The organism is Dietzia psychralcaliphila (assembly GCF_003096095.1).
GTDB lineage: Bacteria > Actinomycetota > Actinomycetes > Mycobacteriales > Mycobacteriaceae > Dietzia > Dietzia psychralcaliphila.
Window position 1 is genome coordinate 2,641,633 of the sequence record NZ_CP015453.1, and the last position, 454,128, is coordinate 3,095,760.

At 69.9% G+C, this 454,128-nt stretch carries 439 protein-coding genes, 4 tRNA genes, 1 pseudogene and 1 riboswitch (2 of these 445 cut by a window edge); of the genes and pseudogenes, 149 read left to right on the forward strand and 295 right to left on the reverse strand.

What is annotated here, in order from left to right:
- Window positions 1-2,962 carry the 3' portion of an indolepyruvate ferredoxin oxidoreductase family protein gene (locus tag A6048_RS12125; RefSeq protein WP_107746420.1) on the forward strand. It extends 662 nt beyond the left edge of the window, so 2,962 of the gene's 3,624 nt are visible here — the last part of the coding sequence; its start codon lies off the left edge, out of view; it ends in the stop codon at window positions 2,960-2,962.
- Here the strand turns inward: A6048_RS12125 and A6048_RS12130 are convergent.
- The 7 genes from A6048_RS12130 to sucC all read right to left on the reverse strand — a co-directional run bounded on the left by A6048_RS12130 (window position 2,914) and on the right by sucC (window position 11,261).
- Window positions 2,914-4,503: a serine hydrolase domain-containing protein gene (locus tag A6048_RS12130; RefSeq protein ID WP_146166331.1), complete on the reverse strand. Its 1,590-nt coding sequence runs from the start codon at window positions 4,501-4,503 to the stop codon at window positions 2,914-2,916. The genes A6048_RS12125 and A6048_RS12130 overlap by 49 nt on opposite strands.
- A gap of 70 nt (window positions 4,504-4,573) precedes the next feature.
- A complete protein-coding gene (locus A6048_RS12135; RefSeq protein WP_107746416.1) occupies window positions 4,574-5,167 on the reverse strand; it encodes a TetR/AcrR family transcriptional regulator in 594 nt (197 codons plus the stop codon).
- A 38-nt stretch (window positions 5,168-5,205) separates the two neighbouring features.
- Window positions 5,206-6,822, reverse strand: a complete 1,617-nt coding sequence (gene purH, locus A6048_RS12140; RefSeq protein WP_107746414.1) for a bifunctional phosphoribosylaminoimidazolecarboxamide formyltransferase/IMP cyclohydrolase — start codon at window positions 6,820-6,822, stop codon at window positions 5,206-5,208.
- Window positions 6,819-7,442, reverse strand: coding sequence for a phosphoribosylglycinamide formyltransferase (purN, locus tag A6048_RS12145; RefSeq protein ID WP_107746412.1), 624 nt, complete (start codon window positions 7,440-7,442; stop codon window positions 6,819-6,821). Before purN ends, purH begins: the two co-directional genes overlap by 4 nt.
- 59 nt (window positions 7,443-7,501) lie before the next feature.
- Window positions 7,502-9,064 carry a cell division protein PerM gene (locus A6048_RS12150; RefSeq protein WP_235027288.1) on the reverse strand — a complete coding sequence of 521 codons (1,563 nt, stop codon included), beginning with the start codon at window positions 9,062-9,064 and terminating at the stop codon, window positions 7,502-7,504.
- A gap of 106 nt (window positions 9,065-9,170) precedes the next feature.
- Entirely contained in the window at window positions 9,171-10,073 is a 903-nt protein-coding gene (gene sucD, locus A6048_RS12155) for a succinate--CoA ligase subunit alpha (protein ID WP_107746408.1), read from the reverse strand.
- A 21-nt stretch (window positions 10,074-10,094) separates the two neighbouring features.
- Complete coding sequence (sucC, locus tag A6048_RS12160; protein WP_107746406.1) at window positions 10,095-11,261, reverse strand: ADP-forming succinate--CoA ligase subunit beta; 1,167 nt, start codon at window positions 11,259-11,261, stop codon at window positions 10,095-10,097.
- A 332-nt stretch (window positions 11,262-11,593) separates the two neighbouring features.
- Here sucC and A6048_RS12165 point away from each other — a divergent pair, with 332 nt between their 5' ends.
- Window positions 11,594-12,454: a M23 family metallopeptidase gene (locus A6048_RS12165; RefSeq protein WP_235027289.1), complete on the forward strand. Its 861-nt coding sequence runs from the start codon at window positions 11,594-11,596 to the stop codon at window positions 12,452-12,454.
- Between the two features lie 38 nt (window positions 12,455-12,492).
- On the opposite strand, the gene A6048_RS12170 is transcribed toward A6048_RS12165, so the two are convergent.
- Genes A6048_RS12170 through A6048_RS12180 form a run of 3 tightly spaced genes read right to left on the reverse strand, consistent with a single transcriptional unit; the run spans window position 12,493 to window position 17,112 of the window.
- On the reverse strand, window positions 12,493-13,107 hold the full coding sequence (locus A6048_RS12170) for a GNAT family N-acetyltransferase (protein ID WP_107746404.1): 615 nt from the start codon (window positions 13,105-13,107) through the stop codon (window positions 12,493-12,495).
- An 8-nt stretch (window positions 13,108-13,115) separates the two neighbouring features.
- On the reverse strand, window positions 13,116-15,647 hold the full coding sequence (locus A6048_RS12175; RefSeq protein ID WP_107746663.1) for a UvrD-helicase domain-containing protein: 2,532 nt from the start codon (window positions 15,645-15,647) through the stop codon (window positions 13,116-13,118).
- A 40-nt stretch (window positions 15,648-15,687) separates the two neighbouring features.
- Complete coding sequence (locus tag A6048_RS12180; RefSeq protein ID WP_162845656.1) at window positions 15,688-17,112, reverse strand: alanine/glycine:cation symporter family protein; 1,425 nt, start codon at window positions 17,110-17,112, stop codon at window positions 15,688-15,690.
- 58 nt (window positions 17,113-17,170) lie between these two features.
- On the opposite strand from A6048_RS12180, the gene A6048_RS12185 reads away from it, so the two are divergent.
- Entirely contained in the window at window positions 17,171-17,449 is a 279-nt protein-coding gene (locus A6048_RS12185) for a chorismate mutase (RefSeq protein WP_107746400.1), read from the forward strand.
- Here the strand turns inward: A6048_RS12185 and A6048_RS12190 are convergent.
- Entirely contained in the window at window positions 17,420-18,088 is a 669-nt protein-coding gene (locus tag A6048_RS12190; RefSeq protein WP_327494064.1) for a DUF5701 family protein, read from the reverse strand. The genes A6048_RS12185 and A6048_RS12190 overlap by 30 nt on opposite strands.
- A 126-nt stretch (window positions 18,089-18,214) precedes the next feature.
- Here A6048_RS12190 and pgi point away from each other — a divergent pair, with 126 nt between their 5' ends.
- The 3 genes from pgi (at window position 18,215) to A6048_RS12205 (ending at window position 22,451) form a co-directional block, all read left to right on the forward strand.
- A complete protein-coding gene (gene pgi / locus A6048_RS12195) occupies window positions 18,215-19,861 on the forward strand; it encodes a glucose-6-phosphate isomerase (protein WP_107746395.1) in 1,647 nt (548 codons plus the stop codon).
- A gap of 55 nt (window positions 19,862-19,916) precedes the next feature.
- Window positions 19,917-20,525 (forward strand): dihydrofolate reductase family protein, encoded by a 609-nt coding sequence (locus A6048_RS12200; RefSeq protein ID WP_235027290.1) that lies wholly within the window; start codon window positions 19,917-19,919, stop codon window positions 20,523-20,525.
- 234 nt (window positions 20,526-20,759) lie between these two features.
- Window positions 20,760-22,451 carry an HNH endonuclease signature motif containing protein gene (locus A6048_RS12205; RefSeq protein WP_107746391.1) on the forward strand — a complete coding sequence of 564 codons (1,692 nt, stop codon included), beginning with the start codon at window positions 20,760-20,762 and terminating at the stop codon, window positions 22,449-22,451.
- Window positions 22,452-22,500: 49 nt separating this feature from the next.
- Here the strand turns inward: A6048_RS12205 and A6048_RS12210 are convergent, their stop codons facing one another.
- The 4 genes from A6048_RS12210 to A6048_RS12225 all read right to left on the reverse strand — a co-directional run bounded on the left by A6048_RS12210 (window position 22,501) and on the right by A6048_RS12225 (window position 29,965).
- Window positions 22,501-23,256, reverse strand: a complete 756-nt coding sequence (locus A6048_RS12210) for an SDR family oxidoreductase (protein WP_107746389.1) — start codon at window positions 23,254-23,256, stop codon at window positions 22,501-22,503.
- On the reverse strand, window positions 23,253-24,128 hold the full coding sequence (locus A6048_RS12215; protein ID WP_107746387.1) for a DNA-formamidopyrimidine glycosylase family protein: 876 nt from the start codon (window positions 24,126-24,128) through the stop codon (window positions 23,253-23,255). The genes A6048_RS12210 and A6048_RS12215 overlap by 4 nt, the downstream gene beginning before the upstream one ends.
- Before the next feature lie 151 nt (window positions 24,129-24,279).
- Window positions 24,280-25,251, reverse strand: a complete 972-nt coding sequence (locus tag A6048_RS12220; RefSeq protein ID WP_327494072.1) for a cation diffusion facilitator family transporter — start codon at window positions 25,249-25,251, stop codon at window positions 24,280-24,282.
- A gap of 25 nt (window positions 25,252-25,276) precedes the next feature.
- Window positions 25,277-29,965 carry an ATP-dependent helicase gene (locus A6048_RS12225; protein WP_107746382.1) on the reverse strand — a complete coding sequence of 1,563 codons (4,689 nt, stop codon included), beginning with the start codon at window positions 29,963-29,965 and terminating at the stop codon, window positions 25,277-25,279.
- A 66-nt stretch (window positions 29,966-30,031) separates the two neighbouring features.
- On the opposite strand from A6048_RS12225, the gene A6048_RS12230 reads away from it, so the two are divergent.
- From A6048_RS12230 to A6048_RS12240, 3 genes are read left to right on the forward strand one after another with little or no spacing between them, the layout of a single operon-like run.
- Window positions 30,032-30,811, forward strand: coding sequence for an inositol monophosphatase family protein (locus A6048_RS12230; RefSeq protein ID WP_372450572.1), 780 nt, complete (start codon window positions 30,032-30,034; stop codon window positions 30,809-30,811).
- 10 nt (window positions 30,812-30,821) lie between these two features.
- On the forward strand, window positions 30,822-31,622 hold the full coding sequence (locus A6048_RS12235; RefSeq protein WP_107746380.1) for a thymidylate synthase: 801 nt from the start codon (window positions 30,822-30,824) through the stop codon (window positions 31,620-31,622).
- A gap of 17 nt (window positions 31,623-31,639) precedes the next feature.
- Window positions 31,640-32,155: a dihydrofolate reductase gene (locus A6048_RS12240; RefSeq protein WP_280523810.1), complete on the forward strand. Its 516-nt coding sequence runs from the start codon at window positions 31,640-31,642 to the stop codon at window positions 32,153-32,155.
- Here the strand turns inward: A6048_RS12240 and A6048_RS12245 are convergent.
- From A6048_RS12245 to mftA, 14 genes are all read right to left on the reverse strand, one after another.
- Window positions 32,152-32,766 (reverse strand): DUF1707 SHOCT-like domain-containing protein, encoded by a 615-nt coding sequence (locus tag A6048_RS12245; protein WP_107746378.1) that lies wholly within the window; start codon window positions 32,764-32,766, stop codon window positions 32,152-32,154. The genes A6048_RS12240 and A6048_RS12245 overlap by 4 nt on opposite strands.
- Window positions 32,767-32,779: 13 nt before the next feature.
- Entirely contained in the window at window positions 32,780-33,166 is a 387-nt protein-coding gene (locus tag A6048_RS12250; protein ID WP_107746376.1) for a DUF302 domain-containing protein, read from the reverse strand.
- A gap of 65 nt (window positions 33,167-33,231) precedes the next feature.
- On the reverse strand, window positions 33,232-33,498 hold the full coding sequence (locus tag A6048_RS12255; protein ID WP_107746374.1) for a metal-sensitive transcriptional regulator: 267 nt from the start codon (window positions 33,496-33,498) through the stop codon (window positions 33,232-33,234).
- Window positions 33,499-33,678: 180 nt separating this feature from the next.
- Window positions 33,679-34,800 (reverse strand): NDMA-dependent alcohol dehydrogenase, encoded by a 1,122-nt coding sequence (locus A6048_RS12260; protein ID WP_107746371.1) that lies wholly within the window; start codon window positions 34,798-34,800, stop codon window positions 33,679-33,681.
- Window positions 34,801-34,939: 139 nt separating this feature from the next.
- Window positions 34,940-35,323 (reverse strand): thioredoxin, encoded by a 384-nt coding sequence (gene trxA, locus A6048_RS12265; RefSeq protein WP_107746369.1) that lies wholly within the window; start codon window positions 35,321-35,323, stop codon window positions 34,940-34,942.
- Window positions 35,324-35,479: 156 nt separating this feature from the next.
- Complete coding sequence (locus tag A6048_RS12270) at window positions 35,480-36,445, reverse strand: alpha/beta fold hydrolase (protein WP_107746660.1); 966 nt, start codon at window positions 36,443-36,445, stop codon at window positions 35,480-35,482.
- A gap of 56 nt (window positions 36,446-36,501) precedes the next feature.
- On the reverse strand, window positions 36,502-37,839 hold the full coding sequence (gene mftG, locus A6048_RS12275) for a mycofactocin system GMC family oxidoreductase MftG (protein WP_244911006.1): 1,338 nt from the start codon (window positions 37,837-37,839) through the stop codon (window positions 36,502-36,504).
- Window positions 37,840-37,850: 11 nt separating this feature from the next.
- A complete protein-coding gene (mftF, locus tag A6048_RS12280; RefSeq protein ID WP_107746367.1) occupies window positions 37,851-39,356 on the reverse strand; it encodes a mycofactocin biosynthesis glycosyltransferase MftF in 1,506 nt (501 codons plus the stop codon).
- Window positions 39,353-40,018 carry a mycofactocin biosynthesis peptidyl-dipeptidase MftE gene (gene mftE, locus A6048_RS12285; protein WP_327496237.1) on the reverse strand — a complete coding sequence of 222 codons (666 nt, stop codon included), beginning with the start codon at window positions 40,016-40,018 and terminating at the stop codon, window positions 39,353-39,355. The genes mftF and mftE overlap by 4 nt, the downstream gene beginning before the upstream one ends.
- Window positions 40,015-40,830, reverse strand: coding sequence for a mycofactocin-coupled SDR family oxidoreductase (locus tag A6048_RS12290; protein WP_107746363.1), 816 nt, complete (start codon window positions 40,828-40,830; stop codon window positions 40,015-40,017). Before A6048_RS12290 ends, mftE begins: the two co-directional genes overlap by 4 nt.
- A gap of 64 nt (window positions 40,831-40,894) precedes the next feature.
- Window positions 40,895-42,118: a pre-mycofactocin synthase MftD gene (gene mftD, locus A6048_RS12295; protein ID WP_107746360.1), complete on the reverse strand. Its 1,224-nt coding sequence runs from the start codon at window positions 42,116-42,118 to the stop codon at window positions 40,895-40,897.
- Between the two features lie 69 nt (window positions 42,119-42,187).
- A complete protein-coding gene (gene mftC / locus A6048_RS12300; protein WP_107746358.1) occupies window positions 42,188-43,453 on the reverse strand; it encodes a mycofactocin radical SAM maturase in 1,266 nt (421 codons plus the stop codon).
- Window positions 43,450-43,776: a mycofactocin biosynthesis chaperone MftB gene (mftB, locus tag A6048_RS12305; protein WP_107746356.1), complete on the reverse strand. Its 327-nt coding sequence runs from the start codon at window positions 43,774-43,776 to the stop codon at window positions 43,450-43,452. Before mftB ends, mftC begins: the two co-directional genes overlap by 4 nt.
- Before the next feature lies 1 nt (window position 43,777).
- Window positions 43,778-43,864 carry a mycofactocin precursor MftA gene (gene mftA, locus A6048_RS18690; protein ID WP_235027612.1) on the reverse strand — a complete coding sequence of 29 codons (87 nt, stop codon included), beginning with the start codon at window positions 43,862-43,864 and terminating at the stop codon, window positions 43,778-43,780.
- Between the two features lie 137 nt (window positions 43,865-44,001).
- Between mftA and mftR the strand changes: the two genes are divergently transcribed.
- Window positions 44,002-44,592, forward strand: coding sequence for a mycofactocin system transcriptional regulator (mftR, locus tag A6048_RS12315; RefSeq protein ID WP_107746354.1), 591 nt, complete (start codon window positions 44,002-44,004; stop codon window positions 44,590-44,592).
- 94 nt (window positions 44,593-44,686) lie between these two features.
- Window positions 44,687-45,193, forward strand: coding sequence for a hotdog fold domain-containing protein (locus A6048_RS12320; protein ID WP_107746352.1), 507 nt, complete (start codon window positions 44,687-44,689; stop codon window positions 45,191-45,193).
- A gap of 14 nt (window positions 45,194-45,207) precedes the next feature.
- Here A6048_RS12320 and A6048_RS12325 read toward each other — a convergent pair whose 3' ends face one another.
- A complete protein-coding gene (locus tag A6048_RS12325) occupies window positions 45,208-46,074 on the reverse strand; it encodes an ABC transporter permease (protein ID WP_107746350.1) in 867 nt (288 codons plus the stop codon).
- The gene (locus A6048_RS12330; protein ID WP_107746348.1) at window positions 46,071-47,078 is read right to left on the reverse strand and encodes an ATP-binding cassette domain-containing protein; all 1,008 of its coding nucleotides are present in this window, start codon (window positions 47,076-47,078) and stop codon (window positions 46,071-46,073) included. Before A6048_RS12330 ends, A6048_RS12325 begins: the two co-directional genes overlap by 4 nt.
- A gap of 199 nt (window positions 47,079-47,277) precedes the next feature.
- On the opposite strand from A6048_RS12330, the gene A6048_RS12335 reads away from it, so the two are divergent.
- A complete protein-coding gene (locus tag A6048_RS12335; protein WP_107746657.1) occupies window positions 47,278-48,099 on the forward strand; it encodes an HpcH/HpaI aldolase/citrate lyase family protein in 822 nt (273 codons plus the stop codon).
- Window positions 48,100-48,184: 85 nt separating this feature from the next.
- On the opposite strand, the gene A6048_RS12340 is transcribed toward A6048_RS12335, so the two are convergent.
- The 6 genes from A6048_RS12340 to eccCa form a co-directional block, all read right to left on the reverse strand.
- Window positions 48,185-49,063, reverse strand: coding sequence for a sulfurtransferase (locus A6048_RS12340; protein ID WP_107746346.1), 879 nt, complete (start codon window positions 49,061-49,063; stop codon window positions 48,185-48,187).
- A 141-nt stretch (window positions 49,064-49,204) separates the two neighbouring features.
- Window positions 49,205-50,563, reverse strand: coding sequence for an NAD-dependent succinate-semialdehyde dehydrogenase (locus A6048_RS12345; protein ID WP_107746344.1), 1,359 nt, complete (start codon window positions 50,561-50,563; stop codon window positions 49,205-49,207).
- 197 nt (window positions 50,564-50,760) lie between these two features.
- On the reverse strand, window positions 50,761-51,054 hold the full coding sequence (locus A6048_RS12350) for a WXG100 family type VII secretion target (RefSeq protein ID WP_107746342.1): 294 nt from the start codon (window positions 51,052-51,054) through the stop codon (window positions 50,761-50,763).
- A 28-nt stretch (window positions 51,055-51,082) separates the two neighbouring features.
- Complete coding sequence (locus tag A6048_RS12355; protein ID WP_107746340.1) at window positions 51,083-51,403, reverse strand: WXG100 family type VII secretion target; 321 nt, start codon at window positions 51,401-51,403, stop codon at window positions 51,083-51,085.
- An 85-nt stretch (window positions 51,404-51,488) separates the two neighbouring features.
- Entirely contained in the window at window positions 51,489-52,331 is an 843-nt protein-coding gene (locus A6048_RS12360) for a hypothetical protein (protein ID WP_107746338.1), read from the reverse strand.
- Entirely contained in the window at window positions 52,328-56,344 is a 4,017-nt protein-coding gene (gene eccCa / locus A6048_RS12365) for a type VII secretion protein EccCa (protein ID WP_107746336.1), read from the reverse strand. The genes A6048_RS12360 and eccCa overlap by 4 nt, the downstream gene beginning before the upstream one ends.
- A gap of 224 nt (window positions 56,345-56,568) precedes the next feature.
- Here eccCa and eccD point away from each other — a divergent pair, with 224 nt between their 5' ends.
- Window positions 56,569-58,107: a type VII secretion integral membrane protein EccD gene (eccD, locus tag A6048_RS12370; RefSeq protein ID WP_107746334.1), complete on the forward strand. Its 1,539-nt coding sequence runs from the start codon at window positions 56,569-56,571 to the stop codon at window positions 58,105-58,107.
- A gap of 10 nt (window positions 58,108-58,117) precedes the next feature.
- Window positions 58,118-59,485, forward strand: coding sequence for a type VII secretion-associated serine protease mycosin (gene mycP, locus A6048_RS12375; RefSeq protein ID WP_107746331.1), 1,368 nt, complete (start codon window positions 58,118-58,120; stop codon window positions 59,483-59,485).
- 61 nt (window positions 59,486-59,546) lie between these two features.
- Here the strand turns inward: mycP and eccB are convergent, their stop codons facing one another.
- Window positions 59,547-60,998, reverse strand: a complete 1,452-nt coding sequence (eccB, locus tag A6048_RS12380; RefSeq protein ID WP_107746329.1) for a type VII secretion protein EccB — start codon at window positions 60,996-60,998, stop codon at window positions 59,547-59,549.
- A gap of 135 nt (window positions 60,999-61,133) precedes the next feature.
- Here eccB and A6048_RS12385 point away from each other — a divergent pair, with 135 nt between their 5' ends.
- Window positions 61,134-62,798, forward strand: a complete 1,665-nt coding sequence (locus A6048_RS12385) for a hypothetical protein (RefSeq protein WP_107746327.1) — start codon at window positions 61,134-61,136, stop codon at window positions 62,796-62,798.
- Here the strand turns inward: A6048_RS12385 and A6048_RS12390 are convergent.
- Window positions 62,752-63,837 carry a DUF695 domain-containing protein gene (locus A6048_RS12390; RefSeq protein ID WP_107746325.1) on the reverse strand — a complete coding sequence of 362 codons (1,086 nt, stop codon included), beginning with the start codon at window positions 63,835-63,837 and terminating at the stop codon, window positions 62,752-62,754. The two genes, A6048_RS12385 and A6048_RS12390, sit on opposite strands and share 47 nt — an antisense overlap.
- A gap of 164 nt (window positions 63,838-64,001) precedes the next feature.
- Here A6048_RS12390 and A6048_RS12395 point away from each other — a divergent pair, with 164 nt between their 5' ends.
- Together A6048_RS12395 and A6048_RS12400 are read left to right on the forward strand one after the other, a co-directional pair.
- The gene (locus tag A6048_RS12395) at window positions 64,002-65,087 is read left to right on the forward strand and encodes an NAD(P)H-binding protein (RefSeq protein WP_107746323.1); all 1,086 of its coding nucleotides are present in this window, start codon (window positions 64,002-64,004) and stop codon (window positions 65,085-65,087) included.
- Between the two features lie 39 nt (window positions 65,088-65,126).
- A complete protein-coding gene (locus A6048_RS12400) occupies window positions 65,127-65,840 on the forward strand; it encodes a CPBP family glutamic-type intramembrane protease (RefSeq protein ID WP_244911007.1) in 714 nt (237 codons plus the stop codon).
- On the opposite strand, the gene truA is transcribed toward A6048_RS12400, so the two are convergent.
- Complete coding sequence (gene truA / locus A6048_RS12405; RefSeq protein WP_107746319.1) at window positions 65,837-66,769, reverse strand: tRNA pseudouridine(38-40) synthase TruA; 933 nt, start codon at window positions 66,767-66,769, stop codon at window positions 65,837-65,839. The two genes, A6048_RS12400 and truA, sit on opposite strands and share 4 nt — an antisense overlap.
- Window positions 66,770-66,816: 47 nt before the next feature.
- On the opposite strand from truA, the gene A6048_RS12410 reads away from it, so the two are divergent.
- Genes A6048_RS12410 through A6048_RS12420 form a run of 3 tightly spaced genes read left to right on the forward strand, consistent with a single transcriptional unit; the run spans window position 66,817 to window position 69,207 of the window.
- Window positions 66,817-67,338 carry a ClbS/DfsB family four-helix bundle protein gene (locus A6048_RS12410; protein WP_107746317.1) on the forward strand — a complete coding sequence of 174 codons (522 nt, stop codon included), beginning with the start codon at window positions 66,817-66,819 and terminating at the stop codon, window positions 67,336-67,338.
- Window positions 67,335-68,264 (forward strand): hypothetical protein, encoded by a 930-nt coding sequence (locus tag A6048_RS12415; protein ID WP_107746315.1) that lies wholly within the window; start codon window positions 67,335-67,337, stop codon window positions 68,262-68,264. The genes A6048_RS12410 and A6048_RS12415 overlap by 4 nt, the downstream gene beginning before the upstream one ends.
- A 34-nt stretch (window positions 68,265-68,298) precedes the next feature.
- Window positions 68,299-69,207 carry an SGNH/GDSL hydrolase family protein gene (locus A6048_RS12420; protein ID WP_107746314.1) on the forward strand — a complete coding sequence of 303 codons (909 nt, stop codon included), beginning with the start codon at window positions 68,299-68,301 and terminating at the stop codon, window positions 69,205-69,207.
- Between the two features lie 150 nt (window positions 69,208-69,357).
- Here the strand turns inward: A6048_RS12420 and rplQ are convergent, their stop codons facing one another.
- The 31 genes from rplQ to rpsJ all read right to left on the reverse strand — a co-directional run bounded on the left by rplQ (window position 69,358) and on the right by rpsJ (window position 88,733).
- The gene (gene rplQ, locus A6048_RS12425; RefSeq protein WP_107746312.1) at window positions 69,358-69,963 is read right to left on the reverse strand and encodes a 50S ribosomal protein L17; all 606 of its coding nucleotides are present in this window, start codon (window positions 69,961-69,963) and stop codon (window positions 69,358-69,360) included.
- A gap of 34 nt (window positions 69,964-69,997) precedes the next feature.
- Window positions 69,998-71,032, reverse strand: a complete 1,035-nt coding sequence (locus A6048_RS12430) for a DNA-directed RNA polymerase subunit alpha (RefSeq protein WP_067716627.1) — start codon at window positions 71,030-71,032, stop codon at window positions 69,998-70,000.
- A 106-nt stretch (window positions 71,033-71,138) separates the two neighbouring features.
- Window positions 71,139-71,744, reverse strand: coding sequence for a 30S ribosomal protein S4 (gene rpsD, locus A6048_RS12435; RefSeq protein WP_107746310.1), 606 nt, complete (start codon window positions 71,742-71,744; stop codon window positions 71,139-71,141).
- A gap of 22 nt (window positions 71,745-71,766) precedes the next feature.
- Window positions 71,767-72,174 (reverse strand): 30S ribosomal protein S11, encoded by a 408-nt coding sequence (gene rpsK / locus A6048_RS12440; protein WP_107746308.1) that lies wholly within the window; start codon window positions 72,172-72,174, stop codon window positions 71,767-71,769.
- Complete coding sequence (rpsM, locus tag A6048_RS12445; protein WP_107746306.1) at window positions 72,174-72,542, reverse strand: 30S ribosomal protein S13; 369 nt, start codon at window positions 72,540-72,542, stop codon at window positions 72,174-72,176. Before rpsM ends, rpsK begins: the two co-directional genes overlap by 1 nt.
- A gap of 168 nt (window positions 72,543-72,710) precedes the next feature.
- Window positions 72,711-72,932 carry a translation initiation factor IF-1 gene (gene infA, locus A6048_RS12450; protein WP_010541191.1) on the reverse strand — a complete coding sequence of 74 codons (222 nt, stop codon included), beginning with the start codon at window positions 72,930-72,932 and terminating at the stop codon, window positions 72,711-72,713.
- 114 nt (window positions 72,933-73,046) lie between these two features.
- Window positions 73,047-74,327 (reverse strand): lipase family protein, encoded by a 1,281-nt coding sequence (locus A6048_RS12455; RefSeq protein WP_235027280.1) that lies wholly within the window; start codon window positions 74,325-74,327, stop codon window positions 73,047-73,049.
- Between the two features lie 87 nt (window positions 74,328-74,414).
- Window positions 74,415-75,218: a type I methionyl aminopeptidase gene (gene map, locus A6048_RS12460; protein WP_107746304.1), complete on the reverse strand. Its 804-nt coding sequence runs from the start codon at window positions 75,216-75,218 to the stop codon at window positions 74,415-74,417.
- A 6-nt stretch (window positions 75,219-75,224) separates the two neighbouring features.
- Window positions 75,225-75,770, reverse strand: coding sequence for an adenylate kinase (locus A6048_RS12465; RefSeq protein ID WP_107746302.1), 546 nt, complete (start codon window positions 75,768-75,770; stop codon window positions 75,225-75,227).
- A 48-nt stretch (window positions 75,771-75,818) separates the two neighbouring features.
- On the reverse strand, window positions 75,819-77,141 hold the full coding sequence (secY, locus tag A6048_RS12470; protein WP_107746300.1) for a preprotein translocase subunit SecY: 1,323 nt from the start codon (window positions 77,139-77,141) through the stop codon (window positions 75,819-75,821).
- A gap of 205 nt (window positions 77,142-77,346) precedes the next feature.
- On the reverse strand, window positions 77,347-77,796 hold the full coding sequence (gene rplO, locus A6048_RS12475) for a 50S ribosomal protein L15 (RefSeq protein WP_107746298.1): 450 nt from the start codon (window positions 77,794-77,796) through the stop codon (window positions 77,347-77,349).
- Window positions 77,797-77,798: 2 nt separating this feature from the next.
- On the reverse strand, window positions 77,799-77,981 hold the full coding sequence (rpmD, locus tag A6048_RS12480; protein ID WP_107746296.1) for a 50S ribosomal protein L30: 183 nt from the start codon (window positions 77,979-77,981) through the stop codon (window positions 77,799-77,801).
- 3 nt (window positions 77,982-77,984) lie between these two features.
- On the reverse strand, window positions 77,985-78,656 hold the full coding sequence (rpsE, locus tag A6048_RS12485; RefSeq protein WP_107746294.1) for a 30S ribosomal protein S5: 672 nt from the start codon (window positions 78,654-78,656) through the stop codon (window positions 77,985-77,987).
- A 43-nt stretch (window positions 78,657-78,699) separates the two neighbouring features.
- Window positions 78,700-79,095: a 50S ribosomal protein L18 gene (rplR, locus tag A6048_RS12490; RefSeq protein ID WP_107746292.1), complete on the reverse strand. Its 396-nt coding sequence runs from the start codon at window positions 79,093-79,095 to the stop codon at window positions 78,700-78,702.
- Window positions 79,096-79,097: 2 nt separating this feature from the next.
- Entirely contained in the window at window positions 79,098-79,634 is a 537-nt protein-coding gene (gene rplF, locus A6048_RS12495; RefSeq protein ID WP_107746290.1) for a 50S ribosomal protein L6, read from the reverse strand.
- An 11-nt stretch (window positions 79,635-79,645) separates the two neighbouring features.
- On the reverse strand, window positions 79,646-80,044 hold the full coding sequence (gene rpsH / locus A6048_RS12500) for a 30S ribosomal protein S8 (protein ID WP_107746288.1): 399 nt from the start codon (window positions 80,042-80,044) through the stop codon (window positions 79,646-79,648).
- A 269-nt stretch (window positions 80,045-80,313) separates the two neighbouring features.
- On the reverse strand, window positions 80,314-80,886 hold the full coding sequence (gene rplE / locus A6048_RS12505; protein WP_107746286.1) for a 50S ribosomal protein L5: 573 nt from the start codon (window positions 80,884-80,886) through the stop codon (window positions 80,314-80,316).
- A 2-nt stretch (window positions 80,887-80,888) separates the two neighbouring features.
- Window positions 80,889-81,203: a 50S ribosomal protein L24 gene (gene rplX, locus A6048_RS12510; RefSeq protein ID WP_107746284.1), complete on the reverse strand. Its 315-nt coding sequence runs from the start codon at window positions 81,201-81,203 to the stop codon at window positions 80,889-80,891.
- Window position 81,204: 1 nt separating this feature from the next.
- On the reverse strand, window positions 81,205-81,573 hold the full coding sequence (gene rplN / locus A6048_RS12515) for a 50S ribosomal protein L14 (RefSeq protein WP_095717592.1): 369 nt from the start codon (window positions 81,571-81,573) through the stop codon (window positions 81,205-81,207).
- 146 nt (window positions 81,574-81,719) lie between these two features.
- Window positions 81,720-83,141 (reverse strand): alpha/beta hydrolase, encoded by a 1,422-nt coding sequence (locus A6048_RS12520; RefSeq protein ID WP_107746282.1) that lies wholly within the window; start codon window positions 83,139-83,141, stop codon window positions 81,720-81,722.
- A 197-nt stretch (window positions 83,142-83,338) separates the two neighbouring features.
- Complete coding sequence (rpsQ, locus tag A6048_RS12525; protein ID WP_107746280.1) at window positions 83,339-83,614, reverse strand: 30S ribosomal protein S17; 276 nt, start codon at window positions 83,612-83,614, stop codon at window positions 83,339-83,341.
- A gap of 17 nt (window positions 83,615-83,631) precedes the next feature.
- Window positions 83,632-83,862, reverse strand: coding sequence for a 50S ribosomal protein L29 (rpmC, locus tag A6048_RS12530; RefSeq protein ID WP_017838199.1), 231 nt, complete (start codon window positions 83,860-83,862; stop codon window positions 83,632-83,634).
- Window positions 83,862-84,278, reverse strand: a complete 417-nt coding sequence (gene rplP / locus A6048_RS12535) for a 50S ribosomal protein L16 (protein WP_017838198.1) — start codon at window positions 84,276-84,278, stop codon at window positions 83,862-83,864. Before rplP ends, rpmC begins: the two co-directional genes overlap by 1 nt.
- A gap of 2 nt (window positions 84,279-84,280) precedes the next feature.
- The gene (gene rpsC / locus A6048_RS12540) at window positions 84,281-85,114 is read right to left on the reverse strand and encodes a 30S ribosomal protein S3 (RefSeq protein WP_017838197.1); all 834 of its coding nucleotides are present in this window, start codon (window positions 85,112-85,114) and stop codon (window positions 84,281-84,283) included.
- On the reverse strand, window positions 85,115-85,555 hold the full coding sequence (rplV, locus tag A6048_RS12545; protein ID WP_107746278.1) for a 50S ribosomal protein L22: 441 nt from the start codon (window positions 85,553-85,555) through the stop codon (window positions 85,115-85,117).
- Window positions 85,552-85,833 (reverse strand): 30S ribosomal protein S19, encoded by a 282-nt coding sequence (gene rpsS, locus A6048_RS12550; protein WP_017838195.1) that lies wholly within the window; start codon window positions 85,831-85,833, stop codon window positions 85,552-85,554. The genes rplV and rpsS overlap by 4 nt, the downstream gene beginning before the upstream one ends.
- Before the next feature lie 14 nt (window positions 85,834-85,847).
- Window positions 85,848-86,684 carry a 50S ribosomal protein L2 gene (gene rplB / locus A6048_RS12555; RefSeq protein WP_107746276.1) on the reverse strand — a complete coding sequence of 279 codons (837 nt, stop codon included), beginning with the start codon at window positions 86,682-86,684 and terminating at the stop codon, window positions 85,848-85,850.
- A gap of 31 nt (window positions 86,685-86,715) precedes the next feature.
- Window positions 86,716-87,018 (reverse strand): 50S ribosomal protein L23, encoded by a 303-nt coding sequence (rplW, locus tag A6048_RS12560; RefSeq protein ID WP_107746274.1) that lies wholly within the window; start codon window positions 87,016-87,018, stop codon window positions 86,716-86,718.
- Window positions 87,015-87,713: a 50S ribosomal protein L4 gene (rplD, locus tag A6048_RS12565; RefSeq protein ID WP_107746272.1), complete on the reverse strand. Its 699-nt coding sequence runs from the start codon at window positions 87,711-87,713 to the stop codon at window positions 87,015-87,017. The genes rplW and rplD overlap by 4 nt, the downstream gene beginning before the upstream one ends.
- Window positions 87,710-88,375 (reverse strand): 50S ribosomal protein L3, encoded by a 666-nt coding sequence (rplC, locus tag A6048_RS12570; protein WP_107746270.1) that lies wholly within the window; start codon window positions 88,373-88,375, stop codon window positions 87,710-87,712. Before rplC ends, rplD begins: the two co-directional genes overlap by 4 nt.
- 52 nt (window positions 88,376-88,427) lie before the next feature.
- Complete coding sequence (gene rpsJ / locus A6048_RS12575) at window positions 88,428-88,733, reverse strand: 30S ribosomal protein S10 (protein WP_003938093.1); 306 nt, start codon at window positions 88,731-88,733, stop codon at window positions 88,428-88,430.
- 545 nt (window positions 88,734-89,278) lie between these two features.
- Here rpsJ and A6048_RS12580 point away from each other — a divergent pair.
- Complete coding sequence (locus A6048_RS12580) at window positions 89,279-89,551, forward strand: hypothetical protein (protein ID WP_107746268.1); 273 nt, start codon at window positions 89,279-89,281, stop codon at window positions 89,549-89,551.
- 158 nt (window positions 89,552-89,709) lie between these two features.
- Here the strand turns inward: A6048_RS12580 and tuf are convergent, their stop codons facing one another.
- The 15 genes from tuf to A6048_RS12660 form a co-directional block, all read right to left on the reverse strand.
- Window positions 89,710-90,900, reverse strand: a complete 1,191-nt coding sequence (gene tuf, locus A6048_RS12585; protein ID WP_107746266.1) for an elongation factor Tu — start codon at window positions 90,898-90,900, stop codon at window positions 89,710-89,712.
- A gap of 173 nt (window positions 90,901-91,073) precedes the next feature.
- A complete protein-coding gene (fusA, locus tag A6048_RS12590; RefSeq protein ID WP_107746264.1) occupies window positions 91,074-93,185 on the reverse strand; it encodes an elongation factor G in 2,112 nt (703 codons plus the stop codon).
- 199 nt (window positions 93,186-93,384) lie between these two features.
- On the reverse strand, window positions 93,385-93,855 hold the full coding sequence (gene rpsG / locus A6048_RS12595; RefSeq protein WP_107746262.1) for a 30S ribosomal protein S7: 471 nt from the start codon (window positions 93,853-93,855) through the stop codon (window positions 93,385-93,387).
- Window positions 93,855-94,226: a 30S ribosomal protein S12 gene (rpsL, locus tag A6048_RS12600; protein ID WP_107746260.1), complete on the reverse strand. Its 372-nt coding sequence runs from the start codon at window positions 94,224-94,226 to the stop codon at window positions 93,855-93,857. The genes rpsG and rpsL overlap by 1 nt, the downstream gene beginning before the upstream one ends.
- 199 nt (window positions 94,227-94,425) lie before the next feature.
- Window positions 94,426-95,076, reverse strand: coding sequence for a TetR family transcriptional regulator (locus A6048_RS12605; RefSeq protein ID WP_107746258.1), 651 nt, complete (start codon window positions 95,074-95,076; stop codon window positions 94,426-94,428).
- Between the two features lie 11 nt (window positions 95,077-95,087).
- Window positions 95,088-96,221, reverse strand: coding sequence for an NDMA-dependent alcohol dehydrogenase (locus A6048_RS12610; protein ID WP_107746256.1), 1,134 nt, complete (start codon window positions 96,219-96,221; stop codon window positions 95,088-95,090).
- Between the two features lie 66 nt (window positions 96,222-96,287).
- On the reverse strand, window positions 96,288-97,085 hold the full coding sequence (locus A6048_RS12615) for an enoyl-CoA hydratase family protein (protein ID WP_235027487.1): 798 nt from the start codon (window positions 97,083-97,085) through the stop codon (window positions 96,288-96,290).
- Window positions 97,086-97,110: 25 nt separating this feature from the next.
- On the reverse strand, window positions 97,111-98,292 hold the full coding sequence (locus tag A6048_RS12620) for an acyl-CoA dehydrogenase family protein (RefSeq protein ID WP_107746254.1): 1,182 nt from the start codon (window positions 98,290-98,292) through the stop codon (window positions 97,111-97,113).
- Between the two features lie 5 nt (window positions 98,293-98,297).
- A complete protein-coding gene (locus A6048_RS12625) occupies window positions 98,298-100,373 on the reverse strand; it encodes an ATP-binding protein (protein WP_107746252.1) in 2,076 nt (691 codons plus the stop codon).
- An 11-nt stretch (window positions 100,374-100,384) separates the two neighbouring features.
- The gene (locus A6048_RS12630) at window positions 100,385-101,983 is read right to left on the reverse strand and encodes an acyl-CoA carboxylase subunit beta (protein ID WP_107746250.1); all 1,599 of its coding nucleotides are present in this window, start codon (window positions 101,981-101,983) and stop codon (window positions 100,385-100,387) included.
- Complete coding sequence (locus A6048_RS12635) at window positions 101,980-103,101, reverse strand: acyl-CoA dehydrogenase family protein (protein ID WP_235027488.1); 1,122 nt, start codon at window positions 103,099-103,101, stop codon at window positions 101,980-101,982. Before A6048_RS12635 ends, A6048_RS12630 begins: the two co-directional genes overlap by 4 nt.
- A gap of 101 nt (window positions 103,102-103,202) precedes the next feature.
- Window positions 103,203-105,047, reverse strand: coding sequence for an acyclic terpene utilization AtuA family protein (locus A6048_RS12640; RefSeq protein WP_107746248.1), 1,845 nt, complete (start codon window positions 105,045-105,047; stop codon window positions 103,203-103,205).
- Complete coding sequence (locus tag A6048_RS12645; protein ID WP_107746246.1) at window positions 105,044-105,865, reverse strand: TIGR03084 family metal-binding protein; 822 nt, start codon at window positions 105,863-105,865, stop codon at window positions 105,044-105,046. The genes A6048_RS12640 and A6048_RS12645 overlap by 4 nt, the downstream gene beginning before the upstream one ends.
- A 376-nt stretch (window positions 105,866-106,241) precedes the next feature.
- Window positions 106,242-106,943 carry a hypothetical protein gene (locus A6048_RS12655; RefSeq protein WP_107746244.1) on the reverse strand — a complete coding sequence of 234 codons (702 nt, stop codon included), beginning with the start codon at window positions 106,941-106,943 and terminating at the stop codon, window positions 106,242-106,244.
- A 131-nt stretch (window positions 106,944-107,074) separates the two neighbouring features.
- Window positions 107,075-108,475 carry an acyclic terpene utilization AtuA family protein gene (locus A6048_RS12660; RefSeq protein WP_107746242.1) on the reverse strand — a complete coding sequence of 467 codons (1,401 nt, stop codon included), beginning with the start codon at window positions 108,473-108,475 and terminating at the stop codon, window positions 107,075-107,077.
- A 262-nt stretch (window positions 108,476-108,737) separates the two neighbouring features.
- On the opposite strand from A6048_RS12660, the gene A6048_RS12665 reads away from it, so the two are divergent.
- Complete coding sequence (locus A6048_RS12665; RefSeq protein ID WP_107746240.1) at window positions 108,738-109,244, forward strand: MarR family winged helix-turn-helix transcriptional regulator; 507 nt, start codon at window positions 108,738-108,740, stop codon at window positions 109,242-109,244.
- 233 nt (window positions 109,245-109,477) lie between these two features.
- On the opposite strand, the gene A6048_RS12670 is transcribed toward A6048_RS12665, so the two are convergent.
- The 5 genes from A6048_RS12670 to A6048_RS12690 all read right to left on the reverse strand — a co-directional run bounded on the left by A6048_RS12670 (window position 109,478) and on the right by A6048_RS12690 (window position 115,801).
- A complete protein-coding gene (locus A6048_RS12670) occupies window positions 109,478-110,956 on the reverse strand; it encodes an MFS transporter (protein WP_107746238.1) in 1,479 nt (492 codons plus the stop codon).
- A 239-nt stretch (window positions 110,957-111,195) separates the two neighbouring features.
- Window positions 111,196-112,056 (reverse strand): LuxR C-terminal-related transcriptional regulator, encoded by an 861-nt coding sequence (locus A6048_RS12675; RefSeq protein ID WP_107746236.1) that lies wholly within the window; start codon window positions 112,054-112,056, stop codon window positions 111,196-111,198.
- A gap of 25 nt (window positions 112,057-112,081) precedes the next feature.
- Window positions 112,082-112,978 (reverse strand): 3-hydroxyisobutyrate dehydrogenase, encoded by an 897-nt coding sequence (gene mmsB / locus A6048_RS12680; protein WP_107746234.1) that lies wholly within the window; start codon window positions 112,976-112,978, stop codon window positions 112,082-112,084.
- A 3-nt stretch (window positions 112,979-112,981) separates the two neighbouring features.
- Window positions 112,982-114,157, reverse strand: a complete 1,176-nt coding sequence (locus A6048_RS12685; protein WP_107746232.1) for an acyl-CoA dehydrogenase family protein — start codon at window positions 114,155-114,157, stop codon at window positions 112,982-112,984.
- 117 nt (window positions 114,158-114,274) lie between these two features.
- On the reverse strand, window positions 114,275-115,801 hold the full coding sequence (locus A6048_RS12690; RefSeq protein ID WP_107746653.1) for a CoA-acylating methylmalonate-semialdehyde dehydrogenase: 1,527 nt from the start codon (window positions 115,799-115,801) through the stop codon (window positions 114,275-114,277).
- A gap of 224 nt (window positions 115,802-116,025) precedes the next feature.
- Here A6048_RS12690 and A6048_RS12695 point away from each other — a divergent pair, with 224 nt between their 5' ends.
- On the forward strand, window positions 116,026-117,774 hold the full coding sequence (locus A6048_RS12695) for an AMP-binding protein (RefSeq protein WP_107746229.1): 1,749 nt from the start codon (window positions 116,026-116,028) through the stop codon (window positions 117,772-117,774).
- A 177-nt stretch (window positions 117,775-117,951) separates the two neighbouring features.
- On the opposite strand, the gene A6048_RS12700 is transcribed toward A6048_RS12695, so the two are convergent.
- From A6048_RS12700 to A6048_RS12740, 9 genes are all read right to left on the reverse strand, one after another.
- Window positions 117,952-118,827, reverse strand: a complete 876-nt coding sequence (locus tag A6048_RS12700) for an SDR family NAD(P)-dependent oxidoreductase (RefSeq protein ID WP_107746652.1) — start codon at window positions 118,825-118,827, stop codon at window positions 117,952-117,954.
- A gap of 44 nt (window positions 118,828-118,871) precedes the next feature.
- Complete coding sequence (locus tag A6048_RS12705) at window positions 118,872-120,581, reverse strand: AMP-binding protein (RefSeq protein ID WP_107746227.1); 1,710 nt, start codon at window positions 120,579-120,581, stop codon at window positions 118,872-118,874.
- Window positions 120,582-120,634: 53 nt separating this feature from the next.
- On the reverse strand, window positions 120,635-121,918 hold the full coding sequence (locus tag A6048_RS12710; RefSeq protein ID WP_107746651.1) for a hypothetical protein: 1,284 nt from the start codon (window positions 121,916-121,918) through the stop codon (window positions 120,635-120,637).
- A 5-nt stretch (window positions 121,919-121,923) separates the two neighbouring features.
- Window positions 121,924-122,499 carry a nuclear transport factor 2 family protein gene (locus tag A6048_RS12715; RefSeq protein WP_107746225.1) on the reverse strand — a complete coding sequence of 192 codons (576 nt, stop codon included), beginning with the start codon at window positions 122,497-122,499 and terminating at the stop codon, window positions 121,924-121,926.
- 5 nt (window positions 122,500-122,504) lie between these two features.
- Window positions 122,505-122,720, reverse strand: a complete 216-nt coding sequence (locus A6048_RS12720; RefSeq protein ID WP_107746650.1) for a ferredoxin — start codon at window positions 122,718-122,720, stop codon at window positions 122,505-122,507.
- 17 nt (window positions 122,721-122,737) lie between these two features.
- Window positions 122,738-124,036 (reverse strand): cytochrome P450, encoded by a 1,299-nt coding sequence (locus A6048_RS12725; protein WP_107746649.1) that lies wholly within the window; start codon window positions 124,034-124,036, stop codon window positions 122,738-122,740.
- A 92-nt stretch (window positions 124,037-124,128) separates the two neighbouring features.
- Window positions 124,129-124,923, reverse strand: coding sequence for an SDR family oxidoreductase (locus A6048_RS12730; RefSeq protein WP_107746223.1), 795 nt, complete (start codon window positions 124,921-124,923; stop codon window positions 124,129-124,131).
- The gene (locus A6048_RS12735; RefSeq protein ID WP_107746221.1) at window positions 124,920-126,137 is read right to left on the reverse strand and encodes a cytochrome P450; all 1,218 of its coding nucleotides are present in this window, start codon (window positions 126,135-126,137) and stop codon (window positions 124,920-124,922) included. Before A6048_RS12735 ends, A6048_RS12730 begins: the two co-directional genes overlap by 4 nt.
- A gap of 8 nt (window positions 126,138-126,145) precedes the next feature.
- Window positions 126,146-126,718 carry a TetR/AcrR family transcriptional regulator gene (locus tag A6048_RS12740; protein WP_107746219.1) on the reverse strand — a complete coding sequence of 191 codons (573 nt, stop codon included), beginning with the start codon at window positions 126,716-126,718 and terminating at the stop codon, window positions 126,146-126,148.
- A gap of 113 nt (window positions 126,719-126,831) precedes the next feature.
- Here A6048_RS12740 and A6048_RS12745 point away from each other — a divergent pair, with 113 nt between their 5' ends.
- The 5 genes from A6048_RS12745 (at window position 126,832) to A6048_RS12765 (ending at window position 131,294) form a co-directional block, all read left to right on the forward strand.
- Window positions 126,832-128,331 carry an aldehyde dehydrogenase gene (locus A6048_RS12745; protein WP_107746217.1) on the forward strand — a complete coding sequence of 500 codons (1,500 nt, stop codon included), beginning with the start codon at window positions 126,832-126,834 and terminating at the stop codon, window positions 128,329-128,331.
- 51 nt (window positions 128,332-128,382) lie between these two features.
- On the forward strand, window positions 128,383-129,135 hold the full coding sequence (locus A6048_RS12750) for an SDR family oxidoreductase (protein ID WP_107746215.1): 753 nt from the start codon (window positions 128,383-128,385) through the stop codon (window positions 129,133-129,135).
- A 98-nt stretch (window positions 129,136-129,233) separates the two neighbouring features.
- The gene (locus A6048_RS12755; RefSeq protein WP_235027434.1) at window positions 129,234-130,142 is read left to right on the forward strand and encodes an NAD(P)-dependent oxidoreductase; all 909 of its coding nucleotides are present in this window, start codon (window positions 129,234-129,236) and stop codon (window positions 130,140-130,142) included.
- Window positions 130,139-130,591 carry a carboxymuconolactone decarboxylase family protein gene (locus tag A6048_RS12760; protein ID WP_107746213.1) on the forward strand — a complete coding sequence of 151 codons (453 nt, stop codon included), beginning with the start codon at window positions 130,139-130,141 and terminating at the stop codon, window positions 130,589-130,591. The genes A6048_RS12755 and A6048_RS12760 overlap by 4 nt, the downstream gene beginning before the upstream one ends.
- Before the next feature lie 43 nt (window positions 130,592-130,634).
- Entirely contained in the window at window positions 130,635-131,294 is a 660-nt protein-coding gene (locus A6048_RS12765) for a class I SAM-dependent methyltransferase (protein ID WP_107746211.1), read from the forward strand.
- A gap of 13 nt (window positions 131,295-131,307) precedes the next feature.
- Here A6048_RS12765 and A6048_RS12770 read toward each other — a convergent pair whose 3' ends face one another.
- From A6048_RS12770 to rplJ, 25 genes are all read right to left on the reverse strand, one after another.
- Window positions 131,308-133,329 (reverse strand): vWA domain-containing protein, encoded by a 2,022-nt coding sequence (locus A6048_RS12770; RefSeq protein WP_107746209.1) that lies wholly within the window; start codon window positions 133,327-133,329, stop codon window positions 131,308-131,310.
- A 41-nt stretch (window positions 133,330-133,370) separates the two neighbouring features.
- Window positions 133,371-134,768, reverse strand: a complete 1,398-nt coding sequence (locus A6048_RS12775) for a sigma 54-interacting transcriptional regulator (protein WP_235027430.1) — start codon at window positions 134,766-134,768, stop codon at window positions 133,371-133,373.
- 73 nt (window positions 134,769-134,841) lie between these two features.
- A complete protein-coding gene (locus A6048_RS12780; protein WP_107746205.1) occupies window positions 134,842-135,297 on the reverse strand; it encodes a carboxymuconolactone decarboxylase family protein in 456 nt (151 codons plus the stop codon).
- Window position 135,298: 1 nt separating this feature from the next.
- Window positions 135,299-135,655: a GNAT family N-acetyltransferase gene (locus A6048_RS12785; protein WP_107746203.1), complete on the reverse strand. Its 357-nt coding sequence runs from the start codon at window positions 135,653-135,655 to the stop codon at window positions 135,299-135,301.
- A gap of 70 nt (window positions 135,656-135,725) precedes the next feature.
- Window positions 135,726-136,751, reverse strand: a complete 1,026-nt coding sequence (locus tag A6048_RS12790) for a pirin family protein (protein ID WP_107746201.1) — start codon at window positions 136,749-136,751, stop codon at window positions 135,726-135,728.
- Window positions 136,748-137,647 carry an SDR family NAD(P)-dependent oxidoreductase gene (locus tag A6048_RS12795; protein ID WP_107746199.1) on the reverse strand — a complete coding sequence of 300 codons (900 nt, stop codon included), beginning with the start codon at window positions 137,645-137,647 and terminating at the stop codon, window positions 136,748-136,750. Before A6048_RS12795 ends, A6048_RS12790 begins: the two co-directional genes overlap by 4 nt.
- A gap of 77 nt (window positions 137,648-137,724) precedes the next feature.
- The gene (locus A6048_RS12800; RefSeq protein WP_107746197.1) at window positions 137,725-138,582 is read right to left on the reverse strand and encodes an LLM class F420-dependent oxidoreductase; all 858 of its coding nucleotides are present in this window, start codon (window positions 138,580-138,582) and stop codon (window positions 137,725-137,727) included.
- 74 nt (window positions 138,583-138,656) lie between these two features.
- Window positions 138,657-139,790, reverse strand: a complete 1,134-nt coding sequence (locus A6048_RS12805; RefSeq protein ID WP_107746195.1) for a prenyltransferase — start codon at window positions 139,788-139,790, stop codon at window positions 138,657-138,659.
- A 6-nt stretch (window positions 139,791-139,796) separates the two neighbouring features.
- Window positions 139,797-140,516 carry a class I SAM-dependent methyltransferase gene (locus A6048_RS12810; RefSeq protein WP_107746193.1) on the reverse strand — a complete coding sequence of 240 codons (720 nt, stop codon included), beginning with the start codon at window positions 140,514-140,516 and terminating at the stop codon, window positions 139,797-139,799.
- Window positions 140,510-141,883, reverse strand: a complete 1,374-nt coding sequence (locus tag A6048_RS12815) for a glycosyltransferase family 4 protein (protein ID WP_107746191.1) — start codon at window positions 141,881-141,883, stop codon at window positions 140,510-140,512. Before A6048_RS12815 ends, A6048_RS12810 begins: the two co-directional genes overlap by 7 nt.
- A gap of 200 nt (window positions 141,884-142,083) precedes the next feature.
- Window positions 142,084-146,043, reverse strand: coding sequence for a DNA-directed RNA polymerase subunit beta' (locus tag A6048_RS12820; protein ID WP_107746189.1), 3,960 nt, complete (start codon window positions 146,041-146,043; stop codon window positions 142,084-142,086).
- A gap of 123 nt (window positions 146,044-146,166) precedes the next feature.
- Window positions 146,167-149,676: a DNA-directed RNA polymerase subunit beta gene (gene rpoB, locus A6048_RS12825; protein WP_107746187.1), complete on the reverse strand. Its 3,510-nt coding sequence runs from the start codon at window positions 149,674-149,676 to the stop codon at window positions 146,167-146,169.
- A 413-nt stretch (window positions 149,677-150,089) separates the two neighbouring features.
- Window positions 150,090-150,962, reverse strand: coding sequence for a hypothetical protein (locus A6048_RS18695; RefSeq protein ID WP_244911008.1), 873 nt, complete (start codon window positions 150,960-150,962; stop codon window positions 150,090-150,092).
- Between the two features lie 20 nt (window positions 150,963-150,982).
- Window positions 150,983-151,732 carry a hypothetical protein gene (locus A6048_RS12835; RefSeq protein WP_235027428.1) on the reverse strand — a complete coding sequence of 250 codons (750 nt, stop codon included), beginning with the start codon at window positions 151,730-151,732 and terminating at the stop codon, window positions 150,983-150,985.
- Between the two features lie 53 nt (window positions 151,733-151,785).
- Window positions 151,786-153,030, reverse strand: coding sequence for an MCE family protein (locus tag A6048_RS12840; protein ID WP_107746183.1), 1,245 nt, complete (start codon window positions 153,028-153,030; stop codon window positions 151,786-151,788).
- Window positions 153,027-154,283, reverse strand: coding sequence for an MCE family protein (locus tag A6048_RS12845; RefSeq protein ID WP_107746181.1), 1,257 nt, complete (start codon window positions 154,281-154,283; stop codon window positions 153,027-153,029). The genes A6048_RS12840 and A6048_RS12845 overlap by 4 nt, the downstream gene beginning before the upstream one ends.
- The gene (locus A6048_RS12850) at window positions 154,280-155,509 is read right to left on the reverse strand and encodes an MCE family protein (protein WP_107746179.1); all 1,230 of its coding nucleotides are present in this window, start codon (window positions 155,507-155,509) and stop codon (window positions 154,280-154,282) included. The genes A6048_RS12845 and A6048_RS12850 overlap by 4 nt, the downstream gene beginning before the upstream one ends.
- Complete coding sequence (locus tag A6048_RS12855; RefSeq protein ID WP_107746177.1) at window positions 155,509-156,531, reverse strand: MCE family protein; 1,023 nt, start codon at window positions 156,529-156,531, stop codon at window positions 155,509-155,511. The genes A6048_RS12850 and A6048_RS12855 overlap by 1 nt, the downstream gene beginning before the upstream one ends.
- Complete coding sequence (locus tag A6048_RS12860; protein WP_107746175.1) at window positions 156,528-157,616, reverse strand: MCE family protein; 1,089 nt, start codon at window positions 157,614-157,616, stop codon at window positions 156,528-156,530. Before A6048_RS12860 ends, A6048_RS12855 begins: the two co-directional genes overlap by 4 nt.
- The gene (locus A6048_RS12865; protein ID WP_107746173.1) at window positions 157,613-159,049 is read right to left on the reverse strand and encodes an MCE family protein; all 1,437 of its coding nucleotides are present in this window, start codon (window positions 159,047-159,049) and stop codon (window positions 157,613-157,615) included. The genes A6048_RS12860 and A6048_RS12865 overlap by 4 nt, the downstream gene beginning before the upstream one ends.
- Complete coding sequence (locus A6048_RS12870; protein WP_107746647.1) at window positions 159,046-159,903, reverse strand: MlaE family ABC transporter permease; 858 nt, start codon at window positions 159,901-159,903, stop codon at window positions 159,046-159,048. Before A6048_RS12870 ends, A6048_RS12865 begins: the two co-directional genes overlap by 4 nt.
- Window positions 159,903-160,733 carry an MlaE family ABC transporter permease gene (locus A6048_RS12875; RefSeq protein WP_107746171.1) on the reverse strand — a complete coding sequence of 277 codons (831 nt, stop codon included), beginning with the start codon at window positions 160,731-160,733 and terminating at the stop codon, window positions 159,903-159,905. Before A6048_RS12875 ends, A6048_RS12870 begins: the two co-directional genes overlap by 1 nt.
- A gap of 27 nt (window positions 160,734-160,760) precedes the next feature.
- On the reverse strand, window positions 160,761-161,864 hold the full coding sequence (locus A6048_RS12880) for an ABC transporter ATP-binding protein (protein ID WP_107746169.1): 1,104 nt from the start codon (window positions 161,862-161,864) through the stop codon (window positions 160,761-160,763).
- A 190-nt stretch (window positions 161,865-162,054) separates the two neighbouring features.
- The gene (gene rplL / locus A6048_RS12885) at window positions 162,055-162,435 is read right to left on the reverse strand and encodes a 50S ribosomal protein L7/L12 (protein WP_107746167.1); all 381 of its coding nucleotides are present in this window, start codon (window positions 162,433-162,435) and stop codon (window positions 162,055-162,057) included.
- Between the two features lie 61 nt (window positions 162,436-162,496).
- Window positions 162,497-163,009 carry a 50S ribosomal protein L10 gene (gene rplJ / locus A6048_RS12890; protein ID WP_107746165.1) on the reverse strand — a complete coding sequence of 171 codons (513 nt, stop codon included), beginning with the start codon at window positions 163,007-163,009 and terminating at the stop codon, window positions 162,497-162,499.
- A gap of 336 nt (window positions 163,010-163,345) precedes the next feature.
- On the opposite strand from rplJ, the gene A6048_RS12895 reads away from it, so the two are divergent.
- Window positions 163,346-164,332 carry a diacylglycerol/lipid kinase family protein gene (locus A6048_RS12895; protein ID WP_107746163.1) on the forward strand — a complete coding sequence of 329 codons (987 nt, stop codon included), beginning with the start codon at window positions 163,346-163,348 and terminating at the stop codon, window positions 164,330-164,332.
- Window positions 164,333-164,349: 17 nt separating this feature from the next.
- On the opposite strand, the gene A6048_RS12900 is transcribed toward A6048_RS12895, so the two are convergent.
- Window positions 164,350-164,958 carry a TetR/AcrR family transcriptional regulator gene (locus A6048_RS12900; RefSeq protein ID WP_327495053.1) on the reverse strand — a complete coding sequence of 203 codons (609 nt, stop codon included), beginning with the start codon at window positions 164,956-164,958 and terminating at the stop codon, window positions 164,350-164,352.
- Between the two features lie 262 nt (window positions 164,959-165,220).
- On the opposite strand from A6048_RS12900, the gene A6048_RS12905 reads away from it, so the two are divergent.
- Entirely contained in the window at window positions 165,221-166,399 is a 1,179-nt protein-coding gene (locus A6048_RS12905; RefSeq protein WP_107746646.1) for a CaiB/BaiF CoA transferase family protein, read from the forward strand.
- Window positions 166,400-166,565: 166 nt separating this feature from the next.
- On the opposite strand, the gene A6048_RS12910 is transcribed toward A6048_RS12905, so the two are convergent.
- The 8 genes from A6048_RS12910 to hadA all read right to left on the reverse strand — a co-directional run bounded on the left by A6048_RS12910 (window position 166,566) and on the right by hadA (window position 171,758).
- A complete protein-coding gene (locus A6048_RS12910) occupies window positions 166,566-167,501 on the reverse strand; it encodes a beta/alpha barrel domain-containing protein (protein WP_107746159.1) in 936 nt (311 codons plus the stop codon).
- Window positions 167,502-167,675: 174 nt separating this feature from the next.
- Complete coding sequence (gene rplA, locus A6048_RS12915; protein ID WP_107746157.1) at window positions 167,676-168,398, reverse strand: 50S ribosomal protein L1; 723 nt, start codon at window positions 168,396-168,398, stop codon at window positions 167,676-167,678.
- Window positions 168,399-168,488: 90 nt separating this feature from the next.
- Window positions 168,489-168,926 carry a 50S ribosomal protein L11 gene (gene rplK, locus A6048_RS12920; protein ID WP_107746155.1) on the reverse strand — a complete coding sequence of 146 codons (438 nt, stop codon included), beginning with the start codon at window positions 168,924-168,926 and terminating at the stop codon, window positions 168,489-168,491.
- 244 nt (window positions 168,927-169,170) lie between these two features.
- Entirely contained in the window at window positions 169,171-170,070 is a 900-nt protein-coding gene (gene nusG / locus A6048_RS12925; RefSeq protein ID WP_107746153.1) for a transcription termination/antitermination protein NusG, read from the reverse strand.
- A 63-nt stretch (window positions 170,071-170,133) separates the two neighbouring features.
- On the reverse strand, window positions 170,134-170,508 hold the full coding sequence (gene secE / locus A6048_RS12930) for a preprotein translocase subunit SecE (protein ID WP_107746151.1): 375 nt from the start codon (window positions 170,506-170,508) through the stop codon (window positions 170,134-170,136).
- Between the two features lie 37 nt (window positions 170,509-170,545).
- Window positions 170,546-170,618, reverse strand: a tRNA-Trp gene (locus tag A6048_RS12935).
- A 247-nt stretch (window positions 170,619-170,865) separates the two neighbouring features.
- The gene (locus tag A6048_RS12940) at window positions 170,866-171,360 is read right to left on the reverse strand and encodes a MaoC/PaaZ C-terminal domain-containing protein (protein WP_107746149.1); all 495 of its coding nucleotides are present in this window, start codon (window positions 171,358-171,360) and stop codon (window positions 170,866-170,868) included.
- On the reverse strand, window positions 171,357-171,758 hold the full coding sequence (gene hadA / locus A6048_RS12945) for a (3R)-hydroxyacyl-ACP dehydratase subunit HadA (RefSeq protein WP_107746147.1): 402 nt from the start codon (window positions 171,756-171,758) through the stop codon (window positions 171,357-171,359). The genes A6048_RS12940 and hadA overlap by 4 nt, the downstream gene beginning before the upstream one ends.
- A gap of 222 nt (window positions 171,759-171,980) precedes the next feature.
- Here hadA and A6048_RS12950 point away from each other — a divergent pair, with 222 nt between their 5' ends.
- On the forward strand, window positions 171,981-173,642 hold the full coding sequence (locus tag A6048_RS12950) for an acetolactate synthase (RefSeq protein WP_107746145.1): 1,662 nt from the start codon (window positions 171,981-171,983) through the stop codon (window positions 173,640-173,642).
- Window positions 173,643-173,713: 71 nt separating this feature from the next.
- Here the strand turns inward: A6048_RS12950 and A6048_RS12955 are convergent, their stop codons facing one another.
- On the reverse strand, window positions 173,714-174,451 hold the full coding sequence (locus A6048_RS12955; RefSeq protein ID WP_107746143.1) for a response regulator: 738 nt from the start codon (window positions 174,449-174,451) through the stop codon (window positions 173,714-173,716).
- On the reverse strand, window positions 174,448-175,770 hold the full coding sequence (locus A6048_RS12960; protein WP_159110247.1) for a sensor histidine kinase: 1,323 nt from the start codon (window positions 175,768-175,770) through the stop codon (window positions 174,448-174,450). Before A6048_RS12960 ends, A6048_RS12955 begins: the two co-directional genes overlap by 4 nt.
- A 181-nt stretch (window positions 175,771-175,951) precedes the next feature.
- Between A6048_RS12960 and A6048_RS12965 the strand changes: the two genes are divergently transcribed.
- Genes A6048_RS12965 through A6048_RS12975 form a run of 3 tightly spaced genes read left to right on the forward strand, consistent with a single transcriptional unit; the run spans window position 175,952 to window position 179,150 of the window.
- Window positions 175,952-176,929, forward strand: coding sequence for a Bug family tripartite tricarboxylate transporter substrate binding protein (locus A6048_RS12965; RefSeq protein WP_107746139.1), 978 nt, complete (start codon window positions 175,952-175,954; stop codon window positions 176,927-176,929).
- Window positions 176,926-177,639, forward strand: a complete 714-nt coding sequence (locus A6048_RS12970) for a tripartite tricarboxylate transporter TctB family protein (RefSeq protein WP_200837330.1) — start codon at window positions 176,926-176,928, stop codon at window positions 177,637-177,639. Before A6048_RS12965 ends, A6048_RS12970 begins: the two co-directional genes overlap by 4 nt.
- Window positions 177,627-179,150 (forward strand): tripartite tricarboxylate transporter permease, encoded by a 1,524-nt coding sequence (locus A6048_RS12975; RefSeq protein ID WP_107746137.1) that lies wholly within the window; start codon window positions 177,627-177,629, stop codon window positions 179,148-179,150. The genes A6048_RS12970 and A6048_RS12975 overlap by 13 nt, the downstream gene beginning before the upstream one ends.
- A gap of 60 nt (window positions 179,151-179,210) precedes the next feature.
- Here A6048_RS12975 and A6048_RS12980 read toward each other — a convergent pair.
- Together A6048_RS12980 and A6048_RS12985 are read right to left on the reverse strand one after the other, a co-directional pair.
- A tRNA-Met gene (locus A6048_RS12980) sits at window positions 179,211-179,284 on the reverse strand.
- Between the two features lie 42 nt (window positions 179,285-179,326).
- Window positions 179,327-179,399 (reverse strand) — tRNA-Thr (locus tag A6048_RS12985).
- Between the two features lie 130 nt (window positions 179,400-179,529).
- Between A6048_RS12985 and A6048_RS12990 the strand changes: the two genes are divergently transcribed.
- Complete coding sequence (locus A6048_RS12990; protein WP_107746135.1) at window positions 179,530-180,252, forward strand: glycosyltransferase family 2 protein; 723 nt, start codon at window positions 179,530-179,532, stop codon at window positions 180,250-180,252.
- 25 nt (window positions 180,253-180,277) lie between these two features.
- Here the strand turns inward: A6048_RS12990 and A6048_RS12995 are convergent, their stop codons facing one another.
- The 6 genes from A6048_RS12995 to A6048_RS13020 form a co-directional block, all read right to left on the reverse strand.
- Window positions 180,278-181,576 carry a prenyltransferase gene (locus A6048_RS12995; protein ID WP_107746133.1) on the reverse strand — a complete coding sequence of 433 codons (1,299 nt, stop codon included), beginning with the start codon at window positions 181,574-181,576 and terminating at the stop codon, window positions 180,278-180,280.
- Window positions 181,573-181,950 carry a lycopene cyclase domain-containing protein gene (locus tag A6048_RS13000; RefSeq protein ID WP_107746131.1) on the reverse strand — a complete coding sequence of 126 codons (378 nt, stop codon included), beginning with the start codon at window positions 181,948-181,950 and terminating at the stop codon, window positions 181,573-181,575. The genes A6048_RS12995 and A6048_RS13000 overlap by 4 nt, the downstream gene beginning before the upstream one ends.
- Window positions 181,947-183,701: a phytoene desaturase family protein gene (gene crtI, locus A6048_RS13005; protein WP_244911009.1), complete on the reverse strand. Its 1,755-nt coding sequence runs from the start codon at window positions 183,699-183,701 to the stop codon at window positions 181,947-181,949. Before crtI ends, A6048_RS13000 begins: the two co-directional genes overlap by 4 nt.
- Window positions 183,698-184,579, reverse strand: a complete 882-nt coding sequence (locus tag A6048_RS13010) for a phytoene/squalene synthase family protein (protein ID WP_107746128.1) — start codon at window positions 184,577-184,579, stop codon at window positions 183,698-183,700. The genes crtI and A6048_RS13010 overlap by 4 nt, the downstream gene beginning before the upstream one ends.
- The gene (locus A6048_RS13015; protein WP_107746126.1) at window positions 184,576-185,670 is read right to left on the reverse strand and encodes a polyprenyl synthetase family protein; all 1,095 of its coding nucleotides are present in this window, start codon (window positions 185,668-185,670) and stop codon (window positions 184,576-184,578) included. The genes A6048_RS13010 and A6048_RS13015 overlap by 4 nt, the downstream gene beginning before the upstream one ends.
- A gap of 175 nt (window positions 185,671-185,845) precedes the next feature.
- Window positions 185,846-185,928: transfer RNA gene (locus tag A6048_RS13020), tRNA-Tyr, on the reverse strand.
- Window positions 185,929-186,073: 145 nt separating this feature from the next.
- Between A6048_RS13020 and A6048_RS13025 the strand changes: the two genes are divergently transcribed.
- The 4 genes from A6048_RS13025 to A6048_RS13040 all read left to right on the forward strand — a co-directional run bounded on the left by A6048_RS13025 (window position 186,074) and on the right by A6048_RS13040 (window position 189,509).
- Window positions 186,074-186,568: a YajQ family cyclic di-GMP-binding protein gene (locus A6048_RS13025; protein WP_107746124.1), complete on the forward strand. Its 495-nt coding sequence runs from the start codon at window positions 186,074-186,076 to the stop codon at window positions 186,566-186,568.
- A gap of 10 nt (window positions 186,569-186,578) precedes the next feature.
- Window positions 186,579-187,439, forward strand: a complete 861-nt coding sequence (modA, locus tag A6048_RS13030; protein ID WP_308161273.1) for a molybdate ABC transporter substrate-binding protein — start codon at window positions 186,579-186,581, stop codon at window positions 187,437-187,439.
- On the forward strand, window positions 187,436-188,230 hold the full coding sequence (locus A6048_RS13035; protein WP_107746120.1) for an ABC transporter permease: 795 nt from the start codon (window positions 187,436-187,438) through the stop codon (window positions 188,228-188,230). Before modA ends, A6048_RS13035 begins: the two co-directional genes overlap by 4 nt.
- 106 nt (window positions 188,231-188,336) lie before the next feature.
- Window positions 188,337-189,509: an ABC transporter ATP-binding protein gene (locus A6048_RS13040; RefSeq protein WP_425320810.1), complete on the forward strand. Its 1,173-nt coding sequence runs from the start codon at window positions 188,337-188,339 to the stop codon at window positions 189,507-189,509.
- A 151-nt stretch (window positions 189,510-189,660) separates the two neighbouring features.
- On the opposite strand, the gene A6048_RS13045 is transcribed toward A6048_RS13040, so the two are convergent.
- Window positions 189,661-190,716, reverse strand: a complete 1,056-nt coding sequence (locus tag A6048_RS13045) for a polyprenyl synthetase family protein (RefSeq protein ID WP_372450575.1) — start codon at window positions 190,714-190,716, stop codon at window positions 189,661-189,663.
- A gap of 137 nt (window positions 190,717-190,853) precedes the next feature.
- Between A6048_RS13045 and A6048_RS13050 the strand changes: the two genes are divergently transcribed.
- The gene (locus tag A6048_RS13050) at window positions 190,854-192,104 is read left to right on the forward strand and encodes a geranylgeranyl reductase family protein (protein WP_216694071.1); all 1,251 of its coding nucleotides are present in this window, start codon (window positions 190,854-190,856) and stop codon (window positions 192,102-192,104) included.
- A 130-nt stretch (window positions 192,105-192,234) separates the two neighbouring features.
- On the opposite strand, the gene A6048_RS13055 is transcribed toward A6048_RS13050, so the two are convergent.
- The 5 genes from A6048_RS13055 to A6048_RS13075 form a co-directional block, all read right to left on the reverse strand.
- Window positions 192,235-192,942: a demethylmenaquinone methyltransferase gene (locus tag A6048_RS13055; protein WP_107746114.1), complete on the reverse strand. Its 708-nt coding sequence runs from the start codon at window positions 192,940-192,942 to the stop codon at window positions 192,235-192,237.
- 73 nt (window positions 192,943-193,015) lie between these two features.
- On the reverse strand, window positions 193,016-194,266 hold the full coding sequence (locus tag A6048_RS13060) for a glycosyltransferase family 4 protein (protein ID WP_107746643.1): 1,251 nt from the start codon (window positions 194,264-194,266) through the stop codon (window positions 193,016-193,018).
- Between the two features lie 37 nt (window positions 194,267-194,303).
- On the reverse strand, window positions 194,304-194,783 hold the full coding sequence (locus tag A6048_RS13065) for a DUF3592 domain-containing protein (RefSeq protein WP_107746112.1): 480 nt from the start codon (window positions 194,781-194,783) through the stop codon (window positions 194,304-194,306).
- Window positions 194,780-196,651 (reverse strand): 2-succinyl-5-enolpyruvyl-6-hydroxy-3-cyclohexene-1-carboxylic-acid synthase, encoded by a 1,872-nt coding sequence (gene menD, locus A6048_RS13070; RefSeq protein WP_107746110.1) that lies wholly within the window; start codon window positions 196,649-196,651, stop codon window positions 194,780-194,782. The genes A6048_RS13065 and menD overlap by 4 nt, the downstream gene beginning before the upstream one ends.
- Window positions 196,652-196,661: 10 nt before the next feature.
- Window positions 196,662-197,675 carry a helix-turn-helix transcriptional regulator gene (locus tag A6048_RS13075; protein ID WP_107746642.1) on the reverse strand — a complete coding sequence of 338 codons (1,014 nt, stop codon included), beginning with the start codon at window positions 197,673-197,675 and terminating at the stop codon, window positions 196,662-196,664.
- A 152-nt stretch (window positions 197,676-197,827) separates the two neighbouring features.
- Between A6048_RS13075 and A6048_RS13080 the strand changes: the two genes are divergently transcribed.
- Both A6048_RS13080 and A6048_RS13085 read left to right on the forward strand, forming a co-directional pair.
- The gene (locus A6048_RS13080) at window positions 197,828-198,385 is read left to right on the forward strand and encodes a DinB family protein (RefSeq protein WP_107746641.1); all 558 of its coding nucleotides are present in this window, start codon (window positions 197,828-197,830) and stop codon (window positions 198,383-198,385) included.
- A 107-nt stretch (window positions 198,386-198,492) separates the two neighbouring features.
- Window positions 198,493-199,110 (forward strand): mycothiol transferase, encoded by a 618-nt coding sequence (locus A6048_RS13085; RefSeq protein ID WP_107746108.1) that lies wholly within the window; start codon window positions 198,493-198,495, stop codon window positions 199,108-199,110.
- A gap of 61 nt (window positions 199,111-199,171) precedes the next feature.
- Here A6048_RS13085 and A6048_RS13090 read toward each other — a convergent pair whose 3' ends face one another.
- Window positions 199,172-200,644: a WS/DGAT domain-containing protein gene (locus A6048_RS13090; RefSeq protein ID WP_235027402.1), complete on the reverse strand. Its 1,473-nt coding sequence runs from the start codon at window positions 200,642-200,644 to the stop codon at window positions 199,172-199,174.
- Window positions 200,645-200,773: 129 nt separating this feature from the next.
- On the opposite strand from A6048_RS13090, the gene A6048_RS13095 reads away from it, so the two are divergent.
- Complete coding sequence (locus A6048_RS13095) at window positions 200,774-201,364, forward strand: flavin reductase family protein (RefSeq protein ID WP_107746106.1); 591 nt, start codon at window positions 200,774-200,776, stop codon at window positions 201,362-201,364.
- Window positions 201,365-201,442: 78 nt separating this feature from the next.
- On the opposite strand, the gene A6048_RS13100 is transcribed toward A6048_RS13095, so the two are convergent.
- Window positions 201,443-202,594 carry an o-succinylbenzoate synthase gene (locus tag A6048_RS13100; protein WP_107746104.1) on the reverse strand — a complete coding sequence of 384 codons (1,152 nt, stop codon included), beginning with the start codon at window positions 202,592-202,594 and terminating at the stop codon, window positions 201,443-201,445.
- Window positions 202,595-202,617: 23 nt separating this feature from the next.
- Here A6048_RS13100 and A6048_RS13105 point away from each other — a divergent pair, with 23 nt between their 5' ends.
- The 6 genes from A6048_RS13105 to A6048_RS13130 all read left to right on the forward strand — a co-directional run bounded on the left by A6048_RS13105 (window position 202,618) and on the right by A6048_RS13130 (window position 210,219).
- On the forward strand, window positions 202,618-203,601 hold the full coding sequence (locus A6048_RS13105) for a 1,4-dihydroxy-2-naphthoyl-CoA synthase (RefSeq protein ID WP_107746102.1): 984 nt from the start codon (window positions 202,618-202,620) through the stop codon (window positions 203,599-203,601).
- A 36-nt stretch (window positions 203,602-203,637) separates the two neighbouring features.
- Complete coding sequence (gene hsdR, locus A6048_RS13110; protein WP_107746100.1) at window positions 203,638-206,064, forward strand: EcoAI/FtnUII family type I restriction enzme subunit R; 2,427 nt, start codon at window positions 203,638-203,640, stop codon at window positions 206,062-206,064.
- Window positions 206,065-206,148: 84 nt separating this feature from the next.
- Window positions 206,149-206,745 (forward strand): type IV toxin-antitoxin system AbiEi family antitoxin domain-containing protein, encoded by a 597-nt coding sequence (locus A6048_RS13115; RefSeq protein WP_107746098.1) that lies wholly within the window; start codon window positions 206,149-206,151, stop codon window positions 206,743-206,745.
- Window positions 206,742-207,602, forward strand: coding sequence for a nucleotidyl transferase AbiEii/AbiGii toxin family protein (locus A6048_RS13120; protein ID WP_107746096.1), 861 nt, complete (start codon window positions 206,742-206,744; stop codon window positions 207,600-207,602). The genes A6048_RS13115 and A6048_RS13120 overlap by 4 nt, the downstream gene beginning before the upstream one ends.
- A complete protein-coding gene (locus tag A6048_RS13125) occupies window positions 207,599-209,089 on the forward strand; it encodes a class I SAM-dependent DNA methyltransferase (RefSeq protein ID WP_107746094.1) in 1,491 nt (496 codons plus the stop codon). The genes A6048_RS13120 and A6048_RS13125 overlap by 4 nt, the downstream gene beginning before the upstream one ends.
- On the forward strand, window positions 209,086-210,219 hold the full coding sequence (locus A6048_RS13130) for a restriction endonuclease subunit S (RefSeq protein WP_107746092.1): 1,134 nt from the start codon (window positions 209,086-209,088) through the stop codon (window positions 210,217-210,219). Before A6048_RS13125 ends, A6048_RS13130 begins: the two co-directional genes overlap by 4 nt.
- Here the strand turns inward: A6048_RS13130 and A6048_RS13135 are convergent.
- The gene (locus A6048_RS13135) at window positions 210,203-210,871 is read right to left on the reverse strand and encodes a JAB domain-containing protein (RefSeq protein ID WP_107746090.1); all 669 of its coding nucleotides are present in this window, start codon (window positions 210,869-210,871) and stop codon (window positions 210,203-210,205) included. The genes A6048_RS13130 and A6048_RS13135 overlap by 17 nt on opposite strands.
- A gap of 464 nt (window positions 210,872-211,335) precedes the next feature.
- Here A6048_RS13135 and menE point away from each other — a divergent pair, with 464 nt between their 5' ends.
- Together menE and A6048_RS13145 are read left to right on the forward strand one after the other, a co-directional pair.
- Window positions 211,336-212,538, forward strand: coding sequence for an o-succinylbenzoate--CoA ligase (gene menE / locus A6048_RS13140; protein ID WP_107746639.1), 1,203 nt, complete (start codon window positions 211,336-211,338; stop codon window positions 212,536-212,538).
- The gene (locus A6048_RS13145) at window positions 212,535-213,476 is read left to right on the forward strand and encodes a 1,4-dihydroxy-2-naphthoate polyprenyltransferase (RefSeq protein ID WP_200837291.1); all 942 of its coding nucleotides are present in this window, start codon (window positions 212,535-212,537) and stop codon (window positions 213,474-213,476) included. Before menE ends, A6048_RS13145 begins: the two co-directional genes overlap by 4 nt.
- A gap of 124 nt (window positions 213,477-213,600) precedes the next feature.
- Here the strand turns inward: A6048_RS13145 and A6048_RS18515 are convergent, their stop codons facing one another.
- The 4 genes from A6048_RS18515 to A6048_RS13165 form a co-directional block, all read right to left on the reverse strand.
- A complete protein-coding gene (locus A6048_RS18515) occupies window positions 213,601-214,212 on the reverse strand; it encodes a hypothetical protein (protein ID WP_200837290.1) in 612 nt (203 codons plus the stop codon).
- 155 nt (window positions 214,213-214,367) lie between these two features.
- Window positions 214,368-215,600 carry a hypothetical protein gene (locus A6048_RS13155; protein ID WP_107746088.1) on the reverse strand — a complete coding sequence of 411 codons (1,233 nt, stop codon included), beginning with the start codon at window positions 215,598-215,600 and terminating at the stop codon, window positions 214,368-214,370.
- Window positions 215,601-215,976: 376 nt separating this feature from the next.
- Window positions 215,977-216,744: a hypothetical protein gene (locus A6048_RS13160; protein ID WP_107746086.1), complete on the reverse strand. Its 768-nt coding sequence runs from the start codon at window positions 216,742-216,744 to the stop codon at window positions 215,977-215,979.
- Window positions 216,745-216,891: 147 nt separating this feature from the next.
- Window positions 216,892-217,956 (reverse strand): hypothetical protein, encoded by a 1,065-nt coding sequence (locus A6048_RS13165; protein WP_107746084.1) that lies wholly within the window; start codon window positions 217,954-217,956, stop codon window positions 216,892-216,894.
- Between the two features lie 157 nt (window positions 217,957-218,113).
- Here A6048_RS13165 and A6048_RS13170 point away from each other — a divergent pair, with 157 nt between their 5' ends.
- The 3 genes from A6048_RS13170 (at window position 218,114) to A6048_RS13180 (ending at window position 222,363) form a co-directional block, all read left to right on the forward strand.
- Window positions 218,114-218,869 carry an ABC transporter ATP-binding protein gene (locus A6048_RS13170; protein ID WP_107746082.1) on the forward strand — a complete coding sequence of 252 codons (756 nt, stop codon included), beginning with the start codon at window positions 218,114-218,116 and terminating at the stop codon, window positions 218,867-218,869.
- On the forward strand, window positions 218,866-221,430 hold the full coding sequence (locus A6048_RS13175; RefSeq protein ID WP_107746080.1) for an ABC transporter permease: 2,565 nt from the start codon (window positions 218,866-218,868) through the stop codon (window positions 221,428-221,430). Before A6048_RS13170 ends, A6048_RS13175 begins: the two co-directional genes overlap by 4 nt.
- A gap of 69 nt (window positions 221,431-221,499) precedes the next feature.
- Window positions 221,500-222,363: a hypothetical protein gene (locus A6048_RS13180; protein WP_107746078.1), complete on the forward strand. Its 864-nt coding sequence runs from the start codon at window positions 221,500-221,502 to the stop codon at window positions 222,361-222,363.
- 84 nt (window positions 222,364-222,447) lie between these two features.
- On the opposite strand, the gene A6048_RS13185 is transcribed toward A6048_RS13180, so the two are convergent.
- The gene (locus A6048_RS13185) at window positions 222,448-222,777 is read right to left on the reverse strand and encodes a DUF4229 domain-containing protein (RefSeq protein ID WP_107746637.1); all 330 of its coding nucleotides are present in this window, start codon (window positions 222,775-222,777) and stop codon (window positions 222,448-222,450) included.
- A gap of 39 nt (window positions 222,778-222,816) precedes the next feature.
- On the opposite strand from A6048_RS13185, the gene A6048_RS18420 reads away from it, so the two are divergent.
- Window positions 222,817-222,978, forward strand: a complete 162-nt coding sequence (locus A6048_RS18420) for a hypothetical protein (RefSeq protein WP_017837921.1) — start codon at window positions 222,817-222,819, stop codon at window positions 222,976-222,978.
- Here the strand turns inward: A6048_RS18420 and A6048_RS13190 are convergent.
- The 6 genes from A6048_RS13190 to A6048_RS13210 all read right to left on the reverse strand — a co-directional run bounded on the left by A6048_RS13190 (window position 222,975) and on the right by A6048_RS13210 (window position 226,839).
- Window positions 222,975-223,496 (reverse strand): arsenate reductase/protein-tyrosine-phosphatase family protein, encoded by a 522-nt coding sequence (locus A6048_RS13190; protein ID WP_107746076.1) that lies wholly within the window; start codon window positions 223,494-223,496, stop codon window positions 222,975-222,977. The two genes, A6048_RS18420 and A6048_RS13190, sit on opposite strands and share 4 nt — an antisense overlap.
- Window positions 223,497-223,568: 72 nt before the next feature.
- On the reverse strand, window positions 223,569-224,345 hold the full coding sequence (locus A6048_RS13195) for an enoyl-CoA hydratase (RefSeq protein ID WP_107746074.1): 777 nt from the start codon (window positions 224,343-224,345) through the stop codon (window positions 223,569-223,571).
- Window positions 224,346-224,543: 198 nt separating this feature from the next.
- The gene (locus A6048_RS18820; RefSeq protein ID WP_268817309.1) at window positions 224,544-224,678 is read right to left on the reverse strand and encodes a hypothetical protein; all 135 of its coding nucleotides are present in this window, start codon (window positions 224,676-224,678) and stop codon (window positions 224,544-224,546) included.
- Between the two features lie 63 nt (window positions 224,679-224,741).
- On the reverse strand, window positions 224,742-225,401 hold the full coding sequence (rfbC, locus tag A6048_RS13200; RefSeq protein WP_107746072.1) for a dTDP-4-dehydrorhamnose 3,5-epimerase: 660 nt from the start codon (window positions 225,399-225,401) through the stop codon (window positions 224,742-224,744).
- Window positions 225,402-225,479: 78 nt separating this feature from the next.
- Entirely contained in the window at window positions 225,480-226,031 is a 552-nt protein-coding gene (locus A6048_RS13205) for an LpqN/LpqT family lipoprotein (RefSeq protein WP_107746070.1), read from the reverse strand.
- 1 nt (window position 226,032) lies between these two features.
- Window positions 226,033-226,839 (reverse strand): SDR family oxidoreductase, encoded by an 807-nt coding sequence (locus A6048_RS13210; RefSeq protein ID WP_107746068.1) that lies wholly within the window; start codon window positions 226,837-226,839, stop codon window positions 226,033-226,035.
- Window positions 226,840-227,034: 195 nt separating this feature from the next.
- On the opposite strand from A6048_RS13210, the gene A6048_RS13215 reads away from it, so the two are divergent.
- Window positions 227,035-227,901, forward strand: a complete 867-nt coding sequence (locus A6048_RS13215) for an oxygenase MpaB family protein (RefSeq protein ID WP_235027252.1) — start codon at window positions 227,035-227,037, stop codon at window positions 227,899-227,901.
- Between the two features lie 52 nt (window positions 227,902-227,953).
- Here A6048_RS13215 and A6048_RS13220 read toward each other — a convergent pair whose 3' ends face one another.
- The 5 genes from A6048_RS13220 to A6048_RS13240 form a co-directional block, all read right to left on the reverse strand.
- Entirely contained in the window at window positions 227,954-228,523 is a 570-nt protein-coding gene (locus A6048_RS13220; protein WP_107746636.1) for a YdcF family protein, read from the reverse strand.
- A 22-nt stretch (window positions 228,524-228,545) separates the two neighbouring features.
- Window positions 228,546-229,469: a dTDP-4-dehydrorhamnose reductase gene (gene rfbD / locus A6048_RS13225; protein ID WP_107746635.1), complete on the reverse strand. Its 924-nt coding sequence runs from the start codon at window positions 229,467-229,469 to the stop codon at window positions 228,546-228,548.
- A gap of 134 nt (window positions 229,470-229,603) precedes the next feature.
- Window positions 229,604-230,485: a glucose-1-phosphate thymidylyltransferase RfbA gene (rfbA, locus tag A6048_RS13230; RefSeq protein WP_107746064.1), complete on the reverse strand. Its 882-nt coding sequence runs from the start codon at window positions 230,483-230,485 to the stop codon at window positions 229,604-229,606.
- Window positions 230,482-231,510, reverse strand: coding sequence for a dTDP-glucose 4,6-dehydratase (gene rfbB / locus A6048_RS13235; protein WP_107746062.1), 1,029 nt, complete (start codon window positions 231,508-231,510; stop codon window positions 230,482-230,484). The genes rfbA and rfbB overlap by 4 nt, the downstream gene beginning before the upstream one ends.
- Window positions 231,511-231,520: 10 nt before the next feature.
- On the reverse strand, window positions 231,521-232,645 hold the full coding sequence (locus A6048_RS13240) for a YihY/virulence factor BrkB family protein (protein WP_107746059.1): 1,125 nt from the start codon (window positions 232,643-232,645) through the stop codon (window positions 231,521-231,523).
- Window positions 232,646-232,917: 272 nt separating this feature from the next.
- On the opposite strand from A6048_RS13240, the gene A6048_RS13245 reads away from it, so the two are divergent.
- From A6048_RS13245 to A6048_RS13285, 9 genes are all read left to right on the forward strand, one after another.
- A complete protein-coding gene (locus A6048_RS13245) occupies window positions 232,918-234,138 on the forward strand; it encodes a C4-dicarboxylate TRAP transporter substrate-binding protein (RefSeq protein ID WP_107746057.1) in 1,221 nt (406 codons plus the stop codon).
- Between the two features lie 25 nt (window positions 234,139-234,163).
- Complete coding sequence (locus A6048_RS13250) at window positions 234,164-234,700, forward strand: TRAP transporter small permease subunit (RefSeq protein ID WP_107746055.1); 537 nt, start codon at window positions 234,164-234,166, stop codon at window positions 234,698-234,700.
- On the forward strand, window positions 234,693-236,195 hold the full coding sequence (locus A6048_RS13255; protein WP_107746053.1) for a TRAP transporter large permease: 1,503 nt from the start codon (window positions 234,693-234,695) through the stop codon (window positions 236,193-236,195). The genes A6048_RS13250 and A6048_RS13255 overlap by 8 nt, the downstream gene beginning before the upstream one ends.
- 101 nt (window positions 236,196-236,296) lie before the next feature.
- Window positions 236,297-237,460, forward strand: a complete 1,164-nt coding sequence (locus tag A6048_RS13260; RefSeq protein ID WP_107746051.1) for an acyl-CoA dehydrogenase family protein — start codon at window positions 236,297-236,299, stop codon at window positions 237,458-237,460.
- 31 nt (window positions 237,461-237,491) lie between these two features.
- Window positions 237,492-239,030: an acyl-CoA synthetase gene (locus A6048_RS13265; RefSeq protein ID WP_107746049.1), complete on the forward strand. Its 1,539-nt coding sequence runs from the start codon at window positions 237,492-237,494 to the stop codon at window positions 239,028-239,030.
- 72 nt (window positions 239,031-239,102) lie between these two features.
- Window positions 239,103-240,278: a thiolase family protein gene (locus tag A6048_RS13270; protein WP_107746047.1), complete on the forward strand. Its 1,176-nt coding sequence runs from the start codon at window positions 239,103-239,105 to the stop codon at window positions 240,276-240,278.
- A gap of 49 nt (window positions 240,279-240,327) precedes the next feature.
- Complete coding sequence (locus tag A6048_RS13275; protein WP_107746045.1) at window positions 240,328-241,092, forward strand: SDR family NAD(P)-dependent oxidoreductase; 765 nt, start codon at window positions 240,328-240,330, stop codon at window positions 241,090-241,092.
- A complete protein-coding gene (locus A6048_RS13280) occupies window positions 241,089-241,310 on the forward strand; it encodes a Clp protease/crotonase-like domain-containing protein (RefSeq protein ID WP_107746043.1) in 222 nt (73 codons plus the stop codon). The genes A6048_RS13275 and A6048_RS13280 overlap by 4 nt, the downstream gene beginning before the upstream one ends.
- 10 nt (window positions 241,311-241,320) lie before the next feature.
- Window positions 241,321-241,932: a TetR/AcrR family transcriptional regulator gene (locus A6048_RS13285; protein WP_107746041.1), complete on the forward strand. Its 612-nt coding sequence runs from the start codon at window positions 241,321-241,323 to the stop codon at window positions 241,930-241,932.
- 76 nt (window positions 241,933-242,008) lie between these two features.
- Here A6048_RS13285 and A6048_RS13290 read toward each other — a convergent pair whose 3' ends face one another.
- Window positions 242,009-243,085: a YihY/virulence factor BrkB family protein gene (locus A6048_RS13290; protein ID WP_107746039.1), complete on the reverse strand. Its 1,077-nt coding sequence runs from the start codon at window positions 243,083-243,085 to the stop codon at window positions 242,009-242,011.
- A gap of 167 nt (window positions 243,086-243,252) precedes the next feature.
- Between A6048_RS13290 and A6048_RS13295 the strand changes: the two genes are divergently transcribed.
- On the forward strand, window positions 243,253-243,648 hold the full coding sequence (locus A6048_RS13295) for a hypothetical protein (RefSeq protein WP_107746037.1): 396 nt from the start codon (window positions 243,253-243,255) through the stop codon (window positions 243,646-243,648).
- A gap of 48 nt (window positions 243,649-243,696) precedes the next feature.
- Here A6048_RS13295 and A6048_RS13300 read toward each other — a convergent pair whose 3' ends face one another.
- The gene (locus A6048_RS13300; protein WP_146166330.1) at window positions 243,697-244,590 is read right to left on the reverse strand and encodes a hypothetical protein; all 894 of its coding nucleotides are present in this window, start codon (window positions 244,588-244,590) and stop codon (window positions 243,697-243,699) included.
- Entirely contained in the window at window positions 244,587-245,402 is an 816-nt protein-coding gene (locus A6048_RS13305; protein ID WP_107746033.1) for a 3'(2'),5'-bisphosphate nucleotidase CysQ, read from the reverse strand. The genes A6048_RS13300 and A6048_RS13305 overlap by 4 nt, the downstream gene beginning before the upstream one ends.
- Before the next feature lie 458 nt (window positions 245,403-245,860).
- Here A6048_RS13305 and A6048_RS13310 point away from each other — a divergent pair, with 458 nt between their 5' ends.
- Together A6048_RS13310 and A6048_RS13315 are read left to right on the forward strand one after the other, a co-directional pair.
- On the forward strand, window positions 245,861-246,343 hold the full coding sequence (locus A6048_RS13310) for an RrF2 family transcriptional regulator (RefSeq protein WP_107746031.1): 483 nt from the start codon (window positions 245,861-245,863) through the stop codon (window positions 246,341-246,343).
- A 325-nt stretch (window positions 246,344-246,668) separates the two neighbouring features.
- Entirely contained in the window at window positions 246,669-247,559 is an 891-nt protein-coding gene (locus tag A6048_RS13315; protein WP_107746029.1) for a sulfite exporter TauE/SafE family protein, read from the forward strand.
- Between the two features lie 122 nt (window positions 247,560-247,681).
- Here the strand turns inward: A6048_RS13315 and A6048_RS13320 are convergent, their stop codons facing one another.
- The 3 genes from A6048_RS13320 to cysD all read right to left on the reverse strand — a co-directional run bounded on the left by A6048_RS13320 (window position 247,682) and on the right by cysD (window position 251,452).
- Window positions 247,682-248,599, reverse strand: a complete 918-nt coding sequence (locus A6048_RS13320) for a sulfite exporter TauE/SafE family protein (RefSeq protein ID WP_107746027.1) — start codon at window positions 248,597-248,599, stop codon at window positions 247,682-247,684.
- Window positions 248,600-248,603: 4 nt separating this feature from the next.
- Complete coding sequence (gene cysC / locus A6048_RS13325; protein ID WP_107746634.1) at window positions 248,604-250,448, reverse strand: adenylyl-sulfate kinase; 1,845 nt, start codon at window positions 250,446-250,448, stop codon at window positions 248,604-248,606.
- An 86-nt stretch (window positions 250,449-250,534) separates the two neighbouring features.
- Window positions 250,535-251,452, reverse strand: coding sequence for a sulfate adenylyltransferase subunit CysD (cysD, locus tag A6048_RS13330; protein WP_107746025.1), 918 nt, complete (start codon window positions 251,450-251,452; stop codon window positions 250,535-250,537).
- Between the two features lie 191 nt (window positions 251,453-251,643).
- Here cysD and A6048_RS13335 point away from each other — a divergent pair, with 191 nt between their 5' ends.
- From A6048_RS13335 to A6048_RS13350, 4 genes are all read left to right on the forward strand, one after another.
- Window positions 251,644-252,558: a helix-turn-helix domain-containing protein gene (locus A6048_RS13335; RefSeq protein ID WP_244911010.1), complete on the forward strand. Its 915-nt coding sequence runs from the start codon at window positions 251,644-251,646 to the stop codon at window positions 252,556-252,558.
- 80 nt (window positions 252,559-252,638) lie between these two features.
- The gene (locus tag A6048_RS13340; protein WP_107746023.1) at window positions 252,639-254,399 is read left to right on the forward strand and encodes a helix-turn-helix domain-containing protein; all 1,761 of its coding nucleotides are present in this window, start codon (window positions 252,639-252,641) and stop codon (window positions 254,397-254,399) included.
- A 114-nt stretch (window positions 254,400-254,513) separates the two neighbouring features.
- Window positions 254,514-256,043, forward strand: a complete 1,530-nt coding sequence (locus tag A6048_RS13345) for an aldehyde dehydrogenase family protein (protein WP_107746021.1) — start codon at window positions 254,514-254,516, stop codon at window positions 256,041-256,043.
- A gap of 196 nt (window positions 256,044-256,239) precedes the next feature.
- Window positions 256,240-257,352, forward strand: coding sequence for an NDMA-dependent alcohol dehydrogenase (locus A6048_RS13350; RefSeq protein ID WP_107746019.1), 1,113 nt, complete (start codon window positions 256,240-256,242; stop codon window positions 257,350-257,352).
- A gap of 153 nt (window positions 257,353-257,505) precedes the next feature.
- On the opposite strand, the gene A6048_RS13355 is transcribed toward A6048_RS13350, so the two are convergent.
- Window positions 257,506-258,429, reverse strand: coding sequence for an SDR family oxidoreductase (locus tag A6048_RS13355; RefSeq protein WP_107746017.1), 924 nt, complete (start codon window positions 258,427-258,429; stop codon window positions 257,506-257,508).
- A 119-nt stretch (window positions 258,430-258,548) separates the two neighbouring features.
- Here A6048_RS13355 and A6048_RS13360 point away from each other — a divergent pair, with 119 nt between their 5' ends.
- Complete coding sequence (locus tag A6048_RS13360) at window positions 258,549-258,773, forward strand: hypothetical protein (protein WP_107746015.1); 225 nt, start codon at window positions 258,549-258,551, stop codon at window positions 258,771-258,773.
- Between the two features lie 189 nt (window positions 258,774-258,962).
- On the opposite strand, the gene A6048_RS13365 is transcribed toward A6048_RS13360, so the two are convergent.
- The 5 genes from A6048_RS13365 to A6048_RS13385 are packed head-to-tail and all read right to left on the reverse strand — an operon-like array spanning window position 258,963 to window position 263,563.
- Window positions 258,963-259,907 carry a carbohydrate kinase family protein gene (locus A6048_RS13365; RefSeq protein WP_107746013.1) on the reverse strand — a complete coding sequence of 315 codons (945 nt, stop codon included), beginning with the start codon at window positions 259,905-259,907 and terminating at the stop codon, window positions 258,963-258,965.
- The gene (locus A6048_RS13370; RefSeq protein ID WP_107746011.1) at window positions 259,904-260,596 is read right to left on the reverse strand and encodes a class II aldolase/adducin family protein; all 693 of its coding nucleotides are present in this window, start codon (window positions 260,594-260,596) and stop codon (window positions 259,904-259,906) included. The genes A6048_RS13365 and A6048_RS13370 overlap by 4 nt, the downstream gene beginning before the upstream one ends.
- Window positions 260,593-261,075 (reverse strand): SRPBCC family protein, encoded by a 483-nt coding sequence (locus tag A6048_RS13375; RefSeq protein ID WP_107746009.1) that lies wholly within the window; start codon window positions 261,073-261,075, stop codon window positions 260,593-260,595. The genes A6048_RS13370 and A6048_RS13375 overlap by 4 nt, the downstream gene beginning before the upstream one ends.
- Window positions 261,072-262,454, reverse strand: a complete 1,383-nt coding sequence (locus tag A6048_RS13380) for a flavin monoamine oxidase family protein (RefSeq protein WP_107746007.1) — start codon at window positions 262,452-262,454, stop codon at window positions 261,072-261,074. Before A6048_RS13380 ends, A6048_RS13375 begins: the two co-directional genes overlap by 4 nt.
- The gene (locus tag A6048_RS13385) at window positions 262,451-263,563 is read right to left on the reverse strand and encodes an alpha/beta hydrolase (RefSeq protein WP_107746005.1); all 1,113 of its coding nucleotides are present in this window, start codon (window positions 263,561-263,563) and stop codon (window positions 262,451-262,453) included. Before A6048_RS13385 ends, A6048_RS13380 begins: the two co-directional genes overlap by 4 nt.
- 217 nt (window positions 263,564-263,780) lie before the next feature.
- Here A6048_RS13385 and A6048_RS13390 point away from each other — a divergent pair, with 217 nt between their 5' ends.
- Together A6048_RS13390 and A6048_RS13395 are read left to right on the forward strand one after the other, a co-directional pair.
- Complete coding sequence (locus tag A6048_RS13390; RefSeq protein WP_107746002.1) at window positions 263,781-265,415, forward strand: GMC oxidoreductase; 1,635 nt, start codon at window positions 263,781-263,783, stop codon at window positions 265,413-265,415.
- Window positions 265,412-265,894: a hypothetical protein gene (locus A6048_RS13395; protein WP_107746000.1), complete on the forward strand. Its 483-nt coding sequence runs from the start codon at window positions 265,412-265,414 to the stop codon at window positions 265,892-265,894. Before A6048_RS13390 ends, A6048_RS13395 begins: the two co-directional genes overlap by 4 nt.
- An 87-nt stretch (window positions 265,895-265,981) precedes the next feature.
- On the opposite strand, the gene A6048_RS13400 is transcribed toward A6048_RS13395, so the two are convergent.
- From A6048_RS13400 to A6048_RS13410, 3 genes are all read right to left on the reverse strand, one after another.
- On the reverse strand, window positions 265,982-266,458 hold the full coding sequence (locus A6048_RS13400) for an SRPBCC family protein (protein WP_107745998.1): 477 nt from the start codon (window positions 266,456-266,458) through the stop codon (window positions 265,982-265,984).
- Window positions 266,459-266,526: 68 nt separating this feature from the next.
- Window positions 266,527-266,721 (reverse strand): hypothetical protein, encoded by a 195-nt coding sequence (locus tag A6048_RS13405; RefSeq protein WP_107745996.1) that lies wholly within the window; start codon window positions 266,719-266,721, stop codon window positions 266,527-266,529.
- Between the two features lie 49 nt (window positions 266,722-266,770).
- Entirely contained in the window at window positions 266,771-267,085 is a 315-nt protein-coding gene (locus tag A6048_RS13410; protein WP_107745994.1) for a DMT family transporter, read from the reverse strand.
- 11 nt (window positions 267,086-267,096) lie between these two features.
- Window positions 267,097-267,164: riboswitch (guanidine-III (ykkC-III) riboswitch) on the reverse strand.
- Between the two features lie 179 nt (window positions 267,165-267,343).
- Between A6048_RS13410 and A6048_RS13415 the strand changes: the two genes are divergently transcribed.
- Window positions 267,344-267,643, forward strand: coding sequence for an EthD family reductase (locus A6048_RS13415; RefSeq protein WP_107745992.1), 300 nt, complete (start codon window positions 267,344-267,346; stop codon window positions 267,641-267,643).
- 26 nt (window positions 267,644-267,669) lie between these two features.
- Here the strand turns inward: A6048_RS13415 and A6048_RS13420 are convergent, their stop codons facing one another.
- Complete coding sequence (locus A6048_RS13420; RefSeq protein ID WP_107745990.1) at window positions 267,670-268,284, reverse strand: dihydrofolate reductase family protein; 615 nt, start codon at window positions 268,282-268,284, stop codon at window positions 267,670-267,672.
- 105 nt (window positions 268,285-268,389) lie between these two features.
- Between A6048_RS13420 and A6048_RS13425 the strand changes: the two genes are divergently transcribed.
- Window positions 268,390-269,019, forward strand: coding sequence for a TetR/AcrR family transcriptional regulator (locus tag A6048_RS13425; RefSeq protein ID WP_107745988.1), 630 nt, complete (start codon window positions 268,390-268,392; stop codon window positions 269,017-269,019).
- 9 nt (window positions 269,020-269,028) lie between these two features.
- On the opposite strand, the gene A6048_RS13430 is transcribed toward A6048_RS13425, so the two are convergent.
- Window positions 269,029-269,763 (reverse strand): TetR/AcrR family transcriptional regulator, encoded by a 735-nt coding sequence (locus A6048_RS13430; RefSeq protein WP_107745986.1) that lies wholly within the window; start codon window positions 269,761-269,763, stop codon window positions 269,029-269,031.
- 50 nt (window positions 269,764-269,813) lie between these two features.
- Entirely contained in the window at window positions 269,814-271,652 is a 1,839-nt protein-coding gene (locus A6048_RS13435) for a flavin-containing monooxygenase (protein ID WP_107745984.1), read from the reverse strand.
- Window positions 271,653-271,866: 214 nt separating this feature from the next.
- On the opposite strand from A6048_RS13435, the gene A6048_RS13440 reads away from it, so the two are divergent.
- The 3 genes from A6048_RS13440 to A6048_RS13450 are packed head-to-tail and all read left to right on the forward strand — an operon-like array spanning window position 271,867 to window position 274,191.
- Window positions 271,867-272,700 carry an aspartate dehydrogenase domain-containing protein gene (locus tag A6048_RS13440; protein ID WP_107745982.1) on the forward strand — a complete coding sequence of 278 codons (834 nt, stop codon included), beginning with the start codon at window positions 271,867-271,869 and terminating at the stop codon, window positions 272,698-272,700.
- Window positions 272,701-272,745: 45 nt separating this feature from the next.
- Window positions 272,746-272,994 (forward strand): DUF6480 family protein, encoded by a 249-nt coding sequence (locus A6048_RS13445; RefSeq protein WP_107745980.1) that lies wholly within the window; start codon window positions 272,746-272,748, stop codon window positions 272,992-272,994.
- Between the two features lie 3 nt (window positions 272,995-272,997).
- Complete coding sequence (locus tag A6048_RS13450) at window positions 272,998-274,191, forward strand: FAD-dependent oxidoreductase (protein ID WP_107745978.1); 1,194 nt, start codon at window positions 272,998-273,000, stop codon at window positions 274,189-274,191.
- Between the two features lie 39 nt (window positions 274,192-274,230).
- Here A6048_RS13450 and A6048_RS13455 read toward each other — a convergent pair whose 3' ends face one another.
- Window positions 274,231-276,516 carry an arylsulfatase gene (locus A6048_RS13455; RefSeq protein ID WP_107746632.1) on the reverse strand — a complete coding sequence of 762 codons (2,286 nt, stop codon included), beginning with the start codon at window positions 276,514-276,516 and terminating at the stop codon, window positions 274,231-274,233.
- A 92-nt stretch (window positions 276,517-276,608) separates the two neighbouring features.
- Window positions 276,609-277,508, reverse strand: coding sequence for a TauD/TfdA dioxygenase family protein (locus tag A6048_RS13460; RefSeq protein ID WP_107745976.1), 900 nt, complete (start codon window positions 277,506-277,508; stop codon window positions 276,609-276,611).
- A gap of 118 nt (window positions 277,509-277,626) precedes the next feature.
- On the opposite strand from A6048_RS13460, the gene A6048_RS13465 reads away from it, so the two are divergent.
- Both A6048_RS13465 and A6048_RS13470 read left to right on the forward strand, forming a co-directional pair.
- Window positions 277,627-278,247 carry a TetR/AcrR family transcriptional regulator gene (locus tag A6048_RS13465; RefSeq protein WP_107746631.1) on the forward strand — a complete coding sequence of 207 codons (621 nt, stop codon included), beginning with the start codon at window positions 277,627-277,629 and terminating at the stop codon, window positions 278,245-278,247.
- Window positions 278,244-279,227, forward strand: a complete 984-nt coding sequence (locus tag A6048_RS13470; protein WP_107745974.1) for a formylglycine-generating enzyme family protein — start codon at window positions 278,244-278,246, stop codon at window positions 279,225-279,227. The genes A6048_RS13465 and A6048_RS13470 overlap by 4 nt, the downstream gene beginning before the upstream one ends.
- Here A6048_RS13470 and A6048_RS13475 read toward each other — a convergent pair.
- The 3 genes from A6048_RS13475 to A6048_RS13485 are packed head-to-tail and all read right to left on the reverse strand — an operon-like array spanning window position 279,183 to window position 282,040.
- Window positions 279,183-279,935 carry a TetR/AcrR family transcriptional regulator gene (locus A6048_RS13475; protein ID WP_235027258.1) on the reverse strand — a complete coding sequence of 251 codons (753 nt, stop codon included), beginning with the start codon at window positions 279,933-279,935 and terminating at the stop codon, window positions 279,183-279,185. The two genes, A6048_RS13470 and A6048_RS13475, sit on opposite strands and share 45 nt — an antisense overlap.
- The gene (locus A6048_RS13480) at window positions 279,919-280,929 is read right to left on the reverse strand and encodes an ABC transporter permease (protein ID WP_235027257.1); all 1,011 of its coding nucleotides are present in this window, start codon (window positions 280,927-280,929) and stop codon (window positions 279,919-279,921) included. The genes A6048_RS13475 and A6048_RS13480 overlap by 17 nt, the downstream gene beginning before the upstream one ends.
- The gene (locus tag A6048_RS13485) at window positions 280,922-282,040 is read right to left on the reverse strand and encodes an ABC transporter permease (protein WP_107746628.1); all 1,119 of its coding nucleotides are present in this window, start codon (window positions 282,038-282,040) and stop codon (window positions 280,922-280,924) included. The genes A6048_RS13480 and A6048_RS13485 overlap by 8 nt, the downstream gene beginning before the upstream one ends.
- 167 nt (window positions 282,041-282,207) lie before the next feature.
- Here A6048_RS13485 and A6048_RS13490 point away from each other — a divergent pair, with 167 nt between their 5' ends.
- The 4 genes from A6048_RS13490 to A6048_RS13505 all read left to right on the forward strand — a co-directional run bounded on the left by A6048_RS13490 (window position 282,208) and on the right by A6048_RS13505 (window position 287,744).
- Entirely contained in the window at window positions 282,208-283,260 is a 1,053-nt protein-coding gene (locus A6048_RS13490; protein ID WP_235027255.1) for an ABC transporter ATP-binding protein, read from the forward strand.
- Window positions 283,257-284,294 carry an ABC transporter ATP-binding protein gene (locus A6048_RS13495; RefSeq protein WP_107745972.1) on the forward strand — a complete coding sequence of 346 codons (1,038 nt, stop codon included), beginning with the start codon at window positions 283,257-283,259 and terminating at the stop codon, window positions 284,292-284,294. Before A6048_RS13490 ends, A6048_RS13495 begins: the two co-directional genes overlap by 4 nt.
- Window positions 284,291-285,895: an ABC transporter substrate-binding protein gene (locus A6048_RS13500; RefSeq protein ID WP_107745970.1), complete on the forward strand. Its 1,605-nt coding sequence runs from the start codon at window positions 284,291-284,293 to the stop codon at window positions 285,893-285,895. Before A6048_RS13495 ends, A6048_RS13500 begins: the two co-directional genes overlap by 4 nt.
- A gap of 247 nt (window positions 285,896-286,142) precedes the next feature.
- Window positions 286,143-287,744 (forward strand): ABC transporter substrate-binding protein, encoded by a 1,602-nt coding sequence (locus A6048_RS13505; RefSeq protein ID WP_107745968.1) that lies wholly within the window; start codon window positions 286,143-286,145, stop codon window positions 287,742-287,744.
- 107 nt (window positions 287,745-287,851) lie between these two features.
- On the opposite strand, the gene A6048_RS13510 is transcribed toward A6048_RS13505, so the two are convergent.
- From A6048_RS13510 to A6048_RS13525, 4 genes are all read right to left on the reverse strand, one after another.
- Window positions 287,852-289,288, reverse strand: coding sequence for an amidase (locus tag A6048_RS13510; protein ID WP_107745966.1), 1,437 nt, complete (start codon window positions 289,286-289,288; stop codon window positions 287,852-287,854).
- 58 nt (window positions 289,289-289,346) lie between these two features.
- Complete coding sequence (locus tag A6048_RS13515) at window positions 289,347-290,240, reverse strand: SDR family NAD(P)-dependent oxidoreductase (protein ID WP_107745964.1); 894 nt, start codon at window positions 290,238-290,240, stop codon at window positions 289,347-289,349.
- A 58-nt stretch (window positions 290,241-290,298) separates the two neighbouring features.
- Window positions 290,299-291,027, reverse strand: coding sequence for a sulfite exporter TauE/SafE family protein (locus A6048_RS13520; protein WP_107745962.1), 729 nt, complete (start codon window positions 291,025-291,027; stop codon window positions 290,299-290,301).
- Between the two features lie 94 nt (window positions 291,028-291,121).
- Complete coding sequence (locus A6048_RS13525) at window positions 291,122-291,598, reverse strand: nuclear transport factor 2 family protein (RefSeq protein ID WP_107746626.1); 477 nt, start codon at window positions 291,596-291,598, stop codon at window positions 291,122-291,124.
- 81 nt (window positions 291,599-291,679) lie between these two features.
- Between A6048_RS13525 and A6048_RS13530 the strand changes: the two genes are divergently transcribed.
- Window positions 291,680-292,351 carry a TetR/AcrR family transcriptional regulator gene (locus tag A6048_RS13530; protein WP_107745960.1) on the forward strand — a complete coding sequence of 224 codons (672 nt, stop codon included), beginning with the start codon at window positions 291,680-291,682 and terminating at the stop codon, window positions 292,349-292,351.
- Window positions 292,352-292,409: 58 nt separating this feature from the next.
- Here the strand turns inward: A6048_RS13530 and A6048_RS13535 are convergent, their stop codons facing one another.
- Both A6048_RS13535 and A6048_RS13540 read right to left on the reverse strand, forming a co-directional pair.
- Window positions 292,410-293,552 carry a DUF6544 family protein gene (locus A6048_RS13535; RefSeq protein ID WP_107745958.1) on the reverse strand — a complete coding sequence of 381 codons (1,143 nt, stop codon included), beginning with the start codon at window positions 293,550-293,552 and terminating at the stop codon, window positions 292,410-292,412.
- 18 nt (window positions 293,553-293,570) lie between these two features.
- Window positions 293,571-295,067, reverse strand: coding sequence for a DUF4389 domain-containing protein (locus tag A6048_RS13540; RefSeq protein ID WP_107745956.1), 1,497 nt, complete (start codon window positions 295,065-295,067; stop codon window positions 293,571-293,573).
- Between the two features lie 324 nt (window positions 295,068-295,391).
- Between A6048_RS13540 and A6048_RS13545 the strand changes: the two genes are divergently transcribed.
- Window positions 295,392-296,231: a hypothetical protein gene (locus A6048_RS13545; RefSeq protein ID WP_107745954.1), complete on the forward strand. Its 840-nt coding sequence runs from the start codon at window positions 295,392-295,394 to the stop codon at window positions 296,229-296,231.
- 64 nt (window positions 296,232-296,295) lie between these two features.
- Here the strand turns inward: A6048_RS13545 and A6048_RS13550 are convergent, their stop codons facing one another.
- Window positions 296,296-297,537: a cytochrome P450 gene (locus A6048_RS13550; RefSeq protein WP_107745952.1), complete on the reverse strand. Its 1,242-nt coding sequence runs from the start codon at window positions 297,535-297,537 to the stop codon at window positions 296,296-296,298.
- A gap of 57 nt (window positions 297,538-297,594) precedes the next feature.
- On the opposite strand from A6048_RS13550, the gene A6048_RS13555 reads away from it, so the two are divergent.
- Entirely contained in the window at window positions 297,595-298,236 is a 642-nt protein-coding gene (locus A6048_RS13555; RefSeq protein ID WP_107745950.1) for a TetR/AcrR family transcriptional regulator, read from the forward strand.
- Window positions 298,237-298,287: 51 nt separating this feature from the next.
- Here the strand turns inward: A6048_RS13555 and urtE are convergent, their stop codons facing one another.
- From urtE to A6048_RS13610, 11 genes are all read right to left on the reverse strand, one after another.
- Window positions 298,288-298,989 carry an urea ABC transporter ATP-binding subunit UrtE gene (gene urtE, locus A6048_RS13560; protein WP_107745948.1) on the reverse strand — a complete coding sequence of 234 codons (702 nt, stop codon included), beginning with the start codon at window positions 298,987-298,989 and terminating at the stop codon, window positions 298,288-298,290.
- Window positions 298,986-299,819, reverse strand: coding sequence for an urea ABC transporter ATP-binding protein UrtD (gene urtD / locus A6048_RS13565; RefSeq protein WP_107745946.1), 834 nt, complete (start codon window positions 299,817-299,819; stop codon window positions 298,986-298,988). The genes urtE and urtD overlap by 4 nt, the downstream gene beginning before the upstream one ends.
- A complete protein-coding gene (urtC, locus tag A6048_RS13570; protein ID WP_235027628.1) occupies window positions 299,816-301,030 on the reverse strand; it encodes an urea ABC transporter permease subunit UrtC in 1,215 nt (404 codons plus the stop codon). Before urtC ends, urtD begins: the two co-directional genes overlap by 4 nt.
- Window positions 301,027-301,911, reverse strand: coding sequence for an urea ABC transporter permease subunit UrtB (urtB, locus tag A6048_RS13575; RefSeq protein ID WP_107745944.1), 885 nt, complete (start codon window positions 301,909-301,911; stop codon window positions 301,027-301,029). Before urtB ends, urtC begins: the two co-directional genes overlap by 4 nt.
- 84 nt (window positions 301,912-301,995) lie before the next feature.
- The gene (urtA, locus tag A6048_RS13580) at window positions 301,996-303,249 is read right to left on the reverse strand and encodes an urea ABC transporter substrate-binding protein (protein ID WP_107745942.1); all 1,254 of its coding nucleotides are present in this window, start codon (window positions 303,247-303,249) and stop codon (window positions 301,996-301,998) included.
- Between the two features lie 209 nt (window positions 303,250-303,458).
- Complete coding sequence (locus A6048_RS13585) at window positions 303,459-304,526, reverse strand: urease accessory protein UreD (RefSeq protein WP_244911011.1); 1,068 nt, start codon at window positions 304,524-304,526, stop codon at window positions 303,459-303,461.
- Window positions 304,523-305,158 (reverse strand): urease accessory protein UreG, encoded by a 636-nt coding sequence (gene ureG, locus A6048_RS13590; RefSeq protein WP_107745940.1) that lies wholly within the window; start codon window positions 305,156-305,158, stop codon window positions 304,523-304,525. Before ureG ends, A6048_RS13585 begins: the two co-directional genes overlap by 4 nt.
- Before the next feature lie 71 nt (window positions 305,159-305,229).
- A complete protein-coding gene (locus A6048_RS13595; protein WP_107745938.1) occupies window positions 305,230-305,952 on the reverse strand; it encodes an urease accessory protein UreF in 723 nt (240 codons plus the stop codon).
- A complete protein-coding gene (gene ureC / locus A6048_RS13600) occupies window positions 305,949-308,213 on the reverse strand; it encodes an urease subunit alpha (protein ID WP_107745936.1) in 2,265 nt (754 codons plus the stop codon). Before ureC ends, A6048_RS13595 begins: the two co-directional genes overlap by 4 nt.
- Before the next feature lie 31 nt (window positions 308,214-308,244).
- Complete coding sequence (locus tag A6048_RS13605; protein ID WP_107745934.1) at window positions 308,245-309,120, reverse strand: sirohydrochlorin chelatase; 876 nt, start codon at window positions 309,118-309,120, stop codon at window positions 308,245-308,247.
- Window positions 309,117-309,437 carry an urease subunit gamma gene (locus A6048_RS13610; RefSeq protein WP_107745932.1) on the reverse strand — a complete coding sequence of 107 codons (321 nt, stop codon included), beginning with the start codon at window positions 309,435-309,437 and terminating at the stop codon, window positions 309,117-309,119. Before A6048_RS13610 ends, A6048_RS13605 begins: the two co-directional genes overlap by 4 nt.
- 301 nt (window positions 309,438-309,738) lie before the next feature.
- On the opposite strand from A6048_RS13610, the gene A6048_RS13615 reads away from it, so the two are divergent.
- Window positions 309,739-310,287 (forward strand): 2-oxo-4-hydroxy-4-carboxy-5-ureidoimidazoline decarboxylase, encoded by a 549-nt coding sequence (locus A6048_RS13615; RefSeq protein ID WP_107745930.1) that lies wholly within the window; start codon window positions 309,739-309,741, stop codon window positions 310,285-310,287.
- On the forward strand, window positions 310,287-310,610 hold the full coding sequence (gene uraH / locus A6048_RS13620; RefSeq protein ID WP_107745928.1) for a hydroxyisourate hydrolase: 324 nt from the start codon (window positions 310,287-310,289) through the stop codon (window positions 310,608-310,610). Before A6048_RS13615 ends, uraH begins: the two co-directional genes overlap by 1 nt.
- A gap of 64 nt (window positions 310,611-310,674) precedes the next feature.
- On the opposite strand, the gene A6048_RS13625 is transcribed toward uraH, so the two are convergent.
- The 12 genes from A6048_RS13625 to A6048_RS13680 all read right to left on the reverse strand — a co-directional run bounded on the left by A6048_RS13625 (window position 310,675) and on the right by A6048_RS13680 (window position 325,849).
- Window positions 310,675-312,072, reverse strand: a complete 1,398-nt coding sequence (locus A6048_RS13625) for an amidohydrolase family protein (RefSeq protein WP_235027565.1) — start codon at window positions 312,070-312,072, stop codon at window positions 310,675-310,677.
- Complete coding sequence (locus A6048_RS13630) at window positions 312,069-314,735, reverse strand: molybdopterin-dependent oxidoreductase (protein ID WP_107745926.1); 2,667 nt, start codon at window positions 314,733-314,735, stop codon at window positions 312,069-312,071. Before A6048_RS13630 ends, A6048_RS13625 begins: the two co-directional genes overlap by 4 nt.
- Window positions 314,732-315,646: an FAD binding domain-containing protein gene (locus A6048_RS13635; protein WP_107745924.1), complete on the reverse strand. Its 915-nt coding sequence runs from the start codon at window positions 315,644-315,646 to the stop codon at window positions 314,732-314,734. The genes A6048_RS13630 and A6048_RS13635 overlap by 4 nt, the downstream gene beginning before the upstream one ends.
- A gap of 6 nt (window positions 315,647-315,652) precedes the next feature.
- Window positions 315,653-317,044, reverse strand: a complete 1,392-nt coding sequence (locus A6048_RS13640; RefSeq protein WP_107746622.1) for an 8-oxoguanine deaminase — start codon at window positions 317,042-317,044, stop codon at window positions 315,653-315,655.
- Window positions 317,041-318,444 (reverse strand): amidohydrolase family protein, encoded by a 1,404-nt coding sequence (locus A6048_RS13645; protein WP_107745922.1) that lies wholly within the window; start codon window positions 318,442-318,444, stop codon window positions 317,041-317,043. The genes A6048_RS13640 and A6048_RS13645 overlap by 4 nt, the downstream gene beginning before the upstream one ends.
- 120 nt (window positions 318,445-318,564) lie before the next feature.
- Complete coding sequence (locus A6048_RS13650) at window positions 318,565-319,215, reverse strand: pyridoxamine 5'-phosphate oxidase family protein (protein ID WP_107745920.1); 651 nt, start codon at window positions 319,213-319,215, stop codon at window positions 318,565-318,567.
- Entirely contained in the window at window positions 319,212-320,030 is an 819-nt protein-coding gene (locus A6048_RS13655) for a creatininase family protein (RefSeq protein WP_107745918.1), read from the reverse strand. Before A6048_RS13655 ends, A6048_RS13650 begins: the two co-directional genes overlap by 4 nt.
- Complete coding sequence (locus A6048_RS13660; protein WP_107745916.1) at window positions 320,027-321,355, reverse strand: FAD-binding oxidoreductase; 1,329 nt, start codon at window positions 321,353-321,355, stop codon at window positions 320,027-320,029. Before A6048_RS13660 ends, A6048_RS13655 begins: the two co-directional genes overlap by 4 nt.
- A 60-nt stretch (window positions 321,356-321,415) precedes the next feature.
- Window positions 321,416-322,597 carry a substrate-binding domain-containing protein gene (locus tag A6048_RS13665; protein ID WP_107745914.1) on the reverse strand — a complete coding sequence of 394 codons (1,182 nt, stop codon included), beginning with the start codon at window positions 322,595-322,597 and terminating at the stop codon, window positions 321,416-321,418.
- A gap of 149 nt (window positions 322,598-322,746) precedes the next feature.
- Window positions 322,747-323,697, reverse strand: coding sequence for an ABC transporter permease (locus A6048_RS13670; RefSeq protein WP_235027480.1), 951 nt, complete (start codon window positions 323,695-323,697; stop codon window positions 322,747-322,749).
- Window positions 323,697-324,461, reverse strand: a complete 765-nt coding sequence (locus tag A6048_RS13675) for an ABC transporter ATP-binding protein (protein ID WP_107745912.1) — start codon at window positions 324,459-324,461, stop codon at window positions 323,697-323,699. Before A6048_RS13675 ends, A6048_RS13670 begins: the two co-directional genes overlap by 1 nt.
- The gene (locus tag A6048_RS13680; RefSeq protein WP_107745910.1) at window positions 324,458-325,849 is read right to left on the reverse strand and encodes an amidohydrolase family protein; all 1,392 of its coding nucleotides are present in this window, start codon (window positions 325,847-325,849) and stop codon (window positions 324,458-324,460) included. Before A6048_RS13680 ends, A6048_RS13675 begins: the two co-directional genes overlap by 4 nt.
- Before the next feature lie 182 nt (window positions 325,850-326,031).
- Here A6048_RS13680 and A6048_RS18300 point away from each other — a divergent pair, with 182 nt between their 5' ends.
- Together A6048_RS18300 and A6048_RS13690 are read left to right on the forward strand one after the other, a co-directional pair.
- Complete coding sequence (locus A6048_RS18300) at window positions 326,032-326,649, forward strand: helix-turn-helix domain-containing protein (protein WP_107745908.1); 618 nt, start codon at window positions 326,032-326,034, stop codon at window positions 326,647-326,649.
- Window positions 326,650-327,097: 448 nt separating this feature from the next.
- Window positions 327,098-328,735, forward strand: coding sequence for an HNH endonuclease signature motif containing protein (locus A6048_RS13690; protein WP_107745906.1), 1,638 nt, complete (start codon window positions 327,098-327,100; stop codon window positions 328,733-328,735).
- 23 nt (window positions 328,736-328,758) lie between these two features.
- Here A6048_RS13690 and A6048_RS13695 read toward each other — a convergent pair whose 3' ends face one another.
- The 8 genes from A6048_RS13695 to A6048_RS13730 all read right to left on the reverse strand — a co-directional run bounded on the left by A6048_RS13695 (window position 328,759) and on the right by A6048_RS13730 (window position 337,919).
- Complete coding sequence (locus A6048_RS13695; RefSeq protein WP_107745904.1) at window positions 328,759-330,309, reverse strand: NAD(P)-binding domain-containing protein; 1,551 nt, start codon at window positions 330,307-330,309, stop codon at window positions 328,759-328,761.
- A 198-nt stretch (window positions 330,310-330,507) separates the two neighbouring features.
- On the reverse strand, window positions 330,508-331,602 hold the full coding sequence (gene alc, locus A6048_RS13700; protein ID WP_107745902.1) for an allantoicase: 1,095 nt from the start codon (window positions 331,600-331,602) through the stop codon (window positions 330,508-330,510).
- Complete coding sequence (gene allB / locus A6048_RS13705; protein WP_235027507.1) at window positions 331,599-333,044, reverse strand: allantoinase AllB; 1,446 nt, start codon at window positions 333,042-333,044, stop codon at window positions 331,599-331,601. The genes alc and allB overlap by 4 nt, the downstream gene beginning before the upstream one ends.
- A complete protein-coding gene (locus tag A6048_RS13710) occupies window positions 333,041-334,570 on the reverse strand; it encodes a DUF6986 family protein (RefSeq protein ID WP_235027506.1) in 1,530 nt (509 codons plus the stop codon). The genes allB and A6048_RS13710 overlap by 4 nt, the downstream gene beginning before the upstream one ends.
- Entirely contained in the window at window positions 334,567-335,655 is a 1,089-nt protein-coding gene (locus A6048_RS13715; RefSeq protein WP_107745900.1) for an isopenicillin N synthase family dioxygenase, read from the reverse strand. The genes A6048_RS13710 and A6048_RS13715 overlap by 4 nt, the downstream gene beginning before the upstream one ends.
- Window positions 335,656-335,752: 97 nt before the next feature.
- Window positions 335,753-336,427, reverse strand: a complete 675-nt coding sequence (locus A6048_RS13720) for a nucleotidyltransferase family protein (protein WP_244911012.1) — start codon at window positions 336,425-336,427, stop codon at window positions 335,753-335,755.
- A complete protein-coding gene (locus A6048_RS13725) occupies window positions 336,424-337,530 on the reverse strand; it encodes an XdhC family protein (protein WP_107745898.1) in 1,107 nt (368 codons plus the stop codon). Before A6048_RS13725 ends, A6048_RS13720 begins: the two co-directional genes overlap by 4 nt.
- Before the next feature lie 101 nt (window positions 337,531-337,631).
- Entirely contained in the window at window positions 337,632-337,919 is a 288-nt protein-coding gene (locus tag A6048_RS13730) for an ArsR/SmtB family transcription factor (RefSeq protein WP_107745896.1), read from the reverse strand.
- Between the two features lie 155 nt (window positions 337,920-338,074).
- Here A6048_RS13730 and A6048_RS13735 point away from each other — a divergent pair, with 155 nt between their 5' ends.
- The 8 genes from A6048_RS13735 (at window position 338,075) to A6048_RS13770 (ending at window position 346,403) form a co-directional block, all read left to right on the forward strand.
- Window positions 338,075-339,685: an ABC transporter substrate-binding protein gene (locus A6048_RS13735; RefSeq protein ID WP_244911013.1), complete on the forward strand. Its 1,611-nt coding sequence runs from the start codon at window positions 338,075-338,077 to the stop codon at window positions 339,683-339,685.
- Window positions 339,682-340,677 (forward strand): ABC transporter permease, encoded by a 996-nt coding sequence (locus A6048_RS13740; protein WP_244911014.1) that lies wholly within the window; start codon window positions 339,682-339,684, stop codon window positions 340,675-340,677. The genes A6048_RS13735 and A6048_RS13740 overlap by 4 nt, the downstream gene beginning before the upstream one ends.
- Window positions 340,670-342,451, forward strand: coding sequence for an ATP-binding cassette domain-containing protein (locus tag A6048_RS13745; RefSeq protein WP_107745890.1), 1,782 nt, complete (start codon window positions 340,670-340,672; stop codon window positions 342,449-342,451). Before A6048_RS13740 ends, A6048_RS13745 begins: the two co-directional genes overlap by 8 nt.
- On the forward strand, window positions 342,448-343,080 hold the full coding sequence (locus A6048_RS13750) for an ABC transporter ATP-binding protein (protein ID WP_107745888.1): 633 nt from the start codon (window positions 342,448-342,450) through the stop codon (window positions 343,078-343,080). The genes A6048_RS13745 and A6048_RS13750 overlap by 4 nt, the downstream gene beginning before the upstream one ends.
- A 70-nt stretch (window positions 343,081-343,150) precedes the next feature.
- Window positions 343,151-343,786, forward strand: a complete 636-nt coding sequence (locus tag A6048_RS13755; RefSeq protein WP_159110372.1) for a TetR/AcrR family transcriptional regulator — start codon at window positions 343,151-343,153, stop codon at window positions 343,784-343,786.
- Complete coding sequence (locus A6048_RS13760) at window positions 343,783-344,556, forward strand: maleylpyruvate isomerase family mycothiol-dependent enzyme (RefSeq protein ID WP_107745884.1); 774 nt, start codon at window positions 343,783-343,785, stop codon at window positions 344,554-344,556. Before A6048_RS13755 ends, A6048_RS13760 begins: the two co-directional genes overlap by 4 nt.
- A 162-nt stretch (window positions 344,557-344,718) precedes the next feature.
- Window positions 344,719-345,939, forward strand: a complete 1,221-nt coding sequence (locus A6048_RS13765) for an MBL fold metallo-hydrolase (protein WP_107745882.1) — start codon at window positions 344,719-344,721, stop codon at window positions 345,937-345,939.
- A 59-nt stretch (window positions 345,940-345,998) separates the two neighbouring features.
- Entirely contained in the window at window positions 345,999-346,403 is a 405-nt protein-coding gene (locus tag A6048_RS13770) for a four-helix bundle copper-binding protein (RefSeq protein WP_107745880.1), read from the forward strand.
- Between the two features lie 94 nt (window positions 346,404-346,497).
- On the opposite strand, the gene A6048_RS13775 is transcribed toward A6048_RS13770, so the two are convergent.
- The 10 genes from A6048_RS13775 to A6048_RS13820 form a co-directional block, all read right to left on the reverse strand.
- Window positions 346,498-346,773 (reverse strand): hypothetical protein, encoded by a 276-nt coding sequence (locus A6048_RS13775; protein WP_107745878.1) that lies wholly within the window; start codon window positions 346,771-346,773, stop codon window positions 346,498-346,500.
- Window positions 346,773-347,033, reverse strand: coding sequence for a hypothetical protein (locus A6048_RS13780; RefSeq protein ID WP_107745876.1), 261 nt, complete (start codon window positions 347,031-347,033; stop codon window positions 346,773-346,775). The genes A6048_RS13775 and A6048_RS13780 overlap by 1 nt, the downstream gene beginning before the upstream one ends.
- 59 nt (window positions 347,034-347,092) lie before the next feature.
- Window positions 347,093-347,662, reverse strand: coding sequence for a hypothetical protein (locus A6048_RS13785; RefSeq protein ID WP_159110167.1), 570 nt, complete (start codon window positions 347,660-347,662; stop codon window positions 347,093-347,095).
- A gap of 89 nt (window positions 347,663-347,751) precedes the next feature.
- Window positions 347,752-350,472: an FtsK/SpoIIIE domain-containing protein gene (locus tag A6048_RS13790; RefSeq protein ID WP_107745872.1), complete on the reverse strand. Its 2,721-nt coding sequence runs from the start codon at window positions 350,470-350,472 to the stop codon at window positions 347,752-347,754.
- On the reverse strand, window positions 350,469-350,978 hold the full coding sequence (gene grpE, locus A6048_RS13795; protein ID WP_107745870.1) for a nucleotide exchange factor GrpE: 510 nt from the start codon (window positions 350,976-350,978) through the stop codon (window positions 350,469-350,471). Before grpE ends, A6048_RS13790 begins: the two co-directional genes overlap by 4 nt.
- Window positions 350,979-350,989: 11 nt before the next feature.
- Window positions 350,990-352,516, reverse strand: coding sequence for an Hsp70 family protein (locus A6048_RS13800; RefSeq protein WP_107745868.1), 1,527 nt, complete (start codon window positions 352,514-352,516; stop codon window positions 350,990-350,992).
- A 29-nt stretch (window positions 352,517-352,545) separates the two neighbouring features.
- A complete protein-coding gene (locus tag A6048_RS13805) occupies window positions 352,546-353,652 on the reverse strand; it encodes a DnaJ domain-containing protein (protein WP_107745866.1) in 1,107 nt (368 codons plus the stop codon).
- A gap of 223 nt (window positions 353,653-353,875) precedes the next feature.
- Window positions 353,876-355,930, reverse strand: coding sequence for a heavy metal translocating P-type ATPase (locus A6048_RS13810; RefSeq protein ID WP_107745864.1), 2,055 nt, complete (start codon window positions 355,928-355,930; stop codon window positions 353,876-353,878).
- Between the two features lie 4 nt (window positions 355,931-355,934).
- A complete protein-coding gene (locus A6048_RS13815) occupies window positions 355,935-357,038 on the reverse strand; it encodes a sensor histidine kinase (RefSeq protein ID WP_107746618.1) in 1,104 nt (367 codons plus the stop codon).
- A gap of 74 nt (window positions 357,039-357,112) precedes the next feature.
- Window positions 357,113-357,835: a response regulator transcription factor gene (locus A6048_RS13820; RefSeq protein WP_107746617.1), complete on the reverse strand. Its 723-nt coding sequence runs from the start codon at window positions 357,833-357,835 to the stop codon at window positions 357,113-357,115.
- Window positions 357,836-358,069: 234 nt separating this feature from the next.
- On the opposite strand from A6048_RS13820, the gene A6048_RS13825 reads away from it, so the two are divergent.
- The 5 genes from A6048_RS13825 (at window position 358,070) to A6048_RS13845 (ending at window position 362,691) form a co-directional block, all read left to right on the forward strand.
- Complete coding sequence (locus A6048_RS13825) at window positions 358,070-358,735, forward strand: DUF305 domain-containing protein (RefSeq protein ID WP_107745862.1); 666 nt, start codon at window positions 358,070-358,072, stop codon at window positions 358,733-358,735.
- Between the two features lie 2 nt (window positions 358,736-358,737).
- Window positions 358,738-359,400 (forward strand): CueP family metal-binding protein, encoded by a 663-nt coding sequence (locus A6048_RS13830; protein WP_327495571.1) that lies wholly within the window; start codon window positions 358,738-358,740, stop codon window positions 359,398-359,400.
- A gap of 233 nt (window positions 359,401-359,633) precedes the next feature.
- Window positions 359,634-360,221 carry a hypothetical protein gene (locus tag A6048_RS13835; RefSeq protein ID WP_107745860.1) on the forward strand — a complete coding sequence of 196 codons (588 nt, stop codon included), beginning with the start codon at window positions 359,634-359,636 and terminating at the stop codon, window positions 360,219-360,221.
- Between the two features lie 62 nt (window positions 360,222-360,283).
- Entirely contained in the window at window positions 360,284-360,679 is a 396-nt protein-coding gene (locus A6048_RS13840) for an ArsR/SmtB family transcription factor (protein ID WP_107745858.1), read from the forward strand.
- Complete coding sequence (locus A6048_RS13845; protein ID WP_107745856.1) at window positions 360,676-362,691, forward strand: heavy metal translocating P-type ATPase; 2,016 nt, start codon at window positions 360,676-360,678, stop codon at window positions 362,689-362,691. Before A6048_RS13840 ends, A6048_RS13845 begins: the two co-directional genes overlap by 4 nt.
- Here the strand turns inward: A6048_RS13845 and A6048_RS18305 are convergent.
- From A6048_RS18305 to A6048_RS13880, 9 genes are all read right to left on the reverse strand, one after another.
- Window positions 362,582-362,902 (reverse strand): hypothetical protein, encoded by a 321-nt coding sequence (locus A6048_RS18305; protein ID WP_146166327.1) that lies wholly within the window; start codon window positions 362,900-362,902, stop codon window positions 362,582-362,584. The genes A6048_RS13845 and A6048_RS18305 overlap by 110 nt on opposite strands.
- Window positions 362,892-363,416, reverse strand: coding sequence for a hypothetical protein (locus A6048_RS13850; RefSeq protein WP_017838014.1), 525 nt, complete (start codon window positions 363,414-363,416; stop codon window positions 362,892-362,894). The genes A6048_RS18305 and A6048_RS13850 overlap by 11 nt, the downstream gene beginning before the upstream one ends.
- The gene (locus A6048_RS13855; RefSeq protein ID WP_107745852.1) at window positions 363,407-363,985 is read right to left on the reverse strand and encodes an RNA polymerase sigma factor; all 579 of its coding nucleotides are present in this window, start codon (window positions 363,983-363,985) and stop codon (window positions 363,407-363,409) included. Before A6048_RS13855 ends, A6048_RS13850 begins: the two co-directional genes overlap by 10 nt.
- Window positions 363,982-364,626 carry a hypothetical protein gene (locus A6048_RS13860; protein ID WP_017838016.1) on the reverse strand — a complete coding sequence of 215 codons (645 nt, stop codon included), beginning with the start codon at window positions 364,624-364,626 and terminating at the stop codon, window positions 363,982-363,984. The genes A6048_RS13855 and A6048_RS13860 overlap by 4 nt, the downstream gene beginning before the upstream one ends.
- Before the next feature lie 14 nt (window positions 364,627-364,640).
- Window positions 364,641-365,195, reverse strand: coding sequence for a DUF6286 domain-containing protein (locus tag A6048_RS13865; RefSeq protein WP_107745850.1), 555 nt, complete (start codon window positions 365,193-365,195; stop codon window positions 364,641-364,643).
- Window positions 365,192-365,641, reverse strand: coding sequence for an Asp23/Gls24 family envelope stress response protein (locus A6048_RS13870; protein WP_017838018.1), 450 nt, complete (start codon window positions 365,639-365,641; stop codon window positions 365,192-365,194). The genes A6048_RS13865 and A6048_RS13870 overlap by 4 nt, the downstream gene beginning before the upstream one ends.
- Window positions 365,642-365,644: 3 nt before the next feature.
- Entirely contained in the window at window positions 365,645-365,821 is a 177-nt protein-coding gene (locus A6048_RS18425) for a hypothetical protein (RefSeq protein ID WP_162845654.1), read from the reverse strand.
- Between the two features lie 84 nt (window positions 365,822-365,905).
- Complete coding sequence (locus tag A6048_RS13875; protein ID WP_176475066.1) at window positions 365,906-366,436, reverse strand: Asp23/Gls24 family envelope stress response protein; 531 nt, start codon at window positions 366,434-366,436, stop codon at window positions 365,906-365,908.
- Between the two features lie 203 nt (window positions 366,437-366,639).
- The gene (locus tag A6048_RS13880; RefSeq protein WP_107745848.1) at window positions 366,640-367,089 is read right to left on the reverse strand and encodes a hypothetical protein; all 450 of its coding nucleotides are present in this window, start codon (window positions 367,087-367,089) and stop codon (window positions 366,640-366,642) included.
- A 271-nt stretch (window positions 367,090-367,360) separates the two neighbouring features.
- On the opposite strand from A6048_RS13880, the gene A6048_RS13885 reads away from it, so the two are divergent.
- Window positions 367,361-367,558: a hypothetical protein gene (locus tag A6048_RS13885; protein ID WP_107745846.1), complete on the forward strand. Its 198-nt coding sequence runs from the start codon at window positions 367,361-367,363 to the stop codon at window positions 367,556-367,558.
- Here the strand turns inward: A6048_RS13885 and A6048_RS13890 are convergent.
- The 3 genes from A6048_RS13890 to A6048_RS13900 all read right to left on the reverse strand — a co-directional run bounded on the left by A6048_RS13890 (window position 367,542) and on the right by A6048_RS13900 (window position 371,257).
- Window positions 367,542-368,768 carry an RNA polymerase sigma factor gene (locus A6048_RS13890; RefSeq protein WP_107745844.1) on the reverse strand — a complete coding sequence of 409 codons (1,227 nt, stop codon included), beginning with the start codon at window positions 368,766-368,768 and terminating at the stop codon, window positions 367,542-367,544. The genes A6048_RS13885 and A6048_RS13890 overlap by 17 nt on opposite strands.
- Window positions 368,769-368,775: 7 nt before the next feature.
- Entirely contained in the window at window positions 368,776-369,183 is a 408-nt protein-coding gene (locus A6048_RS13895; RefSeq protein ID WP_095718236.1) for a YciI family protein, read from the reverse strand.
- A gap of 103 nt (window positions 369,184-369,286) precedes the next feature.
- Window positions 369,287-371,257: a copper-translocating P-type ATPase gene (locus A6048_RS13900; RefSeq protein ID WP_235027528.1), complete on the reverse strand. Its 1,971-nt coding sequence runs from the start codon at window positions 371,255-371,257 to the stop codon at window positions 369,287-369,289.
- A gap of 6 nt (window positions 371,258-371,263) precedes the next feature.
- Between A6048_RS13900 and A6048_RS18710 the strand changes: the two genes are divergently transcribed.
- Window positions 371,264-371,446, forward strand: a complete 183-nt coding sequence (locus A6048_RS18710; protein ID WP_244911015.1) for a hypothetical protein — start codon at window positions 371,264-371,266, stop codon at window positions 371,444-371,446.
- A gap of 58 nt (window positions 371,447-371,504) precedes the next feature.
- Here A6048_RS18710 and A6048_RS13905 read toward each other — a convergent pair whose 3' ends face one another.
- Both A6048_RS13905 and A6048_RS13910 read right to left on the reverse strand, forming a co-directional pair.
- A complete protein-coding gene (locus A6048_RS13905; protein ID WP_095718238.1) occupies window positions 371,505-373,034 on the reverse strand; it encodes a multicopper oxidase family protein in 1,530 nt (509 codons plus the stop codon).
- Window positions 373,027-373,314, reverse strand: coding sequence for an SHOCT domain-containing protein (locus A6048_RS13910; protein WP_107745840.1), 288 nt, complete (start codon window positions 373,312-373,314; stop codon window positions 373,027-373,029). Before A6048_RS13910 ends, A6048_RS13905 begins: the two co-directional genes overlap by 8 nt.
- 115 nt (window positions 373,315-373,429) lie before the next feature.
- Between A6048_RS13910 and A6048_RS13915 the strand changes: the two genes are divergently transcribed.
- From A6048_RS13915 to A6048_RS13935, 5 genes are all read left to right on the forward strand, one after another.
- On the forward strand, window positions 373,430-374,500 hold the full coding sequence (locus A6048_RS13915) for an RNA polymerase subunit sigma-70 (protein WP_107745838.1): 1,071 nt from the start codon (window positions 373,430-373,432) through the stop codon (window positions 374,498-374,500).
- A gap of 123 nt (window positions 374,501-374,623) precedes the next feature.
- Window positions 374,624-375,181 (forward strand): dihydrofolate reductase family protein, encoded by a 558-nt coding sequence (locus tag A6048_RS13920; protein WP_107745836.1) that lies wholly within the window; start codon window positions 374,624-374,626, stop codon window positions 375,179-375,181.
- Window positions 375,182-375,246: 65 nt separating this feature from the next.
- Window positions 375,247-375,537: a DUF4287 domain-containing protein gene (locus A6048_RS13925; protein ID WP_095718242.1), complete on the forward strand. Its 291-nt coding sequence runs from the start codon at window positions 375,247-375,249 to the stop codon at window positions 375,535-375,537.
- Window positions 375,538-375,636: 99 nt separating this feature from the next.
- A complete protein-coding gene (locus tag A6048_RS13930; protein ID WP_107745834.1) occupies window positions 375,637-376,503 on the forward strand; it encodes an enoyl-CoA hydratase-related protein in 867 nt (288 codons plus the stop codon).
- A gap of 74 nt (window positions 376,504-376,577) precedes the next feature.
- A complete protein-coding gene (locus tag A6048_RS13935) occupies window positions 376,578-377,333 on the forward strand; it encodes an SDR family NAD(P)-dependent oxidoreductase (protein WP_107745832.1) in 756 nt (251 codons plus the stop codon).
- Window positions 377,334-377,352: 19 nt separating this feature from the next.
- Here the strand turns inward: A6048_RS13935 and A6048_RS18310 are convergent, their stop codons facing one another.
- The 4 genes from A6048_RS18310 to A6048_RS13955 form a co-directional block, all read right to left on the reverse strand.
- On the reverse strand, window positions 377,353-377,667 hold the full coding sequence (locus A6048_RS18310) for a hypothetical protein (RefSeq protein ID WP_146166326.1): 315 nt from the start codon (window positions 377,665-377,667) through the stop codon (window positions 377,353-377,355).
- A gap of 458 nt (window positions 377,668-378,125) precedes the next feature.
- A complete protein-coding gene (locus tag A6048_RS13945; RefSeq protein WP_107745828.1) occupies window positions 378,126-378,869 on the reverse strand; it encodes an alpha/beta fold hydrolase in 744 nt (247 codons plus the stop codon).
- A 64-nt stretch (window positions 378,870-378,933) separates the two neighbouring features.
- Window positions 378,934-379,545 carry a hypothetical protein gene (locus tag A6048_RS13950; RefSeq protein ID WP_095718247.1) on the reverse strand — a complete coding sequence of 204 codons (612 nt, stop codon included), beginning with the start codon at window positions 379,543-379,545 and terminating at the stop codon, window positions 378,934-378,936.
- Window positions 379,546-379,703: 158 nt separating this feature from the next.
- Window positions 379,704-382,256 (reverse strand): helix-turn-helix transcriptional regulator, encoded by a 2,553-nt coding sequence (locus A6048_RS13955; protein WP_146166325.1) that lies wholly within the window; start codon window positions 382,254-382,256, stop codon window positions 379,704-379,706.
- A gap of 232 nt (window positions 382,257-382,488) precedes the next feature.
- Between A6048_RS13955 and A6048_RS13960 the strand changes: the two genes are divergently transcribed.
- The 6 genes from A6048_RS13960 to A6048_RS13985 all read left to right on the forward strand — a co-directional run bounded on the left by A6048_RS13960 (window position 382,489) and on the right by A6048_RS13985 (window position 388,303).
- Complete coding sequence (locus tag A6048_RS13960; RefSeq protein ID WP_141244241.1) at window positions 382,489-382,959, forward strand: hypothetical protein; 471 nt, start codon at window positions 382,489-382,491, stop codon at window positions 382,957-382,959.
- A 520-nt stretch (window positions 382,960-383,479) separates the two neighbouring features.
- A complete protein-coding gene (locus A6048_RS13965; RefSeq protein ID WP_095718250.1) occupies window positions 383,480-383,728 on the forward strand; it encodes a DUF6480 family protein in 249 nt (82 codons plus the stop codon).
- A 296-nt stretch (window positions 383,729-384,024) separates the two neighbouring features.
- The gene (locus tag A6048_RS13970) at window positions 384,025-384,945 is read left to right on the forward strand and encodes a DUF1295 domain-containing protein (protein ID WP_107745822.1); all 921 of its coding nucleotides are present in this window, start codon (window positions 384,025-384,027) and stop codon (window positions 384,943-384,945) included.
- Window positions 384,942-386,114, forward strand: a complete 1,173-nt coding sequence (locus A6048_RS13975; RefSeq protein WP_107745820.1) for an FAD-dependent oxidoreductase — start codon at window positions 384,942-384,944, stop codon at window positions 386,112-386,114. Before A6048_RS13970 ends, A6048_RS13975 begins: the two co-directional genes overlap by 4 nt.
- 173 nt (window positions 386,115-386,287) lie before the next feature.
- Window positions 386,288-386,830, forward strand: a complete 543-nt coding sequence (locus tag A6048_RS13980) for a Dps family protein (protein WP_107745818.1) — start codon at window positions 386,288-386,290, stop codon at window positions 386,828-386,830.
- A 216-nt stretch (window positions 386,831-387,046) separates the two neighbouring features.
- Window positions 387,047-388,303, forward strand: a complete 1,257-nt coding sequence (locus A6048_RS13985; RefSeq protein ID WP_107745816.1) for a cation:proton antiporter — start codon at window positions 387,047-387,049, stop codon at window positions 388,301-388,303.
- Here the strand turns inward: A6048_RS13985 and A6048_RS13990 are convergent.
- The 3 genes from A6048_RS13990 to A6048_RS14000 form a co-directional block, all read right to left on the reverse strand.
- Window positions 388,260-388,859 carry a rhomboid family intramembrane serine protease gene (locus tag A6048_RS13990; protein WP_107745814.1) on the reverse strand — a complete coding sequence of 200 codons (600 nt, stop codon included), beginning with the start codon at window positions 388,857-388,859 and terminating at the stop codon, window positions 388,260-388,262. The two genes, A6048_RS13985 and A6048_RS13990, sit on opposite strands and share 44 nt — an antisense overlap.
- 166 nt (window positions 388,860-389,025) lie before the next feature.
- Window positions 389,026-390,033: an LLM class F420-dependent oxidoreductase gene (locus A6048_RS13995; protein WP_235027636.1), complete on the reverse strand. Its 1,008-nt coding sequence runs from the start codon at window positions 390,031-390,033 to the stop codon at window positions 389,026-389,028.
- 68 nt (window positions 390,034-390,101) lie between these two features.
- Window positions 390,102-390,779, reverse strand: a complete 678-nt coding sequence (locus A6048_RS14000; RefSeq protein WP_107745813.1) for a DedA family protein — start codon at window positions 390,777-390,779, stop codon at window positions 390,102-390,104.
- Between the two features lie 229 nt (window positions 390,780-391,008).
- Between A6048_RS14000 and A6048_RS14005 the strand changes: the two genes are divergently transcribed.
- The 3 genes from A6048_RS14005 to A6048_RS14015 all read left to right on the forward strand — a co-directional run bounded on the left by A6048_RS14005 (window position 391,009) and on the right by A6048_RS14015 (window position 393,601).
- The gene (locus A6048_RS14005; RefSeq protein ID WP_107745811.1) at window positions 391,009-391,464 is read left to right on the forward strand and encodes a siderophore-interacting protein; all 456 of its coding nucleotides are present in this window, start codon (window positions 391,009-391,011) and stop codon (window positions 391,462-391,464) included.
- A 444-nt stretch (window positions 391,465-391,908) separates the two neighbouring features.
- Window positions 391,909-392,355, forward strand: coding sequence for a helix-turn-helix transcriptional regulator (locus tag A6048_RS14010; protein WP_159110396.1), 447 nt, complete (start codon window positions 391,909-391,911; stop codon window positions 392,353-392,355).
- Window positions 392,348-393,601, forward strand: a complete 1,254-nt coding sequence (locus tag A6048_RS14015) for a type II toxin-antitoxin system HipA family toxin (RefSeq protein ID WP_107745807.1) — start codon at window positions 392,348-392,350, stop codon at window positions 393,599-393,601. The genes A6048_RS14010 and A6048_RS14015 overlap by 8 nt, the downstream gene beginning before the upstream one ends.
- Before the next feature lie 82 nt (window positions 393,602-393,683).
- Here A6048_RS14015 and A6048_RS14020 read toward each other — a convergent pair whose 3' ends face one another.
- Window positions 393,684-394,826 carry a plasmid pRiA4b ORF-3 family protein gene (locus A6048_RS14020; RefSeq protein WP_107745804.1) on the reverse strand — a complete coding sequence of 381 codons (1,143 nt, stop codon included), beginning with the start codon at window positions 394,824-394,826 and terminating at the stop codon, window positions 393,684-393,686.
- A gap of 69 nt (window positions 394,827-394,895) precedes the next feature.
- On the opposite strand from A6048_RS14020, the gene A6048_RS14025 reads away from it, so the two are divergent.
- A complete protein-coding gene (locus A6048_RS14025; protein ID WP_107745802.1) occupies window positions 394,896-395,504 on the forward strand; it encodes a hypothetical protein in 609 nt (202 codons plus the stop codon).
- 810 nt (window positions 395,505-396,314) lie between these two features.
- Window positions 396,315-396,983, forward strand: a complete 669-nt coding sequence (locus A6048_RS14035) for a DUF3800 domain-containing protein (protein WP_107745800.1) — start codon at window positions 396,315-396,317, stop codon at window positions 396,981-396,983.
- A gap of 239 nt (window positions 396,984-397,222) precedes the next feature.
- Here the strand turns inward: A6048_RS14035 and A6048_RS18715 are convergent, their stop codons facing one another.
- The 5 genes and pseudogenes from A6048_RS18715 to A6048_RS14065 form a co-directional block, all read right to left on the reverse strand.
- Window positions 397,223-398,323, reverse strand: a complete 1,101-nt coding sequence (locus tag A6048_RS18715; protein ID WP_235027634.1) for a type IV toxin-antitoxin system AbiEi family antitoxin — start codon at window positions 398,321-398,323, stop codon at window positions 397,223-397,225.
- Between the two features lie 72 nt (window positions 398,324-398,395).
- Complete coding sequence (locus A6048_RS18520) at window positions 398,396-398,692, reverse strand: SOUL family heme-binding protein (protein ID WP_200837432.1); 297 nt, start codon at window positions 398,690-398,692, stop codon at window positions 398,396-398,398.
- A gap of 128 nt (window positions 398,693-398,820) precedes the next feature.
- Window positions 398,821-398,967: pseudogene (locus tag A6048_RS18880) on the reverse strand (SOUL family heme-binding protein); the annotation flags it as partial.
- A 629-nt stretch (window positions 398,968-399,596) separates the two neighbouring features.
- Window positions 399,597-400,352 carry an alpha/beta fold hydrolase gene (locus tag A6048_RS14055; RefSeq protein ID WP_107745796.1) on the reverse strand — a complete coding sequence of 252 codons (756 nt, stop codon included), beginning with the start codon at window positions 400,350-400,352 and terminating at the stop codon, window positions 399,597-399,599.
- Window positions 400,353-401,443: 1,091 nt separating this feature from the next.
- On the reverse strand, window positions 401,444-401,635 hold the full coding sequence (locus tag A6048_RS14065; protein WP_107745792.1) for a hypothetical protein: 192 nt from the start codon (window positions 401,633-401,635) through the stop codon (window positions 401,444-401,446).
- Window positions 401,636-402,090: 455 nt separating this feature from the next.
- Between A6048_RS14065 and A6048_RS14070 the strand changes: the two genes are divergently transcribed.
- On the forward strand, window positions 402,091-403,491 hold the full coding sequence (locus tag A6048_RS14070; protein ID WP_107745790.1) for an IS1380 family transposase: 1,401 nt from the start codon (window positions 402,091-402,093) through the stop codon (window positions 403,489-403,491).
- A gap of 395 nt (window positions 403,492-403,886) precedes the next feature.
- On the opposite strand, the gene A6048_RS14075 is transcribed toward A6048_RS14070, so the two are convergent.
- A complete protein-coding gene (locus A6048_RS14075; protein WP_200837396.1) occupies window positions 403,887-405,221 on the reverse strand; it encodes a hypothetical protein in 1,335 nt (444 codons plus the stop codon).
- Between the two features lie 255 nt (window positions 405,222-405,476).
- Window positions 405,477-405,866: an excalibur calcium-binding domain-containing protein gene (locus tag A6048_RS14080; protein ID WP_107745788.1), complete on the reverse strand. Its 390-nt coding sequence runs from the start codon at window positions 405,864-405,866 to the stop codon at window positions 405,477-405,479.
- 107 nt (window positions 405,867-405,973) lie between these two features.
- Between A6048_RS14080 and A6048_RS14085 the strand changes: the two genes are divergently transcribed.
- Window positions 405,974-406,462, forward strand: a complete 489-nt coding sequence (locus tag A6048_RS14085) for a hypothetical protein (protein WP_107745786.1) — start codon at window positions 405,974-405,976, stop codon at window positions 406,460-406,462.
- Window positions 406,463-406,675: 213 nt separating this feature from the next.
- On the opposite strand, the gene A6048_RS14090 is transcribed toward A6048_RS14085, so the two are convergent.
- Window positions 406,676-407,107: a hypothetical protein gene (locus A6048_RS14090; protein ID WP_107745784.1), complete on the reverse strand. Its 432-nt coding sequence runs from the start codon at window positions 407,105-407,107 to the stop codon at window positions 406,676-406,678.
- A gap of 308 nt (window positions 407,108-407,415) precedes the next feature.
- Here A6048_RS14090 and A6048_RS14095 point away from each other — a divergent pair, with 308 nt between their 5' ends.
- Window positions 407,416-408,465 carry an NAD(P)-dependent alcohol dehydrogenase gene (locus A6048_RS14095; RefSeq protein ID WP_107745782.1) on the forward strand — a complete coding sequence of 350 codons (1,050 nt, stop codon included), beginning with the start codon at window positions 407,416-407,418 and terminating at the stop codon, window positions 408,463-408,465.
- 12 nt (window positions 408,466-408,477) lie between these two features.
- On the opposite strand, the gene A6048_RS14100 is transcribed toward A6048_RS14095, so the two are convergent.
- Entirely contained in the window at window positions 408,478-408,903 is a 426-nt protein-coding gene (locus A6048_RS14100; RefSeq protein WP_107745780.1) for an organic hydroperoxide resistance protein, read from the reverse strand.
- A 158-nt stretch (window positions 408,904-409,061) separates the two neighbouring features.
- Between A6048_RS14100 and A6048_RS14105 the strand changes: the two genes are divergently transcribed.
- The gene (locus tag A6048_RS14105) at window positions 409,062-409,256 is read left to right on the forward strand and encodes a hypothetical protein (RefSeq protein ID WP_107745778.1); all 195 of its coding nucleotides are present in this window, start codon (window positions 409,062-409,064) and stop codon (window positions 409,254-409,256) included.
- 9 nt (window positions 409,257-409,265) lie between these two features.
- Here A6048_RS14105 and A6048_RS14110 read toward each other — a convergent pair whose 3' ends face one another.
- Together A6048_RS14110 and ku are read right to left on the reverse strand one after the other, a co-directional pair.
- Window positions 409,266-409,691 carry a cupin domain-containing protein gene (locus tag A6048_RS14110; protein ID WP_107745776.1) on the reverse strand — a complete coding sequence of 142 codons (426 nt, stop codon included), beginning with the start codon at window positions 409,689-409,691 and terminating at the stop codon, window positions 409,266-409,268.
- A gap of 404 nt (window positions 409,692-410,095) precedes the next feature.
- On the reverse strand, window positions 410,096-411,076 hold the full coding sequence (ku, locus tag A6048_RS14115) for a non-homologous end joining protein Ku (RefSeq protein WP_107745774.1): 981 nt from the start codon (window positions 411,074-411,076) through the stop codon (window positions 410,096-410,098).
- 72 nt (window positions 411,077-411,148) lie between these two features.
- Between ku and A6048_RS14120 the strand changes: the two genes are divergently transcribed.
- Window positions 411,149-411,916 (forward strand): sulfite exporter TauE/SafE family protein, encoded by a 768-nt coding sequence (locus A6048_RS14120; RefSeq protein ID WP_235027575.1) that lies wholly within the window; start codon window positions 411,149-411,151, stop codon window positions 411,914-411,916.
- A 115-nt stretch (window positions 411,917-412,031) separates the two neighbouring features.
- On the opposite strand, the gene A6048_RS18430 is transcribed toward A6048_RS14120, so the two are convergent.
- Window positions 412,032-412,208 (reverse strand): hypothetical protein, encoded by a 177-nt coding sequence (locus A6048_RS18430; RefSeq protein WP_162845652.1) that lies wholly within the window; start codon window positions 412,206-412,208, stop codon window positions 412,032-412,034.
- A gap of 429 nt (window positions 412,209-412,637) precedes the next feature.
- Here A6048_RS18430 and A6048_RS18315 point away from each other — a divergent pair, with 429 nt between their 5' ends.
- The 3 genes from A6048_RS18315 to A6048_RS14135 all read left to right on the forward strand — a co-directional run bounded on the left by A6048_RS18315 (window position 412,638) and on the right by A6048_RS14135 (window position 414,757).
- Window positions 412,638-412,808, forward strand: coding sequence for a hypothetical protein (locus tag A6048_RS18315; RefSeq protein WP_159110364.1), 171 nt, complete (start codon window positions 412,638-412,640; stop codon window positions 412,806-412,808).
- 132 nt (window positions 412,809-412,940) lie between these two features.
- On the forward strand, window positions 412,941-413,906 hold the full coding sequence (locus tag A6048_RS14130; protein ID WP_107745767.1) for an NADP-dependent oxidoreductase: 966 nt from the start codon (window positions 412,941-412,943) through the stop codon (window positions 413,904-413,906).
- A 263-nt stretch (window positions 413,907-414,169) separates the two neighbouring features.
- Window positions 414,170-414,757 (forward strand): hypothetical protein, encoded by a 588-nt coding sequence (locus A6048_RS14135; RefSeq protein ID WP_107745765.1) that lies wholly within the window; start codon window positions 414,170-414,172, stop codon window positions 414,755-414,757.
- 302 nt (window positions 414,758-415,059) lie between these two features.
- Here A6048_RS14135 and A6048_RS18320 read toward each other — a convergent pair whose 3' ends face one another.
- A complete protein-coding gene (locus tag A6048_RS18320) occupies window positions 415,060-415,497 on the reverse strand; it encodes a hypothetical protein (protein WP_146166324.1) in 438 nt (145 codons plus the stop codon).
- Between the two features lie 142 nt (window positions 415,498-415,639).
- Here A6048_RS18320 and A6048_RS18325 point away from each other — a divergent pair, with 142 nt between their 5' ends.
- Together A6048_RS18325 and A6048_RS14145 are read left to right on the forward strand one after the other, a co-directional pair.
- Window positions 415,640-416,200, forward strand: coding sequence for a hypothetical protein (locus tag A6048_RS18325; protein ID WP_146166323.1), 561 nt, complete (start codon window positions 415,640-415,642; stop codon window positions 416,198-416,200).
- A gap of 80 nt (window positions 416,201-416,280) precedes the next feature.
- Complete coding sequence (locus A6048_RS14145) at window positions 416,281-418,956, forward strand: ATP-dependent DNA ligase (protein ID WP_107745761.1); 2,676 nt, start codon at window positions 416,281-416,283, stop codon at window positions 418,954-418,956.
- A 240-nt stretch (window positions 418,957-419,196) separates the two neighbouring features.
- Here A6048_RS14145 and A6048_RS14150 read toward each other — a convergent pair whose 3' ends face one another.
- From A6048_RS14150 to A6048_RS14180, 7 genes are all read right to left on the reverse strand, one after another.
- Window positions 419,197-419,706, reverse strand: a complete 510-nt coding sequence (locus A6048_RS14150) for a hypothetical protein (RefSeq protein ID WP_235027576.1) — start codon at window positions 419,704-419,706, stop codon at window positions 419,197-419,199.
- Between the two features lie 28 nt (window positions 419,707-419,734).
- Complete coding sequence (locus A6048_RS14155; protein ID WP_107746613.1) at window positions 419,735-420,085, reverse strand: hypothetical protein; 351 nt, start codon at window positions 420,083-420,085, stop codon at window positions 419,735-419,737.
- Between the two features lie 161 nt (window positions 420,086-420,246).
- A complete protein-coding gene (locus A6048_RS14160; protein ID WP_107745759.1) occupies window positions 420,247-420,744 on the reverse strand; it encodes a DUF6328 family protein in 498 nt (165 codons plus the stop codon).
- A 157-nt stretch (window positions 420,745-420,901) separates the two neighbouring features.
- Entirely contained in the window at window positions 420,902-421,279 is a 378-nt protein-coding gene (locus tag A6048_RS14165; RefSeq protein ID WP_107745757.1) for a YtxH domain-containing protein, read from the reverse strand.
- Between the two features lie 482 nt (window positions 421,280-421,761).
- Window positions 421,762-422,244: a hypothetical protein gene (locus A6048_RS14170; RefSeq protein WP_235027577.1), complete on the reverse strand. Its 483-nt coding sequence runs from the start codon at window positions 422,242-422,244 to the stop codon at window positions 421,762-421,764.
- Window positions 422,237-423,823, reverse strand: coding sequence for a sodium:solute symporter family transporter (locus tag A6048_RS14175; protein ID WP_107745755.1), 1,587 nt, complete (start codon window positions 423,821-423,823; stop codon window positions 422,237-422,239). The genes A6048_RS14170 and A6048_RS14175 overlap by 8 nt, the downstream gene beginning before the upstream one ends.
- Window positions 423,820-425,661, reverse strand: coding sequence for an AMP-binding protein (locus A6048_RS14180; RefSeq protein ID WP_107745753.1), 1,842 nt, complete (start codon window positions 425,659-425,661; stop codon window positions 423,820-423,822). The genes A6048_RS14175 and A6048_RS14180 overlap by 4 nt, the downstream gene beginning before the upstream one ends.
- A gap of 115 nt (window positions 425,662-425,776) precedes the next feature.
- Here A6048_RS14180 and A6048_RS14185 point away from each other — a divergent pair, with 115 nt between their 5' ends.
- The 5 genes from A6048_RS14185 to A6048_RS14205 all read left to right on the forward strand — a co-directional run bounded on the left by A6048_RS14185 (window position 425,777) and on the right by A6048_RS14205 (window position 431,692).
- A complete protein-coding gene (locus A6048_RS14185) occupies window positions 425,777-426,556 on the forward strand; it encodes an enoyl-CoA hydratase/isomerase family protein (protein WP_107745751.1) in 780 nt (259 codons plus the stop codon).
- A gap of 2 nt (window positions 426,557-426,558) precedes the next feature.
- Complete coding sequence (locus A6048_RS14190; RefSeq protein WP_159110365.1) at window positions 426,559-428,274, forward strand: helix-turn-helix domain-containing protein; 1,716 nt, start codon at window positions 426,559-426,561, stop codon at window positions 428,272-428,274.
- A 440-nt stretch (window positions 428,275-428,714) separates the two neighbouring features.
- Window positions 428,715-429,353, forward strand: coding sequence for a SipW-dependent-type signal peptide-containing protein (locus tag A6048_RS14195; RefSeq protein ID WP_200837397.1), 639 nt, complete (start codon window positions 428,715-428,717; stop codon window positions 429,351-429,353).
- Window positions 429,354-429,407: 54 nt separating this feature from the next.
- A complete protein-coding gene (locus A6048_RS14200) occupies window positions 429,408-429,974 on the forward strand; it encodes a signal peptidase I (RefSeq protein ID WP_200837398.1) in 567 nt (188 codons plus the stop codon).
- 2 nt (window positions 429,975-429,976) lie between these two features.
- The gene (locus tag A6048_RS14205) at window positions 429,977-431,692 is read left to right on the forward strand and encodes a prolipoprotein diacylglyceryl transferase (protein WP_107745745.1); all 1,716 of its coding nucleotides are present in this window, start codon (window positions 429,977-429,979) and stop codon (window positions 431,690-431,692) included.
- Between the two features lie 91 nt (window positions 431,693-431,783).
- On the opposite strand, the gene A6048_RS14210 is transcribed toward A6048_RS14205, so the two are convergent.
- Complete coding sequence (locus A6048_RS14210; protein WP_107745743.1) at window positions 431,784-432,335, reverse strand: helix-turn-helix domain-containing protein; 552 nt, start codon at window positions 432,333-432,335, stop codon at window positions 431,784-431,786.
- 206 nt (window positions 432,336-432,541) lie between these two features.
- Here A6048_RS14210 and A6048_RS14215 point away from each other — a divergent pair, with 206 nt between their 5' ends.
- From A6048_RS14215 to A6048_RS14225, 3 genes are all read left to right on the forward strand, one after another.
- Window positions 432,542-433,189, forward strand: a complete 648-nt coding sequence (locus A6048_RS14215; protein WP_107745741.1) for an AzlC family ABC transporter permease — start codon at window positions 432,542-432,544, stop codon at window positions 433,187-433,189.
- Window positions 433,182-433,499, forward strand: coding sequence for an AzlD domain-containing protein (locus A6048_RS14220; RefSeq protein WP_107745739.1), 318 nt, complete (start codon window positions 433,182-433,184; stop codon window positions 433,497-433,499). The genes A6048_RS14215 and A6048_RS14220 overlap by 8 nt, the downstream gene beginning before the upstream one ends.
- Window positions 433,500-433,603: 104 nt before the next feature.
- Complete coding sequence (locus tag A6048_RS14225) at window positions 433,604-434,488, forward strand: alpha/beta fold hydrolase (protein WP_107745737.1); 885 nt, start codon at window positions 433,604-433,606, stop codon at window positions 434,486-434,488.
- 232 nt (window positions 434,489-434,720) lie between these two features.
- Here the strand turns inward: A6048_RS14225 and A6048_RS14230 are convergent, their stop codons facing one another.
- The 5 genes from A6048_RS14230 to A6048_RS14250 all read right to left on the reverse strand — a co-directional run bounded on the left by A6048_RS14230 (window position 434,721) and on the right by A6048_RS14250 (window position 440,647).
- The gene (locus A6048_RS14230; RefSeq protein ID WP_107745735.1) at window positions 434,721-436,571 is read right to left on the reverse strand and encodes a CotH kinase family protein; all 1,851 of its coding nucleotides are present in this window, start codon (window positions 436,569-436,571) and stop codon (window positions 434,721-434,723) included.
- Window positions 436,571-437,248, reverse strand: a complete 678-nt coding sequence (locus tag A6048_RS14235) for a DUF4956 domain-containing protein (protein ID WP_107745733.1) — start codon at window positions 437,246-437,248, stop codon at window positions 436,571-436,573. Before A6048_RS14235 ends, A6048_RS14230 begins: the two co-directional genes overlap by 1 nt.
- 79 nt (window positions 437,249-437,327) lie before the next feature.
- Complete coding sequence (locus A6048_RS14240; protein ID WP_107745731.1) at window positions 437,328-438,107, reverse strand: polyphosphate polymerase domain-containing protein; 780 nt, start codon at window positions 438,105-438,107, stop codon at window positions 437,328-437,330.
- Between the two features lie 288 nt (window positions 438,108-438,395).
- Window positions 438,396-439,916: a sensor histidine kinase gene (locus A6048_RS14245; RefSeq protein WP_211310050.1), complete on the reverse strand. Its 1,521-nt coding sequence runs from the start codon at window positions 439,914-439,916 to the stop codon at window positions 438,396-438,398.
- Window positions 439,916-440,647 (reverse strand): response regulator transcription factor, encoded by a 732-nt coding sequence (locus A6048_RS14250; RefSeq protein ID WP_200837399.1) that lies wholly within the window; start codon window positions 440,645-440,647, stop codon window positions 439,916-439,918. Before A6048_RS14250 ends, A6048_RS14245 begins: the two co-directional genes overlap by 1 nt.
- Before the next feature lie 368 nt (window positions 440,648-441,015).
- Here A6048_RS14250 and A6048_RS14255 point away from each other — a divergent pair, with 368 nt between their 5' ends.
- On the forward strand, window positions 441,016-441,561 hold the full coding sequence (locus A6048_RS14255; RefSeq protein WP_107745729.1) for a hypothetical protein: 546 nt from the start codon (window positions 441,016-441,018) through the stop codon (window positions 441,559-441,561).
- A gap of 176 nt (window positions 441,562-441,737) precedes the next feature.
- Here A6048_RS14255 and ccsB read toward each other — a convergent pair whose 3' ends face one another.
- Complete coding sequence (gene ccsB, locus A6048_RS14260; RefSeq protein ID WP_107745727.1) at window positions 441,738-442,751, reverse strand: c-type cytochrome biogenesis protein CcsB; 1,014 nt, start codon at window positions 442,749-442,751, stop codon at window positions 441,738-441,740.
- Window positions 442,748-444,439 (reverse strand): cytochrome c biogenesis protein ResB, encoded by a 1,692-nt coding sequence (resB, locus tag A6048_RS14265; RefSeq protein ID WP_107746609.1) that lies wholly within the window; start codon window positions 444,437-444,439, stop codon window positions 442,748-442,750. The genes ccsB and resB overlap by 4 nt, the downstream gene beginning before the upstream one ends.
- A gap of 145 nt (window positions 444,440-444,584) precedes the next feature.
- Here resB and A6048_RS14270 point away from each other — a divergent pair, with 145 nt between their 5' ends.
- Window positions 444,585-445,421: an SDR family oxidoreductase gene (locus A6048_RS14270; protein ID WP_107745725.1), complete on the forward strand. Its 837-nt coding sequence runs from the start codon at window positions 444,585-444,587 to the stop codon at window positions 445,419-445,421.
- Window positions 445,422-445,478: 57 nt separating this feature from the next.
- A complete protein-coding gene (locus A6048_RS14275) occupies window positions 445,479-445,988 on the forward strand; it encodes an SRPBCC family protein (RefSeq protein ID WP_107745723.1) in 510 nt (169 codons plus the stop codon).
- A gap of 15 nt (window positions 445,989-446,003) precedes the next feature.
- On the opposite strand, the gene A6048_RS14280 is transcribed toward A6048_RS14275, so the two are convergent.
- Window positions 446,004-446,774, reverse strand: coding sequence for a TetR/AcrR family transcriptional regulator (locus A6048_RS14280; RefSeq protein ID WP_107745721.1), 771 nt, complete (start codon window positions 446,772-446,774; stop codon window positions 446,004-446,006).
- A gap of 92 nt (window positions 446,775-446,866) precedes the next feature.
- Here A6048_RS14280 and A6048_RS14285 point away from each other — a divergent pair, with 92 nt between their 5' ends.
- Window positions 446,867-447,868, forward strand: coding sequence for a Rieske 2Fe-2S domain-containing protein (locus A6048_RS14285; RefSeq protein WP_107745719.1), 1,002 nt, complete (start codon window positions 446,867-446,869; stop codon window positions 447,866-447,868).
- Between the two features lie 8 nt (window positions 447,869-447,876).
- Entirely contained in the window at window positions 447,877-448,968 is a 1,092-nt protein-coding gene (locus tag A6048_RS14290) for an NAD(P)H-dependent amine dehydrogenase family protein (protein WP_107745717.1), read from the forward strand.
- Window positions 448,969-449,110: 142 nt separating this feature from the next.
- Here the strand turns inward: A6048_RS14290 and cynS are convergent, their stop codons facing one another.
- Window positions 449,111-449,560: a cyanase gene (cynS, locus tag A6048_RS14295; RefSeq protein ID WP_107745715.1), complete on the reverse strand. Its 450-nt coding sequence runs from the start codon at window positions 449,558-449,560 to the stop codon at window positions 449,111-449,113.
- 60 nt (window positions 449,561-449,620) lie between these two features.
- Complete coding sequence (locus A6048_RS14300; RefSeq protein ID WP_107745712.1) at window positions 449,621-450,478, reverse strand: formate/nitrite transporter family protein; 858 nt, start codon at window positions 450,476-450,478, stop codon at window positions 449,621-449,623.
- Window positions 450,479-450,690: 212 nt separating this feature from the next.
- Here A6048_RS14300 and A6048_RS14305 point away from each other — a divergent pair, with 212 nt between their 5' ends.
- Together A6048_RS14305 and A6048_RS14310 are read left to right on the forward strand one after the other, a co-directional pair.
- Entirely contained in the window at window positions 450,691-451,716 is a 1,026-nt protein-coding gene (locus A6048_RS14305; protein WP_107745710.1) for a WXG100 family type VII secretion target, read from the forward strand.
- Window positions 451,706-451,885: a hypothetical protein gene (locus A6048_RS14310; protein ID WP_107745708.1), complete on the forward strand. Its 180-nt coding sequence runs from the start codon at window positions 451,706-451,708 to the stop codon at window positions 451,883-451,885. Before A6048_RS14305 ends, A6048_RS14310 begins: the two co-directional genes overlap by 11 nt.
- Before the next feature lie 75 nt (window positions 451,886-451,960).
- Here the strand turns inward: A6048_RS14310 and A6048_RS14315 are convergent, their stop codons facing one another.
- Together A6048_RS14315 and A6048_RS14320 are read right to left on the reverse strand one after the other, a co-directional pair.
- Entirely contained in the window at window positions 451,961-453,793 is a 1,833-nt protein-coding gene (locus tag A6048_RS14315) for a WXG100 family type VII secretion target (RefSeq protein WP_146166322.1), read from the reverse strand.
- Window positions 453,794-453,867: 74 nt separating this feature from the next.
- Window positions 453,868-454,128: the 3' portion of a DUF3558 family protein gene (locus A6048_RS14320; RefSeq protein ID WP_159110334.1), read on the reverse strand. The gene runs 336 nt beyond the window's last position; 261 of the gene's 597 nt are visible here — the last part of the coding sequence; its start codon lies beyond the right edge, outside the window — the gene reads right to left on this strand; the stop codon is at window positions 453,868-453,870.

The following is a 454,128-nucleotide window of genomic DNA, read 5'->3' on the forward strand; positions in this document are numbered from 1 at the left end:
CTCGGGCCTGTGGTCGGCCATGAAGATCTCCTCGCACGTCGCGGACGCCTCGTCGACCGCGCTGGTGGACCCGGACCGGATCCTGCCCGTCTACGGCGATCTGGGCACGAGCCCGCATGTGCCCTCGGGCCAGCTGCTCGGGTCCAGCCTGATGGAACTGGAACAGAACCAGCTCACCATCCGGATACCGCGCGCGCTGGAGTACGCCCGGCTCAACAAGCTCAACCGGATCGTGCAGTCGACTGCCGACGACCGAATCGGGATCGTCGCCGCCGGCAAGAGCTACCTCGACGTCCGCGAATCGCTGCGGAGGTTGGGCCTGGACGACGCCGAGCTCTCCCGACGCGGCATCCGGATCCTCAAGCTCGGCATGGTGTACCCCATCGAGCGCACTGTCCTGGACGAGTTCATGACCGGACTCGACGAGGTGATCGTGGTGGAGGAGAAGCGCGACTTCATCGAGACGATGATCCGCGAGATCCACTTCCGTCGCCCGGACGTCGCGAATGTCGTGGGCAAGACCCACGAGGACGGCTCCACCCTGTTCAGCCGTTTCGGTGAACTCGACGTCGACGCCGTGACCCGCGGCCTGGCGCAGCGGCTCGGCCGCGTCCACGGCATCGAGTCGGCCCTGGCCTGGATCGACGGACCGGGCCGCGGCCGCTCGCGCATCTCCCTGCCACTGGCCACCACCCGGACGCCGTACTTCTGCTCGGGCTGCCCGCACAACAGCTCCACCAAGGTGGCCGACGGGACGCTCGTGGGCGGCGGCATCGGATGCCACGCGATGGTCCTGCTCATGGACGCCGAGCAGGTCGGCACCGTCACGGGCGTCACCCAGATGGGCGGCGAGGGCCTGCAGTGGACCGGTATGGCGCCGTTCCTGACCGAGCGCCACATGGTGCAGAACATCGGCGACGGCACGTTCATGCACTCCGGTTCGCTCGCGCTCCGCGCCGCCGTCGCCTCGGGCGACAACATCACCTACAAGCTGCTCTACAACGGCACCGTCGCCATGACGGGCGGCCAGGACCCGGTCGGCGAGATGTCACTGCCGGAGATCCTGCGACTGTTGCGCGCGGAGAGGGTGGCCAAGATCGTCGTCACCACGGACGACGTCAAGGCCACGAGGTCCCAGGGCCTGCCCCGCGGCATCGAGGTCCGGGACCGCCGGGACACGCTCGAGGTCCAGAAGGAGCTCGCCGCGACCCCCGGGGTGACTGTGTTGGTCCACGACCAGTTCTGCGCGGCCGAGAAGCGCCGCCACCGCAAGCGCGGCACCTACCCCACCCCGACCGAGCGGGTGGTGATCAACGAGCGGATCTGTGAGGGTTGCGGCGACTGCGGCAGGAAGTCCAACTGCCTGTCCGTCCATCCGGTGCAGACCGAGTTCGGACGCAAGACGCAGATCGACCAGTCGACCTGCAATTTCGACTTCTCGTGCCTGGAGGGCGACTGCCCTGCCTTCGTCAGCGTCGTGCCGGGTACCAGGACAGAACGGGTGGCCACGGCGCCGGAGCTCGACGCGGCGGCCCTCCCGGAGCCGACCCGGGCCGGGGTCGACGCCGACCGCGGCTTCTCGCTGCGACTGACCGGTATCGGCGGGACGGGGATCGTCACCGTGTCGGCTGTGCTGGCCACCGCCGCGGTGCTCGACGGCAACTCCGCGCGCACCCTCGACATGACGGGTCTGGCGCAGAAGGGCGGTGCGGTGGTCTCCGACGTCCGGGTGGCCCGGACACCGCTCGAGCAGCCCCCGAAGATCGGCGGCGGAGACTGCGATCTTTACCTGTGTTGTGACGGCCTCGTGGGTGCGGACGACGCCAACCTCAAGGTGGCCCACCCGGACCGCACCACCGCGGTCGTCTCCACCACCCAGATCCCCACGGGCACGATGGTCATCGACACCGCCGTGGACTATCCGTCCACCTCGGACATCCAGGCGGTCATCGATCGCGCGTCGAGGCGAGGGGTCTACCTGAACCCCGGTGAGATCACGGAGAACCTCTTCGGCTCCACGCAGTCCTCCAACATGCTCATGGTGGGCGCGGCCTACCAGAGCGGCGCCCTGCCGATCTCCGCCGAGGCCATCGAGCAGGCGATCGAGCTCAACGGTGTGGCGGTCACGGCGAATCTTCAGGCGTTCCGCAGGGGCCGCCAGGCCGTCGCCGATCCGGAGACGCTGGCCGCGCTGGTCGCCGACCTACACAAGCCGGTGTCCACGGCGACGTCGGCCCTTCACGTGCCGACCCCCGCCGCGCAGCGCCTGCTCGCCGGTCTGGGCGCGGACGCCTCCGATGAACTCCGTGCCGTGGTCGCGCTGCGCGTCGACGAGTTGATCGACTTCCAGAATGCGGCCTACGCGGCCGACTACCTGTGCAGCGTCGAGGATCTGCGCGCCGCCGAGGCCCTCCGGGAGCCCGCCGAGGGCGGAGCCGATCCCGAACAGCTCACGCTGGCCGTGGCCACGAACCTGTACAAGCTCATGGCATACAAGGACGAGTACGAGGTCGCCCGCCTGGCCGTCGATCCGGCGTTCGCCGCGCAGCTCACCGAGGAGTGGGGCGAGGGGGCAGTGCCCAACCTCAGGCTTCATCCGCCGGCGCTGCGCGCGCTGGGGATGAAGAGGAAGATCTCGATCGGGCCCAGGGCCATGCCTGCGATGAGGGCACTGGCGAGGATGAAGCGGCTACGCGGTACCCCGCTCGACGTGTTCGGATACGCCCACGTCCGCAGGGTGGAACGCGAGCTGTTGGCCGGGTACCGGGATCTGGTCCACCGGCTCACCGTCGAGCTGCGGCGCTCGGGCCCGGTCGGGCGGAGCGCCGAGTGGTACGACGCCGCGATCGCTCTGGCCGAGTTGCCCGACATGGTGCGCGGGTACGAGTACGTCAAGCTGGAGAGCGCGGCCCGCTACCGGGAAGAGCTGGCCCGCCTGCGTGGCGAGCTGGGCTGGCGCTGACCCCCGACGGCGCCCCGGTGGTTCCAGGCGATCTCGCGCGCGATCGTCACGGCCGTCACGAGGAACACCAGGCCCATCGTCAGCCAGAAGAGCAGGGCGACGTCGGGCGCCCACAGCGCAGCGACCCCGAACGGCACCCCGACCACCGCGGGGACGCCGAGCAACCCGCCCGCCAGAAGGGCGGCGCCGACGAGTGTCACCAGCAGGACGCGCGTGAGGGTCCCCCGTGTGGTCCTGCGGGGCGGGGACCGCCGTACCAGTCCGATCACCACCCATCCGAGCAGGGCGACGAGCAGCAGCACCAGCACGATCCCGCCGACGATCACCCCGGTGTAGAACCCGGAGCCGGGATGCGCGCCGGGAGGCAACCCCATGATCCGGTCGGCGAACGCCTCGGCCGCGCCAGCCGACTCCCCCGATCGGAGCTCGCCATAGGAGTTGGCCACCAGCACCACGCCCACATCCCGCTCCGGGGACAGGGCGAGATAGGTGAAGTACCCGGGGACCGCCCCGGAGTGCCGGACGACGGTCACCTCGTCGTCGCCGTCCGTCCTGCCCTCGATGATCAATCCACCGCCGTACCGGGCACCGGTCCCCGTCTCCACCGCTCCCTCCCGCCGCTCGACCGATTCCGGTGATGTGGACCGGAGGTCGCCGAGCTGCCACGCCGCGTACCGCGCGAGGGAGTCCGTCGGGCCGGACAGGTAACCATAGGCGAGTCCCGCGGGGTCGAACCCCACGTCCACGGGCCTCTCGCCGAAGAAGTAGGGCGCGTGGCCCGGAGGGACGTCCTCGGCGAACCGGCCGGGGTCGGTGACGACGTCGGTCACCCCGGAGGTCGACGCGAGGACCTCGTGGAGGACGTCGCCGTAGGGCCGCTGCGTCGCGGTCTCGACGACAGCCTGGAGCAGGAGGTAGTTCAGGCTCGAGTATCGGTAGGTGCCCCGCGGTCCGACGCCCGCCACGTCCGCGATCTCGGGAACGACCTCCGAGGCAGGGCCGGTGCGCCCCCACACGTCGGTGAGTTCCACCTGGTGCGGCAGACCGGAGACGTGGTGGACGAGGTCGGCGATGGTGACGCCCGTGGTGTCGAGCTCGCCGCCGCGCAGGGCCGGCAGGACCGAGGCCACCGCGTCCGAGGCGGACAGCGTCCCCGACGCGTCGAGGACGGACACGACGAGGGCTGCAAAGGACTTGGACACCGAACCCCACACGAACGCGGTCCCCTCGCCGACCGGAGCACCGTCGCCGTCGACACCGTGGTGGGCGCGACCCACGACGCCCGTGGAGTCGACCACCGCCACCGATATACCCGGGGCCCCGAGTTCGTCGGCGAGGCGGGTGGCCTCCGCGTCGAGGCTCAGCCCGTCTACGACCGACCCCTCACCGACCGACCGGGCGGTGGCCGGGGCCACGGTCGCCGGAACCACTAACGCCGCGAGTAGCGCGAGGACGACCGCCATCGCGACGCCGACGCCGCGCGGGCTCCGCGGTATCGCCGCGGTGCAGGCCGGGCTGGGGTCACTTCCGGTGCGGATCACGTCCGGGAGTGTATGCACGAGAACCGGTGCCTGAGGACCTCTCCCCGTTCCACCGACGTGGGACCCCGGGTCAGGACCGCAGGGCCGCCGACGCCATCGCGGTGAGCACCCGCCGCAGTTCGGCCTCGGCCATCGACGGCAGCCGCGGACTGGAGTTGAGCAGGCCGAACACCGCGTGGATGTGGGCGCGCGCATCGACGGCGGCCAGTTCCGGCCGCAGCCGCACCAGGGCGTCGACCCACATCTCGGCGTACTCGCGCTGCAGACTGCGCACCTCGTGCCGCGGACCGGCCGGCAGGGCGCCCAGGTCACGGAACTGCACGCTGATCAGGTCCGGTTCGGTCGCCACGAAGTCGACGTGGACCCCCAGCAGCGAGTCCAGGACCTCGGCGGGTTCCCCGCCCCGCTCCACCGCCTCACGTCCGCCGTCTCGGAGTCGGCGGGAGATGTCGAGCAGCATCTCGGCGAGCACGTCCTCCTTCGACGAGAAGTACCGGTACATGCCCGGGCCCGAGATGCCCACCTCGGCGCCGATGTCGTCCAGGCGCACCGCGTGGAAGCCCCGCCGTGCCATCAGCCGGGCCGCCGCCACCAGGATCTCGTCCCGGCGCCGAGCCTTGGCCTGGGCACGCGGGGTCAGCGCCACCGCGTCCTGCTGGTCCATCTACGCCCTCTGAATCTACGAACTCTGAATCTACGAACTCAGTGAAAGAAGTGTCGGGCGCCGGTGAAGTACATGGTGATCCCGGCCTTCTCGGCGGCCTCGATCACCTCTGCGTCGCGAACGGACCCCCCGGGCTGGACCACGGCGCGCACGCCGGCCTCGGCGAGCACCTCGAGTCCGTCGGCGAACGGGAAGAACGCGTCCGACGCCGCCACGGCCCCGGCCACCCGCTCCCCCGCGCGCTGCACCGCGAGGCGGGCCGAGTCGACACGGTTGACCTGACCCATTCCCACGCCGACCGTGGCGCCGGACTGGACCAGCAGGATGGCGTTGGACTTGACCGCCCGGCAAGCGCGCCAGGCGAAGAGCAGGTCGCGCAGGGTCTGCTCGTCGGCGTCGTCGCCGCAGGCCTTGGTCCAGCCCCCGGTCACGTCGCCGTGGGCGTCCAGGGAGTCGCGCTGCTGGACGAGCACGCCGCCGGAGATCTGCTTGCGCTCGAGTTCCGACTGCGCGGGCGCATCCGCCACGAGGATCCGGATGTTCTTCTTCCGCTGCAGGATCTCCACGGCTCCGTCCGCGTAGGAGGGCGCGATGATCACCTCGGTGAAGATCTCGGCCACCTGCTCGGCCATCTCCAGGCTGACCTGGCGGTTGGCGGCGATCACTCCACCGAACGCGCTGACGGGGTCGCACTCGTGGGCGGCGCGGTGGGCGACGGCGATGTCCGCGTCGATCGCGATGCCGCACGGGTTGGCGTGCTTGATGATCGCCACGCACGGCTCGGCGTGGTCGAACGCGGACCGCCAGGCGGCGTCACCGTCGACGTAGTTGTTGTAGCTCATCTCCTTGCCGTGCAGCTGCTGCGCCTGCGCGAGGCCGGGCGCGGCGGCGGAGTCCGTGTAGAGGGCGGCGCCCTGGTGCGGGTTCTCGCCGTAGCGCAGGGTGGCGGCCAGGTCGAGGCTCTGCCCCTGCCACACCGGGAAGACCTGGTCCCCGTCCTGGGCGGGGGTCGCGGTCTGCTCGGTCATCCAGGTGGCCACCGCGACGTCGTAGGCGCCGGTGTGGCGGAAAGCCGCGGCAGCGAGCCGGCGGCGCTGCTCGAGTGGGAACCCACCGGCGGCCACCGCGTCCAGCGCATCGCCGTATCCGGCCGGGTCGACCAGGACTGCGACAGACGGGTGGTTCTTGGCGGCGGCGCGGACCATCGACGGACCACCGATGTCGATCTGCTCCACGCACGCGTCGTAGTCCGCGCCGGAGACGACGGTGTCGGTGAAGGGATAGAGATTGACGACGACGAGCTCGAACGGCTGCACACCGAGTTCCGCGACCTGCTCGAGGTGCTCGGGCTTGCGCGTGTCGGCCAGGATGCCCGCGTGGACCCGCGGGTGCAGGGTCTTGACCCGGCCCTCGAGGCATTCCGGAAACCCGGTCAGCTCCTCGACGGGTGTCACCGGCACCCCCGCGTCCGCGATGCGCTGAGCGGTGGAGCCGGTCGACACGATCTCGACACCGGCGCCCGCCAGACCCCGCGCCAGGTCCTCCAGTCCGGTCTTGTCGTAGACGCTGATGAGCGCTCGGCGGACCGGCCGACGGGAGTCGGGGTTGTCCGACTGGCGTTCGTCCGGCTGGGGACTGTCCGACTGGGAGGTCACGATCGGTGCACCTTTCGACCTTCGATGTGGAGGCGGCCACGGGCGGCCGCCGCGAGGACGTCGACGAGCATCTCGCGCTCGACGACCTTGATTCGTTCGTGGAGGGAGGCCTCGGTGTCCTCGGGGAGGACGTCGACGGCACACTGGGAGATCACCGGGCCCGTGTCCACCCCGGCGTCGACCAGGTGCACGGTGCATCCCGTGACGGTCACGCCGTAGGCGAGCGCGTCCCGCACCCCATGGGCGCCGGCGAAGGACGGCAGCAGCGCCGGGTGGGTGTTGATCACGCGCCCGGCGTACTCACCGAGGAACGCCTCACCGAGGATGCGCATGAAGCCGGCGGAGACGACCCAGACCGGACCGAACGCACGCACCGCGTCGGTCAGCGCACGGTCCCAGGACGGGCGGTCGGGGTGATCGGCGGGCCGTACCACCGCGGTGCGCAGGCCGGCACGCTCGGCGCGGGCCACAGCCTCGCAGTCGCGATCGGAGACAAGACCGACGATGTCGTACGGGCAGTCCGGTCCACCGGCCGAGTCCACCACGCTCTGCGCGAGGGTGCCGGCACCCGAGGCCAGGAGCACGACCGGACAGGGAGCTCCGGACTCGGCACTGACCACGTCCCCGCTCCTGACCGTCGATCCACCTGCCCGCCTGATACCCGGGCTCGGGTGGCAGTCTAGTCGGAGGCCTTCGGGCCCTCGTCAGGGCCTTCTTGCTGTCCCTGCCCTTCGGCAGCAGCGGAACCCTCGACATCATCTGTCGCTGCGTCTGTCGCTGTCTCTGTCGCTGCGTCTGTCGCTGTCTCTGTTGCTGCGTCCTCGCTCTCGGAGTCAGGGGAATCGGGGAGAGTCGCGGGGAGCTCGTCGTCGTCGACCTCGTCACTCTCGGGCACCTCACCCTCAGGCACCTCACCCTCGGGCACGACGGCAGGTCCCACCGGCGCCGACTCGGGCTCGGGCTCGGGCTCGGGCTCGGGCTCGGGCGCAGGCTCAGCCCCCGTCTCCGCCTCCATCTCCTCCTCTCCGGGCACGGTCCCCGCACGACGGCGTCGTCGCTCGAGTTCGCTCTCCGCGCGCTCGCGGCGCCTGGTGAGGCCCGCGAGGGACAGGGCGATGGTGGCCGAGCCGATCACGCCGAAGAGCGCCAGTGCGGTCCCCGCGGCGATCATCGATCCCGTTCCCACGGTCCCGAGCACGCCGAGTTCGCCGCCCGCCACGACCGGGCTGACAGCCACGACGAGTGCGACGATCGCGGCGGCGAGCCACGCGGCCTTGACCGCATCGGCGGTGGTGCGGAACCAGTGCGCGACCGCGCGGGCGAGCCCGGCGGCGACGAGGACCGTGACCAGGAGCAGCGCCTGCATCACCCAGTGGGGATCCGTGGTGGGGAGCGCCGCCGCGAGCGGGACCTCGGGCATCGGGCCCCGGGACACGGCGAACACACTGTACGAGGCCTCACCGAGGTGAGCTTCCCCACCGACAGCGAGAGTCGCGGCGGCCATCACGACGTTGGGCAGGTAGGCGATGGAGATCGCCGTGAGCGCCGCGGTCCCCGTGAAGCCCTTGCCGATCTCCAGGACCGAGCCGACGGGCCCCCACGCCACCAGCAGACCGATCATCAGGAGGATCGCGCCCATGGCCCAGAGGGCCGCCACGAACGCCGACCCGAGGTGGATCCCCCCGCGCACCCACAGCGGCAGGACCTCACGGAGATCACGTCGGAAGTACAGCCACACCCCAAGCCCGGAACCGAACAGCGCCACGGCGACCGACCACAGCAACGCCGTCGGCAGGGAGACCTCTCGCACCGCGAAGTCCGAGGCCGCAGACCCGACGAGCAGGGACGCCAAGACGGTCAGCAGCATCCCGGCCAGCGTCACGCCCGCCACGGCGGCGCCGGCCTCGCGCGGTCCGGGTTGTTCGACATCGGCCAGGACCGCGCGGGTCTGTCGGGCCAGCACCGCCACGTAGATCAGGGGCGGCAGCAGCGGGAGGAAGCCCAGGGATACCGCGTCCACGGTGAGAGGCACCCTGTTGACCACCATCCACTCCACGGCGACCACCGCGAAGAGCGAGTCGAATCCGCGGGCGGAGAACACCAGGAACGCGAGCGTGACCGCGACCAGAACCAGAACGGTGACGATGACGGGGAGTGCAGCGGCCGCCGCAGTCCACAACAACGACCCCGCGCCCGCGGGCGTCCGTCTCGCGGCGGGTCGGATCACACGGGGAGGGCTCACCCTGCCACCGTAGATACCCGTCCGCGCCGGGCACCCCCGGCACGCCGCGACCCCCGCCATCCGAGGATGACGGGGGTCGGGCGACACGCACTCGTGACCGGGTGGATCACATGGCGTCGAGGATCTCCTTGGCGAGGGCCGCGGTCGCGGACGGCGTCTTGCCGACCTTGACGCCGGCGGCCTCGAGGGCATCCTGCTTGGCCTGCGCGGTGCCCGCGGAGCCCGACACGATGGCGCCGGCGTGGCCCATGGTCTTGCCCTCGGGAGCCGTGAAGCCGGCCACGTAGCCGACGACCGGCTTGGTGACGTGGGCCTTGATGTAGTCGGCCGCGCGCTCCTCGGCGTCGCCGCCGATCTCGCCGATCATCACGATGACCTTGGTCTCCGGGTCGTTCTCGAAGGCCTCGATGCAGTCGATGTGCGTGGTGCCGATGATCGGGTCGCCGCCGATGCCGATGGCGGTCGAGAAACCGTAGTCGGCGAGCTCGTACATCATCTGGTAGGTCAGGGTGCCGGACTTGGACACGAGTCCGATCGGGCCCTTCCCGGCGATGTTTGCCGGGGTGATGCCGACGAGCGACTCGCCCGGCGTGATGATGCCCGGGCAGTTGGGGCCGATGATGCGGGTCTTGTTGCCCTTGGACACGTTGTAGTTCCACGCGTCGGCGGTGTCCAGGACCGGGGCACCCTCGGTGATGACCACGGCGAGCGGGATCTCCGCGTCCACGGCCTCGACGATGGCGTCCTTGGTGAACGGCGGCGGGACGAAGAGGATCGTCACGTCGGCTCCGGTGGCCTCCATGGCCTCCTTCACCGAACCGAACACGGGGAGCTCGACGTCGTTGCCGTCGGCGTCCTTGTGGGCCACGGTGGTGCCGGCCTTACGGGCGTTGACGCCACCGACGACCTGGGTACCGGCCGCGAGCATGCGGGCGGTGTGCTTGGTGCCCTCGCCGCCGGTGATGCCCTGGACGATGACCTTGCTGTCCTTGTTGAGGAAGATCGACATATCTGGTTGTTCCTACTCTTCCTACTTGGAGGCCAGCTCGGCGGCCTTGTCGGCGCCGGAGTCCATGTTGTCGGCCAGGGTCACGAGCGGGTGGTTGGCGTCGGCGAGGATGCGACGACCCTCCTCGACGTTGTTGCCGTCGAGACGGACCACGAGCGGCTTGTTGGCCTCGTCGCCCAGCATCTCCAGGGCCTTGACGATGCCGTTGGCCACCGCGTCACATGCGGTGATGCCGCCGAACACGTTGACGAAGACGCTCTTGACCTGCTCGTCACCAAGGATGACGTCCAGGCCTGCGGCCATGACCTCGGCCGAGGCGCCGCCGCCGATGTCGAGGAAGTTGGCGGGCTTGACGCCGCCGTGGTTCTCGCCGGCGTAGGCGACGACGTCGAGGGTCGACATGACCAGTCCGGCGCCGTTGCCGATGATTCCGACCTGACCGTCGAGCTTGACGTAGTTGAGGTCGTTCTCCGCGGCCTTCTGCTCGAGGGGATCAGTGGTGCCGGCGTCGGAGAAGTCCGCGAACATCTCCTTGTGACGGAACTCGGCGTTCTCGTCCAGGGTGACCTTGCCGTCCAGCGCGAGGATCTCGTCGTTCGGGGTACGAACGAGCGGGTTCACCTCGACGAGGGTGGCGTCCTCGTTGATGAACACCTCGTACAGCTTGGCGATGGTCACGGCGGCCGCGTCCAGCACCTCCTCGGGGAGGTGGCCGGCGGCCGCGATCTCGCGCGCCTTGGCCACGTCGACACCGACGGTGGGGTCGATGTTGATGCGTGCGAGGCGATCCGGGGACTCCTCGGCGACCTGCTCGATCTCCACGCCGCCCTCTACCGAGCACATGGCCAGGTAGTTGCGGTTGGAGCGATCGAGGACGAAGGAGATGTAGTACTCCTCCGCGATGTCGCTGGCCTCGGCCACGAGGAGCTTCTTGACGATGTGGCCCTTGATGTCCAGGCCAAGGATGTCCTCGGCCCGCGCACGCGCTTCGGTGGCGTCCTCCGCCAGCTTCACGCCGCCGGCCTTGCCGCGGCCTCCGACCTTGACCTGCGCCTTGACGACGACAGGCTTGCCGATCTCGGCCGCAACCTTCTCGGCTTCTTCCGCAGTATCCGCGACGCGCCCCGGGGTGGTGGGGACGTCATGCTTCGCGAAAAGAGCCTTTGCCTGGTATTCAAAGAGATCCATCAGCTCACCATCTTGACGTGGGTAGATTCGCCCGGCCCTGTTGAAAGCCGAGTCAACCCTCATCCTAAGCGCGCAGTGTGTCGCCCGTCGCACCCTGGGGGTAGACGTGTGTGTCGGGTCACAGATAGGCAGAGGTGCGCAGCCCCATTGGCCGCCACTAGAGGCCCGGGAATTAACTTCAAGCGCGTCGGCCACTGGAGTCACACCAGTGTGATCCACCCCTCCCTCCCCGATGGCCCGTTACCTTGCGGCACCGTTGCCGATCCGTTACCTTGGGGGACGTCTTGGTCACGGAAAGATCACAGCACGACCTCAGAGGGGAAACGCCACCGGTGAAGAACGAGTCGCAGCACGTACCACCAGCGACTCCTGTCGTCGTACCCGCCTCCGGAGCACACGGCGGAGGACGTCACCGTATCCCCGCTCCCCCGCACGCTCTGCGCGGTCGCGCGGCCGTCCTGGCCGTCGCCGCCGGCGCCGCGGTCTCGGCCGCCTCCGCGAGTTCCGTGATGGACTTCGCGGGCACCCACTCAGCCGAGGCCGGCGACATCGCGCTCCTCGCCAACGGTGAGGCGGCACCGGCGACCGGTGCGCCCGACGCGCCCTCGACCTCCACCCCCGCCACTCCCTCGATGCCCGAGCCCGTGATCGTGTCGGTCGTCGACGCGGAGTCGGAGAACGCACAGTCGGCCATGCTCTACGCCGGCACCGAGATCAACACCCAGCGGGAGATCGCCGAGGAGCAGGCCCGGCGCCCGAAGGTCTCCCTCCCCGCCGTGGGCACCTTCACCTCGGGTTTCGGGATGCGCTGGGGCGCGATGCACGCCGGTATCGACATCGCCAACGCCAACGGCACCCCGATCCTCGCGGCCACCGACGGCGTCGTGATCGACTCGGGCCCCGCCCAGGGCTACGGGAACTGGATCCGGATCATGTCCGACGACGGCACCATGACCGTCTACGGCCACATGGAGACGCTCGACGTCCGCGAAGGCGAGCGCGTCTACGCGGGCCAGAAGATCGCCGGCATGGGCAACATGGGCTTCTCGACGGGATCCCACCTGCACTTCGAGGTCCTGCTCAACGGCGGCACGCAGCACATCGACCCGGTGATCTGGTTGGCCCAGCAGGGCATCCACCTCGCGGGCGCCGGAAGCAGCGAGAGCTCGGGCTTCAACCCCTTCGGCAGCTGACCTCGACCCGGGCGGTCAGCCCCGGCCGAGTCGATCGTTCAGCGGAGCACGGCACGTAGCCGCTCCTCGAGGGCGACCCTGCACGTCTGCCACTCGTCCACCGTGATCGAGTAGACGGCGGTATCCCGCCAGGTGCCGTCCTCCCTGAGCACATCCCGTCTGGTCACGCCCTCGAAGCGAGCACCGAGTCGGGTGATCGCGGCGCGTGAACGCTCGTTCCTGACGTCGGCCTGGAGCTTCACACGACCGAACCCCAGGTCCTCGAATGCGTGCGACAGCAGCAGCAACTTGGTCTCCACGTTGACCCCACTCGCCCAGTAGCGACGTCCATAGAACGTCCACCCCAGTTGCAGCTTCTCGTTCCGGGTGTCGATCTCGGTGAACGAGCTGGTCCCGGCAACCGTCGCGACCTCGTCCCGGCCCGGAGAGTCCACGCGCACCGTGTAGGGCCACGCCCCGGGCGCCATCCGGTCTCCGACGAACTCCCGGGTCCGCGCCAGATCCGCGTGCGCGGTCTCGAACGGGTACCCCGAGCCGAACGCCGCCGGATCCGACATGATCGGGAACAGACCTTCCGCGTCTCCGGGGACCATGGGATCCAGCCGTACCAACCGCCCGACCAGTGGGGTGCCGACCGGCACTCGTGCGGGCATCCGCGCCCCTAGAGCTTCTGCATCGGGACGCCCCCGATGAGCATCAGACGCACCTTGCCCGACGCGCCGAAGTCGATCGTCGCGGTGGCCCGCGGCCCGCTTCCGTCGCAGGTCAACACCTTCCCGAGTCCGTACTTGTCGTGGGTGACCCGGTCACCGGGCACCAACTCGAGGGCGGGTGCGGAGGACCGCGCCCGGGGGATTCCGGACGATCTGCCGCCTCCGGAGCCGAACCCGCCTCCGGAGCCGAACCCGCCGGCGCTCCCGCCAGTGCCACCGCCACCGCCGAAGCGACGCCGCGGAGCGTACGAGTCGTCGTCACCGAACCCGCCACCGCCGGCCGGTTCCTCGCGCTGCCATTCGATCGCCTCCGAGGGGATCTCCTCGAGGAATCGGGACCCGGGGTTGGTCATGGGTTGGCCCCACGACGAGCGCATCATGGCGCGGGTCAGGTAGAGCCGCTTGCGCGCACGGGTGATGCCGACGTAGGCCAACCGCCGCTCCTCGGACAGCTCTGCCGGGTCCCCCAGCGCGCGCATGTGCGGGAACAGACCGTCCTCCATGCCGATGAGGAACACCACCGGGAACTCGAGTCCCTTGGCGGTGTGGAGGGTCATGAGGGTGACCTGACCCTGGTCCTCGGCGGGGATCTGGTCGGCGTCGGCCACCAGGGACACCCGCTCCAGGAAGGCCGCCAGAGAACCGGGCTCGGCGATGCCCTCGTCGAGCTCGGCGTCCGCCTGGTCGGCGACCGCACCCGCGGCATCACCCGCGGCATCACCCGCGGCGTTACCCGCGGCCTCATCCCCGAAGCCCTGTTCGCGCGCCGAACGCTGCAATGCGGCCTCGGAGGAGAACTCCCGTCCCACGCCCACCAGCTCGTTGAGGTTGTCCAGGCGCGCCGCGTCCTGCGGGTCGTTGGAGGCCTCCAACTCGGCCCGGTATCCGGTCCGGTCGAGCACGGCCTCCACCAGGGCACCGACGTCGGGGGCCGAGTCCTCACCGCCGGCGTGGTCGGAACCGTTCAACCGCCCCCGGAGCTCGTCGAGCAGCGAGACGAAACCGGAGATCGCCTTGACCGAGCGGGTGGGCAGCAGCGAGACCTTCCCCTCGGCCGCGTCCCGCAGGGCCTCACCGAAGCCGATGGCCCGTTGCTCGGCGTGGACCACCACGCACGCTTCCGCGCGGTCTCCGATACCCCGACGCGGGGTGTTGAGGATGCGGCGCAGCGCCACCGTGTCGTCCGGGTTGGAGAGCACCTTGAGGTAGGCGACGACGTCGCGCACCTCCTTGCGCTCGTAGAACCGGGTCCCGCCGACGACCTTGTAGGGCAGGCCCAGGCGGACGAACACGTCCTCGATCACGCGGGAGGAGTTGTTGGTCCGGTAGAACACGGCCACATCGGAGTACCCGGCGTCTCCGGAGTCCACCAGGCGGTCGATCTCGCCGGCGATGAACCGCGCCTCGTCGTGCTCGTTGTCCGCCACGTACCCCACGAGCAGCTCGCCGGTTCCCTCATCGGTCCAGAGGTTTTTCTCGCGACGGCCCGGGTTCCGGGAGATCACCGCGTTGGCGGCGGAGAGGATCGTCTGCGTGGAGCGGTAGTTCTGCTCGAGCAGGATCGACCGGGCATCCGGGTAGTCGTGCTCGAAGTCCTCGATGTTGCGGATCGTGGCGCCCCGGAACGCATAGATGGACTGGTCGGCGTCGCCCACCACACAGAGCTCCGCCGGGGCCACCCCGGCCGCGGCGTCGTCCCCGGGCCCGGTCGCCCCGCCGACGAGGGTCCGGACCAGTATGTACTGGGCATGGTTGGTGTCCTGGTACTCGTCCACCATGACGTGCCGGAACCGGCGCCGGTAGTACGCCGCCACCTCCGGGTGCGACCGCAGCAACCCCACGGTCTCCCCGATCAGGTCGTCGAAATCGAAGGCGTTGGCCGCCTGCAGCCGCGCCTGGTACTCGGTGAACACCGCCGCCACCGTCTGCCCGGTACGGTCCGAGTCCTCCAGCGCACGGTCCATGGCCTCGGACGGCTCGCGGAGCTCGTTCTTGTGGTTCGAGATCGCCGACGCCAACATCCGCGGCGTGAACTTCTTGACCTCCAGGTGCTGCTCCTTGGCGATCATGCCGAGCAGCCGACGGGAGTCGTCCGAGTCGTAGATCGTGAAGTTGGAGTTGCGGGTGCCCAGCAGGGCGGACTGGGCACGCAGGATCCGCACACAGATCGAGTGGAACGTGGCCACCCACATCCGCTCGGCGTGTGGCCCGACCAGGGTCGACACCCGTTCCCGCATCTCGGCCGCGGCCTTGTTGGTGAACGTGATGGCGAGGATCTGCCCGGGGTGTGCGCCACCCTCGGCCAGCAGATACGCGATCCGCCTGGTCAGCACACTGGTCTTTCCCGAACCCGCGCCGGCCACGATCAACAGCGGACCGCCGCGGTGCGTGACCGCGGCGGCCTGCTGTGGGTTGAGCCCGTCGAGCAGAGGCGAGGGGGGCGAGGTGCGGCTGACTGGGGCGGCGGCGGAGTGGGTCATCGTGGTGTCCAATCTACCCACCCGGTCCGACACCCCGGCTTCAGCGTTGGCGGTCCCCCATGAACTCCTCGACCTGCGCCGCCGTCGCCGTCAGAGTCGGATCGTTGTCCAGGTAGTACCGCGTCTCGCGGACGATGAGGCCGGAGAGGACCAGGAGGCCGATGAGGTTGGGGATGGCCATCAGACCGTTCATCACGTCCGCGAAGTTCCACACCACCTCGAGCTCGGTGACCGCACCCACGAACACCACGCACGTGAAGATCATCCGGTAGGGGATGACGCCTCCGGCACCCACGAGTCGCTCGACACAACGCTCGCCGTAGTACGACCAGCCGAGGATCGTCGAGAAGGCGAAGAACGCGATCGCCACCGCCACCAGCTTGTCGCCGTACGGCATCGCCTCGGCGAACGCATCGGCGGTCATGGTCCCCGCCGAGTCACTGCCCCGCTGCCACACGCCGGAGGTCACGATCACCAGTCCGGTGAAGGTGACGACGATGATGGTGTCGATGAACGTCTGGGTCATGGACACCAGGCCCTGACGGGTCGGGTGGGTGGTCTTGGCCGCTGCGGCCGCGATGGCCGCCGAGCCCATACCGGACTCGTTGGAGAAGATGCCCCGCGCGACACCCATCTGGATGGCGTACAGGATCGCGGCGCCGGCGAAGCCGCCGACCGCGGATGTCCCGGTGAAGGCCTCGGAGAAGATCTGGCCGAAGGCACTGGGGATCGCGTCGGCGTTGAGCACCAGGACGACCATTCCGCCGAGCAGGTACAGCACGATCATCAGCGGCACGAACCCCGCCGTGACCCGGCCGATCGCCTTGATTCCACCGAGCAGGACCGCGCCGGTCAGGACGAACATCAGGATGCCGGTGACCACGTGCGGGACCCCGAACGAGTTGTCCAGCTGTGCCGCCACCGCGTTGCCCTGCGTCATGTTGCCGATGCCGAAGCTCGCCAGGACGGCGAACACCGCAAAGACGAGCGACAGGACCAGTCCCACCCGACCGCCGGTCTTCCCGAACAGCTCGGCGAACCCCCGGTGGAGGTAGTACTGCGGACCACCGGACTGCTCGCCACGCGCGTCGGTGACGCGGTAGCGCACACCCAGGAAGGCCTCCGAGTACTTGGAGGCCATCCCCACGAGCGCGGTGACCCACATCCAGAAGAGCGCGCCCGGACCGCCCAGCGAGATCGCCGTCGCCACACCGACGATGTTGCCCACGCCGACCGTCGCGGCGAGCGCGGTGGTCAGCGCCTGGTACTGGGTGATGTCACCCGTCCCGCCGTCGTCCTTCCGCCGCACCAGCCCGAGGTTGAGCGCGGGGCCCAGCTTGCGGAACTGCAGCGCGCGCAGCCGGATGGTGAGGAATAGGCCGGTGCCGAGGAGCAGCGGGATGAGGACGAACGGTCCCCAGATCACGGATCCGATGTCCGCGAGAAGCGTGTTCAAGTTCTCCACGGGCGGAAACACTAGACGGTACTGCGGCCTCCGTGGAAGGGAGTGGGATAATCCCGGTATGAACACCGACCCCGCCGGCACAGACGATCCGCTGTCCGAGGCCCAGATCCAGGAACTGCGTCTGGAGATCGACCGGTTGGACGCCGAGATCCTGGACGCGATCGTCCGCCGCAGCGAGATCTCGAAGCGCATCGGACGCACGCGCATGCAGTCCGGCGGCACCAAGCTCGTCCACACCCGCGAGCTCAAGGTCTACGAGCGCTTCTCCTCACTCGGCCAGGAGGGACAGACCCTCGCGGGCATGCTCCTACGCCTCGGCCGTGGCCGCCTGGGCTGAGTCCCGACAGACGCGGCCGGCCGCGGAGGCGAACCCGAGCCACGTGTGGTGGTTGTTCGCCCAGCACCAACCCAGCTTCGGTGCGCCCCTGTTCTCCCGGCCGTCGCGGCCCGTCCCGCCACTGATCCACAGCGCGGGAGTCCGGGAATCCAGCCCACCGTCGGTCTTCCGCTTGCGCGAACCGATGCACATGAAGCACTTCCCGGGCTCAAGCATCTCGGGCTCCTGGAGTAACCAGCTCACCCCCTCGGAGATCGTGAGGGGGGTCCGGCCCCGTCGGGCGAGCTCGGCGTGGGCGTCGGTCGGCGTCCAGCCCAGCATGTCGTCGTCGCGTGTCACGTCCCCCACCAGATAGAGCGGGGCGTCCGGCAGGCGGACGTCGTCGGTGGGTGTGAACTCGTCCAGGTCGGACATGTCGACGACGACGAAGCCGGCTCTCCCCCCGCGGCTCAGCAGGGGCGTGAGTCGGGCGGTGGACACAAAAGACGGATGGACGGCGAGCACCGGCCGGCCCGCGCCCGGATCAGCCGGGAGCGCAGCTCCTCGGAGTGCGGCCGCGTGCTCTCGGAGTTGCCCGGCGGTGATCCCGCCGAGCTCCGGCACTCCCAGCTCGACCAGCCGTTCGGCCTGGGCTGACACGGACGGTTCCGGATGAATCATGGGGGTCACGTGTCTGAAACGGGCGGCGGGGCCCCCGTATTCCCGACTAACCTCGCAGACAGACGGCGGGCGATCCCCGGGCGGCAACTCTGGGCAGGAGCAGTGATGACGGACATCAGCACCACACGGCAGTGGACGGCGATCGAGAACCTCGTACCGGCGATCGGTGAGGTGACCCTCCGCGAACTGTTCGCCGCCGACCCGGAGCGGGGTCGGCGGATGTCCGTCACCGCAGGCGATCTGCACGTCGATCTGTCCAAGCACCTGGTCACCGATGACGTCATGACCGCCCTGACCGACCTGGCCCACGCCGCGAAGTTGCCGGCGCAGCGGGCCGCGATGTTCCGGGGCGACCGCATCAACACCACCGAGGACCGATCCGTCCTCCACACCGCGCTCCGTCTCCCGGCGGAGGCCGAGCTCGTCGTCGACGGGCGCGACGTGGTGGCCGACGTCCACGCGGTACTCACCCGCATGGCCGACTTCGCCGACTGCGTCCGTTCCGGTGAGTGGACGGGGCACACGGGGGCGCGGATCGACACGGTGGTCAACATCGGCATCGGTGGCTCCGACCTGGGGCCCGTGATGGTCGACAGGGCACTGCACCATCTGCAGACCGCCGGTATCACCGCGCGCTACGTCTCCAACGTGGACCCCGCAGACCTCTCGACCGTGCTCGCGGAGATCGACCCCGCGACCACCCTGGTGGTCGTCGCCTCCAAGACCTTCACCACGCAGGAGACCATGGCCAACGCCCACGCGGCGCGGCGGCACTTCGTCGAGACCCTGGGGTCGGAGGAGGCGATCGCCTCCCACTTCGTGGCGGTGTCCACCGCCACCGAGAAGGTGGCCGACTTCGGGATCGCGGCGGACAACATGTTCGAGTTCTGGGACTGGGTCGGGGGCCGGTACTCGGTGTCGTCGGCGATCGGCCTGTCGGTGATGATCACGGTGGGCCCGCCGGCGTTCGTGGAGCTGCTCGAGGGTTTCCACACCATGGACCTGCACTTCGCCACCGAGGCCCCCGAGCACAACGCGCCGGTTCTCATGGCCCTGCTCGGCATCTGGTACACCTGCTTCCTCGGGGCTCAGTCCAAGGCCGTGATCCCGTACGCCCAGGGCCTCCTACGATTCCCCGCCTACCTGCAGCAACTCACCATGGAGTCCCTCGGCAAGTCGGTGCGACTCGACGGCTCCGACGTCTCCTACCCCACCGGCGAGGTCTACTGGGGCGAACCCGGCACCAACGGCCAGCACGCCTTCTTCCAGCTCCTGCACCAGGGCACCCAGCTCGTCCCGGTGGACTTCATCGGCGTCGCCCGTCCGGTCGCGGATCTGCCCACTGCCGACGGCGGCGGATCGATGCACGACATGCTCGTGGCCAACCTGTTCGCGCAGTCCCGTGTGCTGGCGTTCGGCAAGACGGAGGACGAGGTGCTCGCGGAGGGCGTCGACCCCGCGATCGCGCCGCACAAGGTGATGCCCGGGAACCGGCCGTCCACCACGATCCTCGCGCCGTCGCTCTCGCCCGGAGTGCTCGGGCAGCTCATCGCGCTCTACGAGCACGTGGTGTTCGTCCAGGCCGCCGTGCTGGGCATCAACGCTTTCGACCAGTGGGGGGTCGAGCTGGGCAAGGCGCAGGCCGGTGAGCTACTGAGGGCCCTGACCGCGGAGAAGCACCCCGGGGACGGCTTCGATTCCTCGACGGATTCACTCGTCGAGATCTACCGCGAGGCACGCGGCCGCCGCTGACCCGCTCCCCCTTCTCGCACCAGGCCCGTCACCCCTCGCGCGGGGTCACGGTGTCGTGCGATTCTTGACCATGGCCACGATCTTCTGCACCGCCACCAGCCTGGACGGGTACATCGCCGACGACGAGGAGAGCCTCTCCTGGCTGTTCGCGACCTCCGGTGACGCCGATCCCGCGGGCTACACGCCGACCGAGCCGGATCCCTCCCTACCCGATCTCCATTTCGACCGCTTCTACGCCGGCGTCGGATCGATCGTCTGCGGCATCAACACCTTCGAATGGGTCCGCCGCGACCTGACCAAGGACGGCACACCGTTCGTCTGGCCGTACACGGAGCCGAGCTGGATCGTCACCCACCGCGATCCCGCCCCTGTCGAGGGCGTCGAGTTCTTCTCCGGTGACGTGACCGACCTGCACCCACTCCTCGTAGACGCCGCCGACGGCAAGGACGTCTGGATAGTCGGGGGCGGTGACCTCGCCGGCCAGTTCGCCGACCACGGCCTACTGGACCAGGTGTGGGTCCACCAGTGCCCGGTCGTCCTCGGTTCCGGGCGCCCCCTGCTGCCCCGCCGACTCCGTCTCCACCGTCAGAAGATCGAGACCCACGGCCAGTTCACGGCGATGCTCTTCGACGTGGTGGGCCCCGAACCCCGCGTCTCGACCTAGCCGGGCATCACACGGGCCGCTCCTGGCGTCACACCTGGCCGCTCCCGGCGTCACACCTGGCCGCTCGTCCGCCGGCAGTGGCGGACACGCGGTCACGCGGTCACGCGGCTGCGCGGCTGCGCGGTCACGCGGCTGCGCGGTCACCAACTAGCTATTGCGTGTTCGAATGTGTGTGCGTATCATAGAACACAAGTTCGACTTGTTGTCAGTGGTACCAGCGCGCGGAGGTGGGGCATGAACGAGAGCGGCGGTGACTCTGTTGACGGCACCTCTGCTGACGGCACCTCTGCAGTCGATCCGTTGACCGGCCTGACCGCAGCGGCTCGTGCCGGATGGGCGGCGGAGAATCGTGCCTCCGCTCAACGACTGTCGGCCTGCTACGAACTACTGCGAGAGTGCGTGCGCCGCGACGAAGCCGGCGCCGGCCATGAATCGCGGCCCGGCCATTCGGTGGTCGACCCGTTCGACGTGGCCACCGGGTATGTGGTGGCGGCGATGGCCGTCTCCACGCTGCGCGCAGAATCCATGGTCTCCTTCGCCGCAGACCTGCACCAGCGCTACCCCGCGATCCTCGCAGCCCTGGCCGCGGGGCGGATGGACCAGCGGGCCGCGGAACTGCTGGCCCGCCAGATGGCCACCGTCGACCCCGAAGTCCTTCCGCTGGTGCAACAGGGAGTGGTCGACGACTACCTGGCCGCGTCGGAAGCCGGCGAACGCCTCGGAGCACAGGCGATACGCGATGCGGTGGACTCGATCATCGCTCGCTACGACGCCGACGGCATCCGCCGCCGCAAAGAGGACGCCAGTCGCGCTCGCGGCGTGCGCATCAACAAGGGTGCCGACGGCATGTCAACGCTGTCGGCCACCCTGGCCACCGAAGAAGCCGCCGTCCTGGCCGAAGCGATCGACCAACGCGCTGCCGAACACGCCGCCGCCGACGCCGACGCGGCCGCCGCACACGCCGCCGCAGCTGAGGCCGCCGGCGAGACGCCCCCGGACCTGGGCTGCCACTACTCCAAGGCCGAACGCCGCGCCGATGCCCTGTTGTCCCTGGTGTGCGGCGACAGCCTCCACCCCGGAAGCCCGGGCCAGCCGCCGGCGCCACTGCGGCCCAAGGTCACCGTCATCGCACCCGGCAACAGCGGTGACGGCGCCGGCGACGGCACCGGTGATGACTGTGGGGCGCAGGTGGAGTTCACCCGTACCGGCCAGGCCGCGCTGCAGGCACTGCTGGACATGCTGGTCACCAGCGACGGGGCCAGCTTCGAGAAGGTCGACCCCCGTGTCGGCGCGGCCGACGACGCCCGCCGCGCCCTGAAGTACCGGCCGAGCGCCGAGTTGGCCCGCCGCATCAGGCTGCGCGACGGCACCTGTCGCCATCCCGGCTGCGCCGTACCGGCCGATGACTGCGACATCGATCACGTCCGGCCCTTCGACCACGCCGACCCCGCACGGGGCGGGCCCACCGAAGAGTGCAACCTGATGTGTCTGTGTCGACGACATCACCGGTTCAAGACGTTCTCCGACTGGATCTACGACCTGCAACCCGATGGCAGCCTCACCGTCATCACGCCTGACGGGGCCACCATGATGACCCGACCATCCGGGCCGCTCGGGGCCTACCGCCGCGAACACGCCCGCAACGAATCCCGCGCCTGGGACAGACAACAACAGCGCAACCCGGACCCGACCACCACGAGCGGTGACACCCGCTCGGAGCCCACCTACTGGACCCGCCGTGCCAGCCGCCTGAACACCGAACGCGCCCGCACCACCGGCACCGCCACAGGCCCGGCCACCGGACCGGACGACACCCGACCCGCCGCTCACAGCCGCTGGTGGCAGCGCAACGCACCCGTCACCAGCAAAGTGGAGCTGGACGTCCGGGCCCTGCTCGACGACATCCTCGATCCGCCGCCCTTCTGACCCACTCTCCCGATCCACCCTCCCGTCCAGGGCGGGCCGGGAGCCCCGGTCAGACGAACCTGCGGCTGACCTTCTCTGGCAGCAGCGTCAGCAACGGGCCGATCGCCTTCCAGGGCTTGGCCGGGACGAGCGCACGGGTGGGCTCGGCGTCGATCGTCTTGACCAGGGCGTCGACCCCCTCGTCGAACTCGGTCATCAGCGACGTCTTGACCGACCGGTTGATGTCGGTGCGGATGTACCCGGGAAGGATGTCGGTGACCTTGATGCGGCTGCCGGAGCTGTCGAGCTCGGCGTGCAGACCCTGCGCCAGCGAGGAGACGAACGCCTTGGTGGCGCCGTAGGTGTTCTGGGCCTTGGGCATGCCACGCAGCGAGCTCACCGACGAGATGAATACCAGGTGTCCCTCACCCCGGGAGTGCATCAGCTCCATCGCGGCCTCGGCCTGGTTCAGCGTGCCCACCACGTTGACCATCGCGGTCTCCCGGTTGGCGTGCGCCTTGCCCGTACCGATGGACGCCCCCTTGCCCAGGCCGGCGTTGAGGACAAAGCGGTCGATCCCGCCGAGTTCCGCGTCGAGCTCACCGAAGACCCGCTCCACCGCGTCGCCGTCGGCCACGTCGAGCTCGCGGACCGCCACCGTGATCGACGGGTTGGCCGCCAGGAGCTCGGCGCGGAGTTCCTGGAGTCGCTCCAGACGACGGGCGCAGAGCGCCAGATCCTTGCCCTGCGCAGCCCAGCGACGGGCCATACCCTCGCCGAGACCCGCGCTGGCGCCGGTGATCAGGATCGTGTTGCGGTCGGTCACAGGTTCTCCTCCGTTGGCGATGGCCCCAGTGTGGCACGCGCCGGCTGGCACGACGGGCAGCGGTAGGCGATGCGATCGAGCGAATCGCTCGGCTCGTCCGGGTCGGCGAGACCACCCAGCCGGAACGTCTCCACCTCGGTCCCGCACCTGCGGCACGGCTTGCCGTCCCTCCCGTAGACCCACAACTCTCGCCCCCGTCGGGTATCACCGGTGGTCACGCGGACCGTGCGTTCGGCGTTGGCGACCAGCAGCCGACGGGCCAGCACGACCACGGCGCGCAGATCCGGCACCGCCCCGACCGGCTCGCGCGGGTCGAGGCCCCGCAGAAAGCACAGTTCGGCGCGGTACACGGTGCCGATGCCCGCGAGATTGCGTTGGTCCAACAAGGCCTCCCCGATCGTCCGGGACGGCCGCTCCCCGATCCGCCGCACCACCTCCGCGACGCTGGCGTCCGCGTCCCAGTCCTGACCCAACAGGTCGGGACCGAGGTGGTCGACCGCCCGGTCGGCCTCGGTCGGCCCCAGCGCGCGCAGCAGCCCCAGCTCGGTGCCCACCACCTCCACGTCGCCGGCGCGCAGGACCATCCGGACGGTGTGCGCGGGGAACCGCCACCGCTCCCCCGCGCGGTGGACGTGGATGCGGCCCTCCATCTTCAGGTGGATGTGCAGGGTGACGGGGTCTCGCCCCTCCGCGTCAGGGCCGACTACGACGAAGAGGTGCTTTCCCCGAGACCGGGCAGCCACCACTGTCCTGCCGCGCAGATCGACGGCCGCGAACCTGGGGACCCGGAGTTCGGTCCTGTCCAGGGTCCGCCCGCCCAGCGCCTGGTGGACCCGTGCGGCCGCCCTGTGGACGGAATCGCCTTCCGGCACCGTTGACTCCTCTGCGCTGACTATTCTGTCTGTGCTGACTACTCCGTCTGTGCTGACTACTCCGTCCGCCAGCCGAGTATGGGCACCATGGTGCCCTGAGTCGAACAGGGCTGTCGGGTCCACCCGGCAATCCAGTCCCACCCGGCCAACCTCACCAACCGAGTTCGTGGCAACCCGCGTGGTCGGCGGTCTCGATCTGCACGGTCGCGTGCTCGATGCCGTGGCCCTCGCGCAGGACACGTCGGGCCTCGTCGAGGATGTCGGAATGGGTCGCCCCGGGGCCGACCACGAGGTGGACGGTGCCCACGTCCATCCCTGAGGTCAGGGTCCACAGGTGCAGGTCGTGCACCTCCTCGACGCCGGTCAACGATGCGAGTTTGGACTCCACCTCTGCGGGGTCGACCCCGGCGGGCGCGTGCTGGGCGAGCACCGTGACGACCTGCCTGCCGAGCATCACCGCGCGGACGACGATGAACACGGCGATCGCCACTGCCACCACGAGGTCCCACACAGTCGAGTCAGTGGCCCGGATGAGCAGCGCGGCCGCGATCACCCCGACCGAACCGGCCGCGTCGGCGACGACCTCGAGGTACGCCCCCCGGACTGCGAGACTCTCAGAGGACCCGCTGCGCAGCAGGAGCAGTGAGATGACGTTGACGACCAGACCGAGCGCGCCGACGAGCAGCATGGTGCCGGTGGCGACGGGGGCATCTGACCCGAACCGGCTGATCGCCTCGACCAGGACGTACACGCCCATGCCGAGCATGATGAGCACCGCCAGGCCGGAGGCGAAGATCTCGACGCGGTAGTGGCCGAACGTGCGTCGGCCGGAGTGGTCCGGTCGCGACGCGACCATCGTCGCCAGCAGCGCCGCACCCAGCGCCACCACGTCGGCCGCCATGTGGCCCGCGTCGGAGAGCAGTGCGAGTGAACCGGAGATGAGGCCCGCGATCAGCTCGACCACGAAGAACATCGCGGTCAGGACAAACGCGCACGCCAGCCTGACCCGGTAACGCGCTCCGGCGTGACCGGCCGGTCGGGCGTGGGCGGGGCCGTGCGTGTGACCCCCGTGAGCGTGTCCTGCACCCATTCCAACCCCCCTTATATATGCATTGATGCGCATACTTTAACTCATGGGGAGGCGTGCCTCAACGCCGGATGCGCAACCCCTTGGGAGTGGCCCCGAATCCGGCGGTCTCGAAGGCAGCGGCGACGGGCGAGGTGTGGACGGGTTCGCCGGCAATGGTGGTGACGGTGAGCGGGCCGACGCCCCCGGATCGCACGACCGCGGCCAGCGCGGACGCCGCGAGCGGCACGGCCTCCGGGCGGTCGTCGAGCACGAGGACGGTCCGACCACCGCGTTCGACGAACAGAACGCACAACCCGTCGACGAGCACCACGAGCGCACCGGCCTTCCTGCCCGGACGGTGCCCGGTTCCGGCCTCTGCGGCTGGTGGCCAGGGCAGCGCTGCGCCGTACGGATTGGCCGGGTCGGTGGCGGCGAGGACCCGGACGACGGGCTCGTCGGTGCCGGAGGGCCAGTGGGCGTCGTCAGCGGTGTCGTCGTAGGCGCGGAGCCGGTCGATGGTGTTGCCGGCGGCGAACTGGGCGGCGCCGAGACCGTCGACGAAGTAGCCGCGGCGGCAACGCCCGGAGTCCTCCATCTGCGCCAGGACCTTGTAGACGGCGGCGAACCCGCCCGGGATCTCCTCCGACTCGACCGCGCCCCGGGTCACCACGCCGTGCCGCAGCAGCAGTGTCTCGGCCCAGGCGTGGGCCCGCAGGGTCGCGTCGGTGACCGGTTCCGGCACCAGCGACCAGCGCCCGGCCAGCACGGGCGGCGTCCGCGTGCCGGCGGCCATCGCCCCGTTCAACTGGGCCATGGAGGACCGGCCGAGGCGGGCCCGACGCGGGCGGGCCGACGATCGCGGTGAGCGGTGGGCGGTGCCCGAGCCCGATGATCCGCCGCCGGCCAGGACCGCGCGCAACGGGGCGAGCGTGTCGTTGGTGACCACGCCGTCCCACACCAGGTCCCAGAGGGCGTCGCGGACGGCGGCCTCGGTGACTACTACCTCAGCGACCACCGCCTCGGTGCCGGCGGGGGTCTCGCCTCCGGCCGCCTCCTTCACCCGCGCGACCACGTCGCGGAAGAACAGCGCCCCGCCGCGCAGCGAGTCGACCACGGCGAGGTGGACAGGCCCCTCCGGTTGCGGGCGATCGAGCGGGAGGGTCGCGCCGGCGGTCTCGGCCGGGTGCAGCGAGATCCAGCCGTCGCGGGACCCCGCCCGGCCGCGCCCGCTCCAGATCACCTCTCCCCCGGCGAGCAACTCGTCGAGCATCGCCGGGGAGTAGTCACGCACTCGGGGTGCCAGGACGAGTGGTTCGAGTGCGGAGGCCGGCAACGCCAGGCCGTCGAGCTGTTCGATCACGGCGAGGACGCCGTCCACTCCCGACTCGGCGCCGGATCCGGAGCCGGAGCCCAGGTTCTGCCAGGCGGGCAGGAACCGGGCCAGGGCGGTGTGCGAGACCGGTTCGATCTGGCTGCGCAGCGCCGCGAGGGAACGCCGGCGGATGTGGCGCAACACCTCGGCATCGCACCACTCGGGGCCCGAGGCGCCCGGGCGGAACTCGCCGGCCAGCAGCGTCCCGGCCGAGGTCAGACGAGCGAGCACCCCCCGGGCCACGGCCACGCCCAGACCGAAGCGTCCCGCGAGGGCATCCACTGTGAACGGCCCGTGGGTGCGGGCGTAGCGCCGGATCAGCTCGCCGAGTGGGTCGTCGACGTCGCCGAGGAAGGCCGAGGAGACTCCGGGCGGCGGCGGCACCCCCAGCCCGTCCCGGAGCCTGGGCACGTCCTCGACCCCGGCCCACCAGGTCCGGCCGGCGTGCTCGACGGTGACCACCCGGAACGACTGCGCCAGTGTCGCCAACCAGTCCGGTACTGCCTCCGGCTCCGTCGAGCGCTCGGCGACCTCCTCGACCGTCAGCGGGCCGAGCAGGCGCAGCAGGTCGGCCACGGCCTCGGCGTCACGGGCCGCGCGCTCGGGTTCGAGGTGCTGGAGCCGACGTTCGATCGAGTCCAACACCTCGACGTCGAGGAGTTCTCGCAGCTCCACGCGACCCAGGAGTTGACCGAGCAGGGAGGGGTCGATCGCCAGCGCGGCGGCGCGCTTCTCGGCAAGCGGCGAGTCGCCCTCGTAGAGGAAGGCACCGACGTAGTCGAAGAGCAGGGACTGGGCGAACGGCGACGCACGCGGTGTGTCCACTTCCACGATCCGGACCGTCCGCGACTCGATCTCGCCCAGCAGCCGTTCGAGCGCCGGGACGTCGTACACGTCCTGCAGGCACTCCCGCACCGCCTCGAGGATCATGGGGAAATCCGGGTAGCGGCGAGCCACGTCGAGCAACTGCGCCGACTTCTGCCGCTGCTGCCACAGTGGGGCCCGCCGTCCCGGGTCCAGCCGTGGGAAGAGCAGAGCCCGCGCCGAGCACTCCCGGAATCTGGAGGCGAACAGCGCGGATCCGCCCACGTGTGTGGTGACCAGGTCCACGGCCTCCTCGGCGCTGAGGGCGAACGTCTCGGCTCCCGGGCGGGCGCCCACCTCGCCGTCGTCGATCGTGTCCGGGACCCGCAGGATGATGCCGTCGTCGGACACCACCGGGACCGCGTCGAACCCGTGCGCGGCGGCGAGCCGCGCGCGGACCGCCTCCGCCCACGGCCAGTGCACGCGGGCGCCGAACGGCGAGTGGAGGACGACGCGCCAGTCCCCCACCTCGTCGCGGAACCGCTCCACCACCAGGGTCGTGTCGCTGGGGAGGTGCCCCGTGGCCTCCCGCTGCTCGGCCAGGTAGCGACGCAGGTTGACCACCGCGTTGACGTCGAGTCCGGCGGCGGCGAGGCGGGGGCCCACCTCGTCGTCGGACCCGTGTCCCACCTCGCGCAGGAACCCGCCCAGGGCGCGACCCAGTTCGGCGGGTCGTCCCTGGTCGTCACCGAGCCAGAACGGTAGCCGTCCCGTCCCGCCGGGCGCGGGCGTGACCAGCACCCGGTCGTGGGTGATCTCCTCGACCCGCCAACTCGACGCACCGAGGGCGAACACGTCGCCGACCCTGGACTCGTAGACCATCTCCTCGTCGAGCTCGCCCACCCGGGTCGCCTTCTCCCCCACCATGAACACGCCGAACAGGCCGCGGTCGGGGATGGTGCCGCCCGAGGTGACGGCGAGGCGTTGCGCGCCCGGGCGGCCCGTCAGGGTCCCGGCGTCGCGGTCCCACACGAGCCGCGGCCTGAGTTCGGCGAAGTCCGCCGACGGGTACTTGCCCGCCAACATGTCGAGCGTCGCCTCGAACGCCGACCGCGGCAGACCGACGAACGGGGCGGTCCGGCGTACGGCGGCGAACCAGTCCTCCACGTCGATCGGCTCGAGGGCGCACGCGGCCACCGTCTGCTGCGCGAGGACGTCCAACGGGTTGGTGATGACCGCCATCGACTCGATCGCGCCGTCGATCATCCGCTCCACGGTCACCGCGCTGTGGAGGAGGTCGGCGCGGTGCTTGGGGAACACCGCCGCGCGGGAGACCTCGCCGACCTGGTGTCCGGCACGGCCGACACGCTGGAGCCCCGAGGCCACCGACGGGGGCGACTCGACCTGCACCACCAGGTCCACCGCGCCCATGTCGATCCCCAGTTCGAGCGACGAGGTGGCCACCACCGCGCGCAGGCGTCCCGACTTGAGGGCGTCCTCGATGAGCGCCCGTCGCTCCTTGGACACAGACCCGTGGTGGGCCATCGCCAGCTCCGCCGGGGCGCCGCGCGAGACCTCGGACGGCACCATGATCTGCGCGGGTGGGCGGGCCGGCGCGGGAGGCAGAGACCCCGGATCGGTGTCCTCCGCGTAGATCTCGTTGAGCCGCGCGGTCAGCCGCTCGGCCAGGCGCCGGGAGTTGACGAAGACGATCGTGGAGCGGTGCGCCGTGATCAGGTCCACCACCTGCCGCTCGACGTGCGGCCAGATGGACCCCTCACCCGGAGTGCCGGGCGGCGCCGTGACGTCCGAGCCGGCCGAGGACAGGTCCGCCATGTCCTCCACGGGAACCCGGACCGTGAGCTCGAAGCGTTTGTCGGATCCGGGCGCCACCACGGTGACCGGTCGCTCGCCGGCGAGGAAGCGGGCCACCTCCGAATGCGGCCGGACGGTGGCGGACAGACCCACCCGCTGGGCGGGGGTGTCCAGCAGGTCGTCCAGACGCTCGAGGCTCAGGGCGAGATGAGCGCCGCGCTTGCTGGCGGCCACCGCGTGGATCTCGTCGATGATCACCGTGTCGACCGTGGCCAGTGACTCTCGCGCGGCGGAGGTGAGCAGCAGGAAGAGCGACTCGGGCGTGGTGACCAGCACGTGTGGTGGCCTGGAGCGCTGGCGGCGGCGCTCGTCCGTCGGGGTGTCGCCGGTGCGGATCCCCACGGTCACGTCCGCGGTCCCCACCCCGAGGGCCGCGGCCTCCCGCGCGATCCCGGCGAGCGGCGCCCGGAGGTTGCGCTCGACGTCCACGGCCAGCGCCTTGAGGGGTGAGATGTAGAGGACGCGGGTGCCGGGCGAGGGCTCGCCCGCGCCGTCGCCACCGCCACCGCCACCGCCACCGCCGCCCAGCATCAGCCGGTCGATCGAGGCGAGGAACGCCGACAGGGTCTTTCCCGAACCGGTGGGGGCGACGACCAGGGTGTGGGCGCCGCTCGCGAGGGACCCCCACGCCCCCTCCTGCGCGGGGGTGGGCCGGTCGAATGCCCCACGGAACCACGAGGCTGTGGCCGGGTGGAACCGCTCCAGTGCGTCGGACATGAACTCATGATGTCGCACACCTCCGACATGGTTCCGAACCACGCCCCGCCTCCGTAGAGTGTCGGCATGCGCAAGACTGTGAGCATGCACAGCGACAGCATGCGCGACCTCGACGACGACGACCTGGCCTACTACCTCGCCACCGGGATCGGCGACATCGTCAAGGGCACGCGCGCCGGGGGGCTGCTCCGCGGACGCTCGCTCGCCCGTGTGGCCAACGAGGTCGCGCAGAACTGGACCGACGAGGTGCTGGCCGTGCACCGTCCGGACGACGGCACCCTCTCCGAGGGGGTCTCCGACGATCTCAGTCGGCTCGAGAAGTCCCGCGTGTGGATCATCGACGTCATCGACGGCACCAAGGAGTTCTCCACGGGCCGCTCGGACTGGTCGGTCCACGTGGCGCTCGTCGTCGACGGCCACCCCACCGTCGCCTCCGTCGGGCTCCCCGACTCGGGACGCGTCTTCCGTTCGGACCAGGTCGACCACGTGGACGGCCCCCATTCGGGGACCATGGTCATCAGCCGCAACAACCCGCCGCCCGGGTCGCGACAGGTGGCGGACGCCGTGGGTCTGGAGGTACGGCCCATGGGCTCTGCCGGCGCCAAGATGCTCTCGGTCCTGCTCGGCGACGCGGACGTCTACCTCCACGCCGGGGGGCAGGACGAGTGGGACCAGGCCGCGCCGGTGGGCGTCGCCCTGGCCGCGGGGTTGCACGCCTCCCGCCTCGACGGCTCACCGATCGTGTTCAACAAGCCCGACACCCACTCCCCGGACGTCCTGATCTGCCGCCCCGAGTTCACCGAGAAGATCCTGGCCGCGCAGGCCGCACAGGCGACTCGAACGTAGACTGCCGGGCATGACCGTCCCCACCCCGTACGAGGACCTCCTCCGACTCGTCCTGGAACAGGGCACCCCCAAGTCCGACCGCACGGGAACGGGCACGCAGAGCCTGTTCGGCCACCAGCTGCGCTATGACCTGGCGGCGGGATTCCCGCTGATCACCACCAAGCGCGTCCACTTCAAGTCGGTGGCCTACGAACTGCTGTGGTTCCTGCGCGGCGACTCCAACGTGGGCTGGTTGCGCGAGAACGGCGTGAGCATCTGGGACGAGTGGGCTGACGAGCGCGGCGAGCTCGGACCCGTCTACGGCGTGCAGTGGCGGTCCTGGCCCACCCCCGACGGCCGGCACGTGGACCAGATCGCGAACGCCGTGGACCTGCTGCGCACCGACCCCGATTCGCGGCGCAACATCGTCTCGGCGTGGAACGTGGGCGAGTTGACGGACATGGCCCTGCCGCCCTGCCACCTGCTGTTCCAGTTCTACGTGGCCGACGGCAAGCTGAGCTGCCAGCTCTACCAGCGCAGCGCCGACCTCTTCCTGGGGGTGCCGTTCAACATCGCCTCCTACTCGCTGCTCACCCACATGGTGGCGCAGCAGGTCGGGCTGGAGGTGGGTGAGTTCGTCTGGACCGGCGGCGACTGCCATATCTACGACAACCACGTCGAGCAGGTCCGGACGCAGCTCTCCCGCGAGGCCTATCCCTACCCCGAGCTGCGCCTGCGCCGCGCGGACTCGGTCTTCGACTACCGCTTCGAGGACTTCGACGTGGTCGGATACGAGCATCACCCGGGCATCAAGGCCCCGGTCGCGGTCTGAGCCGGGAGACGACGACCGTGCCGGTCCGGATGGTGTGGGCGCAGGCCCGCGGCGGGGTGATCGGCGACGGTCGTGACATGCCCTGGCACATCCCCGAGGACCTGGCGTACTTCAAGCAGGCCACCACCGGGCGCCCCGTCGTGATGGGCCGGGCCACCTGGGACTCGATCCCCGCCCGCTTCCGGCCCCTGCCCGGTCGCCGCAACATCGTGTGCACCCGGGACGCAGGGTGGTCGGCCGAGGGCGCCGAGCGTGCGGCGTCGGTGGAGGGCGCGCTGGAGTCGGCCGGTCCGGACGCCGCGGTGATGGGCGGCGGGCAGATCTACGCCGCCGCGCTCGGCGCCGCGGACGAGTGTCTGGTCACCGAGATCGATGCGGACGCCCCCGGGACCGTCCTGGCGCCGGGGTTGGACGAGGCGTGGGAGCGGGTCGAGGTGGGCGAGTGGATCACCGATCCACGGAGCCGCGTCGACGGGTACGACGACGAGGTGCGGCACCGGCACACCGTGTGGCGACGCCGGCGAACCTCCTAGAACCACTTCCAGGTCTTGGGGATCTTCTCCCCCGCGGCCAGGATCTTGATCTTGACGCCGGCCATGAACCCGTTGATCTCGATGTCCAGGTGCGGGCCGCCGCGGACGTCGTAGCGTCCCTCGTCGATCTTGAGCTCGGACCACGTCCGGTTGCCGGTCACCGCCACGGAGACCCCCGGCGGGAGCAGGATCTTGGCGTTGGCGCCCCAGAGGTCCAGCTGGAGGTGGGTGCGCGGGCGATCGACCACGGCCTCGCGGGCATCCAGGTAGATCTCGCCCATCCAGGACGTCAGCCGGTAGTCGTCCGGCAGGGACCAGCGACCCTCCCGCTTGAGCGTGTCGAAGACCGAGGTCTTCTTCTGGCTCTCGTCGACGGTGATCGCCCCGGTCGACCGGATGGCCGGCGGCTGTGCCGAGGTCGGGCGAGGCGCCGAGGCGAGCCCGATCGGCAACCCGCTCAGGGCCACCTCGAGTTCTGCGGGGCAGGTCGCGGACCAGATCTTCGCGGCCCGGTCCGAGAACTCGGCGAGGGACAGCTCGCCCCGTCCGACCATCGCCTCCAGTCTCTGCTGGGCGAGGGCCCGCGGGTCGGTGTTCGGCTCCTGGGTCATGTCCCCAGGTTACTCAGCGGGTGAGATCCTTCATCATCGACCGCATCTGTGCGGACAACTCGTCGGCCATGTCCTGGAGACCGCCCGATATGACCTGCGCCAGCAGCGCGGGGTTCTGCGCCTCGATGACGCAGCCCCCGGACGACTCGCGGACCACCACGTTGCAGGGCAGCAGCAGCGCGACCTCCTTGCTCACGTCGAACGCATCACCGGCGAACCCGGGATTGCAGGCCCCCAGGATCAGGACGCGCTCGATGTCCTTGTCGATCTTCGTCTTGAGCGTCGCGGTGAGATCGATCTCGTGGAGGATCCCGAAACCCCGGTCGGCGAGCGCCTGGCGGGTCGCCTCCACTGCTTCATCGAATTCCATCGCCGTATACGTACCGATTCCGACGTCCATGTCGTCGTCCTCCGTGTCTCGTCAGGTGTTGACTGGGCCCAGCATCCCACGCCCGCGGCCGGTGGTCAGGCGAGCGAGAGGAAGAGCTTCTCCAACTCCGCGACAGTGATGCCGTCCTCGCCGGTCTCGCCGTCACTGGCCAGGCACTCCTGGATGTTGGTGCTGATGATCTTGAAGCCGGCCCGGTCCAGTGCCTTGGAGACCGCCGCCAACTGCGTGACGACCTCCTTGCACGGGCGCTCCTGCTCGACCATGTCGATCACCGCGTTGAGTTGTCCTCGCGCACGGCGCAGTCGGTTGAGAACCTGCGTCCTCGCCTCGTCGTCAGCCATCTCGGGCCCTCCTGCTCTCCGCCTGTGCGGGTGTCGATCCAGAACTTCAGTGTACCCGTGGGGGTATCTGTGTCCAGTCGGGAAATGACGTGGGCCCCGGTCCACCCCTCTCGAGGAGGACCGGGGCCCAAGGTTGTTGCGGTCGTGGCAGCTGCGGTCGACTCAGCAGAGCCGGTCGACTCAGTCGTCGTGGACGATGATCCCGCGGACCATCCCCTCGCCGCCGGCCTCCATGATCTCGTAGCCCTCGTTGACCTGGTCGAGCGTGAATCGGTGCGTGATCAGCTCGTCGAGCTTCAGCTGCTTCTCGTCCCACAGCCGCAGGATGTTGGGGATGTCGTGGAACGCGTTGGCCGAACCGAACAACGACCCCTTGATGACCTTCTCGTACTGCGAGACGAACAGTCCGGTGAGGGTGATGGACTGGTTGTCGAGCCCGCCCATGGACGTGAGGACCACGACCCCGCGCTTGCCCACCATGTCGGTGGCGTCGGCGGTGACCTTGGCATCGGCCACGCCGATCGTGATGATGGCCTTCTCCGCCATGTTGCCCCAGGTCAGGCCCGGCAGCTCGGCCTTGGCCTGCTCGACGTCCGAGTAGACGTGCGTGGCGCCGAACTCCTTGGCCTTGGCCAGCTTCGACTCGTCCGTGTCGATGGCCAGGATGAATCGTGCTCCGGCGTGCTTGGCTCCCTGGACCGCGTTGATCCCGATACCGCCGATGCCGAACACCACCACGGTGTCACCGGCCCGGACGTCGGCGGAATAGACGGCCGAGCCCCAGCCGGTGGTGACGCCGCAGCCCACGAGTGCCGCGACCTCGAACGGGATCCAGTCCTGGATCTTGACCACCGAGTTCATGTTGGCGACCGTGTACTGCGAGAAGGTGCCGAGGGTGCACATGGCACCGGCGGTCTCTCCGTTGGCCAGGGCGAACGGGTAGCGGCCGTCGGCCATCTCGCCGATCGTGCCGTTGAGCCCGCCGTCGCAGAGGTTGGTCATGCCGCGCGCGCACGCGGAGCACTTGCCACAGGCCGGGATGAACGAGCCCACCACGTGGTCGCCGGGCTGGACGTGGGTGACTCCCACGCCGACGGCCTCGACCACGCCCGCGCCCTCGTGCCCGCCGACGATCGGAAGACGTCCGGGCAGGTCACCGCTGGTGATGTGCAGGTCGGAGTGGCACAGGCCGGCGACCTTCCACTTGACGAGCACCTCGCCGAAGTTGGGGCCGTCGAGCTCGGCCTCGACGATCTCGAACGGCTTGCCCAACTCTCGGGCGATGGCGGCCTTGGTCTTCATGCGACTCCCTCCGGGCGCGACGGGCGGAGCCCCGTCACTAGAACGTGTTCTCGTCACGTTATCCGGATTGTTGCACGGGGTGTCGCAATTCCGGGAAGCTACTCGGTTCGCCGAGCGTCGTTCCCGTGCGGGTCCCGGATCAGGACTGGGCGTCGCCCTGCTGGGCCTGCGCCTCTTCGACGGCCTTGCGGACCTCGTCCATGTCGAGCCCCTTGATCTGCTCGACCAGGTCGTCGAGCGCCTGCTCCGGGATCGCACCGGAGTGGCGGAACACGGCGATGCCCTCACGGAACGCCATGAGTGTGGGGATCGACTGGATCTGCAGCATCGCACCGAGCTGCTGCTCGGCATCGGTGTCGACCTTGGCGAAGGTCAGCTCGGGGTTCTTGCCGGAGACCTTCTCGAAGACCGGCCCGAACGCCTTGCAGGGTCCGCACCACTCGGCCCAGAAGTCCACCAGGACGATGTTGTTCTCCGTGACGGTCTTCTCGAAATCGGCGGTCGTGATGTCGACGGTGGTCATACGAATGCCCTCCTTGCGCAACGGGGCGACTCTCGTCCCGTCCTCTGTCGTCGCCAGCCTACGGACAGCCCGCGCCGGCGACGACCTTCTGCGACACACGATACCCATGCGGGTATGTGAGTCCGTGCAGACAGGGACAACGCCGCCCGAACGGGGTTATTCCCGCCCCTCCCCCGTGCGGGGCGGGGAACCCATGATCTCCGCCAGGAACCACTCGAGTTGGTCCAGGAACACCGCGTTGTCGTCACCCGCCACCATGTGGCCCGCGTCGGCGACCTCGTAGGTGTACGCGTGCGGGAGGTGTTCGAGCAGGTGGGCCACCGAGTCGTCACTGACGATGTCGGATCGCGAGCCCCGGATGAGCATGGTCGGCTCGGTCACGTGGGGCACGATCCCCTCGAAGTAGTCGTTCCCGATCTCGGCGTTGTCCCCTGTGGCGCCGGCGACGAAGCGAGGGTCCCAGTGCCAGTACCACCGGCCGTCGTTCTTCTGCCGGAGATTCTTGCGCAGCCCGTCGAGGTTCGCCGGGCGCTGACGATCCGGCTGATAGGCGGCGATCGCGTCCGCGGCCTCCCCGAGGTCAGCGAACCCGTCGAGCCCCGACCGCATGAACTCCCCGATCCGCTGGACGCCCTTCGACTCGATCTTCGGCGTCACGTCCACCAGCACCAACGCCCGGGCGACGGGCTTGGCCGTCCCCAACGCCAACAGCCCGGTCAACCCGCCGAGCGAGGCCCCCACGAGCACCGGTAGCCGACCGACGAAGCGGGAGGCGACGATCAGCTCGAGATCGTCGACCATGCGGTGGATGTCGTAGTCCCCGTCGTGCGCCCAGTCGCTGTCCCCGTGGCCGCGGGCGTCCATCGTGGTGACCCGGTATCCCTCCATCGCGAGGCGCTGGGCGGCGCGGTTCCACGAGTTCCGGGTCTGCGCCCCGCCGTGCAGCATGAGGATCTCGTCGACCGGATCCGCCCCGCCGTACGGCTCCCACACATCGCCCGCGAGCATCCCGGACGCACCCGCGAGCGTGAACGGCCGGGGCTCGACCGGGCGGGTTTCGGCACTGTTGGGTTCGGCACTGTTGGTTTCGGCACTGTGGGTCTCGGTCTCGCTGCTCGTCATGGTGACCCTTCCGCCCGCACTCCCACCGCTGCGGTGGAACGTGTTCTCGTTCGGTTCTACCACGACCTCCCGGAGATCACCCGCGCTGCGAGGTCCTCGGCCACCGCGAGGACCGAGTAATAGGGTCCGCACCGCGGCAGTGCAGGGAACACCGAGGCGTCCGCCACCCGCAGCCCCTCGCACCCCAGGACCCGGCCGGAGTCGTCGACCACCTCGCCGATCCGCGCCGAGCCCGACAGGTGCTGGGAGGTCGAGGGGACGGGCACCGGCCGCAGCCCACCGGCTCCCCCGGAGATCCCCAGGCGGTCCGCGACCAACCCGGCAGCCCTGTCGAGTGCGGCGGTGTCGCGGGGGTCGTCGGCCAGCACCACCCGGGGACCGCCGTCCCGGAGATTCCCGCCACCCACCTCCCCACGGCCCACCTCGCCGCGGCCCACCGGGTTCATCAGGGCCACCCCGATCCGGTGCGGCTGGGGGGCGAGACCGGGGATCACCCGGTGCATCGGGACCGAGTAGGGACGCACCTCGATCTCCACGACACCCGTCGGCCCCGGCAGCGCGAGCCGGACGACGTGGGAGAGCAGGGGCGGCGCCGCACTGTGGGAAGCAGAGGCAGTGTTGGGATCGGAGGCAGGGCGTGCCCAGTCGGGCGGGAGGTCCAGCAGGACCTCGGGATGCTCCTGCGTGCTCCGCCCGACCGGGTGGCCGGAATCCGGTCCGATCCCCGAGTTCAGCAGGACGGCGGCCGTCCCGATCGACCCCGCGCACAGGATCGTCTCCCGGGCGCTGATCTCCTCGTCGTCGTCGAGCACCACGCCGTCACATCTCCGGCTGGTGCGTCCGCCGGCCCACCGGAGTTCACGGACCGTCGCGCCCGTCACCACCCGCACTCCCGCGCCGGCGGGGTCCCAGGCGTCGAAGGCGGTGACGCGTCGCCCGTCCCGCCGCGCCTGGGCGATGGCGGACACCCGGCCGGGGAACGCCTCGGCCACGCGCGCGGCGACCGGGCCGGCGGGGACGAGTCGTGGCCGCAGTCGTTCCGCAGCCCTGGCGAGCCCCACCGCGTACCGGCGGGGCCAGTCCGGGCCCCACTCGACGAGGTCGGAGGGCCGGGCCGGGGTGCAGTACCCGCCGTTGACCGCGCCCGACCCGCCGAGGGTCCGGCCCCGTGGCAGCTCCACCTCGGTGCGCCCGATCGTGGCACTTCCGAGTACCGCGCGGTGCCGGGTGATCACCTGCGACCCGGGTCCTATGTCGAGCACGCCGGCGCGGGTGGGCGCCCGCTCGGAGCCCGCCTCGAGCAAGATCACGTCCAGCCCCGACTCGGCCAGGCGGCGGGACATCACGCATCCGGCGGGCCCCGCGCCGATCACCACCACGTCTGCGGCGTGCACCCCTGGAGGCCTCACCGCGTGAGTTCCGGCCGCAGGGCCCCCACCGAACGGGCGGCCCACGCCGAGCGCCACACGCCCACGCCGTAGGCCACGTCGTCCAGGCGGTGCAGGACCACGTGCCCGAGCGGCTCGTCGACCGGCCACCTGCCCGGCTCGCGGGCGGACCACCAGTGCCACAGGCCCTCGGCCACCGCCGCCACCGCGACCCGCCGGCGCAGGCCCCGCACCAGGGGCGAGTGCGAGCGCGCCGTGGCGATCAGGGCCACGGCGGTCAGCGGCCAGTAGGGGCGCAGCAGGGCCTCGGGAAGCTGCCGGATCGAGGCCACGGATCCCCGGATGACCAGCTCGGCCGCGGCCCGGTCGTGGCCGGTCAGCGCCCGGGTCCGGTGCCACGCACGCGCTGTCGCACCGGCCGCCACGAGCAGTCCGCCGGGTGTTCCGCTCCAGAACCCCAGGGCCACCGCGAGCGACCACGGCGCGGCCACCGCCGGTGCGACCGCGGCGCCGTGCCGGTGAGCCAGCGGGGCCGCTCCGGTGCCGTAGAACGCACGCCGACCCAACAGGGGCGCCACGGTGGTGCGGTGCCGGTGGGCCACCAGGGCGGCGGGTTCGTAGCGGATCACGGCGCCCGCCCGGTCGGTGCGCCAACACAGGTCCACGTCCTCGGCCACGCGCAACTGCTCGTCGAACGGGCCCTGCCCGGCGCCGTCGGGAACCGGGGGCAGCCGGTCGGGTCGCACCGCCAGGGCCGCGCTGGGGACGTACGCCACGCGTGTCCGCGGCCGCACCCGCGCCGGTTCGGGCCCCATGTCCAGGGCGGAGCGGGCCGTCTCGTAGCCGCGGACCCAGAGCCTGCCCGGATCGGCGGCCACGATCCGGGGCGCGACCGCCGCCACGCGCGGATCGTCGAGGTGTCCCAGCAGGGGGCCGAGCCAGCCGGGGCGCGGGATCACGTCGGCGTCCAGGTACACCACCACCTCGGCGCCCCCGGACAGCGCGGCGGCCGTGCCGGTGTTGCGCGCCGCGGCCGGGCCGCGCGAGTGCTCGTGCCGCACGACGCGGATCGCGCCGGCGGGTGGGGACTGGGCGGGTGGGGGCTGGGTGGGTGGGGGCTGGGTGGGCAGAGACGGTGCTGCCAGGGGAACCGTCGAACCGTCGTCGACGACGACGACCCGCAGTCCCCTCGCGAGCTCGGATCCCAGGGCGTCCACGACCGCGGCGACTCCGGCCGCGTCGTCGTGGACGGGGATCACCACGGCCACGGCCTCCAACACGCGCGCGTCGGGTCCGCTGACGTCCGGGTGGGCCATCCCGCGGTCGGTGAGCGCGCGCCCCAACGCGGCACCGGCGGGGGTCTCGGTGGAGACCGCCTCGCCGTCGAGCAGCGGCGCCACCGCCGGCGACGGCGTCACCAGGGTGACCGGGTCCCCACCCAGGACCCGGACCACTCCCCCGCGGCGCAGCACCCGGGTGCGCCGGTCCAGGACGACGCGAGTAGCGCCGTGCGGGGCGGTCACCTGAGCATCCCGTCGGCTTTGCCCGGAGCCCAGCGGGCGAGTCGGCCGCGGGCGTCGGCCACGAGTTCCTCCCACAGTCGGAGGCCCTCGGCCGTGGTGGCGGTGGTGGGGTCACCGAGCACCCCGGAGGGGCTCACCGCGGCCACGCCGCCGTCGCGCAGGGCGGGCAGGATCTCCGGCAACGGTCGGGTGCACCCGGGCACCGCGCGGTCCATGCGGACCAGGTCGGGATGCAGATGGAGCATGAGCGAGGTCTCGGCGTGTCCTGCGTGGGTGTCGGCCGGATCCACGGACGTCCGGCACGGCAGCCAGGCGGCGTCACGGCCCTCGTAGCGCAGCAGCGGGATCGCCTGACGCAGCGCGTCGACGTTGCCGCCGTGGCCGTTGACCACCACGAACCGGGTGGCCCAGGTGGACACCGACCTGCCGAGCTCGATCAGCGTCTGCACCAGCACTTCGGTGCCCATGGACACCGTGCCGGGGAACGACTGGTGCTCCCCGCTCGCGCCGTACGCGAGAGCGGGGAGCACGTGGACGTCGGCGGCCGTGAGGACGTCCGCGGTGGCGGTGGCCAGCAGCGTGTCCGTCTGGGTGGGCAGGTGCGCGCCGTGTTGCTCGGTGGCGCCGAGCGGCAGCACCGCCAGGACGGGCTCGATGGTCAGACCTTGATCGCGCCCATGTCGACGGTGAAGGTCGACGCGGTGATGGTGCGGGAGGCGTCCGAGGCCAGGAACAGGACGGAGTCGGAGATGTCGTCCGTCGTGGCCATGCCCATGCCCAGGATCGGCGTGAAGTGCGGGAGGAACTGGGGCATGTTGGTGAAGACGTCGTGGGCCGCCGGGTCGTCGGCCCCCATGGGGGTCAGCACACCGTAGGGGTGGATCGTGTTGACGCGGATCCGGTGCTCACCGAGCTCCTTGGCCGCGGTCTGCGCGAGGCCCACCACGCCGTACTTCGACGCCGAGTAGGGCGACTGGACCGGCATGGCCTTGAGCCCCGCGACGGAGCTCACCAGGACGATCGACCCGCCGTTGTCCGCCGCGAGCATGTGCGGGATGGTGGCCTTGAGGGTCTTCCAGTAGCCCGTGAGGTTGATATCGATCGTGTCCTGCCACTGCTGCTCGTCGATCTCCCAGACCTTGCCCCAGTTGCAGATGCCGGCGTTGGCGATCACCACGTCCAGACGGCCGCCGAACTGCTCGACCCCGCGGGCGACCAGGTCCTCCTGGAACGCCAGATCGCGTACGTCACCGATCTCCGCGAGAATCTCCCCGCCCTCGGCACGGACCTTCTCGACCGTCTGCGCGAGATCGTCCTCGGTGGACGGCTTGTATCCCACGTACTCCGACGGCGGGGCGCACAGGTCCATGCCGATGACCTTGGCACCCTCGCGGGCGAAGCGGATCGCGTGCTTGCGGCCCTGGCCGCGGGCGACGCCGGTGATGTAGACGACCTTGCCGTCGAAGTCTCCCATGGACTGTGGTTCCTTTTCCTCTACGGATGTAAACGGGGCGGCCCGGACGGACCGCCCCGGGGAGTCACTCTCCCAGGCGACGCATGAATCCGTCGGGGATCACGTAGTCGTCCCGGTTGAGCTCGGAGATCGAGGACTTGCTCAGGCCGATCAGGCTGGAGTCCAGACCCGAGCGCAGGATGTCCAGCACGTTCTCCACGCCGGCCTGGCCGTTGGCGCCCAGGCCCCAGAGGTAGGCGCGGCCGATCATCACCGCGCGCGCCCCGAGTGCGAGTGCCTTGGCGACGTCGGAGCCGCGGCGGACGCCGCCGTCCATCAGCACCTCGACCTGCCCGTCGACGGCGTCGACGATCGGTCCGAGGCAGCGGATCGACGCGGGCGTGCCGTCGAGGTTGTTGCCACCGTGGTTGGAGACCGAGATCGCGGCCACGCCGGCGTCGACCGCCCGCTTGGCGTCGTCGATGCGGGTGATCCCCTTGAGCATCACCGGTCCGTCGAAGTTGTCGACGACCCAGGCGATGTCCTCCCAGGTGGCCGGCGCGGTGTTCATCCACTCTCCGTAGGCGCCGAAGAAGGTGGGGCCCATCTCGCCCGGAGGGACCAGGTTGGGCGTCGTGAGGTCAGGAAAGCGCTTGTTGACGACGACGTCCCGGGCCCACTCCGCGGCCCAACGCGGGCGGACCGCGATCTCCGGCGCCAGGGTGAGCATGGCATTGACGTCGAGCTTTTCCGGGATGGACGGACTGCCCCAGTCACGTCCCATCGAGAACGACCAGTCGGTGGTGAGGATGACACCGGCGGCACCGGCGGCTTTGGCCCGGTCGAGGCGCTCCAGGACCTTCTCCTTGCCGCCCAGCCAGTACACCTGGAAGAAGGTCTGCGGGTTTGCCGCGATCACCTCTTCGATGGGCTTGGAGGCGAACGAGGACAGCCCCATCGCGGTGCCGCGCGCGGCGGCGGCGCGGGCCACGTCGACCTCCCCGTCCGGGGTCACGGCCTGGACACCGGTCGGCGAGATCATGACAGGCAAGCTGATCGGCTGACCCATCACCGTGGTGGCCATGTCGCGCTCGGCCTTGGCGCCGATCACGTGCGGCTTGGGACCCAGCTCGGCGAACGCGGCCGTGTTGTCGTCGATCGTCACGCCCTCTTCACTGCCGGCCACCAGCGCCATGTAGACGCTCCGGGGCAGCTTCTTCTTGGCGCGGCGCTGGGCCTCGGCGACCGACTCGAACCAGGGGTTGCGGCGCCAGGGGTTGGCCTCGGCGATCTTGGACAGACGGGACACGTCAGGTGCCTCCTTGTAGGGGATGCGGGGCTGGGGAGTTCGGGGCTCAGGGGGGTTCGGCCGGTCGCCTCAGACCGGGGACTCGTCGCACAGGCTGGTGGGCCTGCGCGGCGGGGTGGTGACGAGGGTCAGCGGGACCGGGCCGGTGGGCTGCTTGCGCGCCGCCAGACCCTTGACCCGGGAGTGGTCCTGTGACGGCGAGGGGATGCTGCGCTCGGCTGCGAGCAGTCCCTCGCCGTACCCCTGGACGCACTCCGGGTCCGGCCCGTCCATGGGCAGGCCGGTGAAGAACTTGGCCGCCATGCACCCACCGCGGCAGCTGTCGTAGAAGTTGCAGGACGCGCACGCCCCGGCCGACTGGGGCTCTCGCAGCTCGCGGAAGAGCTCCGAGGTCTGCCAGACGCTCTCGAAGCCGCCGTCGGAGACGATGTTGCCGGCGAGGAACTCCTCGTGGATCGCGAACGGGCAGGCGTAGACGTCGCCGATAGGGTCGATGAGGCACACCACGCGGCCCGCTCCGCAGAGGTTGAGGCCGGGCAGCGATCCCTGGCCGTCGCCGAAGGCAGACAGGTGGAAGAAGCTGTCACCGGTCAGGACGTTCGAGCCGTGCTCGACCAGCCAGTCGTAGAGGTCCTTCTGCTGCTCGGGGAGCGGGTGGAGGTCGTCCCACACGTCCGCGCCGCGGCCCGAGGGCCGCAGTCGGGTGATGCGCAGGGTCGCGTCGTACTTGTCTGCCAGGGCCTTGAACTCGTCCAGCTGGGTGACGTTCTCGCGCGTGACCACCACGGAGATCTTGGCGTCGGTGAAGCCGGCGTTCTTGAGGTTCTCCAGTGCACGGACCGCCATGTCGAACGAGCCCGGGCCGCGGACCGCGTCGTTGACCTCGGCCGTGGCACCGTCGATGGAGATCTGCACGTCCACGTAGTCGCTGGCGGCCAGGCGCTGCGCCACCTTCTCGTCGATGCGCACGCCGTTGGTGGAGAACTTGACGCCCACCTGGTGGCTGGTCGCGTAGTCGACGAGCTCCCAGAAGTCGGGGCGGACGGTGGGCTCGCCGCCGCCGATGTTGACGTAGAAGACCTGCATCTTCTGCAGCTCGTCGATGATCGCCTTGCACTGCTCGGTGCTGAGCTCCCGGGGGTCGCGCTTGCCCGACGAGCTCAGGCAGTGCACGCAGGCCAGGTTGCAGGCGTAGGTGAGCTCCCAGGTCAGGCAGATGGGGGCGTCGAGTCCGCGCTCGAACTGGTCCACGAGCCGGCCGACGGGGGCGGGGGCGGTACTGGTCGACGCTGTAGTGGTCGACGCTGTGTCCGGGCGGCTGAGCGTGCTGGTCATGAGGTCTCCTCGATCATGCGCGAGGCGGCGAGCTGGCCGAGCGCGTGCAGGTACAGGCGGGCGGTCCCGGGGTCGTCGATCGGCACACCCGCTACGGCGCACGCGGCGCGGGCGGTGGGGTGGTCAGCAAGGATGCGGACCACCTCGACGATGGTCGGCGACTTGAGAAAGCTGAGCTTGCGGGTGTGGAAGTGGTAGAGCAGGGCCCCGAACGGCTCGGGGCGCAGTGCAACTCCGGGGTGCAGGCGCCAGCCGGCGTCGAGATCGAAGGCCGCGGTCGCGGTGTCGTGCCCGGCGCCGGCCGGCGCTGCTGCGGAGGTCATCTCAGTAGACCCCGCACATACCGTCGATCGAGACCTCCTCGATGAGGGCCTCCTCCAGCACTACGTCGGTGTTCTGGGTGTTCTCCACGGCAGTTCCTCTCTTCAGACCTGATGGACGTCTCACCTCTCGGGGTGAGACCTGCATCATATTGGCACCTAGTGCCAATTGCAATGGTCTATGCACAGTTCATGTCCGGGGTGGCTCTAGGCTTGTCGATCATGGGAATGACGGAGTCGGACGACAGTCGCGTCCCGGGGCGACGACCGTCCACGACGCGCGCCTCGATCGTGGCGGTGGCGTTGAGGCTGTTCGCGCGCCAGGGATACGACGCGACCAGCGTCGACGAGATCGCCGAGGCCGCGCACATCTCCCGGCGGACCCTCTTCCGATACTTCCCGGGGAAGGCGGCGATCGCGTGGGGCGAGTTCGACGTGCAGATGGACGGGATGCGGCGACAGCTGGCCGAGATCCCCGGCGCGACCCCGCTCCGGGACGCGCTGGCGGACTCGCTCGTCGCGTTCAACACCTTCCCGGACTCCGAGACGCAGGTGCACCGCCTGCGGATGGGCCTCCTGCTCGGAGTGGACGAACTCCAGGCCCATTCGACACTGATGTACGCGGACTGGCGGCGGGCCGTCGCCGAGTTCGTGGCCGCCCGTCGCGGGGAGACCGTGCACGACCTGATCCCGGCCGCCACGGCTCACGCCGCGCTCGGGATCGCCCTCTCGGCGTACCGGCGGTGGGTCGACGAGCCCGACGCGGACCAGGCCCGGCTCCACGAACTCCTCAGACAGGGGACGTGCATCCTGGCCTGAGGCGGACGGCCGGACGGCGGCCACCGCGGTGAATCCGGTGGCGCATCTGGCGGTGAACGACACCCGGAACCTACCGGGGAGTAATATCTGCTGGATGACCGACACCACGCCCGTCCAGCCCGCCCCCACCCAGACGTTCCTCCTCTGGCAGAAGGCGACCCGGCTGCCCTTCGGCTCGCGCCTGTTCAGTGCGGCCGTGAGCCTCAAGGCCCCCTACTTCCGCACCGTCCTCCCGCACGTGGTGGACGTGCGGCCCGGACGGTGCGAGGTGCGCGGCCCGGCCTGGTGGGGCAACCGCAACCACATCGGCACCTTCCACGTGATCGCCGCCTTGAACCTGGCCGAGATGGCGATGGGCGTGCTCGCCGAGGCCACCGTGCCGGCCACCCACCGCTGGATCCCCGTGGGCATGAACGTGCGCTACCCGGCCATGTCGACCGGCGGATTGACCGTCACCGCCGAGTGGACCGAGCTCCCCGACTTCGCCAATTTCACCAGCGCACACGACGTCGAGGTCCCCCTGCGCTTCGTCGACGACGCCGGCGTCGAACCGGTGGTCGGGTCCATCACCATCCGGGTCTCCCCCAAGAAGAAGCGCTGACGGTCGCGGCCGCGTCAGTCGCGGGTCCGGGCGTCGAAGGCCTTGACCGCGATCGGGGCGATCACCAGGGTCAGCCCCACGATCCACAGCACTGACGCGAGCACCGGGTGCTGCAGCGGCAGTGCGGCGTCCGGGCCCACGGCGGGGGCGTTGCCCCAGAGCTCACGCATCGCCTGGACGACCGAGGCCAGCGGGTTCCACTCGGCGACCGGCCGCAGCCACGACGGCATCGACTCCGGGGGCGCGAAGGTGTTGGCGAGGAACGTGATGGGGAAGATCGTGGTGAACATGACACCGTTGACCGCCTCGATCGTCTTGAGCCGGGAGCCCACGACGATCCCGATCCAGATCATGACGAACCCGAAGCCCAGCAGGATCAGGTAGCCCAGCACGGCGTCGACGATCCCGCTCCGGATCCGCCACCCCACGACGAGGCCCGTCAGCGACATGACCACCACGCCGATGGAGGAGTGGATGAGGCTGGACGCGCTGCGCGCGATGAGGATCGACGCACGCTGGATGGGCAGGGTCCGGAAGCGGTCGATGATCCCCTTGTTGAGGTCGTTGCACAGTCCCGCGGCCACGACGAACGAGGAGAACGCCATGGTCTGGGCCATGATCCCCGGGAGCAGCCACTCGCGGTAGTTCACGCCGCCGGCCACCGCGATCGCGCCGCCGAAGACGAAGGCGAACAGCAGGACGAACATCACCGGCTGGATGGTGACGTCCGCGAGGTTCTCCGGCTGGCGGCGGATGTGGAAGAGGTTGCGGCGCACCAGCGCGGAGATCTGTCGGCTCAGCGGCGGACCCTCGTGACGGACCGGCATCGCGAACCGCTCGTGGGTGGCCGAGGTGTGGGTGGGGTCGGCGACGGTGCTCATACCCGGTTCTCCTGTTCGATGGTGTCGGCGTCCACGGTGTCCACTGTCTCCTCGGCTCTGCGTCCGGTGAGGGACAGGAAGACGTCGTCCAGGCTGGGGCGCTGCAGGCCGATGTCGTCGAGTTCGATGCCGGCGTCGGTGAACGCGGTGGCGATCCCCGCCAGCGCGGAGACCCCCTCCGACGGCGCGGTGAGCCGGCGCGCGTCGCGGTCGACGTGCAGTTCCCCGATCCGGCCGTCCAGGACGCGGACGGCCTCGTCGACGTCGTCCGGTCGGGAGACGGTGATGACCAGGCTGGCCGCACCGGATCGGTCCTTGAGCTGCAACGGGGTTCCCTCGGCGATGACGCTGCCGTGATCGATCACGATCACCCGGTCGGCCAGCTGATCGGCCTCGTCGAGGTACTGGGTGGTGAGCAGCAATGTGGTGCCGTCGCGGACGAGGTCGCGCAGGACATCCCAGAGCTCGTTGCGCGAGCGGGGGTCCAGACCTGTGGTGGGCTCGTCGAGGAACAGCACGGGCGGGGCCGCGACCAGGCTCGCCGCCAGATCGAGCCGGCGCCGCATACCCCCGGAGTAGCTCTTGGCGACCTTGGTCGCGGCGTCGGCGAGGGAGAACTTCTCCAGTAGCTCGTCGGCGCGAGTCTTGACCATCTTCTTGGGCAGGCCGTAGAGGTCCCCGATGAGGCGGAGGTTCTCGCGCCCGGTGAGCAGCTCGTCGACCGTGGCCGCCTGCGCGGTCAACCCCATGGCCTTGCGCACCTCGGCCGGTGCACCCATCACGTCGTGTCCGGCGACGCGCGCGGTGCCGGAGGTGGGCGGGCTCAGGGTCGTCATCATGCGGATGGTGGTGGTCTTGCCGGACCCGTTGGGTCCGAGCAGACCGAGAACCGATCCGGTGGGGACGGAGAAGGAGATGTCATCGACGGCGGTGAAGTCGCCGAACTTTTTGACGAGGTGTTCCGCCTCGATCGCCGGGGCGTCGGACGCCAGTCTGGTACTCACTCGGAAAGAGTGCCGCGCCGGGAAACGGTAGTCAATACGCAGGTCCGCCAATGAGGACCGATCGCGTCCTATGGCTTGCTGGTCACCGTGTGGAACGCCACGACCGGGGCAACGTATCGTGGGGAGGTTGCCGCGCGACGTCTCGCGTCCCGCGGCGAACCGTCTCTCGAACAAAGGATGACCGGTAACCATGAACCCCATGTCGACCATCCCGCCGACGATCGCCCGTTCGTGGCTGCTCCTGCCTGCCGACAAGTCCGAGCGCTTCGACGCGGCCGTGGCCTCCGAGATGGACGTCGTGGTCCTGGACGTCGAGGACGGGTGCCGCCAGTCGGAGAAGGAACGCGCTCGTCGTGAGGTCCGCCAGTGGCTCGAGGCCGGAAACCACGCGTGGATCCGCATCAACGACGTCCGCTCCCCCGAGTGGGAGAAGGACCTCATGGCCCTGGGGCACTGCCCCGGCCTCGACGGCGTGATGCTGGCCAAGACGGAGAACCCGGAGCACGTCTCGCTGACGGCCGCCCGGTTGGCCGAGGACACCCCGATCGTCGCACTGGTGGAGTCCGCCGACGGTCTGGCCGCCGCCACGGAGATCGCCAAGACCGACCAGGTGGTGCGCCTGGCGTTCGGCATCGGTGACTACCGCCGCGACACCGGCATCGGCTCCTCGCAGATCGCCATGGCCTACACCCGATCGCAGTTCGTGGTGTCCAGCCGGGTCGCGCGCGTGGCCCCGCCGATCGACGGGCCCACCATCTCCAACGACACCCAGGTCCTCATGGACGCCGCCGAGCACGCGGTCGAGATGGGCATGACCGGCAAGCTGTGCCTGCGGGTGGACCAGGCCCCGTACATCAACGAGGTCCTCTCCCCTTCCGCCGCCGACGTCTCGTGGGCCGAGTCCGTGATCGACGAGCTGGGCCCCGGCGGCGAGCGCTGCCGCGACGGCGCGGACCTGCCGCGGTTGGCCCGCGCGCAGAAGATCGCGCACCTCGCGCAGGCCTACGCCGTCGCGCGCTGACCACGCTCCCCCGACAACGCGGGCCCCGGTCGTCGACTGTTCGACGGCCGGGGCCCGTGTCGTGGGTCTGGCCCAGTGAGGTGCGCTAGCGGGGTGAGTCGCCGGTGACCAGCGGGAGCTCGGGCCTACCGGCCCAGGCGGTCATGGAGCCGTCGTACACCGCGACGTCCTCGCGGCCGACGAGCGCCAGGGCGTGCGCGACCCCGGTCGCGGCGATGCCGCCGCCGCAGTAGGTCACGACGGTCCGGTCATCGTCGAGCAGTCCCGCGGCCTCGAACTCGCGGCGCAGCTCCTCGGTCGGCCGGAGGGTGCCGGTGTCGGGGTCGCGGAGCGAGAAGACCGGCAGGTTGATGCTGCCGGGGATGTGACCACGGCGGGCATAGGTGTCCACCTCGCCGCGGTAGGTGGGTTCGTCCAGCACGTTCACGAGAATGGTGTTCTCGTTGTCCAGGCTGGCCGCGATCTCTTCGGTGGAGCGGAACAGCTCGGGGCGGCGGGTGCCGGTGAAGGTGCGCGGGGTGGGTACGGGGACGACGTCGGTGACCTGGTGGCCGGCGGCCTTCCAGGCCGGGAGGCCGCCGTCGAGCACCGTGACGTTCTCGAAGCCCTCGTAGCGCAGATGCCACCAGAAGCGGGTGGCCCAGAAGCCGTCGTGCTGGTCGTAGACGACCACCGTCGCGCCGTCGCCGATGCCGAGGGCGCCGGCGGCCGCGGCGAACCGCTCGTGGTCCGGCGCGGTCCAGGGCTCGGGGCTGTCCGGGTCGGCAAAGGCCACGAGGAGGTCCGCGAAGAGCGCGCCGGGGATGTGTTCCGGCCGGTAGGTCTCTGCGCCCGACTCCGGGACGTAGGGGCCGTCGGTGGGGACGGGGAGGTGGTTGGTGGCGTCGACGACGACGAGGTCGGCGTCGTCGAGGTGCTGGTGCAGCCACTCGACGTCGACCTGCGAAGGCAGAGGGGGTGCCATGAGGGCCCTTTCAAGGTTGGTGATGAGTCACCTTCCAAGTGTAGCGACGCGCACTGACGGGGCAACGGATCGCATCTGGGTGATCCGAAGGGTGGCGCTGCCCCGGCCCTCTCGTGTACCGGGGCCGGGGCGCAATTCCGGTCAGTGCACTCGCTGGAGTCGCACGTTCGAGAACTCGCCGAGGCCCCAGCGGCCCAGCTCACGGCCGTAGCCCGAGCGCTTGACGCCGCCGAAGGGCAAGCCGGCCATGGTCGTCCCGTGCTCGTTGACGTAGGCCATCCCCACCTCGAGCCGCTCGGCCACCTCGGAGGCCTTGTCGGTGTCGGTCCCCCACACCGAGCCGGACAGGCCGAAGGGGGTGTCGTTGGCGATCCGCACGGCCTCGTCGACGGAGTCGTAGCCGTACACCATCGCCACGGGGCCGAAGATCTCCTCGGTGTAGGCGTCCATCTCCGGGGTGATGCCGGTGAGGACGGTGGGCTCCATGAACGCTCCCGGCCGGTCGATCGCGCGGCCGCCGGTCACCAGGATCGCGCCCTGCTCGACGGCGCGCTCGATCTGCTCGACCACCCCGTCGCGGGCCCCCTCGGAGGACAGCGGTCCGAGTTCGGTGCCCTCGTCGGCAGCCGGGCCGACCTGCAGCCCCTCGTACAGGTCCCGCAGCTTGCCCACGAACTCGTCCTTCTGGTCCGCCGGGACGAACATCCGCTTCGGTGAGTTGCAGGCCTGGCCGCAGTTGGACAGTCGCGCCTTGCCGACGGTCTCCACCAACTCGTCGAGGTCGTCGGTGTCCAGGACGATGAGCGGGTCCGAGCCGCCCAGTTCGAGCACGCTGGCGGTGAGGTTCTCCCCCGCCACCTTGGCCACGGCGGCGCCGGCGCCCTCGCTCCCGGTGAGCGAGACGCCCATGATCCTGGGGTCGGCGATCATCTCGGCGACCGTGTCGCTGGAGGCGTAGACGTTGACGTAGGCGTCCTCCGGCAGCCCGGCCGCTCGCTGCACCTTCTCTATGGCCGCGGAGGAGCGCGCGCAGATGCTGGCGTGCTTGAGCACGATGGTGTTGCCCAGCAGCAGGTTAGGGGCCGCGAAGCGGGCCACCTGGTAGTAGGGGTAGTTCCACGGCATCACGCCGACCAGAGGTCCGACCGGTTCGGTGGTCACTCGGTTCAGGCGGGCACCCGGGACGTCCAGCGTCTCGGGCTCCAGCAGCGCGGGGCCGTGCTCTCCGTACCAGCGGTAGATCGATGCCGCGAGCTTCACCTCGCCCTCGGCCTGCGCCGAGAGCTTGCCCATCTCGGTGGTGATGGCCTTGGCCAATTCCTCCGTGTGCTCATCGAAGGCGTCTGCGATCGCCAACAGAATCCGTGCCCGCTCGGCGACGTCGGTGGCGCGCCACGAGGCGAATCCCTCGGTGACTGTCTTCAGAATCCCGTCGACGTCGTCGGTCTGGTCGTACTCGCTGTCGGTCGTTCCGGTCGACGGATCGTGGGTGACGTACATGTGGGTCCTCCCGTGGCTCGCGTCCGCCGGGTGATCGACCCGGCTCTTCGTCCGACGGTAGGACAGCCTTCCCTCGCCTGCATCCGGTCGGGCCCCGTGACCGCGCGGGGCCCGGTCAGCGCGCTGACGGCGACCGGGCCCCAGCGCCGCTGTGTGGTCGGTCAGCACGGGGTGTTCATCGACCCGACGATGGAGGGTCAGCCCCACCCCTGAGCAGCGCGACGGTCGGCGTCCGCCATGCCCTGGTTGCCCTGACTCGCAGCGCGCGAGATCTCCGCGAGCATCGCCTGCAGAGCGGCGGCGGCCTGGTCCCAGTCGTTCTGGTGGGCCTGATAGGCGACGGCGGCATCGCCCTCCCATTCGGCGACCAGCGGCGCGAGGTAGGCCCTGAGGTCGTCGAGGGTGGTTCGAAGCGCGGTGGACGCCGAACCGACCTGGCCGACGAGCGACTCGATCGGACCGTGGTTGTAGGTGATCTGCCCTGAGGTCATGAGAATTCTCCCGGTGTGAGGTGGGTGGTCAGATGTTCAGTGGACCGGAGGCACCGACCCTGCTGATCGCCTGTGCGGAATCCTGGTCGGCCGCGTCGAAGGAAGTGCTGTTGGTCCGCATGGTCTCCGATATCCCTGCCAGGGCGGTGTTGAGCTTCGCGCTCTGCTGCTGCCACTCCGCCATGATCGTGGCGAATCGTGTCTGGGCCGCGCCCCGCCACACCGAGCCCCCGAGTTGCGACACCGAATCCCGAACGTTCCCGAGCAGTCGATCGATCTCCGTGTTCACGTCGTCGACCCGCCTGGCTGCGGTGTCCATGGTCCCGATGTGGGTGTTGAAGCCGGCCATCTCGTCCTCCCCTAGTCGTCCTGCGGATCCTTCTTGGGTCCGTCACAGTGTTCGACGTACCCGGGGCCGAGTTCGGTTCCACCCGCTACGGGGAACTCGTGCGGTCGAGTCGGACCCCCTCGTGTAGGCGCAGGGCGACTTCTACCGGTGCGAGATCCGGTACGACGAACGAGAGCAATCGCGCCTGGTCGCAGGCGTCCACCACGCGCTCGGCGTTGCGTCCACGGGCCAGGACCTCGGTGGACCCGGTGCCCGCCTCCCGCCGCCCGCGCCGTAGAGCGGTCACGGACTCGAGCACGCGGGACACCTCGTCGTCGCGCATCGAATCCCGGCACGGGTCCCACCGGTGCACGATCGTCCGGTCGATCAGGGTCAACTCCCCACGGGTCCGTTCCACAAGACTCACCGCGGTGCGGGTGGCGCAGGCCTCCACGCATACGGCCCAGCGGGCCGAGGACGAGGGCAGCGCCTCAGCCGTCACCAGGGCGGCGCGCACGATACGTGGCGAAGCACCCAGACCCTGTGCCGCGGAGACCATTCGAGCGGTGCGGGTCGCGCCCCAGTCACTGGGGACGATGAGCACCACGCCGTCCCCTTCGCCGGCCCCGGACCACCGGAGCGCTCTGGAAATCGGTGCGGCCAGGAGTTCCGCCACGGGTACGGAGAGCCCCGCCACGTCGGTGCGATCCCGGTGAGCGCGGGCCATCGGATCGGGCAGACACCGGTCCGGGTAGCGGGTCGCGATCGTGTCGACCCGATCGGAACACTCGATCCGGTCGCCCCCCGGGGGCAGCGCGGAGCCGTCGGCCCCGGCGAGAACAGAGGTTGGCGCGACCACCGGGGAGAGCACAGCCGACGCCGACGCCGACGCCACCGACAGCCCGGAGCAGGAGAGGTCGACCGCGACGGTCGTTCCGGCGTCGGTCACGGTTCCGCCAGCGCGGTCTGGACCAGCCTCACGCCACCACTTCGGGTGACCAAACGGCCACGGCCTGCGGGCAGGGGTGCAGGACGCACACCTCCCAGTAGCGGCCCCTCCTCCCGGCTCCCGGACATGATGAGGCCGGCGCCGCCCAGATCCCGGATCCTCCCCACGAAGGAGTCATACAGCGCCCGCGAGGATCCCGCACTTCTTCGCGCGAGTACCACCGAGAGCCCTATGTCGCGGGCGTGCGGGAGGAACCGGGTCAACGGGGCCAGCGGGTTACCCGCACCGGTGACGACCAGGTCGAGGTCGTCGACGACGAGGTGGATCCGTGGACCGCTCCACCACGAGCGGGCGCGCAGTTCGTCCGGTGTGACATCGGCGCCGGGCATCCGGTCCTCGAGTATCCGGACCAGGTGCTCGACCATCGGCACCAACGCTGTCTCGGTGGCGGCGTAGCCCGCGAGGTGGTCCCCCTCGACCTCGCCGAGCATGGTGCGCCGGTAGTCCACCACGATGATCTTGGCCGCCTGCGCCGTGTTCCCGGCGACCAGGCCGCGGGTGACAGCTCGCAGCACCGAGGACTTGCCGCATTCGGAGTCGCCGAGCACAAGCATCAGCGGGTCGGTCTCGAGGTCCGCGTAGACAACCTTGAGGTCGGATTCATCCACGCCGAGGGGAACCCGGGTGCGAGTGCCGTCCGGGCCAGGCCGGGCCAGACTCGCGAGCTGGGAGTACGGCAGAACCTCCGGGAGCAAACGGACCGGCGCCGCACTGATCGCGCCCACCAGTGCCCGCCACCGCTGCGCCAGATGTTGGGAGGCCGAGGCGGTGGCGTCGGCTATGCCCTCCGGGTCGACGCGTCCGTCGAGTCGGGGCTGGTAGACGAGCATGTGGTGACGTTCACGGGTCAACCCCCGGCCGGGCGCGGCGGGGACGGTCATCGCCGCTCGGCGGTCGATCATCGAGTCCGTGGGATCACCCAGCCGGAGTTCGACGCGGGTGCCGAGTGCGTCCCGCAGCGCTGGCCGCAGGTCGGCCCAGCGGGCTGCCGACAGGACAACGTGGACACCGTAGGACAGTCCGTCCGCGGCCAGCCCCAGCACGAGTTGCTCCAGGTCCTCGAACTCCGTCCGGAACGCCTGCCAGCCGTCGATCACCAACAGGATGTCGGGGTACTCCGCGACCGGACGGCCGTCGCGCCCGGTCAGCCTGCGTCGGGCCTGGTCGACGGAGGTCACGCCCTGGTCGCGGAATGCCGATTCCCGGCGCTTGAGTTCGACGACCACCTCCGCGACCGTGCGTCGGATCCTCTCCTCCTCGCCGCGCCGTGCGACGCCCCCGACGTGCGGGAGAACGGACACGGACTGCAGCAGCCCGCCGCCGAGGTCCACGACGTACACCGAGAGCCGGTCGGGCCCGGTGGTCGCCGCAGCGGACAACACCAGGGTGCACAGAGTGGTCGACTTGCCCGATCTCGTCCCACCGACAACCGCTACGTTGCCGTCCGCCCCGGACAGGTCGACGACCCAGGCGGCCCGCCGCTGTTCGAATGGCAGGTCCACCTCGGCGATCGGGAACCGCCAGGTCGGCGGCCGGCCACCATCGGAGACCGACGGTTCGCTACCGACTGCCACGTCCAGCGGCGCTCCGATCCCCAGAGGTGGGAGCCAGACCTCGTGCGCGGGTCTGCCGTGTCCGGCGAGACGGCCCACGAGGACGTCGAGAAGGCTGGCACTCTCGTCCTGGACCTCCGGGGCGGCGTGGGCCTGGTCGCGTCGGTCGGCGAGATCGTCCATGACCTCGGTGGCGGGCGCGGCTACCGGCATGTACCAGGAGGAGAAGGGTCGCACTGTGGCCCGGGCGGCCGGGGCGACGACAGAGGAGCCGTCCACTCGACGATCTTCCAGGTGTGGGCCCGAGACGTAGGCGGCGTCGAAGCGCACGGGCTCGCCTGAGTCGACCTTCAGGAAGCCGGCGCCCGGCGTGGCGGGCAGGTGGTACGCATCGGTCACTCCGAGGACGGTGCGCGACTCCGTGGCGGAGAAGGTCTTGAGTGCGATCCGGTAGGACAGGTGACTGTCGAGACCACGAAGCCGCCCTTCCTCCAATCGCTGCGACGCCAGCAGGAGGTGGATGTGCAGACTCCGCCCGAGGCGGCCGATCGTGAGGAAGAGCTCGGCGAACTCGGGTTTGGAGGACAGTAGTTCGGAGAACTCGTCGACCACGATCACCAGCGCGGGCAACGGGTCGAGGCGAGCCCCCTTGGCCCGCGCCGCCTCGTAGTCGCCGACGCCAGCGAAGTTCCCCGCGGCGCGCAGCACCTCCTGACGCCGGTTGAGTTCGCCCTCGAGCGCGTCCCGCATGCGGTCGACCATGGTGATCTCGGCCTGGAGGTTGGTGATGACGGCCGATACGTGGGACAGCGACTCGAGTCCCAGGAAGGTGGCTCCGCCCTTGAAGTCCACCAGGACCAGGTTGAGCGCATCCGGGTCGTGCGTGGCGACCAGGCCCAGGACGAGGGTGCGCAGGAACTCGGACTTGCCGGAGCCGGTCGCCCCGATACACAGGCCATGCGGGCCCATACCACCGTGGGCGGATTCCTTGAGGTCCAGCGCCACGGGGGCGCCATCCGGGCTCACCCCCACAGGCACGCGTAGGCGGTCGCGTTCACCGCGACGTCGCCACGCCACCGCCGGGTCGACGCGGGTGGCCATCCCGATCCCCAGCAGGTCGGGCAGACCCGGGGCACGCCGGGTGGAAGTGGAACCGTCGGGGTTGGTCACCGTGTCTGCGGGGCGGTAGCGCGAGAGCGCCATGGCGAGCCGCTCCGCCTCCGGCGGGCTCATGGAATCGGCCCGCGCGATCTCCTCATCGCCGGACTCGGTCAGTACCGAAGCCCTGCCGTCGTCGTCGATCCGGACGCACAATCCGAGCCTCGACGCGAGGTCGCGCAGCTGCCCTGCGCGACTGCCGGATACCTCGAGGACTGTCACTCCATCCAGTCCGTCTTCCGCGACCAGACGCTCGGCGCCGGTGACCCCCACGCCGTCCACGATGACGACGAGGTGAGGTACTCCCGGGCGGATCGGCGCGCTCGGGTGGAAAACGGGCCGCTCCGCGATGTCCTCGGCGAGCATCGACTCCACCCCGGCGAGCGAGAACTCGGTGAGTCTCACCCGTCCGCCACCGTCCGTGTACGTCGGGTGCTCGTGGTGCGGGAGCCACTTGAGCCATTCCCACGCCCGACGCGCGTGCCCCTCGCTCGCGGCGACTGCGACGCGGACCCGGTCGGGCCCGTGGGAGACGACGAGTCCCGCGATCACGGCTCTGACCGCTGAACGCACCACGTCCACATCACCGTCCAGGGAGATCGCGGCGAACGCCCGCAACTCGAGCGCGACCGGCAGGTCCTCGACGACCGAGTGCACCCGCACGAAACGCCTCATGCTCACCACCGAGACCGGCTCCAGGTCGTCGACCGGGCCGGTATCGGGCGCGGACAGCCTGGTCGACAGTGACTGCCGTCCGGGTCCCAGGCGAACGGTGAGGTGCTCCGCGTCGCCCTCGTCCCGCTCCCACATCCGCGGTGTTCCGACCAGTGCGGGCAGCTCCACCGGATCCGGGTGCCGCCACAGGGCTGCCGCCCGCTGCGCGGCCGCGGTCTCACGGACGATATCGCGGGTCTGACCCAGATATCGGAGGTAGTCCTTCCGCAGTTCGTCGGTCTCACCGGTCTTGTTCCCACCGGACAGGGTGCCCGCGAGCATCCCGACCGCGGAGACTGCCATCATCACGGGGAAGAGCATGAACATCGGATTGCGCATCATGCCGGTGCGCATCATCACCACGATCATCCCGACCACGGCGACGACCAGGACGATCGGGAGCACGATCTGGATGAGTGGACGGGGAGTCGGTCGGGGCAATCCGGGAGGGGCTTGCAGGGTCAACTCACCGTTCGACACCGCAGGGGCCTCGAGTCGCTCGGTGCGGGTGAACACCACGTCCCCCATTCGCTCACGCCTCCTCTTGTCCGATTCCCACCGTCCGATTCCCACCGACCCGTACCTCGCCCGATGCCCGAGGAGGGGCCCCCACCAGCGCGCCCCGCCGTCGACAATGGTCGCCGTGTCGAAGCGCGATGTTAGGGCAGTGCACGTCCTGACGGGGACGCCAACCGGTGGGGCTGCAGCGCCCGCGACTGATCAGCAGAGTCGGACGAATGGAAGGACCGGGCGTGACGGAACAGAACGAGATCCGGGGTGTCGCCTCCGGCGTGGAGCCACTCGACCAACGTCGGGTGTCGATCGTCTGTCGCACGACCCGGGTGGATCTGAGCCTGCCGGCCCATCTCGAACTCGTCGCGGTGATCCCCGAGATCGTGGACCTGGTCCGCGACCAGATCCGGGTGGCCGCCGGGCCCGCCTCGGGCGTGGACGTGGACGCCCGGATGGGCGGTGAGGCGGGCGGCTCATGGCAGTTGTCACGGTTGGCGGGCGGACCGCTGGCCGTGTCCGAGACCCTCGCCCAACAGCGCGTCCACGACGGGGAGATCCTCGTCCTGGACCACCGGCCCGTGCCCACTCCCGCGCCGTTGTTCGACGATGTGTTGCAGGGTCTCACCGAACCGGACGTGGCACGTTCCCCTGACTGGAGTCGCCGCGACGCGGTCGGCACCGCCATAGCGACGACCGCGGTGGCAGCGGTGGCAGCGGCCACAGCACTTGTGGGGCAGTGGTGGGCCGGTGGCGGGATCCTGCCCCCTGTCGTCGCGGCCCTGCTCGCCGTTCTCGGACTCGCGGCGGTCCTCGCTCTTCGCGGAACCTCCGCCCCCGGCGCCGCACACGCCGTGGCGGGGGCGTCCATGGTCGGGTTCACCGTGCTCGCAGCGGGAACGATCGGTTCCGACCCCATCGGAGCGGGCAACCTCGTCGGTGGCCTCACCGCAGGCGCCGTCCTCGCCGGCGTGCTGCGGTGCACTGTGTTCCGGCCGGGCCCCCCTCGGTCGTACGGTCCCGCAGCAGGTTATCTGGCCCTGACCCTGGTACTGGCGGTGGGCGCGATCGCCGCGGTGGTGGTCGCTTCCACCGCCACCCCGGTGCACGCCGCCGGGGCCGGAGCCCTCCTCGCTGGGCTGCTTTTGCTCACCGCAGCGCCCGGCATCGCGGTCTCGGCGGCCCGCATCCCGATCCCTCCGGTGCCGGCGCCGGGTGAGGACGTCGAGGCCGGAGATCTCGACGACGTCGATCACGACGTTCGCGCGCGGGATCCCGAATCCCCTCGATCACACGGACCGCTGCCCACTCCGGCGGTACTCCGGCACCGCTTCCTCACCTCGCGCTCGTGGCTCACCGGGTTACTCTCCGCCAGTGGCACGATCTGCACGGCCGGGTCACTGCTGTCGCTGAGCGGTGGCCCCGGCCCCGCCAGGTGGGCCGCCCCCCTGGCGTTGGTACTGATCGTGGTGTTGGTCCTGCGCGGACTCGGGTACGCCGATCGGGTCCACACCACGGTGCTGCTCGTGTCGGCACTGACGTTGACGGCTGGTGTGCTGATCGGTGCGGCCGTCACCCAACCCTCGCCGGTCGGGATCGTGGTCCCTGCCGCCGCGGCCGTTGCCGCGGCCGTCGTCCTGGCGGCGACGGCGCTGCCCCACGTCGAGCTCTCCCCCGCCGCGCTGCGCGCTGTGGGGACGATCGAGGTGGTCGGGATCTGTGTGATCATCCCGCTCGCGGTGGGCGCCATGGACGTCTACTCGCTCGTCCGTCAGCGATGAGGTCAAAGCGATGAGGTCAGCCCGACTGGTCTCCCTCGTCACCACCGGGATGATCCTGGCCGCGCAGACCGTCGGCGGTCCATCGGCTGTCGCGCTCGAGAGGCCCTCCATCGACGGCCCCGTCCCGGACGCCGGTCCGATCGATCCCCGATCGGCCGAACCCGGCGGGCTTCGACTCGACGGCCCCTGTCGCACCACCGCCGCGATACTCGATCCGTCCGCCCCACCCGTCTACACCACGGCCGCCGATCTGAGCGCGGCGTGGATTCACGGACGGGGTGAGGGCCAGGTGGTGGCCGTCATCGATACCGGGGTCAACCCCGGCCCCCGCCTGCCTCGTGTCCGTGGAGTCGGCGACGTGGTCCCAGGCAGGGACGGCACCGAGGACTGCGACGCACACGGCACGCTGGTGGCCGGGGTGCTCGCGGCGAGCGAGGACGAGACGGGCCACTCCGGGATCGCCCCGGGAGTCGAGATCATCTCCATCCGCCAGTCGAGCAGCGTCCTGAGGTCCACCGACGTTCGGCCCGACGACCCCCTGGGGGGATCGGGCGTCGGCACCCTGTCCTCCCTGGCGAGGGCGATCCGTACAGCGGTCGATGCGGGTGCCGGGGTGATCAACATCTCGGAGGTCGCCTGCGTACCCGCCGGCACTCTGCTGGCAGATGACACGCTCGGCGGTGCGATCCGGTACGCCGCGGTCGACCACGACGTCGTGCTGGTGGCGGCCGCGGGCAACGTCGGTCAGACGTGCGGGGACCAGAACCCCGGAATCCCCGACCCCGCCGCCCCGGGAGGAGACGGGTGGGACGACGTCCTCACCGTGGCGGTGCCCGCCTGGTACGAGGATCACGTCCTGGCCGTGGGCGGCGTCGGTCCGGACGGTTCTCCCGCGGACTTCTCACTCCGCGGCCCGTGGGTGGACGTCGCCGCCCCTGCCGTGGGTCTGCGCTCGGTCGGTGCCGACGGCGCGGGGGTGTCGGACCTGGTGGTGGACGGTGACGGTTCGCGTACCGCCATCAGCGGGACGAGCTTCGCCGCACCTTTCGTCGCCGGCACCGCCGCGCTGGTCCGGCAGGCGTACCCGGGACTCACGGCCCGACAGGTGATCGCGCGCATCGAGAACACCGCGATCCCTGCGGCCGGCGGGCACGACTTCGCGGTGGGACACGGAGTGGTGGACCCGGTCGCCGCGGTCACCGGGGTCCGCCGTTCCGGTCGCCCCGGGCCCGCGACCACGACCATTGCCGCGCCCACCCCGGACCCGGGCCCGGCCGGCGCGGGTACAGGCGCGGTAGTCGCGGCCGGTTCACTCACGGTGGGGGTGCTCGTCCTCGTCGTCGCCGCCCTTGTTCGCCCCCGCGCCCACCGTCACTGACGAGGTCCGCCCGCGGGCCGTCGCCCGGATTCGTCACCGCGGCGTCACGACATTTCTGCGGTCATCCCACCGGGGCCCTGTCCCCGTCGGCAACGGGCTGGAGGTCGGAACCGTCCCGGCTGACGAGAGCGGAGTCGCGGTCCAACCGGGGTCCGGCGGGCAGCCGGTCGATGATCGCTCCGTCGACCGGGACGGGGGTCCCACCGACTCCCAGGACAGCGGCGGTCTCCGGGTCGGGAACGTCGAACCGCACCCCGGTGTCCGTGACGATCGTCGTGACCGCACCGCGGGTGGACGTGCCACGCCCGACCGCCGCAACCAGCAGTCCACCACCCGGTATGCCGACGGCGTCGACCGCCGGCCCGCCCCCGTCCGCGCCGGCCAGCGGTCGCGCCTCCGCAGCCGGCGGGGCCGGGGCACCGGCGACCACGGTCACACGCCGGGCCATGGTGCCCTCCCTCGCCGAGTCGCGGACGCACAGCACCGGGGAGTCACCGGTCGAGAGCACGGACGGGCGGTCGGCGGGGAAGGCGTCGACATCCAGCGCCATCGACCGCGGTACACCCATCCGGTCCGGATCGACGGACACGACCGCACCCACGGTGGAGGTGGAACGGATGACATCGGCCACGACCGGGCCGACCTCCTGGACGCCGTCTGCCAGCGCGACGTAGGTCCCCGTACCCGATGCGGTGTCGACGGTGAAGATCTGCCCGATCCGGAGTGAGTCGAGACCGTAGTCGACCGGCCGCCCCGCCATCTCGATCTCCGGCCGCACCACCGGATCGACCTCCGGCAGCGGGTCGATCAACGCCGCCGTGACCGGCCGCGGTGCGACACCACCCAGTCCGAGGATCGCCAGCAGGTCCCCGTCTGACAGATCGATCCTCGAGCGGGTGCCGTCCCTCAGCAACCACCCCCTACCGTCCTGGTCGGCTAGGACGACCTCGTCACCAGCGGTGTCGCGCCCCGGCCCCGCCGCCCCCTCCCGGGCGACCACACTGGTCGAGATGATCCGAGGGCGACCACGATCAGCGTCGGCCACCTCGTCGCACACCGTCCACGACACGGCCGCGGCTCCGCCTGCGTCACGGTGCGCCGGCAATGCGGATGGCGCACCGGGGATCCCGAGCAGACCACCGCGGCGGGTCCCGGCGATATCCGAGTCCCGCACGGTGGTCGGTTCGGCGGGCTGACCGGTCACCAGACGAGCGGAAGCGAGATTGAACACCGGATGGACGGTGTCCCCGGCGCGGACGTACATCTGACCGGAGTCGCGGCCCACCATGAGCACGGCGCGATCGACGTCCGGCGTCGGATCGAGCAGGGCCAGGACCGCGGCCCCGGCACAACCGAGGACCGCGGCGACCGCGCCCACCATGAGCCCCGTCGACTGGCGTCTGAGGGGGTCGTGGAGCATCCGGACGTCACGGGCGACCACCGCGTGCCGGGCCCGGCGGGACAGGAAGCGGTGCCCGTCGACCTGTGCCTTCGTCGTCGGCTTCAGCGGCACGGAAGGGCCCCTTCCCACGGATGTGACGCCCCGCGGCGGGGAGTTCCGGGGGTAGGGTACGCCACGATCCCGGCCCGGTGGCCGGTCTTCCCCGGGCGTCCTCGCACGCTCTCGACCAGGCCAGGAGGACGGGTGATGACGGTCCCTCACACCCTCCTCGCATACTCGGCCGTACTCGTCTCCTCGGTGGTACTCGCGGTGATCTGCCCGCAGCACTGGCAGCCGTGGGTGCAGTTCACCGCCGCCTCTCTCGTCGCCTGCGCGGTCACCGTGCGTCACCGGGGCCGGCCGCTGCTGTCACGCGGCCCACATCCGCGCCGGACGGAGGTGGACGTCGTGGACCTCGTCTCACCCGAACTCTCGCTGGTCGGCTGCGTCGAGGGCCACCGGGTGGTGACCACCGGGGTCGAGCTCTCCGCCGGCGCCCTCATCACCACCGAGGTCGGCCGAGACGACCCGGCGGACTTCCGTGGCGTACGGCTCCCGCTGAGCGCGGTGGCTCGGCAGCTCGACCAGGGCGGGGTGCTACTCGAGGGGATCGACGTGGTGGTGCACGGTCGACGCGCGGCGCCGGGCCCCGACGGCGAGGTGTACGGCTCGCTCGTGGGTCCGCTCGCCCTGATCTCACACCGGCGCGTCCACCTGCTCCTCCGGTTCGACCTGGCCGACCTCGCGCTGACCTCGACGGACGGCACCGGTGTGGGTGGCGCTGTTGAGGGAGGCGCTACTGAGGGCGGCGCTGAGGCTGGCTCGCTACAGCAGGTCATCGCGGTGGCCACCGAGCGGCTCCGTCGCTCCCTCGTCCATCACGGGGTGCCGTGCCGGGTCCTTGACGCCGCCGAGCTCGCCGAGCGCTACCTCGAGGCCGAGGCGGACCCGAGGGCCGGAGTGGGGTTGGTGGTCCGCCCCGGGTCGGACCCTCGGGAGCTCGTGGACGGCCTCACCGCGGTCCGAAGCTCGGACATCACCGAGGTGGTCCGCCTGCGCCGGGTCAAAGGTCGCCGCGACGTGGTCGACGCGGTCTCGACCGTGGGGCTCGCGGGGGTCTCCGTGGAATCGCTCCCCTCGTCCGCCTCCTCGTGTCATCCGTTGCCGTCAGCACGTGTCCTGCCCGTGCCCGGTGAATCCCTCCCCGTCGCGGTCGCCGGCTCCGTGGTCCGCCGCCGTCTCGATCAGCTCGACGCCCTCGCCCCTCCCGCCCACGGATGCGGTCAGATCCTCGGGGCGACCCGAACGGGGAACGCGGCCGCGGTCCAGTTGGCCGGCCCCCACCTGCGGTCCGTGCTCCTCGCCGCCGGCCCGGCCGTCTGCCGCCAGGTGGCCTTCCGCGCGGTCGCCGCCGGGTACCGGGTGGCAGTGGTTACCGACGTTCCGGACCGCTGGCGCGCACTGCGGGCAATCGCTGACGAGAGCCGGTACCGGATAGTCGACCCCGACGCCTCGGATGCCGGAGCCCCGGTCGACGCCGTGTTCTGGGATGTCGACGGCCCCCTCAGCGAGGGCCGCATCGACGCGTTCGCCGGGCCCGGCGGCCCGGACGTCACACCGCCGACCGTGATCCGGGTGGACGCCGACTGGGATGTCCCCAGGCCCGGGCGCGCGACGGCAGAGAATCCGCACGACCTCGTCCTGGACGGAAGGATCGCGGGCTGGATCTCGGTCGAACCGCGCACGGGACCCACCCGACGGGTGACCGTGGTGACAGGTCCCGGCGAGGACGCGTTCGTGGGCCGGATCCCGGACCCGGCCGACCTCACACCCGCAGGTGTTGCACCTTCCGCCAGCCCGGATCGTCGGTGACCGTCAGGGTCACCTCGCCCTGCTCCCAGCCGGATGCCGCCACGCGCAGTTGCTCGTGCGCGGGGGTCGCGGAGTCCACGTAGAAGTGCAGGAGCCGGCGGCCGTTGCAGCTCTCGGCGCCCACGCACTCCCCCGTGCCCTCCAGGCGGTCGACCAGGTGATCCTCAAAATCCCGCAGGCCGGGCAGGGAGGCGGACCCCGGCAGACCGCCGTCCTCAACATCCGTATAGGGGACGTGCACGGCGACGTGACGGTCGAACTCCGGGGCCGACAGGGCGACAAGCGGAACGCGCACGACGGCCACCATCGGGCCCCGGGAGGTGTCGCCGTGCAGGATCTGCCAGGCCGGCTCCCCGGCCTCGTCCGTGTTGTCCCGTTCGATCTCCCGCAGGATCCCGGGCAGCGCGTCGAGTGACACCGCGTCGTCCCCCGGGGCCGTGGCGTTGGAGCGGATCATGCCCACCCACGTCTCCACCGCGGCCTCCCCGCACATGGCGTCGAGCAACAGGCAGGCGGCGATCCCCGCATCGGATCCCTTGAGTCCGGCGAACCCGGGGTGGTGCACGGTCACGTCGGCCCGGGAGAGGCCGCAGTCCACCACCACCTCCGCCTCGTCGAATCCCAGACGTCGGTCGCGGAAGTGCATGGCGCACCCGGAGACCGGGTCACGCAGGTCCGCGTACGACCAGTCGGCGTCGGCGGGCGGGGCCTGGGCGAGCCACCGGCGGGCCGCACCGCGGAGCTCGGGCACCCCGGCCGCGGTGACGGTCAGGCGGTGCGGTGCGCCCTCCGGCCCGGGGACGAACTCCCACGACAACCCGGGGTCGATCGCCTCGATGAGCGAGGTGATCTCCGGGACCACGCGGCGGGCGTCACCCGACTCGAGCGCGGCGGTCGTCCGGCGGCACCCGCCCTCGGTCCACCACCGCCAGAAGGTGGTGACGGCGCGGTCCGAGCGCAGCCTGGCGGTCTCGATGCGGACACCGGACAGGTCCATCGATCTGGAGAGTTGCCGGGGTCGCGCCGCGCCGATCGCCATCTGTTCTCCCTCCGCCCGTCACGGTCCGTCTGGCATGTCTGACTCCAGTATCCGGATAAGCCGCCTCTCGTGCCCGGAACCGCTCACCCCGACCGGGCCCCCGGGCCGGTCCTCTCCCCCGGCAACGGGTGCGCATCGGCGTCCACACTGGAAGAGTCTCGGGCATGACCAACCCCCACGGTTCCCCCGACGCCCCGACCGGCCCGCGCGTCCTCGTCATCGGCGCCACCGGGTACGTCGGCGCCCGTCTCGTCCCCCGACTGCTCGCCGACGGCGCCGACGTCTCGGTCCTGGCGCGCACTCCCGCGCGGCTCGACGACGTGCCGTGGCGGGACCAGGTCACCGTCCACGAGGGCGGGCTGGGCGACGAGGCCGCGCTGGCGGCCGCGCTCGCCGGCGTCGACGTGGCCTGCCACCTCGTCCACTCGATGGGCCACTCCACGGACTTCGAGAAGGAGGAGCGCGAGACCACCGAGGCGTTCGTCCGCGCCGTCGAGGCCGCCGGGGTGGGCCGCATCGTGCACCTGTCCGGGCTGCATCCTAAGGACGAGACCGACCTGTCGACCCACCTGCGCTCGCGCGTGGAGGTGGGGCGGATCATGCTGGCCTCCTCCGTGCCCGCGCTGGTGATCCAGGCCGGGGTGGTGATCGGTTCCGGTTCCGCCTCCTTCGAGATGATCCGGCACCTGACCACTCGGCTCCCGGGGATGGTCACCCCGAAGTGGGTCAGCAACCGGATCCAGCCGATCGCCGTACGGGACGTGGTCCACTACCTCGCGGCCGCCACCACGGTTCCGCTCGACGGTGAACTGGCGAACGGTCGCATCATCGATGTGGGCGCGCCGGACGTGTTGACCTACGGGCAGATGATGCAGATCTACGCCGAGGAGGCCGGGCTGCACCGCCGGCTCATGGTCCCGGTCCCCGTGCTCACGCCCAAGCTGTCCTCGCTGTGGATGGGACTGGTCACCCCGCTCGAACCCGCCCTGGCCCGGCCGCTGGTGGAATCGCTGCGCTGCGAGGCGATCGTCCTGGTCGACGACGCCGACGAGGTGCTCGGCCCCCCGCCCGGAGGTCGCACGAGCTACCGGGAGGCCCTCCGCGAGGCCCTGCGCGTGCCGCACGGCCCCTCCCGTCCCGCCCTGTGGGCCGCCGCCGACCCGCTCGGCGACCCGGCGCGGCTCCTACCCAGCGACGCCGACTGGGCCGGGGCCCGTCCGCCCGCCGTGTGGCACGCCCGCACTAGGTGATGAACGTGAGCTGCGATGAACGCGGGCAGAATCGATCCCATGCCTGAGCCTGCGCCCGGCACTCTGTTCGGCCGATACCGGCACGCCTTCCGCACCGGCGAGATGGAGACCGCGCCGGTGCCTCCGACGCGCCGGCGCCTCGTCGTCGTCGTCATCACCCTGATCCTGGGAACGACGGTCAGCGCCTGGGCGCTGCGCATCCCGGCCGGCGACTCGATGTTCTATCCGGCCACGGCCCTGCTCGCGGCAATCTGGTTGGTGGGGGCGTTCGCCTCCGGCCCGATCCGGGTGGGGTGCGAGCCGTACCGACCGGGCCGGCCGATCCTGTCCTCGATCCTCGCCGCCTCGGCACTGGCCGTGGTGTTCTGCGTGGGCGCGGTCGTGGTGGCGCGGATCGAACCGCTCCGCGAGCCGGTGTCCGCCCTGCTCGCCCACGCCACGGTGGGCAACCTGGCGCTGGTGGCCCTGCTCACCGCCGTCAACGGCGCCGCCGAGGAGTGCTTCCACCGCGGGGCGGTCTACTCGGCCACCTCGCGGATCCACCCGATCCTGGTGACCACCGTGATCTACGGCGTGGTCACCGCCGCTGCCGGGATCCCCCTGCTGGTGGTCGCGGCCGTCGTGCTGGGACTGGTCACGGCGGTACAGCGGCGGTGCACCGGCGGGGTTCTGGGCCCGATCATCACCCACGTCGTGTGGTCGATGGTCATGCTGTTCGCACTCTCCCCGATCTTCGACGCCGCGAGCGGCTAGCCCCCGCAGCAGCCCTCCCCGGCGGTCCCCGCCCGCTCGGTCCCCGGGCCCGGCCGCACCTCACGGGTGGTGAGGTTCCGGGCCGCCAGGTCCTCCTCCGCCGGGTAGTCCACCCCGACCAGCGAGAGGCCGCACGCCGGGGCCACGGGGACCGACGACGACCGCTGCGTCTCGAGCAGCAGCCCGTCGATCCACTCCTGCCCGCGCCGGCCCTCACCCACGGCCATCACCGCGCCCACGAGGCTGCGCACCATGGACCAGCAGAACGCGTCGGCGCTCACCGACGCCGTCCACACCTCGGCCGCCCCGGGCGCGTCCGGACCGCGCGGATCCGGCTCGGCGCGCCAGTCGAAGCGCTGGAGCTCGCGGATCGTGGTGGCCCCCTCCCGACGACGACAGAACGCCGCGAAATCGTGCAGGCCCAGCAGCCGCGAGGAGGCCTCCCGCACCGCGTCCAGGTCCGCCCGGCGCGTCCAGGACGCGGTGTCGCGGGCGCGGGTCGGCTCGGGCCCCCACGGCGCGGTGGTGAGCCGGTACTCGTAGTGGCGCCGCAGCGCGGAGAAGCGGGCGTCGAACTCCCCGGGCACCCACCGGGCGTCCATCACGGCGATGTCGGCGGGCAGGAGCCTGGCGAGCCGGCGCACGAGCGCCTCGGGACGCCCGTCGAACGACCGCTGGTCCAGCCACGCCGGGTCCACGTCGAGGTGGCAGACCTGGGCCCGGGCGTGGACCCCGGCGTCGGTGCGCCCGGCCACGGTCAGGGCCACAGGGTTCCGGAAGACCGTGCCGAGCTGCTCCTCCAGGACGCCGCACACCGTACGCAGGCCGGGCTGGCGGGCCCATCCGGAGAAATCGGTTCCGTCATAGGCCACGTCGAGGCGGATCCGGCGGGTGGGTGTGTCGGCCGCGTGCTCCGACGGGGTGATCATGACCGTCGACGCTAGCCCACCCGCCCCGGCCGTGGCAGGCTCGGGTCATGCCCCGCCCCACGAGCAGGTCCGAACTCCTCGAGGCCGCCGCCAGCGAGTACGAGCGGCTGCACCTCGCCCTCGGCCGGTTCGAGCCCACCGTGCTGGCCGACCTCGCATGGGAGGCGGACATCGAGGACACCTCCCGGCACCCGCGCGACGTCCTCACGCACATCCACGCCTGGCAGCTCCTCGCCCTGGGGTGGGCGGAGGCCGGTGAGGCCGGCGGCACCCCCCAGGTCCCCGGTGAGGGCCGCACCTGGCGCGAGACCCCGGAGATCAACGCCGAGATCCGCGAGCGCTACCTGGACACGCCCTACGCCGAGGCCGTCGACCTCCTCGCGGGGAGCCACGCCCGGTGCCTCGACACGATCGAGGCGCACACGGACGACCAACTCTTCACCCGCGGCCGCTACGCCTGGACCAAGAGCACCACCCTCGGCGCCTACTTCGTCTCGGCCACCTCGAGCCACTACGTGTGGGGGCAGAACACCCTCCGCCGGATCCAGCGCGCGCTCCCCTCGCCGTGACCACCCACCCCGACGTCCTGGGGTGGTTGCGGGCGGTCGACCCGTCGACGGCCTACCTCGTGGCGCGGGACCTCGAGAACCGTGACGACCCGGTCCTCCGGGCCGGGATCGCCGACTCCGGCGTGGGGGCGGCGCTACTCGCGGCGCGCCGCCCGGACGGGCACTGGGGATCCGGCTTCTATGGGCCGAACTGGACCAGCACTCATTACACGCTCCTCGAACTCGCGTGGTTGGGCCTGGACCCTCGGGAACCCCGTGCGGCCTCGTCCGTACGGGTGGTCCTGGACTCCCCGCGTTGTGACGACGGCGGGCTGGGTGCCGGAGGACCGGCCTCCAGGAGCGACGTGTGCATCAACGGCATGGCGCTCACCTACGGCAGCCACTTCGGCGCGGAGACCTCCGTGCTGGTCGGCGTGCTCGACATGGTGTTGACCGAACGGATGGCGGACGGCGGTGTCAACTGCCGGAGCACACGCTCGGGCGCCACCCACTCGTCGGTGCACACCACCACGAGCGTGATCGAGGGGTTCACCGCCTACCTCGCGGCCGGCCACGAGCATCGCGCCGCCGAGGTGGCCGAGGCGCGCTCGGCGGCCGTCGAGTTCCTCCTGGTGCACCGACTGTTCCGCAGCCACCGCACCGGCGAGGTGATCCGCCCGGAGTTCACCCGGCTCCACCATCCGGCGCGATGGCGTTTCGACGTCCTGCGCGGCCTCGACGCCGTCACCCACGCCGGGGTCGTAGAAGACGACAGACTCTCCGACGGACTCGACGTGCTCAGACGGCGACGCCGGGCGGACGGTCGCTGGTGCGGCGCCCGCGGCTACCCCGGGCAGACCCATGTCGGCTACCCGGGCCCGCGCGAGCCGAACCCGTGGATCACCCTCGCCGCCCTGAGGATCCTGCGGCGAACCGGGGTGGACTGACACACGTCGGCCGGGGCTCGTCCAGGATGGGTACATGAGCACCCGTCGCCTCGCCGTCCTCGTCACCGCACTCGCCGCCACGGTCGCGGGGTGCTCCCAGGGCGGCGAGGACGCTCCGACGCCCGGGCAGCAGCCCGGGACCGCGCAGTCCGACACCGCTCCGGCTGACATCGTGCCATCCGACACCGCCCCGTCCTACGCGCGCTACGTGGCCCTCGGCGACTCCTTCGCCGCCCTCGGCCCGACGACCGCCCCCACGAGCGGGCCGGCCCAGTGCCTCCGATCCACTCGCAACTACGCGGCGGTGCTCGCCGAAGGGGGCGATGTGGGCGAGTTGGTCGACGTCACCTGTGGCGGAGCCCGGACGGTCGACATGATCTCGCCACAGATCGCCGGAACCCCGCCCCAGTTCGACGCCCTGACCGGTGACACCGACCTGGTGACGCTCTCCATCGGCGGCAACGACATCGGTTTCGGCGCCATGGTGGGCTGCATCTTCCAGACCCCGCGGGCGTCGGAGGGCGCACCGTGCCGCGATCGCCTGGAGAGATCGGTGACCGACGGGCTCAACGGGCTCCCCGATCGACTGGACGACGTCTATGCCGGGATCCGTGACCGCTCCCCCGACGCGCGGATCGTGACCACCGCGTACCTGCCGCTCGTCCCCGATCACGGGGGATGCGAGTTCGTCTCCGGGATGAGTCCGGGCGACGTCACCTGGACACGACACGTGACCGAGCGGATCAACATGATCGTCTCGGATGCCGCCGAACGCGCGGGCGCGGACGTCGTCCAGCCCGCGGACGCCGCCGAACGCCACGCCTGCGCTCCGGCCGCCGAGCGCTACACCGACTTCACCGGCGTGGACACGGGCTCGCACCCGATGCACCCGACGGCGGCGGGGCACCGGGCGATGGCGGAGGCCGTGGGCGCGGTTCTCTGACGGGCGGATCCCCGGGAATCGTCACCGCGCGCGCCCGCCACTCTCCCAGCCTGCCCGCCGGCTGGGACGACGAAAGGGCCCCACCTACCGCGTGATGCGGTAGATGGGGCCCTTCACACCGGATCCGTGACGGATCGGGCCTGAAGTGACTCAGGCCTTGTCGGTGTCCTCGCTCGTCGCGTGGGTGGTGTCCTCGGACACCGCGTCGGCGGTCTCCTCGGCGGTGTCCACGTCGGCGTCGTCGGCGGCCTCGACCTGATCGGCGATCGGGCTGTTGGCCTCGGCCTCGGCGGTCACCTCATCAGTGGTCACCTCATCAGTGGACTCCGCGGCCGACGTCTCGGCCGACTTCCTGGAGGCGGCGGCGCGGGTGGCCCGCGAAGCCTCGGCGGACGCCAGCGGCTCCGTGACGAGCGCGATCATAGCCATGGGCGCGTTGTCGCCCTTGCGGTTCTCGAGCTTGACGATCCGGGTGTAACCACCGTCGCGGTCGGCGACCCGGGGGCCGATCTCCGCGAACAGCTTGTGCAGCACGTCCTTGTTGCGGACGAGCTTGGCGGCCTCACGACGGTCGGCCAGCGTGCCGCGGCGCGCCTTGGTGATGAGCTTCTCCGCGTACGGACGAAGCAGCTTCGCCTTGGTCTCCGTGGTACGGATCGCATCATGCTCGAACAGCTGGGTGGCCAGGTTCGACAGGATGAGCCGCTGGTGGGCCGGGGATCCGCCGAGGCGGGCGCCCTTCTTGGGCTTGGGCATCAGATTCTCCTAGGAATGGTGTGCTGAGAGCTCGTCAGAGCTGCTCGGTCTCGGCGTAATCCTCGCCGCCCTCGTCCGTCCACGTCCCGGTCTCGGCGTCGTAGCCGGCGACCGAGGCGGGATCGAACCCGGGGGGCGCATCCTTGAGCGACAGGCCCAGCTCCACGAGCTTGACCTTGACCTCGTCGATCGACTTCTGACCGAAGTTGCGGATGTCGAGCAGGTCCGACTCGCTGCGCGCCACGAGCTCGCCCACGGTGTGGACGCCCTCGCGCTTGAGGCAGTTGTAGGACCGGACGGACAGGTCCAGGTCGTCGATCGGCATGCCGTATGCGGCGATGTGATCGGCCTCGGCCGGGCTGGGCCCGATCTCGATGCCCTCGGCCTCGTCGTTGAGCTCCCGCGCCAGCCCGAAGAGCTCGACCAGCGTCTTACCCGCGGACGCCAGGGCGTCACGGGCGGTCATCGAGTTCTTGGTCTCGACGTCCAGGACCAGGCGGTCGAAGTCCGTGCGCTGGTGCACACGGGTGGCCTCGACCTTGTAGGTCACCTTGAGGACGGGCGAGTAGATCGAGTCGACCGGGATACGGCCGATCTCGTGACCCGCGTCCTTGTTGAGCCCTGCGGGAACGTAGCCACGACCGCGCTCGACGACCAGCTCGATCTCCAGACGGCCCTTCTCGTTGAGAGTGGCGATGTGCAGGTCCGGATTGTGCACCTCGACGCCGGACGGCGGGACGATGTCACCTGCGGTGACGGCACCCGGGCCCTGCTTCTTGAGGTACATGGTGACCGGCTCGTCCTCGACGGACGAGACGACCAGGCCCTTGAGGTTGAGGATGATGTCGGTGACATCCTCCTTGACGCCCGGCACGGTGGTGAACTCGTGCAGGACACCCTCGATGCGGATGCTGGTCACGGCCGCGCCCGGGATGGACGACAGCAGCGTGCGCCGCAGGGAGTTGCCGATGGTGTAGCCGAAACCGGGCTCGAGGGGCTCGAGCACGAACCGCGAGCGGTTCTCGGAGACGACCTCCTCGGTGAGGGTGGGCCGCTGGGAGATGAGCATGTGCTACCTCTTTCGATTCTCGGCGTCCGCTATTTGACGCCGTAGTAACCCACCGTCGCCGGGCGGGCCGCGATGTGCGGCCCGCCCGGCGACGAGGGAGGACGGATCACTTCGAGTAGAACTCGACGATCAACTGCTCCTGCAGCGGCACATCGATCTGCGCGCGCTCGGGAAGCTGGTGCACGAGGATGCGGAGCGTCGTGGGGACGACCTGCAGCCACGCGGGGACGGGACGCTCGCCGAGCATCTCGGTGGCGATCTCGTACCAGTCCATCTTGGTGGACTTGGGGCGGACGTCGATGATGTCGTACTGCGACACCCGGTAGCTCGGGATGGTCACCTTCTGGTCATTGACCCGGAAGTGACCGTGGTTCACGAGCTGACGTGCCTGACGACGCGTCTGCGCGAGACCCGCGCGGTACACGACGTTGTCCAGACGCGACTCCAAGAGCTGGAGGAGGTTTTCGCCGGTCTTACCCGGGCGGCGGTGAGCCTCCGCGTAGTAGCGACGGAACTGCTTCTCCATCACGCCGTAGGTGAAGCGGGCCTTCTGCTTCTCCTGCAGCTGGGTGCGGTACTCGGACTCCTTGATCCGCGCGCGGCCATGATGACCGGGCGGGAAGGGCCGACGTTCGAATGCGGTGTCCCCACCTACGAGGTCCACGCCCAGACGGCGGGACTTGCGGGTGACGGGGCCGGTGTAACGTGCCATGGTTCTCTACGTTCCTTCCGGCTCAGACTCGACGCCGCTTGGGCGGACGACAGCCGTTGTGGGGCTGGGGGGTGACATCGGAGATCGTGCCCACCTCGAGGCCGGCGGCCTGAAGCGAACGGATCGCGGTCTCACGGCCCGAGCCGGGGCCCTTGACGAACACGTCGACCTTCTTCACTCCGTGCTCCTGCGCCTTGCGGGCCGCGTTCTCGGCGGCGAGCTGGGCGGCGAAGGGCGTCGACTTGCGCGAGCCCTTGAAGCCGACGTGACCGGAGGACGCCCAGGCGAGGACGCCACCGGAGGGATCGGTGATCGAGACGATGGTGTTGTTGAACGTGCTCTTGATGTGGGCGTGGCCCAGAGGAACGTTCTTCTTTTCCTTGCGACGACCCGTCTTCTTGGGGCCCGCAGCGCGTGACTTGGGGGGCATTACTTCTTCTTTCCGGCGACGGTCTTCTTCGGACCCTTACGGGACCGGGCGTTGGTCTTGGTGCGCTGACCACGAACGGGCAGTCCGCGACGGTGGCGGATGCCCTGGTAGCTGCCGATCTCGATCTTCCGGCGGATATCGCCCTGGACCTCGCGGCGAAGGTCACCCTCGACCTTGTAGTTGCCCTCGATGTCGTCACGAAGGACGGTCAGCTGCTCGTCCGTGAGATCCTTGGTGCGCAGATCCGGGCTGATGCCCGTGCGCTCCAGGATGTCGACGGCCCGCGTGCGACCGATGCCGAAAATGTAGGTGAGCGCGATCTCCATACGCTTGTCGCGTGGGAGATCAACGCCGGCAAGACGTGCCATGTGGCGTTTCTCTTTCGTCATGCGGTAGGTCTGCTCCCCGACCGTCCCCGCTGACGGATGGTCATCTCACGATGAGCATTCGTACGAGGCCCTGGCCTCCGCATCCAGGGGTATGGAACCCGCCTCACCTGACTGCGGTGAGGCGGCTGGTACGGGGAGTTGAGCGCTTTACTTGTAGCGGTAGACGATCCGACCACGCGTGAGGTCGTACGGCGACAGCTCGACGACCACTCGGTCCTCGGGCAGGATGCGGATGTAGTGCTGGCGCATCTTCCCACTGATGTGTGCGAGGACCTTGTGTCCGTTCTCGAGTTCGACGCGGAACATTGCGTTCGGCAGCGGCTCGACAACTCGGCCCTCGACCTCGATGGCTCCGTCTTTCTTTGCCATACTTGTTACGGTCCTCCACGATTCCCCGGATGTCGTCTACCGGATTCTGGTGCACTGGTGGGCACACCGACGTATAAGCCTACGTCAGTGCTCGTGCTAGTGCCAATCGAGCACTCAGACGTAGCAGGCCCGTCCCGCCGGGACGCCGTCGAATCGCTGCTGCAGCCAGTTCATCGCGGTCGGTAGCTTCTCCACCGCGCCGATGAGGTGCTCCGGGGCCACTCCCGGTTCCCACGTGAGCGGAGTCCCCTCGCGGCAGTACCGCTTGGCGGTCTCCTCCGCGTCCCAGAAGGGCACCAGCGGGTCCGTGCGCGAATGCCACATGAAGACCGGGACCCGCGGGACATCCGGCGACAGCCGGACGCTGTTCTCCCCGAACGCCCGCATCAGCCCCTCCTCCGCCATGAGGTCTCCGCCCTCGAGGACCATCGGCACCGACCGGAACGCGCCGAACACCAGCAGAGAGGCCGTGCACCTTCCCTTCATCCGATCGAACAGGGCCCAGCCCTCGGGAGTGAGCTTCTCTTCCAGCCGGATGTCCTCCGGGTATTCCCGCGCCATTCCCACAGCGGCGGCGAAGGCCAACCCGAACGCGGGGTGCGGCCAGTTGCCGATCATCCGCGCCATCGTGGTCATGTCCGTCGGGATACCGCCCTGCGCGACCCCCACCAGGTTGACGTCCGGGGCGTAGTCGTCGTGCATGAGAGAGACCCAGGCGCTGGCGATCCCGCCGCCCGAGTACCCCAGGGCGCCGAACCGGCTGTCCCGGGAGTCGAACCGGGGGTCGTCGCGCACGGCTCTCATCCCGTCCAGCACGATGCGCGCGGACAGCTGACCGCCGGGGTAGGCGACCTTGGGCCCCAGGTGATCGGGGATGATCACCGTCCACCCCTGGTCCAGGCGGACCCGGAGGAACGCCATCGCGTTGTCCTGCGCGGTCTCGAGAGTCGGGTTGACCAGGGTCTCGGTGGGAGCGCAGCTCTGGCCGAGGGCGTTGAGATAGTGCTGGTAGCTCAGGACCGGCCCGTCCGGCCGGGCGTGGGGCGGCCGCACGACGGTCGCCGTCGCCAGGATCGGACGATCACGGGTGTCGGTGGAGCGGTACGCGATCTCCGTCACCTCGTACCCGACGAACGCGGGCATGGTGACGACCCGGGTGTTGATCACGTCGCCCAGTTCCGCACCGGCGAGCACCGCGGGGTCCGCGTGATAGAACGGCGCCGGCTGCGGGTCCTCCATGAGGGACCCCTGCCCGCCCTCCATCAGCGACTGTGCTCCCGCCGACGGGGTCGGCCCCGCCATCTGGGCCAGGATCACTACGAGAACGAGGGCTGCCGCCAGCGCCGTGCGCGTCGGTGTCGTGATGGTACGGCGCACGTGGGGGTGAGCGAGCATGCCCTGACCTTTCGGGCCGGTGGTCAACAGTGGGAACACCCTAACCCGGCCTGTGAAGGCACCGGAACACGTACCCCTCGACGGCGCTCAGTCCAGTGGACGTGGCGTGAGCACACGCGGGCCGTCGGAGGTGACGGCCACGGTGTGCTCCCAGTGGGACGACGGTGACCCGTCGACCGTGACGACCGTCCAGTCGTCGGCAAGTGTGCGGGTGTCGGTCTCGCCACCGAGCACGAGCATCGGTTCCACCGCGAGGACCGACCCCTCCTGGAGCCGCGGCCCCTTCCCCGCCTTGCCCTCGTTGGCGAGGAAGGGCCACTCGTGCATCTCACGCCCGATGCCGTGCCCGCCGAACCCGTCGACTATCCCGAGGGTGACGCCGTGCCGCTGCTCCGCTCGGCGCGTCGCCATCTCCAGCGCGTGCGACACGTCCGTGAGCCGATTGCCCGGAGACATGGCGAGGATGCCCTCCTCGAGGACCTCGCGCGTCGCCTGGTTGAGAAGGGCCACCGAGGGGTCCAGCGCGCCGACGCCGAAGGTCCAGGCGGAATCGCCGTGCCAACCGTCCAGCACCGCACCGCAGTCGACCGAGACCAGGTCCCCCTCCCGGAGGACCGTGGCGGGGCCGGGGATACCGTGCACGACCACCTCGTTGACAGAGGTACAGATCGAGCCGGGGAAACCCTCGTAGCCCTTGAAGGACGGGACCGCACCGGCGTCCCGGATCAGCTGATCGACCAACGAATCCAGATCCGCGGTGGTCGCGCCCGGCACGGCGGCCTCCCGCGCGGCGACGAGTGCGCGGCCGACGATCCGGCCGGCGGCCTCCATCGCATCCAGCTCAGCGGGAGTGCGCGCCGTCACGACGCTCGTGCGCGACCGACCGAACACCGTGGTTCAGCGATCCAGCGCGGAGAGCGCGCGGGCGTTGATCTCGTCCACCTCGCCCACGGCGTCGACGGTCGTGACCTCGCCACCGTAGTACTCGAGAAGGGGGGCCGTCTCGGAGCGGTAGACCGCCATGCGGTTGCGGATCACGTCCTCCGTGTCGTCCTCACGTCCGCGCGCGAGCATCCGCCCGACCACGGTGTCCTCGTCGACCTTGAACTCGATGACGGCGTCGAGCGAGTGACCCGCATCGGCGAGCATGACCTTCAGGGCATCCGCCTGCTCGACACTGCGGGGGTAGCCGTCGAGAAGGAACCCCTCGGTGGCGTCGGGCTCGCCGATCCGCGCCTCGACCATGCGGTTGGTGACGTCCGCGGGCACCAGGTTGCCGGCGTCGATGTAGGACTTGGCCTCCTTGCCGAGGTCCGTCCCCTGGGAGATGTTGGCCCGGAAGAGGTCACCCGTGGAGATGTGCGGGACACCGAGCTTCTCCGACAGCAGGGCCGCCTGGGTTCCCTTGCCGGCGCCGGGGGGGCCGAGGAGGACGAGACGCATGGTGAGGACCAGCCTTTCTACAGTGTGATGTGCTCGGGGTTACAGCGACTACTTGAGGAAGCCCTCGTAGTTCCGCTGCATGAGCTGTGCCTCGATCTGTTTCACGGTGTCGAGACCCACCGACACCATGATGAGCACAGCGGTGCCACCGAACGGCATGTTCTGCATGTCTCCACCCCCGCTACCCATGTCGAGGAAGACGTTGGGGAGAACAGCGATGAGCCCGAGGTACAGGGAACCGAACAGCAGGATCCGGTTGAGCACGTAACCGAGGTACTCGGCCGTCGGGCGACCCGGGCGGATGCCCGGGATGAAGCCGCCGTACTTCTTCATGTTCTCGGCCTGCTCCATGGGATCGAACTGGATGGCCACGTAGAAGTACGCGAAGAAGATGATCAGGGCGAAGTAGAGCAGGATGTAGCCCCAGCTCGACGGGTTCTGCAGGTACTGCATGACGTATCGCTGCCAGAATCCGTCCGCGGCGGGCTCGGGGCCCTGGATCAACTGGGTGATCAGGATCGGCACGTACATCATCGACGACGCGAAGATCACGGGGATGACGCCGGCCTGATTGACCTTCAGCGGCAGATAGGTGGACGTTCCGCCGTACTGACGACGCCCGACCATGCGCTTGGCGTACTGGACCGGGATCCGGCGCTGACCCTGCTCGACGAAGACCACGGCGACCACGATCAGGATCACCGCGAACATGACCGCGGCGAACTTCATCGTCGAGGAGTTCTGGTAGATGTTGACGCCCTCGGCCGGGATCCGCGAGGCGATGCCGGCGAAGATCAGGAGCGACATGCCATTGCCGACCCCACGGTCGGTGATGAGCTCACCGAACCACATGACGAGGGCCGCACCGGCTGTCATCACGATGACGATGGTGGCCAGGGTGAGGATGTCGCCGTCCATCAGGACGGACTCGCCGTTGCCGAGAAGCTGTCCCCGGTCGGCGAGCGCCACGATGCCGGCGGACTGCAGCACGGCGAGCGCGATGGTCAGATAGCGCGTGTACTGCGTCATCTTGGCCTGGCCGGACTGCCCCTCCTTCTTGAGCTGCTCGAAGTAGGGGATCACCACGGTCAGCAACTGCACGATGATGCTGGCCGTGATGTACGGCATGATGCCGATCGCGAACACGGACAGCTGCAGGAGCGCACCGCCCGAGAACAGGTTGACCAGGGAGTACAACTGCGCGTTGTCTCCGGTCATCGCTGTGTCGAGGAGACCCCGGAGCTTGGGGTAGTCGACACCAGGCGACGGGATCTGCGCGCCGATGCGGTAGAGGATGATGATCCCGAGGGTGAAGAAGATCTTCTTCCTCAGGTCCCGGTCCTTGATCGCGGACGCGAGTGCGGAGAGCACATGTCCTCCTGGTCATGGACGGCCCGTAGCCGCCACCTTCGTCGAATGCAGATGCGCCGGGTGGGTCAGACCGACGGCAGTGGTGTCGGACCCCGAACGCACAACAAGAAAAACTGTATCAAGATGAGCGCAGGGGCCGGATCCGAGACTCTCGGACCCGACCCCTGCACCCGTCATCCGGCCCCCGGAGGGGCCGGTCGGGGAATCAGGCCCCGGCCTCCGACACGCTTCCGCCGGCGGCCTCGATCTTGCTCTTGGCCGACGCGGACACCTTGTCGACGGCCACGGTCACGGCCACGGAGATGTCCCCGTCGCCCAGGACCTTGACCGGCTGGTTCTTGCGGACGGCGCCCACGGTGACGAGCTCGGCCTTGCCGACCTGCCCACCGTTCGGGAACAGCCGCTCGATGTCGGACACGTTGACGACCTGGAAGACGACCTTGTTGCGGTTCTTGAAGCCCTTGAGCTTCGGAAGACGCATGTGGATCGGCATCTGGCCACCCTCGAACGCCGCGGGGACGTTCTTACGTGCCTTGGTTCCCTTGGTACCGCGACCGGCGGTCTTGCCCCTCTTACCGCCTTCACCGCGACCCACGCGGGTCTTGTCGGTGTGGGCGCCGGGTGCCGGGCGCAGGTGATGCAACTTGATAGTCATGCTCACTCCGTCTCTTCGACCACGACGAGGTGGTTCACGACGTTGATGAGACCCCGGGTCTGAGCGTTGTCCTCACGGACGACCGTCTTCCGGATGCCCTTGAGTCCCAACGTCCGCAGGGAGTCCTTCTGGTTCTGCTTGATCCCGACCGTGCCACGGAGCTGGGTGATCTTGAGGTTGGCCATGATCTACGCCCCCTGTCCGGCACGAGCGCGGAGCATGCCCGCGGGTGCGACGTCCTCGATGGGCAGGCCACGGCGGGCCGCGACCTCCTCGGGGCGGTGCAGACCCTTGAGGGCCTTCACCGTCGCGTGGACCACGTTGATGGCGTTGTCCGAACCCAGTGACTTGCACAGGATGTCGTGGACGCCGGCGCACTCGAGCACGGCACGAGCCGCGCCGCCCGCGATCACACCGGTACCCGGCGACGCCGGACGGAGCATGACGACGCCTGCGGCGGCCTCACCCTGGATCGGGTGCGGAATGGTGGAGCCGATGAGCGGGACGCGGAAGAAGTTCTTCCGGGCCTCCTCCGACCCCTTCTGGATCGCCGCCGGCACCTCCTTGGCCTTGCCGTAGCCGACGCCCACCATGCCGTTGCCGTCGCCGAGGATCACGAGGGCGGTGAAGCTGAAGCGCCGACCACCCTTGACGACCTTGGAGACACGGTTGATGGTGACGACGCGCTCGATGAACTGAGACTTCTCGTCATCGCGCCCACCGCGGCGGTCGTTTCCGCCACGGCCACGGCCCCCGCCGCCGCCGCTGCGGCCGCCCTGGGCGTTGTCGTTGGTGGTGGTGGTCTTGTTGTCCGCGGCGGGCCCGGTGCTTCCGCCGTCACGACGCTGACGTCCCGGCATCAGACGGTCCTTCCGTTAAGGGTCAGTGCAGTGGTGTAGGTCATCAGAACTCCAGCCCACCCTCGCGGGCGGCGTCGGCGAGCGACGCGATCCGGCCGTGGTACTTGTTGCCACCACGGTCGAAGACGACGGCGTCGATGCCGGCGGCCTTGGCACGCTCGGCCAGGAGCTGACCGACCTTCGCGCTGCGGGCCTTCTTGTCGCCCTCGAACGCGCGGACATCGGCCTCGATCGTCGACGCGGCGGCCAGCGTGCGGCCGGCCAGGTCGTCGATGATCTGGGCGTGGATGTGACGCGAGGACCGGTTGACGACCAACCGCGGACGCTCGGGCGTGCCGGCGACCTTCTTGCGGAGGCGGTAGTGGCGCCGGGTACGGCCGACACGACGTGCTGTCGAGACGTCGGTACCCAGCGGGGAACGCTTCTTTGTGCTGCTCATGGTCACTTACCCGTCTTTCCGACCTTGCGACGGACCTGCTCGCCCTCGTAACGGATGCCCTTGCCCTTGTACGGGTCGTGCTTCCGCAGCCGCTTGATGTTGGCGGCGATCTGGCCCACCTGCTGCTTGTCGATCCCGGAGATCGAGAACTTCGTGGCTCCCTCGACGGCGAAGGTGATGCCGTCGGGTGCCGCGATCGGCACGGGGTGCGAGTAGCCCAGGGCGAACTCGAGGTCCTTGCCCTTGGCCACGACGCGGTAGCCCACGCCGAAGATCTCCATCTTCTGCACGTAACCCTCGGTGACGCCCACGACCATGTTGTTGACCAGGGAGCGGGAGAGGCCGTGCAGTGACCGGTTGTCGCGGTGGTCGTCGGGACGGTTCACCGTGATGGTGTTGTCCTCGATCGACACCGAGATGGGTGCGGGAAGATCCTGGGTGAGTTCACCCTTGGGACCCTTGACGGTGATGGTCTGGCCGTCGACCTTGATGTCGACTCCGGACGGAACGCTGATCGGAGCCTTGCCGATACGTGACATTTCTCGCCCCCTTACCAGACGTAGGCGAGGACTTCCCCGCCCACCTTCTTGTAGTTCGCCTGACGGTCCGTGAGCAGACCCTGGGAGGTCGAGATGATCGCGATACCCAGTCCGCCGAGAACCTTGGGAAGGCCGGTGGACTTGGTGTACACGCGAAGACCCGGCTTAGAGACTCGCTTGATGCCCTGGAGGCTGCGCTGGCGCGACGGGCCGTACTTGAGGTCGATGGTGAGCTTCTTGCCCACCTCGGCGTCCTCGACGGCGTAATCGGTGATGTAACCCTCTTGCTTGAGGATCGCCGCGATGTTGCCCTTGAGCTTGGAATGCGGCATGGAGACGGTGTCGTGGTAAGCCGAATTGGCGTTACGCACACGCGTCAGCATGTCCGCGATGGGATCGGTCATCGACATGGATAAACCATGTTCCTTTCTCGCAACGGTTCCCATGCAACACGGCCGGCGGTCGGCCTGTGGGCCGGCCGCGTCCGTCGTGGGCCTATCGCGAAGAGTTCGAATGTTCTGTTGTGTGGGGCCCGAGATCATCGACGATCTCCGGGTGACCCGCCGCGCATGGCGCTCTTCTCGCCACTTGCGACCCGACGGCTGGGCCGTCTGCCCGCGCCGGGGACCCGCGGATGCGGGGCCCCGGCGCGGACGGCCGGTCCGGCCCTGACTCGAGGTCAGTCCTCCTTGAAGGGGAAGCCGAGGTGCTTGAGCAGCGCCCGACCCTCTTCGTCGTTGGTCGCAGTCGTGACGACCGTGATGTCCATGCCGCGGGGGCGATCGACCTTGTCCACGTCGATCTCGTAGAACATGGTCTGCTCGTTGAGTCCGAAGGTGTAGTTGCCGTGGCCGTCGAACTGCTTGCCCGAGAGACCACGGAAGTCGCGGATACGCGGGAGGGCGACCGTCGTCAGACGATCGAGGAACTCCCACATACGGTCGCCGCGCAGCGTCACGCGCGCACCGATCGGCATTCCCTCGCGGAGCTTGAACTGCGCGATGGACTTGCGGGCCCGGCGGATCTGCGGCTTCTGGCCGGTGATCAGCGTGAGATCGGTGATGGCGCCGTTGATCAGCTTGGCGTCACGGGCGGCGTCGCCGACACCCATGTTCACGACGACCTTGACGACGCCCGGGATCTGCATGACGTTCGCGTACTCGAACGTCTCGTTCATGGCCGGCTTGATCTCGGCGCTGTACCGCGCCTTGAGACGCGGCGAGTAACCGGTGGGAAGTGCGGTTTCAGTCATGGTCACAGGTCCTTCCCGGTCTTGCGCGAGACACGGACGCGCTTACCGTTCTCGTCGGTGCGGATTCCGACGCGCGACGGGGCGCCGTCGGCGTCCACGACCATCACGTTGGACACGTGGATCGGGGCCTCCTGCGTGACGATGCCACCGGAGGAGGCACCACGCTCGGCAGCCGAGTTGGCGGTGTGCTTCTTGATGCGGTTGACGCCCTCGACGAGGACCTTGGACCGCTCGGGGAAGGCCTGGATGACCTTGCCCTTGGCGCCCTTGTCCTTGCCTGCGATGACGAGCACCGTGTCGCCCTTGTGGACCTTCATGTCAGAGCACCTCCGGAGCCAGCGAGACGATGCGCATGAACTTCTTGTCGCGCAATTCGCGACCGACGGGCCCGAAGATGCGGGTTCCACGCGGGTCGTTGTCGTTCTTGATGATGACGGCGGCGTTCTCGTCGAACTTGATGTACGAGCCGTCCGGGCGGCGGCGCTCCTTGGCGGTGCGCACGATGACGGCCTTAACGACCTCACCCTTCTTGACGTTGCCACCGGGGATGGCGTCCTTGACGGTGGCGACGATGATGTCGCCCACGCCTGCGTAGCGACGCTTGGATCCACCGAGAACGCGGATGCAGAGAATCTCCTTGGCACCCGTGTTGTCGGCGATCTTGAGTCGCGACTCCTGCTGGATCATTGTTCTCCTGACCAGGCTTGTTCAGATGTGTGCCGGATTCCGACCCGACACACGCGGCCACGTCACCCGCACCAGGTCTCTCGACACGGTTATCACGGGCAACTGGTCCAGTGTAGGGCCCCCGGCCTCCGAGCCCCAAATCACCGTCAGCTGCCGGCAGAACCGGTTGAGCTCTGCGTACTCGCCGAGCCCAGCGACCCGGACGAGCCGACGGCGTCCTCGACCACTCCCCTGGCCGCGACCCGGGCGCTCGGCCTGGCCGGCTCCAGACCCGACAGGATGTGATCCATGCCCGGCAGCATCTGGGTGACGAAGACCGGCCAGTTGTGTATCCCGGTCGGCATGTAGTTCATCCGCAGGTTCACCCCGGCGAGTCCGGCGAGGGACGACTCGAGCTTTCTGGTGCTCTCGTAGGACCCCTTCTCGAGGATGTGCCCGTCCACGAGGATCATCTCGTTGCTGCCGAACTGGCCGAGTTCCGCCGACCCGACCCGGCCCGTAGCGGCGCTGAGGTACACGGTCTTGCCGGCGAGCCCGGACGGGTCCGCCACGGTGTCGTGGTCCCGCCATTCCTGTGAATCGCGGGGGCCCCACATGTTCGTCGCGTCCCCGCCACGGGCGGCGACGGTCAGACGAGCGTACTGGTAGCCGAGCTCGTCAGTCGTCGAGTAGGCACCGCTGACCCCGGCTACCGCGTCAAACATCTCCGGGTTCGAGTTGGCCAGGTGCAGGGCCGCCGAGGCGCCCATCGACACACCCATCACTCCCCAGCTCCCGTTGTGCGCCAGTGGCGCGCCGGTATCCGGCGTGGGCTGCGCCAGGAGCAGGGGGAGCTCGTCGATGAGGAAGGTTTCCCACATGTTCGGTCCCAGGACCGGGTCGTCGGTCTGCCAGTCTGACCACATCGACGCCGGAGCCCCCGTCGGAGCGACGACGTTGACCGCCCGGTCCCGTAGCGCGGGATCCCCCCACCCCATCCCCGTGCTCCAGCCCGACGGCGACTCGCTCCCCACACCGTCCAGGAAGTACACGTTGGGGGCGTCCACGCCGTCCGGTGCCCGGTACACCTCCACCCGCACGGTGCGCTGCATCGAGGCGGAGGTGACGGTCCAGACCTCCGCACGTCGGTCCACCGGGTTCAGTGATCCCGGGAACAACGGCGCGACGTCGCGAACGGTGGTCTGGGTGATGGAACCGTCCCGGGTACTGACAGGACCTGCCGGGGCCTGCGAGCTACCGGGGCGGGGGAAGTCACCGGACCCGGCGGCCGCGACGGACCCGAGGACGGAGGTCAACGGGATCGGGGCGCCCAGTTGCGTCAAGGCGGCGACGCTCAGCGACGGAACCCCCAACAGGCTGCCCGGGGCCACGCTGGGCACCAGGGACCCGGGGTCCAGGCTCTGTGCCCCCGCAGTGCCCGTCCCGACACCGGATCCGATGAGCATGGCCGCTGCTGCCACCGCCGCGCCCCGGAGTGTGGCACCGGCACGCCGACTCGCCACTCCCCCGTGCCCGTCGATTCCGTGCCGATCCACGCCGTGTCTCTTGATCTCCGGCCGTATCGTCATATGGCTATCCCGTCCTCGTGAGCGACGCGGCCCTCAGGATGTGACGCCCCGGGCCGCAGGGTGAATTCCGGCTCGATAGCCGATGACACAATACTGAGCTGTCGTATCAAGTAGAGGAATTCGTTACATTTCCCGACGCCGAAGGCCCGGCCCCGATGATTCGGGGCCGGGCCTTCAGGTGTTGCGGAGCGGGCTTCTTACTTCGCGCGCTCCAGGACCTCGACGAGGCGGTACCGCTTGGTGGCGGACAGCGGGCGGGTCTCCATGATCCGCACGCGGTCGCCGACGCCGGCGTTGTTGGTCTCGTCGTGCGCCTTCACACGCTCGGTACGGCGCATGATCTTGCCGTAGAGCGGGTGCTTCACGCGGTCCTCGAGCTCGACGATGATGGTCTTGTCCATCTTGTCGGACACGACGTACCCGATCCGCACCTTGCGGCTGTTGCGCTCGGTGTTCTCGCTGGCCTCAGTCACGGCTGCTTCCTTGTCACTCACTTGGCATCACCCGGCGCCGCCGACAGCCCGAGCTCGCGCTCACGGATGACGGTGTAGATGCGAGCGATGTCATGACGGACGACCCGCAGGCGACGGTTGTTGGTCAGCTGACCGGTGGCCATCTGGAAGCGCAGATTGAACAGCTCTTCCTTGGCCTCACGCAGACGCGCGGTGAGCGCGTCGGCGTCGAGTTCACGCAACTCGGGGGCGGTGGTTCCACTAGCCATCAGAACTGCTCCTCCCGGGTCACGATGCGGGTCTTACACGGGAGCTTGTGCTGCGCGCGGCGCAGCGCCTCGCGTGCGGTCTCCTCGTTCGGGTACGACATCTCGAACAGGATGCGACCCGGCTTGACGTTGGCGACCCACCACTCGACGGATCCCTTACCGGAACCCATCCGAACCTCGGCGGGCTTCTTGGTCAGCGGGCGGTCGGGGTAGATGTTGATCCACACCTTGCCGCCACGCTTGATGTGGCGGTTGATCGCGATACGCGCGGACTCGATCTGACGGTTGGTGACGTACGCCGGCTCGAGAGCCTGGATGCCGTACTCACCGAACGTCACCTTGGTGCCGCCCTTGGCCCCGCCACTACGGCCGGGGTGGTGCTGCTTGCGGTGCTTGACGCGCTTGGGGATAAGCACTGTCACGCCTCCCTGGTCTGATTCTGCGGAGCCTGGGCGGGTGCCTCGGCAGCCGAACCGGAACCGGCGCGGCCGGTCTCGGTGCTGGTGGCCGTGGTGCCCTGGGCGCCGGAGCGACGCGGCCGGCCGGCGCCACGCTCGCGGCGGGGCCCTCGGTCGGCGCCGCCGCGGTTGCTGGACTGGGCGTACTGATCGGACTCGCGACGACCGCCGACCACGTCACCCTTGTAGATCCACACCTTGACGCCGATGCGACCGAAGGTCGTCTTGGCCTCGTAGGTGCCGTAGTCGATCTCGGCACGCAGTGTGTGAAGCGGGACGCGACCCTCGTGGTAGCGCTCCGAACGCGACATCTCGGCACCGCCGAGACGACCCGAGCAGACCACCTTGATGCCCTTGACCTGCGGCTGGCGCATGGCGGACTGGATGCCCTTCCGCATCGCGCGACGGAACGCCACGCGGTTGGAGAGCTGCTCCGCGATGCCCTGGGCCACGAGCTGGGCGTCGGCCTCGGTGTTCTTGATCTCGAGGATGTTGAGGTGGACCTGCTTGGCGGTGAGCTTCTCGAGCTCACCGCGAAGACGGTCGGCCTCGGCGCCACGACGGCCGATGACGATGCCCGGCCGGGCGGTGTGGATGTCGACGTTGACCCGGTCACGGGTACGGGAGATGTCCACACCCGAGATGCCGGCCCGCTCCATGCCCTTGGACAGGAGCTGACGGATCTTGATGTCCTCGGCGACGTAGTCCGCGTACTGCTTGTCGGCGTACCACTTGGACGTCCAGTCCGAGGTGATGCCGAGACGGAAGCCGTGCGGCTGGATCTTCTGTCCCATTTAGCGGGCACCTCCCTGGTTACGACGGCCCCGACCGGTCGAACCGGCCTTCTCGGGCACGCTGGTCACCTCGACGGTGATGTGGCTCGTGCGCTTACGCACCCGGAACGCACGACCCTGGGCACGCGGACGGAACCGCTTCAGGGTCGGGCCCTCGTCGGCGAAAGCAGCCGACACGACCAGGGTCCGGGGATCCAGGTCTAGGTTGTTCTCGGCATTCGCGATGGCGGACGCGAGGACCTTGCCCACCGGCTCGCTGGCAGCCTGCGGGGCGAACCGCAGGATGTCCAACGCGTCGGAGGCGTCCTTGCCCCGGATCAGGTCGATCACACGACGCGCCTTCATGGGCGTGACGCGGACGAACTTGGCGGTGGCGCGGGCGGTGAGCTGCTGCTCCTCCTGCGCCGTGCCTTCGGCGGTCTTCCTGGTATCTGTGCTCATCGACGCTTACTCTTCCGATCGTCCTTGATGTGCCCCTTGAACGTGCGCGTCGGCGCGAACTCGCCGAGCTTGTGACCCACCATGGAGTCGGACACGAACACGGGCACATGCTTGCGGCCATCATGGACGGCGAACGTGTGGCCGATGAAATCGGGCAGGATCGTCGAGCGACGCGACCAGGTCTTGATGACCTGATGAGTACCCTTGTCGTTCTGCGCGTCCACCTTCGCGAGGAGGTGCTCGTCGACGAACGGACCCTTCTTGAGACTACGAGGCATCCTAGTTTCCCTCCTTAACGCTTCTTACCGGTGCGACGGCGACGGACAATCATCTTGTCGCTCGCCTTATTGGGCTTGCGGGTCCGGCCCTCGGGCTGGCCCCACGGGCTGACGGGGTGACGTCCACCGGACGTCTTACCCTCGCCACCACCGTGCGGGTGGTCCACGGGGTTCATGACCACGCCACGGACGGTCGGGCGGACGCCCTTCCACCGCATGCGGCCGGCCTTACCCCAGTTGATGTTCCCCTGCTCGGCGTTACCGACCTCGCCGATCGTCGCGCGGCAGCGGACGTCGACGCGACGGATCTCACCGGACGGCATGCGGAGGGACGCGTACGCGCCTTCCTTGCCGAGCAGCTGGATCCCGGAACCGGCGGCGCGGGCCATCTTGGCACCGCCGCCGGGACGGAGCTCCACCGCGTGCACGACGGTGCCCGAGGGGATGTTGCGGAGCGGCAGGTTGTTGCCGACCTTGATATCGGAACCGACGCCCGACTCGACCTTCATGCCCTGCTTGAGGTTGCGCGGGGCCAGGATGTACCGCTTCTCACCGTCCGCGTAGTGCAGGAGGGCGATGTTGGCGGTGCGGTTCGGGTCGTACTCGATGTGGGCGACGGTGGCGTCGACGCCGTCCTTGTCATTACGACGGAAGTCGATGACACGGTACTGGCGCTTGTGGCCACCGCCCTTGTGGCGGGTGGTGATGCGACCGTGGCCGTTACGACCACCGGTCTTGTGTAGGGGGCGCAGCAGCGACTTCTCGGGCGTCGAGCGCGTGATCTCGGCGAAGTCCGAGACGCTCGAGCCGCGGCGGCCGGGCGTCGTGGGCTTGTACTTGCGGATAGCCATGAGGTTCTCTCGTCCTTAACTCTTCCCGCCGTCAGGCGGTCAGACCCGGGATCTCGATGGGCTTGCTGTCGGCCGCAAGGGTCACGATGGCGCGCTTGGTGCTCTTGCGCTGTCCGAACCCGGTGCGGGTGCGCTTACGCTTGCCCTGACGGTTGGCGGTGTTGACGGACTCAACCGTGACGCCGAAGATCTCCTGGAGGGCGATCTTGATCTGCGTCTTGTTGGAGTCCGGGGCGACCAGGAACGTGTATACGCCCTGCTCGAGCAGGCCATAGGCCTTCTCGGAGACGACGGGGGCGAGGATCACGTCCCGGGGATCGGCGACGGTGCTCACTTGTCGGCCTCCTTCGCGGCGGTGTTATCGGTGCCTGCGGCGCGCTTGCTGGCCTGCGACACGAACGCGTCCAGAGCCTCAACGGTGAACACGACGTCGTCTGCACGCAGTACGTCGTAGGTGTTGAGCTGATCCGGAGCGATGGTGTGGACGTGGTCCAGGTTGCCCACCGAACGCCAGGCTGCGGTGTCCTCGCGGCCCACCACGATCAGGAACTTCCTGCGGTCGGACAGGCTTCCGAGGAAGTCCCGCACGCCGGCCGTCGACGGGATCTGACCCTCGACGAACTCGGTGACCACGTGGATGCGATCGCTGGCGGCCCGGTCGGACAGGGCACCACGGAGCGCGGCGGCCTTCATCTTCTTGGGCGTGCGCTGCGAGTAGTCACGCGGCTTCGGACCGTGGACCGTGCCACCGCCGGTGTAGGCGGGGGCGCGGGTCGAGCCCTGGCGTGCGCGGCCGGTGCCCTTCTGGCGGAACGGCTTGCGGCCACCGCCTCGCACCTCGCCACGGGTCTTGGTCGAGTGCGTGCCCTGGCGCGCCGCGGCGAGCTGCGCCACGACGACCTGGTGCATGAGGGGCAGGTTGGGCTCGACGCCGAAGATCTCGGCGGGGAGCTCGACGGACCCGTTGGCCGAGCCGGCCGGGGTACGGACGTCAAGCTTGAGATTCACGGTGTTCTCCGTCGTGGTCATGCGCGCGCACCGCCCTTCACTGCGGATCGGACCATCACGAGGCCGCCGTTGCGACCCGGGATGGCTCCCTTGATGAGGAGGACGCCGGCCTCGGCATCGACCTTGTGGACCTTCAGGTTCATGGTGGTCACACGCTCGTTGCCCATGCGGCCGGCCATCTTCTTGCCCCGGAACACGCGGCCCGGGGTGGACGCGCCACCGATGGAGCCGGGCCGACGGTGCACGGCCTGGGTACCGTGCGAGGCGCCCTGACCGGAGAAGCCGTGACGCTTCATGGTGCCGGCGAAGCCCTTGCCCTTGGAGGTGCCGGTGACGTCGACGAAAGCGCCGTCCTCGAACACGTCCGCGCCGAGCTCCTGGCCCAGCTCGAAGGCTCCGGCCTGCTCCGCGTTGTCGAGCCTGATCTCCGCGAGGTGGCGACGCGGGGTCACACCCGCCTTGGAGAACTGGCCCGTGACGGGCTTGGTGACCTTGCGGGGGTCGATCGCGCCGAACGCGATCTGGACGGCGTTGTAGCCGTCGGTCTGCTCTGTACGGATCCCGGTGACTACACACGGCCCGGCCTTGATGACGGTAACCGGGACAACCCGGTTGTTCTCGTCGAAGACCTGGGTCATGCCGAGCTTCGCGCCCAGGATTCCCTTGATCTCGGTAGTACTCATCTGTTCACTGTCTCCGCTGCACGTTGCTTGCTGACCGCTGCTCGGTCGGAGGTCACTGGATGTTGACGTCGACGCTGGCAGGCAGGTCGATGCGCATGAGCGCGTCCACGGTCTTGGGCGTGGGGTCGAGGATGTCGATCAACCGCTTGTGGGTGCGCATCTCGAAGTGCTCGCGCGAGTCCTTGTACTTGTGCGGCGAGCGGATGACGCAGTAAACGTTCTTCTCGGTCGGCAACGGCACCGGGCCGACGACACGAGCTCCAGTACGGGTGACCGTCTCGACGATCTTGCGCGCCGAGGCGTCTATGGCCTCGTGGTCATAGGCCTTGAGCCGGATGCGGATCTTTTGTCCCGCCACTTCGTCCTCATTCTCCCCCCGCCCGTGAAGGCGGCTGTCGTGAGCGCCCTCGCTGCGCGGGGGACACTTCTGTGTTCGCTTGTCATACGTGACACCGTCAGACCGTCTAACACCCGGTCACATGCATCGGTGCTTCGTCGTGGAGGACCACCGTCGCGCGCTCACGAACGTGACACGACAAAAGGCCCTCCAGAGGACGGAGTGCCGCACTCCCGCGAGGCGAGGGTGACGGCGGAACCGATCCGCTGCCGCTGTTGACGTGTCACGACGCGTCCACGCGGTCGGGCGTGTCGCCCTCCCACTTTTCCGGCGGGCGATCTCTCACCCGCCCCGTCGTGCTCGCCCGACCAACCCGGCTAGCCGCCGGCCCGAGGGCCACACGGATTCGCCGCCTTGTCCGGGCAACTTGACCAGTATGCCGCACGTACCCCACGGGATCAAAATCGGGATGCTGGCCCGTCGGTGAGGGTCCGCGGCGAGTGGCGCGATTTCGGTAACGTCGAGCCATCAGCGCCCGCGCGCCACTTCCCCCAGGAGAGCAGAACGTGAACAGCCGACGCGAACCACGCGACCCCGCCGCCTACAAGCGGGATCGGCGCCAAGCCGTCCTGCGCCACCACCCGGACAAGGGTGGCGATCCCGACGAGATGCTCCGCGCGCTCGAGGAGGTGGACCGCAGACACGGGGTCGGCGGTTCCCGACGTCCCGAACACGCTGCGACCGCCGAGCAGGTTGCCGCGGTGGCCGTGACCGCTCTGGCCGGGATGGCCGCGGTCGGACTGTCCGTCGCCATGAGCGTCATGGGGCGGCGCCGGTAGTCGTCGCCCACGACCCCGACGAATAGTCGTCACACATCACTCCGACGAGTAGTCGTCGCACATGACCTCGACGACGAGTGAGGGGCGCCCCACCTTTCGGTGGAGCGCCCCTCACTCATGTGGTCCGGACTTCTCGTCCGATCCGCTGGGTCAGTCGATCACTTGATGATCTTGGTGACCTGACCGGCGCCGACGGTGCGGCCACCCTCACGGATCGCGAAGCGCAGGCCCTCATCCATGGCGACCGGCTGGATGAGCTCGACGCTCATCTCGGTGTTGTCGCCCGGCATGACCATCTCGGTGCCCTCGGGGAGGGTCACGACGCCGGTCACGTCCGTGGTACGGAAGTAGAACTGCGGACGGTAGTTGTTGAAGAACGGCGTGTGGCGGCCGCCCTCGTCCTTGGACAGGATGTACGCCTGGCCCTCGAAGTTCGTGTGCGGGGTGTACGCGCCCGGCTTGATGACGACCTGGCCGCGCTCGACCTCCTCGCGCTTGAGGCCACGGACGAGCAGACCGACGTTGTCGCCGGCCTCGCCGTAGTCGAGGAGCTTACGGAACATCTCGATGCCCGTGATCGTGGTCTTGGTGGCCTTCTCCTTGATGCCGATGAGCTCGACATCCTCGTTCACGTTGACCTTGCCACGCTCGATACGACCGGTGACGACGGTGCCACGACCGGTGATCGTGAAGACGTCCTCGACGGGCATGAGGAACGGCTTCTCCGTCTCACGCTCGGGGTCCGGCACGGAGTCGTCGCAGGCCTGCATCAGGTCACGGATGGCCTGGACCCACTTCTCGTCACCCTCGAGTGCCTTGAGGGCCGAGATGTGGACGACGGGGGCGTCCTCGTCGAACTCCTGCGAGGCGAGGAGCTCACGCACCTCCATCTCGACGAGCTCGAGGATCTCCTCGTCGTCGACCATGTCGCACTTGTTGAGGGCGACGAGGATGTAGGGGACGCCGACCTGACGGGCGAGCAGCACGTGCTCACGCGTCTGCGGCATCGGGCCGTCGGTGGCCGCCACGACCAGGATCGCGCCGTCCATCTGGGCGGCACCGGTGATCATGTTCTTGATGTAGTCGGCGTGACCCGGGGCGTCGACGTGCGCGTAGTGGCGCTTCTCCGTCTGGTACTCGACGTGGGAGATGTTGATCGTGATACCACGAGCCTTCTCCTCCGGCGCCTTGTCGATCTCGTCGAACGCGAACGCGTCGTTGAGATCGGGGAAGGTGTCCGCCAGGACCTTGGTGATGGCCGCGGTGGTGGTGGTCTTGCCATGGTCGACGTGACCGATGGTGCCGATGTTAACGTGCGGTTTGGTCCGCTCGAACTTCGCCTTCGCCACTTTATGTCCTCCTGGACTGGTCTGTCCCCACCTCGAGGTGGGCACTGCTTTGTGTGGGATCTGATCTTACTCATCGTGCCGTGGGGCACGAACCGGCGGCCACCCGGAGGTTCGACCGTGCGCCGCCGGCATCGGCCCCGCCCTACCTCTCGGCCGGGCGGGACCAGTACCGGTTACTCGCCGGTCGCCTTGGCGATGATCTCCTTGGACACACTCGCCGGAACCTCGGCGTAGTGGGAGAAGACCATCGAGTAGTTGGCCCGGCCCTGCGTCTTCGACCGGAGGTCGCCGACGTAGCCGAACATTTCGGACAGCGGCACGTTGGCCTTGACGACGCGGGCGCCGGAGCGCTCCTCCATCGCCTGGATCTGGCCACGGCGGGAGTTGATGTCGCCGATCACGTCGCCCATGTAGTCCTCCGGTGTGATGACCTCGACCGCCATGAGCGGCTCGAGGATCACCGGCTGACACCGGCGGGAGGCCTCCTTGAAGGCCATCGAGCCCGCGACCTTGAACGCCATCTCCGAAGAGTCGACCTCGTGGTACGCGCCGTCGATCAGCGTCGCCTTGACGTTGACCATCGGGTAGCCGGCGAGGACGCCGTACTGCATGGCGTCCTTGATGCCGTGGTCCACCGAGGGGATGTACTCCTTGGGGATACGGCCACCGGTGACCTTGTCGGAGAACTCGTAGGTCTCGCCCTCCTCGACCTGCTCCTGGGGAAGCGGCTCGAGACGGATCTGGACCTTGGCGAACTGGCCCGAACCACCGGTCTGCTTCTTGTGGGTGTAGTCGAACTTCTCGACCGTGCCCTTGATGGTCTCGCGGTACGCGACCTGCGGCTTGCCGACGTTGGCCTCGACCTTGAACTCGCGCTTCATGCGGTCGACGAGCACATCCAGGTGGAGCTCGCCCATGCCGCCGATGACGGTCTGACCGGTCTCGTCGTCCAGCCGGACGGAGAACGTCGGATCCTCGCGGGCCAGCTTCTGGATGGCCGTGCCGAGCTTCTCCTGGTCAGCCTTGGTCTTGGGCTCGATCGAGACGTCGATGACCGGGGCCGGGAAAGTCATGGACTCGAGGATGACCTGGTTCTGCAGGTCGCACAGGGTGTCACCCGTGGTGGTGTCCTTGAGGCCGATGAACGCGTAGATGTGGCCGGCGACGGCCTCCTCTACGGGCATCTCCTTGTTGGCGTGCATCTGGAAGAGCTTGCCGACGCGCTCCTTCTTGCCCTTGGTCGCGTTCTGCACCTGGGTGCTCGGGTCGATACGACCCGAGTAGACGCGGACGAAGGTGAGCTCACCGAAGAACGGGTGCACGGCGATCTTGAACGCCAGTGCCGCGAACGGCTCGTCCTTGGAGGGCTGGCGGCTGACCACCTTCTCCTCGTCGCCCACGGCGTGGCCGTGGATCGAGCCGACGTCCAGCGGGTTGGGCAGGTACGCGATGACGGCGTCGAGCAGGGGCTGGACGCCCTTGTTCTTGTACGCCGAACCACACAGCACCGGGTAGATCTCGGCGTTGACCGTCATCTTGCGGATCGCGCCCTGGATCTCGGCCTTCGTCAGCTCCTCGCCGCCGAAGTACTTCTCCATGAGGGCCTCGTCGCTCTCGGCGACGGCCTCGAGCAGCTTCTCCCGGTACTCGTCGGCCTTGTCCTTGAGATCTTCGGGGATCTCCTGGACCGTGGCCTCGGTGCCGATCGGCGTGACGCCCGGCCAGACGAGGGCCTTCATCTCCACGAGGTCGATGACCCCGTCGAACTCGTCCTCCGCGCCGATGGGCAGCTGCAGGACGAGCGGCTTCGCGCCGAGACGGTCGATGATGGTCTGCACGGTGTAGTAGAAGTCCGCGCCCATCTTGTCCATCTTGTTGACGAAGCAGATGCGCGGGACGTCGTACTTCTCCGCCTGGCGCCAAACCTGCTCCGACTGGGGCTCGACGCCCTCCTTGCCGTCGAACACCGCGACCGCACCGTCGAGGACGCGCAGCGAGCGCTCGACCTCGACCGTGAAGTCGACGTGGCCCGGGGTATCGATGATGTTGATCTGGTTGTCGGCCCAGAAACAGGTGACGGCGGCCGACGTGATGGTGATGCCGCGCTCTTTCTCCTGCTCCATCCAGTCGGTGGTCGAGGCGCCGTCGTGCGTCTCGCCGATCTTCCGGTTGACACCCGTGTAGAACAGGATGCGCTCGGTGACGGTCGTCTTACCGGCGTCGATGTGCGCCATGATGCCGATGTTGCGGACCTTGTTGAGGTCGGTCAGCACGTCCTGTGCCACGGATGGTCCCCGATCGTGAGTCTTAGGTGGCCCGGGCGGTCGTGTCCGACCGTCCGAACCGGGTCTGTTGTGCTGGGCCGTGTCCCGCTTCGCTCGCGCGGAACCGACCCTTGTTCAATGATGCCACCCTCGGGGCGGCAGGGGATCCCCGGAGCGGTGACGCCCCGTGGGCGTCCCCCCGCTCCGGGGCCCGGCTGGATCACCAGCGGTAGTGCGCGAACGCCCGGTTGGCCTCGGCCATCTTGTGGGTGTCCTCGCGGCGCTTGACCGCGGCACCCAGGCCGTTGGAGGCGTCGAGGATCTCGTTGGCCAGACGCTCGACCATGCTGTTCTCGCGACGCTGCCGGGAGAAGGTCACCAGCCAGCGCATGGCGAGGGTCGTGGAACGACCCGGACGGACCTCGACGGGCACCTGGTAGGTGGCGCCACCGACGCGGCGGGAGCGGACCTCGAGGGCGGGCTTGACGTTGTCAAGAGCCTTCTTGAGGGTGAGGACCGGATCGGTGCCGGTCTTCTCGCGGCAGATCTCCAGCGCCGAGTAGACGATGCGCTCGGCGGTCGTCTTCTTGCCGTCGAGGAGGATCTTGTTGACGAGCTGCGTGACCAGCTGCGAACCGTAGACCGGATCGTTGATGAGCTGGCGCTTCGGGGCGGGACCCTTACGAGGCATTACTTCTCCTTCTTGGCGCCGTAGCGGGAGCGGGCCTGCTTGCGGTCCTTCACGCCCTGCGTGTCGAGGGAGCCGCGGATGATCTTGTACCGGACACCCGGGAGGTCCTTCACACGTCCACCACGGACGAGCACCATCGAGTGCTCCTGGAGGTTGTGGCCCTCACCGGGGATGTACGCGGACACCTCGATGCCGCTGGTCAGGCGCACACGGGCGACCTTCCGCAGCGCGGAGTTCGGCTTCTTGGGGGTCGTGGTGTACACACGGGTGCACACGCCACGACGCTGCGGCGAGCCCTTGAGGGCCGCCGTCGCAGACGAGGACTTCTTGTCCTGGCGGCCCTTGCGGACCAGCTGGTTGATGGTTGGCATGAACCGACTTTCTCTAGCTGGCGGCCTCCGCGAGGGCGACCACCGGTCACTGGGACGTTGCTCGTATCCGGACTCTCGCGCTCCCCGACGGGCGCACGGGCGACCACGTCAGCCGCTCTCGCTGGCCTACTGGGCACGATCCTCCAGCTCGCATACTGCGAGCACGATGGTCAAGCCTAACCGCCGTCGTGATGATCGGTCAAAACGTGGCCGAGGTGACATCTTCGGCCGACGTCTCCGGGTTCTGTGCGAGCACCAGATCGATGGTCTCGGCCCAGTACCGGATCACCTTCTCGCGTCGTGCGGAGTCATCGGAGAGCACGTCCGCGAGCCCGAGCCCGCGGGCCAGGTCGAGGGTGGCCTGCAGGGGTCGGCGCACCCGTACGTCGGCGGGGTCGCGCCCGAGGGCGGAGGCGGCGATCGCCAGGACCTCGCGGGACATGTGGTTCTCGAGCGGCAGCACGCGGTCACGAAGTGCCGGATCGCTGGCCGCGGCGGTCCACACGTGCAGCGCCGCCTTGAAGAGGTCCGAGGTGTAGTGCTGGACGATCAGACGGACCACGGCCACCGTCCGCTCGGGCCCCGGTTCGGGGAGATCCAGTCCCACATTCCGGACGTCCTCGATCCGTTGCTCGATCATGTGCAGGAGGGCGGCGGTGATGAGGTCCTCGCGGGTGGGGAAATGGTGCTGCGCGGCGCCCCGTGAGACGCCGGCGGCGGCGGCCACCGCTCCCACGGTGGTCGCCGCCCAGCCCTGCGTGGCGAGGAGGTCGATCGAGGCACCCAGGAGGCGTTCCCGCGTGAGGCGGCTACGGTCCTGCTTCGGGGCCCGTTGCTCGGGTGCCGTCATTCTTCCTCCTGCTACCAGTCCTGCTCGTCGTAGATGATCACACCGCGGATGTTCTTGCCGTCGCGCATGTCCTGGTACCCCTGGTTGATCTCGTCGAGCCGGTACGTCTTGGTGACCAACTCGTCGAGCTTGAGGTTGCCTGCCCGGTACTGGTGCAGCAGGTGCGGGATCTGCTTGCGGGGCCCGACACCGCCGAAGATGGCGCCCTGCAGGGTCTTCTGCTGCATCGCCAGGTCGAGGATCGAGATCTGGGCGTCGACGGCCATCATGTCCCCGAGCCCGACCACCACGCAACGCCGCCCCTTGCCCGTCAGGGAGAGACCGGGCAGCAGGTGCTCGCCGTGGACCTCACCCATGGTTAGCAGGACCAGGTCGGCCATGCGTCCCCAGCTGAGCTCCCCCACCAGGGCCATGGCGTCATCCATCGAGGCACACGTGTGCGTGGCCCCGAACTCCACGGCCTTCTCGCGCTTGAACTCCACCGGGTCCACGGCAACGATCACGCGCGCACCGGCCGCGGCTGCGCCCTGCACCGAGTTGATGCCGATACCGCCGACGCCGACCACCACGACGACGTCGCCCTCCTTCGCCTGACCGATCTCGGTGGCCGAACCCCATCCCGTGCAGACCCCGCAACCGAGCAGGGCGGCCTTGTCCAGGGGGATGTCCTTCTCGATCTTGACCACCGAGGACTGGTGGACGGTGACGTACGGGGAGAAGGTCCCCAGACAGCACATGGTCGCGACGGGTTCACCGTCGGCCGTGTGGACCCGGTAGGAGTCGTCGGTGATCGCGCGGCCACTCAGCAGGCCGGCGCCGTTGTCGCAGAGGTTCTGGAGTCCCTCTGAACAGGGCGGGCAGGTCCCGCAGGCCGGGATGAAGGCCAGCACGACGTGATCGCCCTCCTCGATACCCGTGACGCCCTCGCCGACCTTGGTCACCACACCGGCTCCCTCGTGCCCGCCCATGATCGGGTAGGTCTCGAACTGCAGGTCCCCGGTGAGCAGGTGCTCGTCCGAGTGGCAGAGTCCCGAGGCGGCGAGCTTCACCTGGACCTCCCCTGCCACCGGGTCGCCGAGCTCTACGTCGACGATCTCCCACCCGTCCTGCTTGGGTTCACGGATGATGGCGGCTCTGGTGCGCATGGTGTTACCTCTCGATTCGAAAGCTGGCGATGTGGTGACGGTCACACATCAACGACATCGCATACGCTACGCGTCCGGCGACGCCCAGGAGGGCGGTCGGCGTTCAAGAAATGCGGTCATCCCCTCGGCCACCTCGGGGGTGGTGAACAGGCGGGCGGTCACCCCGGCCAGTTCGTCTCCACGGGCGTCGAGATCAGCCAGCATCGGCCCCGCCATCAGCGCCTTGTTCTCCGCCAACCCCTGCGGTGAGCAGGGCCGGAACGCGGCGACCAACTCGTCGACCGCGGTGTCGAGTTCGTCGACGGCCTCGGACAGCAGGCCGATCCGCCGGGCGTGCGTCGAGTCGAACTTCTCCCCTGTCAGCAGGGCCCGGGCGAGGTCTCGCGAGTTGACCCTCGCCGCCAGCGGAACCGAGATCATGGCCGCCGCCAGACCGAGTCGGACCTCGGTGAGCGCGAAGGTCGACGTCGGTCCGGCGAGGGCGAAGTCGCAGGCGGCCACCAGTCCCATCCCGCCGGCGCGGACGTGGCCGTCGACGGCCGCTATCACCGGTTTGGGGTGCGAGATGATCGCCCGGAGCAGTCCGAGGAAGATTCGGGTCCGCTCGGCGGCCTGGTCCTCCGGGCTGGTCTGGTCGGCTCCGGCCGCGGAGGCCTCGGACAGGTCGGCTCCGGCACAGAACGTCCCGCCGGCGTGACCGAGGACCACCACACGGGCGCCGTCGTCCGTGGCCGCCCGGTCGAGCGCCGCGTGCAGCTGCTCCACCAGCGCGGTCGAGATGGCGTTGCGGTTGTGCTGCGAGTCCAGCGTCACGCGCGCGGCGCCTCCGGAGACCTCATAGCGCACCAGGGTCTGATCACTCACGCCCTGATCACCCACCGCGGCCACCTCAGTAGCTCCTCGGCAGCCCGAGCGAGTGCTGGGCCACGTAGTTGAGGATCATCTCCCGGCTCACCGGGGCGATACGGGGCAGGCGCGACGCGGCGAGCATGCCGGCGAGGCCGTATTCCACCGACAGTCCGTTGCCGCCGAGGGTCTGGATGGCCTGGTCGACGGTGCGGGCGGACACCTCGCCGGAGGCGTACTTGGCCATGTTGGCGGCCTCGCCGGCGAGGTCGTCCAGGCCGGCGTCGACGAGCGCCGCGGCCTTGCGCATCATGAGCCGGGCCAGTTCGAGCTCGATCTTGCACTGGGCGAGGGGATGGGCGATCCCCTGGTGGGCGCCGATCGGGGTCTTCCACACGGTGCGCTCGTTCGCGTACTTGGTGGCCTTGTCCATCGCGTAGCGGGCGGAACCGATCGCCATCCCGGAGGCCATGATGCGCTCGGGGTTGAGGCCCGCGAAGAGCATGAGCAGTGCGGTGTCACCGTCACCGATCAGCGCGTCGGCGGGCAACCGCACGTCGTCGAAGTACAGCTGGAACTGCCGCTCGGGCGTGCGCACCTCGGTGGGGATGTGGGTGCGCTCGAGCCCCGGGGCGTCGGTGGGCACCATGAACAGCGCCGGCTGGAGCTTCCCGCTCGCGGCGCCCTCGAGCCGGGCCACCACGAGGATCGCGTCGGCCTGGTCGACGCCGGAGATGTAGGTCTTCTGACCGCTGAGCAGGAAGTCGGAGCCGTCCCGGCGTGCGGTGGTGGTGATGGCGTGGGAGTTGGACCCGGCGTCCGGTTCCGTGATGGCGAACGACGTGATGATCTCACCCGAGGCCAGGCCCGGCAGCCAGCGCTTCTTCTGCTCCTCGGTCCCGAAGCGCGAGATGATCGTGCCGTTGATGGCGGGCGAGACCACCATCATGAGCAGCCCGGCACCCGCGGCGGAGAGCTCCTCCTCGACCATCGCGAGTTCGGTCATTCCGGCCCCGCCGCCGCCGTACTCCTCGGGGAGGTTGACCCCGAGCAGCCCGAGCTTGCCCGCCTCGGTCCACAGTTCGTCGGTGGTCTCACCGGCGTCGGACTTCTCGCGCATGTACTCCATGCCGTATCGCGAGCCGAGGTCGAAGGCGACCTTGCGTAGTGCCTTCTGCTCCTCGGTGTCGACGACGGGGTTGGGGATCTGGGAGATGTCGGTCATCGTGGTCACTCCTGGGGGGTGGTGGTGTCGGTGCTGCCGGGGTAAGTGCTGTCGGGATCGGCGCTGTCGGGATCGGAGACGACGGCGAGGATGGTCCCGGTCTCGACCTGGGTGCCGACCTCGACGGGCAGCTCCGTGACGATGCCGTCGACAGCGGCGGAGATGGTGTGTTCCATCTTCATGGCCTCCATCCACAGCAGCGGCTGTCCGGCGGTGACCGTGTCCCCGACGGAGACGGCCACGCGGATGATCGCGCCCGGCATGGGGGCGAGCAGCGAACCCGCCGCGACCTCCGCGCCGGGATCGGTGTACCGGGGCGGTTCGATGAGTGAGACCGGTCCGAGTGGTGAGTCCACCTCGACGACGGTGTCCGAGCCGACCACCTCGTACCGGGCCACGCTGAAGGTGCGACGCACTCCCCTGACCTCGACGTCGACGGCGTCGGCGCGGACCTGCTGGACGCGGACGACCTCGGAGAGATCGCCGTCCGCGCGGGCGCCGGAGCGGTCGCGGATGTAGGCCACCTCCACCTCGTCCTCGCCGACCCGGTAGGTCCGCCGCTGGAGCGTGCGCCCGACGTTGCGGAACCCGGCCTGGGCCAGCGCCACCGGGCCGGCGGCGTGGTCGGCGGTCCCCGACACGATCGCGGCGGCCAGGGCCGAGATCGCCGTGGCCTCGTTGTCGGCCAGCGGGGCGGCGAGCGCCTCGGCCCCGTGGTCATCGAGGAACGCGGTGGACAGGTTGCCGGCGATGAACTCCGGGTGCCGCAGCACGCGGACCAGCTGGGCGCGGTTGGTCGTCAGACCGTGGACCTTCGCCCGGCCGAGGGCACCGGCGAGCGAGGCGCAGGCCTCGGAGCGGGTGCGGCCGTAGGAGATGACCTTGGCGAGCATCGGGTCGTAGTGGACGCCGATCAGCGCGCCCTCGGGCCCGGGTTCGACACCGCTGTCCAGCCGGATGCCTGGCCGGTGCGGGCCCTCGAATCGGGAGGAGACGCCGGGGACGTCGAGCGCCCACAGCGTCCCGGACCCCGGCGTGTAGTCGTTGGCCGGGTCCTCGGCGTAGAGACGGGCCTCGAAGGACCAGCCGTGGGAGTCCGGGGGCTCGGCGGACGGCAGGGGCAGGCCCGCGGCCACGTCGAGCTGCAGTGCGACCAGGTCCAGACCGGTGGTGGCCTCGGTGACCGGATGCTCCACCTGGAGACGGGTGTTCATCTCGAGGAAGAAGAACTCGCCGTCGTCGGTCGCCAGGAACTCGACCGTGCCGGCACCGGTGTACCCGATCGCGGCCGCGGCGTCCCGGGCTGCGGAGTACAGCTTCTCCCGCATCCCCGGGGTCCGCTCGACGAGCGGGCTCGGGGCCTCCTCGATGACCTTCTGGTGGCGACGCTGGATCGAGCACTCGCGCTCGCCCACCGCCCAGACGGTGCCGTGGGCGTCGGCCATGATCTGGACCTCGATGTGGCGCCCACGCTCGAGGTACCGCTCGCAGAACACCGCGTCGTCACCGAACGCGGACTTGGCCTCGCGCTGAGCGGCTCTGATCTCGTCGTGTAGCGAGTCCAGCGTGCGGACTACGCGCATGCCGCGACCGCCGCCACCGGCGGAGGCCTTGACCAGCACCGGGAGGATGTCCTCGGTGACGTCGGAGGGCTCGAGGTCGGTGAGCATGGGAACGCCCGCCTCGGCCATCATCTTCTTGGCCTCGATCTTGGAGCCCATGGATTCGATGGACTCGACCGGCGGGCCGACCCAGGTGAGCCCGGCGTCGATCACGGCACGGGCGAACCCGGCGTTCTCGGACAGGAAGCCGTAACCGGGGTGGATGGCGTCGGCTCCGGCGGCCTTCGCGGCCTCGATGACCAGGTCCCCGCGGAGGTAGGTCTCCCCTGGGGTGTTTCCCGGGAGTCGGACGGCCGCGTCGGCCTCGCGGGTGTGCGGCGCGTCGGCGTCGGCGTCGGAATAGACGGCGACTGTGGTCATGCCGAGAGCGCGGGCGGTGCGGTGGACACGGCGGGCGATCTCGCCCCGGTTGGCCACCAGGACCGAAGTAATGGGAGCTGGGGTCGGTGAATTCTGCATGGTGTTGTTCCTCACATCCGGAAGACGCCGAAGCGGTCGGTTCCGGCGACTTCTCCGGAGTGGATCGCGGACAGGCTGAGGCCCAGCACCGTCCGGGTGTCGCGGGGGTCGATGACTCCGTCGTCGTAGAGCATCCCGGACAGGAACGCCGGCAATGACTCCTTCTCGATCTGGTCGGAGATCATCGTCTTGAGACCGTCGATCGTGTCCTGGGTCATCTCCTCGCCGCGTGCGGCGGAGGCCGCCGCGGCCACGGATGTCACCACGTCGGCGAGCTGCTGGGCCCCCATGACGGCGGATTTGGAGCTGGGCCAGGTGTAGAGGAACCGCGGGTCGAAGGCGCGGCCGCACATCCCGTAGTGGCCGGCGCCGTAGGAGGCGGCGGTGATCAGCGACAGGTGCGGGACCTCGGAGTTGGAGACCGCGTTGATCATCATCGCGCCGTGCTTGATGATGCCGCCGCGCTCGTACTCGGACCCCACCATGTAGCCGGTGGTGTTGTGCATGAACACGAGCGGGGTGTCGTAGCGGTTGGCCAGCTCGATGAACTGGGTGGCCTTCTGCGCCTCCGCGCTGAACAGCACGCCGCGGGAGTTGGCGATGATGCCCACCGGGTAGCCGTGGATCTCGGCCCATCCGGTCACCAGACTCGCGCCGTACAGGGGCTTGAACTCGTCGAAGTCGGAGCCGTCCACGATCCGGGCGATGATCTCGCGCGGGTCGAAGGGGATCTTGAGATCCTCCGGGACGATGCCGAGCAGGTCCTCGTTGCCGTACAGCGGCTCGATCACCTCTGCGCGCGGGGTGCGCCCCTCCTTGGACCAGTTCAACCGGCGGACGATGCCCCGCGTGATGCGGGCGGCGTCGGCCTCGTCGAGGGCGTAGTGGTCCGCGAGCCCCGAGACGCGTGCGTGCATGTCGGCGCCACCGAGGGTCTCCTCGTCGGCGATCTCTCCGGTGGCGGCCTTGACCAGCGGCGGTCCGGCGAGGAACACCTTCGAGCGCTCCTCGATCATCACCACGTGGTCGCTCATACCCGGCACGTACGCGCCGCCGGCGGTGGAGTTGCCGTAGACCACGGCGATGGTGGGGATGCCGGCCTTGGACAGGCGCGTGAGGTCACGGAAGAGCGCGCCACCGGGGACGAACACCTCCTTCTGCGTGGGCAGGTCGGCGCCACCGGATTCGACGAGGCTGATCACCGGGAGCCGGTTCTTGCTGGCCACGTCGTTGAGCCGGAGGATCTTGCGCAGCGTCCACGGGTTGGACGTGCCGCCCTTGACGGTGGGGTCGTTGGCGATGACCAGGCATTCGACGCCCTCGACCACACCGATCCCGGCGACCACGGAGGCGCCGGTCTGGAAGTCGGAGCCCCACGCCGCGAGGGCACACAGTTCGAGGAACGGGGATTCCCGGTCGAGGATCATGTCGATCCGCTCGCGGGCGGTGAACTTGCCGCGCTCCCGGTGGCGGGCGACCTTGCGCTCGCCGCCGCCGGCCAGCGCCGGTTCGAGGTCGGAGGTCAGCTGGTCCAGCTTGGCCTCCATGGCCTCTTTCGCGGCGCCGAACTCGGCGCTGGTGGTGTCGAGCGTGGAACGCAGGATTGTCATGCGGTGTACCCCAAACGTCGTCCGGCGAGGGTGGTCAGGATCTCGGTGGTTCCTCCGCCGATGCCCAGGAGGCGGACATCGCGGAACTGGCGGCTCACCTCGGACTCGGCCATGTAGCCGAGCCCTCCGAAGAGCTGGAGTGCTTCGTTCGCGACCCATTCCGCGCACTCGACGGCGGTGTTCTTGGCAAAGCAGACCTCGGCGATCGCGTCGTGGCCGGCAGCGGCCAGGTCCACACAACGGTGCGTGTAGGTGCGGGCGACGTCGATGCGTCGGGCCATCTCGGTGACGGTGTTCTGCACGGCCTGGCGGGACAGCAGGGGGCGACCGAAGGTCTCGCGTTCGCGCACCCAGTCCAGGGTGAGGTCGAGGCACCGCTGGGCGTGTGAGTAGCCCTGGGCGGCCAGCGCGGCGCGTTCGCCCACGAAACCGATGGCGATCTGGGCGAACCCGTCGTGCTCGGCGCCGACGAGGTTCTCCACCGGCACGCGGCAGTCGGCGAAGGTCAGCTCGGCGGTGTCCGACGCGCGCCAGCCCAGCTTCTCCAGCGGGGCCGAGCGGTGGAAACCGGGTGTGTCGGTGGGGATGACGAGCAGGCTCACGCCCGCTGCACCCCTGAGCTCGTCGCCACCGGTGCGCACGGCGGTCACCACGAAGTCGGCGCGGGTGCCGGAGGTGATGTAGGTCTTGGCGCCGTTGACGACGTAGTGGTCGCCGTCCCGGCGGGCCGTGGTGGTGAGGCGCCCGACGTCGGAGCCGCCGCCGGGTTCCGTGATGGCCAGGGAGCCGATCAGATCACCGGCGAGTGTGGGTTTGACCCAGCGCTCGATCTGGTCGGCTCGGCCGGACTGCGCCAGGTGCGGGGTGGCGATACCGCAGGTGAACAGCGAGGCGAACACGCCGCCGGAGACTCCGGCCTCGTGGAGGGCCTCACACACGATGAGGGAGTCGCGCATGTCGCCGCCCCCGCCACCGACCTCCTCCGGGAACGAGACCCCGAGCAGGCCCAGTTCGCCGGCCTTGGCGTGCAGCTCGCGGGGTAGGACGCCGGCGGCCTCCCACTCGTCCTGGTGGGGCAGGATCTCGCGCTCCGCGAAGCGGGTGGTGGTCTCGCGCAGGGCGAGACTCTCCTCGGAGTACCAGGGATCACCCGGTACATGGGGTGGGACGGCGGGGGCGGATCTGCGTGGGACGGCGGGGGCGGTACTGCGCGGGATGGTCACGCGTTCTCCTCTGCGGGGGCCGGTGCGGTGGGTGCCGAAGCGGCGGGTACTGGGGCGGCGGGGACGGGGGCGGTGATGTGGTCGGGGATGTCGACGACACGGGAGCGCAGCCACTCCGCGAGGCCCTTGGCCTGCGGGTCCCAGCGGTAGCCGTGGGCGACGCCCTTCCCGAGCAGTCCCTCCACGACGAAGTTCACGGCATTGATGCGGGGGAGCTCGTACCGCTCGACCGGGAGGTCTGCGGTCTCCGGGAGCAGACGGCGCAACTCCTCGACGGTGAGGGTGTCGCGCATCCAGCGGTAGGCCTCCGCGTCGCCGGCCCACAGCCCGATGTTGGCGTTGCCGCCCTTGTCGCCCGAGCGGGCGCCGAGCACGTCTCCCAGCGGCCGGCGGGTGGTGGTGACGGCAGGCGTGGCGGACCCGGTCGACGGGGCGGACGGGGGTAGCGGTGCGCCTTCGGCGTCGAGCCCGTCTGAGGCGTGACCGTCGCCCATCTCCTCCATGGTCTCCGGCGGCGCGATGTCCACCCGGGTCCCGTCGGGCAGCACCGCGACGTGCGGGATCTCGCCCTGCGCGAGGTAGGCGGGGATGTACACGCCGTACGGGCCCCCGCGTCCGGGAGGAGCACTGGGTGTGGCACCCGGGTAACTGGACAGGGTCATCGCCACCGCGGCGTCGGTGAACGAGCGACCCACCACGTCCTTGTCCGGGTCCCACGCCACGATGGTCAGCATCGCGGTGGCGGCGGCCTGCGTGTCGGCGTCGGGGTGGTCGGTGCGCTGCAGACGGAAGTCGATCTGCGCCGGACGGGTCTCGAGTCCGGCCAGGAACTGTCGCTCGACCAGCGAGGCCTTGTCCTCGATGTCCAGGCCGGTGAGCAGGAACGTCAGCTCGTTGCGGAAGCCGCCGAGGCATGTGACCGACACCTTGGTGGTGGTGGGGGCGGTCTCCCCGCGCACGCCGGAGATCCGGACGCGGTCCGGGCCCTCTTGCTCGACCAGAGCGGTGTCCAGGCGGGTGACGACGTCGGGGCCGCCGTAGCGGGCGCCGGTGACCTCGTAGAGGAGCTGGGAGGTGACGGTGCCGACCGTGACCGCTCCCCCGGTCCCGGCGTGCTTGGTGATCACCGAGGTGCCGTCGGACGAGATCTCGGCGATCGGGAAACCGGGTGCGACGGGGTCGGTGATCTCGCCCCGGTTGAAGAACGAGTAGTTGCCGCCTGTGGCCTGGGTACCGCACTCGATGACGTGCCCCGCGGCAGTGGCGCCGGCGAGGGCGTCGAGGTCGGTCCGGGACCACCCGAAGTGGCTGATCGCGGGGCCGACGATCACCGAGGCGTCGGTGACGCGACCGGTGACGACGATGTCGGCGCCGGCGTCGAGGCAGCGGGCGATCCCGAAGGCCCCGAGGTAGGCGTTGGCGGTGACCGGGAAACCGGCATCGGCCGGGATGGACAGCTCGCCGACTCGCGCGATGAGGTCATCGCCCTCGACGTGCGCGACCTTCGGCGACAGTCCCAGTCGGCCGGCGAGCTCGCGGATCGCGTCGGCCAGCCCGGCGGGGTTCAGCCCGCCCGCGTTCGCCACGATCGTGACGTTCTTATCCAGTGCCAGCCCGAGGCAGTCCTCGAGCTGACGCAGGAAGGTCTTGGCGTATCCGAGGTCGGCGTTCTTCATCCGGTCACGGCCGAGGATGAGCATGGTGAGCTCGGCGAGGTAGTCGCCGGTGAGGACGTCGAGTTGGCCGCCCTCGAGCATCTCGCGCATCGCGGAGATACGGTCGCCGTAGAAACCTGACATGTTTCCCACGCGCAGTGGCGCGGCGAGGTTCTTCCCGGTCATGCTCGGGCCCCTTCCTCGCGGCCGCCGCCGGGTAGTCCCGCGAAGGCCTGGGCGATCCGCAGCCACTCCTCCGCGTCGTCGCCGACCGCCTCGAGGGCGGTGTCGGCGCGGTGGACCCGCTGGGTGACCAGCAGGCAGAAATCCAGGACCGGGCCGGTGACACGCTGCTCGGCGTCGGCCGGACCGAACTCGAGAACACTGCCGTCGGCCAGGGTGAGTGCGACGTGGACCTCCGAGGTCGGGGCCTCGAGACCGTTCATCAGGTACGCGAAGCCCCGGGTCTTGAAGCCCAGGCGGGCCACGTGCGGAAGCGCCGAGACGAAGGCCGGATCGGAGTCCAGAGCGACCCCCACGGCGTCGGCGACGTCGATGCCGTGTGCCCAGGTCTCCATGATCCGGGCGGTCGTCATGGACTTGGGTCGCATCGGCGGACCGAACCACGGGACCTGGTCCCCGGGATCGGCGGCCTTGAGCGCGTCCGCGAGTTCTCCCCGTGCCAGTCGCCACCGGGCCAGCACCTCGTCGCGGCCGGTGGCGGCGATCTCGGCGGCACCGGCGTCGACGAACCCGGTCGGGTCGGCCATGGCCGTCTCCACCACGCCCTGGAAGGCGTCCGGGTCGTTGACGGCGGTGACGGAGACCTCGTCGGTCCAGGCCAGATGCGCGATCTGCATTCCCACGTCCCAGCCCTCGGCCGGGGTGTCCAGGTTCCAGACGTCGGGACCGGCGGTCTCGACGAGGTCGTCAAGTCGGGCACTGAGCGCGGCCAGGACCGCGTGTGGATCCTCCGTCGCCGAGGGCTGGGTGTTCGTCTGCATGGCAACAGACTCCCACCCCGCCTCAAATAAAGCAAGCATGCTTGCTTGCTTCTGCGGGCCGGGCAGAGATCGGTTTCTGGAGTCCGACGAGGGCGGCGGGATCGCCTACCGCGGCTCCACCGTCACGGAGTGTTACCGGAACCAGCCCGGAGGCAAACGCCGAGGCCTTTGTGGGCGGCCACCTGCACTCGGGCGACCCGGGACCAATCCAACCGGGACGACATGATGTGGTTTGCCGACCGCGTTGGAGACGTCGTCAAGTCCGGAGGAGCGAACGTGTCCCTTGTGACCGCCCACTCCATCCCGCACACCGCGACGGGCGAGACCTGGGAAGTGGAGCTGCGCGGGAGGAGGTGAGCCGCCCGGGCCCGCGCGATCAGACCGGACAACCCAGGGTGTAGTTCCACTCGGTGCCGTTCCGCGGGGCGTCGACCTTCACGGTCATCGATGTCGATACCCCGGGGGGCACGTCGATCCAGACGTTCCAGTCGCCGTTGGTTCCCACGTAACCGGGAGTCGACCACAGGACGTCGCCGTCGTAGGCCACCTCGACGTAGTCCGGGACGTAGTAGGTCTCCAGCCGCAGCAGGACACGGCCGCCGCCACTGCGACCGATCTCGTGCCTGTTGGTGAAGATCCCCTTACGTCCGGAGTTGGTGAAGGTGTTGCACGGCGTGACCGGCGCCAGGACCACCTGGGTCGCAGCGAGGACACGGTCCCACCCCACTTCGCCTCTCGAGGCCCGATCGGCGAGGGTCATGATGTCCTGCGAGCCCCCGGGGATCCCCTGCAGCACCCGGAACACATCGAAGATCTCCCCGCTGCGGATGTCGAAGATCAACTCGTTGAGGTTGGCGAGGGACCCGTTGTCCAGCGCTCCGCGCGCACCGGGGTTCATCCCCTCGATGATGGCTTCCAACTCCTGCACGCTTCCGGCGGCCTCCCCGACGTCGCTGCTGAGCTCAGCACTGGAAGGCGACTCGGTCTGGGCGGTCGCGGCCGGCACCGCGCCTGCGGCCACGGCCAGCAACGAGGCGAGCGCGACGAGAGGGACTCTTGTGATGATCGAACGTGTCATGCGGACTCCTGAGGACGACCGCACTGGTCGTGCGTCCGGCGGGCCCGGACGGTGAACGGTCGCCACCGACGCTATGCAGCCGAGGCGCCCCGGTCTGTCCTACGTTCGCTCCATTTCTTCCTGCCCCCGACTCACGGGCCGAACTCGAGGAGCTCACCGGGGATTCCCAGGCGAACGGAGGCGAGGTCGGCCCCGAGCCCGGTGTCGAGCGTCGCGCCCCGCGGGGGCCGGGCGACGAGGTTGACCGCCCGGAGGTTGGGCAGCAGATAGCGGTGCGTCTCCATGCATTCCAGGGCGGGCAGCAGTTCGCGGAAACGGTCGATCGTGAGCGCCCCGGCCAGCCACGCGAACGCGGAGTCGTCCCAGGTCCACACCGCGATGTTCACCCCGCGGCCGACCACGCCACGACGCACGCTGGCGACCGAGCCCAGCACGGACATCACCGGCGCCCCACCGGGAACGGCACCCGGCGACCAGGGGGTGGGGAGCTCACCGGGACCGATGTCCGCGGTCTCCAGGGGGACAGGCACCGCGACCCGTTCACCGCCGGGGAGCACCACGGTGTGGCCGGCCTCCGCCTGCGCCAGGGGGCGGGCGACCCGTCGGGGTCGCTCGGGCCCCCTCGTCATGGCCACCGACGCCACGACCGGCGGTGCGGGCTCTCCCCGGGCCCCGCTGATCCGGACCCGGTCCGTGCCCTCCTGGGCGAGGCGGACGGAGTCCAGCCGCAGGACCACGTCGGGAGCCGCGTACCGCGCACCCGCGACCCCGTCGAGAAGCTGATCGGTGACGGTACCGACGGTGACGGATCCGAACGCCGAGGGGTGGCGGGTGACGACTGCGGACCCGTCGGCCGCGATCTCCGCGATCGGGTAGCCGCCGGACACCGGGTCCGTGCTCCGGGTGACGTCGGTCGACGAGTCCACGACGCCCGTCGCGCCCGGGCCCCCGGAGAGCACGTGCCCCACCGCCACGGAACCGGCGAGCGCGTCAAGGGCCGACGGGGTCCAGCCGTGATGGGCCGCCGCCGCGCCCGTGACCAGCGCCTCGCGACTGACCCGACCGGTGACGACGACGTTCGCGCCCGCCCCGAGGGCCCGCGCGATCCCGAACGCACCGTGCCGCACCGTGGCGACGTCGGCCTCTCCGAGTCCCAACTCGACGGCGCGATCCGTCACGTCACCGGAGTCCACCGATGCCACGGACAACCTGACACCCGCGTCGGCGGCCATGGCACGCAGGGCCTCGGCCAACCCACCCGGATCGAGGGCACCGGCGTTGGTGACGATCCGCACGCCCCCCGTACCGATGAGCTCGAGGCACTCCCCCAGTTGGACGAGGAGCGCGCGCTCGTGGCCCGGCCCGCCCTCCGCGCGCTGCTCGGCGAGTTCCAGCATCGCCTCGTCCGAGAGCATGTCCAGCGCGAGTACATCCAGGGACGCGGCCGCGAGGAACTCGGCGGTCGCGGTGGCGCGGTCCGTCCGCGAGGCGGAGACGTTGCCGATACGCAGCGGGCTCTGGGTGCTCGTCATCGATCCTGCGGCTCCTTGTCGATCGGGTCGTTCGCCTACCCCAGCATGCTCCCCGTCGCGGGGAGGCGGATGTGGAACACGAACGTCTCCCGAGCATAGGCGGAGAGTCACGGGGGTCCGGGCGGGCCTCGTCGCGGTGGAGGTGATCGTGCAGCAACGCTCGGCGGGGTGCCGGGCAGTCCGCCGGTCGTCCCGGATTCGCGGGGGCAATACCGATAGACTCACCTGATCAGACGCCCGCCGTGTCCTCCAGGAGTGAGCCGTGCCCCCCAGGACCGCCCCGATCCCCGACCGCATCGACCAGGCCCGCGCCAACTGGGAGCGTGAGGGATGGACCGACGCGGCTCAGGGGATGACCGTGGTGACGTCGGTCATGCGCGCGCACCAGATCCTGTTGGCGCGGGTGGAGGAGACACTGCGGCCGTGGAACCTGTCGTTCCCCCGCTACGAACTGCTCCGATTGCTGGCGTTCTCCCGGTCCGGCTCGCTGCCCATCACCAAGGCCTCCGAGCGACTGCAGGTCCACGTCACCAGCGTCACCAGCGCCATGAAGCGCCTCCTGGACGCCGGACTCGTCGAGCGGCGCCCCCACCCGACCGACGGCCGCACGACCCTGGTGGAGATCACCGCCGAGGGCAGGCGTGTGGTCTCCGAGGCGACCGCCGCGCTCAACGCCGGGGTGTTCTCCGACCCGGGGATGGACGAGTCCGAGCAGTTGGCGCTGATCGAGGCGATCTCGTCGCTTCGGCAGACCGCCGGCGACTTCTGACGGCCGGAGCCGCAGCGCCCTCGACCTGCTGACACCCCGCCCCGCGCCAGCGCACCAGCGCACCAGCGCACCAGGCAGAGGGTCCCATCTGGGCCGACCGGGCCCGGTGGGGTCGGTGCGTTCGGACCCGGGACACGACACCGCGCCCGGCCCCCTCTCGGGTGGGGCCGGGCGCGGCTGCTCTTGGGTGGATCCGTGTCGTAGGTCTCAGACGAGGGTCGTCAGACCTGTGGTCACGGCATCTCGGTGGCGATGAGTCGGGAGTCGTCCGGCTCGGCATCGGCGTGGATGACGTTCTTGCTCGACTCCGTCATGAGGAAGATGCAGACCATCGACATGATGGACAGCGCGGAGAGCATCAGGCCGACCCCGAAGGTGTTGCCGGCACCGATCATCGCGGCGGCGGCCAGTGGCGGCAGCGCACCACCGAGGATGCCGGCGAGGTTGTAGCCGAGTCCGGCACCGGTGTAGCGGTAGCGGGCCTGGAACAGCTCGGGCAGCAGCGCGCCGGCCGGGCCGTAGGCGATACCGAAGATGATCAGCGTGACGAACAGGACCACACCGAACGCGAAGGTGGACCCGGTGTCGAGGATCGGGAAGACGAACAGCGTCCACGGGATGGCCAGGCCGACCGAGGTGCCGATGACCTTCCTCCGGCCGATCTTGTCCGAGTACATCGCCGACAACGCGATGGCAGCACCGAAGATCAGCGCGGCGATCATGCCCATGGCGAGGACGAACGGGCGCGAGTGTCCGAGGGTGGCGGTGGCGTAGTTCGTGAGGAACGAGGTACCCATGTAGAAGAGGGAGAACAGCGAGGTGAGCGCGCCACCTGCGATGAGGATCTCCTTCCACTGGTAGCGCAGAGCATCGGCGAACGGCAGCGTCCTGGGGGCCGTGACCCTGTTCGCGGCCTTGTCCGCAGCCGCGGTCGCGGCGGCCTCCTTGGCCTCCCGCTCCTGGGTCTGACGGAAGACCGGGGTCTCCTCGACGGTGAGGCGGATCCACAGTCCGACCAGGACGAGGACCGCGGAGAGCAGGAACGGGATACGCCAGCCGTACTGCATGAAGGGGCTGTCGAGGTCGGCTCCACCACCGGCGACGAGCGAGAAGACGAGGAAGGTACCGGAGGAGAGGAAGAACGCGAAGGCCACGCCCAGCTGCGGCCACATGGCCATCATGCCGCGCTTGCCCTCGGGTGCGTACTCGGCAGTGAGCAGTGTCGCGCCGGCCCACTCGCCGCCGACCGCGAAGCCCTGGAAGAAGCGGCACACCACCAGCAGGGTCGGCGCCCAGATACCGATGCCGCCCTCGAAGACGCCGAACGCACCGGTGTTGTAGCCGGGCAGGAGGCCGATGAAGACGGTCGCGATGCCCATGATGATGAGCGTCCACACGAGCGTGTTCTTGCGGCCGATGCGGTCGCCGAAGTGGCCGAAGATCGCCGCTCCGACGGGCCGGGCGAAGAACGCCACGGCGAAGGTGGCGAACGAGGACAGCGTCGCCGTCGCGGGGTTCTGGTCGGGGAAGAACAGGGCGGGGAAGACCAGCGCGGCGGCCGTACCGTAGATGAAGAAGTCGTACCACTCGATCGTGGTACCGATGGAGGACGCTGCGGCGACCTTCTTCAGCGAGGTCTTCGGCTTGACCGGCGCATTAGAGGGGGACTGCGGGGCTGCGTCCCCCGGCGGGGTGTTTCTGGACTGCGTCAAGACAACTCCAGTCGTGTCAGGTTCGCCGGGTATCGGACCTCCGGCGAGGCGGGTGATCGCCGACGCGTCAGCGCCGATTGAACAAGACAGTATGTGATGACGGCCACACCCGATACACCCGAAAGTGGATGCAGGGTGAGGTAGCCCACTACCAGCTGCGCCTGTGGCACGAAAGGCGTCCCGCGCACCTCCCTCGTGAGGGTGGTGCGCGGGACGCCGGTCGCGGAGGAGCAGGGATGTCAGGGCAGGACGCCGAGGAGCCGGGCGCGGGCGACGGATTCCATCCGCGACCGGGTCCCGAGCTTGGTACCGATATTGCGCAGGTACGCCTTGATCGTCTCGGGTGAGAGCGACAGTCGCGCCCCGACCTCCGCGTTGGAGCATCCGAGCGCCACCTGTGCGAGCACGTCGATCTCCCTGGGAGAGAGAACGGACTGGGTCCGGACCGACGAGGGGTCCCCGACCTCCCTGCCGACCCCCGCCAGTGCGGAGCCGGCCGCCAACAACCGTTCCCGTAGTGCGGGATCACCCAGTTCGGCGGCGATCGCCCTCAGCTCGCCGTGGAGTACCCGGAGCTGCTCCCGGTCGGTGGACTCGAGTCCCCCACAGTGTTCGGCCGCGGCGAGATCGGCCATGCGGAGTCGACGGTCCACCTCGTCCCGGACCTGGAACTCCGAGGCCAGCTCGGCCGCGACGGAGGAGAACGTCTTGGTCACCTGGTCTCCGAGCTGGGTGGCGACGCGGGCGGAACCGTAGAGGATCGTCCGCGCCACCCCCGAGACCATGACGGGGACCGAGATGATCGCCCTCAGGCCCTCACGCTCTACCGCCACGGCGTAGTCGCGCGTGATGTTCGAGCAGTCCTCGTAGTCGCGTACCGTCGCCGGGCGACCGGACGCCATGACGTGTCCGCCGAGCCCCCGCCCCTTGGCCACGGCGAGCCCCTGCATCGAATCCGTTCTGACGCCGATGAATCGTGTCAGCCTGGCCGTCTCGCCGTCGGCTTCCCCGGCGAAGACCGTCGGTAACCCGGTGTCGTTGCGGACCTTGCGTAGGGCACTGAGAACAGCGTCCGAGTCCTTGGGCCGGAGGGTGGACATGGTGGTCTCCCGAGAGTGGAGGATGTCAGCCCCGCGAGGAATCGCGGATGCTGGTGATGATGGCGCTGAAGTCCTTGCCACCGTTGTCCTGCGCGAACTCGTCGTACAGGGCCGCCGCTGCCGCGCCGAGCGGAGCGACCGTACCAGTGCTCTCCAGGGCCGCGAGCGCGAGCCCGAGGTCCTTGTTCATGAGAGCCGTGGCGAAGCCGGGCGTGAAGTCGTTGTTGGCGGGAGAGGTGGGAACCGGACCGGGGACCGGGCAGTTGGTGTGCAGCGCCCAGCTGTTGCCGGTGGCGCCGGTGACCACGTCGAACAGGGCCTGGTGATCGAGCCCCAGCCCCTCGGCGAGCACGAACGCCTCGGCGATCGCGATCTGGTGCACGGCCAGCACCATGTTGTTGCAGACCTTGGCGGCCTGGCCGGCCCCGGCGCCGCCACAGTGGATGACCTTGCCCGCCATCGGTTCGAGCACGGGCTGCGCGGCCGCGAACGCCTCGTCCTCGCCGCCGACCATGAACGCCAGCGTGCCGGCGGTCGCCCCCTTGACGCCGCCCGAGACGGGCGCGTCGACCTGCAGCATCCCGGCGGCCACGGCTTTGGAGTGCACCGCGCGGGCGTCGTCGACCGAGATGGTGGAGGAGTCGATGAACAACGTCCCCTCCTCCGCCTCGCCCAGGACGTCGTCGTAGGTCGACGTCACGAGCGCGCCGTTGGGCAGCATCGTGATGACCACCCCGGCACCCCGGACCGCCTCGGCGGGCGAGTCACACACGGTGATCCCCGCGGTGCGGGCCGCGTCCTGTGCCGCCGCGACCGGGTCGAAGCCTCTGACGTTCAGTCCGGCGCCGACCAGGTTGGCGGCCATGGGTCCACCCATGTTGCCCAACCCGAGAAATGCCACGGTCTGCGATCGGTTGTCCATGTCCTACGCTCCCAGTCCGCGCGCGGCGACGGCCCGGCCGACGACGACGCGCATGATCTCGTTCGTCCCCTCCAGGATGCGGTGCACCCGGAGATCTCGCACGATCTTCTCTATTCCGTACTCGGCCAGATACCCGTACCCGCCGAAGAGCTGCAACGCCCGGTCGGCGATGTCGTAGCAGTGGTCGGTGACGAAGAGTTTCGCCATGGCGCACTGCTCCACGTGATCCGGCTCCTTGGCGTCCAGGGCGGCCGCGGCCCGCCACAGCATGAGCCGGCTCGCCTCCAACTCCGTGGCCATCTCGGCGAGGGTGAAGCGGATGGTCGGCTCGTCGATCAACGCACCGCCGAAGGCCTCCCGGTCCCGCACGTGGGCGACGGCCCGCGTGTACGCGTCCTGCGCGCCGCCCAGAGAACAGGCGGCGATGTTGATGCGCCCGCCGTTGAGTCCCCGCATCGCGATGGTGAACCCCAGGCCCTCACCACCGGTGTCGGCGCCACCGATGAGGTTCGCGGCCGGGACGCGCACGCCCTCCATGATCACCTGTGCGGTGGGCTGGGCGTTCCAGCCCATCTTCTGCTCGTCCGGCCCGAAGCTCAGGCCCTCGGCATCCGCCGGGACGAGGAAGGCCGAGATCCCCTTGGGTCCGGCCTCACCGGTGCGCGCCATCACCACGTAGACGTCCGACTGTCCGCCGCCGGAGATGAACTGCTTGGTGCCGGTGAGGACGTACTCGGCGGTCTCGCCCTCGCCCTCCTTCACCGCCTTCGTCCGAAGCGCCGCCGCGTCCGAACCGGCGCCCGGCTCGGTCAGGCAGTAGCTCGCGAACAGCTCCAGGGATGCCATTCGTGGGATCCACTCGTGACGCTGCTCGTCGGTGCCGAACTCGTCGACCATCCACACGCACATGTTGTGGATGGACAGGTACGCGGCCACCGACGGGCAACCGCGGGCGAGCTGCTCGAAGATCCGGACACCGTCCAGGCGTCGCATCCCGCTGCCCCCGACGTCCTCCGAGATGTAGATGGCGCCCATCCCCATCTCGGCCGCCTCGCGGAGGACGTCCTTGGGGAAGTGGTGGGTCGCGTCCCACTCCTGTGCCTTGGGCGCGATCCGCTTGACCGAGAAGTCGTAGGCGGTGTCGACGATGACCTTGTCGTCGTCATCAAGGGTGAACATCGGGGTTCCTCTCCCACGGTTCGGCGGTTCCTACAGTGCGGCGGTTCCCACAGTGCGGCGATTCCCACACTGCGGCGGTTCCTTCAGTGCGGCGGTGACGTTCCCGCGGTGCGGAGATCAGTCCATCGTCGGGATGTTGAAGTCCGCGCCGTCCTTGATGCCGGAGGGCCAGCGCTGGGTGACCGTCTTGACCTTGGAGTAGAACTTGATCGACTCCGGGCCGTGCTGGTTGAGGTCGCCGAATCCGGACTTCTTCCAACCGCCGAAGGTGTGGTACGCGATCGGCACCGGGATCGGCACGTTGACGCCGACCATGCCCACCTGCACGTTGGACACGAACTCGCGGGCGGCGTCGCCGTCGCGGGTGAAGATGGCCACGCCGTTGCCGTACTCGTGCTCGTTGGGCAGGCGCAGGGCCTCGTCGTAGTCCTTGGCGCGGACCACCACGAGGACGGGGCCGAAGATCTCGTCGGTGTAGACACTCATGTCCGGGGTGACCTTGTCCATGAGCGTGGGGCCGACGTAGTAGCCGCCGGAGATGTCCTCGCCGTTGAACTCATCCGTGTAGCCCCCGACGCCCCGGCCGTCGACGAGGAGCTCCGCGCCGGCCTTCTCGCCCTGGTCGATGTAGTCCAGCACGCGGGCCTTGGACTCGGGGGTCACCAGCGGGCCGTAGTCGGACTGCGGGTCGTGGCTGTGGCCCACCCTGAGTGCCTTGACCTTGGGCAGCAGCTTCTCCAGCAGCGCCTCGGCCGTGCCCTCCCCCACCGGGACGGCCACCGAGATGGCCATGCAGCGCTCGCCGGCCGAGCCGAAACCGGCTCCGACCAGGGCATCGGCCACCTGCTCCATGTCCGCGTCCGGCATAATGACCGCGTGGTTCTTGGCGCCGCCGAAGCACTGCGCCCGCTTGCCGGTGCGGGCCGCGTTCTCGTAGATGTACTGCGCGATGGGCGTGGATCCGACGAACCCGACGGCCTGGATCGTGTCGCTGTTCAGGATCGCGTCCACGGCCTCCTTGTCGCCGTGGACGACCTGGAAGATGCCGTCGGGCAGGCCCGCCTCGGTGAAGAGCTCGGCCAGCCGGACCGGGACGGAGGGATCGCGCTCGGAGGGCTTGAGGACGAACGCGTTGCCGCAGGCGATCGCCGGGCCGGCCTTCCACAGCGGGATCATGGCCGGGAAGTTGAACGGGGTGATGCCGGCGACCACACCGAGCGGCTGGCGCATCGAGTAGACGTCGACACCCGTGCCGGCGTTCTCGGTGAACTCGCCCTTGAGCAGGTGCGGGATGCCGATCGCGAACTCGACGACCTCGAGGCCGCGCTGGATGTCACCCTTCGCGTCCGGGGTGGTCTTGCCGTGCTCGATCGCCAGCAGCTCGGCCAGCTCGTCCATGTTCTCGTTGACGAGGGCGACGAAACGCATGAGGACGCGGGCGCGCTTCTGCGGGTTCTGTGCGGCCCATGCCTTCTGCGCGTCGGCGGCCTTGGCGATCACGTCGTCGACCTCGGCGGTCGACGCCAGCGGAACCACGGCCTGCGCCTTACCCGTGCTGGGGTTCAACACCTCGTGGGTGCGCCCGCCCGTCGCGGCGACCCTCTTGCCGTTGATGTAGTGCTCGATCTGCCTGAGATCCGACATGGACATCCCTTCGTCGTGAGGCCGCGGTCTCGAATGTCCGCGTGCCACTTCTCCCGTGATGGCCATCACTCTATACTTGCATCTCCTAGTAATCCAGGCCCCGGCCCCCTCGCCACCGCCGACCCTCCCCATTCGGGTGTACCGCCACCCGACCGGCCACCCATACTGTGAGCTGACTCACTTGCAGTGCCCGTTTTCACCCATGCCCGCTCACAGGAGACTCCATGGCCCCGCTCGCCACCGACGCCACCACCCGTTTCCGCACCGCCCGCGACTTCCTGCAGGCCAACGCGGAGAACTACGACGCTGCCCGGGCCGGCTTCTCGTGGCCCGAACTCGACGAGTGGAACTGGGCTCTCAACTGGTTCGACGTCGAGGCCGAGGGGAACACCGATCCCGCGCTGTGGATCGTCGAGGAGCACGACGGTGGCGGCGCCCCGACCGAGGCGAAGTACTCCTTCGACGAGATGCGGATCCGCTCGGACCGCACCGCCAACTGGCTGCGCGAGTCCGGGGTCGGGCCCGGCGACCGGATACTGCTCATGCTGGCCAACCAGGTGGAGCTCTGGGACGTCATGCTCGCGGTGATCAAGCTCGGCGCCGTGGTCATCCCCGCCACCACCCTGCTCGCCGAGGGTGACCTGCGCGACCGGATCGCGCGGGGCGGGATCAAGCACGTGATCGCCCGCGCCGAGCTCGCCGAGCGCTTCGACGACATCTCCGGCGACTACCAGCGATTCTCGGTCGGCCGAACCGACGCCGGCGACGCCACCGGGAACGCTCCCGAGGGCTGGACCGACCTCGCCGCGGCGATGGACGCCTCCCCGGACTTCGAGCCCAGCCACACCACCCGCGCCGACGACACGCTGCTGCTGTACTTCACCTCCGGGACCACCAGCAAGCCCAAGCTCGTCGAGCACACCCACGCCTCCTACCCGGCCGGCCACCTGTCGACCATGTACTGGATCGGCCTCCAGCCGGGCGACGTCCACCTCAACGTGTCCTCGCCCGGCTGGGCGAAGCACGCGTGGTCCAACGTGTTCACCCCGTGGATCGCCGGGTCGTGCGTGTTCATCTACAACTACTCCCGCTTCGACGCCACGGCGATGATGCGCGAGATGGACCGCTGTGGGGTCTCCAGCCTGTGCTGCCCGCCCACCGTGTGGCGCATGCTCATCCAGGCCGACCTGACCCAGCTCATGACCCCGCCGCGCCTGGCCGTGGGCGCCGGTGAGCCCTTGAACCCAGAGGTGATCGGCCGCGTCCGCGACGCGTGGGGCGTGACCATCCGCGACGGCTTCGGCCAGACCGAGACCACCGTGCAGATCGCCAACACCCCGGGCCAGCCCATCAAGGACGGGTCCATGGGCCGCCCGTGCCCCGGCTTCGACGTGGCGCTGGTGGACCCGGCCACGGGACAGGAGGTCACGGGCACCGGTGCGGAGGGCGAGATCTGCCTGCGCCTGGACCCCCGCCCGCTCGGACTGATGGTCGGCTATCACGGCGACCCGGACCGGACCGACGCCGCCTACGCGGACGGCTTCTATCACACCGGCGACGTGGGCTCGCGGGACTCCGAGGGCTACATCACCTACGTCGGCCGGACGGACGATGTGTTCAAGTCCTCCGACTACCGGATCTCGCCGTTCGAGCTGGAGTCCGTCCTGTTGGAGCACCCGGCGGTGGCGGAGGCCGCGGTCGTGCCGTCCCCGGATCCGGTGCGGCTGAGCGTGCCCAAGGCCTTCGTCGTCCTGGCCGGCGGCTGGGAGCCGACCGAGGACACCGCGCGCCAGATCTTCGACTACTCCCGCACCCACCTGGCCGGCTACAAGCGGGTCCGCCGTCTCCAGTTCACCGACCTGCCCAAGACCATCTCCGGCAAGATCCGCCGAGTCGAGTTGCGCAAGGGCGAGAGCGAGAACGGCCCGTCCGTGGACTTCCCCGGAGAGTTCCGGGAGGAGTCACTGCGGTGACGGCCGGTTCCCGGCCCCGCTCGGGCCCGGCTGCTCCACCGCCCCACTCGGGCGCGGTGGGCGCGCGGGTGAACGTGTGACCGGAACGGGACGAAGGAACGACGACGACGACGAGCTGGCCGCCGCGTCGGACATGCAGTCCGCTCCCGACGCGTATCGGGCAGCTCGCGGTCCTGCTCAGGGTCGGACGATGCCGTCGATCTCCTCGGGGGTCCACGGCGGGCTGTCGTGGAAGTCGCGGTAGGCCAGGATCTCTGCCTCCGGCGTGGGGAATCGCCCGATGAACCCTCCCGAGCCGGCGAACACCCCGCCGGTGACCCCGGCGGACAGGTCGGAGACCAGGTAGGTGTAGAGCGGCGCGACGTACTCCGGCCCGGCCGGGTCCAGGGCACCGGCCACGCTGAGCTCGTCGAGCATGCCCCTGCGGCCCAACTCGCGGATCTGCTCCTCGTAGTCCTCGCCGCTCGACAACCTGGTCCGCGCGCCCGGGCACACCACGTTCGCCCGCACCCCGTGCTCGGCGAGCTCGGCCGCGATCGCCATGGTCAGGGATGTGACAGCGCCCTTGCCGGCCGGGTAGCCCGTACCCCCGTAGTCGCCCTTCCAGGCGAACGACGACGTGGTGACGATCGCGCCCGAGCCGGCCGCCACGAAGTGCGGCGCGAACACTCGGCACGCCGTGAACACCGTACCGAGGTGGGCGTCCATGAGCGCAGCGAAGTCCGCGTGGGACACGGTGAGGATCGAGGACCCCGCCGGTTCCGGCACGCCCGCGCACGTGATGAGACCGGACACCACCGACCCACCCCCGGCGGCCTTCGCGAGCAGCGACTCCGCCACCGCGGTGTCGTGTGCCGACCCGGCGACCCCGGTGATCCGCCCGTCGGACCGCGCGGCGAGCTCGGCGACCCGGTGCTCCAGCGCCGCCTCGTCGCGCCCGTTGAGCACCACGTCGGCGCCGCGGGCGGCCAGGTCGTCCGCGACAGCCGCGCCGATGCCGCGGGAGGACCCGGTGACCGCGAAGGCCCTCCCGTCGAGCCGCAGACCGGTCACGTCGCCCGGCCGCCGCCCGGTCCCACCGTCCGGCCGCGGCCCGGTCACGCCGTCCCGGCGGCGTCCGTGCGCCGGTCGTGGTCGGGGGCGCGCTCCGCCACCAGGCGGCGCGCCCAGCCGTAGTCGGTCTTGCTGCTGGGGTGGCGTTCGACGCGGTCGACCACCCAGTACGCCACGGGGATCTTGAACCCGGCCAGGTGCTCACGGAGAGCGAGACCGACGGCGTCGAGGTCCCCCGGGTGCCCGGCAGCATCCGAGGTGCTGTCCGGAGAGGCCGGGGAGCCGTCCGGAGAGGGGGCGGACCACTGGACCACTGCGCCGACACGGTGACCGAAGCGCTCGTCCGGCACCCCGAAGACCACGGCATCCTCGATCCCGGCCACCGCCTTGAGCGCGGCCTCGACCTCCTCGGCGAAGATCTTCTCGCCGCCGGAGTTGATCACCTGACTGGCCCGGCCGAGCATGATGATCGTGTCGGGGCCGTCGTACCGCCCGCGGTCGCCGGTGAACACCCGTCGGCTGCCGGCCACCTCCCGGAAGGTCTCGGCGGACTTGGCCTCGTCCTTGTAGTAGCCACTGGGCTGGTACCCGGATTTGACGATCCACCCGATCTCGGCGGAGTCGTCGGGCAGGGGTTCGTCGAGGTCGTCCACGAGTTGGAGGGTCGTACCGCGCGGGATCCGCGGGCCGTGGTCGGAGAAGAGCGACCCGTCGTCGAGGTTGGCCTTGGTGACCACACCCAGACCGCCGAAGCCGCTCTCGGAGGAGCCGAAGGCGTCCATGATCATCAGGTCGGGGCGCAGTCCGAGCAGGTCCGCCTTGACCGAGGGGGAGAACAGGGCCGCTCCCGAGCTGACCATGAACATGCTCGAGGTATCGGGCTCGGTCCGTCGCATCTGGTCCACGAGCGGCCGGACCATCGCGTCGCCGGCCACCACGGCGACCTGGATCTTCTCGCTCTCGATCTCCTCCAGGACGTCTGCCGCCCGGAAATGTGGGAGATAGTGCATGGTGCCGCCGGCGAACAGGCCGGTGAAGCTGGGCATGATGCCCGAGGTGTGGATGAGCGGGAGCAGGATGAGGTACCGCAGGGGGTCGCCGCCGAGACCCGCCTTGGACTGGTGGTACTCGTCGGGCACCGGTTCGCCCGTGTGGTAGTCCGCGCCGCCGCCGAGGCTGCGCCACAGGTCCTCCTGGCGCCACATCACACCCTTGGGCTTGCCGGTGGTGCCGCCGGTGAACACCAGGTAGAGATCGTCGCCGCTCCGCTCCAGCCCGGGACGCCCGGCCGAGGCGGCGTCGAGGGTCTCGCGGGCGGGTAGTGCGCCGTCCGGGAGGGTGTCGACGCCCGAGCCGTCCTCCACCACGATGGTGTGGCGGATCGCGTCGAGCCCGCTGACCGCCTCGGTCACCGCGGCGCCGAACTCACGGTGGAACACCAGCACGCTGGTATCGGAGTAGTCGTAGAGGTAGCGCAGTTCCGGGCCCGAGTAGCGGTAGTTGATGCTGATCGTCACCGCCCGCAGCTTGAGGACACCGAGGATGAGAGCCAGACAGTCCACCCCGTTGCGCAGGTGCACACCGACGTGGTCGCCGGCCCCCACCCCCAGCGAGGAGAGCGCCGAGGCCCACCGGTTGGCCTCGGCCTCGAGGTCGGCGTAGGTGAGACGGCGTTCGTCCTCCACCACCGCCAGTCGGTCGGCGCCGTAGGCGTCCACGGCGTGTTCGAAGAGGTCTGCCAGGTTGTGTGCCATGTGGTGTCCTCCGTGACGGGGGTCGGGTGTGTTCTCTCGGGGAGAGGCCGGTCTCAGACCGGGGTGATCGGCAGTGGCGTGCGGGTGGGTCCGAAGTCGAACGCCGCGCCGGTACTGATCCGGGTGACGGCGACCTCGTCGGACTCCTTCGCGGGTTCGTCACCGAGCCGCAGGGTGGCCGCCACACGGGAGCCGTCCGAGGGCACGCGTTCCACGGTCCAGTGCGGGTCCACGGCCTGCGCTGCCGCGGCGAGTGGACGCAGCCCGTCCCGGGCCAGCAGGGGCATCCAGGTGTCGTCGGCGAACGCGTCCGCCGCGGTGTCCCAGGCGACGGTGACGCTCGCGCCGTCGTCGGAGACCGACGAGGAATACCCCGTGTAGGCGGTCGGGCCGGCCAGCGGGTGCAGATCGAGCACGGCGGCCAACCCGTGCGCGTCCCCGTCGACGCCGAGGACGTCACGGATCCGTCCCGCGGCGACCCCCGCTATCCCGGTCGCCTGATACGCCAGCAGCCGGTCCGCGGTCTCGGCGTCCGACCGGCGGCGCACCGACTGGTGGAAGCCCACCGCCAACAGGTGCATCTGCAGGTACACCTCGCGGGTGATGCGGATGAGCGCGGCGGAGGTGAACTCCGGGAAGCTCAGATCTGTCAGCAACGGGCCGGCGTAGTCGTCCCGCGCGCCCTCACCGGTGGTGTCCTGCGGCGCCGGCGGGTCGAAGGCGAAGTCGATCAGTCGGCTGCTCTCCGACTCCACCGCCGGCTCGGGCCACGGCGCCGGTTCCACGTCCGGGTCGATCCGTACGGTCCAGTGGCAGTGCGGCGTGCGGCCCTCCGGGCTGCGTGGCGGACGGTGGATCGGTTCGACGACGGCCCGTGGGTTGGTGGCCAGGGCGGTGGCCGGGAAGGTGGGGTCCTCGATGTCGTGGCACATCGTGGTGACGAGCCGGTCCCCCATCGGTTCGACGTCCATCAGCGCACCGCAGTGGTCCAGCCAGAACTCGCCGTGGTCGTGGTCGGTGACCCCGTACCGGAAGTCCATGAACTCCGGCGGCGCACCCACGTCCAATTGGAAGCCCTTGAAGATCTCCGCGACGCCGTCGCCGGTGATCGACAGCGCCTCCTTCATGCGTCGGGTGTAGTGCGGGCTCGCGGCCTGCCACTCCTCGATCGCCACGTCCCGCATCCCGTCCACGCCGAACTCGCCGAGCAGGGCGGGCATCCCCGCCCGGTCGATGAGCTGGCCGATCAGCAGGAGGTCAGGGACCAGCCGTGCGAGCCTCGCGTGGTCGAGGGACTCCAGGGGATCGCGGGACCCGTTCCCGTCGCGCGTGGACACCGGACTCAGACCTCGTCCGGTGCGGACACCGGCCACAGCGGGGCGGGACTGTCCTCGATGCGGTACCACCCGGCCGGCTTGTCACCGGCCGCCTCGAACCGCGCCTTCATGGAGTCGGTGAGCGCGTCGGCCTCGTACATGCGCATGAACAGGTCAACCACGTTGCCGAAGTCGAAGAAGTCGCGCTGCCACGCCCACTGCTGGTGTCCGTTGTAGAGGAACCACGATCCGCCGAGCCCGTGGACCTCGTACGGCTGTCCCGTCTTGGGGTCGACGGTGTCCCGGGCGATCTGCTTCCACAGACACAGCACGTCGCCGGTCTCGGGGTCGATGATGTTCCGGATGTAGGGGTACTCCCAGCCGTCGAGACCGGCCATCTCCTTGCCCAGCGCGATGTCACGGATCTCGTCCCGGCCCACGGCCATGAAGTCGTCCTTGGTGCCGTAGTTCCAGCCGTAGGTGGCGTCCTCGGCGTAGAAATCCGCGAGCGGCGTCCAGTCCTTGTTGCGCTCGCACTCCGCGTTGGCCTCGATCCAGCGCTGCACGAACTCGGCGATCTCGGCACGGTCGTATCGGGTCACGTCACTCACTCCTGGTGTGTCTGGTTCTCGACGAGGCGGAGTGCCTGCGTCGGGCAGTACTTGACGGCGTCCTTGACGGCTGCGAGCTGGTCGGCGGGGATGTCCCCGCGCTTGGCACGGACCTTGGCCTCGGAGCCCTTGCCGACCGTGAACCAGTCCGGGGCCTCGGCCTGGCACTCCGCGTGTCCCTGGCACAGGTCGAAGTCGACCTCCACGCGCATCGGCGTCACCCCGTCCATCAGCGCTGCCGCCTGCGGTAGCGGACGGTGCACGGCTGGGCCAACTGGACCACCATCTTGGAGTGGTCGTTGTGGTAGCTCTCCGGTGGCTGGGCGAGCTCGAACTCGAACTCCCGCAGCAGGATCGAGAAGATGGCCTTGATCTGGAGCTGGGCGAACGCGGCTCCCACGCAGCGGTGCCGTCCGGCGCCGAAGGGGATCCAGGTCCACCGGTTGACGATGTCCTCCTGGCGCGGCTCGGCGTAGCGGTCCGGGTCGAACGCGTCGGCGTCCGGGAAGTCCTCGGGCAGCCGGTTGGACACCGCCGGGGACGCCGCGACGGTCTGCCCGGCGCGGACGACGTGGTCCCCGATCTGCACGTCCTCCTGCGCCACCCGCATGAGGATGATGAGCGGCGGGTGCAGGCGCAGCGTCTCCTTGAGGGCGTTCTCCACCTTGGGCATCTGACGCAGCGCACCGAAGCTGTACTCGGCCCCGTCGGAGTAGACCTCGTCGAGTTCGGCGACCACCTGCGCGAGGTAGTCCGGGTGCTTGAGCAGCTCGATGAGCATCCACGCGCTGGTGCCGGAGGTGGTGTGATGCCCGGCGAACATCATGGAGATGAAGATGCCGGTGACCTCGTCTGCGGTGAAGCGGTACGTGCCGTCGTCGTTCTTGACCGAGACCAGCACGTCGAGCAGGTCGCGGTCCTCCTTGCTCGCCGGCGGCTCGGCCATCCGCTGGTCCATGATCCCGGAGACCAGCTCGACCAGCCCCGCACGGGCCGCGTCTCGCTTGCGGAACGCCGGGATGTCGGCGTAGGCGTCGATGTACGCGTGGGGGTCGGTGCCCTGCTCGAGGTCGTGATACAGGTGCGCGAAGCGGGCATCGAGCTGCTCGCGGAACTTCGGACCGATCAGGCACGCCGAGGAGGTGTAGATGGTGAGCTCGGAGAACCACTCGAGGAGGTCGATCTCACCCTCGTCGCCCCATTCGCCCACCATGCGCTGGACCTCGTCGGGGATGGTGACGGCGTGCTGGCGCATGTGCTCGCCGCGCAGCGCCGTGTTGTGCAGCATCTCCGAGCGGCGCTCCGGGCTGGCGTCGAAGACGACGCCCTCACCGAAGACCGGCGTCATGAACGGATAGGCGGCGGCCTGGTCCAGTGACTCGTCAGGGGCGCGGAAGAAGGCCTCGTTGGCGGCCGCGCCGGAGGCCAGGCAGATGTCACGGTCGACGATCTTGAACACACCCAGGTCGCCGCACTCCTCACGGACCCGCCAGAACAGGCTGATCGGATCGGTGCGGAGTTCGTCCATGTGGCCGAGCTCGCCCTGGCCTCCGGAGACCCGCTGCGGTTCGGTGAGGGTGGAGAAGTCGGTGGGCTTGTCGGTGGAGCTGTCGGTGCTGGTCACGAGTAGTCCTCCTCGATAGGGGCCTCCGGCTGGATCTCCAGCTCGGTGATCTGGGCGCCGCGGGGCATCGACACCATGGCGGCGACCCCCCGGGCGAGGTCGGCCGGTTTACACATGCGCGGGTGGCGACCGAAGCCGTGCTTGACCCAGTCGTTGATGACCGATTCCGCGGTCTCCGGGTCGAACTCGGTACCCATCTCGGTCATCACCGGGCCGGGGCGGACCACGCCGAGGCGGATCCCCGTGCCCTCGAGTTCCTTGCGGGCCTGGTGGGCCATGGTCTCCAGACCGGCCTTGGCCGCCACGTACGCGCCGGAGCGGGGACGGGCGGTGTAGGCGACGTCGGAGCCGATCAGGACCACGTCACCCCGGCGGCGCCGGACCATCCCGGGGACCACGGCGTGGAGCAACCGCTGCACGGCGAGCAGGTGGATGTCGATCTGCGAGGCGAAGTCGTCGGGGTCCATCTCCCACACGCGGGCCATCTTCAGCGTGCCGGCGCTGGAGACCAGCACCTCGGGTGGGCCGTAGGCCTCCCCGGCGGCGGCCACGAACTCGGCGACGGACTCCGCGCTGGTCACATCGACGGGTCGAGCGGTGGCATGTCCCCCGGCCTCCCGGATCCGGCTGACCAGGTCGTCGAGGCGGTCGGCCCGACGAGCACCCACGACGACGGGGTGGCCGAGCGCGGCCAGCGCCTCCGCGGAGGCCCGTCCGATCCCCGAGGAGGCGCCCGTGACGAGTGCCGGACGTTCGGCCACGTCCAGCTGCGGCGGGAATCTGAGACTCATCGGCGTCTGCCCTCGACCCGCATGGGCAGACGCGCGAAGCCACGCACGTTGGAGGAGTGCACGCGCTGGGCGCCGGGCAGGATCTCGTAGCCCGTGATGGAACGCGAGATCTGATCGAGCGCGATCCGACCCTCGAGTCGCGCCAGGTGCGCACCGAGGCAGAAGTGCGGCCCCTGCCCGAAGCTCAGACTCGCGGAGGTGTCACGGCCCAGGAGGAAGGCGCCGGAGTCCTCGAACACCTCCTCGTCGCGGTTGGCCGCACCGATGAGCAGGAGCACCTTCTGGTCGGCCGGGATGGTGACGTCGCGGACCGTGACCTCCTGCATCGTGGTGCGCAGGACCAACTGACTGGAGGTGTCATAGCGCAGGGTCTCCTCGACCCAATCGGACACCCGGTCGGGGTCGTCGATGACCAGTTGCGCCTGGTCGGGGTACTGGTGACCCCAGAACATCGCGTTGGCGAGCAGCTTGGTGGTGGTCTCGTTGCCCGCCACCACCATGAGGAAGAGGAAGGAGAGGATCTCGTCCTCGTCCAGCTTCTCCCCGTCGATCTCGGCGTCGATGAGCGCCGAGGTGAGGTCCTCGGTCCGCTGCTTGCGCCGCTCGGCGACCATGCCCTGGTAGTAGGCAATCAGGTCGAAGGCCGCGACCATGGAGTCCTCGGGAACGTCCTGACCGCCCTCCTCGCGGTGCATGACGAGGTCCGCGAGTCGGCGGAGCTCGTCCCGGTCGGACTCCGGCACCCCCATGAGGTCGGAGATGACGTCCATCGGCAGCTTGCCGGCGTAGTCCTCGACGAAGTCGAACTCGCCGCCGTCACGAGACCTGTCGAGGCACTCGTCCCAGTACTGACGGGAGATCCGCTCGATGCCCTCGGAGAGCGCGTCGACCCGGCGGGAGGTGAAGCCCTTGCTCACGAGCTTGCGCAGGCGCGCGTGCCGCGGGTCGTCCATCGCGAGGAAGGACATCGTCTTGTAGGCGTGCGGCCCGTACGCCGCCGGGTCCAGGGAGACACCCATCGAGTTGGAGAACACGTCGGGCGCACGGAAGGCCTCACGGACGTCGGCGTGCTTGCTCAGCGCCCAGAAGTCGAGGTCCGGGTTGTGGTAGACGGGCGCCTCGGCGCGCAGCCGGGCGTAGAACGGATACGGGTCCTCGTGCACGGCGTAGTCGTACGGGCTGAACACGAGCGGGGCGGGAGTCGCGGTGGTCATGTCTCGGGTCACCTCAGGATGAGTCGGGCGGCGGATTCGATGGCGTCCGCCATGTCGGAGTAGGAGCCGTAGCCCATGCCTGCTCGGACGAGAGCGCCCGCGTAGACCATCTCCAGCGCGTCGACCACCTCGTCGTCGCTCTCGTCCCCCAGCGCGGCCACCAGACGGCGACGGATGTCGGCGCCGATCCGGATCCTCAGGTGGGAGACCTCGGGGTCGTCGCCCAACAGAGCGGCGGTGACCGCCGAGGAGAGTTCGGGCTCGTCCGCGAGCAGCAACGCGACGTCGCGCAGGACAGCCACCACCCGATCCACCGTCGAGCCGCTCCCGACGCCCTCGGTGACGTGGTCACGGAGGCGCCGCCAGAAGACCTCGGCGATGAGGTGGCCCTTGGAGGAGAAGTAGGTGTAGGCGGTGGCCGGGGCGACACCGGCCCTGGAGGCCACCGCCCTTACCGCGAGGCCGCCCGGCCCCTTCTCGCGCAACACCTCGACGGCGGCACTGGTGAGGCGGTCGACGGTCTCGGCCTGTTGGCCGTTGAGGCGCCGCCGCGTCGATTCGAATCGAACGTCACTGGACATGTGTCTGGACAGTACACCACTCGCCGGACTATCGTCTAGACAGTTGTCCACCCACTCCGGTGCCCAACAACCCGGACGTCCGCCACCCCGGTCGTCCATCACCCCGGATGTCCATGAACCCCGACGGAAGGCTCCCCGTGACGACGAGCACCACCTACGACGCCCCGCTCCTCATCGACGGCGAGCTGCGCCCGGCCTCCGGGGCAGGCACGTTCGACGTCCTCAACCCGGCCACCGAGGAGCTGATCGGCCGCGCGGCCGACGGCACCGCCGCGGACATGGACGCGGCCATCGCCGCCGCCCGCACGGCGTTCGACACCACCACCTGGTCCACCGACCACGCGTTCCGCGCCTCCTGCCTGCGCCAGCTGCGCGATGCGCTGCAGTCCCACACCGAGGAGCTGCGGGCGCTGACCATCGCCGAGGTGGGCGCCCCCCACATGTTCACCACCGGCCCGCAGCTCGAGGGCCCGGTGGCCGACCTCGGTTGGCTGGCCGACCTGGTGGACGCGTACGAGTGGGTCGAGGAACTGGGCGAGTCCGAGGTCATGGGGATCCGCTCCCACCGCTCGGCGCGCCGGGAGGCCATCGGCGTGGTCGGTGCGATCACCCCGTGGAACTTCCCCAACCAGATCAACCTGGCCAAGATCGGGCCCGCGCTGGCGGCGGGCTGCACCGTGGTGCTCAAGCCCGCGCCCGACACCCCGCTCATCGCCGCGGCCGTGGCCCGGATCGCCGCCGAGGAGACCGACATCCCCGCGGGCGTGCTCAACGTGGTCTCGTCCTCGGACCACGGCGTGGGCGCCCAGCTGACCACCGACCCGCGCGTGGACCTGGTCTCGTTCACCGGGTCCACCGCCACCGGAAAGAAGATCATGGTGGCCGCGGCGGAGACCCTCAAGAAGGTCTTCCTCGAGCTGGGCGGCAAGTCCGCCGCGGTGGTGCTCGACGACGCCGACCTCAACGCCGCGTGCTTCATGACGGCCCTCAACGCCTGCACCCACGCCGGCCAGGGCTGCGCCCTCACCACCCGACTGGTGGTGCCGCGCGAGAAGTACGACGAGGCCGTCGAGGCCGCCAAGGGCGCCATGGCGGCCTTCGCGCCGGGCGACCCCACCGACCCGGGCACCCTGTGCGGTCCGCTGATCTCCGAACTGCAGCGCGAGCGGGTCGAGGGCTATATCGCGCTGGCCGTGGAGGAGGGCGGCACCATCGAGGTCGGCGGCGGTCGCCCCTCCGGCCCGGACAAGGCCACGGGCTTCTGGGTGGAGCCCACCCTGATCTCCGGACTCGACAACACCGCGCGGGTGGCCCAGGAGGAGATCTTCGGCCCCGTCCTCGTCGTCATCCCCCACGACGGCGACGACGACGCGGTCCGGATCGCCAACGACTCCCCCTACGGACTCTCCGGCGCCGTCTGGGGAAGCGACCTCGACCGCGTCGAGAAGGTCGTGGCGGGCATCCGCACCGGAACGCTCGGGGTGAACGGCGGCGTCTGGTACGGCGCCGACGTGCCCTTCGGCGGCTACAAGCAGTCGGGCATCGGCCGCGAGATGGGCCGGCAGGGTTTCGAGGAGTACCTCGAGACCAAGTCCGTGGCCACCCCGGCCTGACACTCCACCCACACCTGAACCACCACCCCTACCAAGGAAGCAGAGACAGACATGGGACGTTTTGACGGCAAGTCCGTGATCGTGACCGGCGCGGCCGGCGGAATCGGCGAGGAGTACGCCAAGGCGCTCGCCGCGGAGGGCGCGAAGGTCGTGGTGGCCGACGTCTCGGACACCGAAGGCGAGCGCGTGGCCGCGGAGATCGTCGCCGCCGGCGGCGAGGCCTTCTTCCAGCACACCGACGTCTCCGACGCGGACTCGGCCGGCGCGTGTGCCGACGCCACCGTGGAGAAGTACGGCCAGCTGGACCTGCTGGTCAACAACGCCGCGATCTTCGGCGGCATGAAGCTCGATTTCCTCATCACGGTGCCGTGGGACTACTACCAGAAGTTCATGCAGGTCAACATGAACGGCCAGCTCCTCATGGTCCGCGCCTGCTGGGAGAAGATGGCGGCGGCCGGCGGCGGCGCGATCGTCAATCAGTCCTCCACCGCCGCGTGGCTCTACTCGGGCTTCTACGGCCTGGCCAAGGTGGGCGTCAACGGCCTGACCCAGCAGCTGGCCACGGAGCTGGGCGGGTCCAACATCCGCATCAACGCCATCGCCCCGGGACCGATCGACACCGAGGCCAACCGCACCACCACCCCCCAGTCGATCGTCAAGGACATGGTCGACAAGCTCCCCCTCAAGCGGATGGGCCAGCCGGAGGACCTGGTGGGCATGCTGTTGTTCCTGCTCTCGGACGAGGCGTCGTGGATCACCGGGCAGATCTTCAACGTCGACGGCGGACAGGTCATCAGGTCGTGAGCGAGCATCCGGTCACGAGCACCGACGCCTCCGCACGGATCGGCACCGGCGCGCCGGAGGACTCCCCCGCACCCGTCGGGTTTGTCGGGCTCGGGAACATGGGGGCACCCATCGCCCGCCGGCTCCTGTCGTGGCCCGGTGGCCTGGTGGTCTGCGATGTCCGTCCCGAGGCCGCCGAACCGTTCGTCGCCGAGGGGGCCACCGCCGCCGCGACGCCGGCAGAGGTGGCCCGGACCGCACGACTGGTCTCGGTGACGGTGCTCGACGACGCCCAGGTCCGCGACGTCGTCGACGGCCCCGACGGGATCCTGCGCACTGCAGCGCCCGGAACCGTGGTCGCTGTCCACTCCACCATCTCCGACTCCACGGCCGTAGAGCTGGCCGAGGTGTGCGCGGCCGTGGGGGTGCACCTGGTGGACGCCCCGGTCTCCGGCGGTGCGCCCGGGGCCGAGAAAGGCGAGCTCGCGGTGATGGTCGGCGGACCGCGCGAGGTCTACGAGGCCTGCAAGCCCGTCTTCGCCCTGTGGGCCGCCATGCCGGTCCACGCCGGAGAGGTGGGCTCGGGAACGCAGATGAAGCTGGCCCGCAACCTGCTGCACTTCATCTCCTTCACCGCCACCGCCGAGGCCTCGCGCCTGGCGGAGGCGGCGGGCGTCGACATCGCCAAGCTGGGCCGGGTGGTCCGCCACACCGACGCCATCACCGGTGGCGCCGGCGCCGTGATGTTGCGCGAGACCACCGCACCGATCGCCGAGGACGACTTCTGGCACGGCGTGTTCACGCACGTCCGAGGCCTGGGCGAGAAGGACCTGTCCCTGGCCCTGGCGCTGGGCGAACGACTGGACGTGGACCTTCCCCTGGGCAGGATCGCCCTGCGGGACCTGGGTGCCGGGTTCGGCGTGGGGCCCGGTGAGATCGCCCGCCGGGCCACGGCCGCGGGTGCGGACGTGGACCGTGGGAGCGACGACCACAGCAACGACAGCGACGACGACGAGGGAGCACGATGAGCGACACCCCAGAGTCCGGCACGACCCCCGAGCGTGAGCGCGGGTTGGCCATGATGACCGAGGTCTACGGCTTCGAGATGACCGACGGCCCCGGCGACTACTTCGCCGAGACCGCAGACCACCTCTTCGGGCGCGTGTGGTCCCGTCCGGGCCTGAGCCATCGCGACCGCCGCCTGCTCCTGCTGGGCGCACTCACCGCACAGGGCAACACGGACATCGCCGACATCCAGGTCGGTGCCGCGCTGGGCAACGACGAGCTCACCCCGGAGGAGCTGGAGGAGATCGTGCTGTTCCTCTGCTACTACGCCGGCTGGCCCAACGGCACCAAGCTGGGCAACGTGGTGGGCCCCCACGTGGCGCGCGCCCGCAAAGCCGCACGACGGGCAGCCTCAGAGGCCGGCTCAGAGGCCGCCTCCGATGCCGGGGGCGAGGGCAGAGGACCGGGGTGAGGGCGGGAGTCGGGAGTGGAGTCACGGGCGATAGGTTTATGACATGACCGCACCCCAGATCGACCAGGCGCTGCTCGACGTGGCGCTCGCCGCCCCCGGCTTCATGCCGCTGGACGAGGGCCGCACCCTCTACGAGATCGCCTGCGAGTACCTGGGCGACGGGGTGGGGGTCGAGATCGGCACCTACTGCGGCCGGTCCACCGTGTTCCTGGGCGCGGCCGCACGGGTGACCGGCGGCAGCATCGTCACCGTCGACCACCACCGGGGCTCCGAGGAGCACCAGCCCGGTTGGGAGTACCACGACACCGCCCTGGTGGACCCCCACACCGGCCGCCTGGAAACCCTCGTGGCGTTCCGGCACACGATGTGGGACGCGAAGCTCGACGACGTGGTGACGGCCGCGGTGGGTACCTCGAGCCAGGTGTCCCGCATCTGGGGCACGCCCGCCTCGTTCGTGTTCATCGACGGCGGCCACTCCTCCGAGGCTGCGCAGGCCGACTACGAAGGATGGGCACCGTGGGTCGCTGTCGGCGGTGCGCTGCTGATCCACGACGTGTTCCCGAACCCCGAGGACGGCGGTCGCCCGCCGTACGAGATCTACTGCCGCGCCCTCGAATCGGGTCAGTTCACCGAGGTCCGCGCCGTGGACTCGCTGCGCGTCCTGCGCCGCGACTCCGGCGAGGTCGGCGCACCCATGCCGTGAGGCCCGTGCCCGTTCACCCCGCCCAGCGGCCGCCCGCGCTCCACACGTCACCGGAGCCCGGGCGGCCGCGGCGCGTGTGCAGGAACCTCCCGACCACGGCCGCGCCCAGGTCGTCGACGTCCGGGGCGACCACCGTGCCGCCGACCCGGCGGGCCAGCGCGTCGAGGAATCGCCCGAGACCCGGGTCGTCACCGAGCCGGAAGAACGTGGTCTGCGCACCGAATCGCACCACCCTGTCAAGCTCGTCGACGGTCGTGCGGATGGTCTCGGGCGCGGGCGGGTAGCCGAACCACGGGTCCCCGCTGCCCAGCAGGTGAGCGGTCGGCTCGCCGTCGGTGACGATGAGCAGCACCGGCTGCATCGACGGGTGCTTGCGGAAGAACCGGCCGGCCAGCAGCAGCGCGTGGTGCAGGTTCGTCCCCATCTCGTACTCGGCGTCCAGGGAGAGCAGTTCCTCCACCGTCCGCGTCTGGGCGAATCGGCCGAACGAGATGAGCTGCAGCGTGTCCTGCCGGAACCGGGTGCTGACCAGGTGGTGCAGCGCCAGGGCCGTGCGTTTCATGGGGACCCACCGGCCCTCCATCGCCATGGAGAACGACGTGTCGACCAGCAACGCCACGGCCGCCTGGGTCCGCGACTCGGTCTCCCGCACTTCGATGTCGTCCGGGAGCAGGCGGATCCCGCCGCCCGGGTCTCCCCCCTCGGCCGCGACCCGGGAGACGGCATTGGTGACGGTCCGTGGCACGTCCCAGGACTCGACGTCACCGAACTGCCATCCGCGGCTCGATCCCGTCTGTTCGCCGGCCGCCCCGGAGATCCGTGTCTCGCGGGCGCCGGTGCGGCCCGAGAGCCGGCGTGCGGCGTCACGCAGGAGGGACCCGCCGAGCTTGCGCAGCGCGGCCGGGGACAGCCTCAGGTCGCCGTCGGGGCGCCTGCTCAGGTATCCGGACTCGCGCATCGACTGCTCGAGCCGCGCCAGGGTCCGCAGGGACACGGCGGCATCGCGACCGAGGTGACGGGCCACGGCCTCGAGGTCCAGCTCGGACAGCGGTGAGCCCTCGCTGCCCCGCGCCAGCTGCTCGGCGAGCCGGTCGAGGTCGCCGAGTTCGGCCATCGCCGCCGCACCCTCCGACAGGCCCAGCCCCTGCTCGCCCTCGAATTCCGCGGAACCGTCCCAGTCCTCTCCGGGCCGGAGCGACTGGAGCAGACCGTCGAGCCGCCCGAGCTGCTCCATGAGCTCCGGCGAGCCGAACGCCTGTTGCGAGAGCGCCATGAGCTCCTCCCGCTGCTCCGCGGTCATGGACCGCATCATGCGTTGGGCGGCCGCCGCGCGCCGGGCCAGCACGTCGATGAGCTCGTCGATGTCGGCGGGCTGCTCGGGGAAGGAGTCTGAGTGCTTGTCCATGAACCGCTCGAAGTCCTCGGGGGTGTCCTGCCCGCGGGAGTGCTTGTCGAGCAGTTCGGTGAGGTCGGTGAGCATCTCCGACACCGCCGCGCGGTCGGCGTCGGTGGCGTTCTCCAGTGCCTTCTTCATCCCGGCGAACCGGGACTCGAGCGCCTCCGCCCCGAGCAGGTCCTGGATCCGGCGGTAGGCCTCGCGGGCGTCCGAGGAGGCCCAGTCGTAGTCGGCCAACTCCCCGACGGCGGCGGCCGGGGAGTCCGGCAGGTTCTCGATGGTCATCTCCCGCAGGGTGCGGTCCATCGGGTCCATCTGCGTGTCCCGGGCCAGCTGCCCGCGTTCGGCCAGCAGAGCCTCCTCGAGGAGTTCGGCCACCTCCCCGAGGGTGCCGCCGAGGTGGTTCCGCTCGAGCAGTTCGCAGCGCCGTCGCTGCACCCTGCCCGCGAGTTCGTCCAGTCCGGTCTGGTCGCGACCGCCCCGGCGTAGGAACTCGCGCATCGACCGCTCGGGCGAGTACCCGGACATCACCCCGTCGGAGACGGCGTCCAGCGCCTCGGACAGGTCGAGTGGGGGTGCGAGCGGATCCGGACCGCCGGCGTAGCGCCCGTACCGGGCCCGGGGTTCTTCTCGCGACATCGTGGACCTCCTCCTGTGGTGGCCTTCGGCTCTGCCGTAACTCAGCCGTAGACGGCGGCGCCGTCCCCCGTCTCCTTGGACAGGCGCCGCGAGAGGAACAACCCCTCCAACGCCAACTCGATGGCCCCGGCCCGTTGCCCCACGGTCGTCGCGCCCTGGCGCTCGGAGATCCGGTCGTACAACCCCGGGTCAGAGAGCTCGGGCAACGCCCCGAGGAACTCCGCGGCGGTCACGCTGGCACCGGTCGTCAGGGTCACCGAGCCGTCGAACGCCTCGACCAGGGGCGCCAGGTCGAGCCCGCGGAACAGGTCCCGAACCACGTCAACGGTGGCGCTGCGTAGCAGGTAGCGCAGGATCTCCGGCTCGCGCCCCTCCTCGCCCGGCTCGAATTCGATCTTCCCGCGTAGGACGTCGACGGCGGCGTCGACGTCGACCAGACGGGCCACCGCCTCACCCGGGTCGTCGGTCCCCCGGACGGCGGCGCGACGCCTGGCCGCCGCGGCGACGGTCTCGGCCCCGGCGATCGCGAACCGCGCGGACACCCCCGACGCCTGGTTGACCGAATCCGAGGTCCGGAGTTCGCGCGTGAACCGGGCGAGCAGCTCCATCAGGGCGTCCGGCACCTCCGCGGTGAGGTCGGCCTCCTGTCGCACGACCTCGATCTCGTCGGACAGGTCCAACGGGTAGTGCGTACGGATCTCGGCCCCGAAACGATCCTTGAGCGGGGTGATGATGCGGCCGCGGTTGGTGTAGTCCTCCGGGTTGGCCGAGGCCACCACCAGCACGTCGAGGGGCAGTCGCAGCACGTAACCCCGGATCTGGACGTCGCGTTCCTCCATGACGTTGAGCAGCGCCACCTGAATGCGCTCCGCCAGGTCGGGGAGTTCGTTGAGCGCCACGATGCCCCGGTTCGCGCGGGGTACCAGCCCGTAGTGGATGGTCTCCGGGTCGCCGAGCCGCCGTCCCTCCGCCACTCGCATCGGGTCGACGTCGCCGATCATGTCCGCCACGGAGGTGTCCGGGGTCGAGAGTTTCTCGACGTAGCGCTCGGACCGGTGCCGCCACTCGATCGGCAGGGTGTCCCCCTCCCGCTCGATCCGTTCCCGGGTCGCCGTGGTGATCGGCACGAGCGGGTCCTCCCCCAGCTCGGACCCCGCCACGACGGGCGACCACTCGTCGAGCAGGCCCACCAGGGTGCGCAGCAGTCGGGTCTTTCCCTGCCCGCGTTCGCCCAGCAGGACGATGTCGTGGCCGGCGATGATCGCCCGCTCGACCTGGGGGATGACCGTCGTGTCGAAGCCGTGCATCCCGGGCCAGGGATCGCGGCCCGCGGCCAGCTCCGCGAGGAGGTTGTCGCGCATCTCCACGCGCAGGGTTCGGCTGGTGTACCCGGCGGCGCGCAGTTCGCCGAGGGTCTGGACGTCCGGCTTCTCGCTCACAGCGCCCACGGTAGTCCTCCGGGCGCCTCACGTGCGTCCACCTCGAGTGGAGTCCGTGCGTTCCGGTCGCTGATCAGTCCTCGAACCGCACCCGGTGGTCGCTGGCGATCGAGACGCGGTTGAACGCGTTGATCAGCACGATGGACCACTCCAGGGCGGAGAGTTGGTCCTCGTCGAAGTGCTCGGCCGCGGCGGCGGTGGCGGCCTCGCGCTCGCCGACGCTGTCCAGGCGCGTGAGCGTCTCGGCCAGCCTCAGCGCGGCCCGCTCGGGCTCGCCGAACTCGTCGATGTCCCGCCACGCCGGCAGCAGGTCCAGGCGATCCTGCGGCACCCCGGCCTTCCGCGCGGCCGGGACGTGCGTGGCCAGGCAGGCAGCACAGCCGTTGAGCTGGGAGACCCGGATGTTGATCAGCTCGAGCAGCGTCTCCTCCAGCCCGGCCTCGGTGGACGCCTCCCGGGAGGCGACCGCGGTACGGACGAGCCGCTTGTAGACCTCGCGTTGGGCGCGGTCCAGCTGCGGGACACCCATATCAGGAGTTCCCGTCCCGCAACCAGGCGATGTCCGCCGGAGTCGGCAGCCGGTAGGCGCCCGCGAACTCCTCGCCCGACTTCTGCAGGAACGCCTTGACCATGGGGCACACGGGCACGATCATCACGCCCTCGGCGCGGGTGGCCTCGACGGCGCCGCGCACCAGCGCGGTGCCGATGCCGCGTCCGCCGAACCGCTCGTCGACCTCGGTGTGGTGGAAGATGCGCACCCCGTCGTGCTCACGGAAGTCGGCGTGGCCGGCCGCCTCGCCCGCGGCGTCGCGGATCTCGAACGCCTCCCGGTCCGGATCACGCTGCACGGTGACGGTGGCGCCGGCCTTGTCGGTGTACTCGGTCATCTGCCTCTTCCCCTCGTTCGGCCCGTGCCCTGTCAGCCAGTCCGTGCCCTGTCAGTCGGTCCGTGCCCTGTCAGCCGGTCTGTGCGCGTGCCGCCGGGTTCGCCCTCGGCCTGAGCACGCTGCCGGGAAGGGTGGGCGCGGGCAGGCGGGTGAGCCCGTCAGGGTTCCGCCCGATGTAGCCGTCGACCCGGCCGAAGCGGTCCGACCCGGCCTCCCACTCCTGCCGGTAGCGCACGATCTCGTCGTGGGTGCGGCCGATGAAGTTCCACCACATCACGATCTCCTCGCCGAACGGGGTGCCTCCGATCAGGATCATCCGCGCCGGTGTGGATCCCGTGTTGCTGATCGTCAGGGAGGATTCGCCGACACCCGTGTAACCCAGCTGGGTGGGTTCGACGGTCACGCCCTCGAGCGTGATGTCGCCGGCGTCCACCAGGAGACCGTGTTCGAATTCAGGATCCACGTCGACGGTCAGCCGGGCACCGGGGTCCAGGCGGAGTTCCGCGCCGAGGAGGGGGCTGTAGGTCGTGACGGACGACGACGAGCCCAGCAGCGACCCGATGAAGACCAGGGCGGATCCGCCCTCGTACTCCACCGCCTCGGGCACGTGGTGCTCGAACCCGCGGCCGCTGGTCTCGCGGTCCCTCTCGGGGAGCACCGTCCACAGCTGTACCCCGTGCAGCACGCCCGTGTCCTGGGTCGAGACCTCGGTGTGGCAGATGCCGGCTCCGGAGGTCATGAGGTTGACCTCGCCGGGCCGGACGACCGCGTGGTGGTCTCCGGAGTCGTGGTGGGTCACGTTGCCCTCGAAGAGCCAGCTGACGGTCTGGAGCCCGGTGTGCGGATGCGAGGGAACGTCCATCCCGCCGGTGGCCGAGACGTCGTCGGGCCCGTAGTGGTCGACGAAGCACCAGGCACCGATCAGCGAGCGCTGCCGCTGCGGGAGCGTCCGCTTGACCGTCATCGCGCGCGGCCCGCCGAGTGGGACGTCGCGCGAGGTGATGATCTCCACCGCGGCGCCCCCGGGTTCGGGCCCACCCGGCGCTCCACCCGCCTCGCATTCGATCTCCTCCGGGCGAGCGTCGAGGTTGCTCACGGCCGCACCTCCGCGTCGGCGGCACTGAGGGTGTCGGCCGCCTCGCGCCGCAGTTCGAGCCTCTTGGCGTTGATCTTGCCGCCCAGTGCCAGCGTGAGCGCCTTGTCCACCGCCGGGACCGGAAGGTGGTCCAGGAGCCTGCGTCCGAGGTCCCACTTCACGGCGTAGCGGTGGCGGGGCCGGGCTGTCGTGCCGGCGGTCCACACGGCCTCCGCCAGGACCCGGGGGTCGGTGGCCTTGTCGTCCTCCCCCGCCGCCATCTCCCCCATCACCGCGGCCATGGCGGCGAACGGTGAGCCCGGGAGCGTGGACTCCTGGAAGCGGCGCCGGATCGAGGCGGTCATCCCCGTGCGGAACGGGCCGGGTTGGATGAGCACCACGTCGAGGCCGAGGAACATGAGCTCGCGCCGGAGGGAGTCCCCGTAGGCCTCGATCGCGTGCTTGCTCATGGCGTAGGCGCCGTTCATCGGCATCCCGTGCTGGGGGCCGGTCTCCGAGCTGATGAGGACCACCCGGCCGCCACTCACGCGGAGCAGGTCGAACAGCGCGTGGACCGTCCGGACGGTCCCCATGATGTTGACGTCCAGTACCTGCTGGACCCGGTCGGGGTCGGTCTCGGCGAGCGGCCCGATCCCCAGGACACCGGCGAACGTGATCACCGCGTCCAGACGGCCGTGCTCCGTGCGGACCCGGTCGGCGAGTGCCCCGAGCGAGACGGAGTCGGTGACGTCGACCGCCACGGGCGTGATCCCCGGGCCGCCGGGGGGCGCGGTGAGGTCGGCGGCGACGACGTGCCAGCCGCGGTCCGAGTAGAGCGCGGCCGTGGCGGCCCCGAGGCCGCCCCCGGCCCCGGTGATGACGACGACGGGGGTGTCAGAGGCGGTGGCGGAGGTCATACCGCCGACGGTACCGGCGCAGGGGGCCCTCCGCGAGGGTCAACGGCTCGGGCTCTGGTTGTTCAGGCTCTGGTTGTTCAGGCGCCGACGGCCAGTCCGAGTTTGCCGGCCAGTCGATCGATGTAGGCCAGCACCTCCTCCTCGGACTTGTCCGGGGTCCCGTAGACGAGCTCGTGCACTCCCAGCTCGCGGTACATCTCGATCTTCTCGGGGATCGGCTTGCCGTCGAGCACCACGATGTACGGCTCCCCCTCGCGGCCGGCCTCCGCCCACAGCTCCCGCAGCTGCCGGATGCTGCCGGCGATGTCCTGGGAGATCGGGGTGGTCATCCAGCCGTCGGCGCTCCGGCAGATCCACTTGAAGTTCTTCTCGTTTCCCGCGGCGCCCACGAGGGTGCGGGGGCCGCCCTTCTGGACGGTCTTCGGCCAGGCCCAGCTGGGACCGAAGTCCACGAACTCCCCGTGGTACTCGGCCTCGTCCCGGCTCCACAGCTCCCGCATGGCCTCGAGGTACTCGCGCAGCATGGTGCGGCGCAGCTTGGGCGGCACGTTGTGATCCGCCATCTCGTCGAGGTTCCAGCCATAACCCACGCCGAGCACGGTGCGGCCGTCCGAGAGGTGGTCGACCGAGGCGATGGTCTTGGCCAGGGTGATGGGGTCGCTCTCGACCGGGATCGCGACGGCGGTGCCGAGTCGGATGGTCGTGGTGACCGCCGACACCGCGGCTAGCGCGACCCACGGGTCGAGCGTGCGGCTGTAGCGCTCGTCGGGCAGTTCCGCACCGCCGGTGCCGGGGTGCGCGGCCTCGCGCCGGATCGGGATGTGGGTGTGCTCGGGTACGTAGAACGCCGAGAACCCGGCGTTCTCCGCGGCCACGGCGGCCGTGGTCGGCCGGATCCCCCGATCGCTGGTGAACAGGGTGAGTCCGAATTCCATGGGCGCTCCTCGTGCGGTCGGGGCCGCCGTCCGACACCTGACCAGACAGGTGTCCAGCGGCAGTTCCCGACAGACTAGCGCACGGCGGCCGGGATGGGCGGGCACTCCTCGCCCGGGGCACAGTCGGCCGGATCGCCCGGAGTGTGGTGCAGCCGCTGCATCGTGTGGTCCGAGACGTAGCGGAAGATCTCGTTGCCCGGCGTGGTGCGGGACAGCGCGTCCGCAGCCAGCAGCATGACGGCCCCGGTCCACGTGCTCAGTTCCACGGGCCAGCGCTTGCCGTCCGCGAACACCAGGCCGGTCCAGTAGGAGCCGTCGGCGTCCCGCAGGTGCTGCATGTTGGAGAACTGCTCGAGCGCCTGCTCGTGCCGTCCCGCCGCCTCGAGGGCCAACACGAGCTCGCACGTCTCGGCTCCGGTCACCCAGGGACGGTGGTCCACGCACCGGATACCCAGGCCGTCGACCACGAATCGGTCCCAGAGGGAGTCCAGCCTGTCCTGTGCCTGCTCCCCCACCATCACGCCGCCGAGAACCGGGTAGTACCAGTCCATGGAGAACTCGGCCTTGGGCGTGAACAGCTCGGGGTGTGCCCGCAGGGCGTGACCGAGGGAGTCGGCCGCGGCGTCCCAGTCCGGGGCGGTCCCCCCGAGCTCCTCGGCGATCGCCACGCCACACCGGAGCGCGTGGTGGACGCTGGAGGAGCCGGTGATGAGGGCCTCCTCGCAGAAGCCCTCCTCGCCGGCTCCCCACCACATCTGCCCCTCCGGGCCCCGGAAGGTCAGGACCAGATCGAGGGCCCTGCGCACCGTCGGCCACATGGATTCCAGGAATCCGGGTTGCGCGGTCACCAGATGGTGGTGCCACACCCCGACCGCGATGTAGGCGCAGAAGTTGGAGTCGGTGTCCCCGTCCACGATCACACCGTCCTGCCACCTCACCGGCCAGGAACCGTCGCCGCGCTGGGTGTCGCGCAGGAAGCCGTATGCCTTCTCCGCGGCCTCCCACTGGCCGGCCACCGACAGGCCCATGGCCGACTCGACGTGGTCCCACGGGTCGGTGTGGCCGCCCGTGAACCACGGGATCTCCCCGTTCGGACGCTGCACGGAAGCGATCCACTCACCGGTGGCGCGCACCGCGTCGGCGTCGAGAACCCCCGGGACGCTGGGGACGGGGCGGGACCGGTCTGCTCCGGTGTTGGTGGTGACCACTGACGATCAGGCCTCCGCGGGCTTGCGTAGGTAGAAGACGATGGACTTGCCCATCACCGGGTTGAGCAGCTTCTCCGCGGTCCTGGTGACCCAGGGACCCTTCATCAGGTCCCAGACCAGGAGCTGGTGGTAGGCCTTCGGCAGCGGGTGGTCGTCGTTCTCGGTCCCCACGGCGCACTTGAGCCACCAGTAGGGGGCGTGCAGCGCGTGCGCGAAACCGGTGCCGGTGACCTCCAGGCCGGCGGCGCGGAGTTTGAAGCCCAGCTCCTCGGCCGTGTAGATGCGACAGTGGCCGCCCGGGTTGGAGTGGTAGGCGTCCGAGAGCTTCCAGCACAGCTTCTCCGGCCATTCGCGCGGGACGGTCACCGCGGCGACCCCACCCGGCTTGAGGATCCGCACCAGCTCCGCGATCGCCTTGGTGTCCTCCGGGACGTGCTCGAGCACCTCCGAGATGAGCACCAGGTCGAAGGTGCCGTCCTCGTAGGGCATGTTGAGTGCGTCTCCGGTCACCGCCTCGCCCCTGGATTCCGGCAGGCCCTCGCCCTCTGCCTCCATCGCGGCGAGCATCTCGGTCACCTGACGCATCTCGTCGGCGTTCTGGTCGAACGCCGTGACATCGGCTCCACGCCTGTAGAGCTCGAAGGTGTGCCTACCGAGGCCGGCTCCCACATCGATGGCTCGCATGCCGGGGGTGACCCCCAGACGATTGAAGTCAGCGGTCAGCATGCGGCGTCCTCCTGCTCACGGATGTCGTACTCGCCGGAACCCGGGAGCACCTCGGGCACGTCGTCGGTGACGTGCTCGTCAATCTCTGTCTGATCCGGTCCGATGACCGGACCGGCGGTCAGGTCCGGGAGCGCCTCGCCCCGGACCCTGGCGATCGCCGTCTCGTAGACCTCGACGGTCCTCCTGGCCACGGCCGCCCAGCTGTAGCGCTCCATGACGCGGGCCCTGCCGCCGGTGGCCAGTCGCCGTCGCTCGTCCGGATCGGCCAGCAGGGCACTGATCTGCCGGGCGAGCTCGTCCACGTGGCCGGGTTCGACCAGTCGGGCGGCGGAATCATCGGTGCCCACGACCTCCGGCAGCGCGCCCGCACGGCTGGCGACCAGCGCGCACCCGCTGGACATGGCCTCGACGGCGGGGAGCGAGAAGCCCTCGTACATGCTCGGCACGACCGAGATCTCGGCGGTGCCCACGAGCTCGGCCAGCTCGTCGTCGTCGACCCCCGACACCAGGTCCACCGCATCGCGCAACCCCAGGGAGTCCAGCAGCTTGGCGGCCTCGCCCTTGCGCTTGAGCTTGGAGATCAACGTGAGCCGCACACCGGGGTGCTCCTCACGGACCTTCGCCAGCGCCCGCAGCAGGATCGGTACGCCCTTGAGCGGCTGGTCGGCGCTCGCCACACAGACGAGTCGTCCGGGCTCGCGCTCGCGGCGGTCGTGGAAGCGGTCGGTGTCCACCCCCAGCGGGATCGTCACGATCCGGTCCGGGTCCACCCCGAAGTCCGAGGCGATGTCCTCTGCCGAGTTGCTGGAGACCGTGATGATCTCCTCCAGCTTCCTGGACACCCTGATCTGCATGCCGAGGAAACCGAACCAGCGCCACGTGGTGATCTTCTTCCGCCAGGGCGCCTCCTTCATGGCCAGGTCGCGGTCCCGGGTGATCGGGTGGTGCACCGTGGCGACCACCGGGAACCCGGCCTCCTCGAGTGTCAGCAGGCCGCTGCCGAGGCACTGGTTGTCGTGCACCACGTCGAAGTCGGCGAGCCGGGGCGTGAGCGCCCGCGCCGCGCGCAGGCTGAAGGTCCGCGGCTCCGGGAAGCCGGCGGTCCACATGGTGAACACCTCGAGGAGGTCGATCCTGTCGCGGATCTCGGAGGGGCGCGGAGTGCGGAACGGGTTCGCGTCGTTGTACAGGTCCAGGCTCGGGACCCTGGTGAGCGTGGGTCCCGGGTCGAGCTCCGGGTACGGCTGACCGGAGAACACCTCGACGGTGTGTCCCAGTGCGGCCAACTCGCGGCTCAGGTGTCGGACATAGACGCCCTGTCCGCCGCCGTGTGGCTTGCTCCTGTACGAGAGCAGTGCGATCCGCACTTCTCGATCGCCCCCTTCCGGTCATCCGGCCCCGGTCCGCCGCGAGGACCGCGGCGGCTCAGGGCACATCGAGCAAGTCTAGAACACGTTCGCGTCCAGCGACGACGCGGCCGGGCGAACGCACCGGACCCCCGGCGCGCGAGGCGCTCGGGGGTCCGGTGTTCGCTCGAGTCGGTCGGTGACCGACCCGTCGGGTCAGGTCAGTAACCCAGGTCGTCCAGCCGGACCGACGCGCCGGTGGCGTCGCCGAAGCCGTCCTCGGGACCGTAGAAACCGTCGCCGTAGTCCGGGATGGAGTAGGCGGCCGCGCGGGCCTCCTCGGTGGGCTCGACCGTCGAGTTCCGGTAGCGGTTGATACCGGTACCCGCCGGGATGAGCTTACCGATGATGACGTTCTCCTTGAGGCCCACGAGCTTGTCCGAGCGCCGGTTGATGGCGGCGTCGGTGAGCACGCGGGTGGTCTCCTGGAAGGAGGCCGCCGAGAGCCACGAGTCCGTGGCCAGCGAGGCCTTGGTGATGCCCATGAGGACCGGGCGCGCCGAGGCCGGTGAACCGCCCTCGGTGAGGACGCGACGGTTCTCCGCGGTGAGCTCCGCGCGCTCGACCAGGGCACCGGGCAGGAACTCGGTGCTGTTGGACTCGTTGATCGCGACCCGACGCATCATCTGGCGGACGATGACCTCGAGGTGCTTGTCGTGGATCGACACACCCTGCGCACGGTAGACCTTCTGCACCTCGTCGACGAGGAACTTCTGGACACCGTTGGGGCCGAGGATGGCCAGCACCTCGTGCGGATCGGCCGGACCCTCGAGGAGGGCCTGACCGCGCTCCAGATGGTCGCCGTCGACGATCGGACGGGACGAACCGTCCTCGAGGATGACGTGGGCGAGACCCTGACGCTTGGACAGCTTCTCGTACACGATCTCTTCCGCGCCGTTGTCCGGCACGATCGTGATGGTGTAGAAACGCTCCTCCTCCTCGAGACGGATCCGGCCCGCCTCCTCGGCGATCGGGGCCTTGCCCTTGGGCACGCGGGCCTCGAAGAGCTCCTGCACTCGCGGCAGACCACCGGTGATGTCGTCACCGACGCCACCCTGGTGGAACGTACGCATGGTCAACTGCGTACCCGGCTCGCCGATGGACTGGGCGGCGACGATGCCCACGGCCTCGCCGATGTCGACCAGCAGACCGGTGGCCATGGAACGGCCGTAGCAGGTCGCGCAGACTCCCGTGCCCGTGGTGCAGGTCAGGACCGAACGGACCTTGACCTTCTCGATGCCGGCGGCGATGAGCGCCTCGATGTTCGGGTCACCGAGGTCGGTGCCGGCGGCGACGATGACCGCACCGGAGGCGTCGACCGCGTCCTCTGCCAGGGTCCGCGCGAACGTCGAGGTCTCGACGTGCTCGTCGCGGTCCAGGGCACCCGTCTCGACGCCGTGGACGTCCACGTCACGGCGGGCGATGGTCGTCTCGACACCCTTGCTGGTGCCACAGTCCGTCTCGCGGACGATGACGTCCTGAGAGACGTCGACGAGGCGACGCGTGAGGTAGCCCGAGTCGGCCGTACGGAGCGCGGTGTCGGCCAGACCCTTACGCGCACCGTGCGTGTTCATGAAGTACTCGAGCACCGTCAGGCCCTCGCGGAACGAGGACTTGATGGGCTGCGGGATGAACTCGCCGTTCGGACGCGTCACCAGGCCCTTCATGCCCGCGAGCGCACGGATCTGGGTCATGTTGCCCGCCGCACCCGACTTGACGATCGTCGGGATCGGGTTGGAGTCCGGGTAGTTGGCCTCCATGGCCTGACCGATCTCGTCGGTGGCCTCCTGCCAGAGCTTGACCAGGTCGCTCTTGCGCTCCTCGTCGGTGATCTTGCCCAGGCTGAACTGCGACTCCAGGCGCGCGGCCTTGGCGTCGTATCCCGCCAGGATCTCCTTCTTTGCCGGCGGCACCAGCACGTCGGACATCGCGATGGTCACGCCCGAGCGGGTGGCCCAGTAGAAACCGGTGTCCTTGAGCTTGTCCACCGTCTGCGCCACGACGATCATCGGGTAGCGCTCGGCCAGGTCGTTGATGATGACGGCCTGACGCTTCTTCGGCATCTGCTCGTTGACGAACGGGTAGTCCGCCGGGAGCAGCTCGTTGAACATGACGCGGCCCAGCGTGGTCTCCGCGATCCACTCCTGGCCGGGGGTCCAGCCCTCGGGGAACCGCTCCGCCTCGATCTCGGCGGGGGGACGCTGCTGCGCCATCCGCACCTGGATCGGCGCGTGGATGTCCAGCACCTTCAGATCGACGGCCATGATGGCCTCCGACGGGTTCGAGTACACGCCGGTGGCCGGCGCGTCCTCGGCCGCCGGGACGTAGGCGCCCGTGCCGTCCTCGTCGAGACGGGTCAGGTAGTACAGACCCGTCACCATGTCCAGACGCGGCATGGCGAGCGGACGACCCGACGCCGGCGACAGGATGTTGTTCGAGGCGAGCATGAGGATGCGGGCCTCGGCCTGCGCCTCCGCGGACAGCGGGAGGTGCACGGCCATCTGGTCACCGTCGAAGTCGGCGTTGAACGCCTCACACACCAGCGGGTGCAGCTGGATGGCCTTGCCCTCGACGAGCTGCGGCTCGAAGGCCTGGATGCCGAGGCGGTGCAGCGTGGGCGCACGGTTGAGCATCACCGGGTGCTCGGCGATGACCTCTTCGAGCACGTCCCACACCTGGTCGCGCTGACGCTCGACCATCCGCTTGGCGGACTTGATGTTCTGGGCGTGGTTGAGGTCCACCAGGCGCTTCATGACGAACGGCTTGAACAGCTCGAGCGCCATCAGCTTGGGCAGACCACACTGATGCAGCTGTAGCTGCGGGCCCACGACGATCACGGAACGGCCCGAGTAGTCGACGCGCTTGCCGAGCAGGTTCTGACGGAACCGACCCTGCTTGCCCTTGAGCAGGTCCGAGAGCGACTTGAGCGGGCGGTTGCCCGGCCCCGTGACGGGCCGGCCACGACGGCCGTTGTCGAACAGCGCGTCAACGGACTCCTGCAGCATCCGCTTCTCGTTGTTGACGATGATCTCGGGGGCACCGAGATCCATCAGTCGCTTGAGGCGGTTGTTGCGGTTGATCACACGACGGTAGAGGTCGTTGAGGTCCGAGGTGGCGAAGCGCCCACCGTCGAGCTGCACCATCGGGCGCAGCTCCGGGGGGATCACCGGGACGGCCCCGAGCACCATCGCGGCCGGGTGGTTGCCCGACCGCAGGAACGCGGAGACCACCTTGAGGCGCTTGAGGGCGCGGATCTTCTTCTGACCCTTGCCGTTGCGGATGATGTCGCGGAGGTTCTCGGCCTCGGCGGCGAGGTCGAAGTTCTCCAGCAGCGACTGGATCGCCTCGGCACCCATGCCGCCCTCGAAGTACTCGCCGAAGCGGTCCTCGAGCTCGCGGTAGATGCCCTCGTCGACGATGATCTGGTTGATCTCGAGCTTGGTGAAAGTGGTCCAGATCTCCTCGAGGCGGTCCAGCTCACGCTGGGCCGACTCGCGGATCTTCTTCATCTCCTTCTCGCCGCCGTCCTTGACCTTGCGGCGCTGGTCGGCCTTGGCACCCTCGGCCTCCAGCTCGGCCAGGTCGGCCTCGAGCTTCTTGGCGCGTGCCTCGATGTCCGAGTCCCGCTCGTCCTCCACGATCTTCCGCTCCTCGAGGATCTGTGCCTCGAGGGTGCTGAGCTCGTTGTGGCGCAGGTCCTTGTCCACGCCGGTGATGACGTAGGCCGCGAAGTAGATGATCTTGTCGAGGTCCTTGGGCGCGAGGTCCAGCAGGTAGCCGAGTCGCGACGGGACGCCCTTGAAGTACCAGATGTGCGTGACGGGCGCGGCCAGCTCGATGTGGCCCATCCGCTCACGACGCACCTTGGCACGGGTCACCTCGACGCCGCAGCGCTCACAGATGATGCCCTTGAAGCGCACACGCTTGTACTTGCCGCAGTAGCACTCCCAGTCCCGGGTGGGGCCGAAGATCTTCTCGCAGAACAGGCCCTCCTTCTCCGGCTTGAGGGTGCGGTAGTTGATGGTCTCCGGCTTCTTGACCTCACCGTAGGACCAGTTACGGATGTTCTCCGCTGTCGCGAGACTGATGACCAGCTCGTCGAAGTAGTTGACGTCCTGCACGTAGGCGTCCTTTCCCGTATGGGATGGTGGCGGGCCCCTCGCGGGGTGGGGCCGGTATGGGGCCCGCCGTGGTGGAACTGAATATTCGGGGTGCGGGGCGCCGGTGGTGCACGCCCCCGGCGCCTACTGCGCCAACTCGTCTGCCGCTGAGGACTCGTCCCTGGAGAGGTTGATCCCCAGGTTCGCAGCGGTGCGGTCGAGGTCGTCGTCCTCGGCGCCCTCGCCCAGCGAGACCGCCTGGCCGTCGCTGGAGAGCACCTCGACGTTGAGGCACAGCGACTGGAGCTCCTTGAGCAGGACCTTGAACGACTCCGGGATTCCGGGCTCCGGGATGTTCTCGCCCTTGACGATCGCCTCGTACACCTTCACGCGGCCCACGACGTCGTCGGACTTGATGGTGAGCAGCTCCTGCAGCGTGTACGCCGCACCGTAGGCCTGCATCGCCCAGCACTCCATCTCACCGAAGCGCTGGCCACCGAACTGGGCCTTACCGCCGAGCGGCTGCTGGGTGATCATCGAGTACGGACCCGTGGAACGGGCGTGGATCTTGTCGTCCACCAGGTGGTGCAGCTTGAGGATGTACATGTAGCCCACGGAGACCGGGTACGGGAACGGCTCGCCCGAACGACCGTCGATCAGGGTCGCCTTGCCGTCGGCCTCGACCATCCGCTCGCCGTCACGGTTCGGGAGGGTGCAGCCGAGCAGGCCGGTGATCTCCGTGTCCGCCGCACCGTCGAAGACGGGGGTGGCCGTGTTGGTGCCGGCCTCGACGCTGTAGATCTCCTCCGGCAGCTTGGTCGCCCACTCGGGGAGGGAACCGTCCGCCTCGCGGGGCACCTCCCAGCCCGCCTTGGCCAACCAGCCGAGGTGGGTCTCCATGATCTGACCGATGTTCATACGACGCGGGACGCCGTGCGTGTTGAGGATGATGTCCACGGGCGTGCCGTCGGGCATGAACGGCATGTCCTCGGCGGGGAGGATCTTGCCGATGACGCCCTTGTTGCCGTGCCGGCCGGCGAGCTTGTCGCCGTCCTGGATCTTGCGCTTCTGCGCCACGTACACACGGACCAGCTCGTTGACGCCGGGGGGCAGGTCGTCGTCGTCGTCACGTGAGAACACGCGGACGCCGATCACCTTCCCGGACTCACCGTGGGGCACCTTCAGCGAGGTGTCGCGCACCTCGCGCGCCTTCTCACCGAAGATGGCGCGCAGCAGGCGCTCCTCCGGGGTGAGCTCGGTCTCGCCCTTGGGCGTGACCTTGCCGACCAGCACGTCGCCGTCACGGACCTCGGCGCCGATACGCACGATGCCGCGGTCGTCCAGATCCGCGAGGACCTCGTCGGAGACGTTGGGGATGTCGCGCGTGATCTCCTCGGCACCCAGCTTGGTGTCGCGGGCGTCGATCTCGTGCTCCTCGATGTGGATGGACGTGAGCACGTCCTCCTCCACCAGGCGCTGCGAGAGGATGATGGCGTCCTCGTAGTTGTGGCCCTCCCACGGCATGATCGCCACGAGGAGGTTCTTGCCGAGCGCCATCTCACCGTTCTCGGTGCAGGGTCCGTCGGCGAGGACCTGGCCGGCCTCGACGCGGTCGCCCTCGTCCACGATCGGCTTCTGGTTGGAACACGTGCCCTGGTTGGACCGGGCGAACTTGGCCAGGCGGTAGGTCTGGCGGCCACCGTCGTCGTCCATCACGGTGATGAAGTCGGCCGAGACCTCCTCCACCATGCCCGCGCTGGTGTTGACGACGACGTCGCCCGCGTCCACGGCCGCGCGCAGCTCCATACCGGTGCCGACGAGCGGCGCCTCGGAACGCACGAGCGGGACCGACTGGCGCTGCATGTTCGCACCCATCAGGGCACGGTTGGCGTCGTCGTGCTCGAGGAACGGGATCATCGCGGTGGCCACGGAGACCATCTGGCGCGGTGAGACGTCCATGTAGTCGACGTCCGTACCCGCGACGACCTCGACGTCACCGTGCTTCTTGCGCACGAGGACGCGATCCTCGACGAACTTGCCGTCCGCGTCGATCTCCGAGTTGGCCTGCGCCACGACGTGGCGGTCCTCCTCGTCGGCGGTCAGGTAGTCCACCTGGTCGGTGACGGAACCGTCGATGACCCGGCGGTACGGCGTCTCGATGAATCCGAACGGGTTGACCCGGGCGTAGACCGAGAGTGAACCGATGAGACCGATGTTCGGACCCTCGGGGGTCTCGATCGGGCACATGCGGCCGTAGTGCGAGGCGTGCACGTCGCGCACCTCGAGGCCGGCGCGCTCACGGGAGAGGCCACCGGGGCCCAGCGCCGACAGGCGACGCTTGTGGGTCAGACCGGACAGCGGGTTGTTCTGGTCCATGAACTGCGACATCTGGGAGGTTCCGAAGAACTCCTTGAGCGCGGCGGTGATGGGCCGGATGTTGATCAGCGACTGCGGGGTGATCGCCTCGGAGTCCTGAGTGGTCATGCGCTCGCGCACGACGCGCTCCATCCGGGACAGGCCCACGCGGACCTGGTTCTGGATGAGCTCGCCGACGGTACGCAGACGACGGTTGCCGAAGTGGTCGATGTCGTCGACGTCGACCGGCACCTCGCGCCCGCCCTCGACCTGCATCGAGTTCTCGCCCGCGTGGAGTCGCACGAGGTACTCGATGGTGGCGGCGATGTCCTCACGCGTGAGCGTGGTGGTGGAGTCGCCCTCGGGATCCGGCAGACCTAGCTTGCGGTTGACCTTGTAGCGGCCGACTCGCGCCAGGTCGTAACGCTTCTCCTTGAAGAACAGGTTCTCCAGGAGGGCCTCGGCGGACTCGCGGGTGGGCGGCTCGCCCGGACGCAGCTTGCGGTAGATCTCGAGCAGGGCCTGATCCGTGTCCTCGACCGTGTCCTTCTCGAGCGTGGACATCATGATCTCGGAGAAGCCGTAACGCTCCTTGATCTCGGTGGTGGTCCACCCGAGAGCCTTGAGCAGCACGGTCACCGACTGGCGCCGCTTGCGGTCGATACGCACACCCACGGTGTCGCGTTTGTCCACGTCGAACTCGAGCCACGCACCACGCGAGGGGATGACCTTGACGGAGTGGACGTCGCGCTCCGTGGACTTGTCGCGGTTCCGGTCGAAGTACACGCCCGGGGAGCGGACGAGCTGCGAGACGACGACGCGCTCGGTGCCGTTGATGATGAACGTGCCCTTGTCCGTCATCATCGGGAAATCACCCATGAAGACGGTCTGAGACTTGATCTCACCCGTCTCGGTGTTCTCGAACTCGGCGGTGACGAACAGGGGCGCCTCGTACGTGCGGTCCTTCTCGCGGCAGTCCTCCATGGAGGCCTTGACCTCTTCGAAGTACGAATCCGAGAACGAGAGCGACATGGATCCGGAGAAGTCCTCGATCGGGGAGATCTCCCTGAGGATCGACTCCAGGCCTCCCTCGAGGTTTGTGACGCCGCGTGATGCGGCCCTCTTCTGCCACTCCTCCGACCCGATGAACCACTCGAACGACTCCGTCTGGAGGTCGAGCAGTCCCGGGACCGGCAACGGCTCGGAGAGTTTCGCGAACGAGACTCTCCGGGGCGCACCGGGAACGGTGGAAACTGACTTGGTCTGGCGGGAGACTGCCAAGATGGGTCCTTCCAGCACCTCACGTGATCACCACGGGCGGTGACCACAGATGTATCTGCGAGCGGTCCGCCGACGGGTATCCACCCACGCCCGAACCGATCGAGGACTCGGAAAGCACCCGGTGAGACCGGGGACGAGCCGTCACGGACGGACGAGAGTGCAAATAGCAGCCAGCGCAACGACCTAATCTAGCGGATAGCGGCGCGGAAGTCCAGCCGTCCACGGGAGTGATCCCGGAGGCTGTTCGCGGGCGGGTGCGTCGTCCGTCCCTGCGCTGGTTGCCCTCGTGGCTCTCGCCTCATCGGCTCCCGGTCGGGACGTCGCACCGGCGGGCGTTCTGATCGCCCGATGCCCCTAAAGGGTGACGGGTCAGAGGCCGTTCGTCAAGGATCCGGCGCGGTCCGGCCCGGGATCGACCCTCCGCCGACCCGTCAGGAGGGCAGGTCGGGGATCCGGGACAGCTTCCAGACGCCGTCGATCCTGTCCAGGCCGACCAGGTAGGTGCCGCTGGTGCTGCCGGCCGCGACGCCGTCACGGGTCATCGACACGTCCTGCACGAGCAGCACTTCGGCCTTGTCCCCATCGAGGTAGGACAGACCCGCCTCACGGACCTGCGCCTCGACGGCGGTGGCAGACTGCTCGTAGCTGTCGCGGAGCGCGGGCCAGTTCTCGTCCAGCTCTGTCACGAGTGCCGGCGTGAGGAACTCCCCCAGCGAGTCGTGGTACTCGTCGAGCGTCTCGTGGTCGATGGCGACCAGTCGCTGGACGTTGGTGCTCGCCGCGGTCAGGACCGCGTCGGTGGCGGCCTGATCGACGAACGCCTGGTTGTCCACGTCCACGCCGGGTCCGGTGGCCAGGAACGCACCCGTGGCTCCCGCCACCAGTCCCACCGCGAGTGCCGCGTACGCGAGCGACCGGCCCCGGGGTAGCCCGGCGCCCGACGTCGTCCCGGCACCGTCGGCGCCCCCTGTATCGGTGGCGGTCCCGGCACCGTCGGTGGCGGTCACTGTGTCGGTGGCGGTCACTGTGTCGGTGGCGGTCACTGTGTCGGTGGCGGTCACTGTGTCGGTGGCGGTCACTGTGTCGGTGGCGGTCACTGTGTCGGTGGCGGTCGCTGTGTCGCTGGCGGTCCCGGCACCGTCGGTGGTCCCCGTGTCGGTGGTCCCCGTGTCGGCGATGTCGTCGTCGTCACGGGTCTCGTCCGCCCGGGAACCGACCTCGGACCTGGCCGATCCTGCGTGACCGGCCAGCCGTCGGCGAGCGGGCTGGACGACAGGCTTCTGGGTCCTCTTAATGGGTGGCATCAGTTATTCAGCGTCCTTATTCATCGGCCGGCGGAGGTGGTCGGCGCGGTGGTCGACTCCTCCTGCGTGTCGGAGTCCTCGGAGCCGGCGTCGGCGTCGGCGTCGGCGGAATTGGTGTCCGTGTTCCCGTCACCATCCTGGGCCCCCGGCGCCTCCAGCTCCTGCACGGACTGACTCGAGGTCCCGACCGGCACCGTCACGCCCACCTGGTTGACCGCGTCGGCCTTCCACGTGCCGTCCTCCCGGATGAGGTCCACGCGCATCGCCTGCCGACCCGTGATGTCGTCCTGGCCCTCCCGCTCGGAGTGGGCGGTGAAGACCACCAGCACCGCCGCATCGCCCGCTTCGAGGTCGAGGACCTCGACAGCGGCCTGGGAGACGGTCGCCGTGGTGACCGCCTTCTGCTCCACGACACGGGTGCGGACATCGTCCGCCCACTGCTCCTGCTCCACGAGGAAGTCACCCGTCGAGGCATCGGCGAGCTGCTGCAACGATTCGTCCACGTTGCGGTGATCGAAGCTGAACGCGTTGATGATCACCTGCGACGCCACCTCGGAGACGGCCTCCCGCTCGGTCGCGACCTCGTGGGCGGATCGCGCTTCGGCGTAACGCCAGCCGAACACGCCCAGCACCGCGAGACCGGCCACCAGCACGACGATCGAGAGGACCGCCAGCCACCTCGGGACGGCCCGGTTCCCCTCGGTGCCGGCGCCCTCGGAGCCGTCCCCCGCTGCGCGGCCGCCGCCCCTGATCTTGCCCTGCGAACTCATGGCGGCGACGCTACCTGAACCAGGGCGCCCCGGATCACCGCCCGGTCGCCCGGTCACCGCGGGATCAGTCCCTGCAGGACCGCGAGCTGCTCGGCGGCCACGGACAGGTTCAACCGGTCCGGGTCGATCTTGGGCTTGGCGTCCCAGGGCTGCGTGACGCCCGGGTAGGCGTACTCGACCCGGTCGGCGCCGCGCACGGCGGTGGGGCTGCCGAGCGGAACCGTGCACTCGGCGTCGTAGTTCGGCGGGAAGTTCTGTTCCTGCGGGTCGAATGACGGGTCCTGCGCCCTGATCTGGTTGATGATGTCCCAGGTGCCTTCATAACCCTGGGTACACGGCGTGGGGTTGTCCATCTCCAGGACCAGACCGAAGTGGATGGTGCCGTCGCCCGGTGCCACCGACAGGCCGCCGGCCGCCAGGGCCGGCAGCAACTGCAGGAGCACCTTGAACGACGGCGCGAGCGGGTCCACGGTCTTCATGGTGGTCGACAGGTTCCCGATGGTCCGGGTGAGCGGCTCGCCGGAGTTCTCCACCAGGAACCGCGTCTCGTCCGCGAACTCGGGCCCGGTGGTGATGAGACGCTCGAGGTCGGAGTCGGAGTCACGCAGGGCCTCGGTCACCGTACGCAGGTCGCGGGAGAAGCTGATGATCTCCGCGGACTGGTCGGCCTGGGTGTCGAGGACGGTCGCCCCGTCCCGGATGAGGGCCTGCAGTTGCGGCATGGTGCGGATCCCGGAATCGGAGATGCGGATGAGGGAGTCCGAGAGTCGCTGGAGTTGCGGTCCCCGACCCTCGATCGCGGTACCCAACTCGTCGACCATCACCTCGAGGTCGTCGAGCGGCACCGACCGGGACAGCTCGTCGACCGAGGCCAGCAGGTCCTCCACGCGTACCGGCAACGCCTCGCGGCCCGCGCTGATCACGTCACCGTCCTGCAGATACGGCTCGGAGTAGGAGTTGGGCCGCAGGTCCACGAACTGCTCGCCGATCGCGGAGCGGTTGGCCACCACGGCCACGGTGTCCGCCGGGATGTCCGGAGCACTGGAATCCAGGTCGAGTTCGACCCGGACCCCGTCGTCGGTGAGCGAGAGCTCGCCGATTCGCCCGACGGGGGTGCCGCGGTAGTTGACCGCCGCGTTGGTGAACACACCTCCGGTATCGGGCAGGTCCAGGTAGACCTGGTACTGACCGATCCCGAACAACGAGGGCAGCCGCACGTAGTTGGCCCCGACGTAACTGATCCCCACTGCTGCGATCACGCAGAAGGCGATGAGCTGGGTCTTGAGTATCTTGCTCACTGGTATCCGGGCTCCCCTGGTTCAGGCAGGTAGTTCTCGGAGAACTCCGAGGTACCCGGCGCGGGCCTGGGCGTGACCGCCCGGTCCATGATCGGCGGGATGGGCAACAGCGGCAGGACGATGGTGGTCCGCCTGTCGGGGCCGTTTCCGTTCACCCAGGGGTTGCCTGGGTCGACGTTGTACGGGCCACTCGTGGTGTTCGGGTAGATCGGCACCGGATCACCCTGGTTCGCGCCGAGGTTACGGAGCGTCTCGGAGATCGTCGCATCCACGGAGAGGAACACGTTCGCCGAGCCGCCGACGCTCGTCTGAATCGACGCGTCGGGGAAGGGGAAGGTGGGGACGAACCCGACAAGGTCGATGAGCTCCGGAGTCGACTCACCCAGGTACTGCAGCACCGGACGCAGTGATCGCAGGTCCGCGATGATGTCCTCCCGGCTGGTGAGCAGGATGTCGGATCCCACCTGCCCGAGCGCGTCGACCCGGCGCAACATCTCCACTAGCTGGGGGCGCTGCTCCTCGAGGACCGCCACCCCGGCGGGCAGCTCGTCGAGAGCGGCCTGGATCTGTTCCCGCTGGTCGTTGGCGCGGGCCGTCATCAGATTGACGCCCTCGAGTGCATCGGTGATGCTGTCGCGCTGACGGTTGAGTCCGGAGATGAGCTCGTCCGCCGAGCGCAGGGTCTCGGTGAGCCCCTCCTCGCGACCGTCGGTCACCGCGCGCAGCTCCGCGACGATCGGCTGGATCTGGTCCACGCCGCCGCCGTTGAGGAGCAGCGAGAGTGCACCGAGCACCTGCTCGATGTCCGTGGCCGTCCGACTGTTCGAGGTCGAGATCACATCGCCGTCGGACAACCTGCCGGCGGGCGGTTCGTCCTCGGGTGGGGTCAGTTGGACGAACTTCTCCCCCAGGAGGTTGGTCTGCTGGATCGACGCCTCCACGTTGGAGGGCAGGTCGAGGTCGTCGCGCAGGATGATCTCCACCCGCGCCGTCCACCCGTCCTCCGCGAGCGAGACGCCCGAGACGCGTCCGGCGTCGAGTCCGTTGACCTTGACGCTGGACTGGAGGACCAGGTCGAGCACGTCGTCGAACTGGACGGCCACCGTGATGGGGTCGTCCCCCACGTCGGCACCGCCCGGCAGCGTGTAGTCCTCGAGGTCCATGGAGCAGCCGGACACCAGCGCGGTGACCACGGCGGCGACGCCGAGGGCACGGATTCTGCGGTTGACGACGGGAACTGTGTGTCGGCTCATCCCCGACCCCCTTCCGAGGCGGGCGTCATCGGCCAGCCGTAGTTGCCCGGAACCGTCCCGGGGACTGGGATCGACTGCTTCATCTCGCCTGCCAGGATGCCGAGCGGCAGGTCGGGGTTGGAGGCCCGGAGTTCGCGGTTGCGCTCCGGCGCGAGCGCCTCACAGGCCTGGATGTCAGCGCGACGCAGGTTGTCCAGTTCCCTCAGCATCTCGTCCCCCGGGTTGAGACGGCTCAGCGTCATGAGTGAGCACAGGACGCCGGCCGGGTCCTGCTTCTCCGGCAGGTTCGCGCGCAGCGACAGGGAACCCGACTCGGAGTCGTAGGCGCCGATGAGGTTGGACAGGGCCAGCGGAGCCGTCTTGAGGATCTCCTCGAGATCGTCGCGCTGGTCGACGGTGATCTGACTGAGGGTCACCAGCCGGTCCGCGTTGCTCCGGATCACGTCCTGGTTGTCGCGAACCAGCCGGGCCACGTCGGCGAGCGCGTAGCTGAGTTCACCCAGGGCCCCCTGGAGGTCCTCCCGCTGACCCGACACGGTCCGGTTGAACGTCGCCATCTGGGTGTTGAACTCGCGCACCTGCGCGTCGTTCTGCGCAAGCATGGTGACGAACGACTGCAGATTGACCACGGTCTCGCTGATGTCCTGGCTCGAGTCCGCCAGCGTCGTGGCGGCCTTGGACAGTTCGTCGATCGACCGTCCGAGTGCCGCGCCGTTGCCACCGAGGGTGTCGGCGGACGTGGTCACGAACCGGTCGAGGGCGCCGTCCTTGTTGGCGCCGTCGGGCCCGAGGGCGTCCGTGAGGTCCTTGACCGACGCGTACAGCTTGTCCACCTCGACGGGCGTCGCGGTCCGCTCGAGCGGGATGTGCGCCCCGGACTCCATGACGGGCCCTCCCGAGTACGCGGGGAGGAGCTGGATGGTGCGGTCCGGGATGACCGACGGGGTCACCTGGACGGCCTTGGCGTCGGCGGGGACCTCGATACCCCTGTTGACGTGCAGCTTGACCTCGACGGTGTCGCCCATCGGGGTGACCTCGTCGACGGAGCCGACGGTCACCCCGAGGATCCGGACGTCGGTGCCCTGCGAGACGCCGACGGCCGAGGGGAAGGTCGCGGTGATGGTGGTCCGACCCATCCGCGTGACGGCGAGGTAGGTGACCGCCACGATCGCGACGACGACGACGAGGAGCAGCGCGACCAGCCAGTACGGCAGCTTCTTGTGCATCAGTTGATCCCACTCTGTCGGGCCGGTGCGCGGGCGCCGGGATAGAAGGGCGGTTCGGGGATGCCCGGCGGGACGAGGTTGGTGACCACCGAGTCGAACCAGCGACCGGTGCCCAGCAAGTTGGCGTAGAGCCGGTAGAAGGGCGCCAGGTTGTGGATCGACTTCTTCAGCTCCTCCTCGTGGTCGGTGAGGACCGCCAGCGCGGAGTCCAGGCTGTCGAGGGTCGGCCCGAACTCGGCCTCGTTCTCCGCGACGAACCTCCGGAGCTCGATCGACAGACCACGGGTGGAGGCCAACACGAGCTTGAGCGCCTCCGAGCGGCCGTTGAGCTCGCCCAGGAGCTGACCGGTCCCGACGATGAGCCTCCGGAAGTCCTCGTTGCGCTCCGCGAGGATCGCCGAACTGGTCCTGGTGGCCTCGAGCAGCTCACGGAGTTCGGCGTCGCGGCTGGACAGCGTCTGGGACAACCGGGCCACGCCGTCGACCGCTCCGCGGAACTCTTCGGGTGAGGCCTGCATCGCGTCGGTGAGCGTGTCCAGGCTCTCGGCGAGTTTCGCGTCGTCGATCTGGTCCAGTGTCTCGGCGGCCGAGGAGAACGCGGTGACCACGTCGTAGGGCGCCACCGTGCGGTCGAGCGGGATCGGTTCGGATCGGTCCAACTCGCCGTTCCCCGCCGGGATGAGTGCGAGGTACTTCTGGCCCAGGACGGTCTTGACCTGGATGCTCGCCCGCGTGTCGTCCCCGAGCCATGCGTCCTTGGTCCGGAAGCCCACGACGACCTTGTCCCCGTCGAGTTCGACGTCCGTCACCACACCGACCTTGACGCCGGCCACACGGACCTCGTTGCCGTCGGTCAGCCCGGCCGCTTCGGAGAAGTGCGCCGAGTACTTGGGCCCGGCACCCACGAAGGGCAACGAGTCCAGGCTGAACGCCGTCATGGTGAGAACCAGGATCACCACCACACCGACCGCGCCGATCGTGGCGTTCCCGAACCTGGGTTCGCTCGGCCTGCGCTTACTCATGAGATCCCCCCATGACACCGGGGCGCCACATTGGTGTACACCGGGTGATTGACTGTCGGGCCGCCGCTCGGCAGGAGGTTGGGCACGTTGGTACCCGGACCGCTCACCACGTCGAGTCCACAGAGATAGAACTGGAACCACGACCCGAACGACCCCATCCGGATGAGATTGTCGGTCTTGACCGGCATGTTCTGCAGAACCGTGCTGAGGGTGTCCCGGTTGGCGGTGATGTCGTCCGTGACCAGCTTGAGGTGATCGAGCGACTCGGTGACGCTCGGCCGGGTCGCGGTGACCACGTTCTCCGCGGAGGACGTCAGATCGGCTATCGAGTCGAGCGAGCTACCGATCGCGTCGCGCTCCTCGGCGAGTCCCTCCACCAGCTGCCTGGTGGTCACCACGAGCTGCTGGAACTGGACGTCCCGCTCGTTGATCGTCTGCAGGACCCGGGTGAGGTTGTCGATGACCTCCCCGATCACCTGATCACGGTCGGCGAGGTGGTTGGTGAGCTGCCCGGTCTGCTGGACCAGGTTCGCGACGGTCCCGCCCTCGCCTTGCAGTACACGGACGAGCGAGTCCGCGAGTGCGTTGACGTCCTCCGGCTGCAATGTGGTGAACAGCGGCCTGAAACCGTTGAACAGCGCCGTGAGGTCCACGGCGGGCGAGGTGTTCTCGATTCCGATGGTCGTCCCCTCCGGCATCATCGGCGCCACTGGCCCGGGTTCACGGCTGATGTTCATGTAGCGCTGACCGATCATGTTGCGTAGCCGCAGCGAGAGGTGGACGTTGGCCGGCAGCGTGCGGTCACCGGACATGGTGAAGTCCACCCTTGCCTGGTCCCGGTCGTGGATCTCGAAGCCGGTCACGTGACCCACCACGACGCCGGCGATCCGGACGTCGTCGCCCTCCTCGAGCATCGTCACGTCGGAGAAGATCGCCGAGTACTCGGTCCCGGCCTCGCGGGTGCCACCGCGGATGGTGGTGGCGAGGACCGTGCTCAGCAGGATGGTGACCACCACGAAGATCGCCAGCTTGACGAACGATCCCAGGACGCCCCCTCGGAAGAGAGCCTTGATCTTGGTGCTCATCGGAAACTCACCTCCGCCCCGCGGAGAGCAGGAGCACCGATCCCGCCGATCCACGCGGGGATCTCACCCGCGTCGCGGTCGGTGGCGACTCCGTAAACGGTGCGGACGGTGTCGGTCTCCAGCGGTGATCCCGCGTAGGCCATCGCCATGACGTCCCTGTCCTGCCCCGCGGTGACGGTCGAGGGGAACGGCAGGTTGGGCTGCTCGGGGACGGCCCGACCCGGGGCGGCGGGTACGGACCCGCGGGTCCGTAGCCCGGGGACCGGACCGTCCTGGTCGAGCGGGTTGGGGAGGGTCGGGATGAATGCCGGCCCGGGATTGCGGGTGGGCGGCTGGTAGGCGCCGTCGGCGATGGCGCCGCCCGGCGCCGAGCCGAAGTTCTGCGGCTGCACTGCCGGCTCGTAGCACCGCGGTCCACGGGTGTCGAAGAACCGCGGCTCGTCCTGGTTGGGGACGTACCGGCCCTTGGGGTTGGCGATCTCGATGGTCACGCGGATGCCCGGGTTCGGGGAATCGACGCCGAGGATCGCGTCGGAGCGATCCAGCGCGATCATGAACTGCTCGACCGTGCACGGCAGCGCCGGGGAGTACTCGGCGAGATACTCCAGCGAGGTCCGGGAGTCGGCGGCGAGGGCGATGAGGTCCGAGCGGTTGGCGGCGAGGAAGCCGGTGAGGACCTCCGCCGAGGTGCTGATCCGTTGGAGCCCGTCCGCGATGTCGGTGCGCCGCTGGATCACGGTATCACCGGTCGTGCGCAGGGCGTCGAGTGCATGGATGAGATCGGGCAACGCCTCCGAATAGGTCTGCGAGAAGGTCGCGAGATCCTCGAGCCCCGCCTCCAGTGCTGGCATCTCCTGGGTGATGCCGTCGAACACCTGGCCGATCTCCACCAGGCTCGCCCCGATCTCGTCGCCCCGGCCCGACAGGGCCTGGTTGAGTGCCCCGAGTGTGCCGGCGAGCTTCTCCGGCGGGACGGCCTCCAGAACCGGGAGCAGACCGTCGAGGACCCGGCCCAGCTCGACCGCGTTACCGCGAGTGTCCTGTTCGATAGTGGCGCCGGGTTCGATGGTCCCCACGGGCTGCTCGGGGAAACCCAGGTCGACGTACCTCTCGCCGAAGAGAGTCTTGGGAAGCATCCTGCCGTTGACGTTGGCCGGGAGCTGGTCGATGAACGCCGGATCGAACTCCATGTTCACGCGGACCTTGTCCCCCTCGGGCTCGACCCCGGAGACGCGTCCGACCAGGACGCCGCGCGCCTTGACGTCGGCGTCGTTGGGCAGGGAGAACGCCATGTCGTCCGCGATCATCGTGACACTGTCCGAGGTCGTGAACGCACGGTTGTAGATGGCGATGGTGGTGCCGACGAACGCCAGGACAATGACGAGGAACAGCGCGGCCAGCAAGCGCTTGGATACGGTCGAAAGCTCGTTCATCCCGCCACCCGCACCGTCGTGGTTGTGCCCCAGAGGGCGAGTCCGACAAAGAAGTTGAGAATCGCGACCACGACGATCGTCGTCCGGACCGCGCGGCCCACCGCCACGCCGACGCCAGCCGGACCACCGGAGGCGGTGAACCCGTAGAAGCAGTGGATCATCACCAGGACGAACGCGAAGATGATCACCTTGATGAACGAATAGATCACGTCTTCCGGTGGCAGGAAGAGATGGAAGTAGTGGTCGAACGAGCCCGTGGACTGGCCCTGAAGCATCGTATTGACGCCCCGTGTCGCCAGATAGGATGACAGCAAGCCCACCACGTACAGCGGGATGACGGCGATGAACCCGGCGATGATCCGCGTGGTCACGAGATACGGCACGCTGGGAATGGCCATCACCTCGAGCGCATCGATCTCCTCGGAGATCCGCATCGCGCCGAGTTGGGCGGTGAAACCGCACCCGACGGTCGCCGACAGCGCCAGCGCGGCCACCAGCGGCGCGACCTCACGGGTGTTGACGTACGCCGAGAGGAAGCCGGTCAGGACCGAACTGCCGATCTGGTCCAGCGCGGCGTAGCCCTGGAGTCCCACGACGACACCGGTGAACCCACTCATCATGACGATCACGCCGATGGTTCCGCCGAGGACCGCGAGCACGCCCACGCCGAAGGTCACCTCGGCGATCAGGCGCAGGACCTCTTTCCGGTAATGCACGAGAGTCTGCGGGATCCAGCGGATCGCCCGCAGGTGGAACGCGAGCTGGTCACCCAGACTGTCGAACGAGCTGACCGGGCCGCGCACCAGGGCCCGGAGCCGGGCCCTGGTGGGCCCGACGTCGGTGAATATCGCCATCATGACCCCTTCGGCGGAACGATCTGCAGGTACATCGCAGTGAGGATGAGGTTGGCGAAGAACAGTAGGAGGAAGGTCAGGACCACTCCGAGGTTCACGGCGTCGCCGACCCCCTTGGGCCCACCCTTGGGATTCATTCCGCAATACGAGGCGACCACGCCGGCGATGAGCCCGAACACCAGGGCCTTGAACGAGGACATGATGAAGTCGGGCAGCTGCGCGAGCGCACCGAAGGACATGAGGTAGGCGCCCGGGGTGCCGCCCTGCAACAGGATGTTGAACACGTAACCGCCGGCGATCCCGACGATGGACACGAGGCCGTTGAGCAGCACGGCGACGAGCATCATGCCGAGTACGCGCGGGACCACGAGCCTCTGGACCGGGTCGATCCCGAGGACCCGCATGGCGTCGAGTTCCTCACGGATGGTCCGGGCACCGAGATCGGCGGCCACGGCTGAACCGGCGGCGCCGGCGATCAGCAGTGAGGTCACCAGGGGCGCGCCTTGCTGGACGACGGCGAGAACGCCCGTCGCACCTGTGTACGCCTCTGCTCCGAGCTGTTGGACCAGCGATCCGGTCTGCATCGCCACGACCGCCCCGAAGGGGATCGCGACCAGCGCCGACGGCAGGATCGTGACCGAGGCGATGAACCAGGACTGACTGATGAACTCCCGGAACTGGAACGGCCTCCTGAAGATCCCACGAATCACCTCGAGGAAGAGACGGAACACCTTGCCCGCCTCACCGGCTGCACTCCGGACGCCACCACCCACGTCCGCCGGAGACACACCGGTCCTCACCTTGGGTTGCTGAGTCGCACCCTCCGCCATTTACTTCCCCCGACCTCTCCGGTGTCCTCAGTTCTCGTCGGACCCGTAGTGGTCGTCGATGCCTGTCGTCGATGCGCTGTCCCCGGTGCCCCTGGTGGTGGCACCGGCCGTCGCCGCCGCGGCGTGCTTGCCGTTGCCGCCGTGGCCGCGGGACGCCCACTCGGCCCGGATGGCCTCCTGCGCGCTGTCGGGGAGGGTGTCCATCATCTCGGCCACCCGCTTCTCACGGCGGATCTCGCCCTTGCGCTCGGGACCGCCGGGGGTCGGCTGCATCTGCGGCGGGACCCCGGTCACCTCGTCCTCGCCCGGGGAGCCGTCGTTGTGACCTGCGTCGGCCTGCGCCTGCTCCTCGCGCATCTGCGCGTCGTCCTTCTCCTCGGACATGCCGATCGGACCCAGTTTGGATCCGCGGAGGAACTGACGGACCGAGGGCTCCTCGCTCGTCAGCAGGACCTCGCGCGGTCCGAACATGACGAGCTTCTTGCGATAGAGCATGCCCAGGTTGTCCGGCACGGTCCGTGCCAGGTTGATGTTGTGCGTCACGATGAGGATGGTGGCGTCGATCTGAGCGTTGATGTCGATCAACAACTGCGCGAGGTAGGTGGTGCGGACCGGGTCGAGACCCGAGTCGGGCTCGTCGACCAGGATGATCTCGGGGTCCAGCACGAGTGCGCGGGCGAGGCCGGCGCGCTTGCGCATACCGCCGGAGATCTCACCCGGGAGCTTGCCCTCCGCACCGGTGAGACCGGTGAGCTCGAGCTTCTCCATGACGACGTCCCGGATCTCGCTCTCCGACTTGCGGGTGTGCTCGCGTAGCGGGAAGGCGACGTTGTCGTAGAGGTCCATCGACCCGAAGAGCGCGCCGTCCTGGAACAGGACACCGAACAGCTTCCGGATCTCGTAGAGCTCCTTGGCGGTGCACTGGAGGATGTCCGTGCCGTCGATGATGATCTGGCCGCGCTCGGGCCGCAGGAGCCCGATGAGCGACTTCAGGAACACCGACTTACCGGTGCCGGACGGACCCAGGAGCGCGCTCACCTCCCCCTCGGGAAGGGTGAACGAGACGTCCTCCCAGATCTTCTGCGATCCGAAGGACTTGGTCAGTCCCTCGACAGATATCTCGATACCCACGTCACCACTCCTCACTGCAGCCATCATCTGTGGCCACGGTCACTGTAAACTACCGCTTGGAGCGCGTGCTTCGTTACATACCGATAAGTAATGTATCGCAACGAACCTCGTCGGACCGACCTGCAGAAATGCCTGTGGGGCGGTCCGGCGACATCGCCGGACCGCCCCACAGGAGACGTGGTGCGTCAGATCACTTGAGCGAGACCTTGGCGCCGGCCTCTTCGAGCTTGGTCTTGGCAGCCTCGGCGGACTCCTTGTCGGCCTTCTCGATGATCGCCTTGGGAGCGGACTCGACGAGGTCCTTGGCCTCCTTGAGGCCCAGGCCCGAGACGATCTCGCGGACGACCTTGATCACGCCGATCTTCTTCTCGCCGGCCGACTCGAGGACGACGTCGAACTCGTCCTGCTCGGCGGCGGCCTCGGCGGCGGCCGGGGCGGCGGCCGCGGCGGCGACCGGAGCGGCCGCGGTGACCTCGAAGGTGTCCTCGAACAGCTTCACGAACTCGGAGAGCTCGAGAAGAGTCATCTCCTTGAAGGCCTCGAGCAGCTCGTCGTTGCTGAGCTTCGCCATGGTGGCGTCCTTTCATTTGGTCCCGGCACCGTCATACGACACCGGAAGCGTGTGGGGTGTGTCAGTTCTTCTTGTCTTCGAGCGCCGCGAACAGACGTGCCAGCTGCGAGGCGGGCGCGTTGAACAGGCCGGCGGCCTTGGCCTGGTTGCCCTTGAGCGCACCGGCCATCTTCGCGAGGAGGACCTCGCGGGACTCGAGCTCGGCGATCTTGTCGAGTTCGGCGGCGGACAGCGTGGCGCCGTCCATGACACCACCCTTGACGATGAGCGCCTTGTTGTCCTTGGTGAACGTCTTGAGCGCCTTGGCGGCGTCCACGACCTCACCGGTGACGAACGCGATGGCGGTGGGGCCGGTCAGGAGGTCGTCGAGACCCTCGACACCGGCTTCCTTCGCCGCACGCTTGACCAGGGTGTTCTTGGCCACGGTGTACGTGGCCGAGTCACCCAGGGCCTTGCGCAGCGCGGTGACCTGCGGAACGGAGAGTCCGCGGTATTCGGTGACCACGGCCGTGGTGGAGTTCTGGAAGTGCTCCTTGATCTCCTCGACGGCCTGGACCTTTGCGGGCTTTGCCATGTTTCGCCTCCTCTCTGCTTCTCACTGCCGGGAAATGCACGAACGCCCCGGGCGCAGGCGGCACGGGGCGTGGAGGAGGCGGGCACTGTGACGTGCCATTTCCTACACTGACCGGTGTTCTCCTGCGCGGGCCGTCCGGGCGCTCCCGGACACTTCGACCGCCCCCGGCGGGAGCGGTGACCTGCGGTCTTCGGTGAAACTTGATCAGGTGCCCGACGGGGCGAGCCGTCAGGCGTTCAAACTTCCCCATCAGGGTATAGGCGGCGGGTCGCCGCCGCCAAATCGGCGGGCCACCGGGGAATGGCGGGTCGGGCGTGTTTCTGACACTGTTGTGCCGTGCCCCCCGCCTCGTCCCGCGTCGCCGTCATATACAACCCCATCAAGGCCGGAGTCGATGAGGTTCGTCGTCGCACCGCCGAGAGGGCGGCCCTGCACGGCTGGACCGATCCTGTGTTCTACGAGACCACCGAGGAGGATCCGGGTGTGGGTCAGGCCGCAGAGGCCGCCGAGAGTGGTGTCGGGCTGGTGATCGCGTGCGGTGGCGACGGCACGGTGCGTTCGGTCGCCCAGGGTCTCGTCGGTACCGGGATCCCCATGGGCGTGGTCCCGCTTGGAACCGGCAACCTGCTCGCCCGGAACCTGGACATCCCCCTGGACGACGTTGACCGCGCCGTCCGCGTGGCGATGAGCGGCCGGAGCCGGGGGGTCGATCTCGGACTGGTCAGGTACACCGACGGCGAGGGGAACACCCACGACGACGTCTTCCTCGTCATGCTCGGTGCAGGCATGGACGCCGACATGATCGCCGGGACCCACGACGGTCTCAAGGCCCGGGTGGGATGGCTCGCCTACGTGGGAGCGTTCGCCAACACACTGTTGCGGGGCCACCGGATCAAGGTGGACTACTCGCTCGACGACGGGCCGGAGATCCACACCCGTGCCCGGACCCTGCTGGTGGCCAACTGCGGGATGCTCCAGGCGGGCATGATCCTGCTGCCCGACGCCGTGATCGACGACGGACTGCTCGACGTGCTGGCGCTGCGTGCCAAGGGCGCACTCGGGTGGGCCCAGGCCGGAGCAGTGCTGGTCCACCACACGTTCCAGCACCAGCTCACACCGGCCCTCAGGAGGGGCTCCTCCCGCGTCGAGGGGAAGGAACGTCACCAGACCCGGCCGCTGGACTTCCGTCAGGGCGAGGGTGTCGCCGCCCGGATCCTGGAGAAGCCCGCGTCGTTCCAGATCGACGGCGAGGAGTGCGGAACGGTCACCGAGTTCTCCGCGTGGATCAAGCGCCGGGGGCTCACGGTCCGGGTCGCACACTGACCCCGGTCGACGGGTCCTCAGGCGTCGCGGCGCACCAGTAGCGCCAGGACGTCGTGGATCTCGGCGACCGACGGCACCGGCAGTGCCGACCGACCGTAGACGAACCCGATCCCCGCGTACACGAGGACGCCCGCGCGGATCCGGGCGTCCCGCTCCGAGAACACGAGTTCGACGAACGCGTCGTGGACCACTCCCAGGATCCGTTGGTCGAGATCTCCCACGGCGGCGGCCACGGTCTCGTCGGCGCGGGCCCACTCCCGGATGGCGGCCTCGCCCTCCCAGGCCCGGGACTCGACCAGCATGGCGCTCATCGACTCGAGCCGCTGTTCGGGTGGCATCTCCTCCATGGTGACCAGACCGCGGGCGGCGTCCATCTCCTGGGAGAAGTAGAGTCGCGCGATCTCGGCCATGAGGGCGTCGAAGTCGGCGAAATGCCAGTAGAAACTGCCTTTCGTCACCCCGAAGTGAGCGCAGAGTCGGCTGATCTTGACGGCGCCGCGCCCTTCGGTCACGAGCAGATCCAGCCCCGCCCGAGCCCACTCCTCGGCCGTCAGCCGCCCGGTCCGGGGAGGTTTCGGACGGGCCGACCACGCGGATCCCTGGGTCATGCGTCTGCGCCGCCGCATCGTGTCGTCATCATCAACCACCCTACGTCGGGCCGGACACTCCTACCGCGGCCGGCTTCGGGACGACCGACCCTCGACCGGCCGCTCTCAACCGGCCGCTCTGGCGGCCGTCGCGCTGCTCAGGATGGGTACCGTATGGGCCGTGGAGTACTTCGGAAGCCAGCGGACGGACAGTGGGGCCGACAGTGGGGCCGGCAGCGCCGCCGACAGCGCCGCCGACCCCGCGGCGGAGCACCAGGCCAGGACCGGGCCGCTGGCGGGCATGCTCGTGTTGGAGCTCGGCACGCTCATCGCCGGACCGTTCGCCGGCCGGCTACTCGGGGACATGGGCGCCCGGGTCGTCAAGATAGAGGACCCCGGTCGACCGGACCCGCTGCGGACGTGGGGGCAGGGCGAGCGGGACGGCCGCCGCCACTTCTGGACGATCCACGCGCGCAACAAGGAGTCCGTGACCCTCGACCTACGCTCGGACGAGGGCGCCGGGATCTTCCGGGACCTGGTCGCCCGCGCGGATGTGGTGGTGGAGAACTTCCGCCCCGGCACCCTGGAGAAGTGGGGGTTGGGCCCGGACCGGCTCCACGAGATCAATCCCGGCCTGGTGATCGGCCGCGTCTCCGGGTACGGCCAGACCGGTCCCCAGGCCACGCGAGCCGGGTACGCCTCCGTGGCCGAGGGGGTGTCCGGGCTGCGCCACCTCAACGGGTTCCCCGACCGGCCCCCGCCGCGCATGGCGCTGTCGATCGGCGACACACTCGGTGGGATGTTCGCCGTCCAGGGCGTCCTGGCGGCACTGCTCGCCCGCACGACCACCGGACGCGGCCAGGTGGTCGACGTGGCGCTCACCGAGTCCTGTTTGGCCGTTCAGGAGTCGGTGATCCCGGACTACGACGCGGCGGGAGTGGTGCGCGGGCCGTCCGGGACCCGGCTCGAGGGGATCGCGCCGTCGAACCTCTACCAGGCCTCGGACGGGCTGTGGGTGATCATCGCAGCCAACCAGGACACCGTCTTCCGTCGGTTGTGCACGGCGATGGGCCGCCCCGAGCTCACCGAGGACCCCCGGTTCGCCGACCACTCCGCGCGCGGGGTCCACCAGGACGAGATCGATCAGATCATCGCGGACTGGGCCGCCCAGCGCACGGCCGGGGAGATCGCCACGGTCCTCGAGGCCGCGGGCGTGGTGGTGGGTCCCGTCAACACCGTCGCGGACGTGGTGCGGGACGAGCAGTTCCTCGCACGCGGGATGCTCGTGCCGCACACCGTGCCCGGGGTGGACGACACGGTGCTCGGCCCCGGGGTCGTGCCGGTCCTGGATGGCACTCCCGGATCGGTGCGTCGCGGTGGGGCCCCCGAGCCGGGGTGGGACAACCGGGTGGTCTACTCCGAACTGCTCGGGCTGGACGACGAGCATCTCGCCGGCCTGTCAGCCCGTGGCGTGATCTAGTCGCAGGGGCGGCGGCGCTGTCGGCGCGCCACGACGCCGGAGCCGCTCGCGAGCACCACGACGAGGCGAGCACAGCTGATCGATTCAGTTAACGTGTGCCCAGGTCGGCTCGGCAGTTCCCCGGTAGCTGTGACCACCCGACGAGTAGCGGAGGCACGCCGACCGGTTACGTCGCCGGAAGCGTCCAGTCGTACTCACGGCCGTTGCCGTGCGCTCCTGCCGAGGCCCGCGAGCGAGATCGTTCACCCAGTTCGGCGAGCATCCGGTCGCCGACCCGGACCAGCTCGTGGAAGTTCTCGGGACCCAACCAGTCCGGGCGCAGGGCGAACAGCACGTCCTCGGTGGCGGTGTTGCCGGACGCCCCGGGCGCGAAGGGACAGCCTCCGAGGCCGCCCAGCGCCGAGTCGATCATCCCCGCGCCCGCAGCCACCGCGGCCAGGGAGTTGGCCACCCCCATCCCCCACGTGTCGTGCCCGTGGAAGACGACGCGGCGACCGTCCGCAGGACCGATCGCGGACGAGACGAGCTCGCCGACCTGTCGCGGATGTGCCTGTCCGAGCGTGTCGGCCAGGACCACATCCACCGTGCCCGCCCCCCGCGGATCGGCGATCAACTCCAGGACCCGATCGGGGTCGACGGGCCCCGTGAGCGGGCAGGTGAAGGTGGTGGCCAGGCAGACCTGGACGGTGCCGCCCACCGCGGCCGCGGCCTCCACGGCCTGCGGCAGCGCGGCCATGCTCGTCTCGGCGTCCCGGCCGATGTTGGCGCGGTTGTGCTGGTCGGTCACCGAGAGGCAGTACTGGAATCGCCGCACCCCTGCGTCTGCTGCGCGGCGCACGTGACCCGGGGTGGCCACCCACACCCAGCAGCGGTCCCGCTCATCCTCGTCCAGGGCTCCGATCACCTCGAGCGTGTCGGCCAGCGCCGGCACCAGGTCCGGCCTGGCCATCGAGCCCACCTCGAGTTCGGGAACGCCCAACCGGAGCAGCGTCCGGACCAGCTCGACCTTGCTGCCGGTGCCCAGCCGCCCGTCGGTCAGCTGGAGGCCGTCCCGCAGTGCGACGTCGCGCACCGACACTTCTCCGGTGGATGGCGTGGTCATGGGGTCGTCCTTCCGCGTGCCGAACCGCCGCAAGGTCCGGCGTCGTGAGCTCCGAGGGCGATCAGCGAGCGCCCCCGTTGACGCTACCCGCGGGGTGACGGCGCCCAGAAGCCACCGACGAGAAGGGCCCCGCGCCGGAAACCGGTCGCGGGGCCCTACTGCACGGGAATCAACTCACTCGGAGTCGGTGCCCGCCTCGAGGAGCTTGGAGATCGCCGAGGGGTCGACCGGGATGCCGGGGCCGGTCGTGGTGGAGATGGTGATCTTCTGCAGGTAGCGGCCCTTGGAGGAGGACGGCTTGAGGCGCATGACCTCGTCGATCGCGGCCTGGTAGTTCTCCGTGAGCTGCTCGGTCGAGAACGACGCCTTGCCCACGATGAAGTGCAGGTTGTTGGCCTTGTCGGTGCGGAAGGTGACCTTGCCGCCCTTGATGTCGTTGACGGCCTTGGTCACGTCCATGGTGACGGTGCCCGTCTTGGGGTTGGGCATGAGGCCACGCGGGCCGAGCACGCGGGCCACACGGCCGACCTTGGCCATCTGGTCCGGGGTGGCGATCGCGGCGTCGAAGTCGAGCCACCCGCCCTGGATCTTCTCGATGAGGTCATCGGAGCCCACGACGTCGGCGCCGGCGGCCTCGGCCTCGGTGGCCTTCTCGCCCGCGGCGAAGACGATGACGCGGGCGGTCTTGCCGGTACCGTTCGGAAGATTCACGGTGCCGCGGACCATCTGGTCGGCCTTACGGGAGTCGACGCCAAGTCGCATGGCGACCTCGACGGTGGCATCCATCTTCGTCGAGGAGGTGTCCTTGGCCAGGGCCAGGGCATCCAGAGGCGAGTACAGCTTGTTGCGGTCGACCTTTTCAGCTGCGGCCTTGTGGGCCTTGCTGTTCTTGCTCATGTGAGTTCCATTCCTGCCGCGTGGCTACGCGACGGTCGGGTGTGGTGCGGGCCTGAGCTGCCCTCCCACAGATGCGTGTGGTGGTGGAGGTCAGGCCTCGACCGTGATGCCCATGGAGCGGGCGGTGCCGGCGATGATCTTCGCGGCCTGGTCGACGTCGTTGGCGTTGAGGTCTTCCATCTTGGTCTGCGCGATCTCACGGACCTGGTCCATGGAGACCTTGCCGACCTTGGCGGAGTGCGGCGTGCCGGAGCCCTTCTGCAGGCCGGCGGCCTTGAGCAGGAGCTTGGCGGCCGGCGGCGTCTTGAGCTTGAAGTCGAAAGAACGGTCCTCGTAGACCGTGATCTCGACCGGCACGACGTTTCCGCGCTGGTTCTCGGTGGCTGCGTTGTAGGCCTTGCAGAACTCCATGATGTTGACACCATGGGCACCCAGCGCCGGACCGACCGGCGGTGCCGGGTTAGCGGCGCCGGCATTGATCTGGAGCTTGATGAGCCCTGAGACCTTCTTCTTCTTCTTCGGAGGCATCGTCTTCCTGATTCTTCGACTGGATCTCGGCACCACGCTGTACACGTGGGAGGCCGACTGTCGTGTGCGCCGCTCTCCGCCGGCCGACCCGTCGGGAAGGGCATGCGGTAGCGCAGGCGCAACCTTGTAGATTCTACGTTCAACAGGGGTTCAACAACTAATCGGTAGCCGACCAGTGGTGATAAACGACGAGACCCGCCGCGCGCGGGAGGCGCGGGGCGGGTCGTCGGGATTCTCGCGTCCGTCAGTCGATCTTCTCGACCTGGGAGAATCCGAGCTCCACCGGGGTCTCGCGACCGAAGATGGAGACGAGCACCTTGAGCTTCTGCGAGGTCGGATCGACCTCGGAGATGCTGGCGGGCAGGGTGGCGAACGGGCCGTCCATGACGGTGACCGACTCGCCGACCTTGAATTCGACCTCGACGGCCTGCGGGATCAGTCCGCCGTCGCCCTCGGCACCGGGGGTGGAGGCCTTCTTCTCCGGCTTGGGAGCGAGGAACTTGGCGACGTCGCTCAGCGAGAGCGGAGTGGGCGCACCGGCCGCACCGCCGGTCGCGCTGACGAATCCGGTGACACCCGGGGTGTTGCGGACGACGCCCCACGACTCGTCGTCGAGATCCATGCGGACCAGGACGTAGCCGGGCAGGACCTTGCGGTTGGCGACCTTCTTCTGGCCGTTCTTGACCTCGGTGTACTCCTCGATCGGGACCTCGACCTGGTAGATCTTGTCCTCCGCGCCGAGGGTGACCGCACGGGTCTCGAGGTTGGCCTTGACCTTGTTCTCGTATCCGGCGTACGAGTGGACGACGAACCAGTCGCCCGGGAGCTTGCGTAGCTGACGCTTGAACGCGATGACCGGGTCGATCGCGGGCGCGGCCTCCTCTGAGGGGGCCTCCTCCGCGTCGGACTCGTCGGACTCCTCGGCGCCGTCGGTCTCATCGCGCACGTCGTCGTCAGCGTCGTCGGAGCCCGCGACTGCGGCGACTGCGTCCGCGACGGCCTCGGCGGTCGGCGGGACCGCGGCGTCGGAGGGGTCCGCAGACGTGTCACCGAGCACCGCATCGGCCTCGGTCTCGGCCTGCTCGGCAGCAGCCGGGCTCTGCTCGACGTCCTCGGACTCGGGGCTCTGCTCGATGTCGCTCACTGAAATTGCGGTCCTCTCGAAGTTCGGCGGTCCGGATCTCGCCCCGGACCCGAGCGGCAGGTGTCAGCGGTCGAAGACGAGCTCGACGAGCTTGCCCGCGCCGAAGTCGACGCCGGAGACCAGCGCGGTCATGAAGATCAGGAACAGGAACACCACGATGGTGTAGGTGACCATCTGGTTGCGCGTCGGCCAGATGACCTTGCGCAGCTCTTCGATGACCTGCCCGATGTACTGGAACGGATTGGCGCGGTTGGCCCGCGAGTCCTCCGCGGTGTCCGCGTCGGTGCGGACACGCCTGGCGACGGTGGTGTCGCCCCGGCCGGCTTTGCCTGTCGGAACAGCAGAGCCTGTCGGAACAGCGGCGCCGGTGGGACCGGCGGCACCGTCGGAATCGCGCGCGCCGCTGGTGTCGACGTCGTCGTCGCGATCCTGACTCACGCGTTACCTCCGGGTCGTCTTTGGCTGGCGGGAAGGGCAGGGGCGACAGGACTTGAACCTGCAACCTGCGGTTTTGGAGACCGCTGCTCTGCCAATTGAGCTACGCCCCTTCGGCCGGTCACCCGGCCACCCGTGCCGTCTCACGAATCGCGGACCGCACGAACGCCTCGACTCTACAGTGTCGGCGGCTACCTCAGGCAGCGCGGCTCGCGACCGCGGGCGGTCGGGCGTCTGAAGTGTACGACAGCCCCGGCAGTGACCCTAAATCGTGCCGAACCAGTCACTCCCGGGACGCCTCGGGCGCCACTCCCCGGACGCTGCGATCACCCGGGCGCTCCCGCTATCCGGACACTGCCGCTATCCGGACGCTGCCACGTTTCGGTCGCGGAGGAGCGAGACGGTCACGATCGCCTTTCCGAACACCTTCGCCCCGCCACAGGTCACCGCGAGCGCCACCTCTGCCGTGGAGCCGTCGTCGGCAACCTTCTTGACCGTGCCGGCCACCTCCAGCAGTGCGGGGGTGTCGGCGGGGACCACCACCGGCCCGGCGAACCGGATCGAGGTGGCCACCACCCTGTCCGCTCCCCCGGCCCACTCGGCCACGACCCCGATCGCCAGTGCCGAGGTCAGCATCCCGTGCGCCACCACACCGGGCAGACCGAGCGTCTGCGCGGCCTCGTCGCTGAGGTGGATGGGGTTGTGGTCGCCGGAGGCCTCGGCGTAGCGGCGCAGGTCCTCGCGCGTGATCGGCAGGCTGCGGGCCCGGATCGGCTCGCCGGGCTCCGGCCGCCTCGTCGTCGTCGGATGGTCCAACGTCGGATCGCTCGTGCCCGTCGGTTCGTCCGTCGTCATCCCTCCACCTCCGCGGTGAGCAGCGCGCTGCTCAGCGACTGGACGGGGGCGCCGGTCAGGTCGCGCAGCACGGTGTCGAAGCCGATCATCCGGCCACCCCGTGCGGACCGCACTCCGGTGACCGTCGCCGTGGCGGTGAGGGTGTCGCCCACCGCGATGGGCCTGTGGTGCTCGGAGGACTGGGCGGTGTGGAGGGTTCGGGAGAGGTCGATCCGCAGGTCGGGGTGCTCCATCACCGCGCGCTGGACCGGCGCGGTCAGGGCGGCGGCCAGCGTGGCGGGGACCTGACCGGAGGGCGCGCCGACGGCCTCGGCGAAACGCGCCACCACCTCGGCGGTGACGGTGACGGGGTCCCCGGTGACGACGACGACGTGCGCGTCTGCGTTGTCTGTGCTCACGCTCGCCGACGCTACCCGAGCCGATTCCGCCCGGAACCGCTGATGCGCGCGGCCTGTGGCTCCTACGGTGGGGTCAGTCGACCAGGGAGAGCGCTCGTGAGCCAGAACGATCCGGCAGGACAGGACCGAGACGAGCGGGGATCGGGGGAGCACGGGGCCGGCACGAACGGAGCCGGCACGAACGGGGCCAGGGCTCACGGGGCCGGAGAGCGCAGACCTGCGGTGCACGGCCCGGTGGCGGGCCACGGCGGGTCCCACGCCACCGCCGTCGCCGCCGCCCACGGGGTACGGACCATGTTCACCCTCTCCGGCGCGCACGTCTTCCCGATGTACGACGCGGCGGAGAAGGAGGACCACGGGATCTCCCTGCTGGACGTGCGGCACGAGCAGACCGCCGCGTTCGCCGCCGAGGCCACGGGCAAGCTCACCCGCTCCCCCGGGTTGGCGGTCCTCACCGCCGGGCCCGGCGTGACCAACGGGATCAGCGCGATCTCCCAGGCCTCGTTCTCCGGCGCCCCCATGGTGGTGCTGGGCGGGCGCGCACCCGCCGGCCGGTGGGGCACCGGCAGCCTGCAGGAGTTCGACCACATCCCACTGGTGGAGTCGGTGACGGTGTCCGCCGAGACGGCCCGCGACACCGCCGACATCGCCGACGCCACGCACCGCGCCTTTACCGCCGCGCGCTCCGCGCACCGGGGTCCGGCGTTCCTGGACGTGCACATGGACCACTTCTTCGACCAGTGCGAGTCCGTGCGTCCGGGGCCGGGGTCCGACCCGGGCCCGGACCGCTCCCCCGACACCGACGCGGTCGACCGGATCGCCGACCTGCTGGTGGGCGCACAGCGCCCCGTCCTGGTGTTGGGTTCGGACGTCTGGGCCGACGGGGCGGAGGTGGCAGCTCTACGCTGCGTGGACACACTCGGCCTGCCCGCGATCCCCAACGGAATGGGCCGAGGGGTCGTCCCCGCGGGTCACACGCTCCTGGTGTCCAAGGCGCGCGGCATGGCGTTCGGGAGCGCCGACCTCGTCGTGGTGGTGGGAACCCCGCTGGACTTCCGCCTGGGGTACGGCGTGTTCGGCGGCAAGGACGGTGCAGAACCGGCGACAGTGGTGCACGTCGCCGATTCCGAGGGCCAGCTCAGCCGCCACGCCGACCCCGCCGTCGCCACGGCCGGCGACCTGGGCCAGGTACTGGACGCACTCACCGAGGCGGTGCAGCGACGGTCGACCAGGCCGGACTGGAGCGGGTGGGCGCGGTCGTTGCGGGAGAAGGCCGACGCCACGCACGCCGCCGACCTCGAGCTGTTCAGCGCGAGCGCCGACCCCATCCACCCGGCACGGATCTACGGCGAACTGCTGCCGCGGCTGTCCGAGGACGCGGTGGTGATCGGCGACGGCGGCGACTTCGTGTCCTTCGCCGGCAAGTTCATCGAGCCCGCCCGTCCCGGGAACTGGCTCGACCCCGGCCCGTTCGGCTGCCTCGGCGCGGGACTGGGCGCGGCGATCGCCGCCCGGATCGCCCGACCGTCGAGCCAGGTGGTGCTGCTGCTCGGCGACGGCGCGGCCGGGTTCTCGTTGATCGACGTGGACACCCTCGTGCGGCACAACCTGCCCGTGGTGATGGTGATGGGCAACAACGGGGCGTGGGGCCTGGAGAAGGGGCCGATGCAGATGCTGTACGGCTACGATGTGATCGCCGACCTCGCCCCGCGCACCCGGTACGACGAGGTGGTCAAGTCGCTCGGCGGGGCCGGCGAGATGGTCACTGATCCCGCAGATATCGGCCCCGCCCTGGACCGCGCGTTCGCCAGTGGGGTGCCGTACCTGGTGAATGTCGTGACAGATGTAGAGGCCGGCTATCCCCGGTCGACGTTCGGGGTGTGAGCCGGGCGCGAGCTGGCGCGAGCTGGCCGTGAGCTGGCCGTGAGCTGGCGCGACCCACTCTCCATCGGGTGTCAGGACACGACGATCCGGTAGAGCAGCTCCGGTCGACCGCGGCCCCCGTAGCGGTGCGACACGTCGACGGCGCCGCCCCGGTGCAGATGATCGAGGTAGCGACGCACGGTCGCGCGGGAGGCACCACTGGCGCGTGCCACCTCCGCCGCCGAGTGACCGGCGCCATCGTCCAGTGCGGCGAGTACCGCGGCCAGCGTCGGTTCGGACAACCCCTTGGGCAGCCGGGCGGGGACCGGCCCGTCCGTCGCCGAGCCCGTGGACGTCACGCCCGGCCCCCTCTGCAGCAGGGCATCGATCTCCCCCTGGCCGAACGTGTCGAGCTCGGCCGGTGGCCCGGCCGCGTACTCGGTACGGAACCGCTCAAGCCGCTCGACCATCGCGGCCCGGGTGAAGGGCTTGACCAGGTATCCCACGACCTGGCCGGACAGCGCCTGCCGGACGGTGATGCGATCCCGGAGCGAGCTCACCACGATCACGCTGATCGGGCGGCGGGAGATCATCCTGACCCGGTGCAACACCTCGATCCCGCTGAATCCCGGCAGACCGATGTCGAGCAGCATCAGGTCGACCCCGCCTCCGGCCACCCAGCCCACGGCACCCTGACCGTCCGCGACCGCAGCGGTCACACTGAATCCCGGAACGCTCTCCACGTACCGACTGTGCAGGCGGCGCGCGACCGGATCGTCGTCGACGATCAGTGTCCGGATGGGGCGGCCGCTCTGTCCCTCGTACGTCATCGTCTCCCCCGCACGCCCGCACCGCCACGGTCCCCGACAGCACGGTCGTGGCCGGCCTTGCGTCCTGGGCCTGGGGATGCGGGGAGCCGCACGGTGAACAGTGCCCCGCCGTCGGACGACCGTCCCACCTCTATGTCGCCGCGACGATCCTGAATGATCTGCCAGACCACCGCGAGACCCACCCCCCGCGTCGCATTCCGGTCACCCGGTTCCTTGGTGGAATAGCCGTGCTCCATCATCGTCGGCAACGCCTGCGGGTCCACACCCGGGCCGTCATCTGCGACCGCCACCTCGGTCCCCAACTCGTCTGCGAGTACGAGCACGTGGACGTGCCCGCCGGGGCCGGCCGCCTCCGTCGCATTGAGCACCAGATTGGAGACCAGTGACACGTCGTCCGAGTCGAGTGCACCCGCGTCGATCGATGTCAGTGGGTCGATCTCCAGTCGTCCCCCCTGTGACTCGTACTCGGCGGTCATCGCCCCCAGCACTGCGCGCATCCGCGGATCGGCAACGACGCTGTCCCGGGAATCCGTACCGGTGACCGGTGCCAGTTCGGCCAGGTACTCCAGCGCCGCGTCGACTTCGCCACTCTCGACCAGTCCGTAGACCGCGTGTATCCGTGTCCGGAACTCATGGGTCTGCTCCCGGAGCGCTCTGGAGAGCCGGCGCTGCTCACCCAGTTCGGCGTTCTCCGCTTCCAACCTCCGGACCCTGGCGCCGATCGCGGCGGAGACGCCGGCGGCCCCGGTCAACCCGACCAGCACCGCCAGCAGCACCCACGGGGCCATCTCCATGAGACTCGACCGCAGATCGGCGGCGATCTCGGACTCGAGAACGCCCACCGATGCCGCGCCGATGACGTCACCGCCGCGGTACACGGGCACCTTGGCGCGCAGCGTCGTACCGATCGTCCCCTCCTCGGTGCCGACGAATGTGGCTCCCGCCAGCACGCCCGACGGGTCGGTCGAGACCGGTCGGCCGCGCGCTGCGGGCACCGGGTGGGTGATCCGGATCCCCTCGGCGTCACTGATCACCACGTAGTCGACACCCGAGGCCTGCTGGATCAGCTCGGTCAACGGTTGCAGCTCCTGCTCCGCGTCGACCCGCCCGATGGCGTCCCGCACCTGGTCGAGCTCCGCGAGACTGCGGGCGACCGCCAGGACGCGCTCGGTCATGGCCTCGCGCCCCTGTCGTTCCTGGACGCGTGCCGCGGCGTAGGCCGTCAGGCCGACACACGTCACCACGATGGCGCACTGGATCAGCAGGACCACGACCAGTCGGAATCTCCGCCTCAGAAGCCACTCCGAGTACTGCGCCACTTCGGCCCTTTCCTCCATCGCACCATGTCCGACCCGATACATCCCAGGCCACGCCCCGGCCGGACGGCGTGAGCATCAATGAGCACAAACCCTAGTTGTGCCCCACATCACACGTCGACATTCCATGCTCAGCTCATCCCTCGGTGGCGCCTCTGGCACCGAGAACCAGGAAGGACCGTGGATGCGACAACACCTTGCCCGCATCGTGACCGTGGTACTAGCCGTCGGGCTGACCACGGTCGCGGTGACCGATGCCAGCAGCTCGGGCGGCGGCGACAACGCGCGGACACAACTGAACATCATCGCGCCGGCCGCCCCCGGCGGCGGGTGGGACACATTCGGCCGAGAGGCACAGCAGGCCCTGATGTCCAACGGGATCGTCAACGCCGTCCGCGTCCGCAACGTCCCCGGGGCGGCCGGCACCATCGGACTGACCCAGTTCGTGCAACTCGCCGGACGCACCGATTCGCTCCTGGTCACCGGCGGCGTGATGGTGGGCGGAGTGATCCTGCAGGATTCCGACGCCACGCTCGAAGACACGACGCCCATTGCACGTCTCGCGGACGACTACAACGTGCTCGTGGTCCCCGCGAACTCGCCCTATCAGACGCTGGACGAGTTCATGGCGGCATGGCGAGAGCGTCCGGGGATGGCGATCGCGGGCGGGTCCTTGGGGAGCATCGACCATCTGCTCACGGGAATGCTCGCCGACGCTGCCGGCATCGACCCGTCCCTGACCAACTACATCGCCTACGCCGGTGGCGGTGAGGTCGTGCGCGCGATGATCAGCGGTTCCGCTGTGGGGGCCATCTCGAGTGCCAACGACTTCGCCGCCCAGATCGAGGTGGGCGAACTCCGAGCGCTCGGTATCTCCTCGGCGACACCTCTCGAGGAGATTCCCACCCAGACCTTCATCGAACAGGGAGTGGACGTGTCCATGTCGAACTGGCGCGGGCTGGTCGCCCCACCGGACATCCCGGACGAGGTCCGTGACGAACTGATCGCGATCCTCACGGAGATGCGCGACACCGAGGAGTGGCGCGACACCCTCGACCGCAATGACTGGACCGACTCGTTCATGGCAGGCGAACAGTTCGAGCGGTTCCTCGACGCCGAAGTCGCGTCGACCGAAGAGATCATCAAGGAGTTGGGCCAGTGAGTACCTCGACCGACCCGGCGAGCACCGCGGTTCCGCATGCTCAGCCGGGCAGCAGAACGCGCTGGTGGCGCAAACGGACCGAGTTGGGCTTCGCCGCCGGCATCCTGGCGATCGCCGCCTTCATGATCGTGCAGATCGTCCAGATGGACGTCCCCGACGGAGCAGGAACCCCCGGGCCGCAGTTCTTCCCCGGCCTGGTCGCCGCGTTCCTGGTGCTCACCGGTGGGCTGCTGGCGGTCAACGTCATCCGCAACCCTCGGCACACCGAGGCCACCTCGACGATGGGCCAGCTGTCCACCGACATGCTCGAGGATCTGGCCGCGATCGACCACCCCGGTGAGACCCGGGCGGCTAGCGGCACGACCCGAACGGAGGACGCGGATCCCTCACAGGAGTCCGATGCCCCCACCGGTACGCCACCACCGCCCTCGGCCGTCGGCACGGGATACGTGCCCGTCGACTACCGCACCATCGGGATCGTGCTCGGCGGGCTCGTGGCGTTCGCGCTCACGCTCCAACCGGTCGGCTGGCTGGTCACCGCCAGCGCGCTGTTCTGGGTGGTCAGCTACGCCCTGGGCAGTAGACGCCCACTGTTCGACGTCGCCGTCTCGGTGATCTTCGCGTCCGTCATCCAGATCGCCTTCTCGGCCGGTCTCGGGCTGGGTCTGCCCCCCGGCATCCTGGAAGGAGTACTGCCATGGAGCAACTGAGCCTCCTGGGCGAGGGCCTGGCCGGGGTCCTGACCCCGATGAACCTCACCCTCCTGCTGATCGGTGCCGTCCTCGGTACCGCTGTGGGTGTCCTGCCCGGACTCGGCTCCGCGATGGCGGTCGCCCTGCTCCTCCCGGTCACCTTCACACTCGATCCGACCGGCGCCTTCATCATGTTCGCCAGCATCTACTTCGGCGGACTGTTCGGTGACTCGACCTCGGGGATCCTGCTCAACACCCCGGGCAACTCGTCGGCCATAGCGACGACGTTCGAGGGCCACCGGATGGCCTTGGACGGCCGGGCCGCCAAAGCACTGGGCATCTCGGCGATCGGCGCCTTCACCGGCGGCATGATCGCGTGTGCCTGCGTGGTCATGCTCTCCCCCTACCTGATCCTGCTCGCGCGGGCGTTCTCGTCACCGGAGTACTTCGCGCTCGCCGTCTTCGCCTTCGTCGCCATCTCGGCGGTCGTCGCCGAGTCCGTCGTGCGGGGTCTCGCCGCACTCGGGCTGGGGCTCGCGCTCGCGCTGGTCGGCACCGACTCGATGACCGGCACCCAACGCTTCACACTCGAGAACCCGGCCCTGTTCGAGGGCATCTCGATCATCGTGATCACCGTCGGCCTGCTGGCTCTCGGTGAGGTACTGCACCAGGCGTCGCGGATCCACCGCGAGACCCTGACCGGCGGACCGGTGAAGACCGAGGGCTCACCGTTCCCGACGCGCAAGGAGATGCGCAGGATCGTCCCCGCCTTCCTCCGCGGCACCGCATTCGGTCTCCCCTTCGGCACGATCCCCGTCGGCGGCTCCGAGGTTCCCACGTTCCTCGCCTACGGAACCGAGAAGGCTCTGGCCAAGCGGCGGAATGACCCCGACTTCGGTACCCGCGGAGCGCTCCAGGGCGTCGCCGCGCCCGAGGCCGCCGGCAACGCCACCGCGGGCAGCGCGATGGGCGCGCTGCTCGTCCTGGGACTGCCGACCTCGGCGACGGCCGCGATGATGCTGGCCGCGTTCCAGCAATACGGGATGCAGCCCGGTCCCCTACTGTTCGAGACGAGCGCCGCGCTGGTCTGGCCGCTGCTCGCCAGCCTGTTCGTCGGTCTGATCATCCTGTTGATCATCAACCTGCCGTTCGCCGCGGTCTGGGCGAAGCTACTCCTGATCCCTCGCCACTATCTGTACGCCGGGGTCACCGTCATCGCGATGCTCGGCACCTACGCGATCTCCTCCTCCACGCTGGACCTCTGGATGGTGATCGCGATCGGAGTGGTGGGATTCCTGATGCGGCGGTACTCGATCCCGCTGGCCCCGGTCCTGATCGCCGCGATCCTCGGCCCACTGGCGGAGATAGAACTGCGTCGGTCACTGGCGCAGTCCGAGGGTGATGTGGCGATCCTGTTCTCCTCGCACATCACCATCGTGCTGTACGCGCTGCTGGCCGCAGCGGTGGCCGCGAGCATCATCCAGCACACCCGCCATCGTCGCCGCAGGACCGTGCTCGCCGCACGGTAGTTCGACAAATAACGCGAAGGCCGTCCACGACACGTGGACGGCCTTCGCGAACCTGATCGGTACCGGTGGGGGGACTCGATCCCCCGACCTCACGATTATGAGTCGTGCGCTCTAACCAGCTGAGCTACACCGGCATGCCCTGCCAGTCGGGCGGTCGAACCGCCCCGCACAGTGCGAGCCCCCTGTCGGAATCGAACCGACGACCTTTTCCTTACCATGGAAACGCTCTACCGACTGAGCTAAGGGGGCAGGCCACTCCGGGTCGCGGAAGCTCTCCGCGGCTCGGGGTGAAAGCCTCTAGCAGATTACACACACGCTCGAACGGGGCACAAATCGCCCGGTTGGGCGCGTTCGGAGGTCCGCTGGCAGGATGAGGAACATGCGCATCTCCGTGGTCGTCCCCGTCCTCGACGACGCTCACGAACTCGCGGGGTGCCTGGTCGCTCTCCGCTCTCAGACCCGGCTACCCGATGAGATCGTGGTGGTGGACAACGGCTGCGCCGACAACAGCGTCGATGTGGCCCGCGAGGCCGGTGCCCGTGTGGTCGCCGAGGCCGTGCGCGGCATCCCCTCGGCCGCCGCCACCGGCTATGACTCGGCCACCGGCGACGTGATCGCCCGACTGGATGCGGACTCCCGCCCCGGCCCGGACTGGACGGCACGGATCGAGCGCGCCTTCGCCGAGGACCCGGAGCTCGTCGCGATCTCCGGCCCGGGCGAGTTCATCGGACTGAGCGGCTGGCGGGCCCGCGCCGCGCAGTTGCTCTACATGGACGCGTACTTCTTCTCCGTGGGCGCGGCTATGGCTCACCCGGTGCTGTTCGGGTCGAATCTGGCGATGCGTCGCGAGGCGTGGCATCGCGCCCGCGACGGGGTCAACCGATCCGATCCGGAGTTGCACGACGACATCGACCTGTCGTTCCAGTTCGGGGCCGGCGACCGGCTCCGGGTGGACCGCACCTTGACCGTGGGTATCTCAGCGCGCCCGTTCGATGATCCCGCCGCGATGCGCAGGCGCTTCTCCAGGGCGTTCCGGACGATCGCCCGCAACTGGCGCGCCAGCCCGCCCTCGCAGCGCTGGATGGAGCGCGTCCAGCGCTGAGCCCCGCCTCTGTCCCGAGGGCTCGTCAGGACCAGACGAGCACCGACCACAGGACGATCTGGGTCACACAGAAGCCGGCCAACATGTTGAGCACCAGGAAACGCTTCCACCCCTCGTTGGTGCGCTCGGCGTCGGCGTCGGTGACCCTGACGTAGGCCGCCACGGTGGCCAGGTACGGCAGGATCGCGAACGCGGCCCCGGAGGCGGGCCACGGTGCCGCGGCCAGAAGGACCACCACCGCGGCGGCGTAGCAGGCCAGCGCGAACCACACCGCGGCCCGTGCCCCGAGCACGGTGGCGACGGACTTGAGGCCCGCCTCGCGGTCGAACCGCACGTCCTGGATGGCCCCGAAGGCCTGCGAGGCGGCGCCCCACAGCATGAAGGCGATCAGGCACGCCCACACTCCCCCGGTCAGCTCCTCACCGGCGATGGTCCAGCCGACGATCGCCGGGGAGACGAAGTGGAACGCGGAGGTGACCGAGTCCAGGAACGGGATCTCCTTGAACCGCAGCCCCTTGGCGCTGTACGCGATCACGGCGAACGCGCTCGCGGCGAGCCACAGTGACGACTCCCACGAGCCCACCAGCACCAGGTACACGAGGAACGGCACGGTGGTCACGGCGGAGGCCACGAGCGTGGCGGTGTGGCGGGACCGCTCGAGCACGGAACCCTCGACCCCGCCCTTGCGCGGGTTGCGCAGGTCCGACTCGTAGTCGAAGACGTCATTGATCCCGTACATCGCGAGGTTGTACGGCACCAGGAAGAAGAACGTGCCGATCACGCCGATGAGGTCGAACCCCCCGGTGGCCAGGAAGTACGCCAGCGCGAACGGCGCGGCGGTGTTGACCCACGACACCGGCCGGGACGACCAGAACAGCGTGGTCAGCAGGCCGGGTGCCGCAGGCCGCTCGGGGGTGCGGACCTCGTCGTCGTCACCATGATCCGAGGCGCGCGCCAGCGAGGCGTCCCCCCGACCCGACACCGTCGGATTCCCCACCTCGGCCCCGACGCGCGGGGCGGCGGTGAGCAGCGCCCACACCGACGGGACGAACACGGCCGCGGCCACGGCGTAGGCGAAGTCCTCGATGGGCGCGACGCCCAGGCGGATTCCGCTGGTCAGCTCGTCGTCGTAGGCCACGAGACCGGCCGAGATCATGATGTTGTCGAAGACCGCGGTGAGGATCATGAGGATCAGCAGCGCGCCGCCCACCCCGATCAGCCACCGGCGTTTCTCGGCCCCGCGCAGGCGCCAGGCCGCGAGGAGGGCGACGGCCACCACGGGGATGGACATGGTGAGGTTGAGGGTCGTGTACAGGCTGGTCACCGGCGCTCCCCCGTCGTCCGGGCGACGCCGGAATCGTGGGAGGTCCGAGAGACCCGCGATCGGTGCTCGACCGCGCGCGAGACGCCCGCCGCGCACACCAGCGCGAGGTGGGACAGGAACGCCAGGAACACGACCTCCTCGAACGGGATCTCCGGCGCCACGGTCAGCCCGGTCATGAAGTCGGTCTGACCGCGGAAGAACACGCCGCTGCGCACGCCGAGGACGTCCCAGGTGAGTAGGAGCGCCACAGAGGCGGTGACGGCGAGCGCCGCGGCGGCGGGCGCGCGGAACGCCGCCAGTTTCCAGCGATGATCGATCACCAGGATGCCGGCGAACGAGACCACCTGGACCAGGAGATAGGCCAGCCCGATCACCTGTCGGACACCGATGGGCCGGACGCCGAATTATCGGACACAGCTCTGTCGATCACGGTTCTATCGAACACCGTGCCGCCGCCGGGTTCCGCCACCGGGGCCGTTCTCGTGTCGCCGCGGACGTGTTTGAGCACCAGCTCGGCGCTGATCAGGCACATCGGCAACCCGATCCCGGGAATGGTGGACGCCCCCGCGTAGTAGAGACCGTCGACGTGCCTGGAGACGTTGCGGGTCCGGAAGAACGCGCTCTGCGCCAGCGTGTGGGCGGGGCCGAGGGCGGTGCCGCGCCACGCACCGAGGTCGTCCTCCAGATCGGCCGGCGCGATGGTGCGGCGGACCACCACCCGCTCGGCCAGATCCGGGATGCCGGTCCAGTCGGCGATCTGGGCGATCGCCTGGTCGGCTGCCGCCTCGATGGTCGCGTCACCGGCGCCGCCCACTCCGCCGTGGCCGAGGCCCGGATCGGCGGGGATGGGGACCAGGACGAAGAGGTTCTCGTGCCCGGCGGGAGCGATGCCGGCACCCTCGTCATCGGTCGCGCTGGGCCGGCACACGTAGAGCGAGGCCGGATCGGGGATGTGGGTGGAGTCGCCGAAGATGGCGTCGAAGCCCTCCTCCCACCGATCGGTGAACAGCAGGGTGTGGTGCGCCAACTGCGGCAGCTCGCCCTTCACGCCGAGCAGCATGAGCAGAGCGCCGGGTCCGGGCATCTTCGAGTCCCAGTAGGACTGCGGGTAGGTGCGGAGCTTCTCCGGGAGCCACCGGGTCTCGAGGTGGTGCAGGTCGGCAGCGCCGACGACGAGGCCGGCGGGCAGCGTCCGCTCGGCACCGGTCCGGTCACGCACCCGGACGCCGGTCACCCGGGCCCGGGCTCCGACGGTCCCGCCGTTCGATCCGCCCTCGGAGGTGGTGAGTTCCACCGCCTCGGTGCCGGTGTGGATGCGCACCCCCTGCGCCTCGGCCACCCGCCGGACGGCGGCGATGACCTCGGTGAACCCTCCGCGCGGGTACAGCACCCCGTCGGTGAGGTCGAGGTGGCTCATCAGGTGGTAGATCGAGGGCGCCAGGTACGGCGAGGAACCCAGGAACACGGCCGGGTATCCCAGGATCTGCTGGATCCGGCGATCGGTGAAGCGGCGGGAGACGAAGGAATGCAACGGCTGCACGAGCCGCGCCACCAGCGCACCCGAGCGGGCCAGCACGTCCGGCCGCACCAGGGCCGGGTAGGAGGTGAAGTTGGTGTAGAGGAACCGGCGCAGGGCCAGGTCGTAGGTGGTCCTGGCCGAGTCGAGGTACCTGCCCAGCGCGGAACCGGCACCCGGCTCGAGCGACTCGAACAGCGCCTGCGACGCCTCGCGGTCCGAGCGGATGTCGACCGGGTCGGTGAGGCCCTCGAAGTAGACGCGGTAGCCGGGATCCAGGCGGACCAGGTCCAGTTGCTCGGCGGCGGAGGAGCCGCAGAGCCGGAAGAAGTGGTCGAACACCTCGGGCATCAGGTACCAGGACGGGCCGGTGTCGAACCGGAACCCGTCGGCCGACCAGCTGCCGGCGCGACCGCCCACCTCGTCCATGGCCTCGACCAGCGTGACGTCGCGACCCTCGCGAGCGAGCAGCGCGGCAGTGGCCAGGCCGGCGATCCCGCCGCCCACCACCACGACGGGTCCGTCCGGGGCAGGACGGCGCGCGTGCGCGCCGGGCAGTCGGCCGGTCAGTGCGCGGGCGCCCGACCCGAGGAGACTCCGGGCGCTCATCGCACGACCGCCCGTCCGCGCACCGCGCCGGATCGTCCCCGACCCGAGGCGGCCCGGCCGATCACGGCGAGCTTGACCGGGTTGGGCACCCGGACGCGGCCCGCACTCACCCCGGCCGCGCCGGCCGCCCGGAGGCGGTCGTTGAGCTCGGCGAACAGGTCGTGAGCGGCCAGCACCGCGAGCCGGTCCCGCCCGGGGATGCCCTCGATCGAGGCGCGGGCGATGCGCAGGTCCGCGTCCACGTCGTTGGCGAGTTCGGCGAGGTCCCGGTCGGTCAGCGCCCGCGGGTCACGTCCCGGCAGGTAGTTGCGACCGAGTTCCAGAGAGTCCTCCCGGATGTCCCGGAGGAAGTTGACCTTCTGGAACGCAGAACCGAGCGCGCGCGCTCCGGCGGCCATCTCGTCGTCGTCACCCAGTCCCCCACCGGCGAACGTCCGCAGACACATCTCCCCGATCACCTCCGCCGAACCGTGGATGTACCGGCGCAACGACTCCTCGGTGTGCTCGGTGACCTCCAGGTCCGCCTCCATGGAGTCGTAGAACGGGTCGATCAACCGGGCACCGATCCCGAACCGACGGGCGGTGTCGGCGAAGGCGTGGGTGATCGGGTCCGGGTCGAGGCCGCGCTCGACCGCGCGGTGGGTCCGTCGGCGGGCGTCGGCGATGAGCTCGCGGGCCGCGACAGGGTCGTCCATCGCTCCGTCGACGACCTCGTCCCCGACCCGGGCCCACGCGTAGATCGCGGCGACGTGCGGCCGGGTGGCCGGCGCCAGCAGCCGGCAGGCCAGGGCGAACGAGGTGGAGTACCGGCGCAGGATCACGTCGCTGCACTTGCGGGCAGCCTCCGTGAACTCGGCGTGCGGGCTCTGCGGGGTCATCGGGTCCTCTCGAGGGCGGTGGCCAGGTGGGTGTCGAGCGCGCCCCGAAGGTCGTGCGGGACGGCCGGGGAGTCCAGTGCGGCGCGGGCGGCGGTCACCAGGTCCTCGGCGAGCCCCAACGCGTGCTCTCGGGCGCCGCACTCGGCCAGGAGCGACCGCGCGGTCGCCGGATCCGGGTGGGCACGACCGGGGTCAGCACGATCGGAGTCAGCACGGTCCGGGTGGACACGCTCAGCGCGGGCACGGCCGAATCCGGTACCACCGAGCGCGGTGTCGATTCGCGGCCATTCCTCGGTGGCGGAGGCGAACGCGAGCAGCACCGTGGGGGCCCGGCGCACCAGATCACCCTCGTTGGACTTGCCGGTCACCGCCGGGTCGCCGAAGACGCCGAGGACGTCATCGATCACCTGATACGCGGTCCCCAGGTGACGGCCGGTCTCACGAAGCGGGGGGATCAACTCCTCCGGCCCCCCGGCCAGCACCACGCCCAGCACCAACGGCAGGGTCACGGAGTAGGCCGCGGTCTTGGCGGCGCCGATCGCCAGCGCGCGCTCCTGCGTGGTCGGCTCGCCGTGGGCCGCCCCGTGCACGTCCGCGTACTCCCCGACGATGGAGGCCACCACCGCCCGCTCGACCTCCGCCATGGCGCGGTGCAGCACCTGAGCCGACACGGGCAGTCGCGCGAACTCCCCCATCGCGGCCACCAGCAGGAGGTCCCCGCCGAGGAGTCCCCCCACCATTCCGACGTGCGCAGCGGTCTCACGGGGTAGACCCGAGTCGGCGGCGCGCGCCGTGGTGCGCCCCTGCAGGTTCGGCCGGCCTCTCCGGTGGTCGTCGCCGTCGGCCACGTCATCGTGGACGAGGAACGCCTCGTGGAGGAGTTCGAGCGCCTGACAGGCTGCGGCGCGCACCGCCTCGTCGTCCCCGCCGGCGTGCGTGTAGACGACGTCGAACAGCGCGGACCGCATGCCCTTGCCGGATCGGGTGGTGTGGTCGAGGTCCGCCACCCAGTCGTCGACGGCGGGGCCCAGGCCCTCGGGAAGGTCACGAGAGGTCATCCGCTGGGCGGCGGTTACCGAAGCCAGTGTCATGTCCTGTTGTTCGGAGCCGACCCTGTCGTGGATACCCCTCACCTCGAATCTTTTCGACGAGATGCGGCGCGCTGGCGTTCGGCACCCAGAGCCGCGAAAGTCCACGGTGTCACACGGTCACACTATCGCGGCCCGGAAATGCACGAAGACCCCCGCTTGTGGCGGGGGTCTCGCGTGCCAGATGATGGATTCGAACCAACGTAGGCATAAGCCGACGGATTTACAATCCGCTCCCTTTGGCCGCTCGGGCAATCTGGCGTGCACCCTCTGGGGGGCGCTACGACACGATACAACGCAGGTGACCCCCGGTGCCAAATCGGGGGCGGGCGGCGCGGCCTGAGCCGCTGGCCCGGCCGGGTAACCTGGCCGGGATCGACCCCCCACCACCAGAAGGAGCGCATCCATGGCCTCGGAGTCCTCGTTCGACATCGTCTCGGAGTTCGACCGCCAGGAGGTGGACAACGCCCTCAACCAGGCCGCCAAGGAGCTGGGGACCCGCTACGACTTCCGCGGCACCGACACCGGCATCGAGTGGAAGGGCGACGACGCGGTGGAGATCGTCGCGGACTCCGAGGACCGTGTGATGGCCGCCAAGGACGTGTTCATCGAGAAGCTGGTCCGCCGGGGCCTGAGCATGAAGGCGCTGGAGGTGGGTGAGCCGATGCCGTCGGGCAAGGGGTTCCGCCTGGTCGGCACCCTCAAGCAGGGCATCGACAAGGAGAACGCCAAGAAGATCACCAAGCTCCTGCGCGACGAGGGCCCCAAGGGCGTCAAGGCGCAGATCCAGGGCGAGGAGATCCGGGTGTCGTCCAAGAAGCGCGACGACCTGCAGGAGTGCATGCAGCTGCTCAAGAAGGCCGACCTCGAGGTCGCGCTGCAGTTCACCAACTACCGGTAGATCGACGACCTTGCCCTTCCCAGGGGGTCACCGGACGGGCGGCCGAGCCGCGGCCGCGGTCCCCGGTGTCCGGGCGGTGGCGGCGGCCGTGGGCCTGTCCCTGCTGGTGGGATGTGCGGTCGGGGGCGACGACGACGAGGACTCCAGGCTCCTGACCGTCTTCGCCGCCGCCTCGCTCACCGGCGCGTTCACCCAGATCGCCGAGGACTTCGAGCGCGACAACCCCGGCGTGGAGGTTCGGCTGTCCTTCGACGGCTCTTCCGGGCTGGTCGACCAGATCGCCGGAGGCGCCCCGGCTGAGGTGTTCGCCTCGGCGGACACGAGCAGCATGGACCGGGCCGTTGCCGAGGGGCTGGTCCCCGGCGAGCCGGCGGTGTTCGCGACCAACGTCCTCACGCTGATCACCCCGCCCGGGAACCCCGCCGGCGTCACCGGCCTGGACGGCTCCCTCGACGGGACCCGCCTGGTCGTGTGCGCCGAGGGTGTCCCCTGCGGCACCGCCGCACGCGCGCTGGCCGCGGCGGCCGGGGTGGAGTTGCGGCCGGTGAGCGAGGAGTCCAAGGTCACCGACGTGCGGGGCAAGGTCACCTCCGGGGAGGCCGACGTCGGGATCGTCTACACCACCGACGCCCGCGCCGCCGGGGACCGGGTCGAGCAGATCCCGATACCTCGCGCGGAGGCCGAACCCAACCGGTATCAGATCGCGGTGGTTGACCGCGCCGGCCGCGGCGCAGACGGCTCTGGCGCAGACAGTTCTAAGCCAGACGGCTCTGGCACGGACGGGGCCGATGCGGCCCGGCGGTTCGTCGACGCCGTCACCGGCGAGGCGGGCCGCGCCGCGCTCGTCGGCCACGGGTTCGGTCTCCCGTGACCCGCCCCCCGCTGCCCCGGTGGCTGATCGTCGCCGCGACCCTCGCCGTGGTTCTGGCCGCCCTGCCGCTGCTGGGCATGGCCGTCCGTATCCCGTGGGCGGCGGTCCCCGCGCTGCTCACCTCGGAGGCCGCACGGGAGGCCACGCTGCTCAGCCTGCGCACGTGCGCGGTGTCCACCCTGCTGTGTGTGCTGCTGGGCACTCCCCTCGCGGTGCTGCTGTCCCGCAGCCACGGGCCCCTGGCCGGTGTGGCCCGCACGGTCACGGCGCTGCCGATGGTGCTGCCGCCCGTGGTGGCGGGGCTGGCACTGCTCACCACGCTCGGACGGACCGGCGTGGTGGGTCGGCACCTGTCCGTGCTGGGGATCGAGATCGGCTTCACCACCGCCGCCGTGGTGATCGCCCAGACCTTCGTGGCCATGCCGTTCCTCGTGATCGCGCTGGAGGGTGCGCTGAGGTCGGTGGACGCCCGGCTCGAACGCGCCGCCGCCTCCCTGGGCGCCTCCCCGACCCGCGTGCTCGTCACGGTGACGCTGCCGCTGGTCCTGCCCGCCCTGCTCGCCGGGGCCTCCATGTCCTTCGCCCGTGCGCTCGGCGAGTTCGGTGCCACCCTGACCTTCGCCGGATCACTGCAGGGGACCACGCGCACCCTGCCGCTGGAGATCTATCTGAGCCGCGAGGCGGACACCGACACCGCCCTCGCGCTGGCCCTGGTGCTGATCGTGGTGGCCGCACTGCTCATGGCCGCTTCGGCGTTCGTCGCGCGACGGGTGGTGGTGGGCCGTGGCTGAGCGCGCGTGCTCCCAGTCGGGCCCCGCTGACGACCCGGTCCCCGCCGCCGGGCCCGCCGAGGTCGCCGGACCCGCTGCCGAACCCACCGCCGGGCTCGCCGCCACTCTGGACTGCCGCATCGACGACCGCGATGTCGACCTCCGTATCTCGGTCCCCACCGGCCGCCGCCTTGCGATCGTCGGCCCCAACGGCGCGGGCAAGTCCACCGCGCTGTCATTGCTGGCCGGACACCTGCGCCCCGACTCCGGGGAGGTCCACCTCCGCGGGCGGCCGGTCAGCTCGCCGCACACGCACGTTCCCGCGCACCGCCGACGGGTGGTGTCGCTCGAGCAGCGGCCCGGGCTCTTCCCCCACCTCACCGCGCTGGAGAATGTCGCCTACGGCCCGCGCTCCCGCGGACTCCGCAGACGTCCCGCCCTCGACCGCGCCCACGCCGAGCTGGATGCCGTGGGGTGCGCGGACCTCGCCGACCGCAGGCCCCACGAGCTGTCCGGCGGCCAGGCCCAGCGGGTCGCCCTCGCCCGGGCCCTGGCGGTGGATCCTGAGTTGGTCCTGCTGGACGAGCCGCTGGCCGCCCTGGACGTGGAGATCGCGCCCGGGATCCGGCGGCTCCTCGCGGACCGGCTCACCGGTCGCACGGTGGTCATGGTGACCCACGATCCACTGGACCTGTGGGCGTTGGCGCACGACGTCGTCGTCGTCTCGGGGGGTCGCGCAGTCCAGTCAGGCACCGTCGAGGGCGTGCTGTCCCGGCCGGGGTCCGACTTCGCCGCGCGGCTGGCCGGCGTGTCACTGCTGGAGGGCGAGGTGACCGACGACGACGAGCTGCGCACCCCCGGCGGCGACGCCGTCACCGGGTATCGCCCGGACGCTGCGTCGGAAGGGGTGCCGGGCTGGGCCCCGGGTGCGCGGGCGATCGCGACAGTCGATCCGCGGGCGGTGGCCGTCCACGCCGTGCCGGGTCCCGCAGGCGGGGCAGACCTCACCGCCGGGTCTGCCGGACCCGCCGGGTTAGCCGGGCCCGCCGGGTTCGCCGCAGGCGCCGCTCCAGCACACGCGGCGGCGGGAAAATCCAGCCCCCGCAACGCCTGGCCTGCACGCGTGGTGGGGCTCGCGCCGGCGGGGGCGTTGACGCGGGTGACCACCGAGCTGCGGGATGGCCAGCGGGTCGACGCCGAGGTGACCAGCCGCTCGGCCGCCGAACTCGCGCTCGCGCCGGGCGTGGCCGTGATGCTGGTGGTCAAGGCCGCGCAGGTCGCCCTTTATCCGCGCGGCTGAGCCCTCCCGACCGTGGTCGTCCCCACTGCGGCATTTCGGCGAATCCGCCGCAGTAGCCACGACCACGTTCGTTGGGGCGATGCGCGCGAGGGTGCGTCGGAGGTCGACGGTCGGAAGGCGGAGGCCGGCGTTCGGGTTCGGCGTTCGGCGGTCAGCTGACGCGGTCGACGGTGAAACGGACCAGCCGCCGCAGCGCCTCGTTCGCGGGGCCCGCGGGCAGCGCGTCGAGCTCGGTCATGGCGTCGCCCACGTACCGCTCGAGAGTGGCCCGCGCGCGGCGCATGCCTTCGGAGGCACGGAGAAGGTCGAGGGCCTCGTCGACCTCGCCGTCGTCGGTCAGCGGCTGCGCCAGCAACTCGCGCAGCCGGTCGCTGTCGGTGGAACCGGACTCCAGCGCGTAGATCATGGGCAGCGTGTGGACGCCCTCGCGCAGGTCGGTGCCGGGGGTCTTGCCCGAGTCGGACGACGGTGAGGCGATGTCGATGATGTCGTCGGCGATCTGGAAAGCGATCCCCACGGCGTCACCCAGACGCCGGAGCCGCTCGATCTGCTCGCCGGAGGCGCCGGAGTACTCGCCACCGAACTGGGCCGCGGCGGCGATGAGCGACCCGGTCTTCTCCCAGATCACGCGCAGGTAGTGATCAGCGGCGTCGGCGGCGTTCTGGCCGTCGCCCGGCCCCACCGTCTCCCGCATCTGTCCGGTGACCAACTCCGCGAAGGTCTGGGCGATGAGCTGCACTGCAGCCGGACCGAGGTCCGCCAGGAGCATGGAGGAATGGGCGAAGAGGAAGTCGCCGGCGAGGATCGCGGTGGAGTTGTCCCAGCGGCTGTTGGCGGACTCGACGCCGCGGCGCACGGCGGCCTCGTCCATCACGTCGTCGTGGTAGAGCGTGGCGAGGTGGATCATCTCGCACACCACCGCGGCCTTGACCAGCCGCTCGCGGTCGGGCTCCGGACCGAGCTGGCCGGTGAGCAGGGTCATGACGGGCCGGAAGCGCTTTCCACCGGCGGTGACGAGGTGGAGGGCGACCTCGGTGAGGAAGTCCTCCCCGGTCTCGAGTCGGCTCACCAGGAGCTCCTCGACCTCGACGAGTCGCGCCCTCAACAGAGCCGCGAGGTCCGCGTCGCCGACGTCCACGCCCGCCACCACGTGGTCGGGCGCCGTCTCCGCGGTGCCGGTCGTCACTGAATCGCTCGACATCCTCATTCGTCCTCGTCGCCTTGTGCGGACCGGCATCGACCGACCCTGACGACAGACTACGGTCCCCACCCGAGGGCTGCGGCACCCCACCCCGGACGAGGTCCCGCCGACCGGTTCGGCGTAGACCTGCCACCATGGAACGCATGGACTCACGGCCGCGCCTTCCCGCTTCGACCGACGTCCTCGTGGTGGGCTGCGGCCCCGCCGGTTCGGCCACCGCCACGTGGCTGGCGCGGGCCGGTCGCGAGGTCACGGTGCTGGACGCCGCGCAGTTCCCGCGGGACAAGACCTGCGGCGACGGCCTGACCCCGCGCGCGATGCTCGAGGTGGACCGGCTGGGGCTGGGGTCGTGGGCGCGTGACCGGATCACCATCCGGGGGCTCGAGTTGCGGGGCTTCGGCCACGAGCGGCGCGTTCCGTGGCCGGCCGGCGATCACGGCGGGGTCGGCTCAGCGGTGCGCCGCACGGTGTTCGACGACCGGCTGCGTGAGACCGCCGTCGAGGCCGGTGCGACGGTGCTCGACGGGGTGCGCGTGACGGACGTGGAGAAGGGCGACGACGGCGAGGTGATCGCGGTCCGGGCCGGTGACGACCGCATCGCGTGCCGGACCCTCATCCTCGCGGACGGCGTGCGCTCGCCGGTGGGCCGGCTACTCGGTCGGACCTGGCATCGGGACTCGGTCTACGCCGTGGCTGCCCGGTCGTACGTGCGCTCGACCAGGCACGATCATCCGTGGATCGGGTCCGATCTGGAACTCCGCGACGAGGCGGGCGCCATCCAGCCCGGCTACGGCTGGGTGTTCCCGCTGGGCGACGGTGAGGTCAACCTCGGCGTGGGGGCCCTGGCCACGGCGTCGCGGCCGGCGAACGTCGCGGTCAAGGACCTCCTGCACCACTACGCCCGTAGTGTCGAGGACAGCTGGGAGCTGGAGGCCGAGCCCCGCGCGGTGACGTCGGCTCTGCTGCCGATGGGTGGAGCGGTCTCCGGACTGGCCGGCCGCAACTGGGCGGCGGTGGGCGATGCGGCAGCGTGCGTCAACCCGCTCAACGGGGAGGGCATCGACTACGCGCTCGAGGGCGGGCGGCTCCTTGCGGATCTCGTCGTCGCCGGTGGCCCGGACGGGGATCTGACCCGGGCCTGGCCTGAAGTGTTGCGCCGGACCTACGGCGAGGCGTTCGCGATCGCCCGGGACGCCGCCCGGCTGCTCACCTATCCCCGGTTCCTGCCTCTGGCCGGGCCGGTCGGTATGCGCTCTCAGATGCTCATGTCGGCGGCCGTGCGATGCATGTCCAACACGGTGGCGGACTCGGACCGGGACGTCGTCGCCCGGGGCTGGCGGGCCGCGGGGTCGGTGGCCCGCAGGCTCGATCGCCGCCCACTCTTCGCCGACTGACACGACCGCGCCCTCTAAGCGGCCCCTCCCCCTGCGCGGCACCTCCGTCAGCGCGGCCCTTCGCCGTGTGCGGAGTCACGCCGTCGGCGAGTCTGGGGAATTGCCCTGGGCACTTGCTACACGCAGTGACTCAACTCTGTGAGTCGTGACCGGCCGGGCGGCGGGCCAGGTGGATCGCGGCGATCCCGCCGGTGAGGTTGGTGATGCTGCAGCGCTCCCAGCCGCTGGCCTCCACCAGCGATCGCAGGGCCTGCTGGTCCGGCCAGTCGCGGATCGACTCGGCCAGGTACACGTACGCGTCGGGGTTGGAGGACACACTGGTGGCGATCCGGGGAAGGGCCCGCATCAGGTAGTTCATGTACACCGCGCGGAAGGGTGGGAAGACCGGGGTGGAGAACTCGACCACCGCCAGTCGCCCACCCGGCCGGACCACGCGCGCCATCTCGCGCAGCCCCGCACCGGTGTCCTGCACGTTGCGCAGTCCGAAGCTGATGGTGGCGGCGTCGAAGGACTCGTCGGCGAACGGCAGCCTCATGGCGTCGCCGGCGACCTTGGGCACGTCCCGCCCGGCGCCGGCGCGGAGCATGCCGAGCGAGAAGTCGGCGGCCACGCACCACGCGCCGGACTTCGCCAGCTCCACGGTGGAGACCGCGGTGCCCGCGGCCAGATCGAGGATGCGCTCCCCGGGTCGGGGTGCGAGCAGCGACCGCGCCCGGCGACGCCACACGTGGTCCATGCCTCCGGAGAGGACGGTGTTGGTCAGGTCGTAGCGCTTCGCGACGCCGTCGAACATCGACGCGACGTCGCGGGGCTGTTTGTCGAGATTGGCGCGGGACACGCCCTCGACGCTACCCCGACGTCGGACGGCCGAGCGGCTCAGGCCGTCGGCCGGCCCGGGCCCACGGCTCGGCTCAGGCGACCACACGCGGGGCGCGACCGAGGCCGACCCGGCCGGACGTCGAGCGGGCGCCGGCGGCGTGATAGTGGTCGAACAGCTGGCCACAGATGGCGTCCCAGGTGCGACCCACGACGGTGGACCGGGCGGCCGCGGCCAGTTGCGGGTGGTCGGCCAACACCATGTCGACGGTCCGTGAGATCTCCGCGGCGTACCGACGGGGGTCGAGCAGATAGCCGTTGACCCCCGCCTGGACAAGGTCGCGCGGTCCGCCCTTGTCGGGGCCCACCACGGGCACCCCCGAGGACTGGGCCTCCTGGATGGACTGGCAGAACGTCTCGAACTCCCCGGCGTGGCAGAACACGTCGAGGGTGGCGTAGGCCTGCCCGAGCTGGTCACCGTGGAGTTCGCCGGTGAAGATCGCGTGGGGCATGGCGGCGCGGAGCGCGGGGCGGTCGGGGCCGTCGCCGACGATGACGAGTTGGAGGTCCCCGTCCGGGCCCGACCGGTCGGCCAGAGGCTGGAGCCGCTCGACATGCTTCTCCGGGGCCAGGCGTCCGACGAAGCCGACGATCGGTCGCCCCTCCGGGGACCACAACTCGTGCAGGGCCTGGCTGCGACGGGAGGGGGCGAACCTCTCCGAGTCGACGCCCCTCCCCCACCGGTACAGGCGCGGGACGCCGTGCGCCGCCAGGTCCTCCATGGCGGCGGTGGACGGGGCGAGGGTGCGGTCGCAGGTCGAGTGGATGGCCCGGGTCCACGCCCAGGCCGCCTCCGCCATGGCCCCGATCCCGTAGGACGTGGAGAACCCGGCGACATCGGTCTGGTAGACGGCGACGGACGGGACGTCCAGTGCGCGGGCCGCGGCCGCACCGGCAGCGCCGAGGACGAACGGCGACGCCAGGTGGACGACATCGGGAGCAAAGTGCCGGAGCGCGTTGTACACGCTCGGGCTGGGCGCGCCCACGGGCAGGGAGGACACCACCGGCACCCGGACGGCGGTGACGCGGTGGACGGGGTAGCCCAGGTGGTGGTCCGGTTCGGGGGCGGCGGCACCGGGAGTGCCGAGCAGGGGCGCCATGGCGCTCACGAGCGGGTGGGCCCGGACCGCGTCGGTCGCCCCGCGGCGCAGCCCGACGTTGCCGGACGGCGCCACCACCAGGCAGTCGTGTCCGTTCCGTCGTGCGTACTCGAGGACCCGCAGGACGGAGTTGGTGACGCCGTTGACGCTGGGCAGGAACGATTCGGTCACGATGGCTACGCGCACACCGTCACTGTCTCCCGCCCGGACCACCGGACGGTGATCAGCGAGGGTCGGTGCGGGGAACTCGTGGTGTCGGCCGGTGAACCCTCGGTGACGCCGCGGCGTACGTGAGCGCGGCCAGCGGGATGACCACCGCGGGGATGGAGAGGGCGGGCACCACGGCGACCGTCCAGCTCCGCCCCGAGACGCGGACGAGGTCGGGATTGGCGCGTCGGAACTCGACCTGCACCCGCTGGCCCTCGATCAGCCCGATCGGGTAGAACACCCCGGTCACCGGGCGGACGTGGTGGCCGCCGCCGGTGTCGAACTCCACCGCGGCCCGGCGATCGGTGACCTCGGTGACGGTGGCGGTGGCGCTGCCCATGTCCCGGTCGATGCGCTGATCGTTGACGAAGCACGCCAGCAGGATGAGCGCGGCCGTCAGCAGCGAGAACGCGGCAGTGACCGCGGCGGTGGCCCGCACGATCCGCCGGGTCCGGACCGAACGGCGGGCCCGCCTGGCCGCGACCGTCCTGGTCACTCGCCTTCCCCCGGACTCCCGGCCCGCGGTGCCCGCGATACCTCCGGTGCCCGCGATGCCTCCGGTGTCGGCGATGCCTCGGGTGCCGGTGATGACTGCGGTGCCGGCAGCGCCTCGGCCCGCATGGCCCCGTGCAGTTCGCGCAGACCGGCGCGGTCGGTGGCCACCCTGACCACCCGCAGGCCGGCGGGCACGATGTCGCGGTGCGCGACGGCGGCCTCCGAGAGCAGCGCCTCGAGCCCGGCCGGGTCGGTGTCGGTGAAGGGCACCCCGAATCCCGCGCAGAGGGCGGCCAGGTCGGCGCCGTGCGGGGTGCCGAAGACCCGCTCGAAGTCGGTGGCCAGGCGCGGATCCCCCTGCTCGAGGAGGGAGAAGATTCCGCCACCGTCGTCGTCGGCCACCACGATCGTGAGGTCGTCGGGGTGCGTCTCCGCAGGCCCCAGCAGCAGTCCCGACACGTCGTGGAGAAAGGTCAGGTCGCCGAGCAGTGCGATGGTCCGCCCCGGTGCGGACAGTGCGACCCCGATCGCGGTGGACACGGTGCCGTCGATCCCGGACGCGCCCCGGTTGGCGTACACGGCCACGTCCGGGTCCAGCGGGCCCACCAGGGACAGGTCACGGACCGCGTTGGAGGCGCCCACCACCAGGTTGTCGCCGCCCCGCACACCGCGGGTCACCGCCCGGGCCACGTGCAGGCCGGTGGGTCGCGCGGTCTCGAGGTGGCGGTCCAGGACCCGGTCCACGGCGGCCCGGGCGCGGGCGTCGGCGCGCGCGGTGATGCCGGTCCACGCCTCGTCGACGCCCCATCCGGTCAGGACGGAGTCGGCGAGTTCGGCCGCGCTGCCCGTGGGATTGGGGGCGTGCGGTCCGGCGTCGAGGATCACCAGGTCCACGTCCGGGTCCGCCAGTAGTCGGGTGACCGAACGGTGCAGGGTCGGCCGCCCCGTCACCACCACCTGTTCGGGCCGCAGCCCGGGGATGGCCAGTGGGTGCACCGGGTGCAGCGGGACCGGGGCACCGGGTTCTGCCACGGTCGGCACCCCCACGAGTCCGGCGACGGGCCCGGCCCCGACTCCCGAGACGACCAGCGTGGGGCGGGTCAGGTCAACGGCCACGGCCGAGTCGGCGGGAGCCGAGTCGACACCCGCTCCCGCCCGCTGGACCCACGGTCGACCGTCCGGACGGCCGGGCGGCAGTCCGCTCGACCTCCCGTGCTGGCCTGCCTCGTCGTCGTCCTGGTCGACCCCGCCCGCCCCGTCCACGACGTGGTCCTCGTCGCCCTCGGCCGGCACCAGTGGCTCGCGGAACGCGATGTCGATCTGCACCGGTCCGGGGTGGCTCGGGGCGGTGGCGGTGAGGATCGCGCGGCCGATCGCGCTGCGCCAGTGACGGTGCTCGACCCCGGGGTCGCCGGCCGCGCCCAGCTCGACGACCGCGCGGGCGTGCGGGCCGAACAGCCCCACCTGGTCGATGGTCTGGTTGGCACCCGTCCCACGCAGCTCGGGAGGGCGGTTGGCGGTCAGCGCCAGGATCGGCACGCCGGAGTGTGCGGCCTCGACCATCGCCGGGTGGAGGTTGGCCACCGCGGTGCCGGAGGTGACGACGACGGGGACCGGCCGCTTGGAGCCCGCCGCCAACCCCAGTGCGGTGAAGGCCGCCGCGCGCTCGTCGATCCGCACGTGCAACCGCAGCCGGCCCGTCCGCTCGGCGGCGGCGAGTGCCAGCGCCAGGGGTGCGCTGCGCGAGCCGGGACACAGCACCGCGTCCGTGACCCCGTGGCGGACCAACTCGTCGACGACGACGCGGGCCTGCGCGGTGCTCGGGTTGCTGGCGCGCGGCGTGCTCGGGGTGGCCTGGCTGGGGTTCATCGTCTCCAGCCTAGTAGTCGCCCCCGGTGGTCGCCGGGTCGTGGCGGTCGGGTTCCACCTGACCGGCCGCGCGCGCCAACCGCTGGGCGATCGCCGCGAGTCGCGCACGCAGCCCGTCCGGGGACTCCACGATGAACGGCCCCGGAAGCCGGCCCAGGTACCAGGCCAACTCGTCGAGGTCGGCGGCGCCGGTCTCGAGGCGGCAGGCCGGGCCGTCGGGGTGATCGACCGGCCGCAACTCGGTGACGGTGCCGTAGGTGGGCGGGAAGCACTCGAGCACCTCGTCGGCCGGGGCGTCGACCACCACACTGGCCAGGTGCTCGTACGGCGCTGTGGTCACCGCGTGCTGGACGTGCGTGGCCGGGTCGGGCACGTCCGGGCGCGGGGTGAACCGCCAGCGGCTGCGGTGCACCGCGCGGATGCGGTCCAGGCGGAACGTCCGCCAGTCGGCGCGGTCGAGGTCATAGGACAGCAGATACCAGCGGCGGCCCAGCACCACGATCCGGTAGGGCTCGACCCGGCGCTCGGTGTCGCGGCCGGCGCGGTCCCGGTAGTCCAATCGCACCTGCTCGGTGCCGCGAACGGCGTGGCCGAGTTCGATGAGCAGCTCCGGCTCCACGGGGGTGTCGGCACCGGGGATGGTCACCATCGACTCGCTGACTGCGGCGACCTTGTCCCTGAGCCGACCGGGCATGACCTGGTCGAGCTTGGTCAGGGCGCCCAGGGCGTGCTCGCCGATGCCCGCCACCGCTCCGCCGGCGGCCAGCCGCAGTGCGATCGCCACGGCCACGGCCTCCCTGTCGTCCAACAGCAGCGGTGGCAGCCGACGGCCCGAACCCAGCCGATACCCGCCACCCGCGCCGCGTTCGGACTCGACCGGATATCCCAGGTCGCGAAGTCGGTCGACGTCCCTCCGCACCGAGCGGGTGGTGACCCCCAGCTCGGCCGCGAGCTCGGGCCCGGACCACACCGCGCGCCGCTGCAACAGGTCGAGCATGCCCAGCACACGCTGGGTCGTGGGCATCGTGTCGTCGGTCACGACGTCCACTCTCGCACCGTCAGAGGACAAGATCTGTCCTGATGGCCTGAGAGTCTCCTGATGTACCGCGATCGGACGGCCAGCCCGCCGCCGACCGCCCTCACCGTCAGGAGACCCTCGTGACCACGAACCGCACCATCGACTGGACCGCCCAACTCGTCGACCAGCTCGAGTACCACTGGGACGGCCACCTCCGGCCTCGCCTGGAGGGGCTGACCGACGACGAGTATCACTTCTCCCCCGCGCAGGACGATCGGACCTGGGACGTGCGACCGCGCGGGACCGGCACCGCGGACATGCACGGCGGGGTCGGCGACTTCACGATCGACTTCGCCTACCCCGAACCCCGGCCCGCACCACTGACGACCATCGCGTGGCGGATCGGCCACGTGGTCGTGGGAGTGCTCGGAGCCCGGTGGCACGACCACTTCGGCGGCCCGCCCCACGACTACATGACCCACGAGTTCGCCGGCGACGCCGCGGGCGGACTCGCGCAACTCGACCGCACCTACGCGGGCTGGATGGAGGGGGTCCGTGGGCTCGACGGCGATGCCCTCGCCGCGCCCGTCGGGGAGGCCGAGGGTCACTGGTCCTCCGCCCCTATGGCCACCCTCGTCCTGCACATCCACCGCGAGGTCATCCACCACGGCGCGGAGATGTGCCTGCTGCGCGACCTGTACGCCCACACCGTCTGACCCGGTCGGCCATTCGACCCGTCTGACCCGGTCGACCACTCGACCACTCGACCCGTCGGCACACGCCGGCGCCACCCCATCCACGACGCACCACCCAGGAGTTCGCCATGCCACTGTTCCCCGCCACCCACACCACCCAACGCGAGACCCTGCTCGAGTGGATCGACGACGCTCTCGTCAACGCCCGCTCGATCATCCACGGCCTCACCGGCGATCAACTGCGCGCGCGCCCGGTCCCGTCGAGCGAGCTGACGCTAGGTCTGCTCATCCTGCACATCGGTGAGGTGGCCGAGGGCTGGCTCGGCCGGGCCGCCGCCGCCCCGGACCCCGTGGAGACGGGACGCTCGCTGCCGGAGGCCTTCGCCTGGGCCGAGGAGGTCAACCGGGTGGGCCCCGACGCGACCGCCGAGGAGATCCTCGCCGAGTTCGACCGACGACACGGCGCGGGACTCGCCCACCTGCGGGCCGCCGACCTGGACGCGGTGGTCCCCGTCCCCACCGAGATGCCCTGGTTCCCTCCGGGGATGGCGCCGTTCAACGGCTGGTGGGTCGCGCAGCACGTCCTCACCGAGATCAACCGGCACAGCGGACACGCCGACATCCTCCGCGAGGCTATCGACGGGCGCACGATGTACGACCTGATCGCCGAGGACCAGGGCATCGACATGTCCTACATCGGCGCCTGGTTCGCCGCGCACCCCGAGGTCCCCGCGCCGGCGTGGTGAGTCGGGAGTCGGATCCGGCTGGGTGAGGCGGTCGTCCGGCGGGGCACGAACCCGCCGGGCGTCAGTCCTCCTCGTTCCAGCCGTCGAAAGTCGCGAACTGTCCCTCGATCATCTCGGCGACCCGGCCCGGGTCCGGAACCAGTTCCGCGTCGGTGGCGATGCCCACGGAGACCTTGCCGTCGTAGCTGAAGATGCAGATACCAAGAGCCTGGTCACCACTCATCGGGACCCAGCCGAGCATCCCCTCGACCGGAGTGCCGGCGAGCCGCACCATGGAGACCGGCCCGGGCACCGAGGTGAGCTGGCCGACGGTCTTGTTGGCGAACAGGTCGATCACCGCGTGCTGCACCGCGGTGGGGGTGACGGCCACGCTGAGCATCGTGGCGAAGTTGATGTGTGGTTCGAACGAGTAGCGCACCCGGGTCATGGACGTGGTGATGGCATCGATGAGCTCGTCCGCGTCGTCGATCCCCAACGGCAGGCGCATGAGGATGATCGTGATGTGGTTTCCCAGTTCCTCCGGAAGATCGTCGCTGCTGGGCGTCACGGACATCGGGACCATGAGGTTGATGTCCGAGACCCGACGGTCCCCGTGGGCGTCGAGGTACCGGGTCAGTGCCTTGGACACCGCGGCGATCATCACCGAGGTCACGGTGGTGTCATGGACCGCGGCCACCCTCTTGACGGCGTCGAGGTCCAGCCCGGAGACCCAGGAGACCTTCTTCCGGGCACGAGCCTGGCCGCTCCAGGACAGCTCGGGTGCCCGGGGCTCGAACAGCAGGCGGAAGACCGAGCGGTAGGTGTTGGTCGTCGTGTTGGTGGGGTCGATGGTGTCGGCCAGGGATTCCACGACACGCGTGGGCACCCGGGTCAGCTCCCCGCCCGGGGCCACCACGTCCTTGGTCAGTCGCGCCAGCGTCACAGGGAACTTGAGCGTGGCGCCGGCCAGGCCGCGGGCGATGCCGAGCGAGTCCTTGGCCACCCCTTTCCCGGCGTGGCCGACCGCTCCCAGGATCCCGCCGCCCGACGAGGACAGCTCCCGCCCCACCCGGGGCAGAGGGGCGTCGTCATCGCGGTCGCACAACCCCAGGACCAGCTGGGTCAACCGGATGCCGTCGACCATCCCGTGCTGGACGCGGAACAGCAGGAGCGCACCCTCCTGCTCGCCACCGTGGCCGTGGTACCCCTCGATGAACTCGGCACGCCAGATGGGTCGGTCGTCGGGGAGTTGCAGACCCATCTGCTCGGCGACGTGCGCCTCGGCCTCGGCGCGCCCGCCCGGTGAGGCCAGGCGGGTGTGGACGAGATGGTTCGAGATGTCGAAGTCGGGGTCGTCCTGCCAGTACCACCGGCGGCCCCTTCGCACCGGGACCCGGCGGAACACCGGGTGGGGCTCGACCATCCGGGAGGCGATCGCCTCGGTGACCGCGTCCCAGTCGGGGATCTCGGCGAACCACATCACCGAGTTGATGTACATCAGATTGTCCGTGCGGTCCATCATCAGCCACAGCTGATCCCGGAGCGGAATCCTCACCCTGTCCGTCTCCACCATCGTCACAGACCCCTCACCGTCGCCGACCACTCCGTGTGCACGTCGCTCCAGGCTAGAGCAGGCGTGACCGGCATCACGCCCCTTCTAGTGGGTCGGCGGCAGAATGCAGGTATGCGCACCATCCACACTCCGCAGGATCCCCCGGCCAAGGGCCTGTACGCGCTGCTCACCGCGTCGATAGCCCCTCGGCCCATCGCCTGGGTCTCGAGCATCTCTGCGGACGGGGTACCGAATCTCGCCCCGTACTCGTTCTTCACAGTCGCCTGCGCCGATCCGGCGATCCTCTCGGTCACCTCGATCGGCCGCAAGGACACCTTCCGCAACGTGGTCGAGACCGGTGAGTTCGTGGTGAACATCGGGACCGAATCGCTGATGGAGGTCATGAACGCCACCTCGGCTCCGGTCGGCCCGGAGGTGGACGAGTTCGCCCTCTCGGGGCTGACCGCCGAGCCCTCCGAGGTGGTGTTGGCGCCACGGGTGGCGGAGGAACCGATCGCGTTCGAGTGCGTGCGGCACGATGTGATCGACCTCGGCACCAGCGCGATGATGCTCGGCCGCGTGGTGAGCGTGGCGATCTCCGACGAGGTGCTGGCCACCGACGGGCTGCCGGACTTCGACTCGCTGCTGCCGCCCTCGCGCCTGGGTCGTCACCACTGGGGCTACGCCCCGCGCACGAGGGAACTGCCGCGGCCCGGGAGGTAGCAGGTCGCGGGCCGGCACCGGAGCCCCCGGGTGAGCACCGAGCGGGTTCCGACCGTCCGGAGTGGCGGCTCAGCTGGCTCAGAGCAGATCGTGGCAACGGCGGACCCGGTCGAGCCACCAGTCCCGGCGGTCGCCGCACACCCGCAGGTCGTCCAGCCTCGCCGGGTCCGGGGACACCGCCACCACGGGGAGATGGCCGTCTACCAGCGCGAACACGCCCGGTTCGACCACGTCCTCCACGAAGAACCCGCCGGTGCCCAGGCCGGCGGCGGGGATCTCGTCGTCGCCTCTCGTTCCGCCACCTCCCGGGCCGCCACCTCCCGGGCCGCCATCTCCCGGGCCGCTGTGTCCCGCGCCCACCGGCCCGGAGCGGCCACCCGGCAGCGCCGCAGCCGCCGCGACGCCGGCCGCGACCCCCACCGCCGAGTCCAACGCGCTCGAGACGGTGACCGGTATGCCGAGTTCAGAGGCCACGGCCAGCAGTCGGCGGGGCCCACCCAACGGCGCGACCTTGACCACCGCGCGGTCGGCGCCGCCCGCCCTCACCACGCGTAGGGGGTCCTCGGCCCGCCGGATGGACTCGTCGGCGGCCACGTCCACGTGCACCCCGTCCGCCGCCAGGCGCGCGCGCAGCTGCACGAGTTCCTCGACGCTCGCGCAGGGCTGCTCGACGTACTCCAGGCCCTGGCCGTCGAGGGAGACCGGCCCGGTGCCCGGCGCGCGGGTGCAGTCGACCGCCCGGACGGCCTGGTCCAGGACCCGGACGGCATGCGCGGCCTCGGCGACCGACCAGGCCCCGTTGGCGTCCACCCGGATCCTGGCCTCGGGGCGGGCCTGCAGGACGGCGGCGACCCGGGCGACGTCGTCGACGAGCTGCTGCCCCTTCTCCGCCACCTTGACCTTGACCGTGGTGCAGCCGGGGAAGCGGTCGAGGATTCCCGCCACCTCGCTCGCGGCGACCGCCGGGACCGTGGCGTTGACGGCGACCCGCGAGCGCAGGGCCGGAGGCGGCCCCTGCCACGCCATCTCGAGCGCCGAGCGCAGCCAGTGGGCGGCCTCCGGGTCGTCGTACTCCGGGAAGGCACCGAACTCGCCCCACCCCGCCGGGCCCTCGACCAGCGCCACCTCCCGCTCGGTGATGCCGCGGAACCGGACCCGCATCGGTAGGGCCACCACGTGGACGCGGGCGAGCAGATCGTCGATCGACTCGGGGCGCGGCACGGATGTCATGGCTCCACGCTAACGTCGAACCCATGACCGAGAGCAGCGCAGCGCAGGGCGAGACCGCGAACCCGTTCGATCCGACGCAGTGGCGGGAGGTCGAGGGCTTCCGCAACGGCGAGGACCTGACGGACCTGACCTACCACCGCCACGTGGGCGAGGGCCGGGCCAACGGGATCGTGCGGATCGCCTTCGACCGCCCGGAGGTGCGCAACGCCTTCCGGCCGCACACCGTGGACGAGCTGTACCGGGTGTTCGACCACGCCCGCCGCTCCCCCGACGTGGGCACGGTGCTGTTCACCGGGAACGGGCCGAGCGCCAAGGACGGCGGCTGGGCGTTCTGCTCGGGCGGCGACCAGCGGATCCGGGGCCGGTCGGGATACCAGTACTCGACCGAGCACGACGGGGACGTCGCCGGTGCGACCGCCGACAAGGTCGACGAGGCGCGGGTCAAGGCCGAGGGTGGCCGGCTGCACATCCTCGAGGTCCAGCGGCTCATCCGCACCATGCCCAAGGTGGTGATCTGCCTGGTCAACGGGTGGGCGGCCGGTGGTGGGCACTCCCTGCACGTGGTGAGCGACCTGACCCTGGCCTCCCGGGAGCACGCCCGGTTCAAGCAGACCGACGCCGACGTGGGGTCGTTCGATGCCGGCTACGGTAGCGCCTACCTGGCCAAGCAGGTGGGTCAGAAGCTCGCGCGCGAGATCTTCTTCCTGGGCCAGCCCTACACCGCCGAGGAGATGTTCCACATGGGCGCGGTCAACCGGGTCGTGGACCACGCCGAGCTCGAGAGCACGGCGATCGAGTGGGCGCGGCAGATCAACGGAAAGTCGCCCACCGCGCAGCGCATGCTCAAGTTCGCGTTCAACCTCGCCGACGACGGCCTGATGGGCCAGCAGGTGTTCGCCGGCGAGGCCACCCGCCTGGCCTACATGACCGACGAGGCGGTGGAGGGGCGCGACGCGTTCCTGGAGAAGCGCGACCCGAACTGGGACGACTTCCCCTACTACTACTGACCAGGCGGCGACACGAGCCGCGGATACAGTGCTCACATGACGAGCAAACAGCGCGGCCCACTCGAGCGCGACACGTGTCGCGACCTTGTGGTGCCCGCCCTCCGCACGGCTGGCTGGGCGGCAGAGGCGATCACGCCGGAGTATGCGCTCGCTCAGACGATGCGAACTGGACCGGATGGCACGGTCCAGGCGCTCCCCGGTCGGCGCGTGGATTATGTTCTCGAGATCGCCCCGGGTCAGCCGGTCGCCGTCGTCGAAGCCAAGCGTGCGTACCGCTCGGCTCGAGATGGGCTCCAACAGGCGCTCGACTACGCCAAGAAGCTCGAGGTCCCCCTCGCCATCGCGACGAACGGGTCCGAGATCATCGTCCATGACCGCTCGGCCGGGACTGAACGGAAGGTGGACGGATTCCCCACGCCTGTCGAGGCGTGGGACTCCTACCGCACATTCATGAAGCTCGACGGGCCGGAGGCCGACCTCCTCCTCGAGCCACTCAGTAGGAGGAAGGTCTCGACTGACGGAACGATCCACGAACCCCGCTACTACCAGGCGCTGGCGATCAGCGCGGTCCTCCGGGCGCTCGCCCGAGGTGATCAGCGGATCCTGCTCCTCATGGCCACTGGCACAGGCAAGACGTTCACCGCGATGCAGATCGTCGCCAAGATTCTCGGATACCAGGAGAAAGTGAGGCCCGAGGAAAACTACAGGGTGCTCTACCTGGCCGATCGGGACGTGCTCCTCACTCAGCCGATGCGCAACGACTTCGGTCCGGCCTTCGGCAACGAGCGGCTGCAACGTGTCCGGCTGGGCGCCGACCAGAGCGGGGAGCTGTACTTCGCGAGCTACCAGGCATTGCACCAGGGGGCAGTCGGTGAGGAACTCCTCGAGCAGTTTCCCCGAGACTTCTTCGACCTCGTCATCGTCGACGAGTGCCATCGCGGAAGTGCCACCGCCAACTCTCGATGGCGCGGCACCCTCGACCACTTCGCCTCCGCGATCCACCTCGGACTCACGGCCACCCCGCGCGACGACACGGTCCACAGCTACGAGTACTTCGGCAACCCTGTCTACCGCTACTCCCTCCGCGACGGGATCGAGGACGGCTACCTCGCTCCCTACCGAATTCGGCGGGTGATCCTCGACGCCGACGCCGAGGGCTGGACGCCCGACCCCGGGCAGCGGGATCTCTACGGCCGCGAGATACCGGCGGGGGTGTACACCACTCGCGACTACGAGCGCGCCCTCTCACTCCTGCCTCGCACCAGGGCCATGGCCCACCACCTGTCCGGGCTGCTTCGGCAGAACTCTGAGCACAAGGCGATCGTCTTCTGTGTGAGCACGCAGCATGCCGACGACGTCCGGTCCGCCCTCATCGCCGAGAACCCGGACCTCGTCCGCGCGGATCCTGAATGGGTCGTCCGGATCGTCGGCGTGGAGGAGGAGAAGGTGCGTCTACTCGAGGCGTTCTGCGACACGGAGTCGGCGTCGCCGGTCGTCGCCACCACGTCCCGGCTCCTGTCCACCGGCGTTGACGTCCCCGACCTGCGGTACGTCGTAATCTTCCGACCGGTGGGCTCGTCCATCGAGTTCAAGCAGATCGTCGGCCGAGGCACCAGGCTCTTCCCCGAGGGCGGAAAAGCTGCATTCGAGGTGGTCGACTACGTCGGTGCCTCTCAGCATTTCAGTGACCCGGACTTCGACGGCACGCCCCCCGACATCACGATAGAGACGACGAACGGCAGTGGCGACGTCGTCGACTCCACTTCCGAGCCCGGTAGCGACTCGACCGGAACCGGCGCCCCCGCGCCCGCCGACCCGATGCTGAACGAGCCCGAACCCGAGTTTCGGACCGAGGACCCTGACGACGTCGACAACCCCGGCGGGACCAGAGAGCCCCGAACTACTTACGTCGTGGTCGACGGCATCGTGACGGTGACCTCGGAGGCGGCGATGGTGATCGACAGGTCGACCGGCGAGCCCCGGATGGTCGAGGTCCGGACTGTGGTCGAGGGCACCATGTCCGGCTTCGGTGACGCCGCCTCGCTCGGCGCGCTGTGGGCGGACGAGTCCACCCGCCACGAGATCCTCGAGTCCCTGGCGGGGCGGGGAATCGACGTTGACGGACTCAGGGCACTTGCAGACGAGTCGGGTTCCGACTTGTTCGACGTACTTCTCTCGATGGCGTTCCAGACGCCGGTCCGGACGCGTGCCGAGCGGGCCCGCCGTGCACGGGAATCGCACGCCGAGGAGATCCGCGCCCAAAGCGAGGCCGGCCGAGCCGTTCTCGTCGGGCTCCTCCAGCGGTACGAGGGATTCGGCATCGACGACATCTCGATGCGCACCGTCCGGCTCCGGCCGATCTCTAACGCGGGGAGCATTTCCGAGATCGCCAGTGCGATGGGCGGCCCAGACGCTCTGCGCGAGGCAGTACGCCAGGTTCCCGACTGGCTCTACGGCGCGTAGCTACACACTTACTTTAGTTTCGCGAAAACAATTGACGCGAAACTATACGGTTCTTTGATTTCGCGCCGATGGTAGGCTCCTTGCATGACCGCCTCCTCGCTCGACCTACGCCGCCGCCTACACGCGGTCGCGTTCGGTCAGGCGGGCTATTTCTCTTCCGCCCAGGCCGTAGAGGCCGGGTACTCGCACCAGGCGCAGAAGTACCACGTGGACGCCGGGAACTGGACCAGAGTCGACCGTGGCATCTTCCGACTCCCCGACTGGCCGCCCAGTCCCGAGGACGAGTATGTCAGGTGGACCCTGTGGAGCCGGGGTCGCGGAGTTGTCTCGCACGAGTCGGCTCTTCGTGCCCACATTCTCTCAGACGCCGACCCGGCGCGCCTGCACCTGACGGTGCCCCCGGGGTTCCGCGCCCAAGACGATTTCGTGGTCACCCACATCGGTGAGCTTGATCCAGCCGACCGAATCGACCACCACGGTTGGTCGGTCACCTCGATCCCACGCACACTCGCCGACGTCGCGGGGACCGAATCAGTCTCGCAGGAAATCGTCGACGACGCGGTCCGTGGCGCCCTCGCCCGCGGGGACACCACGGAGCGCCGCCTCCGCCGCCTCGCGCACGACCTGCCCGCCGTCGCCGCGCTCCGCTTCGAGCGCGCGTTGGGAACCGTGGGCCAGTGACTGACGCCCGCGCCCGGAGCGTCAATCACCGGCTGCGCAACCTCGCCGCCGAGCACCGAGTTGATCCGCTCCGCCTACGCAACCGTCTGCTCTTCCAGCTCGTCCTGCGGCGTCTCGCGGCGGACAGTCGCTGGGTCCTCAAGGGCGGGTTCGCCTTGGAGACCCGTCTCTGGCTTGACGCCCGCAGCACCAAGGACCTCGACCTGGCTCGACTCAGCGCCGGATCTCCCGACGCCGACGAGTTGCACGACCTCCTCGACGAGGCGTTGGACCACGATCCGGGAGACGGCTTCCGCCTAGTCGCCCGAGCGCCCCGGCCCGTCCGCGCGGAGGACGAGCTTCCCACCACGTGGCGGGTGGTGATCGAGGCCTATCTCGGGTCGACCGAGTTCGGGGTCGTCACCCTCGACGTCGTCACCGCCGACCACCTTGACGACGACGAGGTGGAGCACCTGCTCGTCGAACCGCTCCTGCTCGGCGAGGCGTTCACCGTCCCCGCCGTAGACGTAGACCGGCACGCAGCCGAGAAGCTGCACGCCTACTCGCGGATCTACGCGCACAACCGCCCGTCGTCCCGCGTCAAAGACCTCGTCGACCTCGCATTGCTCCTGGACCGTGGCCTCGTCGATCCGACGCGGTTGGGCGTGCGACTCACCGCGGTCTTTACCGATCGCGACGGCGAGGCGCCACCGGCCGACCTCGAACCACCGCCCGGGTCGTGGGCCGAGCCGTTCGCCGCCATGGCGGCTGATCTCGGGCTCACTTACCCCGACCACGCCTCCGCGTTCCGCGCCGTCCGCGAGACGTACTTGATCGCACTGTCCCGCACGCCCCCGACCGAGAAAGACCTCCCATGAGCGCCCGCGTCACCGCGAAGGAACCCACCACCCAGGCCCGGCTCCAGTCGGTCATCAAGACCTCCCGGCAGATCATGCGCAAGGACGCGGGGCTGAACGGCGAGCTGGACCGCCTGCCTCAGCTGGCGTGGCTGCTGTTCCTTAAAGCCTTCGACGACCTCGAGGAGGAGCGCGCGCTGGTCGACGAGGCCTACGAGCCCGCACTCCCCCAGCCGCTCCGCTGGTCCACCTGGGCGCACGAGAAGTCCGTCACCGGCGCCCCCCTGATCGCCTTCGTCAACGAGCGGTTGATTCCGCACCTGCGCACCGTCCACGGATCGGGTCGGCCCGGGGACCCCCACGACACGCTGGGGCACGTCTTCGCCGACGTTCGGAACCGGATGCAGTCCGGGCACCTACTCCGGCAGCTGGTCGACCAGGTGGACAAGATCAGCTTTACCTCCCGTGACGAGGTGCACACCATGGCCATGTTCTACGAGACCATGCTCAAGGAGATGCGGGACGCCGCCGGTGACTCCGGCGAGTTCTACACCCCTCGTCCGGTGATCAGGTTCGTGGTGGACCAGGTCGACCCGAGGCCCGGCGAGAAGGTCCTGGACCCCGCGTGCGGGACGGGCGGGTTCCTCTCCGAGGCCTACCGGCACATGACCGCCGGGGACATCTCGGCCGCTGATCATGAGAAGGTCTCCGCCGGGTTGCGCGGGATCGAGAAGAAGGGCCTACCCTACCTGCTGTGCCAGATGAACCTCCTGCTCCAAGGCGTGGATCGGCCCAACGTCACCGAGGGCAACGCGCTCATCCACCCGCTGTCTGAGGTCAAGCGGGACGGCGTGGACGTGGTGATGACCAACCCTCCGTTCGGTGGCGAGGAGGAGCGGCTGATCCTCGAGAACTTCCCCACCACCTTCCGCACCTCCGAGACGGTGTGGCTCTTCTTGCAGTCCGTCATGGCTCGCATCGAGAAGAGCCCGCGCGGGCGATGCGGGATCGTCGTGCCCAACTCGGTGCTCTTCGACACCGGCGTGGGCGGGCGGATCAAGAATGATCTTCTGACGCGGTTCAACCTGCACACTGTGGTCCGCCTCCCCAACGGCGTCTTTGCTCCGTACACCCTCATCCCCTCGAACATCCTGTTCTTCGAGAAGGGTGAGCAGGGCCCGGTGTGGTTCTACGAGGTGCCGCCGCCGGAGGGGCGCAAGAACTACACTAAGACCAAGCCCATGCGCTACGAGGAGTTCGAGCCCTGCCAGCGGTGGTGGGGCGGCGCGAGCCGCGAGGGCAGAGTCGAGAACGAACAGGCGTGGAAGGTCGATTTCGCAGATATCGAGGCCGGCGGATTCAACCTCGACCTACACAACCCCCACCGCCCCGACGCGCTGGACCAGCGGCCGCCCGCCGAGCTAGTTGCCGAGTTGATTCAGACAGAGAAGGAACTCCTGGCGGTCTATGAGGAAATGCAGGCGGCCATCGCGGAGTTCGAGCTGTGAAGGTCGAGTGGGTGCCGTTCGGGGAGGTCTTCCGCATGGAACGGGAGCCCGTTGCCATCGAACCAACGGCCGAGTATCGGAAAATCGGAATCCTATCGTGGGGCAAGGGTTTGATTCGCTACCCCGCGTGCGCAGGGACTGAAATGGGGTCGATGAAGTACTTCACTTTTCCTGCGCCTTCCCTCATCTTCAGTAACATCCAAGCTTGGGAAGGTGCTGCGGCACTCGCAGAACCTGCTGACGAATCGAGGGTTTGCTCAAGTCGGTTCTACCCGTACGTACCCCGAGCCGAGAGCCTTGCCTGCCTGGATTTCTTCGGGCAGTTCTTCAGATCGACCGCCGGGCACGAACTGATGCGCCGCTGTAGCCCCGGAACCCAGGTGCGAAACAAGCTCTTGAGCCGCGCGAAACTTGAGAGTGCTCTCGTCCCGCTCCCCTCGCTCGCTGACCAGACCCGAATCGCCGAGCATCTGCATCAGTTAGGCAACACTTCCGATTTAGATCGCAAAGGCTCCGTCGTTGAACCGCTGCATTCGCTCCTCGAACACGTTCGAACTAGCGCGCCTCACGTCCCCTTAGGGGAGGTATTCGAACTCGAACGTCGTACAGCAAAAATTGAGCCCGGCTCGACAGCTACGGAGATCGGGTTAAGGTCCTTCGGAAAGGGCGCCTTTGCGAAGACCCCACGTGACGGAGCGGACATCGGCGAAAAGCGGGTGTTCTGGGTCGAGAAAGACGATTTGTTGATAAGCAACGTCTTCGCCTGGGAAGGGGCCGTCGCCATTGCCGAGTCCCACCATTCTGGGCTAATTGGCTCGCACAGGTTCATGACTTGGGTAGCGGATTCAGCCAGAGTCAATCCTCGATTCATTGCGGCGCACCTGACCAATCCGAACGGGATTAAAAGCCTGGCGGAATGCTCACCAGGTTCAGCCGGACGGAATAGGACGCTTTCGGTCAAGAATTGCGCGAACGTGTCAATTCCGCTACCTGATCTTGCGACTCAGAACCGAGTCAGCGAGTTGTCGCTTCAACGAGATCGAACGAACGCGCTCCGCGCCCGCCGCAACGAACTCGCGGCCGCACTACTTCCCTCCGCCCGGAACGAGATCTTCACCGCGATGCGCTGACGCTCCGCCAGGCGTCGCCGGCCACCACAACGTGGTCGAGGAAGCGGAGTCCCACCTCCTCCGCGGCGGATCGGATCCGGTCGGTGGCGGCGCGGTCGGCGGCACTCGGAGTGGGATCCCCCGCCGGGTGATTGTGCGCGAGCGCGAAGGCGGCCCCATCGTGACGCAACGCGACGGCCAACACTTCACGGATCGGCAGGCTCGTCGTCGTCGACCCTCCCCGCGCCACCGACTCCACACGCGTCACCCGGTTGCGGCCGTCGGCCACCACCACCAGGACCTCCTCCCGCGTGGCGGAGCCGATCACGGGGATGGCGACGGTGGCGATGTCAGCCGACGAGCCGAGGATCCGCCCCTCGGCCGGGCCCTGGACGCGGCCGGCGAGCGCGAACGCCGCCACGATCCGGCATGCCTTGGCCGGGCCGATTCCAGGCAACCGGCCGAGGTCCGCCGCGGTGGCCCGGGCCAGTCCGGCGAGCGAGCCGAACTCGGCAACGAGCCGCGTGGCCAGAGCGACCGCGTTCTGACCCGCCACACCGGACCCGACATGGATGGCGATCAGCTCGGTGTCGCTGAGAGCTGCAGGACCGAAACGTACGAGCCGCTCACGAGGGAGGTCGTGGGCGGGGAGATCCCTGAACGGGGTGGCCATGGGACCGACCGTAGGTAGCCGGCCACCATAGCGTCCACCCCTCGAAGCGCCTTGTGGAAGATGTCGACAACCATCCACAGGACCATGGAGCCAACCCGACTGTGCGGGCACTAAGACGCCAGGCGGTTAGTCGCGCATTCGGAGCGCAAACTGGGATTGTCGCCGAACGCGGCGGCCATACGGTGTCCATCCCACCGGACCGCGGGGGCTGGCCGCGACCGGGGTCATCGGCGCAGCGGACGGCGGCGGGGCCATACTCGGGTCCCGGCTCGCGAACACCCGCTGTAGGTCCCAAACGCCACAGCATCGGCTCAGGCGTTGGACACCGCAATGGGCATCTGCGGGCGCTCGGCAGTCAGTCCGGTCTACGCGGCGCAACGGGGTAGCGGCGCGGCTCGCGATGGGTTGGCTCGGGGGGGCACAGCCCCGGATAGGGTCTGCAGACCATGGCCAAACCCTGCGACATGCCCGCCACCCGTGAGCTGCGCACCCTGCCCGTCCCCGGCGGCCCGGCAGTGGCCGAGCTGTTCCCGACGTTCGAGCAACTGCTGGCCGACCGCGGCCCCGCGCTACTGCCGGTCCCGGCCGACGATCCCGCCCGCACACTGCTCCTCGAGCGGACCCAGCGGCCGGGAGAACCGATCGACGACCGCGCCGCCCTCGTGGTGAGCACCTCCGGCTCGACCGGCGACCCCAAGGGCGCGATGCTGTCGGCCGCCGCGTTGGCCGCCTCGGCTTCCGCCACTGATGTGTTTCTCGGCGGGCCGGGCCGCTGGCTCCTGGCGCTTCCCGGGCACCACATCGCGGGCCTGCAGGTGATCCTGCGAAGCCTGCGAGCCGGCCACGAGCCGGTGGTGGTGGACGTGACCGGAGGATTTGATCCCGCCGCGCTGCCCGACGCGGTCGCCGCCTGCACGGGTTCGCAGACCAACGCGGGCGGCGCGACACGCGCGTACACCTCCCTGGTCCCCGGCCAGCTGGCCAAGGTCTTCGACGAGGGCCCACCCGAGGCCGTCGCCGCCCTGGCCTCGCTCGACGCCGTGCTGCTGGGCGGGGCCGCGGCCGCGCCGGTGCTGCTCGCCCGCGCCGCTCGGGCCGGGATCCGGGTGGTGCGGACCTACGGCATGAGCGAGACCGCCGGCGGGTGCGTCTACGACGGTCTGCCGCTCGACGGGGTGGAGATGGAGATCGACGACGACGAGGGGCGCGTCTGGCTGGCCGGACCGCAGCTGGCGCTGGGGTACCGGAACGCACCCGGTCACCCGGCGTTCGCCCGGCAGGGGTGGTTCCGCACCGACGACGCCGGTCGGGTCGGCGAGGATGGCAGACTGCGGATCCTCGGGAGGCTCGACGAGGCGTTGAGTGTGGGTGGATTGACGCTCCTCCCGCAAGCGGTCGAGGACGCGCTCCGGCGGCACGCCGCGGTGGTCGACGTCGTCGTCGTCGGGATCCCGGATGCCCGCCTCGGCACACTGCCCGTCGCGGCGGTCACTCTGCGGTCCACGGCGACGCCGGACGAGCTCCGGGCACACGTGACGGCGCTGCTCGGGGCGCACTCGGCGCCCGGCGTGGTGGCGGTGGTGGACACACTTCCCACGCTGCCGGGCGGCAAGGTCGACCGGCGGGCGTTCGCGGCCGGGTTCGTCGATGGGACAATCGGGGGATGACCCGCGAGACCGACTTCTCCCCCGCCGAGCCGCCTGCCGAGCCGCATGCCGAGCCCACCGGCGCCGCCCTGTCCGACTGGCTGGAGGGGGCGCGGCCCCGCACGTGGCCCAACGCGTTCGCGCCGGTACTCGTGGGCTCGGCTGCCGCGGGCCTGGCCGGCGGGTTCGTCTGGTGGAAGGCGCTGCTGGCGCTGGTGGTCGCGTGGTCGTTCATCGTGGGGGTCAACTTCGCCAACGACTACTCCGACGGTATCCGCGGCACGGACGACGACCGCGTGGGCCCGCTGCGCCTGGTGGGCTCGGGACTGGCCCGCCCGGCGACGGTGAAATGGGCCGCGTTCGCGTTCCTGGCGCTGGGCGGGATCGCCGGCGTGGTGTTGAGCTGGCTCTCCGCTCCGTGGCTGATCGTGGTGGGCCTGCTGTGCATCCTGGCGGCGTGGTTCTACACGGGCGGGTCCTCGCCGTACGGGTACCGCGGGCTCGGCGAGGTGGCAGTGTTCGTGTTCTTCGGCCTGGTGGCGGTGCTCGGCACGCAGTTCACCCAGCTCGGGTCCGTCACCTGGTACGCCGTGGTCGCGGCGATCGCGGTAGGCAGCTTCTCGTGTGCGGTCAACCTCACCAACAACCTGCGCGACATCCCGTCGGACACCGAGGCGGGCAAGATCACGCTCGCCGTCCGCCTGGGGGATTCACGGACCCGAGGGCTTCACGCCGTGCTGGAGTTGTTGGTACCGCTCCTGGCCACGGTGGCACTGGTCCCCGCGACGCCGTGGGCGCTCCTGGGCCTGCTGGCGATGCCGGTGGCGTGGAAGGCCAATGCTCCGGTGCGGGCGCGGGCCACGGGCGCCGGGCTCATCCCCGCGCTCGCGGTGGCCGGGTTGGCCATGCTCGCGTGGAGCGTGCTAGTCAGTTCGGGGATGCTGATCGCCTCGCTGTAGAACCGCAGGTGCGCCGCTACGGTCCCGTCGAGTGGGCCGCTCGCCCGGCCAGAAGTGGCCTGTTCGCCCGGCCTACCTGAGCAGCCCGCTCGCCCGGTCTGTGTGAGCAGCCCGCTCGCCCGGCCTACTTGCCGAGCGAACCGTCGGGCACGGTGTTCCAGGCGGCCTGGATGCCGTCGTTGATCGCCAGTGCGGCGCCGAGCAGCGCGTCCTTGACCGGCTCGGGCAGGGGCAGGGCCCGGATATCGGCGATGTTGATGGTGCCGGGCGCCGGGGTCGCCACGGGAGCAGGAGCCGGCGCGGGAGCAGGAGCGGGCGCAGGGGCAGGAGCGGGCGCTGGGGCTCCCCCGCCTGCGCGACCGGTGATGGTGACGGTCGTGGACTCGGTCCGCACCGGGATGCCGGCGATGTAGGCGGTGGCCACGGGCCGGTAGACACCCGGTGTGGTGGGCACACCCTTGATGGCGGTGGTCCGCGGATCGTAGGTCAATCCCGGGGGCAGGCCCTGGAACTGCAGGGTCGCACCGGGCGGCAGGGATACCTGGTCGCTGACCCGGTTCTCCATGTAGACCCCCACCGGGAAGGTGAGAGCCGGCAACGCGGCCGGGGCCAGGTCCGTGGCCTCCACCACGACGGGCGCGGTCTCGGGGGACCCGGCCTGACCCGACGCCACACCGATCGCAGCCATGGCGGAGAGGGCGGCGGCGGAGGCGATGACGGGACGGGAGAGACGCATACAGGCCTTTCGGGGGTCACTGGGGCGTGCCGAGCGCGGACCCGGCCACGGTAACCCACGAATGCACGTCACCCCGAGGCCTTCTCATCATGTGAGAAGGACTCGGGGTGGACGTGGTCACCGGCGACCTACGCGGCCGCCGGGAGTTCGAGGCCTCAGCCGCGACCGTTGGCGACGGTCGGGCCGGGGGCCTGGACGGTGCTGGGAGCACCCGCCGCGACGGTCGGAGCGGTTGAACCGGAGGAGCCGCCCTCGTTTCCGCCACCGTTGCTGGAACCGCCGGTGGACGTTCCCGGCAGCGCCGGCAGGAACGCGGTCGAACCCGGGGTCGACGACCCTCCGCCCAGCGCCAGTCCCAGCCCGGCCAGGCCGAGCAGGGCGATTCCGGTGAAGGCGAGTCCGGGGGCGAGCGCACCGAGGGAACCGGTGTCGACGGGCGAGGACGAGCCCGGTACCTCGATCTGCGCGACGGTGTTCAGCCCACCACCCGTGGTGAGGTCGCCACCGGTGGTGGTCTCACCGTCGGTGGTCGAACCGGTCTGGCCGCCGGTGTCGAGCAGCGAGCCCAACGGGCCCAGGCTCTGGGTGTCGAGCCCACCGGTGACCTCGCCGGTGGCGTCTCCACCGGCGTTCCCCGTCGAGCCCGGCAGGACCGGCGATCCGGTGTCGGGTGTGGTCGTGTCGCCGTCCGGGGTGCCACCACCCAGGCTGCCGAGGTCGATCTGCCCGTTGGCATCGCTCCCGAACGGCCCGGCGGGGGTCTGTCCCGGCGCGTCGGGGTTGGTCTCGCCGGTGCCGAGCGATCCGGTCACCATTTCGGCCGCGGACCCTCCACCGAGGGAGGTCACGATGCCCACGACGGCCCCGAGAATGGCGTCCGTGCCGGCAGATCCCGTGGTGATCTGGCCGCCGGCCTGGGCCTCGCCTCCGAGGCTGCCCTCGACGGCGCCCGCGGAACCGGCCTCTGCGCCAGCTCCGACCGGGGCGGTGCCGTCGGCGTTGTTGATCGTGAGGGTCACGGGGATCGTGACGACCTGGCCACCGAGCGTCCCGACGACAGACACGTTGTACACACCTGCGGCCGCGGCGGTCCCGGAGATGACGCCGTTCGCGTAGGTCAACCCCTCGGGCAGGCCGGTGACGTCCGTGATGACGATCCCGGCCCAGTCGCCGGCCGCCGCGAGGCCCTGGATGTCGAAGGAGTAGGAGGCGCCGGCGTTGACGGCCGGCGCGGAAACGGCGACGGTCTGGACGTCACCGCGCACGGTGGGTGCATCGGGAGTGGCGACGACGACGCCGCCCACGAGGGCGACCGCCGCTGCGGCTGCGACGGGGGCGACAAGGCGACCCCGGACGATACGACGAGGGCGGGCGAGGCGAGCACGCATCGGCTGGTTCCTTCCGGAGGGGTTCGGATCGCTCACTCCCCGGATATGGGAGCGCAGACCATTACAAGAGTCACTCTAACCACATGCACATCATATGTCTACAACTGTCACTATTGTCACAGGAGTCTCACCAATTACACTGGTAACACACCCCTGGGGTATTCCCGCTGAGATTGGCACCCGTTTATCGAACGGCGCACGTGCACCGGTGATGTCAGGGGCCGGTGAAAGACAGGGCCCTGTAGACGACAGGGGCCCATTGGAAGGCAGGGGCCCGTGAGAAGACAGGGGCTCGTGAGAAGACAGGGCCCGGAGACGACCGCGGCCCGGCCCCCGTCAGGGGACCGGGCCGTGATGACCAGGGATGGGCCGGCGGTCAGGCTCCGGGCGTCGGGACGCTGGTCGGTAGCGCGACGGCGCCCGTCCCGGAATCAGAGTCGGAGTCGGAGTCGTTCTCGGCCGAGGCGGAGCTCGAGGTGGACGCCTCCGCTCCGCTGCCGCTGCTGCCGGCCCCGGTACCGCCGGGCGCCACGGTGCCGGTGACGGTGGTGACGGGATTCCCGTCCCCGTCAACGATCACGGTGACCGGCGGCAGGGCCATCTGGCCACCGAAGACGGTGGTGCACAGCGGCTCGGTGAGCGATCCGGTCTGCCCCACCAGATTCGCCCCGCCGCCGGGCCCCGCGACCACGTCGAGCAGGTTCGGGAAGGTTCCGAGGGCGGAGGTGACGAAGTCGAGGACCGCGGTCGGCACACCCGAGATGCCGAACAACGGATAGAACTTGGCGACCGAACCGCCGAGATCGGGCAGCTCACACGTCGCCTCGGACTCGGGGACGAGCTCACCGACACTGGTGTCCTCCGAACTCTCGGAGTCGAGGCTGCCCTCGTCGCCGGAGCTGCCGTCCCCGGAACCCCCCGCTCCGGAGCTCCCCGTGTCACTGTCGCCCCCGGCACCCTCGCCGCTTCCGCCGGAGAGACTTCCACCCTCGAGGCTGCCCCCCAGGAGACTGCCCGCGTCCAGGCTGCCCAGCTCCGAGCTCGCGGACCCGGTGTCACCGGCCTGGGCGTTGACGAACGGTACGGAGAGTGCGACCGCCATGAGTGCGGCGGCGGAGGCGGTGACGACCCTGCGGGTGGACATGGCGATGAGACCCCTTAGATGGCGACGGACCAGAGTGCGACGGACGCTGTCACGCGCCACCGCTGTCGGGGGGCGCCTGCTGTCGACAGGAGGACTGTATCCCGCCGGGCCGTCCGCCGTGGGGCCTTCCGCGGTGTGCCCTACCGGTCAGTCGCCGAGGCTGCCGGCGCCGGTGGTGAACATGCCGAGCAACTCGGCCGGGGCGCTGCCGAGAGCCGCGGCTCCCCCGGTCTCGGTATCGACCCCGGCGGCGGGCTCGCCGCCCAGGAGCGCGGGCGAGATGGTGCACAGGATCTGGCCGGCCGAACCCAGGTCCTGCATCGAACCGGTCTCGCCGAGGACCGAGGGCAGCATGCCGACGACCGCGTTGAGCAGCATCAGGATCAGGCCGGAGGACGCGGAGTCGTCGTCTCCGGTGAGGGCCGGCAGGAGGCTCGTCAGGGAGGCGCCGTCCATCTCGCCGTCTCCGAGGACCGCGCACAGGTCGGGCGAGGTGCCCGTCTCGCCGTCGTCACCCGTCGGGTCGAGCTCGGAGCCGGTCGGGTCCTCGTCGGTTCCGTCGGGCACCACGGCATCGGCCGCCGGGGCGCCGGGAACGGCAGAGAGGGTCGGGGCGGCCTGCGCGGTGGTGGTCGTAGCGGCGGGGTCCGTCGCGGCCCCCTCGTCGTCAACAGCACCGTCGTCAACAGCACCATCGTCGACAGCACCGTCCACCCCGGACTCGTCGCCGGACTCGGTGGCGGTGGTGGTCGTGGCCGCCGCAGCGGCGCCGGACGCGTCGACCACGGTGACCGTGAGCTTCTCGGACTGGGACACGGCGCCGTTGGAGACGGTGACCAGCACGTCGTAGTCGCCCGCGCGGGTGGGGGTCCCGGAGATCACCCAGCCGTCCTGGGCGAGGCCGTCGGGCAGGCCCGTGACCTGGATGGTGGTCCCTGCCGGGATCGTCCCACCGGCGGCCTGCGCCACCACGGGCTCGAGGTCGAGGTTCACCGGGACCCCCAGTTCCATCTCCTGGGCGGTCGCATCCTGGGCCGTCGCGTCCTGACCCGTGGCGTTCTGGGCCAGGAGGATGTCGCCGGCGGCGACCTCGGACGGCGCGGACACGGCGACGACGGTCCCGCCCCCGACCACGGCGAGCGCCGCCAGGGCGCCACCGAGTGCGAGCGAACGGGTGCGAGGGGCGGTGCTGCGGGGGCGGTGCTGGAACATGGGTTCACCTTGTCGTCCGAAGGGCGGGGCACGACCGGGGCAGCCCAGTCACACCAGTACCATACGTCACATCGGTCACAGTGGCCACAGGTTGGCCCGGGGTGTCGGACGGTCAATACACTCGGCGCCGGAAGCCACGTTCGATGGAAGGACCCCCGTGACCCCACCCCCCGAGATCGCGATCCGGGCACGAGGCCTGCGCAAGACCTATGCGCACGGTCGCGTCGAGGTCCGGGCTCTCGACAACGTGGACGTCTCGGTGGACAAGGGTCGCTGGACCGCCGTCATGGGCCCCTCCGGGAGCGGCAAGTCCACCCTGATGCACTGCCTCGCCGGTCTCGACACCCCGGATCACGGCACGATCTCCATCGGGTCCACCGAGGTCACCCGCCTGGGGGACGCCGGCCGGACTCGTCTGCGTCGCACCCGGGTCGGCTTCGTCTTCCAGTCCTTCAACCTGGTCCCCTCGCTCTCGGTGCGCGAGAACATCGTGCTGCCCGTCCGTCTGGCCTTCCGTCGCCCGGACCGCGGACGCCTGGACTCCCTGGTGGACGAACTCGGGATCGGCGACCTCCTCCGCAGACGACCCCACGAGCTCTCGGGCGGTCAGCAGCAGCGCGTGGCCATCGCCCGCGCCCTGCTCCCCCGGCCCGACGTGGTGTTCGCGGACGAGCCCACCGGCAACCTCGACTCGGGGTCGGGCGAGTCAGTGCTCGGGCTGCTCGGGGCCTGCGTCCGCGAGGCCGGCCAGACCGTCGTCATGGTCACCCACGACGCCCACGCCGCCGCGCACACGGACAGGGTGCTGGTCCTGGCAGACGGACGGATCGCCGACGAGGTCGACTCCCCCACCCCCGAGTCGATCGACGCCGCGATGCGGGCGCTCGCGGGCCGTCGCCCGGCAACGGCGTGAGTCCCCGGCTGGTCCTGGGCCAGCTGCGCGCGCACGCGGGTCGCTATCTGGGCACGTTCCTGGCCATCGCCGTGGCCGTGGGGTTCGTCCTGGCCTCGGCGGGCGTGCTGCGCACCATAACGGCCAGCGCGGACGCCACCTTCGGCATGCGCTATTCCGACACCGCCGTACTCGTGCAGAACCTCGGCGACCGCACCTCCGCCGGAACCGACGCCACCCGGGAGGAGGCCGCCGGGGCCCAGCGGATGGGACTTGAGGCGATCGCGACCACGCCCGGGGTCCGGGCGTTCACCGTCGACTCCCAGACGTACGTCCGGGTCCGTGCGGAGGGACGGGCCCAACAGATGACGACGGCGACGGCGCTCTCCCCCGACGACCGCCTGCGGTGGCAGCCCCTGGCGTCGGGCCGCCTGCCCGCCCGACCCGGCGAGGTGGCCGTGCGCGCCGACTCCGACGTCCCGCTGGGCGCCACGTTCGAGGTCCAACCGGCCGGGCGGTCCGATCCCGCCCCGGTCACCGTGGTGGGCCTGTTCGACCTGTCAGGCCAACCGGACCTCACGTCCGCGTTCCCCCTGTACACCGTGGACGAGCAGGTCCAGCAGTGGTCCGCGTCGGGCGCGGGCGGCGACGTGCGCGTGGCCGGGGACGGCTCGGTCCCCGGCACCGCCCTCGCGGCGGAGATCGCGGAGCGGCTGGCCGGTATCCCGGGCACGTCGGCAGTCGAGGTCTCCACGGGCTCGGCGGAGGCCCGGGCGCTCGCGGAATCGTTCGTCGGCAGTCGCGACGTCTACACCCGGGCGCTGCTCGCGTTCACCGTGCTGGCCGTGGCGGTGGCCGCCCTCGTGATCGGGACGACCTTCGCGGTGGTCTTCACCGCCCGCGTCCGCGAGACGGCGCTGCTGCGCTGCCTCGGCGCGACCGGCTTCCAACTCCGTCTCTCCGGGGCCGTCGAAGCGCTGGTGGTGGCCGTGCTCGCCACCGCCACCGGACTGGCGCTGGGCCGGTTCGGGGTCTCGGTGGCCTCCCGTGAGGCGCCCCGGCTCGGGGTGACGATCCCGCTTCAGGAGGTGACCGTGCCGCCGAGCGCGTACGCGCTCGCCGCCGCGGTGGGCGTGGGGGTCACACTGCTCACCGCTCTGCCCGCGCTGTGGCGGGCCACCTCGGGCAGTCCACTGGAGGCGCTCCGCCCGGGCGATGTCCGGCCCGACCCCTGGTGGCGGCGACTCGCGATGGTCCTGGCGGGATCCGCGGTCGCGGTCGCGGGGTGGACGGGCATGTCCTCGGCGGTGGACTCTCGGTCCGTGGTCGAGGCCGGCGCCTGGGGGGTGCTGACATTCCTCGGGGTCCTTGCCGTGACCGCCGGGGCCCTGCCCACCCTCCTCGGCGCGGTCGGCCCGGTCTTCGGTCTGCTCCTGGGTCCGGTCGGCCTGCTCGGCGCCCGCAAAACCGCACGCAGTCCCCGCCGCACGGCCGCCACCGCGGCCGCCGTCCTCGTGGGTGTGACGCTCACCGCGACCATGGTCACCGGGATCGCCCTGCTGGGGCCCGCCATCCAGTCGCGGCTGGTCGACCGGGTGCCCCTGGACGTGGCCGTCACCGCCCCCGACGGGGTGTTGCCCGGTGGGTTGCCCGAGCAGTTGGCGGGCCTGGACGGGGTGGCGGAGTCCCTCGTCGTCGTCGACATGTACGCCGAGGACGATCAGGGCAGGCGCACCGTCCTGCGCGTAGCCGACCCGTCGCGGGTCGAGCAGGTGATGCGTCGCGAGGTGACGTTGCCCGGCCCGGGCGAGATCGTACTGCCGGAGTCCTCCCCCGTGGCCGCGAGCGCCCGTGACGGCGACACCGTCCGGTTCACGTTCTTCTCCGACGACGACGGACGGGACCTCGTCGTGCGCCGCTCCGGTGACCAGTGGGCCCTGGCCCGTCCGGGGAGCGTGCCGGCCTGGCCCGTGGCGCAGTTGCCGGACGGATCCCCGTGGCCCGCGGGCGAGGAGATACCGCAGCAGTTCGTCCCCCGCACCGAACAGTGGCTCCGGATGGACGACGGGCTCGAGGGCGAGCGACTCGAGGTGGCGCTCGACGGGGTGCGTTCGGCGGCGGTCGACGCCGACCCGTCACTGGCCGTCACCGAGACCTTCGCCTCCCGCGAGCAGATCGCCGGCTCCGTCCGAACCGTACTCACGTCCAGCTCACTACTGCTCGCGGTGGCGGTGGCGCTGGCGCTGGTCGGCGTGGTCAACACCCTCACACTGGCGATCCGGGAACGGACCCGCGAGATCGCGCTCCTCCGCGGCGTGGGCGTCACCCGCACCGGCGTGTGGCTGATGCTCGTGCTGGAGACCGCACTGGTGGCGGCGAGCGCCTCGGCTCTCGGGGCGGTCCTGGGAGCGGCCTTCGGCGCGCACGGTGCGGCCGCCCTGGTGGGTCCCGGGACAACCGGTAACATTGGTCTACCCGTGACCGATCTGCTCACTGTGGGAGCCGGTGGTGTCGTGGCCGCTGTCCTCGCCGCAGCCGTGGCCTCACTCGGGGCGGTCCGGACGCGAATCACCGGGATCTGACGCCCGGGTTCGCGATCTTCGCGGCTTCTTCCGGTAGCCATCCTTTGACGGAACTGAGACACTATCGTTATGCAAACTCGGGTGCTCCTGGCCGCTGGCGCGATCGCGCTGGTAGCGGCGTCGTGCGCACAGCCGGAGCCGCAGGTCCTCTCCGAAGCCCCGCGGTCCGCCTCTGCCACCGAACTGACCTCGTCGGCCGAGCCGACCGAACGGGAATCCCAGCCGGGCCGGTTCATCGCCCGGTGCGCGACCGAGGCCGACGGCGGCACCCCGGGGATGACCTTCTTCACGGACGGCTCCCAGAGCGTCACCGACCACTGCCTCAGCCGCTACTACATCGGGGTGCAACCCGCCCCGGGCGCTCTGTACGTGGCCGACGAGGACGCGGGCACGTGGGCACCCTCCCGCGCGCCCCAGGCGAGCACGACCACCACCACCAACCAGTGGACTCCCGCACAGCCGCGGACGGACATCGGGGTGCAGGACCCGTGGCTCGACGGCGACGACCTCGACGCCGATGAGCCCACCGAGGGCGACGCAGGCGAGAGCGAACCGGGAGACGGTGAGCCGGGCGACGGAACCACCGAGGAGACCACGCCGGTGACCCCACCGGAGGGGACGACGCCCCCCACCGCCCCGCCCACCACCCCCGCCGGAACGGAACCCACCACACCGGGCGACGTCGAGACGACGTCCCCGGGTGAGGTCGAGCAGTCCACTCCCGGATCCGCGGAGCCGGCACCGCCCACCATGCCGACCACGGTGCCGACCGGTACCGGGACCCCCGAGCCGGATCTCTCGGCGCCGCCGACCTCGGCCCTGCCGCCGTTCGGGTGGACGGGTTCGCACGGACCGGCCGGGTCATACGGTTCGGAACGACTCCCGGCGCTGCCCTGGCCCACTCCGTCACTGTCGGGCGGGGCGACCCGCTAGATCGACCCCGAGCGCCACCGTGCTCTCCGATTCAGGCCGTGCCCGATTCAGGCCGTGCCCGGATTCAGTTGGCGGCCAGCGTGATCAGGCCTCATCCATCCGACGACGTAGGTCCTCGCGCTTGACCCGTCGGCCGGCGTCGACGGCGGAGATGTCGGAGTTGATCTCCGCCCGCAGGCGCGTGAACAGGATCATCGACAGCGGGAGCGCGATCAGCACCGACAGGATCGCGGCGACGAGCACCGGGACGTCCACCCCGGCGAGGCGACCGATCCCGATGATGACCAGGGTCAGCGCCACCACCATGAGCAGCCTCAACACGGTGTAGAACATCATGTTGCGGGCCAGGCGTGCGCCGGGTGTGGAACCGACCGGCGCCTTCGCCGGGATTGCTGTCTCGTCTCGCTCGCTCATGAACACCAGGATACGTATCGTGGTGGGAAGGAGGTTCGAGTGATCTGGCTGTTCGCACTCATCGGAGTGGTGACCGTGGCAATCCTGCTGTGGCGGGCCTTCGGGCCCGGTTCACGGCCGGCACCGCCGCGCGTGATCGCCCCGGACGACGACCCTGATTTCCTACGGGATCTCGACGGGCGTAAACCCCTGGACCCCTAGCGGGCCAGGAGATCGACGATCGAGTCGACCGCGTCGCTGATCTGCGCCCCGGTCCGGTCGAAGACGTCGGACTCGCGGCCGATCGGGTCCTCGACGTCCCACGCCGGGTCGTCGGTGTCCACGCCCAGTCGGGCCCGGGCCAGGCCCAAGACGGTCAGCGATCCGTCGGCGTCCGCCAGGTGGGCCGCCTCCAGCAGTGTGTACGTCTTCTTCCACAGCAGTGGGGCCATCTCCTGCACCGCGTCGCGATGGGCGCGGGTAGCCGTGAGGACCAGGTCATGGCCCCGGAGTAGCCGAGGGGAGAGGAGCCGGGAGGCGAAGCCCTCTGCGCTTCCGCCGTAGGCCTCGAGTACCCGGCGGGTCTCGCGGTGGATCTCCATACCGTTGACCGCCCGCGTCCCCGCGGAGTCCACCACCACGTCGAGTCCCGCGTCGGCGGCTCGCGCGGCGAGCAGTCGCTCGGCCAGCGGCGACCGACACATGTTGCCGGTACAGACCGCCATCACCGAGATCGCCATGGCGCAGATCCTAGTAGCAGGCCACCGCGCCGACGGATCGGCAGGGCACCACGCGGAACCGTCGCCCGCGCGTCACTCGCCGCGCGAGAGTGGGGTGCGCTTGTCCAGGAACGCGGTCATGCCCTCCTGGGCGTCGCACGTGACCGCGTTGGTGGCCATGGTCTCCGCCATCTCCCGGTACGCCTCGTCCTGCGGGAGATCGATCTGCCGGTAGAAGGCCTGCTTCCCGATCTCCAGGGTCAGCGGGCTGGCGTCGGCGATCCGTGTGGCCAGCTCGTCGACGCGGGCACGAAGCTCCTCGGCCGGTACGGCCTCGTTGACCAGGCCCCACTCGACCGCGGTGGCGGCGTCGATCGTCTCGCCGGTCAGAAGCATCTGCAGCGCGCGCTTGCGCCCGATGGTGCGGGAGACGGCGACCATCGGGGTGGAGCAGAACAACCCGATCTTGACGCCCGGGGTACCGAAGCGCGCCGAATCGACGGTCACCGCGAGGTCGCAGGTCGCCACGAGCTGACAGCCGGCGGCGATGGCGTGGCCCTGCACCTCCGCGATCACGGGCTGGCGGATGGCCTGGATCGACTCCATGAGCTCGACGCAGGTGTCGAAGACCTCGCGCTCCTGATCCAGCGTGCGGTCGATCATCTCGCCGATCTCGTGCCCGGCGGACAGGGCCGGGCCGGACCCCGTCACCACCACCACGCCGCACGACGGGTCGTCGCCGAGCTCACGGATCGCGGTCGTGGCCTCGCGCATCATCTGCATCGAGAGCGGGTTGCGGCGCTCGGGCCGGTCGAGGGTCACGCGCGCGATCGGGCCGCTGCGCTCGACGAGGACGTAGGGGGTGCTCACTGGGGCCTCCGGGGGGGACGGGAGTGCGTGTCCCCCGGTTCTACCCCGCCGGACGGGTCCGCGGCGCCGGAGTGGAGGCCGACGCCCCCGATGGAGGTCGGGATCAACGCGTGGAGGTCGGGATCAACGCGCCCGGGGTGACCGAGGCGTCGACTATCGAGCCGGGGCCTAGCGGGCCGGGGATTGCCGACCCGGGGACTAGCGAGCCGGGGCCGGGTGCTCGCCGCCACACCATTTCTCGGCGGGCACGGCAGCCTTGACGTCGTCGATGTGCTGACCACAGCCGTCCCAGGTGATCTTGCCGCAGACGGGGCAGGTGACGGGGTAACACATGGCGTCCTCCTTTGAGGGGGTTGTCGGCTCGACGGTGCGCCGTCCGATACCCCCTAGGGTATGTCAGTCGGCGCTCGGGCGCCACTCGTCGTCCACACGGGTGGTGGCCTCGCGTAGCCGTTCCACGTGAGCCTCGCAGTCCTCCCACCGTGGTAGCCGTCCGGCGGCCGCGACGTCGAGCAGGCTCGGGGCGTCACGGTCCTTCTCACTCATCACGTGCGTGATCGGGGTGCCGTCGAGGGCCACGGAGGGCCAGTCGATCGCGACGTGGGAGTCGAATGCGTCCACCGCGTGCTCGGCCCCCGGCCGCCACCCCTCCGAACACAGGTACATCACCGTGGATTGCGGCTCCAGCGAGAGGAATCCGTGAGCCACGCCCTCCGGGACGTAGATCGCCCGCTGGTCACTCGAGTCGAGGATCACCCCGGACCACTCGCCGAAGGTCGGCGACCCCACCCGCACGTCCACCACCACGTCGAACACCGATCCGGACGGGCACAGCACGTACTTGGCCTGGCCGGGCGGGACATCGGCGTAGTGCAGGCCGCGCAGGACACCCTCCCCCGAGACCGACACGTTGACCTGCGCGAGGTCGAAGCGGTGCCCGGTCAGGCGGCGGAATGCCTGGTCGGTGAACGCTTCGTGGAAGACCCCGCGGTCGTCGGAGATCTGGCGGGGGGTGATCTCCCACGCCCCCGTCACGCTCAGCTCGCGTAGCTGCACCGGCGGTCCCGCCTTCCTGGTCACCTGACTTCCGATCCCGCCCACCCTAGCGGGACACGTCGGGGCCGCCCGCGCGCGTCAACCCTTCATGGCGCCGACGATCTGCCCGGCCGACCACTCGCCGATCAGCAGGCAGTCCATGGCGGAGTCGTGCAGACCCGCGTCCTCGCGCCACCCGGTCACGACGAACTGGAAGACATAGGTCGCATCGTCGTCGCTCCATCCCACGATCAGGCTCGAGGTGGCCATCTCTCCGGGCTCGGCCGTGTAGGTGCCCCGGACGAAGCGGTAGACGCTGCGGACGGCGCCCGCGTCCTCGTCACCCTCACCCGCGACCTCCTCCACCAACGTCCAGTCGGAGAGAACCTCGGCGGTGGCGACGATCATGGCCACCGCGTCGTCGGTCGACATCGCCGGCGCGACACGAGCGCAGGTGGCCACGGCGTTGGGCGAGAAGCCGTCGCGGTGCGCGCCCGGGTCCACGTAGATCACGGCCGACGGCTCGGGCGACTCGATCCGCTGCCACGGCGGACTGTCCACCCAGGTCAGAGGTTGCGCGGCCACCGCCATCGGCGGGCTCGCCTCGAGCGAGCGGCCGGTCGAGGCGCAGTACTCCTGGATCGAGGTCATCTCAGCCCTGCAGCCCGGCGCCGACGATGTGGGCCCCGCCGTCCACGACGATCGTCTGCCCGGTGATCCAGTGGGCGTCGTCGGAGAGCAGGAACGACACGGGACCGGCGATGTCGTCGGGCACCCCCAGGCGGCCCGCCGGCAACGCGGCGGACATCTGCTCCTCCCGGCCCGTGTACAGCGCCTCGGCGAAACGGGTCTTGACCACGCCCGGCGCCACGGCGTTGACGCGCACCGAGGGGCCGACCTCCACGGCGAGTTCCTGCGTCAGTCGCATGACCAGCGCCTTGGTGGCGCCGTACCACCCGATCCCCGGCGAGGGCGCCAGGCCGGCGATCGAGGCCACGTTGACCACGGCCCCGCCCCGCTCGCCGAGACCCGAGTGGTAGACCTTCTGCGTCCAGGCCAGGGTGCCGAGGGCGTTGACCTCGGTGATCTTGCGTGCGGCGGCCAGGTCCACGTCTATCGTCCGGCCGAACACCGGGTTGATGCCGGTGTTGTTGACCAGCAGGTCCACGGGCCCGAAGGCCTCCTCGGCCCGCGCCACCACCTCGCGTTGGTGATCCTCGTCGTCGGCCTTGCCCGCCACCGCGAGCACCCGGTCCGGCGCGCCCAGTTCGGCGACCGCCTCGTCGAGGCCCTCCTGCCCGCGGGCGGTGATCACCACGGACGCCCCCTCGGACAGCAGACGTCGCGCGATCCCCAGGCCGATGCCGCGGCTGGCGCCGGTGACGAGTGCGGTCCTGCCGGCGAAGCGGTCGGGGACGACGGGGCCGGTGCGGGGGGCGGGAAGGGGGGAAGGGCTCACGTGGCGTCTCCTGGTGCGAGTCGGGGCTCTCTAGGTGTGCACTCCCAGCCTAGAGGCCGTGTCCCCGTCCTACGTTCACGGGATTTTCTCAGCCCGCCCCCAGGGAATCCCGGCCGACCGGCGGGACGGGAGTTACAGTCGTTGACAGGAACCATCCGGCCGTCACGCACGGCGCAACTACCCCAGGGCGTGCCCATGTCACCACTTGCTCCACGCGGTGCCGCGGATACCCCCGTGTGCTCGATCCTCGACATCCCCGGCCCCCGCTGGTTCCACCCGGGTGACCCCATCTGGCGGGTCCACGGCGATGCGGCCACCCCGATCGGCGTCACCACCGGACTGCTCATGCTGGCCGCCAACCCGGCCTACGCGGCCACGCTCGCCGCCGCGGACGCGGTCGAGAGTCCCTGGGCGGCCGACGACTACCTGCACGATCTCATCGAGATCGCCACGTTCGGCACTGTCGACGATGCGATGGTGACGATCGAGAACTCGCACCGCGACCGCGCCTCCTTCTCCGGCACCACCGAGCACGGCCAGTACTTCTACGGTTCGGACCCGGCACTCGTGGAGTGGGCACACGCCGCCACCACGTGGGCCCTGCTCGCCGCCTACCAGCGGTTCGCCGCGCGGCCGCTCACCCCGACCGAGTCCGATCAGTATGTCCGCCAGGCTGCCGGGATCGCGCACCTGCAGGGCTGCCGGGTCTCCCCCATGACGGTCCGTGAACTCGAGCAGTTGCTCCGTTCCTCCCGCGACCGCTCTCGTGCCACCTCGGCGGGTCGGCGGGCCGCGACTCGTCTGCGCGAGACGGCGCGCGCGTGCAAAGGCGTCGTGGACACCTCCGTCACGGCCCACCGCTCGTGCGTGACGGTAGTCCACGCCGCCGCCAGCCTGGTCCCCTCCGACGTGCGCCGCGCCCTCGACCTTCCGCACCGACCGATGGACCGCGCCGCCGTCTTCGGCCGGATCACCAGGGCGCACGAGGGCCTGGGGGCCCCGATGTTGACCACGCGCGCGCCCATCGCCGTGCCGTCCGCCATGCGATCCCGACCCGCCTGACACGCCGCGCCGTCCCCGGTGGTCAATGACCGGTGGCCAGGATCGGTGTCGGTTACCAGTGGCCGTTGACCCGGCCCTTGGCGAACCCCGCGATCTCCCAGACCAGGTGCACCGGGAGCATCGGCCAGTCGATGCGCTCGATCGGCGCCATCCGCACGTCCACTCCGGTCCCCGCCCGCATCCACCGACCGGCCCGCAGGGTGTGGGGACGATTGGTGACGACGAGGACGCGCTCCCAGCCCCGGGCCCTGGCGATCGCGGCGACCGCCTGAGCCTCCCCCCACGTGGTCCGCGGCTCGGGAGCGAAGCACGCGACCTCGGCGCCGTCGGGTCGATCCGCGCCGGTACAGAGCCGGCGGGCGACGCGTTCGGAGTTGCCGCCCGGATTGCTCACGAGCAGCGTGTCGGAGTACCCCGCCTCCACCAGCTCGCGGGCATAGGCGTGCCGGCCGTCGTCGGCCCCGGCGAGCATGACCACCGCGTCGGCGGTCACCGGTTCGTCCGCGCGGGGCTGCAGCAGGAACACGCCCCAGGCGGTGAGGGCGAGGGCGGCGGCGATGCCGATCGCACCTGCTGCGAGAGCCGCGCGGCGGAGGCGTGGACCGAATCGTGGACGGGTCATGCGCGCAGGGTTGCCGGTCGCCTCACCGGTCACCTCCGCCGCGCGCGACCCGTGCGTGTTCGGCGATCGCGCGTGCGAGGTCGGCCCGCCAGTCCGGTAGCGGTGAGAGTCCCGCCGCCTGCCACGAGGCATCGGACAGCACGGAGAACGCCGGCCTCGGTGCCGGGCGTGGGAACTCGTCCGAACTGCAGGGACGGACCCGCTCCGGATCGGCGCCGTACCAGCTGAACACCTCGCGGGCGAGCTCCCACCACGTCGCGCGCCCGCCTCCGGCCGCGTGCAGGGTGAGCCCTCGGGTGTCGACCCGACCGGCCTTCTCGGCGGCCAGCATCTCCAGCAGACCGCCGGCGAGGGCCTGCGTGTAGGTGGGCGAGCCCCACTGGTCGTCGACCACGTTGAGCGTGTCTCGCTGGCGCTCCAGACGGACCATGGTGGCCACGAAATCGCTGCCGGACAGGCCGAGGAACTCGCGATGCGGGCCGGTGTAGAGCCACGCGGTGCGGATGATGGTCGCCCCCGGGTGCGAAGCCAGCACAGCCCGCTCCCCCGCCAGCTTGGTCCGCCCGTACGCCGTCGTGGGGGCGGTCGGGTCCTTGGGCTCGAGCGCCGGAGCGGTGGCCGGGTCACCTCCTCCGGGGATCTCGCCGGAGAAGACGTAGTCGGTACTGATGTGGACCATCCGGATTCCGCGGTCCCGGCACGCCGCGGCGAGCGCCTCGGCGCCGACGGCGTTGATCGCCCGGGCCCCCGCCTCGTCGGCTTCGGCGCCGTCGACATCGGTGTACGCGGCCGCGTTGAGCACCACCTCGGGCGAGAAGCGGTCCAGGGCGGCGGATATCGACGCGGGATCGGTGATGTCCAGCCCGTCACGGCCCGGGGCGTCGGCCACCCCGGAGAGCGCGTGGCCGAGCTGCCCGCGGCCTCCTGTGACGAGGATCCGCGGCAGCCCGGTGGGGCGAAAGGCGTCCCCGGAACCCTCTGCGGCCGCTCCTGCCGATGCACTCCCGCCTGCGCCGGTGCTCACGCTGGAGTGCCCCGAGGGGAGCGGCTGTGCAGGCTGGTCGTCGGGACGGCCGTCGCTCACCACTGCCGACCCTTCTCGCGGCGGAGCACGTCGAGGAGGTAGGCCCCGTACCCCGATTTCCGGAGGTCGTGGGCGCGGGCGGTGAGCTCGTCGTCGTCGAGATACCCCATCCGCCACGCCACCTCCTCCGGGCAGCCGATCTTCAGACCCTGCCGGTCCTCGATGGTCCGGACGTAGTTGCCCGCGTCGAGCAGCGAGTCGTGGGTGCCGGTGTCCAGCCAGGCGGTGCCGCGCGGGAGCACCTCCACCTGCAGGCGCCCCTCGCGGAGGTAGTGGCGGTTGACGTCGGTGATCTCGTACTCGCCGCGCGGCGACTTCTCGAGCTTCCGCGCCACGTCCACCACGTCGGCGCCATAGAAGTAGAGGCCCGGGACGGCGAAGTCGGAGGCCGGGTTCTCGGGCTTCTCCTCGAGGCTGACCGCGCGGCCGTCGGCGTCGAAGTCGATCACCCCGTAGTCGCTCGGGTTGGCGACTCGGTAGGCGAACACGGCGCCACCGTCGGGGTCGGCGAACCGCCGCAGGTGTGTGCCCATCCCGGGACCGTAGAAGATGTTGTCGCCCAGGATCAGCGCCACCGGCTCGTCGCCGATATGGTCCGCACCCAGCACGAACGCCTGCGCCAGCCCCTCGGGCGCGGCCTGCTCGACGTAGCTCAGGGTGATCCCGAACTGACTGCCGTCGCCCAGGAGCCGACGGAACTGCGGCGCGTCCTCGGGGGTGGTGATGAGCAGGATGTCGTGGATGCCCGCCAGCATGAGCGTGGACAGCGGGTAGTAGATCATCGGCTTGTCGTACACCGGCATGAGCTGCTTGCTCGTGGCCAATGTGAGTGGGCGCAGACGGGTGCCACTACCGCCGGCCAGGACGATGCCCTTCACAGCACCTTCTCCGTCCGTGCGTACCTGGCCTCGACGCGCTCCTTGACCGGTTCCCACCAGTCGCGGTTGTCGCGGTACCACTCGATGGTCGCGCTCAGCCCCTCGCGCAGATCTGTGTGCTGCGGCTGCCACCCCAGCTCTGTGCGGGTGGCGGAGGCGTCGATGGCGTAGCGCAGGTCGTGTCCTGGCCGGTCGGTGACGTGGTCGAACCCCGGGTCCCCGCCCGTGCCGGTGGCGCCCATGAGGTCGCAGAGCATCTGCATCACCTCGAGGTTCGAGTGCTCGCCGTCCGCGCCGATCAGGTAGGTGCGCCCCGGCTGACCGCGGTCGAGAATGGCCAGGACCGCGGCGTTGTGGTCGTCCACGTGGATCCAGTCGCGGACGTTGGCGCCACTTCCGTAGAGGCGGGGGCGCTGGCCGGTCAGCAGGTTGGTGATCTGACGGGGGATGAACTTCTCGACGTGCTGGTACGGGCCGTAGTTGTTGGAGCAGTTGCTGATGGTGGCGCGGACACCGAAGCTGCGGACCCACGCGCGCACCAGCATGTCCGCGCCTGCCTTGGTGGCCGAGTAGGGGCTCGACGGGTTGTAGGCGGTGGCCGGGGTGAATTTGGCCGGATCGTCCAGTTGCAGGTCGCCGTAGACCTCGTCCGTCGAGACGTGGTGCAGGCGCACATCGTGGCTACGGCAGGCCTCGAGCACGGCGTAGGTGCCCACGATGTTGGAGTGCACGAAGGGCCACGGCGTGGCCAGCGAGTTGTCGTTGTGGCTCTCGGCAGCGAAGTGGACCACGGCGTCCTGCGGACCGGTGAGCTGCGCGACCAGCCCGTCGGTCACCTCGGGGTCGGCGCAGTCGGCCTCCACCAGCTCGACCCGATCCGACGGGAGTCCGGCCAGACTCGACCGGTTGGCGGCGTACGTCATGGCGTCCAACACGGTGACGTGGGCGTGCGGGTGATCACGGACCACGGTGTGGACGAAGTTGGCGCCGATGAACCCGGCTCCCCCGGTGACGACGAGGCGCATGCGCCCAACCCTACCGCCGCGGGGGTGCTGCCTCGGTCGTCTCCCCGGCCTCGGCATCCACGTCAGCGGCATCCACGTCACCGGCATCCGCGTCCCTGGCGTCCATGTCACCAGCGGAGTCATCGACGACTGGGTGGGCCGGCTCCCGGCGGAGCTCCCGGTAGTCGGCGAGCATCTTGGCCCGCCGGCGCGCGAAGAAGTCGCTGGCCGTCGTGTCGCGCGGGGTCACCTGCACGACCTCCTCGGCCGGAATCCCCGCCCGCAGTTGTCGGACGCGCAGCACCTCGGTGTCCAGCCGCGCACCGTAGAGCACGGCCATGTTGACCAACCACAACCACAACAGGAACACGATGATCCCTGCGAGCGACCCGTACGAACGGTTGAAGTTCCCGAAGTTGGAGACGAAGAATCCGAACCCGGCGGTGGCGACGGCGATGATGAGCAGGGCCGCGGCCGCGCCCAGGGACACCCAGTGGAACTTCCGACCGGCCACGTTGGGAGCGAACCGGTAGAGGATCGCCAACGCGAGAACAGCGGAGACGAGGGCCCCGGGCCACTTGGCCACACTCCACACGGCTAGCGCGGTCTCGCCCAGCCCGATCCACCCGCCCACGGTCTCGGCGATGGGGCCGGTGAACACCAGCGCCAGTCCGCCGATGGCCACCAGGATGATGAGCAGCGCCGTGAGCAACAGACCGACGGGCAGCAGCCGCCACGGTGGCCGACCCTCCTCGACGCCGAGCACCGTGTTCATCGCACGACCCAGGGCCCAGACGTAGCGCGACGCCGTCCACAGCGCTACAACCACCCCCACCACGAGCGCGGTACCGGCGGCCTGGGTGGTGACGACGGCCTCGACCGGGCCGCGGACGGGGTCCAGCACCTCCGGCGGGGCGATGTCGGAGAGCATCTCCATGAGGGCGTCCACGGTCCTGGCCCCCTGCCCGAACACGCCGAGCAGCGAGACCACCACCAAGAGCGCGGGAAACAAGGAGAGCACCCCGTAGAACGCGAGCGAACCCGCTTGGTCGGGGCCACGGTCGCGGAAGAACTCGCCCACCGAGCGTTCGAGGACCAGACGGACGGTGCGGAGTCGTCGTCGTGCGGTCGACGCGGTCCCGCCGGAAGTGGTCATGCCCTGATTGTGGCTGCTCGGGCGTGAGTCGTGTGGCGCGCCGCGCCCGTCGGGCCGCCTCGGTGGGCACGCAATGCCGAGCCCGACCCCGAATCTATGACAATCATTTCTTGACAAGCCGACGTGACGCAACTAACTTAACGAACGTTCGAAACGTGATCTGGATTACACCAGCGCGCGGATCGAGCGGTCTGCCGCACACCCCCTCAGGCCATCCATCAGGACCCCGGACGCACCTTCACGCGACCGGTCCGGAACCAGAAGGATCCCCGATGTCCCGCAGCAACCGAAACCGCGTGGCCCGACGCGCGGCGCTCGCCCTGACGATGATCGGAGCGCTCGCCGCCACGGGCTGCTCCGGTGGCCACCGCATCACCGGCGACAGCGTCGAGACCATGGAGCCGATCACACTCCGGTACGGCGACTACACGACCGTCTCCTCCGCCGGCCCCTTCCGCGCCTTCGCCGAGCAGGTCGAGGAGGAGACCGGCGGCAAGATCACCTTCGACGAGTACTGGGGCGGCAGCCTGGTCAAGGGTGCCGACATGGCGCAGGGGGTCCGCGGCGGGATCGTGGACATGGGGATGTTCACCCCCAGCTATTACCCGTCCGAGTTCCCCATGACCGACTGGACCAGCCAGATGGCCAGTGTCGTGGAGCCGGAGTACCCGCTCGGCATGATGCAGGCCTTCGCCGGTGGCAGCGAGTTCGCCCTTACCGACCCGCTGATCGAGGAGCAGTTCTCGGACCAGGACATCAAGCTCCTGTTCACCTGGACCCCCTCGACCAACTACCACCTCGTGTGCAAGGACCCGGTCAACAGCCTCGAGGAAGCCCGGGGCAAACGGGTGCGAAGTGGCGGCGCATTCAACTACGGCGAGATCGAGGCCCTGGGGATGGTCCCGGTGACCCTGCCGACCGGCGAGATCTACGAGGGCCTGCAACGCGGGGTGATCGACTGTTCCCTGGCCAACGGCAAGATCATGATCGCCCTCGGTCTGTGGGAGGTCGCCAAACACTACGTCGACATCCCCTTCTCGAGCTACACGCAGTACGTGATCATGAACAAGGACGTCTGGGACGAGCTCCCCGAGGACGCCCGGCAGATCATCGACGACGCCCGACAGACGTGGTTCGACGGCTACCTCCGCGAGGAGGGGATCGTCCTGCACCAGCGGCTGCTCGCCGAGGGCGCGGACAAGAGCGTGAGCTTCCACGACGTCGACCCCGAGCTCAAGGCCACCCTCGAGACGTACCAGGAGGAGGCACTGCGCACCCTTCCGGAGCGCGCCCCCGACGACCTCGAGGATCCCGAGGGCACCGTCGAGCGCTACCGCCAGATCATGGCCGACTGGAAGACGCGGCTCGAGGACATGGGGTACGACGACCCGGCCCTCGCCGAGATCCCGGAGGACCCGGAGTCGGTCCAGATCGATCTGGCCCCCTTCGAGCAGTCCGTCCGGTCCGAGATCTTCGACCGCACCGCGCCCTGACCCCCTCGAGCAGTTGGAGAACCTGATGGACACCACCACCACCGACGCGGAGCGGCGCGTTCCGGGGCAGCGGGCCCTCGCCCGGGTGCTGTACGGATGCGCCGTGATCGCGGGGATCGTCACCCTAGTCATGGCCCTGCACATCGCCGCGGACGTCAGCTCCCGGAACCTGACCGGAACCCCCCTCTCCGGCACGCTGGAGATCACCCAGAACTGGTCGATGGTCCTCATCGTGATGCTCGCGATGGGGTACGCGGAGCAGATCGGCGAGCACATCAACGCCACCATCCTCACCCAGTACCTCGACCCCGTCTCCCGCTGGTGGTCCGACCTGATCGTCTCGGGTCTGATGTTCCTGTTCGTCTCGGCGCTGACCTACTACTCGATCACCGCGGCGGTCTTCGCCGTCGAGGTCCAACAGGTCGCACTCGGGGCGATCACCATCCCGATCTGGCCGGTGAAGATCGTCCTGGCCATCGGATTCGCCCTGTTCGCCCTCCAGCTCCTGATGTCGATCATCAGCCTGCTGATCAACGACCGTCCGAGGAAGTCCGATGTCTGACACCACCCTCGTCACCGACCACACCGGCGTGGCCCGCACCGACGATCTCGCAGCCCCCACGCCGAACCGCAACTTCATCCGGGCCTACTGGGGCAACTTCGGCTTCTCACTGATCATCGCCGCGGTCATCCTGTTCACTCCGGACCTCCCCGACACCGCTGTCGGCGTCCTGACCATCCTCCTGTCGATCGTCGCGATGGTCTCCGGTATCCACGTGGGTATCGCGATCATGGGTGCCGGCGCGGTGGGCCTGTGGAAGCTCGCGGGCACCAGCGCCGTGGCCGTGACGTTCGAGGACGTCCCCTTCACCTCCGCCGCCAGCTGGAGCCTGTCCGTCATCCCCCTGTTCATCCTCATGGGCGTGGCGATGGGTCGGTTCAATCTGACGGGCAAGCTGTTCACCTCCGCCCAGGCCTGGCTCGGCCGGTTGCCCGGCGGACTGGCGGTCTCGACCAACTTCGCGGGCGCCGGACTGGCCGCCTCGAGCGGCAGCTCCATCGCCATCTCCTACGCACTGGGGCGCACGACCATCCCCGAGATGCTGCGCGCCGGGTACAAGCCGTCGCTGGCCACGGGCGTCGTCGCGATGTCCGGAACCCTCGGGATGCTCATCCCGCCCAGCGTGGTCCTGGTGATCTACGCCGGTGTGGCCGAGACGCCGGTCGGGCCCCAGCTGCTCGCCGCGCTCATCCCGGGACTGCTCACGGCCCTGGCGTACGGCGTCCTCATCGTCGTCAGGTGCAGCATCGACCCGACCCTCGGGCCCCGGTCGACCACCCACTACACCTGGGGCCAGCGGCTCCGTTCCCTCGTGGACGTCACCCCGGTGACCCTCATCCTCATCCTCATCATCGGCGGCATGTACACCGGCATCTTCACGCCCACCGAGGCCGGCGCATTCGGTGCGATCGCCGCGATCCTGCTGGGCTGGCTGTTCGGTGACGACCGCTCCGTCGGCCACCTGGTCCGGACCGTGCTGACGTCCCTGCGCGAGACCGCAGCCGGTGTCGCCTCGATCTTCCTGCTCCTCATGGGAGTACACGTGCTCACCCGCGTGGTGGCCCTGTCCGGGGTCGCCGACTGGATCACCGAGACCATCACCTCGCTCGGGTTGAGCCGGACGCTGTTCCTCCTCGGGCTGATCTTCGTGTTCCTCATCCTGGGCATGTTCATGGACGGCCTCGCGATGATCCTGCTCACGGTGCCGATCCTCATGCCGGTGCTGGCCACCTTCGACATCAGCCTGCTGTGGTTCGGCGTCTTCATGGTGATCCTGGTCGAGCTGGCGCTGGTCACCCCGCCGATCGGCATGCTCAGCTACATAGTCCACCGGATCGCGTCGAACCCCGAGGTCAACGAAGGGATGACGGTCCGTCTGTCCGACGTGTTCAAGGGCGTGTCCTGGTTCGTCGTCACCAGCGCCGTCATCCTCGTCGCTCTGATCTTCTTCCCCGAGATCGCGCTCTGGCTGCCCGAGACCTCCGCCGCGGAGTGACCGGGTCACCGCCAGCGGATCACGGGCCACCCGCCACGGCCCGGTTCCACCAGCCACGCAGCCACCACCAGACAAACCCGAGACAAACCCCAGGAGTCACCATGCAGCGGACCATCTTCACCCGAGAGCAGGACGAGTTCCGCCAGTTGGTGCGCGACTTCATCACCAAGGAGGTGGCCCCGCACCGTGAGGAGTGGGACGAGTACGGACGCCCACCGCGCGAGTTCTTCCACAAGCTCGGAGAGCTCGGCATCCTCGGCATCCAGGTCCCCGAGGAATTCGGCGGCGGCGGCGGCGGCGAGACGAGCTTCAAGTACAGCGCGATCATCTTCGAGGAGGTCGCCCGCGCCGGCGTGTCCTTCGGCTCCTATACGGTGCACTGCTGCCTCATCCTGCCGTACCTCCTCGAGTACGGGACCCCGGAGCAGAAACGGCGCTGGCTGCCGGTCTTCGCCTCCGGCGAGTTGATGACCGCCATCGCGATGACCGAGCCCGGCACCGGGTCGGACCTGGCGAACATCGCCACGACCGCCAAGCTCAGCACCGACGGCACCCACTATGTCGTCAACGGTTCCAAGACGTTCATCACCGGCGGAGTCACCGCTGACATGATCCTCACGGTCTGCCGCACCTCACCGTTCGACCCTGACAACCGCCGTCACGGCCTGTCGATCCTCTGCGTCCCCACCGACGCCGACGGCTTCTCGGTGGGCCGCAAACTCGACAAGATCGGCCTACGCCAGCAGGACACCGCCGAACTGTCGTACACCGACGTCAAGGTGCCCGTGGAGAACCTGCTCGGGGAGAAGGACGCGGCGTTCTCCTACCTCACCCACAACCTCCCGCAGGAACGCCTGAGCATCGCGCTCAACGCGGTCGCCCAATCCGAGGCGGCGCTGCGACTGGCCACCGACTACACGCGTGAGCGCGTCGTCTTTGGCAAGCCCGTCTCCTCCTTCCAGAACACCAAGTTCGTGCTGGCCGAGTGCGCGACAGAGGTCGAGGTGGCCCGCGTGTACGTGGACCACTGCCTGGAACTGCTCGACCGGGGCGAGCTCACCGTCGCGGACGCCGCCAAGGCCAAGCTCCACGCCACCGAGATGGCCGCCCGCGTGATCGACCGGTGTCTGCAGCTGCACGGCGGGTACGGCTACATCACCGAGTACCCCATCGCCCGCCTGTACACCGACACCCGCGTGTCCCGTATCTACGGCGGAACCAGCGAGGTCATGAAGACGATCATCGCCAAGAGCCTCGGGCTCTGACGGTCCGCACGTAGTCCACAGGAGGACCTTCATGTACCCAGGAAAATGGGCCGCGGCCACTCCGGCCAGGCCCGCCGTCATCGAGGACGCCACGGGCCGCGTGGTCACCTTCTCCGAGCTCGAGGCCCGTTCGGCGCGGTTCGCCAATTGGCTCCTCGCCCGGGGTCTGAAGCCCGGCGACCACATCGCCGCGCTCTCGGTCAACGACGCGACCGTCTTCGAGCTGTACTGGGGGGCGATGCGCTGCGGTCTGTACTTCACGATGGTCAACACCCACCTGGCCACCGACGAGGTCGCCTACATCGTCGCCGACAGCGGCGCCCGGGTGCTGGTCGTCTCGGGCGCCCTCGCCGAACTCGGTGAGGCGATCGTCGACCAGACGCCGCACGTCGAGCACCGGCTCGCGTTCGCCGGCGAGGTCCCGGGGCACCTCGACTACGAGGCCACCATGTCGACCATGCCCACCACCCCGCCGGCGGATCAACCGCGCGGCGCGGACATGCTCTATTCCTCGGGCACGACCGGACGCCCCAAGGGGATCAAACCGGCGATGGACGGGGCCCAGATCGGCGACGAACCGGGGCCGTCGCTCGTGTCGCGGATGAAGCAGAACTACGGCTTCGACGAGAACACGGTCTACATGTCACCGGCCCCGATCTACCACGCCGCGCCGCTGCGGTACGCCACGGGAACGCAGGCCCACGGCGGCACGGTGATCCTCATGGACCGCTTCGACGCGGAGAACTGCCTCGCCGGGATCCAGAAGTACGGGGTCACGCACAGCCAGTGGGTCCCCACCCACTTCATCCGGATGCTCCGTTTGCCGCAGGAGGTGCGGGAGTCCTACGACGTCTCGTCGATGCGGGTCGCGATCCACGCCGCCGCGCCGTGCCCGGTGGAGATCAAGAAGTCCATGCTCGACTGGTGGGGCCCGGTGGTCTACGAGTACTACTCGTCCACCGAGTCCAACGGGGCCACCACCATTGCCCCGGAGGAATGGCTGCGCAAACCCGGCAGTGTCGGCCGCGTCGGACCGGGCTCGTCGGGCCTCGTCCACATCTGCGACGAAGTGGGCGAGGAACTGGCCACGGGCGAGGACGGGTGGATCTACTTCGAGCGCGACGACTACTCGTTCGAATACCACAACGATCCCGAGAAGACCGCCGAGACGAGGCATCCCGACCACCGGAACTGGACCACGCTCGGCGACATCGGCCACCTCGACGAGGACGGCTACCTGTACCTGACCGACCGGGCCAAGTTCACCATCATCTCGGGCGGGGTCAACATCTACCCGCAGGAGATCGAGAACTGCATCGCCGTGCACCCGGACGTCCTCGACGTCGCGGTCATCGGCATCCCGGACGAGGTGATGGGACAGAGTGTCAAGGCCGTGGTCCAACTCGCCCCGGGCATCGAGCCGACAGACGCGGTGGCAGAGCGCATCACGCAGCACTGCCTCGAGCGGATCGCTCGCTACAAGTGCCCCCGCACGGTCGAGTTCACCGAGGTCATCCCCCGCACCCAGACCGGGAAGTTGGTCAAGGGCCGCCTCGACGCGTCCATCTGAACGTCCGACCCGCCCGGAACGGGGCCACCCACCCAGGTTCAGGGCCGCCCCCCCACACGAAACGGAGAATCCGTGCCCAACGCAGTCATCATCGACGCCGTCCGCTCCCCCATGGGGAAGGGCAAGGTCGGCGGCGCGCTCGCCGACCTGCACCCCGTCGACCTGCTCGCCCAGATCCTGTCCGGCCTCGTCGACCGGTCCGGCCTCGACACCGCGCTGGTCGACGACGTGATCGTGGGCGTCGTCAGCCAGGTCGGCGAACAGTCGGGCACCGTCGGTCGACAGGCCGCCCTCGCCGCGGGCTTCCCGGAGCACGTTCCCGGCGTCACCGTCGAGCGCAAGTGCGGCTCGAGCCAGCAGGCGGTCGACTTCGCCGTCCAGGGTGTGGTCGCCGGTGCCTACGACGTGGTGATCGCGGCCGGCCTGGAGTCCATGAGCCGCATCCCCATGGGTGTCAACCGGCTCGACCAGGACCCCCACGGGACACTCGTCCGGGCTCGCTATCCGGACCTGACCAATCAGGGCGTGGCCGCCGAGCTCGTCGCCGGCAGGTGGGGGTTGACCCGCGGGCAGCTGGACCGGTACGCCGCCCGTTCCCACGAGCGTGCGGACGCCGCGCGGAGAGGCGGATGGTTCGACGGCGAGATCGTGCCCGTCACCACGCCGGCGGGCGTGGTGGACCGCGACGAGTCGATCCGCCCGGGCACCAGCGCCGAGACGCTGGCCGGACTACGCACGGCGTTCGATTCCGACAGCGCTCGAGCCGAGCGGCCCGACGTGGACTGGAAGGTCACCGCGGGCAACGCCTCGCAGATCACCGACGGCGCCGCCGCGGTGCTCATCATGAACGAGGACGTCGCACAGTCCCTGGGCCTGACCCCGATCGCGCGGATCGTGGCCTCCGCCGTCGTCGCCGACGACCCGGTCCTCATGCTCACCGGGCCGATCCCCGCCACTCGCAAGGTCCTCGACCGCGCCGGGATGTCCGTTGCCGACCTGGATACCTACGAGGTCAACGAGGCGTTCGCGTCGGTACCGCTGGCCTGGCGGGACGAATTCGGGGCCGACGACGACAAGCTCAACCCCGTCGGCGGGGCGATCGCGCTCGGACACCCGTTGGGCGCCTCCGGGGTCCGCATCATGACCACGCTGATCCACCACCTGCGCCGCACCGGCGGACGCTACGGGCTCCAGACGATGTGCGAGGCCGGCGGCATGGCCAACGCCACCATCGTCGAGGCCCTCTGACCCCCGGGCCCGCGGGCCACCCCATTCCACGTAGAGGAAGGCACGACCAATGGAACTGACCCAGGCGAGCGCACTCGTGACCGGCGGCGCCTCCGGGCTGGGCCGGGCCACCGTGGCCCGGTTCGTCGACGCCGGCGTCCCCACCGTCCTGGTGGACCTGCCCTCCTCGGGCGGACAGCAGGTGGCCGAGGAGTTCGGTGACCTCGTCACCTTCGCCCCCGCCGACGTCGCGGAGCCCGAGCAGGTCAGCTCGGCTGTCCGGGCTGCGGCGGACCGCGCTCCCCTGCGTGCGGTCGTGCACTGTGCGGGCATCGGCCGGACCGTCCGGGTGGTGGACCGCGAGGGCGAACCGGGCTCGCTGGAGGACTTCGAGCTGGTCGTGCGGGTGAACCTCCTGGGCTCGTTCAACGTCCTGCGGATCGCCGCGGCCGAGATGGCCCAGAACGACCCCGTCGACGGTGAGCGCGGCGTGGTCGTGATGACCGCCTCCGTGGCCGCCTGGGAGGGCCAGATCGGGCAGATGCCCTACTCGGCGTCCAAAGCCGGCATCGTCGGGATGACCATCGTCGCCGCCCGCGACCTCGCTCGCCGCCAGATCCGTGTCAACACGATCGCCCCCGGTATCTTCGAGACCCCGATCTTCGACCGCCATCCCGCCGAGCTCGTCGATGGCCTGGCCGCGCAGATCCCGCACCCCTCGCGTCTCGGCCGACCCGACGAGTACGCCAAGCTCGCCCTGCACGTGGTGGACAACGCCATGATCAACGGTGAGACCATCCGGATCGACGGCGCGATCCGGATGGCGCCCAGATGAGCTGCGCGGCCGTCGCGCCGGCCACCGCGGTCTCCGGCAACGCTGTGCTCGCCGATCGGGCGTCGAAGTCGATCATGACCGGGTCCCGCGAGTGGACCTCGGAGGTGGAATTCGGGAAGATGAGGGATATCTTCCCGCCGGTCCGGTCGTCGATCGACGCCCGCGAAGGTGTGCTCGCGTTCACGCAGAAGCGGGCTCCCCGGTGGACGGCGACCTGAGAGGACCACGATGACCAGTGGCACGGTGCAACGCGACCTCCTGGCGGTCGCCCGCCGGGAGTTCGTGGAACACGGCTACGGGGGCGCCTCGATCCGGTCGATCGCCCAGAAGACAGGGGTGAGCCTGTCCGCGATGTACTACCACTACGCCAGCAAGCAGGAGCTGCTGGCGGCGATGCTCAACTCGGGGATGGACTCCTTCGAGCGCCGCGTGGTCGAGGAGTTCGAGGCCAAGGACCCGACCCCCACCGGCCGACTGCTGGGGTACGTCGCCTCACTGGTGCGGTTCCGCACCCTCGAGCAGGAGCAGTCCCAACTGGTCCAGACGGAAACCCGGAACCTGGAACCAGAGTTTCTCTCCGCCTATCGCGAACGGCAGCGTCAGTCCAGCGAGCCACTGCGGCAGGCGCTCGCAGACGGTGTCGACAGTGGAGAGTTCCGCACCCCGTTCCCGGAGGATTCCTACCGGTCGATCCTCGGCATGTGCAACGCGATAGCCCATTGGTACGAACCGGCCGGCGATCTCACGGTCGAGGAGATCGTGCACCGGTACCAGGAACTCGCACTGCGTGTGGTCTACCACCGCGACGTCGCCCCACCGGCATCTGAACCCAGCTCCTGAACCCAGTTCGTCAACCCGTCGGCATCCGCCTCCGCGCCTGGCCGAGGCGGAGGTCCCGACTGTAAGCGTCCCGGGCTCAGTCGGGGTTGCGGGCCTGCTCCGCCTGGGCCTCGCGGCGGACGTCGGCGGCGTCGTCGATGGTCTTCTGCCGCTTCTCCTCGGCCTTGTCGCTGGCGGTGGTGTCACGGGGCGGGAGCTGGATGGTCTCCTCGGCGTGCATCCCGGCCTGGAGTTCGCGGGCCCGCTCCATCTCGGCGTCGACCTCGGCCCCGAACAGCAACGCGTTGTTGGTGATCCACAGCCAGAGCAGGAACATGATGACGCCGGCCAGCGAACCGTAGGTGGCGTTGTAACTGCCGAAGTTCGACACGTAGAACACGAACGCGGCCGTGGCGACCGCCCAGACCAGCAGCGCCACGATCGCACCCACGGAGATCCACCGGAACCTGGGTTGCTTGATGTTGGGCGAGAACCCGTAGAGCACGGCCAGGATCACGACGACGACGAGGACCAGCACCGGCCACTTGGCGATGCCCCACACGGTCACGGCGGTCTCGCCGAGGCCCACGAGGTCCCCCACCCAGGCGGCGATCGGGCCGCTGACGACCAGCATGAGCCCGGCCAGGCAGACCAGGAGCAGAAGGACCGCGGTCAGCACGATCATGGCGGGCTTGAGCTTCCAGAAGGGGCGCCCCTCCTCGACCTCGTAGATGCGGTTCATGGCCCTTCCGAAGGCGCCCACGTAGCCGGACGCCGTCCACAGCGCGCCCAGCAGACCTGTGATGAGGGCGAGTCCGGCGGCCGGGGTGTTGACCAACGAGTCGATGGGCCCCCGCAGAGCCGCGAGTGTCTCCTCCGGGGCAGCACCCTCGAACAGCTCCATCACGGCGTTGACGGTCTCCTGGCCCTGACCGAACACGCCGAGCAGGGACACCACCGCCAGCAGCGCCGGGAAGATCGAGAGCACCGCGAAGTACGTCAACGCGGCGGCCAGGTCCGTGCATTTGTCCTTGGAGAACTCGGCGGCGGCACGCGTGAGGCCGATCTTCCAGGTTCCGGACTTCAGCGAGGTCGGTGACTCGGGCTTCCCGGCATCCGGGTCGGTGTCCGGGTCCGGCTTGTCGGTGATGTCGCGGCTGCTACTCGTGCTCATGTAGGTGACTGTCCCATCGGTGGGACGTGCGCGCATCCTGTGGGGTCGATCTCCCCGGGGCGGGATCAGGCATCATGTGCGTTACCCTCGTAGGTGTCACATCACCAAAGTGTCACTTGACCAGTGTCGCAGCAATCGCGACCCCGACCACCTACAGAGAGCACACCATGAGCCTGTCCAACGCCATCCTCCGCGGAGTCACCGGCGCCTTCGTCCTCAACTCGGGACTGTCCAAGCGCAACCTGCCCACCGAGGCCGCCCAGGGCCTACAGGGCTTCGCGGCGACCGGCGTCCCGCAGGTCGCCAAGATGGAGCCGGACACGTTCGGCAAGTTCGTCGCCTACTCGGAGATCGGCATCGGCGCGGCCCTGCTGACCCCCGTGGTCTCGCCGCGCCTCGCGGGGGCCGCTCTGGGGACATTCTCCGCCGGCCTGCTGGCCATGTACTTCCGCAACCCCTCGATGACCGAGTCCGACGGCATCCGTCCCACCCAGGAGGGCATGAGCCTGGCCAAGGACGCGTTCATGGCGGCCATCGCCGGCGCCCTGGTCACCAGCAAGTAGCCCGCGAGCCCGGTCCGAGTGGCCCGGTCCCACATCCACGGGGCCGGGTCACTGCTCCGACTGCTCTGACTGCTCTGACTGCCAGGACTCCTTGATGGTCCGCGACCGCCGGGAATGCCGGACCGCCACGACGGCGAAGGCCACGCCGATCACCAGTGGGACCCACACCTTGGAGTACTCGACGAGGAACTCGACCCAGGCCGGGAGAGAGACCGCGGGCAGAGAGATCGACGGCAGCGAGATGTCCGGCCAGGGGATCTGCGGGAAAGACACGTTCGGCCACGGGATGTCGACTTCCGGGAGGCGATCGAAGATCCACTCGAGAACCGGATCGAGGAGCCTACCGATCAGCGGCAGGAGGATTATCACGGCGATCGCCCAGCCGGATCTCCCGAGACCGGCCGCGACCGGGTACGCCACCCGCTTCCACGGCGACGCGGCGATCGCCTCCAGTCTCGCCTCGGCGGCGGAGCCCGGCGGCGGGTCAAAGTGGACGACGTCGCGTCCGTCACGGAAAGTCACCTGGCGGACGGCGGTGGCGAACGCGCTGCTGCGCATCTGCACGCGCGGACCGGAGAACGCCTTGAGTCCGGTGGTGAACTTCCCGGGTCCGGGTGGGTCCGCGTCGATGGCGACACGGTGATCGCCGATCTGGTGGGCCCTGCCCACGACCTCACCCTCGCGCAGCAGCACGTAGCCCGGGTTGGCCACCCGGTCCGGTCCGGCAGCGTCCGCCTCCGCGAGTTCGCGCGACCCCTCCTCCGCCACCTCAGGGGTCGTCCTCGAGCTGCGGTCCCCCTTCGGACGCGGGTAGCCGTCGTCGACGGCCCGCAGGGCACCGGGTCCACCCACCGCGACCTCGAGCATTCCATGAACAGGATGCTCGAGCCGCCACACTTCCGGCGCGACTTCGGCTCCGGCAGAAGGGTTGTGGGTCATCACCCAGTGGAGGCTATCGCCTCCAGTATCGCCCCGGCCAGGTCGGCGCGACAGACAACCAGATCAGGTAGGTAGGTCTCGGCCACGTTGTACTCCAACGGGGAGCCGTCCACGCGCACCGCGACGAACCCCCGGGCCAGGGCCACCCCGGCCGGGGCAGCCGAGTCCCACTGGTACTGACCGCCGGCGTGGATGTAGGCGTCGGCCTCCCCGCGCACCACGGCGGCCACTTTGGCACCGGCCGAACCCAACGGCACCATATCCCCGCCCACGGCCTCGGCGACCGCCTCCGCGAACGCCGGCGGACGGGACGCCGAGAGGACGATCCTCGGTCGCGAGCCCGAACGTGGCTCGAGAAGGCCGCCCCCGTCCACGCTGCCGTTGCCCACGGGGGCGGCGTAGACCTCGTCGTCGTCGGTCCCCAACACCACCCCGAGCGCCGGAAGTGACACCGCGGCGGCCGTGAGCCGCGACCGCGCCGGATCCCCCGATCGCTCCCACAACGCCACGTGGACCGCCCAGTCCGGACGATCGCCGAGACCGTACTCGCGGGTGCCGTCGACGGGGTCGATGATCCACACCCGGTCGGCGTCGACTCGGGCGAGATCATCGCTGGACTCCTCCGAGAGCACCGAGTCGCCGGGGCGCTCGGCGGCGAGCCGCTCCAACAACAGCGAATTGGCGCGTCGGTCACCGAGATCGCCCAGTGCGCGCTTCGTGGGACCCGACGACCGCAGCTCCACCAGCAGGCGCCCGGCATCGGCGGCCAGGTCGACGGCGAGCTGTTGATCAGAGGAGCGCAGGGAAGCTGTCATGCCCTCCACACTAGGAGGCCTGACGCGAGAACGAGCGGCAGACGCCTATCGTCGGCGCAGGCGAAGGCCCCGCCGACGACCGTGCCCGTACTCCCGGACCACGCGGGCCGGCTCGTCCGGACAGCGGTGGGCGTCAGCCGCGACCCGCGCCGCACCGCGCGAGGGCAGCACTCCGCTCGTCGCCCCGCAGCGATGGCACCCCCAGGTAGCGCCGTCAGTGCCTTCCTGGACATAACATGCCCGCTCGCCGACCTCGTCCATCTCGCTCCCCAGAGCAGGGCGCCGGCCCCGAGCCGGCGCGAATAGGCCCATTGTGTCACAAAACTCTCATGTTGACGGTCGACGAATCGACCCCTCCCCGACAGTCGCCCCCGGCACCCCGGACGGACACGGCACGGCCACGGGCTCCGGCGCGACTCCCCCACCCGGTTCCGCGGCCCCTCTGGGAGACTGTCCCCATGAGGGTCACCGCCAAATCGGACTACGCGCTGCGGGCGCTCGTCGAACTCGCGGCTGCGCAGCGTGATCACGGCGGCGACGGCCCCCGGGAGAACCCGATCAGTGCCGAGGAACTGGGGCGACTGCAGGACATCCCGCACGGGTTCCTCCAGTCGATCCTGTCGGACCTGCGGCGGGCCGGAATCGTGGCCAGCCGACGGGGCAAGACCGGAGGCTGGACGCTCGCCCAGGACGCGGGGACCATCAGCGTCGCGGACGTCCTGCGCGCGGTCGACGGTCCGCTGGTCAGCGTCTATGACGTGCGCCCAGAGGCGGTCGACTACAACGAGCGGGCCTCGATCCTCCAGCACGTGTGGATCGCCTCGAGGGCCTCCCTCCGGCGGGTCATGGACGCGGTGTCGATCTCCGACCTGGCCGAGGGCCGGCTGCCCGACGACGTCCACGCCCTCACCCTCGACGACGACGCCTGGGAACCCCGTTGAGCCGTTGACCCGGGGCCCACCAGCCCGCCGCCCCGTTACCCCGGCGCCCCGGTGCCCCGGTGCTCTATTGCCCCGGTGCCCCGCCGCTCTGTTGCCCCAGTGCCCCGCCGCCCCGCTACCCCAGCGCCCCGACCTGTACCCGACCTGCCGGGCTGCGCCCGAAGCCGAGTGCTGTTTCCCCGCGATCGTGCCCACGCCGCGCCCGGGTTTTAATGTCTAGTGAACCGCTCGGTTTAATGCCCTAAAGGTCTGAGGTCCGCACTCCCCGGTGCACCAGGCAACTCCGAGCCGGACAGTCTCATCGATCAACGCCGGAGGATCCCTCGTGCCCACCCTGATCGTCCTCGGCTTTGCCGGACTACTCGCCCAGCTGGTCGACGGCTCGCTCGGCATGGGATACGGCGTCACCTCGACGACGATCCTCGTGGCCGCCGGGATCGCCCCCGCCGCCGCGTCCGCAGCCGTGCACTTCGCCCAGATCGGCACCACGCTCGCCTCGGGGATCTCCCACCACAAGTTCGGAAACGTGGACTGGCGCATCGTGGCGATCCTCGCGGGCCCGGGCGCGGTGGGCGCGTTCATCGGCGCGACGGCCCTGACCCGGCTGTCCAGCGCGGCTGCCAAGCCCATCGTCGCCTCGCTCCTGCTCGCCCTCGGGTTCTACGTGCTGTACCGCTTCCTGCGACTCGGCGGCACGCGACCCCAGTTCTCCGGCAAGGTCTCGGCGCGCTTCCTCGTCCCGCTCGGCTTCGCCGGCGGCACCCTCGACGCGTTCGGCGGCGGCGGATGGGGCCCGGTGGGAACGACCACCCTGCTCTCGTCGGGTCGGGTGGAGCCCCGCAAGGTCGTCGGCTCCGTCAGCGCCTCGGAGTTCGTGGTGTCGGTGAGCGCCTCGATCGGCTTCCTCTTCGGCCTCGGTGCCGCCGGCATCAACTGGGCCTTCGCGGCCGCGCTGTTGATCGGCGGCGTCATAGCCGCGCCGTTCGCCGCCTGGATGGTGCGCCACCTGTCGCCGCGGGTCCTGGGGACGGCCGCCGGCGGCCTCATCATCATCACCAACACGTTCACCCTGCTGAATTCCACCGGCGCCTCCACACTGGTGATCGCGCCGGTGCTCGGGACGCTGTTCCTGGTGTGGATCGTGCTTGTGGTCCACGCCGTCCGCGCCGTCCGTCGTGAGCGGACTCCCGACCCGGTGCTCGTCCCGGCCTCCTGAACAGGAGCCCGGCGAGATCCCCGCACACCACCACAATCCGCTACTCCGCCGCCGGATCGGCTACCCGCATAGCGGTAGCGAATCGGACGGCGGAGTAGCGGATCCTCCGGGCCGGGTGCGGGTCAGGCGCGGGCCCGGTCCTGCTCGGCCGGCGCGTCGAGGTGCACCGAGTACCTGCGTACCAACACCCGCCACACGAGCGGCCCCACCGTCACCAGCACCAGGGCGATCGCGCCTATCAGCGCCGGCGGGGCGCCGAGCATCGCGGACGCGGTCACGGCCAGCACGATCGTGATGCCCCGCCGGATCAGACCCTGCGGGACCCGCCCGGCGAACTTGGAGCCGAAGAACGTGCCGATCGCACCGCCGATCAACAACGGCACCAGCAGGTTCCAGTCGACGCCGGTCACCATCACGTGCCCGATCGCCGCCGCGATCACCAGCGGGACCGCCTGCACGAGGTCGGTGCCCACCAGGCGCAGCGCGGCCAGGGTCGGGTACAGCAGCATGATGCACATCATGATGACCGTGCCGGAGCCCACCGAGGTGATGCCCACCATCAGCCCGCCGATCACGCCGACCAGCAGGGTGATCAACGGTTTGACCGGCGGGTTCGGGTCGTTGCCCGTGCGTATCTTGCCTGCCATCTCGAAGAACGCGCGCAGGAAGTAGGCCGAGGACGCCACGATGAGCGTGGCGCCGATGGCCTTCTTCAACAAGCCCTGCACGTCGTCGGCTCCCACGGCGTGCACGAGCCACGCGCCCAGGTACGCCGTCGGCACCGAACCCAGGATCAGCCAGAACGCGATCCTGAGGTTGGGTTTCCCGTGCTTCCAGTGCACGCCGGCGCCGATGACCTTGTTGACCGCGTTGACCACGAGGTCGTTGGCCACGGCGGCGGTGGGCGGGATCCCCACGAGGATGAGCGCGGGCGTCATCAACGCCCCGCCGCCCATCCCCGTCAGGCCTATGACCACGCCGATCACGGCACTGACGACCAGCAACCCCAGCGAGTCGAAGGTCCAGAGCGCCTCCGGCACCAGCTCAGATCCCCAGGATGGAGCTGACGATCCGCTGCGCTACCTCTTCCGCGGTGCCGTCCTCGGGACGGATGTGCAGATCGGGGGTCAGCGGCGGCTCGTACGGCGCGGAGACGCCGGTGAACTCGGGGATCTCACCGGCCCGAGCCTTGGCGTACAGACCCTTGGGGTCGCGCGCCTCGCACTCGGCCAGCGGGGTGTCCACGAACACCTCGGTGAAGGGCAGGTCGGCCGCGACGTGGACGCTGCGCGCCTTGTCGCGGTCGGCGCGCATCGGGGAGATGAGGGAACAGATGACGACGACGCCGGCATCGGCGAACAGCGCCGCCACCTCCGCGGTACGGCGGATGTTCTCCGCCCGGTCCTCGGCCGAGAACCCGAGGTCGGCGTTGAGGCCGTGCCGCAGGTTGTCGCCGTCGAGGATGTAGGCGGGGTGCCCGGACTCGATGAGGAGCCGCTCCACCTCGGAGGCGACCGTGGACTTGCCCGAGCCCGACAGGCCGGTGAGCCACAGCGTGCGGCCCTGCCCGCGGTCACCGCGCTGGACGGCGCCGGCGTGCCAGACCACGTTGGAACCGGTGGTGGCGGGCCCGATGATCATGCCCGCGCCCACGGTGTTGCCGGTGAGCTCGTCCACGAGGATGAACGCGCCCGTGTCGCGGTTACGGCGGTACGGGTCGTACATCAGCGGCGTCTGCGTGCGCAGGCCGATGCGGCCGATCTCGTTGAGCCCCAGCTCGGTGGAGTCGGGGTCGCGGTGCAGGGAGTTGATGTCGAGCCGGTACTCCAGCCCCGTGACGATCGCCTTGGTGTCGCGGGTGGTGTGCTTGACGACGTATCGCTTGTTGGGCGTGAGCGCGGAGTCGTCGGCGAACCAGCAGACCATGGCCTCCAGCTCGGTGCCCTGGTGCGGGCGGTTGCCGGGGCGGGCGATCATCTCGCCGCGGACGATGTCGATCTCGTCGTTGAGCGCTATGGTCACCGCGGCCGGCGCCGCCGCCTCGTCCAGCTCCGCGCCGCCCGGGCCCCAGATGGCCTTGATGGTGGACTGCCGACCGGACGGCATGACCACCACCTCGTCGTCGACCTTCATGATTCCCCCGGCGACGGTGCCGGCGAAGGACCGGTGGTCCAGTCCGTCGGCGCGCTGGGGGCGGATCACGTACTGCACCGGGAACCGGACGTCGGTCAGGTTGCGGTCCGAGGCGATGTGCACGTTCTCGAGATGGTCCAGCAGGGCCGGGCCCGTGTACCAGGGCATGGAGTCGGTGCGATCGACCACGTTGTCGCCCTTGAGCGCCGACAGCGGCACGAACGTCACGTCGTGGACCTCGAGCTTGGCGGCGAAGTCCGTGAACTCGGAGCGGATGGCCTCGTAGGTGGCCTCGTCGTAGTCGACCAGGTCCATCTTGTTGACGGCCACGACCAGGCGCGGGATGCCCAGCAGCGCTGACAGGAACGCGTGCCGGCGCGTCTGCTCCAGCACCCCCTTGCGGGCGTCGACCAGGATGATCGCCACGTCGGCCGTCGAGGCGCCCGTGACCATGTTGCGCGTGTACTGCACGTGGCCCGGGGTGTCGGCGATGATGAACTTGCGGCGCGGGCTCGAGAAGTAGCGGTAGGCCACGTCGATCGTGATGCCCTGCTCGCGCTCGGAGCGCAGACCGTCGGTGAGCAGCGCGAGGTCGGTGTACTCGTCGCCGCGCTTGGCCGAGGTGGCCTCGATCGAGGCGAGCTGATCCTCGAAGATCCCCTTGGAGTCGTAGAGCAGGCGCCCGATGAGGGTCGACTTGCCGTCGTCGACCGAACCCGCGGTGGCGATGCGCAGCAACTGGGCGTGTTCGGACATGGTGCTCAACTGCTCCGGGGTGAGCGTCGATGCGGTGGTGAGAGTCGACGCGCTGGGGGCGGACGACGCCGTGGTGGCGGAGCTCATCAGAAGTAGCCTTCCTTCTTGCGGTCTTCCATGCCGGCCTCGGAGATCCGGTCGTCGGCACGGGTGGCGCCGCGCTCGGTGACGCGGGTGCCCGCGACCTCGGCCACGACGGCGGCGTTGTCGGCGGCGTCGGACTCCACGCAGCCGGTGCAGGTGGCGTCGCCGACGGTGCGGAAACGGACCAGCTCGGTGCGCGCCTCCTCGCCCGGGAGGGTCTCGAGGAAGCGGGTCTTGGCCAGGAGCATGCCGTCGCGCTCGATCACCTCGCGCTGGTGCGCGTAGTAGATGGGCGGAAGGTCGATGTCCTCGCGCTCGATGTACTGCCAGATGTCCAGCTCGGTCCAGTTGGACAGCGGGAACACCCGGATGTGCTCGCCCTTGCGGTGGTTGCCGTTGTAGAGCTTCCACAGCTCGGGGCGCTGCGCGCGCGGGTCCCAGGCGCCGAACGCGTCACGGAAGGAGAACACCCGCTCCTTGGCGCGGGCCTTCTCCTCGTCGCGGCGGGCGCCGCCGAAGACGGCGTCGAAACGGTTCTCCTGGATGCCGCGCAGCAGGGCGGCGGTCTGGAGGCGGTTGCGGCTGGTGCCGACCCCGGTCTCCTCGACCACGCGGCCGGCGTCGATGTCGTCCTGCACGTACGACACGAGCAGCTGGACCCCGGTCTCGTCGACCACCTTGTCGCGGTACTCGATGACCTCGTCGAAGTTGTGCCCGGTGTCGACGTGCATGAGCGGGAACGGCATGGGCGCGGGCCAGAACGCCTTCCGGGCCAGGTGGAACATCACCACGGAGTCCTTGCCGCCGGAGAAGAGCATCCCCGGGCGTTCGAACTGCGCGGCTACCTCGCGGAAGATGTGGACGGACTCGGCCTCGAGTGCGTCGAGGTGCGAGAGCGTCACCGCCGTCCTCGTCGTCATGCGACCTCCAATGTCGTGGGCTGGTCCGGGGTGACCGGCCAGCAGACCGCAGACAGGTCTGTCTGCGGTCTGGTTCCGCACCATCGTGCGCCCAGGCGGGTCTGATTTACATCTCCGTGAGGGCAATTCCGGGCAGTTCGTCCGTATGTCGACATAGGGTGTCGGATGTGCGACACGAACCCACTCATCGCGTGCTCTCCGTGATCGAGGCGCTGTCGGTCGACGGACCCCCGCTGCCCCTCACCGAGATCGCCCGGACCACCGGGGCCAGCCGCTCCACACTGCACGCCGTGCTCGCCGAGATGCAGGACGAGCACTGGGCCGAGAAGCTCGACGGTGGCTGGCGCGCGGGACCCCGGATGCGCGCGGTGGGCGCGTCGCTGTCCGCGGAGGTCGACCTGGCCCGGGCCGCCAGGCAGCCACTGGAGCGGCTCGTCGACGCCACGGGCATCGCCGCCGTGGTCTTCGAGACCCGCGACGGCATGAGCGAGGTCGTCGACGTGGTCGGGGCCGGCATGCGCACCGCCTCGCGCCCGGACATCTCCGTCGGCCACGTCGTCCCCGTGCGAGCGCCCTTCGCCCGCGAGCTCGTCGCCAGGCTGCCGCTGATCGATCAGCGGCGGTGGCTGTCGGACTCCGGCGGGCTCACCGGGGCGGCACGGGAGCGGCTGGAGTCGGTGATGCCACAGATCGCCCGACGGGGCTGGTCCATCGAGCGGCTCACCCCGGCGCGACGCGAGCTGCTGCGGATGGCCGATTCCCTGGAGTCCTCGGGTGTGGGCGCCCTCGTGCGCGACCGCGTCTCCGAGCTGTTCGTGGAACTGTCCGAGATCGACGTGACCGACGCCGAACTCGCCTCCGCCACCGACCTCGCGGTGACCTCGGTGGCCGCCCCCGTGCTGCGCGCCGACGGCCGGGCGGTCGGATCGGTGGCCGTGACCCCCGGTCGGCGCATGACCGGGCGGGCCGTCGCGCGGGCCGTCGAGGCGGTGAGCGGCTGCGCGGACGAGGTCTCCGCCCGCCTCGCCGCCCATCCGCGACCCGCCCGTGCGGCAGCACTCCCCGCGCACCTGGTGCACCCGGCCCACGCCGCCCGCGCCCGCTGACGGGCCGACGCCCGGGCATCGCACCCGGAGCCGCTTGCGTATGGTGTAGGTCACACCCCTCACCCGGCCGGAGGTGCCCCTTGACCCAGACCGTCCACCCCTCCTCCCTCGCGACCGGCGAGGACCAACTGGACCTGTCCTGGCGCCGATCCGCCTCGTGCGGACTCACCCCGAAGAGCGCACGCCCCGGGGCCCCCGACCCGCTCGCGTCCCGCTCGCACCGGCTCGCCGAGGCCGCCCGTCCGGTGATGGACGACCTGGACGAGGTCCTCAAGGACACCGGCGCGATGCTCCTGCTCGCGGACCGCGAGGGCCGGGTCATCCGCTCGGTGCGGGACAACGCCCGGATCTCCCGGATGCTCCTGCGGCGGGGGGTCGACGACGGCGCCACCCTCACCGAGGACGCGGTGGGCAACAACGGCATCGGCACGGCACTCGAGACCCGCGCCGGGGTGTTCATCCACGGCGAGCAGCACTTCGCGGAGGTCCTGCGGGACTTCGCCTGTTACGGACACCCGATCGTCGACCCGCTCACGCGCCGCCTGGTCGGGGCGGTGGACCTGACGGGAATGAGCGCCGACGCCTCCCGCATGTTCGCCCCGTTCGTGCGGAAGATCGTCGCGGACATCGAGGCCCGCTACGTTGACACCGCCCGCGCCGACGATCGCGAGCTCTGGCACCGCTTCGTCGAACGCACCCGCAGTTCCGACACCGCGACCTGTGCGTTCGGCGACGAGGTGGTGCTGGCCTCGCACTCGAGCCTGGAACGGTTGGCCTCCCGGGACATCGCCAGGCTCCGGCGGCTGGTCGAGCAGGACGAGGTGGGCGACGTCGTGGAACTGTCGGTGGGCACGGTCGGGGTGCTGTCGAGCCGGGTCGGCCGTCGCGGCCACCTGCTCGACCTGACGTTCCCGGATCAGGACCCCCCGACCACGCCCGTCCCGCGCTCCACGTCCACCCCGGGCTCCGCGATCTCGGGCTCCACGACCACGTCAGGCTCCGGGTCCTCGAGCTCCACGGCCGGCACGTCCCTCCCGGGCACCACGACCCCGGCGAGCCCCACGGGTCCGGGGCCCGGCGCGAGTGGAGTCGGGGTCACCGCGCGGGCACGCGCCGTGGTGGGTCCGTCGGGGTCGGGACGATCGACGACGGCGACGGGGATCGCCGGCCCGGACGCCCTGCACGTCCGGCTCGCGGAGGCCGACAGCGCCGAGGCGGCGTGGCGCGAGCTCGTGGTCCCTGCCCTGCACGAGCTCGGCACCCAGGGCAGGCCGCTGGTCCTGGACGACATCGACCTCCTCGACGACGCCGACCTGCGCCGACTGGCAGCGCGCCTCGGGTCCGCGGAGGCCGGCCTCGTCGTCGTCACCAGTCGCGAGGACCCCCGCCCGGCGGTGGCCGAGGCGCTCGACGCGTGCGGGGCGCGGACGGTCCTGCGGCCGCTGCATGATCGCGGCGCCGAGAGTGGGGAGATCGTGCGCCGGATGGTCGCGGAGCTGGCCACCGAGCGAGGACTCGGGACGGCATCGGTGACGGCGCGGTTCGCGGACGCCGTCTGCGCGCTGGACATGCCCAACGGACTGGTCTCGCTGCGGTCGGTCCTGGGCGAATGCCTCGCCGAGGCCGCCAGGCGGGGTTCGGCCACCCTGGACGTCAACTCACTGCCTTCCCGCGCCCGCTCCGCCCGGGCGCCGCGCGCCGGCGAACTCGCGCGCGGCGAGTACGACGCGATCGTGGCCGCGCTGGCGGACTGCGACGGCGTCCGGTCCCGCGCCGCCAAGCGGCTGGGCATCAGCCGGACGACCCTCTACGCCCGCATGAGGGAATTCGGACTGTCCTGAAATCGGACTGTCCCGAAAGATGTCCAGAAACTGAACACTCCACTGCCCGCCCACGACCCCATGATGGGTTGTGACCGGCCTCACATCGAGCCGGTCGGGATTTTGGAGGAAACAATGACCGGCACACTCTCCCGGGACACCGGCGCCACCACCCAGGTCGACGAGCGTCTCGGCGCCGCGGCCCGCGACTTCCTCGGTCGCCCGCACCAGCTCTTCATCGACGGGCAGTGGGTCGACGCCGCGGACGGCCGCACCTTCGGCACCTTCGACCCCGCCACCGGCGCCGAGATCACACAGGTCGCGCACGGCGGACCCGAGGACATCAACCGGGCCGTGGCAGCCGCCCGTCGCGCCTTCGACGACGGTGCCTGGGCCACCATGAAGCCCAATCAGCGCGAGCAGATCCTGTGGCGCATCGGCGACCTGCTGGACGCCAAGGCCGAGCTGTTCGGGCAGATCGAGGCCCTGGACAACGGCAAGTCCGTCGCGATCGCCACCGCCGTGGACGTGGCGTGGGCGGCCGACGTGTTCCGCTACTACGCCGGCTGGTCCACCAAGATCGAGGGCTCCACGGTCAACGTGTCGATGCCGTTCGCCGGTGACAAGCAGTTCCACGCCTACACCCAGCGCGTCCCGGTGGGCGTGTGCGGTCAGATCATCCCGTGGAACTTCCCCCTGCTCATGGCGGCGTGGAAGCTCGCACCCGCCCTGGCCACCGGCAACACGCTGGTCCTCAAGCCGGCCGAGCAGACGCCGCTGACCGCGCTGCTGCTGGGCGAGGTCATCGCCGAGGCAGGTGTGCCCGACGGCGTGGTCAACATCGTGACCGGCTTCGGCGACGCCGGCGCCGCCATCTCCGCCCACGACGACGTGGACAAGGTGGCCTTCACCGGCTCCACCGAGGTGGGCAAGCTGATCGTCGACGCCGCCAAGGGCAACCTCAAGAAGGTCTCCCTGGAGCTGGGCGGCAAGAGCGCCAACATCGTCTTTGCCGACTGCGACTTCGACGCCGCCGTGGCCGGGTCCGTGGCCGCGTGGATGTTCAACCACGGCCAGGCCTGCACCGCCGGCACCCGCCTGTACGTCGAGGACTCCATCTACGAGAAGTTCACGCAGGCCGTCGCCGACGCCGCCGCCCAGGCCACCATCGGACACGGTCTGGACCCCGCCACCGAGCTGGGCCCGCTGGTCGATCAGGACCAGTTCGACAAGGTCTCCTACTACCTGCGCGCCGGTATCGAGGACGGCGGTCGGGCCCTGACCGGCGGCGGCCGACACGGTGACACCGGTTACTTCGTCCAACCGACCGTGTTCGTGGACGTCGAGCCCGATCACCGGGTGGTGACGGACGAGATCTTCGGCCCCGTCGTCTCGGCCCTGCGGTTCACCGACGTCGACGACGCGGTCCGGCAGGCCAACGACTCGATCTACGGCCTGGCCGCCGGAGTCTGGACGCAGGACATCTCCAAGGCCCACAAGGTGGCCAGTCGCCTGCACGCCGGCTCGGTGTGGGTCAACCAGTACAACGGCTTCGACACCGCCATGCCGTTCGGCGGGTTCAAGCAGTCCGGTTGGGGCCGCGAACTGGGCCAGGGTGCGCTGGACCTCTACACCCAGACCAGGTCGGTCAACATCCAGCTCTGAGTGATCGGGCTGGCGAGAACCGGGACCCGGCGTCCCCGTGACCCCTCCGGGGACGCCGGCGACTCCCCTGACCATCCCTTCTGACAGCTCCTGACGTCCCGCACCCCCTGCCCCCTCTCGCATTCCGCTCATCACTCCCCTCTCCACTTCCGATTGATCGCATTCCGATCAACCGCTCCCCGAAAGGAACACCGCCGTGAAGACCAAGGCAGCAGTACTGTTCGACCTCCACAAGCCGTTCGAGATCATCGAGCTCGACCTGGACGATCCCGGCCCGGGCGAGGTCCTGATCAAGTACACGGCCGCGGGGCTGTGTCACTCCGATCTGCACCTGTCCGACGGCTCGCTCCCCCCGCGCTTCCCGATCGTCGGCGGGCACGAGGGAGCCGGCGTCATCGAGGCCGTGGGCGTGGGCGTCACCAAGGTCAAGCCCGGCGACCACGTGGTGTGCTCCTTCATCCCCAACTGCGGCACCTGCCGGTACTGCTCGACCGGGCGGCAGAACCTCTGTGACATGGGCGCGACGATCCTCGAGGGCCACATGCCCGACGGGACCTTCCGCTTCCACTCGGGCGGCAAGGACTTCGGCGCCATGTGCATGCTCGGGACCTTCTCCGAGCGTTCGGTGATCTCACAGCACTCGGTGGTCAAGGTCGACGACTGGCTGCCGTTGGACAAGGCCGTCCTGGTGGGCTGCGGTGTGCCCTCCGGCTGGGGCACCGCCACCTACGCGGGCAACGTCCGCCAGGGCGACACCGTGGTGATCTACGGCATCGGCGGACTCGGCATCAACGCCGTCCAGGGCGCCGTCCACTCGGGTGCCCGCCACGTGGTGGTGGTGGACCCCGTCCAGTTCAAGCGCGACGAGGCGCTGAAGTTCGGTGCCACCCACGCCTTCGCCGACGCCGCCGAGGCCCACGCCGAGGTGGAGAAGCTGACCTGGGGCCAGATGGCGGACCAGGCACTCATCCTGGTGGGCACCGTCGACGAGCAGGTCGTCTCCAGCGCCTTCGACGTGATCGGCAAGGGCGGCACCGTGGTGATCACCGGCCTGGGCAACATGACCGACAAGACCGTCCAGGTCAGCGGCACCGTCATGGCCCTGTTCGGCAAGACCATCACGGGCACCCTGTTCGGCTCGGCCAACCCGCAGTACGACATCGTCAAGCTCCTGCGGCTGTACGACGAGGGCAAGCTCAAGCTGGACGAGCTCATCACCACGACCTACACGCTCGACCAGGTCAACGAGGGCTACCGGGATCTGCAGGACGGCAAGATCATGCGCGGCGTGATCATCCACGACGCCTGACCCGGCCCCCGCGGCCGCGGCCCCGCGGCCCCGCGGCCCCGCAGCCCAACGACAAGAGCGTTCCGAACACATCGTCCGAGAGACGGGTGTTCGGAACGCTCTTGTCGTTGCGCCGAGCGCGGTCGGGGTCGCGCGGCCCCTAGGGGTACTCGGCTAGGGCGTGGGCGCGCCGCCGGTCACCGACAGCGTGTTTCCGGTGGTGTACGAGGACTCCTCGGAGGCCAGGTAGACGTACGCGCCCGCCATCTCGACCGGCTGCCCGGGCCGACCCAGCGGGTTCTTGTGACCGAAGGTCGGCAGCTTCTCGGGCTTCTGCCCGCCGCTCACCTGTAGCGCCGTCCAGAACGGCCCGGGCGCCACGGCGTTGACGCGGATGCCCCGCGGCGCGAGCTGCTGCGCGAGCGACTTGGACATGGTGTTGACGGCCGCGCGCGAGGTCGCGTAGTCCACGAGCCCCGGCGACGGGGTGTACGCCTGTACCGAGGACGTGAAGATCACACTCGACCCGGGCCGCAGGTCACCGAGCGCCTCCTGCATCATCCAGAACGGCGCCGAGATGTTGACGTTCATCGTCTCGGCCCACTGCTCGGAGGACAGGTCCTCCAGGTGCTCGACGAAGGTCTGCCGGGCCGCGTTGAGCACCAGCACGTCCAGTCCGCCGAGTCCGGCGACCGCGTCGCGGACGATCCCGCGCGCGACGGCCTCGTCGCCGACGTCCCCGGGCAGCAGGACGCAGTTCCGGCCGGCTTCGCGCACGAGCGCGGCGACATCCTCGGCATCAGACTGCTCCGAGGGCAGGTAGCCGATCGCCACGTCGGCGCCCTCCCGCGCGTAGGCGATGGCCACGGCGCGGCCGATCCCGGAGTCCCCCCCGGTGATCAGTGCGCGCCGTCCGGTCAGCCGGCCGTGGCCCACGTAGGTGTCCTCGCCGTGGTCGGCGGGCGGGTCCATCTCGGAGGCCAACCCCGGCACCGGCTGCTGCTGGACCGGCACCTCGATCTCGTACTTGGTCGTCGGGTCGACGAGCGTGTCGCGCTCTGGCTGGTCAGAGGACTGAACTGTCGGATCGGTGGTCACGGATGCCTCCCTGGTCGTCTGGACTCCCGACCGTACGCCCCCCGCGACCGGATGCGAGTGAGCGCTCGATCCCCCAGACTGCGGACACGACACACAACACCCGAACCGAAGGAGTGGGCATGCCCCGTTACCGCGTGATCGACCCCGAGCAGAACGTCATCGAGGAGAAGGAGTTCGCCGACGACACCAAGGCCTACGACTGGTTCAAGACGGTCGAGGTCCCCGAGGACACGCTCGGTTACGCCATGGAGGTCGACATGGACGGTGAGTGGACGCGCTTCGAGGTCAACGACGGCGGCACCAACACCTCCCCCGCGGCCGACGAGGGCACGGGCGTCGCCTGACCTGACTCGACACTGCTCAGGCCACGTAGCCGAGCCTGACGGGACGGCTCCCCACCGCGTCGAAGCGGGGGGAGTCGGCCCGTCGCGGTCGTGAACTAACAGTCGCAACCAGACCGTCGTAGCCAAACCGTCCTAGCGAGCCCTCGTAGCCAGACCGTCGAAGCGAGCCCTCGCGGCCAGCCCTCGTGATCAGCCGGTCGGGGCCGACCGTGCGAACTCGACCACCGAGTCGAGGTCGTAGCTCCCGGCGGTGGTCCCGAGTCCCTGGGCCACCTGGGCCGCCACGGCGCAGCCGAGGACGGCGGACCCCCGCAGGTCGTGGCCGAGGTGGCGCCCCACCAGGAAGCCGGCGGTGAACGAGTCCCCGCAGCCGGTCGTGTCGACGACGTCGATCGAGAACGCGGGCACAGACAGTGCCTCGTCCGCAGTGACGACGAGGGCACCGTCCGCGCCGGCGGTGAGCGCCACGCACGAGACACCCAGGTCGATCAGTGCGCGGGCTCCCTCGGCCAGTGAGTCGACCCCGGTGAAGCCGCGGACCTGGTCATCGTTGGGCAGCAGGTAGTCCACGTGCGGCAGAGCGTCCGCTATCCACTCGAGCATGCCCGGGTCGCCGTCGGCCAGGATGTCGACCGACGTGGTGACGCCCTTCGCCCGGGCGCGGGCGAGCAACTCCCCCGCCGCCGGGCCGCCCAGGAACTCGGGCCCGCCCAGGTGCAGATGCGTGAGCCCGTCGAGGGCACCGTCGTCGATGTCGTCGAGGGTGAACACGCCGTTCGCGCCGATGCAGTGCCATGCCGGCCGGTCCCCGTTGGGGCGAACGGGGATCACCGAGGCGGACGTCTGTGCGTCCGCCTTGGTCACCAGTCGACCGGTGTCCACCCCCTCCCCGCTCAGCAGGGTCGTGAGGGTTCGTCCGATGGAGTCGGCGCCGACCGCACCGATGCTGCGGACCCCGGCCCCGAGGCGGCTGAGCACCACGGCGGTGCCGCCCGCGGTCCCGGCCGGCGAGAAGGCGATGGTGTCCACGAGGGCCCCGGCGGAGCCCTCCGGGATGGAGTCGATACCGATCGCGTGGACGTCGAGGACGTGCACGCCGACCGTCGCGATGGTCATGGATGAGATGTCGGTCATCGAGGGTTCTCCTTGGTGGTTCCGTATTCGAGGGTGATCGCCTGGGCCACGGCGTCGTGTTGCTGCGCCTCGGTGAGGGGTCGCGGCGCGCCCACCCCACTCGCGCGGACGTACAGGGCCGCCAGCCACTCCAGCAGCAGCGCGTTGTCGAGGGCCTTGGCGAGGGAGGACCCCACCGCCACGGAGCCGTGGTTGGCCATCAGGACCGCCTGCCGGTCGCGCAGGCCGGCCACGACGAGGTCGGCGAGCTCGGGGGTCCCGAAGGTCGCATAGGGCGCCACCCGGATCTCGCCGCCCAGCAGGAGTTGCTGGTAGTGCAGCACGGGCAACGAGTCCATCCCGGAGACGCAGGAGACGGCGGTGGAGAACGGGGCGTGGGTGTGGACGACGGCGCCCGCCTGCGTGCTGGAGTAGATACCCAGGTGCAGCCCGAGCTCGGAGGTCGGCGCGAGTCGGCCGTCCACGTGCTCGCCGGTCGCGCTGACCACGGTGACGTCCTCGGCGCGGCAGTCGGCCAGGACCACTCCGGTGACGGTCACGGCGATCCGCCCGTCGTCGAGCCGTGCCGAGACGTTGCCCGCGGTGCCGATGAGCAGCCCCTCGGCGGCCAGTCGCCTGGCGGTGGCCGCGACGTGCTCGCGGGCACGGGACGACTGCTCAGGTTCCCGTGCCGACTCCGTCGTCGTCATTCCCCACCGGCCTGGTCGATACCGCGCTCGGCGTGCACGACGTCCTCGAGCGTGGACATGGAGCTGCGGAACTGGGCGGACAACGACTTCCGGAGAACCGGCGCGATGAGGCGGCCGAGCGGTCCGGCTCCGACCCGGCAGTCGACCCGGTAGGTCATCAGTGTCGCCTCGTCCGCGATCGGTTCGAAGCGGAAGGTGTTGACCATGTCGTGCAGCGGCGCGAATCCGGTCCCGGAATCGACCCGGAGTGATCGAGGTTCGATCGTCCTGACCGTCCACTCGGATCGCGTCGTGAGCGGCCCGACGGTCCGGTTGCGCTCGGAGTAGGTCCCGCCCACGGTCGCGGCGCCGTGGTGGGCCGTGACCTCGAGAGCCCCGTCGACCCACTCGGCATAGCGGGAGGTGTCGTCGATGACGGCCCAGATGTCCTCGATCGGGGCCGAGAGTCGTTGCTGTACGGAAACGGTCAGACGTGTCACGAGGGTCCTCCTGATTGTGCGATCACTGCTCGGGCGGCGGTCTCCCCGGAACGGACCGCTCCGTCCATGTAGCCGTTCCAGTAGTCGGAGTGTTCGGCTCCGGCCCAGTGCACGCGGCCGAACGGGCGGTCGCGCCAGCGCCCGAGCGACGTCAGGACGCCGGGGCCCAGGACCGCGGACGGGCCACCCCGGGTCCAGCGCTCCGCGGTCCAGTCCTTCTCGAAGTAGCCGGCAGGCGCCAGCGCCGCGGGCCCGACCACCCGGGCGAAGCTCCGCAGGACGGCTCCACCGCGCTCACGCGCGGACCGTGGCGCCCACGTGCGCCACCCCGCGCCCCCGACGAAGCCCATGAGGATCCCGGGTGCGCCGCTCGGCGGAGTGTTGTCGAACATCGAACACACCGGGGAACTGCCGCCGCGGAAGACGCCCTGGCCGGAGAGTCCGTCCTCCCGCCAGAACGGGCGCTCGTAGATCGCCTCACACTTCATGAGCGTGCCGAACGTCATCCTCCGGAACAGCGCGTCCTGGTGGGCGGGCAACAGCGGGCTCCACTCGATCTCGGCCGCCAGGTGGGGTGGCGCGGTCACGATCACCTGGTCCGCGTCCCAGGATCCCGCCTCGGTGGTGACGGTGACCCCGGTGGCGTGGTGCTCGATCCGCCGGACGGGGGCGCCGAGGGTGACCGCGTCGCCGAGCGTCTCGGCCATGCGTTGGGAGATCAGTTGGGAACCGCCGACGACACGGGATTCCTGGGCCCCGCCCGTCACCCCGATCATGCGGTCCAGTGCACCCGGGAACGTCTCGTCACCCGCACCCGCGACGTACGCCAGGCCGAACAGCGCCGAGGCCTCCGACGCCGGCGCCCCGAAGGCCGAACCGAGGAGGGTGTCGATCAACTCGACTCCGCCGGCACCGACCGAGCCGCGCCGCAGCCAGGTCGCGAGGCTCTGCGCATCCAGCCGGTCCGCGTCGGGGTGCTCCCACGGGGCGGCCACCGCGACCTCGCCGCTCGCACGGGCCAGGCGCGCGGTGGCCAGGGCGATGTCGGGTAGTGCCAGACGGTCCGGCGGGATGTCGCCGCGGAACCGCCGACTACGCGAGCCGTGGACGTACACCGTGTCGCCGTGCGAGTTCGCGGGGAAGGTCGCCACACCGAGTTCGTCCGCCAGTCCCAGCACATGGTCCTGGGTGGGCCCGACGAACTGTCCTCCCGCCTCGACCACCTGCCCGTCGTCGAGAACGTGGTTGAGTGTGCGTCCGCCGACGCGGTCCCGCGCCTCGAGCACCCGGACCGAGCGACCCGCCTCGACGAGCCGGCGCGCGGCGACCAGCCCGGCCAGTCCCGCACCGACCACGATGACGTCGGCCCCGGGGCTCACTGGCCGTCGCTCGGGGTCCGGCGCGAGGCGGTGGCGGTGGCGGAGGCGGAGGCGGTCCGGGCGACCAGCCGGGTGTGGAGGACGCCCACCGCCTCGAGGAGTGCATCCCGGGCGGCGTGACCCACTCCGGTCGCGTTGATCAGACCGTGCACGTGGCCGCTGTGGCGACGCAGGGTGACGTCGACGCCCGCCTCGGCCAATCTGGCCGCGTACCGTTCGCCCTCGTCGCGGAGCACGTCGAATCCGGCCACCACGACGTAGGCCGGGGGTGCGTGACCGACGTCGCCGGCGAGCAGCGGCGAGACGCGCGGGTCCAGGGCCTGGTCGGGATCGGCGAGGTAGTGGGACTTGTACCAATCCATCTGCGCCTCGGTGAGGAACAACCCTTCCCCGAACAACTCGTACGACCGGTGTTTGGTCGACAGGTCCGTGACCGGGTTGAACAGCACCTGCAGGGCCGGCGGGGTCCATCCGGGGGCCCGGTGCAGTGAGAGCACCGCCGCCAGGTTGCCGCCGGCGCTCTCGCCGCCGATCGCGATCGCCCGCGGATCGAGGTCGTAGTCCTCGGCGTGGTCGACGATGTGCCCGAACGCCGCGAGAGCGTCCTCGAGTCCCGCCGGGAACGGGTGCTCGGGCGCCAGCCGGTAGTCGATGGAGATGACGGTCAACGGGGTGTGCGCGGCGAGGAAACGGGACACGGCGTCTCCCGAGTCGAGGTTCCCCAGGACCCAGCCGCCACCGTGCAGGTACACCAGAGCGGCGCTCGGACCCTCGATCCCCGCGGGCCGGTACAGGCGCGCCGGGATCGGGCCGTCCGGTCCCGGGATGGTGAGGGAACGGACGGTCTCGACGGGGGTCTCGTGACCAAAGACGAAGGCCTCACCCGCGATCTGTTCCCGCCCCCGGTCCAGCGGCAGCTGTTCGAAGGTCTCTGACACACCCAGGTTCAGCAGTCTCGTGCCGACCTGGGCCTCCAGGTTGAGCTGCTGTCCGTCGATCCGTACGGGCGGGCCGGCGATCAGTCGCTGGATCGGGGCGGGAGCCGCGCCGATGAGGCGGATGACGTGGCGGAGCGCGCGTTCACCGAGAGGTCTGTGGGGAGGGTTCATCAGCGTATCGATTCTGGGAGTCCGAACTGAAGGTGCGACTACCGTATGTCGAACTTGGACGTACGTCCAGTACTTTCCGTGGATTCGCCGCCCTCCCTCGCGGGCCACCTCCGCACGCGACCGGATCGCCCTGTGACCACGCGGCGACTCCGGCACACCCGGGACCGAACCAGTCGATCCGACCCCGAAACTGGACGCCCGTCCTAGACTCGGCGCCATGAGTCAAGGCCCACGGGGGCACGCGGACGCCGCCGATGTGATCGTGATCGGCAGCGGGTTCGGTGGCGCTGTCAGCGCTCTCCGCCTGGCCGAGCAGGGGCGATCCGTCCTGGTGCTCGAACAAGGTCGTTGTCATTCCCCCGACGACCTCCTGGCCGCCCGCACGGACCCGCGCAGGTACCTCTGGATGCCCGGGCTGGGCCTGCGCGGCTTCTTCTGGCAGCGGGTGCTCCGGCACGTCGGCATCATCGGCGGTGCGGGAGTGGGCGGCGGCAGCATCGTCTGGGCCGGGGTACTGCTCGAGCCGAAGGACGAGTTCTTCACCGACATCGCCTGGCCCGCGTCCGCGGCCGGTTGGCGCGCCGAGCTGGCCGAGCACTACGGGACCGCCTCGCGAATGCTCGGCCGCGAAACCACCCGCCACGTCGGCGAGATGGACCGGCACCTCGAGGCCACCGCCCACTCGATGGGCGCAGGAGAGACGTACGGTCCCACGCCCATGGCCATCTGGTTCGGCGAGGAGGGGGTCTCGGTGCGGGACCCGTTCTTCGACGGCGAGGGGCCCGACCGCACCGGCTGTCGCCTCTGCGGCGCGTGCCTGGTCGGCTGTCCCTACGGCAGCAAGAACACCCTGGACCTCAACTACCTGTGGCTGGCCGAGAAGCGCGGCGCCCGCATCCGTCCCGATACGCGCGCGGACACCATCGCGGAACTACCCGGCGGCGGTTACGAGGTGCGCGCCGCCGGCGGCGAGCGGTTCCGCGCCACCGAGGTCGTCCTGGCCGCCGGCGTCCTGGGCACGGTCGAGTTGCTCTTCCGTTCCGGCGAACAGGGCCTTCTCCGGCGCGTCTCGCCGCGGCTCGGCGAGCGCGTGCGCACCAACTCCGAGGCCATCACCGCGGTCCTGGCCGACGACCCCCACGCCGATCTCACGCGCGGCCCCACCATCTCCAGCGAGTTCTACCCGGACGCCACGACCCACGTGACGCAGAACCGCTACGTCGGTGGGTGGCACATGCGGTTCCAGCTGGGCCCACTCGTCGACGGCGAGGACCCGGCCCGGCGTCGGCGGGCTGCACTGGCACGGCTCGCGCGAGCGCCGTGGCAGCAACTGCGGGTGATGGCCGCCCGCAACTTCATCGAGCGACTGAGTGTGTTCACGGTGATGCAGAACGTGGAGAACGAGATCCGGTTGGTGTTCGGCCGCTCGCCGGTGCGCCCGTGGCGTCGAGTGCTCAGATCGCGGGCCACGGACGGCGCCCCGGCCCCCAGCTATCTGCCGCAGGCCAACGAGGTCGCGCGGCGGTTCGCGGAGTCGGTGGGTGGGCGGCCGCTCAACCTGCTGTTGGAGAGCGTGGGCGGCAAGTCGATCACCGCGCACGTGCTCGGTGGCGCATCGATGGGCGAGTCGGCGGCGGACGGTGTGATCGACACCGACCACCGGGTCTTCGGCCATCCCGGCCTGTACGTGGTGGACGGTTCGGCCATCCCGGCGAACGTCGGCGTCAACCCGAGCCTGACGATCACCGCGATGGCCGAGCGGTTCGCCGCCCGCTACCGCGTCCGCGGCGCAGCGGCCCCGTCCTCATCCGCGCCCTTACCCGGGCCCGCCCGGACGATCGGAGCCCCATGACCCAGCCCCCTCCCGCTGAACCCTCTCCCACCGCGCCCCTCCCGAGCTCACTCGGAACGCTGCGGAGCCTGTTCACGCAGGCGACGCCGGCCGCGACCCTGCCCGAGCCCGGCGACTACCTCGTCACGTTTGTCGGCCCCGCACCGCTCAAGGTGATCGCGCCGCGCGCCATCGCGATGGGCGGGATGCCCGGGTGGCGGGGCAAGCGCTTCGCCGCCGGAGGCACCGCGGTCAATCTGCTCGACAACGGCCGCGACGCCGTGCGCGAGACCCTGCCGATGCGGGTGACGCTGGAACCCTCGTGGCTGGACGGGCGGCCGGCGGTCGTGTGCTCGTACGGCTCCGACGGGCCCGTCCCGTGGCGCTGGGTGCGCGACGAGTTCCGCGCGCTCGACGAGCGCCGCCTGCTGGGGCTGACGTTCGTCGGCGGGCCGTGGTCCAAGGCCGCCGCGGCGCCGCTGCTCCTCACGCGCCGATAGGCCGGGGCGGAACAGCCTCTCGGGACGCCGTGGCGCGGAAGCAGGACCGCCCCGGGGGGCTCATCCGTTGCGCCGGGCACTCGTCCGCTACGCCGGGCGCTCGTACTTCGCGGCCAGCCCGGAGAGCGTCTCGGTGATCCCGGCGGCGTTCTGGTCGGCCACACCGATCTTCTCGAAGACCTTGCCGATCTTCGAGGGCCGGGGGTCGAAGCTCTCGGTGACCTCGGTGGTGTCGGCCGTGATCGGGGTGAACTCCCAGCGCCAGCGGTGGCCCGCCGGATGCTGCCACTCCACCACCTTGCGCTCCGCGGTGTCGACGTGGTCGGTCACCGTCGAGGTGATGCGGTACGGGACGCCGTACATCCGCATCTTGGTGGTGAACTTGGCGCCCTTCGACAGAGCGGACGGGCCCTTGACGTTGTCGCGGACTGTTCCCGATCCGTCGACGAGGCCGTGCTTGCGGGGATCGTTGACGAGCGCGAACAGCTCATCGGCGGGGGCGTTCACGGTGACGCTCCGGGCGACGACGCGGGGTCCGCGGTCGACGGTGGTGATGGTGGCCATGGGTGATGGGTCCTTTCGAGGGTTGTCCGGGACGGTGACAGGTCGAGTATGACGGCGGCGACGGGTCGTCAGTGCGCTGACCGCCCTTCCACGTCACGCCACAGTTCGGCGACGCTCCCCAGCACGACCCCGATACCCGCGCCCATCACCATCCAGGTGGCAAGGTCCGGGGCGCCGACGATCACGAGGCCGAGGACGGTGCCCACCCCGGCCCCGTAGATGAGCCCCAACCCGACCAGCGGGCCCGCCGCGTGTGACCTCATGACCCCACGGTAGTCCTCAGGCGGTCGCCGGTTGGTGGCCTCTGAGAGATCATGCGACTGCCTTGAGACCGACTACCCCACCGACGATCATCAGTAGGAAGACCACCTTGAGCGCTGAGACCGACTCGACGCCCGTGGCCATGGAGTAGAGAACGGTCAACGAGGCGCCGATGCCCACCCAGAGCGCATAGGCGGTGCCCACGGGCAGCTCGCGCATCGCGTACGCCAACCCCGCCATACTCACGACCAGTGCTACTCCGAATACGACGGACGGGCCCGGTCTGGTGAAGCCGTCAGACCTGCCCAGCGCGGTGGCCCACACCGCCTCGAGGATCCCCGAGAACACGAGAACCAGCCATGCCATGACGCCCCTCCTGCGGGCCGTCTTGTCGCACACCGGGTACGGCACCCCTCGTCCGGAGGCCCCGTCATCGGGGCGCTGCCATCCAGGCTGTCACATCGTGAGGGGCGTCGACTGACACGAGCCCCGACGTCACCTGGCGGACACGCCACCCGGCGCGGCCGACTGCGGCATCATCTCCACTGCGATATCTCTACGGCGACATCTCTACTGCGATCCCCTCCGGACGACCGGACCGGGCACCCCTCGAAAGGACTCACCTTGATCACCCTCACCGTCCTCTACGGAACTCCCGACGACGTCGAGAAGTTCGACAAGCACTACCACGAGACGCATATCCCCCTCGCCCGCGCGGTGCCGGGTCTCGACGACGCCAAGGTCACGCGCTTCCTGCCCGGTCCGGACGGAGCCGCGCCGGAGTACCACCTGATGGCCCAGCTCATGTTCGCGGACGCCGACGCGATGGGCGCCGCGATGTCCACCGACGAGGGCCTTGCCCTGGTGGCTGACACCGCGAACCTCGGGATCACCCCGACGATGCTGGTGGGCACCACCGAATAGGTCGTGCGTCACTGGTCGGCGGCGCGTCACGCCACGGCGGGCCGGTACTGCATGGTCACCTCGGCGAGCGGCCGATCGCCGTTGATCAGCTCCAGTCGCACCGGCGCACCTCCGGGCTCGTCGTAGAGGCGGATGCCGTCGCCCAGCAGGATCGGCGCGACATGGAGATGGATCTCGTCGATCAGACCCAGCGCGAGTAGTTGTCGACCGATGTCGGCGGAGAAGATCTCGAGGTTCTTTCCGTCCGCGGCCTCGAGCCCGAGCCTCACCGCCTCGGCGACATCGCAACTGATGATCGTCACGCCGTCGGCGTGGACTGCGTCGTGGGGATGACGGGTGAGCATGAAGACCGGCCCTGACCACAGACCGCCGTAGATCATGCTGACGTCCGGATCGACGTCGTAGCCGGAGCGCCCGCAGAGGATCGCACCGGTCGTCGCGGCGTAGGCCTCGACGATGCCGGGGGTGTCGTCGATGCCCTCCATCATCCAGTCGAAGCTGTGATTCGGGCCGGCGACGAAGCCGTCGAGGGTCATGGTGAAGTGCCAGAGCACCCTGCCGGAGCTGGTCGGCCCATCGGCGGCTCGGAGGTTCGGCGCGAACGTCACACCTGCGGGGACCTGGCTTCGTGGGGTGTCCATGATGGGCTTCCTTCCGGAGGGGCGAGTCGAGCGTCTCACCTCTTGCGACGCTACGCCCACCAGTGAGGTGAGTCAACGGGCTCACCTCTATGGGATAGTGGCCTCATGACGCGCCCACTCCCCGAGTACCACCAGAAAGTCGCCGCGACCAATCGCACGGCGATCCTCGACGCGGCCACGGCGCTCTTCCTCGACTCCGGCTACGACCGGACCTCGCTCTCCCGCGTCGCGGCCGATGCCGGGGTGTCGAAGGCGACGTTGTTCAAGCAGTTCGCCACCAAGGCGCAGCTGTTCGAGACCGCGGTGCTCGCGGCGGGTGGACCACGCGGGCGCGAGGTCATCGACCCACCGGCCGGGAACTTCTCCGAGGGCCTGGTCGACCTCGGATGCACCTACGCGGAACTGCTGCGTCGACCGCAGATGATCGCGCTGATGCGGGTCCTGGTGGCCGAATCGCCCCGGTTCCCGGAGCTCCGCGAGCGGACCTTCGACTTCGGCACCCTGCCGGTCCTCTCCGCTCTCCGCCGCTTCCTCGAGGCCCAGGATGACGCGGGCACGGCGACGATCGACGACCCGGACGTCGCCTCATCCCAGTTCCTCGGCATGATCGCCACCACCGTCTTCTGGCCGTACCTGGTCCACGGCGACTGGTCGCTCACCGAGGCAGAGGTGCGGAAGGTGGTGGACGAGGCCGCCCGGACGATCACGGCGCGATACGCCTCGCCGTCGTCGTGACGGGGCAGTTCATCGTGACGGGGTGGCCGACGCCCCCCACGTCCCCAACCAGATCGCCTTCAACGCGGAGAGCATCCGCGCCGACTCCGCCTCGGTCGACTCGAGCGACCGGTCCTTGTAGAAGGCCATCACGATCATGTCGGTCAGCGTCGCGATCAACGCCCCGTGGTCGTCGGACAACGGGGTGATCAACCCGGCCTCCGCGTCCCTTCCCATCTGCGCCGCGAGTTGCCCGTTGAGGCCGGCGACCAGCGTCGTCCACCGGGTCCGGAGCTTCTCGTCGTAACCGGTGGCCTGGACGCCGGCCACCATCACCCGACCGTGGACCAGCCACGCGGCGTGGGACGCCCCGAAGAGCCGGTCGAAGTAGTCGGCATGCGACTCACCGGCTCGTCGGAAGTAGCTGCCGATGGCCTCCGCCCAGTCGTCCCAGGCCAGGCCGACCAGCTCACCCAGGACGGCGTCCTTGGACTCGAAGTAGAAGTAGAAGTTGGGCCGCTTGATCCCCGCGGCCTCGGTGATGTCCTTGACCGAGATCTCCGGCGCCGGCATCTCGCGCAGGAGTCCCTCGAACGCGTCGAGGATCATCTGCCGCTGCACCTCGCCGCGTGGGACCCGCCTGCGGCGCCCGCCGTCAGCAGCGGTGGAAGCGGCGGTGGAGGTGCCAGTGGAGGTGTCGGTGGAGGCGCCGGCAGATGCGTCGGTGGCCACCAACGCGGGAAGGCCGGAATCCATGGTCGTCATCCTATTGCCCTCCCCGCCGGGCGCCCGGGCCAGCCGGGCGCCCGGCTCGCTCACGCGACCGGAAGCGGATCGCGGGACTGATCCAGGGTCAGACCTTCGAACCGCCCCGACTCCCACCAGTCCTCGATCATGTTCCAGAAGTCGATCTCGGACGAGTTGTAGACGTCGCGGAACACCGCCTTGGTCACCTCGCCCTGACCGTTGTAGTACCCCGGCGTGCACGCGCCCCAGTAGGCCTCGCGGGGCTCGTTGGACCGGCGCACCTCGGTCACCCAGTCCGCCTCGGCCTCCGCGGTGGGCTCGAAGGTGCCGAGGTCGTCGTCCAGCAGGTGCTTGACCAGTCGCGCGGCGTGCCGCGCCTTGCGGTCGAGCATGTAGACGAAGTTGACGTAGTACGCCGTCTGACTCATGCCCAGCTCGACGAAGTTGGGGAAGCCGTGGGTGAAGAAGCCGTGGAAGGTCCGGGCGCCCTCGGAGAAATACTCCTGCATCGACCGGCCGTCGCGTCCGATGACGTCGTACCCGTAGATGCCGGCCGGACCGGATCCGGTCTCGAAGCCGGTCGCGAAGATGATGCAGTCGACCTCGTAGTGCCGACCGCCCACCATGATCCCCGTGGCGGTGATGCCGTCGATCCCGGTCGGCGCCGCGGCCAGGGTGACGTTGGGCCGGTTGAAGGTCTGCAGGTACTCGTCGTTGAAGCACGGCCGCTTGCACATGTACCCGAACCACGGCTTGAGCCCGTCGGCGGTCGACGGGTCGGTGACGATCGAATCCACGCGCGCATGGGCGCTCATGAGCAGCTTCATGTCGGCGATCTCGGCGACCGCCGCCTGATCGGCTGCCGGGAGCTCACCCACCGGAACGTCCACCAGGGGCTGACCGCTCAGCTCGGGGAACAGGTGCGTCCACCCGTCATCGACCAGGTTCCCCTCGACCTGGTGACCGGAGATGATGCCGTTGAAGTTGTCGTGACGCTCGTACTGCCAGCCCGGCTGCAGCGAGGCCTTCCAGTCCGGGTCGGTCTTGCGGTTGTTGCGCGGCTGCACGACGCTCGGGGTGCGCTGCACCACGACGAGCTCCTCGGCGTCCTGCGCGACGTAGGGCACCACCTGCACGCCGGTGGCGCCGGTGCCCACCACGGCGACTCGCTTGTCCCGCAGGTTCTCCAGGTTCCCGGCCGGCGATCCGCCGGTGTAGCCGTAGTCCCAGCGGCTGGTGTGGAAGATCGTGCCCTCGAAGTCGCCGATGCCCGGCACCTTGGGTAGCTGCGGCTTGGTCAGCGCGCCGTTCGAGCGCATGAGTACCCGGGTGCGGAACCGGTCGCCGCGGTCGGTGGTGACCTCCCAGCGCTGCGCCTGCTCGTCCCACTGCGCGTGCGTGGCGCGGGTCTGAAAGTAGGTCTTGTCGTAGAGGTCGTAGTGGCGACCGATGCGCTGGGCGTGCTCGAAGATCTCGGAGCCGTCGGCGTAGCGCTGGCTGGGGATGTACCCGGTCTCCTCCAGCAGCGGCATGTAGATGTGCGATTCGACGTCGCACTGCACGCCCGGGTAGCGGTTCCAGTACCAGGTGCCGCCGAAATCGCCGCCGTATTCGACGATGCGGAAGTTCGAGATCTCGTTCTGCGCGAGGTAGGCGCCGGCCGTGAGTCCGCCGAAGCCGCCGCCCAGGACGAGCGTGTCGAGCTCCTCGGTGACCGGCTCGCGGTGGATCGGCGCGGAGAACGGGTCGCTGTCGTCGACCTCCAGCACGTCGGACAACCCCTGGAACTGGGCCAGCTGGTCGGGTCGGATCCGCTTCTGCTTGTCCACGGCAAAGCGCTCGCGGATCCGATCCGGATCGAAGTCGATATCGAGAGGGAGATTGGACTCGGGGAGGGTGAAGGCCATGCTGCGTCCTTTGCGAGGGGATTCGTCCACCGGAGAGGGAACCGTGGACGGCTTGTTGAACATACTTGACGCGGTGTCAAGCTGTGACCTAAGTTACACATTTTATGTGATCGGTGCAACACTTTCTTCCGGGTCCAGGGTCGAGGTCGGGGCCGGATTCCGGGTTCCCATCCCGCCTCCGGAGCCCGCTTCCCCTGGGTACGGTGGCCCCACCATGACCCCTCACCTATCCCCTTCGAGCTCTGTGCGGCCGCGGGATCCCGCCCACCCGCTGGCGGTGGCCGTGATCGGCGCCGGCGCGATCGGGGGCGCGGTCGCGGAGTCGCTGGTAGACGGCGCCGTCCCCGGGGCGCGACTGATCACGGTGCTCCGCTCGAGCAGCACGCAGGATGAGGTCGCGGCCGCCATCGAAGCCGCCGACGTGCTGGTCGAGGCCGCCGGTGTCGAGGTCGCGGAGGAGCTCATCCCTCGCATCACGCGCGCCGGCAAGGACGTGATCGTGTGCTCCTGCGGGGTGTTCGCCCGGCACGACAACCCACGCGACATCGTGGCGGGCGGCGCGGGCCGGGTGCTCGTGCCCGCCGGGGCCGTGGGCGGACTGGACGTGCTGGCCGCGGCGGCCAGGGCGGGGACGGACGAGGCCGCCCTGCGCCACTTCACCATCAAGAGCCCGGCGGCGCTGGGCGTCCACGGACCCCTCGGTACCCCGCGCGAGGTCTTCCGCGGGTCGGCGCGCGAGGCGGCCCTGGAGTTCCCCCGCACCTCCAACGCCTCGGTCGCGCTCGCACTCGCGACGATCGGACTGGACCGTGTCGAGGTGATCGTGGTGGCCGATCCCGAGGTCGAACGCACCCGCCACGTGGTGGAGTGGGAGTCCCCGGTGGGCCGCTACGACATGAGGTTCGAGAACGCGATGGACCCCGACTCCGGCGGCCGCACCTCGGCGATCACCGCCTGGTCGGTGGCCGAGGTCCTCAGTGCGGTCGCGGCCGGGGCCGGTCCCGGGGTGGTGGTCGTGAGCGCGGCCCGACCGGTGGAAACCACCTGAGCAACGCCCTAGGGTATGGGTCCCAGACGACTCGAGAGGTGTCCCATGACACACGCACGACCGTCAGATCCCGATCCCGCCGATACCCCGGACGTCGACAGCGCCGGATCGCCGGACGGAATGCAGACCCCCGCTTCCGATTCCACCTCGATGCAGTCCGACAGCAAGACGATGAAGCAGAGTCCGACACCGTTGCCCTCCAAGAAGGGGGCGTACATCTCGATCTTCGTCATCGCCCTCATCGTCCTCCTGCTGGTCGTCGGGCTCGCGGGTTACGCGTTCGAAGTGTTCTGACCCATGTCCGCCGCGTTCGACACCGTGATCATCGGAGCGGGCAACGCCGGGGTCTCCCTGGCGGCCCGCCTACGCAGGGACGGCCAGCACAACATCGCGCTGGTCGACCCGAGTCCCGTCCACCGGTACCGACCGATGCTCAACTACGCCGCGACCGGCCTGGCGCGGATGGGGCGGTATGAACGCGCGATGTCGAGCGTCGTCCCCGCCGGCGTACAACTGCTCCCCCACCTGGCCGGGCGGGTCGACACGGACGCCCACACCGTCACACTCGGTCCGCGCGACGAGGGCCCCACGGTCACCTACGACAATCTGGTCGTATGCCCCGGCCTGACCCCGCGGTGGGACGCGATCCCCGGCCTGGACCGGGCCTACATCGACGGGTGGGCGGTATCCGCACACGTGCCCGAGTACGCCGGTCGCGCATGCGCGGCGCTGGTCCGGGTGCGCGAGGGAACCGTGGTGTTCTCGGTGCCACCCGAACCCGCCTCGTGCGGCGGGACCGTACTCAAGGCGATGTTCCTGGCGTGCGACCGCTGGCGGCGCGAGGAGGTGCTCGATCGTATCGACGTGCACCTGGTGACCCCGTTCCGCGGGCTGCTCGGACTCGATCCGTGCGACTCGCGGCTGCAACCACTCATCCAGCAGTACGGCATCACCGTCCACGACGAGTCGGAGGTCGCCGCCGTCGATCACCACGCGCGAACCGTCACGCTCGACGGCCCGGTCCCGGCCACGATCGAGCACGTCAACCTGGCCTACGTCACGCCCCTGAGTCGCGCACCGAAGTTCGTCGCGGAGGCCGGGTTGTCCGACGGCGGTGACGCCGGGCTCGTCGAGGTGGACCCCCAGCTCCTGCGCCACGCGCGCGTCGACTCGGTCTGGGGCCTGGGCGACGCAGCGACCGTCGGCACCCGCCCGTCCGGTGGGGCGTTGCGGTCCCAGGTGGCGGTGGTCGCCGACAACCTGCGCGCGGCCCGTGACGGCGGCACCGTGGCACGGTACGACGGCTACACGATCATCCCGATCGCCGTGAGCCGTGACCGGCTGATGCTGGCCGAGCACGACCGGGATGGCGTGCCGGCACCGTCCGTTCGCGGGATCGACCTGACGGTCCCCAGGCGCTCGACCTACGCGTTCGACCGGTACCTGCAGCCGGTCGTCTACTTCCGCAAGCTCCTGCGGGGTCGGGTCTGACGCGACCCCGCAGGCCGGCCTGGCCCGACCCCGAGTTGTTCAGTGCGTGGCCAGGTCGATTCCGTCGCGTCGCGCCCGCGGCAACTCGCTGCCCCGCTGCAGGTCCACCCGGACGTGGTGGAGCGTCCCGCCGCTGAACGCGAACGCGCCGCTGTAGGCCCCGCTCACGGCACTGCCACGACTTCGTCCGACGTCCATCGTCTCGTTCATGCTGAACATGGCCGGAGCGGTGACGGCGATCCGGCCCGATCCCACCTGCTGGCCGTCTACGAACAGCAGGAGTTCGGCGCCGGCGGCGATCCCACCGTCGTAGGCGAACTCGAGCTCGACCACATGCGTCCCGGCCGTCAGCGGTTCGGTCCCGGCGGCCTTACCGTTGCTGCGCCGGAAGAAGTTGTACTCGAAAGCCGGCACACCGTCGAGTACGTACAGCGTCATCCCACCGAAGCGGCCGCCGACGCTGAACACCACTCCCTCGCATCCGGCGGGGTCGACGACATCCACCGCAGCCGACAGCAGAAATCCCCGATTGAACAGTCTCGGCCCGGCCTTCTCGTTGAGCCCGTCCATGTGCGGATAGAGCGTGATCGACGTGCGCCCGGCCATGGGGTGCGGCGGCCGGTTGTCTTGCCCGGCCTGACGGCCCACGGTGCTGTGGTCCAGCGGGAGCACGTCGTACCTCGCGGCCTCGGCGATGAACTTGGTCTTGAGACGCTCAAGGACGTCCGGGTGCTCGGCCGATACGTCGCGGGCCTGCGACCAGTCGGTTCTGGTGTCGTACAGCTCCCACCGACTCTCTGCGAGGTCGGAGAGCTCGACGGAGGAGGCCATCAGCCACGGCGCCCGCTGAGCAGTCACGGCCGTCCACCCGTGGTCGTAGATCCCGCGGTTGCCGAAGATCTCGAAGTACTGGGTGGTGTGCCGATCAGAAGCCTCCCGGTCCGCGAAGGTGTACGCCATGCCCATGCCCTCGAGCGGTTTCTGGGCCACGCCGTCGACCGTGTGCGGCATCGGCACTCCCACGGCCTCGAGGATCGTCGGGGTGATGTCCACACAGTGGTGCCATTGGTGGCGCCAACGTCCGGGTTCGTCGATCCGTCCGGGCCAGTGGGCCACGAGGCCGTTGCGGGTCCCGCCGTAGTGCGAGGCCACCTGCTTGGCCCACTGGTACGGGGTGTTGAGCGCGAGCGCCCAGGCCGCGGGGAAGTGCGGGTACGACTCCGGCCCGCCCAGTTCGTCCCAGTGTGCGAGGATCTCGGCGGTTGTCGACGGCAGTCCGTTGAGGCCGGCGAGATAGTTGACGGCGCCTCGGTCACCGCCCTCGGTGGAGGCCCCGTTGTCGCCGAGCATGTAGAGGATCAGCGTGTTCTCGAGCGCGCCGGTGGTCTCGAGGTGGTCGATGAGGCGACCCACCTGGTCGTCGGTGTGCTCGAGGAACCCGGCGTAGAGCTCCATCAGCCGCGAGGCCGCGCGGCGCTCGTCGCGGTCGAGCTCGCCCCAGTCCGTCAGTCCGGGGGCCCACGGTGCCAGTTCGGTGTCCTCCGGCACCACGCCGAGCTCCTTCTGGCGGGCCAGCGTTCGCTCGCGCAACGCGTCCCAGCCGGCGTCGAACTCGCCGGTGTACCGGTCCCGGTAGGACTCGGGGACGTGCAGCGGCGCGTGGACGGCACCGAACGGCAGGTAGCAGAACCAGGGCTTGTCCGGGGCCACCGAGTCGAGACCGTCGATCCACTGGACGGCCCGGTCCACCAGATCCTCGGAGAGGTGGTATCCCTGATCCGGTGTCCGCGGCGGGTCGACCTGGCGCCGCCCGTCGTAGAGGACGGGGGCGAAGTGATCCGCCTCGGCGCCGAGGAAGCCGTAGAAGGTGTCGAAGCCCTCCTCGGTGGGCCAGCGGTCGAAGGGGCCGGCGGCCGTGGTCTCCCACGGCGGGGTCTGGTGCATCTTGCCGAAGGCACCGGTGGCGTACCCGTTGCCCCGCAGGACCCGCGCGACGGTGGCCGCCGAGTCCGGGCGGACACCGGTGTACCCGGGTGCGCGGGTGGCCATCTCCGAGATCACGCCCATCCCCACGCTGTGGTGGTTGCGGCCGGTGAGGGTGGCCGCGCGCGTGGGCGAGCACAGCGCTGTGGTGTGGAACCGTGTGTACCCTGCCCCGTCGCGCGCGAGTCGCTCCGCGGTGGGGGTGCGGCACGGCCCGCCGAATACCGACGACGTGCCGAAACCGACGTCGTCGAGCATGACGAGGAGCACGTTGGGCGCACCGTCGGGGGCGTGGACCTGCTCGGCGCCGGGGAAGGCGTCCTGCTGATATCGGCGATCCATCTCCGCAGCCACTCGCGCGGGCAGACGCCGGGCGGGCAGCGTGTGACGATCGAGACCGTCGTCGACCGGGCGGCCGGCCACCTCACCGGCACTCACGCCGGCACGTCCCCGACTACTGCTACGCGCTCCATCACCCGGCGGTTCGGGAAGTAGTCGCTACACGCGTAGTGCTGCGTGGCACGATTGTCCCAGAAGGCCACCGTGCCGGGGGCCCAGCGCAATCTCACCTGGAAATCGGGCATCTTGACCTGGTCGAGTAGCCGCCTCAGCAGTGCCTCGCCCTCCTCCGGGGCCACTCCGTCGATGCCCGTGGTGAACAGGCTGTTGACGAAGAGCGTGCGGCGTCCGGTCTCCGGGTGCGTGCGCACGACCGGGTGGTGTTGCGGCGGGTACTGCTCCTGCATCTCGGCCAGCTTCTCCGGTGACATCCCGAGCCCGAAGGACGGGGTGAAGTCGTGGGTCGCGGTGAGGCCGTCGATCCGGTCCCTGAGCTCCTGCGGAAGCGCGTCGTACGCGTTGCCCATGTCCGACCACAGTGTGTCCCCGCCGGCGTCCGGTACGTCTATCGCGCGCAGCACCGAGCCCAGGGGCGGACGCTGCTGCCACGACACGTCCACGTGCCAGATGTTCTCCATCCCGGGGTTGTCCTCACCTCGGTCGAAGCGCACGACTTCGGGGATCGCGCCCTGGTCGAGCAACGGGTGGACCTCGAGTTCACCCCAGTGGGCGGCGAAGTCACGGTGCTGGTGGGCGGTGAGGTGGTGCTGGTCCCGGAAGAACAGCACCTTGCGCTCGAGCAGAGCCCGCTTGAGTTCATCGATCTGAGCCGGGGTCGGTGACGCGAGGTCTACTCCCTGGATCTCGGCACCGATGAACGGCGTGACCGGACGCAGTCGCACGTGCTCGTAGGGGGCCACAGTGGTGCCGTCTGCGGTGAGCTGCATGCGCTTCGGTCCGAACTCGATCTGATGGTGTCCGATGGTGACCTGCATGACGTGTCCTTTCACGGCCTCTGTCGGGGCCTGCGGAGGGGCATGACGGTGACGACCACCGCCCTGTAGACGACTGTCTACACAAGACGACTGTAGACGATCGTCTACAGTGGAGGCCATGGAACGCCCGACACCGGACCGGCCCGTCGGACGCGACGCTGTTCGCCGCGCCGTACTGGGCACCGCCCGCCGACTCTTCGCGGCACGTGGACCGCGCGCCTCGCTGCGAGAGGTGGCCGAGGCCGCGGGGGTCAACCTCGGTCTCATCCACCGGCACGTCGGCAACAAGGACGACCTGCTCTCCGCCGTGCTCGAGGAGGGTCTGCGCCACGGCACCGCCAGACTGGGCTCCCGCGACGACGCGGGCGACGCCCTCAGGTCCATGCTGCTGGGCGCCGCGGCCAACCCGGACTTCAGTCGCCTCCTGGTGTGGCTGTCGCTGGACCCCGGCGCGGTGGGGCGACCACTCCTGGACACCTCGACCCGGCCCGCCCGGGCGGTCGCCCGCATGACCGACCCGCCACCGGCGAGTGACCTGCACCTCGCACTGGCACTCACCGTCGTCTACGCATGGCCGGTGCTCAGCGAGCAGATCCTCGACGTGCTCGAGCTCGCGCCCGCCGAGCGCGATGGGGTCGATTCGCGGATGGCGGACCTGTTGGCCGAGATCGTGACGGGTTCTGAACCCGGGTCGGCGTCCGGGCCGGGATCCGGGTCAGGATCCGGGTCGGGGGGATGACGATGGGATCGTGCTGCGCCCCCACCGGACCGCGACCGTCCCTCCGTCCGGACGCGCCCACCCGCGTGGATCCGGTACCCAGAGTGCGGGCCGGAGCCGCAGCCGGCCGCCCCCGCCGACAGGTGCTCGTCCCGGGCGGCCGCTTCGTGATGGGCGACCACTTCGACGAAGGCTATCCGGACGACGGGGAGCTGCCGCTCCACGAGGTCCGGCTCCACCCATTCCTCATGGACGAGTGCGCGGTCACCAACGCCCAGTTCGCCACGTTCTGCAAGCAGACCGGGTATGTGACCGAGGCGGAGCAGGTCGGGGTCTCCCCCGTGTTCCACCTCGCCGTAGAGGCCGCGCCGGCTGATGTACTGCACCGGCTGGACACGACCCCCTGGTGGCTGGCGGTCCGCGGCGCGGACTGGAGGCACCCGGCGGGTCCCCGATCCTCGATAACCGAGGTGCAGAACCATCCGGTCGTCCACGTGTCCTGGAACGACGCGACGGCCTACAGCGAATGGGCCGGAGCCCGCCTCCCCACCGAGGCGGAATGGGAGTATGCGGCGCGGGGCGGACTCGAGGGCGCCCGGTTTCCCTGGGGTGACGAACTCACCCCGCGGGCACGGTGGAATCTCAACGTCTGGCAGGGCGCGTTCCCCACTCACAACACCCTGGAAGACGGCTACCTCACCACCGCTCCGGTTCGGGCGTTCCGACCCAACTCCTACGGGCTGCGGCAGATGGTCGGGAACGTCTGGGAGTGGTGCTCGGACGTGTTCGACCCCCGGTGGTATCGGATCTCCGGTGTCGACGACCCGCTGGGCCCCGGCTCCGGTCAGGGACCGGACGGCGGGACATGGCGGGTGATGAGGGGAGGCTCCTACCTCTGCCACGACTCCTACTGTTACCGCTACCGGGTCTCGGCCCGGTCGGCCAACACCACCGACTCAGCGACTGCCAACCTCGGATTCCGGTGTGTCCGCGACGTGTGAGGACGGTGCGGCGGGCACGTCCCGCGTCCCGACCCCGGCCCTCAGGGCGGCCTCGGTCATGTCGAACAGGTGGGCCACCACGTCCTCGAACCGGGTGTTGACCACGGTGTTGCGGGCGTCCCGGCGGTCCTCGTACACCGCCAGCGCCCCGGTGAACATCTGGGTCGCCAGGTCGATGCGCTCGAAGGCCACCCGTCGCGGCAGGTGGGAGAGCACGTCGATCAGCCGCACCACCACGTCGTCGGTGGCCGTGCGCAGGTCCGCCTCCGGGATCCCGGGCGCCATGACCGGGCCGACGCGCTGCAGGAAGCGGGCATAGTAGGTGGCCTCGGGCTGAGCGCGGAGGAGCTCGACAATCGGCTCGAAGAGCACCTGCACGAGGGTGGAGAGGTCGGCGCCCAACCCCTGCTCGTCGGCCGCCGCCAACCGCTTCTGCCGCTCGGCATCCAGCGCCACGAGCCGTCGACGCAGGACCTGCAGGATGAGCCCGTCGCGGCTACCGAAGTGATACTGGACCGCCGAGTTGTTGCGCTGACCGGCGGCCGTGGCGACGTCGCGCATCGACACGTCGTCGAGACCCCGCTCGCCGATCAGCTTCTCGGCGACCTCGATCATCGCCGTCTTGGCGTCCCTGTTGTCCTTGACCTCCGTGGAGGCACCGTCGCGGCCCTGGGTAGGGACCTCGCCGCGATCAGATTTTCGCTGCACCGGGACTCCACTTCCTTCCTGCCGCCTCGCCGAGCTGGTTGAAGCTCAACACGGTGAGGAACAGCACGATCGCCGGCACTCCGACGAGGTAGGGATACCGCTGGAAATCGGATTGACCGGCACTGATCATGTTGCCCCACGTCGGCTCCGGCCGGGGAATGCTCAGCCCCAGATAGCTCAGTGAGGCCTCGGCGACGATTAGTACGGCGACGAGCATGAAGCTGTACGAGAAGACCGGCTGGACGATGTTCGGCGTGACCTCCCGCAGCATGATCCGCAGTTCGCCCGCCCCCAGCGACCGGGCCGCGGTGACGAACTCGCGACCGGCGAAACTCATCGCGTTGGCCCGGACGAGCCGCGCGTAGGCCGGAACCACCATGATCCCGAGGGCGAGGGTGATGTTGGGCAGCGTCGGGTCGAGCACCGTGACGATCGCGATGAGCAGGATGAGCGACGGGAACGCCAGCAGGGTGTCGGTGATGATGGAGACGATGCGGTCGGTCCACCCGCCCCGGTAACCGGCCACCAGGCCGAGCGCACCACCGATCAGGGCGCCGACCAGAACACCGCCGATACCCACGACCAGGGAGACCCGGGCGCCGTAGAGCAGGCCTCCCAGGATGTCCAGGCCCTGGCTGTCGGTGCCGAGGGGGTGCTCCGACAGCAGATCGGGAGCGAGGGTGGACGGGGTCATCAGCGCCAGGGACGGATCGCGCGCCTCGCTCAGCGGTAGGAAGTCCACGACCAGCGCACCCAGGACGATGATGATCGTCCAGCCGAGGGCCAGTGCGGTGCCGAGTCCGGATATCCGCGGCATCCGCGGTCGCCGGCGCACCGGGGTGGCCGCGGCCACGGTGGGGTCCGTGATGACGGGGGCGGTCGAGCTGGGGCCACCGGCTGCCGCATCGGCGGGGGTGGCCCCGGGACGGGTGGCGTCGGCGCGATCGGCGTCGGAGCGGTCGGCGTCGGAGCGGGTCGATTCGGTGTCAGCCACGGCGGATCCTCGGGTCGATGAGTGCGTACGTGACGTCGACGGTCATGTTGACCAGAACGTAGAACACGGCGATCACGATCACCCCGCCCAGTACGACGGGCAGGTTGTCGTTCTGTACGGCGTCGACGATCATGCTGCCCATCCCGGGGAGGTTGAACAGCCGCTCGACCACCACGGTCCCGCCGATGAGGCGGCCCAGGCTGATCCCGGCCAGCGTGATGATGGAGACCGTGGACGGCCGCAGTGCCTCCGCGACCAGGACGTGCCGGGTGGGCATGCCCTTGGCGCGAGCAGAGAGGACGAAGTCCTGCTGCAGGGTGGAGATCATGTCGGTCCGCAGGACACGCGTGAAGATCGCGACCTCCATCAGCGCGAGCGTGATGGCCGGCAGGGCGATGCTCCGCAGGTTCTCACCCAACCCGTCGGCCAGCGGCACGTAGCCCTGCCGCGGGAACTCGGGGAGGAACAGGGCCAGCAGTGCCAGCACCGCACCCACGGCGAAGCCACCGAGCAGGGCACGACCCCACATCACCCCGGGCGCGCCGCGTCCGCCGCGCCTGCCGAGCGGGGACAACGCCACCGCCAGGCCGATCACCACAGCCGCGCCGAGGATCAACTGCTGCGCCAACGAGTGGTTGAACACCAACAGGTAGATCAGCAGCAGGCCGGCCACGAAGCTGGGGACCGAGATGAACGCGAACGCCACGATCGAGGCCACCTGGTCGAACACCCCGCCGCGGCGGTAGGCCGACCACACGGCGACGGGCACCGCGATGGCCAGGGACAGGATGATCGACAGGAACGCGAGCTGCATGGTGACCGGCAGTGCGTTGCCGATCATCTCAGACACGGACTGGTTGGGCGGGATGAGCGAGTTGCCGAGATCGCCGGAGGCCAGCCCCCCGACCCAGTCGGCGAACCGGGTCCACACGGGCTTGTCCAGCCCCAGCTCCTCCCTCGCCAACTGATATTGCTCCGCGGTGGCCCCTGGGCCGACGGCCGAGGCCGCGGAGTCACCCGGCACCGCCTCCATGAGGAAGAACGCGCCGGTCGCGGCGAGTACGACGACGACGACCGCGTGTAGAGCGCGTTCGCCTATGAACCTGAGCACGTAGAGACCCTTCGATTGAGACACCGCCTAAGGCGGTTGCTTACTCGTCTTGACGTAGACACCATATGCCGTGATACTCGTCACAGCAAGACGGATTAAGTAGATGACTTAGACCGGACCATCACACCAAGGAGGCTGTCATCGCCGCCGCACCACCCCGCAGAACCGTGTCGTCGAACGACCGGGACGACCTGCTGCTCGAGGTCCGGAACCTCCGCACCCACATCGACACCCCCGGTGGACGCATCACGCCCGTCGACGGGGTCGACATCTCCCTCCGACGCGGCGAGACCATCGGCATCGTCGGCGAGTCCGGCTCGGGCAAGTCGATGCTCGTCCGCTCGATCATGGGCATCGCCCCCACCACCGCCCGGGTGGATCCCGCGTCGACGGTCCGCTTCGACGGCCGGGACGTCCTGGCACTGTCCCAGCGCGAGGCGCAGAAGTTCTGGGGCCGCGAGATCGCCATGGTCTTCCAGGACCCGCTCACCTCGCTCAACCCCATCCGGACCATCGGTCGGCAGATCATCGACCCGCTGCGGCACCATCTGGGGCTGAGCCGCCGGGAGGCAGCCGACCGCGCGGTCGAGCTCCTCGAACGGGTCCGCATCCCCTCGCCACGGAACCGGCTCAGCGAGTACCCCCACCAGCTCTCCGGCGGAATGCGCCAGCGCGTGGGAATCGCGATCGCCCTGTCGTGCTCTCCCAAGCTGCTCATCGCCGACGAGCCCACCACCGCGCTCGACGTGACGGTGCAGCACGAGATCCTGGACCTCCTCCACGGGCTGCAGGCCGACGGGGACATGGCGATGATCCTCGTCAGCCACGACCTCGCCGTGGTCTCGCAGCACACCGACCGGATCGGGGTCATGTACGCCGGGCGGTTCCTCGAGGTGGGCGACACCCGGGCGCTGCTCGACGAGCCCGCGCACCCGTACACCGGGGCGCTGCTGGACTCGATCCCGCGGCCGGACCTGCCGCCGCACACCCGACTCACCGTGATCGAGGGCCGTCCGCCGAACCTGCGGGAGATGCCCCCGGGATGCCGGTTCGCCCCGAGGTGCCCACGGGTGGCGGACGACTGCCTCGTCGTCGACCCCCCTCTCGAAGATCTGGCCGCCGGCTCCACCGCCCTCCCGACGGAGACCGTCGTCCACCGCGTCGGATGCCTCCATCCCACCGTCCCCGCCCACCACCGCACCAGCAGCGAGGCCTCATGACCGGCTCCAGTCAGAACGTCGCCGACGCGCCCACCCCGCCGGACGCGGGACGGCCCGGGGACGCCAAGCTCGTCGTCGACCACGTGACCGTGGAGTACCACACACGCAAGGGCACGGTCCACGCCGTCTCGGACGTCTCCCTCGACGTCCCCCGCGGTAAGACGTTGGCACTGGTCGGCGAATCCGGCTGCGGCAAGTCCAGCCTCGGCCGGGCGCTGCTCCAACTGCCCCGGCCCACCTCCGGCCGCGTGGTCGTGGACGAGACCGACCTGTGCTCGCTGTCCGGGGCGTCGCTCAAACGGGCCCGGAAGATGATCCAGATGGTGTTCCAGGACCCCGTCTCCTCCCTCAACCCCCGCCGGAAGGTCCGGGACATCGTGGCGGAGGGCCTGGAGATCCAGGGCACGGACGGGGGCCGGGAGGAGATCCGGCGCCGCGTCGACGCGGCCCTCGAGGCGGTGGGCCTGGACCCCGAGCACGCCGGCGACCGACGCCCGTCGGAGTTCTCGGGTGGCCAGTGCCAACGCATCGCCCTGGCCCGGGCACTGGTACTCGAGCCCGAGGTGCTGGTGTGCGACGAGCCGGTCTCCGCGCTCGACGTCTCCGTCCAGGCGCAGATCCTCAACCTGCTCGAGGAGATGAAGGAGCGCTACCGGCTGACGATGGTCTTCATCTCGCACGACCTGTCGGTGGTGCACAACATCGCCGACCAGGTGGCCGTGATGTACCTGGGCACGGTGTGCGAGGTGGCCGACACGTCGTCCCTCTACCGGGCGCCCGCCCACCCGTACACGATGCTGCTCATCTCGTCGGCTCCCACGCTCGGCGGCACCCTCGCGGACACGCTCGGCGAGTCGCCGATCACCGCCACGAGTTCGGAGCTGCCCTCCCCGCTCGACCCCCCGTCCGGCTGTCGCTTCCGTACCCGGTGCCCCCGGGCCACCGAGATCTGCGCCGCCGAACGCCCACAGCTGACCGTCATCGCACCCGGCCACCAGGTCGCGTGCCACCACCCTCTCGAGGAGAACCGATGAAGCGCACCACCAGCGCCCTGGCCGTACTAGCGGCGGCCACCCTGACCCTGACCGCATGTGGCGGAGGCGGGGACGACTCGTCAGCTGCGGCCGGCGGGGAGGGCCTGGCGCCGGACCAGTCCGAGCGCTGCACCGAGGACCGCGCCGGCGGCACGATCACCGTGGGCGAGTTCTCCATGCTCCCCAGCTTCGCGCCCGGCCAGGGCCAGTACGGCGTCCGCGGCGGCGCCCAGTCGGCGGCCGTCTACGACCGACTGATGGTGTGGAACCCGGAGGCCGAGGAGTTCGAGCCCAAGCTCGCCGAGTCGCTGGAGTCCAACGACGACAACACCGTGTGGACCCTGACGCTCCGCGACGGCGTGACCTTCTCCAACGGCGACCCGCTCACCGCCGAGGACGTCGCGTTCACGGTGGGCCTGCACAAGGATCCCGCCACCCGGTCGGTCGCGATGACCGACGCGATGCAGATCGAGGACGCCCGGGTGGTGGACCCGCTCACCGTCGAGTTCACGTTGGCCAACCCGTGGTCCGGGTTCCCCGTCGCGCTCGCCGGGACCGTCGGTGAGGTCATCCCGCAGGACGCCTACGAGGCAGCCGACCCGCAGGAATGGGCCAGCAATCCGATCGGCGCCGGCGCGTTCACGCTCGCCAGTTACACCCCGGACCAGGAGGTCGTGCTCGAGCCCAATCCGGAGTACTACGGCGGGCCCGTCTGCCCGACTCTCAAGTTCATCCGCATCCCCGGATCCCAGGGCACCTACGACGCGTTCCAGACCGGCGAGGTCCAGGTCGGGTTCCTGCGCGGCGCCACGTTCGTCAACATGGCCCAGAGTGACGACGTCCGCGGCTTCGAGGAGATCATCAGCTCCGGCTCGGTGCTCAACATGAACTCGGGCAAGGCGGGTTACGACGGCGTCCTGACCGACGTCCGTGCCCGCCAGGCCGTCGCGGCCGCGATGGACCGCGACCTGTGGAACCAGCGCCTGTACGACGGCGAGGGTCAGCCGACTTCAGCGCTGGTCGCCGAGACCTCCCGTCTGTACGACGGCCAAGAGGGCCCGGCGTACGACGTCGACGCGGCCAAGGCAATCGTCGAGGAGCTCAAGGCGGACACCCCGGACTGGGATGGCACCCTGCGCATGCTCATCTCCGACGGCCCCGAGAACATCGAGGCCGGGGTGGTGGCCAAGGCGTTGTTGGACGCGGCCGGGTTCAACGTCGTGATCGAGAACGCCCCTGTCTCGCAGGTCACGGCGCGCCAGTTCACCGGTGACTACGAGATCGTGATCGGTGGACTGTCCACCACGGACGCCGATCTGGCATCCACCTTCGCCAGCGCCATGCTCCCCGACGGTGCGACCAACCTGACCGGGATCGACGACCCGGAGCTCACCGCGGCCGTCAACGACCTCAAGGCCGCTGCTGACGTCGACGCCCAGAAGGAGGCGCTCACCCGCCTCCAGGAGGTCTTCAACGAGGTGCAGCCGTTCACCGTGATGGCCAACGCCGAGCAGTACGTCACGGTCTCCGACACCGTCGGCGGACTCACCCCGACCGTGGCCTCGACGGTCCTCTACGACGGCGCCTACGTGCAGGAGTGACACCTGATCGGAAGTGACACCGGTCCAGGAGTGGTTCCTGACCAGGAGTGATCCCCGCCGGCCGTGACCGGCAGACCCCACTCCGCCCCACGGGCCCCGGGCTCTCGCCCTTCGGCGAGGCCGCCCGGGGCCCCCCTTTGCCTTCACGACCTCCACGCGCACACCTCCACGTGCACCACCGACCATGCGGAGGGTCGCCATGCCCACCGCTCCCCCATCCCACCCACCAGATCCACCAGGAGAACAGATGACCCGCGCCACCAGCGCCCTGGCCGTCCTCGCCGCGACCACCCTCGCCCTCACCGCCTGCGGAGGCGGTGACACCCAGTCCACCGGATCCGCGTCCGGCGCCACCGCCCCGGACCAGTCCGAGCGGTGCACCGAGGACCGGGTCGGCGGGACCATCACCGTGGGCGAGTACGCCATGCTCCCGACCTTCGCGCCCGGCCAGGGGATGTTCGGTGTCCGCGGGGCCGCCGAGTCCGCCGCGGTCTACGACCGGCTCATGCGGTGGAACCCGGAGGCCGAGGAGTTCGAGCCCAAGCTCGCCGAGTCCCTCGAGTCGAACGACGACAACACGGTCTGGACGCTGACGCTGCGCGACGGGGTCACCTTCTCCAACGGTGACCCACTCACCGCCGAGGATGTGGCGTTCACCATCGATCTGCACAAGGACCCGGCCACGCGCTCCAACGCCATGACGGACGCGATGCAGGTCGAGCAGACCCGCGTCGTGGACCCGCTCACCGTCGAGTTCACTCTCGCCGAATCCTGGGCGGGCTTCCCGATCCTGCTCGCCGGCGCTGCCGGCGAGGTGATCCCCGAGGCCGCCTACGAGGCCACGGGACCCGAGGACTGGGCGCGCGATCCGATCGGTGCGGGTGCGTTCACCGTGGCGTCCTACACCCCGGACCAGGAGGTCGTGCTGGAGCCCAATCCGGACTACTACGGCGGTCCGGTCTGTCCCACCCTGCGCTTCATCCGCATCCCCGGCTCCCAGGGCACCTACGAGGCGTTCCAGACCGGGGAACTGCAGGTGGGCTTCCTGCGCGGGGCCAAGACCGTCACCGCCGCCCAGGACGAGGGCGAGCAGGGGTTCGAGGTGATCACCAGTGCGGGGTCGATCGTCAACCTCAATGCCGGCGCGGCCGGATACGACGGGGTCCTCACCGATGAGCGGGCCCGCCGGGCCTTCGCCCACGCCCTCGACCGAGACCTGATCGACCAGCGTCTGACCGGCGGGCTCGGACAACCCACCGCCGCGCTCATCGCCGAGTCCTCGCGCTTCTTCGACGGTCTCGAGGGACCGCAGTTCGACGTCGAGCAGGCGCGGACCCTCGTCGACGAGGTCAAGGCCGACCGGCCCGAGTGGGACGGTTCCCTCACGTTGCTGGTGGCGGACAGCCCCGAGAACATGGAGACCGGTGTGGCGATCAAGGCGTTGCTGGACGCCGCCGGCTTCGACGTGACCATCCAGAGCGCGCCCGTGGCGCAGGTCGTCGCACGGCAGTTCACCAGCGACTTCGAGGCGGTCGTGGGCGGGCTGTCACCGTCTGACGCCGATCCGGCGTCCACCTTCGCCAGTGCCATGACCCCCGGCGGATCGCTCAACCTCTCCGGCGTCGACGATCCCGAGCTGACCGCTGCGGTCACGGCGTTCAAGGCGGCGCCGGACCTGGAGTCGCAGAAGGAGGCGCTGGACGCCCTGCAGGAGGTCTACAACCGCGTGGTGCCGTTCGCGGTGATCGCCAACGCGGAGGAGTACGTGGTGGTCGACGGTTCCGTCAGGGGCGTCGCGCCCACCCTGTTCTCGACGATGATGTTCGACGGCGCCTACGTAAAGCAGTGACCGACGGCTGAAGGCCCCGGGTCCCCGCCGTGACGGCGGGGTCCCGGGGCCTTCGCGGTATGTCACACCACGTCCTGCCTCACCAACCGGTTCTCACCAACGGGTGCTCACCAACCAGTGAAACCCGGGGCGACCGTCGGCCACGGTGCTGCGGCCTCGAGTTGGCCCGACAGCCTCAGCAGGATGTCCTCCCGGGCGTAGTCGGCGACCAGCTGCACCCCCACCGGCATGCCCCGGGCGTCGGTGCCCGCCGGCAGGGAGATCGCGGGCTGGCCTGAGAGGTTGAACATGCTGGTGGCGGCAGAGAACGTCGACGACCGCGTCCACATGGAGCCCGGGTCGGTGACGTCGAGGAAGCCCAGCTCCGGGGTGGTGGCCGGCATCGTCGGCAGCAGGAGCGCGTCGACGCCGGCGTCGTGGAACAGTTCGGCGATCCGCCAGCCGGTGCGCTGGGCCGTCTGCAGGGCGCGGGCCACGCGCGGCGCGGTCAGCGAACCGGCGTTGTCGAGGATCGCCAGGGTCCACGGTTCCAGGTCGCCCTCGCGGAGCTCCCGGCCCAACGCGGCGAGCCGGTCCTCGACGCTCGCGCGCAGGCTCGCACCCATGATGTCGCCGAGGGCCGTCATCGACTCGATCACGTCGATGCCCAGCTCCACCTCGGTCAGCTGGTGCCCGAGTCCGGACAGGTGAGACGCCGTCCGGTCCACGGCCGCCGAGCACTCGGGGTCGGTCGGGAACGGACCCGGGGCGGTGCGCATCACCCCGATCCGCAGGACCCCTGGGTCGATCCCGACCTCCTCCACGAACGGCCGCTGCGGGGTCGGGGCACCGTAGGCGTCACCGGGCACATGGCCCGCCACCGCGTCCAGCAACGCCGCGCTGTCACGGACGGAGGTGGTCACGGCGTGGTGGTACGAGATCGGCGCCGCGAGCGCGGCGGGATGTGGCCAGGTCGGGACCCGACCCCGGCTGGGCTTGAGCCCGACCAACCCGCACATCGCAGCGGGGATGCGGATCGACCCTCCGCCGTCCGTGGCGTGCGCGACCGGCACCATGCCCGACGCCACCGCCGCCGCCGACCCGCCGCTGGAGCCCCCGGTAGAGCGCGAGGTGTCCCAGGGGTTGCGGCAGGGCCCGTACAGGAGCGACTCGGTGGTGGTGGTCTTGCCGAGTTCGGGCACGTTGGTGGTGCCCAACACGACCATGCCCGCGGCCTTGTACCGCCGGACGACAGCGCTGTCGACGGTCGCGACGACGTCGGCGAACAGCCGGGAACCGTCAGTGGCGGGCTGCCCCGCCACGTCGGTGCCGAGGTTCTTGATGGCGATCGGCACGCCACGGAGCGGGCCGTCCGGCAGACCGGCCGCCACCTCGGCCCGGGCCTCGTCGAACCGGGTGGAGACGATGGCGTTGAGTGCCGGATCGAGCGACTCGATCCGGCCGATCGCCTGCTCGAGCACCTCGGCGGGGTCTGTGCTGCCGGAGCGGACGTCCGCTGCCAGCGCGAGCGCGTCGCGCCGGGGCGGGGTGGGGGTGTCGTTCACGGTGGGGCCTTTCGGGACGGGGCACCGGAGGTGGCGGGGTGGTGGGCGGGGACGGGGGTCAGCCCCAGCGGGACTGTCCGCCGTCGAGGGGGATGGTCGCCCCGCTGAGGTAGGAGGCCTCGGACGAGCACAGCCAGGCCACGGGACGGCCGATGTCCTCGAGGGGGTCGCCCACGCGGCCCGCGGGGATGCTCGCCACGAACTCCTCGGCCTCTTCGGGGTTGTTCTCCATCCACCAGTCCAGTCCGGGGCTGTGGGCGTGCGGCGCCACGTTGAGGGCGCGGATGCCCTCGGCCGCCCACTCGTAGGCGGCGGCGCGGGTCAGGGCGCGCACTGCCTCCTTGACGGCGGAGTAGACGCCGTAGTTTGCGGCGTCCCACCGGACGGCGGCGGCGGTCACGAGGTTGATGATGGTGCCGCCACCGCGCTTGGCCATCTCGGGCCGGGCCAGCTTCATCAGGCTCAGGGAGACGCGGGGGCCACCCTCGAAGGCCTTGCGGAAGTCGTCGTCCGGGTAGTCGGACAGCGGCAGCGGCATGGCCATGTTCGCGTTGTTGATGAGGATGTCCACTCCCCCGAAGCGCTCGACGGCCGTGGCGATGATCGTCTCCGGTGCGCCGTCGGTGATGATGTCCGCCGACAGGGTGTCGGCGGTCCCCCCGGCGGCGTGGATCTCCTCGGCGACCTTCTCGAGCTTGCGCAGTTTGCGGCCGACCAGCAGGACGGAGGCGCCCGACTCGGCGAGCCCGAGCGCGATGCCGCGGCCGACTCCCTGCCCGCCGCCGGTGACGATGGCGACCTTGCCGGCCAACCGGTTCTCGCGTGCGGCGCCCGGTTCCGCAGCGGCCACGGGGTTCGGCGTCACGGGGGTCGAGGTCACGGGGTTCGAGGTCACAGCGCCGGCGTTCTCGGCGCCGGCGTTCTCGGTGTTCTGTGCGGTGGTGTCGGTCATGGGGTCCTCCGGGGTCGGTGCGGGAATCTGTGGAAGTCGGATCGGGGCGCCGCGGCGATCATGCCGTGGCGAAGGTGACGAGGCCGGCGATCACCACGAGGGAGATCACGGCGGAGCGGAACACGTGGGTGGGCAGGCGCATGGCGATGCCGATTCCGAGTTGGTTGGCCAGGACGCCGACGACGGTGCAGGACACGATCATGGGCAGCAGGGCGTGGACATCGATCTCGGTGCCCGACCACAACAGCGCGAGGGAGACCAGGCTGGTGATGACGAAGTACCCGGCGAGGTCGGCGATGAAGCCCATCGGCGGCAGCCTGGCCCGGCTGAGCAGCAGGACGACCGGCGGCCCGTTGAGGGACGTGGTGGTGGAGAAGTACCCGCTGATCGCCCCGGTGAGGGCGGTCGCGATCGTGGAGGGCGGCCGGGGTGACCTGGCCGCGGGCAGCGCCATCGCGACCCCACACAGCACGGTGATCGCACCGGCCGCCGGTTTGAGGTGTTCCTCGGGGAGGAGGTTGACCGTCTGCACGCCAAGCCAGGCCCCCGGCACGCTCGCCAGTCCCAGCACCGCCACGCGCCGCCAGTTGATGTGATCGCGCAACTGCACGGTGACGCCCACCCTGGTGACCAGGGCCACGACCAGGTTCACCACGACCGTCTCGGCCAGGCCGATCCCCGCCATCAGCATCAACGGAGTGGCGAGGAGGGAGGTGCCGAATCCGGTGGCACCTCCGACCACCGAGGCCGCCGCCACGCACAGCACCGCGATGACGGTCAGCTCCACGCGTCACCGCCACGGCCCCTGTGGCGGCCCCTGTTCCGGCCACCGTCACGGCCACACTCGCGCCGGGTCGGGATCGCACCGTCCGTCCGCGCCGTCACTGCCCGCCGGCGGGGGCGAGGTGATTGTCGGTGAGCTGGAAGCTCGGGACGTCCTTGAGGTTGATCATCGCCTCGTAGGTGCGCTTGTAGCCGGTGCTCGTGATGACCCAGCGCCCGTCCTGGCGTGCGTAGGTGTCCTCGTAGAAGGCGCTGCCGAAGATCATCGTGTCGAAGGCGGGGACGATCACCCGGTCCTGCAGGTACCAACGACCGGTGGCGGTGTCGCCGTCCACCTCGATCTCGGGGTGGTGGGCCTGGTGCTCGGTGATCACGTCGTCGGTCATCTGCCCCTTGAGCCCCGCCACCACCTCGTCCCGGCCGGTGTACGACAGCCGCTTGCCGTAGGAGGCCGAGACCTCGGGCGCGAGGGTCCCGGCGAGCTCGTCCCACAGGCGCAGGTCCACGCAGCGCAGGTAGCGGTACTTCAGTGACTTGATCGCGTCGACGTCGTCGCGGCGGTCGTTGGTGGTCATCATCGGGCCTTTCGAACGAGTTGCGGGGCGCGTAATCCACACCCGTCAACCAGACTGTAGTCAATTGTGTACAGTTTGGGAATGGAAAGCGAGAACCGATCCGACGACGACGAGGACGGCCTCCCCGGACCGCCCCCGCCCGACTCCGCCCCCACCCGGGCTCCCGGCGCCGACTCCGCCCGGGCACACGGTGCCGCGCGAGCCCGCCCGACGGGCCGCGACGAGGTCCGCTCCGCCGTCCTGCGCGAGGCCCGGCGACTGCTGTCCGAGCGGGGCCCCCACGTTCCGCTGCGCGATATCGCGGACGCCGCGGACGTCAACCTCGGGCTGATCCACCGGCACGTCGGCCGGAAGGACGCCCTGCTGACCACCGTCATGCAAGAGGCGGTTCGCCTCGGCGCCGCGCGGCTCGAGCACCTCGACGATGCGGGCGAGGCCGTGCGCGGCATGCTGCTCGGCTCCACCGCACACCCGGAGATCAGCCGGCTCCTGGCGTGGTTGGCATTGGACAGCGAGGCGGCGTTCCCGCCGATGGTCGACCCCGCCGAACGCCCGGCCGCCGCCCTGAGGCGGATGACCTCTCCCCCTCCGGCCGGGGACGTCGAGCTACTGCTGATCTTCACCGCCGTCTACGCGTGGCCGGTGTTGCGGGGCGCGCTACTCGACACCCTCGACATCCCCGCCGACCGGCGGGAGGACATCGACGAACAGCTCGCCGACCTCCTCGCCCGCGTCGTGACAGGACAAGGCTGAGTAGTCAGAGGCTGATCGGCCGGGCACGCAGCGGACAGACGCCGAGCGGACGGGCCCCCTACCCGAGGTCCGCCTCCTGCACGTTGTAGGCGACATCGGTGAACTCGAGTTCGATGTAGGTGAACCACTCCCCTGTCTCCGGGTCGAGCCAGCGTGCCTCGCCGACCGAGGGCAGCCGGACGCCGTGGAAGTCGCGGCGCCCGAACATGGGAGTCGACCAGGGTTGGCGGGCGAAAGAAGAACCGTCGCCGGACGCCCGGAGGCGGTCCTCGGAGTGGAAGTCGACGAGATCGCCGGAGTCGTCGAAGATCACGTCGGCCGTCACGCTCTGGTCACCGGTGGTGAAGACCCCGCGGACCCGGTTGCGGTCGACCTCGGTCCACTCGACCGGCGCGTCGACCAGGGCTCCGGGCGCCAGCAGCACGAGGTCGTTGAACACGGTGACCGTCTCCCCGCGGTCCATCTCGGGGCCGGCGGAGTCGAGGACCGTCACGAGGGACAGCAGTCTGCCGCGCATCGTGGCCGCGGTGTCGGCGTAGGAGTGCAGGACGGTGACGGGCAGTCCGGCCCTGGTGGCGTCGATGAGGAACACCCGCTGCGGCCGGGGGCCATAGGTGTTGAACTGCTCGCCGGTGAAGGGCATCCACTCGGATTCGGGGCCGCTGCGGATGCGGCCGCGGAGCTCGGCGTGGACGTTGACGACCCGGGGCATCCCGACCGCGCCGGTGCGTCGCACGTAGGTGGCCAGCGGGCCGGGTAGTACCTCGAGGTCCGCTTCCGTGAGCACCGGAGGGTCCGCCTGCTGCCCGCGGACCGCGCTGGTGGCCTGGTCGCGCCACTGCGCGTGGAAGCTGGTCGGACCCTCCGCGAGGAACCCGTAACCGGCCACGATCACCAACAGCACGGTCACCGCGGTGCCGGCTCTGGCATCACTCCACGAGGTGACGATCGCCGCCTGCGAGACGACCGCCGCCACCGCGGCGAGGACCCACCACCAGGTCCGCGCACCGACGGCCAGGGTCGCCGCGGTGGCGAGCACCAGGAGCGCGGCGAGCAGCCAGAGCGCGGCTCCGGCCGGGCCGATCGGCTGGGTCAGCTGCGCGATCTCGGCCCAGCCGAACCCCTTCGCGGCCCCCGGCAGGTGGAGCAGACCGTGCCCGACCAGTACCACCACGACGATCCATCGCAGTGCGGTGAGCATTCCCGTCACCTTCCCACCTCAGCTACGAGGGCGCTCCCCGGCAGTCGGCTGTTCCGGTGGGGTCTCGCCCCGCCCCATCGCTGATCCGGCGTCACCCGGCTCGGGTTCGACCGGCTCCTCCGGCCCCTGGTCCAGACGGAACGGCGGGTACTCGTCGCGCAGGAGCAACACGTACGAGCCGACCCGGTAGACCCAGCGGTTCAGGCCCACGATCAGGTTGAAGAGTCCGGGCAGGTAGCGACCGGTGAACAACAGCCCGATCGCCGCGATCAGCACGAGTAGGCCCACCAACGAGAAGTTCCACCCGGCGTCGCCGTCCTCCGAGGCACTGCTCAGGGCCGCTCCGCCTCCGGTGAGGATCCCCACGATGAACAGGTGCGGGATCACCAGCAGCCACCACTTGACCAACACCAGACCGCGGGAGAGCTGCCCGGGGTAGGCCACGTCCAACCCGGCCGGGTAGTCGGCCGGCGCCAGCGAGAAGGGTGGGTACCGGTCCGTGCCGAGCGCGGAGTAGGCGTAGAACCCGACGCGCCAGTTCCACCGCAGCACCCCGACGCTGAACATGAACCACGACCGCGGGTAGCGGCCGGTGAACAGGATCGCGAACCCCGAGGCGATGGTGGTGACCACCAACCCGAACCACAGCAGTGCCATCACGATGTAGTGCGGGATCGCCAGCGCCCACTTGATCAGCCACATCGCGCGGGAGACGCCGGGGTCCAGGTGACCGCTCAGGCGCAGCGGGTCGGGACCGGCAGCAGCGCCGGGGACGCCCACGCCGGGCCCGCGGTCGATGTCGCGCCCCAGGCCTGCGGCGCCGAGGAGGATCAACGGCAGCCCCAGCACCAGAGCCACGATCCCGGAGACCAGGGCGCCGGGATTGGCCAGCCCGAACAGCTCGGTGTGGGCGCCCACCTGCACGTCGACCCACACCGGTCGCGTGCCGTCGGCGTTCATCACCACGACCACCCAGTCGCCGGACTGCAGTTCGACGGTGATCGTCTGCTGATCGGAGCCCGTGGCGGACTGGGTCCAGAAGTCCTGCTCGGCGGGCGGTTCGGGGGCGCGGGTGCCGGGCACCTCGTCGAGCACGGTGTCGTCGAACACGGTGTCGTCGTCGGCCCCCGAACCCCACGCCATCGGATTGTCGACGGAGTAGCCGGTATCCCACGGGTCGTCGCCGAATACGGCGTGCGGGACATCGCTGAGATAGGCCGAGACGTCGGCCGCATCGGCGATGCCGATGAACACGTCCTGATCGGGGACCACCGACGTCGCGCGCAACTGGAGCGAGATCAGGTCATCGAGGCTGAACGTGCCTACGCTGACACCCTCGTCGACGTGGACCGTGAGGGGCGTGGTCGTGATCGCGTGACCGACGGTCTGGACTCGGTCGGTGTCGGTGTAGGCGTACCGACCGTCTCGCTGGGAGGCTTCGGCCACCATGAGGGCCGCTCCCGTCGCCGTCAATCCGAGGCCGAACGCGGCGAGGAGGACCCCCGCGACGAGCATGACCCAGTTCAGGGGGCGCGTACGAGGAGGCTCCTGGACGGATGTAGAGAAGGGTCCGGATGGGGCAGTCTGTGGAGTTGCCATGATGGGTCCTTGACGAGAAGGGTGCGGATCCACCAGCACCAGCGCATCCGCCTTCAATGCATGACTCTACGCTTATACAGCCAGCGTGATGCGCACTACTTGTGGAGTGTCAACCCCGGCCCCAACCCCGACCCCGACCTCGACCCCGATCATCCCCGGCCCGGTCCCGGCCCCGAGGGGAGAGACCCCCACCGACGCCGGACCCGTCCTACTGTTTCTCCTCGATCAGGGCCGGAGACCATGAGTGTCGAACATGAACTGGAGCAGGGGACGATGGCGTACACACCCGGACTCGGTCGGACCCCGCGGATCGTGGCGATCAGACTCGGGACCGCCGCGCTGGCTGCTGCCGGCACTCTGGCGCTGGCCCGATGGTGGCCGTTCGGCTCCGCTCCCGGCGAGAACACCGTTCTGACCCTCGTCGCCGCAGCGATCGGGGTGATCGCGCTCGGACTCACCATTCCCAAGGTCACCGAGGGGTGGCCGGTGCGGGTGACTCCGGCCCCGGACGCAGTGGTGATCCCCGCCCGGCGGCTGACCATAGCCCAGCCCCTGGCCGTCACGATGTTCCTGGCGGGACTCGCGGGCGTGTTCGGTTCCGCGGGCGGGGTCGAGGGCCCACGCGGCACGTCGCCCGTGGGGTGGGCACTGGTCGCCGCGCTCTGCGCCTTCGGTCTGACGTATCTGATGGTGCAGCGACCGTGGCGGCGACGCATCGAGTTACGCAGCGATGCGCTCGTCCTGGGCGCGGGCGAGGAGGCCTCACACATCCCGTGGGACGACATCGCCGCGATCAGGCAGGCTCCGCTCGTGTCCACCGCCACCTCGGGCCCGGAGCACATGCGCGCGTACAACGCGGCCGCGATCACCGTCGACCGCCATTCAGACACCCGGCGCCCCCGCACGCGCCGGCTCGAGGACCACTACCCCACCGGCGATCTGGCCTGCCCGTTCTCCACCCTGCTCCCGGCGCTCCAGCATCTCGCTGCCCATCCCGCCGCCCGCACGCTCCTCGCGAACCCCGATCAGGCGCGCCGGTTGTTCACGGGTGACCTCGCCCCCACCGAGGAGAAGCACTGAAGGAAGGGACGCGGGGGGCAGGGTTGCGGGTCGGAGCGAGCGGGTCAGGGTTGCGGGTCTGTCATCAGTGTCGCGGCGCCGCGAACCCCGTGGCGGGCAGCGAGTGGAACCCGCGCGTGAACGGCGAGAGCGCCCGGACCGCGGCGCCCTGATCGACCCCGACCGTCGGGTGCGCGGCGTACAGCTCCTCCACGGCTATCCGCGCCTGCAGACGCGCGAAATGCGACCCGATGCAGAAGTGCGGACCACGGGAGAAGCTGAGGTGTCCGGAGATCTCACGGGTGATGTCGAACTGCTCGGCGGTGGGGCCGAACTCGCGCTCGTCACGGTTGGCCGACGCGTAGAGCATCATCACCTTCTCCCCCTCAGGGATGGTGGTCCCGCCCACGACGACCTCCCGGGTGGTGGTGCGGGCAAGCCCCTGAACGCTCGACTCGAATCGCAGGCACTCCGAGAGCGCCCCGGGGATCAGCCCCGGGTCCGCCACGAGCAGCTCGCGCTGCCGCGGGTGCGCGTCGAGCAATGCCACGGTGTGCGAGATGAGGTTGCCGGTGGTGTCGTTGCCGCCGGCGACGATGACAAAGCAGAAACCGAGGATGTCCCAGTCCGTGAGTCGCTCGCCGTCGATCTGAGCCTCGGCCAGGGCTGAGACGAGGTCCCCGCCCGGGTTCGCGCGCCGTTCGGCGATCAGCTCACCGAAGTACCCGAACATCTCGGCCACCGCCGCGATCGCCCCACCCTCGAGGCCCGCCGGGCGGAATCCCTCCTCCTGCAGGGTGGTCAGCGCGCTGACCCACGGGCCGAACCGCGGGCGGTCCGCGGCAGGCAGGTCGAACAGCTGGGCCAGCACGAATGTCGGAATCTGCGAGCTGAAGTCGCGGTGCAGATCTACGACCTCGTCGTCGTCGTACCTCCCGGCCATCTCCGCCAGCCGCCCACGGACGAAGTCACGGATCTGCGGTTCGGTCTCCGCGACGCGCCTGGGCGAGAAGGCCTTGGCCAGCAGCCTCCGCTTCCCGGAGTGCTCGGGCGGGTCCATCATGACGATGGTCGGCGCCAGCCCCAGCTTCTCGATCTCGTCGCGGTAGAAGGTCAGGCCGCTCGCGGAGGAGAACGTCTCGGTGTCGCAGACGGCGGCGTCCACGTCCGCATAGCGGGACAGGGCCCAGAAGTCGGGGCGGCCTGCCGTGCCGTCGCCGCGGTGGAAGTGGACCGGGTCCGTCTCACGCAGCACCCGGTACCCGGGGTAGGGGTCGACCAGGTGCGCGGTGTCGAACGGGTCGAATGGCGGCGCGGCGGGACTCATGGCCACATTTAACACGTGCTGTTAACCAAAGGGAAGGGGCGATCTAGACTCGGGCGGGTGCCCCGCTCCACCGCCATCTCACGTCAGCCCCGATCGACCGCCACCCGGGAGGCCCTGTACCTGGCCGGTCTGCGCCGATTCGCTTCCGACGGCTGGCGGTCGGCGCGGATACGCGACATCGTCAGCGACGCCGGACAGGGCAACGACTCGGCGATCAACTACCACTTCGGCGGCCGCATGGGGCTGCTCGAGGACGTGCTGCTCCGCGGCGTCCTACGGATGGAGGACGAGCGGCGGGCCGACCTGCAGCGGTGGGCGTCGTCGACCCCCGACCTCCCGGAGATCGTGCGGGGGGTGGTGTCACCGGTGGCGGACCTGTTGGACGACGACGAGGGCCGCTGGACCCTCCGGGTGATCGCGCAGGTCGGGGCGCTGGCCGAGGTCGGTCGTACGGTGACCACCGGGCCGGTCGCGGACACCGCGCTGCAGGACCAGCTGGAGATGCTGATCTCGGCCACGACCGCCCGCTGCGGAAGGGAGTTCGCCGAACACCGGGTCCGGCAGCTCATCGTGATGCTCACCGCCGAACTCGCGGTGCGGGCCTGCGATCCCCCCGAAGTCGGTCCACCCCACCGCGAGTACGTGGCGGACCTCGTGGACTGGCTCGCGGGGGGACTGGCGCGGCCCGCACCGCGGTGACGCCGGCCCGGCACGATCCGCCCGTGCGGGCGGGCCGTGGGGCCCGCCCGCTCAGATCGCCAGCGCCGAGGTGACCTCGTGGGCGGCGGTGTCGTCGGAGGCGCCCGAGTGGGTGACCCGTCCCGACTCCACCACGTAGAAGACGTCCGAGGCCCGCAGGGAGAACCCGACGTGCTGCTCGACCAGCAGCACGGACAGGTCGCCGCGCGAGGCCAGGTCCACGATGATCCGCTCGATCTCGGCCACGACGTTGGGCTGGATGCCCTCGGTCGGTTCGTCCAGCACCAGCAGTCGCGGTTCGGTGATGAGCGCACGGGCGATGGCCAACTGCTGGCGCTGCCCACCGGAGAGCAGCCCGGCCTTCCGGTCCAGCAGCTCCTTGAGCGCCGGGAACAGGTCCAACGACTCGTCGATCAGCGCCTTCCCCCGCTTGCGACCGTCAGCCACGACCCGCAGGTTCTCGGCGGTCGTGAGCTGGGTGAACGACTGCTGGCCCTGCGGCACGTAGCCGATGCCCAGCGCCACGCGGCCGTGCGGCTTCAGACCCGTGATGTCCTGGCCGTCGAAGGTGATCGTGCCGCCCTTGCACGGCAGCAGGCCGACGGCGGCCCGCAGCAGGGTCGTCTTGCCCGCCCCGTTGTGCCCGAGCACCGCGGCCACGCCGCCGGCGGGGACCTCGAGGTCCACCCCGTGGAGCACCTCGGACCCGCCGTACCCGGCGCGCACGCCCGACATCTGCAGTAGTGGGCTCATGTCTCTGACTCCTCCTCGAGTGCGGTGCCGGTGGCGGCTGCGGTGCCCAGGTACACCTGCTGGACCTTGGGGTCGGCCTGGATCTCGGTGACCGTGCCCTCGGCGAGGACCTTTCCGGCCGCGAGAACGGTGACGGAGGTGGCGAAGTCCCGCATGAAGTCCATGTCGTGCTCCACCACGACCACCGTGCGGTCGGCGGCGATGCGCTGGAGCAGTTCACCGGTGGCCTTGCGTTCATCGGCGCCCATGCCGGCCACGGGCTCGTCGAGCAGCATCACGTCGGAGTCCTGGACGAGCAGCATGCCGATCTCCAGCCACTGCTTCTGTCCGTGCGCCAACACCCCGGCCTTGGTGCCGGCCAGGTGCTCGAGCCCGATGGTGTCCAGCGTCTCGGCGACCACGGTCGCGCGGCCGCGGCGGCGCCGGAGCAGGGTCAGCCAACCCCGACCGGAACCGGCCGCGATGTCGAGGTTCTGCTCCACGGTCAGGTCCTCGAAGATGCTGGCCGTCTGGAAGGTGCGGCCGATCCCCATGCGGGCGATCTTGTGCGTCTTCATCCCCAGCACCGGCTGCCCGGTCTTGTCGACGGACCCGGTCGCGGGGACCAGCCCCGTGATGGCGTCGACGACGGTGGTCTTGCCCGCGCCGTTGGGGCCGATGAGGAACTTGAGATCGCCCTGGATCAGCGTGAGGTCCACCCCGTCCACGGCGCGGAACCCGTCGAACGACACGGTCAGGCCGCGGACCTCCAGGTAGGTCCGACCCGTCGAGGCGCCGGCTCGGCCACGGCCGGCCCCGGTCGAGCCGGTGGCCACAGCGGTGGGGGTCATGATGTCTCCTCTGGGGTGTGGGCGGATCCGGTGGTGGCGGGGGTCGCGCGGCCGGATTCGGCGGACCTGCGGCGCCGGCGGATGACGAACAGGCTGGCCAGACCGCCGGGCAGGAAGCCCACGACGACGATGAAGAGCACGCCCTGCAGGTAGGTCCACTGCGACGGGTAGGCCTCGGAGAAGGTCGTCTGCGCCCAGGCCACACCGATCGCTCCGAGGACCGGGCCGAGCAATGTCGCCCGGCCGCCGATCGCGACACCGATGAGGAATGCGATCGACGGGGCGATGCCGATCGCCGAGGGCGAGATGATCCCCACGATCGGGACGAACAACGCCCCGGCGATTCCTGCCGCGAAGGCGGCGACCGCGTACGCCAGGGACTTGACCAGCGCCGGGTCGTAGCCCAGGAAGCGGACCCGCTCCTCCTGGTCGCGGACGGCCACGAGCAGCTCACCGAAGCGGGACTGCATGAACTGACGCACCAGCAGCACCACGCCGATGAGCGCGCCACCGGTGATGAAGTACAGCATCTGGCGGTTGGCCGGATCCGACAGCGCGAAGCCGAAGAAGCCGGTGAACCGGTTGAGCCCGTTGGAGCCGCCGAGTTCGGGGCGGCTGACCAGGAAGATCGCCGCGGCCGCCGCGAGAGCCTGCGACAGGATGGCGAAGTAGGCGCCCTTGACCTTGCGGTTGAACACCAGGTATCCGAACCCGAAGGCGAGCAGGGGCGGCAGCAGCAGGATCACCGCGAGGGCGAACACCGGCGAGGCGAACGGCTCCCAGTACCCGGGCAGCGACCGCATGCCGGCGATCTGCATGAAGTCGGGCAGGGCGTCGGGCCCGCCGCGCTCGCGGGCGTCGGCGAGCTTGAGGTACATCGCCATGGCGTATGCGCCCACGCCGAAGTACACGCCCTGGCCCAGGGTGAGCATGCCGCCCCGACCCCAGGCCAGCCCGATGCCGGTGGCGACGATGCCGTAGCAGAAGAACTTGGCCAGCAGGTTGAGCCGGAACTCGCTCAGCAGCGCGGGTGCGACGCCGAAGATGAGGATCGCGGCCACGGCGAGCGCGACCCAGAACACCCAGCGGGGTCGTTCGCCGTCGGTGGTCAGCGCGCCGGGTCGCGGGAGGAGTGGCGGACGGCCCCGACGGCCCGACGCCGGTTCGGCCGGGTCCGGGGTGGTGGTGCCGATGGTGGCGGTGTCGGTCATGCCAGGCTCCTGGTCTTGACGGCGAACAGCCCCTGCGGGCGGATCTGGAGGAAGACGATGATCGCCACAAAGACGAGCACCTTCGCCACGGACGCGGTCGTGGAGTATTCGAAGAACGAGTGCAGGACCCCCAGCGCGAAGGCGGCGATGACGGCGCCCCGCAGCTGTCCGAGGCCTCCGACCACCACCACGAGGAACGCGTCGATGAGGTACGACTGGCCGATGGTGGGGCTCGTGGAGCCGATGAGGGTCAGGGCCACGCCCGCCACACCCGCGAGGCCGGAACCGATGAAGAAGGTGGTCAGGTCACTGCGGCGCGAGTTGATTCCGGAGCTCTCGGCGAGATCACGGTTGAGGGTGACGGCCCGGATTCGACGGCCCATCGGGGTGAACCGCATGGCCGCCATCAGTGCGGCGACGCAGGTCACGGCCAGGACGAAGATGAAGACGCGGGTGTACGGGACGGACGCCCCGAGCAGCTCCATGTTCCCTCGCAGGAAGGGGGGCACCTCGACGTTGACGGCGGGGGCTCCCCAGATGTCGCGGGCGATCTGCTGGAGGACCAGACCGACGCCGAAGGTGACGAGCAGGGTGTCGAGCGGCCGGGCGTACAGCCGTCTGATGAGCAGCACCTCGAGGATCACACCGAGCAGGCCACCCACCACGAACCCCGCCACGAGGGAGATCGCCAGCCCCGCACCGGAGGCGGCGACGAACTGCTGGATGACGTAGGCCGTGTAGCACCCGGCCATGATGAACTCGCCGTGCGCCATGTTGATGACGCCCATCTGCCCGAAGGTCAGGGACAGCCCGAGCGCTGCGAGAAGCAGGATCGAGCCGATGCTCAGTCCCGTCGCGAGTTGACCGATGATGATGTCCACACCGGCTCCTTTCTCCTGCGTACGCCCGCCCGCGGCGGTCCCGTCGACCGGGACCGCCGCGGGGGGCGGTGGACACGGACTAGGTCAGTTGCCGGACAGCTCGCCGGCCCAGTCGTAGCCCTCCAGGAAGGGATCCGGCTCGATCGGCTCGCCCGAGCTCCACACCTCGTAGATCAGGCCGTCGGGGCGGATCTCCCCGACGAGTGCCGTCTTGGAGATGTGGTTGTTGTCCGCGTTGATCGTCACGGTGCCCTCCGGGGCGTCGAAGCTGACCCCACCGGCGTTCTCCTGGATCGCGGCGACATCGAAGCTGTCCGCCTTCTCGACGGTGTTCTTCCACAGGTACAGCGAGGTGTACGCCGCCTCCATGGGGTCGGAGGTGACCCTCTCGTCTCCGTACTTGGCCTTGAACGCCTCGACGAACGAGGTGTTCTCGGGGCTCTCGATGGTCTGGTAGTAGTTCCACGACGTGAGCTGGCCGGCGATGTTGTTCGCGCCGATCCCCTGCACCTCTTCCTCGGCGATCGACACGCTCACCACCGGGGTGTCCTCGGCGGTGAGGCCGGCGTTGGTGTACTCGCGGAAGAAGGCGACGTTGGAGTCGCCGTTGAGGGTGTTGAACACCGCGTCCGGGTCGGCGGTGCGCACCTTGTTGACGATGGTCGAGAAGTCGGTGGACCCGAGCGGCGTGTAGTCCTCGCCGAGGATCTCGACGTCGTTGGCCTCCGCCCACGCCTTGATCACGCGGTTGGCCGTCTGCGGGAACACGTAGTCCGACCCGACGAGGTACATCGACTCGGCGCCCTGCTCCTTGAGGTACTCCAGCCCCGGGACGATCTGCTGGTTGGTGGTGGCGCCGGTGTAGAAGATGTTCTCGGACGCCTCCAGGCCCTCGTACTGGACCGGGTAGTACAGCAGGGCGTTGGCGTCCTCGACCACCGGCAGCATGGCCTTGCGCGAGGACGAGGTCCAGCCGCCGAAGATCGCGGCCACGCAGTCGCTGGTGATGAGCTTCTGCGCCTTCTCCGCGAAGACGGCCGGGTCGGACGCCCCGTCCTCGACGACCGGCTCGATCTGCTTGCCCAGCACTCCACCCTCGGCGTTGATCTGCTCCACGGCCAGCGCGACGGAGTCACGCACCGTCCTCTCGGAGATCGCCATGGTGCCCGACAGGGAGTGCAGCGACCCGATCTTGATGGTGTCGCCGGAGGTGTCCACACACGATTCTGCGGAGGCCGCGGCGGTGTCCGAGGTGCGGCTGCCGCAGGCGGTGAGTGCACCGGCCCCGAGGACCACCAGTGCGGCGGCGGCGACGGTGCGTCTGGAGATGGAATTCACGCGGGTTCATCCTTGCCGTGGGCGGGCGGTCGATGGCCCCCGCTTCTCGGGGATCGACGCTCGATGAACCCAAAGTTATGAGTTACATGTGAGCCGCACGGTTCCAGAGTGTTTCGTGCGTGTTGCCTCGATCCACCTGCAGTGAACCCTGGGTTTCGCGCCCGCTCAGGAACTGCTCAGTTGTGTCTCAGTCTCTCCGTGCGTCCTGCTCAGCCCTTCCGCAGATTCGGTGCCGGCGCCCCCAGGGCGTGCTCGCGCGCGGCGGACCACACCGCGCGCACGGCGGACTCCACCGCTTCCGGGCTCCGGCCCAGCACCCGCGCCCACGCCCCGCATCCCTCGGGCAGGGTGCTCACCCCACAGCTCACATCACCCCGGCTCACATCACCCCGGCGCACGCCCTCGCAGGAATCGGTGGCCGCCCGCATCGCGGCCGCCAGGTCCGCCGCCGGCCCCGGCGCCAGGACGAACACGGTGCCGATGGCGTCGGACCCGCCGGTGACCAGGTCGTCGTCGGGTCCGGCCTGTCCGGCGTCGACCCCGGCACCCGCTCCGCCGACGATCCGCGTGGTGTCCACGACCACCGGCGTGCCGTCGGGGCGGGTCAGCTCCACGTGCGAGACCAGCGCGTCCATCGCCCACCGCTCGCCGCGCGCCACCCGGCCGGCGGTGAGGACGTCGGAGACCACCAGCACCGCGTCGTCGGGGACCGTCGCACGGAGTCGCTGCTGGAACCTGCTCCCTGCATAGGGGATGAGGGGGTCGGGAACCCACTCGCACACCGCGCCGGCACCCAGCGTCAGCGTGACGTTCTGGGTGGCGTAGCCGGCGTCCATGCGGTGGACCCGCGTGGCGGCCTGGGTGGTGATCACCGCGTGCGCCCGGTCAGCCAGGCGGACGTCGATGTCCAGCCGGTCGCCGCCCACCACGCCCCCGCCCGTCGACATGAGGTACGTGACCGGGACGTGGGGCAGCACCGGGTCGACGTACAGCGAGCGCATCACCTGTAGAGGCGACTTCTGGTAGCGGTCGGCCAGAACGGTGCGGCCCCCGGCCGAGGTCCGGAAGTCGAGGTCCAGGACGCCGACCTTGCCCGGCGAGCCCACGGGCAGCGACCCGGCGGCGTGCACCGGGCCGGCCGTCACGACGGCCGAGACGTGACCGGGGTCGGCCGCGCGCGCCAGCCGGGCGGCCCGGGACGTCACGGGCGTGGAACCGGCCGGTGGGGTGATGGCGACCGGCGGGGTGACGGCCGGTTGGGTGACGACGTTGCTCACGCGCTCGGCAGCAGGTCCGCGCGACGCGACTCGAAGTAGTCCAGCACCTCGCCGACCCCGGTGCCGCTGAGGCAGTCGGTCAACACGACCGGCTTGCCCGAGCGCACGCGGTCGGCGTCGGAGCTCATCACGCCCAGGTCGCATCGGACGTACTTGGCGATGTCGATCTTGTTGATCACCAGCAGATCGCACTCGGTGATGCCGGGGCCCCGCTTGCGCGGCATCTTCTCGCCCTCGGCGGTGTCCAGGACGAAGAGGAACAGGTCCACCAGCACGGGCGAGAACGTCAGGGTGAGGTTGTCGCCGCCGGACTCGAAGATCAGGGTGTCGACGTCCGGGTGCGCCTCGAGCATCTCGGCTCCCACGGCCAGGTTCATGGTGGGGTCGTCGCGGACGGCGGTGTGGGGGCACGACCCGGTCTCCACACCCACCACCTTGGCGGGGTCCAGGACCCCGGCGAGCGTGCGGCGGACGTGCTCGGCGTCCTCCTGGGTGTAGATGTCGTTGGTGATCACCGCGGGGGCCCGGCCGCGTTCGATGAGCATGGGCACGAGCGCCTCGATCAGTGCGGTCTTGCCCGAGCCCACGGGCCCGCCGATCCCGATGCGCAGCACGTTCTGTCCCTCGGTCATGTGCGTCCCTTCCGTGGTGAAGTCGATCAGTGGTGAAGTCGATCAGTGGTGGAGCCGGTGTGTCGGCGTGGTCAGCTCGCGAAGAGCCGGGCGTCGGAGTTCTCGTGGTGGCAACTGGCCAGGTCCAGCACCGGCGCGAACCCGCCCAGGTCCTCCAGGGCGGCCCCTACGGCAGCGTCGGCGACCTCCTCGACGACGGGCGCGGCACCGCGGACCAGGGCCTGGGCGCTGCGGTGGTCGGCCAGTCGCAGGCGTAGGGCGGCCCCTGCCAGGCTGATGACCACGGCGGTGAGGTCGGCGGCCACGGCGTCCCGCTGGTCGAGCCCGCCGCGGGCGTAGACCACGCCCATCACCACGGACTGGGACCCGGGTGACCTGCGGGCCTTGACGTGGGCGTTCCACGCGCTGACCACCGGGTCGTCCAGCAGCTCGGCCGCCAGGTCCAGCACCTGCTTTCCCGTGCGGGTGGCACCGTCGCGCAGTTCCCGCGTCAGCCGGGTGGCGTGCAGGCGGCGGTCGATGCGGGTCACCGCGTCCAGCCACTGTGTCTCATCGGGGGCGTCTCCACCGTGCGCGCGGGTGGCCGCCCATGCCAGGGCCAGCGCGCTGGAGTCCGCCGGGCCGATGGCGTGGCGCAGCATCGCGTGCAGCACCTCCGGCAGTCGGCGGGCATCGACCTCCCCGCGCTGGGCGAGCCCCTCGAGCCCGTGGGACAGGGTGTACATCCCGGACGGGAAGGACGAGTCGGTGAACTGCAGCGCCAGCAGCAGTCGCGACAGGTCGGAGCCGCTCATGCCAGGTAGAACAGTTGGGCCAGCGGCAGTGTGGTGGCCGGTGCGATGGTGGCCGGTTCGCCGTCGACGGTCACCACGTACGTGTCGGGGTCCACCTCGATCTGCGGGCAGCGGTCGTTGCGGACCATGTCCTTCTTGCCGATCCCGCGGCAGCCCCGCACCGGCAGGCACGGCGAGGTCAGGCCCAGCTGCTCCGGGACGCCGGCCTCGATCGCCGCCGCGGACAGGAAGGTCACGCGGGTGGACTGCATGGCCCCGCCGTAGGCGCCGAACATCGGGCGGTAGATCACCGGCTGCGGGGTGGGCAGGGAGGCGTTGGGGTCGCCCATCGGCGCCCACACGATCATTCCGCCCTTGATCACCAGGGACGGCTTGGCGGCGAACGACTCGACCGGCCACACCACCAGGTCGGCCAGCTTGCCCGGCTCGATCGAGCCCAGGTGGTCGGCGATGCCCGCGGCGATGGCCGGGTTGATGGTCATCTTGGCCACGTACCGCAGGACCCGCTCGTTGTCGTTGCGCGCCCCGCCGGTTCGGTCCGGTGAACTGCCGTCGGGCGACGCGGCCACGTCCTCGGGCAGCGGCCCGCGCTCGACCCGGCAGTGGTGGGCGGTCTGGAACGCCCGCTGCCACGATTCACCGACCCGGCCCATGGCCTGGGAGTCCGAGGAGAAGATGGAGATGATGCCCTCGTCGTGGAACACGGTCTCGGCGGCGATGGTCTCGGCCCGCACGCGGGAGTCGGCGAAGCTCACGTCCTCGGGGATGTCGTGTGACAGGTGGTGGCACACCATCACCATGTCCAGCAGCTCGTCGACCGAGTTCACGGTGTACGGCAGCGTCGGGTTGGTGGAGGCCGGCAGCACGTTGGGCTCGCCGCACACGCGCAGGATGTCGGGGGCGTGGCCGCCGCCGGCACCCTCGGAGTGGAAGGTGTGGATGGTGGAGTCGCCGATCGCGGCGCGGGTGTCCTCGTAGAAACCGGATTCGTTGAGGGTGTCGGTGTGGATCGCGACCTGCACGTCGTACTGGTCGGCGACCTCCTGCACGCAGCGGATGGCCGCCGGGGTGGTGCCCCAGTCCTCGTGGATCTTCAGGCCCGCCGCCCCGGCCACGATCTGCTCGACCGCGGATTCGGGCTGCGAGGTGTTGCCCTTGCCCAGGATCCCGATGTTCACCGGCAGACCGTCGGCGGCCTGCAGCATCCGTCCGATGTTCCAGGCGCCCGGCGTGCAGGTGGTGCCCTTGGTGCCCTCGGACGGGCCGGTGCCACCGCCGAACATTGTGGTGATGCCGTTGGACAGGGCCTCGTCGACCTGTTGCGGGGCGATGAAGTGGATGTGGGAGTCCACTCCCCCGGCGGTGACGATCTTGTGCTCGCCCGCCACCACCTCCGTGCCCGGACCGATCACCAGGTCGGGGTGTACACCGTCCTGGAGGTGCGGGTTCCCGGCCTTGCCCACGGCCACGATCCGGCCGTCGCGCACCCCGATGTCGCCCTTGACCACGCCGATCACGGCGTCCAGGATCGTGGCCCCGGTGATCACCAGGTCGAGCGCGCCCGAGGCCCGCGTCCCCGCCGGGTCCTGCGCCATGCCGTCGCGGATCGCCTTGCCGCCGCCGTACACGGCCTCCTCGCCGTAGCCGGACGAACCGTCAGCGGTGACGGCATTGTGGTCGGTCGTGATCTCGACGGTCAACACCGTGTCCGCCAGCGTCAGGCGGTCGCCGATCGTGGGCCCGTAGATGTCGGTGTACGTGGCGCGCGGGAGCACCGTGGGAGGATGCTCGGTCGGCGGGCCCTCGGCGACGGGCACACCGTCCGCGGACTGCGCGAGCTCGTCGTCGTCGTCTTCGTCGTCATCGTTGCTGTGTGCGTCGTCGTTCGGGGTGTCACACAGGAACCCCCCGTCGCGCATGCGCTGGAGCGCGCGTTCACGCATGGCCGGGTCGTCGAGGGGGCCGTCGACCAGTCCGGAGAAGCCGTGGCACACGCGCTCGCCGGCGTAGTCCACCAGCCGCACCGTGCGGGTCTGTCCGGGTTCGAACCGCACCGCCAGGCCCGCGCCGATCGCCAGGTGGCGCCCGTAGGCGGCCGGCCGGTCGAATCGGAGCTCGCGGTTGGCCTCGAAGAAGTGGTAGTGCGAACCCACCTGAACCGCGCGGTCGCCGGTGTTGGTCACCGTGACCTCGATGGTCTGGCGTCCGGCGCCCAGCGTGATGTCGCCGTCGCCGTACTGGTAGTTCCCGGATCCGGACATCGCGCTCCTCGGGGTGGGTGGGTGGTGGTGACTAGTGCGAGTGGGTGTAGACGCTGCCGTCGGCCGCCACGTGGGAGTGGGCGTAACCGTGGCCGTCCTCGGCGTCGAGTGCCGCGTCGATTCCGTCGGCGTCGGCGGAACCCGCAGCGCCAGCGGAACCATTACTGCCGTGGTCGAGCCGGTGGACCGCCTCGCGCACGCGGGTGTCGATCACGCTGCGCAGCACGGCAGGGCCCAGCAGGTACTCGCCCTCACCGGGTAGTCCGCGGCCGGTGACCGGCGCCGGCGCCAGCGTGGCGGACACCAGCAACGGTCGGCCACCGCCGAGGGCGTCGAGTCGCGCGAGTCCGCCGGCCAGGTCGGGGTCGGGCTCGGAGCCGCCGTGGAAGGCCACCTCGACCAGCCCGGGGCGGCCGTACTGCCGCGCGAGCCGGGCCAGGCGGAACAGTTCGGCGTCGGCGAACGGGTCGATCGCCGGGCTCACCACCAGCACCGACTCGGCGCCCGTAGTGTCTCCCAGGCTGTGGCGGCGGATCACCGCGCGCAGGCGGCTGACCAGCAACGTGGCGTCACCCAGCGGCGCGGCCAGCGCGAGCCGAGCGCCGCCCGTGCGACCCCGGACGTCACGCAGAGTGCGTGCGCAGTCGGCGATCACCGTGGGTGCGCGGCCGAACGTCATGGGGACGACGACGACGAGGTCACCCGCCTCCCCCTGCGCCGCCACCAGGTCGGACAGTCCACGCCCGGGCGCGGCCGACGGGATGCCGAGGTCGGGCATCTGCTCGGACTCCGGACCCAGCGCCGCGACGATCCGGGCGGTGGCCGGATCGGTGTGCTCGTGGACGTGCTCGTGGACATGCTCGTGGACCGCAGGGTGATGCTCGTGCACCGGGGAGTGCGCGGTCACGCCTGCTGCTCCACCGGGCCGACGGGATCGTGCACCGTGACCAGTTTGGAGCCGTCCGGGAAGGTGGCCTCCACCTGGATCATCGGCAGCCGCTCCACCACCCCTGCCATGACCTGTCCGGCGTTCAGGACCCGACGGCCCAGATCCATGCACTCGGCGACCGTACGCCCGTCGCGGGCGTGCTCGACGATCTCCCACGAGATGAGCGCGGTGGCCTCCGGGACGTTGAGCAGCACCCCGCGCTCGAGCCTGCGGCGCGCGACCTCGGCCGCGGTGAACAGGGTGAGTTTGTCCAGCTCGCGGGGGGTGAGCTTCATCCTCGGGTCCTCTCGTGCTCGGGCATCAGCGCGCAGGGGGGCCATTCGCGCGGCGACTGTCGATCACGCTAATACCGTCGTGTGTCGGCTGTGTTACGTCGGCCCCGGGCAGTCGAGCCCCTGACCTGCGGTGCCCTGCGGGGGCCGAGCAGGGCAGTGAGCCGGCTGGCGGGCGAGGCGGGGAACGAGGTGGGATGGAGCTGGACCATGGGAGCCGACTGGCGGACGCCTGATTGTTACGGCGTGTAAAGGCTCCCGCGCCGGCGCCGATCCGCGCCCTCCCGGGTGCCATCATGAGCCCATGCCCCAGACCACCGCCGAGCCGACGGCCGCTGACGACCATGCCGTGCGCATCGTCGACGCCACTCCCGCAGACGACCTGCTGCCGGTGCTGACGCAGCTCTCGGGCTCGGCTGGATGGGCACGGGCGGTACTGGACGGTCGCCCCTACCGCTCGCGCGAAGCACTGCACGCCGCGGCCAGGCGGGTGCTCGCCGAGCAGAGTGATGCCGAGGTACTGGCGGCGGTCGATGCACACCCGCCGATCGGGGCGGGGGCGGGCGCCAGCGCGGAGCCCGTCGAGGGCGCATCAGCACGGGAGCAGAGCGCTGCCGCTACAGAGGACGCCGAGCTGACCCGGCTCCTGTCCGAGGGGCAGCGTCGCCACGCCGCGCACTTCGGTCACGCGTTCCTCGTCTGTGCCACGGGGCTCACGGCCCGGGAGATCGTGGCCGAACTCGACCGGAGGATCGAACGCGGTGCGGCCGAGGAACTCACCTGCACGCGCGAACAGCTGGCGAGGATCAACGCGTTGCGGCTCGATCAGCTGCTCGACACGGGAGCCCTCTGATGTCCCTGAGCACCCACGCGCTGGACACGGCCACCGGAGCCCCGGCGGCCGGACTGGGCTACCGGCTCACCGACGCCGCCGGCACCGAGCTGGCCGCCGGCACGACGGACCACGACGGTCGGGCGCCGGAGCTGGCCGCAGTCGAGATCGGGGCCGGGGTGTACCGACTGGCCTTCGACACCGGCGGGTATCACCGTGAGAACGGGGTGCAGGGCTTCTATCCGGAGGCGGTGGTGTGCTTCGAGATCACCGACCCGGGCGCCCATCACCACGTGCCGTTGATCCTCTCGCCGTGGGGCTACAGCACCTACCGTGGGTCCTGAGGCACGGACCTCTCCAACGCTCTGACCCGGGGTGCCCTGCACAGGCGTCGCAGGGCACCCCAGGTCAGCGGCCGATCCGCCGCCGGGCGCACTGCTCGCGCAGGTCCGCGGCCAGCGCCTGCTCCTCGGTGTTGACGAGCTCGAAGTCCCGCACCACCACGACGCCGCCCACCACCACGTGGCGGGGCCGGCGACCGGGGTTGGCCCACAGCAGTCCCCCGACCGGGTCGGCGACCCCGGCGTCGGCGACCCCGGAGACGTCCCACACCACCAGATCGGCGGCCGATCCCGGGGTCAGCCGGCCCAGCTCGGGGCGGCCCAGACCGTCAGCTCCGCCGGCGGTGGCCATGGTGAGCGCCTCGAGTGCGTCCAGCGGCCTCCCGGCGAGTGGGGCGACCTGCATCGCCAGCCGGGCGTCGGCCAGGAGGTGCCCGGCGTCGTTGCTCCCCCCTCCCGAGGTACCCAGTCCGACGCGCACCCCTCGGTCGAGTAGTCGGGCCACGGGGGCCACTCCCCACCCCATCGGCAGGTCGCAGGCCGGGGCGTGGGTGACGGTGACGCCGCCCGCAGCGACCAGCGCCACCTCGGAGTCGGTGATGTCGCACAGGTGGGCCAGGGTGACGTCGGGGGCCAGCCAGCCCCATTCGTCCAGCAGATCCAGGGGGCGCCGCCCGTACTGTTCGGCGGCGCGCGCCACATCGACCTGCTCGTTCGCCTGGGTGCGTCGGCGTAGTCCCAGGGTCCGCGCGATCTCGCCGAGGGCGCCGAAGGTGGCGGGCCCGTCGGCGTGGATCCCCGACGGCCCCACGGCCAGCTGTCGCATGCCGTCATCAGTGACACCGCGGCGCGCGCCCGGCAGGTGCGTGGAGTGGATCGCCGCCACGGACGAGGCGGCCGCGTCCGGGTCGCAACCCGCGGTGCCGCGGACGAAGACCAGACGAGCGCCCACATCGCGGGCGGCGGCGAAGGCGGCCCCCGCGATCTGCACCGAGTCCACGCCGGGCGGCCAGGTGAGGTGGTGGTCGGCAACGGTCGTGACCCCGCACAGCAGCGACTCTGCCAGGGCCACACGGGCCGCGAGACCCACCAGGTCGGGGTCGACGCGCGCGGCCACATAGGCCTCGCGCATCCGCCCCAGCCACACCGACATCTCCACCCCGCGCGTACCGGGTAGCGTCCGGAACGCGCTCTGCAGCAGGTGATGGTGGGCGTTGACCAGGCCTGGGGTGATGACCCCACCCTCGGCGTCGAGGGTATCGACCCGCGCGGTGTCGAACTGCGCAGTGTCGATTCGCGCGTCGGCGGGCACGGCGCCGGTCGGCGAGGCGTCGGCGGGCAGGGCGCCGGTCGGAGCAGTGACGATCCGTCCGTCCACGCATTCGAGCGTCGTGGGTTCGGAGGACGCGAGCCCCGGCGACCACACCACCGACGCACCCGTGATCCGCAGGATTCGCGCACTCATGACCTGCTCCCGATCGGCTCGGCGGAAGCGACACCGGCGGGGTCACGGGCGAACGACCGCATCCACACCCGGTCCGGCGTCAGCGGGATGGAGTCCTGGCGCACCCCGGTGGCCCGCCGGACGGCGATCCCCACCGCCGCCGCCACCGGGCAGTACGGCGCCTCCGACATCGACTTGGCGCCCAAGACACCCTGCGGTTCGACGGTGTCGGCGAAGAACACCTCGGTGCGCGGGACATCCCCCATGCGGGGCGGGTGGTAGTGGCGCAGCGTCGCGTTGGTTACCGCGCCGGTGTCGTCGAGCATCACCTGCTCGTACAGCGCCGCCCCCAGTGCCTGCGCGACGCCGCCCTCCACCTGTCCGCGTAGCTGCTGCGGGTTGAGTACCCGCCCGGCGTCGACGGCGTGGACGCTGTGCAGCACCTTGACGGTCCCCGTGTCGGGGCACACGGCCACGCGCACGCCCTGGACGGTGAACGCGGCCTGCCGACCGAACCCGTCGGCGGAACCCTCGGCGGACACGGGCAGGTGGGCGCCGGCACGCAACAGGTCGGCGACCCGCGTCGCGGCCCGGTGCAGCGCGCGCCCGCCCACCACGGTCCCGGCCGACCCGAACGCACCGGTGTCGTGGGTGAGCTGGGCGGTGTCCGAGGCGTGCAGCACCACCGAGTCGGACGGCACCGCCAGCACCTCGGCCACGATCTGCGTGTGCACGGTGGCGGTGCCGTTGCCGAACTCCGCGGTGCCCACATAGGCGTGCACGGTGCCGTCGGCGTCGATCTCCACGCGGGCGGAACCGTGGTGGCCCCCGGGCGGGTTGCTGGCGATCATGCACAGCGCGACCCCGGTGCCCTCCGACCATCCGGGTGGGGCCGACTCCCCTCGTCCGGAGGCCAGTGCCCCGGAGACCAGGTCCAGGCAGTGATCGAGTCCGTAGGAGGACAGGGCCAGCTCGTCGTCGTCGCCCGCGGAGCTCACCAGTGGGTCACCCGGGCGCACCACGTTGCGCCGCCGCAGCTCGACAGGATCGATCCCGGCGGCGTCGGCGAGCTCGTCCAGCGCGCTCTCGAGCGCGAACCCCACCTCACCCAGCCCGTACCCGCGGAAGGCGCCCGACGGCACGGTGGTGGTGTAGACGGCCTCGGCGGCCACCCGCTTGGCCGGGCACCGGTAGAGCTCCACCGACTCGGTGATCGAGTGGAACATCACGCCCGGTGAGTGCCCGCCGTACGCGCCCGCGTCGGACAGCACGTCCAGGTCCAGCGCGGTGAGCCGGCCACGGGCGTCGCACGCGACCGTCGCCGTCACCCGGTAGGGGTGGCGCACGGTGGCGGAGGTGAACTGCTCTGCGCGGCTGTACTCCCACACCACGTCGCGCCCGGTACGCAGGGCGGCCAGCACGGCCAGGTCCTCCACGATCATCTCCTGCTTGGCGCCGAAACCGCCGCCCACGCGGGCGGCGTGCACGCGCAGGTCGTCCCGCTCCAGACCGAAGATCCACGCCAACTCGTCACGGACCAGGAACGGCACCTGCGTGGACGACCGGATGTCGAGCGATCCCCCGCACCGGGGCCCGCCGTCGACGTGGCGGACGATCACCGCGTGGGTCTCCAGGTGCGTGTGCTGGACCCGTGAGGTGCGCCAGGTGCCCGTCACCACGTGCGCGGCCCGGGCCACCCCGGCGTCGACGCGGCCCACCTCGCCGCGCCAGCTCGCCACCACGTTGCGCGCGGGGTCGGCGATCCGGGACGCAGAGCCCTTGTCACCGTGGATCTTGTCCCCGTGGATCGCCGGAGCTCCCGGCCGCCGCGCGACCTCGGGGTCCAACACGGACGGCAGGACCTCGTACCGCACGTCGATCTCCCGGCAGGCCAGGCGGGCGAGCTGCGGGGTCTCGGCCACCACCGCGGCCACGCGTTGACCGTGGTAGCGGACCACCGGGTCCAACACGCGGGTGTCGTCGGGGTCGTCGGTGCGCCGCTGGTGCCGGGCGGTGGAGAACAACACGTCGGGGTCGTCGTGGTGGGTCAGCACGGCCACCACGCCGTCCATGGCGAGCGCGCGGGAGGCGTCGATCTCCACGATCCGGGCGTGCGCGTGCGGGGAGCGCAACACCGCGAGGTGCGCGCAGCCGGTGAGCTCGGTGTCCAGGGTGAAGGGCTCGGCGCCGCGCACCACGCGCTCGGTCGCGGGCGCGGCGACCGGGCGGCCGATCCCCCCGGCAGGGCAGGTGTTCGCGGCACCGTCGAGAGCGTCCTCGATCGCCCGGTAGCCGGTGCAGCGGCACAGGTTGCCCTTCATCGCGGCGGTCCGCGCGGCCGGGCCCCCGTCGCGCGCACACGGGGCGTGGTCCAGGCCGGTGACGGTGGTGACCATTCCCGCCGTGCAGTAGCCGCACTGGAACCCGGCGGCGCGGGCGAACGCCTCCGGCACCGCGTCCGGCACCCCGGCGGCGGTCCGCACGTCGGTGCCCTCGGCCCGGTGCGCGGGCAGGACGCAGGAGTGGGTGGGCACGCCGTCGACCAGCACCGTGCACGCGCCGCAGTCACCGGTGTCGCACCCCTTCTTGACCGCGAACTGCCCGAGCTCGCGCAGCAGAGTCCGCAGGCACTGTCCGGGGCGTGGGGTCGGCGCGTAACCGCGACCGTCGACCGAGATCTTCATGACTTCTCCGTCTCGCGGGTGGGGTGGATGCCGGTGGCGGGGTGGGTGCCGTGGGCGGGGTGGGCGCCGGCGAGTTCGACGACGACGGCGAGGGCCGCGATCCCCGACACGTGGCGGCGCCAGCTCGGATGCCCCTGGGGGTCGTCGTGCCAGTGGGGCAGATCGCGGACCGCGGCCGCCGCGACCTCGGGCGGGGGCGGGGCGTCCCACACGAGCAGGTGCGGGGCCGGCACCGCGGCGGTGACCACCAGCGTGCACCGGCCGTCGGGATCCAGGCGGCCGGTGACAAGCGAACCGGAGCGGCCGCTGGGCACCAGCGAGTGCCTCCGGACCGCGTAGCGCGCGCGGCCCGCCCCCGCGGGGATGTGCAGTGCCCGCAGGATCTCCCCCGGGGCCAGGGACGTCCGGCCCGGGCCCACCACCACGTCCGCGGCGGGGATCGTGCGGGTGCCGCCGTCGGGGGTCCAGATCTCGGCGGTCGCGCCGAGAGTGCAGGCCGCGGCCGTGCCGGCTCCGGCGGGCAGGGCGGCGCAGAGGTTGCCTCCCCAGGTGGCGCGGGCCCAGATCTTCCACGAGGCGAGCAGGCAGGAGAAGGCGTCGTGCAGGAACGAGCGCACCGGAGCGGTGAGCGGGTGGTCGAGCACGGTCCGCAGCGACGCTGTCGCCGCCACCCGCAGGCCGCCGTCGGGCATCGGTTCGACGTCGGGCCAGCCGAGGTCCACCAAGTCGACGAGGCCGGTGAGCGGCGGTGTGTCCTCCCCCGGCGGCGCCGCCGCTCCGGCGGGGTGGAGGTGTGCCTCGCCGTGCAGTGCCGTCCCGCCGGCCAACGGGACGGCCCCGGCGAGCAGCGCCTCGTGCGCCTCGGAGCGGCTGCGCGGCCGGTAGAGCTCGGTGACGGTGACCAGGTCCATCGGTTCTCACCCGGCCTTGGCCAGCAGGCGGCGGCGCGCGGCCACGACGTCCCGGGCCACGGCGTCGGTGTCCACGGTGAGCACCCGGCCGTCCTCCACCACCCGTCGACCCTGTACCCACACCCCGGCCATCGGCGGGCGGGAGCCCAGGACCAGGGCGGCCACCGGGTCGTCGATCCCGGCGTGGGCGGGGGTGTCCAGGCGCCACAGTGCGACGTCGGCCAGGTACCCCGTGGCCAGGCGCCCGATTTCGTCCTGGCGCCCCAACGCCCGCGCTCCCTCCACGGTGGCCATCCGCAGCGCGGTGCGCACGTCCATCGCGCGGGGGCCGCGGGTGGCCCGGGCCAGCAGCAGCGCCTGGTGCATCTCCTCCCACAGCACCCCCGACTCGTTGCTGGCGGCGCCGTCGACGCCCAGACCCACCGTCACGCCCGCGGTGAGCATGTCGGGCACCCGCGCGATGCCGGCGCCGAGCCGGCCGTTGGAGACCGGGCAGTGCGCGGCCGCCATGCCGCCGGCGGCCATGGCGGCGATCGCCGGGTCGTCCAGGTGCACGGTGTGGGCGAACCACACGTCGGGGCCGGTCCACCCGACCGACTCCATGTACTCCATGGGGGTGCTGCCGAAGCGCTCGCGGCAGAACACCTCCTCGTCGTCGGTCTCGGCCAGGTGGGTGTGCAAGCGGACGCCCCGCTCGCGTGCCAGGTCGGCACTCGCGCGCAGCAGGTCGCCGGTCACCGAGAACGGCGAGCACGGCGCCACGGCGATCCGGCACATCGACTCCGGTGCGGGATCGTGGTGCCGGTCGATCACCTCGGCCGTGCCGGCCAGGATCGCGTCGATGCCCTCCACCACCGAGTCCGGCGGCAGCCCGCCCGCGCTGCGGCCCAGGTCCATCGACCCGCGGCACGGGTGGAAGCGCAGACCCACCGTGGCGGCAGCCTCGATCTCGGCGGCGAACACGTCGCCGGCGTCGGCGGGCACCACGTAGTGGTGGTCCGTGGTGGTGGTGCAGCCGCCCAGGGTGAGGTGCGCGAGCCCTCCGAGTGCGGCGGTGCGCACGTCGTCGGCGTCGATGCCGGCCCACACCGGGTAGGAGGCGGTGAGCCACTCGAAGAGCGTGGCGTCGGCCGCCAGCCCGCGGGTGAGCCACTGGTACAGGTGGTGGTGGGTGTTGACCAGGCCCGGCGTGGCCAGGCAGCCGGTGCCGTCGACCCGCTCTGTCCCCTCGGGCAGGAGGGCCGGATCGCACGGACCCGCCCCCACGGCGGTGATGCGGCCGCCGGCCAGCAGCACGTGTCCGGTCGTGTGCTCGGTGGCGAACCCGGCGCCGCGGTCGTCCATGGTCGCGACCGCGCAGTTCTCGATCAGAACGGCGGCGTCGCCCCCCGCCGTCACGACCACGCCCCCACTGGTCGCGAATAGGCCGGGACGAACCCACGCGCGCCGGCCGACCGGATCATCCGCTCGGTGAGCTGGGCGTCGGCCTCGTCGGCGAGCGGGTGCAGGGAACGCGCCCCCTCCGCGACGAGGCGCCCGCCCACGTACACGTGGGTGAGGTTGCGCAACGAACAGGCCAGGACGTACGTGGCCACCGGGTCCCAGATCGGCCCGGTCGCCGGGGCGGTGGGGTCCACGACCAGCAGGTCGGCGTGCTTGCCCACCTCGATGCTGCCGACCCGGCCGGACAGGCCGAGCGCCTCCGCGCCGCCGAGGGTGTGCATCCGCAGCACCTCGTGGGCGGCCAGCACCGAGGCGTCGGAGTGCACGGCCCGTTGGGTGTAGAGACCGATGCGCATGTTCTGGAACGGGTCGGAGACGTCGGTGCAGGACTGGTCGTCCAGGCCCATGCCCACACGGATCCCCCTGTCCCGGTACCCCGTGACGTCGGCGATGCCGGAGCCCAGCCGGCCGTTGGAGGTCGCCTGCCAGATCACTGCCGAATCCGTCTCGGCCACGCGGCGCACCATGTGCTCGGTGGGGTGGACGAAGTGGCCGAAGGAGAAGTCGGTGCCCAGCACGCCGGCGCGGTCGTACCAGTCGAACTTGGCACGCTGCACCTCGAGGTGCTCGGCGGTCTCCACGAAGTGGGCCTGGTTGCCCACCGCGTGGCGGGCCATGACCTCGTGCTCGCGCTCCGCGGTGACCGGCGACGAGGACCACTGGACGGAGCCGAACACCGAGCCGCCCAGATCCAGCTCCCGGGCGACCGTGCTCTGGCGGTGCTGGGTGACGTGGGCGAATGCCTCGAAGCACTCGGCCTCGGGCAGCTGTTCGTCGTCCAACCGGGTGGAGGTGACGCACCGCAGCCCCGAGTCGGCCTGCGCGTCGATCTGCCGCGTGAGGAAGTCCACGTCGTGCACCCGCTCGGCGACCAGGGTCGAGGTGGCGTGATCGAACACCGCCACCACCCGGCTCTGGGTGAAGTTGTAGGCACTGGTCACGCCGTTGCGCAGGAAGTCCAGGCACCCGGCGAGGGTGAACCAGTACAGGTCCTCGGCCTCGGCCCCGACCATCATCTCGCCCATCCGCGAGACCCACCCGTAGAGCGTGTCGTCGGGGGCGATGCCGCGCATCCCGGCGGTGAACAGGTGGCTGTGCGCGGACACGAACCCCGGGGCCAGGATCGACCCGCCGAGGTCGTGGACGGTCCCGGGCAGACCGGGTGGGGGGTCACCGGGCCCGAGTCCGGCGATCAGGCCGCCCTCGTCGACGTGGACCCAGCCGTGGAACCACCTCGCGGAGTCGGCTGAGTCCGTCGCCACGGGGATGACGAGCGCGTCGGTGAAGGTGATCATGAGGGGTTCTCTCGTTGGTGTGGCGGGTCGGTGGAGTGGTGTGGCGGTTCGGCGGAGTCAGGCATGGCCGGGGGCGGGCAGTTCGGTGGCGGGCACGGCGTGGGCCGGCACCGCGGCGGGTCAGCCCGGCAACTCTTCGGCCAGCCAGCCGCCGGAACGGAGGTGGAACCGTCGGCGGTGGGACGGTGCGTCCGGTTCGGCCCGCCAGAACGTCACCGTCTCGGGCCGCAGGCGGTACCCGGTCCAGGTTTCGGGCGGGTCCTGTGGGGTGGGCCCGTGCCGGGTGACGGCCTCCGCCCACACCTCACGGCGTCCGGCCGGGGGCAGAGCCGCGGCGGCGGGACCGTTGGTCCAGGCCAGGAGCTTGAGGTACGGGGACCGGTCACGATAGGTGCGCAGTTGTTCGCGGTCGTCCGTGGGTGCGGCGAGGCCGGTCACGGTGAGCTGGTGGGTCCGGTCGGCGGAGAGCACCACGAGTGTTGCGCGGGGGTTGGCCGCGAGATCGACGACCTTCTGGGAGCGCGAGTCCGTGTGGAACGTCGGGCCGTCGGGGGTGACGCCGGAGACCAGGAGGTGTCGGCACTGCGGTGTCCCGTCCGGGTCGACGGTGGCCAACACACCCAAAGGTGGCGCGAGGGGGTCGACGGCGAGCCAGGACACCATCGCGGCCAGCGGATCGTCGCCCGGCTCGGGCATGGTGACCCCGGCTATGGGTGCCTCGTCCGCCCTGCTCCCGGGCAGCGGGGCGTCGGGCAGCTGGGCGGCCGTCATCGCGCACCTCCCGCGGCGGCGACCACACCGAGGTCGGCGCCCGGGACCCCGCGCGCCGGGTCGAAGACGGCGATCTCCGCGAGCGCACCGACCACGGTGGCCACGTGATCGGCCACCAGCCGGGCCCCGGTGTCGGGTTCGGCCCCGGTGGGGTCACCGATCACCCCGGTGTCGGACAGGTCGTCGGCCAACCAGCCGAACTTCACGGGGCCGGTGAAGCCGATGTGCTGGCACCCGGCCAACCCGGTCGGGACCCTGGCCTCGGCCACGGACATGTCGACGAGTTCCGGTCGCAGATGGAGCATCATCGACGTCTCGGCCCACCCGGCGTGGATCCCCATGCCGAGCTCGGTGGGACCGGGGACAGCTCTGCCTGCGTAGAGGAACGTCCGCAGGCCGCTGCGTCTGCGCAGTTCCCGCAGCGCCACCTCCAGCAGGGCGGAATTGCCGCCGTGACAGTTGACGAAGAGCACGCGGCCGAACCCGCTGGCACTCAGCGCCGAGCCGAGTTCACGGACTTGGGACAGCAGCGTGTCCGCGGTGATCCACATCGCCCCGGGGAACGAGGAGTGCTCGTCGCTCTTGGTGTACCCGAGGGCGGGCATGAGCCAGGCGTCGACCCCCGCCCCGGCCGCGGCGGCGGCCACTGCCCGGGCGGCCACCTCCTCGGCCACGATCAGGTCGGTGGCCAGGGGCAGGTGGGGGCCGTGGGGTTCGATCGCGCCGGTGGGGATGACGGCGATGGGGTCGCCCCGGCCCACCCGTGCCGCCTCGACGGTGCTGAGGTCGGCGTAGCGCCGTGCGGGCCCGATCATTCCTCCCACCGCCCGGGATTGAGCAGGCCCTGCGGATCGGTCCGGGCCGCCAGTGCCCGCACCTCCTCGGTGCCGTGGTCGACACGGTACTGGTGCGGCGAGTGGACCCTCACCCCCAGCTTCTCCAGGACCGGCACGCCCGCGTAGGCGGCCTCCGGGTCGGTGTAGTGCCCGTTGAGCATGCCGAACATCCGGCCGTGGCCGGCCTCGAGGTGCAGGGTCCCCCCCGGGTAGACGGCCTCGACCTCGTCCAGCCGCTCCACCAGAGCGTCGCCCTGGCATTCCATGTGGAACCACGTGTCCGGTTCCGCCTTCTGCAACCAGTGGGTGGGGTGGTTATAGGACAGCGTCGAGACCTTGATCGACTCGTTGACCCCCTTGCGCACCGCCTCGACCACACCCCCGGCCTCGGTGACCAGGGCGCTCACCTCGTCGACGACCGAGGCCTCGACGATCGTGCGCAGGCTCGCCCTATCAGGAGGGATCGCCTCGTCCTCGGGCAGACATCCGGCCACGTGGGCACCGTCGGCCGAGCAGAGCCGCGGGGCCGGGTCGAGTCGGTGGATGCGCGGGACCGCGGCGAACGCGTCGTGGTGATCGTCGAAGCTGGCGTAGACACAGCGCCAGTCCTGCAGGGGTTCGATCCGCACGGTGGCGCGGACGATGATCCCCGCGACCCCGTAGGTGTGCACGAACGGCTGTGCGTCCTCCCCGCTCAGGTGGACGATCTCGGCCTCGGGGTGGGCGAAGACCACGTCGAGCGCCTCGACGAACCCCTCGTGGTTGCGGCCGTGGACGATCGTGCCGGTCCCGGCGGAACCTCCGGCCAGGAAACCCCCCAGGGTGGACTGCACGGTCGAGGGGTACATCCACAACTGCGATCCGTCGCGAGCGAGGCGTTTCTCCAGACTCATCATGCGAACACCGGCCTCGGCGGTCACCGTCCCGGCCTCAGGGTCCACGTCGTCGATGCCCCGCAGGGCGGTCAGGTCCAGCACCAGACCCCCGTGCAGGGGGACGACCTGCCCGTAGTTTCCGGTGCCCTTGCCCCGTGAGGTGATGGGGACCCCGCGGCGGACCGCGGCGCGGACGATCGGCGGGACCTGCTCGACGCTCGTGGGTCGGACGACCACCTCAGGGCGGCCGATCGGCCACTGCGCACGCAATATCGGACTGAGGTACGAGCCGTCCTGGGACGCCTTGTCGAGGCTGCGGTCGTCGGTGAGGACGAGCTCCGGACCGAGCAGGTCGCTCAGATCCTCGACGAGTCCGGCCACGTCCGGGGCCGTGGGAGCCGTCGGCGACGCCGTCTGGGTCTCGCTCACTGGGGTGCCTTCCTGAATCGGGTGTCGCTGTATCGGGTGTCGCTGGAGGCGGGCCCGGGGTCAGTTCATCCCGATGGCCGGGTCGATGAACCGGTTGGTCGCGATGGTCTCCGGTGCCACGTCCTCGGCGATCGCGACGTCGGCGGCCTCGTAGATGCCCGTGACCATCCCGACGATGTCGGCCAGTCGTTCCTCGTCGAAGTTGCCGACCGTCGAGTCGGGACCGTTGCCGACGATCTCCCGGTCGAGCATGGCCTCGACGGCGAAGTCGGCCAGTTCGGCGCTGTAGACCCAGCCGGTGTTGAACTGCTCGACGGCGTCGACGATCACCGCGTTGGTGCGGTCCGGCTCGGCGAAGTATTCGACCTCTGCCTGCTGCAGGGCCGGGACGAGCATCTCGAGGCACGCCGAGTTGTCCTCGAGCTCGGCCGAGCGCACCGCCATCATGGACTTGTAGATCGGGTATCCGGTGTCGTGGAGCAGCTCGTAGGCCACCGGCTTGCCCCACTCGGCGACCTCGTTCTCGTAGATGAACGGCTCGGCGCTGGCGTAGCCCTGCTGGGCCACCGACCCGCCGGCCGCCACGAAGTTGGACGGCGACCCGTCGTAGCTGCCGTCGACCTGCTCGGGGTCCAGGATGCCCTCACCGGTGAGGTAGTCCATGTACGCGTTGCCCTCGAAGTACAGGACGCGGGTCCCCTCGTCCTTGAGGTCGGCGATCCGCGCCACGTCCGGGTAGGTCTCCGGGTCCCACATGATCATCTGCGGGTTGATGTCCAGCGGCGCGAACACCCCGACCGTCGGGTTGTTGAGGGAGTTCTGCACCGCCTGGTCGGAGTCGACGTAGCCGAGCATGATGTCGGTGTCCTGGTACATCTGCGCGGTGACCTGCTGGAAGCCGATCGCCGGCCCGCCGGATCGGATCTCCACGTCCACGCCGGTGTACTCCCCCCAGGCGAACAGCGGGCCCGAGACCGACTTGGCGCCGGCGTCGATCGTCGGATCCGGCCCCAGCAGTTCGTAGAGGTGACCGTGCTCGGCCTCCGGGTTCCAGTCGGTCTGGACGACGACGGTGGCGGGGCAGACCTCACTGAGGTCGACGGCCCCGATCTCTCCGCTGTAGCCGGACGCCGCTTCGGCGGACTCGGAGTCGGAACCACCGCAGGCGGTCAGCGTGGCGGCTCCGAGGGTGCACAGGGCGGCCACGGAGAGCACGGTCCTGGTGGTGTGGGTGCGGCGCATCTGGGTCTCCTCCCGGGGGCCGGATCCGGCCTCCCGTATTGACGTGATCAATATCTATAGTGAAGCGGTGTGACGTTTCGGTTGTGTTGCCGGTCGGGCAGATGTGGGTTACGGCCGGGGTGTGGATCCAGGCGGGGTGGATCCAGGAGTCACCGCTGGTCGTCGGCGTTGTACCACCGGCCCACCACCTTGCGGGAGAGAAGCCCGAAGGCCAGGAACACGACCACGCCGAGCAAGGAGGCGAGCAGGATCGAGGCGAACAGCTCCGGCGACTGCAGGCGAGCCCTGTAGGTGTCTATGAGGATGCCGATCCCCGGGTCCCCCTGCTTGAAGAAGAAGTCACCGACGATCGCTCCGACCACGGACAGCCCCGCAGCCACCCGCAGACCCTCGAACAGGGCGGGCAGCGCGGCCGGCGCCTCGAGCTTGCGCAGGACGGTCAGTCGGCCGGCATGGTGGAGACGGAAGAGCCTGCGCAGACCCGGGTCGACCGACTTGAGTCCGAACAGGGTGTTGGACACGATCGGGAACAAGGCGATCAGCACACAGACGAACACCCGCGCGGTGAACCCGAAGCCGAACCAGAAGCCGATCAGCGGCACCAGCGCGAGGATCGGGATGCACTGCAGCACCACGGCGTACGGGAACAGCGAGCGCTCCGCCCACGTCTCCTGGCTCATCACGATCGCCCACACCACGCCGATCACGAACGCGATCGCCAGGCCGGTCAGCGCCACGACCGTCGTGCGCCCCAGCGCCTCGAGCATGGCCGGCAGGTTGGGCCCCATGAACCCATCGGTGATCACGACGTGCGGCGGGGGGAGCAGGAACCGGCGGGCGGGTTCGAGTACGACGTAGCTGACGAAGTACCACAGCCCCATGAAGGCCACCAGGACGACGAGCGGACCGCCGATGCGCACGAGTGCGCCGTCCGCGGTGATCCGGAGCCGCTTCCCGGATTCAGCCGAGGTGGGTGGGGTGACCCTGGTCGCGCCGCCCGGGGGCAGGGTGTCGGAACCGGGGTCGGCGGCCTGGTCGGCGGTGGTGCTGCCGGCCGAGGTGCTGCCAGCAGCGGTGGTGTTGGTGGTGGTGGTGTTCATCAGTGTGCCTCCTCCAGTGCCTGGGATACCTCGCCGACGAGGTTGATGTAGTCGGCTGAGTACCGGACCTCGGGGTCGCGGGGGACGTCGAAGGGAACGTCGACGGTGTGGACGATTCGGCCGGGACGACCGGACATGACGACGACCCGGGTGGACAGGTACACGGCCTCGGCGACCGAGTGGGTGATGAACAATCCGGCGAACCGCTTGGCCGCGAACAGCCCCAGCAGCTCGTCACCGAGGCGCTGGCGGGTGATCTCGTCGAGGGCCCCGAACGGCTCGTCGAACAGGAACAGCTCGGGCTCGAGGGTCAGCGACCGTGCGAGCGACACCCGCATCTTCATGCCGCCGGACAGCTCGCGGGGAAGTGAGTGCTCGAAGCCGGACAACCCCACGAGGTCGATCGCTTCCTGCGCCCGCCGCCGCCGATCGGCCTTGCCGATCCCGTCGAGCTCGGCCAGCATCTCGACGTTCTGGGCCACTGTGCGCCACGGCAGCAGCGTGGCGTCCTGGAAGACGTAACCCACCCGGTCGGTGCCGGTCTGCATGTAGCCGTCGGTGTGGGCCGCCAACCCGGAGGCCAGTCCGAGCAACGTGGACTTGCCGCAGCCGGAGGGGCCCACCACGCTGACGAACTCACCGGCCCCCACGCGCAGGTCCACGCCCTCGAGCGCGCGGGTGCCGTTGGGATAGGTCACCCCGACGTCGGAGAAACCGAGGATCTCGCTACCCGGCCGGAGGACGGGGCGGGCTGGGGTGGTCATGGTGCCTCCTGGAGGACGGACGAGCGATTTGAGGCCTGTGTGAGGAAGGGGTCGACGACGACGGCGGCCCTCGCGGACACCACGCGCCCCGCCCGCAGCACGATCCGGTCCGCGGGCGCCTCTGCGATCACGTCGTCGAGCCCGCTCGCACGCACCAGCAGCAGGTCCGCGCGGCGGCCGGGAACGGGGCCGGCGGGCGGCAGCCCCATGACGTCGCGAGCGCCGTCGGAGACCAGGTGCCAGGCGGTGTCCATGTCCAAGTGGGCGGCCACGACCAGCAGCATCGCCGTCTCGATCGCGTCGGACCGGCCGACCGGGTTGAACGGGTCGCGCACGTTGTCCGCGCCCGCGGCCACGGTGACGCCGCCGTCGAGCAGTGCCCGGACCGGCGGCAGCCCGCGCGGCGTGGAGGTGCACTCCGTCCGGCCCTGGAGGTACAGGTTGGTGACGGGCAGGGTCACGACCCCGACATCCGCCCCGCTCAGCGCGGTGGCCGCGGCGGCCTGGCCGGTGGCGTCCATCGAGCCGATCCGGCAACAGTGACCGGCCGTCCGGATGCGGCCCGGTTCCCACGACGCCACCCGGTCGGTGAAGGCCGTGAGCATGCCGTGGTCGCCGTCGAGGAACTCGTCGACGTGCAGATCGATGCCGGTGCCGAGCTCCTCGGCCAGGTCGATCAGCCGGTGGGTCTCGGCGGCGGTGTCGGGGGCGATGTGCGGGGCGCCACCGATGAGGTCGGCCCCGGCCGCGATCGCTGCGCGGGCCCGATCGGCGGGGTCCTCGTCGCGGACCATGACCACTATCTGCAGGTCCAGCACATCCGCGAGCTCGTCGCGCACCCGCACCAGGGCACGAATCCCTCGCAGGGGGTCACCCTCGGTGTGCAGGTCGACGTGGGTGCGCACCGCGGTGGTGCCGTTGGACACCAGTCGCCGCGCCGCGACACGCGCCCGCTCGTAGATCTCGTCCTGGTCCACGGTGACGGCGAAGGCGCGCCACGCGTCGATCGCGGCGCCCAGATCGCAGCCAGGCGGGCGGGTGGCGCCCCAGCTCATGGCCTTGTCCAGGTGGGCGTGCGGCTCGGCCGGCGCCGTGAGGGCCAGGTAGCCGCGGCCGTCGACCACCGCCGCGCCCGGTGCCCCGGTGATGTCGACTCCCGCGTCTCCAGCCTCCGTGACAGCCTCGGTGACGGCCTCGGTGACGGCGACGACCACTCCGCCCGAGATGTCCACGTCGACCACCCGACCGTCGAGTAGTCCCACCCCGGCGATGCGGTCGACATGCCTCAGGGCCGTGCCGTCGGGCCCCAGGGCCGTGTCGCCGGACTTCAGGGCCGTGTCGCCGGGCTCCGGTGCCCCGTCACCACGCTGGCGGGTGAGTATGTCCACTGACTGGGTTCTCCTGCTCTGCCGGACCGTCCCTGACCGGGTCGGGATGGTGCCCTTGCGCTTTCGACAAGGACGCGGGATATTGACCTCGTCAATACAGCTCAGTGTCACGGGTCGGTGTTTCGACCGGATTACCCCGCCGGATCTGGTCTGTAACCGCTCACGGACGATGGGAGACACCGGTGTCAGGGTTTCGCGACGACGGTCTCGCGCGCCTGGGTGCACGCATTCGGCATCACCGCCAGCAACTCGGGCTGACTCTCGTGGAGGTGGCCGGTCAGGCCGGGATCTCGCAGCCGTTCCTCAGCCAGATCGAGCGCGGCAAGGCGGCCCCGAGCATGTCCACGCTCGAGGGGCTCGCCCACGCGCTGGGAACCACCCAGGCACACCTACTGGAGGCGGTCGACTCCGTCGACACCACGTCCGGGGCACCAGACAAACCGGCGGGAGGCCCGGCTGCGGCAGCGGACGGACACGTGGACGTCCGTCGCGCGTCGGAGGGCGCGGTGCTCACCCGCGCGGAGGGCACCGTCGGCGGACACACCCGGTTACTGCCGGGCGGGCCGAACGACACTCAGTTCCTCGAGTTCGTCGAGACCAACCACGTACCCGGCCGGTTCTTTGAACATCCCGGCCGCGAGTGGATTTACGTCACCCGGGGCACGGTCCTGCTTGAGGTAGGCGACTCGCTCAGCCGCCTGGAGGCGGGAGACGTCGCGCGGTACGACGGCACGCTCCCCCACCGCTGGTATGTGCCCGAGGGCGGGCAGGCCTGCCTGATCGTCGCCCGGCCGGGCTGAGTCACTGCCCCGCTCCCCGCTGACCTGCGGTGCCCTGCAGGGCACCAGCAGGGCAGCCCAGGTCAGCTCAGGTCAGGCCGGGCCAGGCCAGGCCGGGCCAGGCCAGGCCAGGCCAGGCCAGGACCACCGGATCCGCGCACCCACACCGTGCCGCACTCCCGGAGGGACGTCGCGGCACGGTCGCGCGGAACGACGGCAGGCGCCGCACCACTGACACGCAACCGAGGCCGGACAGGCCCGCCTGATCGCGGCGCAGCCGAACACGTCCGTCTGATCGTGGCCCGGCCGGGCAGGTCCCCATGCCAGCAGAGGTGCTTTCCGGGTCGAATCACGGCCAGGCACCCGGCCGACCTGCGGCGCCCTGCAGAGGGTGCGCAGGGCACCGCAGATCAGGACCACGGGATCGGCGCACCCCCACCGTGTCGTAGTTCGAACATACGATCGACTCATGACCTCGACACAGCGCCCCATTTCTGACAACGTCGACGCACCCGAGGCACCCATCCCGCCGCCCGGATTCACCACGTCGTCGGGACCCGCCCTCCCCGTACTGGTTCCCGACGCGTTCGCCCGGTGGGACCCCGGCCAACAACGCGGCTACCTCGCCCAGCGAACGATCTACGCGGCCGAGGGACGCACGCTGGCCTATGCCTACGACTGTGTCCGTTCCGCCACAGATCGTTACGCCACAGATCGTTACGCCACAGATCGTTCCGCCACCGATCGTTTTGCCACCGAGCACGACCGCCATCGTGATCCGTGGGAAACCGCCGCCACCATGATCAGCGCCTCCATGGCACTCTCCCGCCCCGGCGCATCCCGGCTGGTGACCACCGCGGTCGAACTGACCGAACGTCTTCCACGTACGGCTGCCCTTCTGGCGACCGGGTGGATAGGCATCCTCGCCGCCCACACCATCGCCGAGGAGACAGCCCTGGTGGCTGATCACCTGATGCCTGAACTCGACCGGCAGATCAGCGACGGGCTGGCCCCCACTAGGCGTAGGACCCACCCACCCAGGCTCGGGCCGCTGCGCAAGATGCTCACCAAGACCATCGCGGCCTGCGATCCCGTCGGCGCCGACGCCCGTGCCCAGCAGGCGCGTCGCGACCAGGACGTGGAGCTGGTGCCCCTCCAGGACGACCGGGCCATCATCACCGCCACGCTCACCGCCGAGGACGCCCTGGAGATCGCCGACCGCATCGAGGCCTTCGCCCGCACCGCCTCACCGGACGACCCGCGCCCCCTGGGCCAACTCCGCGCAGCCGGGCTTCTCGCCCTGAGCCGCGGCTGGACCAGCCTGCCGGATCCGGACGGGGAACACCCCACCGACCCGGAGGCCCGGTCCTCCGCCCGCCGGGTGGTCATCCATGCCTATGACGACGGCACCCCGGACAACCGCGGCCTCACTCTCGCCGGGTACGGGCCGATCACCGGTCACACCGCGGAAGAACTGCAGCGAAGCGCCAGGCTGAGGATCGACTCGCTCTCCGAACTCGCCGACCCGGACACCACCGCAGCCCGGCGCCACGCCCCTTCGGAGGCGGTGTCTCGCTTCTGCCGGGGACGCGATGGGACGTGTGTGTTCCCCGGCTGCCAGACATCCGCGGAGAAGGCCGACCTCGACCACATCATCCCCTTCGACCATGATCACCCTGACCGGGGCGGGCACACGACGTGCGACGACCTCGGCAGTCTCTGTCGTTTCCACCATCGACTCAAGACCGACGGTGTGTGGGCCTACTACCGGGACACCGACGGTTCGTACGTATGGCTCCACGGTCCCAATCACCCGGACAGGGACCCCGGAACCCGCATCTGGACCTTTCCCAGTGGGCCGCTCGCCGGCCACGCGGCACCGCAACACCCCGAGGCGAGCAGTCGCCAGCGGGAGGCGGCCGAGGCTGGCGAGACCGGCAGCGGTTCAGCCGAGTCCCGGAGGCGACCCCACCTGCGTCACCGTCGCGAAGCAGAACGTCAGAAGCTTCGTGCGCAGGCGCGACTGCGGCGACAGACCGAGCGGACCGGACCGAGTGCCCCGCAGACATCGTCGTCTCCGGCGTCGGACGACGAGCCGCCGTTCTGATGAGATGCGCGCGACCGGCGACGTCAGAAGCGCGAACGCGTCGGGTACCACCCGTCGGAGCTGTTGTGTGGACCGATGGACCCGACCTCGATGTGCTCGAACGACGCGAAGTCCCGGGCGAGCCGGCCCCAGTTCTCGCGGGTGATCCCGGTGGTGATCGTCGACGCGATCCGCCCGATCCCACCGTAGATCCCCGAGAGCTGGTGCCCGGTCACCCCCATCGACGCGCGGGCACCGGTCGAGAAGTGGTGCAGCCGGGCCAGCCACGGGGCGGTGCCCGGGTCGCGCTCGGTGAACTCAAAACCCGGGCCCAGGTACGGGCTGCGTCCGGCCGGGTGGTCGACCGCGGGAGAGTGGCGGTCGGACCACAGTGCGATGTCGTCGACGAACTCGGCGAGCTCCGGACGCATCCCCAGATCCACCTGATAACCGGTCGCGGCCAGCACAACGTCCGCGTGGAACCGACCTCTGGTGGTGTCGATCGCGATCTCCTGCCCACCGGTGTCGGCGTGGACCATCGAGGCCGAATTCCACCCACAGCCGGTGTGCAGGGCGAAACCGGAGTGGGTGAAGCACCGCCACACCGCGTGCTGTGTGGGCGGTTGGGGAAGGCCCCCGGACATCACGCCGAAGTCCCACTTGCTCTGATCGTCGAGGTCGTAGAAGCGTTCCTGCATGCCCGGGAACTCCATCCACCGCAGCGGGTTGGAGGCCGGGACCGTTGCGCGTCGTACGAACACGTGGGCCCGGACGGCGCCGTGGTCCAGCGCGGTGGCCGCGTTGTCGAATCCGGAGGCGCCGCCGCCCAGCACCGCCACCCGCAGGCCCCGCAGCGCGGTGAAGTCGATCGGGTCCTCCGTGTGGAACCAGCGCTCGCGGGGCAACGACGAGGAGAGGAACTCCGGCACGCGCACCCCGCCTCCGCCCGCGAGCCCGAGCGCACAGACGATGCGCCTGGCTGTCAGCGTGGTCTCCCGGCCATCCGGACCGCACAGCTCCACGGAGAACGGCCCGTCCGGGGTGGTGGGACGGTGAATCGCGGTGACCCGCGTCAGGTGCTGAACGGGGACCCCTGTGACCTCCCGGTACCAGCGCAGGTAGTCGTTCCAGTCCAGGCGGGGAACGAGCTCCACCGCGGCCCAGGCGGCCTCTCCGTAGACGGCCTCGAACCAGCGGCGGACGTGCAGGGAGGGAACGTCGAACTCGATCCCCCTCATGTGTTTGGGGCTGCGCAGGGTGTGCATGCGGGCATAGCGATCCCAGCAGCCCACCTCATGCTCCGGGCCGTCGTCCACCACCAGGACGCGGTCGATCCGTTGGCGCTGCAGCGCGAACGCTGTGCCCAGGCCTGCCTGCCCGCCGCCGATCACCAGGACGTCGAGCTCAGTGGACCCGGGCGCGCGGGGGATCCAGTCACGGGCGTGGCTGGTGGTGGCGATGTCCTCGTGCACACGGGCCCGGAGTGTCGCCAGGCGAGCGCCGGCGTCGGAGAGGCGGCGGGAGGTCTGGACCTCCGCCGCGGGGTCAGGAGACACGGGATCAGGAGAAACGGGATCGGAGGTCACGGCGGTCATGGCGGAGGAGCTCCTGGGTTCAGCGGGCCCGGATCGATGTCCCGGGCCCACCCGGGTCCTGTGCCCGGGCGGACACCACGGCGATGCCTGACTGATGACTCGGCCGCCGCGCCGTGGGACGCGGCGGCCGGATCGGCGGGGCCGACCGCACCATCGTGGTGTCGATCCCGAGTCTGGCACCGTGGTTTTTCGGCCGTGTTACGAGTGCATGAGCCCGGTGTGCCGGGCCGCGGCGATCCGTGCGGCGAGCTGATCGAGGGCCTCAGTACTCAGCTTGCCGTGGACGCGCAGGCGGGCGATACCACCGTCCGGGAACACGTCGATCCGGACGAACCGCACAGGCTCCGCCGCGACCGTCCCCGTCTCTGCGCCGGTCCCCGTCCCTGGCCCTGCACCCGGTCCCGGTTCCGGTCCCACGAGGAAACGGTGTCGGCAGTCCGGTTGCAGTGGCGTCCGCGGAACGAGCTCCACCCACCGGTCGGGGTGTCCGAGGTCCTCCGCGCGGGTGATCCCACGAAGTGACGCCGACCCCGGGGCGTTACCGATGTAGTAAGAGGTGTCGATCTCCACGTGGTCGATCGTCCCTGGTCCCGCGAGGGCCACGGTCACGTGGTCGTTGCCCCCCTCGCGACGCCGAGCGTTCTCCCAGCCCTCCCCCATGACGCGGGATCGGCCGGGGGCGATGATGTTGGCCGGCGAGGAGTAGAACAGGTCCGAGCAGTCGACCACCTGCCCACCGTTCTCGGCGGCCGCCAGGTCGACGGTCCCGCGCAGGAACGTCGGGTCGGGAGTCGGCTCACCGTGGACTCGCAGGCGCGCGACACCGCCGTCGGGGATCATCCGTAGCCGCACATGCGTCACCGGCACGGAATCGGCCACCGCGAAGTGGTTGCGGTGGTCCCCCTCCGCGGCGGATTCCGGCACCAGCGGCCACCAGTGGGCACCCGAGAGTTCATCGACGTCCGGGTAGCCGTCGATCCACGCCCCGTCCACCGCGACCTGCGAGGGGAAGTTGCCGCGGAAGAAGGCCGTGTCCACCACCACCCCGCGCACCACGCCCGGCACCCCGAGGCGGACGATCGCCGCATCCTCACCGGGCGTGCGCCGCCGGCGGGTCTCCCAGCCGTCGTAGACCTTGCCCTTGTGGCCGAACAGGGCCGGGTCGAACGCCGGCTCGGCGGGCAGGATCAGATTCTCCTTCTCGGCGAAGAACTCGTCGTCGGCGTACACGACGCTGCCGGCCAACGCGCGGGAGGCGAGGTCGGGCAGCGAGAGGAAGTCGGGCTCGGTCATCCGAGGGTCTCCGTTCGAGAGGGCGAGAGCGCGTCGGCCCAGGCGGGCAGGGTGGCGGGCTGGGTGGTTGGCGTGACAGCTGACGCCGGTCGGAAGACGGCCGCGCCCGCGGCGGGGTCGTGGAGGTCGATGCGCTGGCCGGCGAGGTAGACCTCGCGCACCACGCCGCCGAGTGCCCGCTCGGCATAAGCGGTGACGGGGTTCTTGTGCTGCAGCCGCTCGGGCAGGACCACGAACGCCTCGTCGGGGGCAAGGACCACCAGATCGGCGCGGGCTCCGGGGCGGATCGCTCCGCGGTCGGTCAGCCCGGCGAACTCTGCGGGGCCAGAGGACATCCACCGGACGACGTCGGGCAAACCCATTCCGCGCAGCCGTGCCTCCGACCAGATGATCGGCAGGCCCAGCTGCACGGAGGCGATTCCGCCCCACGCCTGGCCGAAATCTCCGGTGTCGAACCGCTTGAGTTCGGGCACGCACGGCGAGTGGTCGGAGACCACCAGGTCGATGGTCCCGTCGCGCAGCCCCTCCCACAGCCGCTCGCGGTTTCCCGCCTCGCGGATCGGGGGGCAGCACTTGTAGTGGGTGGCGCCGGGTTGGATCTCCTCGGAGAACAGCGACAGATAGTGCGGGCACGTCTCCACCGTCAGGGGCAGGCCCTCCGCCTTGGCCTCCCGGATCAGCGGCAGGGCGTCGGCGGCTGACAGGTGCAGGATGTGGGTCCGGCACCCGGTGCGGCGGACGCCATCGATGACCTGAGCCACCGCGCGGACCTCTGCGGAGACCGGGCGTGAGTCCAGGAATCCGGCGTAGTCCGGCCCGTCGGGCGGCGGCTGCGCGTCGATGGTGCCGGCGTCCTCGGCGTGCACGATGAGCAGCCCGCCGAAACCGGCGATCTCGGTCATCGCCGCCAGCATCTGGGCCGGGTCCAGCGGCGGGAACTCGTCTATCCCCGAGTGCAGCAGGAAGCACTTGAACCCGAACACCCCGCGGTCCCACAGCTCGCGCAGCCGGCCGAGGTTCTCGGGGACAGCTCCACCCCAGAAACCGGCGTCCACGTGAAGTTTCCCCGCCGCGCTGGCCAGCTTGGCGTCGAGCGCGGCGGGACTGGTGGTCACCGGGCTGGAGTTGAGAGGCATGTCGATCAGGGTGGTCACGCCGCCGCACGCGGCAGCTCGGGTGGCGCTGACGAACCCCTCCCAGTCGGTGCGGCCGGGCTCGTTGACGTGCACGTGGGTGTCCACCAGGCCGGGCAGCAGCACCACGTCGTCACCCAGATCCACGACGTCCGTACCGGCCGGCGTCGGGGAGGTCGGGGCAGCGGGTCCGGTCTCGACGGCCAGGATGATCCCGCCGGAGACCGTCACGGTGGCCGGCACGATCTCAGAGCCGACCACTGCCCGGTGCGCGCGGAAGACGATCTCGGGGACACCGCGTGCACTCATGCCGTGGTCTCCGCGCTGTCGGGGACGTGCTCGCAGTGGTGGGCCTGGTCGTCGTTGCAGCCCTGTCCGGTGCCCGGGCGCCGGAGCCGGTCGAGCGTGGCCCTGTCGACGCCGGCCAGCTGGGCCACCTCCCCGGCAGTGGTGGCCCCGCAGTCCAGCGCGCGCAAGCAGAAATCGGCCAGTGCGCGGGCGGTGGCCGGTTCGTCGAGGTATCCGGCCGCCACCTGGGCTCCTGAGGGAGTGGTGCCGAGGTAGGCGGCGATCCGGGCGCAGGCCGCGGGGAGCGAGCGCCGGTAGAACGCGTAGGTGGCCACGTACCGGGAGACCAGCTGCGCGGGATGCAGGTCCCAGCCCTGGTAGAAACCCCGGCGCAGGGAACGGTCGACCAGCCGCGCGTGCAGACGCCACGCCTCGTACACATCCGCCCGGTCGCCGACGGGCAGCCGGTTGGTGGAGCCGTCCGAGAGCGCCACCCCGGTCCCGGCGGCGGCGACCTGCATGACGGACTTGGCGTGGTCGGCGGCCGGGTGGTCCATCGCCTGGTACTCGGCGGCGATCCCGCAGGCGGCCGAGTAGTCGTAGGTGCCGTAGTGCAGCCCGATGCAGCGTCGATCGGAGGCGTGCACCAGCCGTCCCACCAGGGCGGATCCGTCGGGCCCGCAGATCGACTGCGGGGTCTCGATCTGGATCTCGAACCCGATGCTCCGCTCGGCCAGCCCGCAGGTCTGCTCGAGATCGCGGCACATCCGGACCATGGCGCGCACCTGGTCCACCGAGGTGACCTTGGGCAGGGTCGGCCGAAAGTGGCTCAGCACGTCCCCGTGCACGCTGCCGGGTAGGCCGCCGGGCACGCTGCCGGGCACCCCGCCCCCCGCCGCGAGCCCGCTGACGAACCGCGTGAAGGTGCGGATCCCCCGCCGGCGGGTGGCCGGGTCGAGGGAACCGAACCGAAGCCCCCAGAACGGAGGGAGCGACGACGACAGCGACGACGACGAGGTCGGCCCCCGCCCCGCCGCCGCTGCGTGCAAAGTCAGCAGGTCTGCCAGCACCCGATCCACGTGCGCGTCCTCGTCGCGGTCGAGGTCACCGGCGGGCACGCCGCGCTGGGTGAAACCGTCCTCGAAGTCGATGCGCAGGTCCTCGACGGGTTCCCGCTCGAGTTTGCCCCTCACGAGCGCATGGAGGGCTGCGGCCTCGGAGTGGGTGCGCGCCTCGTCGTCGTCGCCCCCAATGCCTGGTCCCCCTGACAGCACGTCCCCGAACACAGTCACCAACGCGGCGGCGTCCGGCAGGTGGGCGTCGAACGCCTCGAGCGCGGCCGCACCCACCTCGGCCACCACGCCGGCGTGGACGCGCTCGGCCGGCAGATACAGGGTGTGGACGGGGTGGCGGGTGACGGGTGGGCCGGGGAACCGCTCGGCGAGATCGGCGTCGGCCGCGGCCAGATCGGCGGCCAGCGCGACGGAAAGGGAGTCAGCTAGTGCGTCCGACAGCGCGTCGGCGGGGCCGTCCAGTCCTGTGCTCACCGGCGTTCCTGCTGCGCTGCCGCCAGGACGCGCGCGGCCTCGCGGACGGCCCCGGTGTTGGCCCGGCCCTGACGGGAGCCGGCGAGTTTGGCGGCGATGTGGTCGCGCACGGTGATCGGCTCGTATGCGGTTGGATCGGCGCCGGGCAGGTCCGGCAGTGTGGCGACGATCGCGTCCACGTCGCCGTCGTGGAAGAACGCCGCGGAGCGTCGGCGCACGATCCCGCCGTCGACGATCGGGGGCTTGACCCGGTGGAGCGTGGACATCCAACGGTCGCCGGTCAGACGTGCGGTCAGGTCCCCGAGGTTGACCAACAGTCCACCCTCGACCGGGTGGACGTCGTGCCACACCCCCTCCGTGGACAGGACCTGCAGGCCCGCCACGCGGTCGGCCCACAGCACGGTGACCAGGCCGAAGTCGGTGTGTTCGCCCATCCCGGTGAGGTCGCCGTCGAGAGCGACCGGTCCCGGGGGCAGGGCGTAGTTGTTCATCCGCAGCACGTCGATCGAATGACCGGTGATCCCGGTGAACACCTCGGCCGGCACACCGAGCGCGTCGGCGAAGGCCCGGGTGAGGGTCCGCGCGACCCGCGAGGCCTCGGCGGAGTAGGCGTCCACCCGGGCCCGGAAGTCGCGGCAGTGCGGCCATACGTTGATCCCGTAGTCGGCCTCGTCCAGTGCCAGATCCGGGAAGGAGCGCGCCTCGACGCCCACGTTGAAGGCCTCGAAGAAGTCGTTCATCCGCCCGGCGGATTCGACCCCCAGGCTCAGGCTGAGCGTCTCGCTCTTCGGCGGGCTGTACCCGCGGTTGGCGCCGGCCACGCGGTAGCCGTTCTTGGTCTCGGGCGGCAGCGCGAAGAAGTCGTCGATCGCGGCGGCCAGCCCGTCGATCACCGCGTCGTCGATGCCGTGCCCGACGATCTGCATAAACCCGATGGAGGAGCACGCCGCATCGATCTCGCGGGCGACGCGCTGGCGGGCGGCAGGGTCGTCTCGGGAAGGGTCGCCGCCGGCGGTGTAGGGCGTCAGGTCGATCACCGGGACGCTGAATCCGGTCGGCGCGCTGGTCGCTGGTGGTGTGGTCATGTCCGCTCCCGGGGCTGGGGTGCCGGCCGAGGTGACGGGGGCCGGCGTACCGGGGCGCGGCCTGCCCGCGAGGGGTGGCCGCGCCGATGACCTTGTTCTATCCGCGCCCGATTACCGGGCGGAAACCCCGTGTGTCGCCGGTGTTACGGGCCGCGGGAGCCTCGAGATCCCCCGGCACGTCCACGTCGCGCGGGGACCCGGTGTCGTCGCACGGCACCTCGACCACTGACGCGGAGTGCGCGCGCAGGTATCGGCGGGCGCCGACGTCACCGACCGCCGACGCGATCACCCCGGGGTGGTGCCGCCCGCCGAGCAGCACGGGATGGCCCCACCGCCCGCCGTAGGTGGCTACCGCCAGGTCAGCCCCGTCGCCGGCACCGGCCCCGTCGCGGGCACCGTCGCCCGATCCCGCCTCGCGCACCCGCCGCACCGCGCCCGCGCCGAGCCACGGCATGTCCACCGGCACCACCACCACGTCCCGCCCGGCCACCGCCTCCAGCCCGACCCGCAGCGAGGACCCCATCCCCGAGTCCCACCCCTCGTTGTGCACCACCCGCGCGCCTGCCACCTCGAGAGGGGCGGCCCCGGTGACGACGACGACGAGGTCACACCCGCCCTCACGCAGCAGCCTCACGGTGCGGTCGACCAGGCGCACTCCCCGGTACTCGACCAGCGCCTTGGGCCCGCCGAAGCGCCGCCCCGCTCCGGCCGCCAACACGAGTCCCACCGCCGCGGGCCGTGCGCTGTCCGCGGCTGCCGACACGGCCGTCACCGGTGGATGGCCATGTCGAGGCCGGTCAGGGGCGCGCCCGTCCCGCCGCGGTGGTGGGCGACGAGCTCCGCGGCGATCGACACGGCCGTCTCTGCGGCGGTGCGGGCGCCGAGGTCCAGCCCGATCGGCGAGCGGAGTCGTGCCAACTCGGACTCCCCCACGCCCGCCTCGCGGAGCTTCGTCAGTCGCTCGGTGTGGGTGCGCCTGCTGCCCATCGCGCCGATGTACCCGGCGTCGGTGCGCAGGGCCTCGGTGAGCAGCGGAATGTCGAACCGGGGGTCGTGGGTGAGGACGCAGATCGCGGTGCTCGGGCCCACTCGGGTCCGCCGCAGGAACTCGTGCGGCCAACACCGCACCACCTCGGCCGCGGCGGGGAACCGCCCGGGCCCGGCAAAGACGGGTCGGGCATCGCACACGGTCACCCGGTATCCGAGCAGGGCCCCGATCCGCACCAGGGCCTCGGCGAACGCGGTGGCGCCGAACACCAGCAGTCGTGGCGGGGCCAGGGACTGCACGAACACGCGGCCGACGGGGCTCTCCACGACCGCCGTCCCGGGCCGACCCAGCATCTTGGCTGCGCGGGCGCGGACCGGACCGCTGTAAAGGTCTCCGGGTGGCTCACCGTGGTGCTCACCGGGTTGCCGACCGTGTGGCTGCGGGTCCTCGTCGTCGTCATACCCCACCAGTACTGCCCACTCCCCGGCTCGCGGGCCGTCAAGAACGGTGACCGCAACCACGGGCCGGCCCTCGCGCACGGCGGCGGTGACGCGGTCGACGGGGTGCCGACCGTAGGGGGCGACGGGTTCGACGAGGACTTCCAGGCTCCCGCCGCAGGTCGGGCCGATCGCCAGCAGCTCGTCGCCGTCGGGGCCGAAGACCGCGGTGACCGGCCGTCCGTCCGCCATGACCTCCAGACACAGCGTGTACACCGCCCCGTCCACGCAGCCGCCGGACACGCCGCCGATCACCTCGCCGGTCGCGGACACGGCCATCGCGGTGCCGGCCGCCAAGGGAGCCGAGCCCCCGGTGTCCACGACGCGGGCGAGCGCGCAGGGGGTCCCCTCGGCGCGCCACCGGCTCACGCTCTCGGCGACGGTCTCCATGGGCACATCGTGGCGGGGTGAGATTGCGCCGATGTTTCGCTGGATAGCGCGGCCCGTTACGCGTGCTCGGCCGGTCCCGCCCGACGCGCGCGTCCCCGCTTTCAGTGGTGGCGGGCGCCCATCAGATGCAGGATGCGGTGGACGGTGTCGTCGGCGAGCGAGTAGCGGACCACCCTGCCGTCGTCGGCGTCGCGGGCCGATCGGACCCAGCCCTTGTCCCGGAGGATCCGCAGCGCCTGGGATGCGGCGTTGCGGGTGATCCCGGCGGCCTCGGCCAGATCGGAGACGGTCGCGACCCCGGGACCGACGTGGTGCATGTGCGCGAGGAGCCCCAGGCGGGTGGGGTCGCCGAGCAGCTCGAAGCGCTCGGCCCAGTCGGCCAGGTCCATCGCTCCCCCTTGGTCAACACCAGGCTAGACAACAGGCTTAACAACAGGTGTAGCCCATAGCTGCCTTGCGTAACAGCAGCGACACATCTGCTCGCTACGCTCCACGAATTATGTGTCCGGCCGGACACGTACCCTACCCGGGCAGGAGTGGGTTCTTGAGACCGTTGTACGCCGCCGTCTGCATTGGCCTCGCGTTGGCCCTCGCCACCTCGGGCTGCGCGACCCCGGCTCCGGCGGCGAACAGCACCGACCAGATTGTGCTGGCCGACGCCGGTGACCCCGGCGAGTTCAACCCCATCTCCGGCTACGGATCGACCGGCGTCACCCCGCTGTACGAGGGACTATTGCGCCCGGCCGCCGCCGACGACTCCACGTTGCCCCGGCTCGAACCCGCCCTGGCCGCGCAGGAGCCGGAGGTCAGTGCGGACGGGCTCACGTGGACGGTCCGGCTGCGCGAGCAGGTGCGCTTCCACGACGGCTCCCTCCTGGATTCCGGCGACGTGGCCGCCACCTATCGCGCGGTTACCGACCCGCGTTCCGCCTCGCCCATCGCCTCGGACTACGCCCCGATCGCGCGCGTGGACACCCCGGACCCGCTCACCGTGCGGTTCCACCTCCACGCGCCCGACCCGGGGATGCCGGCCCGACTGCTGCTGGGCATCGCGCCCTCGGAGGCGCTGCCCCCGGGGCCGGCGTCGGCGTCGGCGCTCAACTCCGCGCCCGTCGGCACCGGCCCGTACCGGCTGGCCCGCCTCACCGCCGGCGAGGCAGTGCTCGAGGCCGACCCCGACCACCGCGACGGCCCGCCCGAGGTCACCCGCGTGGTGCTGCGGTCGGTACCGGACGCCGATGCCCGCGCGCAGATGTTGCTGGCCGGCGAGGTCGACGGCGCCGCGCTGCCACCTCGGCTCGCCGAGGGCCTTGCCGGACGCGGCGGCCTCGATCTGGTCTCGGTGGCCTCGGCCGACTGGCGTGCGGTGGCGTTGCCCATGTCGCATCCCTTCGCCGTCGACCCCGCGGCCCGGCTGGCGCTCAACCTCGCCGTGGACCGTGACGGTCTGGTCGACCGCGTCCTGTCCGGGCACGGTCGGCCGGTGGCGTCCCCGATCACCGACGCCTACCCGGAGTACGAGCCCTCGCCGTTCACCGAGAACCGGTCCGCCGATGAGCGGATCAACGAGGCCACCGACCTCCTGCGCGAGGCAGGATGGCGGCCCGGCGCAGACGGTGTCCTGACCCGGAACGGTGCTCGCGCCGAGTTCACGCTGGCCTACCCGGCCGCCGACCCGGTCCGCCGCGAGCTGGCCTCGGCGTTCGCCGACCAGATGCGCGAGCTCGGCGTGGCGGTGACGGTGTGGGGAGGCAGCTGGGACCAGATCGAGAACCGCATCGGCGAGGTGGCGATCCTGCTGGGCGGCGGCGACAACCCCTACACCGTGGACACCCAGGCCCACCGGACCCTGCATTCGCGCACCGCAGCATCCGGGCCGCTGGACAACCCCGGGGACTACCGCGATCCCCGGGTGGACGCGGCCCTGGACGCCGCCCGCACCACCGCCGACGCGAGCCAGCGGACCGAGCTCTACCGCGCAGCACAGAGGGCCTACGACGACGCTCCCGGCCACGTCTTCCTGGCCACGCTCGACCACACCTACGTCCTGCGCGACACCGGCCACACCCGGCCCGCACCGATCCTTGAGCCGCACGCGCACGGAGTGACATGGGGCCCGTGGTGGTCGCTGGCCGAGTGGACCCGCGCCCGGTGACCCGCCGACTGCGCGAACGCCGCGCCGACCTGGTCCGCCTCACGGCCCGCCGCGCCGCGGCGGCGCCGCTGGTCCTGCTCGCGGTGACCATCGGCGCGTTCGTGCTGGCCGCGGCGTCCCCGCTCAACCCGTTGGCCGCCCACTTCGGCTCGGGATACGAGCGCACCACCGGGGCCGACCGGGCCGCAGCCGCCGCCGCACTGGGGACGGACCTGACGTGGTGTCAGGCGTGGTGGGGCTGGGTCGCCGGACTGGCCACGGGTGACGCCGGGTTCTCCCACACCTACCGGCAGCCGGTGGTGGAAGTCCTGATGGAGCGGCTGCCGTGGACGGTCCTGCTCTCGGTCACCGCGCTCGCCCTGGCTCTGGCGATCACGCTGCTGGCCGGAGTCGCCGCCGCCCGCCACCCGCACGGTGCGTTGGACCGGGCCCTGGCCGCGATGGCCGTGGCGCTCAGCGCGGTGCCCCCGTTCGTGCTGGCCATGGGCTCGGTCGCGGTGTTCGCGGTGACGCTGGGGTGGCTGCCCGTCACCGGGGCGGCCCCGCCCGGGCAGGACCCCACGGTCGCCACCATCGCCCGCCATCTGGTGTTGCCCGCGGTGGCGCTGGCCGCCGGGCAGGTCCCGTGGATGCTGCTGGCCCTGCGCCGCGCGGTCCTCGACGCCGAGGCCTCTGCCCCCGTGGCCGAGGCCCGCGCCCGGGGGCTGAACGAGCACACGGTGCTCACCGGGCACATCGCGGCCGTGTCGTGGACGCCCCTCATCGCGTTGCTGGGCGCGAGGCTGCCCGAACTCATCGCGGGGTCGCTGGTCGTGGAGAGCGTCTTTGCCTGGCCCGGCCTCGCCGCAGCGACCGTGGACGCCGCGCTCGAAGCCGACTTCGCGCTGCTGGCCGCCGTCACCCTGGGCGCCTCGGCGACCGTCCTGGTGGGCACCTGGCTCGCCGATTGCCTGCTCCTGCTGGCCGACCCGCGGGTGCGGATCGATGCGTGAGCATCCGGCCCCCCGACGCCCGGCCCCTCGGCGCCAGGCCACCCGCCAGGCCCCCCGCCACCACCTGACTCCCCGGCGCCACCTGGCCCCCCGTCGCATCCTCGCGGTGGTGCTCCTGGCACTGGTCGTCGCGTACGCGGTCTCCTGGCCGCTGCTCGCCCCAGCGGGGTGGGCGGCCACGGACTATCTGCGCACCGGGCTGGCTCCGAGCTGGCCACACCTCATGGGCACCGACACCCTTGGCCACGACACCTCCGTGCGCGTGGCGCAGGCGCTGCAGGTCTCCCTGGCCGTGGCCGCTGGTTCGGCCGTGGCGGCCACGGCGATCGGGGTGGCCGTGGGCGCCGCCGCCTCCGCGGGCGGTGCGCGGGTCGACGCGCTGCTCATGCGCCTGACCGACGCCGTGGCCGCGGTGCCCCACCTGCTGGCGACGGTCGTGGTGGTGGCGCTGTTCCGGGGGTCGATCACCGCGTTGGTGCTGGCCCTGGCGCTGACGCACTGGCCCCCGGTGGCGCGGATCGTGCGCGCCGAGACTCAGAAGGTCATGGCCTCCGGCTACGTGGCCGCCTCCCGCGTGGCCGGGGCCTCGCCCTCAAGGCTGGTGCGCCACCACGTGCTCCCGGCCGTCGCCGGGCAGGCCGGGCTGGCGGTGGTGGTGATGCTCCCCCACGCCGTGTGGCACGAGTCCACCCTGTCGTTCCTGGGCATAGGACTGCCGCCCGAGGAGGCGAGCCTGGGCACGCTCATCGCCCTGTCCCGCGCGGATCTGTTGCTGGGCCGCTGGTGGGCGCTGGCCTTCCCCGCCGCCGCACTGATCGTGGTGACCGTGGCGGTGGCGCTTCTCGCCCCCGCGGGGCGGCGCCGGGGTCGTGGGGGTCGTGGGGGTCGTGGGGGATCCGCGCTACAGATTCACGACGACGGCGAGGCCGGCCCCTCCCCCGAGGCGATGCCGTCTCCCCCTCTTCCGTCTACCCCGGCGCTGGACATCGTCGGGCTGACGGTGTCGCTTCCCGGCCCGGACGGAGACCCGGCCCGCATCCTGGACGACCTCACCCTGCGGGTTCTGCCGGGACGGGTCCTGGCCGTGGTCGGTGAGTCAGGGGCAGGGAAGTCGACGCTCGCCGACGCCTGCTGCGGACTGCTCCCTCCCGGGGCACAGGTACGCGGCCGGGTGGTGCTGCGCGGAACTGTGGGCCACGTTCCTCAGTCGGCAGCCGCCGCGTTCACGCCCACTCGGCATGTGAGCAGGCAACTCGCAGAAGCGCTCGCCGCGGCCGGCCGGGTCCCGGATGCCCGCCGTTCGGTATCCGATTCGTGCCTCGAGGTGGGCCTCGACCCGGCTCTGGCGGACCGTTATCCGCATCAACTGTCGGGCGGGCAACTGCGGCGCGCGGCGATCGCGGCCGCGTTGGCCACCGGGCCGGCGGTGCTCGTGGCGGACGAACCGACCGCCGGGCTGGACGCTGGGCCCGCCCTGGCCACCCTGCGGCTGCTGCGCCGCCTGGCCGACGAGCGCGGTCTCGGCGTCATGGTGATCACCCACGATCTGGCCACCCTGGCGTCCGCGGACACCGCCGATGAGGTGGCCGTGCTCCGGCTCGGCCGACTCTGCGACCTCGGCCCCGCCTCACGGTTGCTCGGCGACCCCGATAGTCCGTACACCCGTGAGCTCCTGGCCGCCGCGCTGCACACCGAGTCGCCCGGGGCCTTCGGCTACACGGCGGTCCTCGACACAGCAGTCCTTGACGCAGCGGTGGTGTCGTCGTCGTCATGACACTCGTCGCCGACCAGGTCACCTACTGTCGTCCCGGCGGCGGATTCACACTCGCGCCGACCGACCTGACCGTTCGACCAGGACAGATCACCGCTCTCGTCGGTCCCTCCGGTTGTGGCAAGACGACGGTCGCGCACCTGCTGGCAGGACTACTCGAGCCGCACTCCGGCTCGGTGACCGCGGGGGGTGTGCGCGTGCGCCGTCGCCGAGGTCGCCTGCCCGGCCACACCGCTCTGCTGGACCAGGATCCGCGGGCCGCCTCCGACCCGCACCTGACGCTGCGCCGTGCCATTACCCTGCCGGCGTCGCTGCGCGGCATCCCCGTGGACCCGGACGCCCTGGCCGAGGAGGTCGGTCTGGACCCGGTGCTGCTGGACCGCCGCCCCGCGGAGGTCTCGGGCGGACAGCTCCAACGCGCATGCGTGGCCCGCGCACTGGCGCAGGGGCCCCGCTTCCTGATCGCCGACGAGGCCACCGCTCACCTGGATCCGTTGAGCACGGCCGCGATCGCCCGCACACTGCGCCGGCGTGCCGATGGCGGGCTGGGCGTCCTGGCGATCACCCACGATCTGCGGTTGGCCGAGAGCTGGGCCGACGAGGTGGTGGCGCCGGGGGCCCACGTGCCGTGACGACACCGAGACGGAACTGCGACCCGGCCGCCTCTCGACAACCACGGCTCACAGGCGCACAATCCTAACCATGTTAGGCACACCGAAACGCGATAGGTCAGCCGAACGACGTGAGGCGACAAGGCTCGAGATCATCGATGCCGCGTGGGAGGTGGCTCGTGAACAGGGCCTGGCCCAGGTCACCCTTCGCGATGTCGCGGCCCGGGTGGGGATGAAGGCGCCGTCGCTGTACTCCCACGTGGACTCCAAGAACGCCATCTACGACGCGATGTTCGCCCAGGCCTGGACCGAGTGTTTGGAGCGGATGCTGACTCTGGACGAGCCCCGCCCGGAGGATGCCCGGGGGACGGTCAGGATGTACGCACGGGCGTACTTCGACTTCTGCGTGAGCGACCTCGCCAGGTTCCAACTGATGAACCAACGCACCATCCCCGGTTTCGAACCCAGCCCGGAGGCGTACGCGCCCGCGGTCCTCGTACTTGACGGGCTGCGTCAGCGCCTCGCGGAGATCGGGATCACCGACCAGGAGGACATCGACCTCTACGTGGCACTGGTGGGCGGCATGGCGGATGCCCAACTCGCCAATGATCCCGGCGGCGATCGCTGGGCCCGCCTGTTCGACCGCGCGGTCGACATGTACCTGCACGACGTCGGCATACCGACCGGCGTCCCGGTCACCACCACACAGGAGGACACACCGCCATGACCACCACGACAACCGGGCAACACCGCTCGAAGACCGATCCCCGCCTGCCGCAGCTGCAGAGGGCCGTCGCCGAGCGCCTTGCCGCAACCGAGTACGACCGGGCCGCCGACATGCTCGAGGGCCTGAGCCCCGAGGACTGGGGAGCACAGACCGACTGCACCGAGTGGGACGTGCGCGCGATGGCCGGGCACATGCTCGGCATGGTCCAGATGCTCGCCAGCTGGCCGGAGATGATCCGCCAGCAGGTGGCGACCGGCAAGCGCGCCAAGCGTGAGGGCTGCATCCCGATCGACGCCATGACCGCTCTACAGGTGGAGAAGAACGCCGGCCTGTCGACCGATGAGCTCATCGCGCAGGTGCGCCGCCTGGCCCCCAAGGCGGCCAGGAACCGTCGGCGAGCACCGGGCGTGATGAGGAAGCAGGCCATGGAGGACAACGGTGAGTGGTGGTCCATGGGCTACCTGTTCGACGTGATCCTCACCCGGGATCCCTTCATGCACCGGATCGACATCGCCGCCGCTACGGGAGCACCCATGACGGCGACCGCAGAGCACGAAGGAGTGATCGTCGCCGACGTGGTGAGCGAGTGGGCCGGCCGGCACGGGCAGGCCTACGATCTGGAACTCACCGGCCCGGCGGGCGGGCGGTGGCAGCACGGCGGACACTCGGGCGCAGGCGAGAACCTCACCATGGACGCATTCGAGTTCTGCCGAGTACTCAGCGGCAGGGCCACGGGAGAGGGGCTGCTCCGGACCCAGGCCCCCTTCTGATCGGCATCACCTGGCGCTCCCTCCCCCGGCACCCGAGATCGTGAATTCGCCTTTACGCAACGAAGTGTGAGGTAGGTTACATTCTGGGCACAACGCGCTGGTAAAGCGCACTTCTCCGGCTCGTCGCCGCCCCAGATCCGATCCCGGAAGAAGGCCGTCGCCATGCCCCCGTCAGACCCCCGTCCCCCGTCAGACCCCCGCCCCCCGCCGCTGCCCGCAGCCCGCCTCAGCCGTCGCTCCGTCCTCTCCGCCTTCGGCGGGGCGGTCGCGGCGACCGGCTTCGTGGGCCTCGGGGCCGGGGCCGCCGGAGCGCAGAGCCTCACTGGTTCCCTGGGCTCCGGCTCCCTCGGGTCATCCGGCGGAACCCCGCCGGACGGCATCCCCTCGGCGCAGCGCGAACCCCTGGAACTGCTGTTGCTGGGCACGCTCGCGGGCCCGATGGTGGAGAAATCGAGGGTGGGGATCGCGTCGGTCCTCGTGGTCAACGGGGCCGCCTACGTGATCGACTGCGGCCGCTCCTCGGTCACGCAGTACGGGCTCACGGGGCTCGAACTGTCGGCGATCCGCGACATCTTCCTCACCCACCTGCACGCCGACCACATCGCGGACTACTACAACTTCGCGCTCATCGGTGGGGTGGTCGCCAACGCCGCGGGTGACAAGCTCGCCGGCCCGGTCGGCGTGTACGGCCCGGGCTCGGCGGGCGGACTCCGACCGCCCAACTACGACTACCCGGACTTCCCGGTGGTCGCCCCGCAGAGTCCGACCCCGGGCACCGCGGAGATGACGCAGCGGCTGCACGAGGCCTACGCGTACACGTCCAACATCTTCCTCCGCGACAACGGCCCCACCGGCGGCCCGCCCGACCCGCGGACCCTGTTCGACGTCCACGAGATCGAGATCCCGGATGTCGGCGCCAGCTACACAGACACCTCCCCACCGATGGAGCCGTTCCTCGTCATGGAGGACGAGAACGTCCGGGTCACGGCGACCCTCGTCCCGCACGGGCCGGTCTTCCCCGCGTTCGCCTTCCGATTCGACACCGCGCACGGCTCGGTGACGTTCTCCGGGGACACCAGCCTCAGCGAGAACCTGGACCGGTTGGCGCTCGGCACCGACACGCTCGTGCACGAGGCGATCAACGTGCGCGGCGGGAACCTGCCACCGCCGTTGGTGGAACACAACCTGGAGTCGCACGTCGAGGTCCAGGTGGTGGGGCAGGTCGCCGAGCGCGCCGGCGCCAAGCGACTGGTCCTGACGCACCTCGGCGACTACTCCGGCGTCGTCGACGTGCGCCAGTGGCACGACTGGGCCCAGGACGGCTACAGCGGGGACGTGATCGTGGGCCACGACCTGCAGCGGATCGTCCTGGCCACCCGCTGACCGCGCGGCGCGCGCGCCCCGACTATCCCGAGCCACAAGAACAAGTCTCAGGAGGAACCATGAGCACCATCGATATGATCACATCCCATCCCCACCCGACCGGCGGTCTGCCCGTTGAGTTGCTGGCGGAGGCAATCGATGCCGCGGCGGCGTGCGCCACCATCTGCACCGCCTGCGCGGACGCGTGCCTGGCCGAAGAATCGGTGGCGGAGATGCGCGACTGCATCCGCACCGATCTCGACTGCGCGGACGTCTGCGCCGCCACCGCATCGGTGTTGAGCCGCCGCACCGGGACCGTTTCCGGGGCGGTCAAGGCGTTGCTCACCGCGTGCCGCGCCGCGTGCGCGACCTGCGCCGACGACTGCGGAGACCACGCCGACATGCACGCCCACTGCGCGATCTGCGCCGAGGCCTGCCGCCGATGCGAGAAGGCCTGCGCGGAGCTGCTCAGCGCGATCGGGTGACGCGCGGGATCCGGTGACGAGAGCGGACCGAAGGACGACGACGAGGTCGTCAGCCCCGGGGCCCGGAGGCCTCGCGCCAGCTTTCGGGTGGGTGTCACATAAGGCCGCGCAGGTGGCCCGCGTAGTCGTCGGCTGCCTGCTTAGTCCTGCGGACGTTCTCGGACATCCTGCCGATATCGACCTGCGCCTGGCTCAAGCTGGTCATCAACTGGCCGATCGCTCCCCCGCCACCTGTGCCGAGCAGAGTGTGGAGTTGCCGGACGCTGGATCCGAGCTGAGACTGGAGTCCGGCGATCTGCCGATCAGTGGCATCACACTGACGCGAGAGGTTCTGGACGTCGGCGATCAGCTTCTCGTGAACGGAGGACATCACAGCCTCCTCGCGATGTCGCCCGCAGCATCGGAAGCCTGCCGGATCCGCTGCGCGATGCCCTGGGCCATGCTGTTGGCTGCAGCCAGCTGCTGAGTCATGCGCTGATCGGCGGAGGTGGAGGTGGAGCCTGTCACCCGCGCGATCTGGCCCGAGAGTTCGTTCAGTGATCGCTGTTGGCTGCTCACCACCTGCATCAGTTGTTTAAGGAGGGCGGCTGCCCGCAACACCGCTTGCCGTTCGTTCTGGACGTCACTCATCGTCCGATCCCTTCGCTATTTCGGGCAATTTCGTATTCTTGGTTCGGTCGTATGCGCGCTCAGAGCAGGACCAGCGCGAGTAACACGGCCATCGCGATGGCCACCAGGATTCCCCAGATCACCGGAGAGGTCCTCCAGCCCCCGGACACCGCAGGCTGAGTCGCGGGATGGGGCGCCGGTTCGTCCGGCACAGGTGTCGTCGATTCGAGCGGCGGCTGTTCGGTGGCCGACTGGCGACTGCGAGTAGCCTCCCGCCGGGCTTGATCCATGGCCGCTTGCCGTTCGCGGGCACGCTCGGCGAGGGCGACCCGCCGCGCGACTTCCTCCTCCGCCCGGGTCCCGGCCCGTCGCTCGGCGCGGAGAATGCCCTCGAGTGTGGCGGACTGGCGCCCGATCTCATGAGCGAGCCCACGCAGGCGGTCCAGTAGTTCGTCCGGCCCCTCGGCGTCGACGGTGCTCGTGTCGGAGTCTTCGGGCGCCCCTCCGACTAACACTGGAACGCCAGCGGACGCGAGCAGCACGCGTATCCGCTTGCTCTCCGTGTCGATTTCGGAGGCGAGTTTTTCGACCCTCGTCACCGCTTCTCGGTGCTGGGCTTCAACGTCCTCGCGGGTCTCGTTCAACGACACCTCCAGAGTCTGTCGCTGTTCCGCCTGCATACTTTCCAAAGCCGCCGAGCCGGATAGCGCGTCTACATACTGGCGCCACAGGTCCTCACTCACCTGACACCCCCGCCGGTCAACGTCCCGGGGTCGAACGGCACGACGCTGCGCCACTGCCCGCGTTCGGTGTCCACGAGCGTGGCCCGCGGCCAGGCGTCGTCGACCCGGATCGTGGGGTCAATGCGGGTGGCGTCGTTCTGCCCGGTGGTCAGGACCAACCGGGATATGTCCGAGCTGAAGCCGAACAATCCGAGCGAGGTGAATGCCGCGACAGACCGAAACCGCACGACCATCAGCACCCCGCGGGAGGCGGCTCGCGTCAGCAGTAGCCGGAACTCAGAGCAGAACCCATCGTGATCGAAGGGTCCGTTCTCCCCAAAACCGTCGATCACTGCGATGTCGTCCACGATCACCACGTGATCGATCCTCGAAGTTCGTTCCTCGTGCGAGTTCGTCAGAGACAGGAGGAACTCCCCGGCCCGGTCCGCCCCGACGCATGAGACCTCGACGGAATCCGTGGGACCATCGATGTCCGACACCAGGTCCCGTAAGCCGCCGCCTACCGCGCGGTCGGAGGTGTCGACGAAGCTGACGCGCGCCCCCTCTGCCCGGGCACTGCCGAGGATCGACACCGCCAGAGACGCAGTCACCGCGTTCACGACTTGGTCGTCGGCTCCGATCACCCCGATGCACCCCGGATTGCCGTGTTCCATGCTGAAGCCCTCGACCGTGGGCGCCACCCCCACCGGAACGCCGACCGCCGCGACCGACTCCGCATGCGTGCCAGACCACGTACTGAAGGAGCTGCTGGTGAAACTATCGGGCCGTCGCGACGTTCCGACCTCCTCACGGTGCCGCCGCCACAGCCGTCCACGAAGTTCGTTCAGATGTGTGGGTTCGGCCCAGACAACCGTGCCAGTGATGTTGGCGTCAGGACGCCCGAGCTCGGAGTTGACGATCACCCGGCCCCTACCCGTGAGGTCCGCGGCGGCGAGGTTGCCGTAGCCGAGGATCGACTCCGACTCGGCGATCGTGTTCTTGAGCGAGATCCGATGGTGGAACTGGGCGAAGATCGATTCGCGCTTCGTGCCCAACGCCTGGATTCCGGACAGTGTCTGAGAGGCCAACACCAGATGGATGCCGTAGGCCCGTCCCTTGCGAGCGAGCTTCTCAAGGAGTTCGACCGCGCGTTGTGCCTGTGCGTCATCGGGTTCGAACAGGACCTGAAACTCGTCTGCGACCACCACAAGGCGAGGCATGTCCTGGCCGGACAGTTCCCGGTAGGACGAGACCGAGGTCGCCCGCACGGCCTTGAACTCAGCGGCGCGACGGTCGAACTCTTCGACAAGATGCTGCAGGACGGCGATCCCGTAGGAACGGTCGCTCTCCAGACCGAGGACCGCCACATGGGGTAGCCAGTCGTCCCCGTCCTCGGGCGCGAGCTGTGCGAATTCGATCCCTTCCTTGAAGTCGAGTAGATACATCTGGAGGTCTCGCGGCGAATGACGGTGCGCGAGGCTGTAGATCAGCGCCAGCAAGAGATTTGACTTTCCCGAGCCCGTCGCACCACCGATGAGCACGTTGGGCGTCGCCGGATTCGCACCGCTCAGCATCAGCTCCAGCGTGGACCCGCCGGCGCGACCGATTCTCGCGGTAAGTCTGTCCACACCCCTGTCGCTCCACTGGACGGGCCGGTCGCCGAGGAGCGAGCTGAGGGTCATCGACCGGTCGGCCTGCGCCGAGATCGCCTCCAACCACGCCACCATCGCGTTGTTGCGTTGTGACGTCGTGAGAGCGCGGTCCCGACGTACCGGCCCCAGCTCACGGACCGAGGTCTGGATGCTGGTGGCGGACACGTCGAGGCAGACCATACGCCCATCCGGGTCGAACTCCTCGTCACCTTCGAGAGGGACGGGCCCGGTAGGCCTCCCCGGGGTCTCGACGAGCACGGTCACGCCGCGTCCCGCGCACCCGCTGATCAGCCTCTCCAGGGCATCGGCTCCTTGGCCGCTCAGGCCCGCTGGCGCGTCCAGGACCACGACGAAGTGGTGTGGCCCGCGCTCCCCCGAGGCCAGTTCGGAGAATGACGTGACGCCTGACAGGCTCATCTTCTCCGCCACCTCGGAGAGCCTGGCCAACAAGTGGTTCAGATGGGTGACGAGCGCTTCCTCGTGATGGATCGCCGGCCGGAAGTGTTCCGGGAAGTCCTTTCGGAGTAGCGAGGTGAACCCAACCACACCGCGCACCCTCGGATCGAAGACGGTGAGCTCGAATCCCTCCGGCGGAAAGGCGAGCGCAGCCCTGACCACGATCTCGGCGATGAACTCCCGGGCGTCCTCGCCGGTGATCCGCCACCCCGGCACAGCCGAGACCGGCAGGAGTGCCGCAGCCCCGGTATCGCTGTGGCTTCCGATGCGAAGCGCAGCCGCCATCGCGTCACCGACCGGCGGGGTTCCCCACGATGAGCTTCCCCAGTTTGCCGCGGCCAGCCCTGGAGCCGCGTCGGATATCGCGCTGTGTAGCAGAGCCCGCGACCGGAGTGTCTCGATACGCAGTTGCTCCTCCAGCGCGGTGCGCTGCTGCCCGGCGTACATCTGCAGGGTGCGGTCGGCGACCTCCGCCCTGTCCCGAATTGACCCGCGCAGACTCTCAACGCGTTGGTCGAGCGCGGCCTCGACGATGGCGGCCTGACCGGCGAGTGCGCTGAGGCCAGAGAGGGTCTGGTGCTTGGCCCGCGAGACGGAAGCTGTGGAGCCGTCGTCGCCGCCGGTCGTCACTCTCCACCCTCCACATCGCGATCGCCGACGGACACCACCACGTCAGCCACCCGAATCACTCGTCCATCGAGAGTGATGCCATTGCGCTGGACACTCAGGATGGTCCCTCGCGGGGAGTCAGAGGGCAGTTGCTTGACCACCCTGTGGACCGTCGGATCGACACGTCCCGAGATGTCGATGGTCTCTACCCCGAACTCCTCGAGGACGTCCATGATCTCCTCGCCCGCTGACATCGCGAGGGGGTCGGGCTCGCCGTCCCAACTGTAGATTCGGTCGACTATCCCAACCAGCCGATTGGCCAGAGGGCGCAAGAGCCGGGACTGTATTACCCGGTCATCCAGTTCCGACCGCTCCTTGAGTTCAGCGACGAACTCGATCTTCGCGCGGTCGTCCAACAGCCGGCGACGGAACAGCGCTTCAAGTTCGTCCAAACGGCCGAGGATCCGGTCAGAGGGGTCCAGCTCCCGGAACCGTTCCTGCTCGGCGGCATCCGAATGGGGGCACATGACAGGTCCTCCTAGGTGAACCGGGCTGCGGCGATGATCTCGCGTGACTGTTCGAGCTGATCGGGCGTCATCGACTCGGGCCGACGGACCTCCATTTCGCCCAGGTGGGTCCCGTCAGTGAGGTCGACCAGCTGGACGTGAATGATCCCGTCGATGTCCGCGGAAAAGACCACTCGCAAGGGGCTACCTGCGGGCCGGTTGGGGGCGAGCTTGAGAATTGCTTCGCCGAGGAGATCGACGGTGTCCGCGGCCGCCCCGTCGTCGTCACCCACCGCGATCTGAAGGTTGACCACCTGTTGGTTGTCGACGGCAGTCGCATAAGAATCAGCTGACACCTGGGACGGGATAGTAGTTTGCGGCGGCATGACCAGACTCAGGGACATCCGCTGCGTCTGATCCAGGGCCAGAACCCCGATCCCTTGCGAGATCACGTCGGACAGTTCGATGCTCTTGCCTTGTGGGAGCGCAGGCACCGACCCGCCGAGGTCTGCCTGTGCCTGTTCAGCGATGATCGCCGCTCCGAGTGCCACAGCTTGATCGGGGTGAACGGTCCGATCCGGTTTCTGGCCCGAGATCCTCTCGACCAGCCGCCCCACCATGGGCATCCGCGTGGACCCGCCGACGAGGATCACCTTGTCCAGCTGCTCATAGGTCACACCGGCAGCCTCGAGGGCTTCCTCGACCAGAAACTCGGTCCGGGTGAGCAGATCAGCCGCTCCCTGTTCGAACTCCTCGATGGTCACGCTCAAGCGGGCGGTCTTAGCCCCCGCAGAGACGTGCACCGAAGCCTTCCCCGATGTGGAAAGCGTCCGCTTGGCGTTCTCCACTCCCTGCATGACGTGCTCGATCACATCCTCGGGGATACGGCTCCCGGTCTCTGCCTCAAACTTTGCGTCCACCACCGCGAACAGTTCGTTGTTGAAGTCGAACCCGCCGAGGTTGCGATCCCCGGTGGAGGCCCGCACATCAAAGTTCCCATTGCGGCAGTCCAGGATCGTGACATCGAACGTGCCGCCTCCGAGGTCGTAGACGAGCAGCGTCCCGGTGAAGTCGTGTTCCAGCCCGTAGCTCAGCGCGGCGGCGGTCGGTTCGTTGATCAATCTCAACACGTTGAGGCCAGCGAGCTCGGCGGCTTGGCGCGTTGCGCTTCGGTGTAGGTCCGAAAAGTAGGCGGGGACGGTCACCACCACGTCGGTGATCTCCTCGCCGAGGATTTCCTCGGCGCCGGCCACCAGACTCGCGAGGATCAGTGCGGACACGTCCTCGGCCCGGTATTCGTTGTCGTTGCTCTCCGGCAAGACCAGGAAAGAACTATTGCCGATCTGACGTTTCACGTGGGTCACCACGTTGTCTGGTTCGTGAACCAGGAGGTTCAGTGCCGCCGATCCGACGGTGACGTCATCGCCGTCGAAGTACACGACCGACGGGGTGACATCCTCACCGGCCGTGTTCCGGACGATCTCCGGCTTCCCACTGCGCCCCATGATTGCGACCGCCGAGTTTGTGGTACCCAGATCGATCCCTATTGCCCGCCCCATGTGCTCTCCCCGCTCCGTCCGGTACCTAGTCAGTAACTGATCGCGGCCTTGGCCAGCGTGTCCCTGTCGTTGGACTTGTACCGGGGAACCCAGGAGACCTTGTAGACCACGAACCCGGCGGCGATCGCCACCAGGAATCCGAGCCACAGGATGCCGATCATGCCCGCGACGATGAGGATTATCAGCGGGGAGAACAGGATGGCCGCCTGGCCGAGCAACCCGTCCGCCGGCACCGAGAAAGTCCTTTCCTCCGCACGATTGAGGAACACGTCGATTCCGTCGAGATGCTTGGTCGTCTCCTGGTCGGAGTTGTAGTGGCGAGCCTCCGCGATCAGCGGACGCATAGTCTGGATCTCCGCCTCGTTGGTGATCATGTACCTGCCCCGGCTGTTGACGCTGGGGATAGCCTCTGCCTGTTGGACGAGTAGGAGGGCGTAGTAGTCGCCTACGAGCTGGTTGCCAGCAAATCGTTCCAGACTCGACTTCATCAACGAGAGCGCGTGTGCTAGCTGCCCGTTGTTGGACATGATGTTGGCCACCGCGACCAGGTACTGAGGAGCAGACTGATCGAGACGCATGCAGGTCTCGTAAGACGTGAGTGCATCTCCGAAGTCCCGCAGTTTCTCCTGGACCATGCCCAGTTGGAAGTAGGCCTCAGGGTCGTTTGCCGCGATCTGGGTGGCCTGACGGGCCTCGTACAGTGCATCCCGGTCCTGCCCCAGGCCGGAGCTGGCGCGAGCCCGCAACATCCAGGAATCGGCGCTGTTTCCGATGGTGTGGGTGGCCTCCCTCGCGGCGTAGGCGGCCGAATGGTAGTCCCCGCGACTCAGTGCGCCGCGCGCTTCTTCCACCCAGTCGATCGCGCCATCGCCTCTGGGGGATGAATCCTCCTGCTGCACGCCCTGTGTGGTGAGTTCCCTGTCGTACGCCTGCCTTTGGGCGGGATCTTTGAGAATTTGATGGGCCTCCTTGAGCCGGGCCATCCATGTCTCCGCCTCCTGGCGACGGCTGAGGTCGGGTGAATTGGTGACCTTGCGCCATTCGCGACTCTTGCCCTTGTACGCGGCGGTGATCTGGTCCTCGTCTGCGTCGCGAGGGATGTCGAGCAGCGCGTAGTAGTCGACCTTGACAGCCATGTGCGGTTCTCTCTTCCACTCGGGTTCTCCTGAGAGAAGTTACAGAACCCACGGACTCCCATCTGTCCCCTGAACGTATGACATCGTGCTTGTCCACTGCCCGGGAAAATGCCGGATTTCTGCTCTCAGCAGTGCTGATAAGAATTGACTCGGGGCCGGGTTGCCATCACTCCGTACCCACTTATGAGACGGGAATCGAAGTAAGTAGAAATGAACGAACGGGTCAACCGGCGTTGCTCGCCGAAGCCTCGGGCGCCAGGTCCAGCCGGCGCAGCAGCTGTGCGTTGACCGCCACCACCACGGTGGACAGCGACATGAGGATCGCCCCGACCGACATCGGCATGATGATCCCCACGGGCGCGAGCACACCGGCGGCCAGAGGCACTGAGACGAGGTTGTATCCGCCGGCCCACCACAGGTTCTGCACCATCTTCCGGTAGGTGGCATCGGAGAGCGCGGCCACCGAGACCACCGAGCGGGGATCGTCGGACGCCAGCACCACCCCGGCGGAGGCGATCGCTACATCGGTGCCGGCGCCGATCGCGATGCCCACGTCGGCCTGCGCCAGCGCGGGGGCGTCGTTGACACCGTCACCGACCATCGCCACGCGGCGCCCCTCCTCCTGCAACTGCCGGACGGTCGACGCCTTGTCCTCAGGCCTCACTCCGGCGAAGAACCTGTCGATGCCCAACTCCGCGGCCACCGACGCGGCCACGGCCTCGGCGTCACCGGTGATCATCTGCACCTGCACACCACGTTCGTGTAGCCCCGCGACGGCGATCGCCGACTCGGGCCGCACAGCGTCGACCAGCTTCAACGCACCCACCACGGACCTGTCGACCAGCACGTGCAGGATGGTCGCTCCCTCCGCGCGCCAGGCCTCCACCGTGCTCTCGTCACCCCCACCGAGTTCGGTCAGACCCTCCTGCTCGAGCAGGTACGGCCCGCCCACCTGGACCAGGCGTCCGTCGACCCGGGCCTCGACTCCCACCGCCGGTGAGGAGGCGAAGTCCGCGGCGTCCGGCACCTCGAGCTCCAGGTCCCCCGCTGAGGCCACGATCGCGCGTGCGAGCGGGTGTTCGGAGTCGGACTCGGCGGCCGCGGCCAGGCGCACCACCTCGTCGTGTGTCCACCCCGGCACAGCCTCCACGCCCGTGACCGCGGGCGCCCCCTTGGTCAGGGTGCCGGTCTTGTCGAACAGCACCACGTCGACGGTGCGCATGCCCTCCAGAGCCAGCCGGTCGGTGATCAGCACGCCGCCGCGGGCCGCGCGCTCGGTGGCGATGGACACCACCAACGGGATCGCCAGCCCCAGCGCGTGCGGGCAGGCGATCACCAGTACCGTGACCGCCCGGGCCACCGCCTGCTCCGAGTTCCCGAGGAGCTGCCACGACACCGCGGTCACGGCGGCGACCCCCAGCGCGTACCAGAACAGCCATCCGGCGGTGCGGTCGGCGATTCGCTGGGCGCGCGAGGAGGAGTTCTGGGCCTCGGCGACCAGTCGGCGGATGCCCGCCAGCGTGGTGTCATCGCCAACGGCCGTCACGCGGATGCGCACGCCCGAGTCCGTGGCCACGGTCCCGGCCACCACCTGATCGCCCTCGCCCCTGCGGACGGTGCTGGACTCGCCGGTGATCATGGACTCGTCCATGCTCGCCGAGCCCTGGGTGATCACGCCGTCGGCGGGGATGTTGCCGCCCGGGCGGACGATCACCTCGTCGTCGACGAGCAACTCCCCCGGCTCCACGGTCTCCACACCTCCGTCGACCACCCGCTCGGCCTGGTCGGGCAGGAGCGAGGCCAGGGAGTCCAGCGCGGACCCGGTCTGGGCGAGCGAGCGCATCTCCACCCAGTGGCCCAGCAGCATGATCACCACCAGTAACGCCAGCTCCCACCAGAACTCCAGCTCGTGGCCCAGCAGCCCGAGCGTCGAGCCCCAGGAGGCCAGGAAGGCGACGGTGATACCCAGACTGATCAGCAGCATCATCCCCGGTTGGCGGGAGCGGAGCTCGTCCCAGCCGCCTCCAAGGAACGGGCGCCCGCCCCAGAGGTACATGACCGTGCCCAGGGCCGGCGCCACCCACAGGCCCCAGCCGGGGACCTCGTAACCGAGAAGCATGGCGAACATCGGCGAGAACGCGACGGTGGGGATGCCGAGGGCCAGCATGATCCAGAAGAGGCGCCCGTACTGCCGGACGTGATCAGAGTGGTCGTGATGGCCACCCTTCGGGTGATCGGCGTGGTCGGCGTGGCCTGCATCCGGCTCCTGGGCGTGCATGGGCTCAGCCGCCTGTCGTCGTGGGGATCGTGATGGTGAAGCGTGCACCGTGCCCGGGGCCGTCGCTGGCCGCGCTGACGCGTCCGCCGTGGGCCTCCACGAGTGCCCGGGTGATCGCCAGCCCGATGCCGCTGCCCCCGCCGTGTCGGCCTCGGGCGGTGTCCACGCGGTAGAAGCGGTCGAAGAGGTGATCCAGGTGGTGCGCGGCCACCCCTTCGCCGGTGTCGGAGACCGTGACGGACACCCGGCCCTCCCCCACTGGGCCTGTGCTTCCGGTGCTCGGACCGACGCTGGTGCTGGTGCTGGTGCTGACCGTGACGGCGCCACCGGCAGGGGTGTGCCGCAGCGCGTTGTCCAGCAGGTTCCCCAGCACCTGCCCCATGCGGTCGACGTCCACGGTGACCTCGGCGGTGGCGACATCGCGTGCCGAGAGCTCGACCCCCTTGTCGGCGAACCGCTCCCGGGCGGCCTCTATCGCGGTCCCCACCAGCACCGCGACGGTGGTGGGGACGGGATGGAGGCGGGTCAGATGCTCCTCGGCGTTGGAGACGGCCACGATGTCCGACGCCAGGCGCTCGAGCCGCCGGGTGGCCGTCCACAGCACCTCCCTGGTGTCGTCGTCGAAGTCGCGGACGCCGTCGTCGATGGCTTCGAGGTAGGAATCGATCGTGGCCAGCGGGGTGCGCATCTCGTGACCGAGGTCGGCGAGCATCCGGCGCCGCGAGGTGTCGGTGGCGTCGAGCCGCCGGGCGAGTTCGTTGACGCTCGTCGCCAGGTCGTCGAACTCGCGGCCCAGCTCGGGGCTCGCGATCCGGGTGTCGTAGCGCCCGCCGGCGATCTCGACGGTCGAGGTGGTCACGACGGCGACGGAACGCTGGACCCTGCGGGTGAGGTACCAGCTCGCCAGCAGCGCCAGGAGCACCGCGACGCCCACCGCCAACCCCCAGGCCAGGACTATCGAGTCCGTGAACGCCTCCTCGACGTGGGCGGCCTCCGCGGAGTCGTGGTCGATCCCGGCCTGCCCCAGATGGTCGTGGAAGATCTCCGGTGCCAGCGCCGACGCGACGAGCCACGCGCTGCCCGCGCAGCCCACCACCACCCCGGCCATGACCACCAGGAGACGCGTTCCGAAACTCGCCCCGGCGAGCCGGCTGCGCCGCAGCTCGGCCCCGGCGCCTCCACTCACCGTCCGGCCCCCATCCGGTACCCCACGCCGCGGACGGTGCGGACGTAGCGACCGCGCGTGGCCTCGTCGCCGAGCTTGCGGCGCAGGTGCGCGATGTGGACATCCACCAGGTGGTCGTCGCCGACCCAGTTCGGGCCCCACACCGTCTCGATCAACCGGGAGCGGGTGAACACGACTCCCGGGTCCCGGGACAGGGCGGCGAGCACGTCGAACTCGGTGCGGGTCAGTGCGACCGCATCCCCGTCGACGCTCACCTCGCGCCCGGCGACGTCGATGATCAGACCCCCGATCCTGCGCGGACGCGCCTCCACCGCGCTGCTGCCCGCGGGCCCGGCGGCGACCACCTCGTCGTCGTACCCGATCACGGGACCCCGCGGTCTGCGCAACATCGCCTGGATCCTGGCCATGACCTCGCGGGGGCTGAACGGCTTGGTCATGTAGTCGTCCGCGCCGACGGACAGCCCGATCAGTGTGTCGACCTCGTCGGTCCGGGCGGTGAGCATCACGACGTACGCGTCGGAGTGCGCCCTGATCCGCCGGCACACCTCGACCCCGTCCAGCCCCGGCAACCCCAGGTCCAGGACGATCACGTCCGGGTCCACCGACCGCGCCAACGTGACCGCCTCGGCACCGTCGCCGGTGACGGTGACCTCGAATCCGTCGCGACGGAGATACGAGGCGACCAGGTCCGCGAGGGACTGCTCGTCGTCGACGACCATCGCCCGCAACCCCGTGGGCGGGCGCGGCACGGGATCGGGTGCACCGGCCTGTCCGTGGTCGCCAGGGCTGGGGGTCATGGGTCCCATCATCGCGCCCCTCCTGCGGTTCCGCCGCCCCCGCGACGGCCTTGACCAAACCTTCACACGACCTCCATCCGGAGCGCCGGACCCGACGGGCAGGATGGTTCCCAGCAGTCCGGGCGCCCGGCCGCTCCGTTCGAAAGGACCTCGACGATGACCAGCAGGATCTTCCTCGCCGCCGCAGCCGTGGCCGTCCTCACGCTCTCCGCCTGTGCCGACGACGGCGACGACACGACGGCCACGACGCCGGCCACGACCACCACCGCCGAGGACGGCGCTCCCGCGACCACCGAGGAGGGCGACGCGTCCGAGCACTCCGCCGCCGACGTGCGGTTCGCGCGGATGATGATCCCGCACCACGAGCAGGCCATCGAGATGAGCGACATCATCCTGGCCAAGGAGGGCGTCCCCGACGACGTCCGCGAGCTGGCCGAGGAGATCAAGGCCGCGCAGGGCCCGGAGATCGAGCAGCTCGACGAGTGGCTCGGGGAGTGGGGCGAGCCCGGCATGGGCCGCGGCGATCATGGCGACCACATGGGCGATCACATGGGTGACCACATGGGTGACGCCGGCGAGATGCGCATGATGGACGGGATGCTCTCGCCGGAGGAGATGCAGGAGCTGGCCGACGCCGAGGGCACCGACGCCGCGCGGTTGTTCCTGGAGCAGATGATCGTCCACCACGAGGGCGCGATCGACATGGCCGAGGACCAGGTGTCCGGCGGCACCCACCCGGAGGCGGTCGAGCTGGCCCAGACCATCATCGACACCCAGCAGCGGGAGATCGATCAGATGCGCGAGATGCTCGCCGGCCTGTGACCGTGACGAGTGCTCTGACGACTGTTCCCCGCCCGTCCGCGCGCCGTCGCGCCCTGCTCGCGGCCGTGGTCGCGGGATCGTTGGGGCTGACCGCCTGCACCTCGGCCGGGCCGGAACCGGACTCCACCTCCGACCGGGCCGCGGCCACCCTCGTCGAGCGACACGGCCTCGAGGGGTTGGACGCCCGGCAGGTGATCGAGCGGCTCGACACCATGCCCGTGGCCGAGCGGCCCGACGACCTGTGGGCTTCCGTCGAACCGGACCAGCTGGTCCTGAGCGACCCCACCGGCGACCTCGAGGAGGCGGCGCTGCCGATGCCGGCCGACGAGTTCTACCTCTCCGTGGCCCCGTACCGGACCTTCACGCACGACTGCTTCTTCCACAGCCTCACCACGTGCCTCGGGGAGCTCGGCGGCGAGACCGTGCAGGTGACCGTGACGGACGGGGCGACCGGGCAGACCGTGCTCGACGAGACCCGCACGACCTACGACAACGGCTTCGTGGGCCTGTGGCTCCCGCGCGACCTCACCGGCACCCTGACGATCGCGCACGAGGGCGACTCGACGACCTCGCCCGTCTCCACCGGCGACGACGACCTGACCTGCCTGACCACGATGCAGGTGGCGTGGGCGGCGGCCGATCGCGTCGACCTATCTGACGACTGACCTGCTCAGGCCCGCGCCAATTGACCCGACTCGCCGAGGTGACGTACCCAACAGACGCCGGGAGAGCGGTGGCTCGTAGGGGTAGACCCTGACGACCCGGCCGGGCGCGCTGCAGGGGTCCCCCGATCTTCTCCCGGATTTCCGTTCCGCCCCGGGTGAGCGGCGCGCGGCCGCGGCTAGGGTGACCCCGACGTCAGTCGAGTCGCCTCTCCCGCACCGTGAAATGAGACGCCATGAACGAGCAGTTCCCCTACCGGCCCGACGAGTCCTCGGACGCCGGTCGGGACCGCCTTCCGGCGCCCACGGACCAGTTCGCCCCCATCCAGAGGTTCCCCCCTGAGCAGTTCCCGACGGAACGGTTCCCGACGGAACGGTTCCCGACGGAGCAGTTCCCGACCCGCCCGGCCGCCGGGCCCGCCGAACCCCTGGCGCACGAGGGCGGTCTGCCCTACGGCAACTCACCCGCCGCGCCGTACCGCCCTGACCAGGACTTCGCCCCCCGGCATCTGGGAGCGCCACCCGCGTTCGACAACGACCCCTTCGTTCCCGGCCCGTACCGGCCGTACCTGCCGCAGCACCTCATGCCGCAGCACGTCATGCCCCAGCAGTACCCGCCCCAGCCCTTCATGCCGCAGCCCTTCATGCCGCAGCCCTTCATGCCGCAGCCCTTCATGCCGCAGCCGTACCCGATGCAGCAGACCGTGTTCGTCGCCAACGGCGGCGGCAGGCGCGTCAACCACGTGCTGCACCTGATCCTGACCATCCTCACCTTCGGCCTGTGGCTCCCGGTGTGGGCGGTGCTCGCGATCGCCAATTCCTAGCGGCCGGGTCGACGCCGGCGTCGACCCTGGAACACATCGCTCAACACAGTTATCATCGTCGAATGACGATCAATGACGGGGTTGCGTGCGCGGACACCACCGGGTGCCGGTCACGGACGGAGCCGGGAGCGGCCCCCGAGTCAGGGCCCGGACTCGATGCCGCTGCCGCGCTGTTCCGCAGCCTGTCCGACGGGACCCGGCTGGCGATCATCCGCCGGCTCGCCCGCGGTGAGACCCGGGTCGCCGACCTGGTGGCCGAGCTCGGGCTGGCGCAGTCCACGGTGTCCGCCCACGTCGCGTGCCTGCGGGACTGCGGGCTCGTGGAGGGGCGGCCGCAGGGCCGGCAGGTGTTCTATTCGCTCGCCCGTCCCGAGCTGATGGACCTGCTGGCCTCCGCCGAGACGCTCCTCTCCGCGACCGGGTCGGCGGTCGCGCTGTGCCCCGACCACGTCTCGTGAGCGACGCGTGCGGGTGCGGCCCCGACGAACCGCTGGCCGGCGAGCACGAGGACCGCGGTCCGGAGAAGCTGTGGCAGGTCACCGAGATCCGGGCCGCGGCCATCGCCGGGCTCCTGCTGCTCGCGGGACTGATCCTCGGCTGGACGGCCGGCCCCCACGCGGCCGGGTCCGCGCTGTTCGTGCTCGCGCTGCTGGTGGCCGGTTACACCTTCGTCCCCTCGACCCTGAGGCGGCTCGTGCGCGGCAGGATCGGCGTGGGCACGCTCATGACCATCGCGGCCGCCGGTGCGGTGATCCTCGGACAGATCGAGGAGGCCGCCATGCTGGCGTTCCTCTTCGCCATCAGCGAGGGGCTCGAGGAGTATTCGGTCGCACGCACCCGCCGCGGCCTGCGCTCCCTGTTGTCGCTGGTGCCGTCGACCGCCAGCGTCCTCCGCGGCGGGCGTGAGCTGCGGGTGGAGCCCGACGACCTGCGTCTGGGCGAGGTGATGATCGTCCGACCGGGCGAGCGGATCGCCACCGACGGCACCATCCGCGCCGGGCGGACCGCCCTGGACAACTCGGCGATCACCGGCGAATCGGTCCCGGTCGAGGCCGGTCCGGGGGACGAGGTGTACGCGGGGTCGATCAACGGCAGCGGCGCCCTGGAGGTCACGGTCACCGCGGAGGCGCGGGACAACTCGCTGGCGAGGATCGTCCGGATCGTCGAGGCCGAACAGTCCCGCAAGGGCGAGGCCCAGCGGCTGGCCGACACCGTCGCCAGGCCCCTGGTCCCGGGCATCCTCGTGGCCGCCGCGCTGATCGCGGTGGTGGGGAGCCTGCTCGGCGACCCGCAGGTGTGGATCGAACGGGCCCTCGTCGTCCTGGTGGCGGCCTCGCCCTGCGCCCTGGCGATCTCGGTGCCCGTCACCGTGTACGCCGCCGTGGGTGCGGCAAGCCGGTTCGGTGTGCTGGTCAAGGGTGGCGGCGCTCTGGAGGCCCTCGGCCGCATCCGCGGAATCGCCCTGGACAAGACCGGCACCCTGACCCGTGGCCGTCCTGCCGTCGTCGAGATCGCGACCGCGGACGGGGTCTCCGGGGCGGAGGTCCTCGCGGTGGCCGCCGCTCTGGAGGCCCGCAGCGAACACCCGTTGGCGGCGGCGATCCTGGACGCGGCCGGCCACGAGGTCCCCGCGGCCCGGGAGGTCACCGCCGTCACCGGCGCCGGCCTGACCGGGCTGCTCGACGGGCGGTCGGTCCGGTTGGGTCGGCCCGGATGGATCCGGCCCGGCCCCCTGGCGTCGGATGTCGAACGGATGCAGCACCACGGCTCGACGGCCGTGCTGGTCGAGCGGGAGGGCGAGGTGCTGGGGGCCATCGCGGTCCGCGACGAGCCGCGGCCCGAGGCCGCGGAGGTGGTCGCCGCGTTGCGCCGCGACGGCTACCGGGTGGCGATGCTCACCGGGGACAACGGCCGCACCGCCCGCGCGCTGGCGGCCGAGGTGGGGCTCGACGACGTCCACGCGGACCTGCGGCCGGAGGACAAGGCCCGCATCGTCACCCGGCTCCGCGCGGAGAGGGCGACGGCGATGGTCGGCGACGGCGTCAACGACGCCCCCGCCCTGGCGACCGCGGACCTGGGGATCGCGATGGGGGCGATGGGCAACGACGTCGCGATCGAGACGGCCGACGTGGCCCTCCTCGGCGAGGACCTGCGGCACCTGCCCCGGGCGCTGCAGCACGCCCGCCGCTCCCGCCGGATCATGCTGCAGAACATCGGGCTCTCGCTGGCGATCATCATCGGGCTGGTGCCGTTGGCGCTGGCCGGCGTCCTGGGGCTGGCCGCGGTCGTGCTGGTGCACGAGCTCGCGGAGATCCTGGTGATCGCCAACGGTGTGCGCGCCGGACGCACGCGCCGCGGGCTCAGCCCCGGTGGAGTGACTGCACCCGCACCTCGAGCTCGGTACCGACCGGCACCGAGGCGCCCAGGGCGTCCCGCAGGACCGACTGGATCTCCCGCACGCTCTGCCTGACCGGTCGGGAGGGGTCCAGGCTCACCTCGACGGTGACCCTGTTGCCGTCGCGGTCGACGTGGAGACCGAAGTGACTCAGGACGGGGCCGGCCCGCCGTATGCGGGCATCGAGCGCCCGCAGTGAGGTGCCGATGCCGGGTTCTATCCCGTTGACCCCGGGGACGGCGACCACCAGGTCGATCAACTCCGCTGCCGTCGGCTCAGTTCTCATGAAGATCCTCGATGTGGACGTCGACCACCAGGTCGACGAGGTCGAATTCGCGGGCGCACGCACCACGCACCGCCTGTCGGACCGCGTCCGCCAGGGCGGGCAGATCCGGGGTCGACGCCGCGAACGAGACGCGGCACGCGATGCGGCGGGGCAGACCGCGGGTACCCCAGCCCTCGACCGGATCGTGGTCGACGGTGGTCCGCAGACTCAGCACCCCCGGGACGCCGTCGACGGTGTCGCGGATCAGTGTCCGCAGGGCGAGTTCGGTCAGCGAGTAGGGGCCGATGTCGGTGGGAGGCATCTGCACCCGCGCGCCGTGTCGGGCATCCGCGCGGACGGCCTCCGCCAGTGCCGACCTCGCCCGACCGGACAGCTGCACGGAGTCGTCGCCCCGGCTCTCGAGCTCGTCCCAGTCGCGGTGCAGGGCACTGATCTGATCGAGATAGTGCCGGGTGGCCTCGGCGTCGTCGGGTCCACCGGGTCCGGAGGATCCGTCCATGGTGTTCACCGCCATTCCTTCATATATTCGATCACGTGCGTGCGGGCACGCGCGAGGCGGCCCCGCGCGGTGGACTCGGTGATGTCGAGCGCGGACGCGACCTCCCGATAGGACATGCCGTCGATCTCGCGCAGTGTCCAGCAGGACCGCAGATCCGGGTCCATCGTCCCGAGCACCCGGGCCAGGGCCTGCATCTGCGCGTTGACCACGGTGGTCTGCGCGGGGTCGGACCGGGGGCCCTCGTCGCGGTGGACGTTCAGGAGCTCGGGCGGCTGGGCGTCGGTGGAGCGGCGGGCCCGGCGGCGGGCGATGTCGGTCGCCCGACGCGAGCAGATCTGGGACAGCCAGCTCCGCACCGCATCCGGGTCGTCCAGGAGATGCAGCCGCTTCCACGCGGTGAGCAGCGACTCCTGGACCACGTCCTCGCTGTCCTGCCGGTCCCCCAACACCAGGTAGGCGATGCGGAACAGGCGACCCTGGTGGCGGTCGATCAACACGTCAAAGGCGTCGGGGTCACCGTCCTGTGCGCGCAGCACCAGGGTGCGGTCGGGGTACTCCCCCGGCGGGGAGGGCGCGGGGGTCATGCCGCCTCGGAGACCAGTTCCCCGCCCGCACCGTGATGGCGCACGGCCACGCGGTCGGATCGGGAGGTCCGCGGGGTGTGCACGCGGACCAGCAGGTCGACCGACCGAGGGCTGGTGCCGAGGGCGGTCTCCGGATCCGCGGCAAGCACCCGGCGGGCCTCCTCGACAGCCCATTCCACCTGCGCCTCCTCGGCGATCGTCACCTCGGCCAGGATCCGCAGGGAGGTCGTGGAGCCGGAGACCCGCACGGACGCCTCCTCGACGCCGGGGACGCCCTCCACCCGCTCGGCGAGCGCACGTTCCAGCACCTGGGGTTCCAGGGTGGCCAGGACGGTGCCGTCGTCGTCGTGCAGACGCAGAGAGGTGTGCGCCGGTGCGGTGGGGATCTGCGCGAGCAGCAGACCCAGCCCGGCGAGCACGGCGAGGACGGAGGCGGCGGTGGCGGCCGGCAGTGCCCACCCACGGTGCTCCTGCACCAGCGTCGACACCGTCGAGTCGGCCGGCACCGTCAGGCCGGCGAGCGGCGAGCCCGCGGGGATGAGGGCGAAGGACACCGCGACCAGCCACGCCGCGACGGCCAGGGTCAGCAGACCCGCCACCGTCAACGCGATGCGGTTTCGGGTTCCGGAAAGGCTACGCATGATGTGTCGTCCTCTCAGCTTCTGCGGTGGGTGCGCACGCGGGGGCGTGACGGGCCGGCCGGACGCAGTTCGGCCAGCGCCCGGTCCACGGCGTCCTTCGCACCCCGGGTCACCGGGGCGGCATCGTCGACCACGGTCTCCACGGCCACATCGATCCGGCGACGACGCACGGCCACGCTCGCACTGTGCACGCCGTCGACGTTCTCGGTGCGCCGTTGGATGCGGCGCGCCAGGTCCCGGCGGGAGATGGCGGTTTCGCCCGGGACGGCATCCTCGAGGACCAGGACGCGCGACGGGCGGCCCGGCATGAGGGCGGCCAGCAACAGGGCGAGCCCCACCACGGCCAGGACGACGGCGGCGATGCGCATCTCCGTCGATCCGATGCCCGTCCCCGAGATCGCCTCCACCGTCGCGGACGCCGCCGAGGGCCAGGTGCCGTCGACCAGGTAGGTCCCCAGCAGCCAGCTCCCCAGGCCGCCTGCGACCAGGAGCGCCGCGGCGAGCAGTCCCACCGGGATGGCGCGCGGTGGCCGTCTGATCAGTCCGCTTCCGCGGGTCCGTGCACTCATCTCAGTGCTCCTCTCGTCGCGGTCCCGGGGTTGAGCCACGAGATCTCGATGTCCAACCGGCCCACCTGGAGGCCGGTCAACTCGCCGACCCTCTCGCGCACGTACCGGCGCAGGCCTCGGCAGGTGTCGGACAGGTTCACGGGGAACGCGACGCCCACGTCCAGCGTGAGCACGGCGACGGTCCCGTAGAGGTCGCAGGTGGCCGACGGGCGCGAGTCGAAGTCCCGGCGGGCGCCCACCCCCAGCAGACCTCCGGCGGCGCCGCCCACGTGGGTGTACTCGGAGGCGACCTGCTCGGCGATGCGGCCGACGACGGACGCGGGGATGGTGGTGAGTCCGCGCTCGGCGGCCGGCCGGAGCGCCTGGTCCTGCGGTGCGGACTCCTCGACCGCGGCCGGATCCGTGGCGGGCCGGCGACCGGTCTGGTCAGTCTGCGCGGCGGTCACGGGTCACCGCCTCCGGCGATCGGTGAGGCCCTTGATCTCTACGCGCCCCTCCATGGCCAGGCCCACGGCCACACCGATCACGCCGAAGATCAGCACGATGAGGAACTGGCCGATGGAGCCGAACGCGGCGACGGCGCCGAGGAACAACCCCACCAGAAGTGTGAGATGGGTGGTCTTCATGAGAACTCCTCGCTCAAGGGGGTGCGGGGGCGGGCCGGGTGACCCGCCCCCGCGGTGCAGCAGTGGTCGGTGGGTGGGCGCGGATCAGCGCAGCTCGCCGCGCCCGCTCTCGGAGCTGGTGCGGACGTCGTCGCCGTCGTCGTCCTGGGGCAGGCGGACGTCGGCCACGTTGACGTTGACCTCGACGACCTCGAGTCCGGTGGTGCCCTCGACCTGGTCGATGATGTTGCGTCGGATGGCGTTGCCCACGTCGACGATCGAGGCGCCGTACTCCACGACCACCGTCACGTCGATCGCCGTCTGGGTCTCGCCCTTCTCGACGCTGATGCCGCCCGTGACGTTGGTCTGGGCGTTGGGGATGCGATCGGTCACGACCGAGAAGGCGCGTCGCGCGGCGTTGCCCATGTCATAGACACCGGGGACCTCGCGCGCGGCCATCCCGGCGATCTTGGCCACCACGGCGTCGTCCAGGGTGGTCACGCCGCGGGACGTCTGGAGCGGCCCGCGCGCGGGCTGCTTCTCGACGGACTTCTCCTGCGCCTCGGCCTGCGCGGCCTCGGCGGCCTGCTGCTCGCGCGACTGCTCACGGCCGGTCTTCGGAATTGCGTTCGACATGATTCCTCCTCGCGGGAAGGTCCGGCACCGGGCCGGGCCTTCGATGAACAACTACACAACTAAGACGTCACGAGTCGCCGGATCGTCACGAGAGATCTCGACCTTTTTCTCCGGGGCCTCGATCAGGTTTTCCGGGGCCTCGATCAGGCCGTGAACCTGTTGGTCACAGCGGCCTGGTGCCGGGTGGACGAGCCGTCGCGGCTCTAGTCCGTGATCCCCGGCAGACGATCGATCCGCACGCGCAGGGCACGCTCGGGCTGTCGCAGTCCGAACTCCGCGCGGCCCCGTCGACCGATTCGGGCGCCGCGGCGGGGCCGGGCACGGTGTCCGGGCCGGGCACTGTGTGCAGTCCGGGCACCGCGGCCATCGGACAGTGACACCGGGGCCCACAGGAGCACCGTGGTCACGACCACGACGAGGGCGAACACCGTCACGGTGAACACCGCGGGCGCCATCCAGCCGCTGCGGGCGTGGAGCACCGCGCCGGCCGCCATCTCCGCTGACGACACGACACCGCCCATGGACGCCCCGAGCGAGACCATGCCGGGTATCAGGGCGACGGCGACCGCGCCGGTGGCGAGTACCGCGAAGCCCGCGAGCCTGAGCCTTCGGCCGGGGCCGGGGCGGGTGCGCGGTCCGGGGAGAGAACTCATGTGCGTTCTCCTTTCAGCGTCTGCCCCTGATTCGGAGACCTACACCACACGGATGGGGGCGCCGGACCCCCACCGCGGGCGCCGCCGCGACCTCCCGACGAGCGAGCCGCGACCTCCCGACGAGCGAACAGGTGGCCCCCCTACCCCGGAGGGCGTTGGGGGACTATGGTCATCCGCGTCCACCGTCGATCCGCGTCCTCCGTGGATCCGCGGTCGAGCAACGTGGATATCGAGCAACGCGGATACGCAGTCGAGCCGGAAGAGGAGTTCCATGGCCACCTCCACCATGCCGCCCCAGGTACTGGGGCAGCGGTTGCAGTTGACGACCCTCGAGTTGGGGGTCGGCGCAGCGCTCGCCGCGGTGACGGTCCTGGGGGTCACCCTGTTCGCGGTGTCGAGCGAGTCCGCGCAGTCCTCCCCGGGCGCGGACCGGAACGCCTCCACCGCGGTGGTCAGCCAGGTCCCCTGAGGGCTCCCGCCCTCCGGCCCAGGTAGCGGCGCTCGGGCAGCGACGTCGACTCCTCCGCCGCCAGGCCGTAGAGCTCGGCGGCCGCGGCCCTGTCCCCCGCCAACTCGTGCAGGTACGCCTCGGCCGCGGTGCGCCGGGGCACCGAGCGCGGCACCGCTTCGAGCGCGGCCAACCCCTCTCGCGGCCCCACGGCGTGCCCCACCGCCACCGCGCGGTTCAGGCGGGCCACCGGGCTGTCGTTCAGCGCGAGCAGCTCGTCGTACCACTCGACCACCTGCACCCAGTCGGTCGCGGCGGCGGACGGCGCGTCGGCGTGGAGGGCGGCGATCGCGGCCTGCGCCTGGTACTCCCCCAGCTCGTCGCGGGCCAGCGCCGCCTGCAGGATCGCCACGCCCTCCGCGATCGAGCGGGTGTCCCAGCGGCTGCGGTCCTGCCGCGCCAGCGGGATCAGCTCGCCGTCGTCGTCTCTCCGCGCGGCCCGGCGGGCGTGGTGCAGCAGCATCAGCGCGAGCCACCCCCGCACCTCGGGATGATCGATCGACGCCGACAGTTGCCGGGTCAGCCGCAGGGCCTCCTCGGCCAGGTCCACCTCGCCGGTGTACCCCTCGTTGAACACCAGGTACAGCACCCGCAGCACGGTGGCCACGTCCCCGGGACGGTCCAGCCGCTCGCCGGAGAGAGTGCGTTTGGCGCGACTGATGCGCTGCGCCATGGTGGCCTCGGGGACCAGGAACGCCCGCGCGATCTGCCGGGTGGTCAGCCCACCCACCGCGCGAAGCGTCAGCGCCACCGCCGACGCGATGGGCAGCGACGGGTGGGCGCACAGGAAGTACAGCCACAGGGTGTCGTCGACGTCGCGCTCCGGCCTCTCCCCTGCCGCCGGGTCGGCGCCCGGACCACCGGAGGAGAACGACGACGACGAGCTCACCACCTGCTCGGCCGCAGCCAGTTCCTCGCGACGCCGACGGGCGGCCTCCGCGCGCGCGGCGTCCAGGAACCTGCGCCACGCCACGGCGATCAGCCAGCCGCGGGGATTGCGGGGCGGGCTCTCCGGCCAGGTGCGCTCGGCCTCGAGCAGAGCGTCCTGCACGGCGTCCTCGGCCGCCGCGAAGTCCGCCCCACGGCGCACGAGCACGCCGATCACCCGCGGGGTCAGCTCGCGCAGTTCCTGCCCGTCTGCGGTTGGCCCGGTCTTGGCAGGCCCGTGCATGGCAGGGTCAGCCCTCGAACTCCGGGGGAGCCTCCAGGAAAGGCCGCAGCTCGAGCCACTCGTGGATCGGCTCCCCGCCCGCCCCCGGGGCCGCAGATAGCTCGCCCGCGAGCTCGAGGGCCCGCTCGTAGCTGGCGGTCTCGATGATCATCCAGCCGGCGATGAGGTCCTTGGTCTCGGGGAACGGGCCGTCGGTCAGCGGCGGGCGGCCCTCGCCGTCGTACCGCACCCACGTCCCCGACTCCGACAACGCGTTGGCGTCGACGAACTCGCCGGACTCCTCCAGCCGAGCGGCGAAGTCGTTCATGTACTGGATGTGGGCGGACACCTCCTCGGGCGCCCACTCGGTCATGGGCACGTTATTGGGTGGCTCCGGGGCACCCCGGTAGTGCTTGAGCAACAGGTACTTGGCCATGGCGATCCTCCTCGTACTGTGCGACCCAGTGTGGTCGCTGCACTAGGGGGACGGAACCGGATCCGGGTTCTCGACATGAGCGACCAGATCGGTCACACCGTGGTCATGTGCGGGCCAATCGTGCCGGGTCGAGGTCGAGGCGGCGCAACAGCTGGGCGTTGAGCGCCACCACGATGGTCGAGACAGACATGAGGATCGCCGCGACCGCGGGGGAAATCGCCACGCCGACAAAGGCCAGAACTCCGGCGGCCAACGGCACAGCGATGACGTTGTACCCCGTTGCCCACACCAGGTTCTGCCACATTTTGCCGTAGCTGGCATGGGAGAGGTCGATGATAGACAGGACCGCCCGCGGGTCGTTCGCGGCGAGCACCACCCCGGCGGATTCGATGGCCACATCGGTCCCGGCACCGATCGCCACGCCCACATCAGCGCGAGCCAAGGCGGGGGCGTCATTGACCCCGTCGCCGACCATCGCCACCCTGTGCCCGCGCTTCTGGAGCTCGGTGACCTTGGCGTCCTTGTGCTCGGGAAGCACCTCGGCGAACACCTCGTCAATCCCGAGGTCCGTGGCCACGGCGTCCGCGACCTGCTGGGCGTCGCCGGTGATCATGGCGACCGAGACCCCACGGGCGTGCAGGGCGTCGATCGCCTGCCGGGACTCCTCCCGCACGGCGTCCTCGAGCGCGACGGCCCCCAGGATCCGGTCACCTTCGGCGACGTGCAACACCGACGCCCCGCGCGACACCCACTGCTCGGTCACCTCCGCGACGTCGGTGGGAATCGACAACCCCAGTTCGTTGAGCATGGCGGGACCGCCGACGCTGGCCTCGATGCCATCGACACGGGCGCGGACCCCACGGCCTGGCAGGGACCGGAAATCGGTGGCGGCGATCCGCTCGCCGGCCGGCACCCGGTCATCGGCCGCCGCGACGATAGCCCGGGCGACGGGGTGTTCACTGTCGGCCTCGACCGCCGCCGCCAACGCCAACACCCGCTCCCCGGTGACCCCGCGCGCGGCGGTGACTCCCGTGACCCGGTGCTGGCCCTCGGTCAAGGTGCCGGTCTTGTCGAACAGGACCACATCGACGGTGCGCATGCGTTCGAGCGAGAGCCGGTCCTTGACCAACACCCCGGACCTGGCCGCTCGTTCGGTGGAGATCGCGATCACAAGTGGAATAGCCAACCCCAGCGCGTGGGGACAGGCGATCACGAGCACGGTCACCGTGCGCACCACGGCCTCGTCGACGTTGCCGAGCAACGCCCAGACCGCAAACGTGAGGATGCCCACGACCGTGGCGAAATAGAACAGGAACGCCGCGGCCTTGTCTGCCAGAGCTTGCGCTCGGGACGAGGAGGCCTGGGCGTCGGCGACCATCCGCTGGATGCCGGCCAGAGCCGTGCTCTCGCCCACCGCGGTGATCCGAACCCTCAGCGCGCTGTCCGTCGCAACGCTTCCGGCGACCACGGTGTCGCCGGCTTCTCTGGTGACCGTCTTGGATTCGCCGGTGATCATCGATTCATCGACTTCGGCACGGCCGTCGGTGACCGTGCCGTCGGCGGGCACCCGCGCTCCTGCGCGCACGAGCACCAGGTCCCCCAACTCGAGGTCCGGAAGCGGAACTGCGACAGTCCCGGAATCCGTGATCTTCTCCGCCGAGTCCGGCAGCATGGCCGCCAGCGCATCGAGGGCTCCCGAGGCCGAGCCGAGCGCGCGCATCTCGAGCCAGTGCCCGAGCAGCATGATCACGATAAGCAGCGCCAGTTCCCACCAGAAGTCCAGCTCGAACCCGCCGAGGCCCAAGGTGGTGATCCAGGAGGCGACAAAGGCGACAGTGATCGCCATGGAGATCAGCAGCATCATCCCCGGGCGGCGCGAGCGGAGTTCGGCCCAGCCGCCCGTGAGGAACGGGGTGCCGCCGTAGAGGAAGATCACCGTGCCCAGCACCGGGGCGATCCACATGGCGCCGGGGAAATTCGGCATGGTGTAGCCGAGCAGATCGGCGACCATGTGGCTGAAGTACACCACCGGGATCGCCAGCACCAGCGACGCCCAGAAGCGACGGCGGAACATCTCCCCGTGTGCCCCGTGCCCAGCGTGTCGATCGTGGCCCCCGTCCTCGCCGTGCCCGCCCGGCCCGACATGGGCGACGTGCTCGCCGTGCTCGGCGGGGGGCGGGCTGTGAACCTCGGCGCCGTGGCCGTGTCTGGTCGGCGCCGGGTTCGGTTGCGCGGGTCCGTGTTCCGGATGCGACATCAATAGCCTCCTGGGAGTGGCGGGGCTCAGGGGTTCGGCTGTCTTGGGTGTTTCAGGGTGTTCGCTAGGCCAGGTAGGACAGGGTGGTCATCATCCCGGCCTCCTGGTGATAGGCGTTGTGGCAGTGAAGCGCCCACTGGCCGGGGTTGTCGGCATCGAATTCGATCTCCACGGTGCGCATCGGTCTGATCGTGACGGTGTCCTTGCGCAGCCCGGTATCGGGCAGAGCGAAGGTGTGTCCGTGCAGGTGCATGGGGTGGAACATGTCCGACATGTTGCGCATCCGCATACGAACCCGTTGCCCTTCGTTGACGTCCAACGACGTGATGTCGGGGTGAGCGCGGCCGTTCAGGGTCCACCTGTACGGCGACATGGTCCCGCCCATGTCCAGACTGTGGTAAACATCGTGCCCCTTCTCTTCCAGTCGGACGTCCGCGCGAGGCGCCAGATCGGTGCCGAACAGCACCTGCCGGTCCAGCTCGTCGGGTCGGGACCGGGTAGGCAGGTCGCCCGCAGCGGTGCGCACCAGTGCCTGCCCGTGACCGGTCTTGCCCTCGGCCTGCGCGAACAACGGGAAGACGCCGTCGCCGAGGGTGACGAGCACATCGAACCGCTCGCCCATCCCGACCATCAGTGCATCGGTATCCTGCGGCACGACCGGGAAGCCGTCGGTGTGGGTGATGGTCATCCGGTGCCCGCCCAGGGCCACGCGGAAGGCGGTATCAGCACCGGCGTTGATGAGGCGGATACGCGCTCGCTCCCCGGGTGTCGCGTTGAACACCATCGGGTCCTCCGGGACCCGCCCACTGACCAGGTAGAGCGGATAGCTCACGTCCCCGGCGCCGCCGAGCATCGGCGAGAGCATCGTCTCGGAACCCGTGTCCGTGGCGCCCATACCTCTCATGCCGCCGTGGTCCATCGCGCCCATTCTTCCCATCCCAGATCCGCTGCCCATACCTGCGGCGTCACCGATGCCCAGGTCGCGGGCAACATCGTCGGGGGTGCGACCGGTGCCGTCGAGCCAGTCGTCGAGCACCACGATCCACTCGTGCTCATGGTCACCGGGCTCGTTCGGGTCGTCGACGATCAGGGGCCCGTAGAGTCCGCGGTCGAGTTGGAGCCCGGAGTGCGAATGATAGAAGTACGTGCCCGCGTGCGGGACGGTGAACTCGTAAGCGAACCGACCGCCGGGGGCGATGGGGTCCTGAGTCAGGCCGGGTGCCCCGTCCATGTCGTTGCTCAGTGCCAGTCCGTGCCAGTGCACGCTGGTTTCCGCCGGCAGCTGGTTGTCCACCTCCACCTTGAGCAGATCCCCGACACGGGCACGCAGTAGCGGCCCGGGCAGGCTAGGGTCGTAGCCCCAGGTGGAGACGACGCGTCCACCGAGATCCACGTCGACCGGACGCGGCGTCAACCGCGCTGAGACCACCCGTTGGCCCGCGCTGCGGCGCGCCAGCTCGGCACGACGGACAGCGTCCGACAAGGGCTGCACGGGGGTACCGGTCGGCGGGCCCGCTCCGGAACAGGCGACGAGCGCCCCGGCCCCGGCGAGGGCTGAACCGAGGAGGAAGGACCGGCGGGTCAGCTCAGACACGGGGCCGCCCGTGCTCGGGTTTCGTCAGTACGGAGTTGCCGGAGCGCGTCAGCTCCTCTCGGCGGGCCACGAACTCGTCGGAGCCGATCTCTCCGCGGGCGAAACGCACTTCGAGCACTCGAAGCGGATCGGCCTCCGGCGCGGTGCGTCCGTGCCCCCCGGAACGGTCATTACGGAACATCATGGCCAGCATGGACAGCACTGCCGCCCAAAACACGAGCATGCACACCGCCATGATGATCCACCCGGTGGCACTCAGCTGACCCGACCAGCCCATCATGGTCGTCACCGTCCTTCGGTTGGTGACATCAGCATCGCGCGTGCACGCACCAGTTCAGGTAGAGGTCGCGTGAAGTTTTGATCAAGAAGGCCGGCCGCTGCATCGGCGGTGGACACTGTCCCCCGGAACCTGTCGCCCGGCCGCCGAACCACACCACAATTCCGCACCCCAGGCGGACAATGACCGCGTGAACACGACCGAGGCGGAGACCTACCGCCGCGAGATCCTCGGCTACTGCTACCGCTACTTCGGCTGTATCGCGGAGGCCGAAGACGCAACGCAGGAGACGATGCTGCGTGCGTGGAGGGCGCGGGATGGCGCCGAATTCGGCGGCCGCTCGTCGCTGCGTACGTGGCTGTATTCCATCGCCACCCACGTCTGCCTGGACATGGCTCGCGCGCCGCAGCGACGCAGCCTTCCGGTGGACCTCAACGAGCCCGGCCGCGTCCCAGACGACCCCACGTCGCTGGCCACCATGCCCGAGCAGATGTGGATCGGCCCGGCGAGCGACGCCCATCTCGGCGTCGACCCGTCCGCCACCGCCCTCGCCCGCGAATCGGTCCGGCTCGCCTTTGTCGCCGCGCTGCAGTTCCTGCCACCCCGGCAGCGGGTCGTGCTGATCCTCCGCGATGTCCTGGTGCTCTCGGCGGCGGAGTGCGCGGACCTCCTCGACATGTCCGTGGCCTCGGTCAACTCCGCACTCGCCCGGGCGCGCAAGACCATGGCCCAGCACGGGGCCACTCTCCCAACCGACACCGCGGACGACGCCCCCGCCTACGACACCCGGCTTCTCGAGAAGTACGTCGCCGCCTTCGAGGCCTACGACGTCGACCGCCTGGTCGACCTGCTCACCGAGGACGCGGAGTTCAGCATGCCGCCGTTCGAGCTCTGGCTCCGCGGCCCCGCGCAGATCGAGCGCTGGTGGCGCGGCCCCGGGCAGGTGTGCCGCAACTCGCGGACCATCGTCACCTCCGCCAACGGCCGTCCGGCCGTCGCGGTCTATCACGACGGCGGCGGTCGAGACGAGAGCCGAAACGACGCCGGCGTTCGCGACTCCAGCGCGGCTCGATGGGAGCCGTTCGCGATCCACGTCCTGGAGTCCCGCGCCGGCCGCCTCTCGGCCCTCACCCACTTCATCGGCGCGGGCCACTTCGCCGAGTTCGGCCTGCCCGCCCCCCTGCCGTAGGGAGAATCCCCGCCGCACCGATCACTTTCGGCGCCTCGCACCGTCTACCCCTGTGAAGGACGGTCCTTCGGGCCCCGAGCACCTGCTCGACCGGGCCCCCGAGTCCCCTCAGGAGGGATCATCATGAGCCGCACGATCACGGCCCACATGTTCTCCACGCTCAACGGCGTGACGGAGCATGCCGAGCACTGGCAGTTCGACGCCTTCGGACCCGAGGAGATGGAGTTCATGCAGAAGATGACTGCCGCGACCACGGACCTGGTGCTGGGCCGCACGCTCTGGCAGGAGTGGTCCGGTTACTGGCCCGGTGCGCAGGACCCGTTCGCCGAGTGGGTCAACCCGGTCCGCAAGCACGTGCTCACCTCCACCCTGACGGGCGAGCTGCCGTGGAACAGCGTTATCGCCACCGGTGATGCGGCCGGGTACCTCGGGCAGCTGCGGCAGGAACCGGGCGGCGACATCGCGATCGCGGGTGGCGTGGAGACCACCAGGAGGCTGGTGCTGGCGGGCCTGGTGGACGAGCTCACGCTGACCATCCACCCGGTGATCTCCGGTGAGGGCCGCAGGCTCTTCGACGAGTCCGTCCCCACGACGCGGATGCATCTGCTGAACTCGACGCAGACCCAGGCGGGCAACATCGTCGCGACCTACGCCCTGCGCTCGGACTCCGCAGACGCCTGACCGGACGCACTCGCCCATCACCCGAAACCCATCACCCCGCCGCCTATCGATCAGAGGAGAATCCGATGTCCTTCCAGGCGTATCTCGACACCATCGAAACCAAGACCGGGCTGACGCCGCGGCAACTCGTGGATCAGGCGACCGAACGCGGTTTCGGCCCCGGCACCAAGGCCGGGCCGATCCTGGAGTGGTTGAAGAACGATTACGGCCTCGGCCGCGGCCACGGCATGGCGCTCGTCCACGTGATCACCAAGGGGCCTCAGATCAGCTCGAAGCACGTCGGCTCCACCGGTTCACACGCCGACGCGACCGACATGCTCTGGCTCGATGGCGCGGCCACCAACCCGAACCGCTGAACCCGGATCCTCCCCCGTCGAGCCGGCGGCGAGTATGCGCAGCCGGTCAGTATCGGATCCCGGCCCCACCACCCGCCACCGCGGGTAGCGTCCGTCACCATGCAGCCCTCGCCCGACCAGGCACCCGAGACCGCAGCCGACCAGCGAGAGGTCGTCCTCGAGCGCCACGACGACGTCGCCGTGATCAGGCTCAACAGCCCCGATCGGCTCAACGCTGCGACCACGCGGAACCTCACCGACCTCGTCGCCGCTCTCGACGCCTGCGACGCCGACGACGACATCAGGGCCGTGGTGCTCACCGGCACCGGGCGAGCGTTCTGCGCGGGGGCCGATATCTCGGGCGGGGGCGAGACCTTCGCCGTCGATCCCGGCCAGGACACCGGCAACCCCCCGCCGGACACGGGCGGCCTGGTCTCGCTACGCATCTTCCGGATGACCAAGCCGATCATCTCGGCGATCAACGGCTCGGCCGCGGGCGTCGGGGTGACCATGACCCTGCCCACCGACGTGCGTATCGCCGCAGACCACGCCAAATTCGGGTTCGTCTTCACGCGACGCGGGTTGGTGCCGGAGGCGTGCTCCACCTGGTTCCTGCCCCGCATCGTGGGCATCTCCACGGCGGTCGAGTGGACTGTCGGCGGCAAGACCATCCTTGCCGGCGAGGCCCTGGAGCGCGGCCTGGTCCGTGAGCTGCTCCCGGCCGACGAGGTCCTCCCCCGCGGCATCGAGATCGCTCGCGAGCTGACCCGCGGTACGGCCCCGGTGTCGGCGGCGCTGACCCGCCAGCTCATGTGGCGGATGCTCGGCGCTCCCGACCCCGAGGTGGCCCACCGCGCCGAGTCCATCGGTATCTACACCCGCGGTGCGTCCGCCGACGTCCGCGCCGGCGTCTCCGCGTTCCTGGCCAAGGAGGAGCCGGACTTCCCGGACCGCGCCTCGGACGGCCTGCCCGACCTCTTCACCTGAGCTACTTCCCTCACTGCCTCGCCGCATCATCTGACCAGTTCCGCCGCCACCCCCCACCTCGGAGAGGACTCCCCATGACTTCTGTCGACCTCACCGGTCGCGTCGCGATCGTCACCGGATCGACCGCCGGCCTCGGCGCCCGGTTCGCCCATGTGCTCGCGGACGCGGGCGCGACTGTCGTCGTGACCGGGCGGCGTACCGAGAGGATCGAGGAGGTCGTCGACGCGATCGGCCGACGCGGAGGCAGCGCGCACGGTATCCGTCTCGACGTCGCCGATCCGGCCTCCGTCGAGTCCTGCCTCACGGAGGTGACCGAGCGTCTCGGCGTTCCTCGGATCCTGATCAACAACGCCGGCATCCCCGATGCGCAGCGCGCACACAAGATGCCACTGGAGCTCGTGGACGCCGTGTTGGACACCAATATCCGTGGCCCGTGGCTCATGGCGACCGGGGTGGCCCGACGGTTGATCGTGGCCGAAACCCCGGGCCGGATCGTCAACATCTCCTCGATGGCCGCGTACCACTACGCCGGGAACGGGGCCGCCCTCTATGCCACGACCAAAGCGGCACTCAGTCGGATGACGGAGGCCCTCGCCGTGGAGTGGGCGCGCAATCTCATCAACGTCAACGCCATCGCGCCGGGAGTCTTCGAGTCGGAGATGACCGACGGGATGCTCGAGCGGGTCGGCGACATCGCGCCCGGGTTCCCGCGGAAGCGACTCGGCGTACCCGAACAGCTCGATTCCACGCTGCTCTACCTCGTCTCGGACGCGTCAGAGGCGGTCACCGGGACCGTCATCAAGATCGACGACGGGCAACTCCCCCGCTGAGTCAGCCGCCGCGCACCTGTCACCGATCAGCTCCGGACGCGTACTCCGACGCCAGCTGCCGCAGTGCGTCGTGGTCGCCTCCCAACAGGTCCACGGGTGGGCGCATGCCGGGCAGGGCGACCGACTGCAGGGTCCACCAGGAGGTCGCAGCTTCCGGATAGCGACCGGCGTCCAGCACCCGGTTGATCGCGCAGATGATGTTGTTCGGGTCGCGCGGATCGAAGTAGTCCAGTTGGAATCGCGGGTAGACCCATCTCCGGTCGCCGCGGAGCGCGATCAGGCGGCCGTCTCGCGCGAACGTCCGAAGTGCGTCGGCGGCGGTGGATTCGGACAACACTCCGCGCCGCGCGAGGGCCTCAGCCGCTTCGACCGAGCACAACAGAGGCACCCGCATTGCGGCACCCCGCGAGACTGAGACCGCAACGGCACGGGCACGACGAGCGGCAGTGGCGCCATCTCCAGCTCGTGGTGCCGTGGGTCCCCGGAGGAGGTCCATGTCCGGAGCCCGGACCGTCTTCACGGCCCTGTCGATCTGCCCGGCGACCCGGCCGAACGCACTGCGACGATGCACTTCCCGCAGGACGACGTCGGAGAAGACCTGGTCGTCGAGCTCCCTCAACGCGCGATTCGCCCTGTCCCCCGGCGCGACGGATCTCTGGGACAACGGTCGATTCCGAGAAGTCATTGACGACCACCCCGCCTTCTGGGGAAGAACTCTAGACCGTCCGGGGGGTTGCGGCGAGGAGCAGTGTCGGCACGATGCTGCGCTCGGCGACCCGAGAATGTCCCGCATCAGGCCTCGGTGCGGCGCCACCAGTCGCTGATCGCGGTGGCCAACTCCTCAGGCGTCTCGACCGGCAGCATGTGCCCGGTCTCCGGGATCTCCACGTAGGTCACCGCCTGGGCGCCCTTGCTGCTGGCGCCCGCACCACCGCCCCCGGCACCGTTTGCCTCGGCCCACCTGCGCTGTTCCTCGGTGGGCACCACCTGGTCGTGTGATGCCCCCACGATGAGGACCGGGCAGGGCGCCTGCGCGGGGAAGGTACTGCGGTCCGGCCGTGCGCCCAGGGCCACCGAGTGCGCGGCGAACCGCTCCGGCCCGTACCCGCGCGCCGCGCGCAGCCGCTCGGCCCTGACCTGCGGGTCGTGGCCGCGGTCGCCGTAGTACACCGCCTCCATGCCGTCGAGGGCGATCTCCTCATACTCCCCTGGACTCAGATCCGTCGCGCGGGCGGCGCGCGCCGCGGCTGCGTCCGGGTCCTCGGCACCCACGGGCGCGGTGACCAGGACGAGGCCGGCCAGCAGGGACGGGTGCCGCTCGGCGAGGTGCATGGCCACTACGCCGCCGAGGGAATGTCCGACGACGACGCTGCCGGTCGCGATCTGTCGGGCGGTCTCGTCGACGAGCGCGTCGAGGTCGGGCTCGGCCGGCAGATCGAGGGCCGTGGTGTTCCATCTCTCCGGCAGGGCGCGCAGGGTCGGGTCCCATGACTGCGCGTCGCCGTGGAGGCCGGGGAGAAAGACAAGACTCGTCATGTCGCGACCCTACGCGCGACGGCCGCGAGCGACGCGGTGTCTGTGAAGGGCCGCATCGGCTGGCTCACACGATCCTCAACTCGGCATGGGATTGCGAGAGCTCATAGGTCTTGACCAGCCAGAACGCAGCAAACGCGTACAGCGCCGCCGCCTCCCCGGCGAACAGGGCCACGGACGGCCCCACCACCCAGGCGACGAGAACCGCCGCGCCCGGGAACGCAACGACCAGTACGGCCAGGACCCGGTAGACCGCGCGATACCTGCGCTGCTGGTCCGGATCCGAAAGGGATCCGAGGGTCTCCTGCCCGTAGAAGAAGATCGACAGCGCGGCCAGGACGAAGAACCCCACCGCGGCCACCGCGTGAACGGCACCCGCCACGGTGAGCCCGGGCAGAGACGAGTCTCCCGTCGGGACCAGCGCCACCACGATGGATAGGACGCCGGCTCCGTTGAGCAGCGCGTTCTCTCCGCGGGTGTAACCGCGGTAGGCCACCAGCGCGACGCCGATAGCCACGAGTATCCCCACGAAGAGACTCCGGGCCGGCGAGTAGTAGAAGGCGCTGAGTGAGCCCATCATCGACACGCCGGAGTCGAGGGCCACCCACAGGAGAAGGGTTGCCGGGAGGATGAGCGCACCGGCCGCGATGACCATCCGGAGCACGAAGTAGGTCTCCACGATGTAGGCCGCGGGCGCCTCGCAGAAGGTGGCCGGATCGCCATGGACCGGATCGCTCGGCGCCGGATTCCTCGGCGCTGGATTCCCCGGCGCTGGGTTCCTCGGCGCTGGATTCCTCCGTGACTGACGCATGCTCACACCTCGACTCTGTCGCCCGTTCACCCTCGCAGTCGGGTGCCGGTCTTGGTGTAGATCCGGTTGAGGTGACCCTCCACGGTCCGCTTGGACAGGTGGAGTTCGTCCGCGATCTCGGCGTTGGTCAACCCCTGCCCCACCAACTCGGCGACCTGGGACTCGCGGCGGGTCAGCGTGACCCCGGGCGGGACCCAGCGAGCAGGACCTCCCAGTCCGGTGAGGCCGGCCAGCGACCCGCTGATCTCGGTGGTCGCGAGCATCCGCTCGGCCAGGGTGTGGTGCTGCGATCCCGGGGTGGCGAGGGTGCGGGCGCGGTCTGCGGCCGCTGCGGCCACCATGAGCAGACCGTGTCCACGGGCTCGCTGAGCCGCATCGATCAATCGCCGGGGGTTGTCGGCCAGGTTGGCAGCGGCCAGGTCGCGCACCAGCACCGGCACATCCCCACTGACCTCCAGCTCGGCCACTATCCGGCAGCTCTCCGGATCGGCCATTAACACCCCGGCCAGAGCGGCGCGCACAGCGGAGCCGAGCAGTCCGTCGTCGACGAGGGAGCGGACGATGCCGAGCGCCTCCTCACTCCGACCGAGGCAGAACAGGACCCCTGCCTCGGCTCCGCGGATCTCCGGCCCGACCGGCGAGTTGGCGTACCCGTGGACGGAGCGGAGACGCCGCAGCTGCTCCTCCGCGGTCGCGGTCTGCCCGGACAGGGCCGAGATCAGTGCGCACAGGGAGATGGCACGCGGGAGGACGTCCTCGGGGCCGTCCACCTCGATGGTGTCGAGCGCGTCGGACGCCGCGCTCACGGCCGACGGCAGGTCGCCGGCGGCCAGGGCGATCTCCGCGTCGGCGACTCGGCGCATTCCGTGGTCCAGGCGCACGGAGTCGTCCTGCTCGACCGCGATGAAGGGCGCGAGTTCCGCGAACAGGGTGTTGACACCGAAACCGTGGAGCACCACGTAGAGCAACGCCGCGAGGTACTCCTCGGACGCCCACGCGTGGTGGTTCATCGTGCGCGACTGGCGGGCCAGCCGCCGAAGGACGGCAAGCGCCGCATCGGACTGACCGAGTGCGTCGAGCGCCAGGGCGTGGATCGCCTCGAGTCGTCGCTCCCACTCGGCTGGCAGGGATGCGGGGTGCAGGGGTGCGGGATGACCAGGGGCGGCGTCAGTTTGTGGCGCGCCGAGTTCGGCGTGTGCCCGGGCCGCCTCCCGGTACCGCCCGGCGTAGGACAGGTGCACCACGGTCAGCGCGTCCAGCACCGAGTGAGCGGGGTGGCCCGGCGTCAGGAATCCGCGGGCCGCCTCGATCAACGGCAGGGAGTTCTCCGGACCCCGGTCGCGGTAGTGCGCGAGGTCCGCCCGGGCCGTCACGTTGTCGATCAGCACACTGGTGAAGTCGGGCCCACCCGGCTCGTCGTCGTCACCACGCGGTCCGGCCGCTGCCCGCAGACACTCCAGCGACCGCTCGAACATGACGGCCGCCTCCTGCACCCTGTCGAGCAGCCGCAGGCAGGAACCCGCGACCAGCGCGAGCTCGGCCTGCTGCAGCGGCGTCATCTCCAGGCCCGCACGCTGGGCGGCCTCGGACAACTCGACGCCTGTGCGGTAGTCGTGGGCGTCGAGCGCGGCGCGGGCCGCGGCCAGGGCGGCGGGGGCGTCCACACGTCCGGCATGGGTGGCGGGTGCCTCGGACAGCGCCCACAGCACGATGGTCGGGTCCGGCGGCACGATCCCCTTGAGAGCGAGCACGGCGTCGTAGGCGTCCCTGCGCCGACGGTGATCCGCGCCGGCCCGCAGCGCAGCGGCCAGAACGGGCGGTTGCACGACGAGCACCTGCGCGCCGTTGTGCTGGGCCTCCGCCACGAGCGCCCGGGCCACCAGGTCGCTTGCCACCTCGCAGCCGTGGAGCCGTTCGAGGTCCTGGATCCTGATGCGGCGGGCGAGCGCGACGGTGGTCAGGGCATCGGTCACGGGATCGAGACCATCGGGGCCGACGACGCCGGGACCGGTGCTGGCACCGATCCACAGCTGCGGGTCCACCGCGACGCCCGCGATCGCCGTGGCCGGGTCCACCGTCAACTCCACCCGGTCACACGTGCGTCGGGTCAACCCGCGGGTCGCCAGGTCGTCGTAGGTGGCGCGCAGGGCGGTGAGATTGCCGTGGGAGCAGGCCCACAGCGCCTCGACCAGCCGCGCCGAAAGCGGCGCTCCGACGGCCGCCGAGACCGCGGCCTCCGACTGACCGCGCGTGAGGTTCCGCAGCGGCAACCGCGTGGTGCGGGCGCTCACCACCTCGCGGTACCCGGGCGGTAGAGCCGCGCCCACCCTGGCCGAGGCCACCAGCACCGCGCCATCGGGCAGCGCTCGGTGCGCACCGGCTCTGTCCAGGTCATCCCACACGGAGACCGGGATTCCGGCAGCGCGCAGTCCGGCCGCGATGTCGGCAGCGCACCGGCTGGCACCCGCGCCCGGCGGCCCCACCACCAGCACACCGCGCCGGGTGTCGACGCACAGCGCGACCGCGCGGGCCACGGTGTCCGCACGCAGCACCGCCCGGGCCTTTCTCCACGCGGGCACCAGATCCACCTCCAGTCCGGCCGCGTCGGGGCGCTGAGGGGCACCACGTCCGCGTGAGGGCGCGACGAGCGCACGGAGCCACGGGAAGAACCCGGGAACCGAGCACCACTGCACCACACCAAAAATCAGGTGTGCCGCACTCTATCGACACCTGTCTATCTCGTCAGACGATAGGCGCATCTTGTCCGAGTCGCTCCACGAGGGTGCGACCGCCGACCCGAGAGGTCCGTACGTGAGCCGACCGCTCTCCGTCTCGATCGCATCCTGGATCTGGGTGTTCTGTGGCCTGTTCACCACGGTCACCATCGCCAGCCTTGTCACCGGAAGCAACATTCTGGCGCTGGTCGCGGGATTGAGTGTCGGTGAGGCCGGTCGCGGCGGGGCGGGCTTTGGCGGCGCCGAGGCTGGCGGGGCCGAGGCGCTCGGCTGGTACGGCTGGATCCTCGCGACCGGACTGTTCGCCGCCATGGTGGTGCAGGTGGTGGCCGCCGTGAAGCTCCGTGACGGCGCTCGCTGGAGCCGGGCGCTGCTGACGACCGCCGCGAGCGTCTCCCTGCTGGCCGTGCTGTACGACCCGACGCTGTGGTCGGCCTGGGTGCTGCTCATCGCCAACGCCGTGGCCCTGGTCCTCACCTACGACGACAACGCGCTCGACTACCTGGAGGCACAGCCTGAGCGACTGGTGCCGGCGAGACGCTACTGAGGTTCTCGCTTCTCGACGAGCGAGCACGCGGCGGGCTCGGTTCAGCCGGCGGCAGCTCGGCGGGAGGCGGTTCGGCGCCGGGCGCAGCCGCCCGATCCGCCGCACCCGCCGAGGGGTCGATCCCGCTCACGTTTTCCCAGCTTAAGTTCAGGTGGTCCAGCGAGACGAAATCCGACGGCTCTGACCACTCGCCGCACGAGCGTGTGATGGGACAGATTCATGCGCCGGCGCGGGGACGCCACCACGAGGCGCATCGGCCTAACCTCGCGGCCGGCCGCGCCCCCTGCCCCCGGCCGGCTCGAAGTAGGCGATCCACATAGAAGTCCGGATGCAGTTGCGGCGGAACCGGACCGTCGGGCCAGGTCGGCGAGCGAAAGTCGGGGACGGTCTGGAACCCCAGCGCGACCGCCTCCGACCTGCCCCTCCGGCGGCAGCACAACCGTTACTCAAGTCCCCGCCGGCCCTACCCGCGCCGGCATACCCGCGGGCACGTCGAGCGACGCTCGTGCAAAAGTGGGGCATGGCCAACTCCCTCCCACCAGACCCGGATCCCAGCGAGTCCCCCGACCTCGACGCCGGCGGCTCGCCCACGGGACCGCAGACGCCGGACTCGGATTCCACGTCCCTGGCCTCGGACAGCGCACGCACCGGGCAGAGCCCGACCAAGTCCGGGTCCCGCATCGGGATCTACGTGCTGTTGGGGATCATCGTGCTGATCGTCCTGCTCATGGCGCTGGGACTTGCAGGAAGGCTGTTCGGCCTGGGCTGACCACACGGCCGTAGTCGGCGCGTCGGTGAACGCCGCCCGCCACGTCACCGCCACCGGGCACCACCCGCCGCGGGGTCACACCTGATCACGTTTCCCCAGGTGGGTTTTCCCGGAATCCGTCACATGCGACCAGTCTACGAGTGGGCACACCCAGCGCGGGCCCTCCCCCGGTCACCCGGGGTGGGCGGACGCGGCCTCGCCCAGCAGGTGGCGCTCACGGCCACACCACGGCACCGCCCCACCGCATCTCACCGTTCCGCAGGTCCGCGCGCAGAACGGTCGTTACCCTGCCTGACATGAGTCAAGGTGCGTCACTCCTGCGGGTCGGGATCGCTTATGTCATCGCCATCGGCGCCGGATTGGCGTGGCTGCTGTGGGGGCTGGACAGCGGCCAGCTGTGGCTCGACGGCCTGATCGCCGACCTCATCGCGACTGTGGTGATCTTCGCGTTCAGCCGCTTCTACGGGAACTCCACCTTCTACGACGCCTTCTGGTCGGTCATCCCACCGCTGCTGGCGTTCTACTGGTGGATCGCCGCCGACGCGGGCGTGAACGACGTCCGCTGGTGGCTCATGATGATCGTGCTGCTGGCGTGGGCCATCCGCCTGACCGCCAACTGGATCCGCACCTTCCCCGGCATGCATCACGAGGACTGGCGCTACCCGATGGTCCGCGAGCGGGCCGGGCGGTTCGAGTTCGTGGCCGACCTCATGGGCATCCACGTCTTCCCGACCCTGCAGGTCTTCGCCGGACTCATCCCCGTCTACGTGGTGGCGACCAGGGCCGGTGAGCCGCTCGGCTGGCTGGACTTCGTGGCGTTCGGCGTCGGTCTGGCCGCGCTGGCCCTCGAGACAATCGCCGACCTGCAGATGCACCGCTTCATCGCCACCCGGACGCCCGGGCAGGTCATGGACACCGGCGTGTGGTCGTGGTCCCGGCACCCGAACTACTTCGGCGAATGCGGGATCTGGTTCTCCATGGGCCTGTTCGGCCTCGCGGCCTGGCCCGGCGCGTGGTGGGTGTTCGTGGGCACCTTTGCCATGGTGGCGATGTTCCTCGCCGTGAGCATCCCGATGATGGAGCAGCGCAGCCTGGAGCGGCGGCCCGAGTACGCGCGCGTGGTGGAGCGGGTGTCGCTGTTCATCCCGCGCCCGCCCAAGAAGAGCCCGCCCACCACGCGCTCGAACGAGAAGAACCGGCCCAAGACCTCCGCGTGAGCCGTCCGCGCATCGTCGTCGTGGGCCTCGGGGACACCGGGGTCCTCACCGCGATCGCGCTCCGCAGGCACGGCGACGTCGTGGGCATCACCGCCAAGCCGGAGTTCGTCAGCGGCCAGGAGCTAGGCCTGAGGTTGGCCCGGCCGGAGGCGTGGACGCGCGACTACCGCATCGCCTACAGCAGGTTCCGGGGCCTCGACCATGCGCGGATCGTGCACGGCAGCGCCACCGCCCTCGACTCCGAGAACCGGATCGTGCGCATCACCCTCGCGGACGGCACAGCCGCCGAGGAACCGTACGACGTCCTCGTCGTTGCCACCGGGGTGACCAACGGGTTCTGGCGCCACCCCACCCTCCAGGACTCCGGCGGCGTCGACGCCGACATCTCCCTCCCCCATCAGCGCCTCGCGGCATCAAGGACGGTGGCGATCATCGGCGGCGGCGCGGCGGCCCTGAGCTCGGCGGCGCAGGTGGCCGAACGCTGGCCCACTAAAACCGTGGACGTCTACTTCCCGGGCGACCGCGCGCTCCCCCATCATCACGATCTCGTCTGGGACCGGGTGCGCTCGCGACTGGAGGACCTGGGCGTCGGCCTGCATCCCGGTCACCGCGCGGAGCTGCCGGCCGGAGCCGGTGTGGGTGACGGTGACGGTGACAGTGCGAGCCACGACAACCACAACGACGACGACGACGAGCACCTCACCAGCGCCCCCGTGAGCTGGACGACGGGTCAGGCACCGACCACAGCAGACGTAGTGATCTGGGCGATCGGCCGCGTCTCGCCCAACACCTCGTGGCTGCCCGCGGAGATGCTCGACGACCGGGGATTCGTCCGCGTGGAGCCGACGCTGCGGGTGCCCGGGCACAGCGACGTCTTTGCAGTCGGCGATGTGGCCGCCACCGACCCGCTGCGCACCTCCGCCCGCAACCGCGGACACCTCCTGGTCGCACGCAACATCCGCGCGCATCTCGAGGGCAGCCCGCTGCGCGACTACCGGCCCCCGAGGCGCCGCTGGGGTTCGGTGCTCGGCCCGCTGCGCGACGGACTCATCGTGTTCACCCCGCCCGGCCGGGGTGTCCGCGTCCCCTCCCCGGCGTCCGATGTGGTGCTCCAACGCCTCATCACCCACCAGCTGATCTACGGCGGGGTGCGGAGGCGAGTTCGATAAGTCCCGGCGAGTTCCGGTGAATGCCGGCGGGCTCGGTGAGTTCCTCGGTGCGCAGTCGGGTTCGGCGGGTTTCGTTCAGGGCCGCCACGGGCCAGTGACCGAGCTCACGGGCCCTGACCTGCACGGACGAGCGAGCGGTCGCACGGTTCAGGTAGCGGCGCTACGGTCGGGACATGCCTGAATTCACTGTTCCCGGATTGTCCAACTCTGATTCCTCAACGCTCGTAGACACGCTCCAGAAGCGACTCACGGCGTGCAACGATCTGCACCTGACCCTCAAGCACGTGCACTGGAACGTGGTGGGCCCCAACTTCATCTCGGTGCACGAGATGCTCGACCCGCAGGTCGAGTTGGTCCGCGGCTACGCCGACGTGCTGGCCGAGCGCATCGCGACCTTGGGCGGCTCGCCGGTGGGCACGATGGGCGCCAACGCCGACCACCGCTCGTGGGACGACTACTCGCTGGGCCGCGACACCGCGCAGGCGCACCTCGGTGCCCTGGACAAGGTGTACGACGGGATGATCGGCGACCACCGCAAGGCCATCGCCGTGGCCGGCGAGGTGGACCCGGTGACCGAGGACATCCTCATCGGCCAAACCGCCGAGCTCGAGAAGTTCCAGTGGTTCGTCCGCGCCCACCTGGAGAACGCCGCCGGCTCGCTGTCCACGTCCGACGACGCCAGCGAGAAGGGCGCAGCCCGGTCCGCCACGACGTGATCGCACCTGGCTGATCCCTCCAGCACGGCCACCGACGGGCCGGATTCCCACTCAGGAGTCCGGCCCGTCGTCGTTCATTCAGCAAGCAGAGTCACGGGGGGTAGCGAGAGAGGCCGCGGGGTTGCGGGGGTATGCAGCCGGGTGCCGCAGATAATGACCCCCGGGCGCTGACGCCAGCGGTGGCGCAGGGGACCCGGGGGCGACCAGACTCACTGCGTGCCCAATACCGACCTGGTGTTCGCGGTCATCGGCGCGGCCCTGCTCATCGGGTCGTTCCTTCCGCGCCTGCTCCGCGAGCGGGTGCTGTCCGCACCGATCGTGGTGGTGGGCGTGGGCATGGTCATCGGCTGGCTGATGCCCAACGAGTCGCAGCTCGTGGACGTGATCGAGCACGCGGAGCTGGCTGAGCGGATGGCCGAGATCACCGTGATCGTGGCGCTCTTCGGCGTGGGCCTCGCGCTGGATCGGCCGCTGAGCCTGCGCGGGTGGACCACCACGTGGCGGCTGCTGGCGATCGGCATGCCCCTGTCCATCGCGGGAGTGGCGGTACTGGGGTGGTGGGTGCTGGGGCTGACCCCCGCGGTCGCCGTGCTGCTGGGGGCGGTGCTCGCCCCGACCGACCCGGTCCTGGCCTCCGACGTGCAGGTTGAGGGTCCGAGTTCCGGGGAGGAGGTCGACGACGAGCACGACGAGGCCCGCTTCGCCCTCACCTCCGAGGCCGGGCGCAACGACGCCCTCGCCTTCCCGTTTGTGTACCTCGCCATCTACCTGGCGACCAAGGGGGATCCCGGCGAGTGGCTCCTGGGCTGGGTGGCGTGGGACCTGGTGGGCAAGACGGTCATCGGCGCGGTGGTGGGCTACCTTCTCGGTCGGCTCATCGGGGCCGCGGTCTACCGCGTGCGGGTGGGCGACCACCGGCTCGTGGGATTCGCCGAGCCCGCCGCCGTGGCCACGCTTCTATTGGCCTACGGGGTCGGCGAGTTGCTGGGCGGGTGGGGCTTCCTCGCCGTGTTCTGCGCGGCGCTCGGGGTCCGCGCGTCCGAGCGTGACGACGAGCGCCACGAGCACTTCCACGAGTTCGTGGAGTACACCGAGCACCTGCTCACCCTGCTGGTCCTGCTGGTGATCGGCGCCTCGTTCATCTCCGACGCGCTCCCCCGCCTGCACTGGACGCACGTGGCGGTGGCGGCCGGCGTCCTGCTGGTGGTCCGACCGATCGCCGCCTGGGTCGCGCTCCTGGGGGACCGCAAACTCCGCCGCGACGAGCGGATGGTGGTCTCGGTGTTCGGCGTCCGGGGCGTGGGCTCGCTGTTCTATCTCTGCTACGCGATGGGCTTCTTCCCCAAGGAGGACGGCTGGTCGCTGTGGCCGGCGGTGTCGCTGGTCATCATCGCTTCCCTGGTGCTCCACGGTGCGAGCGCGTCCCAGGTCATGCGGGCACTGGACCGCCGGCGGGCCCGGGCCGGGACCTGAGCCATCGTCCGTACACCCACCCGACAGCGATTCCGACCAGGTGCCCCACCGAACCGAGGGGCAGCGAGAACAGGAACACGATGTTGATCGCAACCAGGATGGCCAACCATTGAGTAGTCGTGCCTCCGAAGATCCGTGACGACGGGCGCATCGCCAGCACCGCCGCGGTCACGCCGAATACCGCCGCCGAGGACCCGACGATGGTCCCGTCCTCCGCCCACGTCGGGACCGCAGCAGTCGCGGCCACAACACCCAGTGAGCCCGCCACCCCGGCCAGCAGATAGACCGCCACCACATCCACAGCGCGTGCGGACTTCTCCAGCAGTGGCCCGAACGCCGCCAGCATCACCACCATCAACACGACGTGTACGAGGAGGTCGTGGACGAATATCACGGTCAGCGGACTCCATGGCCGTTCACCCAACCCCTCAGCGCTTCCCGGAAGGGCGAGCCGCTCCGCGATGTCGGGGCTCACCAGCTGGGCGACGTACACGACTATCTGGATGGCGATGATCGAGAGGACGGCGGGACTGCTCTTCAACCTCGTGAACAGCATCAGCGGTGTCCTTACTCGAGATGCGCCGGCGACGTGGAGAACCGCCGGCCCCGACGCCGATCGGCGCAACGGAGTTCACTGTCCTGCCTCCGCGGTTCATTACCTCACGGAGTGCTGTCGAAGGTGACGCGAACGAGAAATGGCACACCGGGGACGTTTCACCCCTCTACAGCTGCCGCGCCACCTCCGAGGCGACCAGCTCCAGGTGGTCGAGGTCGGACATGTCGAGCATCTGCAGGTAGATGCGCCGCGCCCCGATCGCCGAGTAGCGGCCGATGGTGTCGACCACCTGGTCCGGGGTTCCGGCCGCGCCGTTGGCCCGCAGTTCGTCGACCTCGCGGCCGATGGCGGCGGCGCGGCGGGTGAGCTCCGCCTCGTCGCGGCCGCAGCACAGGACGAGGGCGGCTGAGCGCACGATTTCCCCCGGCGCCCGGCCGCGCTCGGCGCACGCCTCGTCGACGCGGCGGTACTGGGTGGCCACGGTGTCGACGTCGGCGAAGGGCACGTTGAACTCGTCGGCGAACCGCGCCGCTAGCGCGGGCGTGCGGCGCTTGCCGAACCCGCCGACGATCACCGGCGGCCGCTGCTGCAGCGGCTTGGGCAGGCCGGGCGAGTCGACCAGATCGGTTCGCTTCCCGCGGACGGTGACCGTCTCCCCCTCGGGGGTCGACCACAGGGTCTCCAGGGCGCCGAGGGTGTCCTCGAGCATGTCGAATCGCTCGCCGATGGGCGGGAACGGGATGCCGTAGGCGGTGTGCTCGTCGGCGTACCACCCTGCGCCCAGGCCGACGTCCAGGCGACCCCCGGACATCTGGTCGACCTGCGCGAGCGAGATCGCCAGCGGGCCGAAATGGCGGAAGGTCACCGAGGTCAGCAGGGTGCCGAGCCGGATGGAGCTGGTCTCCCGGGCGAGGCCGGCCAGGGTGAGCCAGGCGTCGGTGGGTCCGGGCAGGCCGCTGACGTCGCCCATCTTGAGGTAGTGGTCCGAGCGGAAGAACGCCTCGTAGCCCAGCTCCTCTGCCGCGCGGGCGACCGCGAGCTGATCAGCGTAGGTGGCACCCTGCTGGGGTTCGACAAAGACGCGCAGCCCGACCTTTCCATCGGACGCGCGGTCGGTGGTGGCGCTGGGCGCGGTGGCGGAGCTGGACGCGGGCTGGCTGGAGTCGGCTGGCATGACGTCCAGAATGCCTCCGCTTGATCAGGCGTGCCAGGCGCCGGGGGGACGAGACGAGACAGGTGAGCTCACTGCACGCTCTCGGCGCGTTGCCGCTCCCTCAGCCGCAGCACGCGCTTGACCACAAACCAGACCACCAGGATCGCGATGATCGCCAACACTGCGTTGGACAGCACCCCACTCCACCGCTCCAGAACGGGCTTGATCGCCGGGCCAAACACGAACCCCGCGCCAATCCAGATCGCGTTCCACACCCCGGATCCGATGAGGGTGTAGGCGGAGAAGTGCAGGACGGGCATCCGGTTGATCCCCGCGGGTATCGAGACGAACGAGCGCACCAGGGGGACGCAGCGCCCCAGCAGCACGGCCACTCCGCCCCACCGCTGGAAGAAGGCTTCCGATTTGTCGAAGTCCTCGTAGTCGAGCAGCGGGATCCTGCCCACCAGGCGCCTCGTGCGATCGCGTCCGAGCGCGGCCCCGACGGCGTACCAGATCCAGGCGCCGATCAGCGCGCCCGCGGTGGCCGCAGCCCAGGCGAGGGAGAAGCTCATCCGCCCCTCGTAGGCGAGGAACCCCGCCCCGGGCAGGACCGCCTCGGACGGGATCGGTGGCAGGAACGTCTCGAGCAGGATCGCCAGTCCCACGCCGAGCTCGCCCAGTGTCTCCATGAGATTCAGGACCCATCCGATGAATCCGCTGTACTCGGCCGAGGGTTCGATCGGCGGCGCCTGGGCAAGGGTGATCACGTCGATGTCCGTTTCTCCCGCGCTCGGGGCCTGGTGAGCGTCTCTGGTCGCGGGGCCGGGTGTCCACGGCCCGGTCGCGGTGCAGCGCATGGCCGGCAACCATTGGAGGATACCGGTTCAGAACCCCGGGTTGGCTGAGAGATTTCCTGTCGTGAACGGCCGAGCGGGCCGGCCGGCGTGGGAGTGGTGCGGCGAGAAACCACTCGCTCACCAGTGATCGCAACTACTACTGCACCCGTCCCTTTGGCCGGCACACGCGGCCGTCGCTGCCTTCGCCGCGGATCTGGTGCGCGTGACGCTCGACGGCGATCAGCTCGGGGAGTTCACCGCCGCCGCCGAGGACTCCGCGCCGGCGGCGTACAGCGAGGGTTTCGACGACGTGGTGTTCTTCTGCCTTCCCGATCCCGCCACCGGCGAGGTCCACCTCCCCGTGGCCGCGCCGGGCGGCGGTCTGGCGCACCCGCCGGGCGGCGCCGCGCTGGTCCGGGAGTACACGGTGCGCTCACTGCGCGACGGTGCGCTGTGCGTGGACCTGGTCCGGCACGCCTCGGGCGCGGGCGCGCACTGGCTGGAGGGTCCGGCCAGGCGGCGCTACCCCAGACCGTCCTGCCCGCGGTCTGCCCGCCGGCGCCGACCGCAAAGTTCACCGGCAACTGGCGCCTCGGCGGGCCGCTGTAGCTCCTGAGCCGCTCCCCGGCCCGCGTTGGGAAGGGGCGACGATGACGAGGCTCACCCTTTGCCCGGACCGACCCGCGGCCGCCGGGTGGCGCGGAACCGGCCGGGCCATCTCGAACTCGGCGGGCCACCGCTGCGCATCTGGGTGAATCTTCCGCGGTGGGGCGACGGCTCCACCGGCGAGAGCCCCATCCGCGAGGCGACGAACGACGTCATCGTCTAAGTGACTCACCGGCCGCACGCTGTCGTAACGCACACAGTTCGGCCTGTGGTTGCGCGCCTGAAAGCGACGACGACAAGGCTCTCCCCGATACCCGGACAGGGTGCTTGACGACCGCAAAGTTCGAAATAGCGCACACACTACCTTGTGCCCGGTAAACCGAACACCTAGGCTGCGATCGATACAACGAACCTCAGGAGCGTCATGGCAACGTTCGCCGCTAGGGCCCGGACTGTGACCGACATCGCTACGTCGGTCAGGGACGCCCGTCTCGCCGCCGGTATGAGCCAGGCCGACCTCGCAGCGGCAGCCCATCTCACACGCTCCTGGGTGAGCCTCTTCGAGAGCGGGCGCGCTCCCAATGCGTCACTGAGCAAGGTGCTCGCGATGATGGACGTTCTGGACGTCACGATCCGGCTGGCGTATCCCGTACCGGACTCGGACACGCCCCCCGCCGAGTCGGCCCGCCACCCGCGGCACCTGCCCGAGGCGGTCGATGCAGTCGAGGCGATGGAGGCACCCGAAGCAGTCGACACACCGGCGGACGATTATGAAGTCCTGACTTCCGCAAAAGTGGCCCCCCCTGGCGAAGTAGCGCTTGCCGCTGCACGCGCCATCCGGGCGGCCCACCGTGCACGCGACGTCGCAGATGACATCACTCAGCGGTCTTCCGATGCCTGACAAGGAACTCGCGGTCCTACTGTCTGGACAGAGACTGGGGACGTTGACGGAGGGCCGTCATGGCAAGCACTCGTTCTCCTACGACCTCGACGGCCCCGAACGGAATCTCTCGCTCTCCATGCCCAGACGCCGTCAGGCCTGGGGCCCCGATCGGGTCGAGCCCTTCCTCGACGGACTGTTGCCCGACAACCAGGCCGCGCGGGTCCAGATCGCCCGCCATCACGGGGCCGTCGCAGGCAACACGTTTTCCCTCCTCACCGCTGTCGGTCGCGATTGCGCCGGCGCTGTTCAGTTTCTCCGCCCCGATGCGATGGATGAACTCGACGAAGGGGTCCTCGTACCGATGTCTGACGCCGACATCAGCAGGAGACTTCGCGAGCTGATCTCGAGCAGACAGGCATCCTGGCAGGCCCGCGGCGAGCATTGGTCGCTCGCAGGAGCTCAGGAGAAGGTCGCTCTCCACCGACGAGCAGACCAGTGGTATCAGGCGACCGGCGCGATCCCCACTACGCACATCATCAAGCCCGGTGTTACCGATCTCCCCTGCCAGGCGTACAACGAAGTCCTGTGTCTGCAAGCCGTCCGAACAATCGGTTTGCCGACGGCCGCCACGAACTATGTCGATTTCGCTGGCACTCCCGCTGTGATCAGCCGACGGTGGGACCGCCATGTCGCCGTTGATGGAACCGTGACCCGTGTCCATCAGGAGGACCTCTGCCAAGCTCTCGCAGTTCATCCGTCGCGCAGGTACCAGGCCGATGGAGGCCCATCCCCCGGCGATGTCATCTCCTTCTTGCGGGCGCTCCGCCTCGAGGAAGACGTCTGGCTTTTCGTTCGAGCGCTTGCGATCAACTTTCTGCTCGGCGCCACCGACGCCCATGCCAAGAATTACGCGATTCTTCACGCCGATGATTCCCCACCCCGGCTCGCACCGCTCTATGACATCGCGTCGATCTACCCGTACTCACCACAACGGAGTCAGCGCAGACTCGCCATGAAGATCGGGAGTCGGTACGCCTACGACGAGATCACCCTCCGCCACTGGATCACCTTTGCGGAGACCAACGACCTCGATCCGAGCGTGCTCACCGCCCAGATCTACCTCGACGCCGATGAGCTGCCCGGGGCACTCCGATCCGCCATCGAGCTGCACCCCCCGCGCACTGACGACGAACACCAGTTGGCAGACACGCTTATGGCCGAGGTCGAGGCCCAGTGTCGACGGGTTCTGGCCTGGTTCGGTTGAGTGAACCGAACTGGGGCGACGACGACGAGGTCCGCCACCCGCCCCCGGCCCGCATAAACCCGGCCGCGCGGAACCGGCCGGGTCAGAACCAGTCGAGCGGGGTGCCGTAGAGCCGATCGTGCGGCAAGCTGCGAGCGATCAGCTCGGTGAGGGCCTGGTGGTCGTTCTTCAACGCGGTACCGCGGCGGGTCGGCCGGAGCTCGCCCTTGTACTTACGCACCAGCCCCAGCGCGCGGGCCCAGTCCCTCAGCTGCCAGATCGGGAACGTCTGGTCTTCGCGATTGTTCTTCCCGATCCACTTGCGGTCCCAGCCGGTGTCGGCCATGAGTTGCTCGACCATCGTCGGCGGCAGGTACCCGGCCGCGGTGAGCTTGACCCCGTCGCCGACCCGTTCGAGCAGGATCTGCAGCTTCGCGGCCTCGTCCCGCTGGACTTCCCTGAGAGTGGCTGGCGTGTCGGCGATTCCGACCACTCGCCGCTGAACGTCCTCGAGGTCGAATTCTTCCGCGTCCCAGCCGGCCCAGAACTCGAGTACCTCCGGGCCCCAGCCATCCGAGTCGAACTCGTCGCCGCCGGCGATCCACTCGTTATATGACCAGATCCCCCCGCAGTCCTCCGGAGGGCATGCCCGGCGACCTGCCACCACCGTCGCATCCGGGATCTCGTCGTCGTCGTCGGGCTCCAGGACCTTCTCCACGGTGACGCGATGCCACCAACTGTCACCGAAGTCGTACAGGTACAGGAACCTATCGCCCACGCTGTGCGCCAGCTCGTCGAGCCGTACGTCAGCCTCGTCGAGTTCGCCCATCTCCCCGGCGTCGGGGTAGTCCATGGAGGCGAAGTGCTCGGCGTCGCGGTCCCGGCGCGAGGATGCGTGGACGAACTCGTGCAGGTGACTGTTCGTCCAGCCCATGGCTTCCTGCAGGATCAGGTGAAGGCGCGGCAACATGAGGTCGCTGCGCAGGTCCAGGCGTCGCCAGATGGGCGGGGACGAGTCCTGCAGCTCGACCTTGACACGGTAGATCACCGGTGTCTCGCGCCTCGGGTGTCGCCGGTTGACGGCCGGGCGGTCCCACGGCGACTGGTAGTCGGCTCCAGCGGCGAGGGAGGCCATCAGCTCGGTCTGCGGGACTCCCGCGCTCGCCAATGCGTCGAGTACCGCGTGTTTCAACTCGTCTGCGGTGAGGTCGCCTGGTCCGTAGGGGCGATCTGTCGAGGGCGTCACCTCACCGACGATACGAGATGCGAGCGGCGCGCTGGGACGCCCCCGTTTGGAGAAGTAGTCTCACCTGCCATGGACACTGTCGAGCCCGGCCTGTTCGACCTACCCGAGCCCGCGCCTGAGCCCACCCCGCAACCCTCGCCTGCGCGGCCCCGTCCCGGCAGGAACCGCGAGACATGGTCCTGCACTGTGTCCGCGGAGGTCGCCATCGTCGATGCGGCGGCGGTGACGGCGGCACTGGCCCAGTACCGTGAGGACACGGTGGTGGTCGATGCGTTCTCCGGTGCGGTGATCGAGGACCCGGCGAGTGAGGAGGCGGGGCCCGATCCCACCCTGCCGCCGCTGCCTCAACTGAACTGGCTGATCTGGCCTACGGGCGGTCTGGAGGAGCTCCTCGAAGAGGGCGCGTTCCGGGTCTTCGATGTTGAGAGCGCTGTCACCTCCGAGGCAGCTGACCGGGGCACGGCCACGTGGACGGTCACGGTCAAGCTCACCGACGTCCAGCTCCTTCGTCGCGTCGCCACGCGAGCCCAGCCCGCCGACGCCGTCCTTATCGCGAGCAGTCTGGCGGTCGCCTGGCTGCGCGCTGCCGACTCGTTCGCTCCCCTGCGTTCGATCCCCGGGATCTCGTGGCGGCCGGTGTCCGTCGACATCGCTCACGTGCCGGCGCGAAAACGATGACGACGGCCGCCGCTCCCGCGCACCGCGCACCGAGCCCCCAACCACCGGGCGGATCCCGCCGAGTGGACGATCCCGCTCGATCCGGGGCGCTCGCCCCCGACGCGGGGCGATCGGGCGGAGGCCAGGACGGTCAGCACGCGGGTCGAGCGACGTGCGGTAGTTGCGCGGAGTGGCGGGGTCCCTTGTGCAGGCCCACGGCGCCGGGGGGGGGGGGGGGCGGAGAGCCGAGGTGATCTGCCTGCCGGGTGTCGTCCCGGCGCTCAACTGCGGGACCTCCGAAAGGGACGTGCTCGCCTCGACGATGCGCCCACTCGCCCATGTCGACCTCCCGATGATCGGCAGTCCACCATTGCGCATCTGGGTGGACCTTCCGCGGTGGGGCGACGGCTCCACCGGCGAGGGCCCGATCCCCGAGCTGACAAGTAACGTGATCGCCTGGTGGCTCACCGGACCCGCTCCGTCTTAACGCTCACTGTCCGACGTGGACTGCGGTCTTGAGGGCGACGACGACAAGGCCCACGACCGCCGAGAGCGGACCGCCACTTCCCGCCATTCGAACCGACCGGCATAGACCAACTCGTGCGGCGCGATGTAGAGCTGGTCCACGCTATTCACCCACCGCGCCCTCAACTCGTCACAGTGGCCTACAAGGCTGTGACTTGCTGGGGAGTGCCTGTGGATTAACAGCTAAATATTCGCGCTGACCTGCCTTTATGTCATCTGCGGGTAATGGCGCTTAGTGAGTTTCCCGCCCGAGGAGTGTCCTCTCGATGTGCTTCCATAGGTGGCAGTCGAGAGAAAGGCCCCTTCGTGGCGATCAAGTATCTGTTCGCAGATGAGAGTGGCGACCTCCAGTTCCTCCGCAACGGGAAGGCATCCAGGTACTTCGCGGTGGGCACGCTGTGCGCCGACGAAAAACAGGTGTGGGCGCTCCGGACGCGCCTCATGCGGCTCCGAGACGAACTGGCCTGGAAGGCCCAGGGTTTGGATTCGTGTTTCCACGCCTCTCCGGACGCCCAGGTCGTGCGAGACGCGGTGTTCGACGCCTTGGTGGATCTTGAGTTCCGGTTCGACATCACTCTGTTGGAGAAGTCCAAGGCCCAGCCCTCGATCCGCCCAACCGAACCGAAGTTCTACCAGTACGCCTGGTTTTTTCATCTCAGTCGGGCCGCCCCTCAGTTGTTCCACCAGGGCGATTCCATCCAGGTCGTCGCCGCTCAGATGGGAACCAGGAAGACCCGGGCTGCGTTCAGGGGCGCCGTGGACGATGTCATGGCCCAGTGTCTGCCCTTCCGCGCCAAGCGAGTATTGGCATTCTGGCGGGATGAGTCCGACTTCGGTCTCCAGGCTGCGGACTACTGCACCTGGGCGGTCACACGGAAGTGGGAGACCGGCGACGACCGAGCTCACAGACTGATCCGGAGCAAGATCAGGATCGAGAGTGACTACTTCGGGTACGGCACCGAGCACTACTACTGACGCACGAAACCCCAACCAACTAGGGATCATTCCCGAAGCCCAGGGGCTCTTTCGTCGATTGGGGTCGCACTGAAAATGTACCACCGTGTCAAGCAACTTGACAGCCTTAAAGCGTGTCGAGGTCATGACGGGCGGCCCTCCATGCCGGTCTCGCAATCAGCCCGTCGACTGCGGCCTGCTCGGACAACGCCTCGGCCGCGTCCAGAAGCGCAGACCGGGCACTGACGAGCAGATCGCCACTACCCCCTCCAGGACTGTTCATGTGCCCTCATCCATTCGATCAACTCGTTCGCCTCTGCGGGTGCCCGGCCCGGCCCGGTCATGAGGTCCACAGCCACCTGGGCCGGGCGGGCGACCGTGAGCCCTTCCAACGCGGTCATGGCGCGTTCCATGACAACGGGGTAAGTGGGTTCGATCAGCAGCACGTTCGCTCCCGCTTCGGTCGCGCGCAAGCCCCAGTTCGCCGCTGCACGTTCGACGTTTCGGACGTACACCATCGCCGACCTGGCTGGTGCGTAGGCAGCCCACGCTGCTGCTGCGACGGACCCGGTCAGCGCGTAGTCGACGTCCTCTTCCTCGCGCACCGTATCGAGAAGGTCCGACAGGCCCCGGGGAGCGATCCAATGGGACACGGCATTGGACCGGAGTAACTGATAGTCGTCGCTCCATCTGCGCAGAAGAGCTGCCCAATCGGACACCAGGAATCGCCGGTCAGGCAGCCGCTGCGCAAGTCCCTGATCTTCGAGAAACTGCATCACACGGTATACCGACCCCACCGAGGCCTTGGCGACGTCGGCGAGTTCCCGCACACGCCATGGCCCGGGAAGATCGAGTAGCGCTCTGACTACCTTCGCCGCGGGTTCTCCCTTGAGGGTGCCCCTCGGGCGCCCTGGCCCCCGCCAGGGATCTCTTTCGGCACCACGATCCGAGACGAAGAGTGCGGGAACGGGGGATGAAACCCTCATATTGCCGGTCGCATCGATGTATGAAATGCCAGCCGCGTCGAGCCGCGCACGGTCGGCGGGCGCGAGATAGCGAGTCAAGACCAGGCACCCACTGTCCGGCACCTGGGCCATAGTGTCGCCGCACCTCTTCCGAAGCGCAGGTATGTCGCGAGCTACGACGGCGCTCTTGACGGTGACACAGAATGTTGCGGCACTCCCATCGGGAGCCTCGGCGACAATCAGAGAATCGGCTCCGCCAGATGTCGACGATGTAGCGCCCTGCCTGGTATCGATCTTCCACTCCGGCGGGAGTCTCTCGCGAAGTGCCTGGGACGCGACATCGACGAGTTCCGCCTCCGAAGGGGGTCTCGAATCTATCGTCTTGCCGTTTATCATGTTCGGATAATAGCGCCGTTCCGCAGCCAACGGAAGCGGACAATTTGCCGAACACCGCCAGCGCGACGCGACTCAGCCCTCGCCGGGCCACACCACGTCCTGCACGACCTCGTTGCGCCGCAGGAACCACGGCGTGAACGGCGGGTCGAATCGGGCGTACCTGGGCAGCCCGGTGGCGACCAGCCCGGCCCGGCCGATCGCGGCCTCGAGCTCGGTCAGGTGACGTCGATAGGCCGACGCGCTCCACCGTCCGGAGTAGCGCACCGCTGCCGCGATCCGTTCGGGGACCTGCCTGACCCGCACCCGAGGATCGGTGGGCACCGGCGCGGTCGCGGCGGTGAGCGAGGCGGGCAGGACAAAGGCGACCACGTGCTCCCGCCGTCGGCCTCGGTCTGGACCACGGGCGCGGTCATGGCGACCTTCTCGGAGCCGGAGGCCTCCTGGACGACCGGTGCCGTCATGGCGATGGACCCGGCGGACTCATTGTGACCGGTGATGCACCGGAACAGCGCGCTGAATGCCTGGTTGCCGGCACTGCCGAAGGACCCGCGAACGGACACCTCCGCCGCGGCGTGGGAGGGGTACCGCCGCGGCTCGAACTCCGGGTGATGCTCGAGCACCTCGCAGGGCTGCTGCTCGGTCATGAATCGACGGTACGCGCGTTACCGACCGGCGGCGCCGCGCGCGGATGAGGTCGGGCAGACTCTGGTCCGCCGGCCGGGTGAGCAAGTAGGCGAGCCCCGCCGCCATCTCCGGATTGGGCAGGGTCCACACCCCGACGGGCGTGATGAGCAGCAGGAACCCGATGCCGCCGGCCAGTCCGAGCCTCGCCCAGCTGTCCCGGCTCAGCATGAGGACTCCGAGCGCGATCTCCCCGGCGCCGGCCAGGATCCCCACCGCCTGCGGGGCGCGCGCCACCACCTCGGTGAACACCCACTCGTGGGCGGACAGTAGCGGCGCGTCAGTCCCCAGCCCCACGAAGGTCTGCGGGTCGGCCAGCGCGAGCACCCAGTTCACGGCGATCCCCATGACGATGAAGAACACGCCGATGAACACCCGCGCGGCCCGGGGTCTCCAGATGCTCAGGCTCAGGAACGCGAGGCAGAAGACGAGCCATGGAATGGTCTGTTCCATACCGATCTCCTCGGTCAGTGCGGATATCAGCTTCGCTCACGCCCGCGGTGGAGATCAAGGGTCGAAAGACCACGACGACGACAAGGGCACCACCGCCCCTACCGGCCCGCAGCCCCCGGGCGCGGCCGAACCGGCCGGGTCAGCCGGTGAGCCCGCGGAGCCAGTCGACGATCGCGCCGGCCAGCTCGTCCGGGGCCTCCACCGGCAGCATGTGTCCGGTCTCCGGGATCTCGACGTAGGTGACACCACCGGCCTCGGCACCGTCCACTCCAGCCCGAGCCCCGGCGCCGCTCGACCCGGCACCATTCACCTCAGCCCACCGCCGCTGCTCCTCGGTGGGCACCACCTGGTCGTCCGACGCCCCCACGATCAGCACCGGGACACCAGCCTGCGCGGGAAACTCGCTGCGATCCGGCCGGGCGCCGATCGCCACCGAATGGGCGGCGAACCGCTCCGGCCCGTACGCCCGCGCCGCGCGCAGCCGCTCGGCCCTCACCTCGGGGTCGTGGCCGCGGTCGCCGTAGTACACCGCCTCCATGCCGTCGAGCGCGATCTCCTCGCACGCCTCCCGACTCAGGCTTGCAGCGCGGTCCGCCCGCGCCTTCGCCGACTCCGGATCTTCGGCACCCACCGGGGCGGTGACCAGGACGAGCCCGGCCAGCAGCGACGGGCGCCGCTCGGCGAGATGCATCGCCACCACGCCGCCGAGGGAATGCCCGACGACGACGCTCCCGGGCGCGACCCGGCCCGCCACCTCGTCGACGAGTGCATCGAGGTCAGCCACGGCCGGAAGGTCCAGCGGCGTGGCGTGGACGCCGTCCGGCAGCGCGCGCATGACCGGCGCCCACGTCTGCGCGTCGCCGTGGAGGCCGGGGAGGAGGACGAGGTCGGTCATGGGAACCGACCCTACGCGCGGCTACCGCGAGCAGCTGGCGGCCAAGGAAACGCAGGAGGAAACCCGATAGGCACGATGACGACGACTACAACGTCGTCTCTCCCACCAAGTCTGCCGCCCCGAAATGCCCGCGGACGGGGATTGCTACTCCTGGCATGCCTCGGGAGAATCGTCGGCTTCGCACAGGTCGACTTCCGGCGCTTCACCGGACTCTGGCTCGGCAGACGGCTCGACCGGGGGCTCGACGGGCTCGACCGTCTCTTCAGGCTTGTCCACCGCGGGAGCATTCGGGACCTCGGGCGGGACGGGGATCCCGTTCGGATCGGCACATTCCGACAGGTCTGCCACGTAATGATCTGTCCGCGGGCACCGGTACGGGTTCTTGGCCATCTGCTCACTGCGCAGAGCTGCGCACTGCGGGTGGTACCCGTGCGAGCCGTCGCTGAACCAGCCAGTCTCCGTCCACGCTCCCCCGCCATAGACGCACTCGACGAGCGTCGGCCCTGCAGCTGCGGGAGTGGCCGCGGCCGGCGCCCCCGTCGCCGCGGTCTCCGCGGTCTCCGTCTCCGGCGTCCTTTCGACGGTCGTGGTGGTGGACTTGCTTGTGGTGGTCCGCGTCGATGACTTCGAAGTCGTCGTATCCGTGCTGGTCGGCTCGCCGGTCGCCGGTTCGCCCCCGCACCCGGCCACCAGGACGAGCGTCGACAACACTGCGCCGACCACCCTCAACCTCGAGGTATGCGAGCGATGTTGGCGGGTAGGTGCACTCAACTGCAGGCCCTTCGTCAGTGCCCGGGTGGGCGGAATATCCCACCGATCATGCACTGAGGTCACGGTGGATGAGCGGGTTTGACGATTCAATGTTAACGCCGCTCTTTGACGACTATTTAGGCCAGTCGCGCTAAACTGAAGCGCTGCGCCGTGCTGACAGCCTGGGGGCATGTCCCGCGGGGTGGCGGGGTTTCGGAGCCCGGATTTTGGCTGACCGAGGTGTGGCGGTCCGCCGAACAGGGCGGGCCATCACGTAGTGGTTCGCGAATTACCGTCAGGTTGGATCCCCTCACGCACACCGAGTTCCTTCACTGTCACCGCTAGTTATATGCCAGCGCCCCGACGCAGAACTCGTCCTCCAGAAACGCATTGAACCTGTTCGCGGCGGACCGTGGGGCACCGGTGGAGATGTCCCGGTCTATTTCGTCGGCCCACGTGGTGTAGCCGTCTTCGACGTCCCGACACACGGAGAGCATCCCGCCGACGAACCCCTCGAAGATGCTCGGCGACATTCTCTGCCCGACCGCACCCGAGTAGCCGGTAGCCGCAGCTTCAGAATGAAGCCGCTCAAGCAGGTCACCGTAGGCGGAGGAGGCAGGGGGAGCAGACGTGGAGCTGACTTCACTCGGCGTCGGCGCATGGTCTTGTTCAGCGGCGGAGATACTGCTCGCAGTCTGATCGTCGCCTCTGTCGCCATCTCCGCCGAAAAAGCCTGCCAACGCAAACCCGGCTACGGCCACGGCCCCCACTGACATCGCGACCGTCAGGGCCTTAGCCGAACGCCGGCGACGCGCTTCTTCTTCTGTCAGGCGTGCCTCTTCCTCCGCGGCATACCGCTGGTATCTAGCCCGGGTGATTCACGGGGATCTGCGGATCGCTGGGCGAAAATAGACCGAAGTGCTTCCTGAACAGGGGAAACTGGGACTTGTCTAAGGTTCCATGTTCGCCAGCAGAAAGCACTCGGTAGGTGAAGCGTACTTCGTGGTCGTCCGGCCTGTCCGTTACTGCTGATGGTGTCGGGGTGATCTCCCACGCCGGAGCCATCGCACCACGCCTTCTGGCTGATCAGGTGGGGCTGACAACTGAACTGTCAGGGGCCATGGCCCGCCGCCGGTTCATCCCGATCCACGACCGCGGCCGGGTGCTGATCGACGTCGCGGTGATGCTCGCCGATGGCGGCGAATCCATCTCAGACATCGGCGTCCTGCGCCACCAATCCGAGGCCCTGGGCCCGGTAGCCTCGGCCCCGACGGTGTGGCGCACACTCGATGAGATCACTGCCGGCAAGCGCAAGAAGATCCAGGTAGCGCGTGCCCGCACCCGCCGTCACGTGTGGTCCCGCCTGCCCGGCGGGGTGCCCGCATCGGCGTGTGCGGGGCGGGATCTGGGATCGACGGTCGTGCTCGATGTGGACGCCACGATCGTGGTCACCCACAGCGAAAAAGAGAACGCCGCACCGACGTACAAGCGCACGTTCGGGTACCACCCGATCGGTGTGTGGTGCGACAACACAGGGGAGTTCCTCGCCGCGAGCCTGCGCCCGGGCAATGCCGGGTCCAACACCGCGGCTGACCACATCGACGTCCTGGGCCAGGCGATCGCGCAGATCCCCGCCGCTCACCGCCGTGACCTGCTGATTCGATCCGACGGTGCAGGCGCCTCCCATGACCTTCTGGATTGGATCACCGAACAGAACGGCATCCGCGGTCGACGGGTGGAGTACTCGGTCGGGTTCTCCATCACCGCCCCGCTACGCCGGGCCATCGCGATCTGCCCAGAGGCTGCGTGGGGGCCGGCATTGAATCCCTCCGGCGACATCCGAGACGGGGCCGAGGTTGCCGAACTGACCGGCTTTCTCAGCCCCAGGATGCTCGCGAAGTGGCCGGATGGGATGCGGGTCATCGTCCGCCGAGAACGGCCCCATCCGGGTGCTCAGTTGTCGATGTTCGAGGAGATCGACGGGTGGCGCTACCAGGCGTTCGTCACCAACACTGCCACCGGTCAGCTGCAGTTCCTCGAGGCCAGGCATCGGGCTCACGCCCGGGTCGAGGACCGGATACGCCACGCCAAAGACACCGGCCTGGGCCGTCTGCCCTCCCGGGAGTTCGCTTTAAATCAGGCCTGGCTGGTGGCGGTGATGCTCGCCGCGGATCTGGTGGCCTGGACGCGGATGCTCTCTTGCACCGGCGAGGCCGCAGTTCTGGCGTTGTGCGAGCCCAAAGCGCTGCGCTACCGCTTCCTCCACGTGGCAGCCCGGCTGGTCCGCAGCGGCCGACGGCGGCGCGTGAAGATTCCCGAAACGTGGCCCTGGGCGACTGCCATCGTCGCAGTGTTCAACACGATCGCCGCGATCCCAAAACCGGCCTAACCTCACCCACCCGCCCACGACAGAACCACCGGAGACCCGCCCACCGGCAGCGCCAGCCGGCACTCCTGCACGCCCACCCACGAAATGGATCCCGCCGTCACCCGACAGCAGCAATCCTCACGCTCCGTGAATCAGCGGGGCTAGCCTCCGCCTCTTGCTTCCGTTGAAGCGCTGCCTCACAGTCATGACGCTCGAACACACGCAACTCGTTACAGACCTCACAACGATTCATTTGTCATTTCCTTCTCAGCGTTTGTATGCGTCGTGTCTCGTGCGGTGCGTGCATCCGGCGGCAACGCGCGCATGGGCATGAGCATGGAACTACAACGCCAACGTCGCCGTCTGTGCTGAATCGGAGGGGCCAGTGACCGTGCAGGAGGTCAGGGCCCTTCTCGCTACGAATCCTCTGATTCCGGCTTAGCCGATCGACGGGGCAGGAACTTCGACGCTCGCGAGTTGAGAGACCGCGGCGACTCTTCTACTGCGTCTTCGGCGGCCTCATCGTCGGTGCGCTTCCGAAGCAGTCGCTTGCTGAGCCCCTCTGCGGCCTTGCCGGTAGCCAGTCGCGCAGACTCGAGGGTATTGCTGCTTGCCTGGACTGCGCTGCCGAAGCCTTCCGTCCCGGAGGCGACCACCTTGTCTCGTGCATCGAGGGCGGCGTCTCGCCAGCGTCGGCCTTCGAGGTCGGCCTGGTCACCGTCAATCCCGAGAAGTTGCTGGAAGCTGATGACGTCGTTGTGAACCTTGTTACGAGCGCTCAGCACCTTGGGCGCGGCCATCGGGTTGAGCAGTAGTTTGGCGTCGGCTAGACCAGCGGCTACATCCATGCGCAGAAGGAGTGAGGCGGTGCCGGTCGCGAGCTGGTCGAGCCGCCGCTGTCTGGCCAGCTGGAGTCCCTCGCGATGGTCGTCGAGTTCGCCGGGCGACGCGTCAAGAACTCGGTCGAGCTCCAGCACGGCGATCCCGTCCTGGAGACGGAAGCAGTGCGCAAGCACGGCCAGCCATTCCTGGACTGTTCGCTCCGCTTGTCTGGAGACATCCGCCAGGTCGTTCACCCTGTCTTGACTCTCCAGCTTTTCGGCGATGCCGGTCAACTGCTTAAGCGCGTAAGCCTGCGTCCGCCCGATTGTGAGGCTCGTCGATTGCACTTTGGACCAGGTGATCTCTGAGACTCGTCCAACCGAGTCGCGGATGGTCATCGCTTCGTCGAGCACAAAGTCGACGCCGATCATGTCCGCGATTACAGCGTCCTTCTGGGCCCGCAGTACGTCGTCGACCTTGGCGTCGATGACGGCGAGGTAGTCGGTGATCTCGTCCATCGTCTGCTGCATGGCCATCTGGGCCATCACTCCGGCGGCGCCGGCCAGCATCGCAGGATTGGCAAGTGCCTGCCCGGGGCCGTTCACGATCTCGAGGATGCCCTTGATTTTCCCGTTGTCCTCGGTGAGGATCGCGCGGCTCACCTTTCCGCTGGAGCCCGTCATTTTCCGGCTCGTGTTGAACGCCGCTGCCGACTCCTTGGTGAGCTTGACCCAACGACCCGATTCGGCAGAGATCTCCGCCCCTGCTTGGGCGATGCCAGCTGACGTATTGAGCGTGGAACTGATCCGCTTCAGATCCAACTCCTTCGATGGAAGGCCTTGCGAAGCCAGGAACTGTTCCACCGCAGTACTGTGGCCGATCACGGCGACGCCGTCCCCGTCGTTGATCAACTCGATCTCATATGTCATGACTACTCCAATGTGAGCGGGGTTCGCCCGCGGCCTGAAGATAAGAATGCACTACCGGTCCGACACTCGCCGGTGCCGGTCGGGCCCCGCACACTTGGACACTCTGGAATGGACCGGGCCCAGAACCGGCACCTGCCCAGACGCAGGTAGTCGCCAGCCTTCTCGCGCTCCGCTCGGTGGCCACGGGCGGGCGCGCGGAACCGGCGCTCGGCAGCCGCCTGCCGACGGTGGTCGACCCCGCCCCTCGTTGCGCGTCTAGCGGGGATCCCGCTCGCAGGCGATCCCGTCGTTGTCGCCGTCCATCGACGGGTCGTAGTACCTGCTCCCACGATGCATGGGGGCGACGCCGAGGTTCCAGGCCTCCCGGCATCCCGAGAGTCGGGGCGCGGGGGCAGGCGTAGGACCGGGCGCGGGAGCCGCCACACCCGGTGCCGGCACGAAGTGCAAGGACCAGACAAACGGGTACGGCAGCAGCGGCAGCGCCATGGCGTCGAAGCCCATCGGGGCGGGGATGACAACCGGGGCGAACTCGGGCAGGGCGATGACGCCCGATCCGACCTGCATCTCGGCGGCTGTGACCGAGGGGGCGGTGCCGAGAACGGCGACCGCGGCCAGGCCGAGGGTGGCGAGCGAACGACGGATCATGTGTGAAGACCTCGAGGGGTGCAGGCCACAGATGTGGCTCCGATGAGAAGACGCTCAGAGTAGCCTGTGCATGTTCACGTCGCTGACCAGTCTGTGAAAGTGGGGCCATGACCAACCGCACCGGGCAACGGAATCCACCCACCCGCAGGCGCCTCGCCCTCGCGATCGCAGCAGCCGCTACAGCAACCGCACCCGGCGCAGCCCCCGCCCTCGCCGCCCAGTCGAACCCAGCGACCGACACGCCGACGCCTCCGATCCCCCGCGGCATGCCCCAGATCGTCAGCGATGTACTCGGGCCGAGTGACCCGGCGTTCTGGAACCCGGCGGTCCCCGGCACCCGGGTGCTGACCCCGATAGAGCCCGGTGGCGAGGTGGCCTGCGCGACGGGATTCGTCCCGGTCATCTCGTGCTCCACCGCCCACAGGTCACCGTACGGATCCCCGCAGCGCGCGCTCGAGTTCATCGATGTCCCCGTGCCCGGCGGGCCGCCTCTACGCGTGTGGTTCGACGTGCCCCGCCTGGGCGACGGCTCCACGGAGGAACCGGTGAGGCGAATCGTGACCTGGTGGCTCACCAACCCCACGCCGTTGCAGTAAGCACCCCGGATCCGGACCCCGTTAAGAGATCCCCATCTGAGTTGACCCTAAAGTTTCTAGTTGCATCACAGATTGAGCCGATCTGAACCGGTGAAGCTCTTCCGCTCGATTGAGATGAGGTTGGATTGGGCGTTTCGAAGGCTCAGTCTGGAAACTGGCGGTTCAGCCGCCACGTGGGGAACCTGACGGTGAGGACCAGCCGCTCCCCCGTGATCAGCTTCCCGCCATGCCGCCGATCTGCTGTCCCAGGTCGAGCCCGTTGATCAGGTCGGCGGAGAACGTGGCCGGGTCGGCCCCGATTTCGCCGAGGGCGGTCGACCCGGAGATCACCGAGCCCAGGCCCAGCCCGTCGAGGCTGCCGGTCACGACCTCGGTCGGGTTGGGCTCGCGGATGGTCACGCAGGTGTTGATGGGGTTCGCCACCCTGTAGCCGCTCACCAGCGCCAGATTCGTGGCGGCGCCGGTGTTGAGCACGTCGCCCGGGGTGGCGTCTGCGGGCACTCGGTAGGTGGTTTCGAGCGTGGCACGCGCGTTGCCGGCAGTGGTCCAGCCGGCGCCCGAGTAGCGGATCGAGTTGGTCGCCGAGTCGCGGGTCACGTCGTTGGTGACGGTGGTCCACGTCTGACCTCCGAGCAGGTACCACACGCTCGAGCGGGCTTGGCCAACTCGAACCCGGCCGGGTAGAAGTCCTGGATCGCCGCCACGAGCGCGCCTGCATCGCTGACTGTCGTCCGGAACGTCACTGTGCCGCCGGGGGCCGGCGAGGGGGCATGGAGCCCACTCGGTGGAGTGAGTGTCGGGCCGTGGGACTCGGGTACGCGTGACGGCGCGCGACCGCTGACCCCACCTACAACTCGCTGAAGAATCTCAGCGAGGTTTCGTCAGTAGGGCATACTTGTGACGGGCGTCACTCGTCCGGTGCGCCCTCCGGCGAGATAGCGAGGAGCGCCGCCATGAAGGCAGTCGTGTTTGAGGGTTTCAAGACCTTCCCAGTACTCAAGGACGTCGACAAGCCCGTCCCCGGCCCGGGCGAGGTCCTGCTCAAGGTGGCCGGCTCCGGCGCCTGTCATTCCGATGTGGGCCTGTTCCACGAGTTCCCCGGCGACCCCACCGGCTTCCTCACCCCGCCGTTCACCCTGGGCCACGAGGTCTCCGGATGGATCGAGGAACTGGGCCCTGGCGTCACCGGCCTGAACGCGGGCGAGGCGTTCCTGGTCTACGGACCGATCGGCTGCGGACGCTGCAAGCCGTGCTCGCGTGGGCAGGACACGTACTGCCAGGACGTGCCGTCGGTGGGGTATCTGGCCACCGGACTCGGTCGCGACGGCGGTATGGCCGAGTACATGACCACCAACGCGCGCAACCTCATCCCACTGGGTGACGCCGACCCCGTCGCCGCCGCTCCCCTGGCGGACGCCGGCCTCACCCCGTACCACGCCATCAAGCGGGTACTGCCCGACCTGACCACCCCGGGCGCGACCGCCCTGTGCATCGGCCTGGGCGGGCTCGGCCTGGTGGGGGTGCAGATCCTCCGGGCCATGAGCGGGGCCACCGTGTACGCCACCGACACCAAACCGGAGGCCGTCGCCGCCGCGGAGAAAGACGGAGCGATCGGCATCCCGAGCGAGGCTGCCGCCGAGAAGCTCCAGGAGCTGACCGGCGGCCGGGGCGTCACGGCGGTGTTCGACTTTGTCGGCGCGGCCCCGACCCTCGAGCTCGCCGCCGCCAGCGTGGCTCAGCAGGGCTCGGTGACCGTGGTGGGCCTGGCCGGCGCCGACTTCCCCTGGAACGTCTTCCGCCTGCCGTACGAGGTCAACTTCTCCTCCACCTACTGGGGAACCCTGGAGGATCTCCACGAGGTGGTGGAGCTGTACCGGGCCGGAAAGATCAACCCGGAGGTCCACGTGTTCCCGCTGGACCAGGCGCTGGAGGTCTACCAGAAGCTTGTCGACGGCAAGGTCAGCGGACGCGCGGTGATAGCCCCGCACCGCGACGCCGGATAGCCCCCGCCGATGTCAGTCGTCGGAGACCGCGACGCTGACTGCGATGTTGCCCTTGGTGGCGCGGGAGTAGGGGCACAGCTCGTGGGCGAGCGTGGCCAGCTCGTTGGCCTGCTCGGTCTCCAGGTCGGGGATCACCACTTCGAGGTCCACGGTCAGGTCGATGCTCTGCTCCCCCGACGCCACCAGCGAGACCCGGGCGCCGACCGAGGAACCGTCGATCTTGATCTTCTTCATCCGCGCGGCGCTCTGCAGTGCGGAGTGGAAGCAGGCGGCGTACCCAGCAGCGAACAGTTGCTCGGGGTTGTTGCCCTCCCCCGACCCGCCGAGCTCGGTGGGCGGAGCCATCTCCAAGTCCACCGCGCCGTCCTCGGTGGCGACGTGTCCGTCGCGGCCTCCGCCGGTGGACAGGGCTTCGACGGTGTACAGCGGATCTGCCATGAGGGGCCTCCTGGGTTGGGCGTGTGAGTGCGGCCCAAGGTACGCCTCGCCAACCCCTGGCACCGTAGGCCGCAGGATGCTTAGGGTGGAGACACGACAGGCCGCGCGCTACCCGCGGCCTCAGAGGCACCAGTCAGAGGGAGAAGGAGGAGCCTGAGATGATCGCCAAGGACCGCCCCGATCCGGACGAGTACACTCCGGACCCGGATCCCGTTACCGCAGCCGAGGAGTACGCGCCCGAGGTGAGCGTCGACGACCCCACCCGCGAGGCCAACCCGGCCGACGTGGCCGAACAACTGGTGGTGGTGCCCACCGACGACGACGTCGACCCGGACCTCACCGACGCCGACTAACCGCGCGACTCAGTGGTCGCAGTTCGCCAGATCGGTCTCGGCGAGCGGCTTCCCCTCGGGGATCACGTAGGTGACCATCAGCACCACGTCCTCGTCGCCCTCGTTGCGCCCCTCGTGCGGGTAACCCGCACCCTCGATGATCGACTCGCCGGCGCTGTAGACGTGAACGCCGCCGGGATGGATGTCGGCGTAGTGCGTGAGTTCGCCCTGCTCCACCACGGCGATCAGCTGCCCGTAGTGGCAGTGTTCCCCGGTGCCGGCACCGGGTTCGATGGTGATCTCGCGGAAGGTCACCCCGACGCCCTCTGCGCCGCCATCAACCTCCACGTCGACGGGCCCGCCCTGCTGACCTGAGGCGATGTCGACGGCGCGGACGGGTTCCGGTGCAGCGGGCGGCGTCGCTGGCTCTGCGGGGCTGCACGCGAACAATGCCATCGCGAAGGTGCCAGCGATGAGAGCAGCGCTGCCCCGAATTAATGAGTATGGCAAGGCCAATCCGCCGTGTCTTCTCAACCTGAATACGGAATCCGGTCAGCGTGAGACAACGCTATCGCGAGGCGTCACCCTACCGAGTGGTTCCTCGCTCGAAGAAGACGCGATGCGGGGAACTCCTGATAAAAGGCGAATCGCCAGCGGCCGCGGAGGGGGGTCCGTCGGCCGCCGGCGACTCTGTCGCACGATGCACGTCCGCGACCGTGGGATGGTCAGCGTAAACCGCGCACCGAGGCGGAGTCGGCGACAACTTGAGGGGGTATCAGTTTCGCCACCGACTGACCCCCACTATAGGAACCCCCCGCCTACTTCACAACCGTCAGCTACTCGGCGGGGGCCCCGGGGCATCAGGCGGACTTCTTGGTGGCCGTCTTCTTGGTGGGTGACTTCTTTGCCGGGGTCTTCTTGGCTGCGCTCTTCTTGGCCGCCGGCTTCTTGGCAGCAGCCTTTTTCGCGGGCGCCTTCTTCGCGGTGCTCTTCTTGGCGGGCTTCTTCGTGGAGCCGGAGTCCTCGTCGTCGTCGTCGGACTCTTCTTTCGCGTCTCCCCCGCGGTCCTTCACACTCGCGCGCAGCGCGGCCAACAGGTCGGCCACCTCGTCGTCACCGTCGTCGTCGCTCGCTTCCTCGCGCTCCTCGACGGTGAACGCCTCTCCGCCGGCAGCCTTGGCCTCGATGAGCTCCTTGAGCTGATTCTGGTAATCGTCCTCGTACTTCTCGGGCTCGAAGTCCGCGGCCATGGTCTCGATCAGCGAGGCCGCCATCTTGACCTCCTGCGGCCGGACCTTGGCCTCCTTGTCCAGCCCCTCCAGGATCGCCGGGCGGATCTCATCCGGCCACAACAACGTCTGCAGCATCAGCACGTCCTTGTACACCCTCATCGCACACAACCGAGTGCGGTTGCGCAGCGTGAACGTACAGATCGCCAACCGGTCGGTGGACTCCAGCGCCTCCCGCATCAGCACGTACGCCCGGTTCGAGCGCGACGCCGGCTCCAGGAAGTAGGCGTTGTCAAAGGCCACCGGATCCACCTGGTCGGCCGGGACGAACTCCGTCACCTCGATCTCGTGGGACTGCTCCACTGGCAGGCTCGCCAGGTCCTCCTTGGTGAGGATGACCATCTCGCCGTCCTCGGACTCGTACGCCTTGGCGATGTCCGAGAACTCGACCTCCTCGCCGTTGTCGTCCCGCACCTTCTTGTAGCGGATCCGCACGCCGTCCTTCTTGTCGACCTGCCGCGCGCGCAGGTCATGGTCCTCCGTCGCCGAATACACCTTGACCGGCACGTTCACCAGACCAAAGGAGACCTCGCCCTTCCAGATGGATCGCATGGAATGAGTATGCGACAGAAGCTAGCGAGGCGCCCCCGGTCGCGCCCAGGCGCACCTGGAATGCTGTGGACCATGCCCGTCGACGTAGGCCCCCTCCTCCTGATCGTCGCGGCGGCGTCCGTCATCCTGGGCACGGTCCTGCAGCGGGTCAGCGGGATGGGGGTCGGGCTGGTGGTGGCACCGACCCTCGCGCTGCTCCTCGGCCCCGTCGCCGGGGTGCTGCTGACCAACCTCACCACCACCGTCTCCGCCGTCCTCATCGGGATCACGCTCCGGCGCGACATCGACTGGCACCGGTACGTCCGCCTCGCGCCCCTGATCGTCGTGGGGTCCGTGCCCGGTGCGCTCCTGGTGGGCGCTGCCGACCGCAGCTGGCTCGAGGTGATCATCGGGGCCGCCCTGATCGGCACGCTGCTGATGACAGCCCTCGTACGCATCCCGGCGGTCAGCGGTGCGGTGCCGGCCGCGATGGCCGGCACCGCCGGAGGATTCCTCAACACCGCCGTGGGAGTGGCCGCTCCCGCGATGCTGGTCTACGCGCAGGCGACCAACTGGCAGCAGCGCTCCTTTGCCGCGACCCTGCAACCAATCTTCTTCACCATGGGTCTGACCTCGGTCATCACGAAGGTCGGCCTGGGGGCAGCGCCGATCTCCGGGCTGCCGCCGCTGAGCGTGATCGGGCTGGTCGTGGCGATGGTGCCGATCGGCATCCTGCTGGGTGGACTCGTGGCCCGGCGGGTCACCGCGGAGGCGGGTCGCAAGGTCGCCGTGGTGGTGGTGACCGCCGGCGCTCTGCTGCTCCTGGGGCGCGGGGTCGGGAGCGTGGCGGGGGTGTTCTAGCTTCTCGCGGTGGAGATGCAGAAAGACCCCGGTCCGCGGGTACGGTCCGGGGTCTGTCTGCTGCCTCAGGTGGCGCGCGATCGTGAGCGTCGGGTAGCCGGGAGAGGCCGCTCGGTCAGGAGATGCCGCCGAGGAGGTCGGTGGGCAGCATTCCGGTCACCGAGTCGGTGCCGCTTCCGTTGCCGCTACTTGCGCCCTGGAGCAGCGAGCCGAGGCCGAGCGATCCCAGGATGGGGGCCGCCAGCGATCCGATAGCGAGCGAGCCGAGCGAACCGAGTGCATCTGAACCCATGGTGGACGTCCTTTCGGAGGGTGCGCGTGGTGACGTGGCGCCGTTCGCGCCAGCCCGGCCGATGGTAGCAGCGGTGTGGCGTGCGACACACCGGTGAACGAGGCGGCGCGGCAGTGCCGGAGGGCGTCGTTCGAGGCGAAGGGCATGGCCGAGGGCGTGTCTCGGGTTTCCGAGCCGCATCAGTCCTGTGTGCGACTGCCGGGCATAGGGTGCGAGCATGCAGTTGAATCGGCTCGGCGCTCATCTGGAGACCTTGAGTACGTCGTCGATGACCGGCATCAAGGGCGTCGCCCTGACGATCGACGGGCGGCCGTTGGCGGAGTACGCCGGAGACGTCGAGGCGGCAGAGATCCGGGCAGGAAAGACGGACGGACCGGCTGGTCCCTCGACGACCGGCCCGCTCTCAAGCAGATCGTCGACCAACTCACGATGTCCGTCGGAAACCGCCCTGTCCCGGCAGACCCCGGCCCGCGGGACCTCGACCGGATGCTCGCCGAATGCCCCGACCTCAGCGCCGCCACGGCACACGCGCTTCTCGACGGGAGAGAGCTCGACGTGGCCGCGGCGCCCACCAGTTCCGGCGGAGGGGCTGAACGCTAGGGGCGAGGGGTCGGGGGCTCGGCCGAGGGGCCCTCAACGGGCGGGCGGTTAGCATGCGGACACGTAGTCACTCGTGTCAACACTCAAGCGAAATCGCCCGGTTCTTCGCCGGTTCTGCGGGAAAGAGAAATAATGAGCGTCTCAGCTGGCCCCGTCCGCGCCGTCGGAGTGACGACCTACGGAGGCCCGGACGCTCTGCAGGTCGTTGACGTCCCGGCCCAGGAACTCGGGCCGACCGACGTTCGCGTGCGCGTCACGGCCGCGACAATCAACCCCACCGACACCTACACGCGCAACGGTTCCCGCTCGAAGACCGGAACCCCACGCGGAGCTGCAGATGTCCCGGGCATGGACATCGCGGGCACCCTCGTCGAAATCGGCGACGACGCAGAGACCTCCCTGGCGGTCGGCGACCGGGTGATTGGGATCGTGGTACCCCGCGACGAGCACGGTGCGTATCGCGAGGACATCGTCCTGCCTGCACAGTCGATCGCCGCCTCACCCCGCGACGCCGACGACGTCGCCGCGTCGACGCTTCCGATGAACGGCCTCACCGCTCGGCGCGCTCTCGACCTCCTCGACCTCCAGCCCGGACAGACACTCGCGGTCACCGGAGCTGCCGGATCGACCGGCGGCTACGTCGTGCAGCTGGCCAAGCACGCCGGCCTCACCGTTGTTGCCGATGCGTCCGAGGCGGACGAAGAGCTTGTCCGGTCGCTCGGCGCCGACAGAATAGTCAGGCGAGGAGACGGCGTCGCCGACCGCATTCTCGAGCTCTACCCCGACGGCGTCGATGGCCTCTTCGACGGAGCCGTGCAGGACGCGGCCGTACTCCCCGCGGTCAAGACCGGCGGGGGCGTCGCGACGGTGCGGTGGTACCAGGGCGACGGCAGCCGCGACCTGACGGTTCATGCCGTGAGCGTGGCGGATATGGCCGAGGAGCAGGGCAAGCTCGATGAGCTGCGGCAGTTGGCGGAAGACGGCGTGGTCACCCTCCGTGTTGCGGACAGCTACTCGCCTGATGACGCGGGGCGAGCCCACGAGCGTCTCGAAGCCGGCGGAACGCGCGGACGGCTGGTCATCGACTTCACGAGGTGATGCACGGGCCCGTCGCGGGGCACCTGGCGCGCTCGTCTGACAGGAACCGATTCGCTGGAAGAGACGAGCGACGCCGGTCGCCCGAGCCCCCGCCCCAGAAACATCAGAGCGCCAACAGTAACCACGAAGAGCCTTCTAGCTGGGAGGGCGCCTGGAGCCTCACCTTCTCTACTGGACAGATGGCGACGTGCGCACCGAGGACTCAGGAGCACGCCACGTAGCGAATATTCGAGGTGTCTGGGAGGCCTTATAGGCTGCCCGCGATGTCCAACGATGCTGCGCGGATGGCCTACGCCGACGAGTCATTCCACGAGGCAGCGCACGGCGGGTTCTACGTCCTCGCCGCAGCGGTGTTCGACGAAAGCGTCCACGACACGGTTCGAACCGCCATGCAGACGCTTCGAGGAAAACGTCAGACGCCCAAACTGCATTGGAACGAGATGGACACCCGTCAGCGGACCACTGCTGCGGCGGCAGTCGCTGCGTTAGACGGCTTCCATATCGTCGCGATCGGCACACCGGTCCCCCGCACCCGCCAGGAGCGCGCGCGAGCGATGTGTCTCACCCGGCTCGTCACCGAACTGCACAGTTTTTCGGTCAGCGACCTGGTGATTGAATCCCGCACAAGGCAGCTCGACGCTCGCGACATCGCAACAGTCCGCGGTGCCCGGTTCTTACTCCCGAAGGGTTCGCGCTTCCACGTCGTGCACGTGCCCGGCAAGCAGGAGCCGCTTCTGTGGCCTGCCGATCTCGTGGCTGGCGCAGTCCGCGCTCATCGTCAAGGAGACGCAACCTTCCGTCGACAATTGGAGCACTGCTTGTACGAAGTCGAGTTAGATACCCACAGCTGACCGACTCCGGACATGCGTAAGGCCAGGGTCCCGGTCTGCCCCAGGTGCACCTGGCCTTGCGACTCGCCCGACACCCACGGTGCCGTGCTCAGACCTCACGATACTCCACCGCAACCCGGCCGCAAGACCTGTGCGCTGGCTTGCTAGGGATCTCTTGACTAACTCGCCCTTGTCGCACTGCACCCGCTTGCAGCAGCGACGCGCCCCGTCCTTCTCATCCACCTACCACGCGAAGATCGTGCTCCACGGTCTGCAAACGGACTGCAAGGACGGCGAGCCGGAGACCCCCGTGACTCTGAGGACTATGAGATCGGTTCAGGGCACTGGCCGGTCAGCGCACCGATCGAGTTGATTTCAGCGTTGGGCCGGGGGCCGTTCGCGTAGTTAATCAAGTTGGTGCATCGATCGTCCGGGGTCGCGTTGGGATCGGGGAAAGTCGCGCCGGACGGGTATCGGCAGACGGTCCCATCGCAACTCGGGGTGTTAGCCGCAGCTTCCTCTCGGTCCGTGCTGTCGAGAACGGTCTGGCAGTATTCGGAGTATCCGGTGACGCTTCCGTCCGACCAGTACGTCTCCACAGGACCCAATCCCTGTTGACAGCCGACGATCTGAGGAACTTCGGCGGCCGCCGGTTCTGCCTCGTTAACGAGTGCGGATGTCGTCGATGAAGCCGTTTCGGTGGTGGTGGCTTCGCTGCGGCTCTTGATACCAATCGCAGTTGACCGATAGTTGCTGTTCAAACCCTCGCCACGGCTAAGTGTCAGGGGCCCGTGTCACACTCCTCGCGACCACAAGGCAGGGAGTATCAAGATGATCGCGCCGTGCAATTGTCAGCCGCCACCATCACCAGAGTTTCCGTTTTGCCCTCGGTGCCGTGGCGCGGTGGGGGCTCAGGGCCTCGATCAGTGGCAGGAAGTCACGAGAGGAGTCGGAATCCAGACTGGGGACAATGCTTCTTTCTCAGGCAATTTCGTCAGCGGTAATTTCGTTTCGGCCGACAACTCTGACTACCGCGAGATCGAGATGTCCCGGGCTAGGCCAACAAAGACATGGCTACCCGACAACTGGTTAGCGACAGTGGCCGCTGCAGTCAGCATCGTCGGGTCGTTCATTAACCAGAGTTTCAATCATCAAGAGTGGTCGCTGTGGCTGACACTTGCGTTACTCGTGACAGCATTCGCAGGTTTGCTCGTACTCCTCATTCGGTCCGGCGTTGCCCGGTCCGGGGCTGTGCCTCTCTTCGGGGTGGTGTTTGAAAAGGGACCGAACGGAGACCTGTACAAGTCGGTTCCGCTCGGAAAGTGCCCACACTGCGGAAGGCCGATGACCGTTCAGAGAGTCACGGTCGACAAAGAGACCCGCGTTAAGTGGGTTTGCGCGAGCGGCGTCGCAAGACACTCCCGCGAGTTCGATCCAACCGAATTCAACAAGATCGCGTGGTAGTTCACCTGGGACGCCGCGATCAGCTTGATCCGTTGCGGTGGCCGGTCGCCGATGTCTGACTCGAGTGCCAGAGTGGACCCATGGCGAGCAAGGGCGCAAAGGAATCCGTCGAGGTCGACGGGCGGACCGTGCGGTTCACCCACCCCGACAAAGTGCTCTACGACGCGACCGGCACCACCAAGGCCGATGTGCTGGAGTACTACCTGGCCGTGGCGCCGCACCTGATGGCGTACGCCGGCCAGCGTCCCGTGACGCGCAAGCGCTGGCCCGACGGCACCGAGGACAAGTCGTTCTTCGAGAAGAACCTGCCCTCCCACGCGCCCGACTGGGTGTCGCGGGTGGCGATCGAGCACTCCTCGCGCACCGTCACCTACCCGGTGCTCGACTCCCCCGCCACGCTGGCGTGGTTCGCCCAGCAGGCCGCGCTCGAGCTGCACGTGCCGCAGTGGACACTGTCCGACGGCGAGCCGGGGCGGACGCGGCGGATCGTCATTGACCTTGACCCCGGTGAGGACGTGGACCTGGATACGACGGCGAAGGTTGCACTGCGCGTCCGAGATTTCCTCTCCGAGGCGGGACTGGACGCCTTTGCCGTGACCAGCGGATCCAAGGGCATCCACCTCTACGCCCGCCTGGACAAGGCCGTCTCCTCCAAGGGTGCCTCCGCGGTGGCCAAGCAGATCGCCCAGTCGCTGGCCAAGCAGACCCCGGACCTGGTCACCGCCACCATGAAGCGCTCTATCCGTGACGGCAAGGTGTTCGTGGACTGGAGCCAGAACAGTGGCGCCAAGACCACCGTGGCGCCCTACTCACTTCGTGGCCGCGCCGAGCCGTGGGTCGCGGCCCCTCGGTCGTGGGAGGAACTCGCCGACGGCGGGCTCAAGCACCTGCACTGGGACGAGATGCTCAAGCGACTGGAGTCCGAGGGCGACCTGCTCGAGGGGCTGGAGGGACCCACGAAGAGGGGCGGCGCGTCAAAGAAGGATGCCGCCAAGAAGACTCCCGCCAGGAAGTCATCGGCATCGCGGGAGAAGAAGTCGGGGAGCAGCAAGAAGAGCTCGTCGTCGTCGGATGACGGGGACCCCGAGCGCGGCGGTTCAGATTCCGACAGCGCCGATTCCCGCGGTTCTGGTTCTGGTAGTGCCGATCCCGGCGGCGATGACTCGATCCGCGCCGCGGTCAAGGAGGGTTGCGACGCCGGCCCCACTGACCCCGACGCCGTGGTGACCAGCCTCGACGAGTACCGCCGCAAGCGGGATCGTCGCAAGACCCCGGAGCCGTTCGACGGCGAGGTCGACACCGATCGCGAGGACGGCGATGGCCCGATCTTCGTGATCCAGGAACACCACGCCCGCCGCCTGCACTTTGACCTGCGGCTCGAGCACCACGGCGTGCTGGCCTCGTGGGCGGTGCCCAAGAACCTGCCGACCGAGCCCAAGGACCGGCGCCTGGCCGTCAACACCGAGGACCATCCGCTGGGCTACGAGACGTTCGAGGGCACCATCCCCAAGGGCGAATACGGCGCCGGCCACATGACCATCTGGGACCAGGGCACATACGAGTGTGAGAAGTGGCGCGAGGACGAGATCATCGTGTGGCTCAACGGCGAGCAGGTCTCGGGCCGGTACGTCCTGGTGCGCACGAGCGCCGAGAAGAACCAGTGGATCGTGCAGTACATGAAGGACCAGTCGCCGGACTCCTTCTACGGTGGACGCGACAACCCGAAGTCGTCCTATCCCGACGACGACAAGCGAGCCCGCGGCTCCGACAAGACTTCTGATTTTGGTTCAGATACTTCGGACATGGCCGACCTCCCCGATGCTCCCCCACTGCCGATGATCCCCACCTCGGGGTCGGTGACATCCCTGCCCGGGGACAAGTGGGCGTTCGAGGGCAAGTGGGACGGCTACCGCGTGACCGTGGCGACCGATGGCCGGCAGAGCCGGTTGATGAGCCGCAACGGCAACCCGATGGACTGGCTGGCCGACGGCTTCCCCGGGTTGGCGCAGGCGATCAGGAAGCCGGCGGTGCTCGACGCCGAACTGGTGGTGCCGGGCCCGGACGGTGTGCCCGAGTTCTCCGCTTTGGCCAAGCAGGCCGCCGCGGAAGGAGACGACTCATCTATCGGCCCGGTGCACCTGTTCGTCTTTGACGTGCTGGGACTCGACGGCGTGGACCTGCGCCGGGAGCGGTGGGATCGGCGTCGCGAGGTGCTGGACCTGTTGACGCCGGCACTCGAGAAGGTCGAGCGGGTGCACGTGCCGGGGGTTCTCGACGGCCCCGGCGACCGCGCACTGGACGAGGCAGAGGAGTTCGGCTGGGAGGGCATCGTGGCCAAGCGCCGGGACTCGCACTACCAGTCGGGCAGGCGGGCCAAGACGTGGCTCAAGGAGAAGCTGCTCACCACCACCGAGGCCGTCATCGGCGGCTGGCGACCGGGCAAGGGCGGACGCTCCGGTTCACTGGGCTCACTGCTGCTCGGACTGCCCGCACAGACCGGGCTCACCTACATCGGCCGCGTGGGCACCGGCTTCTCCGACCGACAGGGCAAAGCTCTGCTCGAAGAGCTCGAACCGCTGCGCCGCCGCTCGAGTCCGTTTCTCGAGGACCTGCCGTCCGATGCCCGCCGTGACGCCATCTGGGTGCTGCCCAAGCTCGTGGTGGAGGTCCGCCACCAGGGGTTCACCGAGGATGGCGTGCTCCGGCAGTCGTCGTGGCGGGACATCCGGCGGGACAAGCTGCCGGGGGATCTATAGGCCCCTCGCAGGCACTGCGCGATGCACTGCGCGATGCACTGGACGGTCCTACTAACCCGCGGGTGGGCCACCTGGGAGGCTGATCGCACTCGCCACGCGCACCCTCTCGTACTGGTCGCACTCACCGTGATCTAGGTCGTGGCTACCGTGCGAAACCCGCAGATTTTCCGCGCTGAGCACGACCACCACGCGGGAGCTTTCCGTCTAACCCGGCGGTGTCCCAAGTTGGGGACTGCCCTGCTACGAGAAGAAGCGTCCGAACCCGCGCCTCCCGGCGGCGTCGTATTGGTGGACCAGGTGCCGGAGCCGCAGGTTCAGGGCATCCATCCGGGCTGTCCGTTCGAGGAGCTCGTCGATCGAGTCCGACCCGGGACTGGCCTCGTTGAGCAGGGCGTCGGCGTCCTCGAGGACGTCCAGGAATTCCGGGTCCCGCGCGGCTCTGGCCTCGATCCGCGGGAACCTCTCCACCAGCGGGGTCCCCACCGCCCGGTTGTCCCGGAGTTCGTACCAGGACTCGACCGCCTGCGACAGGGCCCTGTGGGCCGAGTCGTGCGCCGCCTCCACGGACGCGAGTGCCTTCTTGGCCGTCACCTGCAGGGGATCCACCCCGGCCTTGAGCCGGCGACGGTGCGCGAGCTCGTCGATCGCGGACCGCACCAGCCACGTGGTGTACCAGAGCCACCCCGCGATCATCGCCAGGAACAGCAGTCCAACGAGGACCGGGACGATGAGCCTCAGCACGGCGTCCACCGCCCGGCCACGCTAACCCGGAGGGTCGTCATGACCCCACCACCAGCGCGATGAGGATCGAGAGCGGGATCGCCAGGGACACCGCGGCGCCGACGAGTTTGGCCGTGGCTGACCACAGCAGGCGGGACGCCTCCGTGTGTGCACCCTGCTCGTCGATCACGCAGGCCTCCCGCGCCGCCACCTCCACCCGCGTGGCCGCCACCTCGGGCCAACTCCGCGGCACCCGGCGCAGAGGGTTGCGGCCGAGCCCCTCAGCGGTGAGCGCTGTGCGCTGGCCGGACCACTCTCGAAGGCCTGCGTCCAGTCGCGTGCGGGCCTGCTCGGCGGCAGCGTTCTGTTGCAGGTCAACGGAACGGGAGTACATCTCCATTGACGCCATCGGCACGAGCACCTCCCCCGGCGCGGTAGCGGGCCAGATCGGACCCCATTGTCCCATCCGAGGGGTGAGGCGCCGTGTCATTCCGGACACACGACGCCGCGCCATCGCGCCGGACACGAACGGGTGCGTCGCCATCGCACCCACCCGGCAGGGCCGTGTCGTCAGTCGGGGACATACGGATTCGTCACGGCATGCCGCAGAACGCGGGCGGGCACCACGACGAGCATCACCACCACGAAGAACGCCGTGACGACCGCCGCTCCGACCCCCGGCACCACGCCCAGGACCAACGTGAAGATGAGCGCGACCAGACCGACCATGGCGATCGACAGGAGCGCCACTCCGACACGGGCGAGCGTCGCGGACAGGCGCAGCACCCGGTCCTTCCGGTGGGAACGGAACACCGCGCGGTGGATCATCACCGGAGCCAGCAGGACCACTGTCGACGCAAGGGCGAGTGACAGCACCACCAGGTAGAGGGCGCGACCGACACCGCCGATGTCAGCGAAGCGATCCTGAAACGGCACCACCAGCAGAAAACCCGTGAGCACCTGGCCGCCGGTCTGAATCATGCGCAGTTCCTGGAGCAGCTCGATCCAGTTGCGGTCGATGCGCTGCGCCTCGGTCTCGTTGCGCTCCCAGGCTCCCTCGACGTTCATGCCGCTCCTCCCGCCGTGTCCCCCGTCGTCGGTTCTCGTAGCTCTCGGACTGGCGGCGGGCCTCGCCGAGCATCTGCCCACCGCTCAGGCGGGCCGTGGCGACTGTTCAGTTAGTCGTCGGATCCGACCCGGCTCTGAGAGGGATCGACCGGATGGCTCACGGAGTCGTACCGTCACCGCTGCCCGAAGGCGGGTACTGCGAGGTGAGGGGGTCAGCTCCTGAAGGCGGGTACTGCGAGGTGAGGGGGTCAGCCTGATCGGTGGAGTGTCGCCCCCCGCTGGTCTGCCCGTCGCCGCTCGGGCCGTCACCGTTCTGCCCATCGCCGCTCTGCCCGGAAGAGTCGCTGACCTGGTCCTTCACCTGCTCGGCGGCGTCCTTGGCAAACTCGGTGGCCTGGCTCGCGGCTTCCTGGACCTGCGGCGTCTGCCACAGCTTGGTTGCCTGCTCCTTGACGATCTCGTAGTGGCCGCGGCCGGCGCGGCTTCCCAGGACGTACCCAACTGCAGCGGCTGCGATCAGAGTGAACTTGCTCATGGTGTTTCCCTCTCGTCGGGGACGTCCACCGACACACTGTCGTGGCCGGGACTGCGTCCCTGTGGGTCGAGCTTCGGTACCGTCACCGCGCCTTGGTCGGGCTCGGCGACGGTGGCACCACGGAGACGTGTGAGGGGATCAGTGTCGATCAACTCGGACTCCTGGATGCCGTCAGATCGAACACCACAATGCTAAGACGGCCCTCGGACGCCCGCATCCGGTCGACAGGTCACCCGATTGCGGATACGGCGAGGTCAGCCGTCGGTCGTCGCGCGGGTCCGGTGTGCCTGGCCCACTCGGGGTTTGGCTCGGACGCGCAAGACGCCACAGCCGCGCGCAAATGCTGCAGCCGCACGGGAGATTTCCTGTGCGGCTGCAGTCTTCGCGCGCGGCTGCGGGGTGGCGGACCTAGCGACTACGAGAAGGGCGGGCCTAGCGGCCGCACGCAATCGGGAGGCGCGGCGGCCGCGAAGGGTCGACGCTCAGGCCGGCGCCGCCAGCCGCTTCTCGTCGATGGTGCGGTCGAAGACCAGGGCGTACAGCAGCCCCGCGCCCACGGCCGTGTAGGGCCATAGAAGATAGAAGATCACTCCCATGGACATCGGCATCCCCCACAGCCTCGCGTCGCCGCTCGCGGTGAGAATCGACCACAGCACCAGCACGCCCAGCCCCGCGCAGTAGCCGACGATCGCGATGGTCGACACCCTCTCCCAGGAACCGTCGGAGTGCAGGGAACCCAGGAGCATCATGATCACGGCGAAGAGCGGTACTGCCAGGAACACCATCTGCCAGGTGTCGGTGAGCATCCCGATCAACGCGAACGCGGCTACGGCCACAAAGGCGTGGATCAGCATCCCGGCGCGCTTATGGTCGGGCTCGGGGGCGGCTGCGGGGTCGAGTGACCGGCCGGATGCCCGATCTCGTGCGGGGTCGAGTCCCCGGTCGTGTGCGGCGGGATCAGACATGATCGGTCCTTTCGGTGGACGTGGCGGTCGAGCTGGACGTGGCGGTCGGGCTGGACGCTGCGGTCGACGTGGATGCCGCGGCCGCGCCGGTGAGCGTGGGGTCGGTGGCGGCGCTCGGGCCGCCGTACAGGAATTCCAGCGTGGCGTCGGGGTGACGGTTGGTGGTCAGCAGCGACACCACATAGAACAGCAGGATCGACACGATCAGCGAGATGCCGCCGACCTGCATGAACGCCGGGACGGAGATGATGTCCCGTGCGGCAAGCGAGGTGATGATCATGTTGCCGAGGATCGCGAACGCCACTGTGACCGTGGCGGCGGTGGCCGTTGCGCGGTGCCAGTAGATGGACATGACCACCGGGCCGACGATCGCCGCGGCGAAGGCGGCCCAGCCCAGCGCGCCGAGCAGGAACACCACCTGCGAGAGGAACAGGGTGAGCAGCACCGACAGGACCACCAGGGTCAGGCTCGCGAGCCGGCTCCACAGCAGTTCGCGGACCACCTTGATGCCGAACGCTCCGGGGAGGTCGCGCATCATCGACGAGGCGCCGATGGTGATGAAGCTCGAGGCCGAGGACATGATCGCGGCCAGCAAGCCGGTCAGCGCGATGCCGCCGACGATCGGGTTGGTCACGGAGTCGAGGAACCAGATGGCGGTGTCGTCGATGCTCTCGATCTCGGGGGCGTCGCCGGTGATCGTCATGGAGCGGGTGGCCAGGCCGATGCCCACTGAGAACAGGGTGGTGATGGCGTAGGCGATGCCCGCGACGGCGGCACCCCACTTGAGCTGCGTCATGTCGCGGAGCATGAGGAACTTGGTGAGCAGCTGCGGCTGGCCCACGGCGCCCACGAAGATCAGGAGACCAAAGGCGAAGATGTAGGTGGGGGCCTGGACGCCGTCGATGGAAAGCATCTCGGCGCTCCCGGCGGAGATGGTGTCGAGCATGGGGATCCAGCCACCGGCCACCTGGACGGCAAAGAAGAACAGCCCCACGGACATGACCACCATGAGCACGCCCTGCACCAGGTCGGTCCACACGGCCGCGAGCATTCCGCCGGCCATCGTGTACGCGGCCACCACCATGGAGCCGATCCAGACGCTGGTCGGGATCGAGGTGCCCAGCAGCAGGGAGATGATCACGCCGATCGAGGTGACCTGCGCGGTCATGTACGCGATGGAGGCGATGAACACCGCCACGGACATGGTGGCGTGCGAGGTGCGGTCCTGGAAGCGGACGCGGATGAGGTCGGGCACCGAGTAGACGCGGTGCTTCTTGCCGATCCAGTTGAGTCGGCTGCCCAGGAGGAACCAGGCGGCGGCAAAGCCGAACGGCGCGAACAGGCCGACGGCGATGAGCGCCTGCAGGCCCCAGGCATACGTCTGCCCGGTGCCGCCGACCATGCCCCAGCCGGACTGGATGGAGGAGAAGCTGGCGATGGCCATCACGAAGAAGCCCAGGGACTGCCCCGCGACGAGGAACTCCTTGGCCGACTTCATCTTGGTGTTGGCCCACGCGCCGATGGCAAACATGAGCACGAAATAGGCGAGCACGACGCCTATGACGACAGGATTGTTCATGAGGGGTCCTCAGGGGTCGGTCGGGCGTGGTCAGCTGTTGGGCGAGCGGAGTCGGCTGTTGAGCGAGCGGGGTCGGCTGTTGGTCTGGCCGGGTCAGCTGTCGGTCGGGCGTGATCGGCCCGCAGTGTGGCGCGGCGGATCTTGCCGGTGTTGGTGGTGGGCAGCTGGTCCAGGAAGAGGACCTCGCGGGGGTATTGGTAGAAGGCCAGGCGCTCCTTGACCAGGGCCTGGATCTCGCGGGCGAGCTCGTCGGTGCCGCTGACTCCCTCGGCGGGGACGACGTACGCGACGATCGCCTCTCCGCGCAGCGCGTCCGGCACGCCGATCACGGCCACCATCTCGACGGACGGGTGGCGCAGGATCTGGTCCTCGATCTCGCCGGGGCCCACGCGGTAGCCGGCCGACGAGATCAGGTCGTCGTTGCGGCCGGAGAACCAGAAGTTGCCCTCGTCGTCGACCCGCGCCAGGTCCCCGGTGTGCAGGACTCCCCCCGCGGTTTTCTCCGCCGTCTTGTCGGGCGAGTTCCAGTAGCGCAGGAACGCGTTGGGGCTGGGCAGGCGCACGCAGACCTCGCCGACCTCGCCTCTAGCGACCGGCTCACCGAGGCCGTCCAGGAGCGTCAGATCAAAACCGGGCGTGGGGCGGCCCATCGAGCCGGGCGGGGTGTCGAACTCGGCGTGGCAGGTGCCCACGATGAGGTTGAGCTCGGTCTGCCCGTAGATCTCGTTGACCTGCACGCCCAGCGCCTCGCGTGCCCATTCGGCCACGGCCTCGCCCAGCGCCTCTCCCCCGGAGAACGCGGCCCGTAGCCCGGTGCGGGAGTAGTCCACGTCGGACGCGCGCATCATCTTGAGGATGGTCGGCGGCAGGAACGAGCAGGTCACGCCGTGCCTGCGCAGGATGTGCTCCACGGTCTCGGGGCTGGGCCGCCGGGCAGAGGCCACCACGGGCACACCGCTGTAGAGGCTCGGCAGCAGCACGTCGAGCAACCCGCCGGCCCAGGCCCAGTCGGCCGGGGTCCAGAACACGTCCCCCTGCTCGGGGAACCCGTCGAGCGCGCGGACCACTCCGGGCATGTGCCCCAGCACCACGCGGTGCCCGTGCAGGGCGCCCTTGGGCTGGCCGGTGGTTCCGGAGGTGTAAATGAGGAGGGCGGGGTCGTCGGGTCCGGTGTCGGGCACGACGACGGCGAGGTCGGCCGAGTCCGTCACCGACAGCGGCAGCACGGTGAGCGCACCCGCTCCCGTCGTCGTCGTCGCCGCCGCTCCCGTCGTCGTCGCTCCGGACTCAGGCGTGGCCTCGGGGGCCGTTCCCGCCGCCAGCATCGCCCCGGCGGCGGGCGACGTCGCCTCCGGCACCGCATCGCCGGTGACCAACACGGTGCGCAGCTCGGGCAGCTCGGCCAGTTCCCCCGCAAGACGCGAGTAGCAGTCGGCGTCGAACACGGCCGCCACCGCTCCCGAGTCCCCCATCCGGAACAGTGCGGCCTCGGGCCCGAACTTCACCGAGAGCGGGACCGCGATCGCGCCCATGAGGTAGGCGGCCACGTGGGCCACGGCGGTCTCGGCGGACTGCGCGCACATCACGGCGATCCGGTCGCCCTCGCCTACCCCGCGATCACGCAGGAAGGTGATGAGCCGACGGGCGCGGGCACCGAGCTCGCCGAAGGTGGTGACCTCCGGCGGATCGTCGCCGCGGTCCACCACGATCGCGGGGGACTCCGGTGGATGGGCGTCCGTGCACGCGGCGCCGATGTTAAATCGGTCCGGGATCTCCCACCGGAAGCCCTCGGGCCCCAGCGGCGGACGCCAGGGGCGTGCCTGGGCGGTCGATGGCATGGGTTCAACTCCTCAGTCTCTGTGAGCCCCCTCACTCGGGCGGGCTCGCCCCATGACGGTATGAGTGGCCTGGTTCACATACAATGGAGATTCCCCCTACGTTCGGAGTCTTCCCATGTATGAATTCCTATCCCTCGACGTGACCGATGGCCTTGCGGTGGTCACCCTCAACCGGCCTCCGGTCAACGCGCTGTCCCGCGGAATGCAGGAGGAACTGCGGGCCGTGGCACAGGAGGTCTCGGGGCGCAGCGACGTGGACGCGGTGGTCTTCACCGGCAGCGAGCGCGTCTTCGCCGCCGGCGCGGACATCAAGGAGATGCGGCAGATGCCGTACGGGCAGATGCTCACCGAGGCCCGCGAACTGCAGTCGGCGTTCACCGCGGTCGCGGCGATCCCCCAGCCCACCGTCGCCGCGATCACCGGTGCCGCCCTCGGCGGAGGGATGGAGCTGGCGCTGTGCTGCGACCGGCGGATCGCCGCCGAGAAGGCCAAGCTCGGCCAGCCCGAGATCCTGCTGGGCATCATCCCCGGCGCCGGCGGCACCCAGCGCCTGGCCCGACTGGTCGGCCCCGCGGTGGCCAAGGACCTGTGCCTGACCGGCCGCACTCTCACCGCCGCCGAGGCGCTCGAGCTGCGCGCCGTGGAAGAGGTGGTCCCGGACGGTCAGGCCACCGCCCGCGCGACCGAGTGGGCCCGGCAGTTCGTGGGCGGGCCCCGCATGGCGCTCCGCGCGGTCAAGGAGGCCGTCGACCGCGGCATCGAAGTCGATCTGGACACCGGCCTGAGCATCGAGCGCGCCCTGTTCGCGGCCCTGTTCGCCACCGAGGACCGGGAGATCGGCATGCAGTCGTTCATCGACTCCGGCCCCGGCAAGGCCCAGTTCCTCGGCCGCTGACCGTGGCCGTCGACCTGGCGCTGGGGCTGCGGGACGTCCTCGACGCGGCCGCCGAGTTGGCGGCCGCGCAGGACGAGGACGCCGTCCTGCACATCGCCATCCGCAAGGCCCGGCAACTCGTGGGCACCGACCTGGCCTACGTGATGCTGCTGGACCCCGACCGCGGCGACACCTACATGCGCATGGCCGAGGGCGCCACCAGCCCCAAGTTCGACACCATCCGGCTGGGCATGGGGCTCGGGCTGGGCGGGCAGGTAGCCGAGTCGATGGCGCCCCGCTGGACCCGCAACTACCTGGCCGACGAGCAGTACACCCACGTCATCGACCCGATCATCCTCGACGAGGGCGTCAAGGCGATCCTCGGTGTGCCCGTGCGCACCCACGGCCGGCTCACCGGGATGCTGTTCACCTCCGAACGCCGCGAGCGCGACTTCACCCAGGACGAGATCACCCTGCTCGCGCTGTTGGCCGACCAGGTCTCCGCGGCCCTGACCGCGGCCGAACGCTCCTCCCATCGCAGGCGGGAACTGGACGAGACCCGCGACGCCCTCGACGCCGAGCGAGCGACCTCCACGCGCCTGGCCGCCACCGTGGACCTGCACGAACGCCTCACCCGGCTGGTGGTGGCCGGCGCGACGGTCCCGGAGATCGTGGACCTGCTGATCGATATCGAGGGTGGCACCGCCGCCGTCTTTGACCTGGCCCACCGGGAGATCGGGGCCGCGCAGTCCACCGAGGGCCCGCCGGTCGACCTGCTCCGGCGGGTCCTGGACGAGGTCGCCGCGGACACCGAGCGAATGGTCACCCGGCAGTCCGGCGGCCACCTCGTCGTGGTCAACCCCGTCATCACCGGCTCCGACCACCTCGGGTACGTCACCTACGCCAGCCGCGGCTCCGTCCCGTCCATCGGGCGGGTGCTGGAGCGGGTGAGCTCGGTGATCGCGCTGATCCTGCTGGGCCACCGCGCGCGCGACGAGGCCGACAACCGCGTCCGCGGCGAGCTCCTGGCCGAGCTGCTCTCCCCCGGCGATCACGACCCGGAGGCGATCGGCCGCAGGGCCACGCTGCTGGGCGTGGACGTGCACGCCGACCTGATCGCGCTGGTGATCACCCCCAGCGAGACCCGGATGACCCGGGCGCTGCAGACCGAGTGCCGTTCACTGGCCCGGGCCGACGGCGGGCTGGTGACCACCTACGGCGACCGCGCGGTGATGCTCCTGCCCGGGTCCGACGCCGGTGAGACCGCCCGCGACGTGGCGGCCCGGCTCAGCCCGCACTCGGCGACCGTGGGTGCCTCCGGGCCGACCGCAGAGCTGACCGGCGTGAGCGACCACGTCGAGCCGGCCAGACGAGCCGCCCGCCTGCTCATCGCGCTGGGCCGGGCCGGCGACGGAGCGGCGACCGAGGAGCTGGGCCTGTACGGGCTGCTGTTCAGTGAGGTCGACCGCGAGTACGTCGCGCAGTTCATCGAGCGCAACCTCGGGCCGATCCGCGACTACGACCGCGACCGCGGGACCGCCCTGTTGGAGACCCTGAGCGCCTGGTTCGCCGCCGACGCCAGCCCCTCGGCCACCGCCGACCGACTCTTCGTGCACGTCAACACCGTGTACCAGCGGCTCGACCGGCTGGACTCGGTGCTGGGCGGCGGCTGGCGTCGCGGCGATCGCGCGATGGAGCTGCGCCTGGCTCTACGGATGTGGGAACTCCGCGGCGCCTGAGCGCGCGCCTTCGCCACTCCTGAGCGCGCCCCTTCCCCGCAACGCCGCGGTTGGCGGACCTCTCGCAGGGATTTCGGCTCTGGGACCTGCGAGATGCCCGCCAGGTGGGGCTGTCACCTGAGTCGGGTGCCGCGGCCGGACTGGATGCCTCGTTGTTGCTGTCGTCGTCGCTGTAGTCGCGATCCGCCTCAGGCCTCCGACAGTCCTGGCACAGCGTCCAAATAGGGCTGCGACCTCGCAATACCCCGCAGTACGGAATATGAGACACATGTCAGGTTCGCAGGCGGGAGGCCCAATGGGCCGAAATCGCGAAACTGTGAGGTTGTAGACAGAAGGGCACTTTCCGTTTGCTACTCGCCAGTAGCTAAACGATAATAAATGAGACTCGTCAACAAAGACTGTTGACGCCCGCCCTCACCTCCCACCGGAAAGGCCCACCCATGAGCACCACGCCCCAGACCTCCCAGACCGCCGCGCCCACGCAGAACCGCCGCAAGAAGGCGCGGGCCATCATGGCCTCCGGTCTGGTACTGGGCGTCGGCGCCGCGGTGACCCTGGCCGCCTGGTCCGACACCGCGTGGGGCGTGAGTGAGTTCGGTACCGGTGACAGCGCCTTCAACGTCCAGGCCTACTTCAGCTCCACTCAGGGCTGGGACGAGTTCCTCACCCAGGACAAGGCCGGCACCATGCAGTTCGGACCCGCCTCCAAGGCCCTGGTTCCGGGCGTGCCCGTCTTCCAGCTGGTGGGGCTGCACGAGGAGAAGGGCAAGCTCGGCGCGGACATCACCATCACGCAGCAGAGCGTCCCCTCCAATGCGCTGACCAGCAAGGTCGCCGTGTCCATCGCCGAGCTCGGTGGCGGCAACTCCGCGCCGTCCAACTGCTCCGCCGCAGCCACCAACTTCAAGCCCGCCGGCACACTCGCCGCCCCCACGACCAGCACCACGCGCGTGGAGAAGAACGACTACAAGTGGCTGTGCCTGCGCGCCGAGCTCGCCCCGACCGCCGGACTGGACTCAGCCGGCATCGCGCCCGCGCCCGTGTTCTGGAACTTCGACGCGCAGAGCGACGACGCCTGATCCCACTAGAACACCTGAGCACGACCGACGAACGACACGCGAGAGGTGATGGCCATGCAGACCGCAGCAACGATGTCCCACAGCGGAACCCCGGGCCGTCCCGCGGGAGCGCACCGCGCCCCCAGCAGGTCGTTCGGCTCCTACCTCGCCGGCGGACTGGCCAACCTGCTCGCCGCCGGCGGCGTGTTGGCGGTCGGGCTCGTGATCGCGGCGGTGACGATGAACATCACGCTCATCATGTTCAAGACCGGGTCCATGTCCCCCACGATCCCCACCGGCTCCGTCGCGGTGGTCAAGGAGATCAGCGCGGACGAGATCCGGGTGGGCGACGTCGTCACCGTCGACCGGCCCGGCCGGCTGCCCGTCACCCACCGGGTGATCGAGGTCCAGCCGCAGGTGCCCGGCGAGGCGCTCATCCTGATGCAGGGCGACGCCAACCCGAATCCCGATCCGGGGATGTACCGGGTCGAGTCGGTCCGCAAGGTGCTGTGGTCGGTGCCCGGGCTGGCGAACGCGATCGTCTGGGCCGGCAACCCGCTGGTCCTCGGCTCGATCACCATGATCGCGGCGCTCGGTGTGCTGTGGACCTTCTGGCCCGGGCGCGACGTGGATGAGGCCTGACCATGACTCGTGATCTGCATCCGGTGCGAGCGCTCGTCGCGATCCTCGGCACCGTCGTTCTGCTCTTCACGACGGCTCTGGCTATCGGTTCGATCCGCCCGACCGAGGCGACGTGGTCCGACCAGGCCGTGGGCGCGGCCGAGTTCGGGGCTGCCAATCCGAACCAGAACACGCGCTTCGCCAGAGCACTGTCGACATTCGGACTGATGGAACGGGCGATCCGGAACAGCGACGTCGGCGCCGTCACCGCCTTCCGGCAGACCCCGGACGCGTCGCGGCAGGTCGTCGGCCCCACGACACATGACAGCTCCGGCTCCTTTCCCACCTACCTGCTCCCGCTGACCACCGTGGGCTACTCGTGCTCGACGCTCGACGCGCAGTCGAGGTGCGACAACGGGAACCCCACCGGCGTGGCCACCCCCACCGCCACCGCGGTCTCCGAGACCCGCTCCCTAGAAGTTCGGACCTCTCGCATCCTGGGGTCGGATCTGGTCAGCTACCCGGGCAGGAGCCCGATTCGCGCGACCGCAGCCTGCTCCCCGAGTGACGGGGCGGCATCCCTCAGCTCGGACGGCCCGGTGGTCCTCGGGCGAAACGGTCTGTTCGAACAAGAGGTCCGCGTCCCGATCCCCGGTCCGAACTCTGAGCAGACGGGGAACCGAAGCTGGGGCAGCTACGACTACGTCGCGACCCTCCAGCACGTGAAGAAGGAAAGCCCCGGATACGCCCTGTCCCAGTTGCGGCTCCGCATCAACGCCACCGGCACGGGCGGCGCCGAGCGCTGGAACCTCACCCTGATCCTGGCCCACGCCGAATGCGGAGTCGACCGGGAGACCACCGCCGCGCCCACCCGTCCGACCAGCGGCGAGTGGCCGATCCTCTCCGCACAGTCGAACCGGATGATGGCCGCCCAGGCCGACGCGCCGACCACCTTGCAGCCCGAGGACGCCGCCCCCGAGGGTGTCGCCCCCGAGGGTGGCGAGGCCCCGGACGACGAGCCGGCCAGCGACGTGCCCGTCAGCGACGAGTCGTCGACCTCGGTGCCTACGCCCATCGACGACGCGCGGGAGGACGACGCCGAGAAGGGCAAACCCCGCGACACGGCGGAGTCGAGCCCGAGCACGCCCGGGACCACGACGCCGGTCGAACACCCCGAGCCTTCCGAAAAGCCTGACCAGCCGGCCGTCGCTGAAGAACCGCAGCGACCGGCGAACGTGGCGCCCGGCCGGTGGTTCACGGTGGTGGGCCGCGACGGAGTCGAGCTCGGTTCGGCGAAGATCGACGACATCGTGCGGACCCCCGGGTGCGGGGTGGCGCTCACCCTGCGCATCACCACCTCGGAAGAGACGAGCCCTGATCGCTGGTCGACCGTCGGCCCCGGCGACTTCGCCGAGCTCCGGTCCAGTGGGTCGACCCGCGACGCCCGGCCCGTCAGATCGGACTGCGAGCAGTCTGCGGCCTCCACGACAACGCGCCTGTCGCCCGGCAGCGAGTACGAAATCGTCCTGGCGTTCCAGCTCGACGACTCGGCGCAGCGGGCGATGCTCCGGCCCGAGGGCACCGCTGGCTCGGCCTTTGACCTGCCGCCGCTGACCGAGGTCGCCGTCGTCGCCACCACCGGCGCACCGGTTCCCGCCGCTGGTCAGCCACCCGCGGCGACCACGCCCGCGGCCAACGCCCCGGTCACCGTGACTCAGACCGTGGAGTCTGACGCCTGATCGAACGGCAAACCCCGACGACTCCACGCAGTTCGGATTCGTGAGGACCGCCGATGGGTGGCTGCGTGGCCCTTTCTCTGAAGCGGGGGGCCTACCTGATCTCCGAGATGAGCACCGCGGTGGTTCCCTCGTGCTGGGCGTCGAAGATGTGCGGGGCGTCGCCCGGATAGCAGAGGTAGTCGCCGGGCAGCAGTGCGACCGGAGATGACTCTGGCCCGACAAGGGCGGAACCCGACACCAGGATCACGTGTTCGACGGTGCCGCGGGCATGGGGGGCGGACACCTTCGGGCCGCTGGGGTCGGCCTGGACCAGGTACACATCGCGGCGCGCGTTCGGCGGACTGGCGGAGAGAAGCGCGGCCACATAGTTGGCGCTGGCCGAACGGATGTGTGGCGCGGCTGCCGCGCGGATCAGCGTGACGGGCTCGGCGTCCTCGTCCACGAGACGGGCGAACGGCACGCCGAGCGCATCCCCCAGGGCCCAGAGCGTCTCCACGCTGGGGTTTCCCCCGCCCGATTCGAGCTGGGACACGGTCGCCTTGGAGACGCCCGATCGCCGAGCGAGCTCGGACACCGACAGGCCTCCCGCAGTGCGCTCCCGTTTGATCGCAGCCCCGATTCGGGCACCGAGCTCTTCCGTCATTCGTTCACCATAACGAACGACCGGCCAGTTTGACAGGCGGTAACACCTCGTTCACCATACTGGCCATTCGTTTATTCCGCCGAACACGCTCGCCCGCTGCGCACACCGCGTCCGCCGCGTCCGCCGCGTCCGCCGCGTCCGCTGCGCACACCGCGCCCTCGGCGTCCGCTGCGCCCTCGGCGCCCTCGGCGACCGCCGCACCTGCCGTGGCGATCGCGCCCATCGTGGCCATCGCGTCGGCGGTCGGCGTGGTCGGGGTGGCCTACGAGTCGATGGCCTCAGCCGCAGGAGTTCCCCCATGGCTCGTAGTCCTCGCCGCCGTCCTCGTGCTCAGCGCGTCCTCGGAACTGGTGTTCATCGGCGTGATCGCCTCTGGCGGCCTGCCCTGGATCGCGGTTGGCGCAGGGCTCCTGGTGAATCTCCGGAACTTTGTCTATGGCTTCTCTGCGTCCGCGTTTCTGCCCGGGCAGGGCGTCCGTCGGCTCTTCTCGGCACACCTGGTCAACGACGAGAGCGTCGCCTTCGCCCTGGCCCAACCGCAATCAGCGCGGCGCCTCACCGCGTTCCGCGCGGTCGGGGTCGCACTCCTGATCGCCTGGCCCCTCGGCGCTGCGATCGGCGTCCTCATCGGATACGTCCTGCCCGACCCCAGCCGTCTCGGCCTCGATGCGGCGTTCCCCGCAGTCTTCGTGGCGATCCTCCTCGGCAGCGTCACCCGTCGCACCGTTGCCCCCGCCGCTGCCGGCGCGACCATCGCCGCGGCCGCCACCCCGTTCGTGGCCGCTGGAATGGCCCCCGTCCTGGGTGTGATCGGACTGCTCGCGGCTGCGCGAAGGCGGGGACACCGTGTCTGACGTGGGTCTTGTCCTGCCGGTTCTCGCCCTTGCTGCCGGCACCTTTGCCATCAGACTGGGCGGGGTCCGCTTCGGAGGGTCGCGCCTCTTCCTGCATCTCCAACGGTGGGGCGATCCCGCGGTGATCGTGCTGATCGCCAGCGTGGCCGCCACCGCGACCCTCTACGACGGGCAGGCGTTCGCCGGGTGGGCCCGAATCGCCGGGGTGGCCACAGCTGCCGGTCTCGCGGCGATGCGCGCGCCGCTCGTTGTGGTGGTTGTGGCAGCAGCCGCAGTGGCCGCCGCCCTGAGAGCGCTCGGGATCCACTAGCCGGTTTCACCAGCCGAACCGCCTCCGTGGCGCCAGCATCGTCCTAGGGTTCGAGTACCCCCTCGCGCACTCCCTCGCGCACTCCCCTCCAGAGAGACACCGCCATGACAACGCAGACCATCGACATCCCCCACCTGGGCGGATCGACCATCGGCTACAAATTCGCCCGCCAGTACGACCCCGCCCTGCCCACGCTGGTGATGATCAACTCGTTCACCACCTCGGTCGAGCTGTACCGGCCGCAGTTCGCCAACGACGAGCTCGCGTCGCGGATGAACCTGCTGGCGATCGAGCCCTACGGCCACGGGGAGACCCGCGCCCGGTACCGGCACTTCACCTACTGGGACAGCGCGATCGCCAATCTGCAGGTGCTCGACGCCCTGGGGATCTCCAAGGCGTTCGCCCTCGGTACGTCCCAGGGTGGGTGGATCGCCACGCGCATGGCGCTGCTCAGTCCCGGCACCATCGAGGGCATCGTCATCTGCGGCACCTCCATGGATCACGAGAGCCCGGCCAGCATGGAGCGTGGGTGCTGGAACGGCTCCGAGTTCTGCAGCCCCGCCATCGAGGCGCTCGCCGAGCCCGTCGGCGAGGACTGGGTGGTGGACGACGACTTCGTGGTCGCAGTGCTCGGCGCCGGCCTCGGAGAGGACGTTTCCGAGGCCGAGCGGGATTTCTGGATCCAGACCTACCGCACCAATTACACCGGGGACGAGGGCCGGCGGCGCCTGCGCACCAGCTCCATCAACCTCCGCGACCGCGACGGCCTGGAGGCACGGCTGAGCGATCTGCACTGCCCTGTGCTCTGGCTGCAGGGCACCGCCGACCAGGTGTACTCGGTGGCCAACGCCGAGGACGGCATCGCCCGGTTCACCGGCTCACTGTCCGCCACGCTGCAGATCGTCGAGGGCGGCCAGCACTTCCTCACCGCCTCCGACCCCGAGGTCGCCGACGCGGCCACCCTCGCCTTTGTGGAGCAGTGGTCCTGAGGCTGGCTGCGCATCTGGGCCCGAGTGGAGCAGACGTATCGCGCGGCTGCGGGAGCTCGTAGCCGTCGTACTCGTCCTGCACAACCCACACCCACGTCGGCCTCCCTCCCGCTCAGGACCACCACAGCCCCTGGTCGCACTCACCGCGCTACTGGTCGCGAACACAGTGGGAATCCACCGCAATTCCCACGGTAGGTACGACCACCGCCCGTAGACCGCGTGATGCGAACCGTCAGACAGGCCGCTGCTCGGCCAGCGCCGCCGTCCTCTGCTCGATCCAGCTGCGCAGCGCATCCGCCTCCTCGTCGAGCGTCGCCTGGTCCACCGCGTCGCTCACCGGGAATGATCCTCGGACGTTCTCGAGCGTCTGCGCCGCGAGCCCGCTTACGTAGACCGTGTCGTAGAGCTCCCAGTACTTCTCCTCGTACAGCGCCGTGAAGGCGTCGGACTCGAGGAAGCGGGTCTTGAGCGGGTGGCCCGCGGCCATCCCGCCGGGACGCTGCTCCCCGTCCTGATCAAGCCCACCGGGCATCTGACCGGCGCCGGGACCCGCTGCCAGCTCGCCTTCCGGCGCAGCGCCGCCCATCGGAACATCACCTTCCGCAGGAACGCCGCCATCTGCGGCAGCGCCGTCGGGCACCGCGCCCATCGGACCACCGGCCATCCGCCCGCCGCCTCCGGGTCCGCCCATCGAGACGGTGTCGTCCGGCCCGGCGGCGGTGTCCCCGCTCATCGACATGTTCAGATCCCAGGACACCACGGTGAACTTCGTCGACTCGAGGTCGTACCAGAGGTAATAGTTCTGGCCCGGGCCCGCCATGTCGTCGAAGTTGGACAGCAAATTCTGCGTGGCCAGGTAGGTGGCAAACGAGTCCACGTCAACCCACTGGTCGAGCTCGGCGGCGAACTCCTCGTCGTCGGCGGAGTCCACCCAGCGCAGCAGGTCGATGATCGGCTGCAGGGTGCCGTCGCCCTGCGAATTGATCGGCGTGAACTGGTCCGAATAGTCCGACTGGTCGTCGCCGACGTACTCGAACCTCGAGTTGGCGTCCGCTTTGTAGAGGTAGCCGGAGCCGTCGAAGGCAGTGGAGGCGTAGCCGTCGTCGGGATGCTCCAGCACGAGTCGCGTGGTGGAGTCGTCGTCGTTAATCGAGTACTCGCTATAGCTGTAGCGCTGGGACGCCAGACCGGTGGCGGCGGTGAGGTCGAGCGCGACCGCCTCGTTGAGCACGGGCGTGCCCGGGCGGACGGACAGTTCCGTCATGCCCTGGTACGCCCGACCCGGGTGGTTCTTGTCGATGCTGATCAGCAGCGGTAGCGAGGTCGGGTCGTCGGCGGAGATCCCGGCGTCCATCCCGGGCATCGCGGGCATCTCCATGTCGGCCGGCATCTCCGGCAACTGGGCGCCGTCGGGCATCCCGGCCGGCACCTCCGGTGGCTCGAACCCCTCCGGCATCTCGGGCATCCCGGCCGGCATTTCCGGCGGCTCGAACCCTTCCGGCAGCTCGGGCATTCCTTCGCCCTGTCCCATGCCGGGCGGCCCCGGCTGCCGGCCGCCCCCCTCGCCTCCGGGACCCTCGCCTCCGGGACCCTCGCCTCCCGGCCCCTCGCCCCGCAAACCCATCAGGGTCGAATTGCCCTTGAGGCGCACGGCGACGTCGTTCAGGAACACCCCGTCGATCGTCATATCGGCAGTCACCCAGTCCTTGTCGCCGTTGCGCTCGAACGCGTCGATCATCTCGGCGTATTCGACGTCGTCGATCTCCAGATGAATCTGGTGCGCCACCTCGTCGTCGAACAGCAGCACCGTTCCCTCCACGTTCTGCGTGATCGACGAGGTGATCACGTCGACATTGCCGGTGATGTACGGCCGGATCCGGGTGCCACCCAACGCCACGACGACGACGAGGAGCGCCACCACGCTCACCGCGAGCAGCGTCCAGTGCTTGCGCAACGACAGTGGCAGACGGTGCCGCAGTCGGCGGCGCGGCGGAGCGGGATCGGCAGAGCCAGTGGAGTCGGCCGGCTCGGCGGAACGGGCTGCGCCGGCCGGGTCGGAGGCGCCCGCGGGATCGGCGGTCATCACAGGTCCGTCTGGTCGTACCCGGTCAACACGGTGACCCGCTGACCGGAGTTGACCTCGTTCAGGGCGGCGATGAGGTCCGCGGAGGAGCTGCCCTTCTTGAGTTGGGCCGTGAAGTTCAGTTCGGTCAGAGCCCCGCCGCGCGCGGATTCGGTGGAGACCAACTCGAACTCCGAACAGTGCCGCACCAGCGCGTCCTCGACGAGCGCGTGGTACTCGGGCCCGGGCGGCACCTGCACCTTGACCACCTGGCGCTGCACGTCCAGCGAGAACCAGTTGAACCGGTGCATGAGCAGGATCACCAGGCAGATGCCCACGGTCGCCACCGCGGCGAGCAGGTAGAAGCGGGTGCCGGCCGCCATGCCCACGGCCATCACCAGGAAGATGAACCCGACGTCCCGGGTCTCCTTGATGGCGTTGCGGAAGCGGACCACCGAGAGCGCACCCACCAGCGCGAAGGCCCGGGCGATGTTGGAGCCCACCACCAGCATGATCATCGCGATCACCATCGCCACGATGATCAGCGTCTGCACGTACGACTGGCTGTAGGAGACGTTGCGGTGGGTGCGCCGGTAGACCCAGCCGATGATCGAGGCGAGCACGAAGGACAACGTCAGCGACATCGCCACGTCGAAGGTGGTGAAGGTCCCGCTGAGGTCCTGGAAATCGATGGTCATTTCTGTCCTGGTTCTTCTCTGGGTGCAGATGCAGTGGACGGCTGACGCGGTGCGCGCGAGCCGGGGCGGGGCGGGCCGGTCAGGTGGCCATGAGTTCGGGGGCTCCGTACAGGGAGCGGGGCGCGAGGCCGAACGTCTCGACGGACCGGCAGTACTTGGAGATCCGGACCACGCTCAGGTCGAGGCGGGCCGCGAGGTCGGTGGCCCAGTAGGGCACCCGCTCGTTCGCCTTCAGCTCAACGATCGCCAGCTTGGGCGGGATGATGAACCGGTTCTCGCCGCCGGACGCGAAGTGGAAGTCACGATCCCGGCCGTGAACGCGGTGATCGATCGTCACGCGCAGGCCCGTGTCCGCCTCGCGACCCACGAACGCCTCCCGCAGGTAGCCGGTGGTGGCGACGGGCCGCAGGTCCAGTGTCGAGACCAGGTTGCTCACCTCGTTGACGTACCCCTGCCGCTCGGGCGGGCAGTCCGGGCGGTGGCGGTCGTCCAGCCAGTCGCGGGCGGTGGCGTACGGCAGTGCGAGCCGACGCTTCTGCGTGACGCGGTTGACGCGCTGCTTGATCTCCACGTGGACCGTCGAGGTGTCGGTGCAGTCGGCCGGGTCGCCGTAGAGCCGCATCCGGAGCTTGCGGCGGAAGCGCAGGCCCTCGATCTTCTCCCAGTAGAACGACAGGTTCTGGGTGTCGTAGTAGAGGGAGCTCACGGGGTAGCCACCGTGGGGCGAGTACGGGTCGCCGTCCATCCGGGCGGCCAGTTCCTCGCGGAGGGCGGGGACCGCGAGCTCGTCGATCAGGTACTTGATCTCGTAGCGGTTGAAGGCGTGCGGCGTGGGTGCGTTCTGTGTGGGCGATGCCATGGGCGCGGATCACTCTCTCGCTCACGACGCCGGTCGGCGGATGCCGGCGGAGTCGGTGAACGCTGGGTTGACTCCGTCAGTACATTCGGCGCCGCTGAGGTGTCGCTCCGGTGACGCTGGCAAGTTCCTGCCAGTCCCGGGGGGCCCGCTCGCGCTCTCTCGCAGTCGCGCTCCCACAGCCGCGCGCAAAGACTGCACACGCTCAGGAAATGTCGTGTGCTTCTGCAGTGATCGCGCGCGGTTGCGCGAGCGGGCCCTCGTGCGGCTGCGGGGCCTCGTCGTCGTCCCTCAGGCCTGCACCCGCGGCAGCAGCACTCGGAACGTCGCACCCTGCCCGGCGGCGGTCTCCACGCTGGCCGACCCGCCGTGCGCCTCCACGAGTGACCGCACGATCGCCAGCCCGAGCCCGCTCCCCCCGGTCGAGCTGGTGCGGGAGGTGTCGGCCCGGTAGAAGCGCTCGAAGGCGCGGGAGGCCTGCTCCGGCGTCATCCCCGGTCCGCGATCGGCCACCTCGAGCACCGCGTCGTCGCCGAGGGTGCCCACCCGCACCGTCACGTCGGCGTCCGGTGGGGTGTGGGCCAGGGCGTTGTCGACCAGGTTGCCCAGCACCTGACGCAGTCGCGCGTCGTCGCCGAGCACCTCCGGTGTGCCGGGCCCGTCGATGACCTCCAGCCCGATGCGCCGGTCCGGGGCGAGGAGCCGCGCGTCGTGGACCGCGTCGGCGGCCAGCCCCAGCAGGTCCACCTGCTCGCGGGCTAGCGGCCTCTGCTCGTCGAGCCGCGCCAGGGTCAGCAGGTCTTCCACCATCACGCCCATGCGCTGCGCCTCGGCCTCGATGCGCCGCATCAGCCTGTCCGTGTCGCCCGAGGCGCCCTGCCGGTGCAGCTCGGCGAACCCGCGGATCGTCGTCAGGGGGGTGCGGAGGTCGTGACCGGCGTCGGCGACGAACCGGCGCATCGCCGCCTCGGACCGCACCGCGTTGGCCTCCGACTCTTGGGCTGCCTCGGCGGACGACCGGGCCGCGTCCTCGGCCTCGGCGGCGTCGGCCATCGAGGTCTGGATGCGGGAGAGCATGGCATTGACCGCGGCGGCCAGCGTCCCGACCTCCGTTCTCGGATCGCGCTCCGGCACCCGGCGGGACAGGTCGCCGCCCGCGATCGCAGCCGCCGTCCGCTCCACCTCCCGCAGTGGCCGCAGGCTCCGGTGCACGGTCGCGTAGGCGGCCAGCGCGAGCAGCGCCAGGACCACGATCCCGATGCCCACCTGCAGGTAGACCAGCCGCTGGACCACGGCCCGGTTCTCGGTCAGCGGGATCGCGACCGTCACGCTCTCCCCGCCCGGGCCGTCGAACCGCAGAGCCCGCCAGGAGGTCGAACCGTCCCCAGTCGATGGGACGGTCGTCGGGGTATCCGGGTCCAGCGAGTCCAGGTCAGGCGCGGAGTCCTCGTCGTTGATCTGGACGGCGACCGCACCGCTCGCATCCCTGACCTGCACGAAGTACCGGCTCGGCGGGCTCTCCGGACCGGGCGCCCGCGGCGGCGGGGGCGGCACCTCGGCGGGCAGATCACCCATCGGGCGGGCCCACCCGCGCTCGGCCTGGAGCAGCGAGGCGTCGGTCCGCTCGAGCATCGAGGCCTCCAACGCGCGGGTGACGGCGACCCCCGAGACCAGCAGCGCGAGGGCCGTCAGGACCACGGTGAGCAGGACCAGACTGACCCGCAGCGGGACCGCGCGACGCCGCGGGGTGGGCGCGGCCGGGGTTGACGAGGGGGACGACGACGAGTCGAGCGGGTCCGGCGAGCTGGGCATCAGCGTGGTTCGCGCAAAACGTAGCCGACGCCGCGGATGGTGTGGATGAGCCGCGGCTCCCCGGTGTCGATCTTCTTGCGCAGGTACGACACGTAGGACTCGACCACCCCGCCGTCGCCCCCGAAATCGTAGTCCCACACGTGGTCAAGGATGCGCGCCTTGGACAGCACCGTCCCGGCGTTGACCATCAGATACCGCAGCAGGGTGAACTCGGTGGGCGAGAGCGCGACGGGCCGGCCCGCCTTGTGGACCTCGTGACTGTCCTCGTCGAGTTCCAGGTCGGCGTAGGTCAGCCGCGAGCTGCGCTCGGCCCCGGACAGCGTGCCCGAGCGACGCAGGATCGTGCGCAACCGTGCCACCACCTCCTCGAGGCTGAACGGCTTGGTCACGTAGTCGTCGGCCCCCAGGGTGAGCCCGGCGACCCGGTCGGCCACGGCGTCCCGCGCGGTGAGGAACAGCACCGGCGCGTCACAGCCGTCCGCGCGCAGCCGCTTGACCGCGTCGAAGCCGTCCATGACCGGCATCATCACGTCCAGGATCACCGCGTCGGGGCGGAAGCTGCGCGCCTTGTCGATCGCCTCGGCACCGGTGCTGGCGGTCTCGACCTCGAAACCCTGGAATCGCAGGGAGACCGACAGCAGCTCGACGATGCTCTCCTCGTCGTCGACCACCAGGACTCGGGCCTCGGGCGTCCGGTCGGTGGCGATTCTCGCTGCGGCGTTCACGTGCACAGTATGCCGAGCGATCGTGGCGGTTCCCCGGCAGTTCGCTGGCAGTTGGCTGGGAGCCTGGGTGGGAGCCGCAGTCGCTGGCGCCTGCACGGTGGGTCCAGCGGGTGGATGACATCGTGTCGCGGCGGCGGAACTCGTCGTCGTCGTGGTCTCTGTTCTGGTCGTGGTCCTGGCTCTGGTCCTGGTCGTGGTCCTGGCGCTGGTCGGGGTCCTGGCGCTGGTCGTGGTCCTTCCTCGCGCTCGGGAACCCCGCTTGACCTGGGCTACCCTGCGTAGGGGGTGCAGGGCACCGCAGGTCAGCACACTCTTTGGAGCGGCTGCGCGCGGAACCGACGACCGCACGCGCCCCGCTGGGGCAGCATGAGGGGATGACGAAGCCCTCCAATACTTCTGCAATCGTCTCCGCCACCGGCCGATCGTGGGACGACTGGGTCGAGAGGCTCGAGCAGGCCGGGGCGCGGGAGATGGCGCACACGGCGATCGCCAAGTTGGCGCTCGAGCTGATGCCGGAGTCGGTCGAGCGGGCCGAATGGTGGGCCCAGGGCACGGCCATCGCCTACGAGCAGCACGCCGGCCTGCGGGTTCCGGGCCAGTCGTGCACCGGCGACTTCCAGCTGTCCACCTCGCGGACCGTCACCGGCGACATGGACGCGGCACTACAGGCATGGGTGGAGCTCGCCGGCGCCCGCGAGGAGTTCGGCGGCGTGGAGGTCGAGTCCCCCGCGGCCACGTCGAGCAGCGAGAAGTGGCGCTACTGGCGGGTCCCGCTGGCCGACGGCACGCGCGTGGCCCTGAACTTCAGCGACAAGAAGAACGGCAAGTCCTCAGTGGGGCTGACGCACACCAAGCTCGACTCAGCCGAGGCGATCGACTACTGGAAGCCCGTCTGGAAGGACCTGCTCGCGCAGCTCTGAGGGGCCCAACCACCCACGTTGGCGGACATCCTGCAGGGATTTCAGCCGGTGAAGTCATACAGTCGAAGCAACGCTGAAGGAGCGTTGCTATGCCGAAGTTGTTGCCACGGGAACTGCGTGAGGTATTCGTTCGATACATGTGCGAGGGAGAGACGATTCGGTCCGGCGGGGCGGGGTCAGTTCAGGCCGGCGTAGGAGTGCAGGCCCGAGACCACGATGTTGATGAAGAACAGGTTGAACACCAGCACCGCGAACCCGGCGATGTTGATCCACGCCGCCTTCTTGGGGCCCCAGCCGCTGGTCGCGCGGGCGTGCAGGTACCCGGCGTAGAGCACCCAGGAGATGAAGGACGCCGTCTCCTTGGGATCCCAGCCCCAGAAGCGACCCCACGCGCTCTCCGCCCAGACCGCGCCCAGCAGGATGCCCACGCCGAAGATCGGGAAGCCGATCACCGTGGTGCGGTACGCCAGCCGGTCGAGCGTCTCGGCCGCGGGCAACGGCCGGGTCAGGGGCGCAGCCCAGCCCTTCTCCTGACCCTGCGGCTGCCAGACGCGCAGCAGGTACATGATCGAGACCACGCCGGGGATGAGCAGGATGCCCGAACCCAGCGCGATGATCGACACGTGGATCGGCAGCCAGTACGAGCGCAGTGCGGGCACCACCGGAGCGGCGTCCGAGTACAGGTGCGTCCCGCCGAAGAACAGCAGCACCAGCACCGGCACCAGCATGAACGGCCACACCACCTGGAGGGCTGGCTTGCGCAGCAGGATCAGCCCCGCGCCCATGGCCAGCAGCGTGGTGCCCAGGATGAACTCGTACATGTTCCCCCACGGGAACCGGTCCGTGGCCAGCCCACGCAGCACCAGGGCGGTGGCCTGGAAGACGAACCCGACGATCACGAACAGGTGCGCGATCCGCGCCCACCGCATGCTGCCCGCCGAGGCCCGGTTCTCGTCACCGGTGTCGGTCAGCGAGGTGGACTCGGTCAGCCCCGACCCGGTCAGCCCCGGTCCGCCGGCGCCCACCAACTCGCGGTCGGAGACCTTGGCCACGCGGAATCCCGCGTAGTAGATCAGGGAGGCGATCAGCGCCAGGACATAGATGCCGAACGAGGTGCGAAACGCCAGGTCGCTGTATGTCGAGAGCGTCTCGTCGATGGGCAGGCCCTGGGCGAGTAGCAGAGTGTTCACCGGGTGTCGTCCTTCCGCGGAGCGTCGCCGGCGGTGCCGCGACTGGTTGCAGTGTGTCCCGAGTCAGGACTCTCGGGCAAGACGGGTGTGACGGCCGCCGCGGCGACCAGCCGGTCCCGGAGCTCGTCGAACTCCGAGCCCCAGCCCGATCGGTCGGTCTTGGCGAGGCCTCCCAGGTCGACTCGGGTCACCCCGTCGTCGTCGACGGTCACGCGCGCCCAGATCCTGCGGCGCCGCACCATCAGGCTCAACACCAGCCCGGCCATCATCACCGCGGCCGAGACACCCACCCAGATCTGCGTGGGGTCCTCGGAGACCTGGATGTTGATGAACTCCTCCGCGCCGTCGAACCGGACCTCGGTGCCGTCGGGGAGGGTGGTGGACTCGCCGGGGAAGAGATTGACGCGCGCCTGGCGCTCGAGGACGCCCGTCTCGATGAGGTCCGAGTCCAGCGAGAAGACCGACTGCGGGCGGCCGGTGTCGAGGCCAGCGTCGCCCTGGTAGACGTCGATCGCCACCGCCGGGTCGTCCATGCGCGGGAACCGCGAGCTCAGGATGGTGCCGTCGAACGACGCGGTGGGGGCGAACAGTCCCTGCACGGCGATCTGCTGCGTGCGACGCTCGGCCAGGTCCGGGTACAGGCCGGCCGGCGGGTCGAAGCGCATGATGCCCGACGACAAGAAGGTCTGCAGCTCGGTGGGCTGCCAGTGCTGGGTGTCCGTGCGGGTCTCGCCGTTGGGGAACGTCACCGTGAACGTCGGCGCGAAGCCGTGACCCTGCAGGTAGACGCGGGTGGAGCCGATGCGCAGCGGGTGGTTGACCCGCATCTCGTACGGCTCCCACGTCTGCGGATCGGTGGTCGAGACCTCCTCGGTGAAGCGCACGTTGGAGGTGAACATCTCGGCCTGGCCGTTGGGCAGGTAGTCGGCGCGGAAGTCCTCGATCTTGATGCAGAACTGCTCGAGATCCGTGCCGTCGACCAGCAGGCCCGCACGGAACGTGTCGTAGGCGCTGGGGGTGGTGTTGCAGAAGGCCGGCGACTCGGCGTTGGCGACGATCACCCGCATGCCCTCGGCGTAGACGAACTTGCCGGCCGCGAACATGATGAGCAGCGCCAGAAGGCCGAAGTGGAAGACGATGTTGCCCACTTCGCGCGTGTAACCGCGCTCGGAGGAGAGCTCGATGGTGCCGGGGACGCGGCCGTCGCCGTTGTTCCGCCGCACCCGCCAGCCCTTGAGCTGGGACTGGACCTGCTCGGCGGCCTGCTCGGGAGAGGCGGTGGTGCGGTACGCGGCGTGGTGGGGCAGGCGCGCGAGGTTGCGGGGCGTGAGCGGCGGGGGCGTGCGCAGTTGCCTGACCAGCTCGAAGCAGCGCGGGGTGAGGCAGCCGATCAGCGAGATGAACAGCAGCACGTAGATGGCGGTGAACCACAGGCTGGAGAAGACGTCGAACAGCTGCAGACGGTCGTAGAGCTCGCCCAGCCAGCCGGTCTCGGCGATGTACTCGTTGACGTTGCCCTCATTGAGGCTGCGCTGGGGCAGGAGCGCACCCGGAATCGCCGCCACGGCGAGCAGGAACAACAGGATCAACGCCGTACGCATGGCGGTGAGGGTGCGCCACGAGTTGCGCAGGAAAGCGGTAACGCCTGCCAGCGGGGAGCGGGAGGCGGCGGTTCTGGGCTCTGACATGGGGTCCATCTGCGGTTCGCGGCGCGCCGACCTGTCGCGGCGCCGATTTCGACCCAGGCTAGTCGGGGCCTCCTGAGCGGTTTCTGTGAGGTCTGGGCCCGCCGATCCGACGCGATGGATGAGAACGTGTTCTACCCTCGGGGACATGGACCTCCAGGGCAGATCAGTTCTCGTCACCGGTGGTGGGAGTGGAATCGGAGCGGGAGTGACCGAGGAGCTGGCGCGTCGCGGTGCGCTGGTCACCATCATCGGACGGGACTCCGGGCGACTGACCGAGACCGCGCGGCGCATCGGCGAGGCCACCGGACGCCCGGACGCGGTCCGCGCGCACCCCGCCGATGTGACGGACGAGGACCAGGTGAGCAGCGCCGTCGCGGCGGCCGTGGAGCACGGCGGCGGACTCGACGGCGTGGTGGCCTGCGCCGGGGGCAGCGAGACGATCGGGCCCCTCACCCAGACCGACACCGAGGCCTGGAAGCGGACTGTCGACCTCAACATCAACGGCATGATGTACACGCTCAAACACTCGGCACGCGCCCTGGTCTCGCGGGGCGGCGGGTCGTTCGTGGCCATCTCGTCGATCGCCGCCAGCAACACCCACCGCTGGTTCGGCGCCTACGGCGTGACCAAATCCGCGGTGGACCACCTCGTCCGACTGGGCGCGGACGAGCTCGGGGCGAGCCGGGTGCGGGTCAACGGCATCCGGCCGGGGCTCATCGAGACCGAGCTGGTGGCCCCGGTCCTCGCTGACCCGGCCCTTGCGGAGGACTACCGGGTCAGCACGCCGCTGCCCCGGATCGGCCGGGTCGGCGACGTGGCCAACCTCGCGACCTTCCTCCTGGCCGACGAGTCGGAGTGGATCACCGGGCAGGTGATCAACGTCGACGGCGGGCAGATGCTGCGCCGGGGACCCGACTTCTCCCCGATGCTGGAGCCGCTCTTCGGCGCCGACGGCCTTCGCGGAGTCGTGGCCGAGGAGTAGGCATGTCCGGGAGTAACCGCACGCACGGGTCCCCGAAGTCAGACGAGAGGAACGGCGATGCCGACCATGCACCCCTGTGAACCGGTGGACGTGACGTACACCGACACCGCCCGGTTCCGCTTCGCCAACAGCGTGGCGATCCCCGCCTCGCCACGGCAATTGTTCGAGATCTTCGAGGACGCCGACTCGTGGCCGCGATGGGCGGGTGTGATCACCAAGGTGGCTTGGACCAGCCAGCCCCCCTACGGCGTGGGCACCACCCGCACCGTCCACATGCTCGGCGGCCTGGTCGGCGAGGAGGAGTTCCTGGCGTGGGAGCCGGAGCGCCGGATGGCCTTCCGGTTCAACGCCAGCTCCACCAAGGGAATCCACGCCTTCGCCGAGGCCGACGACATCGAGCCCACCGACAGCGGCTGCCGCCTCACCTGGACGCTGGCGATGCACGGGAACGCGGCGACCAACCTGTCGATCTCCGCGGTCCGGCCGGTGATGAACCTGCTCTTCCGCCAGTTCCTGCGGCGGCTCAGTGCCCTGGCGGCCCAGAGGTACCCGGGCGCGACTCGCTGAATTCGGGCGGCCGCCTCAGGTGGTCGCGCCTGCGTCGGCGGTCGTCAGCATGAGACGCAGCCGCCGCGTCATGTCGTCGACCAGCACCTCCGGGTCGTCCACGCGACCCGACGCCACCCACTCGGACAGCCAGACCTGGAGCGCGGAGATCGCCATCCCCGCGGCGATGCGCGGATCGAGTCCGGCGAGCTCCCCCCGGTCCGCCGCGGCCTGCATGCCTGCGGCGATCACCTCCAACCCGGAGCTCCACACCGTGCGCTGGATTCCGTGGGCGCCCTCCGTGCTGCTCGCCCACCCCCCGCCGGCGCGGAGATTCATGTCGAGATAGGCGGTCTGCTCCGCGAGGAAGAGGAACACACGTCGCAGACCCGTGAGCAGGCGCTCGAGACCCGGCTCCCCGGTGTCGGTCTCGTTGACGACCTCCAGCAGGGCGTCCATCCGCGTGCGATGCAGAGCGTCCCAGATCTCCGCCTTGCCGGAGAAGGACTTGTACACGGTGGCCAGCGACAACCCGGCGGTGGCCGCGATCGCGTTCATCGGCGTGGCGGCGAACCCGGCTTTCCCGAACTCCCGTTCCGCGGCGTGGATGATCTGATGCCGGTACCCGCGGAGCTTCTCCTCACGGGGGCTCGCGCCAGCCGCACCGCCTCGCGTATCGCCCCGCCCCGGCTGCGCACCCCCTGCCGCGCCTGTCGCACCGCCTGCTTCTCCGCCGTCTGCACCGCCCCGAGCCGGCTGTTCACGCTCACCGGTCCTCGTCGTCGTCGTACTCCTTGTGGCCTCCACACCTCGATGCTACCTTCGCAGAATCGCCATTCTGTTTTTCTCAGGTGGCGGTTCACACCTTGTGCTCTTAGGGCAGAGAATGGAGTCTGGCGATGCCGAAACCCCCGCTCCCCATGAAGCCGACCGGCTGGTTCCAGGTGGCGTGGTCGGCCGAGATCCCCGTCGGCCACGTCCACCGGGTCCGAGCGTTCGGGGAGGACCTGGTGGCCTGGCGGAGCAGATCCGGCCAGGTCACCGTGATGGACGCGTACTGCAAACACCTCGGCGCCCACCTCGGCCACGGCGGCACCGTTGTCGGCGAGACCATCCAGTGCCCCTTCCACGGATGGCAGTGGAACTCAGACGGGCGCAACACCGCCATCCCCTACGCGGACCGTCCGAACATCGGTCGCAAGATCACGACCTATCCGATGGTCGAGCGGAACGAGTCGATCTACATCTGGCACGACCTGGAGGGCCGGGATCCGTACTTCGACGTCCCCGACGTCTTCACCAGCTGGGACGACAGTACGAGCGCCGAGGACTACCACCCGTGCCACCCGCGGACCACGCTCTACGAGGAGCGACTGCAACTCCATGCGCAGTACGTCATGGAGAACGGCGTCGACTTCGCGCACTTCGAGTTTGTCCACAAGGTGCCGATCATCCCGGTCTTCACCCGACAGGACTTCGACGGACCGGTCTCGTATGTCGACTTCACCATCGCGTTCGAGGGCTCTCCGGGGTCGATCGAGGAGGTCGACAGCGGAGTCGAGGCCATCAACGGCGGGCTGGGAGTCGCCGTCACCCGCAGTCACGGGATGGTCGACAACCGCACGGCCACATGCGTCACCCCGGTCGACGACGAGACCTCCGACGTCCGGTTCTCCGTCTGGATCCGTCGCCGAAAAGACCTGGACGACGACGAATCCGCCGAGCGCGCAGCCACACACGGCCACGCCGTGATCGAGCAGTTCGAGGCCGACCTCGCCATCTGGAAGTACCAGAAGTACTCCGACCCCGCCGCGCTCGCTCCCGGCGAATACGAGGGGTTCACCGCGCTGCGGAAATGGGCCACACAGTTCTATCCCGACAATTCACTTCTCGAAAGGTGACACCTCAGATGACCAGCAGAACCAGTAGGCCCGCCCGCGTGTTCCAGGTCGCCACCGGCAACGTCGGCAGCGAGATGATCAAACGGATCGGCACGCACCCGGACCTCGAACTCGTGGGCGTCCACTGCTACTCGCCCGCGAAGGTCGGCCGCGACGTGGGCGAGCTCGCCGGCATCGCGCCGGTCGGGATCCTCGCGACAGGCACCGTCGAGGAGATCATCGCGGCACGTCCGGACGTGCTCACATTCCACGGCGTCTTTCCTGATGAGGAGCTCTACCTGCAGGTCCTCGAGGCCGGCATCAACGTCGTCACCACCGCCGACTGGATCACCGGCCACCACCGCGACCTCAACCATCCGCACCCGTCCGGCCGATCGTGGAAGGACATCCTGGACGAGGCCGCGAAATCCGGTGGAGTGACCTTCTACGGCACGGGGATGAACCCGGGCCTCAACCAGATCCTGGGCGTCGTCGCCTCGGCCGACGTGGCCGACATCGAGAACGTCACGACGATCGAGTCCGTGGACGTTTCCTGCCACCACTCCGCCGACACGTGGAAAGAGGTCGGCTACGGCAGGCCCGTCGACGACCCGGAACTGCCGGGGATGCTGCGGAAGTACACCGAGGTGTTCGCCGACTCGGTGTACATGATGGCCGACGCGTTCGACCTGGAGCTGGACGAGGTGGTGTTCGACTGCGAGCTGGGCGCCTGCACCGAGGACGTGGACCTGGGTTGGTACCAGCTACCCGCGGGATCCCTCGGCGGGAGCTACATCAAGTACCTGGGGATGGTCGACGGGGTGTCGCGGATCGAGACCCACCTCGAGTGGCAGATGACCCCGCTCACCGAGCCCAAGTGGGACATCAAGGGGTGCTACATCACGATGATCAAGGGCGATCCGCAGATCTACAACAAGCACATGATCTTCCCCGCCCCCGGCGTCGATCTCTCCGACCCCGAGGACTTCGCGTCCATCGGCATGACGGTGACGGGACTGCCGGCGCTGAACTCCATCAGGTCGGTCATCGCCGCGCCCGCCGGGGTCGTCACCAGCGCCGATCTGCCGCTCCGGTCGTTCGCCGGCAGGTTCGTCAGGTAGCGGTCCGGGGGCGCCTCAGGGCCGGCGGCGGACCGGGCTGTGGCGCCTCAGGGCCGTCGGCGGCGGATTGGCGTCCTGCCGGGTCGCCGCCGGCGGCCGTCGGCGGCGGATCGGCGTCCTGCCGGGTCGCCGCCGGCGGCCGTCACCAGCGGTAGTCGAGGAACTTGCCGTCCAGCGTGATCACGACCCGGTCGCCGTCAGGATCGGGCCGCCTCGCGAAGTCGACGGTGAAGTTGATCGCGCTCATGATCCCGTCGCCGAACTCCTCGTGGATGAGTGCCTTGAGCGCGGGCCCGTACACCGAGAGCGCCTCGGTGAAGCGGTAGATCGTCGGGTCCGCCATCACCTCGGGTGGTGTGCCGCGGCTCGGTTGCAGGGCGAGGCTCTCCGCCACGGCCTCGTCCAACCCGAGGAGGTCGCACACCGAGCGCGCCTGCTCGGCGGTCATGGGGTGTTGACCGAGCAGTGCCGCGGTCGTCCACACCAGCGGCGCTCCCAGGTGGTCGGCCAGTTCTGCCCAGGTGCGTCCCTGGCGGATGCGGGCGGAATCCACGTGTGCGGCGGCGTCGTGCTTGGGCATGATCGGTGTCATTTCCGGTCCTCTCGGTCGGTGGTTGTCAGGCAGCGGTGGGCGGAGCTCGCGGTGGGCCGCTCAGACTGCAGCGGACTCGCGCTCAGACTCGGGTTCGGCCGGCTCCTCCGGCAGCGGTCGCTGCGCCTTGGTCCGGGCGTGGGTGACGTAGAGGGTCAGGCCCACGAAGCAGAGTCCGCCGACGAGGTTGCCGATGACGGTCGGGATCTCGTTCCACACCAGGTAGTCGGTCAGCGAGAATTCGCCGCCGAGCATCAGGCCGGTCGGGAACAGGAACATGTTGACCACCGAGTGCTCGAATCCCATGTAGAAGAACAGCATCACGGGCATCCACATGGTCAGCGCCTTGCCACTCACGCTCGTGGACATCATCGCGGCCACTACGCCCGTCGAGACCATCCAGTTGCACAGCACACCGCGGAAGAACAGGGTCAGCATCCCGGCCGCACCGTGCTCGGCGTAGCCCAGGGTCCGGGATTCGCCGATCTCGCCCAGACGCTGACCGACCTCGTCGGGCGCGATGTTGAATCCGTACGTGGTGATGAAGGCCATGAGGAATGCCACGGTGAGGGCGCCGGCGAAGTTCCCCAGAAAGACCAGGCCCCAATTCCGAAGCATCCCCTTCACCGTCACCCCTTTGCGTTTGTCGAGCAGGGCGAGCGGCACGAGCGTGAACACTCCGGTGAGCAGATCGAAGCCCAGCAGGTACAGGAGGATGAAGCCGACGGGGAAGAGCACCGCTCCGAGGAGCGCGCTGCCGGTCTGGACCGTGACGGTGATGGCAAACGCGGCGGCCAGGCCCAGGATGGCGCCCGCCATGAAGCTGCGGATTAGAGTGTCTCGGGTGGACATGCGGACCTTGCTCGCCCCGGCGTCGATCATCGCGCGGGTGAAGTCCGAGGGTTGGACGTAGGACACTTCGTTGCCTCCAGCTGTGCGGTGGGCGTGTGGGCGTACCGAAGAGAGTGTGACCGTGCTTTGTGACGCGGTCGTTACTCCGCACTCCACATCGGTAACCGAGCCCTCACCTCGCGTCGGTCGCACGGTGAGGTGAGAGATCGCTTGCTGGTGGAACCGAACCGCCCTCGTCGGCCGTCAGACACTGTGACGGCGCGCGAGAGAGGATCGGCGTGAGCTACACGATCGGCCAGGTGAGGCGGTGGGATGCCGGGGGTGTGACGACGGCGAGCTCGGCCGTGACCGAGCGGCACGCGAATGCCACGGAGGCGCGGGCGATCCTCGCTGCCGGCCGCTCAGAACTGGACGAGGGCTGGGACGGCATCTCCGCTGATGCGGTTCTGGACGCTGCCGAGGGCGAGAAGGTGCACGTCACCAAGCTCACACACGGTCTCGAGGATCTCTCTGACACCCTCTCCCGAGCTGCCGCTGCGGTGGGGCCGGCAGTGCAGTCGCTTCGCGATCGGATCGCCGCCGCCGAGGCCGCCGGGCTCGTGGTGGGCGAGGACTCCGTGGGCCCGGCTCCCGGCCGCGACGAGATCACCCAGGACGTCGTCGACGGACATGTGGAGGCGCTCGGACTGGCCCTGGACACCGTGGGGTCGTTGGATCAGCATTACGGCCGGGAGATCGACGCTGTCGCCGAGATGGTGCAGCGGGCCATGCCGTCGGACGTGGACCGGGAGCCGATCCCGGGGCCGGATGCGGCGATTCCGGGGATCGCCACCACAGCGGCCACCGGGGCTGTGGAGGGTTGGGCGCCCGCGCTCGCGGATGAGTACGACCCCGACACCAGGGGCAGACACACGCTCGATCCGATGCCCGAGGAGGCGGGGCGGCGCAGCGCCGGACTCCTCCGGGGACTCGGCCGGCTCGCCGGGCCCGTGGGCGGGGGGTTCACGGTGTACGAGGGCGTCGAGGGGTACGCCAACGGGGAGACGTCGGCTGGGGAGGCGATTCTCGAGACCGGTGGGGCGCTCGGCGGCGGGATGGCGGGCGGAGCCCTGGCTGGAGCCGCCGCGGGGTCGGTCCTCGGCCCTGCCGGCACGTTGGTGGGGGCCGGGATCGGAGCGGTAGTTGGCGCGTGGGCGGGGCAGGAGGCTGGCGGCGCGGTTCACGATGCCCTTGTCGACGACTCCGGCCCCGACACAGACGCAGACACAGACACAGACACAGAGGAGGCCCAGCATGGCAACTGAGCCTGAGGAGCACCCGCCCGAGGGCGACGATCAGCCGTTCTCGCGACTGGAGGACATCAAGCAGCGCTTCGTGGCGATCCTGTGGCACGACATACAGAACCGGACGCAGTTCCTCCTGGGGATCGCGCTGGTTGTCGTTGGCCTGGTCTGGACGGTGCTCGTCGAGTAGCGGCGCGGCGGCCACCATCCGTGGTACGACACGGCGATTCGCCACCTGCTTCGTGTCGGCGGTTGGTCGCCCTCGCTAGGTCTCAGCGGTTCGTCGTCCGATCACTCGGCCCTTGTAGGTATTGCCCTCTTCCGGCTCGTGTTCGGCAGTGGCGTCCTCGGTCCGCGGCGTCCGCCCCAGAACCGCTGGCGCGACCTTGACCGGCTCCCCGATGATCTCCGAGGCGTTGGTGGCATTGGTCAAGTAGCCAGCCGGCGTGTGACCTCGGCGGCCCTCGTTTTGTCCGGCTCCCGCCGCGCCCATCATGCCCATCGGCACCATTCCCGCACGCCCGGCCTGGGCACCACCAGGTGACGACGACGAGAACGCCCCCGCCGGCGATCCTGCAGCCCCCGCGCCCGCTGACACGCCGCCTGCTCCCGGCGCTCCTGCGGTGGGCCCGCCCATCCCCGCGCCGCCCGGGGTTCCGAGGCCCGCCAGTGTGCCTGCGCCTCCCATCCTGGCCGCCCCCGCTCCTGCTCCTGCCGCCGTGGCACCGCTGCCGCCGAGCATCCCTGCGGCGGACCCGAATCCGCGGTCCCGCTGGGTGGTGCCGTTACGGATGCCCCGCGCCCCGGCCGCGCCCCCGCCAGGCCCTGCCGGTTGCCCGGAAGCTCCAGTGACCGGGGCGAACGGTGTGGCGGCGGCGTGAGTCGAGGCGTTCACACCGCCCGCGTTGGCTCCGCCAGGGTTCGCCCCGCCCGCACCCGCCTGGCCAGCGGTTCCCGCTACCGCTCCCCCTCCATCGACTGCACCGCTCCGGGAAGCCAGAAGCGCCTGCTCGGTGGCGGCGTCGGTTGCGGCGGGCAGGCTTGTCGTCGTCGCCCCCATACCGGCGCCTCCACCGACCGCGACGGCCCCTGCCGGGGCAGCCTCTCCTCCGGCGGCGGCGAGTGCGGCCTCACCGGGCGCGGCCGGGCCAGCGGGTCGCACCACCCCGTCTACGTTCCATGCCGACACCAGGTCGAGCCCACTCGCACCACCGAGCGCCGACGTCGACACGACGCGGTACGGGCTGGGGATGTCCAGGTCGGCGAGGTTGGCGTCCATCACGGCGGGGCTGTAGACGGTGTTGACGATCGCCCGCGCCTGCTCTTCGGCCGCGGCCTGAGCGGCGGCCATCGCGGTGGCGGATTCGGGCGTCGGCGGCCCGTGGACGTAGCCGAACCCCGGGGTGTTCACCTGGGAGGCCTGGAGTGAGGCGGATTCCTCGCCGATTCGGGACTTGGTGGTGCTGAAGCCGTTCTCGGCCGTTTCCGCCTTGACCACCACCTGCTCGAGCACGGTGGCCAGCTTGTCGACCGAGTCGGTGAATGACCCCACGGACGTGCTGGCCTGCGCGGCGAACTCGCCCTGCCATTGGCTGCCGAGCGCGTCCCGCAGGCCGCCGTGCAGATCGGCGGCGGCCGACCTGATGCTCGATGCGACGGTGCTGACGCGATCACGAACCTGCTGAAACTGCGCCGGATCCAGAGCTTGCGCCCCAGAGACCATCCTCGCCAGCGGAGCGCCTGACACCTCCTCGGGGCCGACTCGGTCGTACCCGCGCGGCGTGCTGGTCCCGTCGGCGGCGTCGAGCATCGCGATGGTGGATCCGAGTGAACCCATCAGCCCCAGGCTCTGCAGCCCGGCCGGTTCCTGCGCCGCCTTTCCCAAGGCCGCCGCCACCGCCTCGTCCTGCGCCTCGATCAATCCGCCAGCAGCGGCGAAAAGCATTGACATGGCTTTGGCTTGATCCACGTAACCATTCAGCAGCGTTCGGAGATCCTCGCCTGCGAACAGCGAATAGACGGTGCCGATTTGGCGGGCGGTGTCGAAGGCTCCCTCTGTGGATAAGAACTTCTCGTAGCGACCACCCGAAGTAAGCATCCGCACCTTGTCAACAAACTCATCGCACACGCTTTTGCATTGAACCGCCGCGCCAGGGTCGAGGTGAACTGTCATCAAAAATCCCTTTCAGGGAGATGTCTCAGCACTGGAACTATGGCTACTTCCAATACCTCACATGCAGTTGTGAATTGTTCGCCTTTGAAAGAATTAAGAGAATCTATAAGATTGGCATTCACGACTACCGCACCGCGTGATGTGAAGAAGACCAGGTAGCAAGTAGTACCGCTTTCATCGCCTCTATCGCGGGCACGGAGTCCGATCCTTTCTGCGACGGCAGTCCCGGGGTTCACATCGACGAATTCAGTATCCGAAAG

What these genes read in the sequence shown, in the direction of transcription:
- A6048_RS12135 (WP_107746416.1), bottom strand. Translation starts at nt 5,167, where the DNA reads ATGGACCAGCAGGACGCGGTGGCGCTGACCCCGCGTGCCCAGGCCAAG.
- sucD (WP_107746408.1), bottom strand. Translation starts at nt 10,073, where the DNA reads ATGTCGATCTTCCTCAACAAGGACAGCAAGGTCATCGTCCAGGGCATC.
- sucC (WP_107746406.1), bottom strand. Translation starts at nt 11,261, where the DNA reads ATGGATCTCTTTGAATACCAGGCAAAGGCTCTTTTCGCGAAGCATGAC.
- A6048_RS12170 (WP_107746404.1), bottom strand. Translation starts at nt 13,107, where the DNA reads ATGCCCGCACGAGTGCCGGTCGGCACCCCACTGGTCGGGCGGTTGGTA.
- A6048_RS12175 (WP_107746663.1), bottom strand. Translation starts at nt 15,647, where the DNA reads ATGACCCACTCCGCCGCCGCCCCAGTCAGCCGCACCTCGCCCCCCTCG.
- A6048_RS12185 (WP_107746400.1), top strand. Translation starts at nt 17,171, where the DNA reads ATGAACACCGACCCCGCCGGCACAGACGATCCGCTGTCCGAGGCCCAG.
- pgi (WP_107746395.1), top strand. Translation starts at nt 18,215, where the DNA reads ATGACGGACATCAGCACCACACGGCAGTGGACGGCGATCGAGAACCTC.
- A6048_RS12205 (WP_107746391.1), top strand. Translation starts at nt 20,760, where the DNA reads ATGAACGAGAGCGGCGGTGACTCTGTTGACGGCACCTCTGCTGACGGC.
- A6048_RS12220 (WP_327494072.1), bottom strand. Translation starts at nt 25,251, where the DNA reads ATGCGCATCAATGCATATATAAGGGGGGTTGGAATGGGTGCAGGACAC.
- A6048_RS12225 (WP_107746382.1), bottom strand. Translation starts at nt 29,965, where the DNA reads ATGTCCGACGCACTGGAGCGGTTCCACCCGGCCACAGCCTCGTGGTTC.
- A6048_RS12230 (WP_372450572.1), top strand. Translation starts at nt 30,032, where the DNA reads ATGCGCAAGACTGTGAGCATGCACAGCGACAGCATGCGCGACCTCGAC.
- A6048_RS12235 (WP_107746380.1), top strand. Translation starts at nt 30,822, where the DNA reads ATGACCGTCCCCACCCCGTACGAGGACCTCCTCCGACTCGTCCTGGAA.
- A6048_RS12245 (WP_107746378.1), bottom strand. Translation starts at nt 32,766, where the DNA reads ATGACCCAGGAGCCGAACACCGACCCGCGGGCCCTCGCCCAGCAGAGA.
- A6048_RS12250 (WP_107746376.1), bottom strand. Translation starts at nt 33,166, where the DNA reads ATGGACGTCGGAATCGGTACGTATACGGCGATGGAATTCGATGAAGCA.
- A6048_RS12255 (WP_107746374.1), bottom strand. Translation starts at nt 33,498, where the DNA reads ATGGCTGACGACGAGGCGAGGACGCAGGTTCTCAACCGACTGCGCCGT.
- A6048_RS12260 (WP_107746371.1), bottom strand. Translation starts at nt 34,800, where the DNA reads ATGAAGACCAAGGCCGCCATCGCCCGAGAGTTGGGCAAGCCGTTCGAG.
- trxA (WP_107746369.1), bottom strand. Translation starts at nt 35,323, where the DNA reads ATGACCACCGTCGACATCACGACCGCCGATTTCGAGAAGACCGTCACG.
- A6048_RS12270 (WP_107746660.1), bottom strand. Translation starts at nt 36,445, where the DNA reads ATGACGAGCAGCGAGACCGAGACCCACAGTGCCGAAACCAACAGTGCC.
- A6048_RS12290 (WP_107746363.1), bottom strand. Translation starts at nt 40,830, where the DNA reads ATGGGAGACTTCGACGGCAAGGTCGTCTACATCACCGGCGTCGCCCGC.
- mftC (WP_107746358.1), bottom strand. Translation starts at nt 43,453, where the DNA reads ATGACCAGCACGCTCAGCCGCCCGGACACAGCGTCGACCACTACAGCG.
- mftB (WP_107746356.1), bottom strand. Translation starts at nt 43,776, where the DNA reads ATGACCTCCGCAGCAGCGCCGGCCGGCGCCGGGCACGACACCGCGACC.
- mftR (WP_107746354.1), top strand. Translation starts at nt 44,002, where the DNA reads ATGACGGAGTCGGACGACAGTCGCGTCCCGGGGCGACGACCGTCCACG.
- A6048_RS12320 (WP_107746352.1), top strand. Translation starts at nt 44,687, where the DNA reads ATGACCGACACCACGCCCGTCCAGCCCGCCCCCACCCAGACGTTCCTC.
- A6048_RS12325 (WP_107746350.1), bottom strand. Translation starts at nt 46,074, where the DNA reads ATGAGCACCGTCGCCGACCCCACCCACACCTCGGCCACCCACGAGCGG.
- A6048_RS12335 (WP_107746657.1), top strand. Translation starts at nt 47,278, where the DNA reads ATGTCGACCATCCCGCCGACGATCGCCCGTTCGTGGCTGCTCCTGCCT.
- A6048_RS12340 (WP_107746346.1), bottom strand. Translation starts at nt 49,063, where the DNA reads ATGGCACCCCCTCTGCCTTCGCAGGTCGACGTCGAGTGGCTGCACCAG.
- A6048_RS12345 (WP_107746344.1), bottom strand. Translation starts at nt 50,563, where the DNA reads ATGTACGTCACCCACGATCCGTCGACCGGAACGACCGACAGCGAGTAC.
- A6048_RS12350 (WP_107746342.1), bottom strand. Translation starts at nt 51,054, where the DNA reads ATGACCTCAGGGCAGATCACCTACAACCACGGTCCGATCGAGTCGCTC.
- A6048_RS12355 (WP_107746340.1), bottom strand. Translation starts at nt 51,403, where the DNA reads ATGGCCGGCTTCAACACCCACATCGGGACCATGGACACCGCAGCCAGG.
- eccCa (WP_107746336.1), bottom strand. Translation starts at nt 56,344, where the DNA reads ATGGGGGACGTGGTGTTCACCCGCACCGAGCGACTCGAGGCCCCTGCG.
- mycP (WP_107746331.1), top strand. Translation starts at nt 58,118, where the DNA reads ATGAGGTCAGCCCGACTGGTCTCCCTCGTCACCACCGGGATGATCCTG.
- A6048_RS12385 (WP_107746327.1), top strand. Translation starts at nt 61,134, where the DNA reads ATGACGGTCCCTCACACCCTCCTCGCATACTCGGCCGTACTCGTCTCC.
- A6048_RS12390 (WP_107746325.1), bottom strand. Translation starts at nt 63,837, where the DNA reads ATGGCGATCGGCGCGGCGCGACCCCGGCAACTCTCCAGATCGATGGAC.
- A6048_RS12395 (WP_107746323.1), top strand. Translation starts at nt 64,002, where the DNA reads ATGACCAACCCCCACGGTTCCCCCGACGCCCCGACCGGCCCGCGCGTC.
- A6048_RS12400 (WP_244911007.1), top strand. Translation starts at nt 65,127, where the DNA reads ATGCCTGAGCCTGCGCCCGGCACTCTGTTCGGCCGATACCGGCACGCC.
- truA (WP_107746319.1), bottom strand. Translation starts at nt 66,769, where the DNA reads ATGATCACCCCGTCGGAGCACGCGGCCGACACACCCACCCGCCGGATC.
- A6048_RS12410 (WP_107746317.1), top strand. Translation starts at nt 66,817, where the DNA reads ATGCCCCGCCCCACGAGCAGGTCCGAACTCCTCGAGGCCGCCGCCAGC.
- A6048_RS12420 (WP_107746314.1), top strand. Translation starts at nt 68,299, where the DNA reads ATGAGCACCCGTCGCCTCGCCGTCCTCGTCACCGCACTCGCCGCCACG.
- rplQ (WP_107746312.1), bottom strand. Translation starts at nt 69,963, where the DNA reads ATGCCCAAGCCCAAGAAGGGCGCCCGCCTCGGCGGATCCCCGGCCCAC.
- A6048_RS12430 (WP_067716627.1), bottom strand. Translation starts at nt 71,032, where the DNA reads ATGCTCATCTCCCAGCGGCCCACCCTCACCGAGGAGGTCGTCTCCGAG.
- rpsD (WP_107746310.1), bottom strand. Translation starts at nt 71,744, where the DNA reads ATGGCACGTTACACCGGCCCCGTCACCCGCAAGTCCCGCCGTCTGGGC.
- rpsK (WP_107746308.1), bottom strand. Translation starts at nt 72,174, where the DNA reads ATGCCCCCCAAGTCACGCGCTGCGGGCCCCAAGAAGACGGGTCGTCGC.
- rpsM (WP_107746306.1), bottom strand. Translation starts at nt 72,542, where the DNA reads ATGGCACGTCTTGCCGGCGTTGATCTCCCACGCGACAAGCGTATGGAG.
- infA (WP_010541191.1), bottom strand. Translation starts at nt 72,932, where the DNA reads ATGGCAAAGAAAGACGGAGCCATCGAGGTCGAGGGCCGAGTTGTCGAG.
- A6048_RS12455 (WP_235027280.1), bottom strand. Translation starts at nt 74,327, where the DNA reads ATGCTCGCTCACCCCCACGTGCGCCGTACCATCACGACACCGACGCGC.
- A6048_RS12465 (WP_107746302.1), bottom strand. Translation starts at nt 75,770, where the DNA reads ATGCGTCTCGTCCTCCTCGGCCCCCCCGGCGCCGGCAAGGGAACCCAG.
- rplO (WP_107746298.1), bottom strand. Translation starts at nt 77,796, where the DNA reads ATGACTATCAAGTTGCATCACCTGCGCCCGGCACCCGGCGCCCACACC.
- rpmD (WP_107746296.1), bottom strand. Translation starts at nt 77,981, where the DNA reads ATGGCCAACCTCAAGATCACCCAGCTCCGTGGCACGGTCGGGATCAAG.
- rpsE (WP_107746294.1), bottom strand. Translation starts at nt 78,656, where the DNA reads ATGCCGGGACGTCAGCGTCGTGACGGCGGAAGCACCGGGCCCGCCGCG.
- rplR (WP_107746292.1), bottom strand. Translation starts at nt 79,095, where the DNA reads ATGAGCAGCACAAAGAAGCGTTCCCCGCTGGGTACCGACGTCTCGACA.
- rplF (WP_107746290.1), bottom strand. Translation starts at nt 79,634, where the DNA reads ATGTCACGTATCGGCAAGGCTCCGATCAGCGTTCCGTCCGGAGTCGAC.
- rpsH (WP_107746288.1), bottom strand. Translation starts at nt 80,044, where the DNA reads ATGTCGATGACCGATCCCATCGCGGACATGCTGACGCGTGTGCGTAAC.
- rplE (WP_107746286.1), bottom strand. Translation starts at nt 80,886, where the DNA reads ATGACTGAAACCGCACTTCCCACCGGTTACTCGCCGCGTCTCAAGGCG.
- rplX (WP_107746284.1), bottom strand. Translation starts at nt 81,203, where the DNA reads ATGAAGGTCCACAAGGGCGACACGGTGCTCGTCATCGCAGGCAAGGAC.
- rplN (WP_095717592.1), bottom strand. Translation starts at nt 81,573, where the DNA reads ATGATCCAGCAGGAGTCGCGACTCAAGATCGCCGACAACACGGGTGCC.
- A6048_RS12520 (WP_107746282.1), bottom strand. Translation starts at nt 83,141, where the DNA reads ATGACGATACGGCCGGAGATCAAGAGACACGGCGTGGATCGGCACGGA.
- rpmC (WP_017838199.1), bottom strand. Translation starts at nt 83,862, where the DNA reads ATGGCTAGTGGAACCACCGCCCCCGAGTTGCGTGAACTCGACGCCGAC.
- rpsC (WP_017838197.1), bottom strand. Translation starts at nt 85,114, where the DNA reads ATGGGACAGAAGATCCAGCCGCACGGCTTCCGTCTCGGCATCACCTCG.
- rplV (WP_107746278.1), bottom strand. Translation starts at nt 85,555, where the DNA reads ATGAGCACAGATACCAGGAAGACCGCCGAAGGCACGGCGCAGGAGGAG.
- rpsS (WP_017838195.1), bottom strand. Translation starts at nt 85,833, where the DNA reads ATGCCTCGTAGTCTCAAGAAGGGTCCGTTCGTCGACGAGCACCTCCTC.
- rplB (WP_107746276.1), bottom strand. Translation starts at nt 86,684, where the DNA reads ATGGCTATCCGCAAGTACAAGCCCACGACGCCCGGCCGCCGCGGCTCG.
- rplD (WP_107746272.1), bottom strand. Translation starts at nt 87,713, where the DNA reads ATGACCACGACGGAGAACACCGTGAATCTCAAGCTTGACGTCCGTACC.
- rplC (WP_107746270.1), bottom strand. Translation starts at nt 88,375, where the DNA reads ATGAGTACTACCGAGATCAAGGGAATCCTGGGCGCGAAGCTCGGCATG.
- rpsG (WP_107746262.1), bottom strand. Translation starts at nt 93,855, where the DNA reads ATGCCTCGTAAGGGTCCCGCCCCGAAGCGCCAGCTCATCAACGATCCG.
- rpsL (WP_107746260.1), bottom strand. Translation starts at nt 94,226, where the DNA reads ATGCCAACCATCAACCAGCTGGTCCGCAAGGGCCGCCAGGACAAGAAG.
- A6048_RS12605 (WP_107746258.1), bottom strand. Translation starts at nt 95,076, where the DNA reads ATGACGGCACCCGAGCAACGGGCCCCGAAGCAGGACCGTAGCCGCCTC.
- A6048_RS12610 (WP_107746256.1), bottom strand. Translation starts at nt 96,221, where the DNA reads ATGCGCACCAGAGCCGCCATCATCCGTGAACCCAAGCAGGACGGGTGG.
- A6048_RS12620 (WP_107746254.1), bottom strand. Translation starts at nt 98,292, where the DNA reads ATGACCGACATCTCCCAGATCCCCAACCCCGTCGTCGACACCGAGGAG.
- A6048_RS12625 (WP_107746252.1), bottom strand. Translation starts at nt 100,373, where the DNA reads ATGCAGAATTCACCGACCCCAGCTCCCATTACTTCGGTCCTGGTGGCC.
- A6048_RS12630 (WP_107746250.1), bottom strand. Translation starts at nt 101,983, where the DNA reads ATGACAATCCTGCGTTCCACGCTCGACACCACCAGCGCCGAGTTCGGC.
- A6048_RS12640 (WP_107746248.1), bottom strand. Translation starts at nt 105,047, where the DNA reads ATGACCGGGAAGAACCTCGCCGCGCCACTGCGCGTGGGAAACATGTCA.
- A6048_RS12645 (WP_107746246.1), bottom strand. Translation starts at nt 105,865, where the DNA reads ATGCAGACGAACACCCAGCCCTCGGCGACGGAGGATCCACACGCGGTC.
- A6048_RS12655 (WP_107746244.1), bottom strand. Translation starts at nt 106,943, where the DNA reads ATGACACGTTCGATCATCACAAGAGTCCCTCTCGTCGCGCTCGCCTCG.
- A6048_RS12660 (WP_107746242.1), bottom strand. Translation starts at nt 108,475, where the DNA reads ATGACGAGCACCCAGAGCCCGCTGCGTATCGGCAACGTCTCCGCCTCG.
- A6048_RS12675 (WP_107746236.1), bottom strand. Translation starts at nt 112,056, where the DNA reads ATGTCCACCCTCCGGCCCAAGGACTCGGACGCTGTTCTCAGTGCCCTA.
- mmsB (WP_107746234.1), bottom strand. Translation starts at nt 112,978, where the DNA reads ATGGACAACCGATCGCAGACCGTGGCATTTCTCGGGTTGGGCAACATG.
- A6048_RS12685 (WP_107746232.1), bottom strand. Translation starts at nt 114,157, where the DNA reads ATGTTCACCCTTGATGACGACGACAAGGTCATCGTCGACACCGCCTAC.
- A6048_RS12690 (WP_107746653.1), bottom strand. Translation starts at nt 115,801, where the DNA reads ATGTCGGATCTCAGGCAGATCGAGCACTACATCAACGGCAAGAGGGTC.
- A6048_RS12695 (WP_107746229.1), top strand. Translation starts at nt 116,026, where the DNA reads ATGGCCCCGCTCGCCACCGACGCCACCACCCGTTTCCGCACCGCCCGC.
- A6048_RS12705 (WP_107746227.1), bottom strand. Translation starts at nt 120,581, where the DNA reads ATGGCACACAACCTGGCAGACCTCTTCGAACACGCCGTGGACGCCTAC.
- A6048_RS12720 (WP_107746650.1), bottom strand. Translation starts at nt 122,720, where the DNA reads ATGCGCGTGGAGGTCGACTTCGACCTGTGCCAGGGACACGCGGAGTGC.
- A6048_RS12725 (WP_107746649.1), bottom strand. Translation starts at nt 124,036, where the DNA reads ATGGACGAACTCCGCACCGATCCGATCAGCCTGTTCTGGCGGGTCCGT.
- A6048_RS12730 (WP_107746223.1), bottom strand. Translation starts at nt 124,923, where the DNA reads ATGAGTCTCAGATTCCCGCCGCAGCTGGACGTGGCCGAACGTCCGGCA.
- A6048_RS12735 (WP_107746221.1), bottom strand. Translation starts at nt 126,137, where the DNA reads ATGACCACCGCGACTCCCGCCCCGCTCGTGTTCAGCCCGTACGACTAC.
- A6048_RS12740 (WP_107746219.1), bottom strand. Translation starts at nt 126,718, where the DNA reads ATGTCCAGTGACGTTCGATTCGAATCGACGCGGCGGCGCCTCAACGGC.
- A6048_RS12745 (WP_107746217.1), top strand. Translation starts at nt 126,832, where the DNA reads ATGAACCCCGACGGAAGGCTCCCCGTGACGACGAGCACCACCTACGAC.
- A6048_RS12750 (WP_107746215.1), top strand. Translation starts at nt 128,383, where the DNA reads ATGGGACGTTTTGACGGCAAGTCCGTGATCGTGACCGGCGCGGCCGGC.
- A6048_RS12755 (WP_235027434.1), top strand. Translation starts at nt 129,234, where the DNA reads ATGGGGGCACCCATCGCCCGCCGGCTCCTGTCGTGGCCCGGTGGCCTG.
- A6048_RS12760 (WP_107746213.1), top strand. Translation starts at nt 130,139, where the DNA reads ATGAGCGACACCCCAGAGTCCGGCACGACCCCCGAGCGTGAGCGCGGG.
- A6048_RS12765 (WP_107746211.1), top strand. Translation starts at nt 130,635, where the DNA reads ATGACCGCACCCCAGATCGACCAGGCGCTGCTCGACGTGGCGCTCGCC.
- A6048_RS12770 (WP_107746209.1), bottom strand. Translation starts at nt 133,329, where the DNA reads ATGTCGCGAGAAGAACCCCGGGCCCGGTACGGGCGCTACGCCGGCGGT.
- A6048_RS12780 (WP_107746205.1), bottom strand. Translation starts at nt 135,297, where the DNA reads ATGGGTGTCCCGCAGCTGGACCGCGCCCAACGCGAGGTCTACAAGCGG.
- A6048_RS12785 (WP_107746203.1), bottom strand. Translation starts at nt 135,655, where the DNA reads ATGACCGAGTACACCGACAAGGCCGGCGCCACCGTCACCGTGCAGCGT.
- A6048_RS12795 (WP_107746199.1), bottom strand. Translation starts at nt 137,647, where the DNA reads ATGACCTCCGCCACCGCCTCTGACACCCCCGTCGTCGTCATCACCGGG.
- A6048_RS12800 (WP_107746197.1), bottom strand. Translation starts at nt 138,582, where the DNA reads ATGGAATTCGGACTCACCCTGTTCACCAGCGATCGGGGGATCCGGCCG.
- A6048_RS12810 (WP_107746193.1), bottom strand. Translation starts at nt 140,516, where the DNA reads ATGCTGACCGCTGACTTCAATCGTCTGGGGGTCACCCCCGGCATGCGA.
- A6048_RS18695 (WP_244911008.1), bottom strand. Translation starts at nt 150,962, where the DNA reads ATGCCACCCATTAAGAGGACCCAGAAGCCTGTCGTCCAGCCCGCTCGC.
- A6048_RS12835 (WP_235027428.1), bottom strand. Translation starts at nt 151,732, where the DNA reads ATGAGTTCGCAGGGCAAGATCAGGGGCGGCGGCCGCGCAGCGGGGGAC.
- A6048_RS12845 (WP_107746181.1), bottom strand. Translation starts at nt 154,283, where the DNA reads ATGAGCCGACACACAGTTCCCGTCGTCAACCGCAGAATCCGTGCCCTC.
- A6048_RS12850 (WP_107746179.1), bottom strand. Translation starts at nt 155,509, where the DNA reads ATGCACAAGAAGCTGCCGTACTGGCTGGTCGCGCTGCTCCTCGTCGTC.
- A6048_RS12855 (WP_107746177.1), bottom strand. Translation starts at nt 156,531, where the DNA reads ATGAGTAAGCGCAGGCCGAGCGAACCCAGGTTCGGGAACGCCACGATC.
- A6048_RS12860 (WP_107746175.1), bottom strand. Translation starts at nt 157,616, where the DNA reads ATGAGCACCAAGATCAAGGCTCTCTTCCGAGGGGGCGTCCTGGGATCG.
- A6048_RS12865 (WP_107746173.1), bottom strand. Translation starts at nt 159,049, where the DNA reads ATGAACGAGCTTTCGACCGTATCCAAGCGCTTGCTGGCCGCGCTGTTC.
- A6048_RS12870 (WP_107746647.1), bottom strand. Translation starts at nt 159,903, where the DNA reads ATGGCGATATTCACCGACGTCGGGCCCACCAGGGCCCGGCTCCGGGCC.
- A6048_RS12875 (WP_107746171.1), bottom strand. Translation starts at nt 160,733, where the DNA reads ATGGCGGAGGGTGCGACTCAGCAACCCAAGGTGAGGACCGGTGTGTCT.
- rplL (WP_107746167.1), bottom strand. Translation starts at nt 162,435, where the DNA reads ATGGCGAAGCTCAGCAACGACGAGCTGCTCGAGGCCTTCAAGGAGATG.
- rplJ (WP_107746165.1), bottom strand. Translation starts at nt 163,009, where the DNA reads ATGGCAAAGCCCGCAAAGGTCCAGGCCGTCGAGGAGATCAAGGAGCAC.
- A6048_RS12900 (WP_327495053.1), bottom strand. Translation starts at nt 164,958, where the DNA reads ATGCGGCGGCGCAGACGCATGACCCAGGGATCCGCGTGGTCGGCCCGT.
- A6048_RS12905 (WP_107746646.1), top strand. Translation starts at nt 165,221, where the DNA reads ATGCTCGTGTTGGAGCTCGGCACGCTCATCGCCGGACCGTTCGCCGGC.
- A6048_RS12910 (WP_107746159.1), bottom strand. Translation starts at nt 167,501, where the DNA reads ATGACCACGCCATCCACCGGAGAAGTGTCGGTGCGCGACGTCGCACTG.
- rplA (WP_107746157.1), bottom strand. Translation starts at nt 168,398, where the DNA reads ATGAGCAAGAACAGCAAGGCCCACAAGGCCGCAGCTGAAAAGGTCGAC.
- rplK (WP_107746155.1), bottom strand. Translation starts at nt 168,926, where the DNA reads ATGCCTCCGAAGAAGAAGAAGAAGGTCTCAGGGCTCATCAAGCTCCAG.
- A6048_RS12940 (WP_107746149.1), bottom strand. Translation starts at nt 171,360, where the DNA reads ATGACGACGGACGAACCGACGGGCACGAGCGATCCGACGTTGGACCAT.
- A6048_RS12955 (WP_107746143.1), bottom strand. Translation starts at nt 174,451, where the DNA reads ATGACGTACGAGGGACAGAGCGGCCGCCCCATCCGGACACTGATCGTC.
- A6048_RS12965 (WP_107746139.1), top strand. Translation starts at nt 175,952, where the DNA reads ATGCGACAACACCTTGCCCGCATCGTGACCGTGGTACTAGCCGTCGGG.
- A6048_RS12975 (WP_107746137.1), top strand. Translation starts at nt 177,627, where the DNA reads ATGGAGCAACTGAGCCTCCTGGGCGAGGGCCTGGCCGGGGTCCTGACC.
- A6048_RS12990 (WP_107746135.1), top strand. Translation starts at nt 179,530, where the DNA reads ATGCGCATCTCCGTGGTCGTCCCCGTCCTCGACGACGCTCACGAACTC.
- crtI (WP_244911009.1), bottom strand. Translation starts at nt 183,701, where the DNA reads ATGAGCGCCCGGAGTCTCCTCGGGTCGGGCGCCCGCGCACTGACCGGC.
- A6048_RS13010 (WP_107746128.1), bottom strand. Translation starts at nt 184,579, where the DNA reads ATGACCCCGCAGAGCCCGCACGCCGAGTTCACGGAGGCTGCCCGCAAG.
- A6048_RS13015 (WP_107746126.1), bottom strand. Translation starts at nt 185,670, where the DNA reads ATGACACTGGCTTCGGTAACCGCCGCCCAGCGGATGACCTCTCGTGAC.
- A6048_RS13025 (WP_107746124.1), top strand. Translation starts at nt 186,074, where the DNA reads ATGGCCTCGGAGTCCTCGTTCGACATCGTCTCGGAGTTCGACCGCCAG.
- A6048_RS13045 (WP_372450575.1), bottom strand. Translation starts at nt 190,716, where the DNA reads ATGAGGATGTCGAGCGATTCAGTGACGACCGGCACCGCGGAGACGGCG.
- A6048_RS13050 (WP_216694071.1), top strand. Translation starts at nt 190,854, where the DNA reads ATGGACTCACGGCCGCGCCTTCCCGCTTCGACCGACGTCCTCGTGGTG.
- menD (WP_107746110.1), bottom strand. Translation starts at nt 196,651, where the DNA reads ATGAACCCCAGCCAGGCCACCCCGAGCACGCCGCGCGCCAGCAACCCG.
- A6048_RS13075 (WP_107746642.1), bottom strand. Translation starts at nt 197,675, where the DNA reads ATGCCCACGACCCAGCGTGTGCTGGGCATGCTCGACCTGTTGCAGCGG.
- A6048_RS13085 (WP_107746108.1), top strand. Translation starts at nt 198,493, where the DNA reads ATGCCACTGTTCCCCGCCACCCACACCACCCAACGCGAGACCCTGCTC.
- A6048_RS13095 (WP_107746106.1), top strand. Translation starts at nt 200,774, where the DNA reads ATGCGCACCATCCACACTCCGCAGGATCCCCCGGCCAAGGGCCTGTAC.
- A6048_RS13100 (WP_107746104.1), bottom strand. Translation starts at nt 202,594, where the DNA reads ATGACATCCGTGCCGCGCCCCGAGTCGATCGACGATCTGCTCGCCCGC.
- A6048_RS13105 (WP_107746102.1), top strand. Translation starts at nt 202,618, where the DNA reads ATGACCGAGAGCAGCGCAGCGCAGGGCGAGACCGCGAACCCGTTCGAT.
- hsdR (WP_107746100.1), top strand. Translation starts at nt 203,638, where the DNA reads ATGACGAGCAAACAGCGCGGCCCACTCGAGCGCGACACGTGTCGCGAC.
- A6048_RS13115 (WP_107746098.1), top strand. Translation starts at nt 206,149, where the DNA reads ATGACCGCCTCCTCGCTCGACCTACGCCGCCGCCTACACGCGGTCGCG.
- A6048_RS13125 (WP_107746094.1), top strand. Translation starts at nt 207,599, where the DNA reads ATGAGCGCCCGCGTCACCGCGAAGGAACCCACCACCCAGGCCCGGCTC.
- A6048_RS13135 (WP_107746090.1), bottom strand. Translation starts at nt 210,871, where the DNA reads ATGGCCACCCCGTTCAGGGATCTCCCCGCCCACGACCTCCCTCGTGAG.
- menE (WP_107746639.1), top strand. Translation starts at nt 211,336, where the DNA reads ATGCCCGCCACCCGTGAGCTGCGCACCCTGCCCGTCCCCGGCGGCCCG.
- A6048_RS13145 (WP_200837291.1), top strand. Translation starts at nt 212,535, where the DNA reads ATGACCCGCGAGACCGACTTCTCCCCCGCCGAGCCGCCTGCCGAGCCG.
- A6048_RS18515 (WP_200837290.1), bottom strand. Translation starts at nt 214,212, where the DNA reads ATGCGTCTCTCCCGTCCCGTCATCGCCTCCGCCGCCGCCCTCTCCGCC.
- A6048_RS13155 (WP_107746088.1), bottom strand. Translation starts at nt 215,600, where the DNA reads ATGCGTGCTCGCCTCGCCCGCCCTCGTCGTATCGTCCGGGGTCGCCTT.
- A6048_RS13160 (WP_107746086.1), bottom strand. Translation starts at nt 216,744, where the DNA reads ATGTCCACCCGCAGGGTCGTCACCGCCTCCGCCGCCGCACTCATGGCG.
- A6048_RS13165 (WP_107746084.1), bottom strand. Translation starts at nt 217,956, where the DNA reads ATGTTCCAGCACCGCCCCCGCAGCACCGCCCCTCGCACCCGTTCGCTC.
- A6048_RS13180 (WP_107746078.1), top strand. Translation starts at nt 221,500, where the DNA reads ATGCAAACTCGGGTGCTCCTGGCCGCTGGCGCGATCGCGCTGGTAGCG.
- A6048_RS13185 (WP_107746637.1), bottom strand. Translation starts at nt 222,777, where the DNA reads ATGAGCGAGCGAGACGAGACAGCAATCCCGGCGAAGGCGCCGGTCGGT.
- A6048_RS13190 (WP_107746076.1), bottom strand. Translation starts at nt 223,496, where the DNA reads ATGGCGATCTCGGTGATGGCGGTCTGTACCGGCAACATGTGTCGGTCG.
- A6048_RS18820 (WP_268817309.1), bottom strand. Translation starts at nt 224,678, where the DNA reads ATGTGTTACCCCGTCACCTGCCCCGTCTGCGGCAAGATCACCTGGGAC.
- A6048_RS13205 (WP_107746070.1), bottom strand. Translation starts at nt 226,031, where the DNA reads ATGACCTCGATCCAGGAGTACTGCGCCTCGACCGGCCGCTCGCTCGAG.
- A6048_RS13215 (WP_235027252.1), top strand. Translation starts at nt 227,035, where the DNA reads ATGTCACCACTTGCTCCACGCGGTGCCGCGGATACCCCCGTGTGCTCG.
- A6048_RS13220 (WP_107746636.1), bottom strand. Translation starts at nt 228,523, where the DNA reads ATGACCCGTCCACGATTCGGTCCACGCCTCCGCCGCGCGGCTCTCGCA.
- rfbB (WP_107746062.1), bottom strand. Translation starts at nt 231,510, where the DNA reads ATGCGCCTCGTCGTCACCGGGGGAGCCGGGTTCATCGGCGCCAACTTC.
- A6048_RS13240 (WP_107746059.1), bottom strand. Translation starts at nt 232,645, where the DNA reads ATGACCACTTCCGGCGGGACCGCGTCGACCGCACGACGACGACTCCGC.
- A6048_RS13245 (WP_107746057.1), top strand. Translation starts at nt 232,918, where the DNA reads ATGTCCCGCAGCAACCGAAACCGCGTGGCCCGACGCGCGGCGCTCGCC.
- A6048_RS13250 (WP_107746055.1), top strand. Translation starts at nt 234,164, where the DNA reads ATGGACACCACCACCACCGACGCGGAGCGGCGCGTTCCGGGGCAGCGG.
- A6048_RS13255 (WP_107746053.1), top strand. Translation starts at nt 234,693, where the DNA reads ATGTCTGACACCACCCTCGTCACCGACCACACCGGCGTGGCCCGCACC.
- A6048_RS13260 (WP_107746051.1), top strand. Translation starts at nt 236,297, where the DNA reads ATGCAGCGGACCATCTTCACCCGAGAGCAGGACGAGTTCCGCCAGTTG.
- A6048_RS13265 (WP_107746049.1), top strand. Translation starts at nt 237,492, where the DNA reads ATGTACCCAGGAAAATGGGCCGCGGCCACTCCGGCCAGGCCCGCCGTC.
- A6048_RS13275 (WP_107746045.1), top strand. Translation starts at nt 240,328, where the DNA reads ATGGAACTGACCCAGGCGAGCGCACTCGTGACCGGCGGCGCCTCCGGG.
- A6048_RS13280 (WP_107746043.1), top strand. Translation starts at nt 241,089, where the DNA reads ATGAGCTGCGCGGCCGTCGCGCCGGCCACCGCGGTCTCCGGCAACGCT.
- A6048_RS13285 (WP_107746041.1), top strand. Translation starts at nt 241,321, where the DNA reads ATGACCAGTGGCACGGTGCAACGCGACCTCCTGGCGGTCGCCCGCCGG.
- A6048_RS13290 (WP_107746039.1), bottom strand. Translation starts at nt 243,085, where the DNA reads ATGAGCACGAGTAGCAGCCGCGACATCACCGACAAGCCGGACCCGGAC.
- A6048_RS13295 (WP_107746037.1), top strand. Translation starts at nt 243,253, where the DNA reads ATGAGCCTGTCCAACGCCATCCTCCGCGGAGTCACCGGCGCCTTCGTC.
- A6048_RS13305 (WP_107746033.1), bottom strand. Translation starts at nt 245,402, where the DNA reads ATGACAGCTTCCCTGCGCTCCTCTGATCAACAGCTCGCCGTCGACCTG.
- A6048_RS13310 (WP_107746031.1), top strand. Translation starts at nt 245,861, where the DNA reads ATGAGGGTCACCGCCAAATCGGACTACGCGCTGCGGGCGCTCGTCGAA.
- cysC (WP_107746634.1), bottom strand. Translation starts at nt 250,448, where the DNA reads ATGTCCGAACACGCCCAGTTGCTGCGCATCGCCACCGCGGGTTCGGTC.
- cysD (WP_107746025.1), bottom strand. Translation starts at nt 251,452, where the DNA reads ATGACGACGAGGACGGCGGTGACGCTCTCGCACCTCGACGCACTCGAG.
- A6048_RS13345 (WP_107746021.1), top strand. Translation starts at nt 254,514, where the DNA reads ATGACCGGCACACTCTCCCGGGACACCGGCGCCACCACCCAGGTCGAC.
- A6048_RS13360 (WP_107746015.1), top strand. Translation starts at nt 258,549, where the DNA reads ATGCCCCGTTACCGCGTGATCGACCCCGAGCAGAACGTCATCGAGGAG.
- A6048_RS13365 (WP_107746013.1), bottom strand. Translation starts at nt 259,907, where the DNA reads ATGACCGACATCTCATCCATGACCATCGCGACGGTCGGCGTGCACGTC.
- A6048_RS13370 (WP_107746011.1), bottom strand. Translation starts at nt 260,596, where the DNA reads ATGACGACGACGGAGTCGGCACGGGAACCTGAGCAGTCGTCCCGTGCC.
- A6048_RS13385 (WP_107746005.1), bottom strand. Translation starts at nt 263,563, where the DNA reads ATGAACCCTCCCCACAGACCTCTCGGTGAACGCGCGCTCCGCCACGTC.
- A6048_RS13390 (WP_107746002.1), top strand. Translation starts at nt 263,781, where the DNA reads ATGAGTCAAGGCCCACGGGGGCACGCGGACGCCGCCGATGTGATCGTG.
- A6048_RS13395 (WP_107746000.1), top strand. Translation starts at nt 265,412, where the DNA reads ATGACCCAGCCCCCTCCCGCTGAACCCTCTCCCACCGCGCCCCTCCCG.
- A6048_RS13400 (WP_107745998.1), bottom strand. Translation starts at nt 266,458, where the DNA reads ATGGCCACCATCACCACCGTCGACCGCGGACCCCGCGTCGTCGCCCGG.
- A6048_RS13405 (WP_107745996.1), bottom strand. Translation starts at nt 266,721, where the DNA reads ATGAGGTCACACGCGGCGGGCCCGCTGGTCGGGTTGGGGCTCATCTAC.
- A6048_RS13410 (WP_107745994.1), bottom strand. Translation starts at nt 267,085, where the DNA reads ATGGCATGGCTGGTTCTCGTGTTCTCGGGGATCCTCGAGGCGGTGTGG.
- A6048_RS13420 (WP_107745990.1), bottom strand. Translation starts at nt 268,284, where the DNA reads ATGGACACCCCACGAAGCCAGGTCCCCGCAGGTGTGACGTTCGCGCCG.
- A6048_RS13425 (WP_107745988.1), top strand. Translation starts at nt 268,390, where the DNA reads ATGACGCGCCCACTCCCCGAGTACCACCAGAAAGTCGCCGCGACCAAT.
- A6048_RS13430 (WP_107745986.1), bottom strand. Translation starts at nt 269,763, where the DNA reads ATGACGACCATGGATTCCGGCCTTCCCGCGTTGGTGGCCACCGACGCA.
- A6048_RS13435 (WP_107745984.1), bottom strand. Translation starts at nt 271,652, where the DNA reads ATGGCCTTCACCCTCCCCGAGTCCAATCTCCCTCTCGATATCGACTTC.
- A6048_RS13440 (WP_107745982.1), top strand. Translation starts at nt 271,867, where the DNA reads ATGACCCCTCACCTATCCCCTTCGAGCTCTGTGCGGCCGCGGGATCCC.
- A6048_RS13445 (WP_107745980.1), top strand. Translation starts at nt 272,746, where the DNA reads ATGACACACGCACGACCGTCAGATCCCGATCCCGCCGATACCCCGGAC.
- A6048_RS13450 (WP_107745978.1), top strand. Translation starts at nt 272,998, where the DNA reads ATGTCCGCCGCGTTCGACACCGTGATCATCGGAGCGGGCAACGCCGGG.
- A6048_RS13455 (WP_107746632.1), bottom strand. Translation starts at nt 276,516, where the DNA reads ATGGATCGCCGATATCAGCAGGACGCCTTCCCCGGCGCCGAGCAGGTC.
- A6048_RS13460 (WP_107745976.1), bottom strand. Translation starts at nt 277,508, where the DNA reads ATGCAGGTCACCATCGGACACCATCAGATCGAGTTCGGACCGAAGCGC.
- A6048_RS13465 (WP_107746631.1), top strand. Translation starts at nt 277,627, where the DNA reads ATGGAACGCCCGACACCGGACCGGCCCGTCGGACGCGACGCTGTTCGC.
- A6048_RS13470 (WP_107745974.1), top strand. Translation starts at nt 278,244, where the DNA reads ATGACGATGGGATCGTGCTGCGCCCCCACCGGACCGCGACCGTCCCTC.
- A6048_RS13495 (WP_107745972.1), top strand. Translation starts at nt 283,257, where the DNA reads ATGACCGGCTCCAGTCAGAACGTCGCCGACGCGCCCACCCCGCCGGAC.
- A6048_RS13500 (WP_107745970.1), top strand. Translation starts at nt 284,291, where the DNA reads ATGAAGCGCACCACCAGCGCCCTGGCCGTACTAGCGGCGGCCACCCTG.
- A6048_RS13505 (WP_107745968.1), top strand. Translation starts at nt 286,143, where the DNA reads ATGACCCGCGCCACCAGCGCCCTGGCCGTCCTCGCCGCGACCACCCTC.
- A6048_RS13515 (WP_107745964.1), bottom strand. Translation starts at nt 290,240, where the DNA reads ATGACCGACACCACCGCACAGAACACCGAGAACGCCGGCGCCGAGAAC.
- A6048_RS13525 (WP_107746626.1), bottom strand. Translation starts at nt 291,598, where the DNA reads ATGACCACCAACGACCGCCGCGACGACGTCGACGCGATCAAGTCACTG.
- A6048_RS13530 (WP_107745960.1), top strand. Translation starts at nt 291,680, where the DNA reads ATGGAAAGCGAGAACCGATCCGACGACGACGAGGACGGCCTCCCCGGA.
- A6048_RS13535 (WP_107745958.1), bottom strand. Translation starts at nt 293,552, where the DNA reads ATGCTCACCGCACTGCGATGGATCGTCGTGGTGGTACTGGTCGGGCAC.
- A6048_RS13540 (WP_107745956.1), bottom strand. Translation starts at nt 295,067, where the DNA reads ATGCTCGTCGCGGGGGTCCTCCTCGCCGCGTTCGGCCTCGGATTGACG.
- A6048_RS13545 (WP_107745954.1), top strand. Translation starts at nt 295,392, where the DNA reads ATGAGTGTCGAACATGAACTGGAGCAGGGGACGATGGCGTACACACCC.
- A6048_RS13550 (WP_107745952.1), bottom strand. Translation starts at nt 297,537, where the DNA reads ATGAGTCCCGCCGCGCCGCCATTCGACCCGTTCGACACCGCGCACCTG.
- urtE (WP_107745948.1), bottom strand. Translation starts at nt 298,989, where the DNA reads ATGAGCCCACTACTGCAGATGTCGGGCGTGCGCGCCGGGTACGGCGGG.
- urtD (WP_107745946.1), bottom strand. Translation starts at nt 299,819, where the DNA reads ATGACCCCCACCGCTGTGGCCACCGGCTCGACCGGGGCCGGCCGTGGC.
- urtC (WP_235027628.1), bottom strand. Translation starts at nt 301,030, where the DNA reads ATGACCGACACCGCCACCATCGGCACCACCACCCCGGACCCGGCCGAA.
- ureG (WP_107745940.1), bottom strand. Translation starts at nt 305,158, where the DNA reads ATGACCGAGGGACAGAACGTGCTGCGCATCGGGATCGGCGGGCCCGTG.
- A6048_RS13595 (WP_107745938.1), bottom strand. Translation starts at nt 305,952, where the DNA reads ATGAGCGGCTCCGACCTGTCGCGACTGCTGCTGGCGCTGCAGTTCACC.
- ureC (WP_107745936.1), bottom strand. Translation starts at nt 308,213, where the DNA reads ATGTCCGGATCCGGGAACTACCAGTACGGCGACGGCGACATCACGCTG.
- A6048_RS13610 (WP_107745932.1), bottom strand. Translation starts at nt 309,437, where the DNA reads ATGAAGCTCACCCCCCGCGAGCTGGACAAACTCACCCTGTTCACCGCG.
- A6048_RS13615 (WP_107745930.1), top strand. Translation starts at nt 309,739, where the DNA reads ATGCCCCAGACCACCGCCGAGCCGACGGCCGCTGACGACCATGCCGTG.
- uraH (WP_107745928.1), top strand. Translation starts at nt 310,287, where the DNA reads ATGTCCCTGAGCACCCACGCGCTGGACACGGCCACCGGAGCCCCGGCG.
- A6048_RS13625 (WP_235027565.1), bottom strand. Translation starts at nt 312,072, where the DNA reads ATGAGTGCGCGAATCCTGCGGATCACGGGTGCGTCGGTGGTGTGGTCG.
- A6048_RS13630 (WP_107745926.1), bottom strand. Translation starts at nt 314,735, where the DNA reads ATGAAGATCTCGGTCGACGGTCGCGGTTACGCGCCGACCCCACGCCCC.
- A6048_RS13635 (WP_107745924.1), bottom strand. Translation starts at nt 315,646, where the DNA reads ATGGACCTGGTCACCGTCACCGAGCTCTACCGGCCGCGCAGCCGCTCC.
- A6048_RS13645 (WP_107745922.1), bottom strand. Translation starts at nt 318,444, where the DNA reads ATGATCACCTTCACCGACGCGCTCGTCATCCCCGTGGCGACGGACTCA.
- A6048_RS13650 (WP_107745920.1), bottom strand. Translation starts at nt 319,215, where the DNA reads ATGACGGCCGCCCAGCTGCCCGACGCCCCGCTGCCCGGGAGCAGGGCG.
- A6048_RS13655 (WP_107745918.1), bottom strand. Translation starts at nt 320,030, where the DNA reads ATGATCGGGCCCGCACGGCGCTACGCCGACCTCAGCACCGTCGAGGCG.
- A6048_RS13665 (WP_107745914.1), bottom strand. Translation starts at nt 322,597, where the DNA reads ATGCGCCGCACCCACACCACCAGGACCGTGCTCTCCGTGGCCGCCCTG.
- A6048_RS13670 (WP_235027480.1), bottom strand. Translation starts at nt 323,697, where the DNA reads ATGAACACCACCACCACCAACACCACCGCTGCTGGCAGCACCTCGGCC.
- A6048_RS13675 (WP_107745912.1), bottom strand. Translation starts at nt 324,461, where the DNA reads ATGACCACCCCAGCCCGCCCCGTCCTCCGGCCGGGTAGCGAGATCCTC.
- A6048_RS13690 (WP_107745906.1), top strand. Translation starts at nt 327,098, where the DNA reads ATGACCTCGACACAGCGCCCCATTTCTGACAACGTCGACGCACCCGAG.
- A6048_RS13695 (WP_107745904.1), bottom strand. Translation starts at nt 330,309, where the DNA reads ATGACCGCCGTGACCTCCGATCCCGTTTCTCCTGATCCCGTGTCTCCT.
- alc (WP_107745902.1), bottom strand. Translation starts at nt 331,602, where the DNA reads ATGACCGAGCCCGACTTCCTCTCGCTGCCCGACCTCGCCTCCCGCGCG.
- allB (WP_235027507.1), bottom strand. Translation starts at nt 333,044, where the DNA reads ATGAGTGCACGCGGTGTCCCCGAGATCGTCTTCCGCGCGCACCGGGCA.
- A6048_RS13715 (WP_107745900.1), bottom strand. Translation starts at nt 335,655, where the DNA reads ATGACCACACCACCAGCGACCAGCGCGCCGACCGGATTCAGCGTCCCG.
- A6048_RS13725 (WP_107745898.1), bottom strand. Translation starts at nt 337,530, where the DNA reads ATGGAGACCGTCGCCGAGAGCGTGAGCCGGTGGCGCGCCGAGGGGACC.
- A6048_RS13730 (WP_107745896.1), bottom strand. Translation starts at nt 337,919, where the DNA reads ATGGACCTGGCCGACTGGGCCGAGCGCTTCGAGCTGCTCGGCGACCCC.
- A6048_RS13745 (WP_107745890.1), top strand. Translation starts at nt 340,670, where the DNA reads ATGCGTGAGCATCCGGCCCCCCGACGCCCGGCCCCTCGGCGCCAGGCC.
- A6048_RS13750 (WP_107745888.1), top strand. Translation starts at nt 342,448, where the DNA reads ATGACACTCGTCGCCGACCAGGTCACCTACTGTCGTCCCGGCGGCGGA.
- A6048_RS13755 (WP_159110372.1), top strand. Translation starts at nt 343,151, where the DNA reads ATGTTAGGCACACCGAAACGCGATAGGTCAGCCGAACGACGTGAGGCG.
- A6048_RS13760 (WP_107745884.1), top strand. Translation starts at nt 343,783, where the DNA reads ATGACCACCACGACAACCGGGCAACACCGCTCGAAGACCGATCCCCGC.
- A6048_RS13765 (WP_107745882.1), top strand. Translation starts at nt 344,719, where the DNA reads ATGCCCCCGTCAGACCCCCGTCCCCCGTCAGACCCCCGCCCCCCGCCG.
- A6048_RS13770 (WP_107745880.1), top strand. Translation starts at nt 345,999, where the DNA reads ATGAGCACCATCGATATGATCACATCCCATCCCCACCCGACCGGCGGT.
- A6048_RS13775 (WP_107745878.1), bottom strand. Translation starts at nt 346,773, where the DNA reads ATGTCCTCCGTTCACGAGAAGCTGATCGCCGACGTCCAGAACCTCTCG.
- A6048_RS13780 (WP_107745876.1), bottom strand. Translation starts at nt 347,033, where the DNA reads ATGAGTGACGTCCAGAACGAACGGCAAGCGGTGTTGCGGGCAGCCGCC.
- grpE (WP_107745870.1), bottom strand. Translation starts at nt 350,978, where the DNA reads ATGTGCCCCCATTCGGATGCCGCCGAGCAGGAACGGTTCCGGGAGCTG.
- A6048_RS13800 (WP_107745868.1), bottom strand. Translation starts at nt 352,516, where the DNA reads ATGGGGCGGGCAATAGGGATCGATCTGGGTACCACAAACTCGGCGGTC.
- A6048_RS13805 (WP_107745866.1), bottom strand. Translation starts at nt 353,652, where the DNA reads ATGGCTGTCAAGGTCGACTACTACGCGCTGCTCGACATCCCTCGCGAC.
- A6048_RS13810 (WP_107745864.1), bottom strand. Translation starts at nt 355,930, where the DNA reads ATGCACGCCCAGGAGCCGGATGCAGGCCACGCCGACCACGCCGATCAC.
- A6048_RS13815 (WP_107746618.1), bottom strand. Translation starts at nt 357,038, where the DNA reads ATGGCCGGGGTGGTGGTGGGCTGCGCGGGCAGCGCGTGGCTCGTCGCG.
- A6048_RS13820 (WP_107746617.1), bottom strand. Translation starts at nt 357,835, where the DNA reads ATGGTCGTCGACGACGAGCAGTCCCTCGCGGACCTGGTCGCCTCGTAT.
- A6048_RS13825 (WP_107745862.1), top strand. Translation starts at nt 358,070, where the DNA reads ATGACCAGCAGGATCTTCCTCGCCGCCGCAGCCGTGGCCGTCCTCACG.
- A6048_RS13835 (WP_107745860.1), top strand. Translation starts at nt 359,634, where the DNA reads ATGAACGAGCAGTTCCCCTACCGGCCCGACGAGTCCTCGGACGCCGGT.
- A6048_RS13840 (WP_107745858.1), top strand. Translation starts at nt 360,284, where the DNA reads ATGACGATCAATGACGGGGTTGCGTGCGCGGACACCACCGGGTGCCGG.
- A6048_RS18305 (WP_146166327.1), bottom strand. Translation starts at nt 362,902, where the DNA reads ATGAGAACTGAGCCGACGGCAGCGGAGTTGATCGACCTGGTGGTCGCC.
- A6048_RS13850 (WP_017838014.1), bottom strand. Translation starts at nt 363,416, where the DNA reads ATGGCGGTGAACACCATGGACGGATCCTCCGGACCCGGTGGACCCGAC.
- A6048_RS13855 (WP_107745852.1), bottom strand. Translation starts at nt 363,985, where the DNA reads ATGACCCCCGCGCCCTCCCCGCCGGGGGAGTACCCCGACCGCACCCTG.
- A6048_RS13860 (WP_017838016.1), bottom strand. Translation starts at nt 364,626, where the DNA reads ATGCGTAGCCTTTCCGGAACCCGAAACCGCATCGCGTTGACGGTGGCG.
- A6048_RS13865 (WP_107745850.1), bottom strand. Translation starts at nt 365,195, where the DNA reads ATGAGTGCACGGACCCGCGGAAGCGGACTGATCAGACGGCCACCGCGC.
- A6048_RS18425 (WP_162845654.1), bottom strand. Translation starts at nt 365,821, where the DNA reads ATGAAGACCACCCATCTCACACTTCTGGTGGGGTTGTTCCTCGGCGCC.
- A6048_RS13875 (WP_176475066.1), bottom strand. Translation starts at nt 366,436, where the DNA reads ATGTCGAACGCAATTCCGAAGACCGGCCGTGAGCAGTCGCGCGAGCAG.
- A6048_RS13880 (WP_107745848.1), bottom strand. Translation starts at nt 367,089, where the DNA reads ATGAGTTCTCTCCCCGGACCGCGCACCCGCCCCGGCCCCGGCCGAAGG.
- A6048_RS13885 (WP_107745846.1), top strand. Translation starts at nt 367,361, where the DNA reads ATGGCCACCTCCACCATGCCGCCCCAGGTACTGGGGCAGCGGTTGCAG.
- A6048_RS13890 (WP_107745844.1), bottom strand. Translation starts at nt 368,768, where the DNA reads ATGCACGGGCCTGCCAAGACCGGGCCAACCGCAGACGGGCAGGAACTG.
- A6048_RS13895 (WP_095718236.1), bottom strand. Translation starts at nt 369,183, where the DNA reads ATGGCCAAGTACCTGTTGCTCAAGCACTACCGGGGTGCCCCGGAGCCA.
- A6048_RS13900 (WP_235027528.1), bottom strand. Translation starts at nt 371,257, where the DNA reads ATGTTCCGCCGTCGCTTCTGGGCGTCGCTGGTGCTGGCGATCCCGGTG.
- A6048_RS13910 (WP_107745840.1), bottom strand. Translation starts at nt 373,314, where the DNA reads ATGATGGGCTGGTCGGGTCAGCTGAGTGCCACCGGGTGGATCATCATG.
- A6048_RS13920 (WP_107745836.1), top strand. Translation starts at nt 374,624, where the DNA reads ATGAGCCGCACGATCACGGCCCACATGTTCTCCACGCTCAACGGCGTG.
- A6048_RS13925 (WP_095718242.1), top strand. Translation starts at nt 375,247, where the DNA reads ATGTCCTTCCAGGCGTATCTCGACACCATCGAAACCAAGACCGGGCTG.
- A6048_RS13930 (WP_107745834.1), top strand. Translation starts at nt 375,637, where the DNA reads ATGCAGCCCTCGCCCGACCAGGCACCCGAGACCGCAGCCGACCAGCGA.
- A6048_RS13935 (WP_107745832.1), top strand. Translation starts at nt 376,578, where the DNA reads ATGACTTCTGTCGACCTCACCGGTCGCGTCGCGATCGTCACCGGATCG.
- A6048_RS13945 (WP_107745828.1), bottom strand. Translation starts at nt 378,869, where the DNA reads ATGACGAGTCTTGTCTTTCTCCCCGGCCTCCACGGCGACGCGCAGTCA.
- A6048_RS13965 (WP_095718250.1), top strand. Translation starts at nt 383,480, where the DNA reads ATGGCCAACTCCCTCCCACCAGACCCGGATCCCAGCGAGTCCCCCGAC.
- A6048_RS13970 (WP_107745822.1), top strand. Translation starts at nt 384,025, where the DNA reads ATGAGTCAAGGTGCGTCACTCCTGCGGGTCGGGATCGCTTATGTCATC.
- A6048_RS13980 (WP_107745818.1), top strand. Translation starts at nt 386,288, where the DNA reads ATGCCTGAATTCACTGTTCCCGGATTGTCCAACTCTGATTCCTCAACG.
- A6048_RS13990 (WP_107745814.1), bottom strand. Translation starts at nt 388,859, where the DNA reads ATGCTGTTCACGAGGTTGAAGAGCAGTCCCGCCGTCCTCTCGATCATC.
- A6048_RS13995 (WP_235027636.1), bottom strand. Translation starts at nt 390,033, where the DNA reads ATGCCAGCCGACTCCAGCCAGCCCGCGTCCAGCTCCGCCACCGCGCCC.
- A6048_RS14015 (WP_107745807.1), top strand. Translation starts at nt 392,348, where the DNA reads ATGCCTGACAAGGAACTCGCGGTCCTACTGTCTGGACAGAGACTGGGG.
- A6048_RS14025 (WP_107745802.1), top strand. Translation starts at nt 394,896, where the DNA reads ATGGACACTGTCGAGCCCGGCCTGTTCGACCTACCCGAGCCCGCGCCT.
- A6048_RS18715 (WP_235027634.1), bottom strand. Translation starts at nt 398,323, where the DNA reads ATGATAAACGGCAAGACGATAGATTCGAGACCCCCTTCGGAGGCGGAA.
- A6048_RS14055 (WP_107745796.1), bottom strand. Translation starts at nt 400,352, where the DNA reads ATGACCGACCTCGTCCTCCTCCCCGGCCTCCACGGCGACGCGCAGACG.
- A6048_RS14065 (WP_107745792.1), bottom strand. Translation starts at nt 401,635, where the DNA reads ATGTCGCCGAGCATCTTCGAGGGGTTCGTCGGCGGGATGCTCTCCGTG.
- A6048_RS14075 (WP_200837396.1), bottom strand. Translation starts at nt 405,221, where the DNA reads ATGACATATGAGATCGAGTTGATCAACGACGGGGACGGCGTCGCCGTG.
- A6048_RS14080 (WP_107745788.1), bottom strand. Translation starts at nt 405,866, where the DNA reads ATGATCCGTCGTTCGCTCGCCACCCTCGGCCTGGCCGCGGTCGCCGTT.
- A6048_RS14085 (WP_107745786.1), top strand. Translation starts at nt 405,974, where the DNA reads ATGACCAACCGCACCGGGCAACGGAATCCACCCACCCGCAGGCGCCTC.
- A6048_RS14095 (WP_107745782.1), top strand. Translation starts at nt 407,416, where the DNA reads ATGAAGGCAGTCGTGTTTGAGGGTTTCAAGACCTTCCCAGTACTCAAG.
- A6048_RS14100 (WP_107745780.1), bottom strand. Translation starts at nt 408,903, where the DNA reads ATGGCAGATCCGCTGTACACCGTCGAAGCCCTGTCCACCGGCGGAGGC.
- A6048_RS14105 (WP_107745778.1), top strand. Translation starts at nt 409,062, where the DNA reads ATGATCGCCAAGGACCGCCCCGATCCGGACGAGTACACTCCGGACCCG.
- A6048_RS14110 (WP_107745776.1), bottom strand. Translation starts at nt 409,691, where the DNA reads ATGGCATTGTTCGCGTGCAGCCCCGCAGAGCCAGCGACGCCGCCCGCT.
- ku (WP_107745774.1), bottom strand. Translation starts at nt 411,076, where the DNA reads ATGCGATCCATCTGGAAGGGCGAGGTCTCCTTTGGTCTGGTGAACGTG.
- A6048_RS14120 (WP_235027575.1), top strand. Translation starts at nt 411,149, where the DNA reads ATGCCCGTCGACGTAGGCCCCCTCCTCCTGATCGTCGCGGCGGCGTCC.
- A6048_RS18430 (WP_162845652.1), bottom strand. Translation starts at nt 412,208, where the DNA reads ATGGGTTCAGATGCACTCGGTTCGCTCGGCTCGCTCGCTATCGGATCG.
- A6048_RS18315 (WP_159110364.1), top strand. Translation starts at nt 412,638, where the DNA reads ATGTCCGTCGGAAACCGCCCTGTCCCGGCAGACCCCGGCCCGCGGGAC.
- A6048_RS14130 (WP_107745767.1), top strand. Translation starts at nt 412,941, where the DNA reads ATGAGCGTCTCAGCTGGCCCCGTCCGCGCCGTCGGAGTGACGACCTAC.
- A6048_RS14135 (WP_107745765.1), top strand. Translation starts at nt 414,170, where the DNA reads ATGTCCAACGATGCTGCGCGGATGGCCTACGCCGACGAGTCATTCCAC.
- A6048_RS14145 (WP_107745761.1), top strand. Translation starts at nt 416,281, where the DNA reads ATGGCGAGCAAGGGCGCAAAGGAATCCGTCGAGGTCGACGGGCGGACC.
- A6048_RS14155 (WP_107746613.1), bottom strand. Translation starts at nt 420,085, where the DNA reads ATGGCGTCAATGGAGATGTACTCCCGTTCCGTTGACCTGCAACAGAAC.
- A6048_RS14160 (WP_107745759.1), bottom strand. Translation starts at nt 420,744, where the DNA reads ATGAACGTCGAGGGAGCCTGGGAGCGCAACGAGACCGAGGCGCAGCGC.
- A6048_RS14165 (WP_107745757.1), bottom strand. Translation starts at nt 421,279, where the DNA reads ATGAGCAAGTTCACTCTGATCGCAGCCGCTGCAGTTGGGTACGTCCTG.
- A6048_RS14170 (WP_235027577.1), bottom strand. Translation starts at nt 422,244, where the DNA reads ATGTCTGATCCCGCCGCACACGACCGGGGACTCGACCCCGCACGAGAT.
- A6048_RS14175 (WP_107745755.1), bottom strand. Translation starts at nt 423,823, where the DNA reads ATGAACAATCCTGTCGTCATAGGCGTCGTGCTCGCCTATTTCGTGCTC.
- A6048_RS14180 (WP_107745753.1), bottom strand. Translation starts at nt 425,661, where the DNA reads ATGCCATCGACCGCCCAGGCACGCCCCTGGCGTCCGCCGCTGGGGCCC.
- A6048_RS14185 (WP_107745751.1), top strand. Translation starts at nt 425,777, where the DNA reads ATGTATGAATTCCTATCCCTCGACGTGACCGATGGCCTTGCGGTGGTC.
- A6048_RS14195 (WP_200837397.1), top strand. Translation starts at nt 428,715, where the DNA reads ATGAGCACCACGCCCCAGACCTCCCAGACCGCCGCGCCCACGCAGAAC.
- A6048_RS14200 (WP_200837398.1), top strand. Translation starts at nt 429,408, where the DNA reads ATGCAGACCGCAGCAACGATGTCCCACAGCGGAACCCCGGGCCGTCCC.
- A6048_RS14205 (WP_107745745.1), top strand. Translation starts at nt 429,977, where the DNA reads ATGACTCGTGATCTGCATCCGGTGCGAGCGCTCGTCGCGATCCTCGGC.
- A6048_RS14210 (WP_107745743.1), bottom strand. Translation starts at nt 432,335, where the DNA reads ATGACGGAAGAGCTCGGTGCCCGAATCGGGGCTGCGATCAAACGGGAG.
- A6048_RS14225 (WP_107745737.1), top strand. Translation starts at nt 433,604, where the DNA reads ATGACAACGCAGACCATCGACATCCCCCACCTGGGCGGATCGACCATC.
- A6048_RS14230 (WP_107745735.1), bottom strand. Translation starts at nt 436,571, where the DNA reads ATGACCGCCGATCCCGCGGGCGCCTCCGACCCGGCCGGCGCAGCCCGT.
- A6048_RS14235 (WP_107745733.1), bottom strand. Translation starts at nt 437,248, where the DNA reads ATGACCATCGATTTCCAGGACCTCAGCGGGACCTTCACCACCTTCGAC.
- A6048_RS14240 (WP_107745731.1), bottom strand. Translation starts at nt 438,107, where the DNA reads ATGGCATCGCCCACACAGAACGCACCCACGCCGCACGCCTTCAACCGC.
- A6048_RS14245 (WP_211310050.1), bottom strand. Translation starts at nt 439,916, where the DNA reads ATGCCCAGCTCGCCGGACCCGCTCGACTCGTCGTCGTCCCCCTCGTCA.
- A6048_RS14255 (WP_107745729.1), top strand. Translation starts at nt 441,016, where the DNA reads ATGACGAAGCCCTCCAATACTTCTGCAATCGTCTCCGCCACCGGCCGA.
- resB (WP_107746609.1), bottom strand. Translation starts at nt 444,439, where the DNA reads ATGTCAGAGCCCAGAACCGCCGCCTCCCGCTCCCCGCTGGCAGGCGTT.
- A6048_RS14270 (WP_107745725.1), top strand. Translation starts at nt 444,585, where the DNA reads ATGGACCTCCAGGGCAGATCAGTTCTCGTCACCGGTGGTGGGAGTGGA.
- A6048_RS14275 (WP_107745723.1), top strand. Translation starts at nt 445,479, where the DNA reads ATGCCGACCATGCACCCCTGTGAACCGGTGGACGTGACGTACACCGAC.
- A6048_RS14285 (WP_107745719.1), top strand. Translation starts at nt 446,867, where the DNA reads ATGCCGAAACCCCCGCTCCCCATGAAGCCGACCGGCTGGTTCCAGGTG.
- A6048_RS14290 (WP_107745717.1), top strand. Translation starts at nt 447,877, where the DNA reads ATGACCAGCAGAACCAGTAGGCCCGCCCGCGTGTTCCAGGTCGCCACC.
- cynS (WP_107745715.1), bottom strand. Translation starts at nt 449,560, where the DNA reads ATGACACCGATCATGCCCAAGCACGACGCCGCCGCACACGTGGATTCC.
- A6048_RS14310 (WP_107745708.1), top strand. Translation starts at nt 451,706, where the DNA reads ATGGCAACTGAGCCTGAGGAGCACCCGCCCGAGGGCGACGATCAGCCG.
- A6048_RS14315 (WP_146166322.1), bottom strand. Translation starts at nt 453,793, where the DNA reads ATGCTTACTTCGGGTGGTCGCTACGAGAAGTTCTTATCCACAGAGGGA.